Consider the following 440,525-nt stretch of genomic DNA (forward strand, 5'->3'; position numbering starts at 1 on the left):
GGATAATATCCAAAAAGTGGTCAACAAAGGGAATATAGTAGCCCGCAATCTCTGCTGCGCTGGCGATCGCAAATACAAGCAAGGCTTGATTGGTCTCAATCCAGTCAAAATCTGGAGGCAAATCAATATGGCCAATCACAGCCGCGACGCTCATCACTAGAAGCGGGATAAAGACCCGGAAGCCAGAAGCCGCGCTTAAGCTGATTCCGAGCAGCAAATCGAGCAGGATTTCCCAATCGAGGTTAGAGAAGATAGAAGTCACGCTATCCAAGAGCACCTCCTGAAAGTTGAATGTAATATCCAATATGGATTACAGGGAATCCAAGGAAGCTGTAGGAACTACTTAAAGAGTACAGGATTGTGGAAATTAAGCAATATCTCAATATACAGTCGAGATGAAAAATAATGCGGCTGCTTTAATAGTGCTGAAATACTGACATTTAAGACAGTTTTTCAAACCTGGTGGGTCAGTTCTGTCAGGTTCTGCCCTGATGATTAGGCTGATGATTAGGCGGTAGTTACCACGGCAACACCTCACCATTCGCGTGCCAAAACGTGCCTGTATTCTCTAGCGACAATTCATCAATTCGAGCCAATAATCCCTTTACCGATGCTTCTGGTGTAATGCCGCCTGTTGTAAAGTTGGTCATGCGGGTCTGCACTAAACCAGGATGCAGAATCGCCACCGCAATCCCACGCGGTTGCAGGTCGTGCGCCAACGATTTTCCTGCCATCGACAAGGCCACCTTGGACATGCGGTAGCCATAGGAACTGCCAGAGGTGTTGTCTCCAATCGACCCCATGCGACTGGTCATCAACACAAGCTTGGAGCCAGGTTGAAGATTGGGTATCGTGTACTGATGCTCGGTTTCTAGCGCGTGAGCAATGGCTCTGGCATCGTTGACGGCAGTTTGCAGCGGGCTGATGCCATTTTGGTAGCTGCTAATACCAATTACCACCGCGTAACTAGTTTGAAACGAGGGCATGACGTTCTCCAACAGGGGCAAGGGCTGGGGGCTGGGTTAGGAGGAACTACAGCGATAGTTTCAGGAATCCCAAAAACTGCGGTGGAATTAAAATCGAATTTGTCAAATTTAAAGAATTTACAGGGAAGCTTGCGTTGAATTACGGTCAATCTGGTTTGGGAGACGTTGTAACACTCATTCAGTAGTACGTTTCGGGCATATTACGTTTACCCGATTGCCCGCGCCATAATTTCGCATAGATATTTCGCATAGATTCCGTCAAGGGCGATTAGTTCTGAGTGGGTGCCCTGCTCAACAATCTGACCTTGATCCATCACATAAACACAATCAACTGTGGCGAATCGTGGAGAGCCGATGGGCGATTGCAATCGTGGTTCGATTTTGGGTAATCATCTGGAGGGATTCGGTACAAAAATCCCACTGCTGCCTGACAGTGCTTCCTTCATCCCAGCGCAATTCTGATCAGTCCACTGCTGCCAATTTGTGCTACAAACCAAGGAGACCCACTTGCTCCATCGCTACGTCTGCTCCACAGCATGGCAAGATCAACCAAGTCTGAAAAAGTTTCTGAGGCAATATTTGCCGGAGCAAGTAGACGATTGGTATAACTATGGCCACCCAACCCCTCGCAACCGACAGCAACCCCGCACTCTGCCAGCTCATTGCCCAACAGATCGCCGCCAGTCCTGAGCAGCGCATCACCTTTGCCGAATTTATGGAGCTAGCGCTCTACCAGCCGCAGTATGGCTATTACGCCACCAATCGCGGCCAAGCGGGCATTCAGCGCGACTTTTTTACCTCGCCCCACCTCGGCTCCGACTTTGGCGAACTGCTGGCCGAACAATTTGCTGACCTGTGGCACCAGCTTGACTGCCCGAATCCCTTTATCCTGGTTGAAATGGGAGCCGGACAGGGATTGCTGGTTCAGGATATCGTCCGCTATTTGCATCGCCATCAGTTTGAATGCTTTGCGGCTCTGGAATATTGGATGATTGAGAAATCGCCGGCTTTGATTGCAGCCCAGCAGCAGCGGTTGCGGTCTTTGATCGACTCTTGGGGCAATTCAATGAAGCCGCCGAAGCATTTCGTCAGGCACTGCGGCTGGATGAAAACGCTCCGGATACCCAATATTCCTATGGCTTGACACTTAACAAGCTTGGACGGCACGACGAAGAGATCCTCGCATACAAGCGTGCGATCGGCCTCAAACCTGACCACGCAAATGCTCTCGAAAAACTTGGCCAGGCCTATTTCCGTCAGAAGAGATGGGCAGAGGCCGCCAACGCGTTTGAAGGATTGCGAACCTACCGACCTGACGCGAAAACCTACAATGCGCTCGGCGAATGTTACCTTGAACTTGACCGCCCCGAAGATGCGCTCCTTGCCTTCAACAATGCTCTCGGTTACGATCCTAACCTAGATCAGGCAAGATTCAATTTGGGACGTGCTTACCTTCGCTCCGGCAACAAGGAAATGGCGCAGGTGCAGTACGAGATACTGAGAAACTCGCGGTCCGATTGGGCCGATCGGCTCTTGGTGTTGCTAAATCAGTAGATTCATAAACCAATCTTCTTTTATCATATTCTCCTATTCCTGGTTTCATACGATTTCGTATCTTCGGCGCGTATTTAGTCGGGAAAACGCCATCTCGACAGCCGCCATGTCTGTGTAAATCATTGAATACATTATATTTCCCTGCTCTGGCACGAGCATTGCTCCTGAATATAGCGAAGGCGGAACAAGCCTAATTGAAAAGAAAAAGGGGGAATCGAAATGATCAAGAGATATTTTTCAGCATTTTTGATGGTTGCAATGATGGCGGTAATGGTGCCTCTATTTGCCACGACCGCCGAGGCGCAGCGTGATTGTTATCGCGACCGTAACGGACGGCTGATATGCAAGGATGACGGTAACGTTTATGACAGGCATCGCAACCTGATAAACATCGGTATCGGAGCCGGTGCCGGAGCGATCATCGGTGCGATCGCGGGCGGTGGTAAAGGTGCCGCTATCGGCGCGGCAGCCGGCGCGGGGGGCGGAGCACTTTATACTTACGTTTTCAATCCAAAGACGAAAAAGTATGAACGTCGCTACTATCGAAGGTAATTTCTAAAGAATGATCCGGGGAAGGTGAAGGCCGTGGTCAGCTGAGATGCTGGCCGCGGCTTTTTTCGTTAACGAAAGAGACTCTTCATTTTACGAAGTTCGGCTTCGAGGGCGTCTTCGGCCTTGGTTTCCGCCGCATTCTGAGGCAGTTGGTGGTGCAGCTGGCGTTGCTTACGACGGTGTGCTTTGCGGGGTCGTACGTCTCGTGGTTGACGCCCAGGCAGAGCGTGGGAACCTGAGCCGGCTCGCTCTTGGTGGGGGCGGAGATGACGACGCGTCTGGCGCCGCCGCCCGAGATGTGAAGATTGGCCTTCTCGAAGTCGGTAAAGAGTCCTGTGGACTCCAGGACGTACTGGACGCCCAGATCCTTCCATGGCAGCTTGGCGGGGTCCTTCTCGGCCATGGTCCTGGTGACCCGGCCGTCGATCGTGAAGCTGTTCTCGGTGGCTGAGACGGTCTTTGCCTTGATCCGGCCGTGCATCGTGTCGTACTTGAGGAGATAGGCGAGGTTGTCGGCGGGGACCAGGTCATTGACGGCGACGATCTCCAGCGACGGGTGCTCCATGGCGATGCGGCAGAAGAGCCGACCGATGCGCCCGAAGCCGTTGATCCCGACACGAATGGCCATGGTGAGTCCTTTGCATGCCGTCCGGTCTTTGGACGGTCCGTGGTGCTGAGGAAGAAGTCAGCCGCACCATATGGGGACAGGTCGGTCGCTTTCCACCGTGGTGGGCGCGTGGGGCCTGGAGGTCTACGTGGAGGGGTGGGTGGCGGTGGGACATCTGCAATTGACAGGAACATATCTTGAATGCTGACGGGGTGTTGCGAAATGCTGAAAGGGGGAAATGCCCCGTAGCAACAGGTTCTCCACATGGGTTCTTGTGGTGGACCTGGACGCTCAGGACGACGTCCACCGCGTCAGGACGGACGCAGATCGAGAGACCCGGTCGGAGGGCCATGGAGCGGCCGCACGGTGCAGATGGACGCGCCGGCTCCGACGGGCATGTTCCGCGAGTCATGGAGGACGGCGGAGCGCTTCTCGTGGGTCCTGGTACTCCTTGCGGCTGATCGGCTTCTTCCCGGGGCCGATCAGCGCTTGCGGAGGCCGGTTCGTTGTCTGGTCCTCGGTCGCGCACGACCGGACGGGCGCGTCGCCAGGGGCGCGCATCGCCTGGGCCCCAGGCGCGGAGCACGCATGTTCTGGTGTCGACTCGATGAGCGATTCGGTGGCGTGGGCCGGTCGGCCGGTGCGCGCGATCCCGGGCGTGTGCCGGGCCGATCCGCGCAGCGTCAGGCATCGACGGATGAGTCCGCCCACGCACCGGGACGACGACAAGCTATGCACTTTGATTTTGATTTTGTCAAAGACAATAAACCCAAATTTGCGGTCATCGACCCGCGTTACCAACTCGGCTTCCAGCGTTTCCACCCGCGTGCTGTTGATATAAAACTCGACGCTATCTTGATTACGGCGAAGTTCTAGAATGTTGATCGCGTTGGGATACTGAATGGTGTGACTGCGTTTCCAGACCACCAAGTCTTTGAAAATGCCGTTTTCGCACTTAGCAATGCGGTAGTGGCCGTTGTCGGCAATCACGAACTTAAAGAAATTGTGCGTGTCTACCAATCCCCAGACAAAGCCAAAGCCGTGGTTTGCTCCTGTCACCTTCTCTAGCACGACATGAATACGAAAATCGGGTTTGTTGTAAAAAAAATCGGCTGAATTCCAGGCCACCCACCAGCTATTGCCACTGCGCTTGTGTTCAAAGACATAATGATTGGTTTCTACGCCCAGCTTGCATTCGTCAGAGCTGCGCGAACTCCAATTGTGCTGATTGTCCTGAAAATATTCCTCGAAAATCAACATAGTGTTTGCTATGGCGTTTGCGGTGAATTAGGTTAGTGGACTGTCGCTAAGCAATTAAGTAACTCAACCGAATGATTTGTTCAGATCCTTTAGGGACTAGTGCCTGATTGGCAGCAGGCGAAATGCCCGCACTCTATACGATCTGCTAATTCGATTGGTTTACTATCTGATATCTCCCACGAGCTGGGTACCTATGCAGATTGGAGATCTCTTTAGGACTTTCACTAACTGATGAAGACGGTGAAACCGATTACTACCAAACAAACACTCGAGCCATTCCATCAACAGGCTGAATTTGACACTGAGGTCGCAGATTTACAGCCTTTTCCAGGCTAGTGAAGTACAAAAATTGGGGTGCAGGGGCACAGCCCCTGCACCCCCTATACCTTACGTGGGTGAAAAACGCTGTAGACATTGATTTAGACATTATTGGGACATTTTAGATGTCTAATCAACAACGTTGTTGGATTGAAATAGAACGCTTTTACAACATTACTGAAAATTACCATAGCTTAACAAGATGTAACGGCAGCAATAATAAAACCTTAATAAGACATTAAAATCTACGAACTCCTGCCAGCCATAACTTCCAATTAACGATAAGGGTAAAGAATTTAAGCATCATTCCCTGCCATTCCCCGTGCAGAGCGTCTGCATGATCCGCATTGTGGTGGTTTTCCCAGCACCGTTAGGACCGAGAAAGCCAAGAATTTCTCCTTTTTCAACAGAAAAGGTGACATCTTGAATCGCGGGTGTAGAGCCGTAAACTTTGCTCAGATGTTCAACTTCAATCATGGTAGGGGATGGGGGGCAGAGACTATACCGAGTCCGAGAGATTAGCTGCGTGACTCAGCCGGTTGATTGCGTAGTCTGTGTGGGCCTGTTTCGTGAGTTTGTTTCGTTGCCGTTATACTCGAACTTTGACGATTTTGCCATCAAAAGTTCCAAGCAAAAGTTCCAAGGGCAAATTGTAGCTAAAAGTAATCGAATTGTCGCTTAAGTAATCCAAAGCAGCTCGGCAGTATAAACTACGACCTGTTCAAATGATTTAATGTTCTTAAGTGATTTGATTGGTTGTTTTGCAGATGCTGTTAAATCTGTCCGACCTATCGAGTGCAGCTTCCTGCTGCCAAGGTAGCTTAACCGAGTATTTGTATGGCGAAGTAAATGTTAAAGATATTTTGGCGAATTTAGCTAAACAGAGCGAACAAATAATGTCGAATGAATCTAATCAGTTAGGATGTGTTAATTGAAAATGAATGCTATGGCAGACGAATTCAGCTCATAGAATTAAAAAAAATTGGGTCATTGGAGGGCAGACGCCTCGCTTGCCACAGACAGGATACTGTCCTGTGAATCATCAGACTATTTTCAGCTTTGATGAGCTAGATTTAACCAGCATCAAGTTGGTGAATCAAGTTTTATCAAATTGACTTTCAGACTCCCCTCAGTTCCCCCTCGGTACGGGAAGATAGCGCAGCCAAGGGGGTGGAGGTAGAGGCGGAAGGGGAGGTGCTAACCCCCAGCAATTGCTGCCACTTCAGTGGACCGGAGCAGGTTGCGGCTGCATCAGTTGACGGATGCGATCGGCAATTTGGGGTGGTGTCAGACCCAACTCGGCGAAGGATTCTTCCGGTTTAGCGTGATCCACCAACCGATCGGGCACACCCAAGCGCGTTACCGGAACCATGACTTCGTGGTCAAGCAGGGATTCGGCTACGGCAGAACCAAACCCGCCCATGAGGCAGCCTTCTTCCAGCGTGATCACCCGCTTCACCTGACGGGCAATCGGCACAATCAGTTCGGTGTCAATTGGTTTAGCAAACCGGGCATTGATCACCGTGGCTTCTGATAGCAAGGTTTTGAGCCTGAAGGTGGGCTGACGGTGACGCAGTAGGCAGCAGCGTGGCAGCCGCATAACGGCTCAGGGTTGGGGGAGACTGGGCAAGTTGACTGGTGGCGATTTGCACCCCCGAAGGTGCCCAGACTAGATAACCCTGCGAGAACTGTGACTGCACTTCAGCGATCGTTAAGGCTCGACTGTAGATCGCAACCCGATAATATTTCCCCAGCCAGGGGCTATTGCCCAAAATTTCATTGCCTAAACCAAGGCGGAAGGTCTGGTCGGAATTTTGGCCGCGATAAACCGGGAACAGACTATTCAAAAGCGTATTGCTGGCTCGCTCTTGCCCATCAATGTAAACCTTCATCAGCCCATTAGCTTGACGGGTAAACACGATATGGGACAGTCCTGCCTTGGCAGAGCCGGGATGCGTGGCGATCGGGGCTGTGCGGTCGAGGGGTGTGCCAGCGGCAGAACGGGTGCCATCCGAGTGGGTGGTGCTATCGGTGCGGAGTCGAACGCTAAATAAATCACCGCCCGATTGATTGTCCCTTCCGCCCTGGGCCAGGGTGAAATAGCGATTATTGGGGTCATTGGACAGGGTGACAATCGGCGCTAGCCTGATAGCCATGGTTTGATCTGCATCCAGCTCAAGCCACACTTCGATGGTCAGTTCTTGCGTAGACCTACAGGCATTGATCAGTTTGGTTGCCGGTCGGTTGGCGATGAGAATACTCGAACGTAGCAGCCTCAAGCCGTCCCCTTCCCATCGCCAAGGGGGTTCCTGGCCGCCAGAGCGTTCCATGAGGTCGAGGTCGAGTGGTTCACCCACACCAGACCGATCCATGACCCGCCTGCCAGAACCACCCTGAAATAGGTAAAGCACCTGGAGGTCTGCGGGCAACGCGCCCTCCTGAGGCAGATCCAGAATTGGAAGTCCGGTGTGGCGCAGCCGTTCTGTTTTAATCGCTTGGGCTGGTTCTGGTGGCTGGGAGCCAGAGTGGTTTGTTGGACGTGGGGGAACAGCCTGCCGGTAGCTGGCAATATTTTGCTTGAGCGCTGCCAAGCGGCTGAGGCGGGCAGGAGAGTCGGGTTGGGCAGCAATCACGCTTTGGAGGCGTTCGGCAGGAGGTTCAGCTACAGGATGTTGTAGGCGGAACCAGCTTTCTTGCAGGGCTAGGGGATCCAATCTGGCCCAACTGACTTAGGCGGCACAACGGGTTCTGCTACGGGAGTGTAGCCTCCCAACTTGCTGGGGTCATAGCCCATATCAACTACGGCATTGCGCAAAACCGTGATCTGCTGACCGGCATCCAACTCACGAATGGTTTGCAGAACGGCGGAAGCGTTAGCAGAAAGCTTATATCCTTCAGGAATGGGGGCAACAATGCCCTGCTCCATCCACTGCCCCAACTGATACCAGAAGCCCAGCTTGATGTTGGGGCTGAATGTACCGTAGGTACGGCACATTGGCGTATCAGCCCGGTTTGCAAGGTCACACATCACCTGGGTCTGCTCCAGTGCAGACAATTGACGAATTTGGTTCAACAGTCCCTCAGCAAGCACCATGCTGGCGGCTCCGGGAGCGGCAATTGTGATAGTTTTGCCCATTTCGGTGTAGGCAAACCAAATTAAGGCAAGCTGATCCTCAGCACTGAGCTGGTTAAATCTGGCGACTGTAGCAGGAACGGCATCCGCAGCAAGGGTGCCAGGAAAAATACCACGAGCTGATTCAATCGTGAATGGCATAGGACTGATCTACCTCGTCAGATTCAGTAAACAAATTGGCAATCAACAAGAGTCAACCCGGAAGGCCAAGCCAGAAACCTGGAGCCATCGGGCACTTGTCATAACTCTTCGTTACAAACTATAACAAATCTTATCAAAAAGAAACAAATTTTTACAAAAATCAGAAAGCCTTACCCGGTCTATAGTTTCACGTTTCCGATTGGCGTAACTCTATGGTTGGCTTGTCGAAATGCTGATTCACGTGATTGAGATGGTTATGTAGAGCACAGTCATCCCGCATCCAGCAGGCCGAACGTTTACCTGCATCACAGAATTAACCTGCATCACAGAATTAATCAAATACAGGCACATCACCCATTCATTGTTCAGACATTCGGCTGAAGCTCACGGCGAAGTCCATCCACCTTACTGCTACTGCCTACGGCAACGCTGCACGACGTGCAGAAGCCAGCTACTCCCATCCGCTAAATATTCAGCCGCTGATAAACCACATTCAAATTCTTCAGGTGCTGCTGCGAATCAAAGCATTCTTCGATTTCTGCCGGTGATAGCACAGCAGTAACTTTGGGATCTTGGGCAATCAAGCCGTGAAAATCTCCGTCGGGCTGATTCCAGGCTTGGTGAGCACAGGACTGCAAATCGCTGTTGATCTCGCCAGTTTTTAACCTTGTTCGCCTTAGCTTGGTTTTGCAATCGCGATTAGCCGCCAGCAGAACGTCGTCCGTCTATCAAACTGGCTCACTTGCCGCCCAACAACTTCTCTACTGGGCTAGTGTTGATCGAATTAAGAAAGGCATCCAGCTCGTCAAATGAACCCGCATAGGTGACCGTTTGACCGTCAAATCCCTTCAGTTCTACTTCATGCTGCTGAAACAGGGATGGATGCAGTCCAGCCTCCTTGAGATACTGATAAGTGGTTTCGCCAAACGCCACATCAACTCCAATTTGTTTAGTAGCTGATTCAAGCCGAAAGGCTGCATTGACGGTATCACCGAGAGCCGTGTAGTCAGGACGGTCACCCGTACCCGTATTACCCACCATTGCATAGCCGGTATTCAACCCTGCGCCAACCTTGAGGGGAAACGGCAGAGGATAGCGCTCGTGTAGTTGACTTGTCATTTTCTGCAGCGCACTGAGGGCATGGGCAATTCGGATCATTTCCTCTGGCGTCACCCGCTGGGCACCGTGGATCCAGACGGCCATGACCGCGTCACCGATGTACTTATCTACCCAGCTACCATACTCCCGAATGATATCGCCGGCACAGCGAAACCACGTGCCAATCACCTCTGAGAGCGTATTTTCATCAATTTGTCGAGTCATCCCCGTGAAATTGCGGATATCTACGACCAGCACTGAGATCAAGCGACGAACATGCAGGGTTGCCGTTGCCGTAAATTCCTGCGAGTCGATACCACCCATCGAAGCATCTGAAAGGGGATCAATCTCAGGTGCATAGAATTCCAGTTCGGTTTGACCAAAAGTAAGGCGGTCACCATTTTGCAAGGTTACAGGTACGCTAACTCGTCGTCCGTTGACAAACGAACCGTTGCGGCTACCCATATCGATTAAGTAGAATTCACCGGTTTCTACTCGTTGCAGCATCGCATGGTTACGAGAAATCCAGCGATCGGGTAGGACAAAGTTGTTGTCATCTCCGCGGCCAAAGGTCCAACAGTTGCTGCCTATCAGAGACAGATAACGACTACCTGACTCAGTTCGCAAAATTAGGTGGGGAACAGGTTGTGTAGTCACCACAGGCTAAAACCACTTGCGTTGCCCTAATAATGCATCCCGACTCGTGAAGACGCCAGTGAGCATTCGCCCTGATTTGGAGACGCTACAGCGCGAATTTCCGCTAGAAGAACGCCTCTATCGGTTCCGTTGTGTAGAAGCCTGGGCTATGGTGGTTCCCTGGATTGGGTTTCCGATGAATGCGATCTTGAAAGCGGTTGACCCTAAAGCTAACGCTAAGTTTGTGCGCTTCACGTCCTATTACGACCGCAGAATTATGAAAGGCCCAACTTTTCCCCCCAGCCAGTTTCTGCCGTTTCCCTACACCGAAGGGCTACGGATTGAAGAAATGGCAAACGATTTGGCCTTTTTTGCGGTTGGGGTTTACGGTCATACCTTGCCCAAACAGCATGGTGCCCCAGTTCGAGCCGTAATTCCCTGGAAGTATGGCTTTAAGGGAGCCAAGTCCATCGTTAAGATCGAGTTTGTTGAAACTCAACCTGCCACGTTTTGGAATACCATCAGTCCGGGTGAGTACAAGTTTGAATCAAACGTTGATCCAGAGGTTTCCCACCCTCGCTGGTCCCAGGCCAAAGAGCGGCTGATTGGTCCCAATTCCGAGTTTGACTGGGAGGAGGTGCCAACCTTGAAATACAACGGCTATGGTGAGTTTGTTGCATCGCTCTATGCCTAGCCTCGTTTGCACCTTTTGGACCTCACATACCTACTGCAATTTGGGTTGCGTCGGCTCTTTGATTATTCCAAGGGTAAAAAGGAAACCGTTGAGGTGAAACCGTCAGGGTAAAAAGCGATCGAGAGCAGATTTAAGTTCTTCAATTTCGGCTTCGATGTTACCTTGCTTGGCGGCACGGGCAATGCATTCGGTTAAGTGTTCATCCAAAATAATCCGAGAGACGCGATCGAGAGCGCCCCGAACTGCCGCAATTTGCACCAGCACATCCGGACAGGAACGGCTTTCTTGCACCATCATCTTAATGCCGCGAATATGGCCCTCAATCCGCGACAGCCGATTCACAATTCGCCGCAATGATTCCTCGCTGTGAACATGGGGATGGTTGGAATGCTCATCAGCATGAGGCAGCACATCATCCCCATGAAGCTGGCCGGGATGGCTGTGCCCAATCGATTGAGAGCGAGAGAGTTCAGAGGCTGTCATTAGCAGTTCACAGAAACGGTGTTTCTAAATCTTAGCCCAGCCCCAACTCATCCGTTGACCGCGAGTTGATTGCTGCGAGTTGATTGCCGCGAGTTGATTGCTGCGGTAATTAATCAGCGATTATTTACAGAGACCAGCATTGATAGTGGTGCTTTGTCGATGTTGGGAATGGTTGTGCATCGATTCGATCAACCGGGTGAATATCAAGGCACTGTGTTGCGGGACGGCCAAGCCGTGGCCAAGTTGGTACTGACCGTCGATGAATGCTCAACGGCAACGCAGGTGAACATTGATCTGGCAGCCCTGAATGCTCGTGAGGTGAGCGAGTTTAGCGTCAGTGTAGAGGGCTATGCCGTGTTTCATGTCTCGCGGGGTGTGGGCGGCTATTCGGTGGTGCTGCGCCGCAGTGAGGATGGCGATACCCACGAGTTCGACAGTCGCGAACTCAATGCCGAAGATAGCTTTGCCGCCACCTTGCTGCGCCCCGGCATCTACCGCGTCACTGAAACCTACAGTGGATATCGGGGTGAAATTGTCGTAGCCTATCCCGATCCAGCTGCTCTCCGTTGCCCCCTCGATCCAATTTCGATTGGATTCCAATGCAACGGCTTTGTGCCCGATTGGGTCGAGGTGCAGCCCACCCAAGGCATTGTTTACCGAATTGAGGAACGCGCCCGTATTCAAATTGACCTAGTTGAACCGATTGATCGGCAGTAATACTGATCGTAATTCACGTCTAATTTTGACCCCCTCTAGCTCCCCCTTAGTAAGGGGGAGGATTGGTTCGAGCCTAGGTTTGCTTATAGCCTTTTCCAGGCTAATCGAAGTACAAAAATTGGGTCAGGGGCACAGTCCCTGCATGGAGGCGAAGCCCCCACCCCCTACACCTGACATGAGTGAAAAACGCTGTATCAACAAATTACGTCTTCAACTGGGCATAGGTAAACTGCTCGAAGTTGCCTTCGTTGAGTTTATTCCAGGCGTAAACCCGGTTGCGGAACTGTTTCCACTCGTCAAATACGGATTTGAAATCGGCATCTTTGGCCGCAAATTCATCGTAGAGGGCAAACGAAGCTTGTTCAGCAGCAGTCATGATCTCATCGCTGTAGCGGCGCAACTGCACCCCACCTTGGATTAAACGCTGGAGCGCTTCGTTGTTCTGGGACTCATAGCGCGACAGGGTAATCATATTGGCTTCGTGGGCCGCCGTTTCAATTGCGGCCTGATACTCAGGCGGCAGCTTTTTCCATTCGTTTAGGTTGATCTGCACTTCCAGAGTCGTGCCCGGTTCCCATGTTACCTGCTCTTCACCATCGCCGAAATCCATAGTAGTGATTTCTAGCTCCATCCCAGCTAAGCAGCGCAGCAAGGTTGTTTTACCCACGCCGTTATCGCCTAAAATCACAGTCCACTGAGCTGGATTGCCGTTGCCATCCGAGAGATCGAGAACCTGTCGATCTTTGAAGCAAAGCACTCTTTCGACTTCCAATGACAGGAAATAGACAGGTGGAACATTCTTCGTTGACATTGTTGATATTGCTGTTTTGCGCCTGCTTGTGGATTGCTTTGACCTATTTGGCATGGGTTTGGCATGGGTTTAGCATGGCTTTGACTTAGGGATCCTCTGCGCTGATCATACTGGTTAGCAAGAAGCTTTGGATTAAAGCTGAGTTGCCACTTGTCTGATTCCCCAAAAAATAAGATGTGGATCGACCTCGATTTGAGCTGCCAACTTCGGATCTTGCTGCCGCAGCAAATCGATTAATAATGGAGCATCGCCACCCGTAAGCAGAATTGATCCGCTAGAAAACTGCTGTTGCCATGCGCTGACAAAATCGCGGATTCCTGCCAGTAGCGAGTAGAGCACACCGCTCCAAATGGCGTCAGTTGTATTAGTTGACCAGCGCTGAGGTAGGGAAACTTGACGATTCGAGAGGTAGGGCAACGCGGCAGTATGTTCAGCCAGGGAACGCAATTGTAGTCGCAGTCCGGGCAAAATCGCGCCGCCGACTAGCTGTGCTTCTGCATTGGCTCCTGTAAACGTCAGTCCTGTCCCCGCATCGATCACCAAACTGGGCAGACCATGAATCGTTGCCGCTCCCAGTAGCGCTAGAGCACGGTCAATTCCCAATGTGGGATATAGTCCTGTGATTGGAATTGTAGCTAGCGTGATGACTTGAGTCTGAGGATACGTCTGCCAGAGGGGCACTTGAGCTGGAATCACCGAAGCTAGCCAGAGCGGTTGTGAGGCTGGGATGTAGGGCAAGAAGTTCGGTACGGTCGGCAATTCTGCCGTTAGTCCTTCCGCACAGGCGGCAAAATCAAGCTGATGCTGGGTTAAATCAGCGATTAGCTCAGATGAAAAATGAGGCGTATCCCAGGCTTGCTGCAACGTTGTGCCCCTGAACCAAGCCCAGTGCAACCTTGAGTTGCCAATCACCAGCGCCAGCCAATCAGAATCAACCATGACGCTCAGGTATTGGATCGATCGAGGTTGACGGCAGGGCTTCCTGATTGGCAGCAGATGGATTAGCAATAGACTGATCTGCAACAGACATAGCAGCAGGAACAGAAACAATAGGTTCATTTTACTAAAAATTCAGATTGCCCTATCATTGCTCGGTTGCTTTACGGATCTGGCTGAAACCAACATTACCCCTGGCTGCCAGAAGGTTGCTGCGGTTGGTGCAGCTAGTTTTCCAACCAGGGTTCCGGTAAAATGAGCAGTGAGAAATATCAGGCTGTCATTATGGCGCGTCGAACTCGCAGGCTCTCAGAACAAGGCAAAGAGCTGATCAAACAAGCTAAAGACCGAAAAAAGCAGGAGTGGCAGGGAGAGCGAGATAATACTGTGCTGATTAAAGAGTCATTTGATGAAGAATGGCGCAGACGAGCGCAGGAATTCCATCCAAGCAGAATTTATATTACTGAGGCAACATTCAAGCGATTTCGTTGGTATAGAAAAGCGATTGAGGAAGATACCTTTATTGCGCTTTGTCAGGCAATCGATGTGAATCCAGATGAAGTTACAGACTATACCGATCCAGATATTATCTGCATTGGGGATTTGCCTGAGGCTCCCAAACCATTCTGTGGCCGTATCAGTGGGTTGAAAACACTTCAGCAGTGGGTAGCGGGCAAGCGACTAATTATCCTGAACGGTAGAGCGGGTATTGGTAAAACGGCTCTCGCTTATCAGCTGATGAAACAAATCGCCAGTCAGTTTGAGTTTCTGATCTGGATTTCCCTCGACTCAGAACCATTGCTCAACGATGTGCTAAACCAGCTAATTTGCTCTCTATCGAAAGGGAAGGAACGGCAGGGCAGCTTGACCGATTTGATGGGCTATTTCAACCAGTACCGGTGTCTCGTAGTAATTGACAACTGGGAAACCATTGTGGCAGATGCTGCTTCTAGACGCTATCGATCAGCTTATGAAGACTACGGCGACTGGCTGAAGCGAATGTATAGCAAACACAAAAGCTGTTTTATTTTAATCGGACGAGAGCAGCCACCAGATATGGCCTCAATTAAAGTAAAAGCGAAGGATGTGCTTCAGGAGTATCAGCTAGAGGGGCTACGCTACGAGGCAGACAAGGAGATTCTAAAAGCTGAAGGGTTGATAGGAACCGAAGCGGAACTGAAGCAATTTATTGAAATTTACAACAACAGCATTGCTCGAATCGACTCTTGATAAATAGTTTGGTCTTCAGGACAGGTGACAGCTTGAATCGTGCCACAGAGCAGTTCGGTCTCGGTGTAGCCTAGCAACTGGCACAGTCGCTGATTTACCTGCAAAAATTGGCCCGACAGCGTTGCTTGGGCAATGCCTACTGCCGCCTGCTCAAAAATAGCCCGAAATCGAGCTTCACTGGTTTGGAGCGCAATTTCTGTTTGCTTGCGTTCGCTGATATTGATTGACACTCCCACCATGCGGTTGAGCTGGCCTTGCGCGTCCGCAAAAACTTTCCCCTTCGCTAACACCCAAGTCGTGGAGTGATCTGCGAAAATTAAACGATGCACATCTTCAAATTCACCCGTTGTCTTCACAGCCATTTCCATCTTTTGTATCACCCGCTCCTGATCCTCGGGATGAACCATCAGGAGTCCTGCCTGTCCAGTCATCTGCCAGTTTTCGGCCTGCCATTGATTACCGGTTGTATGCCGTCCAATGCAAGTGATGTAATGATTGACAAAATCATGTTCCCAACAGACGATTTTGCTGGCTTCCAACGCTAGTCGCAATTGGGTTTCGCGTTTTTGCAGCGCAATTTCTGCTTGCTTTCGCACGGTGATATCTGCTGCCATCACAATTGCTGTCTCGATTCCTTCCAACTTTTGAATCGGCGCAATACACACTTCGTAGTGAGCCATTGACTGGGTTTTGCCAATCCCCACAGCCCCAAAGTAAGCAGCTTCTCTCTGAGCAAATACACTTGTCAAAACAGTTTCTAGCCGATCAGGCTGGTCTGGGATGAGATAATCAGTAATGTTGCGACCAATCAAGGTGCTGGCATCCCGCCCCGACAGAGAATGGTTAATAAACAGTGTCGTGCCCTGGCGATCCACAAGGCTGATGACGCTGGGAGTATTTTCCAGAATAGAACGCAATTTCGCTTCGGAAGCTTGCAAGGCTTCGGATGCCTGTTTGTAGCCGGTAATGTCTCGTCCCACGGCCTGAAATTCAACCAACTTTCCATCGCTGTCAAAAATGGCTCGATTCGTCCACTGCTGCCAGCCGATCGTGCCATTTGCTTTTAGAACGGCATGCTCCTGGGTGAAGATGCAGTGTTCTGGTGTGGCGCGATTCAGCTCGACGATCTGTTGCTGCACGCGGTCTCGTTCGGCTGGGGGTATGTGGGCAAAGTGGTGCAAAATATGTACGGCTGCCCTGGTCGCATTTTTAGTTCGTTGGGCGAAGCAGAGCAGTGGGCCGTGAATCAGTTGGGAATTTCCCTGCCCGAAGGTTTGGCAAGCGTTCCTCCTCGGAAAACGCCGTCCTTACGATGGCTTGTCATGCATCAGCGCGTCTCCCTACTATTGGCTGGACTGTTCGCGGCGTTGGGTGCAGCACTGGGGTTGGTGCCCTATTATCTGATTTATCTTGTCAGTCTGGAGCTGTTCACCAAACCTGTAGCCGCTGTTGATTCGCAGTATATTTGGACCTTGGCACTGCTGGCAGTCGGAGCTGTCGTTTTTAAAGGCATTTGCATGGGAGCATCGACCCATATCGCTCACATTGCTGCCTATAGCATCCTCTACAACACGCGCATCGAGTTGGCTCGCAAGCTGGGGACACTGCCGTTGGGCTATTTTAGCGATCGCACTACGGGCGAAATTAAAAAAATTATCCATGAAGATGTCGAACAATTAGAAGAAGGACTGGCACATATCATTCCTGATACGGTCGCAGGATTGACAGTGCCGATTGTCGCAGGCATTTTGCTATTCCTAGTAGACTGGCGCATGACGCTGGCAACCCTGGCTAGTGCAGTGGTGGCCTTGGGGATATTTGGTTTCATCATGTCGCGGTTTGACATGAGTGCCTACAATACACTGCTCGCCAAAATGAATGGTGCGGTGATTCAATACATCAACGGTATGAAGGTGATTAAAGCCTTTACGCGCACCGATTTGTCCTTCGCGCAATTGCAGGATGTGGTGGAAGAAATGCGGCAGGTTTACATTCGCCTCACCCGCACGATGGCATTTCCCTATGCCACGATGTTGACCCTGATGCGTTCTGCGGCAATTACAATTATTCCGGCTGGGATTATCTTGTATTTGACTGATTCTCTCAGCATTTCCAGTTTTATTTTATTTGTTGTGTTAGGTATTGGATTTAATCGTCCAATCATGAATGTGCTGTTTCATGGCATGACGGCGTTCTATCAAATCAATGCAGCAGCACAACGTATCACTCAGGTATTTAACCAACCTTCACTAGCAGAACCTCTGCAACCGAAACAGCCGCAGGGATATGCCATCTCCTTCCGCAATGTTTCCTTTGCATATAAAGAGACGCAAGTACTTAATCAAATCCGGAGTCAAATCAAATCTGATTTGAACCTGAGAACTAAGTCATAAACGTCAAGTAAAACGTAACTGGTCGTAATCCGTGAACTAACGAATGGTGATGATACCTTCGCGGGTGACTTTAATGATGAAAAAATTTTCTGCAAAGCTTGAAAAAATTGGGTGAGTGGAAGTAATGGTAAAGGCGAAATTGAGGGAGATGCGGGTAACGATATCTTTTTGGAGACGAGATCAGTCCGTATGTGCGCAATAGTCATTGTCGGATTGGTCCAATCGATACCTTTAGTCTACCAACCCAAACCTAAGTGCTAATCCGACTGCGTCCAAGACTCGTGGATCGTTTTAATGATGGAGCTACCCAGCCCCACCATATACAGACCAGAAATGATGCCACCCAAAATACCAGGAGCAGTCACTTTAGTACTGCTTTTAAAATAAAACAGACCAAAGACGCCGCCCAGCAAATTGAGCAAGCCTAATGCAAAACCAAGTTTTGAGCGTGTTTGCCGACTGGCGACCAGCAGCCCCCAGCTCAAGCAAAAATAGCTCAGGGATGGATCAAAGATATAGAAAGGAGCAATTGGCAACACCGAAAAAGATTGTCCTGCCGAGAACCCTAATCTGATGCCAGAGAATATGGTGAATCCGCCTACGATAATACCGTAGACTTTACACAGTCCAGGTAGTACCAAACATAAAAAGACAACAAGAACTGTTCGTATCGGTGAATTTAATCGCCAAAGCACATACAAAATCAGACATATTGATAAAATAACTAAACCTATTCCAAACGCCAGAGGCCAAACAGACTCGGAGTTTGGAATAGTTGAAACTTTTGCCTGCGCAGGCTTGCTGGTTCGTTTTCGTTCAATCCTGACTGGATTTAGTGTGTCCCAACGGCTTCTTTGAATTAATCGTTCAAACTCTGCTTCGGCCTGTTTGATTTTCTTGTATCTATTTTGATCCCTATTCCGATCTCTATTTTGCTTTTCGTTCATTCTGATCCCATGATGGAGGTGAAGCATCCTAGGCTAAAAAACAGCTTTGGACAAAATTTTGGTGGATTTCACAAGGTTATATAAACATCTAGCCGGTTCAAGCCAAAACATATGCAGCTCTGTTCTACAGTCCTAAGTCAATCAACATCACTAATTTGAAGATCCGTAGTGCAAGCGTCTCGCTGGCGCAGGGTGACCTTGAAGATTCTGTCTAATTTGAGCCAAGCGTTTCAGGTGTTTCATGCTCAGAGTCGAACTTGGGGAGATGGCAGGCTGCGTGCTCCAGAGTTGACACTAGAGCGGGTACAAGTACGGCTTGGCCTGGTGTTGATTACCCAAAAAGTTTTGCATTGTCTGCTAACGCAAAGCTTGGGCTTAAAAGCGCCTAGCGATCTGTAAACCTCTGAACAAATAAACAAAGGTTATATTTCTAATGCAAAATATTTGTCACATCTATGTAACGTTGGCGTCAAACGGATGACAAAGACAATCAAGGTCTGTTATGCTTACTGTCGTGTGAGGAGCGAACCAGCAAGGGTACCGAGACGAAACACGGTCAGTCGTCGGTGCCCTTTCTGATTTTTAAACCTGTTTGTAACCTGATTTGAATTTGAGCCGAATTTAATCTACTCGATGAGCTTGGGGAATGTAGCTGGCTACGACTCGGCCTGCCCCCCGCAACTGACGATAATAAGCTTGGCTGACGGCATCCCCTTGGTCGGACAACACATCAATGCCGATGCCGTTCCGTCCCTGATCTTTGCCAGAACTGTGCATGTAGTACCCCTCACCCAGGTAAAGGCCAACATGGGTGGCGCGGTCGGGCCGACCGAAGAACACCAAATCCCCCGGCTCTAGCTGGTCTAATTGAACGGGCTGGACGAAAGCTTCTTGCTGATAGGCATCTCTGGGCAGCCAAATTCCAGCTACAGCAAAGGCCGTTTGCATCAGACCCGAACAGTCGTAGTTGGGTCCCACCGTGCCGCCCCAGAGGTAGTGATTCGGCTGCATCATCACTTGGTGCGTGTAGGCAATTACCTGCGGTAACCGAGCGCGAATTTCTGCTTCTGTCAATACCAGGGGGTGATAGCTCGCTTCTGCCACCTCGAGTAAATCCAGATCTTCGGTGGCGATCCAACCCGGATAGTCATCTTCGCAAAGCTGTACGGGTATGGCCTGAGCTTTACAGTCGAGTTCTATTCCTGCCATCAGGCAGAGCTGTCGTCCTGCCACCGCTTGAGTTGCCAAACTCTGCAAGGCCGGAGAATCGTAGAAGTTCAAATTGCCTAGACATTGATATTCCAGAATCTCACCCGCCTCCAGTGCGGTTCGAATTTGCACCAAGGAAACCATCAGCAGCAACCATCCATACGCTGAATCTTATACAGCTCGTCTTTCAGCCGTTCGATACCGTAACCCGTTGCGGAACTTACCGGAACGATGGCCGCATCGGCTAGGAATGAGTCATTTACTAATTCCGCAGTTTCAATTGCGGCAAGTTGGAGCATCTCTTCGTCAACCAGATCGCTTTTGGTTAGGGCGATAACGCCGCTCTTATGTCCCAACAGGCGGCATATCTCAAAATGTTCGCGGGTCTGGGGCATAACGCCCTCATCTGCTGCGATCACAAGCAGGACGATGTCGATCCCGCTTGCTCCCGCCAGCATGTTCTTAACGAAACGTTCATGGCCCGGAACATCTACAAATCCGAAATGAACATTTCCGATCCGCATCTGAGCGAAGCCAATATCAATGGTAATACCACGCCGTTTTTCTTCAGGAAGGCGGTCGGCATCAATGCCAGTAAGAGCGCGGACAAGCGAGGTCTTTCCGTGATCGATATGCCCGGCGGTACCTATGGTAAGCTCCATAACGGTTAACGCTGGAATATTAACATCTACAGCTCTGAAACAGGAGAAACAGGCAGGACAAGGACTAACCCGCAGCTGCATTTTTCGCCGCGGGGTCGATAAATTTCTTCATTGTGATCGCGGTTCCGTCATCGGTATGTTCGATCATGACCTCATCCATCAGCTTTTCCATCAGCTTTAGCCCCCAGCCGCGACGGCCTGTTTCGGATGATCTCGTCGGGGCATCGGCGAGCCGAACGCCGCGATTGGATACGCGCACCGCGATCGCTGATGAGGTTACGAAAAACTGCAGGCGTATCCGGGCATCCGGACTATGACTGTGCTCGGCGGCATTGATACACGCTTCGACAAGCGCCGTCTTCATTTGGTTTATGTCGTGTGCCTTGACCCCATAGCGTTTTGCGATCTCTTCCAATGTGTGGGCGGCGATCATCTCGGTCTCTTCGCCCATTGGTATAACGATCTCATATTCAGCTTTCGGAACAACGGCATTCTCTGGTTTATTAGAAAGAAGTTCTTCGAGCAGCTGGACCTGTGCCGCGGAGGAACCGAATGCTGACCGTGCCACAAGCAAGTCGGCCGCCTCATCATCAAAACCATCTGGTGCAACCAGCCAGATCTGACAATTCTCAAACCCTGAATCAGCGGCAATACCTTCAAGACGCTCGCACCATTCGACTGCCAACTGTTTGTTTCAGCTGACTGAGCTTGAGCATCTGACCGTTTGCGAGCCAAACGGCGCTGTAATCCTTTAGGGCGTCTGGGAAAATCCAACACAGTTCAATCCTCAAACCTACTTGGAAAAAACAAAGCGGCACACTACTGGAACCAAATTTCAATTCGATGCTTCCTGCTACAGGCCAAATAGTTTGGGGCGGTCAGCAAGCTGCCTCATTTTAATCATTCTGGCGAAATTGGCAAATTTTTTCGTCTCATCCGAAACTTGCTGACTAAAAATGCCTTTAAGACCTGTTTCTATTCACCTTTCTCATCTAGTTTTTCGCATGTTTTCTCGTGCAGTAAAGACTATCGGATTAATTTGCAGTGGAATGATTTTATTACAAAACTTTAGAGAGTCCCGAGCAGCCCTCAAAACGGCACGTTTTGTAAAGCCCATTCCATTTGACTCAAAATGCCCCGCAGCATTGCTACTTCAGTGGCGGAAAGCTGGGCACGGCTAAACAAGCGGCGAAACTTCTCCATCCGGCTATCCACTGTATGTGGATACAAATAGCCAATCCTTAACAGTAAGGATTCCAACTGCTGATAATAGCCCTCCAGCATATCCAAGCTCGCCAACTCCTCGCTGGCTGAACCATTGGGCTGCTCTGCTACAGTCCCTTTGCTTTCTCCACGTCCACAAGCATTGATTCTCTGCTCCCCCGCTTGCCAAACTGCTAGCTCATAGCAGCAAATGGCAACTGCTTGCGCCAAATTTAAAGAACCATACTCTAGACTCGTAGGAATACGGACAAACCGCTGGGCATGATTGAGTTCGGTTTTGGTTAAGCCATGATCTTCGCGACCAAAAATCAATGCTGAGGCAACAGGCTTGCCCATCGAGTTTGCCTCTAGCAGCCATGGCAAGGCAGATCTAGGGTGTTCGAGCTGAACCGGAAGGCTGGTGTGATCGAGTCCGGTGGTAGCAATCGCCCGCTGGCAGCCAGTCAGTGCCTCCGGCAGTGTCATCACTCGCCGTGCAGCCTCTAGAACATCTACGGCATGAACTGCCATTTGGCGCGCCTCACTTCCCAGCGGGTCGCATTTCGGATTTACCAAAACCAACTGCTGCAGTCCCAGGTTCTTCATGATTCGAGCCACTGATCCCACATTCAGCCCTCCAGCGGGTTCCACCAATACGATGCGCACGGCTGCTAGTGAGATTTCAGTCATATAACTCTTCCTTGCCGTTAGTTGAATTGGCATTACTGCGGTGCGGGTTTTAACCCCTCACGCCGTGGCGGGCTGCCCTGCACCTTCTATCTTAGAGATCCATTCTCAGAACGGGGCTGAACTTTAGATCAACTATAGAAATGACTCTTGAGACAGAGATGAACGTCAGCTTGGCAAGGGCTGAGTATGACAAGTTGGGCAGCATTGTGTCGCTGATGTGTGTTGTCGATTATGGATGTGGCTGTGCGCTACAAAGCCATCTTCTCTTAAAATCTTGAAATCTACGTTTCAGATTCTTCTAAAACATACGCATAGAGTATGGCAGCGTTCTATCTGCAAACAAGACGCTAGTAATAGAGGCTCTTTTTAATAGAAATTGACTCTTATCAGGCTATTGGAGCAATCTGTATGACCAATCCTCAAAACCTAGAACCCCGCGTCGAACGTCTAGAAGTTGACATGATCGAACTCAAGCAACTGGTTTCTGACCTGCGCTCAACTGTTGCAACGCTAGCCGACATCGTGGCAACTCATGAAGCCCAGCATGAAGAATCCAGGCAATTGCACGAAGAATCCAGGCAATTGCACGAAGAATCGAGGCAGCGATTTGAGCGCTTTGTAGAACAAGCTAATCAGGACCGAGCGTTGATGTTGCAACTGATTCAAGCCATTGCTCAAGGCCGTAACGGTGGCGAATAATTGCAATTTACTGAAAATCGCTCCGTTCCTTTAAGATTCCGTACAAAGATGAGAAGGCTCGCAATCAGGAGCAGCATAATTAATTTCGGTGTTGGGTTTAACAAAATAACTTCATTTCTCATCTTTTACGCTGCAGGAGAACGCGATGGGAGCATACAAGCGGATCGGAATTTTGACCAGCGGTGGGGATTGTGCCGGCCTCAATGCTGTGATTCGAGCAGTAGTACATCGCGCTTCTACCTACAACTGGGATGTTTGGGGCATCCAGCAAGCGACAAAAGGATTGATGGCCCGTCCACCCCAGGTTGTTTGCCTAGAGCCGACCGAGGTCGATACGCTACTCACAATGGGCGGCACCATCCTGGGCACCACCAATAAGGGGAATCCCTTTGCCTATCCGATGAGTGATGGCTCCCTGAGCGACCGTTCCAATGAAATTATCGAAGGCTATCACTTGCTGGGATTAGATGCCATGGGAACTGACCACCCTGCTGCATTAGCTGCTGTGCCGCCTGATGCAAATTGCGAGCACGAGCATAGTAGCCCAAGCCCTGCCATGCCTTCAAGACCTGCTGCTGGTTCGCTGCGGCCAGAGCTGCAATCGTGGGGAACTGAGCCAACCAGCGTTCGTAGTAGGGAATCACGGTTTTTACCTGGGTCTGCTGGAGCATAATTTCCGAAACCCAGATGGCGTAGGGGTCTCTAGTTTGACGCCAGGGCAAGCTGCGGCCATGAACGGCATACCAGCATAGCAACAACTGGCGCAATTCCACCACGACTGATGAATTCAGCAGCTCCTGGTAGCGGGCTGCCTGCACTCCAGCTTGGTCAGGATGAAGCAACCAAACGCCAGAACTGTCCTTTGCTTGGGTACTTACTTTTGGACTCTTGGGACTCTTAAGACTTTTGGGACTCAATGCTCTGGAGTTGCTGTGAATTGGATTTGCAGTCATTAAAAAAGGACCTGGCCATTATCGCGAAAATCTGCCAAGTCCTCAAGTTGCTAGCAATACAAATGCTACTCAGAACCTATTATTGTGAATCCATTTTTAAATGCCTGTTCTTCGGAATCCGCCAGCGGCTCTATTCAGCTTCTGGTGCACTTGCCTCAGTGGTTTGGAGGGCATGCTCGAACTGCATGCGTTGCTCTGCGTTGCGGAGGAAATATCCGCTCATCATTGCCGAAGCCAGCAGTCGTCCCATGTGCTCACGGCTCGTAGTAATCGTGATGTCAAAATGCTCAGAAGGTAGTCCACCCAGAAGTCCAATAATATTGCGTTCCATCACTTGCAGCACTTCGCCCGAGCCAGGTTTAGATAGTTGAGCTACGGTTTCTGGACTCATGGACTGAATATACTGCCAGAGTAAGTTGCTTGACTCACCACCAAAGTATTCGGAAATTTTATTCGTTGCGTTGTTCACGGTAGGAACCTCACTCGGACTGTGGCCTTTGGTTTATGAACTTAATGTAACAAAGGGCAAAACCGAGTACAGATGGGCAGAACCGAACCTAGAAAGACGGATCTACGTAATCAGAAGGCTAGGAGCCAGAAGTCAGAAATCAGGAAAGAGGCAAATCAGGAAGCGGCGGCGGGCCAGATGCCCGCACTCTATCGATGATTGGGTTTAGGAAAGAACCGTTGGTAAATTCGGTGCATCCCGATTACTGGAATCTTGGCGACACTCACTGACTTCAATACTTTAGGAAAGCGCAGAGTTTGCTTAAAGAACGCTTCATTTTCTAACGCGCTAAAGGAACTTGGACAGTCGGTGCGATCGCCGATAGCAACTCATATTGACTGGGTTGAGGCTTGTAATGTGACGTTAAAATCAAATCTGGTTTGAGCAGCAAAATTTTTTCTAATGAAGCTTGATCTGGATACCCAACCATCGTAGCTCCTGCAACATCATCAAGCGATACACCGAAAGGAGATTCTTTCTCCCCAAAGTTATAAGAGCCATAACCAATTGGCTTGATACCGAGAGCAATCAGAGGGTCGAGTGTAACATTGGGATCTAGTGCAATAATGCGCTGCAGATTTAGTGGAACACAAGTTTCGCCAAGTTCGTGCTGAACAACTCGGCACTCAGCAGGCGTCAAGGAAAGATCAGGTTTGTAGATGACAGATTGGGAACAAGCTGTGATGAACAGAAAGGATAAGAACAAAGACATCCACGATAACGGTTTAATGAAGCGATAGAATTGCCTCTTGACGCCGCTTGGATTGACCCCCCTCAGTCCCCCCTTGGTAAGGGGGGAGGTTGGAAGACAGAGTTCTCTTTCGGTGAGGAAAAAAGGGCTTAACTTTTGTTTCCTCCCCTTACCAAGAGAGCTAGAGTGGGGGAGACTGCCGCAGTTGACGAACTGTTTGTGCAATTGCCGCCAGCACTTCATCCAACTGTTGCTCGATCTGTTCATTGCTGAACCTCACTATGCATATTCCGTGGGCTTCCAGGAATTGTTGTCGCTCCTGGTCATAGGGAATAGTTTCAGGCTGAGTATGGTAGCCACCGTCAACTTCGATTGCGAGTTTAAGGTCCGGTGCATAGAAATCTACTACAAAAACATCGATGCTGTATTGTCTACGAAATTTGCAGTTTTCGAGCTTTCCCCCTCTTAGCTTTGCCCAAAGGGTAGTTTCAGCTGGGGTTGAGCGTTGGCGGAGCAGGCGGCGTTTTTCGAGTTGGGTTGTTTTGTTGTAAAGACGGGTCATGGGTGGGATCAGGGAGTTCTTTGGGTTTAGGATTCCCTGATATTTACCCCCCTTAATCCCCCCTTGGTAAGGGGGGAGACCGGAGGTGGAAGGGGAAAGACCGGAGGTGGAAGGATAAGTTGAGAGCAGATAACACAAAATAGGGCTGATCAAAGACAACTTTACCAAGTGGCGATCGCCTTGCCAGAATATACTCAGGAAAACCAGATAAATTGGCATCACAGTTGAGAAACTGGTGACTCCACAGAATAAATTTTTTTCGGTAAAGTTTCCAGACTTCTTTCAGCACCGGATAAACTAAATTCTCACAGATAGCAAATTCCGAGTTATCCACAACGGCGTCTTCCATCATGAGCTGTAGATCTTGCCGGAAATAGTCAGAGATGTTGAATTTGACCTCTGTAATAAAATCAGCTTCGGTGTATTTAGTCTGAAATTCTTTAACGGTTTCTCCAAGGCTCCGGTAGGCGCTAAAGGACATGATGACTTCACCTCTAAGTGTTTTGCGTTGCACTACGTCTATTCTCTTCCTGATGCGATGACTCGATCAAGGTTTGGAGGTGATTGATAAATTGCTCTACCCACTGTTTTCTATACTTAGAAGCATCTTCGTAGGCAGAGGAGTCATCATTGACCAGTTTACTTAAGTAAGACATAAGCTTCTCAGGATCAGTCTTTTGGAGAGCAGTCTTTTTAGGATCGGTCGTGGAGCGAGCATCAAACCACTTCATTTCTAAATTTTCAAGTTTCACAACTCCTAAACCCCGTGATCGTCCTCCTCCTAAAGGAATCTGCTCAGTTTCAAACTGGTGTAAGCCAATCATGAGCAAGCCCAGCTCCCAGTTCTCAGCATTTTCAACAATGGCATGAAACTGAAATGGAGTGCCAGCAGGTACAACCTGAAAATCATAGAGCTTGCCATCAGCAGCAGTTTCCGTATCGCGATCGATAGCAACCCCATCCCGTTCTTGGTATTGCCCAAACCAGGCATCGGGTAAAACGGTTAGATCTCGAATCTGAAATTTGCTCGATAGCCAGGGAGAACCAAATAACCGCGATACTAAATCGGTTTCTGCAAGGATTGCTTGCGTCAAAAGCTCATCTTTCTTGCCTACCCGCTGACTGGCTTGCTCATCTTTCGGATATAACCGTTTAAGTTCCTGCTCAACTTCTTCTTTGATCCCATTTCTTCCATTGAGTCGTTCATTCGTAATCGACCACTCTGCTTCAACGGCAGGATTAGCTGCTAACTTGACATCAATCCCTCGCAAAAAACTTTCAAGGCGCGATCGCATGGCTCCTTTGAAGCTAGATTCCGCTCCAACCTTGGAGATGATCCGCCCTTCGGTGGCCTGCATAAGTAATGTATCTAGTCTTTCGCTGCCGCCGACGAGTTCCGGGAAGCTTTTCATAGCGTTCACTATTCGAGCACAAGCCTCGCGGGTTTTTCGGTCAAAATGGTTCGGGGGAAGGATCAGGCTGATAACGGCTGTCGCCATGGCGGTGAGCGGAATCGCAAAATTTGGCGCGGCACAGCCGTCGATGGCTGTCTTGATCTTTGAGAAAGGTATCTGGCTGAAGTCAGAGATAGTTTTGAGAATTAGCTGCTGAACGGGATTCTCTTTCGAATCGTAGGTTGCAAGGTCTGCCCCAATCTGTCTAGCCGTAGCCAGCATTCCGGCGTGTTTTCCTGAGCAATTATTATGAAACTGGGTTGGATATTCGCCCGCACGCTGCATCCGTTCCGCTTCTTTCTCATAAAAGGGCAGGTGAGCCCCGCAGCGGAGATGCGCTTCCGTTAGCCCGATGCGCTCGATCATCAATTGAGCGATGCGTACGTGGCGTGCTTCGCCGGAATGCGATGCGCAGGCAAGAGCTATCTCTTCATCAGAGAATGCAAAGGCATCTGCCGCACCGGACGTTATCAACGGGATCGCCTGAAACGGTTTCGCGGCTGAACGTGTGAAGGTAACTGTCTTCGGGTTCCCTATGGACAGTATTTCGGTACCGTTACCGTCAATTACAAGTGCATGTCCGTGATGGCACGATTCAAGCACATCGCCCCGATAGACTTTTGCGATGATCTTTGCGGGCATAATTATGAAGAACCCCTTGCTTCGGATCGTTCGACGATCTCTTCGGAATAATTGAAAAGAATAAACTTACAACTTAAGCATCGATCAAAAAGCGCCCAATCAAATTTTACGCATCAGTTTCGTGATGCTCCGGCGATCATTTCGCGCGCGTTCTCACGTGCGGCATCGGTGATCTTTTCGCCCGCAAGCATTCGCGCGACCTCTTCGATGCGTTCGGGAGCAGAAAGCTCGCGAATACCAACCTTCGTCTTATTTTTACTGATGGATTTCTCGACAACGAAATGCCGGTCTGCCTTTGACGCGATCTGTGCCTGATGCGTAACGCAAAGCACCTGCTGCGTTTCGGCAAGGCTCTTTAGTTTTATCCCGACCGCTTCGGCCACGCGTCCGCCGATGCCTGCACGCTGATCGAACGTACCCCACATCGCCGCGTTCGACGGGTTTTTGAGCGCATCAAGAAGTTGGGTGGTTGTGCGGGTGTCCATGGGCGTCCAACCCCCGGCCAGCCGAGGCGGATCCCGCCGCCGGAGGCGGGGAATAACGGATTTTAGCCGGTTTTCGATTTCTCTCGTCCGCAACTGCAAGAACGGGCAGGGCTGCCGCCCACAGATCGGGAGCAACCCTCGGGCCAACGTCAAGGTGACGGCGCAGCCTCGAGGCTGACTCACGAGTAGGAGAGAGACATGCCTTTGACACCCACTTTGCTTCTGCGCTCCGGAGTCTTGGCACTCGCAATAGGGGCTTCCGCGGCCCCGGCGAACATCGTCAACGGGAGCTTTGAGACTGGGAACCCGTACGGCGGCGCGCCCGGTGGCACCACGTACCTGACGCCCGGAACGCCCGCTCCGTGGTTTGCGACCGTCTTTACGCCGGATTTGTACGACAACACCGGTGCTCAGGGCTACGGCCTTGGCGGCCACTTCACCTACGACAACATGTTCCAGGGCTTGGTCGCCCATGATGGGAACAGGTTCATCGGCTTCGCCGCATCAACCTCGTTCGGAGGCATCAGCGAGGCCTTCGCCCAAACAACCTCTCCGCTGACCGCTGGCGTGCTTTACACCATGTCCGCCGCGATCGCCGCCGATGACACAGGTCGAGGTCAGGCCAACTTCGGCGGACCGTACACCGGACGCGGCGAGGTCAAGGTGCTCCTGAACGGCAACCTGATCGGTGTCTTCACCCAGAACACACTGTCGTTGACGTGGGAGACTCGATCGTTCAGCTTCATCGCCCCGGCCGCATCGAGCTACACCTTCGAGTTCGTCGCCCAGCTTTCGACGGGCAACCCGGGACGCCCGCCTGAGTCGAGCTACATCGGGCTGGACGGCATCACCCTTATCCCGACCCCATCGGCTCTCGGTGTGCTTGCCTGTGGAGCGATGGCGTTGGCACGTCGTCCGCGACGCTGAGTCTACGCGTGCATAAGCGACGCGACGTTCGAGTCATCACCCAACGCATAGAAATCATCGGAGGACGACACAGTGCGCACTTCACGCCGGTCTCTTTCACGCATCGCAGCCTCAATGCTGGCAAGCGGTGTTCTCGTGGCGGCTACATCGCCCGCGAGTGCGAGCAGCAACTACAAGCCGATTCAAGTTAATTTGACCAAACTAAAAGGCGATTCGGTGAATGCATCCTGGTACGATCCTCGCCAAGGAATAGCAACATCGATCGATACGTTTGGAGTGAAGGAGCCGTCAGCATCGAATAAAACCTTTGCTCCAACTACGGATGGCCGCGGTCAAGATTGGGTATTGGTACTAGACCAATCCGACCACTCTTTTCCAACACCGGGAGCATCGGGAGCATAAAGATCGAGAGTACAACGACAGTGATTTCTAGAGCAGCGATTTTTATTTTCGAGAAAGTAAGTCAGAATACATCTTGCGGCCGAGGGGATGTATTACTTTGGTTCAAAGTCAACTAGGTTTTATATTTCTTAAACTTTAATATAGGGGGTGCCAAAGCAGGGCGCTGGGATGTTGAGAAGACTATGCGAGCTTAAGACTGATTGAAGTTGACTCGTGCCTTGTAGACCAACCATACTTCAATTTTTTCGATTCCAAGGAGCTAAATCTATGAACAGTGGTCCGTCCTTTGAATTGCTTTCGTTTCTGGCTAGCCTGAGAAGCGGCATTTGGCTCCTAGGAATTTCGTCCTGGATTTTTGGCATCATTGACCGCAGTTTTGCCTCATTCGCCGATGGTTACCTGTCTGCGCTGGATATTGTTCAGTTGTTTACTGCCTCATTTTTCTTTGTCAGCTGGTTGTTCCTGAAGCCAACGTCCCTCAGGGTGCTGGCTGCCCGCAGCACAAAGGAGATTTAGAAGAAGATCTAGCCGGTCTACATGCGTTCTAGAACGGCGATACCGAGGAGCGCCAGTCCTTGTTTCAGGGTGCGCGCCGTTAAGTTGGACAGGACTAAGCGAGAGGTGCGCTGTGGCTCTTCGGCCTGTAAGACAGGACAACGATCGTAGAATTGATTGAATTTTTGGCTCAGTTCAAACAGGTATTGGCAGAGCCGATTTGGCATCAAATCCTCCTCGATGAAGCTAAGGACTTCGTCGAAACTGAGCAAATGCTTAGCGAGAGCCAATTCAGTCTCTTCTTGCAGCACGATTGGACAATCGGTTTCCAGCTGGCTAAAATCGATGTCGCCTTTGCGGCTAATGCCCTGGATACGCACATAGGCATAGAGCAGATAGGGCGCTGTATTACCCTGGAGCGACAGCATTTTGTCGTAGCTGAAGATATAGTTGCTGGTGCATTGTTTTGATATGTCGGTGACTTCGTTTGAGATCAGTAAAGTAGGTTTCGGTTCGCCGGACATCTCGTTTATCCTTGGTCCTTGTGTCGTTGAGTCGCGAGACCACGCGATGTTCATGGCTCAGGAGATAGGGGACATTTGCCGTTCGGTGGGCGTTGGTTTTGTTTATAAGTCTTCTTTTGACAAAGCGAATCGAAGTTCCATTGAAAGCTTTCGCGGGCAAGGAATAGAATTCGGGCTCGATGTGCTGCGGCAGGTCAAGGAAGAGATCAACGTTCCAATTATTACGGATGTACACGAACCTTGGCAGGTCGAAAAGACCGCCGAAGTGGCTGATATCCTGCAGATCCCCGCATTTCTTTGTCGGCAGACAGATCTGTTAGTCGAGGCTGCCAGGTCGGGTAGAGCGGTTAACGTAAAGAAGGGCCAATTCCTCGCACCATGGGATGCAAAGAATATTGTTGACAAACTGCGGTCTGCGGGCTGCGATAAGATACTGCTCACCGAACGCGGAGCCAGTTTCGGTTATAACAATTTGGTTGTTGATCTTCGCTCGTTCCCAATAATGAGATCATTCGGGGTGCCGGTAGTTTTTGACGTAACGCACAGCCTTCAGCTTCCTGGCGGTCTTGGTAAAGCAACGGACGGACAAGCAGAATACATCGAACATTTTGCACGTGCGGGTGTGGCTTGCGGGGTTGATGCGGTCTTTATGGAAGTTCATGACGATCCTGCAAAGGCTCCAAGTGACGGCCCTAATCAACTGCCGCTTGCACGACTAGAAAAGCTTCTGATCAAACTAAAACAGATCCACGAACTTATAAATGAAGATCAAAACGCAGAAACGCACAAAGGCGCGGCTTAGTTTCTTTTCGCCTCTAGCGTTGTTTATGTTCCTGTTCGCGTATGCCGTCGGAGCATCAGCTCAGGCCGATGCGCGCCTTGCCGCGACGTGGCAGGTTGTGAAATATGATATCTCTGCCGAACTTCCAACAGCCGAAGCTGGCCGTGAGATGTCGGTCAAGGCAACATTGGAAGTGCAAAACGTATCGGGTCGGCCGGCAAATTCGCTTACCTTGCGGATTTCGCCAAATGCAACAATTTCGACAGTTACGCTGAATGGAAATACAGCGGATTTTGGGCGATCTGAAGAGAAATTCGGTAGTGTTGTTATGCAGCGGAAGGAGAGTTGCAACAGTGGCAGCGGGCACCCGAAACGGTACAGATGCCCGAAGGCGAAAATCTACAGCAGGTGTGGCAGCGAGCCATCGAAGCTTGGCAGCAAATTGTGGCAACCACGCCTGAGCAGACCAGCGATCGTCCGGTAACCACGCTGGTGGTGGCCCACGATGCTGTTAACAAAGCTCTCCTCTGTGCTCTCGTTGGTCAGGGACCGGAGCATTTCTGGACCTTTAAGCAGGGCAATGGGGCAGTCACGGTGATTGACTATCCCCATGGTATCAACGCCAAACCTGCGATTCAGGCGATGAACATTACTAGTCACCTGGGTGGTGGTGTGCTGGATAAAACGGCGGCAGGAGCGCTCTAAGCTAGGTTAGGCGAGGCTGAAGTGGGGGTTGTTATCAACTCTTGTAACAAACTATAAAAGCTGAGCTGGCAAGGATGCCGGACAATGGAGTCTGGATTGAACGCTTGAACAAATCTCGTAGTCCGAATCAGAGTTCATTCGGGGTTTGTACCAGATATTCAATCTCGCATTCAATCTCGATTTCCTTCTATTGGCTGCCTGTATGACTCGTGAATTGCTGCGACAAGTTCGACTGCTCGATCCTCTAACCCATACCGACCGGGTTGCTGATGTCTTGATTGAGGCTAGTGGAATTGTCGCCATTGAGTCCGCGATTCATCAACTCTCAACCGACACCAAAATTCAGGACTGCACAGGCTTGATACTGGGTCATGGCCTTGTCGATCTCTATAGCCATTCCGGTGAGCCGGGGTTTGAAGATCGAGAAACCCTGGATTCGCTGCTGCAAGCAGCCACGGCAGGCGGCTTCACGCGGCTCAATCTACTCCCCGACACCCAACCGGCAATCGACAATCCGGCAGCAGTGGAGTGGGTGGGTGCTCAACTTAGTAATAAGGTGACTCAGGTACGCTGTTGGGGCGCGTTGACCCTTGGGGCAAAGGGCGACCAGATGGTTGAGCTGGGAGAATTGGCTGCGACTGATATTGTGGGCTTTACCGATGGACAACCGCTGCAAAATTGGGCGCTGATTCGGCGGATCCTGGAATATGGGCAGGCATTGGGCAAACCGATTGCCCTGTGGTGCTGCGACCGGGCGCTGGCAGGGAATGGCGTGGTGCGAGAAGGCCGAGAGTCGATGCGACTGGGACTACCAGGCGTCTCCACCTTTTCTGCGCGATCATCAGGTCGATCAACGTATCGTTTTCCCCGCCGCTGCGTTTATTGAAATGGCGTTAGCGGCTGTAGGCACAAATTCAAAGATACAACCAAAATCGTCTTGGATCTGTTTGGAGAACCTGACGATACAACAAGCTTTGATATTAGCTGAAACGAGAACGGAAACACTCCAGTTGATTCTAGAACCTACAACTGACTTTAAGATTTATAGCTTGCAGCCCGATTCAGAGAATTGGCAACTGCACTGTACCGGATGCGGCACTCTCTTAGACAAATCTGAATTCCCGCAGCCAATTGATCTAGAAACATTGCGATGCTCGTTTTCTGAAACCTATTCGGCAAGTGAACATTACCGCTACTGTCAACAGCAGGGATTGAATTATGGTGAAAGTTTTCAAGCGGTGCAGCAGATTTGGCGAAGCGAAGCCGAAGCATTAGGGAGAATCCACCTGCCGGCCTCAATTGCACCGGAACCCTATTATTTGCATCCCGTATTGCTCGATGCTGCCTTCCAGGTGATTGCGGCAGTACAGCCGGTAACGGCTCGTGCTACCTATCTACCCGTTAGCGTGGCTCGTTTGTCCTGGTTTAAGCAGACCGGATCGCTGCTCTGGAGTTATGTCAAGCTTCATCCCTGGCGAAGGGATTCTCAAATAACTTCAGAAAGCCCTGCCACCCTAACGGTCGATATTCAGCTTCTGAATGCATCTGGGGAGCTAGTAGCCCAAGTTGAGTGCCTTACCCTGCAACGAAGTCGTGAAATTCTTCAACCCACTCAGATAATATCTACATCAGCATCCACACTAACGTCTGCAACAAATGCTTGGCAACACTGGCTCTACCAAGTCGAGTGGCGATCCCAGCCCCAATTCGCGCAATCAGAATTTAACGATGTCGGCACATGGCTGATTTTTGCCGATCAGCAAGGCGTCGGGGCACAGCTCGCGGCTCACTTGGCAAATCAAGCTCAATCATGCTGTTTGGTCTATCCGCAGGGTTCCTCATCGACTCTAACTGAAACCACACCCAGCTATTGCATCAACCCCACCGATCCCGCCGCCTTCGAGCAATTGCTAGTCCAGGTCGGACAACCCATGACCCTAAAAGGCGTGATTTACCTCTGGAGTTTGGACGCCCATCCAGACCTCGAAATCACCGCTGCGTGTTTAACCTGAGTGATGGTGCTCATTATGATTTGTAAAGATTTACTTCGGAGACTGTCTTAACTAGACTAACAAAACACTTGCCCAGCGAATAGAAGCAAATCGCAAACAAAACCAGATCTGAAGCGATATTTGAAGAATTTTGAAATTTCAATGAATCAGAAAACCACACTGATGTCAAATCAGGGCATCTAGTTCAGTGCCTACTAACTATCTATCCGAATTTCTCTAACTGCAAGTCAGTAAACTCGTCAGAGTTTTTGAATTTCAAAACCCGAAGGATTTTTTGGATAGGCCCTCAGGGCTGGTAGACTTGGGCCTCAATGCCCTGTTGCTGCAATTGCTGGAGCAGTTCTTGCGCTTTGGTTTCATCGTTAAATGCACCAAGCTGCACCTTGGCTCCCTCATCGGGAAGGTTGCGGACATAGGCATCGGGCACGGCACTGCGAGCTTGCTGCAAGCTGGCATCTCCGCTGTATTCCGTCACAACGTAATAGTAGTTGTTCTGAGCAGGCGGGGTAGTTGCAGCGATCGGATCAGTTGAAGCAGCAGCTACGCTGGGAGCGGGTTCTGCAGCCGGGGCTGGCTCAATCGGTGGTGGCACAGTACTGATGGGTTCTGGTGAAACGGGAGCGGGTTCTGGGACTGGAGCAGGTATAGCAGGCTCTGGCACCGACATCACTGGGGGAGCGGCAGGCACCACAACGGTTGAAAGGCTGGGTTGAGGAGCTGGAGCCACAGGAATTTCTGGGGGAGCAGAAGCGGCAGCTTGGGTCGGGCTACTGACGGCAGGAGTGCTCGGCTTGGCTGTCGAAGCGTTGGATTTGGCTGATTGGGATTGGGTTGATTGAGTTGATTGAGTCGATTTTTCGGTTTGAGCACCAGAACGAGGGGTTTGCTTAGGCAGGGTGCTGAGCGTTCCCAAATCCAGGTCTACAAACTCATCCGAAGTCAGATCGGGAGAAGGAACTGTCCCTCCAGCGGTTGCCGCAGGGCTGGTGGAGGAACTGTTGGCAGATGAGTCTGGATTGGCATCAGGAGTCCAAAGCCCCAAGCTGCCTGGATTCATAATTACATAGCCCAATGTCGCGCTCGCCAACACGAGCAGCAGCATCGACCCGATCCCCATGGGCGTGAGCAGGGTATTTAGCAGCGAATGGGTATTTGGATCACTGGGTGGGTGGGTATCGCACAGGACCTGATAGACCTTGATTTTCTAAAGCCCGGAGTCGATGCTTCGGCTGTGCGGCCGGTGGTCGAAAAGATGTTCGAGTTCCACCTGAACCTAAAACTCAAGGACGTGAATTTCAAAGAGTTGACTTATGACCTTGCGGACGTGATGTACGATTACCCGTTCCGTTTGCCGTCTAACTTCACTTACATAATGCGGGCTTTGATGACGCTCGAAGGCATTGGCATAATAACTGATCCGGAATTCAATTTCTTCGAAACGGCAAAGCCGTATGCCAAGGAATTTATGCTCAAACGCGAAGGCCGAGATTTCCGCAAGATGTTCGTCGATAAGCTTATGGGCCGTGACGACGGCGGCAAGATCGACTGGGACCGCACGTGGAAACTCGCCAAAATGGCAGTGAAGACAGTTTTGAATACAGGAAAATGAAGTCAAAGCTCCGTTCGTCATTACTTTCGTTTTGTACTTTTTACTTACTCGCCCTGGCAGTTTTGTCGTCGCAGGCTCAGACTTCTTCGCCAACCCCTCCCTACCCTGAGATCTTTAATGCCGTTTGGCTGACGGTCAATGAAAGGTTTTACGATCCAAGTTTTACCGGCGTTGATTGGAAGGCGGTCGGCGAGCGTTATCGTCCGCAGGCCGAACTTGCGCGGTCGGATTCAGAGTTTCACGCTGTAATAGAAAAAATGCTTAAGGAACTTCCTGTTTCGCATCTCCAAATTTCGATGCCGCGCGGGACAGGACAGTTCGGCACAGGTGTTCTTACGCAACAGATCGAAGGCCGAACAGTTGTGACTTACGTGCCGGAAGGTTCTGATGCTCAAGCAAAGGGTATCCGGTTCGGCGATATTCTTTTGGAACCTAATAAGGAGCTTGGAGCACTCGGATCGTATTCAGATCTCCGATTGCGCGGTTGTGATGGAAAGACGAGAACTCTGAAAGTACGTCGCGAATCTCATTCGCAGCCCGAGCGCCCGTCGATCCGCTGGCGGACATTTTCGATAGACGATGGCAAACGCATTGGGTATATCAGGGCGGTTCGTTTTGACGATGATGTTGCCCCGCTCGTGGATGCGGCAATGTCAGAATTGAAGAACACGAACGGCATCATTATCGATGTTCGAGATAACACGGGCGGGAATATGTCTTTTGTTCGCTTGAGCAGCTATTTCACGCGCTCTTATCCTATAAAATTCTTTGCTGATTTTCGGTGTTGAATTGAGTATTCAACCAAAAGCTGCAAGCAAAGCTATTTAAGTCACCTTGACCCAGAGTGCTAATCCGCCCCCGCGACCACGAGCGGCAATGAAGTCATCAGTCACTAAGAAGAACGCAAAGAAGGGAAGTTTGGCAATGAGTTGACTATAAAAATCAAAAGCTACCACCCCACTTCAACATCAAATTTGTGGGACATGCTTCAGATGAGGAGTGAGGTGGACCCAATCGATTGGACAATTCTGAGGGATCTCTAAGCTCTGAAATGAGAGATCTCCATGTCCATATTCAAGCTTTTTTAGCGAGCAATCGCGTTTCCCAATACACCACTTCTGGAGTGCGATACTTCAATGCTTGGTGTGGACGCTCCTGATTATACCAATGAAACCATCGTTGCACCTCCTTGTTCAAATGAATCAGCAAAAATTCGTTTGCCACCAGTCACATTCTAAGCGATGAAAACGTTGCAGCGGTTGTCCTGGCAGGCCGTGCCCGTTGGAAGGTGGAAAATGAGAATAACAACACACTCAAGACGAAGGGCTACCACCTGGAACACAATTTCGGGCACGGCAAGCAGCATCTCTCCTCGTTGCTTGCAACCCTGAACATCTTGTCATTGTTATTCCACACGTTGCTGGAGTTATTAGACCAGAAGTACAAGCTGTTGCGAGCGCACTTGCCCACCCGTAAGACCTTCTTTGATGATTTGCGGGCGTTAACTCGCTACATGTATTTCGACAGTTGGAATCACCTGCTCACCTTCATGCTCCAAGGGCTAGAGCTAGACATCCCGCCCAACACCAGTTAATTTTCCATACTGAGAATTGCTGCTGGTTCAATAGAGCCAAGCTTTTTTTGCTTGAGTCTGATACTATATGAAGACTGGTTCTGGATGTGGTGTTCGTCTTCTTTTAATACAGCAGTTTTGCTGCGGTTATAAACTCTGCCACATCATTCTATGTAACGTTCCTATTTGATAGCTTCCTCTCATTCTTCGTATCAAATCAACTTTAAACATAAAATTTTATGAAGGTATGGAAGCACGACCACTGAAACGACACCGTGGGTATATTCTCAGCGAGACAGGTAGACACAAACTTCAGGGTCAACTGTCACGCTTGGAGGCTCAGAAAGGCTACAATTATCTCTACAGCTTGTCGAATTACATCCACTGACATATTATCTAACATGATGATATCGGCTTCTTGCTGTAGAGCTGCTTGCACCTGCTCTAGGGTTTCCGTTTCCACTTCAATCGTGAGCGGATAGGGAATCCGAGCGCGAATTTGGGCAATGGCAGCGGCAATACCGCCTGCAGCAGCAATGTGATTATCCTTGATCATCACTCCATCGTCTAATCCCATGCGGTGATTGGTGGCTCCTCCGACTTGCGTGGCGTATTTCTCTAGAATCCTCAGGCCAGGAGTGGTTTTGCGTGTGTCTACGAGCTGGGCTGGCAGATCAGCAATTTGCATGACGTATTTGTTTGTCAGAGTAGCAATGCCGCTCAAGCGCATGGCGAGGTTTAAAGCCACTCGTTCACCCGTTAATAAGCAATCCAGTGGACCCGTTATTTCAGCAACCACCTGCCCCCGCTCGCACCACTGCCCCTCGGCCACCAATGCTGTAAATTTCGCTTCTGGATTGAGCAACTGAAATACTCGCGCAGCTACCGGCAAACCAGCAATGACGCCTGCTTCTTTAACGATCCATTGGGCCTGACCCAACGGGATCTCGCTAGTAAACAAACTTTGCGTGGTCCGGTCACCTCGCCCGATATCTTCCAGCAACCAGTCTTGCAACAGGCGGTCGAGCAGCAACAGAGGAGGTAAAACAGCGTTCATTGCCAAACATGTTAGTAGGCGGACAGCATCCTGATCCTATCTGATATTGGGAGCAGCCCCGTCTCCTGACATAGGATAGCTATAGTCTTTCTAGCAATTGATTGTGATTAAAACGAAACGCTTTTGGCTGGCTCAGATCTGGCTTTCTCTGGGGTTGGTTTTGTTCCTGGGGCTGGTTTACAGTCCTGCTGCTGCGGCCACGGTTCTCTATACGGCGGATACCTCCGGTGCTGTGATTGTGCAGTCGCGGCGGACATTGCGTGACCAAGACCGCCACAGTTGGCAGGTGATCGGTTTCAAACAAATCCAAGCGGACGGACGCGAAGGGGGGATGGCACTGAGGTTAGTTGGCTTTCCTGGCGCGATTGAAATTGATCATGCGCAGCCAATTACCTTTACTGACCCCAAAGGCCATACCCTGCTGGTCCACGACATCTCGAACCAAATTGGCAAAGATGTGCCGCTCCAGCCCCATGTTGGCTATAGCGAAACAGATCGGCCAGCAACTGCCAAAACGGCTCGCCATCCGGAAACTGACGCTGACGCTCAGCCTGCCATTGCTGCGGATCACGCCAAACCTGAATGGGTGCGGTTTCGTTGGGGAGATACACGGCACAGGCTGGATCGCATGGCGTCGCAGCGGGTGGCTCGATGCTTAGCTCCGAAAAGATGCGGGGATGAATGCCGCCCGGTTCTAGTCCAGCCACCTGAGTCGCGCCCACATCGAAGGTGAATCCCTTGCGCCTAAATGTAGACGCACAACCCCCAGGCACAATCGCCTGATCCAAAACCAGAACCGAGTAACCGCGATGAGCCAGCAGTGCCGCTGCCGTCAGTCCACCAATTCCAGCCCCAATCACTACTACCCGCTGAGCTTTTGCTTGCCGTATTCCACCAGAGCGCATCGTCTACATCTTTACATTTCTTTACTTTCTATCATAAAGCGTCCTGTCCAATCAGGCAGCATTACTTCAACCGGTTGACTCAGTTTTGATTCCAATGGCCTGTCCAGTTGGGCAAAGATCCAGCACTGCGCAGCGCTGACAAGCCGGATGCCGGTAGAAGCAGCACTTTTGACCATGCAGCATAAAGACCTCGTGGTGGTCATAAACCTGTTGAGCTGTCCAAGTTTCGGGCAGTTGTGCTTCCAGAACCGCATGGGCGACTGCCACATCAACTTTGGCCGGGATCAGCCCCAACCGCACCGCGACCCGATGGTGATGGCTATCCACGACAAGCGCCCGACGCCGTAATCGACTGAAGCACAGTACGGCAGCACTGGTTTTGGGACCCACTCCCGGCAAGGATTCCAACCAAGCTCTGGCCTCCAGAACCGGCATCTCACCCAGAAAATCCAGCGACCAATCTGGGCAGCGTTCGCTGACAAGCTGCAGCACCTGCTGAATCCGAGGAGCCTTTTGTTCAGGCCAAGTGCTAGCTGAAATGGCCGCTTCGATCTCGGCAGTAGGGCCGTCACGAACCGCTTCCCAGGTGGGAAATTGCTCGATTAGCTGCTGAAACGCCCGATGCGAATCGGCATTTTTCGTCCGGTGGGACAGCAAAGCTGAGACTAACTCACTCAGCGGATCGTGATTGCTGAAGTAGGGAATCGGACAACCATAGACTGTGCAGAGTCGCTGATGGACTAACAACAACTTCTGGTAATCCGGTCATTACCATCGCCCGTGCTGATGATATCGTCTCCAGCACCGCCGCTTTGGTTCGTGTTATTGCCGCCATTGTCCTCGAACACTAGATTGGGGACAAAATTACCAGCAATATCTGCGCCAGCAAACGTTTTGATCCTAAAATTACCAACTTCGTGGATGTTGGTTAGTGCTCCAGTCGAAGCCCCAAAACCAAAAGTGAGGGTGGAGGGGAGGGGGCCATTGCCCCGCTGCACCGCATCCAGATTGATTAACTCCTCGCCAGCATCGGTAAAGCTGCCGTTTGCGTTTAGGTCCAGTTTGACCGACAAAACTCCAGTGGGGCTAAGATCAACCTTGGCAGTGCGTTTGGCCTGTTCGCGGGTTACTCCGGCTCCCGGTACATCCAAACTGAAGCCGTTGGGTAATGTCTTGCCGTCCAGATAGACATAGTTCGTTGCTGCACTGCCTCTAACTGCAACCGCGTCCGGCACACTGCTAGGACCACCATTTCGTCCTTCTAGATCGTTGGAAAAGCTGCCAAATTCGTCGAAGCCAATTCCCAGGTAGCCGCCGGCAATGCCCGGTTGACTCCTGAAGCCGTCATTGTAGGGTGCGTAACCCAGAGACCCACCAAACCCACCTGCTGCTCTAATCGGCTGACTACCATCAACAATGAAAAAACTGATGCCATCAGCTCCGTCGCCACCGTAGGAGTAGAAATCAAAGGTGATGGAAAGTCCGTTAGCAGAAGGAACAACCGTGTTAAACGGAAGGTATGCCGTCTGGAAAGGCTGAGCATCCGTCAATTTCACAATATCAGTTTGTGCCATAGTCTGTATGTACGAATCTGTGGACAAGCTTGGCAGGTGAAAATAGCGTTGGCGAACCAGCGCTACTCAGCCAGGTTGTAGTATCAAAGTTGATCAATCTAGAGCACTTGGCTCCGGCATGAATGACTGCTAAATGCTTGCTAGGGGTATTGCATTACTCGAATGAGCAACAGAATTGCAGCAACTCAGCGGCTAGACAGCTAAGTTCGGCAATCCATAACAAAACAGCTCATTTAGTATGAAATTGAGCTTTTACTGGGGGTGAACTTCTCCCTAGAGTTTCGGATAGAAGATGGTAGAAATGCTGCGATTTTGGTGTAAGTTCACCGAAGTTTCACTGAGGAACTGCTTCAATAAACCCTGTCGACGAAGTAAAGCTGGCGATTGAGCAGCATGACTGGGTGAAGAACGCAGCCGTTATCGTTAAGAAACATTCCCGTACCGGTCACCCATATTTGGTTGCCTGTATTGAATTAAGTCCTAAGCAAGCAGCTTTGATGGATCAGGGGATCTACGCAGAGCATCATCTGTCGAAGAAAAATAAACTTCAGGTCAAAGCTCAATTGTCGAGTCTCGGATATCGGGAAATCGACGACAACAGCAGCAGGATGGTGGTCAATCTTCCAGGTAAAACACCAACCCTGGAACAGCGACGATTGGTGTTTGCTCGGAAATCTTACCGTTTATTCGAGGGGGGTGCCGTCCGGAAGGCTGATATTGTGCAGTTGCTGGATAGATCGGCCACTAGCGCTGAAACCTCCAGTTTGTCTGGATCTCGACATCTGGATACGTTGAACCTCACAGAATTAGGTCAGATTTTGAGATATTTCGGTCCGTTTCACAGCGATGAGCGTCTATTGCCCAAGTACGGTTACGCATCACCGGGTGCATTATATGCAACGCAAATGTATCTCGAATTAGTCAACATTGCTGACTTAAAGCCCGGTTACTACTATTACCATCCGGGACACCATCAATTAATACTCATCAATGAAGTAGATAGTACAGAACAGGGACGAATTAGAATCCACTTCATTGGAAAGAAAAAAGCGATCGAGCTGGTTTATAAAAACAATATCCAGGAAGTACTTGAAATTGAAACGGGTCACATGCTGGGCCTATTTGACTGGATTCTTCCGGCATATCGGCTGAGTATTGCTGATGCTGATGATAATATGCCTGCTGTTAAGGATAGGCTAGTATGTTCAGACGAAGACTATTACCTGGGCACTTTTGAGATAGTGTCTCAGGTCAGGTCATTGTCACCCGAATTGGTTGATATCTATGTGCAAAGTCATCCTGGAAAGATCGCTGATCTACCTGCGGGTCAATATAAATACAAAGACGATCGCTTGGAGAAAATCTCAGATGACCTGATTCTGAAGTCTCATGTCATTGCTATTAATCAGCGAACTTACGAACAAGCAAGTTTTGGAATCACAATAATTGGTAGAAGCAGCCATAAATGGGCAAATTACGTTGCGCTTGGCAGGAAGCTTCAAGTGTAATAGTCAAGACTTAATCTGACACTTCTTGTAAACTGAGGTGAACTACAGCTAACGCAGCCTAGCAACAGGAGCCAAATGGGGTATTTCATATCAACTTAAGCAACTTATAGGTTAAGCAACTTACAGGCGGAATCATAGTTAGTGAATGAGCATAGCGAGTATCGCTGCAGGTAACTACTGATTCAGAGAGGCTATTTTCTGAGAACTTGTCAAACGAGCTGCTGAAACCGAATTTTTAAACTGCTTGGGCTGGTGATTCGATTGGTGAATCCGGCGCGGTAACTCGATCCGAAACTCCGAGCCTTGACCAGCTTGACTTTTGACAGTAATCGTACCCTCCAGTTGCTGCACCAGCGCGGCTGTCACCGCTAGCCCTAAACCAATACCGCGATAGTGGCGCGTATTTGACTGATCCACCTGCCGAAACGGCTCGAAGATGTGGTCTAGCTCTGCCGATTCGATGCCAATGCCCGTATCGCGAATCACAATTGCGATTCGATCCGCACTTACTTCTGCCGCTTCGATTGTGATCGAGCCGGTCGCGGTAAATTTAAGCGCATTGGCAATCAGATTAAAGATCACCTGCTGCAAACTAGTCGGGTCCGTGACAACAATGGGATCCGCCAAATCGAGCTGTAGGTTGAGGGCCAAATCCTTCTGGGTAGCAGTTTCTGCCAATTCTGCTACCATCGCCCGAATCAAATGCGCTAGATTGAGCGATTCAGGATGCAGTTCAAGCTGACCGGCTTCAATTTTGGAGAAATTGAGGATTTGGTCAATCGCAGCCATCAACTGTTCGGCATTCGCCAGAATTCGCTCCACCATATCGCGCTGACGGGCGTTAAGAGCTGCCTGCGTCCGCCACAATAGTTTAGAAAAACCCAAAATCGCATTCATGGGTGTCCGCAGTTCGTGGGAGACCATTGCTAGAAACTGGCCTTTCACTTTGGTGGCTTCCACAAGCTGCGACTGGAGCTGTCGGATCTGCTGGTCTTGCTTTTCAAGTCTTTGCTGCTGGTACCAGAGAAGCTGGTCATTTCGCCGCAGTCGTTCGCTTGCGAAGTGATACTGCTGCTCCGCCTGCCGCACCCGCATAACGCACCGCAAGGTTTGGCTGAGTGATTCTGATGTTAGCTGAGAGGGCGGCAAAATATCCCATACCCCTGCTTCTCGCCATTGCTCTAGTAGCTGCGAATCGGTGCAGTCGCTAATCAGAAATTCTACAAACGGTTTGTGTTCAGTTCCGGACTCAAAAAGCACAGCTCGTGTTCCGATTCACTGATCCGAATCAGCCAGCTTCCCTTATGCTGAGACAATGGCTGGAACGCTGGGATTTCCGCCTTTATGCTTGACCGATGACTATCACCGTTACCGTTCGTCGCTGGTTGTTAGGGCTGCTGTTAATTTGCTTGGTGGCGGCTGGCCTCGCTGGCTGTGCTGGTCTCAGAACTAGGGCGGCAATGGGAACCCAGCTTGTGCTTAGCACGATCCAAGACCCCAAAACCTTTAACTATGCGCTGAATCAGGAGTTTCCTAGCATCTTTCTGTTTTGCTATCGGGGCTTGACGCGCGAAGAAGGTACTACCGGCAAACTCCAGCCCGACTTGGCCGAATCCTGGGAGATCTCGCCGGACCAGCGGCAGGTGGTGTTTACCCTGCGGGAAGGGCTGCAATGGTCTGATGGAGTGCCCCTCACTGCAGATGATGTAGTGTTTACCTATCGGGATGTGATTTTTAATCCCAAAATTCCGGCTGAGTCGCAAGAAGCGCTGCGGATTGGTCCAGAACGGCAATTACCCGACGTGCAAAAGCTGGACGATCGCCGGATTCAGTTCACCTTAGCAGAACCGTTTGCGCCCTTTCTTGCAGCCACCGCTGGCCCTCCCACCGATATCGTCATCCTGCCCAAGCACAAGCTGGAGCAATCGGTGCAAACCTTGGATGCCAACGGCAATCCCCTGTTTCTCTCCACTTGGGGCACCGGCACCGATCCGAAAGAAATTGTCGTCAATGGTCCTTACCAGATTGCCGAATATCGACCGGGCGAGCGTGTGATTTTTCGTCGCAATCCCTACTTTTGGCAAAAAGATACCCAGGGCCAGCCGTTGCCCTATGTAGATCGCATCGTTTGGCAAATTGCTGAATCTACCGATACTCAGCTTTTAGCCTTTCGCTCCGGTGATTTAGATGCTATGGGGGATGTGCGCCCACTGCGGCCCGAATATTTTGAGCTGCTGAAACATGAGGAAAGGCGGGGCCGATTTACGGTTTATACCGGTGGTGAATGGTCGGGAACAACCTTTATTGCCTTTAACTTGAATCAGGCGAAGAACGCTAGAGGACAACCGTTTGTAAATCCAATTAAATCGCGCTGGTTCAATAATGTAGCCTTTCGACACAGAAAACTGAATGCCCCAAGGTCGGAACTGATCGCGCACCTGAGTAAACGAGCGCAGCTCAGAGAAATCAAGATGGATCCGCCTCGATAGCCGAGGTGGGCTAGGGAACGGACAGTGGAAAAGGTGAGTGAGCGGCATGGCTGCACCTTGAGTTCTAGTAGGCACCATGCTGGAAGCAATTGGTGGTGAGGCATCCAATTGACAAGACGGAAATGAGATCAGGGGCTGAACCAGAAATTCGCGATTGGTTGTTTTGTGATTGGTTGCTTCTGGATCGGTGGGGGGCTGGAGTTGCAGGGAAACCATAATGTTAGAACAGGGGAACAATGCACTGCTCAATCGATACATAGAGGCCATCCTCGCCTCCGTATGCACCACAACTTTGATCCTGATTCTTAACAACCCATAAAGTTTGGATGAATTACGAATCAACTGCCTATCTGGAATCCCCACAGAATTTGAAATTCAGGACCTCTGACGGATTTCGAATAGGTGCTAAACAGCAATAGCCCCGCCAACGAAACTAAAGCCGGTACTAAAATTCGAGAAGCTGTCTCCTTGGACGATCGCCACCAATTCAGGCACAGCTTGCCCAGCAGTCAAGTAGATAGCTTTACCGGTCACACCAGCAATTGGGGAGTTCCCAATCGAGTAAGCTCCGGCTGACCCCGCTAACTGAATTACATCGGTCGTTTTGTGAAAGTCTTTGATTAGAGCGTAATCAGCTTGGCCTGGCGTTGCGACATTGCGATCGTTGTAGAAGACGCGCCCAGGGATACCAAGCACAAACGTATCGCCACCACTCGCCCCAACCATAACATCGATTTCACCTTTACCCGTTGCCACCGTGGAAGTACCCTGAAGCCGATCATTGCCAAGGCCGCCATTGAGGGTGTCGTTGTTTTCTTGACCGTAGAGCTGGTCATTGCCATCATCGCCCTCTAGGTTGTCGTTGCCGCTGCCTCCGTAGAGAAAATCACTGCCATCAGCTCCTAGCAGTTCGTCGTCACCATCTTCTCCATAGAGCGAGTTGGCAGCAAAATCGAATGGACTCGTTGGATCGCCATTAGCATTCATCACATCATTGCCGCTACCGCCAACCATGTAGTCACTGCCCAACCCGCCATTCATGCTGTCATTGCCTGATCCGCCATACATCGAATCGTTGCCATCAAATCCCTGCAATCGATAAAAGTCCTAATACGTTCAGTCATTCAACGGAATCTGTTGTGATTCCATTGCTTGATTCTATTTAAATTTGCCGTAAAGATGTATGGCGCGAACTGGCGTAGGGAATACTAGCTATTAAGGTGTTGTTTGAAGGTCCGAATCGTGAGTTCGGCAGCGCCCAATCAATCCCACTGCAAGGCTAAAACTAGCAGCAATCCAGGAAGATTTGAGCATGTCTCTAGAGAAACTCCAACCTGCAAATCCTCGTGATGTTAGCGTCTATGCTCCGTACTACCAAGGCCGGAAACGGAGTGCTTTACCCCTAGCAATTAGCCTATATCAAACTGGAAATTTAGAAGGATTTCGCAAAATCGAAGGTGGAGAAAGTATTCCCTTTATTGCAACCTGGAATATCTCTTCAATTCCGGCTGACTTGACCCGCTGCCGCATGCAGTTTGACGGCAACGCCGAGTTGAGCTACGAGGTTACAATGGCAAACTTCGAGTTTGTTGATTTCCTAATCGAAGTGCTGTTTATCTTCAAGAGCACACGAGTGGCTGATTTTTCCCAAGCCTTTTATCGGAAACTGCTGCGATTAGATGATTGAGTAGAAGTCAAACTCGATACAACCGAGATCAGCCGGGGGTAGGAAGTTCTGTCCCCGGTTTGTTTTGCGAGCCATACTGGTTATTACTGGTCTGGAGGAGTGATACTATCAAACGAAACGTTTTCTTGAGCTAGTCGTTAAAAAGCAAACGATTCCATCATCCTTTTCAAGTTACGTTAGTAAGTCAGTTTAAGTTAGGAGCAGAGATGTGCCAAAGTCCCCAAAGTTTCTCTTCGTTGGGTCATCTGAAGCATACAGCGGTAAATCAGCCATTGTTCTAGGGATCGCGCAGCAGTTGCAAGCAAAAGGGTTGGACATTGCCTATGGGAAACCGCTGGGCACCTGTTTGACTCGCACCCAAACCGAGGTGATCGAAGAAGATGTGCTGTTTATGGCTAACACGCTCAACCTACCCAAAGAGCGAGTCTTGCCGATGCTGCTTCCCCTCGATGAGATTACCATTGCTGACTATATCAGCAGTGGAGGCCAACTCAGCTATCAACAGCAGTTGCAATCCTATAGCCAATTCTCCGCCAGCGATTTGGTGGTGCTGGAAGGAGCCGGAACTCTACAAGAAGGCAAAAATCCGGCAGCCGAGAAGCTCACTGGCTACAGTTTGACAGAAGTGCGGGGACGACCGCTACATGACGTGATTCACCATACCCGTCCCGATGGCAGGCCCTATCCCTTAGAGGAATGCCCGATTGACCGCGCCTTTCCCCAGAACAACCAAGAGCAAGGCGAAGAGGTTTTTATTCACAGAGACGGGCATTTTTATCCAGTGGCGTACACCGCCAGCCCAATCCGGGGTGGCAATGGCGTGGTGGGAACCATCATTGAGGTACAGGATATCAGCGAACGCAAACGCGCCGAAGCTGAACTGCAACGGGCCAAAGAGCGCTATCGAGCCTTTATTCAGCAAAGTTCCGAGGGTATCTGGTGTTTTGAGCTGGAACAACCCCTGCCAGTCGATTGGCCTGAAGACCGCCTGATTTCAGCCTTTTATCAATACGGCTATTTAGCGGAATGCAATCAGGTAATGGCCCAGATGTATGGGCTGGCGTCTCCGCAGGACTTGATCGGGGCGCGGTTAGGGGAGTTTTTAGTGGAGTCAGACCCCAACAATCTGGAGTATTTGCGGACATTTATTCGGTCGGGCTACCGCTTAACGGATGCCGAATCCTATGAGGTGGATCGGCAGGGCCAGCCTAAGATTTTTTTGAATAATCTGGTCGGGATCATCGAAAACGGCCTGCTGATCCGGGCTTGGGGCACCCAGCGCGATATTACCGAACGCAAGCAAGCCGAACAGCGACTCCAGTTGTTTGCAGATGTGGTGCGCAACACCCAGATGGGCATTGTAGTCTGGCAGCTTGAGAACCTTGAAGACCCCGCCTCATTTCGGTTACTGATTGCCAATCCGGCAGCTTCAAACGTGACGGGAATCGAATTTGAGCGATTGATTGGCACCACAATGGGCGAGAGCTTTCCCAGGCTGCTGCAAACCGAGCTGGTGGAGCGGTATCAGCAGGTCGTCCGTACCGGAGAGGCGCTCGATCTGGGAGAAGTACCCTACGCCCAGGATGGCATCCATGCCGGAGTTTATAACCTCAAGGCGTTTGCCTTACCCAACCGCTGCCTGGGATTGTCGTTTGAGAATATCACGGCTCGCAAGTACACCGAAAGTCAGTTGCAACAGACCCAGTACTTTAACCAGCAAATTGCCGAGACGGTACCCGGCATCCTGTTCGTCTACGATTTGACAGTGGGTTAGAAGGCGATGATCGGTTAATCGGACTAGATGGCAACGATCTGCTGCAGGGTGGCTCCGGCAATGATCGGCTCTCTGGTGGAAACGGCAATGATCGGTTGATTGGTAATGGCGGCAAAGACCAATTGATTGGCGGCGCAGGGCGTGACATATTTGTCCTGAAGCGTAGAGATGGACGCGATGTGATTCAAGGCTTTAGAGATGGTTTAGACAAAATTGATCTCGTAGGCGATCTGCGCTTTAGTAATTTGACTGTGCGGCCTCAGGGACGCAACACGCTGCTGCAAGTTGGCCAAACGGACCTTGTTCTAATTCTCAATACTCGTCCGAATCAGTTCACAACGGCTGATTTTATCTGACTCAAGCGCTGATAGAACTGTTGCCTGGAATTGAGCTAGCTAGTGTTAATCGAACTGTATTGCTCGAACTGTATTGCTCGAACTGTGTTCCCTGAACTCGCTTCACCAGAATTGAACTTTGCCTCAAACCTCAACTCAAATGGCATCGGAGACAAAAATTGTCAGTTAAGGTAGCCCGTAAATTTACTCACGGTTTTAACTGCTTATCCCGCAGATTTACGGAGTCAATCTGATCCCTGTATCCATTTACTTCATTAGAACTTCACATAACAGCCGAGATTAGCTAACTTGCAGCCAATTAATGTAAAGTTATCATGAAGCACGTTCAGGAACCTCTATTGGGTCACAGGAGACATGTTAAAAAAATTACGTGTTACACAACGCTGCACTTTCACTCGGCTGTGAGGCAGGTTGGGGTTTTGCTCTACGTTCCGGCCAAGTTTCCGGCTTTCGGCTCTAGCATTTGCTATTGGACTAAAGCTGGATGGACGAGAACTTGAGGACTGTTGATGCAAACTTGGTGATTGAGTCCCTGCTTTCAGAGCTGAGTCGGTTGAGAGTGTTCCGCTGGAGCTGATGTTTACAACAAATTTTCTGTTTGACTCTGTTACGGTCAGCGTATTCCGTTCTGCGAGCCAAAGCAGATTCGTACAGTTTTTGGATCTATGCCGGTTCATATGGAATCTGGTGTGAAGTTTGTGCAGTCTAATCAAATAGTTTCAGAATTAGATGAGGAATACTTTTGTGCAACCTGAAGTTTCCGTGATCATAACTGCCTACAACACGGCAGCATATATTGAAAAGGCGATTAAGATGGACCATATGCTGACTCGCTTTCAGTCGGCCGCCGATATTCCCTACGCCTTTTCTTACGGACAGATGCCCGCTGCTCAGGCTGTGGCGCTAAGAGCACTATTCGGCAAATCGCAAGCTGAACCAGCAAGCGGACGCGAGTTTACGGATTAGGCTTCTACCAATTAGGCTAAGGTTAAAAGAACTGGAGTTAGGCGATGTCCTCGGTTGTGGTAGATTTTGCCCGCGAAAAGGAAGCCGGGTACCAGAAAATTTTTTCCCAATTGCCTCGCCTCAGCAGTGTGGCCGCCAACGCAGAAGGGGCGATGCGTTTGAGGGTGACATGGCAATGCAATTAATCGCAAATCCGGTTCTCCACGCCCTATCGACAGTCAGCACCTGATGGCTTCACACGCTCTTTCACACGGGGGTCACCTAGCATTGTGTCAACGGTCAGCAGTTTCATGAAGAGGAAACGTATAGTGAACGCTGACTCTACTAGAAGATAGTACCGCTGAAAGATAGTACCGCTGAGTAGTGATCACCATTTTCGAGCAACAACCAGCAATGTACCAGCAGAGTATAACGACAAAACCTTTGACCTAGAAACCACATTACCTATGAAGGAGATTACAAATGAGCAACACAATCGAACTGAAAATTCCTGCCATGCCGGGAATTCGTAACGTGGTTTTACGTGAGGAAACCCTCGTCTCTTTAAATAGTAGTTCGGCTGATGTGCGAATCGAAACAGTATACCCATTGATTTCGCCCATTCCACCGCCACCACCCCAAGTCACATCCCACTGCGATGGGGTGCGCACTTGGTCATTCTCAGGCAGTCACATGACCGGATCTAACGGAATAGTCGATATTCACTTGAATAAATTCTTAGATTGCGTTCCTGCTGTCGTTGATAGTGTTATCTACTCCAACTACATCGGAAGCGTTCCAACTTTCATCGCGACCCCAGAATCCGAAGAGCCAGTCTTTGTAACCTGTACCATTGATACGAGAGTACTTCAGCCTCCGCAAGGGCAGGCATTTCTGCCGCAAGCAATGGATATCACAATCAGGGTTAGGAGTTGGAAGCACGACGGTACACCAGCACCGAATGTGACGTTCAACTGGATCGCAATCGCGAGGACTGCAACCGTCACTAACTTTTAATGCGAAAAATAGAACGACTCATCGCTGGTAAACTCTCAAGACCCTTTGGAAGTGGCGGCAAATAGCGCAGGATCTCGATAAATCTCAACGGTACTTACAACGCATTACAGAGGTGTCCAGAGCAGTAGTTCAAGGTGAATCTTTGTCGAATCAAGCAAGGACCGCCATGCAGCAGGATTTCCAGGAGTTTACTCAGCAGCAGAGACAAGCTAGATTGGCAGCAACTCGAGCGCAGGTTAAAGGAAAAAAGTCTCAAGATGAGCAGAGTATTGAGCTTGGAGAATGAAGTATCTGCTCCTGCGGCTACTCGCTGATTCTAGTTCACACTAGTATCCCCACGCGATGCGCAATGAGTGCAGGAGCAAAGCCTAAAAAGGCTGTAGCAGAGCTTGCAGGAATTTCCTGGACATCCTGGACAATGACATTAAGAAGCGTTTCAGGGGAAACAGGCAATGATATCAGAACAGACCATTTCATTAAGCGCAGCAGGGTTAGAAGTAACGGCAAGTCCACAGCCCAATCCTGTTATCCCCGCCTGGTTTGCAGAGGCACTACTCATCGGGCAATATTGACAGCAGCATGGATTACTAGATCGCTTACAGCAGCAGGTGCAGGTGAATCGAGGACGGATGAGACAGTATGAGGTGTGTGACTTTGTCCTACTCCTGCTTGCCTATGCTGCGAGTGGATTGAACACATTGAGTGCCTTTTTTGCCGCAATCGCTCCGGTGCGTACGACACTGATGGCAGTGTGGGGACGGTAACGCTGTTCTGTCGCATCCACTTTGAGTCGATTTCTGGCAGATGTATGTCGCGTCGATTACTTTGACCGGTGGCAACAATCACAACTTTTGGACTTGAGTAATTGTCGTCTTGGCTGCGTTAATTACAAATGCTTGGTCGAAACCGCATTTAGCAAGGCTTTGATGCTCATGGATGACATCCAAATTTGACTCAGCGATCGGGCGCAAACTGAGAGAAAGTTGTGGTTGTCGCCCGGTCAAGATAACCATCGTCTAACAGGGGTTTGATGGAGCAAAAGGAGTCAGGGGACGGAAACGGTTTTTGAGTGTCGATACCTTAGGGCTAGTGCTACGAGTGTTTATGACTGCTGCGAATGTGGGGGAACGGGTAGGTGGAAAACGGGTCCTCAAACGGGTGAAACAGATGGGCAACAGTGTGTCACGGCTGCATACCATCTGGGTGGAGAAGAGGAGTATCCTGTGACTTGCCCATTTTCAGTTGAACAGATTTTGGATGAGGATTTTTTTGGGGTGTAGGTAACTTTTTCTGTCTGTATCAGGATTTTCAGAATTTTAGGATTTTCAGGATGATGGGATGGGAGGCTAGATATCATTTTCTTCCAGGGTTTCCTCTGGAAAAACAACGTCTTCATTGAGCACTGTAATCGGACAGGAAAAGTCAACGCTAATGAGTTGAACTTCCAATTCTTTTGAGTCTTCTGTTGTTTCTTCTGGTGAATAGGTCGTGAGTTCCCATTTGCCTTTCTCATTTAGGCGATAGCATTCTACATTCATGCGATCGGCATCCATTAAAACGTGTTCTCTTAAACTTTCAATTTGACGGTAATATCTAAATTTTCTGCCGCGATCGAATGCCTCTGTACTGGGTGAAAGGACTTCTACAATCAGGCAGGGATGATACATGACCCGTTGTGCTCTCTGATCACGCGGATCGCAACTACCCATTACATCTGGATAGTAAAAAGGGGCGTTTTGTGAAACGCCAACTTTGGCATCTGCCATGAAGACTTTGCAGCCTTTGCCTCGTAGGTGATTTTTAAGAGCAGTAGTCAGATTGACAGCAATAGAGTTATGGGGAAGGTTCCCTCCAGTCATGGCAAGAACTTCGCCGTTGATGTAGGCTTTTAGCTCAAGGGCCACCACGCGATCAGTGGTTTGAGAAAGATGCACTTATCTATAAAAACGACATTCAATTTGCAAAATCATAAAAGCCGCAAAAGCGACACTGAATTTGCGAATCACGAAAATGTCGCCGTTTCGGCAAATGATTGCCGAAACCTTTAATTGGCAGAAGTTTAATACGTTTAAGAATTGAACAGAACAAACTTTTAAGAGAAACATATAATATTTAAACATACATCAGTCTCAACAGGCTCGATAATGCAACAGGTGACATCACCTGTGCCATGATTGAATCACAACCAACGGGTTCTTGTCCTTTTGGTGTCACCCGTGAAGGCAACGGCAACGAATCTGTCAGAGTAGCAAAACTGGATTGGAAGTACGTGCGTGATCTTCTTTGAGAACGGAGGGATGTAGGAGTGTTGCCTTTGACTATGTTGCACTCCTATCCTTTTCAATCCTCAAGGCAGATTATCCTCCCAACTTCGGAATCAACCTACTTATTGCGATTTTAATGTGCGACCCGGAATGGAAGATTAAAACCGGGGTTGAGATTTTTGTGTTAATTCATCAGCCTCATGAAGATTTTTCGGCGCTGTTGGGCCGCTGGCGACAAACCCAGATTTGGCTGAATCAAGGCTACGAGTGGATCATGCCCAAACGCCATCAGCATCTGCTCAGTGAGGGAGCCGACGATATTCACCCGCTGTTTGTGATTTTTCCAGAGACCCCAGAGCGGATTCGGCGAGGCTTACGCGGTGCCTGCTTACCCTATGTGATGCAGACGGTTTATGCCTTGGATGAAGGGGAGTGGTTCGACGACGTCCTAGAAGCCAATACAGATGATTTACTGCTGGACGACTCGTTTATCAACACCGACGACGCCCTCGATTAGCCAAACTGACCCTCGAACACCGAGAAATTCATAGAATCTGGTCTATCCACTCCCCAAAAGATTGATCGTCAATCCTCCGCTTTTCTACCTAAAGGTATCCTTGACTGCATCGGTGAGTTAAGCGAAACTAACTTAAGAACTGAAGTATAGCCTCATTGTTTTGCTAACTTTTTTAACTTTTTAAGGCAGACTAATTCGTTTGGTCAGAGTTAGTTAACAATAGACTCATTTACACTTGCAGGCTATGTGTAGTTTTCCTACTTGTGCAGTTAGTGTAAATAGCTTGGCAAGTTGCTGCCGATAAGGCTGTTGTAGTTGTGGTTTACGCCTGAGGACTAGTGGAATGGAAACGCTGGAGTTCATCATTTATCCAGACGGTCGAGTTCAGGAGAAGGTAACAGGTATCATCGGGGCCTCTTGTGCCGAAGTTACAGCGGCGATTGAGGCTCAGCTAGGCCAAGTGTTAAGCCAGGAAACAACCTCTGAATATTTCGCTCAGCCTGTGCAGCAGTCCGTGTCGGCTCAAGCTCAAACGACCTATAGCGAGTGGTAACTATCACCGCTTGGTTCTCGTGTCCTGTCCAGTTTCATCCAGTTTGTTTAACGAAATCTCCCATGTCACACTTTAGCCAAATTAAAACCCAAATTCGAGACCTCACCTCGTTACAGGCGGCTTTGACCGATCTGGGCGTTGCCTGGAAGTCTGGACCTCAACCTGTACGAGGCTACCGTGGACAAACTCGGACCGCCGAGATTGTGATCGAGCAAAGCAATGGCTACGATATCAGGCAAATTTATTCAATCTCAATCCCAACTGTTGTCATCAGACCGTTTAGCAACTCAGCGCGGAATTATTGTCGGCAATATTTGGAGTCCAGCTTGGCTAAATCGACTTCGCGGGCTGACACGAACCACAAGCATTCCCTTAGATTGGTATGGCAAGCCCAATCGAAACTGGCTGAAATTTGAAGACCATGAGCTTCAGCAAGACGGAATTACCTTTCGGGGTTATTTGCCCGAAGCCGAACTGGTGACTCCGTTGCGTCAAGCTCCTTACGCGGTAGTGCCTACAGGAGCAGGTGATGATGACGACGACAGGCCCGAAATTGCTAAGCTTAGCTTACCGTCACGAATCAGTTTTATTACTGCCGCCGGAAATACTCCTATCCTTGTGGTAGGTCGGCGCGATAGTGTAGCGGCCAAATTTGTTGAAGAGTTTGAGATCGGAGTCGTCTGCCGCTACGATGCAAATGAGTTTCAGGACGCAGTCGAATACCTTTGCTCTGCTCAAGTACAGCAGATTATGCGCAGTCGGATTACTGAGTTAGCCAGCGCCCTCTCAGCGGATGGCATTGGTGAATGGATTTGGAATTCGCTGGCCCACGGTAGACCGATTAACACTCGTTTTGAAAACCTCAAGCCTCGCAATCAAAATCTGCCGGCTGCGAATCAACGTTTGCCCCAATTCAAGCAAAAATTAACCGATGCTAGTGTCATTATTACCCTCAACGAAGTAACCGAAAAGCATGGTACTGGAGCGTTGGTGAACCGCATTTTTGCCGGAACACCTCGTGTTTTTTCAATTCGCTCCCACAATCACTATGGCGCAGACCACCAGTTTGGCGATGTCAGTATTCAGTTGTCGCAACGTGACTGCACCCGTCATCAAGCGTTTCAAAATATCCTCAATGCGTTGCGCGGTTGCACGGTTGCACGGGCGTTTTGCGTGCCCTATGCTCCGGACGATTTGATCTCGTCTATTGCAGTTAAGGAGCTGTTTGATGTGCCACTGGGCACCTACATCATGGACGATCAGAATATTGTTGTCAAAAGTATTCCCGATCCACTCATGCTGGAGTTTCTCAGTAAGTGCTCAGTTCGATTTGCCACCCACCCTGAACTCAGAGATGCTTACGAAGCTAAATATAACCTCAAATTTTGGCTACTGCCTGCTATCGTGCAACGCAGTTTCCTACTACGTCAAACAACTGGAAACAATTTGTAAATTGCGGGGACTGCATCCCATCCTCGCTCCCTTGATCCAGACTTTTCTGGAAGAAATTCTATTTGAGCAGAAATCCACCCTGTTTGATCCGGCTCTAGTGGCTCGGCTAACCGACTCCGATGTGGGGGAACACTTTCGGGCAGTGTTTGTCCCCCTGATTCGCAGCCGCACCACCACTACCGAAGAACGACTGACGGTTGAACCGCCCAAATCCCTGAATGCCTGGAAGCCCTTTCAAGTCACCCTCAGCGAACGCCGTCCCGCATTGGAAGCGGTAAAGACCTTGTTCAACCTTGTTACCTGTAACCGGGAGTTAGAAGTGGCAGTCGCGAAGTTCTGCGATCGCGCCCCCGATGTGGCTGCCTTTGCCAAAAATGCGGGTTCCCAGTGTTTGCGAGTAGACTATCTGGCCAATGGCGATCGCCTTGCCTTCTACACCCCCGATTTCTTTGTTCGCACGATTGATGGTCACTACTATCTGGTAGAAACCAAAGGGCGAGAAGATCGGGATGTACCCTATGATTCGCTTGATGCTCCGAAGACTGACCAACAACAGACGAACCTGGGATCAGAAAACTGCTTAATTGACTTTTACAAACAGTTTCTCAACAACTGATCCAATTCAACAGTTGCTGTGCTGGTGAGGGCAATTTTCGGCAATTAGCTGTTTTCTTACGAGATGCAGATGAGAATTTAGTCGGTGGGTTGATTGGATCAACATATTGGCAGTGGTTATATGTCGATGTTTTTTGGATACACGAATCATACCGGGGAGGCGGTTACGGTATCTCCCTTCTAGCTGCTGCGGAGCAAGAAGCTGTTAAGCGGGGTTGCCAATATGCCTATTTAGATACGTTTAGCTTTCAAGCACCAGAGTTTTATCAAAAGCATGGATACGTTGTATTTGGAGAGCTATCAGACTTTCCAGCAGGGCACAGCCGATTCTTCTTAAGAAAAGTGTTGCAATAAGCGCGGCACAACAATCCGCTTCACTCGCCGCAAATAGCCTCTCGAACTCAACCAGCCAATTTTATACGGTCGGTGTGCAAGCGGATTGTTCGACTGCTTCGTTCAGTTGGTTAGGGCGTAGTTTAAAGATGATCGTTGAGAAGCGATCACCAGCAATTCGGGGCAAATGATCGAGCCATCCGCCTGTGCCCAAATCCAGATTATTGACACGGGTATCGGCATCAGCGCTGATTTTCTGCCCTATGTGTTCGATCGCTTTCGGCAAGCAGATAGCACCACTACGCGCCCCTACGGTGGCCTTGGTTTGGGCTTAGCTATTGTGCGTCATTTAGTAGAACAGCATGGGGGCACGATTCGGGCAGATAGTGCCGGTGAGGGAAAAGGCGCAACTTTTACAGTGAACTTGCCGCTGCTCGTCACGAATGCGACAACGAGCCAGCCTACATCCAACCCATTGCAAAATGGTTATAGCAAGCTACCATCGCTCGACTGCATTCAAGTGCTTGTGGTTGAAGATCACAACGACACTCGCGACTTTATCACCATGGTGCTGCAAGAATCTGGAGCAGAAGTTACGGCAGTGGCCTCGGTTCAAGAAGCGATTGAATATCTAGAGCAATTCAATCCGCATGTTTTGGTAAGTGATATTGGCATGCCCAGCGAAGACGGATATAACCTGATTCGCAAAGTGCGAGATCGAGAATCGGATCGGGGAAACCAGATACCGGCGATTGCCCTCACCGCCTATGCCCGCGCCGAAGATCAGGCCAGAGCACTGGCCGCTGGGTTTCAAATGCATGTGCCCAAGCCTGTAGAACCGCAAGAGCTAGTAGCGGTTGTAGCGAAGGCCGTAGGCCGCGAGGCACCCTAGCGTATGCTAGAGCAGAGATTGAGGTCAATCAGATCGGCTAATCTGGCTAGGCTAACCCAGACTATCAATAGTGTTTGCTAGAAGAGATAGGATATTGTTGTGGGCGCGCTTCGCGCAATATCTCTGTCCTAACTGTCGTGGCAACAGCTATAGGTGATAACCCAGATTATGGCTTAGATGATACTGACAAGCTCATTGTCCTGCGGAGCCTTGGTCGGCTGCAAAATCTTTTGATCAATTAGATCTAGAATTGCCGAGTCGCGTTTGGCGTCAAATTTCCTGGCAAACAGATGATGTGTGTTGCGTAGCCGCTCGAAATCGGCTGTGAGCAACGTAGCTGGTACGGTTGGGTTAGGATTTTCCCAATCAGCAAACCGCAAATCGTCATTCACAGCTGCATGCTTAAACGGCGAATTTAGCAGGATACATTGGAAAAAGAATTCATCTGAGATGAAAACATGATCGAAAAAATTAAAGCTCGAACGCGAGCGAACATCTAGGCTAGGTCTGGAATGCAGCAGAGTTGACTCAGAAATTCAGGAATCTAGAGGTGCCAGCTTCCAATCCCCCAATTTTTAAAGTTTTGTTACTTGATAGTCCAATTTTGTCGAAAAGTCGCCTGCGTTTACCTCAATCTGGGGTTAGAGGTATGGGCTAAAGTCAGGCTGAATGGTAAATTTAGGTGCTTTTTATACCTAGAGTAGGAGAATGGTTGCTAGACCAGACTGATTCTTACCTCTATTGGTGGAGGCAGTAGCTGACAATATCCTCCATAATTCTGATCAGTCTCTTCTAGAAGAGGTATTCATCGGATAGGAGCAATGGGTTAGGAGCAATGGGTGAAATTTCCGTCGCATTAATTGAAGATCACGATTTAACACGAGTCGGTCTAAAGGCTGCCTTACAGCGGCAAGAAGGAATTCGCGTGGTAGGCGAAGCAGCCAACGCCGGACAAGGGCTACAGTTGCTGGAGGCATCCAAGCCCGATGTGGCCATTGTTGATATCGGTTTGCCTGATATGGATGGCATTGAGCTAACACGCCGCTTTAAACAGGCCCATGCCGAAGCCGGTGATCAGCGAACCAAGATCTTGATCTTGACGATGCATGACAGCGAGGACTCGGTGCTGGCTGCATTTGCGGCGGGTGCTGACTCTTATTGCATGAAAGATATCAGTACGGATCGTCTCGTAGAAGCCCTGAATGCAACTTATGACGGAAACTCATGGATTGATCCGGCCATTGCTACGATTGTGCTGCGTCAAGTGCGGCAAGCTCCATCGGGAGCCGAGGTAGAGGCAGCCAAGAAGGTTTCGATTGGCGCAGTTGAACCTGAATACGAGCAGCTTTTAGAAAACTATCCGCTGACAGAGCGCGAATTAGAAGTATTGGAGCTGATAGTGGCTGGATGCAGTAATGCCGCCATCGCTGAAAAGCTCTATATCACTGTAGGCACAGTTAAAACCCACGTTCGCAACATTCTCAACAAGCTCTGTGCCGATGACCGCACTCAAGCGGCGGTACTGGCCTTGCGTTCTGGTTTAATTGGTTGATTTGCCTAATTAATCAGGTTGCTTTAGCTTGTCAGGTGCATCGTTCACCAAGCCCGTTGCCCGGTGCAGCGGGCTTATTGTTGCTGGATAAAGTGCGACTTCAAAAACACCTGCGGCAGGCGATCGCGATTGACGTGGATGAGTCAGATACCTTTGAGCAACTGCTAGAAAAGGTAACAGCTCTGAGCATTCAGAGCCGAGAAGTGGCGATTCCCAAAATCACGAAGATCTGGGATTTCATTATCTGGTTGATTATCTTCAAAAAACTTCAGGCATACGATGTGCGGATTCGCGCCGCCTGCATTTTTGGCGACCACAACGGGAAAGTGGTGGATTTTCTGCGGCTGACGCTGAAGGGATTGCTGAATCACTTCCTCTCATTGGAAGATAACCTGTTCGACAAGCTAGAGGAATTGCTGGCCGATGAACGAGTCAAAGCCGGTCGTGCCGCTGTTCTAGAATTGGCGCGTTACAAACCAATTATCGTTGCAGTTGACACTTTGGAGAACTATAACATAAACGATGATGTGATGATGCGGGCAACAGCAGCCTTAATTCAGCATGGCTCCGAATTCAACCGCGACTATGCTCGCAAGGGGATTCACCTGAAGATTTTTACAATGGCCGAGGTGTTTCCCTACATTAAAGAAGAAGTGATTCTGAATACGCTAAAGTTTATTCGCAATGAAATTTACCTCAACTGGCGGCCCAAAGATCTGATGCGGCTGATTAGCTGGCGGCTGTATCACTACCTACAGGCAACCAGGCAGTTGGCTCCCGAGTCGCACCAGATCGATTGGGACGACTACAACGACGTGCGCGAAAAAATGTGGACGCCCTATTTTGGCAACAGCCTCCGCAATAATGGAGGTACGCCGGAATTGAGCTTTCCCTATGTGCTGCGCCACACCCAAATGCGGCCTCGCCAGTTGATTGTGCTTTGCAATGCAATTGCCCACCGTGCCCAACAGCAGCGCACCTTTCCGTTTTTCCGGCCAGAGGATATTGTCAAAGCCGTGCTGCATGGCCAAAAGGCCCTAGCTGAAGAAGTGTTCAACTCCTACAGCTCGGTGTATCCCAAGGTGGGCCGCATTGTCGAGGCGCTGTCTGGCTTGCCGATGATCTTCAAAGGCAACGAGTTAGACAAACGCGCTCCCCTCACCGCCTCGGAATGGCCTGCTGGCGAGTACTCACCCCATGCGTTTCGGCAGCTCGTGGCTGAGTTGGGCTTGGTGGGACGGATTCGCAGCTGCAACGAAAAGGCTGGGATCGTGGAGCAGCGGCAGACCGGCAGCAAGAGCAACAGGCCAAAGCCGGAAAAGACTTCAACCCATTTCTGCCCTACGATCCAGATTTATTTGTGGCCGATTTGTCTAGCACTCATGTGTGTCTGCTGAATAAGTACAACGTTGTTGATCATCATTTGCTGTTGATCACCCGCGAGTTTGAAGAGCAAGAATCCCTGCTAACTCAGCCCGATTTTGAAGCCCTGTGGCTTGGGTTGGCCGAGATCGATGGCATGGGATTTTACAACTCTGGCAAAACAGCAGGAGCTAGCCAGCGCCATAAGCATTTGCAGCTCGTGCCCTTACCATTAATTCCAGACGGGGACAGAATTCCGATTGAGCCAGCTTTGATGACGGCTACTTGGCCATCCGAGATTGGCAGCAGTGCCGATCTTCCCTTTCGCCATGCGGTGATCCGGCTAGATGGCGCAGCTTCATCCCCCCAGCAGGCGGCGCAGGCCACGCTAGAGGCTTATTACAAACTGCTCACAGCCCTAAATTTGTATTCTCCGGTTGACCACAGTCTGCAAGGTGCTTACAATTTGCTGATTACGCGACAGTGGATGCTGATGGTGCCTCGCAAGCAAGAGCAATTTGCATCGATTCCGGTCAATTCGCTAGGCTTTGCTGGCACTCTATTTGTCCGCGACCAGGACCAGCTCGAACGCTTAAAGGCGATTGGTCCGTTACGGCTGCTGCAAGAAGTTGCTGATGGGCATCAACCCTAGAGGATTAACCCTGTAAAATTAACTGATGATGCATTGCAGGCCAGGATGAGCCATTCTTCAGTCATCAGGAAAGTTAGGATAGGGAATAACAAACTACAGCCACTATAAACTACAGCCACTATAAGGACTCCAACCGTGAGTGTTGTTGATCGTGCTTCTAAGCCACAGACTCATTCCTTAGACAATCGCAGGCGTTTTGCTGCTTCTCATTGGCTAGCCAGGTTGCTGTCACCGGATGTGATCGCGCCGCTGCTAGTGGGTGGTTTGGTCTTGATTTTATGGGAAGTAGGAGTACGGGTTACCAATACCCCTCCCTATTTGCTGCCCGGTCCCCTCTTAGTTGGGCAAACGCTGATTCAAGAATGGAGCGTTTTGTTTCCGTCATTACTGATTACATTCAAAATTACGTTAGTGGCATTTATTGCGGCTGTCATTTCAGATGCTGGATTGGCACGGCAGCGGCATGAGCGTGATGGAGATGAGCCATCGCTCGCAGCGTTTCGGTGAGATACTTGAAAAGGCAATGGATGGGATCCGATCGCTGATGCATTTGCCCGAAGACCGAAGCATACTTTTCCTTCCCGGAGGAGCGACGTTGCAGTTCACACTGATTCCGATGAATTTGATGAGCGGTACGCGACGCGCCGAATACTTGGTAACGGGTTCATGGGGTGAAAAGGCGGCAAAGGAAGCCTCGTGCTACGGAGATATTGCAATCATCAATGCCGCAAAAGATGGGAAATACACTTCTGTTCCTGATCAGGACGAACTTGAATTCGACCCATTGGCAGATTATGTCCACTACACCTCGAATGAAACCATCGATGGTGTCGAATTCAGTTATGATCTTGATGCTGCCGGAATTCCGGTGGTGTGCGATGCATCCTCAAACATTCTTTCCAGACCTTTCGATGCTGAGAAATACGCATTGATATACGCCGGTGCCCAGAAGAATATCGGCCCCAGCGGCGTAACCGTTGTAGTAATTCGCAACGACCTGCTCGATCGCATCCCAAATGGCCTACCGCCTCTTTTTGACTATCGAAATATCCAAGAGCATGGGTCGATGCCAAATACACCTAATACCTGGGCGATATATATGATCGGTCTGGTTTGCGACTGGCTGAAAGAACAGGGCGGTGTAGAGGCGATAGCGCAGATAAATGAGAGAAAAGCCAAAAAGCTTTATGCTGCAATAGATTCAAGTGACGGTTTCTATCGCGGCTACGCGGCCCCCTCTGCTCGCTCACGCATGAATGTTACTTTCCACCTTAATGATGAAGCGCTCGAGGAGCGTTTCTGCAATGAGGCCGAACAGGCGGGACTTAACGGATTGCGCGGCCATCGTACCTTTGGCGGTATCCGTGCGTCAATATACAATGCCTTCCCTGAAGAAGGAGTGGATGCACTTATCGAATTTATGAAAGAGTTTGCGGCAAGAAATGGCTAGGCCGGAACACGATCCGCTTTGGACAATACTTCAATCAATTCCTCTTCCTCTTCGGGAGATACGGTTCTTAGATCAATAAGACACCTGTCATCACTTACCCTTGCCATCACCGGTGGTGATGACCTCCTAAGCCGTTCAGCGACATCCGCTGCAGCCGACCCGTTTACGGCGGCCATTGGCGAAATCGGGTAGGAGCCAAACAAATCCCGCAGGCTCGCGTGAATGCGGTACAGCCACAGCAGCGACAACCCCACCACCCATAGGTTGATCCAAATCCCCAGCTGATCCAGCGGCGTAAAGATAAAATCAGCGATGCTGACCACCACCGACAGTAGGCTGGCGAAGGGCTGATTGGTATTGCCTAGATCTAGCCCCGTGTAGAGCGAAACTGAGCCAGCTCCCAGCAGCGAATATACTACTCGCAGCGTATCGACAATCAACCGAACCCATAGCAGGCTTAGCAGTAACTGGGTGAGATGACGAGGCAGGTTGACTTGAGTTTGGCCTAGCTCTGGCTGAAAATCTGAGGCAGCGGCGCTGGGAGGGGCAGTTGGCGCTAGAGCGAACGGATCGGCAGTCGGGAGGACGGGAGGCAAATCAGCCGATAGGGTTGATAGGGCAGTCGGTAGATCGGTTGGTAAATCCGTCGGTAGATCGGTCGGTAGATCGGTTGGTAAGTCGGCCGTAGGCTCTACTGGCAGCAGAATCATAGCATCGGGATCGAGGTCGTCTAGCCGCACTGTTGGTTCTACCGGCAGCAGAATCATGGCATGGGGATCGAGGTCATCAAGGCGAAAGATTGGGGTTTCTGACGCATCCTCGTCGTCATATTTGGCAAGTGACAGGTATGGTTCTGGCTCCTGGGGAATTAGCTCAATCACCTGTCGCCAAGCTAGTGCCGTCTGTCCGGTTTGGCGGCCATAGAGTTTGACAGTCTCGATTGTGGCCACATTCAGTTTCTGCATGCCCTGGGTTACGAGCTTTACCATCGTGGATTGATGAGGAACCCGCTCTGCTTCCAGCAGCAGTTTGAGACAGTGGCCTTGGCGACTTGCCCTTGCCGTGATGCCATACTTGCCCAGCGTGCGGGTAATCAGATAGGCAATTGCTCTCGGATCACCCTGCTTCGCCAGTTTCACGATTTCATGTTGTGAGTGTTGAGCCATCTTTTCTAGCGCAAATCAGACCAACCCTACTGAGCCAACTATTCAGGGATTCAAGGACGGAATCAGGTTAGACCAATTCTGAGTTTTGAGTTTTCTGAGTTTTGCTGGTGTAACCTGTATGTAGCATGTAGTTTTGTAGCTTGCTGTTGCGGGATGGCCTGTAGATTGTGATCCCATCAAGGTTTGGTCAGAAGTGTCCAATTTAGTCCCAATGGGCAGCAACTGGTGAGCGCCGGGGATGACGATGCAATACGCCTGTGGAATCTGCAGGGACAACCGTTGGCAGCCTGGAGAGTGAATCAACGGCGAGTCTGGCAAGTCGCCTTCAGTCCCGATGGGCAACGGCTGGCAAGTGCAGGAGAGAATGAAACAGTCCAGGTTCGGGACTTGCAGGGACAGCTCCTAGTATCTTTTGAAGGGCATCTCGGCCCTGTTTACAGCATTGGCTTCAGTCTCGATGGCAGGTCTTTGGTCAGTTCAGGTCAGGATGGCACTATCCGATTATGGGATTTGCAAACTAACCGCCAACAGAAACTCTTCCAGGTCTATGATACGGCGGTTAACTCCGTGACCTTTAGCCCAGATGGCACCTATCTCATCAGCGGTGACAATAATGGCGATGTGCAATTGTGGAATTTGCTGATTCAGCAACAGGTTGCCACCTGGAGCGCCCATCCCAAATCGAGTGTGCGCAGCGTCAGGTTTAGCCCCGATGGTAAGTTGCTGGCAACGACAGCAGATGATGGTACAACGAAGTTATGGCGGCTAGAAGTGTTTGATGAATTACTCACTAGAGGATGTACTCTGATGAACGACTATCTGAATCATCTTAGAGAGAATACTCAAACGTTGGATGATGATGATCGCGATCTCTGTAAACGATAGATAGGGTATCAACTCGGTGTTGCCTATCCTCAAGTATGAACAAACCAAACAGCAATCAGACTCAAAGATGCTCTGGAAGCCTGCGCCAAATCCAATTAATCCTAACAGCGGCTAGAAAAGCGGATCTTCTATTTAGAAGGAAAAGCACTGGAGTTTTAGAAGGAAAAGCACTGGAGTTAATTGCAGTAATTTTACCAGGCTTACGTCTATTTCTGTTCCCTGCCATCACTTTATTTGGCACTTTTTCCGCCAGTATCCCGCAAGTGCCGGTTCTGCCGCTATTTTGGTAAGAGAGACTTTATCAAGCCAGTTGATTGAATACTCATGACCAGCCGTATCATTGACCTCCTCCGAGCCGGACAGCCTGACCAAACCGTCACTATTCAGGGCTGGGTCCGCACCCGACGCGAACAAAAAGAATTTTGCTTTGTTGAAGTCAATGACGGCTCCTCGATGGCCGGATTCCATCCGAACAGGCTATTAACGTTGAGTGTAAGTATCGCGGTCACCCCTGGAAGCCTTCAGCCTGATTCTTCAGACCAGGCAGTCGCACTTCAAATTTATTCGCACTGCAATTCTATTCAGCCTGACCTGGATTAGTCACACCCACAGGTGCAGGAGCCGCAATTGCCTGTAGGGTCTGGCAACGAATTAATTCAGTCACAGTCGGATTGGGTCGTCCTTCTAGGCGAGCCACGGCAGTAATGGCTTCAGCGAGGGCTTGAGCCGCTTCAGTCTTGCTATAGCCACGTCGTTGGGCAATTTGTATGGCCTTCTCATCGGCAGTAATTTCTAAGTCGTCGCTACGGTTTTGTCGCCAAATTTGCGCCACCGCCAGGGCTGTTAAAGTACCAAACGTTACCGCGCCAGCCGCATTGATTTGTAGCAGTTCCAGCAGCGTTAAACCTGCCCCCGCAGCAGCTAAGCCTTGAAAGAGCGTGGGCTTAAACCACTGAATCGAAAGCAGCCAGCTCACCGTGTGAAGCAAAAGCAAATCCTGCTGCGCCTGAGTTAGCTGATTCCACAGGTCAAAATTGATTTGGATCGGGCGAGTCTCCTGACCAGGGCGGGGCAATTTGGCCGCAATCACCTGTGGCTGCTGATTATTCTCCACAATTTTGCAGTACATGCGCCCAGAGGCTGGCATCAAGTCAAGGAGACGGCTAATTTCTGATCTGGCAACCATCGCTTTACCCTAACTGGCAGTTGTTTGAGGGGCACAAAACTTCTCTACGCAGCGTACAAACAGTTCAACCCCAATCCCTAAAGCAGTTTCGTCAAAATCAAACCGGGGATGGTGATGCGGATAGCTCAAGCCTTTGTTTAAATTGGCTGACCCCAAAAAGAAGTAGCATCCCGGCACGGCTTGCAGAAAATAGGACATATCTTCACCCCCCATGGTTTGGCAGTCGGGCACAATTCCTGCTGGGGTTTCAATCACCGTTTCAGCCACCGATTGGACCAAGTTCACGATAGCCCGATTGTTGATCACTGGTGGATAAAACTCCTGGTAGTCGAGTTGGTAGCTAGCGCCATGACTCTGGCAGATGCCTGCTACAATCTGCTCGATCCGCTGCTGGAAGAATCCCTTCAGGGCTGGGTCGAAGTAGCGCACAGTGCCACTGAGGCGAGCCGCATCTTGCCATTATTTCCACTTCTAGCGGCATCATGACCGACCGGGATGCTCGACGGCAGGGGCTAGGAGGCGAAGTCCTCTGCTATGTCTGGTAGCGCCGCAACGTCGTTGGCGTTGAAGTCAGCATTGCATTCATTAACAGAACCTCAAGACTACTACTGCTGATGATTGTGTCTAGGAGAAAGTAATCATGTCTCGTATTGGTAAACGCCCAATTCCAGTTCCTAAGAACGTGACTGTAACCATCGCGAATCAGCATGTAGCAGTCAAGGGGCCAAAAGGTGAACTCGCTCGCACACTGCCGGATGAGGTAGAAGTGGTGCAAGAAGGCGAAACGATTCTAGTCAACCGTCGCAATGACTCTCGGGTTGCCCGTCAACGCCACGGTCTTTCCCGCACTCTAGTTGCCAACATGGTGGAAGGAGTGTCTCAGGGATTTCAAAAGCGTTTAGAGATTCAAGGGGTTGGCTATCGTGCTCAGGTGCAGGGACGCAACCTGGTATTGAGCTTGGGCTACAGCCACCCAGTTCAGATTGAACCGCCGGATGGCATTCAGTTTGCCGTTGAAAACAACACCAATGTAGTTGTGTCCGGCATCAACAAAGAAATTGTCGGTAACGTAGCAGCCCAAATTCGCGCGGCTCGTCCACCCGAACCCTACAAAGGCAAGGGAGTCCGGTACGCGGGCGAAATGGTTAGACGTAAGGCTGGTAAGGCAGGGAAGAAATAATCATGAAACGGACACGCAAAGAATCAACTCGTCGTCGCCACAGCCGAATTCGGCGCACGGTTGTTGGAACTTCAGAGCGGCCTCGTCTGGCAGTATTTCGTTCCAACCAGCATATTTACGCCCAGGTGATCGACGACAGCCAGCATCGTACTTTGGCAGCAGCGTCTACCCTAGAGGCCGATCTGCGCTCCGAGCTGGAATCAGGTTCCACCTGTGAAGCATCGGCCCGGATTGGCAAACTAATAGCTGAACGAGCGATTGCTCAGGGGGTGCAGCAAGTTGTGTTTGACCGAGGTGGCAATCTGTATCACGGTCGGGTAAAAGCTTTGGCTGATGCCGCTAGAGAAGGCGGACTAAATTTCTAATCAAATCCTGTACGGGCGTTTTGCGAAACGCCTCTACGCAAGAATTTCTAACTGCCGCAGATTTGAGGAAAGGCAAGATGGCGGTCGAACCTGTGCGTTTCGACGATGTACGCGCCGACCGGGACTTATTGCCCGCTCAAGCCCAAGCCCGACGCCGAAAGCAATTTCCGGCGTGCTTCGGAAACCCAGAATGCGTAATTATCAGTACGTTAAAATACGCGAATAGCGTAGAATGGGTCATATATGGCGCGAATCACGCTATTATAGTGGACACGGCCCGCGTGGTATCGTATCAGGCGGGCGACATTTTCCGGGAGCAGCATGACGATGGCCACCACCGCCGATTATGGTCTGGGCGAACATACCTTCCCGCGCGGCTGGTTCATGGTCGCGGCATCGGATCAGGTCCAGGACGCGCCGTTCTCGACCCGCTATTTCGGCGAGGACATGGTGATCTACCGCGGCAAGAGCGGCAAGGTCTATGCGGTCTCCGCCTATTGCCCGCACATGGGCACGCACCTGGGCAAGAACTCCACCTCCTACGTAGTTCAGGACCGCGAGCATATCGACGGCGAGGGCATCCGCTGTCCCTATCACGCGTGGCGCTTCCGCGGCGAGGACGGCAAGTGCGACGACATCCCCTATTCCCCCGCGCCGATTCCCAAGGCGGCCTGCGTCAAGAGCTGGCCGGTCAAGGAACGCGCCGGGGTGGTATGGCTGTGGCACGATGCCGAGGGCGGCTCGCCCGATTACGATGTACCAGCGTTCGAGAACTACGATAATCCCGAATGGACGCCCTGGGCGATCGACGATCTCGGTGTGCTCAAATGCCATCCGCAGGAAGTGATCGACAACATGGCGGACAAGGCGCATCTGGTGCCAGTCCACGGCTCGGCCGACATGGAGAGCTTCGTCAACGAATTCGATGGGCATGTGGTGCGCCAGTTGCTGGTCGCCGGGCACAAGACGCTGGTTTCGGGCGAGGGCGCGATGACCAACGATACCTGGTACACCGGGCCGGGCATTCTCCAGTCGACGATGGAGGGCGAATTTCCCTCGCTGATCCTGATCTGCCATACCCCGGTCGACGACGGCACGATCCACGTCTGGCACGCGCTGCTGGTCAGGACCCCCGACGTGCCCACCGCGCGCGCCTACCAGGCGGCCAGCCTCGCCGCGTTCTCGCAGGATTTCGAGATCTGGGCGAACAAGCGCGCGTGCATCAATCCGCTGATGGTGCGCGGCGACGGGCCGTTCCTTGACGGATATGAAACTTGTCGTCGATTGAAACAAAATCCATTAACTTGGAACATTCCAGTAATTTTCATGACTGCCCTGACCGATACCGAAAATAAAGTGAAGGGATTATCGTTTGGAGCCGTTGACTACATTACAAAGCCATTTCACCAAGAAGAAGTGCTGGCGCGGATTAGAGTGCATCTGCAGCTACGTGACTTTGCCAAAAGGCTGGAATCTCAAAACCAATTGTTGAAGCAGGAAATTGAGCGGCGAGAACAGGCAGAATCTGCTCTGTTGAAGCTAAATCAGCAGCTGGAACAGCAAGTAGAAGAACGAACCAAAACGCTCTCATCTACGTTAGAGGAACTGCAGCAAACCCAGCTTCAGTTGATCCACAGTGAACGAATGTCTGCACTGGGGCAACTGGTGGCGGGAGTGGCTCACGAAATCAATAATCCAATCAATTTTATTTACGGTAACCTCACACCAGCAGCCGAATATACCCAAGCTTTATTGCATTTGGTCAACCTTTATCAGCTCTCTTCTCCTCCGACCTCAGAGATTGCAGAACAGATTGAGGTTATCGACCTGGAGTTTTTAAAGCAGGATTTACCTAAACTGCTGAACTCAATGAAGTTAGGAGTTGAACGCATTCGCCAAATCGTAACTTCTCTGCGATGCTTCTCTCGACTCGATGAATCTGAAATGAAAGCCGTTGATATTCACGAAGGGCTGGACAGCACATTGTTGATTTTGCAGAATCGCCTGAACTCGAAGGCCAATCGATCCGCGATTCAGGTAATTAAGGACTACGGTGAATTAACTGAAATCGAATGCTATGCCAGTCAACTTAATCAAGTATTCATGAACTTGATCGCAAACTCAATTGATGCATTAGAGGAATTGAACCGAACACGTTCTCTAGTAGATATTGATAAAAATCCTGGAATGATTCAGATTCGCACGTGGCAGGCAAATGACAATTGGGCAATAATTTCCATCAAAGACAATGGACCTGGAATTCCTGAAGAAATTCGCCACAAGATCTTCTTACCGTTTTTTACGACTAAAGGAATTGGGAGAGGTACGGGTTTGGGACTGTCGATTAGCCATCAAATTGTAGTGGAAAAACATGGCGGTAAGTTGAACTGTGCTTCGACAGCAGGACAGGGAACAGAATTTATCCTGGAAATGTGGGACAGGTTCTCGCTCATCTGCACCAACTTCTCGCTAGTCCAAGTGTCAGCTTCCGGCTCAGGCTGCGATACCTTTAACCCCAAGCCAAAGGCACCAGCCAAGTTACTGCTCAGGTTGACCAATTGATTCGTCTTGCTTGTTTGAGTACGCCCAATTTGAGTACGCCCAAATAGTTGCCGAACAACTCGTTTAATCCAGTTCAACATCTTAGTACCCCTTAATCCTTTCACAAATGGTGGTTGTTCTTTTTATCTTCAGTGTAGGAAACCGCAAACGAACCTACAAAAACAGGCGTGCATAGTTTCCATGAGCAGGTTCTATGCTTGCAAGCTAGGGGTACTATTAGACCATTAATTTTAGATGTAAGCAAATATTTAATGATTACGAGTCGAGGAGTTGGCGATAGGGTTACTAAAACCCCAAATTAAAGACATTATTGGAGGAACTGTTCTATGCTTCCTGATGCTAAATGTCAATATTTATGGGTCGCCTGGGATTCGAACCCAGGACCAATCGGTTAAAAGCCGAGTGCTCTACCGCTGAGCTAGCGACCCGTCCGGTGCGTTTCGCACACCGTACTCCACATTAGCATACGACCATGGCCAAGTGGCAAGAGTAGGGCTATTTTTTCTTGATCCTGGTCCCGTCGTTGACTGCCTAGATGCCCAACTTGCTCTTAGTTGCGGTGATTATTGTTGTAGCGCACCAAGGCACCGGCCCATTGCAGCTTCTCGCGCAGCGTTTGGTAGTAGGAATAGTTTTCGCGCAGCAAAATAAACTCTGCCGGACGCTCAGCCATGCGGATATCAACTCGCTGTCCCGGCCAAATGGCGGTTGCCAATACCCCATCCATCCAGAGTTTAGTATTTAATTCCCGATCGGCCAGCGGCCAGATGCTAACGACAGAACCTGCGGGCAACACAATCGGACGGCTGGACAAACTCAGCGGACAAATCGGCGTCACCACAATTGCATCCATACCGGGGTGAATGATTGGCCCCCCTGCGGCTAAGGTATAGCAGGTGGAGCCAGTCGGTGTTGCCACCAGTAACCCATCGCCCTGATACTGGTCAATCACTTCACCATCAATTTCCATTTCTAGAAATGAGGTCAACATCCGGTCGGCTGAAGCCGGTTTGACGCACATTTCGTTGAGGGCATAGAAACAGTGGGACCCACAGGCTGGGAAAAACACAAGAGGCGGCAAAGTTGGCGAATCAGCTGAATCAGGAAGGCTGGACGGTGGAGAAACCATTGATATTGATATCAACTCGCCAGGCTGCTTTGTACTATTGGGCACTCAGCATTTCAGCGCTGTCTCCGTAAAGTAGCCCGGGTTAAGTGGGAATCCTACCAGTAGAGTCAGCCAATTTATAGGCCGAGAAGCGCAATTCAGGTCTAGCCCTGCTCAGGTTGTAATGGAGGCAGTATGTTTCAGGTTGTTGTGGGCCACAGTGAAGATCCGGATTCCCAGGCAGCAATTGAGGAAGTTTTACTACAATGTCGGCAAAAACTGGCTGGCACCCTGCCCCAAGCTGGAATTTTGTTTGCAGCAATTGACTTTGACCATGCCCTAATTTTGCGCCAGATTCAGGTCAGCTTTCCAGAACTAGAGCTGATTGGCTGCACCACCGATGGGGAAATGTCCTCCACATTAGGCTTTCAACAGGACTCGCTGACGCTGATGCTGTTCTGCTCCGATACGGTCGAGATTCGGGCCGGGGTGGGCTATGGCTTGCAGGAAAATCCGGGCAGAGCGGCGCAACAGGCCGTAGTACAAGCAACGCAGAAAAGTAGCGCAACGGCTCAACTTTGTCTGGCCTTACCGGCTAGCTATTTAATCGACGGCACCACTACCAGCGGCGTGGCCATTTTAGAAGCGCTCAAGCTGGCCTTGGGCAACCAGGTACCAATTGTTGGCGGGGCGGCTGGCGATCAGTTTCGCTTTCAGACCACCTACCAGTTCTTTGGGGCGGAAGTATTGACGAATGCTCTGCCGGTATTGATTTTCTCTGGCTCAATTTTGTTTTCCTACGGAGTCGCCTGCGGCTGGCAGCCAATTGGTCGCAAAAGCCAGATTACACGAGCCGAGAAAACGGTCCTCTACGAAATCGACGGCAAACCAGCGCTGGAGTTCTATCACCGCTATTTAGGCAATCGTCCGCCCACGGCTGAAAACCCACTGGCAGTGTACGAAGATGACAGCGATCGGTATTATATGCGGGTTCCCAACACCTATGATGTTGAGACTGGCCGCATTAACTTTTTGGGAGACATTCCCGACCAGGCCACCGTTTGTGTTACCGAAGCCAGTCGCGATCAGATCGTTGCCGCCGCCGAAAGCTCACCGGAACGGCAGTTGCAAATACATTAGGGGGACAGGATCTGTTCGGTACTCGCATTTTAGGACAGCAAATTGGCAGGATTGATCAATCTCCAGTGATCACCAATGGCTATGGCGTGCAGTTCAACTGGCAACCCAGCGCAAGATTCTCAATTAGCGGTTGGTTTAGCACCTTTTATCCGCGTTTGATTGGTGAAGGAGACGGCAATATCCTTACCTATGCCCTAACATTCGCGCTTCCTGATTTGGGGCAGCGGGGCAATCTGCTGGGCTTGGTAGTGGGAGCAGAACCCTATTTGACCGAGATGGGCGGCGATCCGCAAGACTTTGCTGTAGATGTGCCGCTACATATTGAAGCCTTTTATCGACACCGCTTGAACGACAACATTTTCATTACGCCTGGAGTCATTTGGCTAACGGCTCCGAATCAAAGTAATGATAATCCGGATGCCATTATTGCCACGCTCAGAACAACGTTTCTGTTCTAGAAGGAGCTGAGGAAAATAGAATGCAATCTTGAATTTTGCAAGTCAACTAATCTAGAAATTTGCTTCGGGAGAAGAAAGCGTGAAAGGAATGTTTGTAGTATCTGACGTAATTCCACAAACGAGGAGCTTCATCGATGATGTTGTTGACATTGTGGATGATGTTTCTGATGTAGCTAATGATATTGACAACAGCATCGAAGACATTGAAGATGATATTGAGAGTATTGGCGATGCGTTTGATGACGATGATGACGATGATGACGATGACAACAATAATGATGGCGGCAGCAACAAAAATAAGCTAAAGGGAACCAAAGACGACGATCAGATTGAGGGCAACAATAAGAACAACAATCTTAAGGGACTGCAAGGCGATGATGAGATTGATGGACGGAATGGCAACGACTCGCTGTTTGGCGGCAGTGGCGATGATACGCTAACAGGCAACAATGGCAACGACCGACTAGTGGGCGAAGGCGGAAAAGATACCTTGGCAGGGGATGACGGCAACGACCGACTAGAAGGCAGCGGTGGAGACGATGTGTTGTTTGGTGGCAAGGGTAATGACTCACTCGACGGCGGCGATGGTAAAGACATTCTGTTTGGCGGCAAAAAAGGTAACGATACGCTGTTTGGTGCAGGTGGTAAGGATATCTTTGCGACGAAGCGCCAGTCCGGATTAGACACGGGTTGTTGATCGTCGTTTCCACCCGCAACACGTTCCTGTGGGGGCTTGTACTGAATTTTGTGTCAGGGTGTTTGGGAACGGGGTTTGCAGGTCACTTCAACAGGTTGGCGGGCATGCGGTCCTCGAACAGCACCGCGAAATAATTCAACGCCTCTTTCCACTTCGGCACCGCGTGACGCCAACTCTTCGACGCCTCCCGAATCGCCAACCACACCAACTTCAAGGCACTCTCCGCGTTCGGGTACTGCTTGCGGTTCCGCGTGAACTTCCGAATCACACTATTCACACTCTCAATCGCGTTCGTCGTGTAAATCACCCTCCGGATCGGTTCGGGGAACTCGAACATGGCCACGATGTCCAGCCAGTTCTGTCGCCACTGCTTGACAATGGTGGGATACTTCCCACCCCACTTCGCCTCGAAGGCGTCCAACGCGGCCTCGGCTTCGGCCTGCGTCGCTGACTGATCGATCGTCTTCAGGTCCTGGACAACTTCAGGACTATCTTGCTTATTAGTATACTTCAGTGCATTGCGTACGAGATGGACAATGCATCGCTGAACCTTGGCTTGCGGGAACGCCACGCGGATCGCATCCGCGAAGCCGGACAAGCCATCCACACACACAACAAAGATATCCTGGACATCGCGATTCTTGAGATCGGTCAGGCAGTTGAGCCAAAACTTGGCCCCCTCGGTTTCACCCAGCCAGAGTCCCAGAAGTTCCTTTTTTCCCTGCAGATTCACGCCCAACGCCACATACATGGTGTGGGGTGAAACCTTGCCATTGTCACCCCGAACATGCACGACAATCCCGTCCAGATAGACGATGGGATAGACGGCATCCAGACGTCGAGTTCGCCAAGCCGTTGCCTCGGCATCCAGGTCCGCCGTGATCTCGGAAATCAAGGTGGGCGATACATGGACACCATAAAGGTCCATGACAATGTCTTGGATATCGCGGGTCGTCATGCCTTTGGCATAGAGAGCCAGAATCTTGTCATCAAAGCCTTCGAGTCGGCGTTGATATTTGGGGAGGAGTTGGGGTTCAAAGGTGCCGTCACGATCCCGCGGAATCGCCACGGTGACTTCACCCAGGTCGCCGGTCACGGTCTTGGCGGAATGCCCGTTGCGACGATTCGACTTCGCCTTGATCGTGGCCGCCTCGGCCGATCCAGTGCCAATTTTGGTCATTTTACCGCTAGGATTAGCGATTCTCGTGAATCAGACGTTGCGGGGCATCAGTTGGTTTCGAGCTGCCTACTATGTGCCGGTTGTCATCTCCATGGTAGTAGCTGGAATTGCCTGGCGCTGGCTCTACGCTGAGAACGGCCTGTTCAATCAAATTCTGCGAGCGCTCCACCTGTCCAATGAAGGTATTCCCTGGTTGACCAGTCCCCAGTTCGCTTTGTTCAGCGTCATGCTGGTGACCATTTGGAAAGGCTTGGGCTACTACATGGTGATCTACTTGGCCGGGTTGCAGTCGATTCCTGCCGATCTCTATGAGGCCGCTGCCATCGATGGTTCAGTTGGTTGGCGCAAGCATTGGGATATCACTGTGCCCCTGATGCGTCCGTACCTGTTTCTGGTAGCCGTCATTTCAGCCATTTCAGCTACCAAAGTCTTTGAAGAAGTCTACATCATGACCCAGGGTGGACCGCGCAGCAGTTCTAAAACGCTGGTCTACTACGTGTATGAACGCGCCTTTCAGGATTTGGAAATCAGCTATGCCTGTACCATCGGCCTAGTTACGTTTCTCATCATTCTCACCCTCTCCATCCTGCGCCTGTCCCTAACTCGCCAGCCCACAACCGATTTAAGCTTCTAGGGGCAATAACATAAAGGCGGTTGCTAGCGTTGTCATGGGTCGCCAACAATTCCATAATTTCACGGTTTCTTTTGCGCTTTTAATTCTCATCTGTCATCTCCTGTCTTCTGACTCCTGACTTCTAGCTCCCCTACCACCCCCACCATGACCGACTGGCTCTTCCCTTGTCCCCCTTTGTTTTCCGGCACTCTAATCAAACGCTACAAACGGTTTTTTGCCGATATTTTGCTCGATTCTGGTGAAGCAATCGTGGCCCATTGCCCCAATACGGGACCAATGACCGGTGTTTACCACCCTGGCTGTCCAGTGATGGTCTCTCGCAGCGCTAGCCCAACCCGCAAATTGCCCTACACCTGGGAAATGATTCAGGTGCCACCGCTGCCAACTTGGGTGGGAGCAAATACAGCCATGCCGAACCAGGTCATTAAAGCAGCCCTAGCAGCTCGCCTATTTCCTGAACTGGGTGTCTACACGCAGATTAGAACCGAAGTGCCCTACGGAAAGGACAAAAAGAGCCGAATCACGATCAGCCGACCAGCAAGGCCCAAACTTGACAGCACGGCGGCCACCTGTCGAGCAAACGAGCGATACACGGTTGTAACTAGATGGGGAGGCCGATTGTTGACCGCACCATCGCTATCCATCAGCCCTGCTAGATAGGCCGCTCGAATATCCACCGCACCTTGGAGAATGAAGCGGGGCACCTGCAATGGCTGGTTAGGCTGCTTGATATGTTGGTAGAAGTACTCGGCCAATCGAAGCGAGGAGCACACCGATTTAATTGCGGTTTCTCCTTTAACAAAACCGTGGGAGACCGACAGACCGAACAGCGCTAGCGCCGCATCCAGCTTTTCCCGCACCCCAGCCGATACCTGCATATCCAGGCCATTCATCGCCCATTCAACTCGCCCATAGGGTTTGCCATATTTGTTGCGTCCCAGCGCTACATGGCCATCCCCTTGCGTAAATCCAATCAACCAGGCAACTTCAGGGGTGAGATCGGGAATCACGATCGGCTTCACGCTGCGGCTTTGCGCAGGTCGGGTTGTATCGTCTTGGGGAAGGTGAGTCACGGTCCCGGGCAGAACCTGTGTGCTGTGCATCAGCCGATCGCCTTCAGCCAATTCCGCCAACGGCTTCCAGCGGATCGTACCTTTGGCATCGGCCCAAACGGCCTGTCGGTGATTCAGGGTCGCTCTTGGAGCCGTGGCGTTGGTCTCAATTTCGTAGACATCTTGATAGCCCTGATCGAATTTGTTGACCACTCTGCGGAAACCGAGCGGCGTTTGCACCAAATCTCCAACCTGCACATCCTTGATCGGCACCAGTCCCTTTGAGGTGTGCACCAGCGCATCTTCAGGCAAGCAGCGGCGGATGTTACCAGCCACCACACAAGCAGCCGCCTCATCGATCAGCAAGCAGCATTCCACCGAGGTCAACTGGCGGCCAACTGCTTTGTTCAAAATATGGGCACAGCGCTCATAGAGTCCGGGTAGGCGAATCGGGTTGGCCACACCGCCAAAGCCCTTCAGTTTTTCTCCGGCAGGACGCACATCACTGAGGTCAATCACCACCTGCACCGAATCGGTAAAGCGCTCGTCGGTAGAAAGCTCCAGCAGCGCTTGGTAGGACTTGACCCAACCCTGGCGGCTATCGCCCACCTGAATCGTCACCTGATTGCTGTTGATCGTGACGGCGCGTTGCGTGTCCAGACAGCGGCGAGGTTGGCCGTTCGGTTTGTCGGTTTCCCAAACGATTTCCCCCTCATAGCCCATTAATTCACAGATGAGCGTAATTAAATCCTTGATCGAGATTTCGTAACCCGTCCCCAGGTTGATCGGCTCTGATTCAGAGTACAGGCGGGTGCCCATAACAATGCCTCTGGCTGCATCCGTAGAATAGAGAAACTCGCGGGTAGGGCTGCCATCTCCCCAAACCGGAATCTGTTTGTCGCCACGCTGCTGGGCTTCGTGGACTTTGCGAATCAGGGCGGGAATTACGTGCGAACTGCGTGGATCAAAGTTGTCTTCAGGGCCGTATAGATTCACGGGCAGCAGGTAGATGCCATCAAAGCCATATTGCTGCCGATAGGCTTGAAGCTGGACTAGTAGTGCTTTTTTAGCAATGCCGTAGGGAGCGTTTGTCTCTTCTGGATAGCCATTCCAGAGGTCCTCTTCTTTGAACGGTACGGGTGTGAATTTAGGATAGGCGCAGATCGTGCCTACACAAACAAACTTTTTCACCCCGGCTGTATAGGCAGCGTGAATCAACTGGGTACCCATCATCAGGTTGTCATAGAACAACTCGGCGGGCTTTTCGCGATTCAGACCAATTCCACCCACATGCGCGGCTAGATGGATCACTATATCCTGCTGATCAACCGCCCGCTGACAAGCTGCCATTTGGCGCAAGTCCAACTCACGGGAGCGGGGCGTAGAGATTTTCTGGCGATCGGCTCCAGCTTTACAGAGTTGATCGACCACCTGCCGACCCAAGAATCCGGCTCCACCCGTTACCAGAATGCGCTGATTGGTCAGATCTAAGGGAGTTGAAGTCATGACTGAGAGAGATGAAGGTAATAATAATGCTCGAAACTAGATGCTCGAAACTAGATGCTCGAAACTAGATGCTCGAAACTAGACGCTCAAAACTAGATGCTCAAACTAGCGACACAGGGCTTAAGCAGACCAGAAGGATGGATGAGAAGCAGAAGACTGAGCGTGTTCAAGCACTGTTACATCGAGCTATGGATGTTCACGTCAAGCTGATTGTAAGCCAACTATTGTCCCCTGCTCTCCCCAATCGGAGTTGGTCCAGCCTAACTCATGCTGCTGCCAACCACCTGACGCACAGTCGCCTGATCCGAGTTCGTCCGAAACTCCCCTTTCGGATGGGCACCTTTAACTTCACCGACGATTTTAAAGTCGCCTTCTGGGTCTTCACAAATAATGTAGGTCGGCCAACCCATTTCAGCCTTGTCGGGATATTGGGTCAGCAGGATCTTGCGATATTTCCGATAGGTTGCCGTATCCTGCATTTTCACATCAACAAACTGCAAACCTAACTCTTCAGCCACCTTTTGGTCATAAAACGACATCTTGTGGCACAGCCCACAGTCCTCCGAGGAAAATTTAATCAGCGACAAAGTCATATCCGATTACTCCGACCGAAAATTCGCTATTTCAACATTACTTATTGTGATGGAGCCTGACCACAATTGCCGACTGCAGCAGCCCATTTTAGTAAATCTTTGAGAGATAGGAGTCAGAAGCCAGAATTTAGCATTTCCTTAAACTCACCCCTACTCCTGACTCCTGCCCCCTCAACCCACAAAATAATCCAGCACCACCCACTTCATTGGCATCAACTGCAAAACATAGTCTACTTTCTGGCTGGTGCGGGTTTTGAGTTCTATCAGGTAGCGGCCCGACTTTAGGATCACCGTTTCGCGGTTGCGGTCTCCAGGGGGAATCGAAAAGAGCTGCTGGCTGCCGTCTTCGCTCCAGAGAATCACCTGGATATTGCGAGTGCGAATCAAATCTTCAAACAAACTGGGTCGGCGCTGATTGCTAATGTCAATCGAAACCTGGCGCATCTGGTCGAGCTTGAAGGCGAAACTGTGGGAGCGCTCCTTCGTCAACTTGTCAAAATAGCTGTAGCATTTGCCAGGCACAGTGCTGATAGTCTTGAGCGTGCCAATCAAGCAACTGGAGGAATCGACTGGAGCAGAATTAGGCTGAGGTGAAGCAGGTGCAGGCGAAACACTGGATGAATTCACAGAGGGCGGGGGAGAGAAGGGCTTTCCCAATTTTCTCAACATAGGGGGACAGCTTCAGCCAAACTTGCTTGGCGGTTTCGTGAAGTTCGCCCCCGCATCCTAGCCTCTGTTACGCTCCTTTACAAAGGGTAGTTACACCGAAGCCCACCTTCCGGCGTTTTACCAACGTTTTCTAACAGTTCTACAAGCAGTTCTACAAACAGTCTTATAAATACAGCCTTTTTGAGGCTAGTGAAGTACGAAAAACGGGGTGCAGGGGCACTAAATAGGTTTTGGGGTAGCGTAAAACTGATAGATTAGAACTGACAGATATTGTTCGGCTGTCGGCTGAATGTCGGCAGCTATTTTTCTGGGCAATGGCTAAAGAACTGATCTTGGGGATAGACCTCGGCTCTTCGAGCGTTCGCGGAGCTCTTTTTGATGGGCGAGGGCGGATACTGAAGCGGACGTTCGTCAAAGAGGAGCGGCGGCTTTCGGCGACGCGCGATGGCGGGGCGGAGCTCGATGCGAACACAGCGTTGCGGCAGGTCATTGGCGTTATCGATGGCGTACTTGAGCGGGCTCCCGCGGGCGAAATAACGCACATCGCGGCGTGTACATTCTGGCATAGCCTGATGGGCGTTGACGCTAACGGAAAACCAACGACGCCGGTACTCGGCTGGGCAGATAACCGTAGCCGCGATAGTGTTGCAAAACTCCGAAGATCCCTTGACGAGGCGGCCGTGCAACAGCGGACGGGCGCGCATTTTCATTCGAGCTTTTGGCCTGCAAAATTGCTATGGCTTAGGAAAAATGAACCCGATATCTGGGAGCGAACGGCCAGGTGGGTATCGTTTGGCGATTATGTTGCCCTGAAGTTGTTCGGTCAGATTATGACCAGCGTTTCGATCGCTTCGGGCACCGGGGTCTTCAATATTCGAAGGTGTGTGTGGGACACCGAATTGCTTGAATATCTCAAACTCGATCCAAGACAACTGCCCGAAATCGCACCGACCGACGACTTCGAGACCACACTTGTAGAAAAATGGCGGAAGCGTTGGCCGCGTTTGGCATCTGCGAATTGGGTGCTGCCGATCGCGGACGGTGTCGCAAATAGCGTCGGTTCAGGGTGTATCGACGAAACCCGAGCAGCATTGATGATCGGAACCTCCGGTGCGATGCGGGTGATCTGCAAAGGCGATCCGCCGAGAAAGATTCCGAGCGGGTTGTGGTGTTATCGCGTCGATCGCGAGCGTGTGATCATTGGAGGGGCAATTTCCGATGGCGGCGGACTTTACGATTGGTTGAAGCGGAACCTACGGATCGATGCGCCAGACGCGGCAGTCGGACGAGAAATATCAAAACGCGGGCCGGACGCTCACGGCCTAACGTTTATGCCGTTCCTCGCCGGGGAACGGAGCACGGGTTACGATGAATTTCGCACCGGTGAGATCCATCTGGGCTGAACTGAAAGTTTTGAATGGGGCTGTTTTGCTGAAGTTGGAGCTTTAAAACGCCAGTACTGGCCTGCCAGATGGAAATGCGACGATCGTCCCCTGCCGTAGCGATCCAATCTCCATCAGGACTAAAGCTCACTTGCTTCACAACAGCAGATCCAAATAGTTGATGCATCAACGTTCCTGATGTGACTGACCACACCTTCACTACAGACGCATCTTGCGCAATTGCTGCGATTTGCTCACTATCCGGACTAAATGCAATGTCTCGAATGTTAACCGGCTGCACCTGTCCGTTGGTTTCTGCCCAAGGCAGCACTTTGGCAGCATTCAGGCTAGTACTGTAGATCGTTCTGGCATTAACAGCCCACAGACGAATAGTTCCATCGGCGCTGGCTGTACCTAAATATTGGTGATTGGGACTAAAGGCTGTTTGCTGGACGGCTCCCTGATGCCCTCGCAATTCCAGCTGTAGACGCAGGTTCTGCAAAGCGGCTCTTAAACTGGATTGAGCTTCGTATCCAGTCGCTGTACCTTCCGCTGCTAAACGACCAATCAAGAGCGCCGTCATTGGATCAGCTTTTGAGTCTTGCAGGACGGCTTGAGTAATGGCGGCCCGTTCACGAGCTGTAGCCTGCTTGAGCTGATCCTCTTTCTCGGTTTGAGTGCGCATAACACCATAGTACTGACCAAGCACGACCGTCAATGTGATAACCAATAAGGTTGGAATAGCGATTTGGAGCTGCCGCGACTCCCTTCTAGCCCGACGACATTCCGTACAGCTAACCTGAATGTACTGCTGCGCCAATGCAGACAGCTCTTGGGGATATAGCTTGAGAAAATCTTCTGCATCTCTCAACCGTAAACCATGCAACAGATATTCTCCAATGGCTGGCTGTCCGGCTTGGTCCCACTCTTGAGCTGCTTGTTCAACCCGCCGCTGCCGCCGCAGCATTTCTCGGCTCTCTTCTAGCCAACTTCGCAGCAACGACCAGTTGCGGATCAGGGCTTCATGGGCAACATCAACAATTTCCTGAGACAAACACCGAGTTAGGGCAGTTGCAATAGTCGATGTCGAACCAGACGGTAAATTGGTTGATGTAGAAATCGAGGCAGATTTTTGATCAGCTAGCTCTTGATCTGGCTGCTCATTCGGACTGATGTTCTCTTTAGCGACCACAAGCTAATGCCCGCCAGCAGCGTTGTATCAAGCTTGAATTGAAATGGTAAGACTTCGATCACCATGCAGAGCCGCCCTCTGTAGATTTAATCAACGTAGTTTAGCTGAGTCGTTTAACTAATTGTAACGTTATTTGAAGCAAGGGGTGATGGAGGTGGGAAAGTGGGGGATGTGTGCATTGATAAATAGGGCCAATCCTTAAACCAAATATTTGGCCCAGGTAGATACCACTGTCGCGGAGCCATACCACAGTCTACCTGGACGAGGAGAGTGCCATACGTCTTCTAGGATTAGGTTTTCGGCACCTTCTAGATGAGCTGCAGCAATAGGAGTAACACCGTCTCCCCAACATTCTCCTTGGCCGCAGGTAAGTTCGTAGCTGCTGTAGGTGAACCAGTTGCCGAAGCTACGCTTGCCATAGGCAGACTTTCCGGCGACGCAAACATAGCGGACGGTGGAATGAAATGCTCCCGGATAATGGATTTTGACAAAATCCAGGTTGCGTTTGGTCCAGCGTTCCTGGCTGATGTGGGGCGTTCCTAGCGTCACTAGGGTTTTGACTACAGGATGGGCCTTCCACAGACAAACTCTCGTACTGTCGCTGGGATGAATATTGTAGGGAACTTCGCCTAGATAAATGCGGCAGATCCAACCGCCGGCAGAATGGCCGACCAGGTTAATCGCCTCGCTGCTAGTAGTCTGCATCACCTGTTTCACGGTTTGATCCAACTGTTGCAGGATCGGCAAAACCGATCGTCCTCCTAACGTTGGGAACCAATCACCGCGACGCAGAGGCACCGTTACAGCCGGATAGCCTAAGCCTTGCAGCGCCTTTTCCATCTCTCGATAGGGAGCAGCACCGGCCAGATAACCGGGCAGAATCACAGTTGGCAGGTTCATGAATCTTGCACTTGAGAATTCAACCAGTCGATGATCTGAGTGTTGACCCGCTCCGGGCACTCGTCATGAGGACAGTGGCCCGCATTCGGAATGGGCACAAACTGCACCTGCTCCGATTGGGCTGCCAACTCTCGATACAGGGTTGCCCCCGTGATCGGCGTCCAGGGATCGGCTTCACCCCAGAGGACGAGCAGTGGTTGACTGATGTGGGGCAGCAAATCTTCTGGTTTGGGGCCGGGCGGTGCGGTCAGAATCGCGGCGATAATTCAGCCCCCCACTCCTTCAAGAAAGCTGCTTTTTTCATACTGCGCACCAGGCATCGCACCTTATATCCCTCATCTAGGGCGCGGCGGGTGATTTGCCTTCCCAAAGTCCCAGTGGCACCGACAATTAATAGATTCATGAGGGATTCCGTAACGATTTATTAATTTTCTTAGTTTAAGATATACCAAAACTGATCCTAGAGGAAAGGGATTCAGTGCCCGGCTTTGTCAAAAATTTCAAACCAGAGGCAATCCAAACTTTACCCCTGCTAAAACTGTTACGCTAAGGGTAATCTAGCTGAACCATTGTTCGAGTTTAGCGAATCTCTAGAAGGTTGCGTTTGCTGTTACCCTGAGGTGCTTGCAACTTACGGCTGCGCTTGCAATGCGACAACACTTCTACTGTGATGATACTTGTAATGGGCTTTTCCTATGGACTCTGCTTCGATCCCAACCGCTCCCAACTGCGAAGTGCAACACCCAGTGAATCTGCAACATGTTCGCCAATTGCACCGAGAAATTCTCAGCACCGAGAAAGCTCAACGCATGGCGGAGTTTTTTAGCCTGTTGGGAGATGCCAATCGTCTACGAATTTTGTCGGCGCTGGCAGAGCAGGAGTTGTGTGTTTGCGATTTGGCTGCCGTTGTCAAAATGACGGAATCAGCCGTTTCCCATCAACTCCGAACTCTGCGGGCCATGCGGCTAGTCACTTATCGCAAGCAAGGACGCAATGTCTTCTACTACTTGAAGGACAGCCATGTGTTGACGCTCTACCGCGAGGTCGCTGAGCATCTCGATGAGCCAGAAGATTAGCGCTTACTCTTCTCCACCCTGAATCCGCAACATCAGAAAGCCCAACGCCAACCCGATCAAGATTGGCACAGACGATAGAAGGGCCGTGTTCAAAATCTCGCCACCCATTGCCTTTACTCTCCTCAAAAACTAGATGTAGACAGCAAAATTTACAATCTTTAGAAGATCTTAAAGCAGTTTGGCGGCCAAGCTGAATCAAATTGCGGCCCATCCATTGGATTTCATGGTTATTTCTCCCCACTCCCTTCCTACCTCACAATCCCAGTGCAAACCTCGTCTGGCAGTTGCGCTTGGCGACCCAGCCGGAATTGGCCCTGAAGTGGTTTTGAAGGCCCTTGCTGACCCAACCATTCCAGACCATGCTCTTTCAATAATGGTGCTCAGCGCCAAAAACGAGAGAAACAGCAAAGGCACCATTGCGGGACCACCGCTGGCAAATAGCTCAGAAATACTCACGGTTCTGTTTTACCTCCATGCTGAACGGCAGCTCGACCCAGAAGGACGCTCACTTAACAAATGCTGAATTGCCAGTTTACTGATTCAACCCAATCAAAGGGGAAATGGAGTGTAGACAAGCCGCCCGCCGTAAACGAGACGCTTGTACCATGACTCTGGGCCAGTGATTCGGTTGACTTACTCAGACAAACTTCTCAATTCTAGAGAGTTTCTGCCCTGTTTTAGCATCTGCTTTCTTCAACAGACCAATATATCGAATCGTCTCAAACTCCAACAAAAGGATTTTTAAAATCCAGGCCAAGTCCGCTGCTCCCACTATCGAATCCCATTTTTAAAAGAAATCCCCGCCAATAACTAAAGGCAGGGAGACAACTCAACTAAACAATCGAGCAGATGATGCTTCCGTTGAGCTGCTATCAACCGCTAGTCCGGCGAATGTGATCCATGATCTGCTGTTTGCGTTGGTCCGACATCGTAGAAGTCGGCTTCTTGATGAAATCTCCAGTGCTGCGAGCCAAGTGCTCCATAATCCGCTTTTTCCGATCGTCCATAGTTGCCATAAGTCAATGAGTGCTTCACAGAATGATGTGCCTTAATCAATTGTAAAAAAATGTTTCAGGTAAGGGAGAGAGATTTTAAGTCTTGTCGGCCAGTACCGTATCGGCTCGAGCAAGTCGCGCTAGAGAGAGCTAGCATGATAGCGAGAGCACTGAGTTGCCAAACAGTTGGTTGTTCTTTGCCGTGACTCCGCCATGATCTGGCAAATAATGCTCGATTACCCGGTCGCCCCTTCGCTCCCTACTTCCACCGTCAGCGCCGCAATTGGAATCTCCTCGACTCGCGGCAGTTTTTCCAACACTAGCGTGGATTGGTTGTTGCCACCGGCCAACTGACGCAGCAGCTTGGGACGTGGATCGTGCAGGAGATAAATTAACCGATCGCCGACCTGCCACTCTTCGGTTGCGGGCACCACGGTCAGTTTGTCGTCTCGTTCTAGCAGCAGTGGTACCAGTTCCCCGGCCCGGATTAGCGCTCGTAAATGGGCTTGCTGGAACTGCAGATCTGAGTCGCGGCGAAAATCCATTTGGATCGAGAGCGCGAAGCAATCGGAGAGCCTTGGCGCCGAGAAGCTGTTGCAGAACCTCATCGTCTGCTCGGGTGAGAAAAGCGTCAAACTGCATCGAGTGTTCGGCGAGGCTGCGCGAAGCGAGAGCGCCCTCTCGCTCGAAGAAGTGCGCTGGGCCGCCTGCTCACTGTTCCCCCCTTTTGAACCATTTGATGCAATGTGCTAGAATACGAGGCGCTGTAGCGCCAGACTATTTATGACATGTTATGCAGAGCTTACCTGCACCATAAACTTCATCGTTGTCGATGAGTTCATCGCTCGCGAGGGCGTTCATGAGCCTGCGCGCACGCAGCCGTTCCATCCGTTTCTCGTGGTCGCGCTTGATCCGAGCCAAACGAGCGGGCTGTTCCAACTCGGTAAGTGACTCCCCGTGGCTCCAGGTAAATGGAGAGCCATGCTCAAGTGCGTTCTTCTCGTAGCGCTTCGCTTCTTCAAATGCGTCCGGATGTTCCTCCAAGAGCCGAGCCCATTCGATCTTCTGCTGATAAAAGCAGAACGTACAGCCGCTCCTTGAACGCCAGCGGTAGTAATCCGGGAGGCCCAAGCCAGCCGCCTCAAGGATCTCCATTACCCCCGCTTTGTCGATGCCCGCCTGCCGGAAAGGCAGATGAATTTTCAGGTTATCTTGTCCCGAAACGTACCCCTCACGGTAATCCTCATCTGAGCGGATAGCGACGTAGCTGTTTATCTGTTCGCCTTTGGCCAACGCGGGGCGCAGCCAAGCTTCGAATGGCTTGATTTTCAGCTGCCTTGTGCACCACCGGGTCTGCGGTGAGGGCAAGAAGTTGTTGTACTCCTGAAGCCAAAAATCGAAATCTCTGTCTGGATTCAGCCGCAAGATCGACTTGCCGAGAAAGCCCTCGAGCCGACCTAAAAACTCGTAGACTTCCGGAAGTTCCTTCCCCGTGTCGGTAAAGAAATACTCGATCACAAGCTCCGGCGCTGTTTGGCGCATGTAGACAGCGAGGGCTGCGCTGTCGCGACCGCCTGATATGCCCAAAACGTGGCGCTGGGTCATGCGACTGCCACCTTTGGCTGCACTTCTGTCTCTTCGAGGTCTTCTGCCAATGAGAGCCCGAGCTGGGCGATAGCGCCAATGGCGATTGCCGACGACACTAATCTGCCCATACAGGACGAAGAATCATTCTGACTCCTGGCTCCCTTTCTGATTGATTCACCTTAGTCAGCTTAGTCAGCTTTGGCCCAGCAATCAACCTATTGGTCGATAAGGTTTATCGATAAAAGCGATGGTAGAAATTCGGTTCGGTGCAGCCATTCTCAAACAAGCTATGCTACCCAAAGCCGTTTTGTGTTTCTAATTTGTGTTTCTAATTTGTGTTTCTAATTTGTGTTTCTAGATGTATCGCGATGCATCGCTCAGTAACATCTGTCTTCCGCCTTGGGGTATAGACAATAGCGCAGAAATATAGACGGGTAATTTATTACACAAGCATCGTTCAATCTACACTTAGAATCATGGGTGTTGCCATACATCTACAGTCATTAATGTGCCATTAATATAAGGAAATCGTTACTATAAGAAATAAGCTTATCCAGAGTCAATTTCTGAGCCTGTCTGGGAAAAAGCCGATGCAAATTCTGCTGGTTGAGGATGATCCCTCTACTTGTTCAATTCTGACTCAGAGCCTAACGGCGCATCACTATCAGGTCAACACAGCAGCAGATGGACAAACTGGCCTAGAGATGGCTCAACAGTATGAGTATGACCTAATTTTGCTCGACATTGAGCTGCCCAGGCTAGATGGGATGCGGTTGTGTCAGAAATTGCGCTCGCAGGGTTATGTCAACCCGGTTCTGCTGCTCACCGCCCGCGACAGCACCAGCGATCGGATTCTTGGCCTCGATGCCGGAGCCGATGACTATGTCGTCAAACCCTTTGATTTAGAAGAACTCTTGGCGCGGGTGCGGGCATTGCTGCGACGTGGCAAAGCGATCGATAACTCGGTGATTACCTGGGAAAATCTTCGCTTTGATGCTGCTAACAGTCAAGTTGTGGCAATCCATGCTTCCAGCGAGCAACTCCTTCACCTAACGCCTAAGGAATATGGCCTGTTAGAACTGCTGCTGCTCCACCCCAAACGAGTCTTTAGCCGCAGTGCGATTCTAGATCGGCTGTGGGATTTAGCCGAAGCACCGGGCGAAGAGACGGTCAGCACCCATATCAAATGCTTGCGACAAAAGCTGAAAGCTGCCGGGGTAGCCGATTTAATCGAAACCGTGCATGGCATGGGCTATCGGTTACGACCACCCTCTGCTTCACTGGCATGTATCAAGGTGATACACAATTATATTACAGCTAAATTACAGCACTAGTTTACTATCCTCATTTACTATCAGTGACTCGGCTTCGGTTTGATCAATACACCAAACAATTTCTCGATGAATTCCTCTCTCCCTTCGGTACGGTTGAACGCAGCTACGAAGTACCAGGCGAACCCAAGCAGGTTGATCTCTACTTCATCCCCAATTCCCAATCTGAGTTGACTACCCTCGGACTGCTAGGACGAATTGCGGCTACCCCTTGTCTGCTGGAACCCTATCGCAACCCGCCAACCCTAGCTGAGGTTCGCTCTTGCCTACTCAAGCTGCTGTGGCTGCAAGCAGAGGTTGAACGTCGGGCTGCATCTCGTCCCCTCCCCGAAGCAGCACTGCCCCAACTCTGGATTCTCACCACTTCGGCTTCTGCCAACCTGATCACTGCTTGTGGTGCGGCGGTGCGACCAGACTGGATGGAGGGCATCTACTTTTTCCCCAGCCTCTACAGAAGTGCGGTGATTGCAATCAACCAGCTTCCTGTGACTAAGGAGACGTTGTGGCTGCGCATCTTGGGCAGAGGCAGAACCCAGCAGCAAGCGATTGAGGAAGTGTTAGCATTCTCGCCAGATGACCCGCGACGAGTGGCTGCCTTGCAGATACTATCGAACTGGAAGATTAGCCTAGAATTGAATCAAATGATGGAGCAAGAGGAGAGAGAGCTGATTATGGCATTATCACAAGCTTTCTTGGAGTGGGAGCAACGCACTGAGCAGCGAGGACTGCAACAAGGACTGCAACAAGGACTGCAACAAGGACAACAGCAAGGACAGCGGTTGCTGGTAGAGAATCTGCTGAAAGCACGGTTTGGGGAGTTGGATGAATCGTTGTTGGCTATCATTCCGGCCCTACTGCAACTGCCGGTCGAGGAGTACACTGTGCTACTGCTGCAATTGAGCCAGTTGTCCCGGCAAGAGTGGATCGAACGAGTTCGGAATGCGTCTGCTTAGCAGAGAAATGCGATTTCCCAAACAAGGCGATGGAACTGAATTGGATTTTCAGCCCTACTTTTCAGCCCGGTAATGTTCGTTTCTAAAGATTTCTAGAGAAAGTTCGCTCTTCACCACCTTCCTCCAGATTCTGTGGTAAGAACTTGACAGTGTGCTGGAGTAGGGTGAGAGAGGCTGAGCTGGGATGGCAGTTGGTAAGGATTGCGAGTCGGGCGGCAGGTCATAGAGGACCCAGTGGGTAAAAGTACCGTTTGGCGCATCTGGATCGTCCAAAATCAGCGTAAAGCTCTGGGTTCCTTCGGGTGGAGCGCTCCAGCTTAAAGCAGGTGAATGATCGGCGCCATCGCAGGTGAATTCAACTGGAATGAATGCTTCTGGCTCAAACGCGGGACTGGATAAGTCTAGGGTTTGAGATCTCTTAGTTCTATTATCTGCTGATCGGCTGCCTTGATCGCAAGCGACTAGCCATCCTGCTAGGACCACGCTAGTCCATTCCAACAAGCGTCTTCGAGTCAGCGAGTTTGCCATGCCTAAGCTTATTTTATCGTTGAAGTAAATTGTAGCGAGGATTAGGAGCAGTCTACTCCTCTAAAAGTTTTCTACAGTTCTCTATGGACCTGCACAAATGGGAACCGCCCCAATAAGAACCGCACGAATGCAACCTGATAGATTTTGCAGAATCAGATGCTTGAATCGGAGGGTAATAAGGGAGGGTAATAAGAAAGAAGGCACGCCATTGGTGCCTTCTAAGGAGCTGAGTGATTGAGGAGCATTTCACTCGGAGCAAATCAGGATCAGCGATTAGCCGATTAACTCAAATGCACTATCAACCGTGATTGTGGGTGCACCTTGCAGCTTGGCAAATTGTCCGCCAGTGCCATAGCCAGCCGCCGTGCCGTTGGGGTTGAAGAAGATATTGCCCGTGGCGCGGCTATAGAGCACGAGTTTGCTGCTGGTTGCAGCGGCAGCATCCGTGGCCACAATACCAATCTCGGAGAGATCATTGATGCCAAAGGTCGTTTTATCCAGCGTGACCCGATCGAAATCGTTGACAAAGTCAGTGATGGTGTCGATGCCAAAATTGGCTCGCGTAAAGACCGTATTGGACTCGAACTGAAACTTATCGGCATCAGCACCGCCCGTTAGGGTATCGTTGCCTGCACCACCCACCAGAATGTCGTTACCGTTGCCGCCATTTAGATTGTCGGCAGCCGCTCCACCGTCTAGGAAGTCATTTTCACTGCCACCGCTGAGGATGTCGCCACCCGCTTCACCATAGAGGAAATCGTCGTCCTCAGCGCCGTTGAGTCGGTCTGCACCCAGGCCACCGTAGAGGGTGTCAATGCCGGTGCCATCGGTCAGGGTGGCAGTATTCATCTCGAAACTAGTGACTTATCATTAAACAACCGCTCTACTATTACCTCTAGCACATCTAGTGAAGGCGATACCGGCAGCATTAGTGTTAATGCAAACAGGCAGATTACGTTAGGTGGTAACAGTAGCATCACCAGTACGGTCAACCCAGGTGCAACCGGCAATTCTCGGCAAATTCGCCTTACCACACCCGCACTCTCCCTCAGCAACTCTCGAATCTCAGCATCTACCGCTGGAACAGGCAATGCAGGCAACATTGCTATACAACGTGCCAACACGGTCTCTCTGAACAATAGCGCTATCTCTACTGCCGTTGAAACGCCAGAAGCTAGAGGCAACGGTGGCAATGTAGAAATCCAAACCGGTGAACTGGCGCTCAATCGCTCGCGCATTAGTTCTAGCACTTCTGGGCAGGGTAGTACCGGCACTATTACTATCAACGCCACGGAAGCTACTCGCTTGCAAAACCAAAGCCGCGTTACCAGTACTGTTAATCCAGGTGCAACTGGCGATTCTCAGCAAATCAGCTTCACAACACCCAACTTGTCTCTGCAAGGGCAGTCGATCATCTCAGCTGCTACAAACGGAAATGGCAGTGCAGGCAATATTCAAATTCAAGCGGCTGATTCGGTTGCTCTCTCCAACAGCACCATTTCCACACAAGTCCAGCAAAACGCGATCGTGCCTCGTAACTCCTCCCAAACCTCAACTCGCTCCACTGCTAATCAAAGCAACATCACAATTGATACCAACCTCCTGACGCTAGATAACGGTGCCCGTATTACCGCCAACACCAATGGCCAAGGTGATGCTGGCAATATCCTGGTACGCAATGCCAACACCATCGCTCTCAATCAAAGCACGATCTCCTCGGCGGTAGGCCCTAACTCTACTGGGCAAGGCGGTAACATCAATCTCAATACCAATAGTCTCAACCTCGACAATGCCCGCATCAGTGCCCGCACCCAAGCCCAAGGCCGAGGCGGAGACATTACCATTACTGCTCGTGATCGCATCAATGCTAGCAACAGCGACATTGAAACCCGCTCTGAGTCTTCCTCCAGCGGCAATATTACCGTGACGGCTGGAGATATCCGACTGCGGGGTGATAGCGATATTCGGACTCAGGTCAATCACCGATTCCAGAGTTGTCGCAAACGGATTTTGTTCTGTCGGATCGGGATTTTTTTGATGTCAAGCGTATTGTTGCAAGCGTATTGGCACAAGTATATTGCCGCAGGTGTATTGCCACAGGTGTACCATCAAGCGCCAAACCGGCGGCGATACTCGCTGGGGGAGAGTCCCACCTGCTGCTTAAAGGCATGACAAAACCGACTAGGGCTGGCATAGCCGACGCGCTCTGCTACTTCGGCAACACTCAACTCGCATTCGCTCAATAGTTGTCGGGACTGCTCGATGCGGCAACGCTGCACATAGCCAAAGACTGTAGTGCCAAATAGCTGCCGAAACCCCTGCTTAAGCTTATAGTCATTGAGTCCCACCTGCCTAGCCAGCCCCAGCAGCGAGGGGGGATGGTTGAACTGTTGCTGAAGGATATCGCGGGCCAAGTGCAGCCGCTCGATATCGGCAGGTCGCAGAGCAGGAACTGCCCGATTCCTAGGAGACAGGTCCATCAGGTGATCAAATTGCGGCGCCAGCAGTTCCAATACTTTGCTTTCCAGGTACATTCGCCTGACTGCTCCCTGGTAAGGACAGTGCAAAATCTGCCGCAGAGCTTGCTGCATGACCGGATGAATGCGATCTAAAGACTGGTGGAAGTTTTCGATTGCCTTCCCCTGAATCAGGCGTTGCAGCAGCGGGGAGGCATTGTCCTCAGGCAGACCAAAGCAGCGCAGCCGATCGAAATCAATGGCAATGCCTAGTCGTTTGAGGGGCTGTTCTGCCGGGAAATACTCAATCGAACGCGCTTCCGAGATATAGCAGAGACAGGTTTCGCCTGCGGTTTCCTCACGGTCGTCTTCAATCTGGATGCCGGGGTTGATCATGCGACGATTGCCCGCCAGATAAAAGTTAGACAGCAGCACCCCTTCGTTGGCGCAGTGGTAGTCAAGGCAGAGCGGTCGCCAATACTTGTAGGTTTCGATGTGAATCGTTAGCCCTGGTTGCAACTCGATCACCCACTCTTCGCCTTTTCCCAGACGCTTGGGAATAGGCCGCCGGCGCTCAAACGCGGTCTCTTGCCAGCCGACTTCATTCCGCTCACGGGCTTCTTCCCAGAGCGCGTCATACTCAGCTTGAGTGATAATCGCTGTTGTGTTAAACGCCATATCTTGCTGAAAAAGATCCACGATCACCACTTCGTCATTGCGAACGATGTAGTTCACATCTTTGATGAACAGTTCCTTGGCCTTGATAGCGTTGAACACATAGTGCGCCCAGGGATCTTTGGGGTCAAACAGATCCTGCACTTCCAGCAGCTTCTCTGCCTCAATAAAGCCCTCATCCGACAGCAGCACGTTGCGCTGTTTCTCGTCTACCTCGTAGTGGCCTTCTAGATCGTCCTCATCTTGCTTGCGTCGCAGGGCCGCTGCTACAGCTGCCGCTTTGGTGTACTTCTCGCTGGGACGCTCCACCTGACCGGAGATGATCAGCGGCGTGCGGGCTTCGTCAATGAGCACCGAATCAACTTCGTCAATGATGCAGTAGTTGAAAGGACGCTGCACCACCTCTTCGATTGAAGTGGCCATATTGTCGCGCAGGTAGTCAAAGCCTAGCTCGCTGTTGGTGCCGTAGGTGATGTCGCAGGCGTAGTTTTTGCGGCGCTCTACCGGGTTCATGCCCTGCTGGATCAGCCCCACACTCAAGCCCAAAAAGCGATGAATTTGCCCCATCCATTCAGCGTCGCGGCGCGCCAAATAGTCGTTTACCGTAACGATATGCACACCTTTGCCGGTGAGGGCGTTCAGGTAGGCGGGTAGGGTTGCCACCAGAGTTTTGCCTTCACCCGTCTTCATCTCAGCAATTTGCCCATTGTGCAGCACCATGCCACCAATTAGCTGCACATCAAAATGGCGCATGCCTAGCACCCGCTTGCCCGCTTCTCGCACTACCGCAAAGGCTTCTGGCAGTAGGTCATCGAGCGTTTCACCCTTTTCTAGGCGCTGCTTAAACTCCGCCGTTTTTCGGGTCAAATCTTCATCCGACAATGCCTGGATCTCTTCTTCCAGCAAGTTAATTTCGACAATGTCGTTCTTATACTTCCTTAGCTTCCGTGCGTTGGGGTCACCCAGCAGAGTTTTTAACATGGTAAACGAGAGACAGATATAAATCGGAGACGTTAGATCAGATCGGGCTACAAGCTGATTCCTACAGCTTATTCAGTTTAAGCGGCAACTCCCCAGAATATTCAACTAAAAAATCGAACTACTTATTAGATTAGAGCCGCAAGATTCGGATGAAAAGTGAAACAACTTTTAATCTGAATCATTCAAACTGTTAACTTCTGTACCTAATCATCTGTTCCTCTCTTGTCCGTTTTAATACATCTCAATTCCCTCACCTGCTGAAATGGACAACTGCTGGAACTTGGTAATTCAATGCCTGGTGCAAACGCTGATGATTGTAGAACTCAAAGTATTGACCTAAGCTTTGAATTGCAACTGATACGGTTCGATACTCTTTGAGATACACCTCCTCGTATTTGACACTGCGCCACAATCGCTCTATGAAAATGTTGTCAAACACCCGTCCTCTACCATCTTGAGAAATGGCAATCTCTCTATTTTCCAGGTAGCTTGTAAATGCCTCACTGGTAAATTGAGAGCCTTGATCACTGTTAAAGATTTGTGGCTGTCCTAGTTGCAGAGCTTGTTCCAAGGCAACTAGGCAAAAATGCACATCCATTGTATTGGACAACTGCCAGGACAACACATAGCGACTGAACCAGTCGATGATGGCAACTAGATAGACAAAGCCACCAGGAAGACGAATGTAGGTGATATCGGTACTCCAAACGACGTTCGGCGCATCAATGACTAAACCCTTGAGCAAATAGGGATAACGTCTGGGGTGCTCAGCAGTCTTGCTCGTCTTGGGACGGGGATAGATCGCTTCAATGCCCATTTGCCGCATCAAGCGAGCCACCCGTTTGTGATTGACTACCTCTCCTTGAGTCCGCAACCAGGCAGTCATTCGGCGGATACCATAGAACGGAGTAGCAGTGTACTGTTGGTCAATCAGGTTCATCAGATACAACTCATAAGGGTCTACTTCAATCGGTTTGTAGTACCAACTGGAGCGGGCTAAATCGAGCAACTCGCACTGACGCGACAGGCTGATTTGACGATGATTGGGTTCGACTAGCAGGCGTTTATGAGCGAGAGACAATCCCAGATTTTTTTTTCAACCAGTCCAACTCCACTTTGAGCTGTCCAATCTGCTGATATAAACTAGCGGTCAACTCTTCCTGTTCCTTCTGGTTCTGGGCACGGCGAGACGAGAAAATTCCAGGTAACTCTTCGAGCAGTTGTTTTTTCCACTGATGAATCTGCGTCGGATGTACCCCGTACTCGCTGGCTAATTCGTTCACTGTTTTGAGTCCTTTGATCGCTTCAAGGGCAACTTTGGCTTTGAACTCAGCATTGTGTTGTTTGCGCTGCATAATCCCGGTTATCTCCGTAGTCCTTCCGATAGCAGCTACCTTTGTACCCTGTTGTCACCCTTCCAGGCATAGGTGATTAGCCCAATTCTTGTTCAGTTCCTGGGCTTCGCGTGGGCATACAACACAAACGACCTGCTCGCGGCAGGCAGCGTGTTGCGCTCCCTCTACTATCACTCTCTATTATTGAATTTTGAATGGGGGCGGAGGGACTTGAACCCTCACGACTTATACAGTCAACGGATTTTCATCCTCTCACAGCTTTCGCTGCAACCCTCTGAGGTCTTGAGGATTGGACCCTCCCTTTACCCTCGCCTTTACGTTAGGGTAGCTCCCGTCGGGCCTCTGCACCTTCCGAACAAAAGAGTTTTGAGTTTTAAGTTTTGAATGTTGAGTTAAGCAATAACTTGACATTCGACACTCAAAACTGAGAACTCTTGTAACCGGCTTGGCTCAGGATTGCCATGTCAGATTGCTCTGAGTTAGGTTTCCCTGAATTTGAGAGCATTCACTTGACAGATTTCTCCATCAAGGCTCAGTTTTCTAAGTCCGCAGCGTCTACCATTCCGCCACGCCCCCGCGGCATATCGGCTTACTTGTAGGCAACTTGCAGCCAGACTCCCTATTATAGGACTTCTGTGAACTTCAGCACCAACTTGACGGTTGAGATTGTTGTAAGATTCGCTGTAAGTCTTTATTCTCAAGCATTCGAGAGATCGGATAAACTCGAATCTACATTTCAACTCATAAACTAACTCAATAAAACAGTCATGCCCGCAGACGAAGCTCCTATTTAATTAGCTTGACTGCTATCGCTAGAGTAATGGAGACAGCGGCGTTAGAAGCGTACACCTACACCGCCCTGGATCGAGGCTGCCGTACTGTTGCTGTTTTTGTAAGCATCGAAAGCGATAATCGCGTTACCAAACAGGACGACATTGCTATACGGGAAGGTGTGATCGATGCCGGGCTGAAGCACAAAGCTGGTTTGGTTCCCGACAGGAGATGCGCTTTGGTTGCTATCTTGAAATGCAGCACCCATGCCGATATAGGCATCGGTATGCCAGTTCAGCGGCACATCGTAGGAAACTGTTGGCACGAAGGCCGTGGTTTCTCCAATCAAGGCTTGAGCACGAATTGAGATCGGCACCTCTAAGAACTTATAGCGGACTGCAATCACGCCGCCGCCGCTCTCACGAAATAAATGTGAGATCACATCTTTCACTCCATTGCCGGGAGTGGGTCTCAAAGGCTGCAACAGGTTTTCCGTTGTAATCACCTGATCAAGCGGAATGTCGGAAAACCCATTGCCTAAGCTGAATGCAATTGTTGAAAACTCATCAGTCCACAGAGGCTTGTCTGTCAGATTGACAAAGCGCAAGCTTAAGCCAAGAAGCATCCAGAAGAGCACCAGCAGAATATGCAACCAGGTAGGAGCAGTCTTCACCCCACAGTTCCTCCCCATAGCTGAAGCCAGAATCGGGGGCTGTACCAAAAGCCTTGGCTCAACAATTCTGTTACTGGGATTGGGCAGAGTCGAATCCAGATAGCTAAACCCTGAACATTCGCTTCAATCATCGGAAGTGATACTCGACTTCAGCATTAGCAAGTGTACCTACTCCAATCATCGGCTATGCAGTTTGACTATCAAGCTCAAGTGAGCAAGGTACTAACCTAATCAATTGGCCTATTAATTTGGCCTATTAATTTGGCGCATCTCAATAGTTCTGGTGGGACCATTGCAGCGTTAGCCATAGATCCAGTCCAGTCTGCCAGACAAAGGGGCGAGATGTCACCCCATAGACAGAGAATTTCCAACGACAAGATCTTTATCCTACAAACTACTCACAAACCTGATTACGAACTCTGTTGCTGCTCTTCTGCATGCAGAATTTTGAGAGCCTCAGCCAGAGATTCGTAGTTAGCCAGACTGTTATAGAGCTGAACGGAGATTCGAATTAGCCGCTTGTTCTGCCAGGGAATCACCGGAATCTCAATCCTGAACCGCTCGAATAAAGCGGTCTGCCAGCTTGCTGCGGTGGCCGGACCTGCGGGCAGAGGGATGGTAGCCATTGAACCAATCAGTGCGTCTGGACAAGGAAGCGCCACTTGTAATTGCTGGCAAAGTAATTGTCTCACAGATAGCGTCATGGCTCGATTCCGGCTGATCAAAGCAGGCCAGCCGCCGGGAAGCATTGCACCTAAGCATTGGATCGCGGTTGGTACACAAAGATAGGGAGTCGGGTCAGCAGTTCCTACCCAGTCAAATTCCAGATGAAAGCGACTACGGTCAGTTCGAGGCGAATTGGCACCATGACTGATCACAAGGGGTCGAATCCCGTCCTGTTTATCCTGCCGCACCGCCTGCCCATAAGCTTGCAAACCAAACCCTGACGCAGCCAAAAGCCGATCGAATTTCGAATTAAAAAGCACGATCTTTCCTCGAACGCCGTCTGCACCGAGCCGATTTAATTCTTCGATCGACGAGACCACAACGATCTCCGCTGTTAGCCCGTTTTCCGGCGTCGCAACGCTTCCACCTAATGCCGTCAAAACGATCTTTTGTGTCGTCCCAGTTGCCATTCCCGGAAATTCCGTTAGCTCACCGGTCTCTGTTCCGCGTTCCCAATGTGGAACTTTGACCGGTTGCATCTTTACTTCGAAACCGAGTTTACGCATTTCATCGGCGACGTATCTCTCCGCCTGTAAGATCTGCTTCGAACCGGAAAGCCGGGGCCCGATATTATTGGTCAAGTGTGCCGTCCAACTATAAGCTTGATCCGATTCAAGAGCTGCCGCCTGAATTCGTTTCATATTTTCAAGCGTTTCTGAAGAATAAAGACGCGGCGTTGCGGTTGGCTGCTGTGTAATAACTGTCGAAGTAATGACGAATAGAAAAAAGATCGAAAGAAAGCTTTTCATTCGAACATCTTATCCGAAAAATGCACATGGCCAAACTTTCGTGTAATATTTCGCTTATCACATCTTTCAGAATAGTTAACAAAGGAAAAAGGAATGAAAAGGTTTGCAATTTGGTTTGTTTCTCTCATCGTTATCGCCTCTGCACTCCCTACAGCCGCACAGTTCACATTTGACGATATGCTGTCGCAGAAACGCGTCAGCGACCCTCAGCTTTCGCCAGACGGCCGCTACGTTATCTATAACGTCGGTGTTGTAAACAAAGCGGAAAATCGTGTTCTGACACAGATCTTCCGCTCTGCCGTCGATGGATCGGAAATAAAACAGTTGACCGAGGGCAACACATCTAACAGCAGCGGCCGCTGGTCCATGGATGGCAAATATATCGCCTATAACACGGGAGGTCAGATCTGGGTGATGAATGCGGACGGTTCGGGGAAACGTCAGGTAACGAAGTATCCCACCGGTGCCAGCGGTCCGGTATGGTCGCCTGATGGCAAATGGCTGTTGTTCCGTTCGGACGTCTATCCAGAGTGCACCACCGAAGAATGCAATACTTCTGAAGAAGAAAAGGCAAAGAATTCGAAAGTTCAGGCGAAAATCACCGAACCTGTCTGACGGCACTAGAGGCCATCAAACTGATCACCGGATTGGGTACACCATTGCTGTCCCAACTACTCACCATGAACTTAAGCCAAGCTGAGTTTGCCAAACGGCGGCCTTACCACGATCCGAACTGCCCAGTTTGTGGCCATAAAAACCAATGGTTAACAAACACAACCATCCAGGAGGAACCATGCTGCTCCCACTCTTAGCTCTGGCGATCGGAATCTGTGCGGTTTATGTCAATCAGCCAGCGGATGAAATTACGCGCTTGCTGATCAAGCTAGTGGGGCTAGTCAGCCTGTTTCTCGGTCTGTTGTATGCTCCCTGGTCTATCAAGCTGCTGATTGTAATCGCCATTCTCGCAACTCCGATCTGCGCTCAAAAGCGTTGTCTGCCCCAGATCCATTGTCCAGCATTATGCATTGCCCGTTCCAATTGCCGCAATGTTCCCCTTTAACCCAGTTCATCATTTGCTGATTTATCATTTCTGGAGGAAACCCCATGCCCGTAATTCTGACCGAAAAAGCCGAATTCCGCCTGCGGGCCTTTTTGCAAGGCAACGTGGATCCATCGGCTGAAAAAGGGATCCGAGTCGGTGTCAAAGATGGCGGCTGCAATGGCTATGAATACATCCTTGATATCGTCAATGCACCCCGTCCCGATGATCTAATCGATCAGCAGGGTAAAGTCCGAATTTATATCGATCCCCAAAGTGCTCCTCTCCTGGAAGGTGTGGTAATCGACTTTCTAGAAGGGCTGATGGAAAGCGGTTTCAAATTCACTAACCCCAATGCAACCGACACCTGCGGCTGCGGCAAATCCTTCCAAGCCGGAGACTGTACCCCAGCAGGAGTACCGTGCGGGTAAGAAGTTTTGAGTTCGGTTAATCCTAACCAAAGCTTCCGACAGTAAACATCATCCCCTCACCCATCCACCCATCCACCCCTACGCCCACGCGGAGAACACAATCATGGCAACCTATCAAGTTCATCTCATCAACAAAAAGCGGTCGCTTGACGTTACCTTTCCAGTTGAAGATACCACAACCATTCTAGAAGCAGCTGAAGAACAGGGGCTAGACTTGCCTTTCTCCTGTCAATCCGGGTCTTGCTCGAGTTGCGTCGGTAAAGTGGTTGAAGGCGAACTGGATCAGTCAGAGCAAGTATTTCTGACAATGAAGGTGCTTCGGCTCAAACAATAGCTGAACTCACAGTAGTTTCTGATGACGATTTTATTGAAGAAGTCGCTGCACCAATAGAGCGAGCATCTGAGTCAGAACTGTACGAACCCATTCACAAAATGCTCATGAAACATTGGTCTCGGTCACAACAACTGGATGAATGTCACTGTGAGATTATTGCTCACCAAGGAAAACGCGATACTGGAGGAAGCTGGAGTCGACCAGATTTATGCGTAGTGGGATCGAGGAAATTTGAATACTACCCGGCAAGAGTATTCGAACTCCACACATTTGAAGTGAAGGCATCGACAGATGTCACTATTAAAGGTGTATTAGAGGCGCTTGCTCATCGCGAAGCTGCTACTAGATCATATGTGCTGTATCATACCGGTGAAAAAGACTTCACCAGTTACCCAGAAAGTTCAAGAATCGAAGAGTTAGCTAGCCGCCATGGCGTTGGCGTTATAGTGGCTAACGATGTAACCGATTTTGATAGCTGGGACACTGTTGTTCCTGCTCAAAGGTCACTATCTGACCCTGAAGTAATGAATACATTTATAAGCCGAAGTCTATCAAAAATTGCTCAGAAGAAAATCAGTGGATGGTTTAGCTGGTAGACTCGCTGGGTGCATTCCGGTGACGGCATACTTATTTCGCCCGGATGATGTGCAAGCAATTGCGCCGCATGAATTTCTCACACGAAGACACGAAGGCACGAAGGGGTCGCGCTTTTGGATCTTGAAGCGATTGCCAAGACCGTGGTCGATCGCGGTTATCATCTGCACCGCGATACCGGCCCGGGAATGCTCGAGACGGTGTACGAGGTTCTGCTGACTGAAAGCTTGAGGGATGCGGGGTTTCGATGCCGAAGGCAGGTGCCCGTTCCGATCAGATATAAAGGCGTTGTCGTAGACAACGCATTCAAGATCGATCTGCTGGTCGAAGAAGTGCTCATCATCGAGCTGAAATCGACCGAACGGATATCGCCGGTACACGGCAAACAGGTGTTGACCTATCTCAGGTTGATGAACCTGCCACTGGGGTTCGTGATGAACTTTGGGCAAACCACCTTCAAGGCTGGCCTCCAGCGCGTGGCCAACGATTACTTCGGACGGATCGGCTGAATGCGACATCTTCGTGCCTTCGTGTCTTCGTGTCAACTAGGTCATACTGATGCAAACGAAAACCTTGGTCACTCGGTGAACGTTCGATGTCCAATGTTTGGTACTGAACAAAATCATAGGCTGCAAATTTCTGCTGTGCTGTTTGGACAAATAGAGGTGAAATATCGGTAAATGTGTAGCTAGCGATCTGTGAATCGAGATCAGGCAGCAGATAGCCAGTCGTCCCGCCAGTACCGCCGCCAATTTCCAGAATTCGTACCTTGGCTTGGGGCAATAATAATTGCACGAGTTGTTGCAGCAGCTGATTGGTGAACTGTGCTCCAGGCGAATCTTGATAGATTTGGCTCAGGGTGCTGAAATCCCCATCGGGAAATAAAAGCTGAATCGGGTCACACTTACCCTGCAACACGTCAGCCAGAGCGGAACCACAGCGATGCAATAGAGCCAGTTCAGGTGAGGCAACCGATTGAGTCATTTCAGCAGAATTATCATCCTGAAGTGATCGAAGCACACCATAATGATTATTCTGACAATCGAGGTCATCAGCCTCTACTAAAATATTCAGCAAGCGTCGGATCCATCTAGGATTGGCTGTGATCTGAAGCTGCTGCATCACCTGCTGCACCGTAAAGCGTTCGCCGCTGCTAAACCGCCAGCCCAGTTGCAGAAAAGCTCGCCTGATATAGGTCAGGCTCAACGACTCCAGCTCCGTTAAATGCCGCTGATAGGAATTCAAGTGCTGCGCCTGAACAGCGGACAACCGATCAGACAGGGCCGCGAATTGGTGGCTTACCTGGCTCAACTCTGGTAAATTAACCTGATGCAGCGGCTGAGGACGCCACTCGATTTGATATAGCCACTCCTGCCAGCTTGCCGACTCAATCGGTTCTCGATCCGCCGGATGCAGCCTTAATCCTGCGATTGTCACGATCACCTGCCCCTTGGCATCGAGCAGTCGCAGATCGGCAACTGGGTGAATCGAATTCTGGTTAGATCGCAGCGTCACTTCACTCCAGAGGCTAGAGAGGTGACCTAACGGTCTGCGGTGCAGGATCAAGCGGTCGAAACGAACTGGTAAATAGGTTTGGGACGGCGTGGGTAAGGCTGCTGCAATTGTTTGTAAGGCTGCATCTAGAAGAACTGGATGGATTTGGTAGGGAGCCGCAGATGAGCAACTGAATGGTAACTCAATCCAAGCCAAGACCCAGGTGAGTTCTTCCTAAACCCTGCCTGAGCTTGCTGAACGGTGCACCTAACCTAAGAGTATTTGAGGCGACTAAACCATAGATAAACGCTTCCCTGAATTACGGCTCTATAAATTTGACCGCAACTGGAATCGGGGAAGTAAAAAGTCAGCATTAAGTCAGTTAATTTAAGTCAGTTAATTAAAACGGCAAGTAGCGCCTTTTAAGCTCTATACAAAGCTCTATACAAGAGAATCAACATGCTACTGGTGATTTCCGAAAGTAATCCCAAAATAAGGACGCTGCACGGAAAAGTAATAGTTGATATCTCTAGATCTTATGAAAATCTTTTGATACCGCTCTCCGTACTTTCTCTATAGATCACCTAGGTGAATGACTGTAATCACAGCAATTCTGCTGAGATGCGCTCGAATGCTGCCGCTGGGTCAGCTGCTGTCGTGATAGGGCGACCAATCACCAGGTAATTGGCTCCTGCTTTTAGAGCAGCGGCTGGGGTCATGGCCCGCTGTTGGTCGCCTTTCTCAGCCCAAGTGGGACGCACACCCGGACAGACTAACAAAAACTCCTCGCCACAGATCCTACGAAGCTGTGCCACTTCTTGAGGTGAGCAGACAGCACCTGCTAAACCGCTGGCCTGAGCCAATAGAGCCATTTGTAGGGCATAATCGTTCAGCTCTAGGGGAATCTTCAGCTCCAAGCCTAAAGCGCGGGCCGTTAGGCTGGTCAATACGGTAATTGCAATCAGATTGGGCGGCTCTACGTTACTAGCCCTTGCCCCTGCGACCGCGGCAGCTTGGGCTGCCTGTAGGGCCGTTTGGCCCGCGGCAGCATGCACCGTGAGTAGTTCGACACCATACTGAGCGGCAGAACGGCAGGCTCCGGCCATGGTGTTGGGAATATCGTGAAACTTAAGGTCGAGGAAGATTTTTTTTTGCCGTTCTTTGAGGATCGCTAAAATTCTCGCTCCGCTGCCAACAAATAGCTCTAGGCCCACCTTCCAAAACATCACCTGAGGCAGTTGGTCGAGGAGAGCTAGGGCAGCAGCTTCCGTAGGAACATCTAAAGGCACAATAATCTGATCGGCTGGTGACATATCGGCTGAGGTGCAGGAGAGCTGAGGTTCAGGAAAAATAATGGACACTCGTTAAAAACTACAGCAATCATCGTTTTCGTGGCGGCAGCACCGGCCCAGAGGCATTGGGGAAACGCCGGTTTGAGTAATTTGTGAATCAGTGGATAGAGGGGAGCAAATTGCATGAATCGATTAAAGGCAAAAGCGCCGACAGGGACTATCCTACCCTACTGAAAAATCGGCATGAATGGCTGGTCAATAGCTGGTCAATAGCTGGTCAATGATTGGTCAATGATTGTTGATGAATGGTTAATGGCTGGAGCAATAGGTTTGCCGCACCCAGGCCGACTGGATGAGAGACGAGAGGATATCCCGATTCAACGGCTTCACCAAGAAACCATCTAGGCCAGGATTATCTTCTTGCCGCAGCCAACTCGGTGCATGTACATCGGTCAACGCCACAATCGTAATGCCAGAGGTATCCGCCAGGGTGCGGAACTGGTGCACCAAAGATTTGGACCATTGGTTTTGATTCCCCGTCAGAATCAACAGATAGGGAGGAGCCTGACTGGCTCTCGCCATCGCCTGCTCCGGAGAACTCGCAACGACCAATGGGCAACGCAGATGACCCAGCAAAGATTCAATCAACTGAAGGTCATCAGAGCCTTGATCTAATATCAAAATATAGTTCTGCAACTGTTCCATGAGAGCATTAGCACGCTATGGGCTAATATAGCTCTCTAGATTTATTGCTAATTCGTGATATAAACGGTAAAAGCTTGAGGATTACTAGCTTCTAGCGATCGTTTCTAATTTGAAACTTTTCGTTTTTCTTAGCTTTTCCTGTCAGGTACAAGGCAAGCCTTTTTATTGAATTGCCGGGAAAATTATGTAAATTTTTGAAGTTAAAAGTTTTACTTTTTTGAAAGAAGACAATAACTTAATTTGTCGTTCTATTTGTTAACAATTCTCCAGAGAAGTTCATTGTTTTTCTGATCTTTCAGCGGTATAGATGCCAATTTAAGATCAGGATTATTCTTTAGAAACTGTTTAAACGCCTGCCGCCATTGTTTGCTGCTTCTGGGATGGAAGAAATACATATCGCCGAAGAAATCACTGTCTAAGCCTTGACTAAGCTGGTTTACTTCTGCCAGCAGAGTGCCAGGATCATCGACAGTTTGAGTGGAGCAGGTGGAGCAGGTCGGACGCAGCAGTAGCTGTACCTCTGGTTTGAGTGCATGGCTGAGGGAGAGCAAGCAACACCCGGTTCGATAGGGAAATAGACCTTTTCCGCAGTGGTCGCCCAGTCGCCCGAGCCAAATCTCAATTTTTTGTCTGAGCCGTCAATACTGACTGGCTCTTGCTGTTCTTCCGGTCTCAATTCATGGCCGGCATATCTTGCAGCCGTGGTCAGGAGGGACACGGGATCTCCAAATTCCCTTGAAACAGTTTCAATAGAATAGTTAGTAAAAAGATTGCTGACTATACGGATGATCTCGCCTTTTCCGGTAAATCCGGCGTTCAGCATTCCCTGAAATACCGGGATATGGTTGATCGATTGTTCGAGGGTTACAAAACCAAGTTCATTCTCTGGGTTTCGATAGTCGGCGGTAACCGAAAGCGAATCAACGGTCGAGCCCGAAAGCCCGAAAAGCTGCTCGTTTTCCCTCAAAAACACCTTAAGAGCTTCGGAGCGCGGCATTTTGGAAGGTGATGTCAAAAAGCTCGCGCTCATTCCCACCCTTGATGAAAACACCTCCGGAGACTGCATCGTCTCGCTATATTCGATTGCCAGAGCTGGTATCTTAGTTTTTAACTCATTTTCCCCTTTAACAAAGGCCTCTCGTGTGTCGGCAATATCGCTTGCGGTAAGTCCGGCCTGTTCTCTGAATCTCATCCGTTCTGTCCATTTGCCCTTGTCCGTTCGGATGTCATAATTCGGGAGTACCTTCTCCGATCCGCTCGGATGGCTGGCGTTCGATTTTGAACGTGCCTCAGCGTGGGGCAAGATCGCGGGTAAAATTGTTAAAACTGTTACGATAGAAAAGGTCAAAAATGCTCCCATCAGCGATTTGCGGTCATTTCGATGGGGATTTGTCTTGCTGGTGAATTTCATAAGGACTCCACTAGGATCTAGGAGGACTGATAAAATACTAAATGTGCAGGCTTATGGAGAATTGATCAGTTGCCGATGGCCGCGGTCAAAGAAAGCACGGCCAAATTGAACAAAGAACCTGCTGCTGACTTAGCAGAGTATTCTCTTAGTTCCGGCCAATTTAGTCAATACTTTTATGGTCAGAATGAAAACGGCAAATGAGTCGGATATTTTTGCTGCGGGCGGGCTTATCGCGCGTTTTCATGAAAACTATGAGTTTCGCGAAGGGCAAGTTGAAATGGCGAGGCGCGTGACGGAAGCCTTCGTAAGAACGTTTGCCCCTGCAACTCATCGTTCCAATCAACCGTGATGAACTGCTCTTCATACCAATCCACCGGATAAATTGGGGGGATCCGGATTGCATTAGAGCGCGCCAGCATCAGCCAACGGCCATCTTCCGTCACGTAGCCAATCTCAACGATGTAATCCCGATCGCTAATGGGAACCGGAATATACCAATCCCGCGCCAGCTCGTCACACTCATACTGCTGCAAACTGTGCGGATTTTGATAACTCAAATCCACATCCGTCACATCGTAGAAGCGGAGGGCTAGCCGCTGACCGCCCTGCTGTCGTAAAGTTTGCCGATGGTGATCAGGCACATCCCAATATGCATAAGCCCATTGGGGATCGCGAGGCAGCAACGTAATCCAGCTCTCCCCATAACCATCTGGCAAATCGGGTAAGGACTCATCCACCGATGCCAACACTTCACTTGAGAGATCAGCTTGCCCCACATCAAATTTGGTGGCTTCGACATCAATTTGCGCAGAGCCTTCTGGCTCATAGACTTGACTCGTTTCACCCTCAACATTCTCAACGTTTTGCAGCAGCGAGGCAGTTCCAGCTGCAATTGCTCCAGTTACAGCACCTGTTGCAGTTGTATCAGCATCAATGAATAGGGGCTGACTCGCAGTTAGTTCTTCATCTTCTGCTGGTTCTTCACTCGTTCGTTCCTCAGCAGTCAACGATAGGTCGGGTTCCACATTCCATGCAGCTGGAGGTGCTTCTGGAACTGGTATAGCCGGAGTCGCTTCTGCCAAGGCATTTGAAGGAATTGGTGTAGGCGGAGTCGCTTCCGCGAAAGCAGCCGACAGCCGCACAGGGGCAGAACGGGCCAACATCAGCCAACGTCCATCAGCCGTAACATAGCCAATCTCTGCCAGATAGTCTCGATCGACTTGGGGCAGGGCAACAAACCGATCCTGCTCTGTTTCAGTGCAGGTATATTCTTGAAACTGGGACAATGGCTGCTCCAAATCCAGCCCGGTAACATCAGCAATTCGCAGCTTGAGCTGTTCGCCTCCCTGTTGACGCAGTACCGCTTTCTCTTCCTCTGGTGCCTCCCAATAGGCATAGCCTTGATCAGATGTGCGAGGCGTTAGCACAATTCGGCCGCGGCGATTTCGACCTCCTGCCGCCAATCCAGCCTAAATGTAGTTAAAGATACAGTTTTTCATGTTGAAGTTTAGCTGAAGTTCAGGCAGCCAGGTCCGCAAATACCTCCTTGACAGCCGGATGAACCAACCGGTGATCCTGGACATTTACGCCTTTGGCTAAGGCCAAATCCCGTTCTAATGCCTGAATTCCTTCGTTGGCCAGTTTCAAAACGTAAGGAAAGGTGCTGTTGTTGAGCGCTTGGGTCGCTGTCCAGGGAACAGAACCGGGCATATTAGGCACACCATAATGAACGACGCCCGCTTCTACATACGTGGGATGGGTATGGGATGTCGGATGCAGCGTCTCGATGCAGCCACCCTGATCCACTGCCACATCTACAATCACCGAACCTGGACGCATCTGTTCTACTAGCTGACGCGACACTAAGATCGGCGCTCGCCGTCCCGGAACCAGCACCGCTCCAATCAGCAAATCGGCTTCTGGCACCACGGTTTCTATTTGTGAGGCATTGCTGTAGAGCAACTCTACCCGTGAGCCGAACAGGGTTTCCAAGTAAGCCAATCGCTCCAGATTAATGTCTAAAATCTGCACCTGTGCCCCCAAACCCACAGCCATCTTTGCTGCCTCAGTGCCAACTACGCCGCCGCCCAAAATCACCACCTTTCCTGGCCGCACACCTGGTACACCGCCCAGCAAAACGCCGCGCCCTCCCTGCTGCCGTTCCAAAAACCGTGCCCCAAACTGCACCGAAAGCCGCCCGGCAATAATGCTCATCGGAGTCAAGAGCGGCAAGCTGCGGTTTTCCAGTTCTACCGTTTCGTAGGCAATGGCCGTGATGCCAGAATCAATCAAATGTTCGGTCAAGGGTCGATCTGCCGCCAAGTGCAAATAGGTGAATAAAAGCTTGCCCTTTTGCAGAAACTCGTATTCTGGCGCGAGCGGTTCTTTCACCTTAATCACTATGTCCCGATTCCAGGCCGCTTCAGCCGTTGTGACAATTTTGGCACCCGCTTGAATGTAGTCGGCATCGGTGAACCCTGCCCCCAGCCCTGCTTTTGTTTCAACAAAAACCGTATGGCCGTGATCCGACAAACTCCTGACGCTGCTAGGACTCAACCCAACCCGAAACTCTTGATCTTTAGTTTCTTTGGGCACACCAATTTCCATACCGATACCTCATCACTCTTCTGTTACAAAATACCTTGTTTACCTTGCTCCATGCCAAAGCCGGCGGCGGCGGACAAATTGCCCCGCTCCATAATCCCAGAGGGGATGAACACTTCCGGATGGGCATCATGGATTTTCTTCAGCCCACAGGAGCCTTCCAAATCACTGTCGATCACCATCACTTTGGCTTTGCGCTCCGCCTCGCTCATTCTGCCAAGGATAGCGACAACGGCATCCCCGAATACGTTGCGGTTGGAATCCCACTTATCGCCGGAGCCAATAAAGGTGTAGGTCTGCTTGGGCTTTTCGATCTGGTTGAGATACTCGACGGCTGCCGTGTGGCCGCGTTTCTCCAGGTATTGCAGCGCCAGCTTCACTGAGATTACATCATGACCGTGGTTCGAGCCTTCCAGTCCTTCGATGCCGGGGCACATGGGGCGCTTGTTGATCACCGCAATTGGTCCGGGTGTGGTCACAGCTTCGCAGATGCGGGCATAAAGGCCGTCAATATCTTCCCCATCACCAGTTAGCACCTTGAGGCCGTGACCTTCCAATGTCTTGGCGACGCTAAAACCGGGCAGGTATTTGGAGGGATGACCAGCAATCGTCACATCGTTGTCATCGATGATCAGCTTCACGTTCAGGTGCTGAGCGACGGCGAGGCGAGCGGCTTCGGCATCGTTGCCTTCTTGCTGCGAGCCATCTGAGCCTAAACAAAATACAGTTTTGCCAGGATTCGCCATTGCCACCCCGTTGACATAGGGCCACATATGTCCCAATCGACCGGAGCTAAACTTGACGCCGGGAGTGAGTCCCAATTCCGGATGTCCGGGCAGTTTTGAGCCAGCCATGCGGTAGTGCATTAACTGTTCGGCAGGGAGGTCGCCCGCGAGGGCTGCCATCAGGTACTGCGTTCCGACCCGATGTCCGGCTTCATCAAAAAAGATCGGCACAAACTGATCCGGCGCGTTGCGGAACAAGGCATCCAGGATCACCACTTCGGGAACCGTGTCGTAAGGGCCGCCGGTGTGTCCACCCACGCCTCTGGCTGCCCCGGTCGCGGTAAAGAACACAATGGCATCCCGGCAAAGCTGAATATTGGCTTTTAAGGCTGCCCGCTGCTTGTCGCTGAGGGTGGGATTGGATGGATCGAGCTTGAGCGGCTGATAGGCACCAAGATCGATCGGAAAGGCGGATCGCGATCGCTCGTGCCGTTCTCGTTGACGCACCCGTTTTGATACTGGATGAGGCAACTTCGGCACTGGATACGGAATCCGAACGGCTGGTCCAGCAAGCGTTAGAGAATCTTATGGCTAACCGTACCTCCATTGTTATCGCACATCGACTCTCAACGGTACGAAAGGCCGATACCATCGTCGTGATGGACAAAGGACGCGTGATCGAAACAGGTACACACGAAGAGTTGCTTGAGCATAATGGAAAATACCGGCGGCTCTACGAACTACAATTTCAAGATCACTCCCCCGAAGGAAAAGAAATATGAGATCAATGACGGGTTTTGGACGCGGAGCGGCCTCGGGTGACAATTTTTCGGTAAGCGTAGAACTAAAGGCGGTTAATAATAGATTTCTTGACCTCTCTCTAAAGCTTCCGGGTGAACTTCAGCATATCGAAGCGGTCATAAAGAAAACGGTAAGTGAGCGGCTAGCTCGCGGCCGTGTTGACATCAACATCCAGTTCGAACGGTCTGACGCGATCGAATACGAGCTTAATCGTCCGGTCATATCCGGCTATCTGAACGCATTTCGTGAATTAAAGACCGAATTCGACCTTTCAGGCGAACCGGATCTTAACGTGATAGCTCGGCTTCCGAATATTTTCCAGCCGCGAAGAGCGGAATTTTCAGACGATTTCGTGAAAGGAGTAACCGAAGCGGTTTCATTAGCCCTTGATGACCTTGAAAAAATGCGCGGCAGCGAGGGCGAAGCACTCCGTAATGACTTATCCGGACGGCTTGAAATGATCGAAAGAAAATTGCTCCCGATCGAGGATGAATCAGCCACCATCGCTGATGAATATTTGCAGCGACTGACCCGGCGGATCGCCGAAATGCTTTCACGTACGGAATCACAGGTTGAGATAGACCAGGGACGCCTTGCTCAAGAGGCTGCGTATCTTGCGGATCGGGCCGACATTTCCGAAGAGATAGCTCGGCTTCGAACACACATAGAACATTTCCGCAACATAATGAACGAAGATAAAGAGGTCGGCAAACGTCTCGATTTTCTGACACAGGAGCTCAACCGCGAGGCAAACACCATAACCTCAAAAACCAATAATATGACAGTAAAAGAGAATGCACTTTCGATAAAGAGTGAGATTGAGAAAATCAGGACTGTCCACTGTGGAGGACTGGCAGTTCATCGGTAAGACCGAGCCTACTAGCGAAGTCAAAGAAAAGCTGAAACAGTTCTGCCGTCAGGTGTTTGAGCTATTTAATACAACCGAAGTAGCCTAGCGCCGATTTATAGCAACCATGCACAAGTAGTAGGCTCAATATAGACAGCAGCAGAACTGTCCCCAGAGAGGTGAGATTGGTAAAGATGCCGCTTATCTTTACTTTAAAGACGCTCAGTTTATGGCTGAGATCGCTGCTTTAGTCGTTGCTATGCTTGTGATTCGTTCCTTGACTTCTGCTTTGCTCACACAGACTCAGTCCTCCCCAATTGATTCCCGCCCTTCGCCCTGGATGACGCCGCTGGCCTACGCTTTAGGCTCCTGGGTTGTGCTTCCGTCCTACTTTCGCATTCATGTTACTGGGCAGGAGAATGTGCCCCGCGAAGGAGCAGTGATTTTGGCTCCCACCCATCGGTCCCGCTGGGATGCGCTGGTGGTTCCCTATGCAGCCGGTCGGTTTGCCACAGGCCGCGATATTCGCTTTATGGTGACGGCTGATGAGGTAAAGGGTCTGCAAGGATGGCTGATTCGACACTTGGGTGGGTTTCCGGTCAATCCGCGCCAACCGGCCATTGCTAGCCTGCGCCACGGCTTAGAAATTTTGCAAAATCGGGAGATGCTGGTGATTTTTCCGGAGGGAGGTATCTTCCGCGACAAACAGGTCCATCCGCTCAAGCCCGGTTTAGCCCGCCTAGCGCTGCAAGCCGAGGCTAGCCAGCCCGACCTGACAGTACAGGTTGTCCCGGTTTATCTCGATTACAGTCAAGCGTTTCCGACTTGGGGGTGCAAGGTAAACGTGCGGATTGGCAAACCGTTGCAGGTGGCTGACTATACCCAAGGCAAGCCCAAGTCAGAAGCCCAGCGGTTGACGGCGGACCTGACCACGGCCCTAAAGCGTTTAGCTGGAACTGAAACTGAGGTGATGGAGACGGTCAATGGTGCAGGCGAATCAATGCCCGTCTGCCTCCAACATGGGCAAATGCACAGTTAAGATTGTCCAACCGTCACGGCTCTCGGCTTCAATCGACCCATGCAGGGTTTCTACCAGCTTTTTAATCAGCGCCAAGCCCAACCCAGTGCCGCCCTGCTGCCACGGATCGGTACCAGCAACCGGATTTACTTCTGCACCAGAGCCTGCTGCGATTTCAGCATCCGAATCCCCATCCGAACCATCCTCGGAACCATCCCAACCTGCCGCACCTGCTGCACCTGCCGCTTCCCCTACTCAAGCTGATTCCGTTCCAGAAACTAGTTTAGAAGCAGAGCTTGAGCTTGAGGCACCCTCCAGCGAAGCCACACCAGCCGTACCTGTAAACGGTACACCCGCAACATTGACAGACGCACCATCTGTTACATTCTCTGTAGAAAGTACAGAGAATGTAGTTGAGGAAGGTTTAGAGAATTCACCAGAAATTACGGTCGGTACTGAACCCTTGCTAGAAGCAGAACCTGGTTTAGAAATGCCTATGGAAATTCCAGAATTTGTTGAACTATCGCCACAGCCTGTTCTCACCACGCCTGCTGAAACCCCTGCTGAAACCCCTGCTGAATCCTTAATTGAAAATTCGAGCCTACCGTAAACAAACCGTTGTTCGTTACCAAACATCCAATGCTAGACGCTAGTTTGGGCTTCTTAAAGTATCTACTCACCGCATTTTTGCTCTACGGTATTTTCATCGTGGTTGAACGAATTCGTCCGGCTGAGTCGCATCAACCATTCAGAAAAATCCTGTTTAATTTGCAGTGGTATGTACTGTACAGTGTCGTTAGCTTGGGAATGATTCAGTTGGGATTGAACTTGGTCGTACCCACATTGCAACAATGGTTGGGTGCACCGCTGTGGCATATTCCTGCACCGAAGAACATCTGGGGCTACGGATTGGCGGTACTAGCCTACTTTCTGGCAACCGATTTTTTCTATTACTGGTTTCATCGCGCACAGCATCAAATTCCCTTACTCTGGGAACAGCATAAATTTCATCACAGCGATACGGCTCTGAATGTGACTAGCACTAGACGAGTGCATTGGTTAGAAGATCCGCTAGTAATTCTGTTTGTCGCCCTACCGATTGGATTGCTGCTGCGCTTTGACGGGCTGGAACTGGGAATTTTGGCATTTGTAGAAATCCTGTGGTTGCAGTTCATTCACATGAATTTAAGATTAGAACTGGGCTGGCTAGGGCGGATTATAGTCGGCCCACAACATCATCGGCTACATCACTCGTTCCTTCCCGAACACCTAGATCGCAATTTTGCCGTCTTTGCCTGGTTCAGCTTTACAAAATAGGCCCGCTCCTCCTCCGAGACTACATAGGCTTGATTGACACTGCCGCCCCCTACTGAACGCCGATGCCCAATTTGAAAAGGTTGTCCGGTAGCTTGGCTGATCTGCAGAGCGATCTGGTTCCACATAGCAGAGTGGGACATCATAATAGCGGCAGTAGAAAAGGCGGAGGATTGACTTAGGCTTAGGGTTTGAGGACAACAACGCGGTAGGCGTCGGGAGCAAGGTACTGCTGTACAGCGGCTTGCAGGGCTTGAGCGTTGAGAGTCTGAATTTGGTCAGGATAGCTGAGGGCAGGAGCCAGATCACCAATAATCGACTGGTAATAGCCATACAGACTAGCTCGATCGCTGGGAGTTTCGTTGCCAAAAATATAGCGATTTGCCACCAGAGTCCGGACGCGCTGGATTTCGGCTTCGCTGATCGGTTCAGTGTGAAGCCTACGAATATGGTCGAGAATCAATGCTTCTACCGTGTCCAGGTTCTCGACTGGCAGTTGGGCAGAGATATAAAACAACCCCTGACGAATATAGGTCATATTGCTAACGGAAATCCCGGAACCCAACCCCCGCTCTTCGCGCAGGTCGCGCACTAACCGAGCCGTGCGTCCCTGTCCCAAAATCGAGGCCAGGACATCTAGAGCATAGGTCTGGGGCAGATCAGCCATTCCCGGCACTCGCCACAGGATTCCCAAGCGAGCCTGCTGCAAGCTATTGTCAATGTGTTCATAGCGCTGAATGCCAGTAAACGCAGCTTCTGGGCTGAGTTCCGGTAAATCGGGCGGACAGAAGATGATTGGCTCAGAGCAGTGAGCTTCGGCCTGAGCAAATCCAGCAGCGACAATCTCGATCAACTGCTCGACGGGTAAATTACCAACGACAGAAGCCGTAATCGACTGAGGCCGATACCAAGTGGCATGAAAATCACGCATCTGCTGGGGCTTCAAGTGTTCGATTACTTCAGAAGGTCCCAAAACTGGACGACGGTAGGGCAAGTGCTCAAAGGCCGCTTCCATGAGGCGATAGTAGGTGCGCCGCCGTGGGTTATCTTCTGACCGACGAATTTCTTCCAGCACAACCGACCGTTCCCGCTCAAAGGCCACATCTGGAATCGCCGCGTTCAACACCACTTCAATTTGAAGCGGTTTGGCGGAAAGTATTGCTTCGAAGGTCGTGACCGGAATAAGTAGGTATGGGGAAATGGGCACGTATATTGAGACGTGGGCACGCAAGGTGTAAACACTCGCACAGAATAGCTGTGTGGGTATGCCGTGGCAGGCTATAATGCGATGGAATCGAACATTGACACAAAGGTGGTGGCAGGGTTTGGGGACGAGTGGACGCGGTTTGACCAGTCGGAGCTTGATGAATTGGAGCACCAGCGGCTCTTCGATGTATACTTCGACAAGTTTCCCTGGGGGAAACTGCCTGAAAAAGCTGTCGGATTTGATCTTGGCTGTGGCAGTGGACGATGGGCTAAGCTGGTTGCCCCGCGGGTTGGGAAACTTCATTTGATAGACCCGAGTGATGCGATAGAGGTGGCTCGGAAGAACCTTGTCGGACATTCAAATTGCGAGTTTCATCGGGCCGGAGTTGGTGACATTCCGCTTGCCGATGAGAGCTGCGATTTTGGCTATAGTCTTGGGGTACTGCATCACATCCCGGATACCGAGGCCGGTTTGCGTAAGTGTGTGGAAAAGCTAAAAACGGGAGCTCCTTTTTTGCTTTATCTCTACTACGCCTTCGATAATAGGCCGGCATGGTTCCGCGCTGTTTGGCGCATTAGCGATGTTTTCCGTCGTGCGATCAGTCGCCTGCCGCACGGAGCACGATTTGTCGCCAGCCAAATAATAGCCGCGTCGGTTTACTTTCCTTTGGCCCGCCTGAGTCTTTTGGCCGAAAAGGTTGGGATGAAGGTGTCTAACATTCCATTGTCGCAATATCGCGAGAAGAGTTTTTACACCATGCGTACTGATGCGCTTGATAGATTTGGAACTAGCCTCGAACATCGTTTTACGAAGGCCGAGATCGAGGGGATGATGACTAGTTGTGGATTGAAGGACATCAGATTCGGCGATGAGCCGTATTGGACGGCCCTTGGAATTAAAGAATAAGGTTGGTTTAGCTGATTTGAGAAGCGTTTTATGAAGGTTCTCGCAATTGTCCCCCATGTTTATGATACCTCGCCGGGGCAGAGATTTAGGTTGGAGCAGTGGGAGCCTCTTTTGGCGAAGGCGGGTGTTGAGATCACGTATTCGCCATTTGAGACGCCGGAACTGCGGAGCGTTCTTTATCGAAAAGGGACTGGATGTGCGACTCTATGGCTCGTTTGCGCTGTTGATTTTGTTTCCTGATCTGGACAAGGCAGTGCTGCGTGCCTTTGCCCGTGCTATCCCCACCGAAGACAGCCGCACCCGCACAATTGGCTACTATTACACGATTGGCAAGCCCAGTCCCCAAGCTTTCCGCAAAGCCAAAAACGCGACGCCCCACGATCTGGGTGCACCCAACGAGCATGTTTGGGAGAAGACCAACTATACCAGCTATCAGGATTGCAACCTCTGGAAAGACTTGGGCAGTGATTTTGTGCTTCAGGTCTACCGCGATTTTGTCTTCACGGGCCGTACAGACGTGGCCTTTCTAGCAGAATGCTGGGACGCGATTGTGGCGGCTTTAGCCTATTTAAAGTCCTTTGACTTTGACCAAGACGGTATTCCCGAAAACTCTGGCGCACCGGATCAAACCTTCGACGATTGGCGGCTCCAAGGCGTAAGTGCCTACTGCGGCGGGCTGTGGATTGCCGCACTGGAAGCAGCACTTGCCATCGGAGAGATTCTGGCGGACCGGGTATCCCCTGAAGTGTTGGCGGAGTATCGGCACTGGCTGCAGCAGGCGCGGCTAGTTTATCAAACCAAGCTGTGGAATGGCACCTATTACCGCCTCGATAGTGACAGCGGCTCAGACGTAGTGATGGCCGATCAACTCTGTGGTCAGTTTTATGCGCGGCTGTTGGGTCTGCCGGATGTGGTGCCAACAGAATGCGCCGAGTCGGCCCTGCGGACTATCTATGACGCCTGTTTCCTCAAGTTTCATGATGGTCGGTTTGGTGCTGCGAATGGCCTGCGCCCCGACGGTTCCCCCGTTAACCCCAACGATACCCATCCGCTCGAAGTCTGGACTGGGATCAACTTTGGCTTAGCGGCTTTCTTGCTGCAAATGGGAATGCGCTCCGAAGCGCTCCGCCTCACCCAAGCCGTGGTGCAGCAAATCTACGACAACGGGCTGCAATTTCGCACCCCCGAAGCGATCACAGCCGCCGGCACCTTCCGCGCCTCTCACTACCTGCGGCCTATGGCAATTTGGCTGGTGTATTGGGTAGGAAGCAGTGAGTTTTGAGTTTTGAGTTCATGTCCGATTAATGGGTTTCATGGGTCGTTGTTTGGGTCCAGCGTTATTTCCCGCGATAGCCTGGCCCTGGAAAATTAAATCGAGCAGGATCAGAGTGAACGGAATTGGTCCACAGAGCGCGGCTAAGAAAAGTCTGACTTGATGCGGCAGTTGGGCCATCCGGTAGAGCGCTGTTCCCATGACTGTCAGGACCATCGTGGCGATTGTGGCTTGGAGCAGCGCTATCCAACTCCATTGCGCCACCACCGGCACATCAAAAAACAACACGGCAAAGCTATAGAGCCAAATGGCAATCATGGCGAATGGCTGCATGGGAGTGCGCATCCAGGTAGTGTTGGTAGTGAGGGCATCCGACTGATGCCAGATTACCCATACCCAAGGCAGAAAACCCACTAGAGTAGCGCTTATGGCCCATTGATAACGCCGGAGGATGGAACGGTGCGGCTGGATTGCGAAGACATACATCGCTTGCCCAGCCGCCAGCAAAACCGTCAAAAGCGATGTGTAGAGGCTAACCAGCAGTGTCAGGGCATAGATAGCCCAGCTCAACCGAGAATTTCGCCGCACGGCTCGCAACAGAGCACCACTACAAAGTACGATCGTCAGCAACCAGAAACTGTAGGGACGTGCCTCTTGGGCGTAGGCCACGAAGAACGGAGAAACTGCCATCAAGGCAGCGGCAGTTGAGCCGATTGGGGCAAGGGCTGAGGTTGGGCTGCATGGACGAAATAATTCTCGGCAGAGCCAAACTAGACAGGGCAGAACCAGTAAACTGCACAGCACTGAAAAACTGCGAATCGCGCCAACCGTACTGCCAAATGCCTGCATCCAAAAGCGGGTCAGCAGAAAGTAGAGGGGGGCATGTTCTGGGCTGCGTGTCAGAGCGTTGAGCGTCTGGGAAAGCGATCGGTCGGGGGAGAGGCGCTGATAGGCTAACAGATCTGCCGGACTGTGAAGTGAACCATCGGTGAGTTGGGCCGTCACCTCGGCTTTGGTGTATCCGCTCGCTCGAATGGCCGTAGCAACCTCATCGACCCAAAAGATTTTCTGATCTAAATTGGCGATGCGAATTACGACTCCCAAACTCAGCAGCAGGGCCAGCAGCGTTAGTGACAGAGCGGTCAACGATTGAGTCTGCGACTTACGGGTTTTTGGTGTCTCTGAGTGATTGTCCATTCCCTTACCGTTTGTGGGGGACAGGAGTGCCCTGCGGTTGTTGTACATCGTGCCGTCGATGAAACTGCCGCAACAGCAATTCCGAAAATCCCAAAATTGCATTCATGGGTGTGCGCAATTCGTGGGAAATGGTCGCCATAAATTGGCTTCTCAGCCGGTCAGCTTCCAGGAGCTGGAGGTTCTGGAGCTGTACCTGCCGCAGTTGTTCCTCAGCCTGCTTGCGCAGGGTAATATCTCGCACCAACCAGCGTAAGGCCGTTGCTTCTCCTGCTGGAATCCGCACCGTTTCTACAGTCAAAGCGGCATCAAACGGCTCCCCATCTCGACTGCGCAGGACGAGTTCCCATTCCTGCACCCGATTCACGCTCGGTAGCTCGTTCAGCATTCTGCGAAACGCCCGCCGTTGCCCGTCTGGGACAAAACTAATCAACGGCTTCCCCACCAACCGATTTGAACTGATGTGAAATAGGGACGCAGCAGCTCGATTGGCTTCTCGCACCGTGCCATGCAGATCCGTGACCAGATAGCCATCGGGTGCAAACTCGAACAGTTCCTGATACCGCTGCCGTTCTGCCTCAATCGCGTGCTGAGCTTCTAGTAAGGCATCATGCTGCTGCCGTAATTCTTCTTCTGCCACCTGTAGCTCTTCTAACGCCAGCCAAAGCTCTTGCAGGCAATCGATCACCAATTGAGGCTGTCGCCAGGGCACCTCGCTGGCATTCTGATACAGCGCTTGGGTGCGTTTCTGGACTGCCTGAATGTGTTGGGTAAAAACCGTATGATTTTCATCATCTTCGGTATACATAATCATATCTCCCAAACCTGGGGGATGCTCCTGATAGGTTGTTTACTAAGTTTGGATCAACAAGTTATTTTCAAGTAGCGTAGCTAAACACATCGTGAAGATGCATTTAAAGGCATTTAAATGCATTAAAAACAAGTATGGAGTACCTCTGGGCAAGAAATATCTCTCTTCTGGAAGGGTTACGGATACGCCAAGAGGACAAAGTCTGAAGCTGGACTAATCTTAGCGAATTGCCGATCACGAGTAAAGGTATTTTGTCCAGCGCTATAAATTAAGTACGTATATCGAGTATCAAATTGGTTAAGTAATTGCCTAATTTGAACAACAACTATGAATATTACCGATGTGCAGAGTATAAATAATCTCATTAATTTATCAGGTGTTGAACGTAACCATTAAGTTGAAACAAACCGCGAATTTCAATTTGCCGTTGATTCACTTCGGTAGAAGTCACTTCTCCGGCTTGAAACCAATCGGCAATCGGACCAAATTCGGTTCGGGAACCCCTGTTGAACAAGGCTGTATCGGGTTCGCGTAGCTGTTGGTGGTTCGCCTGCACGCCTGCTAAGTTCATGACCTGATCGTCTGGTTGAATGCCAATCACAAAAATGTCCCAGATTTCTTTGTTATCTGGATTGCGCCACTGCATGAAATTGAGATAGATCGGGCTAACCGACTCTACACCAGCCACTCCAGCAGCCTGGTACAGGCGTCGTTCTGTAAAGCGATCCAGCGAAATCAACGAGCGATAGCGGCTACTCAGCATGACAATTTCACCATTCAAACTGTGGTGAAACTCCACCGCACTACTAAACAAAGCACCGCGAAAGCCCATTTGCAAAAACATCAGCACGTCTGCAAAGCTGATCCCGGCAATCGCCACCAGTAATCTAGCTCGTTCTTTGCGTAACTGAAGCCAGGAGAGAAACAGCGGCGGCTTGCGCTTAGTGCGGTTTGGAGCACCTTTAGATTTTTGAGCATGATTTAACTTAGAATCACGATTGGCTGTTGGATTTGCCATTTTGACCTCAGTGATGAATGAAACGATGATTGAACAGGGGTCATAATGAACGATGTGACAGAACATCAAGTCTTCAGATTTTGAAGATTAGAATGAATATTAAGACTGAACATTAAAGCTGAACATTAGGACTGAACATCAATTTCTACCTGGACACTTAAATTCGTTAATCCAGCAACCCGGCGACTGGAGGACGGATCTAGCTGCACTTTCACTTCTACAACGCGAGCATCAAACTGAGCGGCTGGATCCGTGTCGAGCACATCCTGTTTATTGATCTCCAATCCTACTTCCACAACTCTGCCCCGCAACCGATCGGGAAAGGCATGATTTTTGCTGATTACAATAGCCGACTGCCCCACCCGGACTCGGCTGACATCCACCTCATAGACTTCAGCTACGGCCACCATCTGCTGGGTTTGGCCCAGGCTAATAATTCCTTGTTCACCGACTAACTCACCAGGGCGCGTATGGATTTTGAGCACCTGTCCATCTTGGGGGGAACGCACAACAGCCAGATCCAAGTCGGCTTTGCAGCCGGCAGCTCGCGAGGCGTGACCTCACCGATGAACTGCACGGTCATATGGACCTGCTCGATGGGCGCCAGGCGATGCGGCGGGAGGTCCGGCAGGGCATTGATCTGCTCTCGCAGCCTCCGCGCCATTTCCTCTGGCGGAGCAATCGCGACGAAGAGCCGCATGCGTGAGCCTCACCGCCCTGGTCGGGCGGATCAGTAGTTGGGCGTGGGGGCCCGGAAGCTCTCCATGTCGATGGAGCGGAAGTAATCGATGGTCCGCTTCAGGCCCTCGCGCAGGGGGACCGTCGGCTCCCAGGAGAGGTGCTTCCTGGCAAGATCGATCACCGGCTGACGCTGCATCGGGTCGTCAGCGACGGGCGGGCGATAGACGAGCCTGCTCCTGCTGCCCGAAATCTCGACGACGAGCTCCGCGAGCTGCTTGATGGTGAACTCGCCCGGGTTGCCGAGATTCACCGGCCCGATGAAGGTGTCCGGGCCGTTCATCATGCGGATGATGCCCTCGACCAGGTCATCGACGTAGCAGAACGAGCGCGTCTGGCTGCCACTGCCGTAGATCGTGATGTCCTCGTTGCGCAGCGCCTGGCGGATGAAGTTGCTCACGACCCGGCCGTCGTAGGGGTGCATCCGCGGGCCGTACGTGTTGAAGATGCGAACAATACGGATGTTGACCTTGTTGGAGCGGTGGTAGTCGAAGAAGAGCGTCTCGGCGGCGCGCTTGCCCTCGTCGTAGCACGCCCGCGGGCCGATCGGATTCACCGAGCCCTTGTAGCTCTCGGGCTGCGGATGCACCTCGGGATCGCCGTAGACCTCGGAGGTTGAGAACTGGAGCACCTTCGCACGGCAGCGCTTGGCCATCCCCAGCACGTTGATCGCGCCCATGACCGATGTCTTCATCGTCTTGATGGGGTTGTACTGGTAATGCCCGGGCGCGGCCGGACAGGCGGCATTGTAGATCTCGTCGACCTCGAGCCAGATCGGATGGACCACGTCATGGCGGATGAACTCGAAGTTCTTCTTGCCCAGCAGGTGCTCGATGTTGGACTTCTGGCTCGTGAAGAGGTTGTCCAGACAGATCACGTCGTGGCCCTGCGCGACCAGACGATCGCAGATGTGGCTGCCGACGAAGCCCGCTCCGCCCGTCACCAGGATGCGCTTTCATGTGAATGGATCGGATGCCATCACGGAGGCGGAAGTGGGATTGTTCGATCGATCTGGCACAACCTTGCGAATCGATTTTGCTGAAGCGGTGACAGCCCTGTTGCTGTGTGGTGAACCGATCGATGAACCAATTGTAGGACAGGGGCCGTTTGTCATGAATACGCGCCAGGAAATTGTTCAGGCGATCGTCGATTACCAAAGTGGCAAGATGGGAGCCTTATCACCCGTCTCATCAAACTCCAGTGTTTGAATGTCTATGGAGTATTTTCAGGACAAAGATAGGTTACGTAGAGGAAGCAGGTAAGTGAATAAACAAACCTACATATTGATGATTGCTTTTGTAATTACAGTGACGTTGCTAATTAAAATGATTTCTCCAACCTCTGCTCAGGGCATAGACGACCCGCTGCCATCGTGGAATGACGGCGAAGTGAAACAGTCCATTATCGAGTTTGTTACTCGCGTCACGACTGAAAACAGTCCCGATTTTGTCCCCATTGCCGATCGGATTGCCACCTTCGACAACGACGGTACACTCTGGGCAGAACAGCCCGTTGTGCAAGGGATGTTTGTGCTGGAAAAACTGCAAGCAATGGCAGCGGCAGACCCTTCTCTAACTCAGAGGCAGCCCTTTCAGGCGGCATTAGAGAGAGATGTGGAGTACTTCAAGCAAGCGGGTGAAGCGGCAATTATGGAACTGCTGACCGCCACCCATACCAACATGACCCAGGAGCAATTTCAGCAGGAGGTGCAACAGTTTTTTGCGACAGCCATCCATCCCACGCTGAATCTGCCTTACACGAAAGTCACCTACAGACCCATGGTTGAGTTACTGGAGTATCTGCGAGCCAACCAATTTCAAACCTGGATTTGTTCCGGTGGCGGCATTGATTTTATGCGGGTGGTCTCTGAATCGCTTTACGGCATTCCACCAGAGCAGGTGATTGGCAGTTTTGTTAAGGAAGAATTCATTGAGGTAGACGGTAAGGATGTGATCTGGCGCTTACCCGAAATCGCGCGGATCAACGATCAGGCAGGCAAACCGATCGGCATTGATTTACACATTGGCAAGCGTCCGGTCTTTGCTGCTGGAAATGAGCGAACAGGCGGTGATATTGCCATGCTCACCTATTCCCAACAGCAACAGCCTTCATTCTCATCTACAGCGTTTTTCACCCACGTAAGGTATAGGGGGTGTGGGGGCTGTGCCCCCACACCCCAATTTTTGTACTTCATTAGCCTGGAAAAGGCTGTAAATCACAAATATCTGCTCACAACCCACTTCCCCGGTTCCAACTGCTGACCCAATGATTGTGAATGATAAAGCTTGGCCCTTGATGAACGAATGATGAACAAACACGACGGATCTCGGTATTGTTGACAAACTAAAGTAGCAAAACGATAACCTTAACAATAACCTTCAGGAGCAATACATGGTTTTTAGTTCGCTTTTCTTAGCATTCAAAAGCTTAGGGCTGCTGATTCCGCTAGACCAAAATTTGACTGGAGCGATGGCAGTGAGTTTAGGAGCAATTCCCGGTGCATTGAGTCGCTACTATCTCACGGTTGTGTTTAGCCAATGGCTTGGGGCCAGCTTTCCCTATGGCACCTTTTTCATTAATCTCTCTGGCTCACTCCTCATGGGCTTTTTTGCCATGCTTGCAGTTGAGCAGGTAATCTCCTCACAGGAATGGCAACTCTTAATTACAACAGGTTTTCTCGGCTCCTACACAACCTTTTCCACTTACGCCCTGGATGCATCTATCCTGCTACGAGGACGAGATCGAATCAAAGCGCTCTTTTACTGGTTGGGCAGTTCAATCCTAGGCGGCGTTTGTCTCGAAATCGGGATTTTAATCGCAAAACTATTCCAGCCTGGAGGACAGTGAGATGCGTTGGTTTGAGATGCATTGGTTTGACAGGGCCAGACAGATGTTGCAGTCGATCTTACGTTCTTCCAACCTCCGAGTTCCAATTGCCATCAGCTTAGGTGCGATTGCAGGAGCCTTGAGCCGCTATTTTCTCTCAGCAACCATGAACCAATGGCTGGGCACGGTCTTTCCGTTTGCTACGTTTTTGATAAATCTTTCCGGAGCATTGCTCATGGGATTTTTCACCAGTTTTGCTGTCAACCGCCGTATTATTTCACCCGATGTACGCTTAATTGTAGCAGTTGGTTTTTTAGGATCCTATACAACGTTCTCTACTTATACTCTGGATTTAGAAAAGCTGCTTGCAATCGGCAACTGGCAGCTTACAGCACTATACTGGATCGGCAGCACCTTACTGGGCTTATTATGCTTGGAACTGGGATTACTCAGCAGCAGAAGTTAAGGGCAAATCTCTGCTCGATCTGATCCAGCCCGATAGCAATTTACTTTCTGCAGCGACCCAGCATTCAGGCACTAGGGCGATTGACTGCCGCCAAGTGATTCAGCAGCGCAAAACCGGAGAGTTGATTGAAGTTTTGCTAACAATCTCTCTAATCAGAGAGGCCAACAGCAGAATCGTTGGTTTCGCAGTGGTTGCTAGAGACAACAGCGAACGCCAACTCATTCAACGAATGAAGGACGAATTTGTTTCGATCATCAATCACGAGTTGCGTACCCCCCTCGCGTCTCTGCAAGCCTCAATCGACCTGCTGTTGACTGGGAAACTGGGCGATCTCTCGCACCAGGGAGTTCGCATGCTCAATATCGCAGCTAAAAATATTGATCGACTGGTCCAGCTAACCAGCAACATCCTAGATTTTGAAGGACTCAGCTCAGGCAAAATCACGATTTTGAAGCAGCCCTGTGACATCGGTGAGCTAGTGAATCAAACTGTCGCGACGGTACAGTCAACCGCAGGCCAGCAAGGGATTGAGCTTTTGGTAACCACCCAATCGGTATCGGTATCGCTAGATGCTGAACGCATCAGTCAGGTCTTACATCACCTGCTAGTGAACGCAATTCGGTTCTCTAACCCAGGAGGGCGCGTTTGGCTAGAGGTGGAGCTACGGGACGATGGTAAAGTAGATGCGATAGCGATAGCGCACCGCAAGGCGATCAAAAAGCCCTATGTGCTTGTGAAGGTAAAAGACGAAGGACAGGGAATCCCGGCTGATAAGTTAGAAGCTATCTTTGGGCAATTTCAACAGGTAGATGCATCCGATACTCGACGTCAAGGCGGAGCGGGGTTAGGCTTGGCGATCTGTCGCAGTATTATTCAACAGCATCAAGGAACGCTCTGGGTTGAGAGTACGATAGGACAAGGCAGTATTTTTTATCTAGCATTGCCCGTGCAGCGCGTCGCTGTTCAAGCCTAGCTGGGAACACTAGAGGCAATTCATTGTTGGGAGGTGCTGAGTGACAGGTAAGCGCGTTTTAGTCATCGATGACGAAGATGATATCCGTGAGGTTGCTCAAGCCAGTCTAGAAATCATGGCCGGATTAGATGTAATCGTGGCTTGCTCCAGCCAGGAAGGCTTGCGAATGGAGCGACAATGGCAGTTATTTTCCAACCGTACCGCACTATCCATACCAGATTGTCAGCCGGAAAGATGAGCCAATAAACGAACAATACCACGCCGAAAACGGCAAAATGCATCACCAAAGACAGGATGAACACCATAGGATACTTCCACCAGCCTTCCATCGTGTTCATAAGCCGCGACGAAACGATAGCGAAGATACCAGAACCGGCGAGCGTATTGATCAACTGAAGAAAAAAGAAAAGAGCGAGAATTTCGGCAATAAAGAAAATTATCTCGCCAACGGTCAATACCAGAAAGAAAAGAGCAAAAATAAGGGCGATTATGCCCGGGATCACTATGTGGAGCATAACGCTCGCGATCAAGACCGAAATGGGTATTGCCGCCGTTCCTCGCTTCATGCTTTCGACTAAACTATCCCGCTTTTCAACGCCTTTGCCACAGCCTCTGACTTCGAATGCACTTGGAGCTTTTCGTAAATGTGCCTCATATGAAATGAGACGGTGTTTATGCTAACGCCCAATTCGGCAGCGGCAGTTTTGTAATTGTGGCCATCGACCAACATTTTCAAGATCCTTGTCTCGTGGGGCGTTAGGCCGTGGTCCACCTGTTTCGGCGGCGGATTTATCCGAAATAGATCGATCACCGTGCGTGCGATCTCAGGCGACATCGGGGCTCCGCCCGCCGCAACCTCATCGATCGAAGCAAACAGCTTATCCGGCGGTGTGTTCTTAAGAAGATAGCCGCTCGCTCCTGCGCAGATCGCCTCAACGATACGCTCATTGTCATCATAGACCGTCAGCATTATCACCAAAGTATTTGGAAACCGCTCCCGGATGATCTTTACTCCTTCGATCCCGTTCATTCCCGGCAACCCGATGTCGCAAAGGATCACGTCCGGTGATCGTTCCTCGATCCCGGCCAGCCCTAGTTCCATGGAAGGATACGATCCGACGCAAACATATTTTTCCGATCCCGCGATCAGTTCGCCGAGCGATTCGCGTATGCGTGTCTGGTCCTCTATCACTGCTATCTTAAGTATTTGAGACAATTCGGGCATCTTTGTTCTGATCTCCGGGATAGACATCGTCGGCGGTGCCGGTGGGACTCGGCCGAAGGAAAATGCATCGCGAATGGAAAGCAACATTGCAACATTCGTCGGGTAAGTCACTGAGGCTGACAGGTTCCATTTCGCCGCCGCCAATCCGGTTCTCGGCAATCGAATAGTCCTGAGCGAGTTGCTCGAATGATTCACCGGCTTTGATCTGATCCCGTAATTCTTCTGCTAGTGTTTCTTGATCCACCACAATGCAGGAGAGCAGCACTTTATCCAGCTTTTGCTTATGCTTAATAAAATATTCGTGTAGCCTGGGTCGGCTGATGTGATCAACCAGGTTTTGCCAGGTCTGGCTGCGGATAATTCGCTCTAAAAACTGTTCGTAGGCCAAATGATTGTCCTCTAGCCATTGCTGAAGCTGTTCTACTGTGTGAATCTGATTGTCTTTGAGAAATTGCTCTAGATACTGAAATGGTTGTGATTCATAAATCTGATTATTTTCGAAACACTGTTCTAGATATTGTTCAATTGCTGCAACGGTTGGCTGCAAATCAGGCTCTTGTTTTAGCGTCTGGGCAATCACATGCTGCCGCAAGATAGAGGTGAGAAAATTTTGGAAGGTGCCGTCGCTTTGCAGATAGCTTAACGCCTGCTCGAGGGAGACAGGTTCATCGTTGATCACTAGAAAGTTGGATGACATAGAAGGCTGAATAGAGAAGGCTGAATAGAGAAGGCTGAATAGAGAAGGCTGAATAGAGTGACATTGAAGAAAAACCCAGTTCAGGTCAATTTCGAAATCACAGCTGGAATCTGCATAAATCGAATTTCAGAGGTCTGCTCTGAATTAAAAATGCCACGAATGTACAAAACACCGCGATAGCGAAGAATCACAAAGGTATGAGTTAGCAAATCTGCTTGTATTGGCTGTGATACAAGCTGTAATACAGTAGGCGTTGATTCTGAACCAGTTTCTGGCCTGTAGAAATCACGCTCATACTTGACGCCGCGATATCGAAGAGTTATTCGCATCTTCCTCTCCTCAGAATTGACAGAATAAATTACACAGCATAGAAACTGTAACCAGCGGGTAGGACAACGCTATCTATCGTTGCTCTCAGGTGATGAACTACCTCACAGCCGGCTCTGCATCGCTCTATCCTGAGGTAGTTCTGGATCCAATTGCACTATGCAGTTTGGCGATGATTTTTGATCACGAATTTTGAGCATTAGCGGGAACCACCCCCGCTGCAATTGATGACAGCTGAGTTGCTTAATTTGAGGATTCAGTAATTTCCAGAACTCGTGCTTGAGCCGGATTGGGAAAATTACGAATGACTAATTGAAAGAGTAAATCTATGGTCTGGTGCAATTAGTAATAGCACGGAGATATAGGCCGGAATAGGTAGGATCAGAGGCTGGTCCTACCGCTAATAGAGGCTAGAACTTCAAGCGAGCAAGGGTTATATCAAATCAACATGAACCTTGAGCGAAAACTGAGCATTTAGCGAAAAAGAATTGAACTCTAAAGGTGTTGTATCTGCTGCGTTCGCAATTGGCGAGACCGCACGCAAGATATGGTTGAACCCTTTGGAGGATCAATATCAAAATGAATTTTCGTCGCTCACTCCTTGCACTTTCACTGAGTACTCTGGGTCTGTTCGCAGTTTCCAGTCCAGTTAAAGCCTTTAGTTTTGCATCTCCTGCCGATTTGACTGGAGATGGATTTTTTGATGACACTGATTACAATCAAAAATACGCTAAAGGTGATCAGAAAACATTCACCGCTAAGTACGTGATCGAGAGCCGTGCTGGTAACAACAATCCAGAAGCTGGGGTTTGGGAATCGGGTGCCTTCAGCAGCAATTACAACCTAGCAGGAACTGATTATTCCAATAGCTTTATTGCTGGCAGCGGTAGGGGTCATACCTGGACAAAAAATACCTTCGTAGACTTTTTGCTGCAATACACGGGTACCCAGCTGATCTACCAAATCGGCAGTCAGAAAATTACACTCAATGTGGACGCGGCAAAGGGTCCAGTTACTGACTTGATGATTCGTACAGCCGCTGGACTGCGGACCAATGCCCAGCAGCCGAATAACCCCAACCAAAACACAAGTTTCAGTAAGGTGGTGCTGAGTGATTTGAGTTTGGGTGGGGCAAATACAGCTTCGCTTCAGTCTGCTTTCAGTAGAGGCGAGATGACAGCCCAGAAAAATAGGGATGTGGACTATTTGCGCGTTAAAGGTTTGAACAACCAGGCGTTTACCTTAACCGGTAAGGCGATGCTAGATTGGGGTGATGCTATGCCTCAAAACTCGAATCTAGGATTCCAGATCAAAATCGGCTCAACGCCAACTGCCGTGCCAGAACCCGGAACGATGGCTGCACTGGCCCTAGCGGGAGCAGCACGATAGGCTTTCCATAGATCTTCGACCACCAGCACCGGCTGGCTTAAGGTACCGGGTGGATCGAGACGAGGTGTGGATGGAGAATTTTGAATAGGCATGGAAACTAATCGAAAAGAGAACGAGTAAGTAAATCGCAAGAGTAAAGAAGGACGCCAGTAGCAGTCCATTCACTAGGATGAAAATCGGTGTTTCACCCGCACGTTGACGCCACCCCTGGGGCTAATGTTGACGCCACGCCGCACTGCCCTGATGGGAGGCTTTTCGGCCAAGCTGAGCTGATAGCGACGCAGAATCGTAGCTAACACTAACTTCATTTCAAAATTGGCGAAGGCGGCCCCAACACAGCGCCGCTCACTACCGCCAAAGGGATAGTATTCAGACGGGGAATATTGCCGCTCCAGGAACCGTTCGGGACGGAACTGGCGTGGTTCGGGATAGAGGTCTTCTCGATGATGGGTGAGATAGTTGCACAGCAGCAGCAGTGTATTAGCCGGTAGATGATAATCCATCAGCGTCACTGGCACTTTAGTTACCCGAGGAGCCACCATTGGACCCGCAGACCGCAGCCGCAGCGCTTCGCTACACACTGCATTCAGGTAGGGCAGGCGAACGATAGCCATCGGATCGGGGTAATCGCCCAGTGCATCAATTTCTGCCAGTAGCTTAGTTTTCGCTGCTGGGGTGGCATGAATCATGTAAAGTGCCCAGGCAAGCGTCGCCGCACTCGAATCATGCCCCGCTAGCAGCATGGTCATCAGCTCGTCTCGCAGTTCCGCATCAGTCAGGGCTTCGCCGTTTTCGTCACGAGCCGACATCAGCAGCGTCAAAATATCGGTGCGGTTGGGATCAAAGTTGGCGCGCCGCTCGCGAATTTCGGCATACAGCAGGTCATCTACCCGCTGCCGCATGGCGAGATAAAGCTTGGTGGGCTGCCAGAAGCGGCCCCGGTCCTGCATCAAACCAGGAAAGGCACTGACGAAGTAAGAGATGGGGTCAGCTCCTATGGCTAAAAACTGCCGCACTTCTTCTTTAATGCGCTGATAGCGTTCGCCTTCGTTGATCCCGAATACTACTTTCAAAATCACCTGGAGCGTGATCTCGTTCATGTAGGGCAGCAGGATCATGGGTTTACCCGATGTCCAGGAGTGGGTCACTTGAGATAGCGCCCATCACAGTCCTTCAAGAACACCGGATCGGGAATGCTTTCAAGCACAGATTCCAACAGCCGAAAATTTTCCTGTAAGCGATGATTAACAACCGCCAATTCAGCCGTTCGCTCTACGACTTTAATTTCAAGCTGTTCGTTTAATTGGCGAAGAGCTAGTTCCGATTGCTGAAGTTTTTGATGGGCCGATGTGCTAACTGCTATTTGCGCTTGCAGCTCTCGATTGACAGCTTCTAATTCTTCCGGTGTTCGTAACGCTAAAAACTGAGGTAGCAGATCGACCAATTGCAGAGCAGTGTAGAAGGAAACCAGGCCAGTGATCGCTTTCTCAACGCCAGTAATCCAATAGACTGGATGCCAGAGTGTCCAAATTTCCAGCAAGTGCCCCAAACCACACAAAACAATAAATGTGCCAAACAAAATGAATACATTAGAAAACGGAAGATCATTTCGTTTGTAAACGAAATAAATAAGAATAATAGGAATAGAGAAATAGGCCAGTGCCGTTAATAGATCGCTGAGCAGATGCAGCCATACCAAGGAAGGTTGCCATAAATAACAATGCCCATGCGGAATATACTGAGTGGGTGACAATATCGGCTGCAAAGATTCCCACATACCTTTTTCTCTGAGTAAAACGATCCATCAATACTTCAGTCCATGTGTCTAAAACACGGACTGACATTCCATCTAAACCACTTGCTCAAAGAGTAAATAGAAATTACCCAGAAGGCTAAGTTTTGCTGAGCATTGGTTTGTGGTAGCTGTTGGCTTTAAAGTACAGAAGTCGTTTGCTCTTGATGGTTATCTCTGCTTATTCTAGGTCTAAATGTTTAGAAGCCAACAGATTTAAGTACAAAACTCAACAGATTTAAGTACAAAACTAAAGAATTTGCCTTGTTAAATTGAGGACATAAACGGCAGAACGCAGAAAAGCGAGTCGGCTCAGCTAGAGTGTGTTTGTCTGTTAAGTTGCATGAATATGATTTCTCGCAGAGGTAAAGCTGAACTCCTCGAACGGATTGGGAGAACCGACAGGTCCTATTTTTCTGACTCCGCAGAGACAGTACCGTTCGGACTGCGGCTATAAATTTCAAAGTTGCATTGAAGCGATTTTCTCCAATCAAGCGTCTGCCTCGGTACAAGCAACGGCAGAATTTCAAACAGCTGAGTTAATTAGCTTCAGTCAATCGGGTAGGTTGATCGAACAATGCTCTGCCTCGCTGATGTTGCCGCAAACTCTTTTCCAAAGTGGATGGGATTTTCCTTGCTGACGAATCTTTAAAACCTGTCTTTCTAAACGGCGTAGGTAGTGGGGCGAAATTCCGAATAGGATGTTGTGGCTTTGCCAAGGTAGGGTGGTTAAGGTCAGAGCAACACACAGCGTTAGGCCAATGGTTGCAAGTGGATTGTAGATAAGACTATAGCGAACTGCAGTCCAAGTGAAGTAGTCTAACCAGAGCGAAACTTCGTGTCTTAAGCTCCATAAACTTAGGGGAGCTATGATGAGCCACAGACAGGCAATAAAAACCCAGCGACTGTGGAGTATGTGTCGATAGAGTTGCCATATTTGCTGTTGAAGGATCGGATCGAATGAGTTGTCAGTTGTGCTCGATTCAAAATTGAAGTTTGTCATAGCTTGCCTGCGGAAGCTCTGTAAACCAGTTTACAAAGTCACTCGGCTTATTTATGGCGACTTGATTGATTAAACCAGTTTAACTGAGTAGAACTGAACGATAAGGCATGGAAATTATCTCTTGAGAAGTAGTGGAAAAGTCTATCAAGTGGCAAAGTCTATTTAGGAGAGGGGTATATAATTAGCTCGTCTTTTGCAAAAATTAACCTTACTTGGAGTTGATTTACCCACTCTTTAGATGATGTTGCAAAGAAAAAGCTTTTCTGTACTCTCCCTGGTGTTAACGTTAGCTCTTGCTGCGGCCCCCAAACCTCTAGCAGGCTTCTTGCTGGCTGAATCAGCCCATGCTCAAAACGCAACTCCAAGCTCCTTTCCATTACCATCATCAGTTCCTGATGGAACTACAATCCGGGTTGATGGTTCTGAAAGCATGGCAGCTATCAATCAAGCTCTTAAACAGCGCTTTGAAGCTCAATACGCGGGAACAGCCGTTGATTTAGCTACTCAAGGAACCGATGCGGCGTTGCAGGCAGTTCTGGATAGAACAATTGATTTAGCCGCGATTGGTCGTCCTTTGACTGATGCAGAGCGCAGGCAAGGGCTGGTTGAAGTTCCGATTAGTCGGGAAAAGATTGCAATCATCACTAGTGCCAACAATCCGTTTCAAGCAACGAGCTGAAACTGAGAATCACTGAGGTCGTAATGCTGCCAAAAAGCGTAAACCAGCAGCATAAATTCGATTAGCCCCACACCGAGCGTGTAAGAGCGAACCGTCTTGCCAGTTTTATCAGACAGGAATGGAATCGGAAGGGCCGCTACTAGCGGCAGCAGGGTCAAAACAGTTAGCCAAGGAAATTGCGTACTCATGATGAGAGCCTACCCAAATAAATGTAGAGAGAGAGGGTATTCAGGTTGCTGAGTAAGCGACGTTGGGGCAACCTGTGCTCAGTCTGCAAAGAACAATCAAATCTAAACCGTGGGAGCTAGATGCTGAGTACTCTCGTACTTGAAGACAAGGCGCGAGCAACGCGAATCAAGGCCGTTAACCCTAGGAATAAGAAGCTGTGACCCTGTACCTCTCCCATAACCTTCTCCCAGCAGACCAAGCAATCGCCAAGACGACTAGTCAATCAAACAATCAGGTCAAACAAACCAATCAATGAACCAAGCAGGGAAACAGGCAAATAAGAATTTGTACTTATCAGTCCTGTTTCTAAGATACCCCATTGTTAAGTTAAGTAAACTTATTTGTGGCCAAATTCCTAAAATTCTTTAAGGGATACCACGAAACATGAAGAAGAAGAAAGCCTTAAAAAGGTAGATTGAGCTTTTAGGCTGCAAGCTCATCCAACGCATAAAAGTCATGAATCCGCATTTGTAAATATTCCTTTACAATTCTTGACCCACTTTAGCTCAATCGAGTTTTGAACTGCCACTCTTGAGGTCTATTTGAATTGCGTTCCAGCCAAATTGCTGAGTCGATGGTGCTGAGTCGATGCAGCGATTCAACTTAACTGGTTCTGTTTGTTTATGTGTTTACTTGTACTGTTTGTTTGTGCTGCCTCAACCAATTTTGCTTGAGACATCTATAATTACTACTATCAGAGAATTTTCCTCAAGCAAGCCATGATCAGCCGCATCCACCTCTCTCTAGTGCTGGCCATTTCGGTTGGGTTTTCTACCAGCGCAATTGCTCAAGAAATCCCGCAAGTCACGGTTCCAACCGTTGAAACCGAGCAACTTTTCCCGAGTATTCCCAGCCCGCCAGCCTTGGAGCCACCAGCCTTGCCTGAGGTCACAACTATCATTACCCCAGAAGTTCCCGAGGCGTTGCTCGCTTCCAGCACGTTCCCTTCGATCACCGCGCCACGCCCCAGGACGCGGATCGCGCCGTTTCCATCATTGACGCGGGGCTGCAAGAGCACGTTTCCGGTGATCTGCACATTCTCGCCGGTCGCGATTATGACAGACCCGAAGAAGGCCTCAATTCGATTGTCGCGGACGGCGCACCCGTTTCCGGAAACGCCGATTGCGCCGTCGATCCTGCCCAGTGATGCGCGTATCTTCGCACCTGCCAAGCTGCTGCCGTTTCGGTGCAGGCCTGCGATAGAGCCGCATTCGGGAGCAGATAGTCGGCTGATCGCCACCGGCCCATATGCTTGCGAGTGCACGTAGACGAGCGCGTTCTCCGGGCGGACCGAGCTGACTTCGGTGAACTGAGGTGACTCGATTAGAGTGCCCTCGCCTTCCTGCCAGCCGTCGCCCGCAGGAATGTCGATCGCTCCGCGCTCGGCCAAAGCCGTGAACCCGCGCAGCGATGGGTTGGTGATCTTCCCGCTTGTGGCGCCCCATGATATGGCTCCGCGGCGATTGTGGTCGAAGCGACAATTGCTTGTCACTATGCGCTTGGGACGGGCGACAGTCGAAACCAGAAGGCCGAAACCGAAATTGTTGGCGAAGGTAACGCCTTCAAAGGCAATGTCACTAATGGCGCCGATTGGTGCATCCGTATCGCTTTCGAGGTCGATTCCGGCCGCAGGGGCAGTGCCATTGGTGTTCGTGTAAGATCCACCGCGGAAAATTCCACGGTGACCTTGGATCACCGAGCACCCCTGGCGGAAGCAATTGTCGGCTTTGCAATCCAAGAACTCGAAATCGCTGCAATGTGTCTCGACCACGCTGGGTTGCGCGGAGAACAGATGGAAACCGTCGCAGACCGCATTTACGCTGCGCACACCCGACACCTTGAAGCGATGGCATGACTGGAAGGTCACCGTATGCGCGGGCGCTTCTCGCGGTGTGCGGCCCATGCGATTGGCGTCGAATGTGAGTGTGGTGAGTTCGAAATCCGTGCATTCCGAAAGGTAGAGAATGCCGTAGCCGTATTGGACCGGTGTGCCGGCCGCAGAAGTAATGCGCCCACGCCCCACCACCCGGAAGTTCGCCCTTTGCCCCACGACTATGGCGCGCGTGGTTCGCTTCGGGGAATGAAAATATCTCACAACGCCCGGCGAGCGAAGCGATGCCGGAAAAATGAGCCTTAAAGGCAACTATTTCCGCGCGTGCCCCTTTCGTTCGCCCGCTGTCGCAAAGACGCTCCAATATGCCGGAACGCCCTGCGGCATCTATGAAAATATCGGCAGAGAGGGTTCTGGTTTCTCCGGTCTGGCTTCGTATCATAAGTGAATCGATACGACCGTTCAGTATCTCAGCTCTCGTCGCCGACCAGCCCTCCAGTGTCTCAACTCCCAATTCATAAGCGCGCCTTAACATGACCTCATCCATTGCAGCACGGCTTAGGCTTAATGCATTGTTACTGCCGAACCATTCGCTCGGAACCATCACGGTTCGCCCATTGATCGCGGTGAACCGGGTTTCGCCTATTTCCCGGCCGCCGTATGTTGCAATTCGATCCTCAATCCCAAGCTCAGCAAAATGGGTTCGGCATTCGGGGGAGATGAATTCGCCGCAGAGCTTATCACGCGGAAAACGTTCGCGTTCGATCAGCGTAACCGCAACGCCCATATTGGCGAGCCTTATCGCCAGCGATGAACCCGCCGGACCTGCTCCGATGATAGCCGCCGTTCTGATCTCTTGCGTTTGGTTCATATTCCGACTTGATAACAGTTACGTTATGATAACAGCTTCCCCCGGCGCGGCTGTATTTTATACGTTGAACGTGCTATTCGTTCTCATATCGGCACCTATGATAAAGATCCATTCGCTTTCGATCCCGACGCCATTTTATGTCGGTGACGTAAATGTTTACCTGATCCGTGAAGATCCCGTTACGCTGATCGACGTTGGCCCGAAGACCGCAGAGGCCGCGGAAGCTCTTACCGCCGGGTTGGCACGTCACGGATTAAGGCTTCAGGATATTCGCCGCATTGTGCTTACGCACGCGCATGAGGATCACTGCGGGCTTGCCCGTCAAGTTCGTGATGCGGCAAAAGATGCGGAGATCTTTGTACACGATTGGGAGACCGGCCATCTTTTCGGACGGCTTGCGCGCGATGAACACCGCCGGTTGCTGATGCGCTCCGGCGTGCCCGCTGAGGTGTTTGACGAGATGCAGTCGCTGTATGATGAGATAAGCCTCCTTACCGATACGCTAGACGAAAGCGAGTTCCGCCACATCGTTAAAGAAGCAGGAGTTTGTGGTGGAGTCGCCATTATTGCGGGCACCCGAATGGCGGTCTGGCAGATTGTCGGCTATTACTACAAAGTGGGCATGTCGGTGGAAGAAATCATTGCTGAGTGGGACGAGTTGACCCCAGCACAGGTCTTTAGCGCCTTGGCGTACTATCACGACCATCGCCCAGAAATTGATCAGCTTCGCGCCCAAAACGCTTATCCTACCGATTCCCATGCCGTTGCCTAACCCGCCTTTGCTATATTTAGATGAAAACCTGTCGCCTCGTCTAGCTGAGCAGTTGCGGAAATATGGCTTCGATGCGATTGCAGTAAGAGAATCCAATTTGCTGGCACGTTCTGATGCAGAACAGTTCGCGTTTGCGGTTGCCCAACGGCGAACGTTGGTGACCATTAACTTCAAGGATTTTGTATCCCTGCATGAGGCATATTTGGCTGAAGGGCGACCGCATTTTGGCATTGTTTTTACTACAGAAGAACGGTTTGGCATTTTGTTGAATCGGTTGCTGAATTTACTCAATTCCGTCTCAGCGGATGACTTAAACAATCAGATTCGTTGGTTGAACGAGTTTCGGTAAAGGTAGAGAAGGCGTTGGGGAAGAACCAATGAATCGCTCCAATCTGTCCTTCCCCGCAGCGTTCGCTACTCGCTACGCCGCCACCGTTCTCACTGTGAACACCGCATCGTTGAAGTCGAGGTCGCCGCCGCGCAGGTCTTCAAACCGATATTGGTTCCCCTGCTTCTGGACATGGTCTAGCCCCAGCGGATTGGCGGCTGCAAAATCGAAGAACACATCCTTGCTGCCACTGAGGGCTTCTTCTACCGTGCCGTCTGCGACGATGAACGGCGCGTAGAATGCACCCCCTTGCAGAGTTGCCACCACGGCTTCAGTGTCGCGGATGGTGAGGGTGGTCAGCGTACCTTCGTCTTCGATCAGCGTTGTGGGAGCAGCGGTGATGCCGATGACTGGAGCCATGAGAAGATACCTCGATAATTCGACAATGAAATAGGTAGAGCTGAGTGGAGGACCGGATAGGGCAGAGCTTGGGGTGCAGTAGCACTTAAGCTAGAGGCGCTGTATCTACAGCAGTTTGGGCGGACAGAGGAAGTGGGCATTGAAGATTAAGAAGATGGAACTACTACGACATCACTATCCGTGGTCGTATCCAGGCGCTGTCGGCTCAGTTCTACATCAACCAGTGCAATACCTCGGCCAACCTGACCAGCGATGCTTGCCAGCGCGTGTTCCGTAATCCGGGCACCGGTCAGATCGACCGGGTCAACACTGGGCGTCAGAACAGCCCCGACGTCGGTGGTCCGTTCGAAACGCGGGGTATCGATGCTGGTCTGAACTGGGTGATCCCCGTCTCGGAGATTTTCGGCGGAAACTCGAACGCACGAATTCGCATTGCCGAGCTGTTCAACTACACCATTGCATACAAGCTGGGTGGAACGGACTTCGTCGATACGGGTTCGGGTGGACTTGCTTCGGTCATTCCCGAGTTCAACAACACCCTGACTGTCGGTTACGAACAGGACGCCTTCACTGGCCAAATCCGCTGGGTTTATAAGAGCGGTGGTGAACAGCAGGGCCAAATCTTTGCAGATTCGGTCCCGGTCGATCGCATCCCTGATCTGAGCTACTTCGATCTTTCGCTGCGCTTCGACGTAAACGACAACTTCACGCTTACGGGCATTGTCAGCAATTTGTTTGACAAGTTCCCGACCCAGACCGTCGGTGGCGCGATCTTCGAGCAGGCGAACGCTAACGTTTCGCTCTTCTCGCCGCTGATCCTGGGTCGTAGCTATTCGCTACAAGCGCAGGTTCGTTTCTAAGAACAGTAGTTCACACATCTGAATTGGCGGCGGGGAGAAATCCCCGCCGCTTTTTTTGATCCGCGTTGATTGAGATATCAATGTTCGTGCGGCCGAGGCCGCGCATGCTTAAACTACGGGAACAACGTCAAAGGCAGTTGTCAGTCGCTCTGCGTCAACCTGGACCGGTGTCGTTTCGTGCCAAACCATCGAGGGGAAGAGACAGAGCCACCCTGGTGTTGGCCGAACGATGCGGCGAGGTTTGATATCCAACCCCAACTCCTCGGGCGCCCCTCCCAATGCTAGCAATCCTCCGTCCGCAGCACCCGGATCGCAGTCTGGCACGACAAAATAGAACGCCGAACTGATCCAACCATCGGGGTGAACATGGGCAATGTGGTAGCCAGCCTTCTCGAGGCGCACCGACCAGGAGCCTGAGAAGCGAAATTGCGCTGCCTTTCGCGCGAGATAGGGGTATTGTTCTAGTATTGTTCTAGTATTGTTCTACTGTTTATACAGTCACTGTTTCTCGATTCGCATCAACTAGAGCATCTCGACAATAGTCATTTAGGAAGGGCGTGCGGTATCCGTCTTGGGTCCAGAGAATGGGAAAAAAACTTTCATCCATTGTGGTTTCACCAATGCGCTTGTAGCGTCCGTAGATGTATCCCACATTGGTGGAGCAAAACTGAGCATCGGCAGACAAGGTGTGAATGCCAATACTGCGGCGAACTTTGTCGGAGCAGGTATTTTTGCCGGATCCGTGCCACATCCAGCCGTGATGAAATACGCAGCCGCCTGCTGGAATCTCGACTTGCACAATTTCTGGTGTCTCGATGCCTGCCTGTTGCGCTGCTCGCTGCATGGTAGAGCGGTAGTCTTGGGCAGGTGCATGAAACTCACCGATTTCTGTCACCAATCCCCAGCGATGGGAACCGCGCACATACTCGATTGTGCCTGCATTGGCGCTCGTATCGTCTAAGGCAAGCCAACAGGTAACCATTTCGGGCGGGTCGATGTAGCTGATGTAGGTGGCATCTTGATGCAGCGCTACTTCTTTGCCGCCGGGAGGTTTGAACCAAAGGCTGTCCTGGCCAATTCTGGCTCCCCGCCATCCACCTAACAAGGCGCTAATCCGGCCAATTTCAGCTGAAAGTACCACGCTCGCCATCCGGCGGTCGCATTTCCAGACGTTGCACATTTCTCGCGTCACGTCCAACAAGCTCAAACCCGGTCGCCAATACCATTCATCGGGATAGATGCCCGTCTCGAACTGGCCAGCAAACAGGGGATCAATCCTGTCTACCAACCGAGCCACCAAAGCAGCATCAATCAATTTTTCAAAGACTAAAAATCCGTCCTGTCGAAATTGCTCGATCTGAGCATCTGTGAGTTGAATTGGCGACATCATAGTTCGGCTGAAGCACTATATTTATAACGTTTAACTTCCCTGCCAATCTTCTTGCTTAAAAGAATGCTTAGATCTAGCGGTTTTAGAGGTGTTGAGATAGCCTGCCGTCAGGCATAGCAGCTTCTCGTAGAGCGATCGCAATGCAGGAACAAGATTCACCTACAGCCATCCTTTCTTGAGTTTGAACGGGGTGCAGGGGCAGTGCCCCTGCGTGGGGCCGAGATGCTGGTCGCCTGTTTCCACCGTGCCGGAGTTCCCCCCGCGGTGGTGCAGTTGCTGGTCGGCGGCCCGCAGGAAGGGCAGGACCTGGTCGCGCATCCCGGCGTCGACGGGGTGCTGTTCACCGGCTCGGCCCGGGTCGGGATTGCCATCAACAAGAAGCTCGCGACCAATCCGGGCAAGATCGTCGCGCTCGAAATGGGTGGCAACAATCCCATCGTTGTCGTTGATACCCCGAAAGTTTCCGATGCCGCCGCCATTATCGTCCAGTCCGCCTTCACGAGCGCAGGGCAGCGTTGCACCGCGGCACGGCGGCTGATCGTGAAGGACACGATGTACGATCCCCTGATGGCCGAGGTGAAGGCGCTGGCGGCACGGCTGATCTATGGCGAGCCGTTCGCCGATCCCGCCCCCTTCATGGGCCCGGTGATCGACAACGAGGCGGCGGACCAACTGGTCGAGAGCTTCCTCTACCTGTTGTCGCACGGCGGCAAGGCGATCCGCCACATGACCCGGCGCGACGACACCCTGCCGTTCCTGTCGCCCGCCATCATCGATATCACCGCGATGGCCGAGCGGCCCGACGTCGAGCTGTTCGGGCCGCTGCTCCAGGTGGTGCGCGTGCCGGACCTCGATGCCGGGATCGCCGAGGCGAACCGGACCCGCTTCGGGTTATCGGCTTCGCTGATCGGGGGAAGCCCGCAGGATTACAACCGCTTTTGGGCCAATGTTCGCGCGGGCGTGATCAACTGGAACCGGCCCACTAACGGTGCATCGTCGAAGGCGCCGTTCGGCGGCATCGGCCTGTCGGGCAACCATCGCCCATCGGCCTTCTACGCGGCGGACTATTGCGCCTATCCGGTCGCCAGCACCGAGATGGACCAGCCGCGCGCAAGCATCGGCGTCGGGCTGAGCGACGCCTAGACTCGCTCGATCACCTTCACCCAGTGACCACGACCAGGTCGACTTCGCTCGCGCCGGAAGGATGCGGGCGGAGATGGACCGCGAACCGGATCGCTCCGCGACCGCCCTCGATCCGGTGCTGGTCGCCAGCGGCGCGATGACGCGGCACGAGGCCCGCGCGCGCGGCCTTGGCAAAATAGAACCCGGCGATGTCCCGCACCGGCACGGGGCTGGTGAAGCGCACCGCGCGTTGGGATGGTTGACCACCGCCATGCGCTCTCGCGGGCGCTCAAACGGCACGTCAATGATTTGGCCGATATAGGATTCGGGACCATTGGTGAGCATGACGATCCGATCCGACAGCAGCAGGGCTTCGTCTACATCGTGCGTCACCATAATGCAGGTGAGGTGGTGCTCCTGGGCAATCTGCATCAGCTGATCCTGCAAGCCGCTGCGGGTGAGGGCATCCAGCGCCCCAAACGGTTCATCCAGCAACAGCAGCTTGGGCCGAATCGCCAGCGCCCGGGCAATCGAAACGCGCTGTTTCATCCCGCCCGACAGCTTGCCAGGGGTTTTATCCGCCGCTTGGCGCAGCTTCACCATGTCGATATGCTGTTCCACAATATCGCGCCGTTCCTGAGCGGGCAGGTGTTTCATTACTTCATCGACGGCCAAGGCAATATTTTGGCGCACCGTCAGCCAGGGCAGCAGTGAATAGTTTTGGAACACCACCATGCGATCAGGGCCGGGTTTGGTTACCTGTCGTCCTTCTAGCAGCACACCACCAGTGGCAGGTTGGGCCAGACCCGCAATGATATTGAGCAGGGTTGATTTACCGCAGCCCGAATGACCCAACAGGCTGACGAACTCGCCCTTTTGAATTTCCAGATTGATATTTTTGAGCGCAATATAGGATTGGCCGTTGGGCAGTGGGAAAACCTGATCGACGTGATCAATAACAACAAAGGCAGTCATAGGTTGGGATGAGGTGTGAAGTACGTATAAATTGCAGAGCGATGCAGCAGTGAATCGAAGCTGTTCTAACTTCTAGTCTTCCGGAAGTACGAGTTTGCCGATGAACGTGACCAACTTATCAAGTAAAAGACCAACCAAACCAACGTATAGAATCGCTAGAATCACTTCGCTAATTGCGCCGCTATTGTAGGCATCCCAGATAAAGAATCCAATGCCAACACCGCCCGTTAACATTTCAGCCGCAACAATAGCCAACCAAGACAAACCAATCGCAATCTTCAGACCGGTAAAAATATAGGGCACGGTAGCGGGCAGCAACACCTTAACAAAGTACTTCGGTTTAGAGAGTTGCAGCACCTTAGCCACGTTGTTGTAGTCTTGCGGAATATTCTGCACGCCAACGCCAGTGTTGATGATGATCGGCCAAATGTCACCCATGACCAGGTAGAAGCCATGACGCTGGCGGACCAAATCGTGGTGCTCAATCAGGGCAAGATCCAGCAGATCAGCGATCCGCAAACCCTCTATGCCCAGCCTGTGAATCAAATGGTAGCCACGTTTTTTGGCAGTCCGCCAATGAATATTCTGCCCGCTCGATACGACGGTACGGCCTTTCTGGTGGGATCTAACCACCTACCCTGCCCTGTGGATCTCCAAAAGCAACTGCAATTTAAACTAGATTCGGCAACTGAACCGGAACTGCCATCCAGCGACTGGACCATCAATCTAGGAATTCGGCCTGAGCATATCCACCTCACGGATCCAGCTAGTGCAGATCTGATTGTGACAGCCACACTGATCGAACCTTTGGGACGCGAGAAGTTAGTGCGAGCTAGCCTGCTGACCGATGCATCGACGACGCTTCAGTTTTGGGCTGCCACTGATCAAATCATCCGAGTTGGCGATCAATTGCCGCTCCGGTTAAAGTCCAATCAGCTATTTGTGTTCCATTCCCAGAGCGGCAAAAACTTTTTGATCTAGTTGATCTAGGCTAGTTTTCTGCCACTCTGGTCAATGGATGTATCGGGGGTTTTCGAGAATTCAGCCGCGCCGAATTGGCTGGCTCATTCCGATGGGTCGTATCCACCATTTCTACATTGAAGCGGTAGCCCACATTGCGCACTGTTTGGATCAAGTTGGGCTGACGGGGATCCATTTCGATTTTCTTGCGGAGCGATAATACATGAGTGTCCACAGTTCGATGGTTGTCGATCTCGTCGGGCCATGCCTTGCGCAGCAACTCTGAGCGACTGAGGGGTACTCCGCCCGCTTGAGCTAGAGCCTAGAGCAAACTAAATTCCTGCGGCGTCAGGTCTATCAACTCGTTCTTGAAGCGGACTCGTCGCTGCACTAGGTCAATCTTCAGATCGCCGTAGTCCAACACTGCCGGAACCGCAAAGGTGCGGCTACGCCGCGTCAAAGCTTCGACCCGGGCCAAAAATTCTTGAATCCCAAAAGGTTTGGTGAGATAGTCGTCTGCACCGGCCCGCAACCCGGTAACAATATCAGCTTCAGTGCTGCGAGAGGAGAGCATCAAAATCAGGGCTTGACGCTGTTGCTGCAACCAGCGACAAAACTCTCTGGAAGTAGGCTTGATCGCCGGGACGAACGCCGCCTTCGCCTTGCAGAGCCTCTAGCAGAATTGCACACACCTGCCGCTCACTGCTGTCTAACAGGGCCACCGCTTGCTCAATGGCGGCAATATCGTTGTAGGGCACGTAGTAGAACCCAGGCATCAGCGGATCAAAGTTCTTCTGGTACTTGGGTTGACCCGTGGCAGTGATTGTAGCGAGAGTGCGGCCATGAAAACTGGCGTGGGCCGTAATAATCACCGGATCGCTGATTCCCAACACCGTGTGGGCGTACTTGCGAGCCAGCTTGATCGCTCCTTCGTTGGCTTCGGCACCGGAATTGCAGAAAAACACCCGATCGGCGCAGGAATGCTCGACGAGCCATTGGGCCAGTTCGCCCTGGGGCTGGTTGTAGTACAGATTCGAGACATGGTGCAAGGTTTGAATCTGCTGATGTACTGCCTCCACCATCACCGGATGGGCATGACCGAGCGTGCAGGTAGCAATTCCAGCTACAAAATCGAGGTATTCTCGGCCTTCGCTATCCCATACGCGGCAACCCTCACCGCGCTCTAGGGTAATCGGGAAGCGGGCATAGGTAGACATGACATAGCGATCGAAATCCGCTGTCGTAAATTGGAGAGGTACGGAGACGGGAGTTTGCACAAGGGTTTCTGGACTCACAGGCTATTTCTCCAAGGCAACAGATCTAAAGGACAAACGGGCAGGCCAAACGAGCGTTAACAATTTCTTAGGGTGGAATAGGGTGAAAACTAAGCGGCGGCAACGAAACCAGCAGTCACTCGTAGCAAACCGGGCAACTAGACTGATGAAATCATTCATTAAATCACTCATGAAATCTACAACTCGCTGCCTCAGGATGTTGATCATAAACCAGGTTATATGGGAATGCCAAAAGTCTATTAATCTTTTCTAGTTTGAGCCGATTAGCGTTGCTGAATCAAGGATGATTCGCTCTACATCTCTATGGATCATACCTAGCCCCAAGCTTAGGAATTCGGAATGTCAGGATTCGATGGGATCGTTGCTAGCCAGTACTCTAGTTGCGCAGGCAGGGGAATGCGCTGGCGGGTAGCAGGATCGATGCAGAGGTGAACCGTTGTGGCTTGGCTGACCAAGGATAGTGCCATCGGTTCGCTGGCTGTCAGGTATTCTCGCCACTGCGGGATACGGCCCTCTGGGGGCTGGTGCTGGAACCCGGTCAGCGGGGGGCGATTTGGCGCAGTTCGGCCAAAATCCTGGAAGGCTATGGCGACCACCATGTTTATTTCTGCTATGTCCATATGGGAGCGGAAATTGCCCGCGTTGAATTTCCGGCTTGGGTGGCGGAGGATGCCGAACTGCTCGATACCGCCTTGAGTTTGACCCTCACCCAGGTGCAGAAAGGGTATGGCTATCCGGTGGCGCTGGCCGAGGCGCACAATCAGGCTGTGGTACGGGGAGCTGATCGAGCTAGGTTTTTTGCTTTGCTAGAGCAGCAGATGATTCGGGCTGGCTTAAGAAATATTGGCACATCCTATAAAGAGGCTCGCAAGCGGGGCAGCATTGCTTAGTCAGGAAGATTAATTTTGCCCCCGTTGCGGTAGGCGATCCGTTAGAATCGCTATACTTCATGTAACGGTATCTTTTTTATTTATTCATCTATTGCCTGAGTGTCTATGACCTCCTACGCTACTACTGCCCGCGCCGACTTAAGCGAACTGCGGCGACTGAAAAGTCTCCTTCCGCCTGAATTGAAGAGCTGGGTCACGATTGAAGCATCCACAGCCGTGAACCCACCCCTGATTACCTGCGAAGAAATTGGCCGCGATCAGGTCGAGGTTCAGGTGGATCTAGCTAAATGGGACCAGTTGGCTCTCGACCAGCGGAATCTGCTGTTTTGGCATGAGGTTGGCCGGATTCAGCTCGATACGATTCCCCGCGACGGTTGGGAGATGGCGGCGCTAGCCATTGGTCTGGGTGGCGCTGTGGGCGAGTTGTGGGTGCAGGATGGGCTGCTGCTGATGTTGGCCCTACTGCTCTGCGGTGTGTCAGGCTGGCGGCTGTATCAGCGCAACAACGGTGAGAAAACCCTGCGCGAGGCAATCGAGGCCGATGAAAAGGCGATTGCTCTGGCGACTCGGTTTGGTTATACCTTGCCCAACGCCTACAAGAGTTTGGGCAGTGCCCTGAAGGTGCTGATCGAGCAAACACCGAAGAAAAAGCAGCGGAGAAAGTACGAAGCTCGTCTGGATGCGCTAAAGAAGAGCGCTGCCAAAGCAAAAGAGCAAATGAAGACCAACCGCTCGGAAACGGGATGGCCCCGGGTGACACGCGCCTGACGACGCGGTACCGCGACGAGAAGTTCACCGACGCGCTCTACGGCACGATGCACGAGGCCGGGCACGGCCTGTACGAGCAGGGGCTGCCCAAGATGGGCGAGTTCTACGGCACGCCGCTGGCCGACGACATCTCGCTGGGGATCCACGAGAGCCAGAGCCGGATGTGGGAGAATCTGGTGGGGCGGAGCCTGGCGTTCTGGGAGTGGGCCCTTCCCCACGCCCAGCGGGTGATGGGCTCCGGGCTGGAGCGGTACACGCCGGTGGATCTTTTCCGGGCGGTGAACATCGTGAGCCCGAGCCACATCCGTGTGGAGGCCGACGAGGCCACGTACAACCTGCACGTGATGCTGCGGTTCGAGCTTGAGCGCGCGCTGGTCTCGGGCTCGCTGAAGGTGCGCGACCTTCCCGGGGAGTGGAACCGGCGGTTCAAGGACTACCTGGGGATCGAGGTTCCCGACGACAAGCGCGGGTGCCTGCAGGACGTGCACTGGAGCTTCGGGCTCATCGGGTACTTCCCGACGTACACGCTCGGGAACCTGTACGCGGCGCAGTTCTGGGAGACGATCCGTGGGCAGATCACCGACCTTGAGGCGCAGATCCGGGCCGGGTCGTTCGCGGCGCTCAAGGGGTGGCTCAACACCAACATCCACGCCCACGGGCGGCGGTACCGTGCGGGGGACCTGTGCAAGATGCTCACCGGCCGCCCGCTGGAGGCCGACCCGCTCATGAGGCATCTGGAGGCGCGGGCGAGGGCGGTCTACGGCGTGTGAGGGGGGCGGCGCGGGCTCAGCACTCGTACTTGCCGGTGTCGGCGCCGTCGCTGACGCAGAACGTGTACGTGTGCATCTTCGAGATGGGCGGGCTGTAGATGTGGAGCGTGACCAGGTCCTCGCCCGGGGCCTGCATGTTGGCGACCTGGTGGATGTCGTCGTCCTCCGCGGCGCAGACGTAGCCCGGGGCCATGGCGTTTGTCTGCACGGGGCAGACCATGCCGCTGGGCGTCATCTGGAAGCGGATCTCGGTGCCCGTGCCGTGGATCACCCGGAAGGCGCAGCTCACGCCGCGGTGGTCGTGGATCGGGGTGCAGTGCCCCGATCGCCAGCAGAGCGCCAGCAGCTCGTATAAATCCGCCTCGTCAGTCAATTCAGGAAAGGGATTGTTGGCGGTTGGCTGCTCTGGTTGGTTGGCTGGTTGGTTGGTTGATTGATTGGTTGGTTGATTGGTTGGTTGATTGGCATCAGGGCGTTCGTTTGGTTGTTCGGCCTGTTTAGCATCAAAAGCATCAAATGAGGTCAATTCCAATCCTCCACACTACCGGCTTGCTTCAGCAGCGGTAAACTAAATGCGCTCATAGAACGCTCGCACAAATTCACACAAGCAGGTTATCTCTGCTGACTACAATGCTGCGCTATCTCAATTCTAGGAGATGCAAAATCTTACCGGACAGTATTTGTCAATATCTGGGCATAGGGAGTTTGATGCAAATGCGCTTTATTGCCTGACCCAAATAACTGCATTTTTTCGATCACGACCTGTTGCATGGCAGCAATTGACTGTTCCATGCAAGGCAGTAAATCAGCTTTGCGAGCATTACAGATATCCGATTGCAGGGTGTGCATATAGGCTTGTCGCACTTCGGTATTGACGTTGAACTTGCAGACCCCAAGCTGAATCGAGCGGCTAATCATGGCGGCAGGTAGACCAGACGCACCGTGCAGCACCAGCAGCATATCCTTACCAACGGTTTCACCGATCCGGATTAAGCGATCAAAATCCAATCTGGGTTCGCTACGGTATTCTCCATGCACATTCCCAATTGTGACTGCTAAGGCATCGACTTGAGTTGCGCGGACAAATTCCCCAGCCTGTACCGGATCGGTCATTTTGGCTTCTTTTTCGGCAACTGATAAGCCATCCTCAGTACCGCTAATGCGGCCAATCTCCGCTTCGACTACGGCACCGTAACGATGAGCTAACTGGGTCATTTCACGAGTGAAGCTTAAATTTTCGGCATAGGGCAAATGGGAACCATCGGCCATAATCGAGTTCATACCTGCTTCTAGTGCAAACCGAATTGCTTCAGCAGAGGTACTGTGATCGAGATGAACCGATATCGGCACGGTAGCAGATCGAGCGGCCTCTAAGCAGAGCGACACGAGTGGAGAACCGCCATACTTCAACGAACTAGGATGGATTTGCAGCATCGCCGGACTTTGCACAGCCTCTGCTGCCGATACAACGGCCCGCACGCCCTCCAGATTGTAAATATTGAAGGTGTTGAACGGCGAATTTGACTGACTTGATCAAGATTCCCACTTGCCTCCTTAACGGCCACAATATTTGAAATTTCTGCTAATCGACTTACCGTCTCTGGTAATAAATTCTGACTCGTCCGTCCTGGCACATTGTACAGAATCATCGGCAAGTCTGGGCTAGCTTCAGCAATGGCTCGAAAGTGGCGATACAGCCCTTCTTGCGGTGGCTTGTTGTAGTAAGGAACTACCTGTAGAGTTCCATCTAATCCTAGCTTATCAGCCTTCTGAGTGGCAGAAATTGCCTCAGCTGTTGAGTTAGAACCGGTGCCTGCTACCACTTTGGCTTGACCGGCTACGGCCCGTTGTACAACCTGGAAAAGCTGGTATTCCTCGTCCCAACTTAGGGTGGGAGACTCGCCAGTAGTACCGCAAACGACTAACGTGTCTGTACCGTGCTGGGCAAGATGAACTGCCAACGATTCCGCAACTTCGTAGTTGACACTGCCATCCTCTCGGAATGGTGTAATCATGGCAGTCATAATGCGTCCAAAGGTTGTCACGCTTTACTGGCTCCTGATTTAGGGGGGACTAGAAGCTAACGAAGTTTCGAGTCTGATTCAGCCTTTAGGTTAAGTATAAATGCTTAAGACGAAACTAGAAAGAGTCGCCATCCAATCTGGCTTAATTCGCCTTGGCAATGGATCCATTGATGGATCAGGCTTCATCTCCTTGAAACCGCGATCATGTAGCTGACCAATACATGTAACTAACCACTATAGGCTTGATTGCCAGGTTTACTGATTGTGAGCAACAATCAGCTCACTGGGCCACTGCGGCTGCTATCGCTGGACGAACTAAATCCTTAGTATCCAGCAGCTCAGCGATTTGTACAGCATTTAGGGCCGCACCTTTGCGAATTTGATCGCCACTTAGCCACAGTTCTAGAGCATTAGGATTAGACAAGTCTTGGCGAATTCGACCCACTAGCACTTCGTCTTGACCGCTCGCCTCAATGGGCATTGGGAAATAGTTAGCTTGCCAGTTTTCCACTAGCTTCACACCTGGCGCTCGAGACAGAATTTCCCGCGCTTGGGCCACGCTGAATGGAGTCGCAAACTCCAGGTTAATTGCTTCCGAGTGGGCACGCAGTACGGGAACCCGTACACAGGTGGCTTTTCGATAAGCAGATGGAAAATTCTCAGCCAGAAAGGGTTTTAGGCTAGGACTATCTTGCAGAATCAACTCAATTTCTGACCGAAAGTTATTGATTTCCAGCACCCAGCCTCTAAAACATCGCTCTCGTTCTGATTCCCAATACTTAATCTTGAGAAGATGTTCACACAGGCGTAACAGGTAGCTGGAAATCGCCCGTCTATCACTTTTCCCCAAGCTTTCGATCTCCTCGATTAAGTTGTCTAAATCCAGATTGTTAAAATCCTGCGCTTTTAACTGTGCGACAATCTGCTCCAACCAAAGTTGATAGTCTCTGTCGTATAGTGCTGCCAAATTCATCTTCACCTCAGAATTCACCTTGAGTCCTCCTTAACCGATTCGGGCTGCCACGGCAGCCAGTCTTCATCTAGGGCTTGCTCTAAAGTAAACCAAGGTTCTGCTGGAATTAGCTTGGCATCCAGTTCACTCGCATTCAGGAAAAGCTTTCTACCATTGCGGTATTCGCGTAAAAAGTGATCATGCAGGTAGGTTTTGAGGCTGGGGCTGTCCCGAAGGATGGCCTGAATTTGCAGGCGGAAGTTTGCCACTTCTAATTTCCAACCTCTGAAGCAGGTTTCTCGTTCTGATTCCCAATAACCAAGTTTGAGGAAATGTTCACATAGCCGCATTAGATAGCTGGAAATCGCTCGTTTATCGCTTTTTCCCAAGCTTTCGATCTCCTCGATTAAGTTGTCTAAATCCAGATTGTTAAAATCCTGTGCTTTCAACTGTGCGACAGTCTGCTCCAACCAAAGTTGATAGTCTGTGTCGTATAGCGCTGCCAAATTCATCTTCACCTCAGAATTCATCTTGAGTCCTCCTAGACTAAGTCAGATTTCTAGGGAAGCCAGTCTTCATCTAGGGCTTGCTCTAGCGTAAAATCGGGTGTTTCAGGAATCAGTTTGGCATCCAAATCGCTAGCTGTGAGAAAGAGCTTTCTGCCATTTCTGTATTGTTTGACAAAAATTTCCTGCAAAAATGATCGCAAACTTGGACTAGCTTCCAGTTGTTCTTCAATTTGCAAGCGAAAGTTTCTTACCTCTACTTTCCACGTTCGCAAGCACCTTTCCCGTTCCGATTCCCAATACTTGATTTTGAGCAGATGTTCGGCCTGCCCGCGCCAAGGCTTCCACCAGCCAGAATGTACACATGTTGAAGGTTCCTTCATGACCTTTCAAGCCATCGGGCGATTGTTCGGTGTTGTATCGGTAGACCAAACTGTTGGAGACCAGGCCACCTTTTTGGGGTGAGCGATTAATCGCATCGAGGGTCGCTAACATGCGCGGATCGGTGGGCGACATGAAAAAGACTAATGACATAATCAAGCTGCTGGCGTCTAGGGATTCGGTGTCGTAGTGTTGCACAAAAGCTTGCCGAGTTTCGCTCCAGCCTTTTTCCATAATCTCTTCGTAGATTTGATTGCGCACCGTTAACCAGCGATTGCGATCGGCCGGAAACGAGCGTTTGTCGGCTAACCGAATCCCCCGATCCAGTGCTACCCAACACATTAACTTCGAGTAGACAAAATGCTGTTGCCCACCCCGCACTTCCCAAACCCCTTCGTCTCGCCGCTGCCAGTTATCGCAGACCCAATCAATCAACTTTTGCAGATGCGTCCACAAATCATAGGAAATTGGCTGTCCATACTTGTTGTAGAGATAGACCGAGTCCATTAATTCGCCATAGATATCGAGCTGCAATTGGTTGTAGGCACCATTGCCGATCCGTACCGGTGATGAACCTTGATAGCCCTCCAGGTGATCAAGCATTTCCTCGGTGAGCTGGTGGCGTCCGTCAATGCCGTACATGATTTGCAGAGAACCATCGGGATTTGGCTCGCGACAGCGGCTCTCTAACCAAGTCATGAACTGAGCTGCTTCTTCGGTAAAGCCAATTCGCAAAAGGCCATAAACCGTAAAGGAGGCATCACGAATCCAGGTATAGCGATAGTCCCAGTTGCGTTCGCCGCCGATCAATTCCGGTAAGCTACAGGTGGGAGCCGCCACAATTGCTCCGGTTGGCTCATAGGTCAGCAGTTTGAGTACCAGGGCAGAACGCTCGACAATTTCGCGCCAACGGCCTTTGTAGGTACACTGAGACAGCCAGCGCTGCCAGTAGTCTACGGTCCGCTTGAATAGGGCTTTGGCCTGGGTTGGGGCAATCGGTAAACCACAGCCCGCTCCCGACTCGATACCTTGCAGTACAAACACGGCCATTTCTTCTTCTTGCAGGCTGAACTTGGCGACTACGCCATTCTCCACATTAACGCGGATAAACTGAGCCTGGACGCAGCTGGCAATCGCCATTGCACTATGGGCATCGTTGCGCAAGACATTAATGCCAATTGGCAGGGTGACTAAATGCATTAACCGCTGCACTACTAGACTCATGGCGCTGACCACGGCTGGATCCACCGCATCCTTGGGAAAGGGGGCATCAAAAAAATTCTCGACAATGATGCCATCGACGCCGCCCGATGCCAGAGCCGTTGCTTCTTGCTCAGCTCGATCGATGACAGCTTTGAGATTGCCTCCCCAGCGTGGCGAGGTGGGCAGTGGCAGTAAATGAACAACACCAATAATGGGATTCGCGGTTTTGAAAATCTGTTTTAAGTCCACAGGATTTATTGCAGTTTCGGACTCAGGAATGGCGTGAGCAAAATGGGAAAAAAGCAGCGACTGCCGTTCTCCTCTATAGACTTACTCTAACAGCAATCCACACCCCTTCTACCTCGAATCTCCTGCTCCGCTGGAGCAGATAAATCAAACCTTACCGAAATTATGTAGTTATGTTATCTTCAGGCTGACGGTTGTGTTAAGATTATTGACGATCGTCTCAAGTGATGCGATTGCAGTTAACGGTGTTCATCCAGTTGGGATGAGCGAGGGACAAAGTCTAGTCCGTTGATGGCGCGATCGCTACAGTTTCATTAACTTAGACTTCTCTGTTCCAATCACACGATTAACTGCATGGGCAACAAACCAACGATTGCCATCTCTCATTTAGGCTGCGAAAAGAATCGAATCGATACCGAACATATGCTGGGCCTACTGGTACAGGCGGGCTATCAGGTAGACTCCAATGAAGAGCTGGCTGACTATGTCATTGTCAATACTTGTAGCTTTATCCAGGCGGCGCGGGAAGAGTCGGTTCGTACCTTGGTAGAGCTGGCCGAAGCCAATAAAAAAGTGGTAATTACTGGCTGCATGGCGCAGCACTTTCAGCAGGAGTTGCTGGAAGCGATCCCGGAAGCGGTCGCGGTGGTCGGCACGGGTGACTATCACAAAATTGTGGATGTGATTCAGCGCACGGAAACCGGCGAACGGGTGCAGGAAGTTTCGGCTGAGCCGGTTTATATTGCCGATGAAACCACGCCTCGCTATCGCACAACCACCGAAGGCGTAGCTTGATCGGGAAAGTCGAAGCGGTGGCCGCGCAGGGCCGTACCTGCATAGGGAATCATCGGAAAGCTCGGCCCCATGCCTTTGGCCGCCAGAATGCCAGCGCTATACTCCAACCCCAACCGCAGCAAATCTGCCGTTAAGTCCTCCCCTTTGGGTAATTGAGTAGACTGCTGGAGCCGGTTCAATAGCCGCGACTTCACCGACAGAATGTTTTCAGCTTCAGTGGTGTAAATGCGGTGAATCTCTTGCAGGAGCCGCAAAAAACCGGGCAGGTTGTAGCGTTCTTGCAGTGGAAAATAGGTGCCGCCATAGAAGGGAACCAGATCCTCTGGAGCAAGAAAGACATTCAGAGGCCAGCCGCCTTGTCCGGTCATCAACTGCAACGCCTGCATATAAATACTGTCAAGGTCAGGCCGTTCTTCCCGGTCTACCTTAATCGGCACAAAGTGGGTGTTCATGTACTCGGCAATTTCCGGATCCGAGAAGGCTTCCCCTTCCATTACCGTGCACCAGTGACAGCTCGAATAGCCGATGGATAAGAAAATGGGCTTGTTTTCTTGCTTGGCCTTCTCAAGGGCAGCGTCGCACCAGGGCCACCAGTCGATTGGGTTTTCGGCATGCTTGCGCAGGTAGAGGCTTTGGGCTTGAGCAAGGCGGTTCGGCATGGGGCTGGCTAGAACTCGGCAAGGGTAGATTCCCTCTTTGAGTCTAACCCTATCTCATCCTCCCCACTCATCCTCAATTCAAGACTCGACAGCGGCTCAGCGCTTGATGTAAACTGTCCAGCCGCAGCGGTTTACTGAGGTAATCATCCATCCCGACTCGTAAACATTCCTCCCGATCGCCCTGCATGGCGCTGGCCGTTACCGCAATGATGTGTGGACGCGGTTGAGGCAGCCGATTAATTTGCCGAGTTGCTGCTAACCCATCCATTTCTGGCATTTGCACATCCATCAAAATCACATCATAGACCTGTCGGGCCAAGGCATCCAGCACCTCTAGCCCATTGCGAACCACCTCGGCCTGGTAGCCCAACCGTTGCAACAGCTTGAGAATCACTTTCTGATTCACCACATTGTCTTCCGCCACCAGAATCCGCAGCGGTAACTGCTCAGCTAGCGGTTCTGTTTGCAGCAAAGTGATCATACTAGCGTCGGCCGCACGGATGAGCCGAGCGGCGCCGAGCGTATTGGTGCGGATCACCTCTTCCCACTGGGCGTCGTCGGAGTTCTGGGGGCTTCCGCGCAGTCCACGCCCCGCGTTGACGACGACCAGGTCGGCCTGACGGGTGCCCCGGCCGAAGCGCTCACGGGCGGTGTCGAGCATTCGGGTGATGATCGCCGGTTCGACGCAATCCCCTGCGACCGCGGCGGCGCGCGACGGTCCGAGCTCGGCCACGAGGGCCTCAAGGCGATCGGCTCGACGGGCGTTGAGCACCACCGACGCGCCGGCCGAGACCAGCGTCCGGGCGATCGAGAGCCCGATGCCGGCCGACGCCCCGCTCACCACCGCGATCCGCCCAGTCAGGTCCGTCTGAATCATGCGTCGAGGGTAGTGGGCCCCGGCTGCGTGATCCGGCAACACTACCATCCGCTCGCGTGCTGGGATCCCATCTCTCCATCGCTGGCTCGATGACCAACGCCCTGGCCCAGGGCCGGGCGCTCGCGCTCGACACGGTGCAGGTCTTCACGAAGAACCAGCAGCAATGGTCCGTGCCGCCGGTCGACCCCGGAGCCGCCCGGGAGTGGCTCGCTGAACTCGGGGCCTTGGGCTGGACCTCAGGCATCACGTGGCGAGGCCGGGACTGGGGCCGAGTCGTTGCACACGCGTCGTACCTCATCAATCTCGCCAGCCCCAACTCGGAGCTGTGGGAGAAGTCGGTTCGGCTCATGCGCGTGGAGATCGAACGCTGCGCGGGGCTTGGGATCCCATGGCTCGTGCACCATCCTGGCTCGCCAACGGGCACTGCGGCGGCCGAGGGCATGGACCGAATCGCGCGCGCCTATCGACGGCTGTTCAAGGAAACCCGTGGTGCGCCGGTGGTCTTGTGCCTTGAGAACACGGTGGGTGCGGGATCGACGCTGGGCGGTCGGTTCGAGGAGCTCGCCGAACTGCGGGCCAGGATTGTGGAGGCCACGGGCGAGCCCCACCGCGTCGGCTTCTGTTTCGACACGTGCCACGCGCACGCCGCGGGGTACGACATGGGGCCGCGGGCGGCGGCCAAGGCGGTACTGGAATCCTTCGACACGATCTGCGGACTGGAGCATCTGGCCGTGGTGCATATCAACGATTCGAAGGCGGCCGATGGATTCGCCAACCACTGCTCCATCTTCGCCACTCGGCGCAAAATCGTGCGGGCATCGCCATAGCCGCGAGCCACCATGTTCTTCAGCAGCGCCACATTCGAGCGCAGGTATTCGGCCACCGTATCGGAGCTGAGTTTGATTGTGCATCCGGCGCAGGAGCGTTCTGCCGTGGCGTCGGTTAGCTCAAATGCCTGCTCTAGCTTCAGGTCGGGTAAGCCTTCCATTTCCATAATCCGTCCGGAGAAGACATTCTTTTTGTTTTGCTTCTCGACGGTGAGGAGACCTTGCTGAATCGCCACATAGGGAATGGCATTGACGATATCCCGCAGCGTCACACCGGGCTGCAACTGACCCGTAAACCGCACCAACACCGATTCGGGCATATCCAGAGGCATGACGCCCAGAGCCGCCGCAAACGCCACCAAGCCAGATCCTGCCGGGAAGGAAATGCCCAAGGGAAAGCGGGTATGGGAGTCGCCACCGGTGCCTACCGTGTCGGGCAGCAGCATCCGGTTCAGCCAGGAGTGAATAATGCCATCGCCCGGACGCAGCGACACCCCGCCCCGTGCGGTAATAAAGTCGGGCAGTTCGTGGTGGGTTTTGATATCGACGGGCTTGGGATAGGCGGCGGTGTGGCAGAAGCTCTGCATCACCAGATCGGCACTAAAACCGAGACAGGCCAATTCCTTCAGCTCATCGCGGGTCATGGGTCCGGTCGTGTCCTGGGATCCAACCGTGGTCATGACTGGTTCACAGGAGGTTCCCGGACGCACTCCTGGCAGACCGCAGGCTTTCCCGACCATTTTTTGGGCCAGGGTGTAACCCTTACCGGTGTCGGTCGGCTGACTGGGACGGATAAACAGCGGACTCGGCTCTAGACCCATCGCGCCGCGGGTTTTGTCGGTCAGGGTGCGGCCAATCAGCAGCGGAATCCGCCCGCCAGCTCGCACTTCATCCAAAATTGTGTCGGGCTTGAGGCTGAAGCGAGAAATCACCTCACCAGATGCATTAGTAATTTCGCCTTTGTAGGGATAGATGGTAATTACATCGCCGGTTTCCATCTGGGTGACATCACACTCGATTGGCAGTGCCCCTGAATCTTCTGCCGTGTTAAAGAAAATCGGCGCAATTTTGCCGCCCAGAATATACTAAACCCCAGTGGGGATGCGCCTTCGGCGTAGATGAAGGGGGACTTCAATCCCGGATTGGTAGGGTGCTGCGCCCAGGCTTCGCCTCTTCCCCTTGATTGAAGGGGGGTAGGGGGGATCTTCAATTTGTGTGGACACCGTAGAGAATACGTAGGGGGATGTAGGGGCTGTTCAAACAGCTTCTAACTGCTGATAGGCATCCGTGCTACAGGATCACCAAATCATTGAATTGACCTACCTAATAGCTGATATGCAATAGGCGATGAACCAGAATGCGGCAAAGTGTAGTTGTTTTTTAACTGTGAGTACTGCCAACGAAACCGCTTTACGTCTACAATTGCTGACAAAAAAGGGGAGCATTCCTGCTCCCCCTCACAATGAACAGACTACTGATAGGTAACGAAGCTTACATCAGACCGAGCTGAGACAGAATGCCTTGACCAGTCAAAAGCTCAGTAGCCAAACCAATTACAAAACCCAACATTGCCAAACGACCGTTCCATGTTTCAGCAAACTGGGTAAAACCGAATTTGGGTGCTTGATTTTCCATGACTGCTAGACCTCGTTAATATCAACCTTGTTGCTATTAACTTAACATAAATTTTTGAAGTTTTGCAACGATTTGTAAACTAATCGTAGGCATAGAGTCGAGTCATGCATTAGTTGAAGTATCTGCTGCCACATCCCAGCCTTTAGCTCGATAGCCAAACTGAAACAGGTTAGGATGCAGCAGTTCAGCCAGAATTTCCAAAGAATCGACCAAACGGGGACCAGGACGATTGAAGTAGTGATTGCCATCGGTAATGTAAACGCGCCCGGTTTGAACCGCCTTTAACTTGGTCCAATCGGGGTGCTGCGCCAGTTCAGTGACATCCTGGCGGGTTCGCTCCAACCCAAACCCCAAGGGCATGATCACCAAAATATCTGGATCTGCCTCGATCAAATCGGACCATTGCAGCCAAGCCGAATGCTGTCCTACCTTGCCAAATAGAGGAGTGCCACCCGCCATTGTTACGAGTTCTGGAATCCAGTTTCCGGCTCCCATCAAGGGATTGACCCATTCAATGCAGGCAACCGTCGGTCGCTGGTCGGCAGGTAAGGATTGAGTGGTCTGGCTGCAATGATCGACTCGCTGCTTGAGCGCGGTTAGGATTTTTTCCCAATGCATGCTCTGCCTGAACTTTCTCTCGGTCGCGTCTTACCTGCGCAAATTCTGCGATTGTACGAGCATTGGAAACATCCGGAATGGGCTACTGAGTTTGATTAGGGGAGTCACTTACGAGTTTAGATCCTGAATGTTGGTTTTTCAATTGCAGCAGTTTTTCAGTATGTAGTTTCAAGCAGTCATCTATAGCGCTTTGCCTATCGAAATTAGATACTATGAGAACGAGGTAAGATATGGCCATAGAACCAACTCAGTCAAACGAAGCTAGGACAAAAATAGAAATATCTGGGACAAATACTGGCGTATATACTAGTACGCACAATGATGTGAAAGCTGGAATCAAGATTGCCACCCAGCCTCTTCCTCGCGACTTAACCGTTGAACGACTGCGCCAAGTTCCTATCTTTGCCAAATTACCGGAAGAGCGGCTAAATTGGTTGCTGCAACAGGGCAGCGAAGTCTGGTTAGAGCCAGGACAGTTGCACCGTGCCCAGGGTGATCCAGCCGATCATGTGTTTGTGCTACTAGAAGGCGAGGTTGGTATCACCAAACATGAAGGCAACCAGGATGTGCTGCTAACCACCTACGGTGCCGATACCCTGTTCGGTGAACTGCCGGTGCTGACGGGCGAAACCCATTTTTGGGCCGCTGGACGTGCCATTAGCCACTGTCACATTTTCGAACTGGGCGTAACGGCTTTTTGGGAATTGCTGGCTTCCTGCCCCTGTGTGACTACCACCATTCTCAGCACGATGGCAAAACGCATGCAGGCAGTGCAATCTCTGTCTCAACATCGGCAAAAGATGGTGGCCTTGGGCACTCTAGCTGCTGGTCTCGCCCACGAATTAAACAATCCTGCCTCAGCTGCCCAGCGTTCCACCCAGCAACTGCGTGAAACCTCCCAAACCCTCAAAGCCGCCACCTTAGAACTGCACCACCACCTATCATGTGCTCAGCAAGCTTGGCTGGCTGAACTGCACCAAACCCTGATGCAGCAGGCTACCCATGCGGTGGTTCTCGATCCCCTCACCCAGAGCGACCGCGAAGATGAAATGATGGATTGGTTACACGCTCAAGGTGTTTCCGACTGCTGGCGCTTAGCACCTGCCCTGGTCACTGCCGGACTGGATGTTGACGGTTGGTTCTACTTCATCCATTTACTGATTCTGGCGACGCTGGCAGCCTGGATTGATGTGGTGGTTCCGGGGTTGAGTGGGCTGGCTTGGGCCAGAATTGTGCTGCTGGCTATGGCGATCGAGTGGGGATTGAGTCTGGGCACCGAAACCCGCTGGAAGCAAAGCTGCTGGCATTTCGGTTTGGGGCTGGCCGGTCTCAGCTATGCCCTGTTGTTGAACCAGGTCAATGCATCTGGTGACGATCATCCAAATCTAACAAATCTGATCTGGCTGGTGACGCCTGCTCTTTTGGCGGGGCTAGCTCGTCTGCAACCCCAGCGCTCTGTCTTGGCGGCTTGGCTCAGTTCGGGGGCGCTAGTGGCACAGCTGTTTTTGCTCAATTCGGTCGATAGCTGGCTGTTAGCTTTGGGGGTGGCAACAGCTCTGATGCTGGTCAACACACTGACGTTAAACCAGTTCGCGGCAGCTCTGTTGACCATCGGGTTTGGCCTGGGCTGGGAGGCCGTTGCTCTCTACCGATTTGTCCCAGACTGGCTGCGGTTTGAAACGGTGCTCCTGCTGCTGGCGGCCAACCTCTGGTTACTCTGGATCGGACAGTGGGGGCTGCAACGCTGGGGCCAACTCGGGCTGCGGTATGGAGCAGCGGCCAACTTCTGGGCGGTTGGCGTGGCCTTGTTTAGTTTGATCAGCCTCAGTTTGCACAGTTTGGTGGCCTACTTGCTGATCGAGAGCTGGGACTTTGCACCAGAGTTAGTGATCGCCAGTGGCTTGATTGCCGCAGCCATTGCCAATCAGCTCCGCTGGCAGGGCAGTAGCGAGTTTGGCTTTCTAGGATTGGCTTGGGCTGTAGAACTCTTTGTCATCATCCTGATTGGTTGGCAAGGCGGCTCGTTTGATGCCCTCGCTGTGGCGACGCTGGCCCTGGGATTTGTCAGCCAACTCGCAGGCAATTTCTGGGTCAGCCGCTCCCGACAGACCTACCGCCCAAGCTGGCATTGGATTCCCTTACTTTATGCCGGTTTGGCAATGCTGATTGGCCACCACCGCTTTACAGCGACCACCGGACTCTATACCTTAGCGGCTGCTCTGATCGGGATTGGGGTGGGCCGTCGGAGTCGCACGTTTAAGTTCCTCACCCTCTGGTCACTGGTTTGGCCTCCCAGCACAATCACCTGATCCAAAACGATGGCTACCCCTTGTGCCCGTATCAGGTCCAGTAAGATATCTTGACTGCGTTTGAGCACGGTTTTGATCTGGCTGGGTGAATGTGCTAGCTGCCGTCTAAAGTCCTCTTCGATCTGCCGGATCTGCTCGCGATAGCTCTGCAACTCTCGCTCTTGCCGCAACAGCAGCTCCACCGACATCAACTGTCCCACCAGTTCACAGATCCTTCGGACCTCATACTCGGCTAGTTTAGGCATGTAGTGGTGGCAAGCCATCAAGCCCCACAGTTGGTTTTGATCGATCAGGGGAATCGTCATCGATGCGGCAACACCCATGTTGCGGAGATACTCCAAATGACAGGGAGAAACGCCCCGCAACTCTGATTGGCTCAAATCCAACGGAGCCTCTGTCTGCCCTGCTGTTGATTCGCTAACAGCATCAAGCGATACCAGGCCAACAGGCTGATAGTTCACATCAGGGATCAGGCGCAGCCAACGCTTAGTGAACAGTTCTCTAGCTTTGGGTGGAATATCAACTGCTGGATAATGCAGCCCCAAATAGCTCTCTAGTCCGGGACGTAAACTTTCTGCGACCACTACACCGCTGTAGTCATGGTCAAACCGATAAACCATGACTCGATCGAAGTGGGTGAGATTGCGAACTGCCGTTGCGCCTTGTTGCAACAGATCGGCCAGTGTAGGTGCCCGCCTGATTGCGGCAAGGATATGGTTTAAGTGCCCATAAAACTGAGTAACCTGGAAGTTTTCAGGCGTTGCGATTGGCTCCATTTCGACAATCAGCATCCCGTTGACACGATGGACAGAAGCCATAAACGTTGGGGCCGGACCAGGTTGCTCAGAGCCTTGTCTGCCAGCCAAGCTAACGGGAAAGGGATTGCCAGTCTCTCCGGTCTCTGGGGCTAGGGCGTTGGCCAGATGCTCAATCGTTGAGTCCGTCACAATTGCTGAGAAGGGTTGGCCTAGTAATTGCTCTGAAGCCAGTCCCAAATAGTCCTGCGTATTCTGGCTAACTTGAAGGATTCTCAGCCCTGAACTTTGCAAGACTAAGAGGACTCCGTGGGGCTGAATTTGCCCAATCTGGTGAATCGGTTCGTACTGATCGGCTATTGACGGATTGATGCCAGAGCGATTTGAACAGGCTTGCCGCCAAGCAGGACAAGCGCTGACCTTGCGGATGCAGACTGGTTATGATCACAGCTACTACTTCATTGCTACCTTTATAGAGAATCACATCCGCTACCATGCCGAACGGCTTTGGGGTTGAACCTTAACCTTCAAAAACCTTGGATTGAAATTTGATCACCTAAATTTGATCACCTAAATTTGATCACCTAAATTTGATCACCTAAATTTGATCACCTAAATTTGATCACCTAAATTTGATCCAACTTCATCTGAATTGCTAAGCAGAAAGCCTGAGCACGTTATAGGTATTAATTGCCTCAGCTTGGAGCTGGGTAATCGCCTCGTGCAGGGCTTCTGGAACTGGCAGCCCCACCGTGGTCAGCATGGTTTTGATCCGATAACACCAATCATGCCTCAGCATGCACTCCTGCTGGTTGCGTCTGGCATTGAGAGCCAGGGTGGTTTCATCGGCTAGTAGGGCCTCAAAGAAGGGAATCCAGTCTGTTGGACTATCTGGAATCTCGATGGTGCTGTTTTCCCAATCCATGAGTTCCTGAACGCCCTGCTCAAATGGTCGTTTGCCAACAATGGTGCAGCCTGCAGCCCAAGCTTCAAACCAGCGATATAGCAGCGGCGAGTGACCGTTGAACCGAGATAAACGGCTAGCTTCAAAGCAAAGGCTGATTTTGGAGCGGCTCAACAGCTTCCGCATTAGGGTGATATGCTCTCGTGGGTTCTCGACTTCTCCCGTTGTAAAGGTAGAGTGGAAGTACATCCGTTCGATTGAGCCTTGGTTGAAGTGGGCCTGTAGACAGCGGTGAACTGCTTCGTTGCCGCGACCATAACTGATGATGTCAATCCAGCGGTGAGTGCCCGAAGCGTAGGATTTGGTGGTATTGGCTCCCAGGGGCAAAAATGTCGTGCTGATAGAGTTAATTTTGGAAATCTCAGTTGCTAACTCCTGGCTAATAACAAACAGATGATCTAACCAGGCTGCAATGGTAGGATCGAGCCAGGTTGGCTTAAACCCGTCGAGCAGGTAGGCAATCCGCAAATCAAATTGCTTCAGCAGTGGGGCAATCGTCAGCAGTGCTTGCAGAAAATTAGGCGTGAGGCCAATCACCAACAGTACATTCAAGCAATGGCACAGCACCAATGCCAGCAAGAGCGTCCGGCCATTGCGCTGATTGATTTCTCCTTGCTGCGAACTGCTTCCCCAGACCAGTCGAGGCAAGGTTTATTGGCAGAGCTACAGAAGCCACCTGCGGTTCCCATCGTTTTGCTGTCTACAGAAGATAGCTCAAAGGCCCGCGTTGAAGCTGTACATGTTGGCGGACAGCTATTTCTCAAGAAACCCATTCAGCCGGCGACGATTCTGCAGGCCATTGGTGATCTTGTATCCACTCCTCCGGTGCAACGACCTAAGGTTCTGCTGGTGGACGACGATCCGCTTGTAGCCCAAATCTTGTCAAGCTGTTTGGAGCCGCAGGGTATTCAACTGATGAGCCTACAAGACCCCACTCAGTTTTGGGAAACACTGAAGCAGGTCCATCCCGATCTGCTGATTTTGGACGTGAATATGCCAACTATTAATGGTTTAGAACTTTGCCAAACCGTTCGCTGCGATGGAGAGTGGCATTGGTTGCCGATCATTTTCCTCACGGCCCGAACCGATCGGCAGACCCGGAGGCAGGTATTTTCGGTTGGCGCTGATGATTTGATCTTGAAGCCGATTGAACCAATTGAGCTACCCAACCGTATCCTGAATCGTCTGCAGCGTGTTCAACCTGGCCATAGTCAAACTTACAGCCCAAGTCAAAGTCAAAGTAGCTCAGACGCCACAACCTCCTCTGCTTCGTATCAGGCATAGTCGTGAGTATTGCCTAGTTTGGCTTTATGCCAACCACGGATTGCACTACCATAGGAACCCCACCTGCCTGATGATATCGATCAGCCCAATTCTTAATCAACTCATCTAGCTCCTGGAGAGCTTGGTCAATTCGCTCGGTTGGAATATTTAATTCTTCTAAAATCCGAACTGCATTCGGTTTGCGTTCAGCCCAATCTCTCATCAAGCTGAAGTAACGGGCCGTATTTTCCACAACGGTGTAGGCTCGCTCTTTTTCATCAACCGGCGAATAGGAGGTGCGGATTAATGCGTAAAATGGCACGCCCCAGGGAGAGTCAATCCGGGTAACGGTTCCGGCATGAATCAAGCGGCGCTTGATGTGGTCGGCCATCGCTTCACTCAGAGGCACTTGATGGTCAGACGGCAAATCCTCTTGCTAAACGGGACGTGCCCGCGCTTCCCTCGCGTCCCGTCGCCCCGGCCAACAATGAAGTGCCTGTTGGTCGGGGCATTTTACGTCGAACTATGGAGCGGGCGGGCAAGGCAATGTCGGAACGGGCGAACTACCCAACAGCACGAACCTGTAAACGATAAGGCAAACGCCAATCAGCGCAATCAAATGAAGACCCATCCAAAGGTGCGCCATGATGAACGCTTGAAGCTTCTTAAATTGGATTTGACCAAGCTTTATCCAATGGTTCTTAGCGAAATTGTTCGGAAAGTGGTGCGGCTTGTATGATTGCTCTTTGATGAAATCGACATTCTCATGGTTGATTGGACATTCGTCCAAAGCCTGTCGATATTGTTCCTGAAGTTCTGTCAGGCGCTTTTTTGCGTTGTCGTAATCATTTTCGGGGTCGATGTTCTTCAGTTCATGGTGAACTGTCGCCACCTTCCGCGCGCATTGATGCAGCAGTTCGCCTTGATGGTAGAAGTTCTGCGAACCATCAATCAGGCTAGTGAAGATGATGAACGCCGAAAGGACGACCGAACAGGCCAGCAGGATTTGCGATTGGTAGGATTGCAGGGCGATGATGTTCGGCAGCAAGGAAAGCGCAATCACGAACAGCGACAGCAACGAAATCAAGTAGGACGAATTGCGCTGACGCGCTGCAAGCCGAAGGTTTGCTTGAAATCGAACATCACGCGTAATTTCCACGCTTCGCTTGAAGTCCTTCAAAGCGGTGTGCAGAACGTCGGTTTCGGTGCTCATAGTGTCCCCCCGGCCATCGGCTATATCGCTAATTGGCCAAGGTGTATCGTTCAATCATGGATGAAACCGTTATCGCACAGATTAGCGCGAATCACGTTGAACCGGCGAAATTCATAGCCAGCCGCATGTGGTAATTCATGTGGTAAATTTGCCGCCGAAGCGGCTAAGCTATTGAATTTACTAGAAAATTGGCGGAGACGGAGGGATTCGAACCCTCGGTACCGGATTTACCAGTACGACGGTTTAGCAAACCGTTGGTTTCAGCCACTCACCCACGTCTCCGCACGACGCAAGATAGCTGCGAGGCGCGGCCTATAACGGGGTCCCCGCGCGGCGGCAAGCCATGAACGGGAGCGCCGCGAAAAAGCCCCGGCTGCTGCGCTAAATCCCACCTGCCAATCGAGATCCGGCTCTAGAGCTAAGGGCTGCTTGCTAATGCAGCAACTATGTAGCTGTGGAGTTAAACCAGCGAGGGCCAAGAGATGAAAAGTGGCGTGAATGAGGCTCGCTAGGGCGGTTGAAGCAGGTAGGGTCTCAATTCGGCCTAAATGTTCTCGCAGTAAACAGAGCAGCTCGGTCTGGGGCTGGTCACTCAGGGCTTGGTAGAGGGTTAATTCGGCCAGATATTGAGCTGCCGTTAGTTTACAGAGGTCTTGACTGAGTCCTGGAAAGGATTCAATGCTCTCGGCCTGGATAATTTTGTCGAGGGTGCGGCCTTTTGCTAACAAAAGCTGATTCACCACAAACAGACTGCTGCGCCCTCCTAGACTAGACTTGTGCTTACGTGAGCCAGGGGCAACTACCCGCACCAGTCCCCATTCGTCGGTCAGCACCGTCAATAGGCGATCGGCCTCACCCAAGGGTGTGCTCTTGAGGTTGATACCAATGGCCTTGTAGGTTCCGCTCATAAATGGGCCAACTTAACTGGATGCTGCTAGAGGGTGCTGCTAGAAATTAATCCAGATCAAAAATTTTCCCCTTTTCCAGGGTATCGCGTTGGCGGACTAAATCGGGACCGCGAGACGTACCCAATCGAGTTGCGCCGGCCAGAATTAACTCAATGGCTTGCTCCGCTGTACGAATACCGCCAGCAGCTTTGATGCCAATCCGATCTTTGGTGATCGATTTCAGCAGCCGCACATCGGCAACCGATGCCGCCCCGTACCAACCGGTGTTGGTTTTGAGGAACGCAACTCCTGCATCCATACAGACTTCCGCAGCGAGCTGCTTTTCAGAATCGGTCAAAAGATGGGTCTCTAAGATCGCTTTGACGGTTTTGCCGGTGATTTCGCAAATTTCAGCTAGCTCTCGATGCACTTCATTGGTTTTGCCGGTTTTCAACCAACCTAAGTTGATCACAACATCGAGTTCGGTAGCACCATTCTCAACTGCTTCTTGGGCTTCGTAGAGTTTAACAGCAGAAGTAGTGGCTCCGGTGGGAAAGCCAATTACTGTACAGACTTGAGTCCGCTTGTGGAGGAGTAAATCAACCGCCTGACGCACATGGCAGGGGTAAAGTTTGACGAGTTTGAGTTCAACCAAGAATTTGACAAATTTGATCAAACAAGAGGGCTGCGACAAAACCTCCGCTTTGACAAACTTCTGTGGGGCGCATTTCGTTGTTTTGTATTCTTTATTTGAGTACCGTCGTCCCTACTGTAACTAAGCTGTTCAATAAATTATGCGATATCGCCCCTATACCATTGCCGTATCACGCATCGGTCAGCGATCAATTCTCAATTAGTCGCAAATTCAGTTACCGCAAATTCAGTTATGGAGCTGGTCAAGAATTGGCCAAGAATTAGCCAAAACGTTAGCGATTACAACCTTTTTTAACCCAATATCCGCCCAATATGAGAATTTTACTAGTCGAAGACGATGAAAGCATTGTGGAGCTGGTAACTGCCATCTTGAATGAGCAGAAGTATGTCGTCGATGTAGCAACAGATGGTGAAGCTGGATGGGAACTGATTGAGGCGTTTCCCTACGATCTAGTGCTTTTGGATATTGGTCTGCCTAAACTGGATGGAATTGCGTTATGCCGCCGTTTACGCAGCCAAAAAAAGCAAGTTTTGGTGATGCTGCTGACGGCCCAAGATACTACAACCGACAAACTGCTAGGGCTAGATGCCGGTGCTGACGATTATGTTGTTAAGCCCTTTGATGTGAGAGAATTGGCGGCTCGGATTCGGGCACTGTTACGGCGAGGCAGCACTAGCACAACGTCAGTGTTAACCTGCGGCAATCTCCACTTAGACCCCAGTGCCTGTGAGGTGACGTACAACGGCCAGTTACTCCGCTTCAGCCGCAAAGAGTATTTGCTGCTGGAGTTATTCTTGCGACATCAACATCGGGTGTTTAGTCGCAGTGCTATTGTTGATCAGATCTGGTCCTTCAGCGAAGATCCGCCTAACGAAGATACGGTAAAATCTCACATCAAAAGCATTCGTCGCAAACTGGACGCCGTTGGTGCGGGTGATCTGATTGAAACCCTCTATGGCCAAGGCTATCGGATCAATCCAGCCCATCTCGCTGATTTTTCTGACCATAAGACAGCCGCACAATCTAGCGAGCAAGCGGTACAGGAATCTACACCACAGCTGCAGCAAGCTCTGGACCATTCAGTTACAGCGATTTGGCAACGCACAAAGGGCGTGAACCTTGAAAACGTGATGCACTTGTACTGGTGAAAGATGTCAGTATGCTGACCAAGGAACTGTGGGATGGTCATCCCTGCTGCGCGTTTGCCGCCAGTCAGAGCTGGATTGATGTCAATCCCAACACCTTCCGCGCTGTCAACAAGGCAATTATCGACGCGGCGGGTTATGCCAACGATGCGGTCAACCGCAAGCAGATTGCCGGAGCGCTCATCGAGCGGAAATACCTTAACCAGCCGCTGCCGGTGGTAGAAGCGGTGCTCACGGGCGAATTCGAGGATGGTTTGGGCAATACGCAGAATGTCCCCGACCGGATCGGCTTTGATCCCTACCCCTGGAAGAGTTTTGCCAAGTGGATTTCCTCCCAATTGGTGCGCTGGGACCTGATGCCGGCTGACAAGGCTAAGTATGACCAGATTGCTCAGGATATCTTTCTCACCGACTTGGCAGCAGAACTGCAAAAGGACCTGGGGCAAACCCCACCGGCTCAGCTAGAGCGTAAGGAAACCCTCAAGTTTGATTCGTTCGATCCGAAAGATCCGGCTGCCTATGTCAACGCTCAAGTCAAGCAGTTTGGCAAGTAGGGAGGCGCTATGAACAACTCAGCTATTCCGGTAGCGGCCATGCCCGCCAAGAAGTTTAGCCTCAATACTAACCAAAAAGCATTTTTACTGTTTTTGTTGATTCTGGGTACGGTACTGTTGGTGTGGGAAGTAGGGGCGCGAATGGGTTGGTTTTCCCAACTCATGCCTTCGGCCAGCGCCACGCTAAAGGATTTCTGGTGGTGGATTTCCAATCCGTTTTTTGATTACGGTCCGAATGACCGGGGCATTGGTTGGCTGCTGCTCACCAGTTTGCGACGAGTGTTGTTGGGTTTTGCGATTGGTTCTGCGATTGCGATTCCTTTGGGGATTCTGATTGGCTTATCCGAAGTTGTTTCTCGCGCCGTTGACCCATTTATTCAAATCCTGAAACCCGTGTCGCCTCTGGCCTGGTTGCCGTTAGGATTGGGACTATTGAAAAACTCGGAAAGCACGGCTCTATTTGTGATTGCGATTACCAGTATTTGGCCGACGCTGATCAACACCAAATTTGGTGTCAGCCATGTAGACCAGTCCTATCTGGATGTCACCCGCACGCTGGGCACATCTCGTAAAGGCAATGACAACTTGCCCATCTCGTTCCAGAATTTGCTTTAACGCTTCGGTTGGAATGGTTCCTGCCCCATCTGTAGACAAATAGATCGTCACGCCCTCCACTGCTTGTCGATTCTTACTATCTAGGGTTGCTAAGGAGAGGGTGTCAATTGGGGATTCAATCAGCATTACTCGTTTGACTTCCCCCTTGCCCGTCCCAATCCAAAACCAACCCTGCTCACGCGATGAACCGGGAGCAAGACCGTGAAACGAGTTGTTCTCTCCCCAAGTTCCTCGTAAACTGGCTCCGGTTGGTTCTCCTCGATACCAATGAGTATTTGTATTGTGAGTGGCATAGCGAACAAAGACGACATTCTGCATATCATCGGCGTAAATTAGATCCCGTTGATGAAGACGATCGACCAGAGCCGCAGGCAGCTTCCGCGTTTCAACCAGATATTCACGCGCGGCTAACCAACGTTGTTCATTGGGGACCGGCATCTCCAGTAAACGAGGTTCGTTATCCTCAATCTGGGATTGCTGTCGATGTGTAGCTGAGTGAGGTGTCAAGGTTTGCCCAGATAACCACTGTACTGCTTTTACGAACTCTACGCCGTGAACATGCATTACGAGATCAATTGCCCCTCCACCTCCTTTATCTGCTATCGAGTCCATAAACTTACTACCACTGATACTGATAATGCGTTCAGCATTTTTCCACTTTTGATGATCATGCTGGTCTTGTTCTAATCCCAAACTCATCGCAACTACTTCCAAATCAAACTCTCGGACTTGATCTGCCAGTTCTTTGAGATTGAATTGTTGAACGGATTGAGGAGATTGAGAAACAGTGCCAGTAGCAAAACCAAACGCTTCTGAGGGTGGAATAGATACGGTCGGGGGAGTTGCTTCTAATGACTTCTCTAAAATATCCCAAGAGGGATCATGTCCTCTTGTATCTATCTCATAATCCGACGCAGCAGTAAACGAGTTGAGATCAAACAAACTCAATTCTTCAACTTCGGTAGGCGCAGCTTTAGCCTGTGTTGTTAGAACTTCCTGAGTTGCGGTAGATGCGACGGATAGATTGTGCTCCTGCTGTTCTACTTGTTGAAGTTGAGGTTGTTGTGAATGAACAGTGATCAAGTTTTGTTCTTCTACAGTGCGGTGGGAAACTGCTGCAAAAAGCCGATGATGCTGACGCCGTCAGGGTTCGCTGTTGCCAAAATCGCAGCACTGCGCAAACCTCTCGCACCATTTTGGTATGCCTCGGACTGAATTAACTCTCCCAGTTCCCGAAACAACCGCTCTCCCGATGAAGTATAGGCAAACCGATCCACCATGATCGGATCAACTGGATAGCGAAGCTGTAACACGGATCGAATTTGGGCGCGTCGTTCTGGACTGAACCGCTTCAGCAAAGCCAAACTGCCTTCTAATTCGCCAGTCTCGGCAAAAGTCGCAAGTTGCTCTACCGTCACAGAACGCCCCAGCAATCCATAGTTGAAATAAATCCGCTCTGCCGCCTGTACTGGAAGCACCAACAACAGCACAACAGCAGCACTCAAAACCAGTAATTTATACAACTTGCGACGATGGACCATAGGAAAACAAGCCGAGGCTAAGATCATCCACCAGAACACTCTACAGTAAAAAACTGTGCGTTCGGGATAAGGATAGAACAAATCCGGTTGAAGGTACCCAAAGAAATCACAATGAATATACCTGTTGATCCGATGCGTTAACCTTTTCCTTGATGCATCTGTTGCAGCCAGCGCTGGAGTTTGCCCTTTGTCAGATCAGTGTAGCGCTTGACATGGGTGACGAGGTTGAAATAGCGCTCCATGACTGAAGTGGGGTCACTGGGGCTATCGACTGGTAGAGTCCACTGCTCTAATATTTCTAGTTGATTGTTCAGTAATTGGGTACGACAAAGCGAGCGTTGCACTTTCCCGCTGGAAGTTTTGGGCAGAGATCCGGGTTTCAACAATAGGATGCTGTAAACATCTACGAAATGTTCTTCAAATACGCGCCAGCGAATCAACTCCACCACTTCCGTAATCGTTAACTGATCCCGATAGCTGCGTTCAACTTCTTGAGCAATCACCAATCGCTCTTCGTTGTTTACCTTGATTGAAAACGCTGCATTACTGTCTGGACGAAAGCCGGGATGACAGGCTTCTACGGTTTGTTCAATCAGTTGCGGATAATGGTTGAATCCCCAGAATACCAGCACATCATGCAAGCGTCCGGTAATAAATAGTTCGTTCTGGTAAAGAAAGCCCAAATCTCCTGTGCGCAAATAGGTTCGTTAACCAGCTCCAACTGCCTCTAGTCGTGGTAGGGAATGGAGCCGAGCGCAAGTTTCTCCAGTCGATGGCTGGACCCAACGTGACGATTTTGGGACACCAATCCGAGGCTGTAATCGTCGATTTGATGCAGCGCTGTAAGGCATTTGTCTATGCCGCCGCTGAAGATTTCGGCATTACGCTGGTCGAAGCCCAAGCCGCCGGAGCGCCCGTGATCGCCTACGGCAAGGGTGGAGCCGCCGAGACGGTGATTCCAGGCAAAACCGGCCTGTTATTTCCCGAACAAACGGTGGCCAGCTTGATCGATGCGGTCAAAACCTTTGAAACTGGGCAAATCGCATTTGATCCCGACCAATTGCGCCAAAATGCCGAAAAATTTAGGCCAGAGCGGTTCCGCCAAGAACTTTCTGCCTATATCGATCAAAAATGGACAGAATTTCAGCGGAAGGATGCCCTACAGTATTAGCGTGAGGAGTAATAAATTGCAATGCAACTTAACCGCACGTTACCCCCTGCGCTCGTGGCGTTGACTATCTCGACGCGATCCTGGCCGACCTACGCCGTGATGATCGGGGCCGACCTATTGGCGATCGTGTTGGCGAGCATCATCAGCGTCTATACCAGGCTGGCGTTAGAAGGACAGTTTGCCCCCTCGCTGTACTGGCAGCTTTGGCCTGTCCTGGGTTTGTTTATTGCCGCCTATGCGATTGTGGGCCTCTATCCCGGCGTTGCCATTAGCCCGGTGGATGAGATGCGCTGGCTTTGTCTAGCCACGACTCTGATGTACCTGGCGCTGGCGGCGATGGTATTTATGCAGCGGGAAGGTGAGATCTACTCGCGGGGCGTGTTTGTGATGGCCTGGGCGCTGTCGCTGCTGCTGGTGATTGTCTGTCGAGCGGTGGCGCGACTGCTGTTTGCCCGCAAGCGCTGGTGGGGTTACCCGACGATGGTGTTGGGCGCAGGCAAAACCGGCAGTATGGTGATTCGCACCCTCAAACGCCGTCCCGGAATTGGTCTCAAGCCCGTGCTGGTGCTGGATGACGATCCCAAGAAGCACGGTTCGCTGCATGGAGTGCCGGTGGTGGGCGGTGTGGAGCTAGCGCCTGCCTTGGCCCGGACGCGCAAAATTCCCTACGCGATTGTGGCAATTATCGTTGGGAAGCTGGTCCCGCTTTGGCAGTTCGGCTTCCACTTCCGGCTGACCAAAGCCACTGCTAACGGCCATCACCACCGACTGGCGCTCAAACCGTAGCACTCTCGCCTGCAGAACCGTGCCTTCTAGTTCCTGAAATTCCTCTTGAATCAGCTTGCGCTGCTGGTCACGCAGTTTCTGGGCCAGCACCTGTTTGGTTTGAATGGCAGCCATGCGGCCAAACTCGCCTTGGTCAGGCGTCACATCCAGCACCACGGTGTCACCAAGCTGGGCTTCAGCAGCCACTTCCTGCACTTCGGTCAGCGCAATTTGATGGTCAGGATTGGTAACAGTTTCCACAATTGTTTTGGTCGCCAATACGCGAAAGCCTTCGTCTTCCACATCTAGCTCAACTTCAAAATTGTTGAAATACTCATCATCAAAGCTGGCTGAATCAGGGCGATGGGTGCGACGATAGCGTTCGTAGCCTTTGAGTAGGGCTTCACGCAGCGCAGCCTGAACGGCATGTTTGGGAAGATTGCGTTCGCGGCTGATGTTATCGATCATGTCTTGCAGCCCAGGGAGAGTAACCATTGACATCGGAGGAGCCTCCAAATTTTCAGTTTTCAGTTTTAAGTTGTTAGTTTTGAGTGCTGAGTGAGGCACAGAATTCAGTGGGTTCAATGCTGAAGGTGAGTTGAAGAATCAGTTTTGATCAATGCATTGCTTAGATTTACTTCAAGTTTGAAGGTCTCAAACGAGCAGGATCACCGCCCAATCCAAAACTTAAAACTAAGCACTCAAAACTTTTGATTAAGCCCGCTCTACCAACTGAACCTTAGTGATTAACTGGCGAGGGATGGCAATTGAACGCCCTTTTTGGCTGAGATAAAGCGCCGTTTCGTCTCGCCGTAGGAGTTGACCTGTCCAAGTCGTCTGGCCGTCGTGGGGTGCACTCGTCATCACAACCACAGGAAATCCCTTGAAGGAAATAAACTCGCGATCGGTGGTGAGGGAACGAGAAATTCCAGGGCTGGAAATCTCTAAAACATAGGCGTCTGGAATTACATCAGCTGCATCCAGAGCGGCTTCTAGGGCACGGCTCATCCGTTCGCAGTCATCCAAACTTGTGTCTTGCTCTAAGTTGCGAATGTCAACCCGCACGATTCGGCCCTCACGGCTGGTCAGCCTCGCTGGAACCAGAGCGGCACCCTATTTGAAGGAATCGAAATTTGGCGAGAGCGCAAGCAGGATCTGTCTCTCGATGACGTGAAGCAGCGGGCGATTGAGACCTTGAAACAACAGGCGATGCAGGGAGTGCTCTATGTCCGCAGCCATGCCGATGTGAGTGAAGCCAATCTGGTGGCGCTGCAAGCTTTGCTAGAAGTGCGCGAGGAAGTGAAAGACTGGATGACGCTGCAAGTTGTGGCCTTTCCGCAAGATGGGATTTACGGCGGACCGCAGAACGAAGCGCTGATCGAAGAAGGCTTGAAGCTGGGAGCTGATGTGGTAGGCGGCATTCCCCACTACGAGCTGACGCGGGAAGATGGCGTTAAGTCGGTGGAGCGGATTTTTCAGTTGGCCCAACAGTACGACCGCCTGATCGACATCCACTGTGACGAAATCGATGACGACAACTCTCGCTTTCTGGAAGTCGTGGCCGCCTGTGCAATTCGCTCGGAGATGGGGTCTAGGGTGACGGCTAGCCACACGACCGCCTTTGGTTCCTACAACAACGCCTATGCCTATAAGCTGCTTGGGTTTCTGCGCCGCACGCAAATTAACTTTGTGGTTAATCCTTTGATTAACATTACGCTTCAGGGCCGCACCGATACCTATCCTAAACGGCGAGGATTAACCCGCGTCAAGGAGCTGTGGCAGCAGGGCATGAATGTCAGCCTCGGCCATGACTGTGTGCAGGATTGCTGGTACTCGCTGGGCACGGGCAATATGCTGGATGTGGCGTTTATGCTCGTGCATGTGGCGCAAATGACCGGCATGACCGAAATCGACGCCTGCTATAACATGGCCACTTGGCATGGGGCGACCACCCTGAATCTGCAAAACCAGTACGGAATTGAAGTCGGTAAACCGGCGAATCTAATCGTACTGGATGCCCGCGATCGCTATGATGCGATTCGACGACGGGCGATGGTGCGCTATGTGATCGCGCGAGGGCAACTGCTCGCGTCTACGGAACTGCCGGTGATGGAGTGGAGACGATAATCTTCACTGATTTCAGACTGGCCTCAACCCACTGGCCTCAACCCAATAGTCGCGGCGTTTCGACCGAATCGCGGAAGCGCTGTCCCAATAGCCCATTGAGGTCATGATTTGGGTAATCCATTCTGCCATGAGGTCACTCCTAACTGTTGCTGGATACGGTTGCTGAACGCTCTGGTTACAAAATTGGCTATTAATGCGAGCTATTAATGCAAGCGATGGCTAAAAAACAGAAGCAGGCCAAATGCCTGCTCCGTTAAGGTTATTGCCTTAGATCCATCAGGTTCCCATGGTCCAGGAGTTGATGTACTCAATCTGCTCAGCAGTGAGGCTGTCGATGGCAATACCCATTGCTTGCAGCTTCAAGCGAGCAATTTCCCGGTCGAGTTCTTCCGGAATCGAGTGGATACCCGGCTCCAACTTGCCCTTGTTCTTCACCAAGTATTCGCAAGCTAGGGCTTGGTTCGCAAAGCTCATATCCATCACGGCACTGGGGTGACCTTCTGCTGCCGCTAGGTTGACTAGACGACCTTCGCCCAATACCACAACCGACTTGCCATTGGTGAGCCGATATTCTTCGGTGAAGTTGCGCACTGTCTTAACTTCACTCGCCATTTCCTTCAGGGACTTGAGGTCAATCTCGATATCGAAGTGGCCAGAGTTGCAGACGATTGCGCCATCCTTCATTACTTCAAAGTGCTCCTTGCGGATCACATGCTTGTTGCCCGTCACGGTGATGAACAGGTCGCCCAGCGGAGCTGCCAGCGCCATTGGCAACACGCGGAAGCCGTCCATTGCTGCTTCAATCGCCTTGACCGGATCGATCTCCGTTACGATCACATTGGAACCTAGACCGCGTGCCCGCATTGCTGTACCTTTACCACACCAGCCATAGCCAGCTACAACGACAGTCTTACCGGCTAACAGAATGTTGGTGGCACGAATGACGCCATCCAGGGTAGATTGGCCAGTTCCATAACGATTATCAAAGAAATGCTTGGTTTCTGCATCGTTAACGTTCATCGCCGGGAAGGTGAGCACTCCATCCGCCAGCATCGCTTTGAGGCGCACAATGCCAGTCGTGGTTTCTTCGGTTGAACCAATCAGGTCAGGAAGCTGTTTTTGCCGCTCTTGAATTAGCGTTGCTACCACGTCGCTCCCATCGTCAATGATGACATTAGGCTTGTGATCGAGAGCGGTGCGGACATGGCGGTGATAGGTTTCGTTGTCTGTTGAGATGGTGCGATTGCCTCTGTAGATTGTTCTCCGACATCTACGTTTTCTGATTCTGCCTCTGCATAAACGACTGACGAAAGGAGCAGGAAGATAAACGCGATCGTTCTCAAACGTCCCGTAACGCCTTTCACTCCTAAAAACACGCTGCTCAAAGCCCTATTCTGCCGAATCCTAACCATGCCCCACACCAGAAGAGAATTTTATCAATAAACCTGAGCTATAAGATTACAGGACTCGCCTAGGTCTCGCCATACGGTAGAGCGCCAATTTTTATCCCTAAAGCGTCAGAATCAAAATTAAGCAATCTGAACTAAGATCAGAGACAAGTCACAGACAAACAACGTGAACGATGAGTAGAGCCACCATTCTTGATCCGGCTGAAAGCTACACCTTTAGCAAATACGCAGAACTACCGTTTGACACAGCTGACATTTTGGCAGAATTTGGTATAACTCTGCACAACACCTCGCTGCAACTGCCCCAACAATTGCCGATCGACCCAGAGCCTTTGAGAATTGAGCTACAAGAAAACTTGGTGTTGGTCGATCCCTCCTCAGAAATCGCCCGACGAGAAGCGTTGATCTTTCCCATTCTCAAAACGGTTTGTAAATTTATTCAGGCACCGCTCAAAATTGAGTATCCAGTTCGAGTAAATACCTGGCTCAGAGGCAGTTTTGACTATTTCATCCCTACGCCGCAAAGTCTGCTCGTGATCGAAGCCAAAAATGCAGATTTAGCGAGGGGGTTCACTCAGCTTGCCGTTGAACTGATTGCGCTTGACCAATGGACGGATTCACCTACTCCAGTTCTTTATGGCACCGTCACAACGGGCGATACCTGGAAATTTGGGCTGTTACAACGTCAGGAAAAGCAGATTCAGAAAGATATCAACACCTATGCAATTCCTAGCGATCTCAATCGGGTCCTCTCTACCCTCTTTGGTATCACGATGAATACGTCCGTTACGTTAATGCATTGACTGTTCCGGTCTGGCATTGCTTTGGAGTGATGCCAAACGTGTGCTTAAACGCCTCCGTAAAATGCCCCAAATGGGAATAGCCAACCGCATGAGCCACTTCCGACACTCGCATTTTTCGGCTCCGTAAAAGCTGTTCTGCCTGCTCCATGCGCAGCGTGTGCGCTAGCGTCTTCTACGAGTGGACATTTTAGCCGCTGTACCGCGCCAGAGGATGAGGAGAAAAACGGCGGCCAACGCCAACAGAATCCAAGCTATAAAGGAGGATGTGGTCAGGGCAATGGTGAGCTGTACCAAGGCAAAGCCACCAAACAGGAACCAGCCCGTTAGCAGCACCCACCACGGCACCTGTCCGCCTGCCAAACCGCGATAAGCTCGACCCCGCAAGTGAATTTCACCCATAGGGTCAAACCCTCTGGGTACTGGATCGATAGAGACGGGCATTGGATCAGCCGGAATTTCGATCGAGAGTTCGGGTTTTTCTTCAGGTAGCAGCGGATCGGGGAGGTGATTGGGTTGATTAGGTTGATTGCTTTGATTGTTTTCACTCATTTTCTGATGTTGATTCAAGTCTCTAATCTAGAGTTTTTTAATCGAAAAGGTTCTAATCAAGCCACTGCTGGCCCAAAAATCACATTCATTTCAAAACCGACTGAGGAATTCAAGTTGGATTTATAGTTGATATTCTTCTGATTATGGTATTACATTCAGTTGAACAATCAAGCTGAAGAATTCATAAAACACCGAGTAACTCATCAGTTACTGATTAATTTATCCCGTTTAACTTCCTGTGGTGTCTGGTTGAAATCATTTCTACAGCATTCACAAATTGATTGTGAACAGGGGTTCCACCCCTGCACCCCGTTCAGATCCGATCAAGGATTGCTGCAGTTTGTTTAAACATCGTTCTATCCTGCTGATTGGGTAAACCTAAAATATTTATAAAATATCTAAGCAACGGTTTGAGCTGTGCTGATGGTGACCCGAAGCTAGCACCCATTCATTCACCCATCCACCCATCCACTCATCCACCCACCGACCATGCAAGCCTCAATTGCCCAACTCCAGCAGATTTCGGTTTTGCGGGATCTAGGGAATACCGACTTAGAGCAGTTGCGAGTTGCAACGGCTTTGTCTTTCTATCAGCCTGGAGAAGTGGTGATGCAGGCAGGCGATCCACTGCCACCTCGGCTCTATGTTGTGCTCAGTGGTGTTTTGCAAATCACGCGGGTATCTCAAACTGGTAAGGAAACTGTGTTTCGGGTGCTGCCTGCTGGCGAAATTTTTGCGGCTCCGGCCCTAGTGGGTGGCGCAGGCCGAGCATGGGATGGGGAGGGGCTTCTGAAGCGGTCGCCGAAAACTCATGCGAGCGCAAATCCAGAGAGCGATAAAAGACAGGACGGGGCATAAACGCGGCAGCAAATGGCTGAATCCGTTGGCTGATCTGCTCGATAATTTCGCTGATTGGCTGCTGGCGTAACCAAACTTCTGGATGCCTTTGCTCGAACAGATCGAGCAACATCAGCTCGGAGCGCAACAATCCCACACCGTCAACTGGCAGAGTCGCTACAGTTGCCAAATGCTCTGGCTGGCTGAGGGTGACAAATAGACGAGTTCGAAAGGTGCGCGGCTGAGCCAGTTTTGTTTGCCCAGTCGTTAAAAAATCGGCATTTGCGCGAGGAGTTGCAAAAACAGCCAGTGGTTCACTATGTGAGGGCTTCTGCCAATCAGACGGTAAATTGAAGTCGCCCCAATAGACCTCGCCCTGATCACCATCGATGGCAACTCGTTCCCCCGGATGGATCAGGTGGGTGACCTGCTCGACCCCAACCACTGCCGGGATGCTCAACTCCCGCGCCAAAATTGCCGCATGGCTGGTCATTCCGCCCTGTTCTGTGACAATGCCTGCCACTTGCTGCAGCCGCCTCACTTGCTCTGGTGTAACCATCGCAGTGATCACAATACTTCCTGCGGGTATGGTCTCCAAATCAGTAGGCTGTTCAGTATCTGATTGCATTAACCAGGCCGTTCCAACGGTTTTTCCAGGGGCAGCAGCCAACCCGATCAGGCGATGTTGGGAGGATAAGGCACTACTGGGTCGAAACTGGGTCCCCGACCGGCGGAGAGAGCCAAACTGGGGCATCACCTGAACGAGACGAAACGGAGCTGGGGTAGAATCAGCCTCCAGCATCCACTCCAACGCCAAGGGCATGCCCAACTCGGTTTGCACCTGCTGAGCCAAGTGAGCAAGCTGTTGGAGCTGGCCTGGGAGAAGAACGGGCTGCCTAGACTGGGAAGACGAAAGCAACTCTAACTGGAGGCAGGTCTGCACATCGGGCAACCAAGCTGAGAGGGCTAGAGGAACAGCCGAATTGGCTGCGGCCACTCGATAAGCATAGGTTTGCTGACTCGGATGATGGGTTTGTAAGCCAGATTGCAAATCAAACGAATAGCCAAACATAGACTCAAACTCGCGGGCCAGCAGACGTTCGCCCCGCTCTGACCAAGCCACAGGTATGAGCATGGCAATGGTTCCCGGTTGATTTAAAACCGCATCGGCAACAAAGGGGTTATCTGCGAATGGAGCCGCCGGAGTAATGGTTTGCAGTTCTCCCGTCTGTAAATTTTCAACGAAGAGAATACTGGCAATCCGGTTCTGAGTAAAGCTATTTGAAAGTTGAAGTTGAATGCGGCTGTAGGCGGCATAGTCCCCATTGGGAGAAATCAACGATTGGCTGCGGTAATAGCGAAATACCGGAGTGGAGGAAGCCACCGTTTCAGCCATCATTGCTGTCACCCAATTCCAAGGAACGGGATAGGGGCTATTTAGCGGATCGAAGGGATGGGAATGGGACGATGACGTCATAGGCGGTTGGCGAGAGAGGGCTAGCAAGGCGTAAAAGGTGTAAAAGGTGTAAAAAAGCGTAAACAAAACTGACCGCAAACCAGCAGCCGGACGGACTCAGAACTTTATCAGTTAAAGAATTAAGTTGAAGAAAAAACAATTTTTAGCCTGATCGGGGACTAGCAAACACTTAACGGCTACCGATAGGGCTACACCACTAAGGCCACCGGCATATAGCTAAAACCATTGGCTGTAGCAGGTAGCAATTGCATGACTAGCTGCCACGAGACCTAGCAATCCCGATTTTGCAATTCCAGATTCAGCGATCACCCAACACACCATCCGATCGATTTTTCGCCCAGAATCAAAACTGACAACAGGTAAGGAGTATGCTGTTGCAGACCTACCTGCCTGAGCTACTTCACCTGATCGTTCTTAAAAATTCATGAATTCGCTCTATTTCTTGTATAACAACTTGAACCGGTTTCAGCACACCCCCTCACGAAAGTTTTCATTCAGCCGAATTTTGTAATAAACAGGACTTGACAAATTTGCTTAATTCTTGTCAACTAGTAACCCGACTAGAGTTCACGAATCAGGTTCAGAGTCCAGCTTGATAGACTGATGGTGCGGCGAGTTGAGTAAGCATCCCCAAAACAAAATTGTGCCTAAACAAAATTGTGCCTATTGTGCCTGAGGTAAGCATGACTAATTCCCCGACGACCCAAACTCCCGAACCGACCAAGCGGGTTGCCTCAATCAAACGAGTTTCGCTGGTTTGGATATCACCCTTACCATCGATCGGACGCGCCAAGGCATCTACTACGCGACCGATCAGCGCATCGCCCACCGGAATCGCCGCGATCCGGCCCGTTGCCGTTACCGAGCTGCCTTCCTGAATATTGACGCCATCGCCCATCAATACGGCACCGACGTTATCCTCTTCCAGGTTTTGGGCAATGCCGACTGTGCCATCTTCAAACTCGACTAGTTCACCGGCCATCACTTGCTCTAGGCCATAGATGCGGGCAATCCCGTCACCGACTTGCAGCACGGTACCCACATTGGAAACCTTGACTTCCTGGTCGTACTGCTCGATTTGCTGCCGGATAATACTGCTAACTTCGTCGGGTCTAATACTAATTGCCATAAGTCCTCTCGCTAAATGGGTTAATGAGTGCTGGAACCAACTTAGAACTCAAACATGCTGGCTAGGCTGGTGCTCCTAACCGGATACCGATGCGCCGGAGCTGACCGCGCAGGCTGGCGTCAAACACTTGAGAACCAACCTTGATGATGACGCCGCCCAACAAATCGGGATCGACGCGAGTTGCTAACTCCACCTGACTAGCTTGCACGGTTGACATCACCTTTTGCTTAATCGCCTCTTGCTGCTCAGGTGTCAGCTCAACGGCTGAGGTCACTTCTGCCAATACGGTCTGTTTCAACTGCCGCAGCAGGGACTGGTATTGCTCACACACCTGAGGCAACAACATGATCCGCCCTCGATCTACCAGCAGCAGCAGGAAATTCAGCATGTAGGGATGAATCTGCTCGCCCAGGATCTGACGAATCACCGCCTTTTTCTTCTCGGAATCGATGATCGGACTGGTGACTAGGAACTTGAGATCCTCAGATTCCGCCAACAGGGCTTGCAGAGCCTTGGTGTCGTCGCCAAATGCGTCGGTCAGGTTGTTGGACTGCGCCACCGACATCAGCGCTTGGGCGTAAGGTTCAGCAATTTCGCTAAGGGTCAGAGTAGATTGCATCACGAACCTCCAATCATGGCAATACTGCGGTCGATCAATTGACGTTGCGAGTCTTCACCCATTTGCTCTCTCAGGTGAGCCTCTGCCTTTTGCACTGCCATGGCTGCCACCCGCTGCCGCAGTTCTGCGAACGCTGCAAACTCTTCTTTTCGACCTTTGCGCACGGCTGCTACTAAATCGGGATCGCCGTGGCTGACAAAATATTGAAATGGAGCGGTTTCGCCGTATTCCTCGCCCATAAAAATTAGCGGAATTGACGGAGAGATTAGGTAAACTGCTGCAGCTAGCTTCTGGGCCTCAAAGGAAACCAAGTGACACAGCCGCTCGCCCAACATGCGATTACCAACTTGGTCATGATTCTGGCTAAACACGACAAACTGATTGGGTGAACAGTCGCAGGGATCAGAACCGTGATATTTCTGGCGATTTTTAGAGAAATTCCACGTGTATACAAAGTTGTGCGTGTAGGCTTTGACCATGTGATCTAAATCGCCAAAGTCTAGGTAATATCCGTTACGCTCTCCGGTTAACAAAGCATGCAGGGCATGATGAAATTCATCGTTCCATTGAGCATCGAGGCCAAAGCCGCCCTTTTCTCGTGAACGTACCCAGCGGACATCATTCAGATCGCACTCGGCAGTGAGGTAGAATTTGCGTCCCTGCTGCTGCGAAAACTCCTCGGTCGCTTCCGCCAACTCCTGCAAAAAGTGTTTGGCACCGTGATCCAGAATGTGATCGGTGGCGTCTAGGCGAAGGGCGTCAATGTGATATTCACGGAACCAGTAAAGTGCGTTTTGAATAAAGAAATTCCGCACGGCATGACTGTAGGAATCATCAAAATTGATCGCGCAGCCCCAGGGCGTTTTGTACTTGTTCGTGAAGTAGGGGCCGTAGCAGCCGATGTAGTTGCCTTCTGGGCCAAAATGGTTGTAAACCGCATCGAGAAAAACAGCCATTCCCTGCTGGTGACAGGCATTGACGAGCTGTTTCAAACCATTGACGCCGCCGTAGGAATACTGCACGCCATACAGATAGGTACCGTCGTAGCCCCAGTTGCGCTCGCCCGGAAACTGGGCAATCGGCATTAGCTCAATCGCGTTGACGCCTAATTCTAATAACTCTGGAATTCGGGGAATAATCGCCTCAAACGTTCCTTCCGGCGTGAATGTACCGACATGCAGCTCGTATATCACCATTTTCTCTAATGGAATATTTTTCCATTTCTGGTCCATCCAGGTAAAGCTGCTGTGGTCTACAATCTGCGAAGGGCCAAATCCAGCAGGGGGAAATAGCTGAGCCAACGGGGACGCAGTTTCACCAGCATTTTGCCCACGGTGCGAAATCGCTCAAATTCTTCTTTTAGATAAATGCCGCCACCTGAATTGACGCAGATTACGCCGTCAATGGTTTGGGGAGCTTGATCGGCAGCCCAGAGGGCAATGCTTCCACCCAACGAGTGACCAATCAACCAGACTTTGCGAATATCGAGTTGCTGCAGCAGTAGGTTTAAATCCTGGGCATAGGCCGCAGGCGTATAATGTGCCGTGGTTGGTGCTGAGATTGTGGTTTTAACTTCCCAAGCTAGACTAGGCGGACTTTTAGCTGCTGCTCCTACCGTTACCCGTTCTGCCAAATTAGCGGCCACGCTAGTCTCTAGACTAGTTCCAACGTTGGCCTGCTTGATCGCATCGAGTTGGGACTCGCCAAATCCCCGCAAATCATAAGCCAAGCACTGATAGAGAGGAGATAAGCGTTCGATGACGGGCTGCCAATAGGCACGGCTCAAAAGCCAACCGTGAATAAAGACCAAAACAACAGGGGAGCCAGTGGGTGCAGAAAGCTCGTAGGTGTGGGGAAATCCCTGAATGTCAATCGTTTTGACCATACCGAATCGGATGTCCTCTGTTGTCTCAACAGCAGCAAATTACAAGCCGTGAGCGAGCGGCAGCGGTATATGCCTCTATCTCTATCATAGATTCCGAGGGCCTTTGTTTCCAAGTGTCTGCTCATTGCAAAGTAAATCTGAAGGTTTGCGGCTGCCCAGCTCAGGCTCGTTTCCAAGTGCAGCGATGCGGGAATTCTAATCACGCCCACCTTTTCTAGTGGAAGGATTCAGCTCGCTTAGCTTGGTGCGGAATGGTTCATGCCCAATTTCAAAGCTCAGATCTTCAATGTCCAGACCGGATTGCTAGCTAGCTCATCGAGGCGATGGTTTTTAATCACCATGCTATTGCTTTTAAGCAGTGGGGGGAGCTTGAAATGGTGGTTGTTCCAACACCAAACTAGCTCAACTCGTCATCTGGCGGTTCAGTTTAATCGCCAAACCCTTGCCCTCACAGATCTCTACCTAGACGCCTACTTTGCCATTTGGGTTGGCCGCCAGTCGCGAGCATCTTGGCCAAAGCCATCAAAGCGCATTTGGCTGGAAGGTGAAACGAGAACAGTATCAGTTATAGTGGCTGTCGAAATTAGTGGCCGTCACGATTAGATTGGTAACAACAAACGATAGGACTGATTCTCAACCACAATCGAAAATCCCAACCAGATCAGGATAAACGGAAAGATTTTCCGAGCATAGCGCGCCATTACAAACGCAATTGCGGGTTGGCGAGTCAGGTGATAAGACATAAAACACCAGACTCCAACCGTGAAATAACAAACGAGCAGAATAATGGCTAGGTTTGGGAGAGTACTGCTAGCAAATAAGGGAATATAGATACCTACATTGTTGCCACCATTGGCGATTGTTACAGCAGAAACCCTGTAGGTTTGTGGATCACGGATGGTTTCCCAGAGGGTTTGCTTGGCATGGCTGGGTCTGCCGGAGGTTGGCTTGGTGTTGAGATTGACTGAAACGGTTTGAATTGTCTCTTCTGGTTCGCGGCTCAACAAATGACTAATGCCAATCATCACTGGTAGAAACCCCAGCAGTCCAATCCAAATAGGTGAAATTGCTAAGCCACCTAGAAAGCCCACTAAGCTGATCGCCACGAGTGCTGTGAAGCCGAGAAACTCACCCACAATCACATGCCGGGGGCGAAAGAAACGGTTGACTTTACCGAAGAACAGGGTCAGGTAGATATTGTCATCGAATGTAGTGGCAAAAGCGACGGCAATGCCGGTGACTAATGAGCCAATCAACCAATTCATTGTTATTCCTCATCAATTTTGGGGATCACTGATTTGTTTAATCAGTAGGATTAGGCAAGAACAAGTCGCTGCTGGATAACTTGCCTCTTACACAACTGCATGTGCTACAGTCTCAATTTATAGAGGTTGACTCATACAAGCAAATATTCTTTTTTGTCAGAATCATAAATTAAAGTGATGAATAGCCATGATTGAAGGGCTGAGCCACATTACGTTTATCGTGCGTGATCTCGACCGCATGACCCAATTGCTCACTACTATCTTCGATGCGAAACAGGTTTATGCGAGCGGAGAAGCAACATTCTCGATTGCGAGGGAAAAGTTTTTTCTGGTCAATCAAATCTGGATAGCCGTGATGGAAGGAGCACCGCTATCCGAACGAACCTATAACCATACTAAGTACAGGACAGCGCTGCATCAACTGCTGATCATAATTATCGTAGGGACTGCCTCCCACAATCACCAAACGCAAATCTGATTCGTTCAAGCTATCCAATGCCAGCAAGATATCCTCGACGCCTTTGTAGGGACGAGGGGCACCGGGAAACATCAAGACGCGATAGGTAGCTAATCCGTAGCGCTGCTTTAGAGCTGTTGCATCGTAATTCTCCGGATTGAACAGGGCCGTATCCTTGCCATTGGGAATCGAGATGCCACCAAACCGCTGTTGCAGAAACTGAGTGTGAACTGTGATCACATCGGCGCGAGAGACCAGCTTTTCCATCCAACGTAAATAGAGGGGATGATCGGGCTGGCGTAAGGCCCCATCGGATTTAGCGATATCGCGGACCAGATGCTTCAGGGAGGGTTGATACCGATAGGCATCTCCACCGTGCCAACTCAGTTCCCAGTCATCGATGTCCAGTAGCAGGGGACGCTTGTGTTTGAGGAGATGGTGCCACAGTGCTACGCCAAAGCTAGTGGGTTTGGGTTTGTAGGCGTAGATCAAATCCCCGTCTAAGTGGGGCCAGAGTTGCCGTATCGATTGCCAAAACTGAGGGTAAGGCTTGCCTGGTACTGTAATAACTTCTAGATCAGCCGTTGAGGAAATCGCAGCTTGATCGCCAAAGGTGAACCCGACCAGTTTGACCCGACAGCCCAATTTCTGAAGCGCCTGAGCTAACAAAAATGGACGCACCGCCCCACCCCAGCGGCCAGCTCCGCTTTTAGACAAATCGCCAACAACAAGAGCAACTGACGACGGCATCAAACCGGGTAACGGGTCGGCCTGTAGAGTTTTAGTGGGAATCGACAGCATAGGTTTAGAGATTGCGGTGTTGTTGCTAGAGTGCCCATGGGGGAAGGCGCGACATCTATGGGTGGATGGGTGGTAGCCTGCTGCTGCGGAGCAGTTGGGTAGACAGCTTTGCTTGTCTGATAGGCGGTCGGCTTGACAAGGTAATCATAAATTGCCGGTTGAGCATGGTTGATTTGGTAACGCATCCCGAACCCGTCCAAATGCAATAAACCTTCCAGGCGCGAACCGGGAAGGCGTACTCTACAGGAAAATTGGCAGACAAAGAACGGAGATAATGGATGAGAAATGCGCTCCAAAGGGATTTTTTGCAGATCGGCCTGCGACTGAATTTGCTGAAAGACTTCCCAGCCGCTCATGCGAGGCAGTAGAAAATCTAACATAATCAAATTGGGACGTTCTTGACGAATGCAATTGATGCCTTCAACGCCATCCTTCGCCTCCAGAACCTGGAAATTTCCTTTCGGCAGCATGTCCCTTACCATATTGCGGATGACGCGACTGTCATCGATAACCAGGATTTTTTGACTTGCCACGGTGGACTCCTCGGGTTGGTGTAGGAACGATTGGTGTGGGAACGAAAAGAAGCAGCTTCACTTACACTAGATATTATTAACTTCTGAGAGTAAAAGAAACTGGTTGCAGTAATTGCAAAACTTGAGGCTGGAATTTAGCAAGCTTTGGTTAAGTGCATCCTGTTGGATTGCTGGTATCTCTCAGTTAACCTTAACCTAGTGTAATTTCCATTGAATTATTTTCTTCAGTGGATAGGAAGCAGAACCGGCGTAGCTCGCATCTTAGCCTGAGACATAAAGCTATTGCCAGTATTACTATTCCCCTGAGATTAAGAATCCTATCTCTCAAATTGCAGCCGTATACCAATAGCAACTCTAGATAGTTCAATGCAGTCTTTTGACACCTCGTCTTCTGAATTAACCAATCGCCGAGCGCTGGTAGAATTGCCTGATTGGTTGCGACGTTCGATTGGCAAAGCCAGCGAAATCTCCACGGTGCAACAAATCATCAAGCAGCGCCAGATTCACACGATCTGCGAAGAGGGGCGCTGTCCCAATCGAGGGGAATGTTACGCCCAGGGCACGGCCACCTTTTTGCTGATGGGACCGACCTGCACTCGCGCCTGTGCCTTTTGTCAGGTGGATAAAGGCCATGCTCCCATGCCGCTCGACCCCGATGAACCCCGCAAGGTCGCCGAGGCCGTTGAGTTACTGGGGTTGCGCTATGTAGTGCTCACCTCGGTGGCTCGGGATGATCTGCCCGATCAAGGAGCCGGTTGGTTTGTGCAAACCATGACCGCGATTCGCCAACTTAACCCAGACACGCAGATCGAGGTACTCACTCCTGATTTTTGGGGCGGTCTGGGTGGAGAAGCTAGCCAGTATGAGCGCGTGGCTACGATTGTGCAGGCTCAACCTGCTTATCGGCAAGGCAAAACCGTGATTCCTCCTCGCTACGACTTCGCCTCTGATTTCTCCGAAGGACTGGCTGCTGTCTTAGTGGGCAACAAATGGGGCTACATCGACAAAACTGGCCAGCTAGCTGTGCCACCTCAATTTGACTTCGCCGCTGATTTTTCGGAAGGGCTAGCCGCTGTGACAGTCAACAATCAGGTTGGCTTCATCGACCCGACCGGCAAGCTACAAATTGCGCCTCAATTCGACAAGGTGGGTTCCTTCTCGGAGGGTTGGGCTTGGGTACAGACAGGTGACCAGTGGCGCTATATTAATGCGTCTGGGCAGTTTTTGATGCTGGGAGAAGTTAGATAGGGGAGGAGTCAGGAGAACGCAAGCGTATAGTGCACTTGCTTCATTAGCCAGCGATTCATCTGCGGGTGGGTCAGGCAACGAAGCGTCACAGAACTATTTCCAGATCCCAATGGCAACTCTAGCCAACCGCTACTGCTATTCATCTAAATCTCACTACGGAATTGGTACCGAATGCAGCAGGCGTTCGATCACCAGTTTGCTTTTCTGGTTGCCGGTGGTAATTAGGCGATGGGCCAACACATAAGGCGCTAAGAATTTGACATCGTCGGGAATAGCAAAATCGCGTCCGTCTAGAAAGGCTTGGGCCTGCACCGCTCGCTGTAAGGCAACCGTACCGCGCGGGCTGACGCCTAAAATCACCTCTTCATCCTGACGGGTTGCCCGCACCAGTTCCAGCATGTACTGTTGCAAATGAGTTTCCACCCGTACCTGAGCACAGAGCTGCCGTAGGGTTTGCACATCGGCTAACGAAATACAGGGCGTCAGTTCCTCTACAGTCGTGCCCTGCTGCAATCGCTGCAACATCTGCAATTCCTCTTCGGCACTGGGATAGCCCAAACTAAAGGAAAGGGCAAACCGATCCATTTGGGCTTCGGGGAGGGGGAACGTGCCCTGATATTCCACCGGGTTTTGGGTGGCAATTACAAAAAATGGCCGCGGCACATGGCGCGAAACCCCATCAATCGTCACCTGCTGTTCTTCCATTACTTCCAGCAAGGCAGACTGGGTGCGGGGCGTTGCCCGGTTAATTTCGTCGGTTAGCAGCACATTGGCAAACACCGGACCCGGCAAAAACGTATTTTCCAACGGATCTTCCAGCTCAATTTCTTTGGCAATCGTGATGCCGTCGTTCACGATTTGAGGGGCACCATACTTCGCCTCCAGAACAACGTTGCGGCCTTTAGGTCCCAGAGTAATCCGCACCGCATCGGCTAGGGCATTAACACCACGCTCCAACGCCTGACGCGATTCTTCATCAAATACAACAATTTTGGGCATAGATTTCGGTTCCGATCTCTCCACTGTAGACTTTAGCACTCAAGTCGATCGAGTGCTAAAACTGGACTGGAGGGAATCCCGAACTTCAACCCCCAACAGGATGTCGGTCCAGAAAATTCTGGGTTCGACCGCTTTTAGCTCGAACACTGCCAGGAGCTGAAATGAAACCTAGTTTAGTTGAAGCACACAACTTAAGGTTTTCTGCCCCATACTGCGGCACACATCCAATCGTGCCTGAGCCTGCCCCACCAGAAACACCAGGCTGACTACCACCACCATCAGCAATACCTTTTCTCCATCAATTCTCAGTAGCATTTGGCCATGTCCAAAGGAAGAGCAACAAAGGTATACATAACTTTACCGATCGGTAACATGGCTTTTGTGAAGTCGAAACCCGATTGTTGTGAAGCTCTAGTAAAGAAGCGCCTAAAACGCCCAGAGGTGGACCGCTTAGTTTGAAACCTGATGCTTTTGGAGGGACACTGCACCTTAGCATTATTGAGCCATCGCAATCTTTCGGCTGTTGACGCAGTGCAATGTTATCAACTGTGTCAGCAATATTGAATGTCATGATGTTTTGTCATAATTGTGTTGCCGAAGCGAGTATCTACAGTCATGCGTAGTGAAATCCTACTGACTTCTAACTTCTGGCTCTTGACTTCTGGCTCTTGACTTCTGGCTCCTGACTCCTGACTCCTGTTCTGCTGTACGATCGCTCTGATGATTGGACTAAATCAGGCATGGCAGATTCTCGAATTGGTGTTGCTGTCGTTGGTACCGGCTTTGGGCAGAAAATTCACATTCCCGGCTTGCAAATTCACCATCGTACAGAGGTTGTAGCAGTCTACCACCGAAATTTGGACAAAGCGCAGGCGGTAGCGCAGGCGTTTCAGATTCCCCATGCGGCGCAAACCGTGGAAGAAATTGTCCGCTTGCCACCGCGCTTTTTTTCGTTCACCCGTGTTTCAGCAGTTTTTTGGATGGAACGGGTATGATTCACTATGATGGAGAAGGATACAAAATTCAACAGAAATCTACAATTATCGGCGAGTCACTAAGGTCATGACTGCTCAAGTTCTGGTGGAAAAGAAAAAGTTGGCCAACCCCCCTTTACAACTGCACTATTTAGGGGATCGAGTGCTGCGGCAGCCCGCTAAGCGAGTCACTAAAATTGACGACGAAATCCGACGTTTAGCTCGTCAGATGCTGCAAACCATGTACAGCGAAGATGGCATTGGCCTAGCTGCGCCCCAGGTCGGCGTTAATAAGCAGATCATTGTTGTGGACTGTGAACTGGACAAGCCGGAGGCACCAGCCCTGGTTCTGATCAATCCGGTGATTACAAAGACTAGTCAGAAAACTTGTGTGATCCAGGAAGGCTGCTTGAGTGTGCCGCAGGTGTTCTTGGACGTGACCCGTCCTGAGGAAATCGAAGTTTCCTTCAAAGACGAGCAGGGCAGACCGCAGAAAATTAAAGCGGAGGGCTTACTGGCTCGGGTAATTCAACATGAAATTGACCACTTGAATGGTGTCATGTTTGTGGATCGGGTTGAGAATACCTTATCTCGCAATCAGGAGTTGACGAAGCACGGTTTTGCAGTTTCTGCGGTTAAACCAGTTTAGAAGTCTAGTGCCATAGTCGTAGTAGCTGCTTTTCTGTCATGACCAGTCTGATTGGGTAGGACTGCTCTAGCGGGACTGGAGCTTTTGTGGTTCGATAGCTATAAAGACCTTTAGCTCGTTTCTATAGGGTAGGATCACTGGTGACTCCAAAGAGTGGTGTATTTTTAGCTGGCTCCTGTATTGCCGCAATCGCAGCAGTCGGTTCAATTTTTGAGCTTTCCTCGGGGCAGCCGCAGTTGGGAAGTGTGGTGACAAGTGTGATTTTAGCCCTTGCCATTCCTTTAACCGGAATTCTGTTTTATGCAGCGGTTCAGGACGCCAGGGCTAATCAGTGATTTCCTGTCCTGTTCATTGCGGCCTCCCCGACGATGACCGGCCCTCTGTGCTGCGCGTTTTTAAGACGACTGGCCTCTCAGCATCAAGAGTCGTCTCTAGCTTCCTATCCATTGGTGGCTCCTTCAGCGCTATGCCCATATCAGCACCGGTGATTACAACCCCCGCACGGCTCGCCTGTATACGGATGTGGGTTTACTCACCTGCCGTGAGGATTTGGGCACGGATTTGTCTGAACTGTTTAACTATCTGACCGGTTATTCTCGTCAACGACGCTATCGCAAGCTGCTCGTCGCTCCGGTAAATTTACGCGATCAGTTGATTCAGTTAATTCATCGAGAAAGCGAGCACTGCCAGCAGGGATACCCTGCGCGGATTGTCGCCAAACTTTGCGCCTTGGTAGATCCGCAGATGATTAAAACTCTCTACGAAGCCTCACAAGCGGGCGTGAAAATTGACTTAATTGTCCAGGGAACTTGCTGTTTATCTCCGGGTATCGCGGGTGTGAGTGAAAATATCAACGTAATTAGTATTGTGGGCCGCTATCTGGAACATTCTCGCATCTTCTATTTCCACAACCGAGGCGCAGGCGAAACCTACATTGGTAGCGCCGACTGGATGACGCGCAACTTTGACCGTCGTATTGAGGTGATTGCCCCGGTTGATGACCCTTCGTTGGCCAAGGATTTGCAGGAAATTCTGGGTACATTACTAGCCGATAACCGCTATGCCTGGGAGCTAAAATCTACCGGACGCTATGTGCAACGTCGCCCACGCTCACTTGCTGCGGAGATCAATGCTCAAAAGGTGTTTATGGAGCTGGCAGGGCAGTGACGATTGAATAGGTCAACCGCATGATTGATCCTCCGTTCAATAGCTCAATTTTGCAATCGAGAGATTCTACCGTTTTCACTAAACACTCTTTTCACTAAACACTCAAAGCTAGAGGCTATACGTTGACCATACTCAGCAGAATACCAATGATTTCTTCTAGTTTGTCGATGTAGTAATCCTCTGTGCTGCAATAATGATATTGGCTGCCGGATGATCAACGAGCTTTTCAAGTGCTGTGGTTCCACCTTCTTTTAAGGCATTGATGATTCGAGACTTGAGCGTGGGGTTGCGTTCAACTTCCTCAATTGCTTTAGCTCCAACGAGCGCGGTATTAGGGTACTCTTGCGAAAGCTGATCAAGTAAGGCTTTGATATCTTTGGCAGCTTGCGTGAAGTTTTGAGAAGTACTGATTTCAGACTGGTAGCTCCGTTGCGATGGAGGTGGACGCCGGGGCAGAGTTCGCGGCGCTGCGTGAGACGTACCGCGAGGAGCTCGAGGGCGTGCTCGACTCGATGTTCCGGAGTGTCGATGCGTCGCTGGACCGTGAGGCGATGGAGCGGCTGCTCGACCTGGCGCCGCCCGGTCTGGACGAGTGCATGGCGCTGCTGCGGATCTTGGAGCAGCTCGAGCGTCGTGGGCCGGATGGGTCGCCCTGGTACGACACGATCGTGGTGGACACCGCGCCGACGGGGCACATGCTGCGGCTTCTGGAGCTGCCCGAGGTGATCCAGCCGTGGCTGAGCGGCCTCTTTGCGGTGTTCATCAAGTATGACAGGGTGTTCCGTCTGCCTCGGCTTCAGGCGAGGCTGGTGGAGATCTCCCGAGGTCTGAAGCGGCTGCGTGGGATGCTGACCGATCGCTCGCGGTGCGGGGTGCGTGTGGTGTCGATCCTGACGTCGATGGCGCACGCGGAGTGCGAGGACCTGGTGTCGGCGCTTGGGAGGATGGGCGTCGGGGTGGACACGATCTTTCTGAACCTTGCGACGTCTCCCGAGGATGGGACGATCGCGCCGAGCAGCGGCGGCTCGGAATCTGGGCTGGCCGGGGCGCTGCGTCGGCGCGAGGCCGGGGTGCGGGCGAGGTACGACGCGTCGTTCCCCGGGATTCCGCGGGTGGTGGTGCACCGGGTGGGCGATCCGCGCGGGCTGGAGGGTCTGACGCCGCTGGCTCGCGGGCTGTACGGACCATCGGCGGCGCAGGGACGGGCGGCGTGAGGAGGGGAAGATGGCCGGTGCGCACGGGACGAGTCGCGGGGGACTGGTGTCGGCGGGCGACGGCGCGGCCGGGGAGGGGATCACGCTGTGCGAGGCGCTCGATCGGCTGCTGCACAAGGGCGCGGTGCTCAAGGGCGAGGTGACGATCTCGGTGGCCGGGGTGGAGCTGGTGTACCTGGGGCTGCACGTGCTGCTGGCGTCGGTGGAGACGGTGCGTCGCCAGGGTGAGGCAACGGGGAGCGCGGCATGAGCGAGCGCGGACTGGCGTATGCGGAACTCGAGGCTCCGGGCGAGGCGATGGGGGCGCCGCGCGCGGCGACGCCGCGGCTTGATCTGGAGCCGGACAACATCCGCCAGACCTGTCGGGCTGGGAGCGCATTAGGCAATCCTCCGGTAGAGCTTTTCCTGGGCGTCCAGTTCCTCATAACAATGCTCAAACGGAGTCAGCTTCAGGGTTTCCTGTCGCCCCAAACCCAGCACCCCAAACATGCGCAGGCTTTCATACAGCAGCTTATGCACCTGCTCTTGCAAAACTTGGTTGAAGTAAATTAAGACATTGCGGCAGAGGATGACGTTGAACTCATTAAAGGACGCATCGGTGACCAAATTGTGATGGGAGAAAACAATGTTGGCTTTGAGGGACGAACGGAAAATCGCATTGTTGTAGGCGGCCGTGTAGTAGTTGGAAAAGGCGGACTTCCCCCCAGCCTGGAGGTAGAGTTGGGTGTACTCCTGCATCAAATCAAGCGGAAAAATTCCCGCCTTGGCCTGCCGCACGACAGCTTCGTTCATGTCGGTGGCGTAGATGCGGCAACGATCATACAGCCCTTCTTCTGCTAACAGAATTGCCATCGAGTACACCTCTTCGCCGGTAGAGCAGCCCGCATGCCAGATGCGAATGAATGGGTAGGTGCGCAGCAGAGGCACGGCTTTTTCCCTGAAGGCAACATAAAAGCCAGGGTCGCGGAACATGGCCGTGACATTCACCGAAAGCCCCATCAAAAAGCGCTCCATGCATTCGGGGTCATGCAGCACCTTTTCTTGCAGGGCCGAGATGGTGGCTAGTTTTTCAGCCCGCACCGCGTTCCAGATCCGGCGGCGCAGGGAGGCGATCGCATAGTCGCGGAAATCAAATCCGTAGTAGCGATACACCCCCTCTAGCAAGAGCTGGATTTCAACCTCTTCCAGTTCGTTCGGGTAGGTTTTAGGCGACTTAAGAGACATGGACTCACCGATAAAGCCAGACTCTTAGCAACGATAGCAGTTGCTCGGTGTCTACGGGTTTGGTGATGTAGTCGGAGGCTCCGGCTTCGATGCATTTTTCTCGATCGCCTTTCATCGCTTTGGCGGTGAGGGCAATCATCGGCAGCGAGGCAAACTGCTCCATCTGGCGAATCGCTTGCATGGTCTGGTAGCCGTCCATCTCAGGCATCATCACGTCCATCAGCACGATGTCGATGTCTGGGTGGGTTTGCAGCATGGAGATGCCGTCGTTGCCTTCTGAAACATCCACCGTTTGGTAATCCCAGCCAATTGGGGGCACCAGCGCTGTCGGACTCCACTGTCCTGATTTGAACTGCTCAAAGGCGCGGTAGGCATTCAGATGACCCGTACCCATTTCGGCATCCAGCGGTAGTTTGGGGTCGCGGTAGGCATCCGATTCTAGCCAGGTGCGGTTGGCAATGTTGCGTAAGGTGCGGCTCATCCCTAGCAGTAGCCCATCGCCTGTGTCTTGCAGTTTATCCGCCGAGTTCATCAACACAGCCTTCATGACTTCTTGCTGACGCGCCATCAGGGTCCATTGCGGGGTAGAACGGTTAGAAGCCATGCCTTGGCGAATCATCCGGTCGCCATATTCTTGCAGCAGTGCCACTGTAGCCGTGACATGGGGAGAGGCAAAGCTGGTGCCGCCTGTATCGGGAGGAGCCACGGAACCATCGGGCTTGAAGGTGGCGATGGCCCGCCCCGGAGCGACGAGCGTAACCGAGCGTCTGGGTCCCACATTCCGTTCGGTAGCGGGATCGCGGCCAATCACGAAGGTCGGCTCACTGCCTAGACTGAAAAAATCGACTTTATCGAAAACGCCCGTATTCGGAATCAGTGTCATCGAGTTGGCAATCGTCATGCCGTTGAAGGTGTCGGTGGGAATCGGAAAGCCGCCCCGGCCCTGGTTGCCGGAAATCACGTAAAGGGCATTGTGTACGCGCGAAGACCAGTCTACGCATTGGGTCAGCAGAGCGTTGCCGTCGAGTACAGGCTTGGGACGCGGATCGCGCCTGAGGGATTCACCAAAGCTGAAGTTAATTGCCCGCACATCGCCACCGTTTTGGTTGGCCACGGTTTGCGTCGCCACACATTCCTGCGGCTGCCCGCCATTTGGATCGTTACCAATCGCCGAAGAGTAGAGCATCGCACCCGGCGCAACACCCCGCAGCCGCTTGTCTTGGCTAACCATGATGCTGGCAACTCGGGCCGCGTGACTGTCTACATAGTCATTGGGCTGGGCTGAGTTATTACGGACAAACAAGCGCTGCACCCGCACTACCGAGTTGGTATTGGCCGCCTTGTCCAACCCGAGCTGAGCCGGACGCCCCACTTCCACCTGCCCGATGGCAATTTTTCGCCCCGTCAGATTGTAACGAAAAGCGGCAGCGCAAAACTCTCTGGGATAACCTAGCGGCAGTGCAGGCTACGGCGGTCTACCACAATGCCACCGACACCAACGCTGATGCCCGCGACTTTCCCGATGCCTGCTTGGTGACCACCGTTCACCCTGGTACACCCACGACACTTGACCGCAGCGCCACCTTCGAAAACTTGGCGTTTGGGCTACCGGCTAATGCTATTCCTGGCTACACCGATCAACCTAACCCGCTGATCATTAGCGACTTTTTCCGTGGGCGCGGTACCAACGGCTGGGAATTTGAAACCCCCAAACTGGATGATTTCAGGAATCCGAACAGTGCGTTGATGAAGGCGCTGAGAAACCTGGCTTACTTTGCAGGCGATCCGAACGGTGGTGCTCCTTCGTTTAGGCCCAGGGATCAAGCTAGACAAGTCAACCCCTATCCCAGTTACGCCATGTGGGGTGACTTCTCGATGCTGCGGCAGGTGTTCCGAATTCTTGATGGTGGCACCAGCTACGACCGTCTCAGTCCGGCTGACAAAACTACGCTGCACACAGCAGCCTGTACGCTGGGCATGTTGGCCTACAACCTGGATTACCTAGAGAAACTGAACGTCTACAATGTAAAACCTGCTCTTGATCCAACCCGGGGGACACAAACCAGCCCCGGCCCCTTGCGGGAGTTAGCAGGCTTTACGGACGCCGAAATAATTGACCCAGCAGATCCAACTGCGACCGAACTGACGGTCAACAATGCCCTTCTGGCTGACCCCAGGTATAGCGCAGGACTCAGAGGCCGTATCCGGGTGATTGACCATATCGCTGATGGCCTGATTACGGCTGCTGAGGTCAATCAAATTCCGACAGCGACTCGGCCTCCTGCTGCCTTTGTGAATAGCATGCGGGACTTCAAGGCCAATGCAGTTATGAGTACTGCTGTTTGGGATAAGCGAGGCTCAAACAACCCTGAAACCTATGTACGTCTGCTAGAGCGCTGGCGCGACAATTTGGCTGATCCGGCTCAGAAAGCGGAGATGAATCAGATTATCTCGTTGGCGGAGTTGATTATCACGAAAGAGCAGGTGGCACGCGATCGCATCTGGGGATTTCAAGGAACTTACGGTACTCAATCCGGCCCTGGTATCAATCCGACCAGGAATGCGTGGGCCAGTTTCGGGCTGGCTATGAGCAGTACAGCGATCTGCTGCGGACCGTAGCCGAAAGTGCCCATCAAAGCTGTGTGATTTTGACCAGCCGCGAAAAACCGGTCGATGTAGCAGCCTATGAAGGCAATGCTGTGCGAACGTTGCAGCTCACTGGTTCCCCAGAGGCAGCAAGGGAAATCATGCAGACGAAGCAATTGATTGGTTCTTCTACACAAAAACAACAGCTGAGTGAACGGTATGGCTATAGTCCACTAGCTGTCAAAATTGTCTCTACATCGATCCAAGAATTATTTGATGGCGATATTGACGCATTTCTGCATCAGGATACGCTGGTTTTTAATGGTATTCGGCGCGTGCTTGATCAGCAGTTTGAGCGGCTCTCCGAGCTGGAAACTTTCATTATGTACTGGTTAGCTATTAACCGAGAATGGACAAGTGTAGCCGAATTACACACCGATGTTATTCCTGTGATCTCTAAACCAAGATTACTGGAAGCGCTAGAGCACCTGAATGGGCGTTCATTAATTGAAAAGCAGGCGGGTACTTATACGCAGCAACCAGTCGTGATGGAGTATTTTATTGATCGATTGATTGAAAAGGTAACGGCTGAGTTGTTCAATCAGGAATTTCGGCTGCTCTTGACCCATGCCTGGATGAAAACAACCGTGAAAGACTATATCCGGGAAAGTCAACGGCGGCTAATTGTGAAACCGATTGCTGAACAGCTAACCCATGCCTTTGGCGGCACCGATGCCATACATTGTCATTTAACGAAATCAATAGAAACGCTGCGCCAGCTCAACTTTCACACATCGGGTTATGGAGCGGGTAATCTCCTCAATCTCTGCTGTTGCCTCGATTTGGATTTGACTGGCTATGATTTCTCGAACTTGACAATCTGGCATGCCGATTTGCAAGGGGTAAACCTGCATCAGGTCAACTTTGCTGCTGCTACTTTTGCCAAAACCGTTTTTACCCGTTCCTTTACCGATATCCTCTCAGTTACCTTTAGCTCAGATGGCCGTTTTTTAGCCAGCGCCGACAGCAACGGTGAGGTTTCGATTTGGGACACCACTACGTTTCAACTATTGGCTAAGTTGAGTGGCCATACAAGCTGTGTTGTTTTGGGGTGGTGCTGCTAGGATCCCAACTTTGGGGAACCTCTCCCCACGCCGAAGAAAAAGCCCGTCTGACTATGATTCTCGGCAGTTTAGCCGAAGCGCTTTACCAGGCAGAAGTTGAGCAGCGGCGGCGGCTGACCAAACATCCCGATGAACCGTTATTGAACTTGCTATCCCAGTTGCGCAGCCTACCCACACTGGACAGACGTCTAGAAGCTGTTGTAGAAGCAACCCATCGTTTTATTGCCCCAGACCGCACCCGCATCTATTGGTATAAGCCACAACAGCGTTATTTTTGGCAGCGATCTAGCCATCGCGACAAAGCTACAACCTTAGCCGACAATGGCGAAAATCCGATTTCTGTACAGGATTTGGGAAGTTTCTATCAAGCCTTAACTGCCGATCAGGTGGTGTCGATCGGAGAAGCCCGCAGTTCCCTCAAAGCCGATGCAACCGGACGGCTGATGCAGCAAATCCAGGCCCGTTCTTTGATTGCCGCTCCGATTCTGCTCCAGGGCGAGTTGCTTGGCTTTTTAACTGTTGAAGGCACAGAAGCCCGTATCTGGCACGAGGAGGAAAAGAAATATGTGCGTGGGGTGGCCCAACTGGTGGCCCTAGTTGCCCCACTAGAAGACATTGAAGCAACGATTCAGCAGGTCAAACAAGATCAGAGCTTAACAACTGAGGTGACCCATGCCCTCTACAGCGAAGCTGATTGGCAAAGTACCATGCACCGCTGTGCCGATCAACTGCTGCAACGCCTGAAAGCCGAACGGCTCTTGGTCTTGCTCTACAATCCGGACCGCAAAAAGTTCGAGATTTGCTACCAGCAGCAAGCTCCCAATCGTCGGCCAATTGTCGGTTGCCTTGATACCCTCAATCCGGTCGATTGGCAAATGCTAGAGCGTAGCACCGAGGCAATTGGCATCGAGAATCTGGAATCGGATCTGAAGCTGATGGCGTGGCGGCAGCTTTTTCTGGACCTACAGGTGCGGTCGCTGCTGGTGTGCAGTACATCGGTTGGTAAACCGATTGAGGGACTGCTGGTGATCGGCCATGAGGCGACCCGCAGTTGGAACCGAGCTGAGCGCGAGCTGTTGAAAGTAGTTAGCCAGCAGATTGGCCTATTGTTGCACCCTCGGCGTCAAAGAAGGCCGTAGGATAGCGCGAAACAGACAGGGAAAGCTCAACACAGGGTTGGTGGGCTAACTGGGCTAGTTTTTCCTTTAGCAAGGCTCTATCTTCATTGGCAACCAAACAAAAGAAAGACTTTCCGACCAAAAATGATTGGGGTAGGTTCAGCAGCGTTGCCGTTGCCCGATTGATTTCTTGAATATTACCTTCCTGATCTAGAATTAGGTAAGCATCAGGCGAAAGTTGAAACAGATGCTGATAGCGCCGACGTTCTGCCTGGACCTCAGTCTGAGTATCGGAAATTTTTTGGGTTTGTTGGTTGAGTTCCTTCAGGGCAATCTGTAGCTCTTCACAGACGATGCCAATTTCCTTCATGGCAATTGGCAGCAGATCAGGCAGCAGCGTGGATGAAGTACTAGCGCTCTGATATAGGTCAAATAACCGTTTGCAGGCGGCTTCTACATACTGGTGTAATAACGGGATCCTACTCATATTTCAGTCTTCCTACTGCCTATTGCCTATTTCGTGCCTAAATTGTGAAAAGTGGTGAACTGAATCAGGTGTTTAGGAATTCTGTTAAATGAGTTGTGGGAAGGTGATCAATGACTCATGGTTTGCCTATCATTGCCTATCGTCATTGGCTAGTAGTCAAATTGCTATTGGTCAGTAGGGGGAGATTGCCTACATGAAGAACTCGTGACCAATGACAACCCTAAGCCAATCGATAATCATAACCATCTTACTTGGGACTTATTATCTACAGTGATTTATCTACAGCGACTGATTGCCGCATAGATTGCCGCATAGGCCGTATTCTGTTTACCTGGCGCTGGGTAAATCTGAAGCATTGGGATCGGATGTGCTGGGCACATGCTCTTCTGCGGTACTAGAAGCAGGACCTCCAGCAGCATTGTTGGCTTTACCCTCGGCAGCATTGCGTGCCTCTTCTAGAGAAATCTTAGGGTTCTGATTGATTGCAGCAGCTTTCATCCCAGAATTTTTATCAGAGTTATCAGCGCCTGCTCCAACTGAATTGCTTGATTGTTCTTGATTCATGAGATCGCACCTGAATTTGAGCTGGATTAAATCATTCTCTTTCCTCTGACAGCTAGCTTGCTCAACTCGTTGAATTCAGCAGATTAAGAATATGAGTTGTCCTCGCACGAAAAGTTTTAGGAGGAAAAGCCTCGGTGAATAAGCGGTGGAGAAATGCAGGACTGTATGCCTTGCTGGTGGTAGTGGTCGTTTTCTTAGCAACGGCCCTGCTAGACCGGCAGCCTCAGAGCACAGCCTCTTGGCGCTATAGTCAATTCATTGATCGGGTCGAAACGGGTCAGGTCGAGAAGGTCAATATCAGTGCCGATCGCTCTAGAGCATTGGTGACGACCAGTGACGGTCAGCGCGTGGCGGTCAACCTGCCTGCCGATCCAGAACTACTCAACATTTTGCAGACCAATGGGGTCGATATTTCGGTTTCACCTCAAGCAGAGGATAATGTCTGGGCCAGGGTGCTCAGTACCTTGCTGATTCCATTCCTGCTGCTGGTGGTGCTGTTCTTTGTGCTGCGCCGTGCCCAGAACGGTCCGGGTAGCCAAGCCATGAACTTTGGTAAGTCCCGCGCCCGCGTGCAGATGGAGCCGCAAACCCAGGTTACCTTTGGCGATGTGGCTGGGATTGAGCAGGCAAAGCTGGAGTTGGCTGAGGTGGTGGACTTTTTGAAGAATGCCGATCGCTTCACCGCCGTCGGGGCAAAAATTCCTAAAGGTGTACTGCTAGTCGGACCTCCCGGTACCGGTAAAACCTTGCTGGCGCGGGCGGTTGCTGGCGAGGCGGGTGTGCCATTCTTTAGCATTTCCGGCTCTGAGTTTGTAGAGATGTTTGTGGGCGTCGGTGCTTCGCGGGTGCGCGATTTGTTTGAGCAGGCGAAGGCCAATGCGCCCTGTATTGTCTTCATTGATGAAATTGACGCCGTAGGTCGTCAGCGGGGTGCGGGTCTCGGCGGTGGCAACGATGAGCGCGAACAAACCCTGAACCAGTTGCTGACCGAGATGGACGGCTTCGAGGGCAACACGGGCATCATCATCATCGCGGCTACCAACCGTCCGGATGTACTGGATGCGGCCTTGCTGCGCCCCGGTCGATTTGACCGGCAGGTGGTGGTAGATCGGCCTGACTACACGGGTCGTCTAGAAATTCTGAATGTCCATGCCCGCGGCAAAACCCTGTCCAAGGATGTGGATCTGGAGAAAATTGCTCGCCGGACTCCTGGCTTTACCGCTTGATCACAATCTTTTGATTGAGGAGAATAACTCATGGTTACACAATTAGATGATGCTAAGCGGCTGGCCATTGGTGAGAAACTGGCCGATATGAAAGCAGTTCAAAATTTGATTATTTCTAATGAGCAAAGATTGATGCAAGAGTGTCCGGATCAGGATGTGCGCGAGCGGCTGCAAAACATGCTGGAAGATGACCGGAAAAATATGGGCGTTTTGGAAACCGTGATCGTGCAGTACGGCATTCAGTCTGAGCCAAACCAGACCACCCAGAATATGGTGCAGCAGATCGAGCAGATGATGTCGGGCAAACAGCTGAGTTTCTATCAGAAGCTGGTTCAGCATGAGCTGTTGAAGCATGGTCAGGTGATGAGTGGTCTCTTGGTGCACAAGGCAGCCCAAGTAGTGGGGGCAGACATTGAAGTGGCAATTGGTCCGCTCAACACAATCAACTTCGAGAACCGGGCGCATCAAGAGCAGCTCAAGGGCATGCTGGAATTGGTTGGCGTGCGGGAACTCACCGGCAAAGATGCTGATCAGGGGCTGTGGGCTAGGGTTCAGGATGCAGTGGCGGCGCTTTCGGGCGTGGCGGGCAGCGTCGTGACTCAAAACACCGATAAGCAGGATATGAACATTCAGACCCTGATTCGGTTGGATCACAACAAGGTGAATACCCTGTTCACCCAGGTTGGTGCGACTGACGATCCGCAGAAGCTGCAGGAATACTTTGGTCAGATCTACAAAGACCTGATGGCCCATGCCCAAGCGGAAGAAGAGGTCGTTTATCCTCAGGTGCGCTCCTTCTACGGCAACGAAGATACCCAAGAGCTGTACGATGAGCAAGCAGAAATGAAGCGGATGCTGGATCAAATCAAAGCCGTTGATCCTACCACTTCTAAGGATCAGTTCAAGTCGATGATCAAACAGCTAATGGATGTGGTGGGAGACCATGTTCGCCAAGAAGAAAGCACCATGTTTGCCTCAATTGACCGCAACTGCAGCACTGAACAGAAGGAGCAAATGGCGTCCGAGTTCAAGGCTGCTAAGAGCAGAATTCAACAAGCAATGGCCAGCTCGATGCGCTAAGCAGACGGCAGGGTCAGGAAGGAGCAATCTGACAGTTTCCTGACGCTATTGCAAAGGAACTTGCAGTCTAACGACCAAGTTGAGCCGCCGCAGATAACCTTTGGTTCCCACAGATAACCTCTGGGCGGTCGGCTCCAACGATTTGTTAGCCCTCGCCGGAACTACCCGTTTTACTGAAGGGAACACCACTTTTTCAGGTACTCATTGCAGAACCAGTAATTCGTTCAGCTTCTTCTTTAAATCCGATGACACCAGCAGTGGTTTATAAACTTCCCCCTCGTAAGGTTTCCAAACATATCCTGAACTGAACGGTCGAAATGCTGTGGATGCACCTATTCTTTGCCAAAGCGTTTCAGACAAAACTAATCCTGGAAAAGCTGGAGCAGGAGACTCTTCAAGTAGTTCACGGTAAGTTCTAAATTCATCTACTTCTACACCGACCAAAGCATAACGAAAGGTGGGAGCAGAACGTAGACGTTGATAGAGCAGGATACCCAACTCTGTCATTAAATAGGCTGTCTCCGGTGTGTCAATCCCAACCTCGCTGATGGTACTCGGACAGATTCGACACCACCAGTTCTCCTCAATATCCTGGAAAATATCTGCATGGCATTGGGTCTGGCTACCATTTGAGAGAACCCAGGAAACATTTTCAAAATGATGGGCAAATTGCTCTGCGATCGCTTGTTCTGCTCCACACTCAGCCGATAAGCCAAAGATCCAAGCCATTGTTGTTCTCCTATCTGGTTGGCTCAATTCATTCAACCCTCTTCCAAAGCTCCTGAGTTTTTGCCAATGCGCCTTCGTACCGCTCTAATAACATTGTAGTTCTTGGCATAATGCTGACGTGGGTTGCACTGTCTTGAACCGCTTCAAGATCTCCAGTAATCTGGCTGTCTTCAATTTGCCAGAGCGGATCTCTGCCTGATCCCCCAAACGTCGCAGGTCTACGGAAAGCTGGCAAACTTTCAATCGAAAGCGAAGTGGACATCCCTTTTGTATTTCTAATCACTACAGCGACAAGCTCACCTGTTGGTTTGCGTTCTGGTTCTGAACGTAAATAGCCTTGGTCATCCAGGTAATCTCTAGGCATTTGCTCAACATCAATATCAATGCCAGGTCTGACTCCCAAAAGACGGGCACTACGACCTACTTTAGGTTGACCATTTTCCTCCACCATACTTCGGTCTACGTTCATAGGGCTGATGTCCTTTTCTGTCGTGTGGGGCTATTCTCAATCGAGAGACTGTTCTCAATCGAGAGACTGTTCTCAATTGAGAGGCTGTTCTCAATCGAGAGACTGTTAATCGCACAAGTGATAAGGCCAGCCTAGCGCACTTTATCCTAGGTAAAGATAGACTGAACAATTTCTTGAGAATTCTGCTGCGGATGGATTTGCCGATTGTGTATCACCCGAATTATGTCGTGCCCCTACCGCCGGGTCATCGCTTTCCGATGGCAAAATTCAGCCGTTTATACGAAGTGCTGTTGGCCGATGGGGTAGCCCATCCTGCCCAGTTCCATCAGCCGGTCCTGCCACCACTCAACTGGATTGAGCTAGTGCATACGCCCGAATATGTGCGGGATTACTGTGAAGGCACATTAGATGCCAAAGCCCAGCGCCGGATTGGCCTACCTTGGAGTCCTCAGCTCGTCAATCGTACCTGCATTGCTGTAGGCGGTACGATTTTAACGGCACATCTGGCGTTAGAATACGGACTGGCCTGCAACACGGCAGGAGGCACCCACCACGCCTTTCCCAGCTATGGTTCTGGCTTCTGTATCTTCAACGATCTGGCGATTGCGGCACGGGTGCTGCTAGAGCAAGGACTGGTTGAGAAGATTTTGATCGTGGATCTGGATGTGCACCAGGGAGATGGCACGGCCTTTATCTTTCAAGATGAACCGCGGGTGTTTACCTTTTCAATGCACTGCGAAGTCAACTTTCCCGGCACGAAGCAGCACAGCGATCTCGACGTAGCTCTAACTGAAGGTATGGAGGATGACGACTACCTGCAAGTTTTAGGCAGCTATCTGCCCGATTTGTTAACTGAAGTCAAACCCGACTTGGTTTTCTACGATGCTGGCGTCGATGTGCATTTGGGCGACCGGCTGGGCAAATTAGCCCTCAGCGATCGGGGATTGCTTTGCCGCGAAATGCAGGTATTGAGCACCTGTTTGAAACAGGGCTACCCAACGGCCTGTGTGATTGGCGGCGGCTACGCCGATGACTTTGAAGCGCTGGTGTATCGCCATTCGATTTTGCATCGAGTTGCCAGCGATGTGTATCGTCAATATCGTTAGGCTGGTAGGACAAACAAGTTTAGCCGCTTGGTTGAGAGCGTTCTAGCCGACCTCGAACCAACGCTGACCAAAAACCAGATCATCCTGTACCAGCAGATTAGTCCTGACTTGCCCTCGGTCGATGCCGATGCCACCCAGCTCTGGCGGGTCTACAGTAACCTGATTACCAACGCAATTCGCCACAATCCCCACGGCATTGAGGTAACGCTGACCGCCGAAGTGCTCGATCCAGCCATCGTCAAACGCTTGCAAAACCGAAGGATGAGTCGCCTGTTTAAGCGCAAAGGTTCAGTAACCTCGGAGGGCTTGCCTCAAAGCGACACCAATGGCGATTCTTTGACCTGCTGGATCCGCTGTGCCGTACAAGACAACGGGATTGGCATTCCGCCTGGCCAGCAAGAGCGTTTGTTTGAACTCTATGCTCGCGGTAGCCGCGCCCGCTACATGCCTGGATTGGGACTCGGACTCTATCTCTGTCGGCAAATCATCACAGCCCACAGGGGTGAAATCGGCGTCAGTAGCACTCCCGGAGGAGGAGCCACTTTTTGGTTTACGCTGCCAGTCGCAAAGGTTTAGGGTTGCCTAGCCGCTATCCTGGAAATAACGATTCGCAGATTTTAGCAATATGGCAGCTCAATCGCAGGTGATCCGGCAAAGTGATTTGTTGAACCAGCTTGTGCTCAATCGCGACACAATGGAAGAATTGGGACGAGTGGAGGTGCTGTGGATGTATCCCCAAGTGCATCGCGTGCTGGGATTTATCTGTAAGACAGGCTTTCTGGGAAGGCAAAAATTGGCATTTCAGTTGGCCCAAATTGAGGCGCTCGGTGAGAATGGACTGTTGACCCACTCCCCGCCCCAAAAAACCGATGCGGAGAAGGTGAGCCGGCTCGAATCTTTGCTTGACCATGAGGTCTGGAGCGATGAGGGTAGCCGCGTTGGCAAAATCATCGACTGTTTGTTTGATTTGCGCACCGGCGAGATTACCTACTATCTGTTTGTGTCGGGCGGCTGGCCTGGGATGGTGGGCGGCGTGTATCAGTTGCCTCCGGTGAAAATTCTCAGTTTTGGTAGACAGCGAGTGCTAGTAGCCGAATCATCACTGGCAGGTTTTGAGATCTATCAGCCTGGAATTTCGCAGAAGCTGACCGAGGTGGCTCGTCGAGCCAGGATTTCTCGGGTTTGACCCGGCAGTCGGCTGTCAGCATGTAAGGGTCGTGCGGCAGCAGCAGGTGCGCGAACCGCACCTCACCGTTGCGCAAGTCGGCCAGGTCGGCTGTAAACGCTTCAAACCGGTCGAGGGAGGCGAGCGGCAGAAGCTTGCCCCGGTTATATGGACGACGCCCCTCGACGCCGAATATATCGTTCGCGCCGAGCTGGATCGCCTCCGCCGCCCTGCTCGGAATATTGCCGAGTTGCAGCAGGGTGAACGCGAGCACCGCAGCTCGGTCAATCGCTGAAAGTTCTGTTCCACGCATGGAAGCGAGCGCGGATCGGTCGAAATTGCGGCAACGTACCATCTTCTGTGCCACACACAGGTCGAGATAGTGTGCCAGCACGGCATCGGTGCGATAGCCAAGCGCATCGAGATCGGTGAAGTAACGCAATTCGTCGGGCGCGAAATATTGCAGGTTGCGGGTCGTGGACGCCAGCGGTGCGGTTCCATAGGAGAACATGTGTGGCAGCGAATTCATCGTCTTGACGTGGCGGCTGTAAGCCCGTGGATAGACTTGAAAGCCTCGATCGCCAAAGAATGCCATCTGTTCGGCGCGAAGCGCCCGGTGTTCGTCCGGGCCGACCGCCATTCCGTCAAGCCCGAGATAGGAGTCGAGCACGATGTGGACTATCGGAGGGCGCGTGGTCGAGCGACCGGCTTCAGCCTGGCGGTTCTGCGCCTCGTTGTCGGGCTCTGAAACCGCGCCCAGTCCGGTCGTCAATGCAACGAACTGAAACAGGAGCACCGACCCGAACGCTGCCAGAGTCAGGTTCAACAGCGTTCTTTCGCCGAAGTAAGCCCCTGCGGCGAGGGCTGCCCAGAGCAGGTAGAACTGCTGCATCGAGATCGCCATGTTGAGGTCGATCGCGATGGCGATGAACAGGCTTGAGAAAGCGAAAGAAATTCGTTCACCGGCAACAAGGAGCAGCGTTCCGATCAGGACGGCAATCACGCCAAGCCCGCCCAGCAGCAGGCCAACTTCCACACTGAACAAGGGATAGGAATGGTGGTTGAGCAAATTGAGCGCCGACGCCCAGAGCGCAACCGCCCACACGGCATAGTTGAACAGGCGTACAGCCAGACCTCGCCGATTCACCGTCCTGCGCCTAAGCTGACCGAGCTGGAAACCAAACCTTCGGTGTTTGAGACTGGCATCAAGGTGATTGACCTGCTCACGCCCTATCGTCGTGGCGGCAAGATCGGTTTGTTTGGCGGTGCGGGCGTCGGCAAGACCGTAATTATGATGGAACTGATCAACAACATCGCAACCCAGCACGGCGGTGTGTCGGTGTTCGGCGGTGTGGGCGAACGGACCCGCGAAGGCAATGACCTCTACAATGAAATGATCGAGTCGGGCGTAATCGACAAAGACAACCCGGCCAATTCCAAGATCGCGCTGGTCTACGGTCAGATGAACGAACCGCCCGGAGCCAGAATGCGGGTGGGTCTGTCGGCGCTGACGATGGCTGAATACTTCCGCGATGTCAACAAGCAAGATGTGCTGCTGTTCATCGACAATATCTTCCGGTTTGTACAGGCTGGTTCTGAAGTGTCCGCCCTACTAGGCCGGATGCCGTCTGCGGTCGGATACCAGCCTACCCTCGGTACCGACGTGGGCGATCTGCAAGAGCGGATTACCTCGACTACCGAAGGTTCGATTACCTCGATTCAGGCTGTTTATGTACCGGCTGACGACTTGACCGACCCCGCTCCTGCCACCACCTTTGCCCACCTGGACGGAACCACCGTACTCTCTCGTGGTCTGGCCTCAAAGGGCATTTATCCGGCGGTGGATCCGCTGGACTCGACTTCAACCATGTTGCAGCCTAACGTGGTAGGCGATGAGCACTATGGCACCGCTCGTGCCGTTCAGGCCACTCTACAGCGCTACAAAGAACTGCAAGACATCATTGCTATTCTCGGTCTTGACGAGTTGTCGGAAGATGACCGTCTCACCGTGGCGCGGGCGCGGAAAATTGAGCGCTTCCTGTCTCAACCCTTCTTTGTAGCCGAAGTCTTTACTGGCTCTCCGGGCAAATATGTGCCGCTGGAAAAAACCATCAAAGGCTTCCAGATGATTCTGTCGGGTGACCTCGATGAACTGCCGGAACAAGCCTTCTATATGGTAGGCGACATCGATGAAGCCATTGCCAAGGGTGAAAAACTGAAGGCAGAAGGAAAATAAATAAGTTTTGAATGTTGAGTTTTGAGTCGGGTCGAGTCATGCAAATGAGTGAGGAACCAGCTTTTAATCTACTAGACCTAGGGTAGGTGTTGCAAAGCATTAATCTTGACCTGAGGCTGCTGGATTCGGCTGGGTTGGCCTAATCCAAGAGTTGGGCCAAATTGGGTATATTCCCCATATCAGGTCGGGGGCATTTCCCCTAGTAGAAACTGGGGAATCCCGCGAAGATAAAAGAGTAGCATTTGCCAGGATTGTTTATCCCATGGAGTATTTGTATTACCTCGCGAATGCCAGTCTGACGTTGAGGATTGTTGAGCACTTCCATGCAATGCCCTGGCTTCCGGTCCGCTTCATTACAGTCATCCACCAAATCGATGGTTGGGTTGTGAAGGTGAAATTTAACCGTGCTCTTGATCCGCAAGAAGCTGGGGATTTTCGAGCCTTCCTGAATGAGCTGGGAATTCCTTACGAGCCTGAAGTTCGAGTTCAGATGGCACTGTGGGGCTTGGAAACCGGACAGTCTCCTGTGGAAGTGATGCGTCGATATCAGGTGGCAGTCGTTTCCCACGGAACTCCCGATCGCACCGAAATCGAGGAATTCCGCAAACAGTTTGTCCAAGGCTTGGGCTATTGCCCCGAAACGCTGGCCTAGGATGCTAGAAGATTTTTAAGTTTGGGTGGTGAACGGAGGGCGCAATTATCGCGCCCTTTTCTCATGCTGATTTTTCATTCTGATCGTGATTCGCTTTTCTCCAGTCACTCAGTAGTTACTCAGTCAAAGGCCGCCACAATGTAATCCTGGAGCATCAGGCAGTACTGACCCATTGGCAGAGGTTGCCCTAGCTCAACTGTGGGAGGTGAAGTCATAGGAGAGGATTGCGGTTGGTCATAGACCCGTTGGTAATGCACAAGCGCAACATCAAACCGACAGGGCAGTTCGGCCTGCTCTGGGTAGGTAGACAGAAACAATTGCGCCGCCCGCAGCAGTTTCTCTTGTTTGGCCGGAGTAATGGCTAGGAGGCCATCTGCATCCCAGTTGCCGGAACTGCGCGCCTTGACCTCAACAAAGGCAAGCCAGGGCTGGGGCGTTTCTGTGAACGCTACTAGATCCAATTCACCCCAGCGACAATGCCACCGCTGCGCCAAGATTTGCCAATTAGCGCGGCGAGTTCCTCACCGCCTACACGCCCTACCAGCCCGAAATCGCGCAGGGCACCTTGCAGATGCTGTTCGAGTTCCAGACCCAGGTCGCGCGCCTCTATGGCTGCGCGGTGGCGAACGCCTCGATGTACGACGGTTCGACCGCAATGGCCGAAGCGTATTTGATGGCACAGCGTGTAACGCGGCGAAACAAGATCGTCGTTGCTACGAGCGTTCATCCTGAATATCGCGAAGTTGCAAGGACCTATACACAACACGGCGATGCTGACATCGTCGAAGTTCCCTTTGATGAAGCGACAGGCCGTTTGGCCGACACTTCGGCTCTTGATGACAAAACGGCTGCGTTGGTGGTGCAATCGCCAAACTTCTTTGGCTGTATCGAGGACCTTCGTTCTTTGGCCGATGCTGCTCATGCGGTAGGATCCTTGTTGATTGTTGTGGTGACCGAAGCGATCTCGTTCGGTCTGCTAAAGTCGCCGGGATCGTGCGGGGCAGATATCGTCGTTGGTGAGGGGCAGTCATTCGGAATTCCAATGAGCTTTGGCGGGCCACACGTTGGCCTGTTTGCGACGCAGGAAAAGTTTGTTAGGCAGATGCCGGGAAGGCTTTGTGGTATAGCGTATGACAAGAACGGCAATCGTGGATTTACGCTGACTCTTTCGACCCGCGAACAGCATATTCGACGAGAAAAAGCGACATCGAATATTTGCACAAATCAAGGCCTGATCGCACTTGCCGCGACCATTTATATGGAAGCAATGGGCAAGCAGGGCTTGCGGGAAGTCGCCGAACAGAACGCCCAAAAAGCTGCCTACGCGAAGAATGCTATCGCAGCATTAGACGGATATTCGATCCCCTTCTCCGCTCCGACGTTTAATGAATTTGTTGTTCGCGGACCGAAACCCGCAATCGAACTTCTCGAAACGCTTCGCGCCGAAAACGGCATTATCGGCGGCCTCGCTCTATCGAAATATTACAACGGCCGGGAGAATGATTTCTTGGTTTGTGTAACAGAGACCGCGAAGAAAGCGAATATAGATAACTTGCTGGCTGCTATCAGCAGTTGAGAATTTTGACTGCCATCGGTCACTCAAAGAGTCAATTAGAATGAACAATCTCGATCGCAGACGAAGATCCCCACCCATGCCCCAGACTGGACCGACCGCAATCCCTCCGATCCAGGTATCACGCTGATCGAATTGTTCGCTTATTTAACCGAGATGCTGCTGTATCGGCAAAATCAAATTACCCCAGAACTGATGGGTACATTTCTGAAGCTAATCAACGGACCAGAATGGGCAAAAACACAGGTGTTGCAATATGGTGATGCCTGGATGAAACACCCGGAAATACTTCAGCAAACGGTGCAACAAACGGTACAGCAATTACGTTCACATTATCGAGCCGTGACGCATCAAGACTTTGAAGCCTTAGCGGTTGCTGCTGCGCCAGAAGCAATTGCCCGCGCCCATTGTCTACCCCGCCGCAATCTAGAGCTGACTAATCCGGCCACTCGTGCTGTTGATCAACCCGGCCATGTCAGTGTAGTGGTGGTTCCACATCACAGTCCCTATCAGCCGAATCTCGATCTGAATCAAACGATCTGGCAGGCGCTAGATTCCCGCCGCTTACTGACGACGCAAATCCATGTGGTGAATCCCTACTATCTGGATATCGGAGTCCGGCTGACCCTGGTGTTGCAACGAGATGCCCAGGAAGAGGAGACACGCCAACGGGCCGTTCGGGCATTGCAAGCCTTCTTCGACCCCCTCACCGGCGGCTCCCAGAAAGCCGGCTGGCCGTTTGGGCGTAGTGTCTATGTCTCCGAGATTTATGCGCTGCTCGATCAAGTATCCGGTGTGGATTATGTCACGCCGACGAATCATCAGGATGAGCTAGTTGTCGCAGATGCGGAACGCCTAGTTTATTCTGCTACCACTCCCCACCAGCTCATTGCCGTCACCCTGTTTCCCGAAGAATTGATTAATGCCCCCAACATTGATCTCCACACAATTACTGTGCAATCGCCAATCACACCATTGTTTTCCCAAAGTTAGCCATGCCGTCTGATCTGCCGAATCTGCCAAACCAACTGCTTGACTACTTGCCTACGCTCTACCGCACCGATCCGCTGATGGGTCAGTTTCTGCTGGCGTTTGAAAAGATTTTGCTGGGACGACCGGATGGTATTCCCTTTCCCAACCCCAACCCCGCCAGTCATCTGCTGCCAAAGCGCACCAACCAAGGACTGGAAGAATCGATTGTCTAATTCTTGCCACACCGTCGGAAAGAAAAACTCGGCACTGGCACTGACCCCGCCGCCGATAATGATCGCTTCTGGCGTCAGGACATAGACCAAACTGGCTAAACCGGCACCCAAATCACGCCCATAGGCTTGCCAAAACGCGAGGGCTTCTGGATCACCGGCTCTGGCTCTTGCGCCTAGTTCATCGGGTTCCAGTCCGGTGCGTCGTCGAATCGCTCGAACGGAGGTGTATTGCTCTAGTGAGCCGTTATTGCCGCTGTTGCACTCAGGTCCATCTGGGTTGAGGGTAATCAATCCCAGTTCGCCCGCCGATCCGTCATGTCCGGTAAACAGTTTGCCATCTAGAATCACGGCACCCCCAACGCCCGTGCCCAAGGTCAGCAAAATCAGGTGTCGCAAGTGACGACCTGCCCCCAGCCAATATTCCCCCATGCCGGCACAGTTGGCATCGTTAGCTAACACGGTTGGTTTGCCGGTTTTTGCTTCCAACCAATCGGCCAGTGGGATGTTATGCCAACCCGCTAAATTGATTGCCACTCGCGCAATTCGGCCAGCCGCATCTGCCGGACCTGGAGTGCCAACGCCGATTGCCACGGTTTTACCCGCTGGATCAATCTGCTCGATCGCAGTCACCATTGCCGCCAGTACTGCTTCTGGATAGGCAGGTTGGGGAGTCGGTACGCTGAGCGACTGCAAGCAATTCCCCTCTGCATTGAACCGGCCCAGCTTGATGGCACTACCGCCCAAATCAATCCCAATTACTTCTTCGCGAGAATGGTCCGCTACCGTCATACTGCCTTCTATACCTTCTGTCTATAACCTGATTTATCGGTAATTTAGAATACTTTCAACCATAATCTGAATTCAGCTCCATTGCGCGTTGAGTACAGTGAGGGGCAACAGACCAACAGAAAGGCGTGATATAAAACGATATAATCCTCGCAGGCTTTGCCTTACAAGTTTCGGTACGCGAAGATTAGATAACCTATGGTTTTGAAAGCGGTTCTGTTTGATTTCAATGGCGTGATTATCAATGACGAGCCGCTGCACCAGAGGTTACTAGAGCAGATTTTAATCGAAGAAAACTTGCGTCCCAAATCAGAAGAGTTTCGGGAAGTCTGTCTAGGCCGGTGGGCAGTTTTGGGAAATATCATCTACCCACGATTCGCAGTCGGCTGGAATTGACCCAATTGTGCGGCCAAAATAATGCCGATATAGTGTCTGCGTTAGAGTAAAAGCCTGAAACTGTGCCAGACGTTCTTCCTCGCTGTAGGTGCCAACGTAGGTAGCGTGGTGAATAAATTTGCCAAACAGCAGCTGGCAATCTCCTGCATACTTGCGAGTATCAAGAATGTGATAATGCCAAACTTCATCAACTTCAACCGTAGGAGCTAGCTGGAGGTGAGGATGGCGATCAACAAGGTACAGAAACTCAAGATAATCGGCAATGGCTCGGACAATGCTTTGAGGAGCACGTTGGGGTTGAGCTTGTATGAGCTGAGACGCAATCGGTCTTAGATCAAGCAAACGAACTTTCTGCAAAAACCGTTGAAATCCGAGCGGTACATCCTGGTTTAATTGGGGCGTGGCTGTCATTGGTGTACTTCCTGGGGAAAGGTAGGGCCTGCGCTGCTAGCAGCTTCTCATCCATTCAATCTTCTTCAATCTAATCAGAGTTGCCGGAATCGAAAGTCAGGTCCTGTCACCCGAAAGTCAGGTAGAAAGTCACCATTTGGCTGGATAGTACAATTGAACTAAATAACGCTTTGGACAGACGGCGAAGCTAGGCATAGTTTTTATAACAGTTCTAGGACCGTTGCACTAGGCCGTTGAAGTAAACACCAATTCAGCAATATAGCAATACCGTTATGTCAATCGAAGCGTTACGTAAAAGCAGTATGATGGCCCACCTGCTGGATGCACTAGAGGCAGGTGAGGATATCGGTCACTATGGCCGCCTGACCTTGGCTATGATTGCCCGTCACTTTATCAGCGAAGCGGAACTGATTGAGTATCTGCAAAAAGATTCCGATTTTAGCGAAACTGAAGCGAAAGCGCTCGTGCAGCAGGTGCAGGGAAAGGACTACAACCCACCCAAGCGCGACCGGATTCTAGAATGGCAAAGCCAACAAGAGTTCCCGATCTGCCCCAATCCAGACGATCCAGATGCCTGCAATGTCTACCGGGATCTACAGTTTCCAGATGAGGTGTACGAGCACATTTCCAGCTATCACGAGCAGAAAGCTGGGTAGATAGCTATGCTCTGTCCTGAATAATACGAGTCAGCAAGGCAAAACCAGTTTTGTCAAAATGCTTTGGCAAAATCAGCCAACCGAAGCCCGAACCCAACTGATGCCGTTGCTGAACGCGGAAGCCCGCCAAATTATTGATGCCATTTCCACTGCTCAAACAGAACCTGGCCCCTAATACATTTCACCTTAATACATTTCACAACTCACTTGGAACTGATCTAGCTGAGGCTGAGGGCGAGCCATCAAGGACCATTTTTTCCAAAGCAGTTTGTAAGTCCTGGGTTAGTTCAGCCACCGCTTGCCGTCGGTTAGTTTGATGAGCTGCTCGGCGAGCTGTGACCGAAATCGGCTGAGCGATAGTGATTTCCACGCGCTGGGGACCTAATCGGGGGCGTTTGGTAGGGTCTTTGCCCTTCAAGCGCGTCACTGTGTCCCACACCAAAAGTAGAGTTTCAGCTAGTCGGTCCACCGATGGTTTTTCTAAGATGTAGCGTCCCGTAACGCTAACAAAGGTTTCTACTAAGCGCATGTGCCAGAGCCGCAGAGCCGATTCTTCTGCAATTCGGTCGGCTAATCCGCGGGCCGCTGGAGGAAGCTGAGCTAGATTGTCCAAGTCTTCTCGATAGATCCACTCCCATCCCGCCTGCTCTAACCGCCGACAGCGATCGGTAACGGTTCCCTTGGGTTGGAGGCCGAAGTATTGTTCCGCAACGCTAAGAGCTGCATTCATCAATCGCTGGAGTCGGGCAGCGATAACATCGTTAACGCTTAGGGGCGATTCTGCCTCAGTTACTGGGATTTTGAGATTCTGGTGATAGAACTTGCTGTAAAAGTCCTCCATCACGGTCAGCAAATGTTCGCTCAGGCGCAAAAGTCGTCGATAAAGCAATAGCTGCTGCGGACTCACCGTAGAGGGAACGCCCGTGATTTCCGGTAGATCGGCAGCAGTCGGGACGGTTAACCCACAATCGGCTTCAAGCTGAGTTAGTAGCTGGGCAATTGCGTCCCAGGGCGGAGCTACATAGTAGTAACGAATGCCGATTGGCACAATCAGCACCTCTTGATCACGGTCGGTTTTGTGCAGATCCTCCACACACCAGAAACCAAACTGAGCAATTCCCGGTTCAATTGGGCTGACAATTTCTACTGCCAATCCTGGCTCAATTAGAAAATCTCAAGGCTAGCTGCGCAACCCCAGTTCCTGAACCGGTAGCGCACCAGCAATTGCAAGCTTTTATTCGTAAAATTTGCCAAGCTCAACCTGACGCCTTTCGGCCAATGCACCCATCAAGCTAAGCCCAAGTTTAATCTGTGGGGTAGTGGTTCTTGTTTAGCGGTTAGAGATTTAGAGATTAAGGGCTAGGCACCAGACGAATCCGGCCCGCATCCATTTCTGACATTAACAGTTCCAGGGCTTCATAATCGGCGTCAGAAATATAGCCTAAACGGCTCAGCTCATAGTTGATCTCGTTTTCGATATCGGGTGTCAACTGTTTGATGTACAAAGCTTTGGCAACAAGTTGACGAATCACATGGGTTGTTTTCATGGTCCATCTACTTCAAATAGTGGTGAGGGCGATTTCAGGTTAAATCTTCGGCTAGACCCTGTCTAACTCCCATGATCACTATCATTGGCTAGCGTGATATCTATCACAGGGTGCTATTTCACGAATCTAATCCCTTACTCCAGCTTGAGCGAGCAGAATTCCGGATTTTGCAGAAGATTTGCAGAAGATTTTAATCTGAGGCTTTGGCTTGAAGGGTTAAGGCTATGACCTTCTCAAACGCTAGAGCAACTCCTTTTGAATTAAGGGCGATTCTACCGTTGCTAGTCCTACGAATGGTGGCTTTAAGACTTTTTTAAACTAGAGGTGAAGTATATAGAGCCGTACTGATACCCGACATAGAAACGATCACGGGCATCAGCTGACTTTCGAGCAGCTGAGATAAAGCCCAGATGAAGATTTTGTATTGTCCTATACTTAGGGCTGTATTTTTTTACTCAAAACTTTAAAGAGGGAATTTTGAAAGATGAAGATTCTGCAAATCTGGTTGAATCTAGTACTCTATCTATAGACGTTCCCTAGGCGTCAAAGCTATTGTCTGTACATTCCAGAAAAATGGTTTCCCAGGATTCGCAGTCAGTATTACCGCTCCGAAGACAGGATCAAACGATGCAGGAAAGCTCTTTCGCTCACTCCGGAACAACTGTTATTCAACCCCATGGTCAGATTAATTCAGCGAATGCAGCCACGCTTCAGCAGCAGCTAGCTGAAGTTGTTTCGCCATCGAGTTGAAGGAACTTGCCAGGGTATCAATTTCCGTAATCAGACCGGGTTCCACCTGCTGATTGAGTTCCCCTTGAGCCAGCTTGTCGGAGGCTTGAGAAACTCGCTGGATCGGCTTTGCCACCCAACGAGACGTGAAGATCCCAATTGCGATCGCCGCCGCTAAAGCTCCTAGGCTCAACCACAGAGCATTCCGGCGACCCGCATGGATTTGCCCCATAAAATCTGATTCGGGAATGGTAAGAACTACCAACCAATCTAAATTGCCATCCTGAAACGGAAAGACTTGAACATATTGCCATTCTCGATCCAGGTTGAAATCGAGTTGGTGAACCGACTGAATGTCGTTGAGTTGGTTAAAACGACGATTGAGATGCTCGGCGGTTGCTCGAATCGTGGCATTCGGGCTGGCGGTGGCCAACAGTCGTTCGCTCGCTTCGCCTTCCCCAACCACCATCGCCTCTTCAGACGAAGTTGCCACTAGTCGTCCTGATCGCTCCATAATAAACGCAGTGCCGGTCTGACCAATCTTTAGGTTGCGCAAGAACAGACTCAATTCCTGGGGCAAGAAAAGGTCAGTCCCACAAACTCCTATCAGCGCATTATTGGCTGGATCATAGACCGGAAAGCTGGCCGTAATTGTAGGAAATAAGGTGGAAAAGGCAAGGTAAATGTCACTCCAAGCTTCTCCACCCGCTGTCTTTGCAGCCTGATACCAGGGACGCACCCGTGGATCAAAGGGTTTATCAAAACGGCCCCTAGGCACAGTGCGATTGCCCCGATCATCCAAGACAAAGCCCTGGCGGATAAAGTTTGTATCCGCATTGCTGAATTGCAGCACAATTTCCGTGCGGTCTTGCTCCGACAGCCGCCTGGCTCCCAAAAAACCCCTCTGCTCATCCCCACAATACACAAAACTTAGGGTTTCATAGAGCTGCAACTGTTGCCAAAAGTGATAGTATCCCCCGGGGTTACTGACATCAATATCTCCCTGGGCAAAGGCGGTGGCATTCAGGCGGTTGATGGCCTTGGGAAGGCTAACGTAGGTCTCTAGCCGTTCCGTAATCCGACTGGTCAATTCGGTGCGGAGCTGACTGGCAACCTCGTTAACGGACTGTTGCATATCTATTCCTGAAACAGCAACGCTATTTCCATCAGGACTCCAATCGATACTCACTAGACCATTGGAATTGAGCTGTGTTGTCCACAGAGGGTTTGGCAGAGCTATGTCCCAAACACTGACACGGCCAAAAAAACTCAACACGGCAAGTCGCTGTCCATCTGGTGACCATTCAAGATCGCTCACATCGCCATCATGTTGGAAAGCTCGAAGCAAGTTTCCTGAGGCAGAGTGATATAACATCAGTTCCCCGTTAAGCGTTCCAACTGCGATGCTTTGACCAGCTGGGCTAACTTCAAGCGCCAAGTTCGCGTAGTCGGGTGTCTGGCCTGAAGCTCTCAATGCCAACCCGAAAAAAGTAACAATCAGACTTGAAATGATAAGTATAAGATTTTGGCGCATGCGATTTCTCCGGAATAACGACTCATTCAAGTGATGGTATCAGTCTGATGAGTGTTAACTGCATGAAATCATTCATCCAGTTGAAACGCGCATCACCCGAATTCCTATTCGATGAAGGTGGGTTTAAGGTCTGGTTATCGTCACAACCGTCAGGGCGATTGCAGTAACCTTCCGCATCCCGTTCATTGGGTTTCCACGTTCGATTTCTGAAGCCACCTTGCATCTGGATGCGATACGTCCAATTCAGAAACATATCTGCAGCGGATTCCTGATATGACGCTTCTAGTACCGTTAACCCAGACGCAACCTGATGTGGAGGTGGATTCTGCTGGAAATCTGTGAAATTTGGCAAAGTCGGATTTTGACAACGCTCATCAATTCCCTGAGATGCATAGATTGAACTAGGACCGCTTCCCCACCCGCGTTCACCTCTTGACCAACCGACTGGCGCGGCGTTACGACCAGGGCCACATGGGACAACAGTGTGGTGTCCCATGACCCAGTAGAATTCCTGATCCTGAATTGTAAACATCCCGCCTGCTAATGCATCCGTAATTGACTGATTTCCACCCTGATCAGCCTGGTTGTCAAATATATGGCCTAATTCATGAACGACAAGGTAATTCGAGAAACCACGAGCAATGGTTCCGCAGACGGTCGTACGTGGCACTGCGTTAAGAACGTTGACACAGTAAGGCAGATGGCTGACACGGACATAACGGATGTTCCCTTATTCCACCGCCACTTCAGTCAGTATTTGACCCATCCAATCCTGTCCTTGCTCATCGGACTGGGTGGAATTTCTCTGGCAAACACGGCAAGCGCTCTACCTGTATTAGAACAACCTCCCCTACTGATGGCCCAATCCACTGCCCTCGCCGGAAATTGGCGGCTGGCTAACATGACCGAGGATCCGACTCCCACCCCGATGGTTCCGGCTGGCGAACTCACCGTCGAGTTTGCTGGCGATCGGATTTCCGGATCGGGCGGCTGCAATCGGTTTACAGGCAGCTTCAACACGGAAGGGAACCAGTTGCAGGTTGGCCCGCTGGCTTCCACGTTTAAAGCCTGTGAACAAACAATCATGGACCAGGAAATCCGCTATTTAACCGCCCTGCAAGGCGCTCAGCGCTATGAACTCGATGATCAAGGCCAGTTGACGATTTTCTACCAAACGGAACAGACATCGGGCGTGCTGCGCTTTACGAATCAAACCGTTCGAGGCATGTGGTGAGCTGTTATGTTTGCACAAGTGCCAGAACGCCAAATGCATTGGGTTCGCTGGGTCCTGACGGTCGGTTGGCTGCTGGTTATTGCCTCGTTGTTCTATGACCCCTGGACCGCCGCCCTCACCACACCCGATCATCCCTGGAGTCCGCTGCGGTTGACTGGCGAATGTGTGCCGGTGCAGGGCCAATGTGTCGAGGAGCAGCCCTATCCAATCGGAGCCACCTTATTTTGGGGCGCGATTGTGCCCTCGGGTATCTTGATTTTGCTGGTGTTTGGGCATGAACTGTGGCGACGGATTTGTCCTTTGTCGTTTTTGTCCCAAATTCCCCGTGCGCTGGGCTGGCAGCGTCAATTCAAGCGAGAAAACGCCCAAACTGGTAAGGTGCGCTATGAGTTGGCTAAGGTGAAGCCCGATTCCTGGTTGGGCCGCAATTACGCCTATGTGCAATTTGGCTGGCTGTTTGTCGGACTGTGCGGGCGCATCCTGTTTTTCAATGCCGATCGGCTGGTGCTGGGTCTGTGGCTGCTATTTACGATTGGCATCGCCATTGCAGTCGGTTACTTCTATGGCGGCAAATCCTGGTGTCAATACTTCTGCCCGATGGCTCCAGTGCAAACCATTTTTAGCGAGGGTGATACAGGCATCGAGGGTGGCAATATTGCTGCGTCCGCCAAAGGCCCGCACCAGTTCCCGAGCCATCTCAGTTGCCCCACCAGACAACTGCACTGCACCCCCGTCTTCCACGTCTTCATCTTCTCGGCCAGGTGTTTTAAAGTCGAAGTGTTTGATACCAAAGTAGAAGATCACGAAGTAGAGCGCAAAGAATAAGGGACCGAATGCCAAGATTAACCAGGATCTGGTGCCCAAACTATTAAACAAGATAAAGTCAATTGCTCCTTGTGAGAACGTAAATCCCATTTTGCCGCCCATAGTTTGAAACAACCACTGACAAAAACCAGCGATTAACGCATGAACGCCATAGAGCAGCGGTGCGACAAACATGAACGAAAATTCTAGCGGCTCAGTAATCCCGGTCAGAAATGAGGTGAAGGCTGCCGAAAACATCAAGCCGCTGACTCGGCCCCGATTTTTGGGATAGGCCGCTCGCCACATCGCAATTGCTGCACCTGGTAGCCCAAACATTTTGAACCAGTAGGCTCCACCCAGAATGCCTGCTGTTTTATCTCCGGCAAAGAAGCGGCGGATATCGCCTGTCACTACTTGATTGGTCGCTGGATCCACAAAGCGGCCAATCTCGAAGAAGAAAGGCACGTTCCAAATATGATGCAATCCGAACGGCAGCAGCAAACGTTCTACCACGCCATAGACAGCAGCAGTTATAGCTGTGTTGGCACCACTAGCCGTCACATTCGCCGCTACATTAATAGCGTTGCCAATTGGCGGCCAAACCACGCTCATAATGATGGCTAACAGGATGGCGCTCAGTCCTGTCACAATCGGCACAAAGCGTTTACCGGCAAAGAAACCCAGGTATTGGGGCAACTGAATCCGGAAATACTTGTTAAACAAATAAGCGGCTAGGCAGCCCACCAACAGCCCACCAAATACACCGGTATCCAGGGTATTGATTCCCATTACCGGCTTTAAAACATTGATGGTTTCGGGCAGACCTTTGGCTACTAGCTCTTCTGGACTCAGGCGCGTGACTGTCGTTGGGTCCAGCCCTTTGGCAATAATGTCCTGCGGTGACAAATAGCCAAAAAAGGTTTGGGCTGCCGCACCCAGGGCCGCCAGAAACCAGGTGCTTGGCGATGCCGATGGCTTAATCAAAAAATTGATTTGCATTTGCGCTGCACCGATTTCCAACTACTTCGCCGCCTTTCGCACAGTGATCCCGTCCGATAGCCACTGTGCCTTGCTGATGATCGCCGAATCCTGCCTGGAGCTATTTCAGGAACTCGTGAAAGAATTTAATGGCACGGTGGTTTACCAGAAAACAGCCCAGGAAGCCAGCAAAGGCACCGCCATCTACGAATACACTTGGAACCACACCACACTCCACGCCCGTAGCGTCGATCCAACCCTCACTTATCTGCAGACCCTGTTTCCGCCCGACAAGGAACTCAAACTCGTTGAACACATGTATCATCATTTTGGTGATGAAGTGATGATGCACCTAGAATATTTGCGCGTGAACGGCACTGCAATACCGGCAGCACTACAAATCGTTCGCTATACCACATCAGAGCGATTACAGGAAATCATTAAATACCACGAAGACAACGGTGCATTTATTGCCAATCCCCACACCTACATTCTGGAAGACGGCGGACGCAAAACGATTGATCCAGTGCAGTTAGAGTTTAAGCAAATGGTCGATCCCTATGGCCTGCTCAACCCCGGCAAAATGAAAGCCTGGGACCAGCGCCATAATGAACGAGCTATTTCAGAGTTACAGCCATGATTACAGAACCACTGATTTTACACTTGCAATCCGTTGAGCTGACCGATGAGCAATTCTACCGTCTCTGTCAAGCTAATGACGACCTGCAATTTGAACGAACGGCCAAAGGGGAATTAGTAATTATGCCGCCCGTAGGAGGAGTCAGCGGCAATCGAGAAGCAGGATTGATTAGCCGAGTTTGGTTATGGAATGAGGAGACAAACTTAGGCAAAGTTTTCAGTTCCTCCACGATTTTCAGGCTACCCAGCGGCGGAGACCGCTCTCCGGATGTAGCTTGGGTGCAACTAGACCGCTGGAATGCACTCACTCCAGAAGAACAAGAGAAATTTCCGCCTATCTGTCCGGATTTTGTGATTGAGCTACGCTCACGGACTGACACTCTAAAAGCATTGCGCGAAAAAATGCAGGAATACCTGAATAGCGGTCTGCGGCTCGGCTGGCTGATCAATCTCCAAGACCAGCAGAAATAGCGAAACCCATAGGCCGTAACGGCAAAGCCAGTGGGGACATTCACTCCCTTGGGCGTAAGCTGCTGAATCATTTCTCCCAGCGAAGCATTTTTACCACCCACTAAACCCACGTCTTCGATGCCGACCTGATCAAACCAGAGGATAAACGCCTGATCTTTAGCAGTGACTGGAGAAGACGACTGGGAAGGATGAGCTATGAACATGGATTGGCTCCTAAATTGTGATCAAAAATCGACGCTTAAGGCAAGATCAGAAGTGCAAATCGGCAAACATTGATTGATTGTCGAGTAAGCGATTACAGCAAAGTAGAGGCAATTTTCAACAACGCAACTTCAATAAAATGTGGTGATCTAGTGTCGAAGTAACAGTAGAGAAATGGCCGTATAGGGTTATAACGTTCCACAGCGATTGCAATCAGGTAGCTAGATTAAATATCAATAGGAATGTTAAGAAAACCAACAACAATGCTCGTAAGACTGAATTTTAAGCATAACTAAATCTCTTCGAGGCAAGGTAAGAAGAAATTTGAAGCGGTAAAAATTAGCAGCTGATTTAAGGTTAGCTTAACAAGTGCAACTCAATCCTGGCAATTAAAGAACCGTGGAGAAAAGCGGAGAAAATCTATCGCTAGATGTACGAAATGTAACTGTATTGATTAAGCTAAATTGGTTGAGCGGATTTTTCTTCCCCCACTTGGATGATCTAAATCGCTTCTGGAAAGCCAGTTCATCCATCCACACAGGCAATGACGAAGCCAAATGATTTGGATTGACACAAAATATTGTACAGACTTGGCTTGCACTCGTTTTAGGAAGATCCTTGTGTATCCAGCGCTCCATCATGATGATTCAGCCAGCTTTACCCCCGCTTCTGACTTCTGACTCCTCCAGCTGCAGCTAGAGCAAACGGTATCAATCTGTACTATTCACTTTAAACTTCATGATTAGATGTAAATTGAGTCATTGTCGTTAGGAGTGGAATGGCGTGAATGCAGCAGAACAGGCGATTGGGGTGACTGTGGCTACCAAAATTGCTGCCGTTGTCAACCTGTTTAAGTCGCACTTTCCCGATGCAAAGGCTGATTTGCGGCCCTGGGCCAACGATCCAGATACTCGTCAACTACTATGCCGGAGTCGGTGACGACACGCTGAACGCTGTGCGAGGCAATGCAACTATCTATGCTGGCGACGGTGCAAACACAATCATAACTGGAGCCGGTGATGATTTAATCTATGCCGGTGCAGGAGATGATACGATTCATGCTGGAACTGGAACAAATACAATTTACCTGGGTGAGGGAAATAATTCGATTACCTCAGTTGGAAACGATACAATCTACGCGGGCAGTGGTATCGACACCTGGACGTTTAGCCCTGGTGAAGGAGTCGCCACCATTTTCGGATTTGGCAGCAATGACAAGATCAACCTGAGCGGGTATAAGAGCGATTTCACCGGAGCACTCACTGCTGCCGATCTGAGTCTGGAGCAGGTCGGCACCGATGTGGCAATCAAAATTACAGCCACCGATGATGTCCTGGCAATTCTGAAATGGACGCAGGTGAATGCGATTAGCAGCAGCAATTTTCAGTAGCTTGCAAATAAGCTGATTTTGATTGCGAGGTATGATCTCCCCCTGAATCTCTCTTGACAAGGGGGTAGGGTTGATTATCTACATGATCAACCACTGTTTCACTCTTTTACTAAACGTGGGAGCTATAGGGGATACCGAACGGGATAGCAATTATCTGTTATAAATGATAATAACTTGCAATAGATTTTGATACTGAACTAAGCAGGTAGTTCTATGGTCTCCATCTCGCACCAGGCTTGGCAAGATTCCGGAGGAGAAAGAGGGGAATTTGTGCAGACTGATCCCTTCGATTCCTTGGATCTGACTTGGTTCCATCCTAATGACATCGAGCAAGGAATAATGCGATCAATTCACTTGCGGGAGGGACTCAAACTGGAGATTTTGGATGTGCCATTGGGGTATGAGTCTTCGAGTGTTCAGTCAGAGACCCTGTGTGATCAGATGGAGTTCCACTTTCACCTCCAGGGATATCATGAGGATGGGTTGACACGAGTGGGCAACCGCGAGTTTTGTATTCGGGGAATTGGGGTGGACCCAAAGCACTGTTTGTATTCACCCGAGGGCAAAGCCCTAGAGGTCTGGCTGTGGGTTGAAGTGGAGGTGTTGCGATCATTTCTAGGGGCTGGGTCGAGAGAGTTGCCTCCAGAAATTGCCCATTGGGGCAGGATCCGGCCCGCCTCAGCCGCATGTCGTTAATTGATGAACGGGGAGAGCGCTACATTCGGTTGAATTATCTGGCAACCGTAGGCAGCCACGCGGTGAATGGGGTTTCGCAATTGCATACCGAATTGCTGAAGCAGACGGTTTTCCGAGATTTTTACCAGCTATATCCCGACAAATTCAGCAGCAAAACCAATGGAGTCTCTCCACGCCGCTTCTTACTACAGACGAATCCCGAACTGGCCAATTTGATCACCAGCAAGCTGGGTCAGGGCTGGATTCGCAATCTCGACCAGTTGAGAGAGTTGGAAGCTTACGCCACCAATCCAGGCTTTCGGAGGGAATGGCTGCGGATCAAGCAGGTGGCCAAACACGAACTGGCTACTCGCATCCGCCACCAGACCGGACTTGAGGTGAATCCCAACTCGCTGTTTGATGTGCAGGCGATGGTGATCCACGAATACAAGCGGCAGCATTTGAACCTATTGCATATCCTCACGCTGTACAACCGGATCAAAGCCAATCCCCAGGTTGAAATTACGCCTCGCACCTTTATCTTTGCAGGCAAAGCTGCCCCCGACTACTCCACTGCCAAGCTAATCATCAAGCTGATCCATGCCGTGGCCGATCTGGTGAATCGCGATGCCGCTGTGCGGGACCGCTTAAAGGTGGTGTTCCTGAAAGATTTCAATATCAAAACCGCCCAGCCTATCTATCCGGCCATCGACCTATCCGAGCATATTTCCCTGGTCGGTACCGAAGCGGCTGATACCGGCAATATGATTGCCGCCCTGAATGCGGCCCTGATTATCGGCACACCCGACGGCACCAACCTAGAACTTCGCGAAGCGGTAGGAACTGACAACTTCTTCCAATTCGGATTAACGGCAGCAGAAGTGCAGCAACGGCGCAGCCAATATAATCCCATGACGCTCTATCAGGCAAATGCCGAACTGAGGGAAGCCATCGATTTACTATCCTCTAAGCAACTAACCCAGGGCAACACCGAGCTATTTCAGCCGCTCATCAACCTGCTGCTCTACAGCGATCCCTATCTGCTTTTGGCCGATTACCCCTCCTATGTAGCTTGCCAGGAGCGAGTCAGCCGAACCTATCGCGATCCAGAGGAGTGCAGGGCAAGGTGGTGCTCTGATGATTCATGCACCTCAGTCGATTGAAATCATCTCTACAGCAAATAGCGGTAATGGCACTGGCATTTTTACAGGCCCTGAAGGCAGTGGAGCTAGCGGCAATGGTGGCACCCTTACTATTACAACAGGGCAGTTAACGTTGCAGGGTAATGGAGCACAAATCTCAAATGAAGTTGATGCTGAATCAACTGGCAACTCAGGTAACACATTGATCAATGTCAATCGCCTGATAGCTACAGACGGTGGCCGGATCCGGACTGGAACGCTGAATACGGGGCAAGGTGGTAATTTAGAAATTACTGCTGCTAGCTCGGTTGAGCTATCCGGAGTTTCAAGCATAGGTGAAGATGCAGAACCCAGCGGAATTCTGACGGGTACGTTTGGATTGGCAGATGCTGGGGATTTGATACTTACTACTCCGCAGCTATTGATCCAGGGCGGAGCTGCCATTACGGCCTCTACGGTTGGTCTTGGTCAAGGGACCTCTACTGGAACAGGTCGAGGAGGAACTATTACTATCAATGCTGACACTATTGAGATTGCTGGGGAATCGGCGGGTGGATTGTCTAGCAACATCGTTAGTGAAGCGGGCAGCTTGTTCGGCATTCTCAATCCGAAATCACGAGCACCCGGAGGCACGATTCGCGTGGCAACTAGACAACTGACGGTGCGAGACGGTGCGACAATCTCGACCCAAACCATTGGCGCAGGCGATGCAGGCGATTTGATCATCAATGCCACTGGAACTGTACAACTTTTGGAGGGAGATTTACGGACTCGCACAACCGGAACTGGCAATGCGGGTGATTTGACTATCGCAGCTGGACAGTTAACCATGCAGAACGGAGAAGCAACCGCGGCGACAAACAGTGGGGGAGGCCGTGGCGGGAACATAGTTGTAGCAGTTGGAGGAACAACTGAGTTAATTGGTGGTCAGGGTGGGTTAGCGGCAACGTCATTTAGAAGCGGGGATGCGGGGAATTTGACGCTACAAACGAACCGATTAATTGTGCGAGATGGGGCAGGGGTGATTACAGAATCAATTGGGAGAGGACAAGCTGGTAATTTATCGATTATTGCTCCAAGCGGTGTTGAGGTGAATGGAGGGTGCATCAGGCAAATACCAGCCATGACATCCCAAGGCCGTTGCAGATAGGTAAGCGCTGCGATATGTAATGCTCCAGGAGCCAGTAGATCATCGCTGTTGATCCAGGTCATCAGCTCGCCGCTTCCTCGCTGAAACCCTTTATTCAGTGCATTTGCTTGACCGTGATCGGGTTCAATTACAATCTGGGTTACTTGATCTTTGTAGCGTTCCAGAACACTGACTGTATTATCGGTCGAACCACCATCTACAATAATGTATTCTAAATTACTGTAACTCTGGTTCAGAATCGAAAGAATCGTCTCCTCAATATAGGCACCTTGGTTGAGAGAAGGGGTAACAATCGTGATTTTAGGCCAAGCAACGCCTTGTGGTTTCAGTGCTTCAAAAATTGATTTAAGGTGACTAAACGGGCAAAAAGGCCATAGCTTACCTTGCTGTTGAGGCCAGCGGATTAAATCTCCTTTACTGTCACCAATCTGATCGACTTTACTGAAACAAGCATTTGCCTCTTTGATCTTTCCTTCAACAATTCGCTGTATCCCATCGTTGAAATGCGAAGCACCCACTTTACTCTGAACCCATTCCTCTTGGGGTTGCAACGCCAACACCTGATTATAAGAATCGATCGCCTCATCCCAACGCTCTAACTTCGCCAACACCTCACCCAGGTTGTAGTGCGACCAGAGAAAGTCTGGATTTAGCTTGATCGCCTGTTGATACGCCTGAGCCGCCGCCTCCCACTGTTCCAATTGCTTCAGAGCATCACCCAAGTTGTTATGCGACCAGGAAAAATCCGGCTCCCGCTCGATGGCCTGCCGATACGCCTCAACTGCCGCGTCCCACTGCTGGGATTGCAGCAAAGCATCACCCAACTGATGATAGCCCTGTCCGCTTGGTTGCAACTGCACGGCTTGGCGTTAGTGGGGAATTGCAGCCTCGTGCTGCTCCTGCCGACACAGGGCCTCAGCAATGTGAACGTGGGCATCGGCGCAGGTTGGATCTTGTTGCACCGCCCATTGGTAGCAGGCCAAAGCCGATTCAATGTGATCCTGCTGCCAAAACAGTTGCCCGAACCGACACAACTCCACCGCAGTTGCCAAGGTCGGTTGCAGCGAGAGCGCCTGGAAAGGGTGGCCGGAGGTTCCGCATCATCCTCAATCCAGATAATACTTCCCGATGGTTGGCAAGTTCGTTCAAGCGCGGAACGCCGCGGGAGATCGGAATTTCTGGTAACTGATGTTTCAAGGGCCGTATTTGTCGTAGCCAAAGATCTTCGTTCGACACAGGTAAAGGTTGGTGACTTCGAAGTAGAGATCGCACTCAACAGTTCCTGGCATTTCTCTGACACGGAAGCCTCAAGAATGGTCGAGGAGATACTTGTTGCTTACAAGGGGATCTTTGGAACTATGCCTTCAAGATCGGCTCAACTGGCGATCTTGCGTCCCCCGGTCGAGCGCGCGCCGGATTTTTGGGAAGCAGAAACTCGTGGGAACACTATCATCATCATCTCATCGGACACGGCATTCAGCGACCGTTCCCAGCAACGCCTGCACGAGCAGCTCCGGCACGAGCTTTTTCATTTATGGCTGCCGAATGGCGTCAGGCTGACCGGCGAATATGCCTGGTTTTATGAAGGCTTCGCTCTTTACAGCTCACTGAAACTCGCGGTAAAGGTCAGGCGAATACGCTTTCAGGACCTTTTGGAAACTTTGTCTCGCGCTTACGCGATCGACAGCCGCCAAAATCCGAGAACACCGCTAATCGGACTCTCTCAACAAATTGCGGGTCCCCCGAACACACAGACATATGCCCGCGGACTCCTTATCGCCTTTCTCGTGGATCTTGAGCTAATGCGCTCGTCCAGCGGGAGTTCCGATTCTGCAAGTTTAATGCGGAGCATCTTTCGGGAATTTAAGGATCGTGATAAGCCCGTCGATGCTAATGAAGCTCTCATGTCGATACATATCCTCCGCAATGCCGCCCAAAGATTCGTATTCGGCTCCGAAGCGATCGACCTTGTTAAGGAATTGAACGGAACCGGTGTTGAGGCTGTTCAAGGCTCCGGACACACCAAACTTTCAGTAAAGAGCAAACTGAACGGACGCGAACAAAAGATTTTGGACGGCTTGGGTTATAATAGTTGGCGCGGTTCGCCGCGGGTTCAGAAGCGATGAGAAGTTCGTTTGCATTCATATTTATTTTATTCGGATCCGTCATTCTTTCCGGCTGCAATCTGCTCGATTCATCGGTCAGCACAAAGTAGGAGGTTACGACGATGGCAATTGTAATTGCTCTGTTTGTAGTAGGTTGGGTTGCGGCAGCAGTGATTGGCAGCCAAGCCTATTTCCGAGGTGAACAAACCAAGCCCATTCATGAGCGCAACTGGCGTTCTGAATCATTTGAGAAGCTGGCCGTTTCTGTCACGGGAACTGAGACGGACTTCGAGGAGCGGGTACCTGGTTTCTCAGTCGATGCCTATACGAGCCGCATCCTGCCTAGCGCCTAGGCAAAGCTAAGCCTCAATTCCGGTCTTCCTATCTGTTTCAACGGATTCCTCTAGTATCTAAACCTCCGGGCCATGCTCGGAGGTTTTTTTGAGATTTGAAGCTGACTTGTGTAAAACCAAGCCTTCAACTCAAAACTCAAAATTCAGAACTTTCCTAAACCAGCGGCAACCAAATTTCAAACTCCGTACCGTGGTTGATGGAGCAAGCCGGAGCAACAGATGAGGTCATAATGGTTTCTGGCTGAGAGCGAAGGTAAAATCTGCCGCCATGTTTGGCCGTGATGATTTGATAGCTAACCGCAAGGCTGGTTTCCTTATCAGCGCGGTTTTCCACTGAGAATGAATCGAGAATCTGTTGGTATTTTGCTGCTGGAATTCCGGGTCCGTTATCGGCGATTTGAATTGTTACCCAGCGGGAGGCAATCGGATCGGGGCTGTCGGCTGGAGCAGAACGCACTTGAGTAGTAATCGTGATTTGCGGTTTCAAACGCTCCTCCGGTCCAACGATTGAAGATTGGCGTTTCCGCAATTCGGAGGCCACCTCTTGTTGCACCGCCTGATTCAACAGAGCGTTGATTGCATTCGTCAAAATGTTCATAAACACTTGATTGAGTTGCCCTGCGAAACAGGAAACGGGTGGGAGGTGGCCATACTTCCTGACAATCTGAATGCCCGATAGACGGCTTTTGAGCAGCAGCAAAATACTGTCTAAACAGTCGTGAATATTGGCGGGCTTGGGGTAAACATCGTCGATATGACAAAAGTTTTGTAGGCTAGTGACCAGATTCTTTAAACGGTCCGCCCCTGCCCGGATACTCGCAATCGTTTGCGGTAGGTCATTGCGCAGGTAGTCTAGCTCAATCTCGTCTTGCAGACCGATAGTTGACTGGCCCGATGCGCAGACCGTCTCTGCGTAATTGATCGGCATCGCTGGGTTGGATGCCTTGATCAGGCACGGCGGCAACGGCCCCTCTGGTCAGCCACTCCTGCGTATTTGGAGCTAGCCACACTAGCAGCAGCAATGCTGAAATTTTCAGAATCGGCACGATTGGGTCAATTTCATTCACGTCGTCCAATTGCTCGACCTGCAACTGAACGCTCGGCATCAGATCATTAAACTGCACCCCCCACGCCTGCATGAACTCCAGTGAGTCCTCTAGCGATGCCGGGAGGGAAATGCCATTTAGGCCAACCATACCCCGCAGCATCGAAACAGCAACCTCTAGGCTCTCTGCTCTGAAAAACACCCAGCCCACCACCACAGCGACAAACGTTAGCAGCCAGCTTGCTCTCTCGGCCCAGGAATGCTGCTGTAGATTTTGCCCCCCTAGCCGCTGTCTCAACGATCGCCATTGATGATTGATCAGCAAATACACCCCATGTAGGCCGCCCCAAATCACAAAAGTCCAGGCTGCACCATGCCACAGGCCACCCAACAGCATGGTAATCATTAAGTTGAGGTTGCGACGGAGTTCGCCTTTGCGGTTGCCGCCTAGCGGAATATACAGATAGTCACGCAGAAAATTGGATAGCGTCATGTGCCAGCGTCGCCAAAAATCAATGATGTTCACGGCCTTGTAGGGCGAATTGAAGTTGATCGGCAAGTCAATTCCGATCATTTTGGCTAAACCAATCGCCATATCCGAATAGCCAGAGAAATCAAAATAGAGCTGTAGGGTAAAGGCCAGCGCACCGATCCAGGCTTCCACAACTGTGAGGGCTACCCCGTCTGTGGCAGCAGCAAAAATCTGCGTCGAATAGGGCGCTACCCCATCCGCCAGGATGACTTTTTTGAATAGCCCCATGCCAAATAGGGTGACTCCCATCGCAAACGAGGCAGAATTAAAACGATAAATCGCATGGTTAGCAAACTGATGAATGATCTGCTTATGGTGAATCAGGGGACCGGCGATCAGGTGGGGAAAGAAAGAAACAAACAGCGAATAATCCAGGAAACGATAGGCGAACGGTTGAGCATTGCGATAGGAGTCTACCAAATAGGCAATTTTGTATGGTCTAGCGCTTTGTCAACCTTGTAGCGACGCAGGTAATCGCGCAGGCGAGCAAGACTAGAACTGCTGTCCCCAGCATAAATAATCTGTCCATTCAGGAAAAAGACAAACCAGGACTGCATGGAGCCACGAGAATTCCGGCCCCAGAGCGTAGAATAGCCGATGGCTGGTTCACGATTTGGGCTAAAACTCGCAGAACTATGGGTTTCTACAAACAGCTCCCCCGTTCGCTGCCCTAGCTCAATCAGCTGTAGAATGCTACGAATATCAATTTCGTTGAGTTTTCCCTGCATGTAGCCTGCATTTCTCCTGAACACAGCTCAAGCTTAGGTTAATTCGGCTTGCTGTCGTTGTTCGATAAAATTTGTTGCTAGAGAGTATCTAGAGATAGGGGGCTAGTGATTTGAACCAGCGGCAGGTGTTGGCAGAGTTAAGAAAAAGCATCTGTGGAAATTTGTCCTGACCCGGTCTGGATAGCTGTGTAGGGAGGAATGATCACCTGCTTGCTATCCCACAACTATAACTCTCCTGTTTTCTACGGACAAAACTCTGAATACTGGCAATTGTAGACGCAAGGTGTTTTCCCCGTAGGAGCTGTAGGATCTGCAACAATAATCAGGCTGGCCTACTTAAACCTCTGCCCGTTCTCCACTGGCACGACCAAGCAACTGCCTCTGTCGTTGCTTCTCGCTGTCGTTACCCCTGTTGTTGCCGGAAAAGTCTAGGGAATCTTAGAAATGCACTGCCTAAGAAGACAGAACAGTTGAGCTTGTGACCCAAGTAGCGGTGATAGTCCCCTAGGGTTGCCGATCGGGCCAACAAGTTAGAAATGGCAACTGGTTCTATTCACGCAAGCTGGGTTCGAGGCCAATACCAACACTCAGCTCTAGGAAGGCAGTAAGATTGACAAAAATCTAATTTGGCTAGCTGGGTCGGCTACAGTTGATTAGGCTAAAGATTGTTGAGGACGCACTAGCCAGTGACCTAAGGCAAGTTTTGAAGGCAAATTCTGAAAGGCGCTTCTCTCTGAACTTGCACTTATCGTCCAACTCTGTGAGTAGAAACTACTGTAGTAGAACCTGTAGTAGAACACCAGTCCTGATTTGAGCATAGACACAGAAGGGCCACGGATTGCAAGCCGTAGAAGCTACATTGCGGTCCGAGATGATGGGCCAGTTCCAAATAGGGAAACACAACGCCAAACATAGGGTGTATACAGAAGAAAGAAGACTGACTGCCACCGAGCGTTAAGGCAACTAGGGGAGACGAAGCTGTTGCAGTTTTGGAAGCTGGCTGGTCAGAGATCAGCTGGTCAGAGATCAATAGTTGCTCATCCTGCCCTTCTTCCCCATTCTGGGGAGTTGCAAAGATTGAGGACTTACGACGATAAAGCGAGCGGTCCAACCGTACCAGGGGAGGTATTGGCAAGGGTGAGGTTGCGGCCCGTCGAGATTCCAGCAGAGCAGCGAGTTGGGCGATTGTCGGTGTTTCAAACACGCTCTGCAACGGTAATTCTACATCAAACAGATCCCGGATGCGAGAAGCCATTTGCGTTGCCAACAGGGAATGACCGCCCAACTCAAAAAAGTTATCAGAGGTATTCACTTGCTTGAGCCGCAGCAGTTCTTTCCATATATCTACTAGCATCGCTTCTGCTCGTGACAATACTGGATGGTCTGAAGTAGGTGAAGCGATTGCAGCTGAATTGATTGGCTGGATACCATCAGGTGCTGTCCCCTCAGTTTCATGCAGTGTAATGATTTTGGCACGGTCCACTTTACCATTCGTCGTGCGAGGCAGCGTTGCCAACGGCATCAAAGCAGCAGGTACCATGTAATCCGGCAAGGTTTGTTTCAGGGATTGTCGCAGTTCGGGCACGAGTTGGCGCGCCAATTGTGACTGAAGGGGACAGTTTGTGTAGGCATCACAGAATTGATCAGGTATCTCAGCCAAAGGGAAATCAATCGTTGCCTCAACTCCATGCCGAATGAATAGTACATCATAGTCACCTGTGTTGGTTTGAGCAGACCAGGTAATTTCGATAGTATAGGGCAGGAGTGTTTCCAGGTTCCACCAATCCTCCGGGTCAATTCCCAGTTCAGCATAATTCTCAGAATTATTCTCAGAATTATTCCCGGAATTTGTTTGCAGCCATTCTCGCATCCGCCCAACTGTTTTTAGAACTGTTTTCGGGGCGGTTCTTGATGCTATTAGAGCTGGATTGGACAACCAATTTGCTGTCTGAATAGCATACTGAATTCGCTGAGGTGATTCTCATCCACCCTGAGCAACTTTCGGCTCTGCATCGCAGCCACCTGAATGCCAAGATTAAAACCGTTGGCTTCTGGAAACCTCGCATTCGAGACGGACGCAACCTCTTGGTGCTGCGGCAGATCAGACAGGTGCTGCAAGACCTCCAGCCTGATGTACTGCATGTGCAGGAAACCAACAATTCTTGGTATGACCTGTCGCTGCTGTTTGGTCAACTGCCGCCTCTCGTCACCACCATTCATGATGTGTTTCGGCATCCCGGCGATCAGGATCTGAAATTTGGCTCCGAATACACCCGCCGCATTGCCTACTACCGTTCCCAGCATCTAATTGTGCATGCGCAATCTATCAAAGATGTCCTAATTGATCAGTTTAGAATCCCCCAACACCGCATCAGCGTTTTGCCGCATGGTGAATTGGGCAGTTTGTATACATCCTTTGCAGCCCGTCAGTATGAGTCTAGTTCTGAGAATATAGCCCATACTATTAACCATTACATCCGTGAACCCTATACGTTGCTGTTCTTTGGGCGAATTTGGCCCTACAAAGGGCTGCGGTTTCTCTTGGAGGCCATGCCGCTGGTAGCTCAGCAGTTTCCTCAGGTAAAGCTCGTGATCGCAGGTCGGGGCGACCCGATCGAGCGGTATTTCCCCAATGGTTATGATCCCAAACGCTATGAGCTTTTGAATCATTTTATTCCGTTTGCAGCCGTAGCAGAGTTATTTCAACGCAGTACTGCCGTGGTTCTACCCTATACCGAATCCTCTCAAAGCGGTGTTGCAGCCATTGCCTATGGGACAGGAACCCCAGTGATTGCGTCTCAGGTGGGTGGATTGGCCGAAATGATTCGTCACCAGCAGGACGGTCTACTCGTGCCAGCGGCAGATGGGCCGGCTTTAGCCAATGCCATCAGTGGCCTATTGGGAGATCCTGACCTGCAAAATCAGTTGCGAACCGCCGCCTTAGCCCGTTGCCAAACCGATTTGAACTGGTCCACCATTGCCGCTCAAACGGTTGAAATTTATCAAAAAGTTCATCAAAAAAGCCGTCAGGCGGTTTGAGTTCTCTGAGCCAGGGTTCTATCTACATGAAAAGATTACTGAGTGTTCTGGCCGGTTTTAGCGCCCAGCGTACCGGTGGCCACCAGTTTGCGCAATATCTCAGGCACCCGAAAGGTCTCGCGGCTCTCATCGTCTGGAATGGCAGGATAGAGATTTTCAGCGACATACAGCAGGGTATCGAGTCCGACTAAATCCGCCGTGCGGAAGGTGGCCGATTTTGGGCGTCCGACCAAGCTGCCTGTGAGGGCGTCAATTTCTTCGATCGTATATCCCTGCTCGATCCAGGCTTGTAAACCAAGCATGGTGACATACATGCCGATCCGGTTGCCAATAAAATTCGGCCTGTCTTTGGCGATGACGATGCCCTTACCGAGATGGAGCCGCCCGAACCACTGCATCCGCTGCAAAACTTGCGGATCGGTATCGGGGGTGGGAATCAATTCCAGCAATTTCAGATAGCGAGGCGGATTGAAGAAGTGAGTGCCGAGGAATCGCCGCCGGAAGGAATCAGAGCGGCCTTGGGTAATTGCCTGAATCGGTAAACCGCTGGTGTTGGTGGAAATAATCGTCTGTTCGCTAACGGTGGCTTCCAGCCGCTGCATCAACTGCTGTTTCACGTCCAGGTTTTCCACCACCGCTTCGATCACCCAATCCACATTGGCGATGCGGTCAAAATGCTGCTCGAAATTGCCCAGCCTGACCCGATGCGCGGTTTTCTCGGTAAAGAAAATCGGAGGCGATTGTTTAAGGGCTTTCTTAAACGCTGCTTCGACTAGGTCATTTTTGGAGGCAGAAGCAGCCGGTAGATCGAGGAGTTCGACCATCAGACCGGCGTTGGCAAGGTGGGCCGCGATTTGGGTTCCCATCACGCCTGCCCCCAGCACAGCAGCAGTTCGGAATGGCTTAAACATGATGCTAAAACCTCTTGTTGAAACGTCAAAAGATGGTGGTTAACTTGGCAATTCGGCTCGGCAGATCAGGCAGATTGATTCCCGTCCCTAACAGGAAGGGCACAACCGAGCGGAGGGTCGTCAGGCGGGGGTTCAGCGACTGAGCTACCACCGGACAGGGCGTCACCGGAATTGTGGGACAGAGCGCTTCGATTGGTTCGTTCACTGATTCATTCACTGATTCGTTCACTGGAGATTGCTTTGGTTTGAAAAATCCTCTGTGTTACACGAGGTGCAAAAATCAGGCGGGTTGGGTCGATGCCCTGAGCAGCTGCCTGTGTCCGCAGATTTTGTTCGGTTGCAGGTCGATCGCTGAGCAACCACAGCACGCTCTGGGGTACTTGCTGTAGAATTCGCATCCAGACTGCAAAAATCGTTGGTTCAATTTTTTGGCTTTTGTTGAAGCAGCAGAACACAAATGCATCCGCAGGCAGGCCGTGCTGCTGTTTGGGCAAATTGCTGAGGATAGTGGGGTCGCTATCGGGATAGGGATAGCAGTTGATTTGGTAGGTGTGTGGTAAGTAAAGGCGGGCTTCGGTCAGGGTGGTTGCTAGTTCGGGTGGAGTAATGACAGCATCGGTGATGATGTAGTCCATATACTGAGCGCCCGAGGTGCCTGGGTAACCCAAATAGTTGACCTGGAGTGGAGCGGGGCGTAGGGCGAACAGCTCTGGACAAGCGTAGTTGGTATAACCGGCTAGATCGATCAAGATATCAATTTGGTCCTGCATCACCAAGCGAGCGATTTGAACCGGAGTCTGGCCCTGCACATCTCGAAAGCAGTCGCAGCTCTGCATCAGCGTTTGCCGCTCGCGGCTCTGGTCATCGGGTCCTAGAGAATAGGCAAACACGTCAAACTGCTGCCGGTCATGTAGCTCAAATAAGCGCAGAATGAGTTGCCCAACTGCGTGGTAGCGCAAGTCTCCAGACACATAGCCTAACCGAATGCGCGAGTTTTGCCTGATGCTGCGTTTATCCGGTTGATTCGTATCGTGTTTTGCTTCGGCCAACTGTTGCTGCAATCCGGCCATACGGCGTTCAATTGCTGCGGCATAATCCTGAGCGATGGCCTGTTGCTCGCTGGCTGAGAAGGGTAGAAATAAACTGTTCAGCGGCGAGATGGGAACTGTCAGATCGGGGCGGGATCGAGTTTGAAATCCTTGCTGCAATCGGGCGAACGAATCGGCTAAGTTCGTCCAGTCACCTGTTGCCAGCATCAGCTTGAGCGATTGGTCTAGAACTTGCAGGTGATTAGGCTGCAACTGCAAAATTTGCCGGTAGGTCGCTGCGGCTTCAGGAAACTGCTCTAGGCGAAGCTGAATGTTTCCCAGATTGGTGAGGGCCGGAATGTCAAGGAATTTCATTATTTTTAGGTGCGTTACTCACCTTGGGATCGTCATCTGCTATCGCTAATGTGATTGCAGGTATTATTTTAATCTATACTCGTGCCTTTCGGATTGGAGACGTGATTCGGATTGGAGACATTATAGGAGAAGTAACTGAGAAAACCCTATTTGTCACCCGGATTCTGACGCCTAGAAAAGAAGTGATTACCATTCCCAATTCGGCGGTGCTCAGTAGCAATGTGGTCAATTTCCATGCTGGTGCGCGTGAATTCAAACAATATTTACTTCTACACACAACCGTTACGCTGGGGTACGATCTGCCTTGGCGCAAAGTTCATGATGTGTTGATTCAAGCGGCTCTCTCAACGTCGAATATTGTTCCTGAGCCTTGTCCCTTTGTGTTGCAGACAGCGTTAAATGATTTTAACGTCAGCTATGAACTAAATGCCTATACGAATCACCCTGAGATTATGCCGAGAATTTATTCTGAATTACATCAAAATATTCAAGACTATTGCAATCAAGCTGGGATTGAAATTTTGTCTCCCACCTACTCATCACTGCGAGATGGCAATCATTCCACGATTCCCAGTGACTATCTACCAGATGATTACAGTCCTCCTTCGTTCCAGATTCAGAGCAAAAACGGACAGTAGCTGATCTGAAGGGCCGCTAAAATCAACTTAGACTGATTTAGGCGTCAGAGTTGACATCTGGCTGACTGATGGCCTGCAGTACAGTCGTAGATGAGGTGGCTGGCATCTGCAAATCGCCTGGAAAGAAGGGCTTGCCCTGCTTAGCATATTCATATATAATCCAAAACCGCAGCATTTCACGCGGATCAGCGGTTTCTGGTAGAGCGGTGGTCATGCGCCGGAACACTTCTGTCAGTCCTTCGGCTTCCTGGATCATGGCCTGACGGCGGCCCTCTGCTTCAGCAATCAGGGTTTCTCGTTGAGCTTCAGCTTCGGCAATTTTGATGCGTTTAGCACAAAAAACGGCTTAGCCCCCTGACGCCCCGCTTCTGACTTCCCGCAGTATGATTGGGAATAAACCTGTCCCATTGCTGCTGTATTAATCTGTGAATCTGCCATCCTTAACCACCCCAGACCTAAATCAACTGTTCCCCTTTGCTGACTCATCGCGTCGATCCGGAGAATATTCTGGCGGTGACGTTCACTAATAAGGCAGCGCGGGAAATGAAGGAGCGGATCGAGCGGTTGTTTGCGGAACAGGAGGCGATTGCCCAGTATGGTAAACCGTTGGAAGCGCTGTATCCGGCTGAGCAAACGCGCCTCAAGTCGCAGGTGTATAAGCAGATCACTAAAAACCTCTGGATTGGAACGTTCCATGCCCTCTGTTCGCGGATTCTGCGGTTTGATATCGAGAAGTATCAGGGCATCAACGGGCGACGCTGGAATCGCAACTTTTCGATTTTGGATGAGTCGGATGCCCAGAGTTTGATCAAGGAATTGGTGATCAGCGCTAACTTAGATGACAAGAAATTTGAACCGCGCTCGGTTCGCTATGCGATCAGCAATGCCAAAAACCAGGGGCTATCTCCACAAGCCTTTGAGCAAGAGCAGCCCAACTATCGTGGCCGGGTGATTGGCGATATCTATGCTCGCTACCAGGAGGCACTGGCCAATAATAACGCGCTGGATTTTGATGATTTGATTCTGGTGCCGGTGCAGCTGTTTCGCCAAAATCAACAGGTGTTAGATTATTGGCATCGACGCTTTCGCCATATTCTGGTAGATGAATATCAGGACACGAATCGAACGCAGTATGATTTAATTCGGTTATTAGTGACGAATGGTGTGGATACGCACCAGTTCAATGATTGGAATTACCGCTCAATTTTTGTGGTGGGCGATGCCGATCAGTCAATCTACTCGTTCCGGGCGGCAGATTTTACGATTCTGATGAACTTTCAGCAGGATTTTGGCGACGGTCTGCCGGATGATGACACCCGCACGATGGTGAAGCTAGAAGAGAACTATCGCTCCACTGAGAACATCCTGCAGGCCGCCAACGAGCTGATCGAAAATAACACAGAACGGATTGATAAGATCCTGCGTCCAACGCGCGGATCGGGAGAATCGATCTACTGCTATCGGGCCGAAGACGAAACCGCAGAAGCGAATTTTGTGGTGAATCAACTGCGGCAGATGGAGCTGACTAACCCCGATCTGAGCTGGGGCGATTTTGCCATTCTCTACCGCACTAATGCCCAATCCCGCGCCTTTGAAGAAGTAGCTAGCTCAAGGAAGAGCACCCCAGTTACCCGCAAAGACGACTTCTGTACAGCAATGGGCAGAACGATTGCAGTCCTATGCCAACTCGGATGCGATCCAGCCGCAATTTGCCTACTGGAATGCCTTCTCTGCCAATCCGGTTCATTTACCCGTTGATTTTCCTGCTGGCGAAAATACGGTTGCCACCAGTGAGCAGATCCGTATCATGTTCTCGATTGAACAAACACAAATGCTTTTAACCGCAGTTCCAAAAGCCTATAGTGCCCGAATTCAAGAGGCTTTACTGACGGCATTGGCGCAAACCCTGAGTGAATGGAGCGGGCAATCGTCATTCCTGGTGGACGTGGAAAGCCACGGTCGTGATCATCCTTGGGAAGATATTGACTTATCTCGCACAGTCGGTTGGTTTACGACAATTTCACCGATTTTGTTCACAGTAGCAGGAAACCAAATCGAAACTAATTTACAATCAATTAAAGCCCAATTTCGCACTGCTCTAAATTATTCTTTTGCCTATGGAACTTTACGCTATCTGAGTACAAAGTACGAATTGCCTGATTACCCGCGATCTGAAGTAAGTTTTAATTACTTGGGACAATTTGATATAGCACAATTTGACACAGCCCAATTTGACACAGCCCAACCCGATACAGCACAATTCGATACAGAAAAATTTAACGCCTCTATCCCCGCTGCAACCGCACCCCTGCTAGAGCGCATCCAGCAACCACTCGGCTCGACTCAGAGCTTGCTGCAACCGAAGCACTATCGTTTGGAAATTAATGGTGCCATTGATGCTGGGCAGCTTTATTTGGACTGGAGCTACAGCCGCGACCAGTACCACTGCTCTACTATGCTGCATCTCACGCAACGGTTTCGAGACTACCTGTTGGATTTAATTGAGTCTAGTCAGAGCGAGTCTAATCAAACCTCTCAGACGGGTTACAATCCCTCTGATGTGGCTCTTGTCAAGCTTGATCCATCCCAACTAGAAGCCGTGTTGTCGCAGGTTGCGTTTGAACCCATCAATATTGCAGATGAACCGGGAGGTCATTCATGATGCCGCCAGCCGCCCAGCCCCCAACCCCAATCGCCGATATCTACCCCCTGTCACCAATGCAGCAAGCTGGTTCGTTCTGAGGCGAATATTGGCTCCGCCTGCCGAGGATTGGGTGGTGATGGCGCTGTCATCCAGAACAATGCGACCCGTCTGTAAGGGTGTAGTGAGGGCAATGTTGGCCTGGGTACCAGAACTTTGATCAACCCGAATCTGGCTGGCCTGCATCAGCCGAATTTGCTGAGCGTCAATGAAAATGGCACCATTGCGGTTCGTTTGACCGGAGTGCTGAGCCGTTTCAATTTGACTTTGCTGATTTAGATTCACCGTCCTGGCATTGATCGCAATTGCGCCACCTCGCCTTCCGCCTCGAGTAGACAAACGCGCTTGATCGGAAAGGCTGAATTGATTGACAAAACGTTTGTTGAATCCACTAATTTGCAGATTGCCAGAATCTTGATCATTGTCAGTAACAATGCCAATCTCAGCACCGTCCTCCAAACGCACAGTTCGACCGACGCGAATCAGAATATTTCCCGTATCGCCTGGATTTGTCGAGGTGTTTTCGTTATTATTACCATTCAAACCAATATTATTATCGTCTTGATTCTCTACATTGCCGTCGTTTGAATTTTCATTGTTAGATTCTGGAGACGGTTCGTTGCTGGTATTGCTATTTGTATCCTCTGGAGTAGCTACGGTGCCAGAGAAAATGCCGCTGGTTTGGTCCTGCTCAGAAGCACCACGGATTTCTAATTCTCGCGCCTGCACATCAATATTTCTGACTGGACCTCGGCGGTTAGTCAAGATTTCCACGCGTGAACCGGATTGCAGGCTTAGAGTTTCCGCTGCAAATACACGGATGGCATTGTCTTGGCGATTTGTCTTGGCGGCTTGGGTGTTGGTCACGATTCGCGACGCATCGGTAAGAGTGACATTTCTACCGCGAATTTGAATCACGCCCCCCTCCGCTCCAGCAGCATTCAGCAGTGCCCTATCAGTCAGGTCAATATCTTGATAAAAGTTGGCCTGTTGATTGTTGCGATAGCCGATATCCCAACCGCTGTCAATTGGATTTAGCCGCACTAATCCATTCGCTGCGACACTACCCAACTCGATGCGTCCGCCTGCCGCCGTTAACCTGCCACCCTCGACCGCTACGGTTCCTCCGACCAAGGCCAGCGTCTGACCTCTAAAAATGATGATTAGCATGACCATCTTGATCAATTGCTTGATGTCTACTTACATCTTGCAATAAGCGAGTCGTTTTACAAACCGCAGGCGATGCTGGTGGAACGAGAAAACAAGCAGGTTCAAAGTCCTCCAATTTTGGGGGACTTTGAACCTGCGGGTATTCCAGAAAAGGAGGCTTCAGGGGTTGTGATACCTCAGCTAGGATTTATGTGTATACCGTAGCCTTTGGTAAGGGGGGCTAGGAGGGATCCCAACATGATTTGCGATCTACTGGGACTAGAGCTATCAAAAAAGGTATTAAGCTGTCGGAGGTAGAACAATGCGTTGGGCTAATCCCATTCGCTGTAAGACTAAAATCACCCACCAGGTCATATCAATTTCCCACCACTGCCATCCTGCTTTTGCCACATTGGGATAAGCATGGTGATTGTTGTGCCATCCTTCTCCGTAGGTTAAAATTGCTGCCCACCAGAGGTTACGCGAGTTATCGTCTGAGTCGTGGGTCCGGTAGCCGGTAATATGAGATGCCGAGTTGATCAACCAAGTGCTGTGCCAAAGTAGAACGGTTCTAACAAATACGCCATAAATCACAAATGACCAACCACCCAGCAGGTACAGTCCAATTGCGAGTGGAATTTGCAGCAACAGAAAATAGCGATCGAGCCAGCGGTAAAAACCATCACGTGCCAGATCTGGTGCAAATTGCCGATTCGATTCATAGTCAAAAAACTCCGGGCGTTTGTGGAGCAACCACCCCATGTGACTCCACCAAAAGCCCCGTTTCGCTGAATAGGGATCTTTGTCTAAGTCTTCGGTGTATATATGGTGTCTGCGATGTCCTGCAACCCAAAAGATTGGACCACCTTGCAAGGCTGCGGCTCCAATCAAAGCAATGATATACTCTAAGGCTTTGGGAACCTGAAGGCTGCGGTGCGTCAATAGCCGATGATACCCCAAACAAATGCCAATACTACCCAGCAGCCAGTGAAGAAAAATCGTTACTCCCAGCGCCGACCAGGAGAAAAACCAAGGCGCTAGTAACGCTAAAGCGTGAACTGCTACAAAAATACCGATGCTTGTCCAATTAATTACAAGCGGCTGACTAGACTGGCGGTCAGTCTCAGATCGTTCTCACCCCCGGCGAAGACCCTTCGACCGGAATGGCCGTGGCATGGCGCACCGACATGGCCGCGCAAGATACCATCGCGGAGATCGCGGAACTGGTTCCTGCACCCAATTTTCATCTTCGATCCCGCCAAGTGATTGGCAGCAACCGCGCCTCGGTTAGCGAAAATGGGTCGGCGCGGCACCATTCGGTGCGTTTCGCCGGCTTGCGACCCGATACAGCTTACGCCTACCGAGTGCGCGGTTCCGCAGGCTTTTCGGAGTGGCATCAGTTCAGGACGGCACGTGCTGACGACGCACCGTTCCGCATCCTCTATTTTGGCGATACGCAGAACCAGATCCTCGATATCGGTTCGCTGGGGTGGCGGCGCGCATTGCTGCAAGCCGGAGACCCTCGCCTGATTCTTCATGCCGGTGATCTGGTCGCAAGCCGCGATAACATGGTCCACGATGACGAATGGGGGGAGTGGGCAGCCGCGGGCGGATGGGCGCTGGCTGCCATTCCCCAGGTGCCTGCTGCTGGCAATCACGAGTATGTCGATCATTTCAGGCCTGACGGCCGTGAAAGCCGGGTATTGGGCAATCACTGGCAATTGACCTTCGCGCTCCCCGGCAATGGTGCGCCAGGCGTTGAATCAACGACCTATGCGATCGATTACCAAGGCGTCCGGATCGTGGTTCTGGATGGGACCTCGGCACTCGATCTCGGAACGGCGGAAAGCCAGACCCGCTGGCTGGATGCGCGCTTGCGTGAAGCAGGCGACAGATGGAAGGTTGTTCTGTTCCATCAGCCGATCTTCACCTGCGCCCGGCCCGGAGACACCCCCGCGCTACAGGCAGCATGGAAACCGCTGTTCGACAAGTATGCCGTCGATTTGGTCTTGCAGGGTCACGATCATTGCTATGCCCGCCTGACCTCCGAAGCCGGGCGCGATGCAGGGAAAAGCGCGCGGGACGAAGGGCGTTCACAGGGGCCGGTCTATATGGTGTCGGTGGTGGGGGCGAAGATGTACGGCCTCAACGATCGCGCGGACACCCAGCCTGACATGGCAGCGGAAGATACCAGCCTTTTCCAGGTGATCGACATCGCGCCTGATCGGTTGAGCCTTCGCGCTTACATGATCCCACCAGCCCGAGGGCACTCCTGTCTTCCCCGCCGACGACCCCAACTCCATCCGCGCCCGAACCACCCTCCACGACATCTCGGGCCAGCCAAGCATCATCCTCGAAGTCCGCTCCGATCGCCCCGTCTACCACCAGGGCATCGCCACCATCCGCGTCTTCACCGACGCCGTGCTCATCGCCGGGCTTGCCGTCGCCCTGATGCTCGGGCTCACCCTCCACGTCATCGTCATCAGGCCCGTGCAGCTGATCGACCAGGCCCTCAGAGCATCACACGACACGCGCCGAAGCACCCTCGCCGCCGCCGCCGCAAGCACCGACGAGATCGGCCGGCTCGCCCGCTCCATCATCCGACTCCTCGACGACCTGCACCGAGGCCAGATCGAGCTCCAGCGCTCCGAGCGTGCCTTCCGAGAGATGGCCGATGCCTCGCCCGTCATGGTCTGGGTCACCGACCGGCACGCCGCCGTCACCTACGCCAACCCGCCCATGCGTGAACTCATGGGGCCGCCCGCCGCTGAAGGCTCGAGCCTCCACTGGCTCGACCTGGTCCATCCCGACGACGCCGAGGCCGCCCAAGCCAGCGTCCAGCTCGCCTCGATCGAGCAAAGACCCTTCACCATCGAGTGCAGGTTCGTCCCCAGCGCCTCGGGACCAAGATGGGTCCGCGTCAGCGCCAGGCCGCGATTCGACGCCGCAGGCACCTTCCAGGGCTACATCGGCGTCTGCGACGACATCCACGAGGCGCGTCTCGCCGACCAGATCCTCCGCGAGTCGGAGGAGAAGTTCCGCTCCATGTTCGAGTCGGCTCCCGTCGCCATCGCCCTCTGCGACGTCGCTGGAACCCTCCTCCAGGCCAATCCGCGCTTCGTACAGCTCGTCGCCAGGCCGCGCCACAGCCTCGCCGGCACGCCCCTGTCCGAACTCGTCACCGACGCCACCGCACGCGACTTCATCGAACTCGCCCGCGACAGCCTCCTCCACCGTCGCCTCGAGCCAACGGAGAGTCGGCTCGCCAGGCCGGATCACACCTCAACCCCGGTGCTCATCAGCGGTGCCACGGTCCGCACCGCCGACGGACAGACCCGCCTCTGGGTCTTCGCCGAGGACATCTCCGCCCGCCTCACTACCGCGACCAAGGTCGGGATGGCCAAGAGCATGAAATCTGGCTCGATTCCCATCGCTGGCTGCTTGACAAATTCCTCTATGCCCGCAAGCACTACGCCCACGGCGACCAATATGACTATTTTGATCACTCCAGTGTAGTCGGCTGGACCCGGCTGGGCAATCAGGAGCACCCGCAGGTGATGGCTGTGCTCATGAGCGATGGCTGGGGAGGTAGCAAATGGATGGAAGTCGGTAAACCCAACGCTGAATTTTATGATCTGACCGAACATATCAGGGAGCCGGTCTACACCAACGAATATGGCTGGGGCCAGTTTCATTGCAAAGGCGGGTCAGTATCGGTTTGGCTGGAGGGAAGTGTTGAGGGTTGACAAACAACTTCATACCTCAGCGACTCACTCCGGCTATATCACCGGCTGTAGCCAAACCTCGGCCCAGCAAGCAGCAATGCATGAAAGCAGCCGTGGGTCTAACCGACCGCAGCCGTTGTCGCTAGCTCAATCGCCGTCGCTGGTCCCACAATTGACACATAGGGCTGATTTAAGTAACGCCGTACCGCCTGCTGAATTTCTTCAGCTGTGACCGCTGCCACTGCTTGCTGAAATTTCTGGTCAAACTCAATGCCGAGATTCAGAATCTCGTACCAGCCGAAAATCTGCGCAATCTGGGCGTTTGTCTGTTTGCCGAGCGCATACTGACCCAGCAGTTTATTCTGAGCTGCCTCTAGTTCTTCCGGTGTCAGCAGTGTTTTATGAAGGCGCTCCACCTCGTGGTATAGCCCTTCTAGAGCAATTGCTGCGTTGTCGGGAGCCGTGCCGATGTAGGTGACAAAGTAGGACGTGTCCACCCGAGTGGGGTAGAATGCCGACACATCATAGGCCAGACCCCGCTTTTCGCGCAGTTCCACAAACAGCCGGCTCGATAAGCCATTGCCTAAATAGGTATTGAGCAGCTTTAGGGCAATGTGATCCGCATCCTGCACCGATGCCGCCAGATACCCCAACATCACGATCGCCTGCTGAGTATCTTGCTCGGTCACTAATCGTTGGGGCTGTGCGCTCAAAAGCGGTAAATTCAACGTTGGTAGCGGCACCTGCGGAGCTTGCCAGTCGCCAAAGCAAGGAGGATGTCTCCCACGCCGCCGCGAGCGCGGGCGTTGGTCGGGCGGTAGACGCCCGTGAGCAGGTTGAAGCAGGTGGTCTTCCCCGCGCCGTTGGGCCCGATGAGCCCATGAAGCCGACCCGGCGGGAGCTGGAGCGAGAAGTCGGTGACGGCCTTGAGCCCGCCGAACTGGATCGAGATCGCGCGAACGTCGAGGGCGAGCGCGCTCATGGCTTGCCCTTTCCGCGGCGCCGCCGCGTCCAGAGCGAGCGGTCCCAGATCTCGCCGACGCCCAGCAGACCCATCGGGCGGACGATCATCACGGTGATGAGCATGAGCGCGTAGAGCACCATTCGGTAGTCGGAGAGTTTCACGCCCGCCTCGCGGGCACCCCAGCGCATGAGCTCCCACCCGGCGACGACGCCGGCCAGGACCGCCAGGGCGCGCCAGCGCCGCTGGGTGAAGATGGAGATGAGGATGGCCAGCGGGATGAGGACGTACAGCCCGTCGGGGAAGAGGCTGCGCGGCTCGCGCAGCGCCTCGGGCAGCAGGGTGAGCAGGGTGGCGGCGATCGCGGCGCCGCTGATGGACCCCAGGCCCCCGAGAACGACCATGATGATGATGTCGAAGGACTTCTGGAAGCCCAGCTCGCCGGGGTTGAGCTGCACGCCGGTGGTGTGGGCGAAAAGGCCCCCGGCGATGCCCGCCAGCGCCGCGGCGATCACGAAGGCCCGCACCTTGTACTTGGTGGTGTTCACGCCCATGGCGGCGGCGGCGACCTCGTCCTCGCGGATGGAGAGGAACGCCCGTCCGGTCGAGCTGTACTTGAGCCGGAACGCGACCAGCAGGGTGATGCCCGCGAAGAGCCACGCCCAGAAGAGGCTCGCGTAGGGCGGCAGCCCCGAGAACCCGAGCGACCCACCGGTGTGCAGCGGCCACTTGTAGACAGGCAGTTGCGCGATCTCCTGGGCGTCGTAGAGCACGTCGGTGGTCTGCGACTGGATGAGCACGCGGACGATCTCGCCGAATCCCAGCGTGACGATCGCGAGGTAGTCGCCCCTGAGCCGGAGCGAGGGCAGGCCCACCAGGTAGCCACACGCGGCCGCCACCAGCGCACCGGCCATGAGGGAGCCCACGAAGATGCAGCACCCCCTCACCCTCTTCCTCTTCCCTGCGCTTTCCAAGGTATCTAGCCTCGCTAGCTCTGAAACTAAGCCAAGTTTCAAATTCAACGTTGACTCCGTACTGCGGCAAGTCTGGCAAACTCTACAGGAAGATTTTCGCATTATTTTTGAGCGAGACCCAGCGGCTCGTCACTGGCTAGAGGTGCTTTGCTGCTATCCCGGTTTTCATGCGCTGTTGTGCTATCGTCTGGCTCATTGGCTGCATGGTCGGTATGTGGTGTTTCTGCCTCGGTTAATTTCCCATCTGGGCCGATTTTTCACCGGCATTGAAATCCATCCGGGTGCGGTGATCGGCAAAGGTGTGTTTATCGATCACGGTATGGGAGTTGTGATTGGCGAAACTGCGATTGTCGGTGACTATTGCCTGATCTATCAAGGTGTAACGCTGGGGGGAACAGGAAAAGAAACCGGTAAACGCCATCCCACCCTCGGTCAGCATGTGGTGGTGGGAGCCGGAGCCAAAATTCTAGGCAATATTCACATTGGCGATTTCGCCCGCATTGGAGCCGGATCGATTGTACTACGCCCTGTTCCTGCTCACTGTACAGCCGTTGGCATACCCGGTCGCAATATTTGCCGCGAAACAACCCAAACCTGCCCGCTCGATCATGACCAAATTCCCGATGCCGAAGCAATTGCTATACGGGCTTTGCTAGATCGAATCGAGCAATTAGAACAACAAGTTCAGCAATTATCCCGGTAATTAATTATCTCAACATTTATCTCAAAATCGATTTGCTCAACATTAACTCAGATTCAAAACAATAAAATAATTCACCGTTCACTTCCCATCAACCCTTTTGAGGTAATGCTAATGTTCCTCTCTTCCCCTACTCATTCTGCAACCCAGTCAATTCATATAACGCATGCCAATACCACAATGCATGTTGTATCTGTCCCTCGGATCGATCGCTGGCGAATCTATCATCGCCTCCAAGAACTCACCATTCCCTGTTGCTGCCCGTCCGACGGCTCGCTCTGTGTTGCAGTAGAAAACTGCACTGGTGCTCTGTTAGTACGGAGTGTCGTACAACAGTTCATCGCCTCACGGCAAGAAATGGTGGACTGGCTAGAGCGGAGAGGAGGACTGGGGAGGTGAGAGCAAATATAGTTGCACATGGCGTTGAATAGATAATTTTATGGTTCACCCTTTTGGTAAAAGTTGGAGGATTACGATGAAACATAAATTAAACAAAACTTTTGTAATTACTTTTTCAACTACTTTTGCAAGTGTGGTGGATACTGTAGGAGCAACATTAGCTTTACTAAGCAACTCGCTATTAGCCCAGGAGGCAGTGGCACCAGAAGATCTATATGTTGGCTTATAGCAGGGTGTGGATGAAGTAGATGGCGGTAATTCACTGCGTTCGATCCCGCCCACTGAATCTGGGTTTAAGGTGGTGGGGCGGGACACTTGGCACGGGCCTTGCAAGTACGGCGATCCTGCTACTGTCCTGGCCCAGTTGAGTGTAGAGCAGGAGTCTCTGGTCGGGACCTAGAACCTAGATTGCCAAGTAGGGGAAACGGCTGAAACCGGCGATCGCTGATTCAAGGTTCGCTACAGGTTTGATTGCGCCACAAAGACGTTAACAGAAACATTACGCATAGAGGAGTTCATCCGCTGATCTGCCTTGAGTTGACCGGCAACGTAAACCAAAACAGCGTTCCTTGCTTGAGTTGACTCCTGACACCGATCTGACCACCGTGAGCCTCAATAATTTGCTGGCAGAGGTACAGTCCCAACCCCAACCCCACCGATTTGGGTTTAGACTTGCCGCGAAAATAAGGGTCAAACAGCCGCTCGCACTGTTCTGGCTCAATCCCGACCCCATCGTCTGCGACGGTGCAGCGAATCCAGTCACCCTCTGGTTGGGCATCCAACACAATCTTCAGCCCCGGTGGATTATGTTTGAGGGCATTGGCCAGCAGGTTTTGGTAAACTCGCGCCAGTTGCAAGGGGTCCACCTCAACCAAGGGCAGATCTTCAGGAATTCGGTTTTCGAGCTGGGTGTGCTCGCGTTCCATCATTGGCAGCAGATCGGCAATTGCCGAAGTCACCAGCGGCCTCAGGGTTAGGGGTTTGGGATGCAGCGTAATCCCCCAGATTTCGGCGGCGTGGGTGTCGATTAGCGAATTGATCAGGTCTAACTGGCGCTGATTGCTTTCCTGCATCCGCTCTAGCACTTTGCGCGGCAGCGGACGGGAGTGAATACCGTGCTGGTGCATCAGGCGAGCAACCCGCTTACGGGAGCAACGCACTCCTTGTTGCCGCAGGGCAGCGTGGATGCGCGGACTGCCGTACAACCCACGACTTGCTTGATAAGCAGCCCGAATTTCCGTCAGCAGCACTGCGTCAGTCTGCTGGCGCTGGCGCGGGGGTCGAGTGCGCCAGGCGTAGTACCCGCTCACCGATACCCCTAATGCCCTACACAGTCGCTCGACACGCCCCACCTCGCGGTGGATCTCGATGATCTGGTAGCTCATGGCTGGCTCCGGCTGACAATGCTCATAGCCTTTTTTAAAATGTCACGCTCTTGCCGCAGCACCTCATTCTCCCGCCGCAAGCGTTTCAACTCCGCTTCCATCTCGGCCACGCTCCCATTCGTGTTGGTCTGAGACTGGTTACCATACAATCTGCGCCACCGATACAGGTTGTTGTCATTGATCCCCAGATCACGCGCAATCTCGGCGATGCGTTTGCTGCTGGTCTCCATCAGCCGTACTGCTTCGCGCTTGAACTCTTCTGTGTACTTTTTTCGCTCTACTGCCATTGGCCTCTGCTCCTCGATTCAGTGTACCTGTCTCTTAGGTTTTCCTCCACTGAATCGGGGCAAGCTCATTGATTTCTCGCGCTTTTTAGGCGGAGCGAATTGCTCACCACGAAAACCCCAGAATGGGCATTACCATCGAAGTGGCGACTTGAGGCGATTAAACATCGTCTATCTCTTTGACGAACAGTTTCTTGAGCGTCTTTCTTCTTATGCCACAAGGACACCATCCTTCACCTTGAAACCAGCATAACATACTTTGGCAAGCTATTCCGCCTGCTTCCAAACACCGCAAATTTATGTCATAGTTGGATGTAGTTTTTTCATCACCCCTTCAGAGGTCTCGACTTCCGAAGGGGTTTTGTATTCCTGATACGTTGGCATCATACTTACCAAATAAGAACTGTTGGCGAAGTATCCGCGTATACTCCCTGATACAATCGGAAAAATATTGACATGCTCATCCGAGAATTTCCCACTTCCGTAATCGAGAGAATAGGGTACTACGTGTATGCCTTGATTGACCCTGAAAATGAACAAGTCTTTTATATACTTAGCTGAGCAAAAGAAAACGTTCTGATCAAACCGGATCGCCGTCGCCTCAGATATCCATTTTCCGCATTTAGAACAGTTCACGAGCATTTCATCGTTTCCCTTTCTACGAAAATGCTCATTTGGCATCGCCGGAGATCCATCCGGAGAATGTTTGGATCTTATCTGTTGTTGCATTTGCCTGAGCGTCCTCCAGATCTCGAATCCCGCGATCAATTGACGTCGATAACGGAATGCGGTTAGTGCGATCAGTACGGCGATCACCGCAAAGATAAAAATTGCCTCTTTCATTGTTGTGGCGGGGTGCGAGTAAGAAGCGAATTCAGTTCGGGGATTGCCGGATTTGATGTGTTTACCTGTTTCAACCGCTCGAGAGCTTTACCGGCAGAGCCGATATCACCCTTCAGCCAGTATGATTGAATCAAATACTGAAGCGCCCTTTCGTTTTTCGGATCGATTGAAAGAGCTCTGTCAAATTCGTTGATCGCTTCGGTGATCTTTGGCGGTTGTTCCAGAAAATAAGTAAGTGCGATGTCGGTGCGGACCACAGCGTCGTTCTGCTTTATAGCAATAGCCTTTGAATATATTGAGCGCGCTTTTACAAAGCGCTCGTTTTCCTTTGCGAAATTCGCGATGTCGAATTCCGCGTTCCCAAGCGAGACCAGCACTTCGTAATCCTTAGGGTCCGCGGCATTGACCCTTTCAAGTAGCCGGGCGGACTCTTTGATAAGATCTACGTCCTGCCGCATAGCCCCATATCTATAAAGAGCCATCCCAAGATCCCGATTGAAGGCAAGATCGCCGGGAGAATCATCCGCCCTTTGTATCTTCGCTCTTATCTCCTCGTCGGAAAGTGTGGTTGCGGCTTCACGTTTTGAATTTTCCTCAACTGTTTTCGAGAGCCGCTCATTCTCTTTACGGAGTTTGTCCATTTCGCCTTTATTCAATGCGTTGGCGATAAAAAAGCCGCCGACAAAGCTCAGAATGACGGCGATCAGCGGTAGAAAAAAAGTCTTAGCTATCACTTATAGTAAGTTTATCAAATAGTAAGTGAACGAAAAACGCCGCAGCATCTAGCCGCGGCGCCCTAATAACAATTTTGACGAACACTATTCAATCTTTGCGTTGCCGGAGTACGGTGTTGTACTGCTGCAAAATGTAGGCATATACCGGTTCGAGCTGGGTTAGGAGCGTATCGAGCCAGTTGCGCCGCTCTCCCGGACTGCCTCGCACCAGCTCCAGATCGAGGCTGGAAAACTGCACGGCATTGAGTACACCCAGAAAATCAAGCTGGCGGCGCAGGGTTTCGCTATTGAGGCTGACGGTGCGGCGTCCGTTGCTGCGCAGGGTTAAAGCCAGGTCCACGGGAGACTCATGTCGTTCCAGCGTCGCCTGAATCTGCCCAACCTGTTCCCCATCTAGTACCAAATCACGATCCCGCAACGCTCGATGGGAGCGCAGCGTCGCCAATAGTTCGACGGCCTCTAGCAGATTCGACTTGCCCTGGGCATTATCTCCCACCAGAATTGTTTTGGGCGCAACAAACTCCACCTGCTGGTCGTGATAATTGCGAAACTGCTTCAGATGGAGGGTTTTGAGATACATGCCAATGATTGGATCAGGCGGCGCTAATCGATGGGATTGATGCGGCCAGGTCGCCGTTTAAAATACCAGCGGCAGAACAGTTTTTCTAGCTCCACCCAAACAAACATCAACAGGCTAGTGCCAATGCAAATGCCAAGTTCGGTGGCATTCAGGTAGTGAGTGCCAAAGAAATCGCGCAGGGGTGGTACATAAACTAGCATCAACTGCAAAATCGTGGTTAACCCAACCGCAATCAGCAAAAAAGGATTGGTGAATGGATTCAGTTCTACCGTGAGCTGCGTGTTAGAGCGGATTGCCATCGCGTGTCCCATTTGCGCCAGACATAGGGTGGTAAACACCATCGTCTTCCAGCGTTGCGGATCGCCGGGAGTAGCCTGCGTATAGGGATAGGCCCACGCCATCAGCACAATTGTGATAATCGCCAGAATGATCCCAATCCGCACCATGTACCAGCCCAAACCGCGAGCAAAGATACTTTCGCTGGGATCGTGAGGCGGGCGCTGCATCACGTTGGGTTCAGCCGGTTCTACAGCTAGGGCAAGAGCCGGTAAACCGTCGGTAACTAGGTTCATCCAGAGAATTTGCAGCGGCGACAAGGGTACTCCAGCGGCTCCGACAATTAGAGGTGAGGCAGCTGCAGCTTGCCCGCAGCAATGATACGGCAGGCGCTGGGTAAATGACTGGGGATATTGAGCGAGCGGGCCAAATTGTTAGCCGTTCCCAATGGCAGTACACCCAATGGCAACTGAGTTTCTAGCAATCCTTCAATAGCAGCATTGATAGTGCCGTCACCGCCTCCCACAATCACTAGATCAATCTGTTCCTGATACTGGCAAATGAGTTGGGGTAAGCGTTCAGGTACCTCTGCAGATTCCTCTAGCAGGGTAAAGCCTTGGGCGGTTAGCTCATGCTGGGCTTGCTGGCGGGCAAGATCACCTTGTCGCGCATGGGGGTTAATCAGGAGTAAGGCCCGTTTCACGTGTTTTTGCAGTTTGCTTACGGTTTTGGGGTTCTGATTCCAGTTAAGCGCGAGCGTAACTAAATGTTAAATAGATGAATTGCAATTGACCCAAATGATAAATACAATTGTCAGCCCAATCATCGTGCTGAAACTTGGTTTGGCCAGCATCTTAGCAGCTCTGGGAGCCTTGTGCTTCGTCGCCGATCATACTTTCGCGTAAGAATTTTTAACACAAACGCTCATCAAATCAGTCTACTGTAACAATTTAGGTGTACTTTTTCCGGTGCATCTGCTGTTTGTTAAGACCTATCTAAAAGATTCGTCAGCGGTTTGTAAAGACCAAAGCTGAGGAAATTTTTGGGTGGGATTCAGTGCTGCTTCAAGGACAATAACCAAAGTACCAAATCCTTTGAGTGCTGAGACGCCGAATCGATAAATCATCAATCAACGTTGGGATAGGACCTTTAGCATGACCAGTAATCTAGCGACTAAATTGCGCGAAGGAACCAAAAAAGCTCATACCGCTGCTGAGAACATGGGCTTTATCAAGTGTTTCCTCAAGGGCGTTGTGGAAAAGGCTTCCTATCGGAAGCTGGCGGCCAACTTTTACTATGTCTACTCTGCCATGGAAGAAGAAATGGAACGCCATCGCGAGCATCCGGTGGTTTCCAAAATCTACTTCCCAGAACTGCACCGCAAGGCCACTCTAGAGCAAGATCTGCACTACTACTTTGGCAACAATTGGCGCGATCAGATTGCCCCTTCTGCGGCTACGAAAGAGTATGTAGCTCGGAGTTCGGTCCAGGGATCGGGTTGGATCTCGGCATTGGCATCGAGGGTGAACAGCATCAGATCGGGTTTGGTAGAGTCGTATTGGGGCCAGGGAGGTAGGCCTGCGCCATTGGGGTTGCCGGACTTGGCAAAATTGGCGAAGTAGGTGTGAAACAGCCGCGCCATTTCCCGATCGTTCTCGGTGACGGCCTCACCATAGCGAGCATCCAGTGTACTAAACAAATAGGGCTGTTCGCTGGCATGTTCGGCACCGAGCTGCTCCGGACGCAGGGATTCCGCCACATAGCCAAACCGATAGAGCCAAGCCGAGTTGCCGGCTGCTGTCACCTGTCGGGCCACGAAGCGGGCCGGTTCATGCATGGTGATATCAACGGCAATGGTCGGAATGCTCACCTCTGGCGGCAGGGTACCATCAGGATTGTAGGCAGCGATGGCCTGTGCTGCCTCTGGCCCAAAGTAGGAAAACGGGTTTTCTAGGGGCGGGAAGGTGACGGGCAGATCGGCGCTAGTGGTGCCAATCAGGACGGGGACGTCTGCCACTTCGCCTCGCTGTAAAATTTCTCCAGGGGTTGTTGTGATCAGGTCGCCGTCGAAGATGGGGCCGCCGGCATAGGTCGGTGGTTTCGACAGTAACGCGCCCATATTCATATCACCATTCACCTGTTCGGCGGGTAGGGCACGCAATGCTACCAATGCCTCGGGTCCGGTGCCAGTAACCCCAACACTTCTGGCAAACTCAAGGCCGCTTTCCTCCGCAGACGGTAATTCTGGAGTGCTTTGACTCAGCTTGCGCAAACCTACCAGATAGGTACGCCCGCCGCCCGACAACACAATCGCTCGGTGAAATAGCCCCTGCGACTGTGGCGAAGTTAGGTGGTGCATTACTGAAATCCCGCCTGCCGATTCCCCCATGATCGTGACTTGGCTTGGATCGCCGCCAAAAGCGGCCACATTGCGCTGCACCCATCGCAGAGCCGCCAACTGATCCAGCAAGCCGTAGTTACCGAGAGGCCCTTCGTTTGCTGCGGTGAGGGCCGGATGAGCAAAGAACCCTAAACGCCCCAAGCGATAGTTGAAGCTAATGACCACCAGTCCCTGCTGGGCAAAGGCACTGCCGTCATACCATTGGGGGACTGATGGCGGACGTGATCCGCACCGAGCTGCGAACCCCCGCCTCGGATGTGGTCAGCCCCGAACTGTATAACCAACTGCTCACCCTGCACGGCACGATCATGATCTTTCTCTGGATCATTCCGGCGGGTGCAGGGCTGGCCAATTACCTGATTCCCCTGATGATTGGGGCACGGGACATGGCCTTTCCCAAAATGAATGCCTTGGCCTTCTGGATGCTGCCGCCAGCCGGGGTGTTACTCGCTCTCAGCATTCTGGTAGATGCGCCCCAAGCCGGATGGACTTCCTATCCACCCCTTAGCCTGATGACGGGCAAAGTCGGTGAAGGCATCTGGATTTTTTCGCTGCTGGTGCTCGGAACTTCCTCGATTCTGGGGGCAATCAATTTCTTTACCACCATCATCAAGATGCGCGTCCCCAGCATGGACCTCAACAGCATGCCGTTGTTCTGCTGGTCGATGCTAGCCACCTCGGCTCTGATTTTGATTGGGACGCCGGTGTTGGCCGGTGCTCTAATTCTGCTGGCCTTTGATTTGCTGGTGGGAACGGCCTTTTTCAACCCTACGGGCGGCGGCGATCCGGTAGTGTATCAGCATATGTTCTGGTTTTATTCCCATCCGGCGGTGTACATCATGATTCTGCCGCTGTTTGGGGCGATTTCCGAAATTATTCCGGTGCATGCCCGCAAGCCGATTTTTGGCTACCTAGCGATTGCCTACTCCAGTCTGGCGATTTCGTTTTTGGGGTCTAATCGTCTGGGCACACCACATGTTCACTAGCGGCACCCCAGCTTGGCTGCGGATGTTCTTTATGATTACCACGATGGTGATTGCCGTACCGACGGGCATCAAGGTATTTAGCTGGTTGGCGACTATGTGGGGCGGCAAAATTGCCCTCAACAGCGCCATGTTATTCGCGATGGGCTTTGTCGGTGAATTTGTGATCGGCGGCATTAGCGGCGTCATGGTGGCCTCTGTACCGTTTGATATTCACGTTCACGACACCTATTTCATCGTGGCGCACCTGCACTATGTCTTGTTTGGCGGCAGTGTGTTTGGCATCTACGCCGCCATATACCACTGGTTTCCCAAAATGACCGGACGGATGATGAGATTCAACAGCATACGGCTCTGGCCTATCAGTATTTGGCCGAGGAAGGCACCTCGGCCTATTTGCAAACCTCTGCTGCCGCTAGTCGTGCCCTGAATCGAGCCATTCGTAATGGCTACAATCGCCTTGTCCATCTTGACCAAATTACCTGCCCAGTGCTGATGCTGGCTGGCGCTGAGGATCGGCACATTACGGCAGCGGCGAGCTTGGAGACCGCCAAGGCACTAGCCAACTGTCAAACGCACTGCTACGAAGGAGTGGCACACCTGTTTCCCTGGGAGATTCCGAATCAGGTACTGCAAGATATTGACGCGTGGATAGCTCAGCATCCAGAGGTGATTACATCTGACCGCTAAAGGCGGGTGAAATCCCACGGGCGGCCTGGGCGTCGAGCGTTTCGTCAAAAATGGTGAGCTGGCTGGGTTTGCAGCGCTTGATCGTCACTTGGATGGCTTTTGCGCCTTCCTGCTCTAAATCTTCGACAAAGCCTGATTGGTCAGACTCTGCTTCACTTGCACTGACATAGGGGCCAAAGTAATATGTACAATTCGGCGATTCCGTGGTGATTTCAATCCACCAAGCCAGACCAAGAAATTCCAGCGTGCTCAACCAAAGTTCATTCATATGCTCTCACCAGTTTGCCGGATGCAATGACATAGAGCTACATGCCGAGGACCTGCCGCCACCCTGATAGGGCCGCCCGCACCATCAATCGTTTTTACACTCTGTTTATACTGTGTTACACATGCTTTTGCAAAGCCTCTTTTGATACGGTTTTGAGATTAAATCGCTGGGATCGCCGTTGTCGAAAAACTTCATAGAGCACCATACCAGCGGCAACAGAGGCGTTCAAGCTTGGAACATGACCTTGTAATGGAATTGAAACCAGAGCATCACAAGCTTTTTGTGTGAGTAGACCCAGCCCTTCACCTTCCGAACCAATCACCAGCGCGATCGCTCCGCTGAACGTTACAGCATCCACGGGTTGATCAGCTTCAGCAACGGTGCCGTAGATCCAAAAACCAGCACTTTTTAATTCTTCCAAGGCTCGCCCTAAGTTGACAACCCTTGCGACTGGAAAAGTTTCTAAAGCTCCGGCAGCCACCTTGGCCACAGTAGAATATGAACTGCTTGCCGCAACCGTTTCTTCATACGTATTGGGCGATTCGGTAACGCAGTTTTCGACGATAATCGGCGTTTATCTTTTCGCGATGGGCGTAGGCTCTTGGCTTTCGCGGTTCATTGAAAGGAATGTCGCTGAAAAGTTTATAGATATTGAGCTGGCGGTTGCCATCATCGGCGGAGCTTCGGCCCCTCTGCTTTTTCTCACCTTCGCTTACGTGTCCTATTTCGGCCTGATCCTTTATTCGATGGTTTTCATCATCGGGACACTTGTCGGATTGGAAATACCGCTGCTCATGCGGATATTGAAAGACGAGCTCGATTTCAAAGAGCTTGTTTCAAAGGTGCTTGCTCTTGACTATGTTGGAGCGCTGCTTGCTGCATTGATGTTCCCGATCTTCTTGGTTCCGAAGCTTGGTCTGAACCGCACGTCATTGCTTTTCGGGATGCTGAATGCTGCGGTCGGCCTTTGGGCGACCTGGCTGCTCGCTCCGCTGATCAAAACGAAAAGATTGACCATACTTCGGGTTAAGGGCTTTGCTGTGATCGTTCTGCTCGGCATCGCATTTATAAAGGCCGAAAGCCTGACAACGCTTGCAGAGGACGGACTGTTTCCCGATCAGATCGTGTATGCGAAAAGTTCGCCTTACCAACGCATCGTGGTTACGCGTGGCAAGCTCGGCCATTCGCTTTTCCTTAACGGCAATCTACAATTCAACTCATTTGATGAATACCGTTATCACGAAGCACTCGTTCATCCGGCATTTGCGGCCCACACCGGCGAACCAAGACGTGTGATTGTTCTCGGCGGCGGCGACGGGCTTGCGTTACGGGAGATACTTAAGTATCCAAGCGTCGAAAGCGTTACGCTGGTCGATCTTGATCCGCTGATGACAGGGCTTTCAAACGCACTTCCGGCTCTAGCTGAATTAAACAAGAATGCTTTTTCTGACCCGCGTGTCTCTGTGATCAATGCCGATGCGTTCGTTTGGCTGGACAATACCGCAATTGAATCTTTTGACGTAGCGATAGTTGATTTTCCGGATCCAAACAATTTCGCTCTCGGCAAGCTTTACACGACGCGTTTTTATAACCTTTTGAAAGCAAAACTAAAGCCACAACCTATTTATGAACGCTGTAGTGACTGATAGTTGCTGATAGCTCAAACGGCTCTATCGCTAATTCATTGAATTGATTAAATCAGATTGGAAGCGGTTTCACTGTCAGCTAATTTGTGGTCTTAAACTCAAACCTTTAAAGAAACTCTTAAATTATTTGGGCGCTCAAGCACTGCTAATTTTCTATTAATGTCGTGTAATGTCGTGCGACAAAAACCATGCGCAATTCTTTTTTGGGTCCAGTTAGAAGCTCTCTACAAGCCGCAAATCGCTGGTTGCTTCGCACTCCTGAGCGAGCGCTGAACGAAGCTTATGAAGCTGCCTTGAGAATCAAAGGACTAGAGGATGCTCACTTTAACGGCAATCGAATCTTGCTGAATTCAGGCAACTACAGCAAAAGCGCTCAAGCTTACTTTCAGGGAGAGTTAAAAAAGTACCTCAATATTATTAAAGTTAGATTGATTGAGTTCAAAGCGAGCCGTTCAATTGTACGACAATCGAACCAATCGGTAACTGAAATTCAACTCGATGAAAGTGCGACCGATTTACGCACAATCAGCGTGATCGATCAGCCCAGTTTAATTTTGAAAAAATTGCGGTTTATCGATGATGTTGTTGCTCGCTATGAGCAGCCGGAACCCAGCTCGGTCATCATTGTTTCGGAGCCAAATGTTGCCAAGGCCAATAGCCCATCTCTCAACCAAGCGAATGGTTTGAACCCTTCTGATGACCTACCTAAACGCGATCTTAAGTCAATTACAGATAAAACCGGTGTGTTACCTCGTTCAATTTTAGAAACCGTTGATCGGATTAAGCGCGACCTCGATCCCCAAGCCGAACAGGAGGTTTTGCAGGATTTTCGGGTCTCCCGATCCAAAACCATCATTTCGATTCGGCTGGTCTTGCTGATGATTATCATCCCCCTGTTGACCCAGCAGATTTCAAAAAATTTCCTGGTAGGCCCCATTGTGGATCGGGTCAGAGAGCAGTCAGAGCAGACGTCGCCATTTTTGAATTACGAACTCGAAGAAGAAGCCCTCGACGAACTCCAGCGATTTGAGCAGCGGCTGCGGTTTGAGATTCTGATTGGCAAAGCCCCGCCGATTGGCGATGAAGCAACGCGGTAGATTTCGTCTACGCCGGCTTCCTGGGCCGCAACCAAAACGGCAGGATTGACCGCTTTATTCGGTCCGGGTGGAGTGGCAATCACAATTCGCGGTACCTGAGCCACTTTTGCCGGAATCGCGTTCATGATTACCGTGCTGGCATAGGCGGCGCGTCCGCCCGGAACATATAAGCCCGCCCGGTCAACTGGGGTATAGCGCTTACCCAGCACCACCTCATCCTGGCCAAACTGGACCCAGCTCTTGGGCACCCGCTGTCGGTGAAACGACTCGACCTGACGGCAGGCAAGCTGGATCGCGTTGAGCAGCTCTTGGGAAACCTGCTGGTAAGCGGCGTCTAGTTCCGAGCCGGAGACGCGCAACTCTTCAGGTTTCAGAGAAACTTGGTCGTATTCTTCGGTGTAGTGCAGTACCGCTCGGTCGCCCTGCCGCTTCACGGCTTGCAGCACTTCTCGAACCGTTGCCTCTTTATGCACAACTTGATCGTCATGAGTGCGATCGCAGATTCGTCGCAGTTCGGTGAGTGCCTCAGCCCGCTGAGTGATGATTCGCAGCATTGCCACAGTGACTTAAAAACGCAAGGTCGGGAAGTAACCCATCAGTACAGGTCTGTTTACTTCAGCCATCTTAGCGGCTGGCGTCAAACCTGTGTCTCTTCTAGCTTAACCTGGATTTTCCAAGGATTTATGTAGAAACGATGGCAGATTGTCTGGCATTTTTGTCAAATCATTCGCTAGAATGGTGGATCGCTGAAAGAAACTCTTCTGACCTCTATCTAGATAGTTACCGTGGCAAATATTAAGTCGGCAATCAAGCGTATCCAGATTGCAGAGCGGAACCGCCTGCACAACAAATCCTATAAGTCCGCCGTGAGAACCCTGATGAAGCGCTACTTAACGGCGGTCGATGCCTATGCGGCAAACCCTACTGCCGAAACAATGGCAGAAGTGCAGCGCACTATGTCTGCGGCCTACAGCAAAATTGACAAAGCTGTGAAGCGCGGCGTGCTGCATCCCAACAACGGTGCCCGCAAAAAATCTCGCCTCGCTAAAGTATTGAAATCGAAGGAAGCGGCGGCTTCATAGCAGGCTTGAGGTGGCAGGACAACTGGTCGTTCGGCTGGAGACGAATGAGGAAGTCATTGGCGCGGTCGTGCTGCTGGCGAAGCAGCCGGGCGTCTTCGGTGAACCGCAGATGCGCCTGGTCGCCGCGGCGGGCAACCAGCTAGCCGCCGCCATCAGCAATGCCGATCTCTATGCGCTGATCCGCGATCAGGCGGAACGCATGTCTCACCTGCTGCGCGCTGAACAGGAAGAAGCCGAAAAGAACACCGCCATCCTGGAAGGTATCGCCGACGGTGTGATCCTGACGGATGCAGCCGGCAAGGTGATCCTGTTCAACCAGGCCGCTGAGCGAATCCTCAATCTGCCGCGCGCCAACGTCATGGGCGAATCGCTGGCGCATCTGAACAGCGTGTACGGCATGGCGCAGCCCTGGGTGCGCCCACTTCAGAATTATCTTCAGCAGCCCGATCGCGCTGCCGATGACGAGCTGATCATCGACCGGATCGACTTTGGGCGTCACGTGATCAGCATGCGCGCCTCCCCTGTCGCCATTGCCGACCAGCCGCTCGGCACAGTCGCCGTGATCCGCGATATCACCCGCGATGTCGAAGTGGATCGCATGAAGAGCGAGTTCATTTCGAACGTGAGCCATGAACTGCGCACACCGATGACGAGCATCAAGGGGTATGCCGACCTGCTGCTGATGGGGGGCGGCGGCGAAGTCTCGGACGCACAGCAGCGCTTCCTGCAAACGATCAAGACCAACGCGGATCGCCTGGCAGAACTGGTGAACGATCTGCTGAATATCTCGCGGATCGACTCCGGCGAGCAGCTTTCACTCGAACCGGTCAACCTGCGCGCGGTGATCATGGACGCGCTGCACACCATCAGCGAACAGCCTGATCTGCTCGCCAAGAAGCTCCATGTGACAACCCAGATCGCGCCCGATCTGCCCACCATCCAGGCAGACCGGCTGAAGCTCGATCAGATCATGATCAACATCATCGACAACGCCTTCAACTACACCAATCCGGGCGGCAGCATCCATGTCGAAGCCGCGCTCAAGCCGGATGATGAGGAACAGGTGCTGATCATGGTGCGCGATACCGGTATCGGCATCCCGGATCACTTCAAGGATCGCGTGTTTGACCGCTTCCAGCGCAACTCACGTGATTACTTATAACACAACTTTAACGTTAACGTCAATTTCTAGTTTGAACTGAGAAGTCGCATGGAAAAAGCAACCTTTGGAGCCGGATGTTTTTGGGGTGTAGAAGACAAATTTCGTCGCGTCAAGGGCGTGATTTCTACCTCGGTTGGCTATATGGGTGGGCATTTCGAACACCCCAGTTATCTTGATGTGCTGTCGCGGATTACTGGCCATGCCGAAGTTGCCCAACTCGAATACGACCCAATCCTCGTCGCCTACGATGAACTGCTTCAAGTGTTTTGGAGCATCCATGATCCCACCAGCTTGAACCGACAGGGCGCAGACCGGGGTGAACAATACCGCTCGGTGATTTTTTATCACACCCCGGAGCAGCGGTTAGTCGCCGAGCGCTCCAAACGCCAGTTAGAGGAATCTGGTCATTACGACAAACCCATTGTTACTCAAATCCAAGCCGCTTCTAACTACTGGTTAGCCGAGGACTATCACCAGCAATACCTAGAGAAAAAGCGGCAAGAGACAAAGCAACACAGCCAATCTGTGGACTAGCCGACTACTTAGATATTGGTGCTCGAAACCAACACCTCGCCTTTCAACATGCGCTGCGCCGCATCCAGCAGCATTTCTTCTAGATAGGGCTTGGTGAAGTAACCCTTAGCACCAAGCTGAACGGCCATCTGACGGTGGCGATCTGCCCCTCTAGAGGTGAGCATGGCAATTGGCAGGTGGTTAAGGTTGGCATCTTTCTGAATCCGCGACAGCAGTTCCAAACCGTCCATTCGCGGCATTTCGATATCACAGAACACCAGATCGCAAGGCAGTCCAGAGCGCAGTTTTTCCCAGGCTTCTTGACCATCGCGAGCCTGCTCGACCCGATACCCTACCTTGCTGAAGGTCATGGACAACAGCTCCCGCACCGTAATCGAGTCATCTACAATCAGCACGGTAGGTTCAGTCTTAGTCGCTGATTCTGCTGGCACTTGAGCTTCGCCCTGATCCCAAAGCGAGCTGCCAGCTTCGCGGCGGATGCGGCCCTGCCAGAGGTCAATGAGTTCCAGCACATCAGCAATCGGCATAATCCGGCCATCACCCAGCACCGTTGCGCCCGCCACACCATGCGGGTGAAGTTGCCGGGGGCTGTGGGTTGGCTGATGAGCCAGTTGCCGTTGTTGGTGAAGTCGGTGGCGAGATTGACGAGCGCGGCATCGGTGATCTGGTGCGTGCCGTTGACGGTGAGGTTGCTGAGGGTGTTGCTGCCGAAGTACTGGAAGACACCGGTGCCGCTGGTGGTGAACCCGCCGCCGGTCATGGTGGCGTTGACCATCTGCACGGGGCTTGCGGCGTCGGTGGAGATGATCTGTGCCGATGGGTTGCCGGTGACGGTGATTCCTCGGAACTGGACAAAGCCGCCGTTGGTCGCGGTGATCGTGCCGTTGTTGATCTTGGGTCGGTCGATGAAGAAGAGGCCCTTGCTCGCGGGTCCACTGGCGTTGGGTGTGTTGTCGGCGACGATCGTGCCGTTGTTCACGAGGTTGGCGTAGATCCGGCCGTAACCGCGGATCGAGTGTCCCGCGGCGTTGGTCAGGACGTCGTTGACGGTGCCGTAGGTGAGGTAGGCGGTGTCGTTGTCGCCGTTGCCGCTCTGGACGCCCTGGAGGCGGATGGTGCCCGTGCCGGAGATGGTGGCGCTGGTGGGGTTGCCGGTGCCGCCGGTAGCGATACGGGTGAAGTTGCCCGGTGCGGTGGGGCTGCTGACGGTCCAGAGGCCGTTGTTGACGACGCCGGCGTCGCGGATGTTGACGATGGCGCCGTCCATGACCATGTGGTTGTTGAGGAGCGTGACGCTTTCGAGCTGGTTGCTGCCGAAATACTGGATACCCGAGTTCGCGCCCGCGCCGTTGAGCGTGCCGCCCGAGGTCAGGCCCACGGCGTTATTGAACTGCACGGGGCTGTTGTCGCTGGAGATGATGATGCCGCTGGAGGTCTGGGTGACCGGGGTGCGGAACTGGAGGAGGCCGCCGCTCGAGGCGGTCATGGTGCCGCTGTTGAACTTCGGGCGATCGATCATGAAGATGCCCTTGCCCGCGACGTCGGCGTTGACGAGCCCGTCGTTGACGAGGGGGGTGTAGATCCGCCCGTAGCCGAGGATCGAGTGCGTGGAGGCGTTGGTGAGGGTCGCGGAGATGACGGCGTAGGTGAGGTAAGCGGTGTCGTTGTCACCATTGCCGCTGATTTCTCCTATCAGCGGCAAGCCAAGCTGCTTCATCTTCCAGGGCAGTTTGGCCGCGGTGGTAATCGGCGCATTCAAGATAGCCAACCGCTCAATCGAGTCGGGATAGCGGAGAGCGTACTGTAACCCTACCGACCCTAGGAATCCCTGCACCACCAGAAACAGGCGCGGAATCTCTAAAGCCTGCAGAAAATCGGCCAATGCTTGCACATAGGCATCCGAGGTGTAGGCAAAGCTACGCTTATCTGGCTTTCCCGAAAACCCAAAGCCAATCCAGTCCGGGGCAATCGAGCGAAACCCTTGTTCGGCCAGGGCGGGCATCACGTTGCGCCAGCCATAGCTTTGGGACGGCAGCCCATGCAGCAGCAGCACTGGTGGTTTTACCGAAGGATTCAACGGCTCCGCTTCCCGATAGAACCACTCCAGTTCATTGATTGTGATCGAATTTTCTTTTATTGCCACAGTTTTATCCAACTTATCAATCAGCAGTGTGATGGTTTGTGCATTTGGGATGAGCTTACTGCTGTTGGGGATCGTTGGACAAGAGAGCAGAAGATTAGGATTCCAGCACAGTTCCTTTGAGGCAGGCGGCCGTTAGATTGGTGCCTTGCAGATTCGCACCGGTCAGCTCGGCACAGAGCAGGTTGGCTCCGGTCAGGTTGGCTCCGGCCAGATTGGCGTCGCGCAGGTCCGATTCCTCCAGGTTGGCTTCGGTCAAGATGGCTCCTTGCAGATCGGCCTGAGCCAAGTTCGCCCCCCGCAGGTTGGTGCCATTCAGGTTCGCGCCCCGCAAATCGGCTCCCCGCAAGTCACAGCCTTGTAGACTGACGCCCATCAAATTCGCACCGCTCAGGAACGCACCTGCTAAGGCGGTTTGCACCAGCCGCGCCTGCATCAGATTGGCACCGCGCAGGTTGGCACCCCGCAGATCCGCTTCGGTCAAATCGGCCTGCATCAGGTTCGCGCCCAGAAGGTTGGCCCGCAGGTCGGCTCCCACCAGCTGACAGCCCAAGAGGCTGGCTCCATCCAGGTTGGCTCCGGTCAACTTGGCTCCGGTCAACTTGGCTCCAGTCAGCTTGGCACCGGCCAGATTAGCCCGATTCAGGTCAAGTCCAGCTTTGGTGCGGTTCTGGAGCTGGCAACGTTTCCAGAAACTGCATCACCTGATTGACATGCTCCGACGGGTTCTGGATTGGGAAAATCTGCAAAACGCGCAGTGTTGGGTCTAGTACCAAGGTAATCGGCTGGTAGCTGATCGTTTCACCCTGAAGCTGACACACTCCATACTGCCTGCTGACTTCCGCCTCAAAATCCCACATCAATTTGAAATAACTCGGATGCTCTACAAGTTCTGCTAAAGCGGCATCGTCTGAATCAACACTGATGCCAAAGAAGGGAATTTTGAGAGTTAGAAACTGGGTTTGCCGCTGGCAAAAGTCTCTTAAGGGAACCGCTGCCTTATAATATTTAGAACTGCCGAAGAAAAACAAAACAACATAGTATCCACCAACCGTATCGAAGTGAAAGGTGGGATTGGATGTGGAAGGAAGCATGAACCAGGGAACTGGATCGCCAACCGTTAGAGACATCATAAGGGCTTAGCTTCAGATCATTGCATCGAGCGCTCCTGACCAGGTACTTTTCAGAATGCGGCTCTGAACGTTGCAGGTAGGTAATGTAGCAATAGTGATTCCACAAATTCAGACCAAAGCTCAGGCCAGAATGGGGTAGAGGAGTAAACCGGGAGGTACGGCTCTCCTCTCCCCGATGGGCTAGCGCTACATTTAGTAGAGACGCCACTAGGACGACGTCAATCCTGAATATACAGTGAGTGCATTTCAGGATTGAGAAACACCCTATCCAGCAAAAGTGATCAGAAAGTGACAGGCCCAACGACCGATCGGCTATCCAATCGCAGCCGCATTAGAGCCGGACATTGCTACTGCCCTCAATTCAGAAGCTCTTAGCTTCGCAGACTACAAGCCCAACCGGGGCTAACTGGTCAGCTTGCTTGAACAGAAACAGCTTTAGTCCGAGGAATGCAGCTCTTGCACCTGGGCCTCTGATAAACTCAGCAGCGCCACAACCTGCTCAGCCGGCATTCCCGTTGCTAATAGATTGCGAGCTGCTTGCAGGAGTTGAGCCTGGGCTTGTTCTTCTGCCCGTTGAGCCTGTTCTTTAGCCAGTCGTTCTTGTTCTTTAGCCAGTCGTTCTTGTTCTTTGGCCAGTTCTGTTCTGGATGTGGGGTACAACAACCCAGACGCTTATGCTGATTTAGTTCAGGAAGAGATCGAGCGATCGCAGCAGGAGCATGATCATCACCATAATCATCATCACCATCATGATGATCATACGCATCACTCTCATGAACATCATCATCACCACTCCGATCACCTGGATAGTGACGGGTTTGTATCGATCGCCTTTGAGAGCGATCGCCCCTTCGACGTGAAAAAGTTTGAGACCTTCCTGCAAGAACAGTTGCCCCAGGAGGTGTTTCGAGGCAAAGGAATTTTGTGGTTCAAAGAAAGTGACCTTCGCAATATTTTTCAACTCAGCGGTCCTCGCTTTGACCTGAAAGGGGAAGCGTGGCGGACTTCTCCTAAAAATCAGCTTGTCTTTATCGGGCGCAATCTGAATGCCGATCATCTGCGGCAGCGGTTAACGGATTGCCTTGCCTGATCGCAATTTTTCAGCCGTTCAGTTGTCGGCTGGAAGCGGGGCAATATGCCCCTTTATTTCTACGACTGATGCCCACCTAACCTCAATTCACTCATGACCCTATCTTTTTCACCGGATGATATCCGCAAGCAATCTGTTATCACAGAATCAAAAGCGCCCGTCTCTGAAGCGGAAATGCAGCAAGCCGTTCGCACACTCCTGTTAGGGATGGGTGAAGATCCCGATCGCGAAGGGTTGCGCGATACTCCCAAACGAGTCGTCAAAGCGCTCAAGTTTCTCACCTCTGGTTATCAGCAATCCCTGGATGAATTGCTCAACGGAGCTGTGTTTCACGAAGATGCCAACGAAATGGTGTTGGTGCGCGACATCGATCTGTTTAGCTCCTGCGAACATCACATTCTACCCATTCTGGGCCGTGCCCATGTTGCCTATATTCCCAATGGCAAAGTGATTGGGTTATCCAAAATTGCTCGAATTTGTGAGATGTATGCCCGTCGCTTGCAGGTGCAGGAACGCCTTACCCAACAGATTGCGGATGCCCTACAGGGCTTACTCAAACCTCAAGGCGTAGCAGTGGTGGTGGAAGCCACCCATATGTGTATGGTGATGCGCGGAGTACAAAAGCCTGGTTCCTGGACAGTAACCAGTTCAATGCAGGGCGTGTTTCCTTGGCGAGCAGTTCGCGGGCCAGATCGAGGTCCGGCCCGCGGTAGCTCACGGGCGCCTCGCCGTTCTCGGGGTGCCCGTCGAGGCCCGGCGGGATCGGCCCGTCGTAGACCGTGTTGAGCCCGTTGTAGAACTTGCGGTTCATCTCGTCGAGATCGATCGCCAGGCTCATCGCCTGACGCAGCGCCCTGCGCTCGGGCGTGTACCCGCCCACCACCGGGTCCTCCATGTTGAACCCGCGGAAGATAAAGTCCAGCAGCGGCACCTCGTGCGACACGAACCCACGATCGGCCCACTCCTGCCGGAGCCGACGCGTCCGCAGCACGAACGCCTCTTCGTAAAACTCGGCGGGCACCTGCACGAACCCGAGCTTCCCGGCCTTGAAATCCAGCCACATCGCATTGTCGGGCACGTAGAAACTGATCTCGATCCGATCCAGCAGCGGCAAGCGCTTGCCCGCGTCGCGATCGAAGCCAAGCTGCCGGTCCCGCGCCGCCAGGTCCGGATCAGCCGGGAGCTCCGACGGATAGAGCTCCTCGCGATAGTTCGGATTCCGAGTGAACACCAGCCGCTCGCCCTGACGCCAGTCGCCGGGCCTCACCATGAACGGGCCGGTCCCCACGGGACGCCGCGAGAACTCCGATCCATAACGTTCCACCGCCTCACGCGGCACCACCGCGGTCTGGAACTGCGTCAGCACATAGAGAAACCGATACACCGGCTTGTTGAGCACCACCTCGAACTCATGGGAGTTGATCAGCCGAAGGCCCTCGACGGGGGCCGCGTAATCGAACGCCTTGCCCTGCCGAACCAGTTCCGCCTGCTCATCCTTGTACGCATCGAAGCCCTTGATCGTCCCCGCAAAGAGCCACCAGTTCTCATACTCGTACCGCGGGTCGGCCAGACGCCGCCACGAGTAGAACACGTCCTCCGCCGTCATCTCCCGGCCCTTGCCCTCAGGGAAGCACGCGTCGTCCTGGAAGCGCACCCCGCGCTTCAGCGTGAATCGCCACGTCTGCGTCCCGTCGGGATTGATCGTGTCCGTCGGCATCTGGGCGAGCAGGAGCGGCTCGAGCTCCAGCGGCCTGACCAGATACTTCCACTGCAGCAGCGTCAGGGGGGGGACTTAGGCAAGATGAAGCCAGTAACCCTTACTCCAGAGACGCCCTCGGTGCAAAGCCGGGGGTTTTTTTATATACAGCGCCCCTGTTTGATCAGCTGCCTACATCAAGCCAAGCCCATCACGTCTCGATAGCGGGGTTCTACAGCCTGCATGGTCTGCGAATGGCGCGAAGTTTGCCATTGACTGCGCTCAAACAGTTCCTGCTTCAACTGAACCACATCGATTGTGGTCACCTCCCCATTGGCAACAACCTGCTGCCCATCCACCCAGACGCTATCTACTGCTTGGGCCGGTCGCCCCAAAATCAACAGCCCAATCGGATCGGTGCGGGGCAACAGCGACAGGCTGGTCAAGTCATAAAGCACCAGATCGGCCTTTTTCCCTACCGTTAAGGTTCCTAATTCATCAGCCCGGTTGAGGCCGATGGCTCCGCCCAGCGAGGCCATTTCCACCGCTTGGCGAGGCGTGATCCAGTGGCGGTAGTCAAAATCGGTGATGTTGTGCAGAATTGAGCCAATTTTGATTGCTTCCAGCAGATCCTGTGAGTCGTTACTAGCCGAACCATCACAGCCAAAGGCCACATTCACCCCTGCCTGCCGGTACTTCAGAAGTGGGGCAATCCCGCTGCCCAGCCGCAAGTTGCTGAGGGGATTGTGCACCACCGTCGATTGGGTTTCGGCCAGAATTGCGATATCGGCATCCTCTAGCCAAACGCAATGAGCCAAGGAGGTACGAGGACCGAGGAAGCCAAGCCGCTTTAGATGCTCGACTCCAGAGCAGCCGTATTTTTCCTGGGCCACTAATTGCTGTGCTTTGGTTTCCAGCAGATGGGCGTGGCGGCAGAGGTTATAGCGGTCGCTCAGCTCAATGCAGCCAGTAAACAGGGCATCGGAGCACAACTGAATGCCGGTCGGAGCCACCAGGATGTTGATTCGCTCATCGGGGCGGTGAAACTGCTCGACGCTGGCCTCTACCAGGTCAAGCGTGGCCTGGGTGCTGCGAAAATAGTCCTCGTGGTTCGTCTCGTCTCGGTCTGGCAGTCCGGCAGTAAAGGCTTCATCCTGAATCAGGGGTGCGACAAAGGCTCGAATTCCGACCTCCTGGTACCCATCCTCGACCGGATTGCCGCTGGTTGGACCAATGTAGGCACCAAATGGGGTGTGTTTCCAGCCTCTGTGCTGATTGGAATTGGCTTCCTCTACGCCCGTCGCTGGCGCTTCCTCACCTATTGGTTGATCGCTCTACTAGGCTGTGTTTTGATTAACCGGGTCGCAAAGCTGTGGCTGCATCGAGTTCGCCCTAGTTTGTGGGACTATCCACCAGTGCCAGAATTTTCGTTTCCGAGCGGCCATGCAATGGCGAGTATGGGGTTTGTAGCAGCGCTGATTGTTTTAACCTGGAACACAAGCTGGCGAATCTGGGTTTGGCTGCTGGGCGGTGGCTTTGTGGTCTCGATTGCCTGGACACGGCTGTATTTGGGTGTGCATTATCCCAGTGATATCGTAGCTGGCTGGCTGTTGTCGATTGCGTGGGCCGTTGGTGTGTGTTTGATTGTCAAACCCCTATCGTCAACTGCAATTTCAAGATCAGCTTTAGCACTGAGCGATAGAGGTGGAAGGAATCAGGAGGCAGGAGGCGGAGGTGAGTAAGAGTATGTAGAAGGCTATATCTTAAGGAATGAACAAGTCGCTGGAAGTAGTAGGTGCGTTATTAAAAGTCAAATAGATATATGATTAATTGGATATTTTATATGTAATAGAAAATGAGCATCAAGTGTTGTGATAATACGAAAATTATCTATGCTCTGAGATGAAAGAGCTGGGTTTCAGGCATCTGAATCTAGAGTAGAATAGATTATCTGTAGCCTATCTATAGGCTATCTTATAGATACACTGCATAAGCAGCTACGCCCCATAAGCCAGAAATAAGCCAGAAATAAGCCAGAACCGTTAAGAACACGATGCTTCCTCCTGCGCGCCCCTGGATTCCCCAAACCGATCCACCTCGATCACCGAGGGAAACCTTGCCCAGCATGTACGATTTGCCTAGCGAAGACCCAGAGGAACCCGGCTTGCCAGACGAATTTCATGACCTTCAGCCCCAATTGCTGAGCCGCACCCTCTACCTCAGCCAATACAGTCGCAATCAGTGCTTCACCGCCTCAGACCTCAACCTCTACTACGACCTCAACCATCCCCTCTGGCACAAGCGCCCGGACTATTCGTGGGCCTGGAGATGTGTGACGGATCGCGTAAATTGTTCGACCTTATTGGATTGGTCGGGCGGTGAAGTGGTTCCAGGAAATAGCCTCTCCGTATAGACCGTACCCGAAACCGACACAGGTGGTCAGGTAGAGTATACCAAGGCGCTTGAGAGAAGTATCCTGAAGGAACTCGGCAAATTGCCTCCGTACCTTCGGAAGAAGGAGGCCCCATCTATGCGCAAGCACTGGTGGGGGGCACAGGCCAGGGGGTAGCGACTGTTTAGCAAAAACACAGCACTCTGCTAAGTCGGCTTCAAGACGACGTATAGGGTGTGACGCCTGCCCGGTGCTCGAAGGTTAAGAGGAGGAGTGCAAGCTCCGAATTGAAGCCCGAGTAAACGGCGGCCGTAACTATAACGGTCCTAAGGTAGCGAAATTCCTTGTCGGGTAAGTTCCGACCTGCACGAATGGCGTAACGACTTCCCCACTGTCTCCAGGATATGCTCAGCGAAATTGAATTCTCCGTGAAGATGCGGAGTACCCGCGGTTAGACGGAAAGACCCCGTGCACCTTTACTGCAGCTTCAGAGTGGTATTAGGAAAGAGTTGTGTAGCATAGGTGGGAGGCTTTGAAGCGACGGCGCCAGCTGTCGTGGAGCCATAGGTGAAATACCACCCTGCTGTTTTCTGATATCTAACCTCGCACCGTTAGCCGGTGTAGGGACCCTCTGTGGCGGGTAGTTTGACTGGGGCGGTCGCCTCCTAAAGAGTAACGGAGGCGCGCGATGGTAGGCTCAGGCCGGTTGGAAACCGGCTGTTAGAGTGCAATGGCATAAGCCTGCCTGACTGCGAGACCGACAGGTCGAGCAGAGACGAAAGTCGGTCATAGTGATCCGGTGGTCCCTCGTGGAAGGGCCATCGCTCAACGGATAAAAGGTACGCCGGGGATAACAGGCTGATGATTCCCAAGAGCTCATATCGACGGAATCGTTTGGCACCTCGATGTCGGCTCATCACATCCTGGGGCTGGAGCAGGTCCCAAGGGTTTGGCTGTTCGCCAATTAAAGTGGTACGTGAGCTGGGTTCAGAACGTCGCGAGACAGTTTGGTCCCTATCTGCCGTGGGCGTCCTCGAAGCGCATCCAGTGCTCCTTGCCGTCGCGCCAGATAGTCAGTTCCAGCCACTCGCTGAGCGCATTGACCACCGAGACGCCGACGCCGTGGAGCCCGCCCGAGACCTTGTAGGCGTTGTCGTCGCTGGTGTTCTCGAATTTCCCGCCGGCGTGGAGCTGGGTCATGATGACCTCGGCCGCCGAAACGCCTTCCTCGGCGTGCATATCGACCGGAATACCGCGCCCGTTATCCTCGACCGAAACCGAGCCATCGGGGTTCAGCTCGATCAGGACCAGGTCGCAGTGGCCCGCCAGCGCCTCGTCGATGGCGTTGTCGCTGACCTCGAATACCATGTGGTGGAGGCCCGATCCGTCGTCGGTATCGCCGATGTACATGCCGGGGCGCTTGCGCACCGCGTCGAGGCCCTTGAGGACCTTGATCGAATCGGCGCCATATTCGCCGGAAATGGGGGTTTTCGCGCCCTGTGCACCAAGGTCGTCGGGAGTGTTCTCGTCCATACCGATTATATAGGCGCGCGCGGGGGCAAAGCCAAAGATTTCGGCCCCGTTTTCCCCATTGCCGAACGGCGGGAAAGTTTCACCTGCAACCACTTGACGCAAGGCCGCGTACCGGCGCATCGCATCGCCCATGCTTTCCGTCCTCGACATCTTCCGGATCGGGATCGGCCCGTCGTCCTCGCACACGGTCGGGCCGATGCGGATCGGGGCGATGTTCGTGCGCGCGCTGGCGAAGCGGGGCGTGCTGGAGCGGGTGGCGCGGGTCGCGGTGGAGTTGCAAGGCTCGCTCGCGCTGACTGGCGTCGGGCACGGCACGGTCGATGCGAGCGTGCTGGGCCTGGCGGGTTACGACCCGGAAACGACCGATCCTGACGACGCTGGTAAGGCGCTGTCCGATATAGACGCCGACAAGACGCTTCGGCTCGGCGGGCAGCACGAGATTCCCTTCGACATCGCACGCGACATCGACCTGGCCGGGCATGTCATCCCGGCGCTGCACCCCAACGGCATGAAGCTGACGGCCAGCGATGTCTCCGGCGCGCCGCTGCTGGTCCGCACCTACTACTCCACTGGCGGCGGATTCGTGGCGAGCGAGGCGCAGTTGAAGCGCCAAAATCATGAACATTCGCCAAAATTCATTGATCACGAAAGCAATCGGCTTTATTAGTGCCAGTGCAGTTGCGGCATTGGTTAGTCTGCCTGCTCTAGCTCAATCTACCATTCGCTATGATGTCCGACCCGGTGCTGAGGCTGACTCTCCTTCATCTCCGGCCCCCAGTGCTGGTACTGCCACCACCGATCCGGCCTACGGCAATCCTAGCGTGGATCAAAGCAACAGGCCGATACAGCGCGGTTCTGATATGAATTCCCCTGAATCTTCTGAGAGAGGACCTAGCACCGTTGGTGAGGGTGTTCCCGGTCCGAGTGAAACTCCTTCTGGCAGCCCCAGCGTCCCAGGCACTTCCACCTATGACGACCCCAACGAAGCCACTGAAACCGATGCCTCTGAATCTAGCAATCCGGTCCGTCGCGAAGCCTTGAACGAATCGAATCGGACAGATGGCTCCACCCAAGGACCAAGCGTCGTTCCGGGTGAAACCTACCCTGGCCCCAGCGAAACTCCTTCCGGCAGCCCCAGCGTTCCGGGTAATTCCAATGTTGATGATCCAGGCAATCGGCGTCTTTCCCCTACTCCTGAGCGGGACGCGCTGAATGACACCAGCGATACGAATGAAATGGATCAGAGCGATGACATGAATCAAACCGGACCAAGCGTTGTACCTGGCGAAACCTATCCCGGTCCCAGCGAAACACCCTCTGGTAGCCCTAACGTTCCAGGCAATTCTGAGGTTGACGACCCAGGCAGAAACCGATAGGCTAATGACCGTGAAAAATCTAGTGATCTAGTCTGATGTCTGAGAGGGGGGATGAATGCGATCCTACCCTCTCACATTTTCAGCTTTTAACGTCGTTCGTGTCAGTTGCTCGGTGCTGCTCAATCAGTTGTTTACAGGCTTCAACCGGCACTCGCTGAGTCATTGCTGTAACCAGCGCATCATAGGCAACTCGATTCGATTCCAGTAGGGTTTTGGCTTGTAAGATTGCCCATCGCTCTTTTAAAGCGCCTTCACTATCGGAGCGTTTGAGCTGGGACCATAGCAACCGCAGTTTCAGCCGATCATCCCCCCCGCCTTCGGCATGACCATAGATGAGCTGCTCAGCGAACTAGCGGCTCTGCCCCAAGTCACGCCGGTCATCGATGCCACTGTAGCCGATATTTCCGGCAATACTGTGATCATCAACAAAGGCTCCCAAGATGGCTTCCGCACGGGCATGAGGCTGTCTATCGAGCGGGTAGACCGCGAAGTCACCGATCCAGAAACCGGCGAAGTGCTGCGCCGTGTCACCACGCCGATTGGCCAGATTGAACTGACGGAAGTGGATGCCCGGTCTGGTGTGGGACGAATTATCAGCGGCACTGGATTCCAAGTCGGCGATAAGGCCAGAGCAGTGCAATAAATCTCGCAGCTGCGATTCGGTCACGAAAACAAGCGGAACCTGTATTTGGTATCTCTGCTGGGTCGATCAAACCGAATGTAGACGACTAGATTCTCGGCATAGGGATTCTCGAATCCAACCGTCCGCAGTCTATCGCTGCCTTTAAACACCCGACTGCCAGCAAACTGGGGTTTGATGCCCAGTGCCGGTACCGCACCAAATAACGAGTAGCGGATCGTGCCTCGATCGACTTTGAATGAATAACCACCGCTGGGTAGCGTCACTCCACTCGGTACAGTGAGAGCGTAGATGTCTACCCGGTCTTTTTTGCCCAGCGTATCGTTAATTTTTAGATCCAGTTTGCCACCCCTATAGATGCCTAAACTGCGGGCTGTGGCAAACCGATTATCTGACTGATTTTTATCTGACCGATTGGTGCTGCTGCGCAGCTGTCCTAGTTGCGAAGCGGACCCGCCTTCCGAGCGGTTGTGCGAATTGAAGTGGGAATTTTGCCAAGCTAGACTACGATTGGCCGCTTGCTTGAACGATTGGCTAAAAGAGGTATCGGTTGAATAATTAGAAAACAGCATTTTGAATCTCGCAATCAATAGAAGTGATTATTACAGATTTATTGCAAATTGTCGTTAGCTGACATGCCCAACAAAAAGGCGCAGCATAGATCTGCACCAATTTCTAGCATTTGAGATTGAATTAAATTGAATTAACTGGTTACAAAACTAATCTGATCAAATCTTGGCTAATTGATCGCTCATTTCAGCGGAATATTGGTCTGCTCCTAAACCCACAATCAAATGTAGTTTGCCGCCCGGTATGCGTCATGGAATCTTTGACCATCTATGGACTGGTAATCGCGCTGGTGCTTCTGTTTGCTAACCCCTTCGCCTAAGCAAGTCCAGCTCGCTATCAGCAGTCGGCTCGATGGTTAAATCGGCTCGTTCGTCTAGTCATTTCGTTTAGCCATCTAGAGACTGGCTGATAGCAACTGCTCGGCATGTCTGATTTGTGACGCACAGCGCTTACTGTCCTACGGCCAGGCCGTAACCCTACAGCAACCTGCATAACGTTCCTTCTGCGGAGACCGAACATGTTTGATTTTGACGCCACCTTACCCTTGATGGCGATTCAGTTTCTCATCCTAATGGTGCTGCTGAACCGGCTATTCTTCAAGCCGTTGATGAAAACGTTGGATGAGCGCGATAGCTACATTCGCTCGAATCAAGTCGATGCCCAAGAGCGGCTGGCAAAAGCCCAGCGTTTGATCCAGCAATACGAAGAAGAACTCGCAGCCTCGCGCCGGGAAGCCCAGGCATTGGTTGCTAGCGCCGAGGAAGAAGCGCAGAAAATTGCGGCCCAACGGTTAGCAGAAGCCCAGCAGGAAGCCCAGGCTCGACGGGAGCAAGCCCAGCAAGAGCTAGATCAGCAGAAAGCAGAAGCGATGCAGGCGCTGGAACAGCAGGTGGATGCGCTCAGTCGGCAAATTCTCGACAAGGTTTTGGGAGCATCTGTGGGCTAAGCGGTTCAGGGATTGAGTTCAACGAACTGCATTTAACCAACTGCTTTTGCCCTGCCAGAACCACCATCAACGAGCTGACGGGTTTGCTCAACAACTATCTACAGTAGACGATACCTATGGGGACGCTGATATTACTAACCGCCGAAGCTGCCCATGAAGGGGGTTTTGGATTAAACTTCAATATTTTAGAAACCAACATCATCAACCTAGCGATTGTGATTGGCGTGTTGGTTTACTTTGGACGCAATATTTTAGGCAAAATTCTGGCGGACCGTCGCTCGCAGATCGAGCAGGCGATTCAGGAAGCCGAAGGTCGGGTGAAAGAAGCCGCGGCAGCCTTGGCTGAACAGCAACGGAAGTTGGCCCAGGCTCAAACCGAAGCCCAGCGCATCAAGGCCAATGCGGAAGCGAGCCAGACAGCCATTGGTTCCACTCGTTGAGACGGTCGAGATCGGAATGCAGCGCTGCATCATAGGCTCGCACCAGCACGGCGGCTTCAACCCGAATCGCCCCATAGCGTAATTCCTGTATCAGCCACTGTTCGAGTTGAGCGGCGGTTTGCATCGCTTGGGACTGCACCAGCGTTTCGATGCCTTCTGAGTAGGTATAGGCTCCTACCGGCAAGGCCGGACTGACGAGCTGAAGCAGGGAAAGTAAAGAAGCCGTATTCATTTCATCCCAGTAGGCGGTTAACGGAAATGGTGATATCTGGAAACGCGAGTGGACAAATCTGAGCCGGAGTCCAAACCTGTTGCGAGAGATAGCCTGCCGGAGTTGGAGTACGAAATACGATGAGTTGCATCGCTCGCAAATTGATTACCCAATATTCCAGGATGCCAGCTGCTGCATAAATTTTGGCTTTGGTCTCCAAATCCTTGCTCAAACTAGAGTCGGAGTATTCAATCAGCCAAAAAATATTCTCTGGATAGGGATGATGGTCTAGATAGTCTGCTCCCAAGCGTTGGACGATGGCGATACCGGGCTGTGGTTCCGATTGATTTTGCCAGAGGGTAATGGGTTTACCTTGCCGAACTTTCGCCCGCTCGCCCAGCAGGTAGATCAAGTACTCTGCCGCTTCGTCACTATAGTAGGCATGAGGTTCGCCTTCCGGTGCCATCTCGACAATGTTTCCTGCTAACAATTCGACCCGCCGGTCCTGCAACAGTCCGACAGCGATCATCTGGTGGTAGTCAGCGATCGTCCACTTGGCCATTGTGAATGCCATAGCGCGTCCTCCAATCAAACTCAACTCGGCTAGGAATGGGTATGGTGATGCTGAGAACCTTGCCCATAAGCGCCACTTTCCGGCTCAAAGGGCAGAATTGCGGGCGCGACCTGGAGTCCCATTTGTTCTAGCATCGATTGCAGCACCGGATCGGGTGAGAGCCGCAGATAGGTTTCGGTCACCTCCAGCGGCACATGGCGATTTCCTAAATGATAGGCGGCTCTAAGCAAATCAAGCGGCGTTTTGGCGGTTACCACCAGCACGAGTTCCGGTTTGGCAATTACCCGCACCAAACAGCGCCCCGTTCGCGTAGAACTGCCTGGAGGGCTTGAGCTTGCTCTTCGGTAATCCGACGCAGGGGTGAACCACCGCCAATCAGCTTATAATTCTCCTGCGATTTCTTGGCACGACTGGTAGAAATTAGCCAAGCCAGCGGCTTTTGCAGCCAGGCAAAGGGCAGCCGAATGATCTCTGGGTCAGAAAATAAATTGAAGAGAAAAGGGCGAACATCTTCAAGCTGGTCTGGTCCACCCAGGTTGAGTAATAAGACGCCAACACGACCCATAGTAATTCCAGTTCCTTGCCCTTAATATTTGTTACCGATTTTAACAATAAACTCCGCCTGTTTCAGCGTTTGTCTCAGATTTCACTTTACTGAAATTCACACTAAAATGCATGCCTTCTTCTGAAGCTTTTGCTGCGTGTGCTTCTTCGCTCAAAAATTAGAAAGGCGCAATTCTTTTACTCTGCCTTAATATCAATTCTTGAATCCATTCTTAGGATGAACTGATTGCAAAAGCAATTTTTATGATCGTCTCCTGGGCTACCAGGTTTCTCTTTCCCGCCAACCGGCTTTCGAGCGTCTGAATAAAAAGCGATCCGTCTAAGCGAATCGACATGCCTAAATCCCCTGGCCAACCTACTTCCAGCTCAACTACCGCAACCAGCATTGACGACCAGATTGCCAAGGTGAATCACCGCTTAAAGGTTGCCCAACTTGGCCTCCAGGTCGAACGACGCGGGCAAAAGCTAAATCTGCGGGGTACGCTACCGCCTCGACCGGGGAGTGATCGGCTACGGCCCCATCAGCAGCGCATCAGCCTCAACTTACCAGCCACTGCCGCTGGCCTGAAGCAAGCCGAACAGGAAGCCAAAGTGATTGCGGCCCAGTTGATTCAGAACTGCTTTGACTGGCAGCAGTATTTACCTGTTGCCGGAGGCCGTCTGCATCAGATGGATTTGGCCGAAAAACTCGTGGCCTTTCAGCAAAGTTTCCTGCAAGATGGTTCCGGCTTTGCCCAAGCAGCATCACGCCAAACGACTTGGGATGCGGCCTACGCCCCTTATCTGCGCAAACTAGAAGAGATTGCCCAAGCTCGTCCCCACCTCAGTCTGCCAGAAGCGATCTATTGGCGGTGGGCTTCCTTTGCTCCTTTCGACCTGTCGGCAAACACGATGACATTCATCCGAAGTCGGCAGATCTCTTCGTTGTCCGCTTCTACCTGTTCGAGAAGGTTCTCAAGATCGCCCTTGATGACAACGGCATCTTTCTTGAGGTTCCGAAATCCAAGCCATGTGTTGCGGCTGCCTTCGATCCGGTCAATACGTTTTTGAAGATCCTTTTTGGCGGCATGCTTCTCCGTGGTCATCAGATCGACCACGATCTCATGCGGAAAACAAATATTGCGTGTGGCGGTGAGATACCGCATCACATCTGCGGTTACGAAACCGTTCGGGAGACTCTTGAGGCTCACCAGGCTTGTGGGCGTTCCGTTATGCCGTACAAACAACTCGCTGCCGCTTTCGATACGCGTGCTGGCAATGTATCTCCTTATATCAACTCGTCCTCGATCAGGAAGTATTGGCACTGAAGAAGACTCTCTGCGGTGGCTCGTAAATATGCTCGCAAACAGCTCGTCCGCCTGCATCTCGCGCAGGGTCAGCTGTTTCGGGAAGTTTACTTCGAACGACTGGAACACCCGCGACGCTTTTACCCGGCACTCTTTTTCGGTTTTGAGTTCTCGTGATATCAGACCCTCGTCGCAGGAATTCCTAGCCTTCACTATGGGATCTCGCAAAAACCGGAGAAGGCCGTTTGCGCGAACCGAGCGAATAATTGAAGGAAACGCGCCGCTCAATAAACTGTTGTCTGCCTTGTCTCTTACAGGCACGCGTATCCACACCGTCGCGGTCTGCCGCATTACTTGTCCGGAGCGGATCGCTTCCTCGTAAAGAGATAGATTTGTGGCCTGGAGCACGCAGGCTATGGGGTCGCTTCGTTCACTGTTTCTTGTGCGGAGGTGATCCTTTAGCACCCTGCCGTCATCGACCGCATTTTGAAAACGAAACTGGATGACTGTGTTTGGCGGTTTCTCGAACTTGAGGATCGTTTTCAGATCCTCGATCCGCTGTTCGGTGATACGGCCGTCGTCATACAAAGTATTTGCCGGTTCGAAGCTGTATGCCTTCCCGAAGCTTCCGTCCCGATAACGGATGATGTTGTCTTCGAGTCCCAGGATCTCTCTGCTCCCCCCTCTCCCACTCGCTCCGGATCACGAATCTCAATCGGCTCACTCAAAATATCACTCACCCGCTCTAGGGCCGTTAATCCAGCCTGAATCGCCGTAAAGCGTTCGGCAAACTGACGCAGCGGATCAAACAAACGCTGAGCAAACAGAATAAATGAAGTCAGCAGACCAAATTCCAGCGCTTCGCCCTGCACTAGCAGGCTCCCGAGCCACAGCACTCCGGCAATCGCCGCCAAGGCAATCCACTCCAGTGTGGCTGAAACCGCCGAGTCAAAGAAAATAGTTCGATCGACTTCTTTGATATAGCGCAAGTTGATTTGCCGGAACAGCTCCGAGTTGAACCGCTCCCGCCGAAATAGCTGCACCACATTAATGCCGACAATATTTTCTTGCAAAGTCGAGTTCAGCGTAGACAGTTCTTCACGCGAGCGATAGTTAGCCGCTCGGTACTGTTGCTGAAAATAGATAATCAACCCCGTCACCGGCAGCAGCAGCACCAGCAACAATAGCGCCAACTGCCATTGCAAGCTAAACATCACGACAATAATCACCAGCATCGTCAGCAGATCGCCAATTACCCCAATCGCGCCCGTAGAAAAGACATCGCCCAATGCATCGACATCACTAGTCAGGCGAGTGATCAAGCGACCGACCGGCGTGCGATCAAAGAAGCGCGTTGCCAAAGATGTGACATGGTAAAACAAATCATTGCGAATATCGGCGGTAATTCGCTGACCTACTTTCTGAATTAAATAACCTTGAACACCACTCAACGCCAACTGCACTACTAGCGTTAACACCAGTAACCAAATTAAAAGCTGTGCGCCCTCCACCAGCGAGCGACCCTGCAAGAACCCCATCACTGGCTCTTGTTTCGCCAACGCTACCGCCTGTCCAATAATGATCGGCTGCATTGCTCCGGCTAGCGCTAAAGGGATCAGCAGCAGCAGAGCTATCAACAGCAAGCGAATATGGCGCTTTGCATAGGGCAAAAGAATTCGGAACAGCCGCAAATCGGTTGAGCGGGACGATTGAGACACCGGACGCGGCGGAGATACACTGGTCATACCGATGAAGAACTAAACGAGCAGATGGGCAGAGCCTGATGATCTGCGGATCAACCATGCGAATCTGCTCCAACAGATAGGGACGGCAAGCATCCATCTCATCCTGCGTAGGAGTACGGTTACCAGGAGGGCGACACTTTACAATGTTGCAGATAAAAACGTCCGCCTCGGTCAGCTTTACCGACTCTAAAATCTTGTCGAGCAATTGTCCGGCTTTGCCGACAAAGGGTAATCCAGTTTCATCCTCGTTCTGGCCTGGTCCTTCTCCCACAATCAAAATCGGTGCTTGAGGGTTGCCTCGCCCCACTACGGCATAAGTGCGGGTGGCCCCTAGGTCGCAGCGGTGGCAGCGGTTGCAATGCAGCGACATTTCTTCCATTGATCCATAGGTTCCAGGGAGAACAGGCACTTTGGCGCTGGTGGGAATTAACTCTGGATCGAAATTTGGATCAAGGGCTGCGGCAGGTTTTGGATTGACCGCAATCGCGCTGAACAGCTCCATTTGGTCGTCTTCTGTAGCCATGAGTCGTTCTGGGCAAGCAGTTACAGTGTGCAGTTAATGTACAGTTACAGGTTAAGAGTAAGGCAATAAACAGCTACCACAATCTAGATCTTCGCGATCCAGCGCGGCATCGCCATTAAGGCATGTATATTAGACTATTTCAACAAAATTTGTGCCAACTACTTCAAGACAGAACCAAACAGAACCGAACCTTAAGAATAACCCGAATATCACTCAATCTCTTTATAGCTATAAATAGAAAAGGCGAGGTTCGGTGTTGTCTCGGATGTTCCGCCCATGTGGGTGATTTATGATGCTTGCAACAAAAAACCGACAGTTTCCAAAAAGGACCCTGTCGGCAAGTCGTGTGTTCCCTGTTGATGACTCGGCTAGAGTTGAGTCTTCTTAAGTATGCTAGGTCACTAGGTTGAAGATGGCGATTTAAATCACGGTCTTCTTGTGATCCTGATCACTCTACATAGGGTTTATTCCTGGTACTGGCACTTGAGTTAAGGGTAAGGTAGGAAAGTTTTTACAGAATTTGTGCTCAACTTCAACCCAATGATTAAGATGGAGAGTTAATTCAGTTACTGGTTTTTTCCATCTTTCCCATCGCTTCGGCTCCTACATGACTGACCCTTCTGTCCGCGGGTTACAAGGTCAAACCGTTTCAGACGACGGTTCCGAGCTTTGGCGTTTGGGGATATGCCTTGGCAAAACTCGAACCTTTTGACACGCCGTCAAATTTATCTGACGGCATCGAGTTCCGATATCTCAATAGAAATACGCTCGCGGCGATGTTCGATTTTCCGTCCGATATGACCCCGCCATCCGACGACATCGAGATAAACCGCCTGGACAACCAAGCCCTCGTCCGCTACTACGAAAGCGAATGGCGGAGGTTTGAGTAAGGTTCGGTACAACTCAAAACGAACAACTGAAAGCTGATAATCATGAACAACATTCTCTTAGACAAATCATTCAACTTTGCCTTACGGGTTGTGAAACTCAGCGAATATTCGAATAAAGAAAAACAAAAATATGTACTAGCAAGAAAGATCCTGGATGCCGGGACGAATATTGGTTTGTTTGTAGAGGAATCACAACAAGGCGAGGACCGGAAAGATTTTATACAAAAACTTTCTCTCGCAAACAAAGAAGCTTTCAAGACTCACTTTGTGTTGCGATTGTTAGAAAAATCGGGATATCTCACCGAGTCGCATGCGGCGTCGATGATCGATGATTGCATTGAGCTCAAAAAATTGTTCGTTCATCCCTAAAGACCTTAAGACGAAACGAGTGATTATCATCTATTAGTTGTCTGTTATCAGTTGTTCCCAATGAATCTGACTCGTCGAGAGCTATTAGCAACTTTCCTCGGCACGCCGATCGCGTTGGCGGCGTGTCGGGATCAACGCGCACAGAAGTTTCCTGAGGGAGAGATCGTCGGAGCCAATTGGGAATTGGGGCATATTTTGCGAGAGGGGCGAGGTTTTGAGGTCGCGGCGGATAAATGGCAGAACTTGAATATCGCGATCATTGGCGGCGGCGTTGCGGGTTTGTCAGCGGCGTGGAAACTAAAACGCGGTGGTCAGAATGATCTGGCGATATTCGAGCTTGAAAAAGAAACAGGCGGGACATCACGATCTGGCGAGGCACAACCTGTCGGGCATCCGTGGGGAGCACATTATCTGCCGGTACCGTTTCGCGAGAATTCGGATCTGATCGAATTGATCGATGAGATGTCGCTGGCCGTAGAAGTTGAATGTTTATTAGGGTGGATAGAGACATCAATTCGTAATTGTAAGAGTTGATCTCCGGAATATGCTAGCGATATTCTACGTGAGCTGCCTTTGAAGACTTTATAGATGAAAAATCAGAGTTTGGAATGTAAGGCAAGCTTATGTGGTTTGACGCTAATTTCTGATGCTTCAACCATTTAAAGTGATTTGCTGGATAGTCCCATCAGTGCATCTATTCACGCAGAGAGATCGGACGCTGGATAAAACCAGAGCTAAATAATGAGTGCCAAGTGAAAGTTATGCTGCAACTTATGCGTTGGGGTCGGTTCAGAACCTGGGAAATTGTGACGCTAACGTCAATTAGCGTAGCAACAATGATGCTATTACTGCTATTTGCTCATGGTTTAACGGAAACTGGTGTTTTGCTAACCATTCGAGCCACGGGCCGCGTTTCTTTTCCGCTGTTTCTCATGCTGAGTTTAAGCGGCAGTTTGTATAAGCTGATTCCGTCCCGCAAAGCTTACTGGCTGTTGGCCAATCGAAAATACCTGGGTTTGGCGTTTGCCATTGTTTATCTCTACCATGCTCTTGGCTTTACAACCTTGATCATCATGACGCAAGAGCCACATATTGAGGGGTTGGAGCTAATTCTATCGATTATTTGCTACGGTTTCTTGGTGGCGATGACCGTGACCTCTTTCCGAATTATCCGTCGCCGGATTTCACCTTGGCTTTGGAACAGCCTCCACGGCACTGGCATGCTGTTTTTCTGGTACTTCTTCCTGCAGGAATTTATGCATCGAGCTGAAGAAAACCTGTTGGTTTATTTGCCGTTGGCTTTGATGACAGCTGCGATTTTGCCCATCAAGCTAATTGCCGCGACTAAACCTGAAAAAACAATGGTTCAGGAGGTAAACCCATGAGGCTGAGGCTAGCATTTTTAGGCTCACTGATCTTTTTCGGTCTGTGGGGCTATTGGGGACATGACCTATCGAGTTTAAATTCACCCGCTGAGGCATCGGCTGACGCTCCGGCGGATCTGCCAGACGCCACCTCCGAATCTAACGCTAATCCAAAGGCTGACCTGTCCGACAATGTGATTGAAATGGCGTTTTCCCTAGCTCAGGGTTTTGCCAGCAATCTCGGTGTTAATCGCCTTTTCGGCATCTTCAGCCGACATGGTTGAGGAATACATCAAACTCATGCCCATCGCCTCGAAGGCAGACGACATGGTGTTAGCCGTGTACATGCCGCCGCAGGAACCCGCTCCCGGACAGGCATTACGCTCAACTGCCAGCAGCCGTACTTCGTCGATCCGCCCGGCGCTGTATTGCCCCACGGCCTCAAACGAACTGACGACCGTCAAGTCCTCGCCTTCGAGATGACCGGGTTTGATCGTGCCGCCGTAGACAAAAATTGCCGGAATATTCATGCGCGCCATGGCAATCATGGCTCCGGGCATGTTTTTGTCGCAGCCGCCGATTGCCAGCACTCCATCCATGCTCTGGGCATTACAGGCCGTTTCAATCGAGTCGGCAATCACATCGCGAGACACCAAAGAATACTTCATGCCTTCGGTGCCCATCGAGATGCCGTCACTCACCGTGATTGTGCCAAATACCTGAGGCATTCCGCCTGCGGCCCGAATTCCGGCTTCGGCCTTTGCCGCTAAGGGAGCAATGCCCATGTTGCAAGGAGTAATCGTACTGTGGGCACTGGCAACCCCAACAATTGGCTTAGAAAAGTCCTCATCCTTAAAACCAACCGCTCGCAGCATGGCCCGATTTGGCGATCGCTGCACCCCCTGGGTGATCGTCCGGCTCCTTAGATTCTCTGGCATTGCGCTTCCTCTCTGTGATCTCTAACTAAACTGAACCGATTGCTGTGATGTCTGCCGACCCAAAGTTTAATTAGAGATTTGGGCCAGTTGGCAAAACGCACTCCGCTGCCTCCGAACCGATGGCAATACATCATGAAGCGATTCCAGTCGGCTCCAACTGGCAACAGAGATCGGATGCAGTTAACAAGACTAACTATTTTACAGGAGAGCCGTTGCCGTGGGATATCTAGCGTTGCTGTCGCTCTCGCCACCAATTCTCGCCACCAGGTAACCGGGCTAGATTCTCGTTAATCATGCCCGACAGAGTTTTGGCTGGGTAGTCGTAAGTCAATTTCAGCAGTTGCTCCGCTATTCCCATCACTTGCTCAGGTTCTAACCTTTCCAGCAATTGCTTTTGGTGTAGATCAATCGATTCCTGAAGCAACTCCAGCCTTTGGTTAATCAATGAAACCAGGTGCTGATACTGCTCCGGTTGAATACCAGTATGATGAATTTCTGCTTGAACCACTTGCAATCGCTGCTGGATTTTGGCTACTGCCAGTTGATACCGCTGTAGCTCCTGTTGATTTTTGAGAAAAACATAGCCCCTTCGCCCTGACTCGGCGATCAATAGCTCTGCGTAAAGCGTAGCAAGTTGATTGAGCACCTCATACGTCTGCTGTACATGATTTGTATTTTCAGTGATGGCAATCGTATTGCGATAGGAGGCCAAGCTTACACCCGTCATCAGGAGTAGCGCCAGACTAAATCCCCCAACGATCCATTTTCTTTCCAGCGATCCCTTCATCTAAAGCGAGTCCACCTAGCTACACCTTCACCCTCACCCATCTACCCATCCACTGCGCTAGTAACATGGTAGAGTCAAATGGCATAGCTCTCTTTCTACGACTCAAGCCAAATTCAGGTAATGCGAATTTTAGTGGTTGAAGACGATATCCAGTTAGCAGAGGTGATCAGCGAAGCCTTGAGCCGCCGGCATTATGCAGTAGATGTTGCTAAGGATGGCAATGCAGCCTGGAAATGGGTGGAATTAGTCAAATATAGTCTGATTGTGCTGGATTTGACGCTGCCCAAGCTGGATGGTATTCGCCTTTGCCAACAGCTCCGCCAAGTATCACCCAATCAACCCGCTCATCAAAATAAAACCAGCCCTGTGCTGATGCTGACGGCCCGCGATACTGTCACCGACAAGATTACCGGACTAGATGCGGGAGCCGATGACTATGTGACCAAGCCCTTTGATCTAGAAGAGCTAATGGCTCGGGTGCGAGCAGCGCTGCGACGCGGTAGTTCAACTACAACAGCAGATTTATGCTGGGGCGCGCTTCACCTCAACCCGGAAACCCATGAAGCTCGATATGACAATCAGCCGCTCCTGTTGACTCCGAAGGAATACGCGCTGCTAGAATTGCTGGTTACTAACGGTAGACGAGTCCTGAGTCGATCGGGAATTATCGAGCGAGTCTGGTCCCACGATGATGCTCCGGTAGAGGAAACGGTGATTCATCGACGATCACCGCGACGCCCATGGGGTCGAGCCGATCTGCAAGCAGCTGCCGATCGCCCCGTCGACGTATCACCTGCATGCCGCGCGGCGTGCCGATGCGGCGCTGTTGCCGGCGCGGGCCAGGCGGGACGCGGAGCTGAGCACGGCGATCCGCCGCGTGCATGAGGCGAGCTTCGGGCTCTACGGCGTGCGCAAGGTGTGGCGCCAACTACGACGCGAGGGCATCTCGGCGGCGCGCTGCACGGTCGAGCGGCTGATGCGGGCGATCGGCTTGGCCGGCGTGGTGCGCGGCAAGCCGGCGAAGACCACGGTGCAGGATCGGGCCACGCCGTGCCCGGCCGACCTGGTCAACCGGCAGTTCCAGCCAGCGCGGCCGAATGGGCTGTGGGTGTCGGACTTCACCTACGTCGCCACCTGGCAGGGCTTCGTCTATGTGGCCTTCGTCATCGACGCCTTCGCGCGCAGGATCGTCGGCTGGCGGGTCAGTCGAACGGCACATGCAGGCTTCGTGCTCGATGCTCTTGAGCAAGCCCTACACGCGCGCAGGCCCCTCGAGGGCGGGCTGGTTCATCACAGCGACCGCGGCGTTCAATACGTCTCCATCCGCTACACCGAGCGCCTGGCCGATGCCGGCATCGCGCCTTCCGTGGGCAGCGTCGGCGACAGTTACGACAACGCCCTGGCGGAGACGATCATCGGCCTGTTCAAGGCCGAAGTGATCTGGCGCGGCGGACCTTGGCGCGGCATCGAGCCCGTCGAATTCGCCACGCTCGAATGGGTCGACTGGTTCAACCACCGCCGCCTCCTGGAGCCGATCGGCTATGTGCCGCCGGCCGAAGCCGAGGCACAATACCATGCCGCCAAGGGAACCCTTCCCCTGGCGGCTTGACCCAAACCAAACAGCCTCCGGCAAACCCGGCGCGGTTCACTACGGATCGCCTCCGGGCGTTTCCCGTCCCGCAGAAACGCATCAACCATCTCGGCGACGACGTTGTATGTGCCGGCCGCTTGGGCGTCCCACTCGGGCGCGGAAGGCAGGTCGTAAAGGGGGCGCGTTTCGGCGGTGCCTGCGATGTGCTTGCGCCAGTTCATGATCGCCGTCGCTGAGTGATGCTGGAGCGGCGCAACAACAATTCCCTGCCCCCCAACCGCTTGCTGGAGTGCTCGTAGCCCAGGCGCATCAATTCCATCGTCATTCGTCAAGATGAACGTCATCTAGAGATCGTCCAATTATCAAACAAGCTGAGCATTGCGTTTGCCGCTACGCTGACGGAACTAAATGCCAGCCCATCATCATTATGAATGAAATGGAACTGAAACTACTGGCGGCAGATCACTCGCCGCATTGAGCGCATGTTGGTCGGCAGGTCGAGCCGAATGCCTTCTTGAATAATCTGGGTAGGAATTGGAAGGGAAGGAGTTGCTTGGACAGAGTAAGTCAGAAGTGTCCCGGCTTGATGATCATGCAGTTTGAGGAGCGCCGAAAAATCGTGAAAGCTACCTTTTTCTAACTGGAATTGAATTTGATGCCAGCGGGGCTGGATCGTTTCAAAGGCTTTGAGATAAATTTCTACCTGAGCTGTGAAGCAAAGAAACGTTTTGCCCGCAACCTGGTAAAGCCGCTTGTAGCTACGAGAGCCATCATGGCTGGAGATAATTTGGCTGTGGGTTAAACTGGGAAAATATTGCACCCAGCGTGGATAATTAATCAACTGCTGCCAGACTTGCGACCGCTCTAGTGGCAAATGCATTTGCGCTGTAACAGCTCCGCCCCAAGCTGAGTGAGATCGGGTTTGTAACAGAATTTCTCCTCGCAACAAAGCCGTCTGGTGAGCTGTATCCCATCCAAGATCGATCGCAGGTTCAACAAGCGCTAATGTCATACGTTACTCGCTATATCGTCTAAAAAATTGCGATTCGCGGCTATCAAGCTCTAAATCTTTCTAAATCCGCCTCGCCATTGTCTTCAACTAGGGTGCCTCAACTCACTCAACTGCCTGCCTTCAACTGGGAAATTAAATTTAGCTTACTAGCATCTAGAAATGTAACTTCACTGCCCTTAGTTGTAGTTCCTAATGGCTGAAGATACAAGCTAACTGTTTGGGGTTGATGTGAAGATCTAAAAAATTTCTTTGCTGGCGAACTTTCCATCCCACGAGCTGCAAGTCCATGTAAAAATAGGTCTGCTAAAAGCTAGGTTTGCCGTTTGCTGTCAAGGGCGTGCCCAGCCCGGTGAAGCGCCCGCAGGACTGCGACATGGTGATCTTCCGCGAGAACACGGAGGACATCTACGCCGGCATCGAGTACGCCGCGGGCTCGCCCGAGGCCGCGAAGGTCCTCGACTTCCTCTCTCGCGAGTTCCCCAAGGACTTTGCCAAGATCCGTTTCGGGACGGCAAACCAGGCCGGCCAGTGGCAGGCGATGCTCGAGTCCATCGGCGCGCCCAAGCGCGACACGTCGGTGCAGTGCGCCATCGGCATCAAGCCCGTGTCCTACCTCGGCACCGAGCGGCTGGTGCACTCGGCGATCGCCTACGCGATCAAGGAGAAGCGCCGGTCCGTCACCCTCGTGCACAAGGGTAACATCATGAAGTTCACCGAGGGTGGCTTCAAGGACTGGGGCTACAAGATCGCGACCCAGTTCTTCCGCGCCCAGGTCGTCACCGAGCGCGAGAGCTGGATCCTGGGCAACCTCGAGGCCAACCCCGCCCTCACGCCAGAGGCCAACGCCCGCATGATCGACCCCGGCTTCGACATGATGACGCCGGACCAGAAGGCCAGGATCGTCAAGGAGGTCGATGGCGTCCTGGCGACCATCGGCGGCACGCACGGCTCGGGCCAGTGGAAGCAGAAGCTCCTCATCAAGGACTCCATCGCCGACATCACCCTCCAGCAAGTGCTCACCCGGCCGCGCGACTTCGATGTGATCGCCACCCTCAACCTCAACGGCGACTACCTCTCCGACGCCCTCGCCGCGCAGGTCGGCGGCATCGGCATCGCCCCGGGCGCCAACATCAACTCCGTCACGGGCCACGCCATCTTCGAGGCGACCCACGGCACGGCCCCCAAATACGCCAACCTCGACCGGGTGAACCCCGGCTCGGTCATCCTCTCGGGCGAGATGATGCTCCGCTACATGGGCTGGGCCGAGGCCGCCGACCTCATCATCAAGGGCATGGACGCCGCGATCTCCGCCAAGACCGTGACGTACGACTTCGAGCGCCTCATGAAGGCCGAGGGCGACACGCAGGTCAGGAAGGTCAAGTGCTCGGAGTTCGCGGGCGAGGTCATCCGGCACATGGGCTGATCGCCGCCCGCCGTACGGTTAACGCCGTAGCGCCCGGATTCATTGCTACCGACATGACGGCTGATATCAAAGCTGCCGAGGAGATTTTGAAGCTGATTCCTCTAGGGCGCTATGGCCAACCTGAGGAGGTGGCCGGTTTGATTCGGTTCCTAGCTGCCGACGCCGCAGCTGCCTACATCACAGGGCAAGTGATCAACATTGATGGTGGCATGGTAATGGCTTAGCCATTTGGCTGCAAGGACCAACCATAGAAAACTCCCACGACTGAATCGACCAATCGGACGAGGTTGATTCAGTTTGTTTTGCCTACTCTTGAGATAGAGCTGAGATAGAGCAGCCTCGTGAGCCAAAGAGATTCAAGATTCAAGATTAAAAATGTTGCTGTTTGCCGTCCCTATCTAGAAATCTCTATTTTTTTGTTCGGTTTGTTCAATGTTTACTGAACATTTAGAATATGTTAGTCTTAGAGTTAAGTAATGTTACAGATTCTTCAGAAGCGTTGAGCCAGAAGCAGCCGTTTGAGCAAATGCACTTTGTGGAAGAAGTGGGCCTGATGTTTGAGCTTGTCGGGCTGCCACGGATGTCAGGGCGCATTTTTGGTTGGCTGCTGATTTCTAACCCACCCCAGCAGTCGCATGGGGAATTAGCAGAAGTACTGCAAGCCAGCAAAGGTTCGATTAGCACCATGACCCGCTTGCTGATTCAGATTGGTCTGATTGAGCGGGTCAGTCTACCAGGAGAACGGCGCGATTATTTTCAAATCAAGCCGAATGCCTGGTCGCAGATGACCAAGCAGCGGATGGCTCAAATTATTGCATTTCGCCAGTTGGCTGAAAAAGGCTTAGACCTGATTAAGGACATGCCTTCTCCGTTGCAACAGCGCCTGCAAGAAATGCGCGATATCCACGCCTTTCTGGAGCGAGAACTGCCCCTACTCGATGAGCGTTGGGAGTTAGAACAAAAGCAGTCTATGCTGCACAAATCCCATTAGTTGCTTCTGTTGAAATCTCTGTTTTGAAATCTCCATTCAATCGAATTGCCAGTACTGCCCCCAGTGGTGCGGCTAAGTTTCTGGATGAATTCTTCACCTGTTGCCTGCTTCCTTCTTCGATTTTCTTTGCTTGAATACACAGGACAAGATCATTCAAAACAAACTGGGCGTGCTCAACCTGGCCAAGATGCTAGGAAATGTGTCCCAAGCCTGCAAGGTGATGGGAGTCTCCAGAGACAGTTTCTACCGCTTTAAGCAACTGTATGAGAGCGGCGGAGAAACGGCCCTGCAAGAAATCAGTCGCAAAAAGCCTTGCTTGAAGAATCGGGTGGAAGCGCACATCGAACAAGCCGTGGTGGATTTTGCTATTGAACAACCCGCTTATGGACAGGTGCGAGTCTCAAACGAACTGAAGCAACAGGGCATCTTGGTGTCCCCCGGTGGAGTGCGTTCCATTTGGCTGCGGCACGATTTGGAAACGTTTGCCAAACGCCTTAAAGCCCTGGAGGCAAAGTCAGCCCAGGACAACTTGATTCTGACTGAAGCGCAACTCAAAGCGCTGGAGAAGGCGAAACAAGAAAAAGAAGCTCACGGCGAAATCGAAACAGAACATCCTGGCTATCTGGGTTCACAAGACACCTTCTACGTTGGCACCCTCAAGGGAGTGGGACGCATTTACCAGCAAACCTTCATCGATACCTACTCGCGAGTTGCCGTTGTCAAGCTGTATGAAAGCAAAACTGCACTCACCGCAGCAGACTTGCTCAATGACCGAGTGCTGCCGTTTTTTGAGTCGCAAAACGTTCCTCTGTTAAGGATTTTAACGGATCGAGGTTCGGAGTATTGCGGCAACATTGAGCATCACGAATACCAGTTGTACCTGGCGATTGAGGACATCGACCACACACGGACGAAGACGAAATCACCGCAGACCAATGGGATTTGTGAACGGTTTCATCGCACTATTTTGGAGGAGTTTTACCAGATTGCCTTTCGCAAGAAGGTCTACAGCAGCATTGAGCAGTTGCAGCACGATGTGGATGATTGGCTTGATTCGTATAACTGCACTCGACCCCATTCAGGACGGTATTGCTATGGCAAGACACCGATGCAGACCTTTCTCGACAGTAAGCAAATTGTGCAACAAAAGATGATAGACCGACAGTATGAGGATAAGATGGGAGAGGAGATGAAGAACAAGAGAGAACACGGAGGAAAGGGAGCAGCAAATGAGACACCAACTGGATCATCCGATCATCCTTGAACAACCGCGTGCTGGTGCTGATCGCGGCCCTGCTCGTCTCCGTCTACGGGCTCTACGTCACGCTCCGTACGCCGACGGACGTGCTGCCGGACCTCAACCGCCCCGTTGTGACCATCATGACCGAAGCCCCCGGCCTTGCGCCCGAGGAGGTCGAAGCCCAGGTCACTTACAACATCGAGACCGCCGTCAACGGCTCGCCCGGCGTCGAGCGGGTCCGGAGCGTCTCGTCGCTGGGGCTCTCGATCGTCTTCGTCGAGTTCCAGTGGGGCACGGACCTCAAGTACAACCGCCAGGTCGTCACCGAGCGGATGGCCACCATCACGGAGAAGCTGCCCCCCGGCGTCGTGCCGGTCATGACGCCCGCGACGAGCATCATGGGCGAGATCGCCCTGATCAGCGTGTCGAGCAAGTCTCTGACGCCCATGGACGTGCGCACCGTCGCCGAGTTCACGCTGCGCCCCGCGATCCTGTCGATTCCCGGCATCGCCCAAGTCACGGCGATGGGCGGCGACCTCAAGCAGTTCCGCGTGCAGGTCGATCCCGACAAGCTCCGTCTCTTCGATCTGACCATCGAGGACGTCGAGAAGGCGCTCGCCGCCGCCAACCAGAACACCGGTGGCGGCTTTGTCGTCAGCGGTGCGCAGGAACTGGTCGTTCGGAACATCGGCCGAGTCCAGACCGCGGACGACATCGCGCTCTCCCTCGTGGCGACCAAGCCCGGCGATCACGCCAGCCCCCCGAGGGCCGTCCTGGTCCGAGACGTCGCGGCGGTCATCGAGGCCGGCCCCACGATCAAACGCGGCGACGGTTCGGACAACGGCTCGCCCGCCGTCATCATGGCGATCCAGAAGCAGCCGGGCGCGGACACGATCACGCTCACGCGGGCGCTCGACCAGACGCTGGAGCAGCTCAGGCCCACGCTCCCCAAGGGGATCGAAATCAACGCCGACGTGTTCCGGCAGGAGCACTTCATCAAGTCGGCGATCGGGAACGTGGTTGAGGCGCTCCGCGATGGCGCGATTCTCGTGGTCATCGTGCTCATCCTGTTCCTCATGAACGTGCGGACGACGATCGTCACGCTACTCACTCGTCGGCTGCCCCTTTGCAACGGGTTCAGGAATCTGCAACGACAGATGCGGAGCAAGCTTCGGCAGCCAGTACCACTCTTTCTCGATGTCTTGCGCCCATGACTCTAGAAGCGGGAATCGCGCATAGAGGTAGTCACCGAGTCGGTAAATGGCGTTTACCGTTCCTGTGGACTGGATTGGATCAATCGGCAAATTGGCTAACTGGGGGAACTGTGCCGCTATCAACCGTTCGACAAGGAACTCATCAATATCGACTTCTCCCTCATGCATCTTCATAGGCTGAAGCATCCATTGGAATGCTATTGATATAAATATCTTGTATTATATTTGTAGTATAGTGCGGCAACCCTAAATTTAGGATTGATTGACTCGTTCCAGGTAGCTAATGCGATGTGCTGGATTGTCGGCATTAACTGGAGTGGATATGGAAGTACGAATTGAACTTTACAACGCTCATCACCTCGATGCTTTCATTCGGCTTTCACTTTCCCAAACGCACAGAGCAGTCAAGTTTGGAGCCGTGGTTGCAAAAGTGTATGTGATCGAGCATGGCTGAATCAAACGCATGGACATTCAGTTAATCGACCAATAGATTGAGCGAATGAATGAAAAACTCATTAAACGTATCCTTAGTCAGGCACAGGTTCCTGAACTGTTAGAAGTCCTCGCCCAGCGCCTCAGTCCGTCGGACTTACAATCGCTGTTGCTGGAAGTTTACCGAGCTAGAGCGCAATCCCTCACACCGCAATCTCTACTCCAGCAGTACGAGCAAAATCGCCTGGTTCAGCCTGCGACCACTAGCCCCAGACAACTACTGGAATTTGACCAGTTAGCTTACTCGGTGTTGCCCCCCTCGTTTGAACTCCTGGAGCTATCTCCAGTTTGTCCCTTCAGCACGACCACAAAATTCTGCAATCACTTGAGCTTTCACCGCATCCAGCGGATAGGTTGTGGGATAGGTGGAATACATCAGCATAATGCCCTGCAATACAGAGGAAAAGTAGAGCGATCGCACTCTTGGATTTTCGACGCCCAGCTTTTCAAACATCGTCGTCTGAACTTCAAACTGCCGCGCTTGTTCCTCCATCAACTTCTGACTCGAGTCACTGCCCGCCCCGCCAGCCAGGGTGTCACTTCCCAAATTGCCTGCCAGCGAGTCACTGCCATTGCCCCCCGTCACAATGTCACTGCCTGCGCCTGCCCGAATCGTGTCGTTGCCGCTGCCACCGTTGTAAGTTACGGTCATCGTCGTGCTGATCAGACTGTTTGCATCGATCGTGTCGTCGCCTGCTCCGCTGTTGATTGTGAGCCGATCGGTATCGGCATTGGTGATGGTGATTACTGAGGGCAAGCCTATGATGAAGATGCTGTTAGCCGTGTTTACCAGATTAATCACATCGGTGCCTGAAGTGCCCTGAGCGATCACGGTGTCACTTTGTCTATCGCCTCTTCCGTCTGGGCCTGCCAAGTCGATATTCACCTCAGTTACATCTGCGCCACTCAAATTATTCACAGTGATGATGTCTGTCCCTAGCAATGCCGCAAAGTTGATTTGCTCGACATCGTTCAAGTCTATCGTGACCGCGTCCACATCGCGGCTAAAAATGGCCCGTCCGCCGTTGGCAGCAATATTGATTTGTTCTGAGACGTTAGTGCCGGTGAATTGCAGCGTATCGAAGTTTGCTTGACCCTCTACTACATCGTTACTATCCCCCGTGTCCCACTGGAAGACATCATTGCCCGCCCCCAGCACTGCCACATCGTTACCCCTCTGTCCATCCACGAAATCGTTGCCATCGCCACCCAGCAGCCTATCTACTCCATTACCACCGAGAATTGTGTCATTTCCAGCACCGCCATCGACGTTAAATTGAATCGGTGAAGCCAGGTTGTTCGCTGCGGAGAAGGTATCATTTCCGCCATTCATATTCAGGATCAAATTTTCGGTGGTGCCAATGTCTAAGGTGAACGGAGCGGGATTGACGCGCTCGAAACGTACACGAGATCCATTGGCAGTTACAATAAAGGCTTCGTCACCGCCGCCGCCGTTCACTTCGCTGATATCCGTATTATTGCCGCCTTCATTCAGGTCGGTGTCGTCACCGGGATTCGAGATAATGCGATCGTTGCCATCTGCGCCAAACATCTGATCGTCTGCATCTCCTCCGGTAAGAACATCGTTTTCTGTGCCGCCAAAGAGAAAATTGAGTTGTCCGAGAATTGGGCGGTGCAACAGGCGGTAAAAGCAGCGATCCTAGCGGGTATGCCGACCTATGCCGAGTGTGGTGGGCTGATGTATTTAGCCGAATCCCTCACCGACTTTGAGGGCCGCAACTGGCAGATGGTTGGCGTGTTACCGACAACGGCTGTAATGGGGAAACGACTCACCCTAGGCTACCGTCGCGCTGTGGCTCAACAGAATAGCCCCCTGATACCAATGGGTACAACCGTCTGGGGCCATGAGTTTCACCGCTCTAGTTTGACCCTACTGCCGCAGCAATCGCTGTATCAGATCCAGGGATACGATCCTGCTAGTGCGCTGGGACAGGAAGGATGGTGCCAAAATCAGCTTCATGCCTCCTACGTGCATCTACATTGGGGCGGACGGCCAGAAATTCCAGCTCGTTTTTTAGCTCACTGCGCCCGTTTTGCTCAGACTCAGCCATGATTAAACATGATCAACATGAACCATCGTTTTTCATTCCTGATGCCCCATGCCGATCTGTTCTCTCCTCTCTTGTTTCACCAGCTTGTCTCCTCTGTTGGCAAACCCATTGCTGACCGTAGATGCAGCTGAATTGGGTTTACAGGCTGAGAGCAGCATTGCCGCCTATGTCACTAGCGGAATTGTATTGCTGTTAGTGGCTACGGCAGTAGCGCTGTTGTCGCGACGACTGGGGGTACCATACGTCACCGGGCTAGTGCTGGCCGGATTAGCAATTACCGATTTTCTGCCCCAGAGTATCGGCCTCGATTCGTCCTTGATTTTGAACCTGTTCCTGCCGATCTTGCTATTCGAGGCGGCGATTAACACTGATGTCAGTCGGCTACGCAGTACGGTTAAACCGATTGTGCTGCTGGCAGGTCCCGGCGTGATTGTGGCCTCTGGAGTAACTGCAACTATCCTTAAATACGGCCTGGGGCTGGATTGGACTCCGGCCCTGCTGCTAGGTACGATTTTGGCGATTACGGATACAGTCTCGGTGATCGCGGTATTCAAAGAAATTACTGTGCCGTCGCGGTTAATCACGATTGTAGAAGGAGAGAGCCTATTTAACGACGGCGTAGCGCTGGTGCTATTCAATTTGATTTCGAAGGTCGGAACGCTTACACTGAGTCGCTTGGCTTCTGCGAAGGGGTTTTTGCCCGCCCTTGCGAGCTTTCGTGCTGCTGCTGCCTTCTCGCGAGCCTCCGCGAGTGTAACGTCCTTTAGCGAACCGAGTCCAAAGTCCCTTCGCCGACCGTCAACCTGCACACGGAGCAGCCAGCTCTTCGCACCGGAAGGCTTAACGAGGAGGTAGAGGCCACCTCCATCGCTATGGCGACCGGGCTTCGCGTTTTTAACCTGTAGCGCAGTCAAAGGCATCATGTCGCTCCCTCATCCGTTCCCCCATCATAGCTGAGATTTAGGGATATTGAAGGATACGCCAAGCGACGCTAGGCTAGCTATATATCCCTGTTTTCCCGGGTTTCTGGATCAGGCTGCTACTATCAGGAACAAGTAGGTGGCGGAGAGGGTGGGATTCGAACCCACGGTACGGTTGCCCGTACACCGCATTTCGAGTGCGGCGCATTCGACCACTCTGCCACCTCTCCGCGCGAGGTCGTGCGTCAGGGCCCGAGGGGCCGGTCGAAGCAGGCGCGGCGGTTAGCCGAAGGCCGCACGCTTGCCAAGCCCCCAGTTGCCTGGAGCAAGGCTGAGCTGGGGACGAGCCCGTCGCGGCGCTTGTTCCCCGCTCGCGGCATCCTATATCCTCACCCAAGATGGAACGATCGCAGTTCTTTTCCGCCCAGGCCGGTCGCACGATCGAGGCGCCGCGTCATGCGCTGGCGCGGTTCGGAATCGGCGATGTCGTGCGCCACCGCATGTTCGATTTCCGTGGAGTGGTGTTCGATATCGACCCGGTCTTCGCCAACAGCGACGAATGGTACGAGGCGATCCCGGAACACCTGCGTCCTCCGCGCGAGCAGCCGTTCTACCACTTGTTCGCCGAGAACGGCGAATCGTCCTATGTCGCCTATGTCAGCCAGCAGAACCTGCTGCCCGATGCCGACGCGGGCGAGGTGGAGCACCCTAACGTCACCGAACTGTTCGAACGCTTCGACGGGCATCGCTACCACCTGCGCCGCGCGCTCACGCACTGATTGGTTAGCTCTTCAGCTTCCACCCGGACTTCAGCACCCGGTAGCACAGCCTGTTCAGCCTCCGCTTCAGTTGCGGTGTTGACTTGAATACCCGCACAGTTGACATCGCACAGTTGCCGGGGCGGCGTCTCTAGACAAAGTTGCTCGTAAAGCCAGATTAGGGGCTGAAAATAACCATCCGGGTCTAGTGTTTCCACCAAGTCTTCAAACGCCACTTCCCGTTCCAGTAGATCGGCATCTGGATCATCCTCTTGCTTTTGCAGCCAGATCAGTTCCGATGTGTTGACTTTGATCCGGTGGTTATATTGTTGCAAACAGCGGTCGCAAGTCAGGGTAACGATAGCTTCGGCCTGGCCGGCAACTTCTAGATAATTACCTCGATGGGTAACACGCACCTGCCCTTGAACGGGGGTCAAGGTGTCTAGATCGGGCAAATAGCTGTTGACTTCGATTTGTTCGGTTTGCTCCGGCGCTCTCACTAGCTGTGGAATGTAAATGGCTTCCATGATGAGCGCTCCTCCTATGAAATTTGATACTTGAGCTACGTTATTTCACTTTCTGCTAGCCGTACTACCAAGCGTCGATCGGGTTCTTTGCCACGGCTATAGGTTTCTAAATCACCGTAGGTTGCCTTGAGATAGGTATGCACCTGCCGTCTCTCGGCGGCTGACAGCGCGGCCATTTCGTATTCCTCACCCGTTTCTCGCACATGCTGGACAGCAGCTTCGGCCAATTGCTGCAACTCGATCTGCCGCTGCACCCGATAGCCTGCCAACTCGATGGTATAAGCAGTCTGGAGGTCTTCCCCTCGCCCAATATTGAGAATCGTATTGGCCAGATACTGCACAGCATCGAGCACGTTTCCCTCCTCGCCGATCAGAATTTGGGTTTGCTCGTGGGTCAGGGTGGCATCATCTATGGTCAACCAGCAGCTTCCTTCGGCACCGGTGCGTTCCAGATCGGGCTGAACCGTGGCTGGCAAGCCCGAGAGTTGCAGCATTTCTTCTAACCAATGCTTGCCTCGTTGAATCTGCTGGTCATCCATCCGCGTTAGCCTTTCTTTTTGGTACTGCTGGTATTCTTGGGCGTAGATTGCTTCGGCGTTTGCTTCGCATTTTGCTTTGGTGTTTGCTTAGCCGCTTTAGGCGCTGGCTTACTGCTCGAAGGTGTTGTTGCGGCTGCTCTGGGCGAAGTTGAAGCTGCGCAAGTCGCGCCGGTAAAGATCGACGCCCGCAGATATGTTGCGGTCGAACACATAGGGTTCGGCGAAGCTGAGGTTGAACGAGCGGGAATAGCGCGAGTAGTTCACGCCCGCGCCGACCGTCTGGCCCCGGCCACGGAAATTGCGCTGGCGGATCGACGCGGCGAGGATGAAGCTTTCGAGCGAGGAGAAGCCCGCGGAAAGCTGGAGTTCGCCGGTCGGCTGTTCCTGCACGTTGCCTTCGAGAACGATGCGGTCGGGGGCGCTGCCCTCCTTCTGCTCGATCTCGAAGTTCTCCTGGAAGTACCCCAGCGACTTGATCCGGTTGGTCGAGCGCGAGACCTGGAGCGAGTTGAACGCATCGCCTTCCGCGATGCGGAATTCGCGCCGCACCACCTTGTCCTGGGTCAGCGTGTTGCCGTTGATATCGACCCGCTCGACATAGACGCGCGGAGCCTCGCGGATCTGGTAGGTGACGTCCATCGTCAGTTCTTCGCGATTGCGACGGAACTGCGGCTGGACATCGGCGAAGGCGTAACCGAACGTGCCGGCCAGCTCGTTCAACTGTTCGACGGTGTCCTCGACCGCCTTGGCGTTGTACCAATCGCCCGACTTCATCCGCAGGTTGGAGGTCATCCCCGCGCTGTCGAAATCGCGCAGCTGGCTGTCGACCGCGACATCGCCGAACTTGTAGCGTTCGCCTTCCTCGACGACGTAGGTGATGATGAAATCGCGCTTGTCCGGCGTCAGTTCGGCCACCGCCGACACGACGCGGAAATCGGCATAGCCTTCGGTCAGGTAGAACTGCCGCAGCTTCTGCTGGTCGAACGCCAGCCGGTCGGGATCGTAGCTGGTGTTGGAGCTGAAGAAGCGCGTGAAGCGCGCCTCCTTCGTCACCATCTCGCCCTTGAGCTCGCCATCCTTGAACTGTTCGTTGCCGATGATGTTGATCTGGCGGACCTTGGACTTGGGCCCTTCGCTGATCTCATACACGATATCGACGCGGTTCTGGCTGAGCTGCACCAGCTTGGGTTCGACCGTGGCGGCGAACCGGCCCTCTCATAGAGGGGAACACCGCCCAGATGTTTGCGCACAGCATCGGAACGGATGTGAATCGCGCCCAGCTTATCGGCAACCTGTCGAGCGGTTGTGCTCTTACCAGAACCGGACAAGCCACACATCAGGATCAGGCGACCTTGCCGGGATTGGGAATACTGCCAAGCTAACCGATAGTAGAGGGCTGCGGTGTCATGCGCCACTTGTTTTTCGTGGTCGGGTACACCCGGATCATTGAGCAAAAAGGAGGTGACTTTGGCTCGTACATAGGTTTGGCGGCTGATGTAGATCGGCAATACCTGAAGTCCTTCCCAGTCGCCAGTTTCTTCTGCATAGGTGTTGAGGAACAGCGTGCTGAGATCAGGTCGCTTTCGGGCCTCTAGGTCCATCACAATGTAGGCAATGTCATACATTGTGTCCACAAAGCGAAATGGCTCGTTGAACTCGATGCAGTCAAATAGAAGCAGTTTGCCGTTCCAATAGCAGATGTTACGAAGATGCAAGTCGCCGTGGCACTCGCGAATTCGGTCAGCGGCAATTCGTTGCTTGAATAGGGGTTCCTGCTCGGCAAAAAAGCGATCGCAGTAGGCTTTGGTTTCGTCAAACTGCTGCTGGGTTTGGGGGCCGCCAATGTACTGTGCGGTCTGCTCAAAGTTTTCGTCAAACGCCTGCCGCACTTGGGATACTTCACCAAAGCTGCGGATGTAATCGTTGGTGGTGGTTTTGCGGTGAAACTCGGCAATCACCCGCGCCAGTTGCTGAATTAAATCGGGCGTTAGCTCTCCCCGCTCGAACAAGTTAGTGAGCAGCGTATCTTGGGGAAACTGCCGCATCTTGACGGCATACTCGACTACTTCTCCCGCTCCACCGAGCTGATAGCGGTCTCCGGTCTGGGTAATTGGCACCACTTCCAGGTAAATCTCTGCAGCCCCGCGCTGGTTCAATCGCAACTCCTCTTCAGAAAAATGCTTGCGGGCCTCCAGGGTCGAATAATCTAGAAAGCCGAAGTTCAGGGGTTTCTTCACCTTATAGGCAAATTCCCCGGTCAGCAGCACATAGGAGATGTGGGTTTGAATCAACTGAACGGCGGCAGCGGGTGGTGGATAGAGTTCGGGTCAGGCGATTACCGCCATGGAGCAAACAGCGGCTGAAGTGTTACCCCCCGGTATGGGCTATGAATGGAGTGGCACCGCCTTAGAGGAGATCGAGTCGGGCGGTCAGGCTCCCCTGATCTTCGGCTTGGGCTTGGTGCTGGTATTCTTGGCGCTGGCGGCTCAGTACGAAAGCTTTATTGATCCGACCATCATCATGCTGACAGTACCGCTGGCAATTTTGGGGGCGCTTACTGGTGTGTTTGTGCGCGGCATTCCCAATGATGTCTACTGCCAGATCGCGCTGGTGATGCTGATTGGTTTAGCTAGCAAGAACGCGATTCTGATTGTGGAATATGCTAACCAACTGCGCCAAGACGGTTTGACTATTGTTCAGGCCGCCATTGAAGCTGCCCAGGAACGGTTGCGCCCCATTCTGATGACGGCTATCTCCAGCTTGATCGGGTTCTTTCCGTTGGCGATTGCTAGCGGAGCTGGGGCCGCTAGTCGCCAATCCTTAGGTACAGCGCTGGTGGGTGGTTTCTTGATTGCGACATTCCTGAGCTTGTTTGTGGTGCCGATTTTGTACATTGTGATCAAGCAAGGGACGGAGCGGTTTACGCCAACAGGCAAGAAGAAGTTGCCGAAACCAACTCTGCCTCCAAGCGAAGTGGGGTCGCGCTAGAGCTTGGCCCTGAACCCTACCGGTTCCAGATAGAATGGGGCAAGGTCGCTGTTATTTTGCTGTAAGAACCCATGACCGTTCCTCCCGATCTAGATGATCTAGAAACTGCGAATTCTACCGCTCAGAATGGTCAGTCGATTACCTCCAATGGACCGGTAGATGCCGATCAGGTGCCCCCTGACTCGACTGATTCAGAGGATTACCTCGATGCAGTGCCAGACGATGTGGAAATGTCGCTGTTCGACCACCTCGAAGAACTGCGGCTGCGCATCTTTTATGCCCTGATTGCAGTTGTCTTGGGCATCATTGTCTGCTTTGTGTTTGTGAATCCAATTGTGCGGCTTCTAGAGGTGCCCGCTCAAGGCGCTAAGTTTTTGCAGCTTGCTCCTGGAGAATATTTCTTTGTGTCGCTGAAGGTAGCAGGCTACAGCGGTGTTGGCCAGGGATACCGTTGCATCAGTCTGATCGCCTCGGAGGTTGAAGTTGTAGTAGTTATTGTCGTACCGGCCTGAAACTCGCGGGTAGCGTCGATAGTAGCTGCTGGGATCATACTGCTCAGTTACGGTTTGGAATCCTTGCAGGGTTAGATCGGGAGCAACTGGCGTTTCGTTGGCTGCTGCCACAGACTCCGCCAAAGACTTGTTTGCCGTGGTCACAAAGGTAGGAATTTCCCAATCGGTGGTGCGAGATGGAATCGGATGTTCACCCCGCTGCACTTGCTGGTAGCCAGGAGACGCCACAATTTGGCTGTAGGTCCGGTCTGGCCGACCGCTATTGAAGGCCCGGGAGCCATCGCCCCAGATCACCAGACGCGGCAACTGTTCAGGAGCCAGAATGTCCTGCATCAACAGATTCATTACCTGAGCTGTGGCACCGTTAATGCCAAAGTTATACACCTTTAGTCCTGGATGGCCTTGAGCAGCCAAAGCTTCTTCTAACGCTGCCGGATCAATGCCCTGCAGGGAACGCGAACTGCCAATGATCAGAACATCGGGTTTGCCGTGGGTGCGCAGGTACTGTAAATAAAGCCGCAGCTCTTGGTCGAGTCGCTCGCTGTCGAAGGAGGGAAAACTGTAGGGAGGCAGCAGCAACTCCGGCAATGCCATGGGCGGCAGCGGTAGGATCAGGTCCGACAGGCGAGAGGAGTAGCCGTTAGCCCCATCGCCGTCAACGCCTGATGCCAATTGATTAGCAGAACGCGGCTCAGCGGCAGTAGAAGTCCTGTATGAGGGTGTATTCTGCTTGGCTTCTGGAAGAGCAACTGTTTTTAGCCCATAGGCTAATGCCAACAAAACGCCCGGTAACAGCAATCCTTTGGATACCATGTTTGACTACCTGGTTTGTCTACCTGCATTCGCGGTGCAAACGACTTAATCTGACGTTTTGTTAAGTCAGGTAGTCCTACCCTATCGCTAAAAATGAGGCAAGGTCAACTGTCCTGCCTCAAGCAAAGATTTTGTCAGCTATCAATTGGGTTCAATTTGGCGAACCTGTAGGGAACTGCGCTGCTAGACACACAGCAGCAAACCGATCAGTGCGGGAGATGGTGCCGGAGATGGAGATGGAGATGGAGATGGAGACGGTTCCGGAGATGGTGATGGTGATGGTGATGGTTCTGGAGAGGGAGTACCACCATCATCAATGGTCAATGTGACTTCGCTAGCCTCTGGATTGACGTTGTAATCCTCGCCATCTGGGAGGCTGAAGGTTAGTTCTTCTGCTCCCTCGTTTGGACCATCATCAAAGGTAGACAGGGTGATCGACGCCTGCGGTTCTGTAATCGTAATCACAAAGCTAGCTCGATCGTCGCCAGGAACGGGGAACTCGCCATTCGTGCCTGTGATGTCGGTGGTGGGATCAATTCCGGCAATGTCAAACTCTGTCAGCGAGGCAAACTCTGCACCTTGGACGAGAACGGGCAAACCGCCTTCTGGAATTTCGCCATCTACGGTGAAGCTAACCGTGAATGCCTCGCCTTCCGCTAGCTCAGTCTTATCCACGGCAAGACTGACCGTGGGGCCAATGCCGACTTCGCCTTCATCAGCAACGTTTAACGTCACCGACGATGCCTCTGGATCGACCTCATAGAGTTCACCGTTTGCTAGCGAGAAGGGAAGTTCTAGCGGTTCCTCTGCCTCAATGTCATCCAACACCGATAGAGAAATTGTTGCGGTTGGTTCGGTGATCGTAACAAAGAAGCTGCTGCCAGCACCATCCCCAACAGTCGGCTCTCCTTTAATGCCTGTGGTTTGGATCTTGCTCAGATCGGCCAAGTCAAACTGTCCGAGTGCAGCCATCACGGGACTTTGCACCAGCACCTGCAAACCCTCGGGTGGGATCTCGCCATCAACGGTAAAGGTGACGGTCAATTGATCGCCTTCGACCAAGGTAGTTTTGTCTACCGAGAGTCCGACTTTCGGGCCAACGCCAGGGCCGCCATTGTCATCCGTAATGGTCAGCACGGTCGCGTTTTGATTGGGATCAACGGTATAACCTTCGCCTTCCGCCAGCCGGAAATCAAAGCTTTGTTCGCCTTCCTCGATAATGTCGTTGATGATAGGCAAAACAAAGGAAGCCTCAGGAGCCGAAAGCAGAATTTGCAGCCGCCCAGTTGCCTCATCAAATCCGGCTATTTCAGCATTCGTGAACCAACCGACGGTACGGGAAAGATCGATATTGCTAAACAGATCTTCTCGACCATGCGATTCTAGTTCAATCAACAGCGTTGCACTACCTGTCCAAGTTGAGAATGCCTGAACGAACGCTGTTAGCAATAGATCGTTGATTTGAGTTTGATAGGCGGCTGGGGCTGTTTGCAGTAGGGCTTGGGTGTCAGCAATAGATAGGGCTACGGATACGGTTTCCAGATCGGCAACTCGATTGTGGGCTGATATATCATGGCATGGATTATCGATTGGCAGCGGGGTATCGGGTTGAGTGTGCCAATAGTTGAGTTCGTCGGCACTAGGCTGGTAGGAGTGCAATGCTTCTGCCCACTGTCGAAAGGCGCTGGTTTTGGGCGGCAGCTCGGCTGGTTTGCCCTGGCTGAGCCGCTGACAAAGATGGTGCAAATCGCTGAGCAAAATTCGCCAGGAGATGCCATCGACGACTAAATGATGCAAAATCAACAGCAATCGACCGGACCGCTGCCCGCGATCAAAGAACGCAATTCGTAACGGTAAGGTTGATAGATCTAGGCTGGCTTGTAGAACGGTGGCAGTCATTTCAATTATCTGCGTTTGTTGCGGCTCTGATAATTGTGAAAGATCGATCCAGTGAAGCGGAGCAATACTTGCAGCAGCATACTCCTGATGCCAGCCGGTCTCGGTGCGTTGAAAGCGCAGCCGCAGACTATCGTGATAGTTGAGTAACTGCTGGAGGGCCTGTTCTAGCCACTCCCGACCAACGGGCTGCCGGACTTCCAGCAAAACGGCCTGATTCCAATGGTGCATCTCGGCAAAGTTTTGTTCAAAGAACCAGTGCTGAATGGGGGTGAGGGGCACGGTTCCAGTCAAAATCTGCTGCGGCGCGGTGATGGCCTCTGTCGGGGTGGCAATGGCGGCAAGTGCGGCGATGGTTTGATGCTGAAACACTTGTTTGGGAGAGAAATGCAGTCCGATCTGACTGGCTTTGGCAATCATTTGAATCACCAAAATCGAATCTCCGCCCAGTGCAAAGAAGTTGTCGTGGCGATTGATGGTTTCGCGTCCTAGAAGCTGCTGCCAGATGCGGTGCAGTTCCTGTTCTGCGTTCGGCTTGAGTGGCAATCAACTGGTGAACAGCAGTGAGTTGGTCTGGTTTGAGCAGGTCATACTGCCCATAAGTTTGATTCCACTGCCAAAGCTGCTGCTGTTCCGCTTGCGTCAACATTGGTATCCTCGACAACGGTTGCTCAGGCGAGCAAATAAACGCGGCCAGAAGGGTGTGTAGATGTCCCAGAAGCCGCTGCATAGATTGCTCGGAAACACGCTGACTGTCATAGCTAACTTGTAGTGTTAATGTCGTGCCGGGTAACACTGTTAACGTCAGTGGATAATTAGTTTGGGGAGCTGAACTGACGACTGGTAGGGGTTTAATTTGTAAAAGCGACGTATGCTGCTGTTGATAGGTTTGTAATGCAGCGGTGATAGAAGTAGGATAGTTTTCAAATACAAGCAGGCTATCAAATAGCGGCATGCCCTGGGGCAGATCACTCCAGGCTTGAATATTAACCAGCGGACTGTAGGAATAGGCAATTTGTTCCGCCTGCTGGGATTGGAGCTGCTGTAGCCATTGCATCAGCGGTGTTTCTGGATCAAGCTGAACGCGAACCGGCACCGTGTTGATGAACAGCCCAATCATCCGTTCAATCCCGTCTAGATCGGGTGGACGCCCCGAAACCGTCATGCCAAACAGCACATCCGTAGCCTGACTATAGCGGCTCAACAGAATTGCCCAAGCGCCTTGAATCACCGTGTTGAGCGTCAGGTGATGTTGCTGCACAAAGGTTTGTAAATCAGCGGTTATAGCTGGCGTGAAAATTAGCTGTTGTTCGGTGTATATGGTAGAAGTATGAGCTGAAGTAGATTGACTGATCGCATCTAGAAGGAATGTAGGCGTGGTGAATCCTTGCAGCAAGCCACGCCAAAACTGCTCTACCAGAGCCATATCCTGCTGCTGTAGCCAAAGAATGTAATCCCGATAGGGGCGAGGCTGGGGCAGCACTATCGATCGACCCTGACAGGCAGCTTCGTAGCAAGCGAACACCTCTTGCAGCAGAATCGCGTTACACCAACCGTCGAGCAGCAGATGGTGATGCGTCCAGACAAAGTTGTAGGTATCGTCAGCAATTTGCAGCAAGGCACAGCGCTAGGCGATGGCTGCAACATGGAAGGCATTTCCGGCGAAGCTTGCTCGCTGGCTGGTCACCTGGGATTGGGTAAGCTGATTGCCCTCTACGACGACAACCATATTTCGATCGACGGTTCCACCGATATCGCCTTCACCGAAGATGTGTCGAAGCGATTCGAGGCTTACGGCTGGCATGTGCTGCATGTGGAAAACGGCAACACCGATCTGGCTGCCATTGCCAAGGCAATCGCAGAAGCCAAGTCTGTCACCGACAAGCCGACCATGATTAAGGTGACAACCACGATTGGCTACGGTTCACCCAACAAGCAAAACACGGCAGGTGTCCACGGTGCAGCTCTCGGTGGCGATGAAGTCAAACTCACCCGCGAAAACCTGGGCTGGAATTATGAGCCGTTTGTGGTGCCCGATGATGCCCTTAGCCATATGCGGCAAGCAATCGAGCGGGGTGCCAGCGCCGAAGCCGAATGGAACGAAATCTGGGCGCAGTACAAGACCAAATATGCCGAAGAGGCTGCTCTGTTCGAACGGATGATTAGTGGCAAGCTGCCCGACGGCTGGGATAAGGTGCTGCCTATCTACAAGCCCGAAGACAAAGCGCTGGCAAGCCGTAAGCATTCGGAAATCTGCCTCAACAAGATTGCGGAAGTATTGCCGGAACTGCTTGGCGGTTCGGCTGACCTGACCCACTCCAACCTGACCGAACTGGAATGCTCTGGCAGCTTCCAAAAAGGCGGCTACGAAAATCGCAACCTTCATTTTGGCGTACGCGAACATGGTATGGGAGCCATCTGTAACGGCATTGCCCTACATGCTTCTGGGCTGATTCCCTACGGTGCTACCTTCCTGATCTTCACCGACTACATGCGGAATGCAATTCGCTTGTCGGCCCTATCCCATGCGGGCGTGATCTGGGTGATGACCCATGACTCGGTAGCGCTGGGTGAAGATGGCCCGACCCACCAGCCGGTAGAAACGATTGCCTCGCTGCGGGCTATTCCGCAACTGACGGTGATTCGTCCGGCAGATGGAACCGAAACCTCTGGGGCTTACAAAGTTGCGATCGAAAACGCCAAGCGAAACCGTCCGACCCTGCTGGCCCTCGCCGTGAATCAGCTTTAGTTCGTTGATGTCTTGCGGTGGCAGCAGAAAGGTGGGCAACTGATGCTCGAAATAGCTGATTGGGACCGCAGGTTTATGCTCGGTGTTGAGGGCTTGCTGGAGGGTAAGCGGTTCGCGGTCTGGATCGGTTTGAAAGGTCAGATCGTAGGCGTAAATCTGCCCCGATTGCAAGGCTTGATTCGGGTCTGACTTAGCTGTGACTGCTACGACATGCAGATGCTCGCCCAGCGCGATGGTGAACCGTTCCCCAGTCATTACGGTAGAACTAATCACAAGTCCATTCCCATATTCGGTGGCATAAACCCGCAGCGTTACCTGACTACTCCTTCGCAGAGCCAGCCAAACCGTCACGTTCGTAGATTCCGTTCGACGCAGAATCGGTCCGGCCAAGATTAAAGGTAATTGCTGTAGCCGATGTTGTAACGGAATCCAGGGCATAGGTTCAGTGGGCGAACGTACTTCCTTAGCTTAGAGTAATTTTGTCAGCGGTAATTCTGCCAGAATAAAAGCAAGCGCTTGAGGGGAATGGCCCGTGACCCAAAGTCTAGATCCGCTTGTTATCACTCCCTTTCCCGACCATACGCAACTGCCAGAGTCGGATGGTACGTTTGTGTTCGCGCAGCGTGCCGGAGGCAGTCAAAATTTTCAGGAGCATCCTCAGAGTTTACTGTTAACAGATTCGCTTGACCCGGTTTTAGAGCGGCTGCATCCCAACGGAACCTATGTAATTGGGCAAGACTACGGCATCTATTGGCGGCAGACCGATCCGCCTGAGAGGGGATCTGGCACCGGACTGGTTTTATGTGGCGGATGTACCGGCCACGCTAGACGGACAGTTTCGGCGTTCTTATGTACTGTGGCGAGAATTTATTGCTCCTTTGGTTGCTTTGTAGTTTGCCAGTGGTGATGGTTCAGAAGAACGGGACCGCACGCCGCTGCGGATCGATCAGCCCAGTCGCAAACCTGGGAAGTTCTGGGTTTATGAACGAATTATTCGGATTCCCTTTTACGGCATTTTCGAGGTGAACACCGGCAAACTAGAGGTTTACCATTTGGTTGATGGCGCTTACCAACCGCTGCCGGCTAATCAGCAGTTTGTCAGCCATCCTCGGAGTTTTATTGGGTCAAAACATTTTGCTGGCTGCTCTGGTGCTCTTGTTCTTTGTCGGGATTGTTTCCAGCGTAGTGCCCAATATTCCGCTAGTGGTGGCAATGGTGCCGCTGCTGAAGCAGTACGTTGTCAACGCTGGGTTAGCGGGTTCAGAGATTTTGCAAACTGGTTTTGTAGGTGATTTGCCGCCAACCGTTTTACCCTTGTTCTACGCCATGATGTTTGGAGCAACGCTGGGAGGAAATGGCACTCTAGTAGGTGCTTCGTCTAATATCGTGGCGGCTGGAATTTCAGAAATGCACGGACGCCCCATTCCCTTTAAGCTATTTCTTCGCTATGGGCCGCCGGTGGCTCTGATGCAGCTTCTTGCCGCCGCCTTCTATGTGGTAGCCCGGTTTTTCGTCTGGCAATGACTTCAGCGATGGACGGCCAACGGTGTGTTAGGCGCTTGATTAAGAATCTGGCAGAAGCTGAGATAGGTATCTACCGCCTTATGGAACTCTGCTTCTGCCGCTGTCTCGCTTGTGGCTTCAAAGGTCACTATGTCCTGGATGCTGGAAACCCGGCCATACCAAACCTGGGAATTGGGATCTCGGTTGAGAATGGTTGTGTATCCTTTGTAGCTCAGATTCATTGCACTCACCGGAATTGTTGGAAATTTGATGATTGGGATCTTGAGATCTATTGTTGGAATCTTGACTGGCAGAAGCAGCTAATGGCAGCAATCCTAGGACATCAGAGAAATGAAACCCTGTTTCAACAGACAGACTTTGACCAATGCTGCAAAAATTCAACTGCTAGTTTGCAAGTCCAATTGCTTACTCCAATTGCCTACCCCAATTGACTTAGTAAACTGCGCTGACTACCGTACTAGTTCGGCTGGCGCTTCTTATGAACTCCTCCTCATAGCGTTACAAACTGAATAGAGTGACAAATCTCTTACAAAATGTAGGCTTAATAGTAGTTTTTATACATGACAACCGACCAATTATTTAGTTCTATTTGCCGCACCAAATAAATAAATTTTTCAACTGCAAAGCTGTAAGTTTTGCTTATAGGATTGCCTGCTACTATTCAGCAGCCCTGTCGCCAGCACGCGGCGACGAGTCAGGGCTGCCAGATCCCTGCAACGGTGCGTCGGGCCGTCGGCGCTCAGCGGCGAACCAGCGGAAGTATTCTCGTCCATATCGATAAGCATCGGCAAGGGGCGGCCCAACCGTACACTCGTCGTCCGATCCAGACCGCTGTACGCCCGGGATTATCGCCCTGATCCGGCATGAACTCCTGCCCGGGATCGCGACGCTCATTCGCCCAGGCCGACGCCTGCTTGCCAGCATGAGCCGGGTTCAACCCACCTGCGTGTCCGGTACGCACCCTGACTGGGGAATGATGGGACGCGCGAGAATGGCCGACTCGCCCAAAAATGGCTGCTCCGGCCCCATGCCTCTTGGTCAGCCTGCTGATCGCCGGCCCGGCTGACGTGAATCATCGACGCCTTGCTCACGACGATCGCTCTCGTTCAGACCACACCAGCCGAGCCGACCGGCGCGTCGGCCACGCCGCTCCCTTCACAGCCGGCAGCGGACGTGACCCAAAGGCTCACGGCACTGGTGAGCGACCCGCTCGGCGCCGACGCGACCGACGTGGCTTCGCAACTCGCGACCTTCGCGATTGAGTACGGGCTGCGGATCATCGCCGTGATCGTTGTGCTCGGCGCCGCGTTCTTCGTCGGGGCCTGGGTCAAGCGTCTGATCCGACGCGCCTTCGAGCGAGCGAAGTTCGACGTGACGCTGGGAAAGTTCCTCGGGAACGTTGCCAAGTGGGGCATCCTGGCGCTGGCCCTGGTGTCTTGTCTTGGGATCTTCGGGATCCAGACCACGACGTTCGCCGCAGTGATCGGCGCCGCGGGCCTGGCGATCGGTCTGGGGTTCCAGGGCAGCCTGTCGAATCTCGCTGCCGGCATGATGCTGCTGATCTTCAGGCCTTTCAAGGTCGGGGACCTGGTCAACCTTTCGGGCCATCTTGGGTTCGTCAACGAGATCGATCTCTTCCAGACCTCGCTCGATAGCGTCGACGGCCGCCGGATCATCTTCCCCAACAACCAGATCTTCGGCGGCGTGATCGAGAACATCACCCACCACCCGAGGCGACGGTTCGACTGCCCCGTGGGCGTCTCCGACCGAAAATGACCCTCGCGAACTTGAAAGACGCTTGCTGCTGGATACTTATCGCACATTCGGCTGTGAAACCGGCGAGCCGACCTTTCGATATTCTCTTATTGACGGTGTAAAGGACGGTTATCTGGTCAATCCCGTCGTCGTGGACGCGAGAACCGAGATCACGACGCAGCTTTTGTCTGACGAAGGTTACAGCATCGCGGCTGTCGCGGCACCGGAAGACGAAAAGACGAGCGAAGAAATCATTGAGGAAACGTTCAAAGTCCGCGACTTTGAGCGGAAATTCTTCTCCGAGGAAACGAACCGCATACTCTGCCGGACCTTTCTCGATCACGCATTGAAAGACCCGATCACCGGCGAGATCGGAAAGACCATCGCGTTTTGCGTCAGCCAGCATCACGCGGCAAAGATCACGCAGATACTCAATGAACTAGCACACGAGCTTTTCCCCGGCAAATACAACTCGGATTTTGCGATGCAGGTAACTTCAAACGTCGCGAATTCTCAGCAGGCAACGACGAATTTCACAAACAACAACCTCGGCGGCACAGGCAATTTCGACGAGCGCTATAAGACCGGCAAGACGCGCGTTTGCGTAACTGTCGGCATGATGACGACCGGCTACGATTGCCCCGACATCCTTAACCTCTGCATGATGCGGCCGATCTTTTCGCCAACGGATTTCGTGCAGATAAAAGGACGCGGCACACGCAAGCATAACTTCACGTCAAACGTAATTGACCGCGAACTAAAGGAAGAACTCGGCGAACTGCAAAAGGAACATTTCAAGCTGTTCGATTTCTTTGCCAACTGTGAATATTTCGAAGAAAAGTTCAATTACGACGAGGTCCTAAAGCTGCCAAAGCCGGGCGAGCCGCGACCGGAAGCTCCGCCTCAGCCGCCGGCGGTTCCAATCGCAGACTACGAGAACTTCAACCCCGATCCGCTGAAGACCCTTGAGGAAATGGCGGTTGGACCTGATGGCATGAAGATCGACCGCCGTTTGTTCGAACGCTTTGAGGAACGCGTAAAATCGGACGACGAGATCAAGCGAATGGTCGAGGGCCGCGATTTTGACGCTATCGAAAGCTACATCGTCCTCACCTGGAAGTATCGCCAAATTGAAACCGGCGGGTGGAATCTGTTTCAAGCCCAACCGCTGACAGATGAACACCGATCAGATCGACTGTTTCCTCAAAACCCAGCCCAGCAGCCAGCGACAGATCTCAAATCTGCTCCTAGTTGCGATACGCCTTTACCGTGGGACCATATTGATACCGGCATCGATAAACAATGGCTCAAAGCTGACCTTCAGCGGGCACTAGAGGCGGCTACCGTACCAGACTGTTCGTTTGATGGCTGTTCTCACTGCGGCGTCTGTGGGGCCGATTTCGGCCACAATATTGTGGTGCCACCACAGCCGATTCCGACCTTCACCGGCCATTTTGTCCCAAATCAAAACCGCGCCCAACGATTGCGCCTTTGGTTTGGCAAGCAAGCTGACATGGCCTTGATCAGCCATCTAGACCTGATGCGTCTATTGGACCGTGCCGTTCGACGAGCTGCTATTCCAGTCGCATTTACCGGCGGGTTTCATCCGGGTCCACGTATCGTTCCAGCCAGTGCGCTGCCCTTGGGGACAACCAGCTCTGGTGAAATCGTTGATTTTGACTTGACCGAGCCGATGGAACCAGAAGCATTCAAGCAAAAGTTGGCTGCCCAACTGCCTGAGTCCATTCCCCTCTATCGAGTCGAGTCGATTGCAGTCAATTCTGCCTCAGCAACTCAGTTGTTGGAGCAGGCTGAATATGTGTTGGCAATACAGTGCCTGGGCAGCTCAGAAACCAGGTCAGAGACAGAACCAACTCCGGCCACCTGGCAATTCTGGATCGAGCAAATTTTAGCCAGCTCCCAAATCCTAGTGGAGCACACCACGAAATCGGGCAAGGTGCAGCAAATCAACCTACGAGAGCGATTATCTGAATTAGAGCTTCTCGCGCCGGAGCAGATGCCCCAGGCGATGAAAGATTCAGCCATACTGCCTTGGGTGGGTGTGCGCTATGTGGGTAGCTGTCGCAATGATGGAGCTTTACTACGACCAGAGCATATCATTCAGATGCTGGAGTTTGTAGCGCAGCAGGAGTTTCAGTTGGGGCAGATTCACCGGCAGCACCTGTTTTTAGCTTCATTGCACGAGTGGACCAATGCTCGCGATAAACCATTGGGATTACCCGTTACCTCAGCCGCAAAATGATCGGCGTAATATTCGCGAGTACGCGAGAGATACAGCAGTAAATATTCACCTATGATGTAGAAGACATAGGCCATAATCACTGCCATCTGAAAGCCGCCTTTTACCTTCTTGGCTGAGTCACTGTCGCCCAGCTTGTCCGCAACTGCACGAGCGTAGGTATAGATCAAATAGCAAACCTGCACCAGGGTTGAAGCCAGCGTCATTACGGCAAAATCCCAGTGGACAATATGTCCTAGCTCATGGGCATAAACTGTAGCGGCTTCGTCATCATCGAGATAGGTAAATAGCCCCTGACTCACCACCAAGCGGGCGCTGTTGGGAAAAGACCCATAGGTAAATGCGGTCGGATTTTCATCGTCAATGATGCCGAGGCGCGGCGTTTGAATGTGATGCTGCTGACAAACGCGGCGAATCACTTTTGCTGACTCTGGGCTATGGCGTTCAATTTCTGATAAACTGACCCAGCGCGTATCATAGATCAGCTTTTGCACCAGATCCATGATGATCGGGCCGAGCAAAAACATCGCCAAGTTGAAAATGATCGTGATTAATACTGCGCTGATTAGCCCCGAGGTTGGATCGTCCGCCCCTTGAATCAGCAGCAGATTCAGCGTCGCCGCCAACACCATGCCACACAGCAAAACGAGAGTGACGCCAGAAGCCAAAGTTAAATTGCTGGCAACGCCCTTCATGGCCAGCTTGACGCCTCGCTGCTTAGACCGTCTGGCTTTGGGAATGGTGCTGGGCGCTGCTGTGGCGGACTGAGCCGAGGAAGGTTTACCAGACCCAGGCAAATGATTGGATTGAGATTCTGTTGCCGCTTTTGCCGCGTCTGCTGCTGCGTCTGCTGCCGGTACAGATGGAGCCATCGCCTGCAAATACTGCTCTGCCCAAATTTTGATGAACGGCTTCTCACTGTTGATTAGCGTTCGGCACAGCGCTATCGACTGCTCGATCTGGTGATTGTGGCGGTAGGCTTTGGCTAGCCAGGTTTGAGCTTGCTCGTAATCCTTGAAGCTGGAGTCGGTGCCGTAACAAAAGGCTTAGCTCTCCGGTCTTCCGGTCAAAAAGGCTAAGGTCGACCGCACAGCCTCGGTTATGATTAGAACCAGTAGCCGGATCCGCTACAAATATTCTGTGTTCAGGCTTCACCGATTCCCAAAAAAGCTTTGTTATCGACCACGGCCGGTAACCGTCGAATATCGCTAGCCCAAGCCCTCGCTCTCCGAGCTGCCGATGGACGGCAACAACTGAACCGGCGGGCTCTGGCTGAAGGAAAACACGGGCTGTTGTATAGACCTGTCTGCCGAGAAAATTTTTCTCTGTAGCATAACGGACATCTAGTTTTATCGTCGGATCAAGACGGATGAGTTCGATCAAATGGCCCTCTTATCTCGAGATTCTAAGGTTCTCGATAAATATGTATTGTGACTGGTAGCTGCTAAAGATCGATGCTTCAAAAACCGGCACCCTAGTTCACCGGCTTCTCTTCTTCGATCGGAGCGTCGTCCTCCTCAAGCACGCGGACATCCGTACCATATTTCTGATACTCACGAAAACGGATAAGATTTCGCGATTCAAGCATCCGGCCGCGATCACGAAATGTCAGCCGCACCTCCGAAAGTGACGGGAGGAGATATCTTTCTTCGTTGATAGTCGTCCAGTCGTAATCAATGTTCCTGCGGGCTGATTGGCACGGAAAGCTTGTCGGGATGTCCGTAGCCTCGCTTTCGATCCTCAGGACTCGAAAGTTCTCGCGGTCGATCCATACACGGCCGCGAACACCGGTAGTTATTGATTCCGCCGTGATGCCGGTACAGGTAATTCCCTGCCGGGCACGATCGCGTTCGATGATGAAGTCGTAAGAGATAGTCCGACGTCCGCGAACCATATCAGAATCCACGGCCTCAAAGCGGGCATCACTCTCCGGCTTGAACAAGGTTGCTAGTACGGTTACAAATTCGCCCGTGGAGCTTGTACCACCAACACTTTCGTAACTGCGGCGTGTCTCTGGCTGATTTTGGATAACGCCATTGACGGAAAGAATCTTATATTCCTCGTCACCAGTCGCACGATAGCTGACCGCAACAACGAGTCTGTCAGAATTCTGGAACGTACCCGTTCCCGCATACGCGTAAGCCCGCTTAGCAAAGTCGGATCAGCTCTTGACTCAGGTAGAAACCATTGGTGCCTTCAAGGTTCTAGTGGCAGAAATGCAGGGCGTTGATCCTGACTCGCTTAAGACGGCAGCTGAGCGCTTGCTTCAGAAACTCGGTGAAGGAGCTGTAGTGCTAGGTTCGGTTCCGGAACCGGAGAAGGTAAGTTTGGTAGCCGCCTTCAGTAAATCTGTCAATGATAAAGGACTGCAAGCAGGTAAGTTTATCGGGGCCATTGCCAAACTGTGTGGCGGCGGCGGCGGCGGTCGGCCTAATTTAGCTCAGGCGGGAGGACGCGATGCCAGCAAACTACCCGACGCCCTGAAGGCAGCGCGGCAGCAGATCGAGTCGAGTTTGGGCAGTTGATTCACTCTTAACTGAGCAGCGCTTGATAGTGACAAATGGTTTGTTGCCAGAACTCAGCCGGCTCTTCAGTTGGGAAATAGCGCTTAATAGCCTGATAAGCATTTTGGGTCAGCAAGTCGCGCAGTTCAGGATTTTCAATTTCAAACAAACAACGGGCTGCTGCTTCTGGAGTATTAGCAGTCATTGCTGTTTCCCGATGCTCCATGCAGAAGTTGGCTCCTTTGGCATTCTTGCCTACCACCACCACCCCCGCTGCCATCGATTCTTGCGGCGGCAATGCACATCCTTCCACTTCTGCCGAGGCCAAAAATGCTTGGGGGCGACGAAACGCCATTGCTAGCTCGTGAATCGATAGTCCATGAATTCGCTCAAACTTCCAGTAGCGCCCCCCCATGTCTCGATAGATCTGCTCAGTCTGGTCAATATAGTCTGGCCCTTTTCGAGGAAAGGCAAAGATCAAACCAGGCTCTCGCTCCGACTGTGGGATAAAGGGGAACTTGTTGTTGTCAATAATGTTAGGGACGATGCGAATCTCTTTGCCCGGATAAGTGCGCTGACAGATCTCTAGCATAAACGGAGAATCGGTCCATAGCGACACGCGCTCGTCACGAAAATCAAAGTTGTTTTTGACAAATATAGGTGACTGAAGATAGGCGATGACTGGTCCGTGAACCTCAGAGATCAACCCAGTTGAAAGATCGGGCACAATGCAAACATCATCAGACTTTGCGGGTGCATTCCTCGACGCACCGCCGGAGTTTCCCGCCGAGGTGATGGAGGAGCGGAACGCGCACTGGGCCGATGTCTTCGAGAATCGCTGGCACTCTGTCCAACGCATCATGGCCGAGTTTCGCCGGCACGGCCTCCATCTGCTCGATCCCAGTCCGGGCAACATCGCCTTTGAAGGAGACATTGAGCGTCACAGCCCCGCATCCGTGGCTGACCATGACCAGCCGCGGCTCCATTGAAGCGATATGTGGAGCGTGACTCCGAAGTATCTCCTTTGCACTTCCGCGGCCTCACCGCCGCGGCCCCATTGAACCGCCGTCGCCTGACGGTGCCGGCGGTTCTTCACACCACCACCATCCCGCTCTCGGCCTCGGGCATGCCCGGCCCCATGAACGTCGAGGACTCCCGCGCGGCGTCCTCGTTGGCACCCAGGTCCACAATCAGCACCTGATCTTCCTTCTGGTTCATGATCTCGCGCAGGGCGTTCTCGAGCCGCGCCCGGTCGATGGCCTTGAGCGTGCAGTAGAAGACAGAGTACTGCCATCCCTCTCCGTACGCCTTCATCAGTTTGTGGACGCGGCGCAGGCGTTTATCGTTGCGGATGTCGTAGCACACAAGATAGCACCGACGCATGGATCACCTCGTCGTGAGGAACGCCAGAGTGGGTACCTCGCCCGGCAACCACGCAGAGATCAGTCGCGCGTGAAGCATGAGCATGCGGCGGTAGTTCAAGCGATACTCGAAGACCGGATGCTTGACCTCCGTGTCCATCCGCCGCCCGTACGCGGAGAAGAACCCTTTGCGTCCAGAATCCGTCAGAGCACATCCCGACGCCGTGTTGAGGAAGTGTCCGTCGCAGAGTTCGCCTCGGTTGAACGCCGAGACCGCCACCGAGTCCGCGATCAGCGGTCGGAACGGCTCCATCAGATCCAGCGAGAGGGCGGGGCGTCCGGGCCGCGTCGAGTGCAAGGCGCCGAGCGTGGGCTCAAGACTCGCGAGCCGGCACGCGGCCGTGCACTCATTCGCGAGCATGGAGTACCCGAACGAGAGCACCGCGTTGATCGGATCGGGCGGAGGCCGGCGCTGGCGGCCGACGTCCTGGATGGCGAAAGTCTCGGTCACCGCGTTGAAAACCGGCGCGCTTCCTGAAAACCGGGTTTGCTCCACCCGCAAACCCAGGATTACGTTGGTCTGCGGCAGTTCCATCCGGGTCATGACATAGCCCGAATATACATCCTCCTTCGCGGCAAAGTCCGACACGATCGAATTGGAGATCCGCCGGGTCGCATCGGTTTGCGAGACCGAACGGATGGCTTCGAAATAGTCGCGGACGCTCTGCGGGTCGAACTTGCGTCCGAGCAGGTAGTCGAAGTTCTGGGACGGCTCGTCGCCCAGCAGTTCCGCCATCGGCACACCCGGCGCGCTCGACGCACGGCGATCGCGCCACTGCTCGTTGTCGGAGGTGATTTCACGCAGGCGCGCCCGTCCTCCCAGTTGCAGAGTCGCCGGGCTGCCGAGCAACGACAGCGGCAGCTTGGCATTGGCCTGGAACGACCATTCGTCCTGAACGGTATCCTGCTCGCGGAACGTGTTCTCGCGAAAGGCATAACGGGTTTCGTCGAGGTGCTGGCCAGTCGTGAACAGCGAAATCGCGGGTTGGTCGGGGTTGGCCGCGAAGTCCTGCGAGATGTTGGGCCGCAGGCTCGAGCGGAAGCGCAATTGGGCGCGGATCGGATAATCCTGCTTCGCCCTCGTGTAGGCCGCCGAATAGTCAAGCGTGAGCGCGTTCAGTTCGTGCTCACCGCCGGCCGAGACCGCCAGTGATTGGTCGCGCACGATGCGGTGGCGCCATTCCTTCTCCACCCGGGTGTTGTTCCAGGTCGCGACGCCTTCGCTTGCGCCGGGTTGCAGCGCGCCATCGGAGTATATCACGGCGAGAAGATTGCGATATTCGTCGTCGATCCGGCGCGACCAGGTGCCGCGCACGAAGAAGCGGTTCAGATTGTCAGGCCTCACCTCGATCCCGCCAGTGAATGCGAGGCGCTCGCGCCGGGTGTCGTAGTCCTTGTATTCCTGCTCGGGCACACCGAGAATTTCGTCGCCTTCCGGACGCTCCACCACTTCCCAGATGGATTCGAAATTGTCCACGCGGCGGTCGGTCTGCGCGAGACTGCCCGAAAGCAGGATGCCAGACGCCGATCAGAATCGAGGATAAAAGGGTAAAAAAGATAAGAATAAAACAAAAGAGCCAGAGATAAAAATTGGCTGAACTGTGGCAAACTAGGTTCGATTCTTTAATTAGCTCTGGGTGAGGTTTAACTAGCATGCTGCTTGTTCAGTTGGTGCAGGATCTGGTTCCCGGTTTTGTCGATCTAGGAGCTTGGAGTGAGGCCGGTCGAGTTTGGCTGAATCATTCATCGTTCGATTGGGGGGTGCTAGCGCAACAATTTGATACAGATGTGTTCAAAGGCACTCGCGCCATCATTGGCGATTTCATTCAATCTGGCAAACTCTGGACCTTACTGATCGGGATTGGGATTGGATATATGCTGAGAGCTTTGACCTCCTATGGTTGACCTGAAGCAATGCTCAGTTGGGCTAAGGTTGAGATTCTTTGCTTAAAATTACGGCTCCTTCTCCCTGCCAAGAGGACATTAGAGGGGGTCCGATAGGCTTGAATTTGTCTGATGAATCTGGAACAGTTTTGCTTCCAGGAACTGGTTACAATACTCAGAATTACTCAGAACTTGAATTTGTCTGGAGCATCGTCAGCAACCCTTCAAGTTTTTTGTTGCCGTTCGTTTATCAGGAATCCGAGCCTTGGTGAATTCATCTGCATCCTCTCAAACCTGGAGCCAACGCTTTGAATCGGCTCTGCATCCAGCTATTGCGGCCTTTAATGCTAGCATTGGGTTCGATATTGAACTGATCGAGTTTGACCTGACCGGGTCACAAGCTCACGCCATGATGCTGGCCCATACAGGCATTATTTCGCCAGCAGAAGGAGAGCAGCTTGTTGCCGGTTTGGAGCAAATTCGTCAGGAATATCGAGAAGGCAAATTTCAGCCTGGGATTGAAGCCGAAGATGTCCACTTTGCGGTTGAGCGGCGATTAACCGAACTGGTAGGCGATGTTGGCAAAAAGCTGCACACGGCTCGTTCCCGGAATGATCAGGTTGGTACCGATACTAGGCTGTATCTGCGGGCGCAAATTAGCCAGATCCGGCGACAACTCCTCGACTTTCAGGCAGTGTTGCTGCGGTTAGCCGAACAGCACATTGAAACGCTGAGTTGCACATCGCGTCAGTATGGATTCAAACAAGACTAGATGCAGCTAAATTGTAGCAACAAAATTTCAATCTGATTGATAAAATAGAATGATTTTGGGAATAATTTTGGTGATATTAAAATTATTCTCAGAGGTGCTTGTAGCCAATGAATTGGTGGTAAATTAAGTGAATTAAAAATCTGACCGATTTGCTATTCGGGAGAGCGATTCTAAGGGCAAGATGTATCAATCGAAAATGTGCGTTTCAACCTGAACTCCAATCCCCGGCGACGCTTCCGAGGGTCACGCCATATCACTATGACCTCATGGGCTGCTAGAAGTTCACTAGAATGAAGCAAACTGCAAGTAATTTTCGTTCTATTAAGGTAAGTTTCATGCAGCTAGAGTCTCCACCTCAACCAGTTGGCGAAAAGCGCCTGACCTTTTGGGCGCTAGATTGGCAATCGTTTAAGCAGATTCAGCAATTACTGACGGAGCGTACTCATGCCCGCTTTACCTATGACGATGGAACCTTGGAAATCACGATGCCTCTGGAAGAACACGAGCGTTTCGCACGGTTGATTGAACGATTTATCTTGATTCTCGTGGTGGAACTGGGGATGAAAATCAAAACGATGGGATCGACTACACTCGATCGCAAAGACTTGCTCAAAAGTGCCGAACCCGATAACGGCTATTACATCCAAAATTGTGCCCTGGTTGCCGACCATAAAATCGATTTGGAGGTTGATCCAGCTCCCGACTTAGTGGTGGAAGTAGACATTACCAGCACCGACATCAACAAAAATAGATTGTACGCCAGTATGGGAGTGCCGGAGTTTTGGCGATTTAACGGACGTGAGTGGAAGATCCTGTGCTTAGTAGATGGAGCGTATGTTGAGCGGGATCGCTCTCCTACATTTCCGCTGATTGAGAAAACAGATTTATATCAATTTCTGGAAGCGGCATTGCTCGATGAAGTCGCAGCAGAAATCGCTTTTCGGCAGCAGGTGCGACAACGAATCTAAAGGAAAGCGGTGTTAGGGTGCAAGCAAATTCTGAAGACTCCTCAGCCGCTCAGCAGCGCTTCTACAAATTCGTAGCTAGAGAAGGGCCGCGCCAGTCGAGTCAAACGATTTTTGAGCAGATAATCATGTGCTCCAGCTTGCATCGCAGCCACGGCAATTTCCTCCCCGATCACACCCGATACGATGATGAAGGGTAGATCGAGTCCCTTTTCTTTCATGATCTTGAGGGCAGCGAGGGCATCAAAGCTGGGCATGGAGTAATCGCATAGAATTACGTCCCAGGATTGGCGATCAAGGGCTGCGCTCATGGCGGCTGCCGTTTCTACCCGCTCAGAAATGATAGTGTAGCCTTCACGTTCGAGTTGCGACACCAATAGTTCTGCATCATCCGGGCTGTCTTCCACTAAGAGAACTCTTAAGGTTTTAGACATCGGGCGTTACTGAAGAATAGGTTACTGAAGGATAGGTGAAGTATTTATAACAAGCCAATACAGACCTAACTGCTGAATAACGTTCAGGAACTCGCTGTAGTCTACCGGTTTGCGAATGTAGCTATTGCAGCCTAACTCGTAGCTAGTTAGCAAGTCTTGTTGTTCGTTAGACGTGGTCAGGATAATAACCGGAATAACGCGGGTGCGGGGATGACTGCGGATCTGCTGCAACACCTCTAAGCCATTGATCCGGGGTAGCTGGACATCGAGCAGAATAATGGTAGGCAGTGGGTTACGGGGGCGTTCGGCTGGGCTGTCTTGTTGCATCTCTAGGGAAGAAATACCTGGGGGAGAAATACCTGTAAGAGAACTAGTCGGAGTAGAATCACCTACATCGCCACTAGTTGCGAACAGATACTCCAGGGCTTCCACACCATCCTGGGCCACGTTGGATTGCGGAAACCGCCTCGTTCAAAGGCCAAAAGCGTCAGTTCCTGGTCATCTGGATTATCCTCGACTAACAGGATCAAAGGGGAGGTTGTCATGAACATTCCTGAGTAAGGGGATCGAAACAATAGCTTTGTTTATCACACCCTTATCCTAAAGTAAAATAAAATGTCGCACCTTGATTCAGGGTTCCCTCGGTCCAGACGGAACCACCGTGGCGATGAACGATGCGTTGAACGATCGCAAGACCAATGCCAGTACCAGGGAATTCCTGCTCGGAATGCAGACGTTGAAAGGCTTTGAATAGCTCTACCAGCGTTTTGTCCATCTGGTATACCCAAGCCTTCCCTAGAGAGCGGTGATTCAAGTCAAATACCTCTGCCGCCACGCGAACATATTCATTCTGCTCCGTAGATCGCTTGGGATCATAATCTTCGAGCTGATCGAGGTGAGTCAGTATCGCTGGATCGGCAAACGAAAGCAGGACGCCATATACTGGACTGCTGCCAGCCGTCATAGCTGGGTAGCCAAAGGGTAAATCGTACAGTTGGCCGATCATGATGGCTGCTTGGGCATGCAGAACTCGGCCTTGGCAGTAGCGCTCATAGTTAATCTCACCGGGCTTCAGCGTGCCGTAGACGAATACTTTTAGTGGATTAGATAGTGGATTAGATTCAGCCTTTTCCATCTCGGTGAAGTCATAGGATGCGGTGTGAGGTGACTAAAGTCGCAAATCAAGTTGCCTGAAGAGGAACTAAATCTCTTTGCTATCCGTCGCCTGCATCTTTCACCCTTCCTTTAGAATGGTGTAGAAACAGCTCACTCATCCATAGGAGATCAGTGCGTGGAGTCCCGTTATAATCCGGCAGCAATTGAGGACAAATGGCAGCAGTATTGGGCCGAGCAGAGTGTAGACCAAACTCCGGAAGCGACCGATAAGCCCAAATTTTATGCGCTGTCGATGTTCCCCTATCCCTCCGGCAACCTGCACATGGGGCATGTCCGTAACTATACCATCACCGATGTGATCGCGCGGGTGCGGCGGATGCAGGGCTATCGGGTACTTCACCCCATGGGTTGGGATGCCTTTGGGTTGCCCGCCGAAAATGCTGCGATTGATCGAGGCGTGCATCCAGCCAAATGGACCTACCAAAATATTGCTCAGATGCGTGCCCAGTTGCAGCGCTTAGGTCTGTCCTATGACTGGAATCGGGAAGTCACCACCTGCTCACCTGACTATTATCGCTGGACGCAGTGGATCTTCTTGGAGTTTTTGAAGGCGGGCCTCGCCTATCAGAAAGAGGCGGCTGTGAACTGGGACCCAGTTGACCAAACGGTTTTAGCCAATGAGCAGGTAGACAGTGAAGGGCGTTCTTGGCGATCCGGTGCCATGGTAGAGCGGCGTTCTGAAAACGCCAAGTACGAAATTCAGCGCTTTAAGGGTCTGGGTGAAATGATGCCGCAGCAGTTGTGGGATACGACGATGAATCCAGAAACCCGTTCGCTCAAACGAGTCGAGATCGAAGATGCGGCTGAAGCGGACCGAATCTTTACCGTGCTGATGGGTGACCGAGTTGCGCCGAGGCGTGAATTCATCGAAACCTATGGACCAAGGCTCAACCTAACGGATTTGGATATTTAGGTCTATACCATCACCTACTCCCTAATGCTGGTTGAGCTTTACCTCTGTTGATGATTACTTCCTGTTGTGAAACTTAGAACTGATTCTGAACCTAAATATAGGCAGATAGATCACAGAGAGCATTTAAAGCAAGTACCGCATGGAGCGAAACTAACACCATGACACAGGCACTTGAAAAGCCCAGATCGTCGGAAGACACGGTAGCTGTCTACTACGATCGCACTTGGAAACAGTTCAAATGTATTCAGAAGGGCTTGGAAGGACATCCAGGTGTGCGGCTGAGCTTTTATGAAGGAGTCGTTGAAGTCTTCATGCCAGGGCAACCCCATGAGATTTTCAAAAAAGTGATCGCGGCGCTCCTCGAAGCTTTCGTTTTTGAATGGAACATCAGGATCATTCCGACTGGTTCTGTGACTCAGGAGCGGGAAGGAGTGGCTTCTGCTCAAGCGGGTGAGTCCTATTGCTTTGGAGACGCTAAACCCATTCCAGATCTTTCCATTGAAGTGATTTTTACAAGTGGTTCTGTCACGAAGTTAAAGCGTTATCAGGCGTTAGGAGTCCCTGAAGTTTGGCTTTGGGAGGATGGACTGCTGACTCTGCATCGTTTGGGAGAAAACGGCTACACGCGAATTTATAGAAGCCAAATTTCTGAACTAGTGAATTTAGACATTGAGCTACTTTCCCACTGTGTTTTAATCGGTGAAACAGATTGGCTGGAAGCGATGCGGACGTTTAGGAAGGCAATACGGGCATAGCTCAATAGCTGAGCCTGTAAGTTTATTTGTGTTGGTTAGCATTGCTCATGCCTCGCCAGAGTGTCTTCACGCCTGGCCCCTCCCGATCACTCCCCAGAAAGCCACCGTCGGCGTAGATCCGGGCGATGTGGTTGTTCAGGTACTCGCCGTACTTGTCCATGAAGTGGATGCTGGGCGAGGCGCGGTAGAGCACGCGCTGGTCGTCGGGCGAGCGGATGAAGCTCAGGAAGTCGAAGAACAGGTCGCCCGAGCGCCACAGCTCCTGCAGGGACTGCACGACCATCCGCCCCGCGTTGACGAAGTCGAAGTCCGCGCGGTTGCGGTCGGTCCACCGCGTCATCGCCTCCTCCACGCCGCGCTCCGACCAGTACAGCGCGTGTGAGGCGAAGTGACGCCAGTCCAGCGGCCCGAAGCGCTCGGTATAGCGGATCATCCGCCACGGGTCCATGTTGTACTGCTCGATGAGCAGCCGCTTGCGCAGGTGCGCCACCAGCGCGGGCCAGGCCCGTGCCAGCGCGGGATCCTCCATCAGCCGCACGAACCCCCGCTGGCGATCGTTGAACTCGCGCTCGAAGACCGCCCGCTCGCCCGAGCCCAGCACCGCCGTCAGCGTGGTGTAGTTCTGCACGACGCGGCGATCGGGCAGGAACCCAAGATCGGACCGCAGACGGTCCACCAGGTCGCGCGTGGTCGGCTCGGCCTGGTAGAGCGCCTCGAGCGTGTCGGGGGCCTCGGCCACGGGGCGGAGCCAGTCCTGCCACTTGGCGATCGCCGCCGCGAGATCCCGGTCGCGTGCGTCGGGCTTGGGCGGCTGGCCCAGGACCATGGTCCACTCGGCGGCGAGCTGCCGCTTGTAATACATGTTGGCGTCGTCCATGACGCCGCCGATCTTGTGCAGGAAGATCCACGCCAGCTCGCGGTGGATGAGCAGATCGTTCGGATTCGCGCGGATCGCCTCGCGCCGGAGCAGGTCGATACCGGCCGACACCCAGCGCCACCGCTCCTCGTTCGTGAACGACTGGACCGAGATGTTGTACGCCAGGTTCCACGCGTGGAAGACCCACACGTGCGGGAAACGCGGCTGGAGCTTCGTGATCGTCCGCGCCAGGTCGATCGCCTCGTAGAACCGCCCATCCTCCTTGAGCTGGTTGGCCCTGATCCACAGGTAGTTCACGAACATCCCGCGGAACGCGCCCATCGCGATGATAAATGGACGGGCTGCCCGCAGCATATTCTCTAAACTATCTGGCGTGTGGGCATAATCCACAATCACGCTGATATCCTGATCCGACCGAATCTGCACCTGTTCCATCCGACCCGGTACGCCCGAAAAGCGCGGTAAAGCAGCGGCAATCGTAGCCAGATCCACCCCTAGATGCAGAGCGGCTCCTACAGCAGCCAGCAGATTTGCTAAATTAAACTGTCCCACCAGCGGCGACTGAAACTCGATTGTGCCTTGCGGTGTGTGTAGCCGACCCCGCACGCCTTCTGCCTCATACACCAAATCGCTAGTCCACAGATCTGCAGTTGGATCATCGACGCTATAGGACCAGACCTGGGCTGGGTTCAACTGCTCGATCAGGCGACGCCCGTAAGGATCGTCGCGATTGACAATCGCTCGCCCCTTCAGGTAATCCGGACTAAACAGCAGCGCTTTCGCGGCAAAGTAGTCTTCCAGATCCTTGTGGTAGTCCAGGTGATCCTGCGTCAGGTTGGTAAACACCGCCACCTCAAACGGACAGCCCAACACTCGTCCTTGAGCCAGCGCATGGGAGCTCACCTCCATTACCGCCAATTGGGACCCTGCGGCGACGGCTTCTGCCAACTGCTGCTGAAGTTCGAGCGCAAAGGGAGTAGTGTGGACAGCGGTTTGCTGATAACCAGCCCAGCGGGCATAAAGAGTCCCCAACAGGGCTGTAGGTTGCTGGCTTTGCAGCAGCAGAAACTCGATCAGGTGGGTAGTGGTCGTTTTGCCGTTGGTGCCCGTCACTCCTACCAGCTTCAGCTGTTGGGCTGGATAGTCATAAAACGCGGCAGCGAGTTGAGCACAGGCTTGAGCCATATCCGCAAACGGAATTACACAGGCATTGTGAGTCTGCATCACGCTGGCAGTTTTTTCGGCGGCTGCCGGAGACACCACGGCAGCAATTGCTCCAGCTGTGAACGCACTCGGCCAAAACTCACCACCATCAACGCGGGTGCCCGGCATGCCCATAAACACATCTCCGGGTTGACAGGCATGGGAGTTGGTTGTCAAACCCTTCACTTCCGCCTCTAGAGCTGGATGCTCAGGGCAAGAACCACGAATCCTTGCGGTGTTTGGGCCGCCCAGAGGTTGCTGCGGTCAGGGGTGGCGGTGATCAGTTGAGTAGGGGCATCCACTACTTTGATTGTGTCTTTAACCGGAACGGCGGCAATCAATCCTGTGCAGGTCTGGAGAGCGGCAGCACAGTGATTGAATAGATTGGGTGTAGCCAGACAGCGGGCACCATCGTGAATCAGAACCCGCTCTGCCGTTGCGGGCAACCCCTTGAGGCCGCAATAAACCGATTCTTGCCGAGTGGCACCGCCTTGAATGAACTGCACCGTATCTTCCAGCCCAAGCTGCACCACTATCGCCTTGAAGTCTTGCCAATCACAGGGTTGCCCAATAATGCCAATCCACTCGATTGATTCGGCCTGTTTCGCGGCTTGTAGCGTCCAGGCTAGAACCGGTTGACCCAATAAGGGCAGCAGCAGTTTGTTGCGTTCACTGCCCATACGGCGACCCGATCCGGCGGCTGGAATTAACAAATGCACGATTAGATACCCCTGCAATAATTAGAGTTGGAATGCGGCGTTCCGATTCCTTTACTCCTCAATTTTGACCGAAAAGGGAGTCTCGTAAAGCCGCTTAATTGTAAAGCTGAGCGTAGTTGTGTTGTCTCGCCAGACTAGTTGATGAATTATCACATCGGCATAAGCTAGCCATGCTTCATCTACCAGAGGCAGCGGTACATCCAGCGGAATAATCCGATAACCTGGCTTAATTGCCTGATGGGATGCATTCAGCAACAGCGGTTCCGGAAAATCTTGACCACGAGCCAGCTTCAAAATGCTATTGACTTGACAGGGCATTCCCATCGGTATTGCTCTCACGATGTATTTGTGGTGTGTATTTATGGTGTATTGGCGGTTGTGGGAACCTTCTGCTCTAGGCGATTTTTGAGATCCGCCATCAAATCTTGATTCGAGCGATGCGCTTCCCATTTGCCCGAATACAGCCAGCCAATGCGCCAGTTGCCCGACATCGAGTTGGCATCCTCGGCAATCGTGCCGGAATAATCAATTGGATTGGGTGAGCTGGTGAGATAGCGCTTGGTAAACCGGATGCTGCGCCCAACCACCTCACCGCGCACTTGGCTCCCTATCTCGATCGGGGCCCGTACATCCGCCCGTGGATGCCAAGCCGGCACGCACGCGACATGGCCTGCCGGTTCTACCGGGCGGACAAGGTGGCGAGCGACTTCGTCGACATGGCCGCGTGCATGGCCGCATGCCTGGTCGGCAGGAAGGGCATCGACAAGGGCCTGGGGAAGGTGAAGTTCTTCCGAGAATCGTACAGCATCCCCACCCGAGGCGGCAGGAAGTGGCCGATCGAGATCGAAATCGGGCCCCGCTTCGATCCACTTAAGCCGCTAGAGCCCCCTGTGACATGGAACCAATGTGGGTTGCTTGGGACATACATGAAACATTGCGAGTTGGTATTCATGACTTGGGACTTTCTTCCGTGGAGTGATTTCAGCAAACAATGCCAAGAGTACTGCGACCGTCCATCCCGAGCACGGGTCGATTAATGTCGCTTTGGAGCAAAAACTTTGATTAAGCGAGCAACCCAATGGAGCAAATTGCTCTGTATTTACTTGAATTAGACGCCACCGCGATGTCATCACTCTACTTTCTGGTTGGAATGACGCATGTGGCTCTAGTACTCCTGGCGTATCGCGTGCATCGGATCAGGTTCCGACGTGAGAGAAACGATTGCCCGAGAGCAGCGGTTCGGTTGTCAAATAACAATGAATTTTGGCTCGGAACGGCGACGATTATCGCTTCATTTATATTGTCTGTTTTGATTGTTGTCATTTCAGTGTATATCGAACTATTGGCATTGACGACGCCTGCGTTAGGAGAAGCCTATGATCGAGCACGAAGATCTGGTCGTATCTTTGGGTTTTCCGGCGAGGCGCGCATGCGCATCATAAGCTTATCGCTTGTCGTCGCAGGCATCGGCGCTTCTGCATGTATTGGAATATGTCTCCGTGGCGCAATCGGTAGTATGGCTGCAAATAACAATCGGCCCTGATGCTTGCTGCTTTGGGGCAACTGGCTGCGGCGTCGGCTGGACCTCAACGGGGACGGGGACTTCACCGACGCCGGGGAGCTCGACGACACCGGGTCCTTCAACCGGGCCAACGAGCTGCTCAGCCGCGACACCGACTCCAACGGCACTGTCTTTGCGGATCCGGCCCATCTCACGAAAGCCTTACTCCACGAGAAATGGCGGACGACGCAACAGCGGGGAGCACGGTTTGCCTCAGCCGCGTTTGTAACCGGAGGACTCGACCCAGTGCGCAACCGCAGCCAGTTTTTCGATTATTTTCAGCCGCCCCTACCGGCTCCGGTGATGATGGTGATTGGGGAACAGACGCCGGTAAAGTCTTTGGCAGAGATGGAAATTCTGGCCCATTTCTCTGGGGTTGGCATTCAAATTCTGCGGTTGCCGGGATCGCTGGGTTTACATGAGGAGTATGCTGACCAGCTTGCAGATGGGATTTTACCGTTTTTGAATAAATATTTATCTTGAGTAACGAGTCATTTTAAACGAGTCATTTTAAAAATAAAACAACGCGAAGCTTAGCAGTCTCCGCGCCATTATGTAATAATTGTCACTAAGATATATCAGCGTATTAACAGTTTTAATTCGGGAAGCGTTCTTCGGGACGGTACGTTCTAATCCAGCATCTTTCTAAGTGCTCAAGCTGATAGCGTCGCCAGAACCGTTTCGGATTAAGAATTAACGGATTCTGGGGATTGAAAACAGGCTGGTTGAGGAATTTCCAGAGGGGAAACCGGATTTTCAGGTTGTTGTCGTTATCGGCCATGATCAGTGACAGTTAGAACTATAAGTGCGAGAAGCCAAATTGGAATAAGCTAGAGAGCACCCTAGCCGCTGTAACCTTGACGCTTCTAAGTACCAGTCTTCCCAGATAGTTGGGCAATCTCCGCACTGGCAAGCCGAAGTTTGTCAAGATTTGTTGGTTTTGATAAGTTTCGGTAATGAAGCTAAACTTGCCTGGAACTGCTGAGGCTACACAACAAAAAACGGCGGTGACTGTCGCCAAAACGATTCCGCCGTTGAATTAATCGGTATACTGAGTTTTTAATAATACAGTCTGCTTCCTGTATAAAATTGCTAATTGGATCAGTACGGTTGCAGACAATTAGATTTGAGTGCTTTGGCGAGGGAATACAGCATGTCAGTGGTGGTCGCAAAGTCTACGCAGCCATCGGTGATGCTTTGTCCATGGGTGAGCGGCTGGCTGGCTCGCCCAAGCCGCCGCCCAGCATCCCTTCGACCTATGCCAACCGCTATTACGCTGCCTCTTGCTGCGTCTGCAACCAACCGAGCATGTGCTGCTCCTGACCACACACCATATCATCTCCGATCGCTGGTCTGTTGGGGTATTTTTGCGGGAACTGTCCCAGCTTTACGATTATTTTCATGGCGCTGCTGGTCATGGCGCTGCTGGTCATGGCGCTGCTAGTCATGGCGCTGTTCCCAAGGGCAACTCAGTTGAAACACCCCTCCCGGCTCTGCCTATTCAGTACGCAGATTGGGCGATCTGGCAACGCCAAACCCTACAGGGCGAACACCTAGAGACCCAGATTCGCTATTGGCGACAGCAGCTTCAGGATCTAACCGAGCTGGAACTGCCCACCGATTACCCCCGCCCTGCTCTGCCCTCCTACCGCGGCGCGACCCATCCAGTTCAGTTGAGTGCATCCCTCACTGCTGCCCTCAAACGACTGAGCGCTGAAGCTGGTGTAACGTTATTCATGCTATTACTTGCCGCGTTCCAAACCCTATTACACCGCTATACCCAGCAGCATGATATTACCGTTGGCACCGATGTAGCGAATCGTGAGCGGCCAGAAACCAGGGGCTTGATTGGACTGTTTGTGAATACCCTCGTGCTGCGGGGTGATTTGTCCGGGAATCCCAGCTTCCGCGAACTATTGCAGCGCACTCGTCGAGTGATGGCAGCCGCCCTATCCCATCAAGACTTGCCGTTTGAAAAGCTGGTGGAATTGCTCAATCCTGAACGCCACCTGAGCCAGATGATGCCGCTGTTTCAGGTCAAGCTCGATCTACAGTTAGCCGAGGTGAAACCCCTGAGGTTAACCGGCTTAGAGGTCGAGCGACTGCCGTTTGACAATGGCACGGTGAAATATGATCTGCGCCTGAATTTACAGGATAGTGAACAAGGCATTAATGGACAGGTAGAATACAGCACCGACTTGTTTGATCCGGCTCGGATTGCCCGCTTGGTTGAGCATTTCCGCACGCTTTTAGAAGCAATTGTGACGAACCCGGATCAACGCCTATCAGAGCTGCCGCTGCTCACCCCTGCCGAACAGTCGCATCTTCATCCTGTTCCTCACACCAATATCGCCAGGGCAACAGCACCGTTCCCTTCAACGGCAAACTGTAAACTGTAATGCCTTGAGCGCTCAATGATTTACGAATATTCTCAATAAGAATAGGATGAAAGCCTTGCCAGATAAAGAGATGGTTTTGCCCCAGACTGGCTTTTTTTTGCTCTAGACTGGCTTTTCAGAATGTTCTAGCGCGATCACTACCCTGGAACCTTTACTATTTGTGCGATCGGGGCATCCAATCTTGTGAAGTGATTGGAATTGAGTGTCAAAAGTTGATCTGCGGATACTTTAAAAGCAGCTTGAGCAATCAACGCATCAAAAATTCCACCACCTGGAAAGTTGAGCTTGACCATTTGTGCAATCGCCGCTTGATATTCACTGTTCCATTTGCTCCGAAACACGCTCTTCACGAGCTTGAGCAATAAGTGCGTTGAAGTCAATATGGTCGAGGGGTTCTGTTTCAAACACTAGAATACCCTCCTTATCTCTTAACCCAAGTTTAGTCTCAGGCATTGAAGGAGCTGAAGCAGATGAGTGAAGGCTTTTGATCTTTTCAGTCAGAGTTTGAATAATGAACTCTTCTGGCGAGATGCCTTGTCTCTCAGCAATTTGTACGATCTCCAATTGTAGTTCAGGAGAGATGTTCATCGTAAAGCTGTCCTCACCTGTACGCCTGAGTCAATTTTAGCTCCATATCTTCATCGTACTGTCTACTTCGTGGTGATTGCACCCTTCACTTGCCTCAGCACCCGAAACACCTCTTGCAAGTCTCGGTTGCCCAGTGGGAAGAACAAGGAGTACAGCCTGGAAGATCCATATTCAGGCTTGGGCATGGCGCTCAGCTTGAGGAAAATAAACTCATCTCCATTGCTGACCATGCCATATACCGATCGCATCGGGTTGGGGTTGCACATCATATACGCCAACGCTTGCGGTACTGCCAGAGACACCATAATCGTGCGTTTCGCTTCTACCACCAGCACCCAGAATTGGTCTTGAATAATCAAGGTGTCAATGCGTCCCTGCAAAACTTCCTCATCCCCTTCCAACTCATACCGAACCGACTCCTGTGTTGTTGAGTTCGTTGCCTGTGCCGTTAACCGCCGTGCTTTGAGTAACCACATTGAATAGCGTCAAGTTCTCGACGTTGGCTGCCAGTGTATGATCAACGGTAGATATTACCATATCAACTCCACCGTTTACAGCTTCTTGAATAACGTCACCTGCACTATCAACTGCGTAAGTATCGTTGCCACCACCCCCATTCATTGTATCGTTCCCCGTACCACCATCGAGCGCGTCATTGCCAACACCGCTGATCAGCGTATCGTTGCCGCCTAGACCAGAGAGGCTGACCGAAGGAGCAGAGGTCAATGTGGCCACAGGAAGTTGAATGATATTATTCAGGTCGTTTCCGACGCCAATTCTGGCATTGTCTCGCAGAAACAGGTTCTCTACGTTTGCTCCCAATGTGAAGTTAGCGCTGGATGAAACGGTATCAACTCCATCATTGGCGTTTTCAATCACGACATCGGCAGAATTATCGACCAGATAGAAATCATCACCACTGCCGCCGCGCATCCTATCGACTCCCGATCCGCCGTCCAGAGTATCATTACCCGCATCGCCAAACAGCTCATCGTTGCCGCCTAAGCCGTTGAGCAGATCGCTATCGCCTGTACCGAAGAGCCGATCGTTGTTGTTGGTTCCATCAAATCGTGCCATTGTTGGTTTGTCCTTTGTTAGATAAGTGAGTTGAAGTACATCAAGTGAATAGCTTTGTTTTACGTCTGAGAACATTAAGTCGAGGTGATTTCTACTTCCTGTTCCCGTATCAGGAATAAGCTATTGTTCACTCATGTATTTAATCTAGAAAATTAAGATGAAAATGTCAGTCAGCGAAAGTTAGAAAAAGTCAGAATGTATTTGAAATTAGAAAGATATACCACTTGTGGGTAAGTGAAAAACTCAAAAGGAGAAACTCAAAAGGAAAAACTCTGACCTTGCAGATGGAGTCCTGACAAGATCAGAGTTGAAATTAGTTGATACAAAACAGATTTTTTGAGCGACAGTTTATTTACATTGGTGTAATAAACTAAACATAGATAAATTGACTCCTGTTGTTTAGGTTTAGAGCACCTCCAGCGTCACGAACGATGGCAAAGCCGCGAACAAAGCGAACTGCGGCTATCTGGACTGGTGGTCAAGCAGGCAGGCCAGCTCACCGTTTATAATCCGATCTACCGCGCTGTGTTTAACGAACAGTGGGTGCAAGAGGCACTCGCCGATCTGCGACCCTATGCCGAAGCCATACAGGCTTGGTATGCCTCTGGCTGCAAAGATGAGTCACGGCTGTTGCGGGGTAGGGCACTGCTAGATGCGCTGGCCTGGGCGGAGGATAAGGAATTGGGCGAACACGATCAGCGATTTCTCACCCATAGCCAAATGATGGCCGAACGCATGACGCGTGAAACGGCAGAGTTACTGTCGCAGCAGGCCAAAAGTGAAGTCGCCAAAATCCTCACCCGCTTCGCCCCCGAACTGACCCAAATCGCCCAAAATCCGGCGGGGTTGATGCAGGAAATTCAAGCCTGGGCCGGCTCCCAACCGGCGTTGACCGAACAGCTTTGTCAACTTTTGATCTCAGAGTCAGAAGCGCGGATCCCGGCAGGCAGCGAGGCGGGCTGGGTCGAACATTTGGTGCAAACGCGCCTGATTCAATACTGGGAAACCCAAGTCTCGGCTGAACCGCTGCGGCTGCTGCGAGATACGCTGTTGAGTGATGAAAAATGTCTGGAGCTATTGCGTCTCTACCAAAAGATTTTGCGTCAAGAAGCGGTGATTGCTGACGATAGTGCTGAACTGCGAACGCTGATTAACCTGGGCTTGGTGGAAAATCAGGCGGGCGAGTTAAACGTGGCTAACCGCATCTATGCCAGTGTATTCCATCAGGAATGGGTCGAGCATGAGCTAGCGGCCTTGAAGGAACGTCCGGTGATTCGACAGCGATACGAAGTAATCAAAAAACTGGGAGAATCCGAGTTTATTCAAACCTTTCTGGTGAAGGACAGAGATCTACCCAGCCAGAATCAGTATGTGATTAAGCAGATTGATTTGATCTTACAGTCAGCAGAACGGTCGATAGAACCTCAAACAGAACTGTCTCAAAAACCATCAGCAGAACTCTATGAGATGTTGAGTGTCCGCTTCAAGCAGCTCGAAAAATTGAACGGTCACGGTCAAATTCCTAAAATGACGGGTGACAATCGGCGCACCGCCGAGGCCGTGGCCTCGCAGGTGGGCGTGGACCTCGTCTTCGCCGAGGTGTTGCCCCAGGACAAGGCCGACAAGGTCAAGTCGCTCCAGGCGGAGGGCCACGTGGTCGGCATGGTGGGCGACGGCATCAACGACGCGCCGGCGCTGGCGCAGGCCGACGTCGGCCTCGCCGTCGGCACGGGGACGGACGTCGCGATGGAGGCCGCCGACATCACGCTCATGCGGGGCGACCTGCGCGCCGTGCCGCAAGCGATCGCGCTGTCGCGAGCCACGATGCGAACGATCAAGCAGAACCTCTTCTGGGCCTTCGTCTACAACATCGTGGGCATCCCCGTCGCCGCCGGGGTGCTCTATCCGCTCACCGGCTGGCTGCTCTCACCCATCATCGCCAGCGCCGCGATGGCGTTCAGCAGCGTCAGCGTGGTACTCAACAGTCTGCGTCTGCGCAGATCTGGCTAACCGGCAAGGACTCCGTCCGAGAATGCGGTCGCCGGCCGAATTGCCGTCGCGGCAGTAGTCTTCTGGCGCATCCCACATGGAAAGTGCGATGGCCTGCGCTCCCGCGCTTGAACTCCGCGTGACGAGCTGCGTAACGTGACATGGATTCCTCTCCATCACGCACGGCGTGTCGGAGTCGAATCCAGACGTTGCGGCGAAGGGGCACGATGCTCCGCCAGCCGCCAGCCCGCAGTTCTCGCGGGCGTCCCGACCTCGGAGGCACGGCTTCCGGGCGAACCCCAGGCACGGCTTGGACTGGGATCCACACGAAGCAGCACAACTGAGTCATTCGTGCCGTCGCGACCTGCGTCGCTGGCTCATCGCATGCTCGCGGTGTGTTGGCGCTCCAGCGTCGCGTCGGCGATCCCCGTCCGTACAAGATGCCGCGCGGCCGCTTCGACGTGATCGATCCGGCGCCGGCGAAAGGAAACACCATATGGATCCGAACATCCTTCTCAACAACCCCGACCTGCCCCCGAAGCTGCCGCAAGGAACGGTGGTGCAGCTCATCCCGATCGAGCGCATCAACCCCGCGCCGTACAACCCGCGCGTTGACCTGAAGCCCGGCGCCGTAACTTCACCGAAAGTGTCGGACGACTATGCAAAACTTCGGCCTCTAGCACAGATTCTCGTGCCACTTCTCGTGCCATTTGCTGCTCGAGTTCTTCGATAGTCCGTGGCGGGGTATTCTGAAGCGTTGACCCAGCTGATGGCGCAGGGGAGGTTGAATTTTGTGAATTGATTGGCTGTTTAGCTCTAGCCCAGAACGCAAGCTGATGCAGACGTTTCATATTCCAACAAGTGATTCACTATCGTTTAGTCTACCCAGCCGCTAATTGCTGCTGTGGTTTTCCTTGTTTTCATAACAAAGGCTTTACCCATTTGGGATTCAACGTAAAACTGAATTGAAGACAATTTGGCTTGGTCATCCTGTTGCCTTGGTAATTCTGTTTACGTCCAGGTATCTGGCCAATCCGGACCGCCAGAAACCTCAGCTACTTGTGCAGCTTTAGCCCAAAGGATTGAGTAGTAACAAGTACCACTACTAATGCAGCAGTTCACTGCTGCAAAACTTTTTAATATTCGTCATATTAAATAAGGAATTTTGTCAGTAACTGAATCATTACTCGGTAGAAAAAGTTGGTGCAATTTTGAGCGTTTTTGCAAAGTTAGAGCCTCAGGTGCGGCGTAACTTAACCGTGTTGTTTGCCGCAGGACTATTATTTTGGTCTGGTTTAGCTGCCCATTTACCAACATTGCCGCTGTACATCCAGCAGGCGGGAGCCAATCAACACTGGGTTGGGATCGTAATGGGATCGTTTGCGGTTGGCCTATTGGTGTCGCGACCCTGGTTAGCAAGGCTAGCTGACTCGCGTGGGCGCAAGCTGGTTTTGCTGATTGGCATGACCGCAGTAGCCTTAGCGCCGTTGGGTTACTTGGCAACTACCAGTATTCCGCCACTGATCGGGTTGCGAGCTTTTCACGGCATTAGCATCGCCGCTTTTGCCTTGGCCTATAGTGCCCTTGTCGTCGATCTATCGCCACCGCCCCATCGAGGTGAGCTGATTGGCTATATGAGTCTAGTCAACCCGATTGGGCTAGCGTTGGGTCCAGCGATTGGTGGGTTTACTCACGAGTGGTTTGGTTTCACACCCATGGCTAGAGCACACCTTGCAACAGTTGCGTCGAACCCAGGCTCAGCTAATTCAAAGCGAAAAAATGTCGAGTTTGGGCCAACTGGTAGCGGGCGTAGCCCATGAAATCAACAATCCGGTGAACTTCATTCACGGCAATTTGGTTCCTGCCAGTGAGTATGTGCAGGATTTGATGCAGTTGCTCAAGGATTATCAGCAGCATTACCCCCATCCGGCCCCAGAGCTACAACGCCAAATTGAGACGATCGATCTTGACTTTTTGCTAAGCGATTTACCTAAGCTACTCACCTCTATGCGGATTGGCACGGAACGAATTCGCACTATTGTTCAATCGCTGCGGACCTTCTCACGCCTGGATGAAGCGGAACTCAAGGATGTGGATCTGCATCTCGGCCTGGATAGCACCTTGATGATTCTACAAAATCGCTTCAAAGCTAAACCAAAACGCCCCGCAATCGAAATCGTCAAGCGCTACGGCCAGTTGCCTCCAGTTGAGTGCTACGCCGGACAGCTCAATCAGGTGTTTATGCATATTCTGAATAATGCCATCGATGCACTAGAAGCGGTCTACCATCTGAACGAGATCGATCATCCCACTCAATTAGCACCTGATCAAACCACACCTACCATTACAATCACAACCAATGCCACCGATAACACTGCAACTATCCAAATTAGTGATAACGGCATCGGTATGAGCGAGGAAATTCAGCAGCGGGTGTTTGACCCATTTTTTACGACTAAACCCGTGGGTAAAGGTACTGGTATGGGCTTGGCAATTAGCTATCAAATTGTGGTGGAAAAGCATGGCGGCCAGCTTCAGTGTGTTTCAGCGCCGGGAGAAGGCACAACCTTCATACTGACTATCCCGGTCAACCAGGCTAGTGCTGAATCTCGATTTTGCTAATTTTGCTGACGAGGTTTAGTACGTTCAGTTGCTTTAGTTGACCTGAGTTGGGAGTTGGCTATCCCTCGTCTTGAGCTTTAGCCTCTTCCCGCAGTTTGGCTTGCCGCATTGCCCTGTTTTGTAGCGTCATGCGTTCTAAGCTGATGGCTGTGCCTCCCAGAGTCACCAGCAAAATCCCAACAATCGGTGCCCAGGAATTGGCCGAGGCATTCAAAACTTCAACTTGGCGATAGGAAAGCGATTGAGCTTGAAGCTGTTGCTGAAGCAGAGCAGAAATGGTTTGGGATTGATCGGTCCACCAGCCGCCGTTAACAATCGAGTCGCCTAGCAGCAGTACCCGCAGGGTTTCTTGAGGACGGGTTGCCGTGATGTTAGGACTGCGCATCGAGTACTGGTTGATCGCAATGTGCTTACCGAGGCGGCGCGTTCGCTGATTTGGGGCAAGCAGGTAGCCGATTTGCGGATCGGCAATATAGATTAACGGATTACCAAAGCCAAACAGCCGCAGTCCCAATTCCAGCAAAAGCCCAGATGCCAGCAGTCCAGCCATCCACCAATAATTCATGTTGCCTCCTAATACCCGCTACTCAGTGTGCCCTGATGGGGATGAATACCTGCATCGTAGAAGGAGGGCGACGTTTACTTTAATTCATTTTGAGTCAGCTCTTGATATTAGGGTCTCAGGAGTTGTAACTCGCAAGGTTGCCCCGACAAAATCTTTTGGATTGCGGGTGACAACAGCGTCTAGATGATTGACCGCAGCAGTGCTGTACTGAATTGCATCTTCAAAATCCTTGAAATTTGCAGTCAACGCCATCGAAATGACCGTTTGATCGACAGTAGCAACCTGACAAAAGTCAGCAATGTTCCTCAAAAACTCCAGGCTAGATGCTCGACCTTTATCCTTGCGAAGGATGTAGTACAAATCACCAAATGTAGAGGCTGAAATGTGACCTATAATTCGTCCCTGTTCAGCAAATGCTAGAATCTGCTCACTAGCTTCAAAATAAGGCTGACGCTCCAGGGCAACATCGAGAATGATGTTGGTATCTATCAGAACTTTCACAGGTCGTATTTTTCCTTTAATGCCTCCCATCTCGCTTGGTCGGGATCAAAATCGGGGGGAGCAGGTTCAGTGTTTTCAAACCAATCCTGAAGCGCTGTTATTTTCGTTGGTGCTTCAGTTTCTGAGAGAGGCTCTGCGACCGGAACTGACTGCAAGATAATAACTTCCACCTCGCCAGCAGCTAGGTTAACGGGTTCGGTAATAATGACACCTTCGATCTGCCTGCGGGTGCCACCCATCTAGCGGCTAGTGCACTGTACCATAACCAAGCTTTTTCCTGGAAGCAAGGAGGATTGGCGTTGCAGTTTCATCCAGAAGTCACCGCTCAAGGACTAGAACGGTGGTTCATTGGTCATGCTTGTGAAATTGGAGCAACGCCTGACATCACGGTTGCCAAGCTGCGGGAGGATACCGTTCGTTATGCTGGACAACTATCCATTCAAGCCGCAAAGCTTTGGCAAGATTGGTTAGCAGCTTTACCGGCTTCTGAAACTGAAGTAAACATAGACCGGGAAAAGATTGCTTACTAAAAGATAAGGCAGTTGTCGTAGACATACAAATGGGATTTGGCGTGAATCTCTTTGGTCACAATCCCCCCTTTATTAAAGAAGCTCTGGAAGAGCGGCTAGCACAGGGCATCCATATCGGACCACAATCAGATCTTGCCGGTGAGGTTGCTGAGTTATTCTGTGAGCTAACAGGGATGGAACGAATGACCTTTAGCAATACAAGCACAGAAGCCGTGATGACCGCTATACGCTTGGCACGAGCAGCAACAGGTCGCTATAAGATTGCCCTATTTTCAGATTCTTATCATGGGCATTTTGATGGCACTTTAATTAGATCACAGAAAACAGATGGTAATCTAAGCTCCGTACCAGGTTTTCTAGGAGTGCCATCAAATATCGCTAAAGATGTTTTAGTTTTAGATTATGTGAACCCTCAGTCACTCGAAATTATTAAAGCGCATGAGCAAGAATTAGCAGCTGTTATCGTTGAACCTGTCCAAGGCGACCGACCAGACCTACAGCCTAAAGAGTTTCTACAGCAATTAAGACAGCTAACAAAAGAATGCGGGATAGCCTTAATCTTTGATGAAATGATTACTGGCTTCCGACTCCATCCAGGGGGTGCCCAAGCTTGGTTTGAGGTTGAGGCTGATATAGCTACCTATGGTAAGATTGTTGGTGGCGGTATGCCGATTGGCATCATCGCTGGTAGGGCTGCCTACATGAACAAAATTGACGGCGGTGTGTGGAATTATGGGGATGCCTCTTCCCCTCAGGTGGAAACGCTAACCGCAGAATGGTCTTTGTGCCGCCTGTATCTCCGGCCAGTAGCTGTGTCATGGTATACGTTTGGGTGAACTGGAATAATTTGCTTCTCTATTCAAGCTTAGTTTCTCAGCCATGCTGTGGGATCTGCCTTGAGCAATTTCAAATCTGAGGCAAATTATGATTAACTGGGTTGAAGGTAGGCCAGAGCTTGGCTTGATCAACATCCCGATTCCTCCATCGTTTATGCCAGAGTTTTCTTCGGTAATTCAGCAATTGCACCAGGGTTTAATTGTTTCTTGCCAAGCGCCTATTGAATCACCGCTGCATGACCCGAATGTAATTGCTGCAATGGCGGAGGCTGCCGTGAATCGGGGTGCGGTAGGAATCCGGATTGACACGCCGTCTCATATTCAAGCTGTGCGACAGCGAGTCGATGTGCCGATTATTGGCCTTTGGAAGCAGCAGATCCCAGGCTATCAGGTTTACATTACACCCCAGTTTGATCACGCCAAAATTATTGCTGCTGCCGGTGCCGATATTATTGCTATTGATGCTACCTTGCGCCCCCGTCCAAACGGTGAAACGGTTGCTGGCTTGATTCAGCAAATTCACCAGCAGCTTGGCAAACCTGTGATGGCCGATGTGGATAGCCTGGATGCTGCGCTGCAAGCTGCCGCAGCTGGAGCCGATTTGGTGGGTACCACGCTTTATGGGTATACGTCAGCGACCGAACATCTCACTCCACCGGGCTTTGATCTGCTTGGCCAAATGGTAGAGCAGCTAGAGGTTCCCGTAATTTGCGAAGGTGGCATTGCTTCACCCAAAATGGCCCAACAGGCGCTCGACCTTGGAGCCTATGCAATTGTAGTTGGCACAGCGATTACGGGCATCGACGCCCTTGTCACGGCTTACTGGGCAGCCTTACAAAATTAGTTTGTGTGAACATCAATGTGAGCATCAAGCGGCCCTGCATCCAACCACTTATTCAAATTGAGCATTGAGCTAAATTGTGGGGAATCCTGAAAATACTCTCGGTTGGACCTTATGTTTCACTCGATCGAGGTGGATCCCGTGAGCTATGTACAAACCAGTCCGTATTCTTGCTGGGCGATGCCGTGACGTGGCGCAACCGGGCTCTGGAGCCGCGACGCGCACGTCCTGCGCCTCGTCGCCCGCGAGCAGTGTCTTCAGGGACTTCGTGGCCTTGTACACGTTGGAGCGGTGAGATTTTCCCGGCGGCTTTGCCTCGATCGCGCTGGACTGGCGGGCGGGGTCGATCTCGAGTGCCATGGCCTCCCGCTGGCATCGCGGAAGACGCGGGATCGCATCGTGAAGCCGGCGACGGTTATCCGCGGCTTGCTGCTGGCTCTCGGCGTCGATCATCGCGTCGAGCGGCGATTCGTCCGAGGATCCTGCGTCGTGTTCTGTCGTGAGGGATTGGAACTGCACAGCTTTGCTGGATTCACGCCGCCAGCGGTCGATCCGGCGATTCCGAAGCCATCGCTTCGCCCAGGCGAGCGGGTGCGTGATGCCGTCTCCATGCTCAAGCAGGGCGAGGAAGAGATCCTGAAGGACGTCCGGGCGCGATTGGGCTTGCCAAATCTCTTCCCGAACGAGCTGTCGGAGGGCGGGTTGAAGGTTGCTGAGCACGGTTGCGTCCATTTCCGGGTTCCTCCCGAGTATAGGACGCAGATGCCACCCGTGCGCTACCTCTCACAATCTCCAAATATCGAAGTTCGACTGATCGAACTCGCGGCTACTCTTCTCCCGTGGTCCGTCTATCCCTCCATGTCCCCTCGCGCCGCCAGTTCACCCGCCGGGCCGAATGTCGCCCTAACCTCGCTCGTAGGCCCCGAGATCGGTTTCAGCGCCACCGCCCACCGGCGTTCCTGCCCATCAATAGAGAGCACAACGTCGCCGCGTGCGCCGGGCAGGGTCACTGGGCTCGGGAATGTCAACCGGCCGCCGCCGATTTGGGACACGTCGAAGGAGGCATCACCAATCAGCAGCTTGATCCGCACATCCGCAGAATGCCCGCCACCCCCAGGTCGTTCAAGCCTGGATCGATCTGCCTTGATGTTGCCATTTCTTGAAGACATCGCGCGGCGTGCCTCTCAGTACGCGCAGCGGCGCGGGCTCGAACTCGGGCCGCGCCTTGGTGACGGTAAAGATGGTATCGTCTACTCGAGCAACACTCAGTCCGGATGGTCAAACCCTGGCTTCGGTCAGTGCCGATAAAACCATTAAACTCTGGAATCGCGATGGTCAATTACGCCAAACCCTCAACGGGCACACGGATGTGATTCACGGATTGAGCTTCAGCCCGGATGGACAAACAATTGCCTCTGCAAGTTGGGATAAAACCATCAAGCTCTGGCGGGTTGCTAGTGGTGAACTCCTCAAAACCTTCACTGGGCATACCGGCAAAGTCTATGGGATTAGCTTCAGCCCCAACCCAGGCCAACCGCTGGTTGCCTCTAGCAGCAACGATGGTACGATCAAGCTCTGGGATCTCAACGGAAGTGTGGTCAACACATTGTTCGGCCACAGCGATGTGGTTCATAATCTCAGCTTCAGCCCCGATGGCAAAACGCTGGCTTCATCCAGTCATGACAAAACGATCAAACTCTGGCGAGTCTCGGATGGCACAGTTCTGAGAACCTTGAGAGGTCATACCAACTGGGTGCATCAGGTTCGATTCAGCCCGGATGGTCAACTGATTGTTTCGGTGAGTCACGATAGAACAGCCAAACTCTGGCAGGTTTCGGATGGCAAGCTGCTCAGAACATTTATAGGGCACACCGACAAAGTGTTAGGCGTCAGTATGAGTCCCGATGGTCAGACGATTGCTTCCTCCAGTGAAGACAAAACGATTAAGCTTTGGATGCTAGACGGCACTCTACTGATAACCTTGAGAGGCCATGATGGACGGGTACACAGCGTGGATTTCAGTCCTGATGGTCAAACCCTCGCTTCAGCCAGCTATGACAGTACAGTGATCCTATGGGATTTGAAGAATCGAGATAATCTCAGGGTGCTGCGGACCCAAGGATGCGATTGGGCGCAGGACTATCTGCAAAATAGTCGGACATTCAGCCCCACTCCCAAGGTCGGCTCTGCTCAGGAGTTGCGGCATTTGTGTAAATAAGTCATTTAGCCCAGTTAAACCTTTTTCCTGAAAATCACTGAGATCATTGCCAGAAGCTGATGGGTAGGCTAAGACAGTCTTTTGTCATTGCCATATTCCCCTATGTCTCCGTCGTCTGGAGTTCCACCGCCAGCAGTCCAGAGGCAACTTTGATGCTGCGCTTGATCGATTGCATTACTGTTCTTCCTCCATTGATGGAAATTCATCTAATTCGTTAGCCGGGAGCGTTTCCAGTTGCCTGGTTCCCACCGGAGCTGAAAATACAAATTGCTCCTCAGCAATCTGGGGATTCGTATTCCAGTCTCGCAGCCGAATTTCGTATTGAGGAGCGGCTGTCATCCATTTGGTGGTGATGACATACTTCATCGGTAAGGGCTGATCACCGGTTTGAACCCACAGTTGCCAATCTACATCTGCTTCTCGAAAGGCAAGATGGTGAACTTCAATCCCATTGACATAGGCAGTGCCTAAATAGGTGCTACTTGCCACTCCAGACGAGAGAGTGGCATAGGGATCAGCAAATAGCAGATCAGCTCCTGGTGCGGGAAGTCCAGTTTCTCGCTCAAACGCCAGGATAGCGTCATCAATGGTTCCAGAAATAGCCCTTTGAGCAAAGGCATTGATGCGCCTGCCCAGCAGGGTGAGAGTTTTTCCATCAAAGAAGAGGTCAGCATCGACAACGGAACCCCTTCGCTGAATATGCAGCCGGTCGGGTCGTTGCAGCAGAGTGGCATAGCTGCTAAATTGCAATTTCTGCCCATTGCGGGTCAGAATTTCAAAGTCAACGTCTGCATTGACACTCAACGCTTGCGTCTGCGCCAGATACGAGGACATTGATCGCAGAATTTGATCCGCATCCGGATCAATGCTATCGGCACTGGCAACTGGCTTGGCAGCGAGACCGACACTCAGAGCGATTGCTAAAATCACCCAACGCCAGCCCGTTTGGGAAATCAACTTAATTTTGTTCATGATGGATGCTTGAATAAACTGGAATCAACGAATCTAAAACAATTTAGACATGCGGCGGAGAACACAATTCGACCTACTGCCGCGCCATCGCTACCCTTAATCGCTCATCCGGCGAAATCAAGTGATCGTGGTCATCCTTGCCGACATCAAGCTGCACCCAATAGATTTTGCCAGTGAACTTGCTGCTGTGGGCGGTGTAATCAGGGCTGACAGGGGTGCCAGATTCGTAGCCAATGTCGGGGTTTACAGGAGCGTTTCACAAACCATTCAATTGCGGCGGATGGCGGGTTTGAATTCATCATATCGAATCCCATCCAGCCCAACCGGCCCCACGGCACTTCTCCAAATCGCTCTGGAAGCCAATAGCACCAAACGACTTTTCTCAGCACATGATCGCGGGGCACCACCCCCCAAAAATGGCTATCAAATGCATTATTGCGATTGTCTCCAGAGACGACAAAGCTATCAGGTGGAATGCTTCTAAAATAGAGAACATCCTGAGCGCAAGCCGAGGTGATGCCCATGACAACTTTTTCGCCCCTCGACCTCGATGACGACCGCCTCTTTCCTGATAGCGACGGCAAGCCAATGGCAGATAATACCGAACAGTTTCGCTGGATTGTGTTAATCAAAGAAAACCTGGAGATCCTGTTTGCTGATGATCTGCTAGTTTTTGTGGCCGGCGATCTACTCTGGTACCCGGTGCGTTCCACCCTGATTGATCCTACCGCTCCTGATGTGATGGTGGTGTTTGGCAGACCGAAGGGCAGACGGGGTTCATACCGGCAGTGGCAAGAAGACAATATTCCGCCCCAAGTGGTGTTTGAAATTCGTTCCCCCAGCAATACCGACACGGCTCTGACGCGCAAGCAAGAGTTCTACGAAACCTATGGCGTCGAAGAGTATTACCTGTATGACCCAGAAACAAACCAGTGCAACGGTTGGCTGCGGCAACAAGGCAGGCTGGTTCCGATTCCCGACCTCAATGATTGGATCAGCCCTCGCCTGCAAATTCGTTTTCATCCCGGTTTACCGGAACTGACGCTCTATTACCCAGATGGACGCAAGTTTCTCAGCTCTATCGAATTAGAGCAACGTGCCCGTGAGGCCGAACAACGCGCGGCTAGTGCTGAATCGGCCCTAGAGCAGGAGCGCCAACGAGCAGAACGATTGGCTGCCTACCTGCGCTCTTTGGGGATTTCCGAGGATCAGCTTCCTGAGGTTTAACAAGAGAAATCGTAAGCCTTCAATTATTTCTAATTCTCCTAACTCCGTGAATCTTCCCCGTTCTGGCTATACCCTGCCGGTTTTCGCTTGTGCCTCAGACTTCCGGCAAAATGTCTTCAACTACGCTTCCTTCCCGCATTGCACGTGTATCAAGTTCAAGGATCCGGTCTATCAAAGGGTTACCGCGAATAATCTCAGCCGAGCGCCGTTCGACTGCCCATGTGATATGCACGTCGGGCCTTTGTCGTTTAATGGCGGCAAGCGAGGGCAGCGTATGAACAATGTCACCGATCGCACCGAGCTTTATTAGAAGAACTCGCACCTTTTGAATATTATGTTGCTGGCACCCAGCCCTCAAACTTCATATTGAACAAGATATTGGGCTGTAGTTAAAATTTGATGTGGAAATTATCCCATTCCATACGGTATTCTATACATTGGGCTTCGTAGTACCCACCTTCGTCCCAACTTCCTATGCAGATGGCCGAACGCAGATCTCGAGACCTAAGACCTGCACTTGTGTTCCTTAGCGGCGAACTGATCGCCGTTCCCATACCGCTTGATCGAGAAGAGGTTATTATTGGCCGGGCGCTTGAGGCTGATGTGCGGGTAAACGATTCGAAGGTCTCCCGGCGCCACGCAATGATCAAAACGGTTACGGATCAGCGATCTGGCGCTGCTTCATATGTCCTGACCGATCTCAATTCGCGGAATGGAACTATCCTGAATGGTGCAAAGATCGAAAGTGAATCCCTTCAGAATGGTGACAAGATCACTATTGGTGAGCATATCCTTCGCTTTGACCTGTTGGACGAGATCGATAGAGAGTATCAGCGGCAGATACACCGCCTTATCTCACACGATGACCTTACAGGGCTTTTCTCAAGCCGATCATTCTTTTCTGAATTAAGACGTGAGACCGCTCGTGCGAAATCTGATGGCCGCCATATTTGTGTGATGATGATGGACGTCGATCACTTTAAGAATGTCAACGACACCTATGGCCATCTTACCGGAAGCAAGACGCTAGAAGAGATAGGGCGGGTTATCACTGGCATTATGCGAAGCGGCGACGCCGCGGCCCGTTTTGGAGGTGAGGAATTTGCAGCTTTTCTACTCGATGCAGAGATCGGACAGGCACTTGTCGCGGCCGAACGCATCCGAACTACGATTGAAAACTCAGCATCGCGTCCAGCAGCACGCCCAGGTCGCGCGTGGGCGCCTCGAGCGATCGAGCCGCGCCCACCACGAGCACCGCGGGGCTCTTGATCTGCTGTCCCATGACCCGGCGGTCGTAGAAGTGCTCCGACAGCAGCAGCCGGCGCATCACGGGCCGAAGCTCGTACCCCCCGCTGCGAAGCTCACGGGCCAGGTCCGCAATCGCCGAGCGGGCGGCTGGATCGAGATCCCGATCGCCGTCGGCGGCCTCCAGGGGCGGCAGGTCGGCGACGTAGAACCCGTAGAGCTTGCGGGCGATGAACGCCGCGCACGCCGGCTGGGCCAGGATGATCCGCACGAAGTCGTCGCCGTCCCATCGCCCGGTCTGGCCCAGGATCGTCTTGGGATTCGGGTCGTGCGCCCGGCGATTGAACACGAACTCGTTGTGCTCGAAGGTGTACCCGGTCAGGGCGCGGGCGCCCTCCTTGATGTCGCGCTCGCTGTACCGGCCGATCCCAAGCCCGAAGAGCTCCATGAGCTCGCGGGCGAGATTCTCGTTGGGGCTCTCGCGGCGATTCTGGTTGTTGTTCAGATACGCCAGCATCGCCGGGTCTCGGATGATGCCCCGCAGCAGCTCCCCGAAGTTGCCCAGGGCCAGCCGGCGGAAGAGCTGGTTCTGCATCATCATGTGCCAGCTGTTCTCGATCGCGCGATAGCCCGTGGCGAAGTGACCGTGCCAGAACAGCGTCATCTTCTCGACCAGCGGCCTGGGCGTCTCGATCATCCGCGTCAGCCACCATCGCTGCATGTCGGCGATCTGCCGCCGATCCTCCCGCTCGCGATCCATCCGCGCGAGCCGAAGCCGAGCCAGCACGTCCTCGTCCTGACCCCGCCGCGCACGCTGGATCATCTGCCGCTCCTCCACGGTGGGCGGCTTCATGATGTCCGTCTTGAACCGCCCGGCGTCGAGCGGCGCGTCCGCCCCAGCCCTGGCATCGCCCAGAAGATGGTCCACCGCACGCTCGGGGCCCCAGCCCACCAGCGTCTGGATCTGCGTCGGCGTCCCACCGAACCCAGCCCGCCACAGAAGATGGCGTGCCTGCTCGTACCCAGGGACTGGTTCAACTCGTGAGTACATTCAGCGGTTGGGTCGTGTGTTGCGCAAAGGTAGTGCCGACAAGTTCGCCGTTTTATACGAAGTGGTGGCGGAAGAAACCACTGAAGAGGGCGTCTCGCGGCGGCGTCAACCCCAATCCCGCCAACGTCAGCCTTTAGAGCCGGGACCATCCCCCTATCAGATGGCTCAACGCCCCATGCCTCGGGCAGCAGAAGCTGCAGGCGACTGGGGTGAACCAGAACGCTAAGCAGTTTGGATTAGGCCAGCAGTTCATCAACCGTGATTTGGAAACCAGGCAACAGGTGCTGCGTCTGCACGATTTGCCCAGCCACAAAAATTTGCTGCGTGGCTTGAGTCATCACAATTACCCATTTCACGTCTGGATACACTAGCCACACTTCCTCAGCTCCCGACTGCAAATATTCCTGCGCTTTGGTGATCATCTCTTCGGCTAAATCGGTGGGAGAAATTACCTCGGCAATTAGGGGAAAACTTTGGGGTAAAACTTTGGCATCGCCATATTGGGCTACCAGATCAGGAGTGAGATAGGCCACATCGGGAGAACGCCCCTGTTTGTGCGTGCGGCAGGGCACTTCTGTGTAGACTTCACCACCTAAGCTACTCGCGTCTCTGTGGCGTCTCCACTGAAAATACAAATTACCTTGAACTTTACTGTGTTTTAGCGTCATACCATGCTTTTCGACCAGGGTGCCATCCACCCATTCAGTGCGCTCTGGTGGATTTTGCATCCAGTCGTCTAACGAGAAGACCGGCAAGTTAGTGAGAGACTGAGCAGCAACCATAGGACAACTGATCCTTCGGCATCGACTTAATCTAACCCTATCGCGTTTTTCTAGAACGGTATCGCTTCACACAAACCTTATTCCGCCTTTCCCACTTCCTCAACCGGAATTTTGTAAACTACTAAGCGGAGGAACTGAGTAAGTCAGCAGGAGAACCTGGTGCGTTTATTTAAAACTGTCGCTGGATTGCGCTGCTATTTGAGCCAGTTGCAATCAGGTCAAATCCAAGCTGCGCCACGGGATGACACCAAACCTTCCTGTTACCCGCAGGGCGTAATTCCGTTGAGGATCTCAAACTGCCAGCCAAAGCACACGAAGAATGTTTGCCTCTTGAAGGACTAGCATGGGATGCGTTTGAAGCTTTCTGTCTTGACCTCGTTGCCCGATTGCTCAAGCCTCAAGAAATTTATCACTATGGCACACAAGGAGATAATCAGCACGGTATTGATATCGTTGCTGATTTGAGTGATGGCGAAAAATGGGCGTTTCAATGCAAGCAGTGGCAACGATTTAATCGAAGTGATGCCGCGAAAGTCATTGAACAGGCTATGGAGTTTGAAGCCGATCGCTACATCTTACTTCTGAGTCGTGTAGCAAGTGTCGAAGTTCGGAACGTTATTGCTAGCCATCCAGCATGGGAAGTTTGGGATGTGCGGGATATCTCACAAAAGGTACGCGATCTGGGAAGTAGGTCTTTAGAAGTTGCCCGTCGTCTTGTGAGGGATCACTTCCATCCAGAGTGGCAAAATGCATTTTTAGGAATTTCCAAGTTAAATCCGTTTATCTCTTCCGAGAATTTCTTTGATGGGTGGCTTAATGCCAATAAGGTATTCAACCATACTTGGAAACTGGAAGGGCGTGAGGATGCTCTCAAAAGCTTGCATGAGTTTGTAGCATCAAGTAATGAACAGGTTGCAATTTTGCCTGGACGGGGTGGTATTGGTAAAACTAAGCTACTTTATGAATTTGCAGAGACATTTGAACACGCTGACTTTCTGCTTTGGTTTGTAAAAGATGAACCTGTTACTCCTGAAAATGCAGATAGTTTGCCGCTCTACTCGTGCGTAATTGTGCTAGATGATGCTCACCAACGCGATGAGCAAGATGTAATAACCTTGTGCAATTTAGTTCAAAACCGCACTCGGAGTAACCATCCCAAAGTTAAACTAATTCTTTCCTCTCGTCCTCATGCCGTTCAATCTCTTCAAACGCAGCTAGATCGAAAAGGAGTTGACTACTTAAAATTGGATGAACTCAAAGAGTTGGATCGCTCAGAGATGAAAGCATTGGCAGGTCAGGCGCTTGGACAGGATTATGCTCACTTTGCCAATCAATTAGCAGCCATCTCCCATGATTCTCATTCTGCCGTCGATCGGTACGCCAACCTCGACGGTGCGCCAGAACACCGAATTGGCCTTGATGCCGTCATAATACAGCGTGACCGTCCGCGCCTGGACCCAGCCGCTGTCGGGCAGGCGGATGAAGTCGCCGTAGGTCCGTTCATGCCATCCGCGTGGAGTACGAAAGCCCATGTATCGGATGAACCGGCTATCGCGGTCGATGCCGAACAGAGTTGCCTGCCCGTGCGGATCGATCACGCGGACCAGGTCGATTGTCTGCCCGTCCATTTCGCGCGACGGGGCTGCTTGAAGTTCGAACCCTTCGGCCAGCGCATGGCGGATGATCCCGAAGCCGAAGTTGCTGGCCCAATATGCATCCGCCTCCACCTTTGGCAGGATGCCCTTTTCGGTCCAGGTTGTCTCACCGTCGTAGCCAACTTCGAACAGCAGCCGATCGCCCGCGCGCGCAACGATCCGGACCTTGCCATCGGCCCCGTGCGCCACGGTGCGATCGGGATCCATCCTGCGCCACATCCGATAATCCTCCGCGCGGCTCCTCGGCGCAGCCGTATCGGGTGCGTAGAATATCGCTTCGCCGGTCAGGACCAGCGTTTCGGGTTCGAGCCAGGCCTTCCCCCCATGCGCGGCAACCGCGGATTCGACCAGATCGCGCGGGCTCAAAAGTGTATCGTGTTGCGCCGCGGTCGGCGCGGCGAAAAATGCGAGCAACACAAGAGCTGACGGGATGCGCTTCACAATTGACACCCTCCGTATTTGTCCGGACAACTCTTTCCAACCACGCTTATCCTCGTTAGGCAAGGCTCGATGCGTATCCCGCACCTTCTCCGGATCCCCGCTTTCGCGCTTGCAGTCACCGCGTCTCCACTTGGCGCACAGAACGCACTGCCACCGGGCGTCTGGACCAATACCGAGGATGCCTACTTCGCCGAAGAGGAAGGGCGCCAGACGCCCGAATGGCGAGCCTTCGAGGCAACCGAGGATGGCCGCTGGCGGGCGATCGATGCCTACTGGGAGCCACTCGGCGAATGGCGCACGGACGCGGTGCCTGGGCTCACACGGGCCGCGAATGGCGGCTGGCAGGTTCTTCCCGCTCACCGTTGACTACCGCGAGAAGACCTCCGCCGCGGGCAAGTTTCCGGGCGGGTTCAAGAAGCGTGAGGGCCCTCCCAGCGAGAAGGAGATCCTCACCATGCGGATGATCGATCGCCCGATCAGGCCGCTCTTCCCCGACGGCTTCGTCGATGAGATCCAGATCCAGGTTTTCGTCATGAGCCACGACGGTGAGAACGACACCGACGTGCTCGCCGGCACCGCGGCCTCGGCCGCACTGGCCCTGTCCAACGCCCCGTTCGAGGGGCCCACCGCGACCGTTCGCGTCGCCCGGGTCCTCACCGACGACGGGCCGCGATTCGTCGTCAACCCCACCATCTCCCAGATGGAGTTCTCCGATCTCGACCTCGTGCTCGCCGGTCACAAGGACGGGCTCAACATGATCGAGGTCGGCGCGGCCGAGGTCAGCGAGGCGGACATGCTCGAGGCGATGCGCTTCGGGCAGGAGCAGATCGGGCAGGTGCTCGAGCTCATCGGCGAGCTGGTCGCCAAGGCGGGCAAGCCCAAGGTCCCCGGGGACTCCATCCTTCCGCCCGAGGACGTCACGGCCGCCGTCCGCGCCGCGGCCGAGAAGGAGCTCACCGAGATCCGCAAGATCAAGAGCAAGAAGGAACGCTCAGAGCGCACCGACGAGCTTCGATCGAGAGTCCTTGACGCCCACTTCCCGTTGAAGGAGGGAGGAACGTACGGCGAGTTTGCCACGAGCCTCAAGCGACGAACCCAGGCCAAGGAGGCCTTCCGTCGACTCGAGGAGAAGGTCACCCGCCGACTGATCGTCGAGAGCGGCATCCGCGCCGACGGCCGGGGGCCTCGCGATATCCGTCCGATCTCCGCCTCGGTGGGCGTCTTCGCCCGCACGCACGGCTCGGCCCTGTTCCAGCGCGGCGAGACCCAGAGCCTCATCTCCGTCACGCTCGGCACGGGCAAGGACGAGCAGATCATCGACGGCCTTCTGCCCGAGTACAGCAAGAAGTTCACCCTTCACTACAACTTCCCGCCCTTTGCCACGGGTGAGGCCAAGCGCATCAGCGCCCCGGGCAGGCGAGAGATCGGCCAAATGACACCACGGGATGCAAGTCCTTCATCAAGTCGGTTCGTGATAGTCAAAGTGGTCAAGATTCTGCCCATTTCGTTGTCTGGTGTTCTGCGTCGCATCTTTCTACTCCAACTTGCCCGAATTTCTTGCTAACTTAACTATGCCAAGTTTTTGGCGATATGAAAGCCGTGGGAAAGCCGCTAGCGCACCACCAATTTTTCTTCGCAGAACTGATGATTTTGATCCAGTGACCAACTGCGAGTCTCGGTCACTTTGCCCTGTTGTACCGAACTGATGATGTAAGAGTACTCGGCCCAGGCCAGTGTGCGATCGGTCTCGGACGGGATCGCTGGATGATCTGGATGGGAATGGTAGATGCCAATGATCTGTAAGCCACGATCGCGAGCCTGTTTTTGAGCCTGAAGCAGCATGGCCGGATCAATCCAGTACCGATCTCGACGCGCTGCTGTTGATGCATGACGAGACGATGCAATGCCTACCGACGCAAGATCAGCCGCGACCGCTTCACTCCAGGCATTCTCAGTTTCGATTAGGTCCATTAGCGTTTTTTGAATCTGGTCTGCTTGCTGCTGAATTACACCCAAGAGAATCCCGCAGCACTCTTCTGGGTAGGTACGTTCGGCGTGATGGTGCAGCGTTTGCAGGTGGTCTGGAGTCAGGTGCAGCGATAATTTCATGTATCTGAGTAAGCCGTTAGCTGCTGCTGCAAGAAGGCTAGCGTGCGTTGCCAAGCGTCTGCGGCGGCTTCTGGGTTATAGGCTTCGGGGCGTGAGTCGTTGAAAAAGGCATGGCCCGCATTGCCATACATGCGCACCTCGATGGTGCCCCCAGCTTGCTGAATGTCGGACTCTAGCTGATAGACTGCTTCGGGCGGCACCGACGGGTCCTGCTCGCCAAAAATTCCCAGTACCGGAGCCGAGAGCTTCGAGAAATCGGGCCTCACCTTGGGATGAATACCGTAAAAATCGACGATGGCTCCCACATGGTCACTCACAGTACCTGCCAACAGCGCTAACTGTCCGCCCATGCAGAACCCAACCACGCCCAGCTTTTTCTGCTTCACATCCGGGTGCTTCAACACGCAGCTATGAGCAAAGGCACTTTATTTGACAAAGTCTGGGACTTACATACGGTTGGCACCCTTCCTTCGGGGCAAACGCAGCTCTTTATTGGCCTACATCTGATTCACGAAGTCACCAGCCCTCAAGCCTTTGCCATGCTGCGCGAGCGGGGGCTGAAAGTAATGTTCCCCGAACGCACCGTGGCCACCGTCGATCACATCGTTCCGACCGACAATCAGGCTCGTCCGTTCAAAGACGAAATGGCCGAAGAAATGATGCAGGCAATTGAGCGCAACACGAAAGAAACCGGCATTACTTTCTACGGCATTGGTTCCGGCAATCAGGGCGTTGTGCATGTGATTGCCCCAGAGCAAGGACTGACCCAACCGGGCATGACGATTGCCTGCGGTGACAGCCACACCTCCACCCACGGAGCCTTTGGCGCGATTGCGTTTAGGATTGGTACTAGCCAAGTGCGGGATGTGCTCGCCTCCCAAACCCTGGCTCTCTCGAAGCTGAAAGTCCGCAAAATCGAAGTGAATGGCACGCTACCTCCGGGAGTTTACGCCAAAGACGTGATTCTGCACATTATCCGTAAACTGGGTGTCACCGGCGGGGTGGGCTACGCCTACGAGTATGCCGGCACCACCTTCGAGCAGATGAGCATGGAAGAGCGGATGACCGTCTGCAATATGTCGATCGAGGGCGGTGCTCGCTGCGGCTACATTAATCCCGATCAGGTGACGTTTGATTACCTTAAGGGGCGGGATTTTGCCCCGAAAGGCGCTGAGTGGGACAAAGCCGTGGAGTGGTGGACCAGCATTCGCAGCGATGCCGATGCCGAATATGACGATGTGGTGATATTCGATGCCGCTGAGATCGCGCCAACCGTAACTTGGGGTATCACGCCGGGACAGGGCATTGCAGTCAACGAACCGATTCCGACCCCGGACAGCCTTGCCGAAAGCGATCGGGAAATCGCCGAAGAAGCCTACCGCTATATGGATCTGGCTCCCGGCACCCCGATCCAAGGCACCAAAATCGATGTTTGCTTTATTGGGAGCTGCACCAACGGACGGATCAGCGACCTGCGCGAAGCCGCCCATTTCTACCGGCTCGATTCTGAGGCGCTAATGGCCTTGAACAAAGCGATTTTGCCTCAGGAGCAGGTGGCCTCGCTGGTGGATGGGGTTGAAGCCAAGGCATGGGATGAGAAGGTGCTGAAAAGCTACCTAGAAGCCGGTCAGCTCAAGGAAATTCCTGCCAGTCGCCGCAAACGATTAGTGATCCTAAAGTGGCTGGCGCGCCAGTTTGAGGAGGGCATTACGTATCCAGAAAAAGCTGTGAATCAAGTCATCCAACAATATCATCCCGATAGTGCCACCTTGCGCCGGGAATTGATTGGCTACCGCATGATGCAGCGGGACAAAGGCATCTACTGGCGCTTGCCTGAACATGAATGGCAAGAAACCGCCTAATGAAATCCAAGCCTTCGGCCTCAGCGTCATCTCGCCTGCGAATGACCTGCGAATGAGTTGTACAATGGTCGGTTGTACTTTTGCGCAAGAGCCTTGATAGAACGCTATACCTTGCCCGAAATGGGCGAACTGTGGACCGAACACTATAAGCTCAAAACCTGGCTGCAAGTCGAGATTGCGGTTTGCGAGGCACAGGCAGAACTAGGCTACATTCCCCAAGCAGCGGTGGATACGATCAAGGCTAAGGCAAACTTCGACCCACAGCGGGTGCTAGAGATCGAAAAAGAAGTCAAGCATGATGTGATCGCTTTCCTGACCAATCTGAACGAATATGTTGGGGATGCGGGGCGCTACATTCACCTGGGCATGACCAGTTCCGACATGCTAGACACAGCATTGGCGCTGCAATTGGTTGCCAGTTTAGATGTGATTTTGGGACAGCTCGAGCATCTAGTGCAGGCAATTCGCTATCAGGCTCAGCAGCATCGCGATACGGTGATGATCGGTCGCTCTCACGGGATTCACGCCGAACCAATTACGTTTGGCTTTAAGTTAGCCGGTTGGCTGGCGGAAGTGCTGCGGCATCGGGAGCGGCTCTGTATGCTGCACCAGCGGATCGCTGTGGGTAAAATCTCTGGCGCGGTCGGCACCTATGCTAATATTGACCCGCAAATCGAGGCATTGGCTTGTCAGAAATTGGGCCTAGAGTGCCTCTCTTGCCCGTTAGCCTCTGGGGCACGCAGGCAATCATCCCCAAAGGCAACAAGTTTCCCCAACCCGTACCCGTCACCGTCCGCATCGGTGAACTGATCACACCGCCCACCTCCACCAAACGGGAAGAACTCGAATCCGTGACTCACCAATGTGTCACCGCCATCCACGCTATGCATGAGCTAGGTAGATAATGACTCCTACCGCTTATCTCTTACACCAATGCTCACCGTAGCGAATTACCAATTCGCCGCTGGGAACAACCCTCATACAAGAAGGGATTCGGGTTGCATGGGCCGACGGTAGATTCAGTCCCACTCCCAGGGCAACCACGCTGCATCCTATCAGCAATCGAACATAGAAAAGTCGAGTGAAAGACATGGCACGAACTCTAGCTAGAGGATCTAGCTTGCTCGATGCCACTGCGCTAATAACCTTTTCTTAACTGTTTTTTAACCAGCTAAGTAGGTCGGTGGAATTTTTAATAGGATGCATTTCGACTGCGCTCAATGCTCAATCCCTGGCTACAAGGCGGGTTGAGCGCAGCCGAAACCCGAATCCATCAGCTAGCTTGATTTCATCCCTCCTACTTAGTCACCCAACCTGCGACCATTGACCCTAGGAGCCAGACCAGTCTTCTGCTGGCTGTGCTATTGTGACAAAAATTATTGAAAAAGGCTATCTCATGCAAGATTTAAGAGCTGAACTAGCTGAAATGATTGACGAAGCAGAATGGGACTGGTTGATTCCCCATGTGCAGCGAGATGCGGTAGTGATTGTAGATTCCACTCTAGATCTGGCCGATGTGGGTGTTGCCATTGCTAGCGATAATGTGCTGGCCGTGCAGCACTGGATCAGTGAACAGCAGCTCTCCAAGCCTTCAGCCGAACAGCTTACCGCCTGGGGGAACGACCGCACCCGTCGCTTTAATGCCTTAATTGTGCAGCCCTATGTTCTAGTACAAAACCTTATAGTACAAAACCTTTAAGCCTACCGTTCATCCCACTCGGCGGCAGCGTCTGCAACCGCCTGGTCAACCGTTTTCTCGCCTAGCATGGCGGCTTGCAGGTTGTCGTAAACCTACTGAAACGTATAGCACATCAGCCTCTTCATCGTAGTCCCACGTCACATCAGTCGGATTATGTAGAATTCTTACTGCGTCCATAAAGTAATTCTCCGTGTGGAGGGGCGATTTGTGAAATAGGCAGTCAAGATGAAACCATCATCAGCCGAAACTTCTCGGTAAGCAACCACTATAAATTTGCTGGTTAAAGGGGTTTGTGGATAGAAACGAATTGCCAGAAGTTCCCCAGTGTCTCCTGCTTGGATTTGCTCAGGTTTGGCGATTGTCTCTAGCAGTTTTTCCTGCTGATTAACTAATTCTGGATGACGAGTTGTGATGTGTTGCCAACGTTCATTGGTGAGACGAATTGGTACTCCATTGATAGAGGTAGTTGCTTGCATTAAGTTGGATTAACTGGCGTAGGGCTTGCAGAATCAAGGTTTGAAGTGGAATGTTGGATTGGGCTGCTTGTCGGATCAAGTCCTGCTCAAGATCTGGCGGTAGGTCGATCGTAATTTGCATAGTACATTCCCTTAATGGTTAACTATTTACTCTTTGGTTCAGATTGCTGCTCGTGGGTCATGTCCTGCCTCAGTTTGTGGCATCTCTAGTTTGGCAGAGCATGTTTGAGGATGCCAAAGGTTTGTGGGTGCAGGTAAGGCGTTCAGCTCAATCGATCCAGAAATTCAGCGTCAAAATACTCATGACTTCGCCTGGATTTGGACCGGGCAGCAGCGGACTCCAAGCTCCGGCTTCAGCAAAGTTTAAGCGGTGCAGTCGATGAATCACATGCAGCACGCCTCTACGAGAACCAATTGCCAATAGTCGAACCGTCTCGCGGGTTGGGTCTGAGGTGACTGTAGTGTCAACAGCGAAACGCACCGCAGGAGTATGGGTTGAATCCTCTAAGAAATATTTCTGCATAGAAGTGGACTGGATTTAGATGAAGTGACGTAATCCAACTGGATCACACTTACATCATACAGGATGTGATCCATCTGGTCTACATTTACCCAGTCATCATCCTCTGACACGATGGTTGGCGACACCTTCGCGAACAGAGCATGGGAAAAGCAGGACAAGCCCTCAAGCAAATACTGAGCGGATTGGTCAAATGGTCAAAGCAGTTAAAGACTACTCTTACATGGATCAAGCTCCACTGCAGGACATCGATATTCATGAAGGGCTGGAAAGTACCCTGATCATGTTAAGACATAAACTCAAGCAAGGCATTGAAGTGATCCGGCAATACGATCGACAGTTGCCTCGGATTACAGCCTATGGGAGCGAACTGAATCAGGTATGGACTAATTTAATTGATAATGCCATTGATGCGCTGGCAGCTTCCAATAAACAAGCTACACCAACGATTCAAATCCATACCCGGCGAGAAAACGAGACGATTCTAGTCGAAATTATTGATAACGGTCCGGGGATACCCGCCGAAATACGGTCACAGATTTTTGCGCCTTTCTTCACGACCAAGGGCGTAGGTCGGGGTACAGGATTAGGCTTGCATATTGCCTATCGAGTCATTGTGGAACAGCACCAAGGCGATTTGCGCGTTTCTTCAGAACCTGGCGATACTCGATTTCAAATCCGTTTACCAATTCGTCTTTGAATCTATTTCACGTCTGGCATCAGCATTGAGTTTGGCATAACCGTTGTTGACATAATTTTTAAAGGTTCTCCAGGCTCCCAAACACTAATTCACTGCTGCTGAAGCCATGCGGCGATGCCATCAGCCAGAGCATCAGCAAGGCGTTCTTGCTCTGCGGGATTGATGATCCACTCGAATTCATCGGGGTTGATCATGAAGCCCAGTTCCAGCAGAACCGCCGGGGCTACTGTAGGACGGGTGAGGGCAAGGTTATTCCAAAACACACCATAGGACGGGCGATCGAGGCTGGCTACTAAATAGTTGTGTAGGAAAACAGCCAGACTGTGGGACTGGGCATTGTACCAAAAGGTACCAATACCAGCCGTGTTGACGGCATCGCCATCATCGGGGAGAGCATTGTAGTGGAGGCTAAGAGCCAGCGTCGGTTCGGCTTGATTGATCAGGGCAGCTCGGTCTTGCGGATAGAGGTCAATATCGCCTTCGCGAGTCATGATCACCGTGGCTCCTCTGGCCTCCAGACGGTCGCGCAGCAGTTGGGAGACAATTAGCGCCACTTGTGGTCGGATGTGATCACCGCTGACGCTTTTGGAGCTTTTGTCGAAGGAAAAGGCCCCTATGATAAAGAGGTCGGAAAACGGCTTGTGAACCATATCTTCTCGGTCGGCAACACGATCGATCCCGCAGAGGCATACCGCAAATTCCGCGGCCGCGACCCGAAGGTCGAAGCCCTGATGAAAAAACGCGGCTTTCCGATTCCGTCAAAAGGAAACTAGCAAAATTCTGAAATTAACATGAGACGCAATGGTCAAATCAGGCTCGTTGCGTCTTTTCTTTCGGCGACCACGAGTCAAAAGCATCTGTTTACCTTGAGTCCTCAGATCGTGCATACGGCGATAAATATTGTTGGGATGAGAAAATACAGAACAAAGTTTATTTATTGGATCAGGAGAGAGGTCGAATTATAATCATCCCGAAGAGGAAAGCCTGTTATGGATTTCTATTTTTTGCTGTTCTCGCTCTTTTTCCCAAGGATCGTTTTGGTAATTTATTTGCTGCAAGGTTGGTACCCGGAAAATCTGGTGCCAAATTGGGCGGATATATTGCTTGGCGTTTTCGCCCCTAGAATCCTTATCCTGATCTACATCTATCAGAATATGGGTTACGAGAACATCTGGTTCGCGGCTCACCTTGTAGTAATGATACTTGCGTATTTCGGCGGCGGACGAGAAACGCAGCGGCGGCGGAACAGAAGCTCGAAGGAATAAAAGGAATGAGCGGTGCCGGACCGAATGAAGTTGTGAGCTTTCTCCTTACTCGACGTACGAACTAAGATAGTGCCCGCGCCGGCTCATCTATCCCTAATCTTCTTCCGGGCTCTATAGCTTCGGAAGCAACTCAATAAGTGCCGTCTCGCCGAATCGGTAGGTCTCATTGCAGAATCCGCAATTCATCACGGCTCCTTTGTCGTCTTTCAGCATTGAAGCGATCTCGGCTTTTCCTAACGAGGCGATCATATTCAATGCCTTTTCTTCTGAGCAAGAACATTCAAACCTGACCTGCCGCGATTCAAGAACCTCAAAATCGATCGCTCCGAGCGCCATACGCGCCAGATCTTCCGGAGTTGCTCCCTCCTTGATGGCTGCTCCAATTTATGACAAGTCCTACGGCAAAGCGAAAATTGCTACCCATGAGTTCATGGAGTATGAGAGCGAAAAACTGAATAAGCTGATCAAAAAACTAAAACAAGACGGCAACGATCAGATTGCCATTGATATTGGCTGCGGTACCGGCAGACACAGCTTTGTGATGGCACGGCATTTCAAAACTGTGTTTGCCTACGATTTTTCGCCCAACATGATCGATGAAGCCAATCGAATTCGCCGCGACCGGGAAATTCAAAATATCTGCTTTTTTGTCAATGATTTTGAGTATGAAAAGCTAATCGATGAGCAGCAGTTTTACGGAAAATGCGATCTGGTCGTCGCTAGCTTTGGTATGGGCAGCTTTGTTGAAGATAGCAACTCGATGCTGCGGCGTTTTTATGATTGGCTTAAACCGGGCGGCTATTTGTTTATTTCCTTTTATAATGCCAACTCAATTACGCTAAATGTTACCCCAACCTGGCGCGATTCTGCTTTAGTAGCACAAATTGATAAAGACAATAATTCATTGGAGGTTAACTTAACTCCGAAAACTAGATTTAACATTTTTTGTAAGCTGTTTGATACGGGTATCGAAGGTCCAATTAATCGCATCTTTAATGTGGATTCTATCAGCACCTATCCGATGATCATGGCGCTGTTGCCGAATAATTTGTTAGAAAATGAGTTTGCTCATGCGGCCTTTGTTGTTGCTGACAAAACCTTAGCCGAAAACAAAGCCGGACAAAACGGTTACTATGTGATCGTTACGGCCCATAAGCCCCCTCAAGCCACCAGCGGTTACAGTAATGTAGAACGAATTCTTCAGGACTTGAACGCTGAATATGAAGTGTTAGAGCATCAGCCAGTTTTGTCGATGGAGGATGTGAAGCGAGAGGTCGGTCCGTTAGCCAAATGCATTATCAAAACTCTTTTGATTCGCCATAAAGACACCGAGGAATTTGTTGCTGTTTTACTCCAATCCGAAAAGCGTCTTGATATGAATCGAGTCGCAGATTTATTAGGCGTCAATCGTTACCATATTCACTTTGCTCGCGAGAAGGAAATTCTGCAACTGAATCTTAAGAGAGAGTTCCAAAACGAAACGGGTGAAAGTCTTTAAGATGGACGTACACCATTCTGAATCCAGTCTTGTGAAGTCGGGTCGGTCTGGTGACCTCATGCAATAACCTGAAGAATGACAGGAGCGAATTGAGATATGACACAAGCAAAAGCTGGCGACACCGTTGCTGTACATTACACCGGCAAGCTGGAAGACGGGACGGTGTTTGATTCCTCAGAAGGAGGAATGCCACTAGAGTTTGCAATTGGCTCAGGGAATGTGATTCCGGGGTTTGAAGAAGCGGTGATCGGCATGAGTCCGGGAGATACCAAAACTGCTAAAATTCCGTCCGATGAAGCCTACGGTCCCTATTACGAAGAGCGAGTCCTCGTCGTGGATCGGCAGCAAATTCCGGCAGATTTACCTATTGATATTGGTGCCCAATTGCAAATTCAGCAGCAGGGCGGCATGGTGATCCCAGTCGTGATTACCGACATCACCGACGGGCAAGTTACCCTAGATGCCAACCATCCGCTGGCTGGAGAAGATTTGACGTTTGAGATTCGATTGGTTGCGATTAGCTGAGTGTTGGGAATTAGGAGTCGGGAGTCAGAATGGGGTAAAGGTGGAGTTAGCAGAAGTAGAGAATTAAATTCGGTGATTGAATTGCGAATGACCCATCTGTAGGCCAGATGCGTGCATTACAAAACGACTGGATTAATTTTGTCACTCTCACGCTAACTCTCAAGCAACTGGCCCCTATCAGAATCTGCCCTGATTCTAGTTCTGGCTTCTGGCTCCAAACTCTAGACGAAATCCGGATTCAGCTTCTGGCTTTTGACTTCTGACTTCCTGCTCAATTCTCCGTTGCCCGCCCTTTGTGCTCGATGCAGCCTTTCCCTCAGCCTATTGTTCAAGACCTGGTCCTAGTTGGCGGTGGTCATAGTCATGCGATCGCGCTGAAACAGTGGGGAATGCAACCCCTTGCAGGTGTCCGGGTAACGCTGATTAGCGATGTGTCGCATACTCCCTACTCGGGGATGCTGCCCGCCTATGTGGCAGGACTGTACGACTACGACGATTGCCATATTGATCAACCTTACAAATCCGAGGAGGAGTACAGGTCCTCGACAGCGAGTTGATATTCCGCGATCCGTGGATTGGCAACGATCCTACCGGCATTTCCTTTAACATCTTCAACCAGCGCTCGGTGCAGCGAGTCTTTGCGGGCGGTGCTCGCGATGTGGATTTACCGAACCGCAACACACCTTGGGTGCATCGGTTTGGCGGCGGTGTAGAGGTGTTTCGGCCAGTGGCTACCGACTTAACTCTGGCGCTTGGAGTTAACTATCAGCAGGTGTCGATCCATAATTCCGCCTTTGAACGTGACACCTTTGACCGGGATCAGCTCGGCGAACGGCTGATTGTCGGCTCTGATTTTGACGAGCTACTAACCGTCCAGTTTTCCGGCGAACTGAATCGTTTGGATAACCTCGATAGACCGCTTGATGGCGATCGGCTTCGGTTCGGAATTGACCAAGCCATACCGATTGGGGCTGCCAGTATCACCTACACGCGCCTTAGCGCCAACTACACCCACTTCCTCCCCCTCGATCTATTCGGTTTTACAGAAGGACCACGGACGCTCGTGTTCAATGCCCAAGCAGGGGCTATGTTTGGCGATGTGCCGCCCTACGATGCCTTCAGTATTGAGGCGGGGCCACTGGGTAGCTATGCCGGAGATGGTCTGGCTTCAGGCAGTCGATTTGCCCTCGTGGCAGCCGAATACCGCTTCCCGATTGTCAACTTCGAGCTACTGCGGCGCGATGTGAAATTGGGTGGCGCTATTTTTAGTGGTTTTGCTTCTACGTTGGGGTCTGCCGATGACGTGATTGGCGAGCCTTCCGTGAGTCGGCGCAAACCAGAAGACGGCTTTGTGTTTGGCCTAGGATTACGAGCTGACACTGATTTGGGCTTATTCCGGCTCGAATTCAGCATCAACGATGATGGAGCCAGTCAGGTCGTATTGACCGCCGGCGAAAAATTCTAGATGGCTTTAGGGCCTAATCTGCATCTGCGCTGGCCTGCTGAAGTTGCTCCAACTTGGTGCGCACTGCCTGAATATCCTGCCACATTAACCACTTGGGACTGCCCTTCTCTCGCGAAGGGTTCCGCGGCCGCGAGCACGGCCAGATCAGGGCCTTCTCTTTTAGCCGCGGCGAATACGATCCTTCAAAAACGCTTCCGACCGTAGTGATGCGCAATGAAGATTTTGGCCGTGTCGTGCGTCTGGTCCGCGGCGGGCATTCCGTCGAGCTGGAGTTCGAGATCCGGAACCGCATCCATCCCGAAGGTCGAACCGCATATAACACCGTTGCGGAGATCGTCGGAACTGAGAAGCCGGACGAAGTGATAATGCTAGGCGGCCACCTGGATGCATGGCATTCGGCGACCGGTGCAACTGATAACGCGACCGGATGCTCCATCGCGATGGAAGCCGTGCGGATAATTCAGGCTCTCGGGCTTAAGCCTAAACGAACGATACGGGTCGCACTTTGGAGCGGTGAGGAGCAGGGCCTGCTTGGTTCCCAGGCATATGTTGAAAAGCATTTCGGCACGGCGGAGAATCCGAAGCCTGCCTGGTATAAGTTTGGCGGATATATCAACCACGACAGCGGCACAGGCCGCATTCGCGGAATGTCGGTGTTCGGCCCGCCGGAAGCTGCAAGTATTCTTCGCCAGATAGTCGGGCCGTACGCATTTATGGGCATTGAAGGCGCAATGTCAACGCGCAGCCGAAACCTCGGCGGGTCTGACCATACTTCGTTCAATGCTGCGGGCTTGCCGGGTATAGGAACTATGCTAGATCCGATCGAATATGGAACGCATACCTGGCATACGAACCTTGACACGTTCGAACGCGTTATCGAGGCCGATGTTCAACAAGGTGCGATCGTAATTGCAGCCACTGTCTATCAACTTGCGATGCGAGACGAACTTCTGCCGCGTTTTCCGGCGGGGCAAATGCCAGCCGCACCGAGAAGCAATTAGATCTTGTTAGGTCCGGGCCCGGAAACGGGCCTTTTTCAGTTTTGAGGGAACTGCGCCCGCGACGGACAAATGTCTGCAAGAATACACTGGCTGCAGAGCGGTTTACGTGCATTGCAGACGCGCCGACCGTGATAGATAAGCCAGTGTGAGAACATTACCCAGTCTTTTCGAGGAATTAACTCTTGAAGTTCCTGCTCTATCTTCCTTTCAAAAGCTGCTTGTTCTCTGGGGGAATCGAGCGGGTCAGCTTGACTGTGGCTGGGCGGCTCTCGATAAAATCAGGCGGCATCGGGTAGTCTTGCTGCCAATCTGTTGCTACAGCAGTATTGTCCCAGCCTGTCTCAGGATTGTAACGATAGCCCAAACACTGCCAGACAAGCTGATTGACTGTCGCGTCGTCGATCTCATCCCGCAGGATAGCCCAAAAGGTCTCGTTGGTCAGGGGAGGCAGGTCAGGCATAGGACAATCTCAATTTGGCAATTTAACCCGCGAAGCGAGTTTTGTTTGGGTGGGCGCGGTTACCCTGAGAGAAGCCCCTGAGAGAAGCCATGGAGCCATTAAGAGAAGCCATTTCAGGTAAGAACCGCTAGCGCCTGGAGTGTCTCCACCAATTGGGATTGGAACACCAGATCGCTCCATCACAATCAAATTAACAACCTAAACAGAGCGCTTGTCAAATGCTTACCTGCTTACTTGTGCGACTGAGCCTTGAGCAGACTTTGGTCGCTGCTTTAAGCCATCTGAATGCAGAATATTTCCAGATGTGTCTAAATTCACCTGACCCACCTATGGCGACACTAGAATGGGGGAGCAGGGTAGCCCACACAATCAGGATTATGGGCTTTGGCTGACCCACAGGAGTTTTGCGTCTAAGAGCATCGATCCCTCTGGTTGAAGCTCTGCATGACATAGCGAGATAGCTGCTAACCCATTTGGTAAACGCTGCTGCCCTGCGATTGGAATCAGGCATTGGGTGAATCGTGTCTGATTTCCGTATTGTTTCAGCAGGAGAATTCCGTATGGCTATTGCAACCGTTAACCCGTCAACCGGAGAAACGGTAAAAGTGTTTGAAGCGTTGACGGATGAAGCAATCGATTCTAAGCTGACGCTAGCCCAGCAGGCATTTGAGCAGCATCGTCACACCTCATTTGCCCAACGAGCTGAATGGCTGCACCAGGCTGCTCAACTTTTGGTTGATGAAAAAGAGCACTTTGGCAAAATCATGACCCTGGAAATGGGCAAACCCATCGCCGCTGCGATCGCAGAAGTGGAGAAATCGGCAAGTCTCGTTGCCCCACCTGCACCTCGGCGCTCAGCCGCTGGTTGTTACCGCCCAGGTTTTGCTCCTGCAAGCTAACAGCACCAAACAAACCACTAGTCGAACTCACACCTACGCTGGCGGCCAGTGAACCGGTACGGCGCTCGGTCACATTCACAATCACATCGACTTGACGTGGATCCTGACCCGGATTAAGCGAGATATTCAAATCTTCAAAGATGCCCAACCCAAAGGCGCGCTGCAAATCCTGCTGAATCTGGTTTTGGTTAAACACCTCCCCAGGTTGGGATTCAAACTCGCGGGTGATGATAAACGGACGGGTACGCCCACGAATTGGATTGCCCTCCTCATCTACAGCCGATCCTTCTCGGTCGAGGAACCGGATCTCGATGTCTTCGATTATGCCTTCTGCTACTTCTAGGGTGGCGACCCCATCTGGAGAAATTTCGGGTGCTGAAATGACCTGGGCTAGTACATAGCCATTGTCTTGATAGAGTTGGTTCAGTCGTTCAATACCGATTTGTAAGCCACGCAGATTGGCTGTTTGCCCATATTGCTCCTCGAAGATGCGATCGACAGCCTCCTGCACCGGCACTTCTTCACCCTCGTACTCGATCGTTTCCAGAACGCTACCTTCGAGCTGGACCGAGCGCAGGGGTGGATTAGGCTGCACGGCGAAGGTGACTCTCACTCCCAGGGGCGTGTCTTCCGGAATTGCCTGCACGTTCGAGAAAAAGCCGGTGGCGAAAATGGCGTTGATATCTTCCTGGAGTTGGGAGCGAGTAGTGGTGCGTCCTGGTTGGGTCCGAATCACGCGGTAAACTTCATCCAGCAGCTCGCCTTCAGCACCAGAAACCACCACTTCGGAAACCAGTACTCTTGGTTCTGGCTGGGCCGTTTCTGTCGGAGCCGGCGCTTGGGTCGGACTTGGCTCGGCCGTAGGCGGAATCTCCGGACTGGCCGGTAAGCTATCTGGTGCGGGTTCGCCAATCGACTCAGACGGTTGGGGTGCCTGGTCTACCTCCGTGGTTGGATCCGTGGCTGGAGCTGTTGCCGGATCGGTTACTGGGCTGGTACTTGGCCCGCCCACGGGTTCTGTGTTTTATGTCTGATCCTTTGCCTCATCCCCAAATTGCTGCGATCATTTGCACCCACAATCGAGCCTCCTATCTAGGGGCTGCCATCGACAGTTTACTGGAGCAAGAGTTCGCCGGTGAATTTGAAGTGATTGTAGTAGACAATGCTTCAACCGATGATACCAAGCAGGTGGTTGCAGACCGTTCTGGAGATCCTCGTCTGCGCTATGTTTACGAACCGATCACTGGGTTATCCGTTGCTCGCAATACGGGTGCAAAACACACTCAAGCTCCGATCTTGGCCTATTTAGATGATGATGCGGTAGCAAGTCCCCAGTGGCTATCGGTCCTGTACGCTGCCTATATCGCAAACGAAAAGCTAGCGATTGCTGGTGGCCGAGTCACCCTGCTCTGGCCCGAAGGTTGCCAACCGCCCCGCTGGCTCTCAACCGGATTAGCTAGCAATTTAGGTGCATATGATTTGGGAAGATCGCCAGTTTTGATCGATCGACCTGGCCTGACGCCACGCGGCTTAAACTACTCGATTCGACGCTCATTCCTAGAGCAAGTCGGCGGTTTTGATGTCAACCTGGGTCGGGTTGGTAAAAGCCTGCTCTCGAACGAAGAACTGCACATGACGGAACTGGCTCTGGAACGAGGCTGGCAGGTGACCTACTTACCCGATGCCCATGTGGCGCACCATGTCGCTCCCGAACGGTTGAATCAAGTTTGGTTTCTAAATCGAGGCTGGTGGCAAGGCATCAGTGAATGTTACCGTGAACAGCTTGCAGGACGAGCAGGGTTAGGCCAACTAACAAGAGGCAGTGAACGTTTACTCAGGGGTCTCTACCGTTCGCTCAAGTATTTGAATGATCCTGCTGCCCGGTTCGACAACTTGGCTTATGCCTATGGGCAAATTGGCTATCTCAAAGCGGCTGTTGCAGGAATGCTGAAGGCTAAATAAGTTTCAAGTTTTTATTCCACAAACCTAAACCATGAACAAAATTCCTGTTTCTGTATTGATTCCGGCCAAGAACGAAGAAGCGAATCTGCCGGCTTGTTTGGCAAGCGTTGCCCGTGCGGACTGCTCGGATTCGCGCATTGATCCCAACCTGTTGACCCAGACCGATGTAGGCGAGCTGTTTGTGATTCGTAATGCTGGAAACATCATTCCTCCCTATGGAGCGGCCAACGGCGGCGAAGGCGCTTCGGTCGAGTATGCGATTCATGCTCTTGGGATCGAGCAAATTGTGGTCTGCGGCCATTCCCACTGCGGAGCCATGAAGGGGCTGCTGCAGTTGGGGAAACTCGAAGAGCAGATGCCGCTAGTCTATGACTGGCTCAAGCACGCCGAGGCAACCCGCCGTCTTGTCCTCGATAACTACAGCCACTACGACAGCGAAGAACTGCTAGAAGTGACGATTTCGGAAAATGTTTTGACTCAGATCGAGAACCTCAAAACCTATCCGGTGGTGCATTCGCGGCTGTACCAAAACAAGCTCAAAATCTACGGCTGGATCTATCTGATTGAAACCGGCGAAGTGCTGGCCTACGACCCCGAAAGTCACGCCTACCTGCCGCCTCAGAGTCAGCTCCCGGAGTACGAACTCGAAGAAGGACCACCTCGTGGCCAGTACCGCAAAACTCACGCACCTCCAGTAGCCTGCTCATTGCCGTTTGCCGAGTCAGCCGAGCCGGTGATTTCGGGACCGAATGCTCTACGCGAATCGGAAGCAGCGTCAGAACCGCTGGAAATTCGTTCTAAGGCCGCAGCCCCTAACGGCAGGAATACAAAACCAGCAAACGCGCAAAACCGCGATCAGACCAACCTAACACCGCTGTGGCTCTCACCAGAGCAAGCCGAACGCATCTACCGGGGTAGTATCAGTACCGCTAAGCGTTAGGAGTTCCGGTTCAGCATTGTATTCAATGTATTCAATCAGCCCTTGAGAATTGCCTCTAGCAGCGGTTCGGCTCCAAACCGAATCGGATCGGTGCAGGGTAAGCCAGTTTCTTCAGCCGTTTGCTCGATTGCCTGTTGAGCCTCGGTGGGGCTGAGGTGGAAGGTGTTGAGCGCAATTCCAGCTACTCTGGCCGGGGCAAAGGCACCTCCAGCGGTAGCAACTGTCTCATACAGAGCAATCGCCTTCGGCAGCGGCGGTGCCATACCATTAAGATATCTGCTACCCCATGCACCCAGAGGGATGCACCCGCAACTATAACCCTTTCAGACACCCTTTCAGAACCTTTCTAGCGATGCGACGATGATAAGCAACGTCAACCACAAACTGCGGTTTGCTTAAGGAAAGCTTTACAAAGTCGATATTTAGTCATTGATTGTGGTGACCACTCCTGTCATTTTGACTAATTGAATCAGCTAATTACATTAGCCGATTACATTGGCGATTTATTAAATTGAGAACGATAGATAAAACGCTCAAGTTAATTAAATTTGCATTAAAAAATTATTAAGAACTAATTCAAGCTTCAACAGATCAAGCATCAGAGTCTAAATCTGGGTGATGGATCAATCAATCTAATACCTGTTTGTGCTGTCTATATATCTATAAATTTTGCGTCAGAGTTCAGTGATTTCGGAATCTCCCTCAACATATACCTTTTGATCAAATTAGCGTGACGGGTGATCAAAATTAGATGCTACAAGTAGCGACGCTGCAATCAGGTAATACTAGCGCTTTTTAATCTAAAATTCAAAATCTAAAACTAAAATCGGTATGAGACAATCAAATCATGCTGTCAGAAACCTTTTACCTCATTCGCTCGAAAATCGACGGTCAGTATCTGGTGGCGCGGCCTAGAGCGACCGATCCAGACAAACCGCCCGATCCCGGCTTCCTGCTGATGTTTCGTGAATATGCCGACGCCCTCAGCTACCTCAACACCCACGGCTCTGGCGTCGCTGACCGGTTTGCCGTCGAGACGATTCCCGGAACTCAACTCAACAGTTTGCTCAAGCGTTGGGGATTTACCGGCGTTGGCGTAGTCCAAGACCCGCTGCTGCCACAGATTCAGTTTTTGCAGCAAGAGTAATGCCAGTTTATTCAGTTAAACGGGTTCACAATAGGGGACTGAATTTGAGATAAAATACTCACCGCTACAGCCTTTTTCAGGCTAGTGAAGTACGAAAAACGGGGTGCAGGGGCAGTGCCCCTGCGTGGGGGGCGAAGCCCCCACACCCCCTGTACCTCACATGAGTGAAAAACGCTGTATCTCGATTCGGTGCGGGAGGGGGGACTGTTTGGGATTGGCGTCAGCGAGGCGGAGTTAACAATGCTGAAGAAAATGGAGCAGGCGCTAGCCTTCAAGAGGTAGAGTCAAATGATCAAGAGATTAAGATAGGCATGATACACCTATCGTCAGGCTATCTGAACAGTATTTTGATTTTTGTTCAATAGCATATCAATATCAGATGAGTGTGGTATTAATGTGATATTTGAAGCCTATTTTGAGGAGTGAGGTATGACCGGTTTTTTAATTTCAATTGTTGTCCTGGCAATTAGTCTACTGATCATCTCAAAGCTGCCCCTTGGCGTTGAGGTTGATAATTCGCTGATTGCCTTGATTGCTGGAGCAATTATTGGTGCATTTAGCGGGCTGTGGAGTTTGTTTCCGACCTGGTTTAGAACAGCCAACTGGATCATTAGTTTGGGGTTAATTCCCTTACTGGGCAGCATTATCGTGTTTGGCCTCACGGCTTGGCTGGTGCAGGGATTTCGCCTGCGGTGGGGAATCGTCAGCGCTATTTTAGGGGCGATTGCCCTCAGTTTAGTGAATTCATTGCTCTTCTTTATCCTGCAGCAAATTGGCTTGGTCGCAGCTTAATTGGCCTTTTCCTCTCTAATAAAGTACAGTTCTTGATGATTAGCCATGAGCTATAGTCATTAATTCGGTGTCTACCTCAATGACTAACAGCCAATGACCAACAGCTATTTGGGGTAAATTAGCTCAGGAATGGGGAGCCGCCTTCTTTTGGAGCTTGGCACGACGGAATCGACGCACCGGCAGGTAGCCTCCTCCGCCTATCACCACAACTCCTGCGGCGGCCCCACCTGCTAGCAACCGATTGATTTCTGGCTGATTAGGCATTTTCTTCTGCGCTTCAGAAATTACTGCTGAATAACTGCTGAATATAGGGAAACTGGGGATTCAGATTTTCCACCTCTTGAAATTTTTGCAACGCGGTCCGATAGCACTGTTGAGCCATCAACTGGATTCCTTGCTGGTAAGGCTTGGAAAGCTGACCTTCCTCTGGTGTAACGTTGGCCTGGGCCAAAAAATCCTGCACAATGATTAGTTACAATAATTGGAAAAATTATGAAAAGCCAATGCTAAGATTTCTTAACACTCAAATGAGTGAAAATAGAAAATTTGATTCCGATAGGGCGGCGGAATTCAAGAATAAGTTCCCCGTTGTGGCTCGGATCATCAAAAGTTCTATTCCCAAGCCCTTCCGTCCCAGTGGAGTTATCAATTCCGCTGTGCTCGAAGCGGTCATGGTCACGCTGCTCGAGAACCCACTTATTGAGCCAAGCGATCTTGAAGGGCGATATCGAGCGCTTTTGGCGGACAAAAGATTCCTAGAGCTTATTCGAGGTGCCACCACCGACACGGCGACCCTTCGGGAAAGGCTGCATCGGGCGCGGGAGCTTCTTACGAATGGCACGATCTGATCTTGATACCCATTTTGCCCGCATAGACGCGCTTGTTAAGGAAATAGGTCAATTTGTTCCTAACAATACGGCCAATGCCGTTCAGTTTAGGGCGGACCTCGCGGGCTTGCTCGTTGTCACCATTTCGGCAACTTACGAAAGCTGTGTCAAAGATACCCTTTTTGAATTTGCAAATAGACATCATACGTCATTTGGAGAGTATACGTTAAGAAGATATAAACGCCTTAATAGCCAAATTAAATTGAACGATTTAAATAATTACTGCAGAATATTCGATGATGCTGTTTATAAAAAATACAGAACTCTTCTTACGAAACGATCTAGAAAAATTTCTGAACGAATTGGCAAGGATATACAAAAAAGTTATGAACAAATTTTGAATTGGAGACATGCATTTGCTCATCAAGGGGCTAGAAATACGACCATAGAAGAGGCCGTGTGCACGCACAAACTTGCTAAACGAGTGCTATATACTTTTGATGAAGCATTTAACGGAAAATAACAGCGGCTTTATTGTCTTATTAAGCTGTGGTGTCGTAGTTTATCGACAATCAAAATGCGTTGCCATGATTGAATTGTTCCTTTCTGTCTTCATGAGTCTTTATGAGTCTTTTTGTCGATAAATGGCCATAAAGTGCTAGAACTCGATGCGGGTCTAGAAACGCTCACTCCCGCAACGGACTCACCCGCTCCAACCGCCCTTTGGCCAACGGTTCTACCTATCCCCTCTTGCACTCTTCAAAAAATAACTGTAAAATAACGATTGTTCGATATAAATAAATTCTGTCCCTGCTTGAGAAGTATGAAATGACACGCGCAAGCGTCATCATTGAAGGAGGTGAGAACCCGCCTAGTCACATCGCATCATGCCCAAAATTGTTGACCACGAACAATACCGCAAAGACCTGATTGCCAAATCCTTTGATTTGTTTGCTGAAAAGGGGTACGCCATTACCATGCGGCAGATTGCCCAAGGCTTGGGAGTGTCTACCGGCACGCTGTATCACTATTTCCCTAGTAAGGAAGCGTTGTTTGAGCAGTTGGTGATTCAGCAGGCCAACCAGGACTTGCTGCAAGTAGCCGATGAACTCAAGCAAGCCAACACCTTAACCGAACGGATTGAAGCTGCATTTCTCTACCTGGAGAAGAACCAGGACTACTTCTTTAAGCAAATGATGATCTGGATGGATTTCAGCCAGCACCAAAATCGCGAAGGCAAAGAATGTAGTGAAGTGCTGCGACAGGTGGAGGAAAACATCTATGCCGCCATTGTTGATCTGCTAGGAATTGATGATCCGGATCTGCTTCAGCTAATTTGTGCTTTGGTAGATGGTTTGATGATCGGTCAAATCTACGGCACTCCAACTTCGATTTCTCGCCAGGGAAAGCTTTTAGCCAAGATGGTGACGGCTTATTTGAAGGAAGACAGGAGTCAGGAGTTAGAGGACAGTAACCATTGATTTTCTGACCACGAATGACTAATGACTCAATGATTAATGACCAATAACAGCCACAGCTTTCATTCTTGTTATCTCTGTGGCTTGTCACTCGAAACAACCTGCGTAAGTACGAGTCGAGGAATCACTAATGATGAACAAACTCACCCAAACAGCCCAACCTATCCGGGAGACTTAGCAGTTTTGCCGTAAAACCTGAGGAGAAACTCTGGCTGAGGCTGGGTTCTGATATTACTCTTCTCCTTAAATCGACGGTTATGAAATCACAATGGCAACGCTACCGGGAGCTGGAATTGATCTCCGATCCGCTCCTGCAATTCGATCTTTGATCGATACAACCGGCTCTGCGGTCAGGGGCCATGCAATCGCTAAATCTGGGTCGTTCCAAGCAATACAGCGTTCATGGGCTGGGGCGTAAAAATCGGTAGCTTTGTACAACACTTCCGTGCGGTCTGCTAGGGAAAGAAAGCCGTGGGCGAACCCGGCGGGAATCCAGATCTGCTTTTTATTTTCGGCACTCAGCTCGCAGCCCACCCATTGCCCAAAGGTGGGAGACCCTTTGCGAATATCTACAGCTACATCAAAGATGGCCCCGGAGATGACGCGCACTAACTTACCTTGAGCTTGCTGAATCTGATAGTGTAAGCCGCGCAAGACATGCTGAGCAGAACACGAGTGATTATCTTGCACGAAGCGAATATCCAGACCGGTTTTTTCCTGAAATCCTTTTTCGTTGAAGCTCTCGAAGAAGAACCCCCGTTCGTCGCCAAAAACACGAGGTTCAATGATCAATACGTCAGAAATTTCAGTTGGAATAATCTTCATCAAATCCCTCGCTGATGAGTTAACTATGTGGAACCCTGATCTGAGTAAATTGAAGTACTATTGATGGTTAGTTGATGGTTGGCAATGCGTTAATTAGCGTTTTTAGTCCAGTTGCTGTATTGTGTTCAAACCGGATAAAAAAGAATTGACGAAAGGTATTTGATGGAATTTATCCTATTTCCGTTCATCGGTGTTGTCATCACTCTAGTTGCTGACTCTCGATTGGATCGTTACTGGCTGACTATTGACTGTATGAAATCATTGAGAAGCTAAGACATAAAAGCTAATAATCGAAGTCTCAAACCTTGATTTTCTAACCTCTCTGAATATTCTTCTGGTTTCTCTAGTCCATTTCAGCCCAGAATATCCTAGCGAATGTCTCCGAGATTCTACAGGAATGCTAATCACCGCTTTGCCTAGTCTTCATAATTGATTTGCGGTTGTTGTAGAGACCATAAAGCGAATATTGATAGGAAACAGTTGAATCACAGATGGATAGATCAGCCAAATCAAAGAACAATGGCAAGTGGATTCTAAAATAGAGCTAAAAAATGGCAGCCTCATTTCTAGTTGCGCAGCAGCGTGAGCCAGCGGCCATCGGGCGACAGCTTCATCGCACGCGGGCTCGGCCCATCGAGGCTGGGGCTGGCGAAGACCTGCTCGAAGGTGAGCGTGGGGGGCGAGGTCACCGGCGAACCTTGCGCGGCGAGCGGCGCGGCAAGGCTGAGGGACGTGGCGGCAAGCAGGACGGACAAACGCATGGCAATCTGGGCAACCTCTCGATTTTTCGTGAGGGTGTTCCTCGCAACCCGCCGGGCCGAGCGCAACGAAAAAGGGCGACCCCTTGTGAGGTCGCCCCAACAGAAAAGGGCGACCCCTCGCGAGGCCGCCCTTTCGCTTGTTCGGTATGAGCCGGACTTATGCCTTGGGCGCGTTGTCCCGGCGCTCGGCGATACGGGCCGACTTGCCGGTCCGGCCGCGCAGGTAATAGAGCTTCGCGCGGCGCACGACGCCGCGGCGGACCACGGTGATGCTGTCGACGATCGGCGAATAGAGCGGGAAGACGCGTTCCACGCCCTCGCCGAAGCTCATCTTGCGGACGGTGAAATTGCTGCCCATGCCCCGGTTGGAGCGGGCGATCACGACGCCTTCGTAGTTCTGGACGCGCTCGCGCGTGCCCTCGACCACCTTCACGCCGACGCGCACGGTGTCACCGGCGCGGAATTCGGGAATATCCTTCCCGAGGTTCTCGATGGCTTCCGCCTCGAGTTGCTGGATCAGGTTCATCGACCTATCGTCCCTAGTCTTTTCGCCGCGCGCCAGAGGCAGGTCGGTCCCGAGCGTCATTGTGACGCTCCCAAAGGTCCGGCATGCGTAACCGTGTGTCTTCCTCGGCGCGGTGTTTCCGCCACGCCGCGATTTTCGCATGATCCCCCGATCGCAGCACTTCGGGGATCGTGCGCCCTTCCCATTCCTGAGGTCGGGTATATTGCGGGTATTCGAGCAGCCCCTCTTCGAAGGATTCCTCGGCCCCGCTGGAAGGCGCGCCCATTACGCCGGGAATGAGGCGAATGCAAGCGTCGAGAATCGCCAGCGCGGCAGGCTCTCCGCCCGAGAGAACCACGTCCGCCAGGCTGACCTGCATTTTGTTCACCAATTGTTGTTTAGAGTCGTGTTTTGCTCCTCACTCACTTGGTCCTTCTAGAAAACTGGTATCTCCTATGGCTAAAATTTCTCGTCGGTATGTGATTCGGACTGGGTTGGCGGCTGGTGCTGCGATTGCGGTAACCCGCTGTGCTAGCAATACCCAGCAGGCTTCAGCTCCCAGCGGCACTCCCAACAATCCGGCTTCTGGCCCAGAAGTGAACACGAATCAGGTCAAGGATGTGACGCTGCGGATGATTGGCACGGGGGTATCCCAGATCAACGAAATTCGCAACAAAGCGCAGGAAGACTTGGGCTTCAAGATCGATGTGCGGGCACTCAGTACCGAAGAAAACAACCAGATTGCCATCACCCAGCCCGGTCAGTATGACCTGTTTGACGGAGAATATTTCAGCTTGCCGCTGGTGGTGCCTTCCGGCAACTTGCAGGCCATCGATGTCAGTAAAATCAAAGAGTTTGACAAAATTGTGCCGATCTTCACCCAAAACAAGTTTGACGGCATGAAGGTGGAGCAGGCCCAGGGCACCTATCCCTACAAGGTGATGTACCTTCAAGATCAGGATTCCAAAGAGTTCGCTACCGAGCCAACCAATTGGGCCACGCTGATTCCGTTCCAGTACAATGCCGACACGCTGGGCTATCGTCCCGATTTAGTCGGTTCCACCAAGATTGAAAGCTGGGCACAGTTGTTTGATTCCCAGTTCAAAGGCAAAACCTCGATTCTGGACATTCCTTCGATTGGCATCATGGATGCCGCGATGGTGGTGGAAGCGGCTGGCCTGATGAAGTTTGGCGACAAAGGCAACATGACCAAGGCCGAAATTGACCAAATTACCGACATCCTAAAACAGCAGAAGCGGGACGGCCAGTTCCGGGCCTTCTGGAAGACCTTCGACGAATCGGTGAACCTGATGGCGGCGGGGGAAGTGGTGCTGCAATCGATGTGGTCGCCTGCTGTGACTGCCGTAAAATCGAAGGGCATTCAGTGCGTCTACGCGCCTCTGAAGGAAGGCTATCGAGCCTGGGGCGGTGGTGTCGGATTGTCGAAAAATAGTGAAGTACGAAAAACGGGGTGCAGGGCAGTGCCCCTGCGTGGGGGAGAAGCCCCCACACCTATACCTCACATAAGTGAAACGCCGTATATCAATCAAGAAGAATGCTTGCATTCCCTATTCAATTTTTTCACTGCTTTATTAAAACCTTGTGGGCTTATTTTTTAGTGCTTTTGATTTGGCTCGTTCCCCTCAGCAGCATTGCCGCAGAATTATCAACTTTAACGAATCAAACTAACATTGAAACCGAAACCTCTTGGTTGGGGCAAAACCTAGATACCGATGACATTTCTGCTGAGAAAATTAGTCAATTTGTACAGGCTTATTTGCAAGTGCTGACTTTGATTGAACAGCGAGAGAATGAGTTGCAGGGTGCAGAATTAGAGTCCGAATCACAGCAGATTCAGCAGGAAATTGAAGCTCAGGCTGTAGAGCTAATTCAAGCATCGGGCTTGACACTGCAAGAATACTTGCAAATTTTGAGTTTGACGAATATTGTTCCAGAATTTGGTGAACGAGTCGCCGCTCAGCTGCAAGAAGCCAGCAATTGAACTCAATAAGCGCCCACACATTCACTCAGCAACCGGTCGAGCATAGTCTCTTACTGGCATGTCATGGGCATGGCTTTCTAGTCCTAGCGTGATGGTCACTCCCGACTGGCTTCAACGAAACTTCACCCTAGCTTGATGGAAACCCTACCAACAATTCAATAATTGCGTCAGGAAATAGCGATACAAGTGGTGTAGATGAAGGTACTACCTAGAACCCGATCAGCTCATTAAACCAATTCGTCGGATCGAATTAGCTGATTGCATAGGTGGGTAAAACAATGCTGCTAGGTCAGTTTTGCGGTGAAACTTTCGGTCTCTTTTATGAGTCCTGGTGATCAAACCGCAACAGTGGGAATACTAACAGCAGGCAATGAAACAGCCCCCTTGTTACCTGGAGCAATCGAGATAAGTACTATGCCAGCAAGACCTTTTTTCGCTGATCCAGAATATGACGAGTCCTCTAGCGAGATGCAGTTTCAGCTCAGTGATGGACCACAGCGCGCTGAATTGGAAGCAGAGGGACATAATTAAAAACCAGATTCAAAACCCTGCGCCGCCCGCGCAGCGGGCGGCGCAGGGTTTTGGGTTTTATGTTTAATTATGCTCACCTACTTAGAACCAAAAGATACGAGCAAGATTTTGATAGCTCCGCAAGATCCAAATATCCCGAAACCCGTGATTGTCTTAATTTGTCATTGTAGTCGATTCAGTTACAATTCGTAATAACTAAGCTCATGTATTCACCGATGGAATCCACAGGAGTCAAAAATTCGGCCTCGCCGCTTGCAGAGCCGGGCGGTAATGTCATTCCTTTGCATCCCGAAGTTTCTACTGAAGGACGGGAGCCTCAGCTAACACAGAATCACTCTAGAGGAATGGATCGCGAAGCATTGGTGAGCTGGTTGTTTCTGATTGGTTCGCTGTTGTTTACCTTGGATTCTGTGCTAGAAAACCTCAGAGGCGTTTCGTTCTCGTCGCTGTTGCATATCTCAGCCAGTATTTTGTTCACAATTGGTTCTGTACTGTTTATTCCGAGTCGTTCTCAGGATTAATGTTTCTTCCCGATTACATAATCATTGACTTAATGCCTGCCTCAGTTGGCGAATCGCTGCACTAGTATTCCGCTGATAGGCAATCTGTCGGTATTGCAGAATCAAAGCTTGCAGATCAATTTCAGGAAAATAGCGGCTGTGGGATTGTAGCGAATATTCTGCATCTCGTAGCTGATAAATTGCTAATTGCTTGCGAAACAACCACACCTCTGGAACACGGTAAGGCAAATAGTCGTTCACGTCTGAATAACTAGTAACATCAATTTCTAATACCAAATCAGGCGGTGGATCGACGCGCCAATCGATGCGCTCTTTACCTGAAACAGCCTGCCAATTCTCGATGTAAAAACAATAGTCGGGTTCGATGCCGCTCTCTTCAGGCAGTTCCATCGTTACGGGTGTGAAGGCATCATACTCAAGCTCGATGTGATCGAGCAGCGTTGTGATGATATTGGCAATGATATGGGCATCGCGTCCATGTTTGGGCAACGGCGACATGAGCAACACTTCTCCATCACGATATTTAAGGCGAGGAATCGAACTAAGTTTGTTTGGCACAACTGGTATGGACAAAGTGACAATTCCCATTTTTTGGGAAGTCACCGATTTAGATATTTTGACGCCGCTAGTAGTGGAACAACTGCCCGCCTTCGCGGCCCTGACTACGACTCCCAGGTACCTGAGTGTGACCCAAGGCTTACCCCATGCCCGTGTCACCTATGATATCCTCGGTCGATTCACCGCTGCCAAAACTCCTTGGGAAGACCTCAAAGCGATTGCTCACAACTATCAAAACGCACTCAGTTTAGCATTTTTAAAAGTATACATAGAGCAAGACGAGCAGTATCGTTCTTATTTAACTGCGGCTTATGCTAAAGCATTAACTCAAGCTCCCTATTCATTGAGTTTAGTGCAGTCAATTGGTGAAGAAATAATTCAGCTTACCTCATACTAAAACTGCTGAACGCAAACCGCATCGAGTAAAATCAGCTTCTCAGAAGCAGCTACCTGGCACTTGGGAATAGTCTGCAACAGCACAGGTTGACTGCCCTGCTCTAGTTGTTGGGCAACTTGACGCACCAGATCTTGAAACGAACTGTGAATCAACCAATCTTGATTCAGATAGGCTGGCGTGAACGCAGATCGTCCAATCAGGAAAAAATTAATATCGTATTGTTCAATAAATTGAGATAAAACCGATGAATCTAAACTATATTGAGCACGAATTAAATCAATCAGACGCTGTTGAAATTGATGATAATAAACTGGGTGATGAGGCAGCGCGAATTCTCGACCCACTAACGTGGAACGCTGCGTGAATGCCGGTAGATTACTCGCCTCTAGATCTAGAGAAGCCACCAACGTCGATTGAGGTTGAGCCGCCAAATATTGATACAGCGATGGAGCCTCGCCTATCACCCAACCTTGGAAGCGCAGGAAGAGAAACGGCAGAGCCGGAACCACAATCACCACAGCCGTCAGACAAGTTACGAGAGCCATTAACCCTCGATCTTGATTTGTTAATCGCGACTGAATGCGTTGTTTGTAGCGAAACCAACGCCAGCCCGCATCTAGCAGCACCGTCAGCACAATAGCCGCTGCAATCGCCAGGATATAAAACAAAGCGACCGTGGTTTCAGCCTTGGCCTGAGCCTGACTCCAATCTCGATAGCGGCCAACCAGATCGGGGATGTTGTAGCGCAACAGAGGACCATGTCCAGTGGCAATCATGTCGATTTCCGGCAGATCTTTCATGCGCTTTAAGGCAGCCAGCACCGAGCGGGCATTGGGGCCCATCAGGCAGTCATAGTAGAGTTTGTAATCAGCCTCCAGCAGTTCCAACTCCTCATCGTAGAGGTTGTCATCGCAGTAGTGCATGCCGAACACATCGCAGGTGTAGAGAATCTGCGTCTTGTGATCGTAGGTGAGAATCGTGTCGGGCCAGTGCAGGTTCGGTGCAGAAACAAACTCCAGCTCATGGCCGTTGCCCAGATCTAGCCGGTCGCCATTCTTCACCAGCAAGCGCTTGAAGGGCTGATGTACCAGATCGTCAAGAAACTGAATCGCCACCTTGGACCCGACAACCGTAACCTGGGGAGCGAGTTGCAGCACCTCCCGCACCAGACCACTGTGATCAGGCTCGGTATGGCTGATGACTAGATAGTCCAGCTCCGCTGGGTTAATCAGCCGCAGCAGTCGATCCAGGTACAGGGAGCGGAACTTTTCGTGGGAGGTGTCAACCAAGGCCGTCTTCTCGCCACGAATTAAGAAAGAGTTATAAGTTGTGCCGTTTTGTAGCTCAAATTCAATATCAAACCGGTCCCGATCCCAATCCAAGGAGCGAATTGTCGTCGTATCTTGAGCAATCTCCAGAGTTTGTAGCGTCAACTTGGCCTGAGTGCGTTCTGCAAGTGCCACCATATCCGACTCTCCTGTAGCGCTGTGATCAGAGGTTCAGGCGGTTTGTTTCCCTGCCTGTTCTTCAATTATTGGCTTGAATACCCCTTTTTTGTAAAGTTTCAATAAGAAAAGTCATATATTAACTGCATTTATATAAGCATAGATGGCCTTAGCTTCTGTAACGCGAGCAATCAAGGAGGTGGCTGAATCGAGGTGACTTGAATCATCGGCTTGCTCACCATGTGGTGGCTACTGAGTTTATTGAGCTGAGTTTATTCAGGCCATGCGCGTGCTGGAAAGTATGGGGGAAGGCGTGGTGATGTCGAATGAGATTGGCCGAATTGTCTTCACCAACCCCACCTTTGACCGCATGTTTGGCTACGAACGTGGCGAACTGTTGGGGCAACCGGTGACGGTCCTCAGCGATTTGCCGCCAGACGACGCCAACCAACTGGTGAATGACTGCATTAAAACCCTGCGAACACAAGGCGTTTGGGCTGGAGAGGTACGCAACCGCCGAAAGGACGGAACTAGCTTCATTGCTGGAGTTTACATTTCTGCCCTCTATGTGGATGGTCGCCCCTATTGGGTAGCAGTGCAGCAGGATATCACCGAGCGAAAACAGGCAGAGATAGCGCTGCGCCAAAGTGAGGAACGGTATCGCTTTCTGGCCGAATCGAGTTCAACGCTGGTTGCTTCGTTAGATTACTCCACAACCCTGACCAACTTGGCGCACTTAGCCGTGCCGTTTCTGGCGGATTTTTGCTTTTTCGATCGAGTGGCGACTGAGGGCAACCTACAGCGCGTCGCGTGGCACCATCGCGATCCGGCAAAGCAGGCTTGGTTTGCTCAAATTCAACAGTTTGTTCCCTCACTCGATTGGCAAAACCATCCTGTAGTTCAAGCATTACGCAGCGGCAAGGCTAGCTTTGTACCCCAGGTTACTGAGGCATGGCTAGAGGCCGTTACTACCAGTCGCGAGCATCTGCAATTTATGCAAAGGTGCCGTCCCCAATCCTGGATCACCGTACCGTTATTAGCCCAACAGCGCAAACTAGGAACGCTCACCTTTTGCCGCACCGACTGCCACTACTGCGAGAGCGATCTGCGCTTAGCTGAAGAATTAGCTCGTCGGGCTGCCCTCGCCCTCGACAATGCCCAGCTCTATCACCAAGCTCAGGACGCCAACCGGATCAAAGACGAATTTTTGGCTGTACTATCCCATGAATTGCGTTCTCCGCTTAATCCCATCCTGGGCTGGTCGAAGCTCCTTCAGCTCAAGCATCAGGACACCAACCTATTGATGCGCGGCCTAGAAACCATCGAACGCAACGCCAAACTGCAAACCCAGCTGATCATCTTCGGTTGGCTAGAAGAATAGCCATGTCTGCAAAATTTTTCGCAGGCTTCCTCAGGTTGAAGGGGATGGACTACTAGTTTTGATGGCGTCCCAGGCGGCCTCGTAAAGCCTGCTGCTCTCGCCCACATGCTTCAGATGCTTGAGTTTAGCAAACAGCTCCGCCGGAGGATAAATACCAGGATTGCCTAAATCCGACGGATTGATCAGGCTAGTCTGCCGCGCCGTGCGATTGGGGGAGCCGTATTGGGTGAAGTTAGAAATGCGGGCCGAAACCGTTGGCTCCAGAATAAAATTGATGAATTGCTCTGCTAGCTGCCGATGTCGTGCTTGGGACGGAATTGCCATGTTGTCGGTCCAGATGATGCTGCCTTCTTTGGGAATGGCATAGCGCAGGTCTGGATTCTCCTTCATCACCTGAAAGATATCACCACTCCACTCAAACGCTATGTCCACTTCGCCCTGATTCAGCAACGATTGGCCAATGTCGTCCGCAAAGGCCGCGATCGTCTCTTTTTGTTTGATCAAAAAATCTCTAACTTGATTAATTTCCTCAACTCGTTGAGTATTGGGATCGTAACCCAGGAACATTAATACTGCGCCAATCGTGTAGCGCGTATCGTCCATCCAGGCGATTCGGCCCGCATATTGGGGCATAAACATAGCCGTCCAACTATCGATTTCCTTGCCAGTTGTTTCCAAGTTATAGCCGATGCCAAGCGTTCCCCACTGATACGGCACACTGTAACGATTGCCAGGATCGTAATCCGGATTGAGAAAATTAGGATCGATGTGCTTCAGGTTGGGAAGCTGGCTAGCATTAAGCGGTTGCAGCAGCCCTTCGTTGGCCATCATCTGAATCATGTAATCGGCAGGAAAGATCAGATCATAATGGGTATCACCTGCCTTGATGCGGGCATGCATTTCTTCGTTACTGCCGTAGGTATCGTAATTAATTTTGACGCGATGCCGCTGTTCAAATTCTGCTAATACTTCTGGAGCGATGTAAGTATCCCAGTTGTAGATATTGAGTTCTGTAACCGCAAGCTGCTGCGCCCGGAGATGGGGCACGGCGTGGAGTGCCAGCGTTTCAAAACCCTTGGGACGTGGTGCGCTGCCGTTGGTGCCGCTCATGGATGTGTTCTCCCCTTAGATATGTTTGTGCGATTGATTAAGCAGACGAAGGTGAAGCGTTACAAAAAACTATGGTTGTTCGCCTTTTCGGATCGGAGCGCCGATCAGGTTGCCCCATTCCGTCCATGACCCATCGTAATTACGGACATTCTCGAAACCGAGAATGTATTTGAGCGCGAACCATGTGTGAGACGAGCGCTCTCCGATGCGGCAGTATGCCACGACATCGGGCAGATCCGGTGTCACGCCCTTTGCGCCGTACAGCGCCAGCAGTTCTTCTCTGGATTTGTAAGTGCCGTCCTCGGCGACAGCCTGTGCCCACGGGATGTTGCGCGCGCCGGGGATGTGACCGGGGCGCTGTGCCGTTTCGGTCATGCCGGGCGGCGCGATGATCTCGCCGGTGTATTCTGCTGGCGAGCGCACATCAACCAGGCCGAAATCGGCTTTTTCCAGGCGCGCTTTCACATAGTCACGATCAGCACGCAGATCGGTGTTGATGGACTGCACGGTGTAGTGAGAGGGGGGATAGCTCGTCTCCTCAGTCGTCACTTCCCGGTTTTCCGCCAGCCATTTCTTGCGTCCGCCGTCCAGCAGGCTGACCTTTTCGTGCCCATAGTACTTGAACAGCCAGAAGGCATAGGCTGCAAACCAGTTGTTGTTATCGCCATAGAGCACCACGTGCGTATCGTTGCTCACGCCGACGCTGCTGAGCAGCTTCTCAAAATCCTCTTTCGAAATGATGTCGCGCTGGATGTTATCCTGAAGCTGAGACTGCCAGTTGAAAGCCACAGCGCCGGGAATATGACCGGTGGCAAACTGAGTGGTATCGACATCGACTTCGATCAGGCGTATGTTGTCGCGGTTGGCGGCAACCCAATCGGTGCTGACGAGAACATTGAATTCGGACATGGATGATGTGGCTCCCTGCTACTTTTCTGCTCAGGATCAGTTGATCGTCAGATGACCTTCATCGAACTGGCTGCGGTCTGCGCGCAGTTGCCAGACGCAATCTGGCCGCCTTGCCAACTGCGCCAACTGCCGCCCAGCCGCTCGATCATACCCATGCTAGCGCTGAGGCTACCTTCACCGGTTCGTCCAACCACCAGCACCAACTGGCCCACCCGCAGGGACAAATCACTCAAGCTAGGCGTCGGCAAATCCAGTTCGGTGAGCCGCAATACAGCCAGATCCGTGCTGCTATCCCGTCCTACCAGGGTAGCCGATACACTAGTTCCGTCCGCCAGGACAATCGGGATTTCGTCTTCTTGGCGGATCGCATGATCCACCGTCACAACAATTCCAGGCTGCCAGTAGAGGCCACTCGCGCCACAGCGACGGCTGGCATTCACAGCTACAATGGCTGGCCCAGTCCGTTCAACGGCATCCGCGAGTTGGGTTGAAAGTACAGAAATTAAATTTTCCGGTTGGGGAGAAGCAGAAGTCATGGTAAAAGTTGCTCCAAGGGAACTGCAAGAAAAACTGCAAAGAAAACTGCAAAGAAAACTGTAATCAGAACTGCAACGCTGCATTACCTTTAGGATGCAAAACGGCTGGGGCTTTCCACATCGGAGAAACGGGCAGCAGCTCACCTGGAAAAACGGCTAGGTCGGGTGAATGGAACTATCAGGGAAACCGGAAAATTTTATTTCTCTTCAGAAGTTAGCCTGAGGATGCGCCCCCAAGTTGGGTAGAATGTTCTGGGCTAACAATTTTACCAAAGTGTTCTGGATTAACCGTTTGTCGCATCTTCTCGATTCAGAACCGTTCGTAGCTCCACCGCTTCTATCCTGAACGAACCATGCCGAAAACCTCTGACCTCCACGTCGTTGAAACCCGTCCCCTCAGCAGTCCAGCCACCATCCACGGCGAGCTACCCATCACCGAGACTGCCGCTACGCTGGTCGCCACCACCCGAGACCGGATTCGCAATATCCTGCAAAACGAAGACCGTCGCCTGCTGGTGATTGTCGGCCCGTGCTCGATCCACGATGTCAATGCCGCCTATGAGTATGGCGAAAAGTTGGCTGTGCTTCGGCGCGAGCTGGAGGACGAGTTAGAAGTGGTGATGCGCGTTTAGCGGTCTCTGCAAGCGAATCAAGGATATTGCTTCCTGCGCGCACCGGGTTCGCCCGTTACGATTTTATCGCAGGCGAAGATGCCGCATCTGAATTCATCAGGGCCATCCTGCCAGCATTGACGGCATCAGGCTTTAACAATTATGGTGTTTTCAGAGCACTTTCCGGGGCGATCACCGCGTACAATGAACATCGGCCAAGTTCAGGCCCGCCGATGCTCCTGATGCAGTTATCGAAGTGATAAAAGCTAAAGGAGCATTAAAGCCGGCGATTCGAGCATCTGTTTGAAGGTCTGCAAGAACTTCGCTCCAGTAGCTCCGTCAACAACTCGATGGTCGCAGGACATCGTAACGTGCATGATGTTGCGAATAGTTATCTCCCCATCACGTACGACCGGCGTCGGGGCAGAGGCACCGACGGCAATGATCGCGGCTTCCGGCGGATTGATGATGGCGGTGAATTCCTTGATGCCCATCATTCCCAGATTGCTGATGCTAAACGTCGCTCCGGTGTATTCTTCCGGCTGAAGTTTTCGTTCTTTTGCCTTTGCGGCGAGGTCTTTGATCTCAGTTGAGATCTCAGCAAGCCCCTTGATATTAGCACCTCGAACGACGGGTGTTATCAAACCCTCTTCGATCGCAACGGCAACACCTATATCAGCTTGCTGGTAAAACCGGATGGTCTTTTCCTGATACGAAGCGTTTACGAACGGATGCTTCACCAGAGCCATTGCAGCAGCCTTAACTATTATGTCGTTGACGCTGATCTTTGAATCATCATCTAACGAGGCATTCATTTGCTTCCGGACGGAAAGAACACTGTCCATCTCGATCTCGACCGTCAGGTAGAAGGTCGGGATGGGGCCTATCGATTCGGTGAGCCGCGAAGCGATCACCTGACGCATCTTAGAGGTCGGTTCTTCGCTGAAACTCGCGGCACCTATGATAGTCGAAGGCGTGAAAGTCTTATTTGCCGAAGCGGACTTGGCTCCGGTTCTGGTCAGAGCTTGCTCGATATCACGTTTGATGATGCGGCCATTTGGGCCGGAGCCAGTAACAGTCCGGAGGTCGGCAGGTGCAGGCTCGCTCGACACTGCTCGATCTAGAGGCCGTGAATCAACTGGATTTGTACTATCTCACCTCCTGGTCTATTCAGCAAGATTTGAAATTACTGCTGCTGACCATTCCTAAAGTAATTTCAGGGTTCGGAGCTTATTGATCCATCTGGATGCAATCATTCATGCAAATCTATGCAAAGAAAATTTTCGTCTATGCTACGGAACGGCATCAAAGCATCCCAGTTCTGGCAAGATAACCAGCTTGTCCTGCGAGAAGTCAAATACTTTCCCTGGATCGCAGCCCTATCCATTCTCTTTCCATTGCTGGCTGCCGTTTGTGAAGGAATTGGGATGGGATTTCTGCTGGCGTTCCTTCAAAGCCTAGTGGGTGCTGCTGATCAGCCGTTTCAAACTGGCGTGCAATGGTTTGACATCTGGGTGCTAGGCATCCACAAGTCGGCAACCGAGCGGCTTTATCGCGTTTCTGGACTGATTTTACTCTCAACCTGGGTACGAGCCTGCTTTAACTATCTCAGCTATGTTTTCTTAGAGATGGCTCAGGTTAATCTAGTCGATCGGTTGCGCAAGCGCATCTTTGAACAATTGCAAGCCTTGAGTTTAGGATTCTTCAGTAGATCGAATTCTGGCGAAATCATCAATGTGATCACGACCGAAACAACGCTATTGCAGCAGATTTTGCAAACGGCAGGCTTTGTACTGACCAAGGGACTAGCGTTAATTGCCTACATCGTCGTTGTTTTGCAAATCTCCTGGCAATTGACGCTGATATCCACCCTGCTATTTACCCTAGTGGCTGTCGGATTAACCCGATTGAACCGCATAGCCCGTGAGCGCAGTTTCCCAGTTTCGCAAGCCAATAGTCGGTTTACTGCAATTGCAATGGAATTTATCAACGGAATCCGCACGGTTCAAGCGTTTGCGACGCAAGATTTTGAGCGGCAGCGCTACTATCAAGCGAGTACGGAGGTAGTGCGGGCATCCACTTACTCGGTCATGGGCTGGGGCTTAGTTCGTCCTTTAGCGGAGGGCTTAGCCACTACGGTACTCGTCGGCATGATCATTTGGACTATGTGGGGCTAGGCACCGCGAAGGCCAACGAGTTTGCCAAAAACCTATCCTACGGCGACCAGCGGCGGCTAGAAATTGCCCGTGCCCTCGCCTCGGACCCCAAACTGCTGCTGCTGGACGAACCCACAGCAGGGATGAACCCGAACGAGACTGCCGATCTGACGCGCTTCATCTACCGCATCCGCGACGAACTTAATCTGACCATCTTACTGATTGAGCACGACATGAAAGTGGTGATGGGCATCTCAGACCGGGTTAGCGTCATGGAATATGGCATCAAAATTGCCGAAGGCACTCCAGCAGAAGTGCGGGCCGATCCGCGCGTGATCGAAGCCTATTTGGGCAAAGAAGATAGTCCCTCCACTGAAAGCCCCTCCACTGAAACCAGACTCCCTGAACCCGACCTCAACCACCGCACTGACCCGCAGCCGACGGTGCCTTCTGAGCTAGACGAGAACTAGCAATTGGGTTTCCTCGACCTTATTTGACCTGTATTTGACCTGTCATTCATCGTGATCCTCCATGCTTGAACTGATCGATGTTCATACCTACTACGGCAATATCCAGGCGCTAAAGGGCATCTCTATCCACGTTGAACCCGGTGAAGTGGTGACGCTGATTGGCAGTAACGGTGCCGGCAAAACCACCACGCTGCGAACTATCCAGGGCTTGCTGCGTCCGCGTCAAGGCAAAATTTTGTTTGAAGGGCAGGACCTCAGCCACACCTCTTCCCAGGACATTGTGCGCTTGGGAATTGCCCAAAGTCCAGAAGGACGCATGATCTTTCCCCGCATGACGGTACTGGAAAACCTGGAGATGGGCGCATTCCATCGTCGAGATAAAGCGGGTATTCAAGCCGATATGGAACGGGTGTTTGCCCTATTTCCGCGGTTGCAGGAGCGCATTAAGCAAAAAGGCGGCACCCTCAGCGGCGGTGAGCAGCAGATGTTGGCCATTGCCCGCGCCCTAATGGCCCGTCCGCGGCTGCTGTTACTGGATGAGCCGAGTATGGGACTGGCCCCCATGCTAGTCACCCAGATCTTCTCGATTATCCATGAGATCTGACCAAGCGCCAATTGCTGCCGATTCAGAGCAACTCACAGCCGTTTGGCAAGGGGCAATTGCCCTTTGTCCGGCCCTGGCTGATGCAACAATTCTAAAAACTTGGGCCGGACTGCGTCCCCGTCCCCAAAACCGGGCTGCACCCATCGTGGAACCCTTGACAGGTTATGCCAATGTTTTCCTGGCCACTGGTCATTACCGCAACGGAGTCTTGCTCGCCCCTGCCACAGCTCAGCTGGTGCGTTCAGCTTTGGAGACGCATGACTTTACAAACTCCGGATCTCGCTAACCCGCTCCTAGCAACCCCCTGAGGCACAGTTCAAGATATCTGAATCGGGAGGCTCGGTTGAACCTCGGTAGCGCTCAAAGTAATCTACGCGGGCATCAAAGCCAAATCCTTGCAAGCGTCCGGCCACTTCACGAGCGCTGGCGTAATTTGGATAGCCCCCCGCATTGATGAAGGTGCCTGCCAGAGCACCATCTAAAACTGCATTCGGCACAATTTGCTGCACTGCCGCTAGATTACCAGCTCCGCCTGGCACAATTACCACGTAGGGGCCAATGACCGCAGGTGGCAATACAGGAGATGGCGGCTTGATGCCAGGAACCAGAATATTATTTGGCACTGAGCTGACGGGTATCCCAGAATCAACAACTGGCGTGTAGGAAGGGCCGGATGCAATCGGCACACCTCCAAACAGAGCCGTCCATGTCTCTGGACCTACCACCCCATCTACTAACAGACCATTGCGTCTTTGGAAGTGCATTACTGCATCTCGAGTTTGACAGCCAAAAATGCCATCTGCCGGGATACCTAGCGCCGCTTGCACGTCCGCTACATCAGGTCCTTTAGCACCCAAGCTCAGTGAAGTTGCATAGGCTTCGGCCGTCATACTCAGCACACCTCCAACGACCGCTAAGCTTAACAATCCTTTCCACGCAGAGCTTGACAATTTTTGAGTCAGCACCTTAAATGGCTTCAGCTTAGGAGGTATGCCTGAGCTTTGGTCAGCAAAGGCAAAGTAATTTGATAGCGATTTCATGGTTTCCTCGCTCAACTTTGTGATTGAGCAATGAATGCTGGCAAGATTGACTTTGGCGGAGTGGGTGAATCGCCGCCGATCTTCTCGCAAGCCGCAGGCGGACAGTTCTATTACGCTAGTGTTACGCCTCTGGCACCGGAAACTCAGGATATCGTAGTGCCCCAGAATTCACCGATTCAATCACCGGCTGATTTAAAGGGTAAAAAAGTTGCGCTTCAGAAAGGATCGAGTGCCCATTATTTGCTGCTGAAGGTGCTGGAAGAAAACAATATTGATGTCAAAGAGGTCGAGGTGGTTTCATTATCTCCTGCCGATGCCAGAGCAGCGTTTGAGCAGGGTAATGTCGATGCCTGGTCGATTTGGGATCCGTTTCTGGCGGTTGTTCAGGCCAATGGCAATATCCGTGAACTGAAGGTGGGTCGAGAGCGACGCACATTCTTTCTGTCTGCCCAGCAGTTTGCTGAAACCCAGCCAGAATTACTGAAAGTAGTGCTCGATGAAGCGAAACAAAACGGCGAATGGGTCAAACAAAATATCCGAGAGGTAGCCGAACGCTTCTCTAAGGATATCAAAGTAGATGTGGCCATTCTGGAAGAGGTGTACAAGCGTCGCAGTTGGGACGTATTACCCATCGATGAAACCGTGCAGCAGGCGCAGCAGCAGGTGGCAGATATATTTTACAAAGCCCAAGTCATTCCCAAATCGATTCAGGTCAAAGAAGCGTTTTTAGCAGCAAGTGACTATACCAAGATTTTTCCTAGCTAAACGCTCACTGACTTATTCAGGAGATCAGTCCTATGCAAACCAATAGCCCTCCAGTTGGGAATGCACCTTTGCTTGTGTTAAGTCTGTCCTGCCTGGTTGGATTTTTTCTGATCCTGTTGTCTATTTTCGCTATCTACGCGGTTGAAAAGTTAGGCTGAAGTTGGAGCAGAGGGTTGTTTAAGCCACCTTCTGCTTTTTTCAGCAATTCTCTAAATTACCTAGCGGCTGACTTGCAAATCAGGTCAGGCTTGTGGGATGATAGCTTCAAGAAAATACGGTTCGCTGAGCGACTTACCGTATTTAATAGATTCACTCCAATTCCTGCTATCCCCGAAATGAGTTGTGGCAATCGTCAGAGCGGCATGATCGGCCAGATACTTCAGCAGCGCTGTTGCCAAGGCACTGCCTTCCGAAGGATCGGTTCCGGCTCCCACCTCATCCAGTAACACCAGCACATTCGCTTTGCCCCGATGCGCCGCTAAATCCATCGCCTCCAAAATCCGGCTGATGCGCCGAATATGGCCTGAAAAAGTGGAAAGACTTTGCTGCAACGACTGTTCATCGCCAATATCCGCCAGCACCTGATCAAACCAGCAGAGTTCAACTGGCTCCTTGGCCGGCACAAACAGCCCCACTTTCGCCATCAGCACCGCCAGACCCAGGGTTTTCAGTGTCACCGTCTTACCGCCCGTATTCGGTCCCGTAATTGCCACCACTCGAATCTGCGGCTGAATCACCAAATCAATCGGCACCACCGGCATTCCCTGCTCATGCTGCTGCTGCCAAACCAACAAGGGATGGCGCAACTGGCGCAGAACGATTGACTCAACAGAAGAAGTTTTGAGTTTTAAGTTTTGAGTTCTAAGTTGTGGATTTAAGTTCGCTGCTTTATCTCCCCCATCTCCCCCATCTCCCCCATCGTCATAAAACCGAACAAACCGGGGTGGATTTGCATTTAGCCAAAGAGAATAGCGGGCGCGGGCGGTCGCCAGATCCAGCGTCGTAGCAATCACCAACAAACGTTCCAGGTCAGATTTGACAGCAGCAACCTGTTCGGTGAGTTGGCGTCGCACTTCTTCTTCTTCGCGTTGCTCTTGTCGCAGGAGTTGGCGGAGCTGGTTGCCGGAATTGACAATCGCGTGAGGTTCAATATAGAGAGTGACGCCGCTAGTGGAGGTGTCGTGCACAACTCCGGGAATTGCATCTTTGTGGGAAGCTTTCACCGGAATCACGAAACGGTCGCCGCGCTGGGTGATCAGCGGTTCTTGGACGGCGTTGCTGTGGCGTTGCATTAGCCGCTGAAGCTGCTCGTAAATCCGGTCCCGGACTTGGCGAATCTGCTCGCGGATGCCTTCCAGTTTGGGATTGGCTCGGTCAGTGACGCGGCCCCGGTCATCACGTGGGGCCGAACTCTGCTTGGGCAGTTGCTTGGGCAGTTTGGTTGACAACGACTCCTGGCGCTGGGATCAGCTTTTGTTTGCTGAAGGCGGTGCTCGGATTGTAGTCTCGGTTGCTCCTGACGTCGAACTGGAGTGGGAATTGTATCTAGAGACCCATCTAAAAGACCATTGGCAGCGGCTGGGTCAAGTTGGAGATGCCCATACGCCTTTGCGGTTGACAGTCTCAGCCGGGGCCGCCGAACAGGTCTTAATCGAACTGGATGTGGCAACGATGCAGGATAGCTGGGTCAACGCCATCGAGCGACGGTTAGAGGCTTAATGCTCATTGATGAGATTCAAGCTGCTCGTCCCAAAAGGCTGCTTCTACTTTGTGACCATCTGGATCGCGCACAAAGCAGCCATAGTATGGCTCACCGTAGGCAGGTCTGCCACCGGGGGCACCGTCGTCTTTGCCTCCTGCCGCTAATGCGGCCTCATAGAAGGAATGGACGGCTTCTTTGGTAGGAGCGATAAAGCCAATGTGAGTACCATTACCAACCGTTGCAGGTTGCCCATCGAACGGAGTTCCCACCCAAAATTCCGGATATTGCTTGCCATAGGCAACGACACCCGGGTGTTCCATTAACCGCTTGCAGCCCAAGGCTGGCAATACTTGATCGTAAAATGCAACCGCTCGTTCAAAATTATTTGTACCGATCGAGACATGAGAAAGCATGCTGGGATTATCCATATCTAAGCTCCTATTGGTGGGTTAGATCGGGCATACGAAAGCAGAGATTGCAGGGCGAATCGAAACAGCGTTTGAACTGAAACTTGAACTGAAGCAAACAAAAGGGGCTGCTTTGGCGTGTTTGAGAAGCTCAACCACATCATATCAGTACAAACGAACTAAGTCAATCCTGCCTTATCGCTGCAACACTTTTTTGAGATATTGCCCTGTATGGGAGCGTTGATTTTTGGCGACTTTTTCGGGTGTACCTTCGGCCACAATTTCGCCTCCCCGGTCGCCGCCTTCTGGTCCTAGATCAATAATCCAGTCAGCGCAGCGAATTACATCTAGATTGTGCTGATTCCCGGTCCGCTGAAGCGTAATCTGCTAAAAAATTACCGAGGTCTGAGTTCAGCGTTGGTGAATTCGATGGTGCAGGCGACTGGTCTAGAGCCAGACCAATCCACCGAGAGTGTGAAGGCCGAGGATTGGCAGAGATTGTTTCAACGCTGGCAGGAATGGCTACATGCTCTAGAACGAGAACAATTTCAGCCGGGATGGTTGGGACAGGGCTACACCGTGATGAGCTGGAGCGATTGGCAAACTCAGCGCCCCGATTGGAAGCCCGAAAAAAGCATTCATCCGATTCTCAACCGCTACTACACCGATCAGTTGAACCGACAGGAGTTTGGGCAACTCCGGCACCAAATCACTCAAAAGTTGAGCCATCACCTGAAAAAGCTAACCGCCAAAGCTGCTGATTTCCAAGCCCGACTACAACAGTCGGATCGGGCCGATCAGTACCGGGAACAGGCTGACTTGCTGATGGCCTATTTGCACGAGTGGCAGCCTGGAATGACCCAGATTACGCTGGCAGATTTCGTTACTGGCGATCCAATCCGGATTCCCCTAGAGCCAGAGAAAAACGCGGTTCAGAATGCCCAGGCTCTTTACAAACGCCACCAAAAGCTAAAGCGCTCGCGGGCCGCGATTGAACCGTTGCTGGCGGAGGTCCAAGCCGAAATGGATTACCTGGAACAGGTGGACGTAGCAATTGCCCAACTGGATGAATATCGTACTCCAGCCGACTTGGCCTCCCTGATCGAAATTCGGGACGAGCTGATCCAGCAGGGGTATTTAGACGACCCCGATCAGCGCTATCGCAATCACTCGAACCCAGAAACTCAATATCTGCGCTATCGCAGCCCCAGTGGCTATGAGGTCTTGATTGGCCGCAACAATCGCCAAAATGACTTACTCACCTTTCGCCTAGCCAGTGACTATGACCTCTGGTTTCACACCCAGGAAATTCCCGGCAGTCATGTATTGCTGCGGCTAGAACCAGGTGCGGCGGCAGAAGAAGTCGATCTGCAATTCACAGCGGATTTAGCAGCTTACTACAGTCGGGCGCGGCAGAGCGATCACCCAGAGTGATTCAGCCTGTTCCAGGTTGATCAAGCGCAGCGGAATTTCCCGATCAATGCGTGCTCGGTGGGATTGGTCGATGCGATTTTTATAGTGCTCCCAGGTGTTGGTCAAAATGCTGATAATAATCAAAAAGTTTTTGTCTTCATCGTGAATCTTAGTATTGACGTTAAATAGACTTTGCAGATCCAGCGTACCATCCGGTAATCGAGCAATGCTTTCGAGCTGATCAAAGCACAGCACAATCGGTTGGGTATTGATCGCCACGCGGCCAAAGTTGGCCAACACCTCACGGGCGGCCTGTTCAGTATCAATTGAGCTTTTTAGGCGCAGGGCTTCCAGCGACTCTTCGCTCAGATCGTCAGCACGCAGCCATTCACAGGCGAGGGGATAGAGTTTGGCATCGGTTAGATCATGCAAAATCCCAAAAAACTTATCGGCATTGTAGATACTGTTCGACCCAGCCTGTTTATAGAGATCCTTAAGCCGTTTGATAAATTGCTGTCGATCGGTTTGTAACAGATCCAGGATGTTTTCCTTGATCCGATCTTTTAAACTGCGCTGTTTGAGAGCCAACAATACGCTTTTCAACCACAGCAAAAGCTGCGAATACTTCTGCCCAGATGGAACCTGCACCAAGCTATCGACTGTATAACGCAGGATGTGACGCCAGAGATAATCGCTTTGGGGAAAGGGTGGAATATAGACAAAAAAGGCTCGGTGGTTGAGGGCACGCTTTAAGCGTCCTAACAAATAGGTTTTGCCAGAACCGCTGTCGCCATCTAGGATGATCGTGCGAGTGTAGTGATCGCGAGCCACCTGCTCTAGCGTTGCTTCAATGACTGACATAGCATCTTGATGGATGGATTCCACCATCGGCTCCGGATCTTTCTGACGATGCCAAAAGTTGACCGAGCGCAGATTATCAAACGGATTAGTGCCCCTCAAAATCAGGTCATCGATCGATGCCATGTCCGCCATATCTGTAACCCTTGTATCATTTCGTAGTTCGTAACACCCAATGCCTAATTATGAAGTTTGAAGTTGGGAAGCGTTTTGTAGATTTTCTCCGAATCGATACCCGCCCCTAACTCGTTCCGCACCGCTGCTGCTACGGCTTCTGCCGTCGAAACTGCCTGACGTTTGGCAGCCTGTCCACCTAGCGCTGCGGTAGCCGTACCCAATACTGCCTGAAAGCCAGAGGTGGCCGCTTGCACCACTGAGCCAATCAGCGAGCCAACCGTGGTAGAGCTAACCCAAACCAACAGCGAAAAGTAGGCGGCCCAAATCACCAAACCAACAATTGCACCTAAGTTCGCACTAGATAACAGACTCAGCTGCACCGCCAAATAACAAGCAAAAAACAGAGCGATACTAACGCTAATCAGAGTCCAGATGCCAACGCCAAAGCTGATTTTGCGAATTGTGGCTCCCACACTGCCATCATTGCCATCATCCCGACTGCTATCTGAAGAGGATCGGCCTCCTAGCAAGGAGATACCCGCTGCAACTGAAAGATTGGTCAGTAGCAGTTGGATTGCAAACGCTAGCAAGATTCCCGAAACCAAGGCAATAAAAAATTGCGGTCCCGAGAACAGAACCGATGCTGCCTCAGGCGTTCCGATCACAGGACCAGGTGCTCCTAGACCGGGAGCAGTAACTTGTGCTAGTCGCGCGCTCCATTCCTCTGGGCCTAACGACATTAATATGCTTAAATTCATATCCTCTCCTATGCGCCAACAATTCGCTTCATACCAGAAATCACCATACTCAGTAACGAGCGCACCTCTGTAAAACCTACATATGTATTTAGTCTAAAATTGGCTTGAATCAGCGGCTTTAACATCTTTCTCAAGAGAGAAACCATCTGATTGGCTGATCAAACTTCCCATGCTATGAATCAAGGCTAGCTGTAAAGTCGAGCGCCAAGGGTTCAGTAATTCTGCCATCCGAAAGAGGTTGAGCAGTAGCAGACTGCCTACAGTACAAAAGCAGATTTGCACAACAAGCTGATTGTTTCATTTCAATCAGTTCACTCATGTTTAGATGTAGGAACCAGGAGAACGCGATGCTGACCCTAGAAAATTTGCCGCAAGATGTAAAAGAATCTCTGCCCGAGGAAGCCCAAAGAATCCACTTGCGATTAGCCAGCCTTAACCTGGAAGCTGCCGGAGTGAAGTGGCAACCAGAGGGCATTCGAGTCAACCGCAAGCTCCAAACCACCAACCCCCGCATCTATGCCTGTGGAGAAAGTTTAGGTGGCTATGTGTCCGCAGCCCTGGACCAGCACGAAGTCGATGTAGCCCTGCACAATGCCCTGTTTCTTCCCACCCAATCAGTCGATTACAGCCGCATTCCCTGGACGCTCTTCACTGATCCAGTCCTGGTGCGAATCGGCTTAACCGAACCCCAGGCCAGAAAGCTCTATGGAGAGGGTGTTTTAGTTGCTCAACAATCGGTACGGTCCCTCACAACCGCCCAGCTCAGCAACAACAGCAGCGGCTTCCTGAAGCTGATCGCCAGCCACAGGGGCGAGATTTTGGGCGCGCACGCAATTGCGCCTCAAGCCCAGGAATGGATCGGCACTCTAGCATTAGCGATGCAGCAGCGGCTTCCCCTCAAGGCTCTAGCCCAACTGCCACAGCCTTCCCCAACATTTGCTGAACTGATCCAGCAAACAGCAGCGCAACTCCAGCAGCAACGCCGCCGCGAATGGCAACGGGAATTACTCGAAACCTGGTTCAACTTCCGCCGGTCAAGGTGACATAGCAGCTTGAGGGACCAGCTAACCAAGCCAGCTAACCAAGATTGTCTATTCGTTCCAGCCGTTGCCTCAGACCTTTGCCAACGTGACTCGCTCTTGCTGATCCTGATATTTACCGCGCCGAGTTTCATAACTGACTGCACAAGGCACCCCTTCCAGAAACAAAAGCTGTACGACCCCTTCATTGGCATAGATGCGGCAATCGGCACTGGAAGAGTTGGAAAACTCCAGCGTCAGATGACCGCGCCACCCCGCTTCGGCAGGCGTCAGATTAGCAATCAGGCCAATGCGGGCATAGGTACTCTTGCCAATGCAGATCACTGTTACATTTTCCGGCACTTGTAACCGCTCTAGCGCCACCCCCAATCCATAGGAATGGGCCGGAATCACAAAGTAATCGCCATCCTCATCCGATTGCAGCGGTACCGATTCAAGACAGTTCTTGATCTAGCACAATTAAATTCACCTGGTTTTGCTGAATAAACTGGAGAAAGCCGACGGCCTTACGGGTTGGGTCAACTCGTTCGTAGTAATCGCCTAGATAAATCGGGTATTCAATGTCGAAGGCTAGCAGTTTTATCGGTGGGTCGAGGCTGAGCGATCGAATCAACTGAATTGTTTCTAGGTTGGGTCTATCGGGTAGCGACTGTCTGGCAAATAGGCAGGCATTGCCAACACACCAACCTTTGGCCAGCGATGGAGTCAGCAGCACAATTAATAAACCAATTAGGCCCGCTTGCCACCAGTTCAAGTTCCAGCGTGAATCCCGCATGGCATGGGAGTAGAGATAGGCGAGTAAAATACACAGCAGAACTGCGTGAATAATCAGATAATGATATCTAGGAAAGATAATAAATGTAGCAGGAATTACTGCCAGTTCGACAAAGCAAAGAAGAATCAATAAGCGCCGCAGAGTTCTAAAATCGATTTGGCGGATCCAAACCTGACGGTTACGGATGATTTGTACTATTGCCAGGATTAGCAGCCCCAACTGAAGGAGGCGCAATATGGAATTCGCAGTTGGATTCAGATCTCGCAGAGCCGGGCTGTAATCCTTTAAGGAACCGGCCAGAATCGATGCCGTATTTTCGAAATATCCATTGATGTTCTCAAATGTGTTGTAAAGAAATGCACCTGGATTGGCTTGGAGTGCTGCCGAGATTGTGTTTACGTCTCCGAATACAGAATTGGTAATCTGCTGGTAATCACTCCAGGGATCAAGATTAGTTGGGTGCTGCCAAGACCAGCGCAGGGCATAATGGGAGGCAAAAGCCCACCAACTGCGGTTGCCGGAAGAGGTAGGAATCCCCAGCAACGCCAGCAAAAATAACGCCAATCCGCCATAGAGTAGGAGCCGTAACCCAATCGGTCGCCACTGGCCAGATCGGATCAACTTCCTCAAGGTCAGCAAAATAAACAAACTAGAAAACACCACAAACGCCAGAAAATACTCTGGCCGCACGAACGAGAGCGCCAGCAGCGTCATGCCCAACACCCAGTAGAGCAAGCCGATGCGGCAAGGAACTTCGGGGGGGCCGTGCGGCGGTGCGTTACAGATGGAACAGGGGCTACACCTTGAACTTTCCGACCAGTGCGCTGAGGCGTTCGGCCTGCGTGGAGAGGTCGGCGGCGGCCTGCGCGGACTGGTTGGCGGCCTGGTTGGACTCCTTGGTGACGGCCGAGACGCTCTCGACGGATCGTGCGATCTGCTCGCTGGCGGCGGACTGCTCCTCGGCGGCGGCGGCGATGGCGTGGACCATGGCCTGGACGGTCTGGCTGCCGGCGACGATGCGTTTGAGGGCGTCTCCGGCGCGGGTGGCGAGCTCGACGCCGTTGGTGACACGCTGGGTGCCGGCGTTGATGCGTTCGACGGCGCGGCCGGTCTCTCCCTGGATCTCTCGGATGCTCTTGGCGACCTCGTCGGTGGCCTGTGTGGTCCGCTCGGCGAGCTTCCGGACCTCGTCGGCGACGACGGCGAATCCGCGGCCGTGCTCCCCGGCTCTGGCGGCCTCGATGGCGGCGTTGAGGGCGAGGAGGTTGGTCTGGTCGGCGATGTCGTTGATGACGCCGATGATCTGTCCGATGGCCTCGGACTTCTTGCCCAGGTCGGCGACGGCCTTGGCGGACTCGTTGACCTGCTCGGAGATGGCCTTCATCTCGAGGACGGTGGACTCGACGACCTGTCCGCCGGTGGTGGCGTCTGAACCTGCGTCCTGGGCGGCCTTGGCGGCCTCGGCGCCCTTACGTGCGACCTCGGTGACGGACTGGGCCATCTCCTCGACGGCGGCGGAGACCTGCGTGGTCTGACCCTCCTGGGTCTTGAGTCCGGTGGCCATCTCCTCGGCGGAGGCGGCGATCTGCGTGGCGGCGGCGGCGACCTGTCCGACGGTCTTGGTGACCTCCTCGATCATGCTGCGCATCGAGGCCATGGAGGTGTTGAGCCCGCGAGCCAGGTCGCCCAGCTCGTCGTTCTGCTTGACGCTGGCCTCGTTGGTGAGGTCCCCCTTCGCGAGGGCGTCGACGCAGCGGCCGAGGGCCGTGATGGACCGATTGACACCGCGTGCGATGAGCAAAACCGCCAGAGAGATTATCATTGCCTGCCTTTCCATCAATCAAATCATTATCATTGCCACCAGCTACGATGTCATCTCCGGGACCTCCCATTGGTGGAGCAGGATTACCTGGAAAAACAATTTGAACTCCACCTGCATCTGTGATTGTGCCTACACCTATACCGTCTTCGATGATGATTCCTGACGATAGGGAAGTAACATTGAGGGTGAAGGTCTCGTCATCTTCAATGACAAAATCCCTGACTGTGAATACATCGACAGTTGCTCGGCTTTGCCCCACTTGAAAGGTGATTGTACCGCTAGTACTGAAAAAATCAAAGCTAGAAGCGCTACCGCTTGAGGTTGAGTACTGCACCTGTTTGGCAGCAGTTGCTGGTTTGTCTAGAGTTAACGTAAATTGGGCTACTCCTCCTTCTTGCACACGAATATCTGAAACTGAGAGTCTAGCCGTATCATCATCTTCAATGATGATTTGAATTGGTGTACCGCCGATAGGAACACTTCCTGAAACAAAATTCCAAGAAAAGGTTTCATCTTGTTCTGGAGTAGTATCATCTAAAATTGTTGCGAAGACAGGTTTTGGACCCGTATCACCTGGCGGGAAAACAAAAGTTTGGCGCTCAAAAATGTAATCAGTATTTCGAGTTGCCGTCCCACTTCCGACAATATCAACTATAAGTGTTTCTGTATTTTCGGAGGGAGCTGTTAAAAAAACAGTACCTACCTCGATTCTTCCAGACTTTTCAGAGAATCTAACAGCCATAACTTACTCCTGTAGAACACACATGAATTACAGTAAATTTCAGCAAGCAACTAGAATCTAAGATTGAACCTGAATGTAACTCCCTTGTACTTACCACTCCTAAAACTCGCCATCTCTGAAACTTAAACAGTTATTTTTAGATGTTTAAATTTATCTAAAGTTTGCAATTTAGTTAGATAAATTTGATTTTGAAAATTATGTTATAGAGATTAATGAGTTTATCTAACCCATGTAAAGAATTAGACGACCTCTTGAATATTGTTAGTAGTTGTTTGACATTCTTAGCCTCAAAGATAAGACTCTGCCGGCATGCCGACGTTCGGCATCACAAGCCCGGCGGAGGCGTGCTCTTCCTGGTCGATGCGGCTCAGTCCCTGGGCCATGAGCCCGTCGATGTCGCCGCCATGGACATCGACCTGCTGGCCTTTCCGGGCCACAAGGGCCTCCTGGGTCCGCTCGGCACGGGTGGCCTTGTCATTCGACCCGGCGTCGAGCGGCACCTCCGACCACTCCGCGAGGGCGGCACAGGTTCGCGCAGCGAGCTCGACGTGCAACCCGAGTGCCTGCCCGACCGCTTCGAGCCCGGCTCGCAGAACGCCGTGGGCATTGCCGGGCTCTCCGCCGGCGTGCACCACCTCGCCTCGAACTGGCCGCACATCGTCGAGCACGATCGCACGCTGCGACGAGTCATGCTCGACGAACTGGCGTCACTCGATGCGCTCGGCACAACCCCCGGCAGGCTTGGTCTGCGGCTGCTCGGCCCGACCGACGCCCAGCAGCGCGTCGGCGTCTTCTCCCTCGTGCACGACGCCCTCGAGCCCGCGGAACTCGCGTTGATCCTCGAAAGCCAGCACGGCGTGCTGGCCAGAGCGGGCCTGAGCTGCGCCCCCAGGGCCCATGCGATGCTGGGCACCACCGCCTCGGGCGGGGCCTTGAGGTTCTCGATCGGTCCGTTCCTGACCGCCGACGACATCCGCCGCGCCGCGCGGGCGCTGGGCGCGATCTGCCTGACCGCCCGCGCACCAGCCGCGGCCCAATGAAGCGCGACGCTCACGCCGGCCTGGTCGAGACGCGCGGCTGCTCCACCCACTTGCCCCCCATGTGCCGCACGATCGCTCCGGTCACAAGATAGATCACCTGCTCGGCGATGTTCGTGCAGTGGTCCCCAATCTGCTCGCAGGCGTTGGCCACCTCGTGCAGATTGAACGCAACGTCCACGCTCATCGTTCCCGCCGCGATCCGCTGCTCCGCGTCCCGGCACAGCGCCTGCTTGAACGCCTCCATCGCGTCCTCGCTCTGGAGCACGACCTTCGCCAGCGCCGCGTCGGAGCGCTCGAAGGATGCCCCCGCATCGCGCATCACGCCCTGCCAGATGGGTGGAGTCCGCCACGACGGCTAAATCGGATGGCTGTAGAACAATCGCTTGTCCCGATTGCCGCACTTGCTCCAGCAGGATCGGATCGTGATCAATCACCAGCAACAGCGAGGTTGTTCCCACTTCCGGCAGGGGTGCCCCAGCTTGCAGCACTTGACGCAGCTCAGCGATGATTGCTATCAAAGCCGCGTGATTTTCCCTCAGGGTCAATTGGTCTGATTTAAACGCCTGCTCCAGTTGGGCAGCCAGATGGGAGCCGTGCAAACGTTGGAAAATGCCCATGGCTCCAGCTAACTGATGCGCCGCCACATAGGCTTGATGGTGCAATGCTGCCGATAATTCACCCGTTTGCAGCGCCTCGATCGCCTGCTCGATCAGCCGCAACCGATTAAAGTTATGTTCTGCGTACTTTGACCAGAGCTGCTGCAAGCCAACTTGGATTTGTTGTTTTTGCCTTCCGGTTTCTAAGTCCTGTTGAATCTGAGTTGGGTTAGCAAGGGCTTGATCGGTTGACTGATTCGTATTTCCAGCAGTATCTACTTGATTCAAACTATTTTTATTTAATTCATTTTTACTTGACCCGTTTTTATTTGACTCGTTTTTATTTGACTCGTTTTTACTTGACCCGTTTTTATTTAATCCATTGCCATTCAGAATGATCGGCGCTTGCTTTTGCCCCACAGCCTGTGAATCTTCAGGAACAGATTGGGACGGTTCAGATTTAGATTGCCGCAGCCGATACCCCATACCGTAAACAGTTTCGATAAAATTAAAGGGGGCACCCGCCTGCTTCAACTTCTGCCGCAGTCCTTTAATGTGAGAGGTCACCGTATCCTCACCCGGCATTTCCTCACTACCCCAGAGATGCTCCAGAATACTGCTACGGGCAAAGACACGCTGCGGATGACGCAGAAACAGCTCCAGCATGCGATATTCCTTCGGCGTTAGCTGCAGGAGTTGATCGCCATAGGTGACTTGACAAGCTGCCAGATCCAGCCGCAGATGATCCCACTCCAGCACAGGTAAAACAAACGAACTGCCGCGGCGCAATAACAGTTCGGCTTGTTCAGCCCGCTGCTTTTCTTGCTCGGCGCGTTGTTTTTCCTGCTCGGCGCGTTGTTTTTCCTGCTCGGCCCGCTGGAGTTCTTGCAGAGCGGCTTCCTCTGGATTCAGGATCAGCTCTCCGTCAGGCGTAAAAAAGCGCAGTTTAGACTCATAGACACCAAGATATAGTTCAAGCTGCTGGCTCCACAGCCAACCGCGTGAGTCGGGCTGAAGATCTTGATAAACACCTGCTAGCAGTTGAAATCCTTTGAATTCCTGAGTGCTGGGATCGAACCAAAAGTATTCTGGCGTGCGGAAAATGTTCTGGTAAATTTGCTTTTTTAAGCCCCGGTCCGTATTGGCAGTGGAATCTGACAAAATTTCGATAATCAGGTTGGGATACTGGCCGCCCTCTTCCCACACCACCCAGCTTTTGCGCGGCTTGCGATCGGTGCCCAGTACGACAAAAAAATCAGGACCCCTGAAATGCTCTGACTTAAGCTGACGGGGGCTATAGTAAATCGTCATGTTGCCGCAGGCGTAGAAATCTTGTCGCCCTCGCCACCAAGCCTCTAGGCACTGAAGCAGCAAGATCATTTGCCGCAGATGAAATTCTGTTTCCATCGGAGGTTCATCACTGTACAAATCGCCGGGTGGAAAGACAATCCCATCTTCCAAACTATCTCCCAGCTCCGCTGTTGCTTCTGATGTTTCCTGTGACCGCAGGTCAGTAGTTTGATCCTGCGGTTGATCCTGTACCTTGTCCTGAATTTCAGGATTTGACAAAGAGGACATGATTGATCAACCAGAATGGTTTACCAGAACGTTAGTTCTAGTTTAGTGGAATTGATGCGCGTGTCTATTGGCAATTCTTAGGCGCACCATCACGAATTTCTTGCAGTTTCAACCGTCTAAATGCCTACTCGCCACAGCAACAGACGATAGGATCGATCATTAATAATGATAAAGTTCTAGATCGAGCTGATTCTCCGTCTGCGGTTTACTACGAAGAGGTCTATAGATTCATGGCTGCTGTTACTCAGGTTCCGGCTTTTTGTGAAGGAATTCAATACTTGTTCAATCGCGGCGTACTTGCGCTTGGCTTGATCTACTTTCTGCGCATGTTCTGGGCTTTTGCGGGCCAGTTCGGCTAGCCAACGGTTGCCCCAGCGCACATGGCCTGCTTCTTCCGGCAAAATGCGTTCAATGGTTTCGCGAATTTTGATATTTTCTTCGGTTTGGGGCGCTTGCTTGAGGGCATAAATATGCGCCGAGAAGTATTCACAGCCACGTTTTTCGGTCACATTGATTGCCGCTAACGTCGAAATCAGGAAATCATCCAGGCTTTCGTCCGGATTGGCATATTCTCGATCCAGCAGGCGTTCAAACTCATCGATGTAGGAAGAACCCATCGGCGTTCCCACGTTGGCTCCCAACTCTACTAACAAATCCGTTAACCACATGGCATGGCGAGCCTCGTCGGAAATATGGCGAGACAGGTCTCTGACTAGCTCTGGAGATTTGCCATTCAACTGTTCAATTAGTTCGGTCAGGTCTTTACAGCTCCGCTGCTCACTATAGCGATAGCGGTTGAGCGTCATCAAATGAATCTCACGGTCGCGTACCACTTGCTTTAGCACATCACGAGCGCTTAAGGTGCCAAAGGAGCTTTCTAGTTTACGAGGATATACAACGGTCATAGGTTCTGCTCAATCAAAACGTTTGGGTCAGGGAAAACGAGCTTTCTCTAGCGATAGACAGGATCACTGTAGGAAGAATCAGAATCTGTTAATTAGTGTAACGAAGAACGATAGACTTGTCTGACCGGCGACAGGGAATACTGACAGCGCCGATTTGGATTGATAGACAAGTTGATAAACAAAGTTGATAAACAAAGTTGATAGACAAAACCCTAACCTAACGAGATGCGCTTGACTGAAGGAGGGAGTTGGCAATCGAAATGACCCGCCCAAGAGGCGTTCACCCATCCAGTAAATTAAAAGGAAACATGTCAAGAAACTTACCGATCAAAGACCTGATTTTTGCTGCATTGCTCATCTTTGTGCCGATTTCGCTACTGGCAGAATGGCTGCACTGGGGCGCATTGACCGTCTTCATTACGGCCTGCTTGGCTGTGTTGCCCCCGTACCCCCGAAACCCTCACCTCTGCTGAATTTATAGAAGTCAGCCGTCACTGTTTGGAAATCTTTCGTCAGGAGATGCGGAAATGACTACTAGCGTTCGTTTCTCAAAAAATCAGGTTCAGTTTTCGCTGGCCCGCACAATTGATCGGTTTTTGCCGTTAATTGGTGTATTGGTGCTGTTTGGCGTTTGGTGGTTGATTGCGGTCTCTGGCTTTGTCAATCCGGTGCTATTGCCGACGCCGATCGCCACCCTGGGGACTCTGATCAGCGGTATGGCAACCGGGGCGATGTTGCCCGATTTCTTTGCCACCGTGCTGCGAACCTTTAGTGCATTCCTGATGGCAGCTGCGGTTGGAGTGCCGATCGGAGTAGCGCTGGGCAGTTCCGAAAAGATTTATCGTAGCGTAGAATTTTTGATTGACTTTTTCCGTTCCACTCCTGCGAGTGCCTTGATTCCCCTGTTTATTCTCTTCTTTGGTGTGAGCGATTTCTCCAAAGTCGTCATTGCTGCCTTCAGTGCATTTTTGCTGATTGTATTCAACAGTGCCTACGGAGTCATTAATGCCAAACAATTGCGAATCCTGGCCGCCAAGGTAATGGGAGCCAACCGTTGGCGAGTTTTCAAGGATGTTCTGCTGCTAGAAAGTTTGCCTCAAACTTTTATTGGTTTGCGCAGCGGCATCAGTATTTCCCTCGTGATTGTGATTGTGGCGGAGATGTTCATCGGCACTGAACAGGGCTTAGGCAAACGCATTATTGATGCCCAACAGATTCTCAACGTCAAAGATATGTATGCCTCGATTTTAGTCACTGGAATTTTGGGCTATTTTCTCAACATGTTGTTTCTGGTGATCGAGAAGCGATTCATTCATTGGAGTGGAAAGTAGGGGTAAAGCATTTGTCAGATAGTTTAGAGTGCAAGCATAAAGTCTCATGCGTAAATGCTCTACCCTTGGATTGTGATATCCATCCTAATATTTATTCCAGTGGCAATCGCACCGTCACCGTAGTTCCCTGATTCTCTTGGCTTTCGATGGTCCATTCACCCCGATGTAGCTATCACACGTTCATCCCATCCTGCAGGATAATATGACCCTAAACAGTATTGTTGCCCTTTTCGGTGCCATGATCGTGCTGGCTGCCGTTCCCAGTGTGAGTGTGTTGGCGGTCTCTACTCGGTCGGCAACCGCTGGATTAATTCACGGTGTGTTTACCACGCTCGGCATCGTCATGGGCGACATTATTTTCATTTTGATTGCGATTTGGGGATTGGCGTTTTTAGCTGAGACGATGGGCAGCCTATTTGTGCTGGTTCAATTCCTGGGCGGAGCCTATTTGATCTGGTTAGGCGTCCGGCTATGGCGGTCAACATCAAAACCGATGCAGACAGAAGTGAAAACCACTTCGCTGCTGTCTAGTTTTCTGACCGGATTGCTGATTACCTTAGGCGATCAAAAAGCCACCTTGTTCTATCTCGGCTTTTTCCCAGCCTTTCTGGATATTTCTAACATATCATACTGGGACACTGGCATAATTATGGCAATCACGATTGTGGCTGTAGGTGGTGTGAAGCTAGTCTATGCCTTGCTGGCTGATCGAGCCAGATTGCTAATTCGTTCCAACATGACAAACCGAATGAACACCGTTGCTGGCTGCGTCATGATCGCGGTTGGTGTATTTTTGATCAGCAAAGCGTTTCTATCCTGATTCAAAAAGTTTTTCAGGGGGTTGATCAATCCAGTCAAGGAAATAATTAAAAAACCAATGGAGCTGACGGGAGTCGAACCCGTGTCCGTCCTAGTTATTAGTATCTCGCTCGTTCACAGGTTTAGCTTCTCTAATCCTCGAAGCGGGAACCGTTCCTTATCCCGAACGGTGGGATGCTCTGGTAAAGTCTTAGCCAGTGATTGACCAGAGGCAATCAACTGGAGCATCCGTTGGGGTTAAGTCCGTAGCCCTTAACGGAGTCGAACTACAGACGCTCGAACCTATGAGAGGTTGTTAGGCAACAGCAGCTGCCTTACGAGCAAAAGGTACGATGTTGTTCGCATGTACTCATTTTGAGCCGTTGATTTGCGAGAGGCGACTCACTCTCGACCTGTATCACAAGATAGCGTTCGTGGTTTGTTTTTCTTCGCCGAGCCAGGAAGGAACGGTGGCTTCTGAACGCTGTCGGGCTGCTTTTACTTGCGCATAGCGATGCTGAAGAGCCAAATTGTCTGCGTCAACTGTGAGGGCAAACTGCAGGTTCTTGAAGGTGTATTCGTGGGCGCACCAGACGCGAGTTTGATCTGGTAAAGCGCGTAGTTTACTAAGGGAGCTAACCATCTGGGTAGGAGTGCCTTCGAACAATCTGCCGCAGCCACCGGCGAATAAGGTATCGCCACAGAACAAGTCTCCTACCTGCTCTGCACCCAGAGGCGGGAAATAATAGGCAATATGAGCGCGGGTATGCCCCGGCACAAACAGCACCTCAGCCACTCGCTCCCCAAACCAGACTGAATCGCCTACCTGCAAAAAGACCTGCTGACCAGGAATGCGACCTCGATCCTCTGCTCCTCCGTAGACGACCGCATTGGGAAAATGACGCAATAGTTTTGGGTTCCCACCGACATGATCGGCATGATGATGCGTATTGAAAATTGCCACCAGCTCAGTCTGTAGTTCCTCTAGCTGACGCAGGACCGGCTCAGCGTCTGCCGGATCCACAACGGCAGCATGACCGTCACCATCATCAAGCAGAAAAATATAGTTATCAGCCAAAGCGGGAAGGCGATGAATCCGCATCGAGCAGCCTCCGAATTGAAGCAGTTGATCCAAGATATACCCAAACCTACTGAACCTGATCAAGCTAAGCCGCTGTCAAAAGACGGAATGTACAGAAATAGTCTCCGTAGATTTCCCATAGTCACCTTCTCTAGTATCGAATATGTCCTAGCAGTTTCTTTTCATCATTCCTTCATACAGGTATTAACCGTTCTTTGCCCAAGGCCGTTGTAGCGAATCGGACAATAGAAGCAGCACAAACTGCAATGCAGAGATGCGGTGCAATTGGGAACACTGAATAGGAGGGGGTGTCTTATGGTATGGATTACAGAGAGCCGTCCCAGTGCGGCAATTCGGTCACTGGTTGAGCAAATTATTGCAGCAGGACAGCTCAGCCGACAGGAGCATCTACGCCGTCATCCATTTGGTGGGGCCATCCTCGAACTCGTCTCGGCAACCTCCCATGATCTCGTCCATCCGCTGCTGGAACCAGCGGGCGAGCTCCTGAGGAACCTCACCCCACGGCTCGCCCGCGTCCTCCGCGAAGCTGACGTGGAAGATAGCGTTGTTGTGGAGCGCGAAGACACGAACGCACCAGCCGTGTCTGAGCCATAGCCAGTGCAGTTGCATCGTCACCCTCGGGTCGATGTTCTCCGACGAGGCGAAGACGATCCGAAGATCGCCATCCCCGCCGTCCGCGATCAGCACCGGGTCCGTGTCACCCCACTTGCCGCGCATTGCTCTCGCGATCGATTGCAGCACCTCGCGATTCTCCGGGTTGTCGGGGTGGACAAGCAACGCCACCTGTGGGAAGAACTTGCTCTGGGTGTCATGGTGCTCCAAGACGATGCCGTTTTCATGATCCATGTTGTAATCCGATCCCCCGGCGTAGCCGGGAACTGCGCAGCCACCGCGCACGCGGCGACTCGCCGCGTTTGTTGCGTGTTTGCACGGCCTGCGATGTTCCGCCCCCGCCGCACCGCCCGGTGCAGTCGCGTGGGCGACACAGAGCATGCGTCGAAGCCGTGCGATTTGTTCGCGGTACCGGCGGCGCAGCAACGTCCGCGTTAGGCGAGGAAGACAGTTATCACCTAACAAGATTTCTTCGGGCGGCTCGTCCGGGAACGTGTCGGCCGCGGGCTATCGGGCGACGCTGTCAAACCGGAACTTGCTCGCCTCCAGGTACGTCTGGTCGAGCTCGAACGCGAGCCACCGGCGCTCCAGCGCCTCGGCGACCATGCCGGTCGTATTCGACCCGGCGAACGGATCCACGACCACGTCGTCGTAGTCGGTCAGCAGCTTGATGAAGAACTCGGGCAGGACGGCCGGGAACCGGGCGGGGTGGATCTTGATGCCCGCCTCCTTGCACCGCAGCGTGTATGGGTCGTTCGCGGCGTTGTTGCCGAACTTGAGCAGGTCGCTGGGCGTGTCGTCGTCGATGACGTTCGGCGGGATGCTCCCGCCCTGATCGGCGTCTGGTGCAGTTCTCTGGGCTGACTTTTTGGGCTGACTTTTTGGGCTGACTTTTGGTCGAAAGACTTTTGGTTGAAAGACTTTTAACCGAAAGGATTTTAGCCGAAAGGATTTGCTAAGAAGCAATCTAATATATTTGTACTATTCTACAAAATTGGGTGGGAGAATGGCAAACTAACGCAATCTAGCTTAGTGTATTCCCTTGGTCACAAGTTTGGCTTGATTGCCAGCCCAATCCCTAGCCTTTATCACCAGCCCCGTCAAGGCGCTGCCAACCGCTATGTTAAGGAAAATACTCCGACATTCCGCTGGATTTGAGCTAATTTGCGTTATGGCAAAACTGGGCTTGGGCATGTTATGGCTAGCGACTACCTGAATTACCTTGTCGGAGGCGAACCATGTCCCAGCCAATTCTGTCTGATCCCTCCAATCAAAAACATGATAGAAAGGTTCCTCTCCGCTTGATTTTGGTTCTGCCTTTTGTGTTGCAAATCTTTGCAGCAGTGGGACTGGTCGGATATCTCTCCTTTAGAAATGGCCAAAGGGCTGTGAAGGATCTTGCCGCAGAGTTGCATCGAGAAATTGCCTCCCGCACCCAGCAACACCTGGAAACTTATCTGGCCACCCCCCATCTAGTGAATCAGATCAGTGTCGATGCAGTTCGCGAGGGGCGATTAGATACAGAAAATCCAGCAAGCGAGCGCTATCTCTGGCAACAGAAGCAGTATTTTAATTCAGTCAGCTGGATCATGGTTGGCGATCAGCAGGATGGCTCTTTCCTGGGAATCGGGCTGCGCGGCGAGAATACGGCTCCTCAGTATATTTCTGTTAATCAATCTACAAATTTCTTCAATCACTACTACAACATTGATTCGCAGGGGAATCGCATCGGACCACCCGAAATCGGTAAGAAATATGATGCGCGGCTCCGCCCCTGGTATAAAGCGGCAGTTGCCGCCAAGCAGCCGGTTTGGGGAGAGATTATTCCTGATTTTGGTTCCCCGGTTCTGGTGATTACGGCCAGCCAACCGGTTTATAACCAAGCAAATCAGCTTCTAGGCGTACCCAATAATACAGTCAACCTTAACACTCTCCCCTCAACATTCCTCCATTAGCAGGATGACACCCTGAATTTGCTGCTGCTCACCGATTAGAGGCGTACAGGTAACACGACATTGAATATTACGGCCCCGGCGGTTGATTGCACTCAGCACAACTTCAGATACACTGTCTACAGGACCGGATAAACAGTCGCGGATGGGCTGACGCAGTTGCTCGACGGGTAAGCCAATATCTAAATTGAGGAAGTTTTGCTCCACCGCTTCTTCTGGACGCAGTCCCCACATGTCTTCTGCTTTGTAGTTCCAGATCTGGACATGCAGGTTGCGGTTGACTACAATCACTCCACCCTTGAGGCTAGTCAGAATTGCTTCTAGAAATGCATTGCTGCGGTTTAACTCTTCGCTGCGGCGCTGGAGTTCATCGTTTACGGTTTGCAGTTCCTCGTTGGTAGACTGTAATTCTTCATTCATCGTCTCCAACTCTTCATTGGTAGATTGCAACTCTTCGTTGGTCGTTTCTAACTCTTCATTGCTGGATTGTAGTTCCTCGTTGGTCGTTTCCAGTTCTTCATTCGTAGACTGGAGTTCCTCATAGGCCATCTCTAACTCTTGGTTCGAGTGTTCTAATTCTTCTTGCAGACGTTTGTAGCGCGTTACGTCAATAAAATTAACGCTCACGCCCAAGCTAGTACTGATCGGATCGAACAGCGGCACTACCTGTATGTCAAAATAAATGATTTCCCCCTGGGGCGATTGCCATTCGACATCTCGTAGATTGATTGTGATGCGCTCGTTGTAGGCTCGTTCAATACAAGAGCGTAACTCCACCGGACGGTAAGAAATTTCTAGGTCCTGCAAGGGGCGGCCCAAATCCTGAACGGTTAAACCAAACAGGGAACGCGCTCGATCGTTGAGCAGTGACAGCGATCCATTAGCATCAATCACAACGCGGGCAGACGGACCACTTTCAAAAGCGGCTTCTCGCAAACGCACATGGTTAGACAAAGAATTGATCTCCTCGTCGCTGTTGGTTTGCGCCATCAACAGCAACCGATCGCGGAGGATCGCTACACCACGATTCCTAACCATCCGGGTGATATGCCAGAAGGATCACTCAGGACATTCTCAAACAAGCAGGTGTAGCCCCGGAAGAATTCCTCCAGGCTTAAGCATAAAGATTAACCTCCCTCATCCCAGCGGCGGAAGAGACGCCAAAAGAAGTTGCGGGGACTTTCTGAGGGACGATCGCTAGCTAAATCAGCAGCGTCGGTAGATGAATCAAAAGACCGGAAAGAAGTTAGCTTCAGACCTAGTTCCTTTGTATCTGACTGAGCCTCAGCGACCCCGTATGTCAGACCATACGTGAACAGCGACAGCATAAAAATTAGATTCTACTTAACTCAACGATTGACTACACAAAAGCACAGCGTTGACTAGTCACATTCATTTAACTCAAAGCTTTGGCCAAAATTTTTGAATTAAACACATCCGTGCTACTACTAGTTTACCGAGAATTGGGCAAATCTGTCGATGGTGCGGTTAAAGCAAACTAAATGTGAGCTGCTATGCCCCTTGTACTTGGGCCGCCATCCACTCTAGATAGGGCTGTGAGCTGGCAACAAGAGGAGTAGCAATGATTTCGGGCGTTTCGTAGGAGTGAATGGCGCGAATTTTGGCTTCTAGATCAGCAAAGCGATTCAAATCGGTTTTGATCAGGAGCTGCCATTCTTGCTCACGGCACACTTCTCCTTTCCAGGTGTATACCGAACGAATCGGCATGATGCTGACACAAGCGGCTAGTTTTGCCTCTACTAGGGCATCAGCCAAGGTTTCGGCTTCGGCTTGGGAAGCGGCGGTGACGAAAACAATGCCAAATTGTGCTTTCTGTTCCATCAGACCTAATCTCATCGATGCGGCACTACTTCTACTCTAAGCCAGATAGATCGTTGCCGATCTGAATCGTACAATCCAAAATGAACTGGTCGGAATCGAAGCGGAACCTATGCGAAAACTGTTGTTTGGTGGATTGTGGTTAGGATTGATTGTCTATGCCTCTCTTCTGGCTCCGCCGAATCAGCCCGACACATTTGATTTGATTCAACGACTGGCGACCGGGCAATGGCCTGTTCTTCAAGAACGTAGCTTTGATACTGCGCAAGAGCGCTTTCTGAATGCGGTCTTCCGCTGGATCGGTAGACCTCGATCAGCCGCTTGACATCGAAATGAACACGCCGGAATTCCAGCGAAAGCAGCCCCTGATTGACGCTCAGGAGGGCATATTCTGCCCAGGGATCAGGGCGGAACTGATCTTCGGGGTGATCATGACGATAAGCGAAGCCTATGCTGCCCGGATTGAAATGAAAGGTGCGCCCCAGATGACGCACAAACTGCATGTGAGTGTGCCCGCCTGTATAGATGGTGTGCTGCTCCGGATTGAGATACTGTCTGACCTCATCTTCCGGCGTCTGCGGCAGAATAACATGATCAAAAGACTGCGGTGAGCCGTGATAACACAGCAGGGAAAATTTTTCATCAAGCGCCAGGCGAAAAGTTGGCTGGAAGGAGCCGATGAAAGCGAGATCGTCTGCGGAAAGCCTGGAAAGCTGCCAGTTGCGCACATCTTCCATCTGGGCGCGCCGAGCCTCCGAGACAGGCTCTGCCTCGCTGTCCACCCCCTTCAGCAGCCAGTCGTCAGCATTTCCCATGATCACAGGGCAGCCGAGTTCGCGCAGCTTTGCAGCCACTTCAGCGGGTTGAGGACCTCCCTGGATGGCATCCCCTAAACAGACGATCTGATCGACCTGCTGGTGTTTCAGATCGTCCAATACAGCTTCCAGCGCAACATAGTTGCCATGAATATCAGACAGGACAGCAATCCGCATAAGATTCTCTCTCTCGGTTGAAAGGAAGGACACGCTTAACGGCACAACACATCAGCATTACGCGGGTCACTCTCATTCGGACCCGGCATCGGAGGAACGGTCGATTTCGTCAAAATAAGCCCAGCTCTGAAGATCGGGCGGCTCGATGCCCAGCGCAGTGATCATAGCCTTGATCTGTTCCCGATGTTCACCGGCATGATTGATCACCTGCGTCACGATGACGGTTTTCGCTGCAATGCGCGGCTGTCCTTCCCAATCCAGTATCACCGTGTCTTCGGGCTGCACCTTCGATACCCAATCTGTTTAGCGGCGTGGTCGCTGGAATTGCCCATTACGGCAACTGTGTGGGTGTGCCGACTGTGGGCGGCGAAGTATATTTTGACCCAGCCTATAGTGGGAATCCGTTAGTGAACGCAATGGCGATTGGTTTAATGGAAACCCCAGAGATTGTTAAATCGGGTGCAACCGGAATTGGCAATCCGGTGCTGTACGTGGGTTCTACCACGGGACGAGACGGCATGGGCGGAGCCAGTTTTGCCAGCGCCGAGTTAAGCGACGAATCAATCGATGATCGTCCGGCAGTGCAGGTAGGCGATCCGTTCCTGGAGAAATCGCTGATTGAAGCCTGTTTGGAAGCGTTCAAAACCGGAGCCGTAGTAGCAGCACAAGACATGGGCGCAGCGGGCATTACCTGTTCTACGGCAGAAATGGCGGCCAAGGGTGGCGTGGGCATCGAGCTAGATCTAGACAAAATTCCGGTGCGGGAAATGGGCATGGTGCCCTACGAATACCTGCTGTCGGAATCGCAAGAGCGGATGCTGTTTGTCGCCCACCAAGGCCGTGAACAAGAGCTGATCGAGATTTTTCAACGCTGGGGACTGCATGCGGTAGTAGCTGGAACGGTGATTGCCGAACCGATTGTCCGCATTCTGTTCAAAGGTGAAACAGCGGCAGAAATTCCAGCAACTGCCCTAGCTGACAATACACCAATCTATCACCGCGAACTGCTAGCAGAACCACCGGAATATGCTCAAAAAGCATGGCAATGGCAGGCCACACAACTACCAGAATGTATGACTTCAGGCATCGAAATCAATCATAAATTTTACACCTGGAATGATGTTCTGCTGACATTATTAGATACACCTACAATCGCCTCTAAACGCTGGGTTTATCGCCAATACGACCATCAGGTCCAGAACAACACAGTCCTCGTTCCCGGTGGAGCTGACGCTGCCGTTGTGCGCTTACGTCCCCAAGAAGTTGCTAAAACTCAAAACTTAGAACTTAAACAAAACTCTAAACAAAACTCTAAACAAAACTCTATAGTCACCGGCGTCGCCGCCACCGTAGACTGCATACTTTTAACGGTATTTTCGGCAGCTTTTTCAATAACGTTTGAGCATCGCTTGAGCATCGCAGTTTGCTTTTCCTGTTAACTTGCCATTTCAGCCGTGGGCATACTCAAGAGCAATACGCATTCCTCTAGTCTGCTCCTTTTCAACTAAACTTCCTCGTTGGTTTGTCTAGACTATGTTTGCCTAGACGAGTTGAGTTTTCTTACAATAAGTTCCTACAATGAAATGACAGAGCTTGAAAACCAGGCTGATTGAGCTAGAGTAATCGGGCTTTGTCTGCATTCTATTCGTTGGCCCTATAGTGGCTGATTAAAACTTTGCTTTTCGATTAACGTCTAATTTTTAGATCCTGCATCTGTTTGCTCAAAGTTGTAAGCCAATGCCTTTACCTAATTACCAAACCAGCCAATTGTCTCGATTACCCGACACTATGCCAGATTGGAAGATTAAATTGCTTTACGATGGGCAATGCCCACTTTGCCTACGGGAAGTAAATTTTTTGAGGAAACGAGATGCAGGCCGAGGGTTGGTAGCGTTTGTTGATATTGCAGATGATAATTACGATCCAACCGCTCATGGCGACGTCAGCTTTGAAGCTGCAATGGGACGAATCCATGCAATTTTGCCTGACGGAACAGTTGTCAAAAATGTTGAAGTATTTCGCCAAGTCTACGAGGTGTTGGGCATGGGATGGATCTATGCAGCGACTAAACTACCTCTGATTGGTGGGATTGCTGATGCACTATACGGCATCTGGGCAAAATGGCGCTTGGCCCTCACCGGACGCCCAGACCTGGAAACTCTGGTTGCTCAACGACAGCAGCGTCTACGAACCTGCTCACAAGATCGCTGCCACTTACCTGAAGTAGATGCAAGCAGCAACTAGTAGCATGCAGTTGAGAAGATACATTTTTGAAAAACCCACCGTAAACGGTAAACAAATAGAAAGCTGAGAGAATAACGGCTTTTACACCTCCCTCAGCTCGCCCAATTTTTCGTTGATTTATTTCAAACCCAGCAGTGCTCCTATGGCAGCTCTAGGCTACAGCTTGAGGCTGGGGTTGGTAGGCATTCGCTTGCAGGCTGTAGATGGCAAGCCGGCGATTCTTTTTCAGCAGCCATACTTCGGGTACCCCATAGGCAGCGTAATCGTTGGCATCGCTGTAGGTGGTCACATCGATTTCAATAACTAAATCGGGTGCCGGATCAGTGCCCCACTGCAAACGGTCACGGCCCACGGCAGCTTGCCAGTTGTCGATATAGAAACAGTAATCCGGCTCGATGCCGCCTTCCTCTGGCAGTTCCATTGTGATCGGGGTGAAGGCTTCGTAGTTGCGGTTTTGCTGATCCAGGATTGCTATGACAACCTGAGCTACTAAATGGGCTTCTCGGCCATGTTTGGGCAGTGGGGACATTAGCAGAATTTCTCCATTGCGGTACTTAATGCGCGGAATCGAGCCATCGCCTCGGCTGTCGCATAAGGCACGATAGTCCTGCCAAGTTCCGGGCATGCGGACAACGGTTCCGGGTGGAAGCTGGATGCGTTCGCGGGAGATCAGGGCGTACATAGTGTAATGGAGGGAGAAGAAGAGGAAGAAAGTTTAGGATGCCTAAGATTTGGGTTTGTGGGTCGAGTTGATATGCAGTTCCTTGAGCTGTTTGGTATCTACCGGCGAAGGTGCATTCGTGAGCAGACAGCGGGCCTGCTGGGTTTTTGGGAAGGCAATCGTATCGCGGATTGATTCTTCACCGGCCAACAGCATTACTAGCCGGTCCAAGCCATAGGCAATGCCGCCGTGAGGAGGGGTGCCATACTCAAACGCTTCCAGCAAAAAGCCAAATTTGTCGTAGGCTTCCGCACTCGATAGACCGATGGTTTCAAACACCTGCTGCTGCACATCGGGCTGGTAAATCCGCCGACTGCCGCCACCCACTTCAAACCCGTTGAACACGAGGTCATAGGCTTGGGCACGGGCCGTTTTTAGGTCCTGCTGGTCCTCTGGCATCGGGGCGGTGAAGGGATGGTGCAGCGCTTCCAGCCGCTTTTCATCCGGGTTCCACTCGAACATGGGAAACTCGACGATCCAGAGTAAGTTGATTTTGCTGGGATCGATCAGGTTAATCCAGCCATTTTTCAGAAAGCGATCGCCGGAAACGCGATTTACGACAAATCGATCGAAGCGGGCATCCGCGCCAATCTGTCGGTACAGGAAATCTACGAATCGCTCGTGTTTGACGACATCCGTAACGCCTGCGATATCCTGATGCCGGTGTATCAGCAAACCGACGGTCTGGACGGCTATGTCAGTATCGAAGTGCCGCCTTCGATTGCCCATGACACCGAAAAGACGATCGAGGAAGCCAAACGCTACTACGCTCAGATTGGTCGTCCCAACGTCATGATCAAGATTCCGGGCACCTCGGCAGGACTACCGGCGGTCGAAGCCGTGATCGCGGCGGGGATTAACGTCAATGTAACGCTGCTGTTTTCGGTAGACAGCTACGTCAATTGCGCTGAGTCCTACATTCGCGGTCTCGAAGCACGGGTTGCCAAGGGTGAAGACATCAGCAAAATTGCCTCGGTTGCCAGCTTCTTCCTCAGCCGCATCGACAGCAACATCGACGAGCGCATCGTTCAGAAACTCAAGGGCATGGATCAAATCACCGCTCGCGAAAAGCTGCTAGCCATTAAAGGTAAGATTGCGATTGCCAACGCCAAACTGGCCTATCAGGAATACAAGAAAATCATCGCTACCGATCGCTGGAAAGCTCTAGCTGCAAAAGGGGCAAACGTGCAGCGGCTCCTCTGGGCCAGCACCAGCACCAAGAACCCCGACTACAGCGATGTGATGTATGTGGATGAGCTGATCGGTCCCGATACGGTCAACACCCTGCCGCCGAACACAGTCGATGCCTGTAGCGATCACTGCAATGTGGACAGCCGGATTGAGTCCAACATCGATGAAGCCTATCACCTGATTGAAAGCCTAAAAGATCCCGATGTTGACATTGACCTCGATCAAGTCATGGATGAACTTCTAACCGACGGTATCGAGAAATTTGTCCAACCCTTTGAGGCGCTGATGCAGTCTCTGCAAGAAAAAGTTGATCGACTCTCGCCCGTTGCTTAAGGAAGTTTTAAGTTTTGAGTGTGAGTTTTGAGTTGGTTATGACCGACGACTACCAGGTGGGACGAGTTGTTGCAGCACTAGAAGACCTGGAAATTCTAGAGGATACATTGATCTATGTGATTATTGGCGACAACGGCGCATCTGCCGAGGGCACGATCCACGGCGCTTTCAACGAAATGGCCAACTTCAACGGCATGGCGGCGCTGGAAACTCCAGAATTTATGCAGTCAAAGCTGGAGGAATTTGGTTCTCCCGAATCGTATGGTCACTATGCGGTAGGCTGGGCCTGGGCGATGGACACGCCCTATCAGTGGACGAAACAGGTGGCTTCCCACTGGGGTGGAACTCGCAATGGCACGATCGTCCGTTATCCCAAAGCGATTCAGGAGAAGGGCGGGCTGCGCCATCAGTTTAGCCATGTGATCGATGTCGCTCCAACGGTGTTGGAAGTGGCCGGGATTCCTGAACCCACCATGGTCAACGGCGTGTTGCAAAGCCCCTATGAGGGCATGAGCATGGTGTATAGCTTCAATGATGCCAACGCCCCGGAACAGCATGATGTGCAGTACTTCGAGATGTTCGGCAATCGAGGCATTTACTACAAAGGCTGGAGCGCTATCACCAAGCACCGTACTCCTTGGGTCATGGTGGGACAAAAGATGGTGCCCTTTGATGAAGATGTCTGGGAACTGTACGACGGCAGCAAAGACTGGTCGCAGGCCCATGATCTCGCTGAACAGATGCCGGAAAAACTGCATGAGTTGCAGCGCCAATTTCTGATTGAGGCCGTCAAGTACAACGTGTTGCCCCTGGACGATCGCCAAACCGAACGCATCGATCCGGCAACGGCTGGACGACCTTCCCTGGTGAAAGGAGACTCGCAAATTTTCTTTGCTGGAAGGGGTCGCCTATCGGAAAACAGCGTCATCAATATCAAAAACAAGTCCTTCTCTATCACCGCTGAGATCGAGGTGAAAGACCAGCCTGCTAATGGAGTGATCATCGCTCAGGGGGGTAAGTTCGGCGGCTGGAGCGTCTATGCCAAAGATGGCAAGCTCAAGTTTACCTACAACGTGCTGGGCATCAAGGAGTTTCCGACTGAAGCCGGCTCGAAAACCGGTGCTTCGCTGGAAGCCGGAAACAGAAGCATCGGCAAGCTCGGCTCGATACTACCTGAAATTTATATATTCGGTCAGAGCCCTGATGTTTCCGACCGTTTTTGTTCATTTCAGACAACAAACAGCGTGGAGCTGCCATATCATTTCCGCATTAATGGCTGCTGTAAATGTGTTATACTCGGTGAATAATTTTTTGGAGGATATTATGACACTTCGATTGGGCGATGAAGCGCCGAATTTCACGGCGACAACTACCGAAGGCGAGATCAATTTCCACGAATGGCTCGGCGATAGCTGGGGAGTTCTGTTCTCGCATCCCAAAGATTTTACACCCGTTTGCACGACCGAGTTGGGCTATATGGCGAGTCTCAAAGACGAATTTGAGAAACGGAATGTAAAGGTGATCGGGCTAAGTGTCGATCCAGTTGAGAATCATTCGCGTTGGTCAGTGGATATCGCTGATGCTACAGGACATTCTCCAAATTATCCTATGATCGGTGATACGGACCTGTCGATCTCAAAACTTTACGGCATGCTTCCTGCCGGAGCCGGTGAGAGTTCGGAAGGGCGTACGGCAATGGACAATATGACCGTCCGAAACGTGTTCGTGGTCGGTCCTGACAAAAAGATCAAGTTGATCATCGTCTATCCGATGAGCACGGGACGAAACTTCGATGAAGTGCTTCGCGTGATCGATTCGTTGCAGCTTACTGCAAAATATAGTGTTGCAACACCGGTCAATTGGAAAGACGGAGATGACTGCATAATTATACCTGCTGTAAGCGATGAAGAGGCAAAGGATAAATTCCCGGCCGGTTGGAATGCCGTTAAACCGTATCTTCGGATAACGCCGCAGCCAAATAAAGTAAAAGGCGAAGGCCAGACCGCATAGTGAGACTTCAGGCACAGGTAGGCGAGAACACGAGCACTGTCGATATCAAACGCGATGGTGATCGTGTTTTTGCGCTCGTTGACGATCGCGAATATGAACTTGATGCGTTGGAGCCCGAGCCAAATGTTTATTTGCTAAGGCACGAGGGCTGCGTCTTTCAGCGTTCTATTTTTCCTATGGACCGAGATCCGAAGCCGAAAAGCAACTTGATTTTTTTATGCTCGTGCCGACGTGGGCGGATATTGTAAGGGACAGGGCCTTTCCGATCCGGTATGAGAAATATCACCGCTCCACGTGGCATTATTCCGACACCTTCTGGCGAAAAGTGGACGGAAATGTTGAAATAATTACAGATAAAGAACCAGGCGGACAAGGCGTCGTAAAGCTGAATGATTTTGACAAGATAATGCGCGATCCTTCGGCGGGTGACGCTAATAAAGCGATTGCCATGGCTTGGTTTCTGCACGTTGTAGGTGACCTGCATCAACCGTTGCACACTTCGGGCCGCCATACGGAACTAGAACCAAACGGAGACCAAGGGGGAAATCTTTTCCTGCTAACACCTGAGGGAACGCCACGAAACGAGCAGGTGAATCTGCACTGGTTCTGGGATTCAATTGTAGGAAGAAACGTTCCGTATCGCGAGGGAATGTCAGAATTCCACTACATCAAGGATATAGCCGAATCGATCTTGACCCGTTATCCGTATGACAATCGCACTTCGCTAATGCTGCTCGGTTCCTATGATAAATGGCAGTTCGAATCGTTCACGCTGGCGACAACGGATGTTTTCAATGAGGAGCTTAAACGGTTCGTTATGCCAGGCGACAGATACCTTAGGAATGCCTATCGCGTCTCAGAAGAAAGGCTTGCAATGGCAGGTTACCGAATGGCTGACACGATGAACGAGATATTCGGCAAATAGATAAATGAAGGCAGACCCCAAAACCATTTCCTCAGTTGAGGCCCGCGAACTCCTCACCTATTTCGAGGCACGAAAAGCATCGATGATCGAGTTGATCCGCGAGATCGTGGAAATTGAATCCCCATCTCACAATGCGGAGCGAAGCCGCGAGATTACAGCCTGGATTGAATCCGGGTTCAGATCGACCGGAGTCAAGCTAAGCTTCGAAAAGTACGAGGTGCAGAATGAGGGCGATCATTTAGTAATACGAGGATTTCCCTGTGATGCTAAGCCAACACTTCTTCTGACTTCATCGAGGTCTTTGCGGCTGAGGGAGTATTTGAACGAGCGCTGGATGTCGCGGCCATCCTCTGCAGCACCAATGTAACGGACTGTTAAGGAGTCTACTTCTAGCCACAAGTCAGCTTCCCAGGTAGTCTTTTTCACATGCCAGCGGTGGAGGTCAGCTTCGTCTTGCTGGCAGCCCTGCGTCCTTAACCAGTCTTCGATATCTGGCAGGGGATGGTTATAAAGCGGAGTATCAGAAGGGGGTAACGCCATTTCCGGTCAAACGGTGATTTCCTTTCCTCATTCTAGCCGCTTCATACTTCTTTACAAATAATGATGGGCAAACCGGGATGGCTGATTGCATTAATTAGGGGTTAATCAAAGGTTTTAATCATCTAAGTACCTCGGCATAATTAAAAACCAGATTCAAAGCCCTGCGTCGCCCGCTGCGCGGGCGGTTTAGGTTTTAGGTTTAATTATGCTCACCTACTTAGTAGGGGCATTTGTTGCTATTTGAAGTAGGGTTAGGGACTGCACCAGGGAGATTGGTAAAACTTGATTGCTGATACTTTGGGCGTAGGTGGCCCCTAAATAAAAGCGGTAGTCTGGATTTTGAGCGAGATGAGTCTGAAAAAACGCCACGCTTAGCGCCTTCAGGTAGGCTTGGGCTACTTTAGGATCGGGGCCGATGATTTCGGAGGGCAGCGGAATCACATCGGCGGCAGTGGGGTCAGGCACGTCGATCGTCGAGAAGTGGGTACCACCTTGGAGGAGTACCAAGTATTTATTGGGCGTGGCTAGCCAGGTGAAGGGGCGAATCTGCTCGATCAGGGCTGGGGCAATCGTATCGGCACTGCCGCTCATCAGCATCACCGGGATTTGAATATCAGAAAAATCTGCGGCTCCGATCAGGCTGCTGCCAATCGAGTTGATTGCCACAATTGCTTTGACCCGCTCATCGTATAGATCGGACAGAGGTTGCGGCAACTCTAGAGCACGACACTGGAGCAGCAGGGAGAGGTTGAGAGTATCATTGCGGTCACAGTCGATCTGAAGTTGCTGTAGATCGATGCGTCTCGACGCTCATGCCCTCCATCGCCTGCTCGGGAAGGAACTCGTTGGCCTGGAACCAGAAGTAGCGGATCCAGCCATCGGTGAGGATGATGTCCGCGTCGAGGATCTCGCCGGTCATCGGGTGGGTCCGGCTCGGGCCGATCGCCGTCCCTACGTCATTGGCCAGCCAGCGGATGAAGTTGTACCGGGTGTCCTCCGGGTCCTTCTCCATGTGCGCGCCGCTGGCCTTGTCCTGGAACCGCACCTCGATCGCGTCGACGATCCCCACCTGCTCGAAGGCCTTGTTCCACGCCAGCGCGCCCTCGCGGACCCATCGCCGGTAGCGGATCGGGAGCGTGTGCTCGACGTAGAAGACGATCGGCTCCTTCGGGGGGCTCAGGCGAAGGCTCGTGTCGGCCTTCTCCAGGTGCCAGCGGTTGATGTACCGAACCCACACCTCGTCCTGCTTGAACTTGCCCAGGTCGCGGAACGCCGTGTGGAAGTACCCGACCCGCTCGTCGGCGAGGCGCGGCTTGTAGGCCGGATTGTCCTTCACCAGGCTCACGTTGTAGTGGAACGTGCGGAGCTGGCCCCCCGCGGTGGGCCACTCGAACGAGACCACGAAGTTCTCGGGGAAGCTCTTGATGCTCTTGACCGTCGCCAGCCGAGCGTTGCTGCCACGCACCTGTGCGCCGTAGAAGGTGTCGGCCTGCCCGACGAGCAGCCCGTCCAGGTCGATCACGGGCTGCCCGCCCGGTCCCATCGCCACGATCGGGACGTCGAAGACCACGCGGTCGGTGAAGATCTGCTGGATCGCGTCCTTGCTCTGGGCGTCGCCCGTGGATCGGACCTCGATCTGCGGGGCGATGAACGCCATGCGCTTGTCGAACCGGCGCCAGTACCCGTAGATCTCCCCGGCCATGAGCCCGGCGAAGAGGTTGCCGGTGGGCACGGTCATGCTGAACATGTGCCGCTGGTTCGCCCAGCCTCGGGGCAGTTCGGCGAGCACCTGCCCGTCACGGCGGCGGACCCAGAGGGTGTAGAGGGTCTGCTCCTCGCCGCCGGTCACCACGCGCTACTGTGCGGCTTTCTCACCCCCAAAAACTGTTTGGTCAGGATCGGGAATCGCTGGCCGAAGCCTATCCAGGTGACGTGATTGGCTTGAATAACCCTGGTGCATTTGCCATTGGCGATACGATTTATAACGGCCAAAAGCTGGAGTACGAAGGCATTCCCATGTTCTCGCCAGAGCTGTTTGCCTATTTGCGCAACCCCAACCCCTCCAAGTTCAAGCAATTCCGCAAGGGCGTAAATGAACTGCGCGAAGAGGGAGCCGTACAAATTATGTATTCTGCCGATGAGTCGAAGCGAGATCCGATCTTGGCGGCGGTGGGTCAGCTTCAGTTTGAGGTGGTGCAGTTCCGCTTGCAGAATGAATATGGTGTCGAAACTCTGCTCGATCCGCTGCCCTATAGCGTTGCCCGTTGGGTGGAAGGCGGTTGGGAAGCTTTGCAAAAGGTAGGCCGTTTATTCAACACGGTTGCCGTTAAAGATAGCTGGGGCCGTCCGGTGCTGCTGTTTCGTAATGAGTGGAATTGTCAGCAGGTGGAAGGCGAGCACCCAGAGCTAAAGCTGAAGAAGGTGGCTCCGGTGGTGTCGGGTCAAGAACCGGAAGCGCTTTAGAAGAAGCCAGGAGTCAGGAGTGGGGTTTCTGTAGGGCAAGGGTTAGCGGAGCATCAACGGGCAAACTCGCTGGTGCAGGAGTAGGCAATGTTCTGACCAGTGGACAGGGCAAAACCAAAGGCGCTGATGAAGTTGACTTTGTGCTTGCGTAGTAATTTGAGACAAGTGCGGAATTATTCCGCAACAGTTTGAGCACCATACTTAGAGGGGCAAGAGAGAGTGGGCAAACCGACTGAACTCTTAACGCCCCTTTGTTTTTTCAAATAAGCTTGGGAGATCTAGAACTGTTCTAACCACTTTACAGCGTTTTTCACTCATGTGAGGTACAGGGGGTGTGGGGGCTTCGCCCCCACGCAGGGGCAGTGCCCCCTGCACCCCGTTTTTCGTACTTCACTAGCCTAGAAAAAGGCTGTAACTGCGGCTATACTAACCTCAATCTAAGTGAACTGCCCACGTACTCGTCCGGCATCGCGCCTTTCGCATAGCCGTTTAGGATCTGGTTGGCAGATTGATCGGGGAAAACAATATAACTTCCTAGGTCGCCTCCTGACCGAATCTGCTTATCAGTAATACTGCGATAGTCGGCATCACATTTTGCCTTATTTCGCTGCTCAAACACCCAACGTGTCCAGCCCTCGTCCATAGAATCAGGGGCCGAGCGATAAATGCCTTTCGACGGAGTACCGTGTCGGCCGCCGACTCCGCAACCTCGTCCGAACCCTAGTCCTGCGGACTCATTCTTAATGGTCAAGTTCTTGAAGATGGGAACGACCTCGACACCGAATAGCAGCGGCAACGTGTGAGCGGTTACGTCGTACGGACGCACCGGATTCCCATTATTGTCCAAAAGATCCGGATAGCTTTGGGTTTCCAGAAGTGCTTTCGCAAATCCGCCGTAAGGCTGGTCCAATGGAACGAAGACCGTTTGATCAGGATACTGAATTCCGTCGAGTTTGAAAGACCTCACTGTTTTCGTCTCAACGCCTGCCCGTCCGAGAAGGCTCAAAAGCTCCTGTCGGCGGAAATGAGCATCCGTTACTCCGTTTGATTCGGAAAGTTTGGGATAAGGAATGAGAAATCCTTTCAATTCACCGTCTTTCCTTGGTCGGACTGCCTCTTTCCCGATCTCAAAGAATCGCGACAGCCATTTCTCGCGGTTGTTGGCGGCGTGGTCCAGCAGGCTGAAGGCGGTGGCGGTCATGTAGTCGGTGATGTTGCGGAGTTTCCATGTCCCGCCTCTCCATACGGGTCCGAAGTTTGGCGATCCTACTTTCGCGTCGAGGCCGCCGGGCGAGGTGCCGAGCTGTTCGAATTTGACCTCGACGGGCGTGGCGAGCCGTGCGGAGGCGGTTTCCGATAAGATGCGCACCCCGCCGTGGTAGTGCGAATACGCGCGCGCGGGCGTCCACGCGTCGTAGGTCGTGCCCGTCGTGATGCCCTGAAAACCGTTCTTTCTGAGGTCGCCCGCGATATAGGTGCCGAGCTCGGTAAAGCCATCGACGATTCAGGAGCAGTAATCCAGATTTTCTGTTCATGACGAGCCTCAACTTTTTTAGACAGAATGCCGTTTCATTTATGCCTGCGATCTGATGGAACTTTTCGTCCCCACGCGCGACTCGGAATCGAGCAGATGATCGATGATCGCCTGGTACGCGCCATCCGCGTCCCGGTTCCGGATCGCCTCCGTGAGCTTCACATGTGCTGCCAAACCCCTTTCTACCGCACCAGAGACCAGATAACCTTCCGCAATCACTCCTCTCAGTTGATCGACGAGTGGCTCAAGCAGTACGTCCAAAAACGGGTTATGCGTCGCTTTGGCGATGGCGAGATGAAAATCCAGGTCAGCCTGCGACCACACCGCGATATCGTGCATGCCGCTGCGCATGCGTTCCAGGCAGTTTTCCAGCCGCGCAATATCATCAGCATCGGCGCGCAGGGCGGCGAGGCGCGCGTTCTCGCCTTCGAGGATACGCCGCGCTTCATACAGCGCCGCGATCGACTCGTGTGCGCCGAGCAGGCGGATATAACGCCCCAGCGCGCTGCTGGTCGGGGCTCCACTGGGCGGCGTGACATATGCGCCGCTGCCATTGATGATCTCGATCAGACCGCGCGCCTGAAGATAGCGGAATGCTTCCCGCACCACGTTTCGGCTGACCTCGAACTGATCGGCAAGCTGCTGCTCGGACGGAAGCTGAACGCCCGCCGCGAATTCGCCATGCACGATGGCGCTTTCGATTTCGTCGGCGATGCGTTCCGGCAGGCGTTTATGCGTCAGTTTGCTGAATGTCCTCATATGACCCGTTCCGCTATAGAGCTGTTCTACAGGTACAGTACTCCGAATTGATAATCATGTCAAGATTTCGCGCCTGTTTTCCACCATCCGGAAACTGCGAATGATGGGGCTTGCATTAGAACAATTTTTCGTATATCCTATGTGCAACCGTTTAGTTGCACATAGGAGTGTTGCTGATGGAAACCATCGCTATTGAACGCAGTATCTGGATCAGGGCTTCACGCGAGCGCGTCTGGGAAGCGCTCACCGATCCCGCTCAGGTGGCACACTTATGTCTGAGCCAGTCACCATTACCGTTAAGCTATTTGCCGCCTACCAAGAAGCCTATGGGATGCCCGAACTGGTTTTGGACTTACCCGCTGGCACCACCGTCGCCCAAGTGCTGGATCGGCTCATGGCAGAGCACCCAGAACTAGAGCAATGGCGGGACGTGACTCGGTTCGGCGTCAATTTGCAGTTTGTTGCGGCAGACACCCCAGTGCAGCATCACGATGAAATTGTGCTGATCCCGCCAGTTAGCGGTGGTTGACTCACTGTTTATTAGCAACGGCTCCCACTTCAAAGATCCATTCTTCTGTGCCGATTTTGATTCGATCTCCTGCTGACAGCTGTACTGCCTGATGCGGCGTCAGTCGCTGCTGGTTCAGGTAGGTGCCGTTAGAGCTACCCAGATCGGTCAACCGATAGCGTCGAGTTCCGCTAGTGTTCTCCACCTGCTCGATGCAGGCATGGTTACGGGAGCAGAGTTCATCGCTAGAAACGAGCGTATGATGGGCTTCTCGACCGATGGTGAAGGGATTGGCGGCAATCGCGATGGGAGCGCCAGATTGGCAGTGGATTAGACGAGCGGTGGTGATGGCTGAATCGATAGCAAGCGTAGTTGGCGGCAGCGGCGCTTTGTAACGGGCTGGAGCGCTGGGTTGAGGAGGCCGTTCTCCGGGTCTAAGCACAAAGGTTTCAGCAATTTGTGCCTGTAAGTTTGCCTCATGCTCTAACTCGGCCCGAGCGGTTAACCCCTCGAGCTGACGGATTACACCTCGCTTTTGCGGGAAGCTAATATCACTGACCCGGACATCATCTAGATTGAACCCCAGCGTATAAAAGCTATCGATCTGGGCAAGCAGGTAATCGCGAATCTGGACTCTGCCGATCCGATTCAGTTCTTCTAGCCGCAGTTGATTGACCACTACTCCCAAATTGTCTTTGATTGCACTGGTCAGGGCCGCGATTGGGTCCGAAAGCTCTAGCGCCACTCGTTTAGGGTCTACCACCTGATACATGACGCTGAGCGAAATATTGACCAAGTACTGATCGCGAGAGACATATCGGCAATTAAGGCATTTCCCACCACCGTCGGCGTCACTGGCGCTAGATTGCCCGAAGTTTCGAGAATGATCTCCAATCCGTCATCCGCTGAGTTCAGCTGCACTTCGGTGACTTGAACAATCGACTGTGCCAGCCATTCCTCCACCGTTGTGGCAGGATGTTCCAATTCCTGCAAGCGAGGCGGGGTAGTTTCACGAATTACTTCACCGCTGACTCCACCGCTAGTTTCACTGACGGCTTCCGACGAATTGGTCGATTGAGCTTGTTGAACTTGTTGCAACTGTCGCGTTAGAGCAGATTCAACCGCTTGCACCGGGTGGGCCGTCACCGACCCAAGCAAAGACAAACTCAGCAGCAGTTCTGATTTCCCCATATTGCCTCACACCAAATTCTCTAGCTCACCTGCCATAATGGAGGCGAGCATTTCATAGGAATCTTTCTCAGTTAAATCAGAATAGAGGAGTCGGGCAATCAGAGTTTGCCCAAAACGGATTTTTATTTGCCCGATCCGGATCGGAAGGGCGAGAGTTATCCCCTCAACCGCGTCCGATACTCCCTCGGACTGATGCCAAACTGACGCTTAAAAGCATCACAGAAGCGGCTCTGGCTGGCATAGCCGACGAGTTGGGCCACTCCTGCTACACTCAATTCCCGTTGGGTTAAAAGCTGTTGGGCATACTTCATCCGATGCATCTGCAAGTATCCAAATACAGTGGTGCCAAACACCTGCCGAAAGCCCTGCTTGAGTTTGTAGTCGTTCAACCCCACCTGTCGGGCTAGATCGAGTAACGAGGGCGGATTGTCGAAGTTTTGCAGCAAAATCTCTTTGGCGTGATGCAAGCGTTCAATGTCGCCTGGATGCAGCGAGCGGCAAGAATAGCTCGAATCTTCTGCATTGTGTTCCGTCCACTGATGGATCTGGAGTGCCAGGAGTTCTAGAATTTTGCTTTCCAGATAAATTCGTTTTGTCATTCCTTGATAGGGGCAATTCAATAGCTGCCGCAATGTCAATTCCATCGCGGCAGTAGTGCGCCCAAGAGACTGGTGAAAGCCGGTACGGCTTGAGCCATTGTCAGCTGAGCGTCTCCAGTTCCGGGCGGCATGTCTACTATCAGGTAATCCAGTTCACCCCAGCTGACTTGATAAAGAAACTGGCGGATAATCCCATTCAGCATTGGACCCCGCCAAATTACAGGCTGATCCGGATCAATCAAAAAGCCCATTGAGACGAGTTTGACGCCATAGTTAAAGGCCGGCTCCAGCACTTCTCCGGCTGCTCCTTGCTGCACCATCACCTTGGCATCCGAGAGACCCAGCATTGTAGGGGCGTTTGGTCCGTAGATATCGGCATCGATTAACCCCACCTTGGCTCCGCTCTGGGCTAAGGCAACGGCCACATTCACAGCCACCGTACTTTTGCCGACGCCACCTTTGCCGCTCGAAACGGCCAGAATGTTCTTGACGCCAGCAATACCGGTACGATCAGGTAGGGCTTTTTGCTGAGGGGTTTCTGCAGTGACATCTACCGTGACAGACTCGACTCCCGGTAAGGTTTTCACCGCTCGCTCGCAGTCTTCTACAATAAACTGGCGCAAAGGGCAGGCCGGAGTCGTCAAAACCAGCGTAAAACGCACATCTCCGTCTTTGACCTCAATATTGCGGATCATATTCAATTCCACCAAACTTTTGCGCAGTTCAGGGTCTTGAACCGGGCGTAAAACCTCCAGAATTCTGCTGGTATCAAGCGTTGTCAACATGGTGTTCTCCACCCTAGTCAGCGATGCTAGGGATATGCGTTAAGTATTAATTCCCAATGCCAATTTTAGCTTTAGCTTAGACCCGACCCAAGCACCGTGGCGCTGAGAATTTTTTCGATGCCTACCATTAACAGGACGGTTCCTAACCAATCCAGACTAGAGCGCTGTCTAGCCTTGGTTGTGTCCTGCTGATGAGGCTGGGCTTGAGCCTGTTCTGCTGCATGGGCTAGCTCGCTGGCCACCTTGGCTGCATAGGGACGAATAATCGACCAAACTAGAGGCGACAACCACCCGCGTAGCGTCACGGAATAGGACACATAAGTGCCACAAACGGTGGATTCAATTCGAAAAGCTGCCAAGCTCACCCACGTTGCCCCCCATCATTTGGGGTGTGCCGTTGATCAACGTACAGTTGACGAGCGTATCCTGCCAAGCACTCTGCGTAACATACGCCTTTCGAAGGTCAATGTGAATGTCTTGGGTTTCACCAGACCGCATCTTCCAAATGATAGCGGAGGTGATCGCATTCGCCCCCGTTACGGTCGCGGATGCACAACCGACTTTAATCTGGGTCGGGCGGATGGGGTCCATACCAGCAAATGTAATATTTCCACCCATGTCTTTACGATCCAGTCCGGCTTCTTCTAGCAACCCATCGATCACTTTCAACAGATCGTCATGGTTGTTCACAGGTTCATAGGAAAACATGATGCTGCCCTCGTTAAAGCGTAAAGTTGTTGAGACTCAGAATTATTGATCTAAGTACCTCGGCATAATTAAAAACCAGATTCAAAACCCTGCGCCGCGCTGCGGGCGGCGCAGGGTTTTGGGTTTTATGTTTAATTATGCTCACCTACTTATAGCTGAGTCAATCTTCTTAATATATCGCTGTAGATATATCACTGTAGATATATCATTCAAGGAGCATCATATAGTAACCATCTGGTGCAGGACAAACCTTGCGAAGAGATAGGGGCAGGGTTTTATGGAGAATTACTACATCTAAATCATAAAACCCATGTCCAGGTTACTTTCCAATTAAATTTGCCAAACTTTGTGCAGTCATTGCTCGGTTGGCACGGTGTCAGAGTCGCTTTCTTGGCTCTGTTCTTGGTCGCCCTGTTTCGGAGCAAAACCGTTAACTTGAATGAGTTGGCTCCTGTCTTCTGCCTCCTAATCCAACGGAAATTGCTCAAATTCCGCTAGCATGGACTATTGGCACCGAACGCTGAGCCAACTTGCCCTATTCTCTACCTGCCCTATCCCAACCTGCCCTATGAATTCAACCATCGCCCAACTCAAGGATCGCTTTGAGCAAGCACTGGTGGCTGCCTTTGGCGACGAACTCGCTGGAACTGATCCGATCTTGGTGCCCGCCAGCAATCCTAAATTTGGCGACTATTCGCGTACTTCTTGCAGAGCGGTGCGGAGGACTTCTAGACCCGGTTGCTTCCGATCGTCCTGCTGCAGTAAGCGACAGTTCTTTCCCAACATTTCGCTGGCACTGTAGCCGGTCATGGCTTCAAACGCAGGATTCACATACACAACCGGGTTATCTGGCTGTTGAACATCGGTGAGAATGATGCCATTACTGCTGGCCGCAATCGCCCGTTCCATCAGTCGCAAGCGTGCCTCAAATTTCTTGCGAGCAACCGTTGCTGCTAGAACGTTTGCAACTGCTTGCAGAAAATGAATATCATCCTGAGTAAATGACCAGAATTTTGTGGTGTAGATACCTAAAATGCCAAAGGGCTGATCTTGACCTGGAATCACCAGATTGATCCCGCTTTTGATCCGGTGGCTATACAACAGAGAGGGACAGCCAAAGCGTGTTTCAATTAGCAGATCCCGAATCACAACTGGCTGTCGCTGAGCCAGAGTGTAGCCAAACAGCCAGTTGGGCTGTGTCCCCATCTGTGTCCCTACCAGACCTGGTTGCCAGCCAGTTCCAGCCTGAAGCATCAACGTGCTGCCATTGGGCGAGAGTTCAAAGATGGCGCAATATTGCATTTTGAGAACTTGAGCAACGGTAGTGACCGCTTCGTGCATGAGCTTAGGCAAGTCGATGTTCAGCAGTGCCCGTTGTCCTAGATGGGCTACCGCTGCCTGCTGGCGAGCGTGGCGTCGTAAAACGGCCTCAGTTTGCTGCCAATGGCTGTTGCATAGAGGGCTGCATGCCGGTTGAAATCGATTTAATCTTTCTACTACTGGCTCTAATGATGCATGGATGGGCTGGTAGTTGACAGGCTGATAAGAGGCAGTATCAAATGGCTGCTCGTTTTGAGGATGCTGGTCAGCAGGAAGCATTGTCAGAGTCCTAAAAGATTTTAAAAAAGCGGGCAGAACAGAGCCATAACCCAGGAGACTTGACTCAAGGGTTTTTGACTCAAATAGAAAATAGATATAAAGAAACAAATTTTCGAGTGAAACCGGCTTGATTTTGTTTAGTCAAGGTTTGCGGGCGCGGATTGAAAAGGAAAACTATGACTGGAGAAGAGTTGCACCAGCTATTGCTAAGTAAATGGGGTCGTTCGTTTGATGTGCAATTGCGGCGTACCCAGGGCAAGGTGTTTCTGCAAATCATGTGGAAGTATTTGGAGCAGGCGTCTTTTCCAATGACAGAGGCAGAGTACTTGGCTCATCTAGAGGAAGTAGCAACCTACATCAATGCCTGGGGCTGCACCGCGCAAGTGCAAAATTTTGTAACGCGAACTCGAGAACGTCCCCGCTTAGGGAAGGCTGTCAATATTCCTATTGACCTAGGCGAACGCGCTTCTGAGTGGATTGTAGAACAGTAGACGCAGCGAAATTTCAGGCTTGCTTACACGATAATTTCACAATTGTATGTAGACAATGGCAGCCAAGAGCATTCTATTGCTCATTCTTCTTGATGACAACTATTAGGAGAGATACAGGTGACTACTGCCGTTTACATGACAATTTTTACAATTGCCGCTTTTAGCCTCGCCGTCTTGCTACTTGGCTGGAATGAAGACTAATTCTGCAGCAATAGAGAATAGCATCATGAAGCAATTGGCACTCTTTCCCGCTCCTGATCCGGCAAATCCTCTGGGTCTTCTTCCTCGTCTGCAGGCAGCAGCGGCTCCTGAAGCGGGATTTCGGCAGCGTTGATAATGGCTCCCAAAAAGCGAATTTGGTCAGATTCAACGAATTCCCGCACCGTTTCATTCAACAACCCCTCTTCGGTGTAGCCGGGACGGGTGACTAGGGCAATGCCGTCTGTATAGGGTTCTAGCAATAAGGCATCATTGCAGCGGTTAAGGGCAGGCGTGTCGAGAATCACCAGATCGAAGCGTCCGCGCGCATCCTCTAGCAATCGCCGCATTTCGCTCGACTCTAGAATGGCTGCCGCATGGCGCTGGGGGCCGGCACTGGGCACTACATAGAGGTTCTCAATTTCTGGCACCAACCGAACACAGTCGCTTAGATTGCCGTAATAGCGCAGGGGTTCGACCAAGCTCTCGGGATCGACGGCTAGTTTATGAGGCCAAGACAGGCTCACCAGTCCCAGCAGCAGTGACCCCAGTCCGATACCATACCAGCCTTTGAACTCTTGCATAGCGCCATGCCTCAACCACAACAAGCAACTGATCAACCGTAGCTCTCAGGCTGACGGCACTAGCGAAGCCAACGGATCGGAAATCGTCTCTGAAGGAGCTTGAAACTCACCGGTGATCACATACTCTAGACGAAGTTTTAACCAGGTGATGAACGAGTGATTAGTAGACACAATCGCCACTGCTGGCTGAGGACACTGCGCTTTCACGGCTGCCATTTCAGGCGCTTCTAAAAAAGCGGGTTGGTGAATCAACCAAAAATCCAGCTCTTTTTCCTGCTCTTGATAGTGCCGCACGCGCTCTCGCAGTACTTCCTCGGTGGGTTCTTCTTCTAGAATGTAGCGCTGACTCGCCAAAACATAGTAATAGGTTTGCATGGTAACTCAGATTTGAGGTTTGAGCGTTGGCTTTCGAATTTAAGGTTGAAGTTTTGAGTTTTCGTCAAGTCCGACGGCAGAGTTTCATCACTTGTTTTTCAATGGTTCTTAAGTTGGTTGCCTAGCCTATTTACGGAGGCTGGCCAAACTCAAGTCAGCTTTTACTTGAGCTTTGCAACTTAGAACTCAAAACTTAGAACTCAAAACTTAGAACTCACACCTACCACTTACTATCACAATTCTCCGCGCATTGCTTGTTTCATTTCACGAACCGCTCGCTCTAGACCGACTAAAACTGCACGGCTGATGATGGTGTGCCCGATATTGAGTTCTTCCATCCCTTCCAAACAAGCGACAGGGTAAACATTCCAGTAGGTGAGGCCATGTCCCGCATTCACCCGGAGGCCACTGGCAATCGCTTGGGCACATCCTGCGGCCAAAATTGCCAATTCTTTTGATTGACTTTGCTCGTCGGTGGCTTCGGCATATTGACCGGTGTGTAGTTCAATGAATACGGCCTGAGTGGTAGCGGCAGCCTGAATTTGCTGCTCATCGGCGTCAATAAACAAACTAACAGGAATGCCGGCGGTTTGCAGCGCAATTATTGCAATCTGTCGGCTTGAGTGAGCTAGCAACAGAACCGCTTGTGCCTTGCTGTGGACTTGAATAGGGTAATCTTACGGTTGCTAAGTTTGCAGAATCGCTTCTACCTGCCCCAGCAGCTCATTAAAGCGGAAAGGCTTAGTGATATAAGCTCTGACCCCGAACTCTATACTCTGGGCATAATCTCGGTCATCAGCCCTAGCGGTCAAAATAATCACTTCAGGAATTCGGTCCCGAGTTTGCTGTAACTCCCTCAGCACAGTCCAACCATCCTTGAACGGCAAGCCCAAATCGAGCAACAGTAGGTCAAAAATTCCCTGTTGCACCATCTGAAGTGCCTCCTCTCCGTTTGTGGCAATGGCTGTTTCATAGCCATGTTTTTGCAAACCCTTCTCCAGGAAAGCCGCTATCCGAGGTTCGTCTTCCACAATCAAAATCTGAGGCATTGTTAAAACCATGTACATATGATGGATTTCAGTGGTTGGTTTCCAAATTTGCGAGGAGGTCAGACAAGTATTAGAAAGAGATTACCCTCAATTTATCATCAGAAATATGCCCAGGTGAGTCTATCAATTGCATATCAATTGCATAACAATGAGTAATGAAGCCTTGCTCACTACCCTGACTCCCATCCTGCTTCACACCCTGAAAACATCCTGAGGACTGGTTGCAATCGACTAGCTGTAGAACTGCAAATTGACTGTAAGAACGGATACCTTTACATTAAATTAGAGGCTTAAGAAGTAAATGAACACTCAATGAGGACATTCTCATCCTCTCTGTCAGGATAGCCCATAGCGCGTACCGTCTCAATCGCCTTGTAGAGATTTACAACCCAAGCAGGCTAACAGGCAACCGTCCGAGAGGCAACGAGTCTATTTATTCTTGTACTCGCTATGACTCCAACCCATCCCACTCGCTCTCAATCCTCAGCTACCGTCTCGGATACGAACGACATTGATCACTTTTTAGTTTGCGGCCTAGGTAACCTGGGCCAATACTGCATTCTCAACCTCAGACGATTTGCGCTCGGTGATGCCCAAAATAGCCAAACTTCACCAGCACATAATCGCCTTTGGCGTCTACCACTTCTCCCTTGGTCTCAAACAGGTAGGGAGGAAACCGAGGATCGCTGGCCTGAGCTTCCAAGCTATTTTCCAGCTTTTCCCGCACTGCCCGCACCAGATCGCCTTTTTTGACTGCCATACGCTCTACCAAACCCAATTCTAAAAAACGTAAGTTTCGCCTTATTCCTTGCCGATCTTACCGGATTTGCAGCAGTGATAGGAGTAACGGTTGTGGTCAAACGGATAGGGTTCTCTGATGTTCGGTATTAGCTAATCTTGAGCAGGTCGTTCAATCTCAATCGTGCCGTCCGGATTCTCGATCACCTTACCACCCAAGGCTTCAATCTTCTGAATCGCCATTTTGCGAGTGCGTTCATCGGGTGCATTAGACAAAACCATGACCCAAGCCGCTACCTGAGCCGTTTTGCTATTGGGGTTAGAGGCCAAAAAGTCTGCCGTTTGCTGAGAGGAGCGAGCCACCTCTTGACTGCCTGGAAAAGAAGATTGAGCCGCCCATTGCGCTGCTGTCAAAAACGACTGTCTGGCCGCTTCAGAATCTCCTAGAAACAGCAATTGATCAATGCCGAGTTGCCGCCATGCGATGTAGGAATCGGGCGGTACATTCGGCTTGAGCGACTGGAGGGCCGTTTTCATGATGCTCGTCGAGCGTTCCGGTAAGCCCGCATAGAGTGAAGCACTGGTGGATAGAAACGTGTATGCCTGAAGGAAGTAGGGGTCGCGCTTCAGAATCACATCAAAAAAGTTGGGGCTGAGGCTGTAGTCAGTTTTTTGACGAGCTGGTTCGTCGCCGAAGTATTGCAAAAAGCCGAGAAAGGTCCAGTCGGCGATCAGATTATCAAACCCGAAGGTAGGTGCCTGCTGGAGTAGCGCCAGACGTACTTTTTCTGCCTCTACGTCTCGAAGAATCTGCTCGGCTGAAGCGGTTTGACTACTGGCTTGTAGTTTTCCGAGTTGCAGCCATTGCAGCCAGCCGACTGCGGCAATCCCAGCCAAAACCAGCAAGCTCTAGATCGCCTCCACCGCTTCGGCTTGATAGGGTCGCAGTTGCATTTCAATCCGCCGACGCGGCTTTCGCCACGCCGGCGCTCACGCCAATCCGAACCCTGCCGAGCCTTGCACTGCCGAGCCGCGCCGCACCACGCCGAGCCGGATCATGCCCAACCACGCCTCGCCTCGCCCCGCCCGACCTCGCGTTGCCTAGCCGAGCCTCACCGCGCTCAAGCAGTGCTCGTCGTTTCCTTCAGCGCACAAACCTCCACATGCACTCCGCCACCCCGTGTGCACTGGCCGCGGCGGATGTCGATCCGATCGATCATGCTGTCATCTCGGTAGAGCCCCCCGTGCTGGAGCGAGTCGAGCAGGCATTTGAGAAGGTTGTCGAGGTCGCGACGCCTTCGATCCGGCGGATACACCGTGACCAGCACCGTGAGCGGTCCCGTCACCGACGGGCAACCCATGGCGAGCAATGCCGTCTTCACCGCTGCGCGGTACTCCCGACCGGCTCGGCTGATCAATGTCGCGCGACCGACGCGCCGGTAGTAGTGATTGGCTGAGGGTGGGAGTGGGAGAGAGAGTTCCATCGGTCGTCCATGATTCCGAGCCGAACAGCCATTCCATGCCTGGCCCCGCCGTGCCTATCCGCGCAACTGCACGCCCTTCCATTCCATGTGCGAGCGAGCTCAGTCCGTCAGCATCTCGTACCGCGTCACACGGAATCGCCCGTACGTCGGGCGGAAGTCCGCCAGACCCACCAGACGACCGGCGTCGGTGAGCAGCCCGTGCAGCATGTCGGGCGAGACGTATTCCGGTAGATTGACCATGAAGACAAACGTGGCGGACCAGCCGGTCTTGAGCGCCGGACGCACACGCGTGATGCCGTTACGCTGCACCTGCACACGGCACTTGTGCTCGTAGTCCCAGCGCGTCGTGCCAAGGCCTGCCAACGGGGTCAAGCTCACGACCGCCGCCTTCACTAGGTCCTGCGCGCTCTTGCGCGGCGACCGGGGGTCCTGCCGGAACTTGGCAGCGGCGATGACCGCCTGGCGGACGTACTCGCTAGATCTGGCCTTTTCATAAGTCTAGCAAAACAGCCCGCATAGGCGTTAAATTTGTTTTACGCTATATCATTCTCGGATTGATTTATTTAAGGTTTAGTTGCAAAGTAGTTCAAACACGCTCTTTTATTTTGTAAACCGGATCGAAGCGGGATCTCTATTAAGGTCACGGTTAGGCGTGGTCTGAATTCTGCGAAGGTTCACCATCTTGGAGGAAAATCAAACCTATGTTGTGTAGGACTATTCTTGCGGCTGCGGCCCTAATGGTGCTTTGTGCGGCAACGATAAGCTTTGCTCAGGCACCGATCTTCGTTGAGAATTTTAATATTGCGGAAGGTGCTCTTTTGACCGAAAACGGCTGGACGGCACACAGCGCAGGCGGAACCAATCCGATCATCGGAGTTGTTCCTGGCCTGACCTATTCGGGTTATCCCGGCTCGGGCGTAGGAAATGCCGCGGGTATGACCACGAGCGGTGAGGACGTCCATCGAACCTTTACCGTCCAAAGCAGCGGCTCCGTATATGCCGCATTCATGGTACGTGTTTCGGACGCCTCGACCGACGCCGGCGGCGGATACTTCTTCCACCTCAGTCCAGACCCTATCGGTACCGCCTTTCGTGCCCGTGTCTTTGCAAAGAGAGATGCTTCCAACAATCTTTCTTTCGGTATATCAAAGGCAGTCACCACCGCAGCGGATATTGCGTTCACGCCGTTCACCTATTCGCTCAATACAACATATTTGATCGTCGTGAAATATACGATCGTTGACGGCACGGCAAATGATACGGTAGCGATGTATATCAACCCGACGCTGCCTGGAAATGAGCCGGGTGCTCCAACGGTCTCCGCCACCGATACCTCGCAGAGCGATATCGCGGTAGGCTCCGTAGCACTTCGTCAGGGTACGGCAGCGACGCATCCGACCGTGGTGATCGATGGCATCCGCATCGGCACAAGCTGGGCGAGCATTACTACAGCCACGATAAATCAGGCCAAGTATGTAGATTTCAACGGTGACGGACGGACGGATTATGCGGTGGTACGTAACATTCCGTTTTTGCAGGAGTTATTTCGAGCGGCGCAGGGGTTGGGGGCAACGCGCAACCGCCAGCCGATTCGGGTGTCGCAGACGGCAGCACTGGCTCAAAGCTTACTGGTGACTGGATTTGCCTATGACCGGCGCGAAACACCAGATAATAACTACGCTGAGTTTTGTCATCTAACTCACCTGACTCAGGGAGTGCGGCGAGGCGGGGCAGCATCGGTGGATTTGGCCTATGTCGCCTGTGGGCGGCTGGACGGATATTGGGAGCGGGGACTCTCGGCTTGGGATATGGCCGCCGGAGTTGTTATAGTCGAAGAGGCTGGCGGCAGGGTGACGGCTTACGATCAGGGTGAGTTTGAGATTGGCTCCGGGCGGATTTTAGCCACGAATGGCCTGATTCACTCGGCGCTGAGCCGGGAACTGCTACGGGTTAAACCGTTGCCAGACGATAGTTTACCTGGCCATTTAGGTTAGGTTGGTAAAAATACTTAATTTTTCAGTTAGGCAGAGTAGACTAGAGGGAATCCTCCAGACGTGGAGCGCGTGGGAATAAGAGCAGCATGTCTTTCAAGATTGAGCAAGGGTTGTTTAACTTAGACTTCACCGACTACCACGCCATTTTAGGTGTGCCGGTTGATGCTGAAATCAAGGATATTCGCAAGCGCTATTTGGGAATTGCCCGTCGACTCCATCCCGATAGCGGTTCTGCCGACAATGAAGCCGATCGCCAGCGGGCTGCCGAATATCTGTCGAAGCTGGTGAATCCGGCCTATGAAAAGCTGTCTCAGGAGAAAAACTACAGTGAGTATACCTTGCTATTGCGCCTGAAGGGACAGCAAGCCCTCAAACAGCAAGAAACCGTGGTACTGACTAGTGATTCGGCCCGTCAGGTCGCAGCCGCGAGTGATGTTGAGAATAGCTACAGAATTGCCCTGAAGCAGCTCAGCGAGCAACAGTATCAGCAGCTCGACAAAACCTTAGAAATTATTGGCTTAATTAGCGAGCTGAATTTGGTCTACCTGATGCGGAAGGAAAGCCGGGGTGAGGCTGTGGGGGCTCCATGTGTAGCGGATTGGGTTGCGGGCTAAGCGGGCGGTCGTAGGTGCGAAACTGAGATTGGTTCAGCCGTTGCTGAATGCGCATCTCGGTTTGGAACCGATCCAGCAGTTGGTCCGAGCGGCGCAAAGCGTCCGAATCCTGGAGGCTAACGGCAGGCTCAGAGCTGGATGCCGCGGAATCAGGCTGATGGGTAGGGCTAGGCTGCTCAGACGAGCTAGCTGCATTCGTAGGATCCGGGGCAGGCTCTGAGGGCAAATTTGTCTGTGTTGTCTCTCGTTTTGCTGGAGATTGGCGATGAGAGATTCCTGGCTCTGCCGCCGCAGGGGAAACTCCAATCGCGCTTGCAGCAACTACAGCACTCACACCAAGGGCAATCAAAGAATTAGGGGGTTGCATACTCAATTTGCGTCCAAACTTGCGTCCAAAATAGCTCACAGCCAAGGAAACAACCTTAAGCAGAATACTGGGTGATCAATGTTCTTGGCAAATATTAATGGAGTGATCACCAATTAAACACAGAGAAAGTGGAAATCTTTGCAGATATTCCACAGTCGGGTGACGGCTTTGCAGTAGAATGCCTGTTGGTTATATCAAGAAAGGCCCCATTGAGGTTGTGCATCAGGCTTACCCTCAAGGCCGGCGCGAAATTCACTAAGCTAGTCATTAAGCGAACCACCACGTTACACCCCCTTGCCGATCCATGCCTAAGGTTCTTGTTTCTGATCCAATCGACCAAGTTGGAATTGACATCCTATCTCAGGTTGCTCAAGTTGACGTAAAGACCAATTTATCTCCAGATGCGCTAGTCCAAATTATCCCGGATTATGACGCCCTGATGATTCGGTCAGGAACCCGCGTGACCGAGGCCGTGATTGCAGCTGGCAAACAGCTCAAAATCATTGGACGAGCCGGAGTCGGGGTCGATAATGTGGATGTACCGGCAGCCACTCGTCGGGGTATTTTGGTCGTGAACTCGCCAGAGGGCAATACGGTCGCGGCGGCTGAGCATGCCGTAGCCATGATGTTTGCTTTGTCGCGCTACATTCCGAATTGGGATTGGTAGAGAATACTAAATTCTCAGTTGATTCTCAGTTTGCAGGGCCAAAATTACTGCTTCCGATTGCTTTAAAAGAACCAGCCATAGCTGTGCAGTCCTTTGCCCAACAAATTGACTCCCAGGTAGCAGACCCACACAACCAAAAATCCTGACGCGGCCAAAATTGCCGGACGGCGTCCCTGCCAGCCGCGCGTAATCCGGGCATGGAGATAAGCGGCAAACACCAGCCAGGTAATCAAGGCCCAAGTTTCTTTCGGATCCCAGCTCCAGTAGGATCCCCAGGCTTCATTCGCCCAAACTGCACCGGCTATGATCCCAATTGTCAATAGCGGAAAGCCAAGGCCAATAATCCGGTAGCTGATATTGTCAAGCGCTTCGGCTAAACTCAACCGCTGCGGAGATAAGGGAGTCGTGGTAGTTGTGACGGGCATGAGTACAGCAGTGCCACCAGACCCATTACGGCTGATTTCCTCCTGGGGCAGGGATGCGGCTGGTAACGGCTGCAGGGTAGCCTCATCAGAGCGGTGGACCTGATAGCGAGAATTGCGATAGGCCCCCGTTCCTACCGAGCTGCCTTTGAGTTCTACATTTTGCCCCCGCGTCACAAACAAAAACGCGATTGCCAGCAGGGATCCCACCATCAGAGCTGCATAGCTCAGAAGCATGACGCTGACATGCATCATCAGCCAATTGGATTTAAGCGCCGGCACCAATGGCTCAGCTACCTGCATTTGGGCTGGCAACGAGAGGGCAGCAAAAGCCGTAATGCCCATCGCGACTGGAGCCGTGACAACGCCCACTAAGGGACTACGGCTCATGGACTCAGCCAAAAAATGAACGGCAGTAATGCCCCAGGCAATAAAAAACAGCGATTCATATAAATTGCTGAGCGGGAAATAGCCAGCTTCTAGCCAACGTGCTCCCAGCAAAGCAGCAATACAAAGGTTGGCGATTCCCATACCTGTTGTACCTAGGGTGGGCAGAAAGGGAATCTTGGGGAAGGCCGCGCTACTCCAATAGATCAGCATGGTCAGAAACATTTCTCAATTGAGGCAGAACAAAGTCCGGTTGCTAGTGCTGGCAATGTTTCTGCGGCTCCAGCACGCTTTCGTATCAGTGGTGCTGGTAATGGGCACGGCATTGGCTTGAGTCAGTATGGTGCCTACAAACTGGCCCAGCAAAACTGGAATTATCAGCAAATTTTGTTGCATTACTACACTGGGGTGGCGCTGGCGAAAATCCAGGTACAGTAGGCGAAACTGCCACAATTGAATTTAGTAAAGTGAATTTAGTAGAGGCAAAATCGGCAGAGACAAACCACTCCGTTGAGCCGGTACTAACCTGATACGAACCCGGCACTAACATGTTTAAGGTGATTACTCGCAACTATTCGGCAGAGTTTGAGCGTTGGACGGATGCGCTTGATGCCGCTAATGCACTGAAGCCTGAGTGCAAAAACTGGCTGCAGGACATTCGCATCTTTGATGGCGATGATCTCGTTTGGATTTATAGCCGCTTGCATCGCTATCCCCAATACATCGGTGCAGGCACCTACAACCGCTTGGCAAGGTTGTTCATCTTTGAGGCCATGCTAGAGGAGGAATTAAAACAGGCCGCCAAGCAGGAAACTCAAGAAAATCAGAATCAAGACAATCAAATGTCCTAAGTCCAGACTATGCAGCCTACCGATCAAACGCCCTAGCCTCCTAGCAAGCAATCTTGCATCAGTTGCCAAAGGCTCTGGCTTGTTGGTTATTCATCGTCGTCAACAAATAGTCTTCTGGCTTCTGACTCCTGACTCCTGACTTCTAACTTCTGGCTCCTCAACCAACACCACACCTGATTTAGCACTTCCATGCCCCTCTCCTATTCGTAAACCTCGCCATCGGGCATGACAGCGCCGGTTAAACAGGCTCCCTCTAAGTTGGTTTCCCAGAGATTGGCTTGACGCAGATGAGCGTAGCTGAGGTTAGCCCCCGATAGGTTAGCTCCGGATAGGTTGGCCATACCAAAATTGACTCGTGTCAGATTGGCATTGGTCAAATTGGCTCCGCGTAGAGATGCTTCTCGTAAATCGGCTTCGGTTAAGCTAGCCTGTGCGGCGGCAACAGGGATACTATCACGTTTAGCGAGTTCCTTAACCAAAATGTGTTGAAGATGCGACATTATTAGGATGAAGAGTTTTTGATTCTTTCGTAAAGCGTCGCATTCGTTTTATTCCATCCCGGTTAATGTCTCCTGCTGGCTTTCCAGTTTAAGCTGGCACTTGGATAGAATTTATGAGTCAAGACAAGTAAAACAAAACAAGAAGCAATCTGGTGTGACTGGAGAACCTACAGGAGAGACTTGAAAATGTGGACTGCTGCAATTGTTTGTCTATGCTTTGTAACGGCGTTTGTGCTAGCTAGCTTGGTTGAGTACTGGGTGCACCGCCTGATGCATGCTTCTCCTAAACTCAAAATTAGTGAGCGACACCGGGAGCATCACCGTAAAAATGACGGACAGGGCGTGTTGTGGGAGTTTTTGGATTATGTCAAAGGTACCGCGATCGCCATGGGTCTGATGTTTTTTGTCTCTTGGCAAGCTGGCTTGGCCTGGATGCTGGGGGCATTGGCGTTTGCCGCTTTTTCGTCCTATGCCCATCAACTTCAGCACGAGAATCCCACTAAGTGCTTTTGGATGAAAATGCCAGTTCACTATGTGCACCATAAATATGGCATGTGGCACCACAACTTTGGCTTGGCAGTTGACTGGTGGGATCATGTCTTTGGCACTTACAAAGCTGTAGACTGGTTGACTGAGGAAGAACTCAATCAGCCTGAGCGGGGTCTGTTGGCACTGCGCTGGTGGTAAACCCGCTGGTAGTAAACCTAAGAAAAGTCCCCTTGACAGAGAGTTTAACTGCTCAAGGGGAACAACACACAGGAACTCATTGGTTGAAGCTCTAGCGCATGCAGTGCTGAAGAGACCGCTGCAGAAAGAAATTAAATTACTGAGAAGAAAATTACTGAGAAGCTATTTAATAAGCTCCCTGCTTTTTAAAGACAGCAGCAATAGTTTTGCAAATCAACAGAATGTCATAGAAGCAAGACCACTTTTCTTGATAAGCCAGATCCAGTTTGACAATGTCTTCAAAATGCAGATCATCCATGCCGGTTGTTTGCCGCTGAGATTGAAATTCGCGGGCAACGGCATCAAAAAACTCACGTTCGGTCGAACTCTTAGTATGGGTAATCGAGGCACGGTGCAGACGGTAATAGTAGTGAATTCCTGGCTCATACCAGACGCGACAGGCTTCTCCTAAGCGCAACTGGAGATCAATATCTTCTGCCGTCTTGAAGTAGGAACGAAACCCATCTAGCGAGCGCAGCACATCGGTTCGGATCGCATAGGTACAAAGATGGGTGCGAGCATAGCCAGCACAAAGCTCCAGGGTAATTTCTTCCGCGATCGGACTATCGTCAAACTGGACTAGCGGCGAGCCTTTCGGGGCAATGGCAGCGTACCCACCGCAGATCGCACCAAACTCAGGATTTTGGCTCAACCAATTCACCTGGCGGGCAATTCGGTTCGCGGGGTACAGGTCATCTGCGTCGCATCGCACCATGTATTGACCACGAGCTACAGCCAACCCGGTATTGAGGGCATCGGCAATGCCTTCGCCTCGATTCTCGACAATCCGCAGCCGCGTATCACCCAGTGCCAGTGCCCGCGTTAGCGAAGCATCGGTCGAACCATCATTGACCACAATGACTTCTAGGGGTACGGTGTGTTCCTGCAAAATTGAAGACAGGGCAGCAGCAATGTAGCGTTCGGCGTTGTATACGGGCACGACCACGCTGACAAGCACCGACTGGTTTCTAGATTGCACCACAGACCTATTTCCTCCCTTCCTATTGGGTAGCGGCCACCTGAAAAGCGTCGGAGATGACTAGTAAATCACAAACCCAACCATCTTCGCCGTGATTTGACGCACTTTAGCTCAAAGCTTTTATGCAAGATTGCCCGTATATCTACGTAACTATTTATCTGCAAACTGACATCTACCTTAGGTTATATCTGGCTCACACGGAAAACCTAGACTTAGAATATAAAAAATTATACAAGCAATTTGGTTATATACGGAGATGAATACTGAAGTGGCAGTGGCTCCTGGGAAATTTTTAGACAGGAAATTTTTAGACAATCAAAGCAAACAATCCCAGCTCTTTTTGGGTAATCATCAGCGCTAGTAATGCCCCACCGATTGAAAGTGGAATCGCAGCTAGAATCACAAACGGATAGAAAAAGTGATTATAAAGCAATACTAGAATGGCATAGATACAGAGAATCGAGAGCGTTAATACGGTGGCAAAGCGAGCAAAGATTTCCTGCATAATTTCCGCATCGCCTCCTGATTGCTCTACGACATCTGGCGGTAACGCATTCAATACAGGCAAGGCTCTGACCCGATCTAAGGCATCTCCTAGCGCCAATCCCTCTAAATTAGCCTCTACGCTCACCTGTCGCGACCGATCCACCCGCTCAAGGGTAGCTAACCCCCCACCCAAACGAATATCAGCAACGGCTGAGAGCGGTACTAACGTCCCCTGTTGGCTTTCGATCTGCAGTTGCTTCAGCAGATCGAGATCGGTGCGGGCAGTGGTTGCAAGTTTGACCCGAATGGGAATCTGGCGATCGGGCAGGTTAAACCGGGCCAAATTAGCGGCTGCATCGCCCTGTAGTGCCACGGCGGTAGTCTCGGCAATGCTGGCTACGGAAACGCCTAAATCAGCAGCCCGGTCCGGATCAGGCCGAATCACTAGTTCGGGACGCACCAAAGCATTACTGCTCGTGACCTCGACTAGTCCTGGGATTTGTCGCATTTCCTGCTCTAGCCTTTGGGACACCTGGGTTAATGCTTCACCGTTATTACTCTTCAGCACGATTGACAGATCCTTGTCGCCCCGTACTCCTTGACTGCGAAAGCTGACTCTAGCACCGGGGATTTGGGCAAACTCAGTTCGCATTTCGGCTTCAAACTGTTGGCGAGAAACGCGCTGCGCTCTGGGCACGAGATTGATAAATAAATTGGCGTAATCGACCCGATAGGCCGTAGCTAACACATTCTCGACGGCTGGATGGTTTTGTAACCGCTGCGTCACCTGCTGCATTATTGCCTCGGTTTCACTCAAGGGCGAGCCGGGTGGTAGCTCAATTGCGGCCAGACTGTAGCTGCTGTTGCCATTATTGAGCTCGCAAATTAGCTTGGCTAAAGGTGGCTTCTCGTAGATCGGCCTGACAAAGATTGGCGGCATAGAGTGTAGCCTGACTCAAATTAGCCGTGTAAAAGCGGGCAAACCTCAAATCGGCATGGTTTAGCCAGGCATTTTGAAGATCGGCTAGACAGCCATCCGCATGGCAAAGGGAGGCGTAGCTGAGGTTGGCTTCCTTTAAGATGGTCTCCCTTAAGTGGCTGTGTTTCAGGTTAACCGTGCAGAGTGATGCCTGGGAAAGATTTGCCTTGCGCAGATCTGCTGCTTGCAAATTCGCTTCTCGCAGGTCTGCTTCGACTAGATTGGCTCCGCGCAGGTCCGCTTCTTCCAGGTTTGCCGTATAGAGTAGGGTGGCCTTCAGGGTGGCCTGACGCAGATCGGCTCGGCTCAGGTTAGCCATGCAGCAATCAGTATGACTGAGGATCGCTTCCTTGAGGTTAGCGCCGCTGAGGCAAATTTCCCGTAAACTGATTTGTTCCAACGCGATTTGGCTCAGATTGGGGTGAATGTGAGTATGCTGCTGCCGCCAATCGTTCCAGATGGCTACTCCTTGCTTTAGTAGCGTTACATGTTCCTGCTCGGCCATCGTGGCTTACTCCCAGTCGGATTCCTCGCAAGTTGTGCCCTTCCTGATGTACTGCTGCTATAGTGCGGAAACGCACAAAGCTATAAGGTACCGTTAGAAGACCGTTAGAAGACCTTGCTGCTGCCCATGTGTCAATGGTTCAAGCGAAGACCGGGACCTCCTTTCGCGTTGTTCCTGCAAAGTATGACCATTTCAGGGTGAAGTTGGACAAAGCTAGCATACAAATCCTGCATCAGCGCTCTAACCTTAATATTCCCAACCTGTTTCTGGAGCAAGCACATTTCTTTACTCGATTCGAGAGTTTTTTGGCGGCTAGAGAATATAATGAACTTCATGCAAGGGTTCATAGCAAAAGACACTCCAACCTCGGAGTGTCTTCTATCTTTTTGACCGAGTTTGCTTTAACTACCTATCCGATTTCTCTGACTGCAAGTCAGTAACATGAACATGAAGACTCAGTACTACACCGCCGCGAGCCTCGATGGCTTCATCGCGACCGAGGATGACTCTCTCGAGTGGCTCTTCAGCCTCGGCGAAGTATCCAACTCGAGCTACGCCGACTTCATCGCCAAGGTCGGTTCGATCGCGATGGGCTCAACGACCTATCGCTGGCTCCTGAACAACGCGGAGCAAGTCGCCGCACAGACAGGATCGGCATGGCCGTACACATGCCCCGCGTGGGTCTTTTCCTCTCGTCCACAGCCGATCGTTCCAGGGGCCAAGATCTTCTTTGTGAGCGGTGACGTGCGTGCGGCGTTTCCCGCTATGCGACAGACAGCCGGGGAACGGAACCTTTGGATTGTGGGGGGCGGCGACCTTGCTGGCCAGTTCGCCGACTCAGGCTTGCTCGACGAACTGATCGTCCAGGTCGGTTCGGTCACGCTGGGGCAGGGAAGGCCGCTTCTGCCGCGGAGGCTCCTGAGCCCTGCGCTGCGTTTGACTCAGGTCAGTCGTCTGGGCCCCGAGATGGTCGAGCTGCGGTACGACGTTCGAATCGATGCCCGGTAGCTGACCGCGGTGACGCACGGATGACGCACGCCGGCGCTGGGGATCACAAACGATAGCCCCCGAGTCTTGCGACCCGGGGGCGAATCGAATAGAGGGCAAGGGGTGGTCTGACAGCGTGCGCTTTAGAGACCCAGAGACACATGACCAGGATCTCGCCACCCGGCAGGCGTTTTGAATGAGGTCAACATGACTCGTCGTGGAGAGACAGGCCGAGACACTCTGTAGTGTCGCTTGCTCTCGGGGGTCGACTCCGGCAGAACTGGCTCTGCTGCTCAGTGCTCTTGAAACCCCCAGAGCCGAATCGTCCGGTGGCCATTCGAGTTCGAGTCGCCGCCGCATTATCGGATGGCCCACCGGAATCGGCAGTATCCAGGGCTCTTGACAGGGAACTCGGCGGTCGATATACTCCCCGTGAGTATGCCCCTTCGAAGTGCCCAGCTCCGGAGTTTCATCGCCATCCTCTTGGCGGTGGCGATTCCTGAATGCCATGCAGGCGCGGGGGTGGAGCAGCTTGGGAGGTGACATGGAATAAACGCGGAATTTTCAAGCTGTTGTAAACGCGGAATTCGCTTTCTACGGTAGCTTTGGCTGTGCGCACGGCTTGATTGAGCACCAGCGAGCCATTTGGATCGGACACCGACCGATGAAACGTGCCGGGAGGAATACGTAAGATATCGCCGTTGGCTTCTAAGCGCACGATATGAAACGGGGTTTCCCAGGAAAAATTAACCAGATAGAACGTGCGTCCGCCAGAAAGGGCCAGCAAATTGTCTTCCTGGTTGGGATGCAAATAGAACTGCCAGTAACCTTCTGGACTGTTGTTGGGGCTAATGGCAGGACCATCGTGGAAGACTAGATCGCGGGCGTTAGAATCGGAGATTGTGATGTCGAAGAAGCGGACGTTGGGCGTATCGCGGAATTTTTCGTAGGGTATCAGTTCAAACATGGTGGTTACGGTTGTCTAAAACTAGACAGTTTGGTTCGTAAAATTTTGCAAAACTTAATCACTGTCTCTTTAGGCTAACGGCAGCAACTTGCCAGGATCAAAATCCATACCGACTCACATCTATGCAAAAACCGGATGGATCTATCAAATGAACATTGAGCATCTGCAAATTTTACGGATGGTAGTAGAGTGCGGCAGTTTTTCCACAGCTGCCTTGAAGCTGGATATTTCTCAATCGGCGGTGAGTCGTGCCATTGCCGCTCTGGAAGAGGAGCTGGGTGTCTCGCTGCTGACTAGGGGCCGCTTTGGAGCGCATCCGACCCTAGTAGGAGAACGGGTACTGCATCACGCTCGTATCATGCTAGAAGCCCGAGAAAATATCGACTACGAGATCAATATCGCCAAAGGCTTGCAGGGTGGACGAGTGCGGGTGGCCTCGTTTCGCAGTGCCGCGACTCATCTGCTGCCGCCTCTGATTGCTCGCTTTTGTCAGCGCTTTCCGGCGATTGATGTGGCAATTACGGAAGATGACCCGATTGGGGTGGAGCAGGCGTTGCGCGAAGGCCGGGTTGATCTGGGTGGTATTCCCAGCCTATAGAACCTGACTGTCAAGACGGATCTGCCTAACGATGGAACCAGTATTTGTAGGCCGAATAGGCCATCGTCACCACTCCAGTCACAATCGCAGCTTCGTTGACATGGAATTGGGGATGGTGCAGCGGGTAATTGGGTTGGTCAGGAAAGGCCACACCCAGCCGAAACATGGTGCCAGGTGCATGCTCTAGATAAAGGGAAAAGTCTTCAGCTCCCAACGAAGGTTCTAGCAGAATTTCGACCCGCTCGCTGCCCCA

The 440,525-nt window shown here is 51.9% G+C and carries 521 protein-coding genes, 3 tRNA genes, 1 other RNA gene, 52 pseudogenes and 3 other annotated features (2 of these 580 running past the window's edge); of the genes and pseudogenes, 268 read left to right on the forward strand and 309 right to left on the reverse strand.

Translation table 11 applies throughout. From position 1 onward, the window contains the following. Positions 1 to 262, reverse strand: partial view of a DUF4126 domain-containing protein gene (locus tag JVX88_RS34325; protein ID WP_225931280.1) — the beginning only. Its footprint begins 419 nt before the window's first position; the window shows 262 of its 681 coding nt (coding positions 1-262); its start codon is at positions 260 to 262; its stop codon lies off the left edge, out of view. Between the two features lie 256 nt (positions 263 to 518). Continuing rightward, a complete protein-coding gene (locus JVX88_RS34330) occupies positions 519 to 986 on the reverse strand; it encodes an SDR family oxidoreductase (protein ID WP_211623291.1) in 468 nt (155 codons plus the stop codon). Positions 987 to 1,596: 610 nt separating this feature from the next. Between JVX88_RS34330 and JVX88_RS34335 the strand changes: the two genes are divergently transcribed. The 3 genes from JVX88_RS34335 (at position 1,597) to JVX88_RS34345 (ending at position 3,092) form a co-directional block, all read left to right on the forward strand. Further along, positions 1,597 to 2,130, forward strand: a complete 534-nt coding sequence (locus tag JVX88_RS34335) for an SAM-dependent methyltransferase (protein ID WP_211623293.1) — start codon at positions 1,597 to 1,599, stop codon at positions 2,128 to 2,130. After that, positions 2,040 to 2,540 (forward strand): tetratricopeptide repeat protein, encoded by a 501-nt coding sequence (locus tag JVX88_RS34340; protein WP_225931281.1) that lies wholly within the window; start codon positions 2,040 to 2,042, stop codon positions 2,538 to 2,540. The genes JVX88_RS34335 and JVX88_RS34340 overlap by 91 nt, the downstream gene beginning before the upstream one ends. 219 nt (positions 2,541 to 2,759) lie before the next feature. After that, complete coding sequence (locus JVX88_RS34345; protein ID WP_211623297.1) at positions 2,760 to 3,092, forward strand: YMGG-like glycine zipper-containing protein; 333 nt, start codon at positions 2,760 to 2,762, stop codon at positions 3,090 to 3,092. 85 nt (positions 3,093 to 3,177) lie between these two features. Here the strand turns inward: JVX88_RS34345 and JVX88_RS34350 are convergent, their stop codons facing one another. The 8 genes and pseudogenes from JVX88_RS34350 to JVX88_RS34385 form a co-directional block, all read right to left on the reverse strand. Further along, the gene (locus JVX88_RS34350) at positions 3,178 to 3,720 is read right to left on the reverse strand and encodes a glyceraldehyde 3-phosphate dehydrogenase NAD-binding domain-containing protein (RefSeq protein ID WP_211623299.1); all 543 of its coding nucleotides are present in this window, start codon (positions 3,718 to 3,720) and stop codon (positions 3,178 to 3,180) included. Positions 3,721 to 4,107: 387 nt separating this feature from the next. After that, complete coding sequence (locus tag JVX88_RS34355) at positions 4,108 to 4,959, reverse strand: hypothetical protein (protein ID WP_211623301.1); 852 nt, start codon at positions 4,957 to 4,959, stop codon at positions 4,108 to 4,110. 639 nt (positions 4,960 to 5,598) lie between these two features. Further along, positions 5,599 to 5,754, reverse strand: a pseudogene (locus JVX88_RS34360) (ATP-binding cassette domain-containing protein); the annotation flags it as partial. Between the two features lie 745 nt (positions 5,755 to 6,499). Continuing rightward, positions 6,500 to 6,817: a transketolase C-terminal domain-containing protein gene (locus tag JVX88_RS34365; RefSeq protein WP_317134548.1), complete on the reverse strand. Its 318-nt coding sequence runs from the start codon at positions 6,815 to 6,817 to the stop codon at positions 6,500 to 6,502. Then, a complete protein-coding gene (locus JVX88_RS34370; RefSeq protein ID WP_211623305.1) occupies positions 6,777 to 7,991 on the reverse strand; it encodes a LamG domain-containing protein in 1,215 nt (404 codons plus the stop codon). The genes JVX88_RS34365 and JVX88_RS34370 overlap by 41 nt, the downstream gene beginning before the upstream one ends. Beyond that, a complete protein-coding gene (locus JVX88_RS34375) occupies positions 7,979 to 8,551 on the reverse strand; it encodes an orange carotenoid protein N-terminal domain-containing protein (protein ID WP_211623307.1) in 573 nt (190 codons plus the stop codon). Before JVX88_RS34375 ends, JVX88_RS34370 begins: the two co-directional genes overlap by 13 nt. A 464-nt stretch (positions 8,552 to 9,015) precedes the next feature. Then, positions 9,016 to 9,189 carry a hypothetical protein gene (locus tag JVX88_RS34380; RefSeq protein WP_211623310.1) on the reverse strand — a complete coding sequence of 58 codons (174 nt, stop codon included), beginning with the start codon at positions 9,187 to 9,189 and terminating at the stop codon, positions 9,016 to 9,018. A 100-nt stretch (positions 9,190 to 9,289) separates the two neighbouring features. Continuing rightward, positions 9,290 to 10,306: an adenylate/guanylate cyclase domain-containing protein gene (locus tag JVX88_RS34385; RefSeq protein WP_317134549.1), complete on the reverse strand. Its 1,017-nt coding sequence runs from the start codon at positions 10,304 to 10,306 to the stop codon at positions 9,290 to 9,292. Positions 10,307 to 10,364: 58 nt separating this feature from the next. Between JVX88_RS34385 and msrP the strand changes: the two genes are divergently transcribed. Beyond that, positions 10,365 to 10,979, forward strand: coding sequence for a protein-methionine-sulfoxide reductase catalytic subunit MsrP (gene msrP, locus JVX88_RS34390; protein WP_263975394.1), 615 nt, complete (start codon positions 10,365 to 10,367; stop codon positions 10,977 to 10,979). A gap of 102 nt (positions 10,980 to 11,081) precedes the next feature. Here msrP and JVX88_RS34395 read toward each other — a convergent pair whose 3' ends face one another. Continuing rightward, positions 11,082 to 11,462, reverse strand: a complete 381-nt coding sequence (locus tag JVX88_RS34395) for a metal-sensing transcriptional repressor (RefSeq protein ID WP_035999181.1) — start codon at positions 11,460 to 11,462, stop codon at positions 11,082 to 11,084. Positions 11,463 to 11,531: 69 nt separating this feature from the next. On the opposite strand from JVX88_RS34395, the gene JVX88_RS34400 reads away from it, so the two are divergent. After that, positions 11,532 to 12,179 carry a hypothetical protein gene (locus tag JVX88_RS34400; RefSeq protein ID WP_211623316.1) on the forward strand — a complete coding sequence of 216 codons (648 nt, stop codon included), beginning with the start codon at positions 11,532 to 11,534 and terminating at the stop codon, positions 12,177 to 12,179. 202 nt (positions 12,180 to 12,381) lie between these two features. Here JVX88_RS34400 and JVX88_RS43605 read toward each other — a convergent pair whose 3' ends face one another. Together JVX88_RS43605 and JVX88_RS34410 are read right to left on the reverse strand one after the other, a co-directional pair. Next, positions 12,382 to 12,990, reverse strand: coding sequence for an ATP-binding cassette domain-containing protein (locus JVX88_RS43605; RefSeq protein WP_211623319.1), 609 nt, complete (start codon positions 12,988 to 12,990; stop codon positions 12,382 to 12,384). 132 nt (positions 12,991 to 13,122) lie between these two features. Beyond that, a complete protein-coding gene (locus tag JVX88_RS34410; RefSeq protein WP_263975395.1) occupies positions 13,123 to 14,049 on the reverse strand; it encodes a pantothenate kinase in 927 nt (308 codons plus the stop codon). A 132-nt stretch (positions 14,050 to 14,181) separates the two neighbouring features. Here JVX88_RS34410 and JVX88_RS34415 point away from each other — a divergent pair, with 132 nt between their 5' ends. Beyond that, positions 14,182 to 15,156, forward strand: coding sequence for an NACHT domain-containing protein (locus JVX88_RS34415; protein ID WP_211623320.1), 975 nt, complete (start codon positions 14,182 to 14,184; stop codon positions 15,154 to 15,156). On the opposite strand, the gene JVX88_RS34420 is transcribed toward JVX88_RS34415, so the two are convergent. After that, positions 15,123 to 16,337, reverse strand: a complete 1,215-nt coding sequence (locus tag JVX88_RS34420; protein ID WP_211623322.1) for a PAS domain-containing protein — start codon at positions 16,335 to 16,337, stop codon at positions 15,123 to 15,125. The two genes, JVX88_RS34415 and JVX88_RS34420, sit on opposite strands and share 34 nt — an antisense overlap. Before the next feature lie 36 nt (positions 16,338 to 16,373). Between JVX88_RS34420 and JVX88_RS34425 the strand changes: the two genes are divergently transcribed. After that, positions 16,374 to 17,549, forward strand: coding sequence for an ABC transporter transmembrane domain-containing protein (locus tag JVX88_RS34425; protein ID WP_211623324.1), 1,176 nt, complete (start codon positions 16,374 to 16,376; stop codon positions 17,547 to 17,549). 257 nt (positions 17,550 to 17,806) lie between these two features. On the opposite strand, the gene JVX88_RS34430 is transcribed toward JVX88_RS34425, so the two are convergent. From JVX88_RS34430 to JVX88_RS34450, 5 genes are all read right to left on the reverse strand, one after another. Continuing rightward, a complete protein-coding gene (locus JVX88_RS34430) occupies positions 17,807 to 18,496 on the reverse strand; it encodes a hypothetical protein (RefSeq protein WP_211623326.1) in 690 nt (229 codons plus the stop codon). A gap of 621 nt (positions 18,497 to 19,117) precedes the next feature. Continuing rightward, positions 19,118 to 19,849: an NlpC/P60 family protein gene (locus JVX88_RS34435; protein WP_211623328.1), complete on the reverse strand. Its 732-nt coding sequence runs from the start codon at positions 19,847 to 19,849 to the stop codon at positions 19,118 to 19,120. After that, positions 19,849 to 20,367 (reverse strand): GTP-binding protein, encoded by a 519-nt coding sequence (locus JVX88_RS34440; RefSeq protein WP_211623330.1) that lies wholly within the window; start codon positions 20,365 to 20,367, stop codon positions 19,849 to 19,851. Before JVX88_RS34440 ends, JVX88_RS34435 begins: the two co-directional genes overlap by 1 nt. A gap of 64 nt (positions 20,368 to 20,431) precedes the next feature. Continuing rightward, positions 20,432 to 21,052 (reverse strand): ATP-binding protein, encoded by a 621-nt coding sequence (locus JVX88_RS34445; RefSeq protein ID WP_211623332.1) that lies wholly within the window; start codon positions 21,050 to 21,052, stop codon positions 20,432 to 20,434. A gap of 404 nt (positions 21,053 to 21,456) precedes the next feature. Then, on the reverse strand, positions 21,457 to 22,260 hold the full coding sequence (locus JVX88_RS34450) for an RNA methyltransferase (RefSeq protein WP_211623335.1): 804 nt from the start codon (positions 22,258 to 22,260) through the stop codon (positions 21,457 to 21,459). A 408-nt stretch (positions 22,261 to 22,668) separates the two neighbouring features. Here JVX88_RS34450 and JVX88_RS34455 point away from each other — a divergent pair, with 408 nt between their 5' ends. Both JVX88_RS34455 and JVX88_RS43610 read left to right on the forward strand, forming a co-directional pair. Next, complete coding sequence (locus JVX88_RS34455) at positions 22,669 to 22,959, forward strand: hypothetical protein (protein WP_211623337.1); 291 nt, start codon at positions 22,669 to 22,671, stop codon at positions 22,957 to 22,959. 145 nt (positions 22,960 to 23,104) lie between these two features. Further along, positions 23,105 to 23,632, forward strand: coding sequence for a 6-phosphofructokinase (locus JVX88_RS43610; protein WP_211623345.1), 528 nt, complete (start codon positions 23,105 to 23,107; stop codon positions 23,630 to 23,632). On the opposite strand, the pseudogene JVX88_RS43615 reads toward JVX88_RS43610, so the two are convergent. The 7 genes and pseudogenes from JVX88_RS43615 to JVX88_RS34490 all read right to left on the reverse strand — a co-directional run. Next, positions 23,514 to 23,912, reverse strand: a pseudogene (locus tag JVX88_RS43615) (hypothetical protein); the annotation flags it as partial. The gene JVX88_RS43610 and the pseudogene JVX88_RS43615 sit on opposite strands and share 119 nt — an antisense overlap. A 130-nt stretch (positions 23,913 to 24,042) precedes the next feature. Then, entirely contained in the window at positions 24,043 to 24,381 is a 339-nt protein-coding gene (locus JVX88_RS34465; protein ID WP_211623348.1) for a DUF760 domain-containing protein, read from the reverse strand. Between the two features lie 319 nt (positions 24,382 to 24,700). Continuing rightward, entirely contained in the window at positions 24,701 to 25,060 is a 360-nt protein-coding gene (locus JVX88_RS34470) for an ABC transporter substrate-binding protein (RefSeq protein WP_211623350.1), read from the reverse strand. A 232-nt stretch (positions 25,061 to 25,292) separates the two neighbouring features. Further along, positions 25,293 to 25,673, reverse strand: a complete 381-nt coding sequence (locus JVX88_RS34475; protein ID WP_211623352.1) for an endonuclease domain-containing protein — start codon at positions 25,671 to 25,673, stop codon at positions 25,293 to 25,295. A 52-nt stretch (positions 25,674 to 25,725) separates the two neighbouring features. Then, on the reverse strand, positions 25,726 to 26,187 hold the full coding sequence (locus JVX88_RS34480; protein ID WP_263975396.1) for a hypothetical protein: 462 nt from the start codon (positions 26,185 to 26,187) through the stop codon (positions 25,726 to 25,728). After that, the gene (csx7, locus tag JVX88_RS40000; RefSeq protein ID WP_225931282.1) at positions 26,168 to 27,769 is read right to left on the reverse strand and encodes a CRISPR-associated RAMP protein Csx7; all 1,602 of its coding nucleotides are present in this window, start codon (positions 27,767 to 27,769) and stop codon (positions 26,168 to 26,170) included. Before csx7 ends, JVX88_RS34480 begins: the two co-directional genes overlap by 20 nt. Positions 27,770 to 27,882: 113 nt before the next feature. Next, the gene (locus JVX88_RS34490; RefSeq protein ID WP_211623354.1) at positions 27,883 to 28,254 is read right to left on the reverse strand and encodes a hypothetical protein; all 372 of its coding nucleotides are present in this window, start codon (positions 28,252 to 28,254) and stop codon (positions 27,883 to 27,885) included. A 390-nt stretch (positions 28,255 to 28,644) separates the two neighbouring features. On the opposite strand from JVX88_RS34490, the gene JVX88_RS34495 reads away from it, so the two are divergent. The 3 genes from JVX88_RS34495 (at position 28,645) to JVX88_RS34505 (ending at position 30,099) form a co-directional block, all read left to right on the forward strand. Beyond that, a complete protein-coding gene (locus tag JVX88_RS34495) occupies positions 28,645 to 29,181 on the forward strand; it encodes a hypothetical protein (protein WP_211623356.1) in 537 nt (178 codons plus the stop codon). Positions 29,182 to 29,253: 72 nt separating this feature from the next. Beyond that, the gene (locus JVX88_RS34500) at positions 29,254 to 29,583 is read left to right on the forward strand and encodes a putative collagen-binding domain-containing protein (RefSeq protein WP_211623358.1); all 330 of its coding nucleotides are present in this window, start codon (positions 29,254 to 29,256) and stop codon (positions 29,581 to 29,583) included. A 267-nt stretch (positions 29,584 to 29,850) separates the two neighbouring features. Next, positions 29,851 to 30,099: a hypothetical protein gene (locus JVX88_RS34505; protein WP_211623360.1), complete on the forward strand. Its 249-nt coding sequence runs from the start codon at positions 29,851 to 29,853 to the stop codon at positions 30,097 to 30,099. Positions 30,100 to 30,116: 17 nt separating this feature from the next. Here the strand turns inward: JVX88_RS34505 and JVX88_RS34510 are convergent, their stop codons facing one another. Next, positions 30,117 to 30,602, reverse strand: coding sequence for a DALR anticodon-binding domain-containing protein (locus JVX88_RS34510; RefSeq protein WP_317134551.1), 486 nt, complete (start codon positions 30,600 to 30,602; stop codon positions 30,117 to 30,119). On the opposite strand from JVX88_RS34510, the gene kdsA reads away from it, so the two are divergent. The 4 genes from kdsA (at position 30,550) to JVX88_RS34530 (ending at position 34,100) form a co-directional block, all read left to right on the forward strand. After that, a complete protein-coding gene (gene kdsA / locus JVX88_RS34515) occupies positions 30,550 to 31,404 on the forward strand; it encodes a 3-deoxy-8-phosphooctulonate synthase (RefSeq protein WP_211623365.1) in 855 nt (284 codons plus the stop codon). The two genes, JVX88_RS34510 and kdsA, sit on opposite strands and share 53 nt — an antisense overlap. Positions 31,405 to 31,728: 324 nt before the next feature. Continuing rightward, positions 31,729 to 32,088, forward strand: coding sequence for a histidine phosphatase family protein (locus JVX88_RS34520; RefSeq protein ID WP_317134552.1), 360 nt, complete (start codon positions 31,729 to 31,731; stop codon positions 32,086 to 32,088). A gap of 202 nt (positions 32,089 to 32,290) precedes the next feature. After that, on the forward strand, positions 32,291 to 32,974 hold the full coding sequence (locus tag JVX88_RS34525) for a hypothetical protein (protein ID WP_211623367.1): 684 nt from the start codon (positions 32,291 to 32,293) through the stop codon (positions 32,972 to 32,974). Beyond that, complete coding sequence (locus JVX88_RS34530; protein WP_211623369.1) at positions 32,856 to 34,100, forward strand: polyketide synthase dehydratase domain-containing protein; 1,245 nt, start codon at positions 32,856 to 32,858, stop codon at positions 34,098 to 34,100. Before JVX88_RS34525 ends, JVX88_RS34530 begins: the two co-directional genes overlap by 119 nt. 286 nt (positions 34,101 to 34,386) lie before the next feature. On the opposite strand, the gene JVX88_RS34535 is transcribed toward JVX88_RS34530, so the two are convergent. Beyond that, positions 34,387 to 35,217 carry an SPOR domain-containing protein gene (locus JVX88_RS34535; RefSeq protein WP_211623371.1) on the reverse strand — a complete coding sequence of 277 codons (831 nt, stop codon included), beginning with the start codon at positions 35,215 to 35,217 and terminating at the stop codon, positions 34,387 to 34,389. 27 nt (positions 35,218 to 35,244) lie between these two features. On the opposite strand from JVX88_RS34535, the gene JVX88_RS34540 reads away from it, so the two are divergent. Together JVX88_RS34540 and JVX88_RS34545 are read left to right on the forward strand one after the other, a co-directional pair. Then, a complete protein-coding gene (locus tag JVX88_RS34540; RefSeq protein WP_211623373.1) occupies positions 35,245 to 35,709 on the forward strand; it encodes an AarF/ABC1/UbiB kinase family protein in 465 nt (154 codons plus the stop codon). Then, entirely contained in the window at positions 35,706 to 36,497 is a 792-nt protein-coding gene (locus JVX88_RS34545) for a S41 family peptidase (protein ID WP_211623375.1), read from the forward strand. The genes JVX88_RS34540 and JVX88_RS34545 overlap by 4 nt, the downstream gene beginning before the upstream one ends. Before the next feature lie 286 nt (positions 36,498 to 36,783). On the opposite strand, the gene JVX88_RS44760 is transcribed toward JVX88_RS34545, so the two are convergent. Next, positions 36,784 to 36,933, reverse strand: a complete 150-nt coding sequence (locus tag JVX88_RS44760) for an integrase core domain-containing protein (protein ID WP_211623377.1) — start codon at positions 36,931 to 36,933, stop codon at positions 36,784 to 36,786. Here JVX88_RS44760 and JVX88_RS34555 point away from each other — a divergent pair. Next, positions 36,920 to 37,303 (forward strand): annotated as a pseudogene (locus tag JVX88_RS34555) (ISNCY family transposase); the annotation flags it as partial. The gene JVX88_RS44760 and the pseudogene JVX88_RS34555 overlap by 14 nt on opposite strands. A gap of 304 nt (positions 37,304 to 37,607) precedes the next feature. Here JVX88_RS34555 and nadC read toward each other — a convergent pair. Next, on the reverse strand, positions 37,608 to 38,339 hold the full coding sequence (gene nadC, locus JVX88_RS34560; RefSeq protein WP_211623379.1) for a carboxylating nicotinate-nucleotide diphosphorylase: 732 nt from the start codon (positions 38,337 to 38,339) through the stop codon (positions 37,608 to 37,610). 103 nt (positions 38,340 to 38,442) lie between these two features. Here nadC and JVX88_RS43620 point away from each other — a divergent pair, with 103 nt between their 5' ends. After that, positions 38,443 to 39,072, forward strand: a complete 630-nt coding sequence (locus tag JVX88_RS43620; RefSeq protein WP_317134553.1) for a DUF3122 domain-containing protein — start codon at positions 38,443 to 38,445, stop codon at positions 39,070 to 39,072. Here the strand turns inward: JVX88_RS43620 and JVX88_RS43625 are convergent. From JVX88_RS43625 to JVX88_RS34575, 3 genes and pseudogenes are all read right to left on the reverse strand, one after another. Then, a pseudogene (locus JVX88_RS43625) lies at positions 39,059 to 39,244 on the reverse strand (FAD-dependent oxidoreductase); the annotation flags it as partial. The gene JVX88_RS43620 and the pseudogene JVX88_RS43625 sit on opposite strands and share 14 nt — an antisense overlap. A gap of 66 nt (positions 39,245 to 39,310) precedes the next feature. Continuing rightward, positions 39,311 to 39,994 (reverse strand): endonuclease III domain-containing protein, encoded by a 684-nt coding sequence (locus tag JVX88_RS34570; protein WP_211623381.1) that lies wholly within the window; start codon positions 39,992 to 39,994, stop codon positions 39,311 to 39,313. Beyond that, entirely contained in the window at positions 39,985 to 40,818 is an 834-nt protein-coding gene (locus tag JVX88_RS34575; protein WP_211623383.1) for a hypothetical protein, read from the reverse strand. Before JVX88_RS34575 ends, JVX88_RS34570 begins: the two co-directional genes overlap by 10 nt. A 401-nt stretch (positions 40,819 to 41,219) precedes the next feature. Between JVX88_RS34575 and JVX88_RS34580 the strand changes: the two genes are divergently transcribed. Next, the gene (locus tag JVX88_RS34580) at positions 41,220 to 42,326 is read left to right on the forward strand and encodes a hypothetical protein (protein ID WP_211623386.1); all 1,107 of its coding nucleotides are present in this window, start codon (positions 41,220 to 41,222) and stop codon (positions 42,324 to 42,326) included. Positions 42,327 to 42,500: 174 nt separating this feature from the next. Here the strand turns inward: JVX88_RS34580 and JVX88_RS34585 are convergent, their stop codons facing one another. Next, entirely contained in the window at positions 42,501 to 43,586 is a 1,086-nt protein-coding gene (locus tag JVX88_RS34585) for a sensor histidine kinase (RefSeq protein ID WP_211623388.1), read from the reverse strand. A gap of 95 nt (positions 43,587 to 43,681) precedes the next feature. Between JVX88_RS34585 and JVX88_RS34590 the strand changes: the two genes are divergently transcribed. Beyond that, on the forward strand, positions 43,682 to 44,815 hold the full coding sequence (locus tag JVX88_RS34590; protein ID WP_211623390.1) for an ABC transporter substrate-binding protein: 1,134 nt from the start codon (positions 43,682 to 43,684) through the stop codon (positions 44,813 to 44,815). Positions 44,816 to 45,220: 405 nt separating this feature from the next. Here the strand turns inward: JVX88_RS34590 and JVX88_RS34595 are convergent, their stop codons facing one another. Next, the gene (locus JVX88_RS34595) at positions 45,221 to 45,910 is read right to left on the reverse strand and encodes a calcium-binding protein (protein ID WP_211623392.1); all 690 of its coding nucleotides are present in this window, start codon (positions 45,908 to 45,910) and stop codon (positions 45,221 to 45,223) included. A gap of 217 nt (positions 45,911 to 46,127) precedes the next feature. On the opposite strand from JVX88_RS34595, the gene ebsA reads away from it, so the two are divergent. The 7 genes and pseudogenes from ebsA to JVX88_RS34625 all read left to right on the forward strand — a co-directional run bounded on the left by ebsA (position 46,128) and on the right by JVX88_RS34625 (position 50,594). Continuing rightward, complete coding sequence (gene ebsA, locus JVX88_RS34600; RefSeq protein ID WP_036003591.1) at positions 46,128 to 46,502, forward strand: type IV pilus biogenesis protein EbsA; 375 nt, start codon at positions 46,128 to 46,130, stop codon at positions 46,500 to 46,502. A 208-nt stretch (positions 46,503 to 46,710) separates the two neighbouring features. Then, on the forward strand, positions 46,711 to 48,276 hold the full coding sequence (locus JVX88_RS34605; RefSeq protein ID WP_211623394.1) for a PAS domain-containing protein: 1,566 nt from the start codon (positions 46,711 to 46,713) through the stop codon (positions 48,274 to 48,276). Positions 48,277 to 48,317: 41 nt separating this feature from the next. After that, positions 48,318 to 48,377, forward strand: a pseudogene (locus tag JVX88_RS42695) (hypothetical protein); the annotation flags it as partial. Positions 48,378 to 48,455: 78 nt separating this feature from the next. Further along, positions 48,456 to 48,632 (forward strand): hypothetical protein, encoded by a 177-nt coding sequence (locus JVX88_RS40015; protein WP_225931283.1) that lies wholly within the window; start codon positions 48,456 to 48,458, stop codon positions 48,630 to 48,632. 744 nt (positions 48,633 to 49,376) lie between these two features. Further along, positions 49,377 to 49,598: a glycosyltransferase gene (locus JVX88_RS34615; protein WP_211623396.1), complete on the forward strand. Its 222-nt coding sequence runs from the start codon at positions 49,377 to 49,379 to the stop codon at positions 49,596 to 49,598. 44 nt (positions 49,599 to 49,642) lie between these two features. Next, a complete protein-coding gene (locus JVX88_RS34620; RefSeq protein WP_211623398.1) occupies positions 49,643 to 49,783 on the forward strand; it encodes a hypothetical protein in 141 nt (46 codons plus the stop codon). Between the two features lie 277 nt (positions 49,784 to 50,060). Further along, positions 50,061 to 50,594: a hypothetical protein gene (locus JVX88_RS34625; RefSeq protein ID WP_211623399.1), complete on the forward strand. Its 534-nt coding sequence runs from the start codon at positions 50,061 to 50,063 to the stop codon at positions 50,592 to 50,594. A gap of 1,346 nt (positions 50,595 to 51,940) precedes the next feature. Here JVX88_RS34625 and JVX88_RS34630 read toward each other — a convergent pair. Then, entirely contained in the window at positions 51,941 to 52,528 is a 588-nt protein-coding gene (locus JVX88_RS34630) for a Uma2 family endonuclease (protein ID WP_225931284.1), read from the reverse strand. A gap of 466 nt (positions 52,529 to 52,994) precedes the next feature. On the opposite strand from JVX88_RS34630, the gene JVX88_RS34635 reads away from it, so the two are divergent. From JVX88_RS34635 to JVX88_RS34665, 7 genes and pseudogenes are all read left to right on the forward strand, one after another. Then, positions 52,995 to 53,375, forward strand: coding sequence for a hypothetical protein (locus JVX88_RS34635; RefSeq protein ID WP_263975397.1), 381 nt, complete (start codon positions 52,995 to 52,997; stop codon positions 53,373 to 53,375). Between the two features lie 343 nt (positions 53,376 to 53,718). Beyond that, positions 53,719 to 53,928 carry a DUF2997 domain-containing protein gene (locus tag JVX88_RS34640; RefSeq protein WP_036001563.1) on the forward strand — a complete coding sequence of 70 codons (210 nt, stop codon included), beginning with the start codon at positions 53,719 to 53,721 and terminating at the stop codon, positions 53,926 to 53,928. 62 nt (positions 53,929 to 53,990) lie between these two features. After that, positions 53,991 to 54,107: pseudogene (locus tag JVX88_RS34645) on the forward strand (hypothetical protein); the annotation flags it as partial. A gap of 40 nt (positions 54,108 to 54,147) precedes the next feature. After that, entirely contained in the window at positions 54,148 to 55,380 is a 1,233-nt protein-coding gene (locus JVX88_RS34650) for a hypothetical protein (RefSeq protein WP_211629119.1), read from the forward strand. 1 nt (position 55,381) lies between these two features. Further along, a complete protein-coding gene (locus JVX88_RS34655) occupies positions 55,382 to 55,996 on the forward strand; it encodes a hypothetical protein (protein ID WP_211623402.1) in 615 nt (204 codons plus the stop codon). Further along, positions 55,996 to 56,349, forward strand: coding sequence for a GNAT family N-acetyltransferase (locus JVX88_RS44765; RefSeq protein ID WP_225931821.1), 354 nt, complete (start codon positions 55,996 to 55,998; stop codon positions 56,347 to 56,349). The genes JVX88_RS34655 and JVX88_RS44765 overlap by 1 nt, the downstream gene beginning before the upstream one ends. Before the next feature lie 166 nt (positions 56,350 to 56,515). Next, positions 56,516 to 57,220: a response regulator gene (locus JVX88_RS34665; protein WP_211623404.1), complete on the forward strand. Its 705-nt coding sequence runs from the start codon at positions 56,516 to 56,518 to the stop codon at positions 57,218 to 57,220. 173 nt (positions 57,221 to 57,393) lie between these two features. On the opposite strand, the gene JVX88_RS34670 is transcribed toward JVX88_RS34665, so the two are convergent. Beyond that, a complete protein-coding gene (locus tag JVX88_RS34670; RefSeq protein ID WP_211623406.1) occupies positions 57,394 to 57,612 on the reverse strand; it encodes a hypothetical protein in 219 nt (72 codons plus the stop codon). 443 nt (positions 57,613 to 58,055) lie between these two features. Here JVX88_RS34670 and JVX88_RS34675 point away from each other — a divergent pair, with 443 nt between their 5' ends. The 5 genes from JVX88_RS34675 to serC all read left to right on the forward strand — a co-directional run bounded on the left by JVX88_RS34675 (position 58,056) and on the right by serC (position 62,236). After that, positions 58,056 to 58,772 (forward strand): response regulator, encoded by a 717-nt coding sequence (locus JVX88_RS34675; RefSeq protein WP_035998350.1) that lies wholly within the window; start codon positions 58,056 to 58,058, stop codon positions 58,770 to 58,772. A gap of 92 nt (positions 58,773 to 58,864) precedes the next feature. Continuing rightward, entirely contained in the window at positions 58,865 to 60,169 is a 1,305-nt protein-coding gene (locus JVX88_RS34680; protein WP_211623408.1) for a P-loop ATPase, Sll1717 family, read from the forward strand. After that, on the forward strand, positions 60,109 to 60,786 hold the full coding sequence (locus JVX88_RS34685; RefSeq protein ID WP_263975673.1) for an ATP adenylyltransferase family protein: 678 nt from the start codon (positions 60,109 to 60,111) through the stop codon (positions 60,784 to 60,786). Before JVX88_RS34680 ends, JVX88_RS34685 begins: the two co-directional genes overlap by 61 nt. Positions 60,787 to 60,921: 135 nt before the next feature. Next, positions 60,922 to 61,293, forward strand: coding sequence for a hypothetical protein (locus JVX88_RS41495; protein ID WP_211623413.1), 372 nt, complete (start codon positions 60,922 to 60,924; stop codon positions 61,291 to 61,293). Then, the gene (gene serC, locus JVX88_RS34695) at positions 61,226 to 62,236 is read left to right on the forward strand and encodes a 3-phosphoserine/phosphohydroxythreonine transaminase (protein WP_211623415.1); all 1,011 of its coding nucleotides are present in this window, start codon (positions 61,226 to 61,228) and stop codon (positions 62,234 to 62,236) included. Before JVX88_RS41495 ends, serC begins: the two co-directional genes overlap by 68 nt. On the opposite strand, the gene JVX88_RS34700 is transcribed toward serC, so the two are convergent. Further along, positions 62,233 to 63,402 carry a hypothetical protein gene (locus JVX88_RS34700; RefSeq protein ID WP_211623417.1) on the reverse strand — a complete coding sequence of 390 codons (1,170 nt, stop codon included), beginning with the start codon at positions 63,400 to 63,402 and terminating at the stop codon, positions 62,233 to 62,235. The two genes, serC and JVX88_RS34700, sit on opposite strands and share 4 nt — an antisense overlap. A gap of 183 nt (positions 63,403 to 63,585) precedes the next feature. Between JVX88_RS34700 and JVX88_RS34705 the strand changes: the two genes are divergently transcribed. From JVX88_RS34705 to JVX88_RS34715, 3 genes are read left to right on the forward strand one after another with little or no spacing between them, the layout of a single operon-like run. After that, positions 63,586 to 64,287, forward strand: coding sequence for a WD40 repeat domain-containing protein (locus JVX88_RS34705; protein WP_211629029.1), 702 nt, complete (start codon positions 63,586 to 63,588; stop codon positions 64,285 to 64,287). Positions 64,288 to 64,322: 35 nt separating this feature from the next. Further along, positions 64,323 to 64,577 (forward strand): hypothetical protein, encoded by a 255-nt coding sequence (locus JVX88_RS34710; RefSeq protein ID WP_211623420.1) that lies wholly within the window; start codon positions 64,323 to 64,325, stop codon positions 64,575 to 64,577. A gap of 34 nt (positions 64,578 to 64,611) precedes the next feature. Continuing rightward, positions 64,612 to 64,887, forward strand: coding sequence for a hypothetical protein (locus JVX88_RS34715; protein ID WP_211629120.1), 276 nt, complete (start codon positions 64,612 to 64,614; stop codon positions 64,885 to 64,887). Here the strand turns inward: JVX88_RS34715 and JVX88_RS34720 are convergent. Further along, positions 64,865 to 65,473 carry a DUF3318 domain-containing protein gene (locus tag JVX88_RS34720; RefSeq protein WP_211623422.1) on the reverse strand — a complete coding sequence of 203 codons (609 nt, stop codon included), beginning with the start codon at positions 65,471 to 65,473 and terminating at the stop codon, positions 64,865 to 64,867. The two genes, JVX88_RS34715 and JVX88_RS34720, sit on opposite strands and share 23 nt — an antisense overlap. Before the next feature lie 9 nt (positions 65,474 to 65,482). Then, on the reverse strand, positions 65,483 to 65,902 hold the full coding sequence (locus JVX88_RS34725; protein ID WP_211623424.1) for a M20/M25/M40 family metallo-hydrolase: 420 nt from the start codon (positions 65,900 to 65,902) through the stop codon (positions 65,483 to 65,485). Between the two features lie 23 nt (positions 65,903 to 65,925). On the opposite strand from JVX88_RS34725, the pseudogene rpsH reads away from it, so the two are divergent. From rpsH to JVX88_RS42710, 4 genes and pseudogenes are all read left to right on the forward strand, one after another. Further along, positions 65,926 to 66,018, forward strand: a pseudogene (gene rpsH / locus JVX88_RS34730) (30S ribosomal protein S8); the annotation flags it as partial. A 95-nt stretch (positions 66,019 to 66,113) separates the two neighbouring features. Beyond that, on the forward strand, positions 66,114 to 66,653 hold the full coding sequence (gene rplF, locus JVX88_RS34735; RefSeq protein WP_211623426.1) for a 50S ribosomal protein L6: 540 nt from the start codon (positions 66,114 to 66,116) through the stop codon (positions 66,651 to 66,653). Further along, positions 66,650 to 67,018, forward strand: a complete 369-nt coding sequence (gene rplR, locus JVX88_RS34740; protein ID WP_410503817.1) for a 50S ribosomal protein L18 — start codon at positions 66,650 to 66,652, stop codon at positions 67,016 to 67,018. The genes rplF and rplR overlap by 4 nt, the downstream gene beginning before the upstream one ends. A 327-nt stretch (positions 67,019 to 67,345) precedes the next feature. Next, complete coding sequence (locus JVX88_RS42710; RefSeq protein ID WP_211623428.1) at positions 67,346 to 69,580, forward strand: ATP-binding protein; 2,235 nt, start codon at positions 67,346 to 67,348, stop codon at positions 69,578 to 69,580. 356 nt (positions 69,581 to 69,936) lie between these two features. On the opposite strand, the gene JVX88_RS34750 is transcribed toward JVX88_RS42710, so the two are convergent. Then, positions 69,937 to 70,008: transfer RNA gene (locus JVX88_RS34750), tRNA-Lys, on the reverse strand. Between the two features lie 122 nt (positions 70,009 to 70,130). Next, a complete protein-coding gene (locus tag JVX88_RS34755) occupies positions 70,131 to 70,601 on the reverse strand; it encodes a hypothetical protein (RefSeq protein WP_317134555.1) in 471 nt (156 codons plus the stop codon). A gap of 282 nt (positions 70,602 to 70,883) precedes the next feature. On the opposite strand from JVX88_RS34755, the gene JVX88_RS34760 reads away from it, so the two are divergent. The 3 genes from JVX88_RS34760 to JVX88_RS34770 all read left to right on the forward strand — a co-directional run bounded on the left by JVX88_RS34760 (position 70,884) and on the right by JVX88_RS34770 (position 72,983). Beyond that, entirely contained in the window at positions 70,884 to 71,828 is a 945-nt protein-coding gene (locus JVX88_RS34760; RefSeq protein ID WP_211623430.1) for an FIST signal transduction protein, read from the forward strand. A gap of 65 nt (positions 71,829 to 71,893) precedes the next feature. Further along, positions 71,894 to 72,286 carry a carbohydrate porin gene (locus tag JVX88_RS34765; protein ID WP_211623432.1) on the forward strand — a complete coding sequence of 131 codons (393 nt, stop codon included), beginning with the start codon at positions 71,894 to 71,896 and terminating at the stop codon, positions 72,284 to 72,286. 88 nt (positions 72,287 to 72,374) lie between these two features. Continuing rightward, positions 72,375 to 72,983 carry a calcium-binding protein gene (locus JVX88_RS34770; RefSeq protein ID WP_211623434.1) on the forward strand — a complete coding sequence of 203 codons (609 nt, stop codon included), beginning with the start codon at positions 72,375 to 72,377 and terminating at the stop codon, positions 72,981 to 72,983. Positions 72,984 to 73,065: 82 nt separating this feature from the next. Here the strand turns inward: JVX88_RS34770 and JVX88_RS34775 are convergent, their stop codons facing one another. Then, complete coding sequence (locus tag JVX88_RS34775; protein ID WP_263975398.1) at positions 73,066 to 74,079, reverse strand: IS256 family transposase; 1,014 nt, start codon at positions 74,077 to 74,079, stop codon at positions 73,066 to 73,068. Between JVX88_RS34775 and JVX88_RS34780 the strand changes: the two genes are divergently transcribed. After that, positions 74,054 to 74,797 (forward strand): sugar ABC transporter permease, encoded by a 744-nt coding sequence (locus JVX88_RS34780; protein WP_317134556.1) that lies wholly within the window; start codon positions 74,054 to 74,056, stop codon positions 74,795 to 74,797. The two genes, JVX88_RS34775 and JVX88_RS34780, sit on opposite strands and share 26 nt — an antisense overlap. Before the next feature lie 144 nt (positions 74,798 to 74,941). Continuing rightward, positions 74,942 to 75,181, forward strand: a pseudogene (locus JVX88_RS43630) (DNA/RNA nuclease SfsA); the annotation flags it as partial. Between the two features lie 110 nt (positions 75,182 to 75,291). Here the strand turns inward: JVX88_RS43630 and JVX88_RS43635 are convergent. The 3 genes from JVX88_RS43635 to JVX88_RS34800 form a co-directional block, all read right to left on the reverse strand. Continuing rightward, complete coding sequence (locus JVX88_RS43635) at positions 75,292 to 77,355, reverse strand: NAD-dependent epimerase/dehydratase family protein (RefSeq protein WP_225931286.1); 2,064 nt, start codon at positions 77,353 to 77,355, stop codon at positions 75,292 to 75,294. A 260-nt stretch (positions 77,356 to 77,615) separates the two neighbouring features. Next, the gene (locus JVX88_RS34795) at positions 77,616 to 77,948 is read right to left on the reverse strand and encodes a thioredoxin family protein (RefSeq protein ID WP_211623438.1); all 333 of its coding nucleotides are present in this window, start codon (positions 77,946 to 77,948) and stop codon (positions 77,616 to 77,618) included. Between the two features lie 171 nt (positions 77,949 to 78,119). Next, positions 78,120 to 78,575, reverse strand: a complete 456-nt coding sequence (locus JVX88_RS34800) for a hypothetical protein (RefSeq protein WP_211623440.1) — start codon at positions 78,573 to 78,575, stop codon at positions 78,120 to 78,122. A 356-nt stretch (positions 78,576 to 78,931) separates the two neighbouring features. Between JVX88_RS34800 and JVX88_RS34805 the strand changes: the two genes are divergently transcribed. Next, complete coding sequence (locus JVX88_RS34805; RefSeq protein ID WP_211623442.1) at positions 78,932 to 80,020, forward strand: gluconokinase; 1,089 nt, start codon at positions 78,932 to 78,934, stop codon at positions 80,018 to 80,020. Here JVX88_RS34805 and JVX88_RS34810 read toward each other — a convergent pair. From JVX88_RS34810 to JVX88_RS34825, 4 genes are all read right to left on the reverse strand, one after another. Further along, positions 79,947 to 81,191, reverse strand: a complete 1,245-nt coding sequence (locus JVX88_RS34810) for a WD40 repeat domain-containing protein (RefSeq protein ID WP_211623444.1) — start codon at positions 81,189 to 81,191, stop codon at positions 79,947 to 79,949. The genes JVX88_RS34805 and JVX88_RS34810 overlap by 74 nt on opposite strands. Positions 81,192 to 81,389: 198 nt before the next feature. Continuing rightward, positions 81,390 to 82,091, reverse strand: a complete 702-nt coding sequence (locus JVX88_RS34815; RefSeq protein ID WP_211623446.1) for an esterase/lipase family protein — start codon at positions 82,089 to 82,091, stop codon at positions 81,390 to 81,392. Further along, on the reverse strand, positions 82,088 to 82,357 hold the full coding sequence (locus JVX88_RS34820; protein WP_211629031.1) for an alpha/beta fold hydrolase: 270 nt from the start codon (positions 82,355 to 82,357) through the stop codon (positions 82,088 to 82,090). The genes JVX88_RS34815 and JVX88_RS34820 overlap by 4 nt, the downstream gene beginning before the upstream one ends. Further along, on the reverse strand, positions 82,339 to 82,494 hold the full coding sequence (locus tag JVX88_RS34825; RefSeq protein ID WP_317134557.1) for an NmrA family NAD(P)-binding protein: 156 nt from the start codon (positions 82,492 to 82,494) through the stop codon (positions 82,339 to 82,341). Before JVX88_RS34825 ends, JVX88_RS34820 begins: the two co-directional genes overlap by 19 nt. A 292-nt stretch (positions 82,495 to 82,786) precedes the next feature. Here JVX88_RS34825 and JVX88_RS34830 point away from each other — a divergent pair, with 292 nt between their 5' ends. Continuing rightward, positions 82,787 to 83,167, forward strand: a complete 381-nt coding sequence (locus JVX88_RS34830) for an ArsR/SmtB family transcription factor (protein WP_035999160.1) — start codon at positions 82,787 to 82,789, stop codon at positions 83,165 to 83,167. A gap of 3 nt (positions 83,168 to 83,170) precedes the next feature. On the opposite strand, the gene JVX88_RS34835 is transcribed toward JVX88_RS34830, so the two are convergent. Continuing rightward, complete coding sequence (locus tag JVX88_RS34835; RefSeq protein ID WP_211623448.1) at positions 83,171 to 83,275, reverse strand: PetM family cytochrome b6-f complex subunit 7; 105 nt, start codon at positions 83,273 to 83,275, stop codon at positions 83,171 to 83,173. 70 nt (positions 83,276 to 83,345) lie between these two features. On the opposite strand from JVX88_RS34835, the gene JVX88_RS43640 reads away from it, so the two are divergent. Next, entirely contained in the window at positions 83,346 to 83,690 is a 345-nt protein-coding gene (locus tag JVX88_RS43640) for a hypothetical protein (RefSeq protein ID WP_211629121.1), read from the forward strand. Between the two features lie 349 nt (positions 83,691 to 84,039). Here the strand turns inward: JVX88_RS43640 and JVX88_RS34845 are convergent, their stop codons facing one another. The 3 genes from JVX88_RS34845 to JVX88_RS34855 all read right to left on the reverse strand — a co-directional run bounded on the left by JVX88_RS34845 (position 84,040) and on the right by JVX88_RS34855 (position 85,767). Then, complete coding sequence (locus tag JVX88_RS34845; RefSeq protein WP_211623450.1) at positions 84,040 to 84,183, reverse strand: hypothetical protein; 144 nt, start codon at positions 84,181 to 84,183, stop codon at positions 84,040 to 84,042. Positions 84,184 to 84,398: 215 nt separating this feature from the next. Then, on the reverse strand, positions 84,399 to 84,770 hold the full coding sequence (locus tag JVX88_RS34850; protein WP_211623452.1) for a hypothetical protein: 372 nt from the start codon (positions 84,768 to 84,770) through the stop codon (positions 84,399 to 84,401). 169 nt (positions 84,771 to 84,939) lie between these two features. Then, positions 84,940 to 85,767 carry a phosphoadenosine phosphosulfate reductase family protein gene (locus JVX88_RS34855; RefSeq protein WP_211623454.1) on the reverse strand — a complete coding sequence of 276 codons (828 nt, stop codon included), beginning with the start codon at positions 85,765 to 85,767 and terminating at the stop codon, positions 84,940 to 84,942. 572 nt (positions 85,768 to 86,339) lie between these two features. Between JVX88_RS34855 and JVX88_RS34860 the strand changes: the two genes are divergently transcribed. Beyond that, positions 86,340 to 87,083 carry a response regulator transcription factor gene (locus JVX88_RS34860; protein WP_211623456.1) on the forward strand — a complete coding sequence of 248 codons (744 nt, stop codon included), beginning with the start codon at positions 86,340 to 86,342 and terminating at the stop codon, positions 87,081 to 87,083. Between the two features lie 23 nt (positions 87,084 to 87,106). Continuing rightward, positions 87,107 to 88,033, forward strand: coding sequence for a flagellar assembly protein H (locus JVX88_RS34865; RefSeq protein WP_211623458.1), 927 nt, complete (start codon positions 87,107 to 87,109; stop codon positions 88,031 to 88,033). 54 nt (positions 88,034 to 88,087) lie between these two features. On the opposite strand, the gene JVX88_RS34870 is transcribed toward JVX88_RS34865, so the two are convergent. The 3 genes from JVX88_RS34870 to JVX88_RS34880 all read right to left on the reverse strand — a co-directional run bounded on the left by JVX88_RS34870 (position 88,088) and on the right by JVX88_RS34880 (position 89,835). Beyond that, positions 88,088 to 88,561 (reverse strand): YbhB/YbcL family Raf kinase inhibitor-like protein, encoded by a 474-nt coding sequence (locus JVX88_RS34870; protein ID WP_211623460.1) that lies wholly within the window; start codon positions 88,559 to 88,561, stop codon positions 88,088 to 88,090. 273 nt (positions 88,562 to 88,834) lie between these two features. Next, the gene (locus JVX88_RS34875) at positions 88,835 to 89,410 is read right to left on the reverse strand and encodes a calcium-binding protein (RefSeq protein WP_211623462.1); all 576 of its coding nucleotides are present in this window, start codon (positions 89,408 to 89,410) and stop codon (positions 88,835 to 88,837) included. Further along, the gene (locus JVX88_RS34880; RefSeq protein WP_211623465.1) at positions 89,407 to 89,835 is read right to left on the reverse strand and encodes a hypothetical protein; all 429 of its coding nucleotides are present in this window, start codon (positions 89,833 to 89,835) and stop codon (positions 89,407 to 89,409) included. The genes JVX88_RS34875 and JVX88_RS34880 overlap by 4 nt, the downstream gene beginning before the upstream one ends. A gap of 31 nt (positions 89,836 to 89,866) precedes the next feature. Between JVX88_RS34880 and JVX88_RS34885 the strand changes: the two genes are divergently transcribed. Beyond that, on the forward strand, positions 89,867 to 90,733 hold the full coding sequence (locus JVX88_RS34885) for a hypothetical protein (protein WP_211623467.1): 867 nt from the start codon (positions 89,867 to 89,869) through the stop codon (positions 90,731 to 90,733). On the opposite strand, the gene JVX88_RS44770 is transcribed toward JVX88_RS34885, so the two are convergent. From JVX88_RS44770 to JVX88_RS34905, 5 genes and pseudogenes are all read right to left on the reverse strand, one after another. Continuing rightward, a complete protein-coding gene (locus JVX88_RS44770) occupies positions 90,670 to 91,695 on the reverse strand; it encodes an AraC family transcriptional regulator (RefSeq protein ID WP_315875383.1) in 1,026 nt (341 codons plus the stop codon). The two genes, JVX88_RS34885 and JVX88_RS44770, sit on opposite strands and share 64 nt — an antisense overlap. Before the next feature lie 9 nt (positions 91,696 to 91,704). Further along, positions 91,705 to 92,673, reverse strand: a pseudogene (locus JVX88_RS44775) (DEAD/DEAH box helicase); the annotation flags it as partial. A gap of 250 nt (positions 92,674 to 92,923) precedes the next feature. Further along, a protein-coding gene (locus JVX88_RS34895; RefSeq protein WP_315875313.1) for an IS3 family transposase occupies positions 92,924 to 94,028 on the reverse strand; the annotation gives its coding sequence in 2 pieces (ribosomal slippage) (positions 92,924 to 93,761 and positions 93,760 to 94,028; 1,107 coding nt in all). Between the two features lie 835 nt (positions 94,029 to 94,863). Next, entirely contained in the window at positions 94,864 to 95,472 is a 609-nt protein-coding gene (locus tag JVX88_RS34900) for a hypothetical protein (protein WP_211623472.1), read from the reverse strand. Between the two features lie 410 nt (positions 95,473 to 95,882). After that, on the reverse strand, positions 95,883 to 96,947 hold the full coding sequence (locus tag JVX88_RS34905; protein WP_211623474.1) for a hypothetical protein: 1,065 nt from the start codon (positions 96,945 to 96,947) through the stop codon (positions 95,883 to 95,885). A gap of 93 nt (positions 96,948 to 97,040) precedes the next feature. On the opposite strand from JVX88_RS34905, the gene JVX88_RS34910 reads away from it, so the two are divergent. From JVX88_RS34910 to JVX88_RS34935, 6 genes and pseudogenes are all read left to right on the forward strand, one after another. Continuing rightward, positions 97,041 to 97,562 carry a TolB family protein gene (locus JVX88_RS34910; RefSeq protein WP_211623477.1) on the forward strand — a complete coding sequence of 174 codons (522 nt, stop codon included), beginning with the start codon at positions 97,041 to 97,043 and terminating at the stop codon, positions 97,560 to 97,562. Positions 97,563 to 97,740: 178 nt separating this feature from the next. Next, positions 97,741 to 98,007, forward strand: coding sequence for a hypothetical protein (locus JVX88_RS34915; RefSeq protein WP_211623485.1), 267 nt, complete (start codon positions 97,741 to 97,743; stop codon positions 98,005 to 98,007). 44 nt (positions 98,008 to 98,051) lie between these two features. Further along, a complete protein-coding gene (locus JVX88_RS34920; protein WP_211623487.1) occupies positions 98,052 to 98,417 on the forward strand; it encodes an iron-sulfur cluster assembly accessory protein in 366 nt (121 codons plus the stop codon). Between the two features lie 103 nt (positions 98,418 to 98,520). Next, positions 98,521 to 98,721 (forward strand): annotated as a pseudogene (locus JVX88_RS34925) (2Fe-2S iron-sulfur cluster-binding protein); the annotation flags it as partial. A gap of 305 nt (positions 98,722 to 99,026) precedes the next feature. Further along, on the forward strand, positions 99,027 to 99,347 hold the full coding sequence (locus tag JVX88_RS34930) for a hypothetical protein (protein WP_211623491.1): 321 nt from the start codon (positions 99,027 to 99,029) through the stop codon (positions 99,345 to 99,347). 114 nt (positions 99,348 to 99,461) lie between these two features. After that, positions 99,462 to 99,854, forward strand: coding sequence for a GxxExxY protein (locus tag JVX88_RS34935; RefSeq protein ID WP_211623493.1), 393 nt, complete (start codon positions 99,462 to 99,464; stop codon positions 99,852 to 99,854). Here JVX88_RS34935 and JVX88_RS34940 read toward each other — a convergent pair. The 7 genes from JVX88_RS34940 to JVX88_RS34970 form a co-directional block, all read right to left on the reverse strand. Further along, positions 99,802 to 101,055, reverse strand: coding sequence for a polyketide synthase dehydratase domain-containing protein (locus JVX88_RS34940; protein ID WP_211623496.1), 1,254 nt, complete (start codon positions 101,053 to 101,055; stop codon positions 99,802 to 99,804). The genes JVX88_RS34935 and JVX88_RS34940 overlap by 53 nt on opposite strands. Before the next feature lie 386 nt (positions 101,056 to 101,441). Then, positions 101,442 to 102,200, reverse strand: coding sequence for an orotidine-5'-phosphate decarboxylase (pyrF, locus tag JVX88_RS34945; RefSeq protein ID WP_317134558.1), 759 nt, complete (start codon positions 102,198 to 102,200; stop codon positions 101,442 to 101,444). Positions 102,201 to 102,440: 240 nt separating this feature from the next. After that, a complete protein-coding gene (locus JVX88_RS34950; RefSeq protein WP_211623498.1) occupies positions 102,441 to 102,836 on the reverse strand; it encodes a two-component system response regulator in 396 nt (131 codons plus the stop codon). Between the two features lie 436 nt (positions 102,837 to 103,272). Continuing rightward, positions 103,273 to 104,247 (reverse strand): hypothetical protein, encoded by a 975-nt coding sequence (locus JVX88_RS34955; RefSeq protein WP_211623500.1) that lies wholly within the window; start codon positions 104,245 to 104,247, stop codon positions 103,273 to 103,275. A gap of 227 nt (positions 104,248 to 104,474) precedes the next feature. Beyond that, a complete protein-coding gene (locus JVX88_RS43650; RefSeq protein ID WP_211623502.1) occupies positions 104,475 to 105,674 on the reverse strand; it encodes a DUF4912 domain-containing protein in 1,200 nt (399 codons plus the stop codon). 91 nt (positions 105,675 to 105,765) lie between these two features. Next, positions 105,766 to 106,854 carry an alanine dehydrogenase gene (gene ald / locus JVX88_RS34965; RefSeq protein ID WP_211623504.1) on the reverse strand — a complete coding sequence of 363 codons (1,089 nt, stop codon included), beginning with the start codon at positions 106,852 to 106,854 and terminating at the stop codon, positions 105,766 to 105,768. A gap of 23 nt (positions 106,855 to 106,877) precedes the next feature. Continuing rightward, on the reverse strand, positions 106,878 to 108,116 hold the full coding sequence (locus JVX88_RS34970) for a hypothetical protein (RefSeq protein ID WP_317134559.1): 1,239 nt from the start codon (positions 108,114 to 108,116) through the stop codon (positions 106,878 to 106,880). A 47-nt stretch (positions 108,117 to 108,163) separates the two neighbouring features. On the opposite strand from JVX88_RS34970, the gene JVX88_RS43655 reads away from it, so the two are divergent. The 3 genes from JVX88_RS43655 (at position 108,164) to JVX88_RS34985 (ending at position 110,263) form a co-directional block, all read left to right on the forward strand. Then, positions 108,164 to 108,358, forward strand: coding sequence for a hypothetical protein (locus JVX88_RS43655; protein ID WP_211623506.1), 195 nt, complete (start codon positions 108,164 to 108,166; stop codon positions 108,356 to 108,358). Beyond that, positions 108,355 to 109,245 carry a YicC/YloC family endoribonuclease gene (locus tag JVX88_RS34980; protein WP_211623508.1) on the forward strand — a complete coding sequence of 297 codons (891 nt, stop codon included), beginning with the start codon at positions 108,355 to 108,357 and terminating at the stop codon, positions 109,243 to 109,245. The genes JVX88_RS43655 and JVX88_RS34980 overlap by 4 nt, the downstream gene beginning before the upstream one ends. Positions 109,246 to 109,453: 208 nt before the next feature. Beyond that, positions 109,454 to 110,263 (forward strand): lysophospholipid acyltransferase family protein, encoded by an 810-nt coding sequence (locus JVX88_RS34985; protein ID WP_225931287.1) that lies wholly within the window; start codon positions 109,454 to 109,456, stop codon positions 110,261 to 110,263. Here the strand turns inward: JVX88_RS34985 and JVX88_RS44780 are convergent. Next, positions 110,222 to 110,344: a hypothetical protein gene (locus JVX88_RS44780; protein WP_315875314.1), complete on the reverse strand. Its 123-nt coding sequence runs from the start codon at positions 110,342 to 110,344 to the stop codon at positions 110,222 to 110,224. The two genes, JVX88_RS34985 and JVX88_RS44780, sit on opposite strands and share 42 nt — an antisense overlap. A 4-nt stretch (positions 110,345 to 110,348) precedes the next feature. On the opposite strand from JVX88_RS44780, the gene JVX88_RS41520 reads away from it, so the two are divergent. Both JVX88_RS41520 and JVX88_RS34995 read left to right on the forward strand, forming a co-directional pair. Next, positions 110,349 to 110,852 (forward strand): hypothetical protein, encoded by a 504-nt coding sequence (locus JVX88_RS41520; RefSeq protein ID WP_263975400.1) that lies wholly within the window; start codon positions 110,349 to 110,351, stop codon positions 110,850 to 110,852. 29 nt (positions 110,853 to 110,881) lie between these two features. Then, positions 110,882 to 111,559 carry a sterol desaturase family protein gene (locus JVX88_RS34995; protein WP_211623510.1) on the forward strand — a complete coding sequence of 226 codons (678 nt, stop codon included), beginning with the start codon at positions 110,882 to 110,884 and terminating at the stop codon, positions 111,557 to 111,559. On the opposite strand, the gene JVX88_RS35000 is transcribed toward JVX88_RS34995, so the two are convergent. Next, positions 111,490 to 111,702, reverse strand: a complete 213-nt coding sequence (locus tag JVX88_RS35000) for a fructosamine kinase family protein (protein ID WP_317134561.1) — start codon at positions 111,700 to 111,702, stop codon at positions 111,490 to 111,492. The genes JVX88_RS34995 and JVX88_RS35000 overlap by 70 nt on opposite strands. Positions 111,703 to 111,740: 38 nt before the next feature. Further along, positions 111,741 to 112,763, reverse strand: a complete 1,023-nt coding sequence (locus JVX88_RS35005) for a M16 family metallopeptidase (RefSeq protein WP_263975401.1) — start codon at positions 112,761 to 112,763, stop codon at positions 111,741 to 111,743. A gap of 81 nt (positions 112,764 to 112,844) precedes the next feature. On the opposite strand from JVX88_RS35005, the gene JVX88_RS40090 reads away from it, so the two are divergent. Further along, positions 112,845 to 113,669, forward strand: a complete 825-nt coding sequence (locus tag JVX88_RS40090) for a class I SAM-dependent methyltransferase (RefSeq protein WP_225931288.1) — start codon at positions 112,845 to 112,847, stop codon at positions 113,667 to 113,669. A gap of 127 nt (positions 113,670 to 113,796) precedes the next feature. Further along, positions 113,797 to 114,951, forward strand: a complete 1,155-nt coding sequence (locus tag JVX88_RS35010; protein WP_317134562.1) for a glycoside hydrolase family 116 protein — start codon at positions 113,797 to 113,799, stop codon at positions 114,949 to 114,951. Positions 114,952 to 114,960: 9 nt separating this feature from the next. On the opposite strand, the gene JVX88_RS35015 is transcribed toward JVX88_RS35010, so the two are convergent. The 4 genes from JVX88_RS35015 to JVX88_RS35030 form a co-directional block, all read right to left on the reverse strand. Beyond that, positions 114,961 to 116,139, reverse strand: coding sequence for a glycosyltransferase family 39 protein (locus JVX88_RS35015; RefSeq protein WP_211623517.1), 1,179 nt, complete (start codon positions 116,137 to 116,139; stop codon positions 114,961 to 114,963). A 4-nt stretch (positions 116,140 to 116,143) separates the two neighbouring features. Continuing rightward, positions 116,144 to 116,944: a PAS domain S-box protein gene (locus tag JVX88_RS35020; protein ID WP_211623519.1), complete on the reverse strand. Its 801-nt coding sequence runs from the start codon at positions 116,942 to 116,944 to the stop codon at positions 116,144 to 116,146. A gap of 367 nt (positions 116,945 to 117,311) precedes the next feature. Continuing rightward, complete coding sequence (locus tag JVX88_RS35025) at positions 117,312 to 117,965, reverse strand: hypothetical protein (protein ID WP_211623521.1); 654 nt, start codon at positions 117,963 to 117,965, stop codon at positions 117,312 to 117,314. A gap of 125 nt (positions 117,966 to 118,090) precedes the next feature. Next, the gene (locus JVX88_RS35030; protein ID WP_211623523.1) at positions 118,091 to 118,489 is read right to left on the reverse strand and encodes an HlyD family efflux transporter periplasmic adaptor subunit; all 399 of its coding nucleotides are present in this window, start codon (positions 118,487 to 118,489) and stop codon (positions 118,091 to 118,093) included. A gap of 59 nt (positions 118,490 to 118,548) precedes the next feature. Between JVX88_RS35030 and JVX88_RS41525 the strand changes: the two genes are divergently transcribed. After that, positions 118,549 to 118,671 carry a hypothetical protein gene (locus tag JVX88_RS41525; protein ID WP_263975402.1) on the forward strand — a complete coding sequence of 41 codons (123 nt, stop codon included), beginning with the start codon at positions 118,549 to 118,551 and terminating at the stop codon, positions 118,669 to 118,671. A gap of 24 nt (positions 118,672 to 118,695) precedes the next feature. On the opposite strand, the gene JVX88_RS35035 is transcribed toward JVX88_RS41525, so the two are convergent. After that, on the reverse strand, positions 118,696 to 119,646 hold the full coding sequence (locus JVX88_RS35035; RefSeq protein WP_211623526.1) for a UDP-glucuronic acid decarboxylase family protein: 951 nt from the start codon (positions 119,644 to 119,646) through the stop codon (positions 118,696 to 118,698). A gap of 16 nt (positions 119,647 to 119,662) precedes the next feature. Between JVX88_RS35035 and JVX88_RS35040 the strand changes: the two genes are divergently transcribed. The 6 genes and pseudogenes from JVX88_RS35040 to JVX88_RS35060 all read left to right on the forward strand — a co-directional run bounded on the left by JVX88_RS35040 (position 119,663) and on the right by JVX88_RS35060 (position 122,968). Then, positions 119,663 to 119,911, forward strand: coding sequence for a pirin-like C-terminal cupin domain-containing protein (locus tag JVX88_RS35040; RefSeq protein ID WP_263975403.1), 249 nt, complete (start codon positions 119,663 to 119,665; stop codon positions 119,909 to 119,911). Between the two features lie 117 nt (positions 119,912 to 120,028). Beyond that, positions 120,029 to 120,964, forward strand: coding sequence for a haloacid dehalogenase-like hydrolase (locus tag JVX88_RS35045; protein ID WP_211623530.1), 936 nt, complete (start codon positions 120,029 to 120,031; stop codon positions 120,962 to 120,964). A 130-nt stretch (positions 120,965 to 121,094) separates the two neighbouring features. Continuing rightward, complete coding sequence (gene crcB, locus JVX88_RS35050) at positions 121,095 to 121,550, forward strand: fluoride efflux transporter CrcB (protein ID WP_225931290.1); 456 nt, start codon at positions 121,095 to 121,097, stop codon at positions 121,548 to 121,550. Between the two features lies 1 nt (position 121,551). Further along, a complete protein-coding gene (gene crcB, locus JVX88_RS35055) occupies positions 121,552 to 121,995 on the forward strand; it encodes a fluoride efflux transporter CrcB (protein ID WP_225931291.1) in 444 nt (147 codons plus the stop codon). Further along, positions 121,895 to 122,164, forward strand: a pseudogene (locus JVX88_RS44785) (hypothetical protein); the annotation flags it as partial. The gene crcB (JVX88_RS35055) and the pseudogene JVX88_RS44785, both read left to right, overlap by 101 nt. A gap of 18 nt (positions 122,165 to 122,182) precedes the next feature. Continuing rightward, complete coding sequence (locus JVX88_RS35060; protein ID WP_263975404.1) at positions 122,183 to 122,968, forward strand: sensor histidine kinase; 786 nt, start codon at positions 122,183 to 122,185, stop codon at positions 122,966 to 122,968. 113 nt (positions 122,969 to 123,081) lie between these two features. Here JVX88_RS35060 and JVX88_RS35065 read toward each other — a convergent pair whose 3' ends face one another. From JVX88_RS35065 to JVX88_RS35080, 4 genes are all read right to left on the reverse strand, one after another. Next, a complete protein-coding gene (locus tag JVX88_RS35065; protein WP_211623537.1) occupies positions 123,082 to 123,534 on the reverse strand; it encodes a hypothetical protein in 453 nt (150 codons plus the stop codon). Positions 123,535 to 123,542: 8 nt separating this feature from the next. Further along, entirely contained in the window at positions 123,543 to 124,193 is a 651-nt protein-coding gene (locus JVX88_RS35070) for a response regulator (protein WP_211623539.1), read from the reverse strand. Beyond that, the gene (locus tag JVX88_RS35075) at positions 124,168 to 124,890 is read right to left on the reverse strand and encodes a peptidylprolyl isomerase (protein WP_211623542.1); all 723 of its coding nucleotides are present in this window, start codon (positions 124,888 to 124,890) and stop codon (positions 124,168 to 124,170) included. Before JVX88_RS35075 ends, JVX88_RS35070 begins: the two co-directional genes overlap by 26 nt. Positions 124,891 to 124,970: 80 nt before the next feature. Next, the gene (locus tag JVX88_RS35080; protein WP_211623544.1) at positions 124,971 to 125,219 is read right to left on the reverse strand and encodes a hypothetical protein; all 249 of its coding nucleotides are present in this window, start codon (positions 125,217 to 125,219) and stop codon (positions 124,971 to 124,973) included. A gap of 577 nt (positions 125,220 to 125,796) precedes the next feature. Between JVX88_RS35080 and JVX88_RS35085 the strand changes: the two genes are divergently transcribed. Further along, entirely contained in the window at positions 125,797 to 126,606 is an 810-nt protein-coding gene (locus JVX88_RS35085) for a choice-of-anchor W domain-containing protein (RefSeq protein ID WP_211623545.1), read from the forward strand. 164 nt (positions 126,607 to 126,770) lie between these two features. Here the strand turns inward: JVX88_RS35085 and JVX88_RS35090 are convergent, their stop codons facing one another. From JVX88_RS35090 to JVX88_RS35100, 3 genes are all read right to left on the reverse strand, one after another. Beyond that, positions 126,771 to 127,754 carry a cytochrome P450 gene (locus JVX88_RS35090; RefSeq protein WP_211623547.1) on the reverse strand — a complete coding sequence of 328 codons (984 nt, stop codon included), beginning with the start codon at positions 127,752 to 127,754 and terminating at the stop codon, positions 126,771 to 126,773. Further along, positions 127,751 to 128,383 carry a hypothetical protein gene (locus JVX88_RS35095; RefSeq protein WP_211623549.1) on the reverse strand — a complete coding sequence of 211 codons (633 nt, stop codon included), beginning with the start codon at positions 128,381 to 128,383 and terminating at the stop codon, positions 127,751 to 127,753. Before JVX88_RS35095 ends, JVX88_RS35090 begins: the two co-directional genes overlap by 4 nt. Positions 128,384 to 128,951: 568 nt before the next feature. After that, complete coding sequence (locus tag JVX88_RS35100) at positions 128,952 to 129,401, reverse strand: hypothetical protein (protein WP_211623551.1); 450 nt, start codon at positions 129,399 to 129,401, stop codon at positions 128,952 to 128,954. A 430-nt stretch (positions 129,402 to 129,831) separates the two neighbouring features. Here JVX88_RS35100 and JVX88_RS41530 point away from each other — a divergent pair, with 430 nt between their 5' ends. After that, a complete protein-coding gene (locus JVX88_RS41530; protein WP_211623553.1) occupies positions 129,832 to 130,080 on the forward strand; it encodes a substrate-binding domain-containing protein in 249 nt (82 codons plus the stop codon). Here the strand turns inward: JVX88_RS41530 and JVX88_RS35110 are convergent. The 3 genes and pseudogenes from JVX88_RS35110 to JVX88_RS44795 all read right to left on the reverse strand — a co-directional run. After that, the gene (locus tag JVX88_RS35110) at positions 130,065 to 130,268 is read right to left on the reverse strand and encodes a hypothetical protein (RefSeq protein ID WP_211623555.1); all 204 of its coding nucleotides are present in this window, start codon (positions 130,266 to 130,268) and stop codon (positions 130,065 to 130,067) included. The two genes, JVX88_RS41530 and JVX88_RS35110, sit on opposite strands and share 16 nt — an antisense overlap. Positions 130,269 to 131,095: 827 nt before the next feature. Next, positions 131,096 to 132,211: a right-handed parallel beta-helix repeat-containing protein gene (locus tag JVX88_RS44790; RefSeq protein ID WP_410503818.1), complete on the reverse strand. Its 1,116-nt coding sequence runs from the start codon at positions 132,209 to 132,211 to the stop codon at positions 131,096 to 131,098. Positions 132,212 to 132,506: 295 nt separating this feature from the next. After that, positions 132,507 to 133,010, reverse strand: a pseudogene (locus JVX88_RS44795) (NAD(P)/FAD-dependent oxidoreductase); the annotation flags it as partial. Between the two features lie 25 nt (positions 133,011 to 133,035). On the opposite strand from JVX88_RS44795, the gene JVX88_RS35125 reads away from it, so the two are divergent. Further along, positions 133,036 to 133,782, forward strand: a complete 747-nt coding sequence (locus JVX88_RS35125) for an MBL fold metallo-hydrolase (protein ID WP_211623562.1) — start codon at positions 133,036 to 133,038, stop codon at positions 133,780 to 133,782. After that, positions 133,769 to 134,131, forward strand: coding sequence for a DUF5615 family PIN-like protein (locus JVX88_RS35130; protein WP_211623564.1), 363 nt, complete (start codon positions 133,769 to 133,771; stop codon positions 134,129 to 134,131). The genes JVX88_RS35125 and JVX88_RS35130 overlap by 14 nt, the downstream gene beginning before the upstream one ends. Before the next feature lie 72 nt (positions 134,132 to 134,203). Here JVX88_RS35130 and JVX88_RS35135 read toward each other — a convergent pair whose 3' ends face one another. Next, positions 134,204 to 134,530: a DUF4114 domain-containing protein gene (locus JVX88_RS35135; RefSeq protein WP_211623567.1), complete on the reverse strand. Its 327-nt coding sequence runs from the start codon at positions 134,528 to 134,530 to the stop codon at positions 134,204 to 134,206. Between the two features lie 170 nt (positions 134,531 to 134,700). Between JVX88_RS35135 and JVX88_RS35140 the strand changes: the two genes are divergently transcribed. Beyond that, a complete protein-coding gene (locus JVX88_RS35140) occupies positions 134,701 to 135,390 on the forward strand; it encodes a TonB-dependent receptor domain-containing protein (protein ID WP_211629039.1) in 690 nt (229 codons plus the stop codon). Positions 135,391 to 135,498: 108 nt separating this feature from the next. On the opposite strand, the gene JVX88_RS35145 is transcribed toward JVX88_RS35140, so the two are convergent. Next, positions 135,499 to 135,792 carry a putative 2OG-Fe(II) oxygenase gene (locus JVX88_RS35145; protein ID WP_211623569.1) on the reverse strand — a complete coding sequence of 98 codons (294 nt, stop codon included), beginning with the start codon at positions 135,790 to 135,792 and terminating at the stop codon, positions 135,499 to 135,501. A gap of 88 nt (positions 135,793 to 135,880) precedes the next feature. Further along, a complete protein-coding gene (locus JVX88_RS35150) occupies positions 135,881 to 136,780 on the reverse strand; it encodes a phytanoyl-CoA dioxygenase family protein (protein ID WP_211623571.1) in 900 nt (299 codons plus the stop codon). 222 nt (positions 136,781 to 137,002) lie between these two features. On the opposite strand from JVX88_RS35150, the gene JVX88_RS35155 reads away from it, so the two are divergent. Further along, positions 137,003 to 137,923, forward strand: a complete 921-nt coding sequence (locus JVX88_RS35155) for an aldehyde dehydrogenase family protein (RefSeq protein ID WP_211623573.1) — start codon at positions 137,003 to 137,005, stop codon at positions 137,921 to 137,923. 16 nt (positions 137,924 to 137,939) lie between these two features. On the opposite strand, the gene JVX88_RS35160 is transcribed toward JVX88_RS35155, so the two are convergent. Together JVX88_RS35160 and JVX88_RS35165 are read right to left on the reverse strand one after the other, a co-directional pair. Next, complete coding sequence (locus JVX88_RS35160) at positions 137,940 to 138,146, reverse strand: hypothetical protein (RefSeq protein WP_211629122.1); 207 nt, start codon at positions 138,144 to 138,146, stop codon at positions 137,940 to 137,942. A gap of 65 nt (positions 138,147 to 138,211) precedes the next feature. Beyond that, a pseudogene (locus JVX88_RS35165) lies at positions 138,212 to 138,757 on the reverse strand (nitrate ABC transporter ATP-binding protein); the annotation flags it as partial. Here JVX88_RS35165 and JVX88_RS43660 point away from each other — a divergent pair. Then, on the forward strand, positions 138,749 to 138,889 hold the full coding sequence (locus JVX88_RS43660) for a hypothetical protein (RefSeq protein ID WP_317134695.1): 141 nt from the start codon (positions 138,749 to 138,751) through the stop codon (positions 138,887 to 138,889). The pseudogene JVX88_RS35165 and the gene JVX88_RS43660 sit on opposite strands and share 9 nt — an antisense overlap. Positions 138,890 to 138,949: 60 nt before the next feature. Here the strand turns inward: JVX88_RS43660 and JVX88_RS35170 are convergent, their stop codons facing one another. Then, positions 138,950 to 139,348, reverse strand: a complete 399-nt coding sequence (locus JVX88_RS35170) for an ABC transporter permease subunit (protein WP_317134563.1) — start codon at positions 139,346 to 139,348, stop codon at positions 138,950 to 138,952. On the opposite strand from JVX88_RS35170, the gene JVX88_RS35175 reads away from it, so the two are divergent. Next, positions 139,331 to 139,858 (forward strand): TOBE domain-containing protein, encoded by a 528-nt coding sequence (locus JVX88_RS35175; protein WP_211623576.1) that lies wholly within the window; start codon positions 139,331 to 139,333, stop codon positions 139,856 to 139,858. The genes JVX88_RS35170 and JVX88_RS35175 overlap by 18 nt on opposite strands. Positions 139,859 to 139,868: 10 nt before the next feature. Here the strand turns inward: JVX88_RS35175 and JVX88_RS43665 are convergent, their stop codons facing one another. From JVX88_RS43665 to JVX88_RS35185, 3 genes are read right to left on the reverse strand one after another with little or no spacing between them, the layout of a single operon-like run. Further along, positions 139,869 to 140,117, reverse strand: a complete 249-nt coding sequence (locus tag JVX88_RS43665) for a helix-turn-helix domain-containing protein (protein ID WP_317134564.1) — start codon at positions 140,115 to 140,117, stop codon at positions 139,869 to 139,871. A 42-nt stretch (positions 140,118 to 140,159) separates the two neighbouring features. Continuing rightward, on the reverse strand, positions 140,160 to 140,411 hold the full coding sequence (locus JVX88_RS43670) for a hypothetical protein (RefSeq protein WP_317134565.1): 252 nt from the start codon (positions 140,409 to 140,411) through the stop codon (positions 140,160 to 140,162). Continuing rightward, entirely contained in the window at positions 140,389 to 141,132 is a 744-nt protein-coding gene (locus JVX88_RS35185) for an aminotransferase class III-fold pyridoxal phosphate-dependent enzyme (RefSeq protein WP_317134566.1), read from the reverse strand. Before JVX88_RS35185 ends, JVX88_RS43670 begins: the two co-directional genes overlap by 23 nt. 482 nt (positions 141,133 to 141,614) lie before the next feature. Here JVX88_RS35185 and JVX88_RS35190 point away from each other — a divergent pair. From JVX88_RS35190 to JVX88_RS35200, 3 genes and pseudogenes are all read left to right on the forward strand, one after another. Next, a pseudogene (locus JVX88_RS35190) lies at positions 141,615 to 142,022 on the forward strand (DNA double-strand break repair nuclease NurA); the annotation flags it as partial. A 105-nt stretch (positions 142,023 to 142,127) separates the two neighbouring features. Continuing rightward, positions 142,128 to 142,790: a DUF3318 domain-containing protein gene (locus tag JVX88_RS35195; RefSeq protein WP_211623578.1), complete on the forward strand. Its 663-nt coding sequence runs from the start codon at positions 142,128 to 142,130 to the stop codon at positions 142,788 to 142,790. After that, entirely contained in the window at positions 142,766 to 143,560 is a 795-nt protein-coding gene (locus tag JVX88_RS35200; RefSeq protein ID WP_410503745.1) for a hypothetical protein, read from the forward strand. Before JVX88_RS35195 ends, JVX88_RS35200 begins: the two co-directional genes overlap by 25 nt. 16 nt (positions 143,561 to 143,576) lie before the next feature. Here JVX88_RS35200 and JVX88_RS35205 read toward each other — a convergent pair whose 3' ends face one another. From JVX88_RS35205 to JVX88_RS35240, 7 genes are all read right to left on the reverse strand, one after another. Next, positions 143,577 to 144,086 carry a hypothetical protein gene (locus JVX88_RS35205; protein WP_263975405.1) on the reverse strand — a complete coding sequence of 170 codons (510 nt, stop codon included), beginning with the start codon at positions 144,084 to 144,086 and terminating at the stop codon, positions 143,577 to 143,579. Positions 144,087 to 144,226: 140 nt separating this feature from the next. Beyond that, positions 144,227 to 145,039, reverse strand: a complete 813-nt coding sequence (locus tag JVX88_RS35215; protein ID WP_263975406.1) for a ketose-bisphosphate aldolase — start codon at positions 145,037 to 145,039, stop codon at positions 144,227 to 144,229. After that, entirely contained in the window at positions 144,967 to 145,605 is a 639-nt protein-coding gene (dapA, locus tag JVX88_RS35220; RefSeq protein WP_317134567.1) for a 4-hydroxy-tetrahydrodipicolinate synthase, read from the reverse strand. Before dapA ends, JVX88_RS35215 begins: the two co-directional genes overlap by 73 nt. 259 nt (positions 145,606 to 145,864) lie before the next feature. After that, positions 145,865 to 146,575: a DUF29 family protein gene (locus JVX88_RS43675; RefSeq protein ID WP_317134568.1), complete on the reverse strand. Its 711-nt coding sequence runs from the start codon at positions 146,573 to 146,575 to the stop codon at positions 145,865 to 145,867. Beyond that, positions 146,572 to 147,066, reverse strand: coding sequence for a DUF29 domain-containing protein (locus JVX88_RS35235; RefSeq protein WP_211623590.1), 495 nt, complete (start codon positions 147,064 to 147,066; stop codon positions 146,572 to 146,574). The genes JVX88_RS43675 and JVX88_RS35235 overlap by 4 nt, the downstream gene beginning before the upstream one ends. Before the next feature lie 29 nt (positions 147,067 to 147,095). Continuing rightward, positions 147,096 to 147,317, reverse strand: a complete 222-nt coding sequence (locus tag JVX88_RS40110) for a DUF29 domain-containing protein (RefSeq protein WP_263975407.1) — start codon at positions 147,315 to 147,317, stop codon at positions 147,096 to 147,098. Further along, a complete protein-coding gene (locus JVX88_RS35240; protein ID WP_211623598.1) occupies positions 147,271 to 148,875 on the reverse strand; it encodes a BtpA/SgcQ family protein in 1,605 nt (534 codons plus the stop codon). The genes JVX88_RS40110 and JVX88_RS35240 overlap by 47 nt, the downstream gene beginning before the upstream one ends. Positions 148,876 to 149,226: 351 nt before the next feature. On the opposite strand from JVX88_RS35240, the gene JVX88_RS35245 reads away from it, so the two are divergent. Then, positions 149,227 to 149,667 carry a hypothetical protein gene (locus tag JVX88_RS35245; protein WP_317134569.1) on the forward strand — a complete coding sequence of 147 codons (441 nt, stop codon included), beginning with the start codon at positions 149,227 to 149,229 and terminating at the stop codon, positions 149,665 to 149,667. Here the strand turns inward: JVX88_RS35245 and JVX88_RS35250 are convergent. The 3 genes from JVX88_RS35250 to JVX88_RS40125 all read right to left on the reverse strand — a co-directional run bounded on the left by JVX88_RS35250 (position 149,637) and on the right by JVX88_RS40125 (position 151,336). Further along, on the reverse strand, positions 149,637 to 150,326 hold the full coding sequence (locus tag JVX88_RS35250; protein ID WP_211623600.1) for a thioredoxin domain-containing protein: 690 nt from the start codon (positions 150,324 to 150,326) through the stop codon (positions 149,637 to 149,639). The genes JVX88_RS35245 and JVX88_RS35250 overlap by 31 nt on opposite strands. A gap of 73 nt (positions 150,327 to 150,399) precedes the next feature. Next, the gene (locus JVX88_RS43680) at positions 150,400 to 151,170 is read right to left on the reverse strand and encodes an SDR family NAD(P)-dependent oxidoreductase (RefSeq protein WP_263975677.1); all 771 of its coding nucleotides are present in this window, start codon (positions 151,168 to 151,170) and stop codon (positions 150,400 to 150,402) included. Then, on the reverse strand, positions 151,067 to 151,336 hold the full coding sequence (locus JVX88_RS40125) for a hypothetical protein (protein WP_225931871.1): 270 nt from the start codon (positions 151,334 to 151,336) through the stop codon (positions 151,067 to 151,069). Before JVX88_RS40125 ends, JVX88_RS43680 begins: the two co-directional genes overlap by 104 nt. Here JVX88_RS40125 and JVX88_RS44800 point away from each other — a divergent pair. Then, positions 151,293 to 152,030 (forward strand): deoxyribonuclease IV, encoded by a 738-nt coding sequence (locus tag JVX88_RS44800; protein WP_211623605.1) that lies wholly within the window; start codon positions 151,293 to 151,295, stop codon positions 152,028 to 152,030. The two genes, JVX88_RS40125 and JVX88_RS44800, sit on opposite strands and share 44 nt — an antisense overlap. 47 nt (positions 152,031 to 152,077) lie before the next feature. Here JVX88_RS44800 and JVX88_RS35265 read toward each other — a convergent pair. The 3 genes and pseudogenes from JVX88_RS35265 to JVX88_RS35275 form a co-directional block, all read right to left on the reverse strand. After that, positions 152,078 to 153,112: pseudogene (locus JVX88_RS35265) on the reverse strand (aconitase family protein); the annotation flags it as partial. Between the two features lie 409 nt (positions 153,113 to 153,521). Next, on the reverse strand, positions 153,522 to 153,665 hold the full coding sequence (locus JVX88_RS35270) for a chlorophyll a/b-binding protein (RefSeq protein WP_035996397.1): 144 nt from the start codon (positions 153,663 to 153,665) through the stop codon (positions 153,522 to 153,524). Positions 153,666 to 153,767: 102 nt separating this feature from the next. Beyond that, positions 153,768 to 154,283: an ABC transporter substrate-binding protein gene (locus tag JVX88_RS35275; protein ID WP_211623607.1), complete on the reverse strand. Its 516-nt coding sequence runs from the start codon at positions 154,281 to 154,283 to the stop codon at positions 153,768 to 153,770. Between the two features lie 323 nt (positions 154,284 to 154,606). Between JVX88_RS35275 and JVX88_RS35280 the strand changes: the two genes are divergently transcribed. Beyond that, complete coding sequence (locus tag JVX88_RS35280) at positions 154,607 to 156,592, forward strand: Crp/Fnr family transcriptional regulator (protein WP_211623609.1); 1,986 nt, start codon at positions 154,607 to 154,609, stop codon at positions 156,590 to 156,592. Here the strand turns inward: JVX88_RS35280 and JVX88_RS35285 are convergent. Next, positions 156,484 to 157,776 carry a GAF domain-containing protein gene (locus JVX88_RS35285; protein ID WP_315875384.1) on the reverse strand — a complete coding sequence of 431 codons (1,293 nt, stop codon included), beginning with the start codon at positions 157,774 to 157,776 and terminating at the stop codon, positions 156,484 to 156,486. The genes JVX88_RS35280 and JVX88_RS35285 overlap by 109 nt on opposite strands. Here JVX88_RS35285 and JVX88_RS35290 point away from each other — a divergent pair. Continuing rightward, complete coding sequence (locus JVX88_RS35290) at positions 157,718 to 157,864, forward strand: hypothetical protein (RefSeq protein WP_211623613.1); 147 nt, start codon at positions 157,718 to 157,720, stop codon at positions 157,862 to 157,864. The two genes, JVX88_RS35285 and JVX88_RS35290, sit on opposite strands and share 59 nt — an antisense overlap. A 138-nt stretch (positions 157,865 to 158,002) precedes the next feature. Here the strand turns inward: JVX88_RS35290 and JVX88_RS35295 are convergent, their stop codons facing one another. After that, positions 158,003 to 158,959, reverse strand: a complete 957-nt coding sequence (locus JVX88_RS35295; RefSeq protein ID WP_211623621.1) for a glycosyltransferase — start codon at positions 158,957 to 158,959, stop codon at positions 158,003 to 158,005. A 6-nt stretch (positions 158,960 to 158,965) separates the two neighbouring features. Between JVX88_RS35295 and JVX88_RS35300 the strand changes: the two genes are divergently transcribed. Beyond that, the gene (locus JVX88_RS35300) at positions 158,966 to 159,595 is read left to right on the forward strand and encodes a response regulator (protein WP_211623623.1); all 630 of its coding nucleotides are present in this window, start codon (positions 158,966 to 158,968) and stop codon (positions 159,593 to 159,595) included. A gap of 13 nt (positions 159,596 to 159,608) precedes the next feature. Here JVX88_RS35300 and JVX88_RS35305 read toward each other — a convergent pair whose 3' ends face one another. The 5 genes from JVX88_RS35305 to deoC all read right to left on the reverse strand — a co-directional run bounded on the left by JVX88_RS35305 (position 159,609) and on the right by deoC (position 162,350). After that, positions 159,609 to 160,001, reverse strand: coding sequence for a hypothetical protein (locus JVX88_RS35305; protein ID WP_263975408.1), 393 nt, complete (start codon positions 159,999 to 160,001; stop codon positions 159,609 to 159,611). A 96-nt stretch (positions 160,002 to 160,097) separates the two neighbouring features. Further along, on the reverse strand, positions 160,098 to 160,787 hold the full coding sequence (locus JVX88_RS35310) for an SLATT domain-containing protein (protein WP_211623627.1): 690 nt from the start codon (positions 160,785 to 160,787) through the stop codon (positions 160,098 to 160,100). A 189-nt stretch (positions 160,788 to 160,976) separates the two neighbouring features. Next, positions 160,977 to 161,069 (reverse strand) — tRNA-Ser (locus JVX88_RS35315). Further along, on the reverse strand, positions 161,048 to 161,695 hold the full coding sequence (recO, locus tag JVX88_RS35320) for a DNA repair protein RecO (RefSeq protein WP_211623629.1): 648 nt from the start codon (positions 161,693 to 161,695) through the stop codon (positions 161,048 to 161,050). Before recO ends, JVX88_RS35315 begins: the two co-directional genes overlap by 22 nt. Before the next feature lie 46 nt (positions 161,696 to 161,741). Further along, entirely contained in the window at positions 161,742 to 162,350 is a 609-nt protein-coding gene (gene deoC, locus JVX88_RS35325; protein ID WP_225931293.1) for a deoxyribose-phosphate aldolase, read from the reverse strand. Between the two features lie 290 nt (positions 162,351 to 162,640). Here deoC and JVX88_RS35330 point away from each other — a divergent pair, with 290 nt between their 5' ends. Genes JVX88_RS35330 through JVX88_RS35340 form a run of 3 tightly spaced genes read left to right on the forward strand, consistent with a single transcriptional unit; the run spans position 162,641 to position 164,643 of the window. Continuing rightward, positions 162,641 to 163,477: a response regulator transcription factor gene (locus JVX88_RS35330; RefSeq protein ID WP_211623633.1), complete on the forward strand. Its 837-nt coding sequence runs from the start codon at positions 162,641 to 162,643 to the stop codon at positions 163,475 to 163,477. Beyond that, complete coding sequence (locus JVX88_RS35335) at positions 163,474 to 164,028, forward strand: ABC transporter substrate-binding protein (RefSeq protein WP_317134570.1); 555 nt, start codon at positions 163,474 to 163,476, stop codon at positions 164,026 to 164,028. The genes JVX88_RS35330 and JVX88_RS35335 overlap by 4 nt, the downstream gene beginning before the upstream one ends. Positions 164,029 to 164,037: 9 nt before the next feature. Continuing rightward, the gene (locus JVX88_RS35340) at positions 164,038 to 164,643 is read left to right on the forward strand and encodes an ABC transporter permease (RefSeq protein WP_211623635.1); all 606 of its coding nucleotides are present in this window, start codon (positions 164,038 to 164,040) and stop codon (positions 164,641 to 164,643) included. A gap of 159 nt (positions 164,644 to 164,802) precedes the next feature. On the opposite strand, the pseudogene JVX88_RS43685 reads toward JVX88_RS35340, so the two are convergent. From JVX88_RS43685 to JVX88_RS35350, 3 genes and pseudogenes are all read right to left on the reverse strand, one after another. Then, positions 164,803 to 165,342, reverse strand: a pseudogene (locus JVX88_RS43685) (DUF3991 domain-containing protein); the annotation flags it as partial. A 395-nt stretch (positions 165,343 to 165,737) separates the two neighbouring features. Further along, positions 165,738 to 166,148, reverse strand: a complete 411-nt coding sequence (locus JVX88_RS35345) for an alpha/beta hydrolase (RefSeq protein WP_211623637.1) — start codon at positions 166,146 to 166,148, stop codon at positions 165,738 to 165,740. A 173-nt stretch (positions 166,149 to 166,321) separates the two neighbouring features. Next, positions 166,322 to 166,882: a hypothetical protein gene (locus JVX88_RS35350; RefSeq protein ID WP_211623639.1), complete on the reverse strand. Its 561-nt coding sequence runs from the start codon at positions 166,880 to 166,882 to the stop codon at positions 166,322 to 166,324. A 23-nt stretch (positions 166,883 to 166,905) separates the two neighbouring features. Here JVX88_RS35350 and JVX88_RS35355 point away from each other — a divergent pair, with 23 nt between their 5' ends. Further along, complete coding sequence (locus JVX88_RS35355; RefSeq protein WP_263975679.1) at positions 166,906 to 167,355, forward strand: glycosyltransferase; 450 nt, start codon at positions 166,906 to 166,908, stop codon at positions 167,353 to 167,355. Positions 167,356 to 167,376: 21 nt separating this feature from the next. Then, positions 167,377 to 168,141 (forward strand): nucleoside-diphosphate sugar epimerase/dehydratase, encoded by a 765-nt coding sequence (locus JVX88_RS43690; RefSeq protein ID WP_211623643.1) that lies wholly within the window; start codon positions 167,377 to 167,379, stop codon positions 168,139 to 168,141. A 66-nt stretch (positions 168,142 to 168,207) separates the two neighbouring features. Here JVX88_RS43690 and JVX88_RS35365 read toward each other — a convergent pair. Both JVX88_RS35365 and rimP read right to left on the reverse strand, forming a co-directional pair. Then, positions 168,208 to 168,621: pseudogene (locus JVX88_RS35365) on the reverse strand (NusA N-terminal domain-containing protein); the annotation flags it as partial. A 213-nt stretch (positions 168,622 to 168,834) separates the two neighbouring features. Continuing rightward, complete coding sequence (gene rimP, locus JVX88_RS35370; protein ID WP_263975409.1) at positions 168,835 to 169,185, reverse strand: ribosome maturation factor RimP; 351 nt, start codon at positions 169,183 to 169,185, stop codon at positions 168,835 to 168,837. 12 nt (positions 169,186 to 169,197) lie between these two features. On the opposite strand from rimP, the pseudogene codA reads away from it, so the two are divergent. Continuing rightward, a pseudogene (gene codA / locus JVX88_RS35375) lies at positions 169,198 to 170,247 on the forward strand (cytosine deaminase); the annotation flags it as partial. A 276-nt stretch (positions 170,248 to 170,523) separates the two neighbouring features. Here the strand turns inward: codA and ahcY are convergent. Both ahcY and JVX88_RS35385 read right to left on the reverse strand, forming a co-directional pair. Next, on the reverse strand, positions 170,524 to 171,483 hold the full coding sequence (gene ahcY, locus JVX88_RS35380) for an adenosylhomocysteinase (RefSeq protein ID WP_317134684.1): 960 nt from the start codon (positions 171,481 to 171,483) through the stop codon (positions 170,524 to 170,526). Next, the gene (locus JVX88_RS35385) at positions 171,390 to 171,632 is read right to left on the reverse strand and encodes a hypothetical protein (RefSeq protein ID WP_211623645.1); all 243 of its coding nucleotides are present in this window, start codon (positions 171,630 to 171,632) and stop codon (positions 171,390 to 171,392) included. Before JVX88_RS35385 ends, ahcY begins: the two co-directional genes overlap by 94 nt. Before the next feature lie 197 nt (positions 171,633 to 171,829). Between JVX88_RS35385 and JVX88_RS35390 the strand changes: the two genes are divergently transcribed. Continuing rightward, the gene (locus JVX88_RS35390; RefSeq protein WP_211623648.1) at positions 171,830 to 172,459 is read left to right on the forward strand and encodes a hypothetical protein; all 630 of its coding nucleotides are present in this window, start codon (positions 171,830 to 171,832) and stop codon (positions 172,457 to 172,459) included. Here JVX88_RS35390 and JVX88_RS35395 read toward each other — a convergent pair. Next, positions 172,443 to 172,607, reverse strand: a complete 165-nt coding sequence (locus tag JVX88_RS35395) for a helix-turn-helix domain-containing protein (protein ID WP_211623650.1) — start codon at positions 172,605 to 172,607, stop codon at positions 172,443 to 172,445. The two genes, JVX88_RS35390 and JVX88_RS35395, sit on opposite strands and share 17 nt — an antisense overlap. Positions 172,608 to 172,621: 14 nt before the next feature. Beyond that, positions 172,622 to 173,008 carry a hypothetical protein gene (locus tag JVX88_RS35400; RefSeq protein ID WP_211623652.1) on the reverse strand — a complete coding sequence of 129 codons (387 nt, stop codon included), beginning with the start codon at positions 173,006 to 173,008 and terminating at the stop codon, positions 172,622 to 172,624. A 609-nt stretch (positions 173,009 to 173,617) separates the two neighbouring features. On the opposite strand from JVX88_RS35400, the gene JVX88_RS44805 reads away from it, so the two are divergent. Further along, the gene (locus JVX88_RS44805; RefSeq protein ID WP_410503819.1) at positions 173,618 to 173,866 is read left to right on the forward strand and encodes a cyclic nucleotide-binding domain-containing protein; all 249 of its coding nucleotides are present in this window, start codon (positions 173,618 to 173,620) and stop codon (positions 173,864 to 173,866) included. On the opposite strand, the pseudogene JVX88_RS41555 reads toward JVX88_RS44805, so the two are convergent. The 6 genes and pseudogenes from JVX88_RS41555 to JVX88_RS35430 all read right to left on the reverse strand — a co-directional run. Further along, positions 173,778 to 175,322, reverse strand: a pseudogene (locus JVX88_RS41555) (PEP-utilizing enzyme); the annotation flags it as partial. The gene JVX88_RS44805 and the pseudogene JVX88_RS41555 overlap by 89 nt on opposite strands. A 580-nt stretch (positions 175,323 to 175,902) precedes the next feature. Continuing rightward, complete coding sequence (locus tag JVX88_RS35410; protein WP_317134571.1) at positions 175,903 to 176,451, reverse strand: hypothetical protein; 549 nt, start codon at positions 176,449 to 176,451, stop codon at positions 175,903 to 175,905. Positions 176,452 to 176,512: 61 nt separating this feature from the next. Then, on the reverse strand, positions 176,513 to 177,070 hold the full coding sequence (gene atpH / locus JVX88_RS35415; protein ID WP_211623656.1) for an ATP synthase F1 subunit delta: 558 nt from the start codon (positions 177,068 to 177,070) through the stop codon (positions 176,513 to 176,515). After that, the gene (gene treZ / locus JVX88_RS35420) at positions 177,070 to 178,371 is read right to left on the reverse strand and encodes a malto-oligosyltrehalose trehalohydrolase (protein WP_263975410.1); all 1,302 of its coding nucleotides are present in this window, start codon (positions 178,369 to 178,371) and stop codon (positions 177,070 to 177,072) included. The genes atpH and treZ overlap by 1 nt, the downstream gene beginning before the upstream one ends. Then, on the reverse strand, positions 178,323 to 178,955 hold the full coding sequence (locus JVX88_RS35425; protein WP_211623659.1) for an alpha/beta fold hydrolase: 633 nt from the start codon (positions 178,953 to 178,955) through the stop codon (positions 178,323 to 178,325). The genes treZ and JVX88_RS35425 overlap by 49 nt, the downstream gene beginning before the upstream one ends. Positions 178,956 to 179,554: 599 nt before the next feature. Beyond that, complete coding sequence (locus JVX88_RS35430) at positions 179,555 to 180,220, reverse strand: cadmium resistance transporter (protein WP_211623661.1); 666 nt, start codon at positions 180,218 to 180,220, stop codon at positions 179,555 to 179,557. Positions 180,221 to 180,407: 187 nt separating this feature from the next. Between JVX88_RS35430 and JVX88_RS44810 the strand changes: the two are divergent. Further along, positions 180,408 to 180,623 (forward strand): annotated as a pseudogene (locus JVX88_RS44810) (FosX/FosE/FosI family fosfomycin resistance thiol transferase); the annotation flags it as partial. Here JVX88_RS44810 and JVX88_RS35435 read toward each other — a convergent pair. Both JVX88_RS35435 and JVX88_RS40150 read right to left on the reverse strand, forming a co-directional pair. Next, a complete protein-coding gene (locus tag JVX88_RS35435; RefSeq protein ID WP_263975412.1) occupies positions 180,591 to 181,478 on the reverse strand; it encodes a glycosyltransferase in 888 nt (295 codons plus the stop codon). The pseudogene JVX88_RS44810 and the gene JVX88_RS35435 sit on opposite strands and share 33 nt — an antisense overlap. Then, the gene (locus JVX88_RS40150; RefSeq protein WP_225931295.1) at positions 181,427 to 182,011 is read right to left on the reverse strand and encodes a PleD family two-component system response regulator; all 585 of its coding nucleotides are present in this window, start codon (positions 182,009 to 182,011) and stop codon (positions 181,427 to 181,429) included. Before JVX88_RS40150 ends, JVX88_RS35435 begins: the two co-directional genes overlap by 52 nt. Positions 182,012 to 182,377: 366 nt before the next feature. On the opposite strand from JVX88_RS40150, the gene JVX88_RS35445 reads away from it, so the two are divergent. Continuing rightward, positions 182,378 to 183,259 carry a lipoyl synthase gene (locus JVX88_RS35445; RefSeq protein WP_211623663.1) on the forward strand — a complete coding sequence of 294 codons (882 nt, stop codon included), beginning with the start codon at positions 182,378 to 182,380 and terminating at the stop codon, positions 183,257 to 183,259. Between the two features lie 153 nt (positions 183,260 to 183,412). Here JVX88_RS35445 and JVX88_RS35450 read toward each other — a convergent pair whose 3' ends face one another. From JVX88_RS35450 to JVX88_RS35455, 3 genes and pseudogenes are all read right to left on the reverse strand, one after another. Next, the gene (locus JVX88_RS35450; RefSeq protein ID WP_317134685.1) at positions 183,413 to 184,066 is read right to left on the reverse strand and encodes a MoxR family ATPase; all 654 of its coding nucleotides are present in this window, start codon (positions 184,064 to 184,066) and stop codon (positions 183,413 to 183,415) included. After that, a pseudogene (locus tag JVX88_RS43695) lies at positions 184,055 to 184,258 on the reverse strand (TCP-1/cpn60 chaperonin family protein); the annotation flags it as partial. The pseudogene JVX88_RS43695 and the gene JVX88_RS35450, both read right to left, overlap by 12 nt. A 168-nt stretch (positions 184,259 to 184,426) precedes the next feature. Beyond that, the gene (locus tag JVX88_RS35455; protein WP_158672995.1) at positions 184,427 to 184,573 is read right to left on the reverse strand and encodes a hypothetical protein; all 147 of its coding nucleotides are present in this window, start codon (positions 184,571 to 184,573) and stop codon (positions 184,427 to 184,429) included. Between the two features lie 425 nt (positions 184,574 to 184,998). Here JVX88_RS35455 and JVX88_RS35460 point away from each other — a divergent pair, with 425 nt between their 5' ends. From JVX88_RS35460 to JVX88_RS35485, 6 genes are all read left to right on the forward strand, one after another. Then, positions 184,999 to 185,253, forward strand: a complete 255-nt coding sequence (locus tag JVX88_RS35460) for a Gfo/Idh/MocA family oxidoreductase (protein ID WP_317134572.1) — start codon at positions 184,999 to 185,001, stop codon at positions 185,251 to 185,253. Positions 185,254 to 185,320: 67 nt separating this feature from the next. Then, positions 185,321 to 185,881, forward strand: coding sequence for a peptide deformylase (gene def, locus JVX88_RS35465; RefSeq protein ID WP_211623673.1), 561 nt, complete (start codon positions 185,321 to 185,323; stop codon positions 185,879 to 185,881). Positions 185,882 to 186,021: 140 nt separating this feature from the next. Next, positions 186,022 to 186,216, forward strand: coding sequence for a hypothetical protein (locus JVX88_RS35470; protein WP_036005230.1), 195 nt, complete (start codon positions 186,022 to 186,024; stop codon positions 186,214 to 186,216). Between the two features lie 106 nt (positions 186,217 to 186,322). Continuing rightward, a complete protein-coding gene (locus tag JVX88_RS35475) occupies positions 186,323 to 187,048 on the forward strand; it encodes a phospholipase D-like domain-containing protein (protein WP_211629048.1) in 726 nt (241 codons plus the stop codon). A gap of 434 nt (positions 187,049 to 187,482) precedes the next feature. Further along, positions 187,483 to 188,262 (forward strand): ArsA family ATPase, encoded by a 780-nt coding sequence (locus tag JVX88_RS35480; protein ID WP_211623675.1) that lies wholly within the window; start codon positions 187,483 to 187,485, stop codon positions 188,260 to 188,262. A gap of 10 nt (positions 188,263 to 188,272) precedes the next feature. Continuing rightward, positions 188,273 to 188,512, forward strand: a complete 240-nt coding sequence (locus tag JVX88_RS35485; RefSeq protein WP_211623683.1) for a gas vesicle protein — start codon at positions 188,273 to 188,275, stop codon at positions 188,510 to 188,512. Positions 188,513 to 188,640: 128 nt separating this feature from the next. Here JVX88_RS35485 and JVX88_RS35490 read toward each other — a convergent pair whose 3' ends face one another. Together JVX88_RS35490 and JVX88_RS35495 are read right to left on the reverse strand one after the other, a co-directional pair. Next, positions 188,641 to 189,486 (reverse strand): CheR family methyltransferase, encoded by an 846-nt coding sequence (locus tag JVX88_RS35490; RefSeq protein WP_211623685.1) that lies wholly within the window; start codon positions 189,484 to 189,486, stop codon positions 188,641 to 188,643. Between the two features lie 4 nt (positions 189,487 to 189,490). Further along, entirely contained in the window at positions 189,491 to 190,858 is a 1,368-nt protein-coding gene (locus JVX88_RS35495; protein ID WP_263975413.1) for a response regulator, read from the reverse strand. Positions 190,859 to 190,944: 86 nt separating this feature from the next. Between JVX88_RS35495 and JVX88_RS35500 the strand changes: the two genes are divergently transcribed. Genes JVX88_RS35500 through JVX88_RS35510 form a run of 3 tightly spaced genes read left to right on the forward strand, consistent with a single transcriptional unit; the run spans position 190,945 to position 194,335 of the window. After that, positions 190,945 to 192,105: a hypothetical protein gene (locus tag JVX88_RS35500; RefSeq protein ID WP_211623687.1), complete on the forward strand. Its 1,161-nt coding sequence runs from the start codon at positions 190,945 to 190,947 to the stop codon at positions 192,103 to 192,105. Then, the gene (locus tag JVX88_RS35505) at positions 192,051 to 193,196 is read left to right on the forward strand and encodes a WD40 repeat domain-containing protein (RefSeq protein WP_211623689.1); all 1,146 of its coding nucleotides are present in this window, start codon (positions 192,051 to 192,053) and stop codon (positions 193,194 to 193,196) included. Before JVX88_RS35500 ends, JVX88_RS35505 begins: the two co-directional genes overlap by 55 nt. Continuing rightward, positions 193,187 to 194,335, forward strand: a complete 1,149-nt coding sequence (locus tag JVX88_RS35510; protein ID WP_211623697.1) for a GAF domain-containing protein — start codon at positions 193,187 to 193,189, stop codon at positions 194,333 to 194,335. Before JVX88_RS35505 ends, JVX88_RS35510 begins: the two co-directional genes overlap by 10 nt. Here JVX88_RS35510 and JVX88_RS35515 read toward each other — a convergent pair. Continuing rightward, positions 194,283 to 194,801 carry a PAS domain-containing protein gene (locus JVX88_RS35515; RefSeq protein WP_211623699.1) on the reverse strand — a complete coding sequence of 173 codons (519 nt, stop codon included), beginning with the start codon at positions 194,799 to 194,801 and terminating at the stop codon, positions 194,283 to 194,285. The genes JVX88_RS35510 and JVX88_RS35515 overlap by 53 nt on opposite strands. Positions 194,802 to 195,128: 327 nt before the next feature. Beyond that, entirely contained in the window at positions 195,129 to 195,365 is a 237-nt protein-coding gene (locus JVX88_RS35520; RefSeq protein WP_211623701.1) for a hypothetical protein, read from the reverse strand. A gap of 134 nt (positions 195,366 to 195,499) precedes the next feature. Between JVX88_RS35520 and JVX88_RS35525 the strand changes: the two are divergent. Next, a pseudogene (locus tag JVX88_RS35525) lies at positions 195,500 to 196,585 on the forward strand (ATP-dependent metallopeptidase FtsH/Yme1/Tma family protein); the annotation flags it as partial. 162 nt (positions 196,586 to 196,747) lie between these two features. Beyond that, positions 196,748 to 197,671 (forward strand): hemerythrin domain-containing protein, encoded by a 924-nt coding sequence (locus JVX88_RS35530; RefSeq protein WP_263975414.1) that lies wholly within the window; start codon positions 196,748 to 196,750, stop codon positions 197,669 to 197,671. A gap of 201 nt (positions 197,672 to 197,872) precedes the next feature. Here the strand turns inward: JVX88_RS35530 and JVX88_RS35535 are convergent, their stop codons facing one another. Both JVX88_RS35535 and JVX88_RS35540 read right to left on the reverse strand, forming a co-directional pair. Then, positions 197,873 to 198,400 carry a hypothetical protein gene (locus JVX88_RS35535; RefSeq protein ID WP_211623705.1) on the reverse strand — a complete coding sequence of 176 codons (528 nt, stop codon included), beginning with the start codon at positions 198,398 to 198,400 and terminating at the stop codon, positions 197,873 to 197,875. A gap of 28 nt (positions 198,401 to 198,428) precedes the next feature. Further along, positions 198,429 to 198,851: a hypothetical protein gene (locus JVX88_RS35540; protein WP_211623707.1), complete on the reverse strand. Its 423-nt coding sequence runs from the start codon at positions 198,849 to 198,851 to the stop codon at positions 198,429 to 198,431. A 191-nt stretch (positions 198,852 to 199,042) separates the two neighbouring features. Between JVX88_RS35540 and JVX88_RS35545 the strand changes: the two genes are divergently transcribed. The 5 genes and pseudogenes from JVX88_RS35545 to JVX88_RS35565 all read left to right on the forward strand — a co-directional run bounded on the left by JVX88_RS35545 (position 199,043) and on the right by JVX88_RS35565 (position 204,028). After that, on the forward strand, positions 199,043 to 199,975 hold the full coding sequence (locus JVX88_RS35545; protein WP_317134574.1) for a histone deacetylase: 933 nt from the start codon (positions 199,043 to 199,045) through the stop codon (positions 199,973 to 199,975). A 27-nt stretch (positions 199,976 to 200,002) separates the two neighbouring features. Then, the gene (locus tag JVX88_RS35550; RefSeq protein WP_211623708.1) at positions 200,003 to 200,551 is read left to right on the forward strand and encodes a sensor histidine kinase; all 549 of its coding nucleotides are present in this window, start codon (positions 200,003 to 200,005) and stop codon (positions 200,549 to 200,551) included. 49 nt (positions 200,552 to 200,600) lie between these two features. After that, on the forward strand, positions 200,601 to 201,161 hold the full coding sequence (locus tag JVX88_RS35555; RefSeq protein ID WP_211623710.1) for a PRC-barrel domain-containing protein: 561 nt from the start codon (positions 200,601 to 200,603) through the stop codon (positions 201,159 to 201,161). A 1,042-nt stretch (positions 201,162 to 202,203) separates the two neighbouring features. Beyond that, positions 202,204 to 203,376, forward strand: a pseudogene (gene atpD, locus JVX88_RS35560) (F0F1 ATP synthase subunit beta); the annotation flags it as partial. Positions 203,377 to 203,638: 262 nt separating this feature from the next. Then, positions 203,639 to 204,028, forward strand: coding sequence for a hypothetical protein (locus JVX88_RS35565; protein WP_036008442.1), 390 nt, complete (start codon positions 203,639 to 203,641; stop codon positions 204,026 to 204,028). 119 nt (positions 204,029 to 204,147) lie between these two features. Here the strand turns inward: JVX88_RS35565 and JVX88_RS35570 are convergent. After that, a pseudogene (locus tag JVX88_RS35570) lies at positions 204,148 to 204,528 on the reverse strand (YraN family protein); the annotation flags it as partial. Between the two features lie 20 nt (positions 204,529 to 204,548). Here JVX88_RS35570 and gcvPA point away from each other — a divergent pair. Together gcvPA and JVX88_RS35580 are read left to right on the forward strand one after the other, a co-directional pair. After that, positions 204,549 to 205,604: pseudogene (gene gcvPA, locus JVX88_RS35575) on the forward strand (aminomethyl-transferring glycine dehydrogenase subunit GcvPA); the annotation flags it as partial. 132 nt (positions 205,605 to 205,736) lie between these two features. After that, positions 205,737 to 206,594, forward strand: coding sequence for a baseplate J/gp47 family protein (locus JVX88_RS35580; RefSeq protein WP_211623713.1), 858 nt, complete (start codon positions 205,737 to 205,739; stop codon positions 206,592 to 206,594). Here the strand turns inward: JVX88_RS35580 and JVX88_RS35585 are convergent. Together JVX88_RS35585 and JVX88_RS35590 are read right to left on the reverse strand one after the other, a co-directional pair. Then, a complete protein-coding gene (locus JVX88_RS35585) occupies positions 206,591 to 207,595 on the reverse strand; it encodes an ROK family protein (RefSeq protein WP_211623715.1) in 1,005 nt (334 codons plus the stop codon). The two genes, JVX88_RS35580 and JVX88_RS35585, sit on opposite strands and share 4 nt — an antisense overlap. A gap of 330 nt (positions 207,596 to 207,925) precedes the next feature. Then, the gene (locus JVX88_RS35590) at positions 207,926 to 208,399 is read right to left on the reverse strand and encodes a glycine-rich domain-containing protein (RefSeq protein ID WP_211623717.1); all 474 of its coding nucleotides are present in this window, start codon (positions 208,397 to 208,399) and stop codon (positions 207,926 to 207,928) included. 272 nt (positions 208,400 to 208,671) lie between these two features. Here JVX88_RS35590 and JVX88_RS35595 point away from each other — a divergent pair, with 272 nt between their 5' ends. After that, on the forward strand, positions 208,672 to 209,055 hold the full coding sequence (locus JVX88_RS35595) for a hypothetical protein (RefSeq protein WP_211623719.1): 384 nt from the start codon (positions 208,672 to 208,674) through the stop codon (positions 209,053 to 209,055). Between the two features lie 196 nt (positions 209,056 to 209,251). Here JVX88_RS35595 and JVX88_RS35600 read toward each other — a convergent pair whose 3' ends face one another. The 4 genes from JVX88_RS35600 to JVX88_RS35615 all read right to left on the reverse strand — a co-directional run bounded on the left by JVX88_RS35600 (position 209,252) and on the right by JVX88_RS35615 (position 213,535). Next, positions 209,252 to 210,208, reverse strand: coding sequence for a hypothetical protein (locus JVX88_RS35600; RefSeq protein WP_211623721.1), 957 nt, complete (start codon positions 210,206 to 210,208; stop codon positions 209,252 to 209,254). 199 nt (positions 210,209 to 210,407) lie between these two features. Continuing rightward, complete coding sequence (locus tag JVX88_RS35605; RefSeq protein WP_036002502.1) at positions 210,408 to 210,602, reverse strand: hypothetical protein; 195 nt, start codon at positions 210,600 to 210,602, stop codon at positions 210,408 to 210,410. Positions 210,603 to 211,287: 685 nt separating this feature from the next. Next, positions 211,288 to 212,865, reverse strand: a complete 1,578-nt coding sequence (locus tag JVX88_RS35610; protein ID WP_211623723.1) for a cache domain-containing protein — start codon at positions 212,863 to 212,865, stop codon at positions 211,288 to 211,290. A 22-nt stretch (positions 212,866 to 212,887) separates the two neighbouring features. After that, positions 212,888 to 213,535 (reverse strand): hypothetical protein, encoded by a 648-nt coding sequence (locus JVX88_RS35615; protein ID WP_211623725.1) that lies wholly within the window; start codon positions 213,533 to 213,535, stop codon positions 212,888 to 212,890. 30 nt (positions 213,536 to 213,565) lie between these two features. On the opposite strand from JVX88_RS35615, the gene JVX88_RS35620 reads away from it, so the two are divergent. Further along, entirely contained in the window at positions 213,566 to 214,099 is a 534-nt protein-coding gene (locus tag JVX88_RS35620; protein ID WP_211623727.1) for an META domain-containing protein, read from the forward strand. A gap of 33 nt (positions 214,100 to 214,132) precedes the next feature. Beyond that, complete coding sequence (locus JVX88_RS35625; protein ID WP_317134686.1) at positions 214,133 to 214,924, forward strand: 4Fe-4S binding protein; 792 nt, start codon at positions 214,133 to 214,135, stop codon at positions 214,922 to 214,924. A 138-nt stretch (positions 214,925 to 215,062) separates the two neighbouring features. Here the strand turns inward: JVX88_RS35625 and JVX88_RS35630 are convergent. Further along, positions 215,063 to 215,902, reverse strand: a pseudogene (locus JVX88_RS35630) (PTS transporter subunit EIIC); the annotation flags it as partial. A gap of 43 nt (positions 215,903 to 215,945) precedes the next feature. Here JVX88_RS35630 and JVX88_RS35635 point away from each other — a divergent pair. Together JVX88_RS35635 and JVX88_RS35640 are read left to right on the forward strand one after the other, a co-directional pair. Further along, the gene (locus tag JVX88_RS35635; RefSeq protein ID WP_211623732.1) at positions 215,946 to 216,521 is read left to right on the forward strand and encodes an FAD-binding oxidoreductase; all 576 of its coding nucleotides are present in this window, start codon (positions 215,946 to 215,948) and stop codon (positions 216,519 to 216,521) included. Further along, positions 216,518 to 216,985: pseudogene (locus JVX88_RS35640) on the forward strand (Uma2 family endonuclease); the annotation flags it as partial. The gene JVX88_RS35635 and the pseudogene JVX88_RS35640, both read left to right, overlap by 4 nt. 47 nt (positions 216,986 to 217,032) lie before the next feature. Here JVX88_RS35640 and JVX88_RS44815 read toward each other — a convergent pair. Next, positions 217,033 to 217,194: pseudogene (locus tag JVX88_RS44815) on the reverse strand (hypothetical protein); the annotation flags it as partial. Positions 217,195 to 218,060: 866 nt separating this feature from the next. Between JVX88_RS44815 and JVX88_RS35650 the strand changes: the two are divergent. From JVX88_RS35650 to JVX88_RS40160, 4 genes are all read left to right on the forward strand, one after another. Beyond that, positions 218,061 to 218,582 (forward strand): calcium-binding protein, encoded by a 522-nt coding sequence (locus JVX88_RS35650; RefSeq protein ID WP_211623736.1) that lies wholly within the window; start codon positions 218,061 to 218,063, stop codon positions 218,580 to 218,582. Between the two features lie 213 nt (positions 218,583 to 218,795). Next, positions 218,796 to 219,278 carry a hypothetical protein gene (locus JVX88_RS35655; protein ID WP_211623737.1) on the forward strand — a complete coding sequence of 161 codons (483 nt, stop codon included), beginning with the start codon at positions 218,796 to 218,798 and terminating at the stop codon, positions 219,276 to 219,278. Continuing rightward, positions 219,269 to 220,420, forward strand: coding sequence for a glycogen/starch/alpha-glucan phosphorylase (locus JVX88_RS35660; protein ID WP_211623739.1), 1,152 nt, complete (start codon positions 219,269 to 219,271; stop codon positions 220,418 to 220,420). The genes JVX88_RS35655 and JVX88_RS35660 overlap by 10 nt, the downstream gene beginning before the upstream one ends. Continuing rightward, a complete protein-coding gene (locus JVX88_RS40160; protein WP_225931297.1) occupies positions 220,395 to 221,549 on the forward strand; it encodes a hypothetical protein in 1,155 nt (384 codons plus the stop codon). The genes JVX88_RS35660 and JVX88_RS40160 overlap by 26 nt, the downstream gene beginning before the upstream one ends. Positions 221,550 to 221,569: 20 nt before the next feature. On the opposite strand, the pseudogene JVX88_RS44820 reads toward JVX88_RS40160, so the two are convergent. Together JVX88_RS44820 and JVX88_RS44825 are read right to left on the reverse strand one after the other, a co-directional pair. After that, a pseudogene (locus JVX88_RS44820) lies at positions 221,570 to 222,409 on the reverse strand (tetratricopeptide repeat protein); the annotation flags it as partial. 9 nt (positions 222,410 to 222,418) lie between these two features. Continuing rightward, positions 222,419 to 222,589: a tetratricopeptide repeat protein gene (locus JVX88_RS44825; RefSeq protein WP_410503820.1), complete on the reverse strand. Its 171-nt coding sequence runs from the start codon at positions 222,587 to 222,589 to the stop codon at positions 222,419 to 222,421. Positions 222,590 to 222,607: 18 nt separating this feature from the next. Between JVX88_RS44825 and JVX88_RS35670 the strand changes: the two genes are divergently transcribed. Both JVX88_RS35670 and JVX88_RS35675 read left to right on the forward strand, forming a co-directional pair. Beyond that, positions 222,608 to 223,675, forward strand: a complete 1,068-nt coding sequence (locus JVX88_RS35670; RefSeq protein WP_410503746.1) for a hypothetical protein — start codon at positions 222,608 to 222,610, stop codon at positions 223,673 to 223,675. A gap of 101 nt (positions 223,676 to 223,776) precedes the next feature. Continuing rightward, positions 223,777 to 224,007: a photosystem II protein, Psb35-related gene (locus JVX88_RS35675; protein ID WP_036000570.1), complete on the forward strand. Its 231-nt coding sequence runs from the start codon at positions 223,777 to 223,779 to the stop codon at positions 224,005 to 224,007. 154 nt (positions 224,008 to 224,161) lie between these two features. On the opposite strand, the gene JVX88_RS35680 is transcribed toward JVX88_RS35675, so the two are convergent. From JVX88_RS35680 to JVX88_RS35695, 4 genes are all read right to left on the reverse strand, one after another. Further along, entirely contained in the window at positions 224,162 to 224,935 is a 774-nt protein-coding gene (locus tag JVX88_RS35680; protein WP_211623744.1) for a sensor histidine kinase, read from the reverse strand. Beyond that, on the reverse strand, positions 224,865 to 226,004 hold the full coding sequence (locus JVX88_RS35685; RefSeq protein WP_211623753.1) for an MBOAT family O-acyltransferase: 1,140 nt from the start codon (positions 226,002 to 226,004) through the stop codon (positions 224,865 to 224,867). Before JVX88_RS35685 ends, JVX88_RS35680 begins: the two co-directional genes overlap by 71 nt. Beyond that, positions 225,998 to 226,312: a DUF4388 domain-containing protein gene (locus JVX88_RS35690; RefSeq protein ID WP_211623755.1), complete on the reverse strand. Its 315-nt coding sequence runs from the start codon at positions 226,310 to 226,312 to the stop codon at positions 225,998 to 226,000. The genes JVX88_RS35685 and JVX88_RS35690 overlap by 7 nt, the downstream gene beginning before the upstream one ends. A 745-nt stretch (positions 226,313 to 227,057) precedes the next feature. Further along, positions 227,058 to 228,182 (reverse strand): phosphopantetheine-binding protein, encoded by a 1,125-nt coding sequence (locus JVX88_RS35695; RefSeq protein ID WP_211623757.1) that lies wholly within the window; start codon positions 228,180 to 228,182, stop codon positions 227,058 to 227,060. A gap of 104 nt (positions 228,183 to 228,286) precedes the next feature. Here JVX88_RS35695 and JVX88_RS35700 point away from each other — a divergent pair, with 104 nt between their 5' ends. Continuing rightward, entirely contained in the window at positions 228,287 to 229,351 is a 1,065-nt protein-coding gene (locus JVX88_RS35700; protein WP_211623759.1) for a glycosyltransferase family 4 protein, read from the forward strand. A 35-nt stretch (positions 229,352 to 229,386) separates the two neighbouring features. Here the strand turns inward: JVX88_RS35700 and JVX88_RS35705 are convergent, their stop codons facing one another. From JVX88_RS35705 to JVX88_RS35715, 3 genes are read right to left on the reverse strand one after another with little or no spacing between them, the layout of a single operon-like run. Further along, positions 229,387 to 230,262 carry a 3-hydroxyacyl-CoA dehydrogenase family protein gene (locus tag JVX88_RS35705; protein WP_211623761.1) on the reverse strand — a complete coding sequence of 292 codons (876 nt, stop codon included), beginning with the start codon at positions 230,260 to 230,262 and terminating at the stop codon, positions 229,387 to 229,389. Between the two features lie 25 nt (positions 230,263 to 230,287). After that, positions 230,288 to 230,467 carry a hypothetical protein gene (locus tag JVX88_RS35710; RefSeq protein WP_211623763.1) on the reverse strand — a complete coding sequence of 60 codons (180 nt, stop codon included), beginning with the start codon at positions 230,465 to 230,467 and terminating at the stop codon, positions 230,288 to 230,290. A gap of 4 nt (positions 230,468 to 230,471) precedes the next feature. Beyond that, a complete protein-coding gene (locus JVX88_RS35715) occupies positions 230,472 to 231,665 on the reverse strand; it encodes a hypothetical protein (RefSeq protein ID WP_211623771.1) in 1,194 nt (397 codons plus the stop codon). Between the two features lie 23 nt (positions 231,666 to 231,688). On the opposite strand from JVX88_RS35715, the gene JVX88_RS35720 reads away from it, so the two are divergent. Then, entirely contained in the window at positions 231,689 to 232,303 is a 615-nt protein-coding gene (locus JVX88_RS35720; RefSeq protein WP_410503747.1) for a mechanosensitive ion channel family protein, read from the forward strand. 37 nt (positions 232,304 to 232,340) lie between these two features. Here the strand turns inward: JVX88_RS35720 and JVX88_RS35725 are convergent, their stop codons facing one another. Further along, positions 232,341 to 232,559, reverse strand: coding sequence for a hypothetical protein (locus JVX88_RS35725; RefSeq protein WP_211623774.1), 219 nt, complete (start codon positions 232,557 to 232,559; stop codon positions 232,341 to 232,343). 218 nt (positions 232,560 to 232,777) lie between these two features. On the opposite strand from JVX88_RS35725, the gene JVX88_RS35730 reads away from it, so the two are divergent. Then, positions 232,778 to 234,061: a UvrD-helicase domain-containing protein gene (locus JVX88_RS35730; RefSeq protein ID WP_317134575.1), complete on the forward strand. Its 1,284-nt coding sequence runs from the start codon at positions 232,778 to 232,780 to the stop codon at positions 234,059 to 234,061. Beyond that, positions 233,970 to 234,965: pseudogene (locus tag JVX88_RS35735) on the forward strand (condensation domain-containing protein); the annotation flags it as partial. The gene JVX88_RS35730 and the pseudogene JVX88_RS35735, both read left to right, overlap by 92 nt. On the opposite strand, the gene JVX88_RS35740 reads toward JVX88_RS35735, so the two are convergent. Together JVX88_RS35740 and JVX88_RS35745 are read right to left on the reverse strand one after the other, a co-directional pair. Further along, entirely contained in the window at positions 234,960 to 236,174 is a 1,215-nt protein-coding gene (locus tag JVX88_RS35740; RefSeq protein WP_211623778.1) for a hypothetical protein, read from the reverse strand. The pseudogene JVX88_RS35735 and the gene JVX88_RS35740 overlap by 6 nt on opposite strands. A 279-nt stretch (positions 236,175 to 236,453) precedes the next feature. Further along, positions 236,454 to 237,245, reverse strand: a complete 792-nt coding sequence (locus JVX88_RS35745) for an acyl-CoA desaturase (RefSeq protein ID WP_211629054.1) — start codon at positions 237,243 to 237,245, stop codon at positions 236,454 to 236,456. A 71-nt stretch (positions 237,246 to 237,316) separates the two neighbouring features. On the opposite strand from JVX88_RS35745, the pseudogene JVX88_RS44830 reads away from it, so the two are divergent. Continuing rightward, positions 237,317 to 238,126 (forward strand): annotated as a pseudogene (locus JVX88_RS44830) (metallophosphoesterase); the annotation flags it as partial. A 172-nt stretch (positions 238,127 to 238,298) separates the two neighbouring features. Here JVX88_RS44830 and JVX88_RS35755 read toward each other — a convergent pair. Then, entirely contained in the window at positions 238,299 to 238,625 is a 327-nt protein-coding gene (locus tag JVX88_RS35755; RefSeq protein WP_211629123.1) for a hypothetical protein, read from the reverse strand. Between JVX88_RS35755 and JVX88_RS35760 the strand changes: the two genes are divergently transcribed. Together JVX88_RS35760 and JVX88_RS43705 are read left to right on the forward strand one after the other, a co-directional pair. Beyond that, positions 238,605 to 239,669, forward strand: coding sequence for a PAS domain-containing protein (locus tag JVX88_RS35760; protein WP_317134576.1), 1,065 nt, complete (start codon positions 238,605 to 238,607; stop codon positions 239,667 to 239,669). The genes JVX88_RS35755 and JVX88_RS35760 overlap by 21 nt on opposite strands. Positions 239,670 to 239,707: 38 nt before the next feature. Then, positions 239,708 to 239,899, forward strand: coding sequence for a hypothetical protein (locus JVX88_RS43705; RefSeq protein ID WP_211623782.1), 192 nt, complete (start codon positions 239,708 to 239,710; stop codon positions 239,897 to 239,899). Positions 239,900 to 239,997: 98 nt separating this feature from the next. Here the strand turns inward: JVX88_RS43705 and JVX88_RS35770 are convergent, their stop codons facing one another. From JVX88_RS35770 to JVX88_RS35780, 3 genes are read right to left on the reverse strand one after another with little or no spacing between them, the layout of a single operon-like run. Continuing rightward, positions 239,998 to 240,621, reverse strand: a complete 624-nt coding sequence (locus tag JVX88_RS35770) for a M16 family metallopeptidase (RefSeq protein ID WP_211623784.1) — start codon at positions 240,619 to 240,621, stop codon at positions 239,998 to 240,000. After that, positions 240,603 to 240,860 (reverse strand): ATP-binding cassette domain-containing protein, encoded by a 258-nt coding sequence (locus JVX88_RS35775; protein ID WP_211623786.1) that lies wholly within the window; start codon positions 240,858 to 240,860, stop codon positions 240,603 to 240,605. Before JVX88_RS35775 ends, JVX88_RS35770 begins: the two co-directional genes overlap by 19 nt. Continuing rightward, positions 240,857 to 241,915: a branched-chain amino acid ABC transporter permease gene (locus JVX88_RS35780; RefSeq protein ID WP_317134577.1), complete on the reverse strand. Its 1,059-nt coding sequence runs from the start codon at positions 241,913 to 241,915 to the stop codon at positions 240,857 to 240,859. The genes JVX88_RS35775 and JVX88_RS35780 overlap by 4 nt, the downstream gene beginning before the upstream one ends. Here JVX88_RS35780 and cysE point away from each other — a divergent pair. The 4 genes from cysE to JVX88_RS35800 all read left to right on the forward strand — a co-directional run bounded on the left by cysE (position 241,875) and on the right by JVX88_RS35800 (position 243,312). Then, positions 241,875 to 242,516, forward strand: coding sequence for a serine O-acetyltransferase (gene cysE, locus JVX88_RS35785; protein ID WP_317134687.1), 642 nt, complete (start codon positions 241,875 to 241,877; stop codon positions 242,514 to 242,516). The genes JVX88_RS35780 and cysE overlap by 41 nt on opposite strands. A gap of 177 nt (positions 242,517 to 242,693) precedes the next feature. Beyond that, on the forward strand, positions 242,694 to 242,912 hold the full coding sequence (locus JVX88_RS35790; RefSeq protein ID WP_211623792.1) for an Asr1405/Asl0597 family protein: 219 nt from the start codon (positions 242,694 to 242,696) through the stop codon (positions 242,910 to 242,912). A 76-nt stretch (positions 242,913 to 242,988) separates the two neighbouring features. Then, a complete protein-coding gene (locus JVX88_RS35795; protein ID WP_211623794.1) occupies positions 242,989 to 243,141 on the forward strand; it encodes a hypothetical protein in 153 nt (50 codons plus the stop codon). 6 nt (positions 243,142 to 243,147) lie between these two features. Beyond that, positions 243,148 to 243,312 carry a hypothetical protein gene (locus JVX88_RS35800; protein WP_211623796.1) on the forward strand — a complete coding sequence of 55 codons (165 nt, stop codon included), beginning with the start codon at positions 243,148 to 243,150 and terminating at the stop codon, positions 243,310 to 243,312. A gap of 115 nt (positions 243,313 to 243,427) precedes the next feature. Here the strand turns inward: JVX88_RS35800 and JVX88_RS35805 are convergent, their stop codons facing one another. From JVX88_RS35805 to JVX88_RS35835, 7 genes are all read right to left on the reverse strand, one after another. Further along, positions 243,428 to 244,297, reverse strand: a complete 870-nt coding sequence (locus JVX88_RS35805) for an ATP-binding protein (protein ID WP_211623798.1) — start codon at positions 244,295 to 244,297, stop codon at positions 243,428 to 243,430. Continuing rightward, a complete protein-coding gene (locus JVX88_RS35810) occupies positions 244,294 to 244,584 on the reverse strand; it encodes a transposase (RefSeq protein WP_211623800.1) in 291 nt (96 codons plus the stop codon). The genes JVX88_RS35805 and JVX88_RS35810 overlap by 4 nt, the downstream gene beginning before the upstream one ends. A 294-nt stretch (positions 244,585 to 244,878) precedes the next feature. Continuing rightward, a complete protein-coding gene (locus JVX88_RS35815; RefSeq protein ID WP_211623803.1) occupies positions 244,879 to 245,424 on the reverse strand; it encodes a hypothetical protein in 546 nt (181 codons plus the stop codon). Then, positions 245,421 to 246,158, reverse strand: a complete 738-nt coding sequence (locus JVX88_RS35820; protein ID WP_211623805.1) for a tetratricopeptide repeat protein — start codon at positions 246,156 to 246,158, stop codon at positions 245,421 to 245,423. The genes JVX88_RS35815 and JVX88_RS35820 overlap by 4 nt, the downstream gene beginning before the upstream one ends. A gap of 88 nt (positions 246,159 to 246,246) precedes the next feature. Further along, positions 246,247 to 246,738, reverse strand: a complete 492-nt coding sequence (locus JVX88_RS35825) for an AAA family ATPase (protein ID WP_211623807.1) — start codon at positions 246,736 to 246,738, stop codon at positions 246,247 to 246,249. Positions 246,739 to 246,761: 23 nt separating this feature from the next. After that, positions 246,762 to 247,334: a cation-translocating P-type ATPase C-terminal domain-containing protein gene (locus tag JVX88_RS35830; protein ID WP_317134578.1), complete on the reverse strand. Its 573-nt coding sequence runs from the start codon at positions 247,332 to 247,334 to the stop codon at positions 246,762 to 246,764. 23 nt (positions 247,335 to 247,357) lie between these two features. After that, positions 247,358 to 247,717, reverse strand: a complete 360-nt coding sequence (locus JVX88_RS35835; RefSeq protein ID WP_211623809.1) for a diacylglycerol kinase family protein — start codon at positions 247,715 to 247,717, stop codon at positions 247,358 to 247,360. Positions 247,718 to 248,234: 517 nt separating this feature from the next. Between JVX88_RS35835 and JVX88_RS43710 the strand changes: the two are divergent. Further along, positions 248,235 to 248,438: pseudogene (locus tag JVX88_RS43710) on the forward strand (biliverdin-producing heme oxygenase); the annotation flags it as partial. 11 nt (positions 248,439 to 248,449) lie between these two features. Here the strand turns inward: JVX88_RS43710 and JVX88_RS35845 are convergent. Beyond that, positions 248,450 to 249,580: a carboxylesterase family protein gene (locus JVX88_RS35845; RefSeq protein ID WP_211623811.1), complete on the reverse strand. Its 1,131-nt coding sequence runs from the start codon at positions 249,578 to 249,580 to the stop codon at positions 248,450 to 248,452. A 47-nt stretch (positions 249,581 to 249,627) separates the two neighbouring features. Here JVX88_RS35845 and JVX88_RS35850 point away from each other — a divergent pair, with 47 nt between their 5' ends. From JVX88_RS35850 to JVX88_RS35855, 3 genes are read left to right on the forward strand one after another with little or no spacing between them, the layout of a single operon-like run. Next, positions 249,628 to 250,401, forward strand: coding sequence for a cbb3-type cytochrome c oxidase subunit I (locus tag JVX88_RS35850; RefSeq protein WP_317134579.1), 774 nt, complete (start codon positions 249,628 to 249,630; stop codon positions 250,399 to 250,401). Continuing rightward, positions 250,391 to 250,828 (forward strand): cbb3-type cytochrome c oxidase subunit I, encoded by a 438-nt coding sequence (locus JVX88_RS43715; RefSeq protein ID WP_317134580.1) that lies wholly within the window; start codon positions 250,391 to 250,393, stop codon positions 250,826 to 250,828. The genes JVX88_RS35850 and JVX88_RS43715 overlap by 11 nt, the downstream gene beginning before the upstream one ends. Beyond that, positions 250,795 to 251,088 carry an alpha/beta fold hydrolase gene (locus JVX88_RS35855; RefSeq protein ID WP_263975418.1) on the forward strand — a complete coding sequence of 98 codons (294 nt, stop codon included), beginning with the start codon at positions 250,795 to 250,797 and terminating at the stop codon, positions 251,086 to 251,088. The genes JVX88_RS43715 and JVX88_RS35855 overlap by 34 nt, the downstream gene beginning before the upstream one ends. On the opposite strand, the gene JVX88_RS35860 is transcribed toward JVX88_RS35855, so the two are convergent. Beyond that, positions 251,072 to 251,356: a DUF1816 domain-containing protein gene (locus tag JVX88_RS35860; RefSeq protein WP_211623813.1), complete on the reverse strand. Its 285-nt coding sequence runs from the start codon at positions 251,354 to 251,356 to the stop codon at positions 251,072 to 251,074. The genes JVX88_RS35855 and JVX88_RS35860 overlap by 17 nt on opposite strands. Before the next feature lie 115 nt (positions 251,357 to 251,471). Next, entirely contained in the window at positions 251,472 to 251,846 is a 375-nt protein-coding gene (locus JVX88_RS35865) for a 23S rRNA (guanosine(2251)-2'-O)-methyltransferase RlmB (RefSeq protein WP_211623815.1), read from the reverse strand. Here JVX88_RS35865 and JVX88_RS35870 point away from each other — a divergent pair. Continuing rightward, entirely contained in the window at positions 251,791 to 253,002 is a 1,212-nt protein-coding gene (locus JVX88_RS35870) for a polyamine aminopropyltransferase (RefSeq protein ID WP_263975420.1), read from the forward strand. The genes JVX88_RS35865 and JVX88_RS35870 overlap by 56 nt on opposite strands. Before the next feature lie 188 nt (positions 253,003 to 253,190). Further along, the gene (locus JVX88_RS43720) at positions 253,191 to 254,099 is read left to right on the forward strand and encodes a hypothetical protein (RefSeq protein ID WP_211623819.1); all 909 of its coding nucleotides are present in this window, start codon (positions 253,191 to 253,193) and stop codon (positions 254,097 to 254,099) included. Here the strand turns inward: JVX88_RS43720 and JVX88_RS35880 are convergent. Continuing rightward, positions 253,988 to 254,653: a histidinol dehydrogenase gene (locus tag JVX88_RS35880; RefSeq protein ID WP_317134581.1), complete on the reverse strand. Its 666-nt coding sequence runs from the start codon at positions 254,651 to 254,653 to the stop codon at positions 253,988 to 253,990. The genes JVX88_RS43720 and JVX88_RS35880 overlap by 112 nt on opposite strands. 231 nt (positions 254,654 to 254,884) lie before the next feature. On the opposite strand from JVX88_RS35880, the gene rpsT reads away from it, so the two are divergent. The 3 genes from rpsT to msrA are packed head-to-tail and all read left to right on the forward strand — an operon-like array spanning position 254,885 to position 256,877. Beyond that, on the forward strand, positions 254,885 to 255,181 hold the full coding sequence (gene rpsT / locus JVX88_RS35885; RefSeq protein ID WP_211623821.1) for a 30S ribosomal protein S20: 297 nt from the start codon (positions 254,885 to 254,887) through the stop codon (positions 255,179 to 255,181). A gap of 10 nt (positions 255,182 to 255,191) precedes the next feature. Continuing rightward, positions 255,192 to 256,343, forward strand: a complete 1,152-nt coding sequence (locus tag JVX88_RS35890; protein WP_211623823.1) for a sensor histidine kinase — start codon at positions 255,192 to 255,194, stop codon at positions 256,341 to 256,343. A gap of 48 nt (positions 256,344 to 256,391) precedes the next feature. Beyond that, positions 256,392 to 256,877, forward strand: a complete 486-nt coding sequence (gene msrA, locus JVX88_RS35895) for a peptide-methionine (S)-S-oxide reductase MsrA (protein ID WP_211623825.1) — start codon at positions 256,392 to 256,394, stop codon at positions 256,875 to 256,877. 8 nt (positions 256,878 to 256,885) lie between these two features. Here msrA and JVX88_RS35900 read toward each other — a convergent pair whose 3' ends face one another. The 5 genes from JVX88_RS35900 to JVX88_RS35920 form a co-directional block, all read right to left on the reverse strand. Continuing rightward, positions 256,886 to 257,308 carry a response regulator gene (locus JVX88_RS35900; RefSeq protein WP_263975421.1) on the reverse strand — a complete coding sequence of 141 codons (423 nt, stop codon included), beginning with the start codon at positions 257,306 to 257,308 and terminating at the stop codon, positions 256,886 to 256,888. Further along, complete coding sequence (locus tag JVX88_RS43725; protein WP_263975422.1) at positions 257,266 to 259,032, reverse strand: alpha/beta fold hydrolase; 1,767 nt, start codon at positions 259,030 to 259,032, stop codon at positions 257,266 to 257,268. Before JVX88_RS43725 ends, JVX88_RS35900 begins: the two co-directional genes overlap by 43 nt. Positions 259,033 to 259,114: 82 nt before the next feature. Continuing rightward, positions 259,115 to 259,663, reverse strand: a complete 549-nt coding sequence (locus JVX88_RS35910) for a pentapeptide repeat-containing protein (protein WP_211629057.1) — start codon at positions 259,661 to 259,663, stop codon at positions 259,115 to 259,117. A gap of 1 nt (position 259,664) precedes the next feature. Continuing rightward, entirely contained in the window at positions 259,665 to 260,150 is a 486-nt protein-coding gene (locus tag JVX88_RS35915; RefSeq protein ID WP_211623830.1) for a peroxiredoxin family protein, read from the reverse strand. Between the two features lie 435 nt (positions 260,151 to 260,585). Next, positions 260,586 to 260,813 carry a hypothetical protein gene (locus JVX88_RS35920; RefSeq protein ID WP_211629124.1) on the reverse strand — a complete coding sequence of 76 codons (228 nt, stop codon included), beginning with the start codon at positions 260,811 to 260,813 and terminating at the stop codon, positions 260,586 to 260,588. 193 nt (positions 260,814 to 261,006) lie between these two features. On the opposite strand from JVX88_RS35920, the gene JVX88_RS43730 reads away from it, so the two are divergent. Together JVX88_RS43730 and folE are read left to right on the forward strand one after the other, a co-directional pair. After that, positions 261,007 to 261,240: a GTP-binding protein gene (locus tag JVX88_RS43730; RefSeq protein ID WP_317134688.1), complete on the forward strand. Its 234-nt coding sequence runs from the start codon at positions 261,007 to 261,009 to the stop codon at positions 261,238 to 261,240. A 93-nt stretch (positions 261,241 to 261,333) separates the two neighbouring features. Then, positions 261,334 to 262,026, forward strand: coding sequence for a GTP cyclohydrolase I FolE (gene folE / locus JVX88_RS35930; protein WP_225931298.1), 693 nt, complete (start codon positions 261,334 to 261,336; stop codon positions 262,024 to 262,026). Here the strand turns inward: folE and JVX88_RS35935 are convergent. Further along, a pseudogene (locus tag JVX88_RS35935) lies at positions 261,965 to 262,957 on the reverse strand (ABC transporter substrate-binding protein); the annotation flags it as partial. The gene folE and the pseudogene JVX88_RS35935 overlap by 62 nt on opposite strands. A gap of 176 nt (positions 262,958 to 263,133) precedes the next feature. Further along, the gene (locus tag JVX88_RS35940) at positions 263,134 to 263,949 is read right to left on the reverse strand and encodes an amidohydrolase family protein (RefSeq protein WP_317134582.1); all 816 of its coding nucleotides are present in this window, start codon (positions 263,947 to 263,949) and stop codon (positions 263,134 to 263,136) included. Here JVX88_RS35940 and JVX88_RS43735 point away from each other — a divergent pair. Both JVX88_RS43735 and JVX88_RS35945 read left to right on the forward strand, forming a co-directional pair. After that, positions 263,863 to 264,678, forward strand: a complete 816-nt coding sequence (locus tag JVX88_RS43735) for a phosphatase PAP2 family protein (RefSeq protein WP_317134583.1) — start codon at positions 263,863 to 263,865, stop codon at positions 264,676 to 264,678. The genes JVX88_RS35940 and JVX88_RS43735 overlap by 87 nt on opposite strands. 311 nt (positions 264,679 to 264,989) lie before the next feature. Next, entirely contained in the window at positions 264,990 to 265,349 is a 360-nt protein-coding gene (locus JVX88_RS35945) for a hypothetical protein (protein WP_410503748.1), read from the forward strand. Positions 265,350 to 265,397: 48 nt separating this feature from the next. Next, positions 265,398 to 265,739: a sequence feature (23S ribosomal RNA rRNA prediction is too short), on the forward strand. Between the two features lie 13 nt (positions 265,740 to 265,752). Next, positions 265,753 to 266,356: a sequence feature (23S ribosomal RNA rRNA prediction is too short), on the forward strand. Here JVX88_RS35945 and JVX88_RS35950 read toward each other — a convergent pair. Continuing rightward, entirely contained in the window at positions 266,343 to 266,993 is a 651-nt protein-coding gene (locus tag JVX88_RS35950; protein WP_317134584.1) for an ATP-binding protein, read from the reverse strand. Its footprint overlaps the feature before it by 14 nt. Here JVX88_RS35950 and JVX88_RS35955 point away from each other — a divergent pair. Both JVX88_RS35955 and JVX88_RS35960 read left to right on the forward strand, forming a co-directional pair. Then, entirely contained in the window at positions 266,992 to 267,528 is a 537-nt protein-coding gene (locus JVX88_RS35955; RefSeq protein ID WP_211623836.1) for a serine dehydratase beta chain, read from the forward strand. The genes JVX88_RS35950 and JVX88_RS35955 overlap by 2 nt on opposite strands. Then, positions 267,479 to 268,237, forward strand: coding sequence for a hypothetical protein (locus JVX88_RS35960; RefSeq protein ID WP_211623838.1), 759 nt, complete (start codon positions 267,479 to 267,481; stop codon positions 268,235 to 268,237). The genes JVX88_RS35955 and JVX88_RS35960 overlap by 50 nt, the downstream gene beginning before the upstream one ends. Before the next feature lie 79 nt (positions 268,238 to 268,316). Here the strand turns inward: JVX88_RS35960 and JVX88_RS35965 are convergent, their stop codons facing one another. Continuing rightward, positions 268,317 to 268,523, reverse strand: a complete 207-nt coding sequence (locus tag JVX88_RS35965; RefSeq protein WP_211623840.1) for a hypothetical protein — start codon at positions 268,521 to 268,523, stop codon at positions 268,317 to 268,319. A gap of 36 nt (positions 268,524 to 268,559) precedes the next feature. Here JVX88_RS35965 and JVX88_RS35970 point away from each other — a divergent pair, with 36 nt between their 5' ends. Further along, positions 268,560 to 268,880, forward strand: coding sequence for a hypothetical protein (locus tag JVX88_RS35970; protein WP_211623843.1), 321 nt, complete (start codon positions 268,560 to 268,562; stop codon positions 268,878 to 268,880). 20 nt (positions 268,881 to 268,900) lie between these two features. On the opposite strand, the gene JVX88_RS35975 is transcribed toward JVX88_RS35970, so the two are convergent. Continuing rightward, the gene (locus JVX88_RS35975) at positions 268,901 to 269,449 is read right to left on the reverse strand and encodes a hypothetical protein (RefSeq protein ID WP_211623845.1); all 549 of its coding nucleotides are present in this window, start codon (positions 269,447 to 269,449) and stop codon (positions 268,901 to 268,903) included. 248 nt (positions 269,450 to 269,697) lie between these two features. On the opposite strand from JVX88_RS35975, the pseudogene JVX88_RS35980 reads away from it, so the two are divergent. The 3 genes and pseudogenes from JVX88_RS35980 to JVX88_RS35990 all read left to right on the forward strand — a co-directional run. Beyond that, positions 269,698 to 269,766, forward strand: a pseudogene (locus JVX88_RS35980) (ATP F0F1 synthase subunit C); the annotation flags it as partial. Positions 269,767 to 269,964: 198 nt separating this feature from the next. Then, positions 269,965 to 270,393 carry a F0F1 ATP synthase subunit B' gene (locus JVX88_RS35985; RefSeq protein WP_211623847.1) on the forward strand — a complete coding sequence of 143 codons (429 nt, stop codon included), beginning with the start codon at positions 269,965 to 269,967 and terminating at the stop codon, positions 270,391 to 270,393. 116 nt (positions 270,394 to 270,509) lie between these two features. After that, positions 270,510 to 270,833, forward strand: a complete 324-nt coding sequence (locus tag JVX88_RS35990) for a hypothetical protein (RefSeq protein WP_211623849.1) — start codon at positions 270,510 to 270,512, stop codon at positions 270,831 to 270,833. On the opposite strand, the gene JVX88_RS41575 is transcribed toward JVX88_RS35990, so the two are convergent. From JVX88_RS41575 to JVX88_RS40185, 8 genes and pseudogenes are all read right to left on the reverse strand, one after another. Then, positions 270,784 to 271,065, reverse strand: coding sequence for an urease accessory protein UreF (locus JVX88_RS41575; RefSeq protein WP_211623851.1), 282 nt, complete (start codon positions 271,063 to 271,065; stop codon positions 270,784 to 270,786). The genes JVX88_RS35990 and JVX88_RS41575 overlap by 50 nt on opposite strands. A 1-nt stretch (position 271,066) precedes the next feature. After that, a complete protein-coding gene (locus tag JVX88_RS36000) occupies positions 271,067 to 271,618 on the reverse strand; it encodes a Uma2 family endonuclease (protein WP_211623853.1) in 552 nt (183 codons plus the stop codon). 29 nt (positions 271,619 to 271,647) lie between these two features. Next, positions 271,648 to 271,908 (reverse strand): hypothetical protein, encoded by a 261-nt coding sequence (locus JVX88_RS36005; protein WP_263975423.1) that lies wholly within the window; start codon positions 271,906 to 271,908, stop codon positions 271,648 to 271,650. A gap of 8 nt (positions 271,909 to 271,916) precedes the next feature. Then, a pseudogene (locus tag JVX88_RS36010) lies at positions 271,917 to 272,183 on the reverse strand (ferrochelatase); the annotation flags it as partial. A gap of 211 nt (positions 272,184 to 272,394) precedes the next feature. After that, a complete protein-coding gene (locus tag JVX88_RS36015; protein ID WP_211623857.1) occupies positions 272,395 to 272,568 on the reverse strand; it encodes a hypothetical protein in 174 nt (57 codons plus the stop codon). A gap of 456 nt (positions 272,569 to 273,024) precedes the next feature. Beyond that, positions 273,025 to 274,056 carry a hypothetical protein gene (locus tag JVX88_RS36020; RefSeq protein ID WP_211623859.1) on the reverse strand — a complete coding sequence of 344 codons (1,032 nt, stop codon included), beginning with the start codon at positions 274,054 to 274,056 and terminating at the stop codon, positions 273,025 to 273,027. Then, positions 274,011 to 275,213 (reverse strand): ABC transporter ATP-binding protein, encoded by a 1,203-nt coding sequence (locus JVX88_RS36025; protein ID WP_317134585.1) that lies wholly within the window; start codon positions 275,211 to 275,213, stop codon positions 274,011 to 274,013. Before JVX88_RS36025 ends, JVX88_RS36020 begins: the two co-directional genes overlap by 46 nt. A 43-nt stretch (positions 275,214 to 275,256) precedes the next feature. Next, positions 275,257 to 275,736: pseudogene (locus JVX88_RS40185) on the reverse strand (uracil-DNA glycosylase); the annotation flags it as partial. Positions 275,737 to 276,425: 689 nt separating this feature from the next. Here JVX88_RS40185 and JVX88_RS36035 point away from each other — a divergent pair. The 4 genes from JVX88_RS36035 (at position 276,426) to JVX88_RS36050 (ending at position 278,380) form a co-directional block, all read left to right on the forward strand. Further along, positions 276,426 to 276,626: a hypothetical protein gene (locus JVX88_RS36035; protein WP_211623864.1), complete on the forward strand. Its 201-nt coding sequence runs from the start codon at positions 276,426 to 276,428 to the stop codon at positions 276,624 to 276,626. A 42-nt stretch (positions 276,627 to 276,668) separates the two neighbouring features. After that, positions 276,669 to 276,995: a four helix bundle protein gene (locus JVX88_RS36040; protein ID WP_211623865.1), complete on the forward strand. Its 327-nt coding sequence runs from the start codon at positions 276,669 to 276,671 to the stop codon at positions 276,993 to 276,995. Between the two features lie 60 nt (positions 276,996 to 277,055). After that, complete coding sequence (locus JVX88_RS36045; RefSeq protein ID WP_211623867.1) at positions 277,056 to 277,529, forward strand: NAD(P)-binding protein; 474 nt, start codon at positions 277,056 to 277,058, stop codon at positions 277,527 to 277,529. A gap of 227 nt (positions 277,530 to 277,756) precedes the next feature. After that, a complete protein-coding gene (locus tag JVX88_RS36050; protein WP_211623869.1) occupies positions 277,757 to 278,380 on the forward strand; it encodes a hypothetical protein in 624 nt (207 codons plus the stop codon). A gap of 194 nt (positions 278,381 to 278,574) precedes the next feature. Here the strand turns inward: JVX88_RS36050 and JVX88_RS36055 are convergent, their stop codons facing one another. Both JVX88_RS36055 and JVX88_RS36060 read right to left on the reverse strand, forming a co-directional pair. After that, positions 278,575 to 279,297 (reverse strand): dihydroxy-acid dehydratase, encoded by a 723-nt coding sequence (locus tag JVX88_RS36055; protein ID WP_317134586.1) that lies wholly within the window; start codon positions 279,295 to 279,297, stop codon positions 278,575 to 278,577. A gap of 226 nt (positions 279,298 to 279,523) precedes the next feature. Then, positions 279,524 to 280,084 (reverse strand): CHASE3 domain-containing protein, encoded by a 561-nt coding sequence (locus JVX88_RS36060; RefSeq protein WP_211623871.1) that lies wholly within the window; start codon positions 280,082 to 280,084, stop codon positions 279,524 to 279,526. Between the two features lie 120 nt (positions 280,085 to 280,204). Between JVX88_RS36060 and JVX88_RS36065 the strand changes: the two are divergent. Beyond that, positions 280,205 to 280,786: pseudogene (locus JVX88_RS36065) on the forward strand (response regulator transcription factor); the annotation flags it as partial. 9 nt (positions 280,787 to 280,795) lie between these two features. Next, positions 280,796 to 280,865 (forward strand) — a sequence feature (AL1L pseudoknot). Next, positions 280,800 to 281,693: pseudogene (locus JVX88_RS36070) on the forward strand (IS3 family transposase); the annotation flags it as partial. It overlaps the preceding feature by 66 nt. On the opposite strand, the gene JVX88_RS41580 reads toward JVX88_RS36070, so the two are convergent. Both JVX88_RS41580 and JVX88_RS36080 read right to left on the reverse strand, forming a co-directional pair. Beyond that, positions 281,624 to 282,019, reverse strand: coding sequence for a 5'/3'-nucleotidase SurE (locus JVX88_RS41580; protein ID WP_211623873.1), 396 nt, complete (start codon positions 282,017 to 282,019; stop codon positions 281,624 to 281,626). The pseudogene JVX88_RS36070 and the gene JVX88_RS41580 overlap by 70 nt on opposite strands. A 104-nt stretch (positions 282,020 to 282,123) precedes the next feature. After that, the gene (locus tag JVX88_RS36080) at positions 282,124 to 282,687 is read right to left on the reverse strand and encodes an SRPBCC family protein (RefSeq protein WP_211623880.1); all 564 of its coding nucleotides are present in this window, start codon (positions 282,685 to 282,687) and stop codon (positions 282,124 to 282,126) included. A gap of 394 nt (positions 282,688 to 283,081) precedes the next feature. Between JVX88_RS36080 and JVX88_RS36085 the strand changes: the two are divergent. From JVX88_RS36085 to JVX88_RS41585, 6 genes and pseudogenes are all read left to right on the forward strand, one after another. Continuing rightward, a pseudogene (locus JVX88_RS36085) lies at positions 283,082 to 284,110 on the forward strand (isocitrate/isopropylmalate family dehydrogenase); the annotation flags it as partial. Continuing rightward, the gene (locus JVX88_RS36090; RefSeq protein WP_317134587.1) at positions 284,068 to 284,334 is read left to right on the forward strand and encodes an SDR family oxidoreductase; all 267 of its coding nucleotides are present in this window, start codon (positions 284,068 to 284,070) and stop codon (positions 284,332 to 284,334) included. The pseudogene JVX88_RS36085 and the gene JVX88_RS36090, both read left to right, overlap by 43 nt. Before the next feature lie 230 nt (positions 284,335 to 284,564). Continuing rightward, positions 284,565 to 285,101 (forward strand): GbsR/MarR family transcriptional regulator, encoded by a 537-nt coding sequence (locus tag JVX88_RS36095; RefSeq protein WP_211623882.1) that lies wholly within the window; start codon positions 284,565 to 284,567, stop codon positions 285,099 to 285,101. Between the two features lie 130 nt (positions 285,102 to 285,231). Next, positions 285,232 to 286,365, forward strand: a complete 1,134-nt coding sequence (locus JVX88_RS36100; RefSeq protein WP_225931300.1) for an IS481 family transposase — start codon at positions 285,232 to 285,234, stop codon at positions 286,363 to 286,365. After that, positions 286,362 to 287,555, forward strand: coding sequence for an efflux RND transporter permease subunit (locus JVX88_RS36105; RefSeq protein WP_211623883.1), 1,194 nt, complete (start codon positions 286,362 to 286,364; stop codon positions 287,553 to 287,555). Before JVX88_RS36100 ends, JVX88_RS36105 begins: the two co-directional genes overlap by 4 nt. 322 nt (positions 287,556 to 287,877) lie before the next feature. Continuing rightward, complete coding sequence (locus JVX88_RS41585) at positions 287,878 to 288,009, forward strand: hypothetical protein (RefSeq protein WP_263975424.1); 132 nt, start codon at positions 287,878 to 287,880, stop codon at positions 288,007 to 288,009. A 315-nt stretch (positions 288,010 to 288,324) separates the two neighbouring features. Here the strand turns inward: JVX88_RS41585 and JVX88_RS36110 are convergent, their stop codons facing one another. After that, entirely contained in the window at positions 288,325 to 289,686 is a 1,362-nt protein-coding gene (locus JVX88_RS36110; protein WP_211623885.1) for a calcium-binding protein, read from the reverse strand. On the opposite strand from JVX88_RS36110, the gene JVX88_RS36115 reads away from it, so the two are divergent. Further along, the gene (locus JVX88_RS36115; protein WP_211623887.1) at positions 289,663 to 290,121 is read left to right on the forward strand and encodes a hypothetical protein; all 459 of its coding nucleotides are present in this window, start codon (positions 289,663 to 289,665) and stop codon (positions 290,119 to 290,121) included. The two genes, JVX88_RS36110 and JVX88_RS36115, sit on opposite strands and share 24 nt — an antisense overlap. 46 nt (positions 290,122 to 290,167) lie before the next feature. Next, positions 290,168 to 290,794, forward strand: a pseudogene (locus tag JVX88_RS36120) (cation:proton antiporter); the annotation flags it as partial. A gap of 56 nt (positions 290,795 to 290,850) precedes the next feature. On the opposite strand, the pseudogene JVX88_RS44835 reads toward JVX88_RS36120, so the two are convergent. Further along, positions 290,851 to 291,042: pseudogene (locus JVX88_RS44835) on the reverse strand (Arm DNA-binding domain-containing protein); the annotation flags it as partial. Between the two features lie 137 nt (positions 291,043 to 291,179). After that, positions 291,180 to 291,269: transfer RNA gene (locus JVX88_RS36125), tRNA-Ser, on the reverse strand. A gap of 168 nt (positions 291,270 to 291,437) precedes the next feature. Between JVX88_RS36125 and hspQ the strand changes: the two genes are divergently transcribed. Continuing rightward, complete coding sequence (hspQ, locus tag JVX88_RS36130) at positions 291,438 to 291,818, forward strand: heat shock protein HspQ (protein WP_211623891.1); 381 nt, start codon at positions 291,438 to 291,440, stop codon at positions 291,816 to 291,818. On the opposite strand, the gene JVX88_RS36135 is transcribed toward hspQ, so the two are convergent. From JVX88_RS36135 to JVX88_RS36150, 4 genes and pseudogenes are all read right to left on the reverse strand, one after another. Beyond that, positions 291,788 to 292,324 (reverse strand): YceD family protein, encoded by a 537-nt coding sequence (locus tag JVX88_RS36135; protein ID WP_211623893.1) that lies wholly within the window; start codon positions 292,322 to 292,324, stop codon positions 291,788 to 291,790. The two genes, hspQ and JVX88_RS36135, sit on opposite strands and share 31 nt — an antisense overlap. A gap of 35 nt (positions 292,325 to 292,359) precedes the next feature. After that, entirely contained in the window at positions 292,360 to 292,863 is a 504-nt protein-coding gene (locus tag JVX88_RS36140; RefSeq protein WP_035999168.1) for a protein jag, read from the reverse strand. Positions 292,864 to 292,971: 108 nt separating this feature from the next. Continuing rightward, a pseudogene (gene bamA, locus JVX88_RS36145) lies at positions 292,972 to 294,018 on the reverse strand (outer membrane protein assembly factor BamA); the annotation flags it as partial. After that, positions 293,913 to 295,154: an AAA family ATPase gene (locus JVX88_RS36150; protein WP_263975426.1), complete on the reverse strand. Its 1,242-nt coding sequence runs from the start codon at positions 295,152 to 295,154 to the stop codon at positions 293,913 to 293,915. The gene JVX88_RS36150 and the pseudogene bamA, both read right to left, overlap by 106 nt. Before the next feature lie 52 nt (positions 295,155 to 295,206). Between JVX88_RS36150 and JVX88_RS36155 the strand changes: the two genes are divergently transcribed. Then, positions 295,207 to 295,851: an efflux RND transporter permease subunit gene (locus JVX88_RS36155; protein WP_211623897.1), complete on the forward strand. Its 645-nt coding sequence runs from the start codon at positions 295,207 to 295,209 to the stop codon at positions 295,849 to 295,851. 230 nt (positions 295,852 to 296,081) lie between these two features. Then, a complete protein-coding gene (locus tag JVX88_RS43740; RefSeq protein ID WP_317134689.1) occupies positions 296,082 to 296,363 on the forward strand; it encodes a twin-arginine translocase subunit TatC in 282 nt (93 codons plus the stop codon). Positions 296,364 to 297,359: 996 nt separating this feature from the next. On the opposite strand, the gene JVX88_RS36170 is transcribed toward JVX88_RS43740, so the two are convergent. Both JVX88_RS36170 and JVX88_RS40200 read right to left on the reverse strand, forming a co-directional pair. Further along, positions 297,360 to 299,618 carry a condensation domain-containing protein gene (locus JVX88_RS36170; protein WP_211623901.1) on the reverse strand — a complete coding sequence of 753 codons (2,259 nt, stop codon included), beginning with the start codon at positions 299,616 to 299,618 and terminating at the stop codon, positions 297,360 to 297,362. Between the two features lie 133 nt (positions 299,619 to 299,751). After that, a pseudogene (locus JVX88_RS40200) lies at positions 299,752 to 300,690 on the reverse strand (condensation domain-containing protein); the annotation flags it as partial. Between JVX88_RS40200 and JVX88_RS36175 the strand changes: the two are divergent. The 4 genes from JVX88_RS36175 (at position 300,646) to JVX88_RS40205 (ending at position 303,345) form a co-directional block, all read left to right on the forward strand. Continuing rightward, positions 300,646 to 301,821: a hypothetical protein gene (locus JVX88_RS36175; RefSeq protein ID WP_317134588.1), complete on the forward strand. Its 1,176-nt coding sequence runs from the start codon at positions 300,646 to 300,648 to the stop codon at positions 301,819 to 301,821. The pseudogene JVX88_RS40200 and the gene JVX88_RS36175 sit on opposite strands and share 45 nt — an antisense overlap. Positions 301,822 to 301,863: 42 nt before the next feature. Then, positions 301,864 to 302,010: a hypothetical protein gene (locus JVX88_RS36180; protein WP_211623904.1), complete on the forward strand. Its 147-nt coding sequence runs from the start codon at positions 301,864 to 301,866 to the stop codon at positions 302,008 to 302,010. Positions 302,011 to 302,353: 343 nt separating this feature from the next. Continuing rightward, a complete protein-coding gene (locus JVX88_RS36185; protein ID WP_263975427.1) occupies positions 302,354 to 302,728 on the forward strand; it encodes a hypothetical protein in 375 nt (124 codons plus the stop codon). 212 nt (positions 302,729 to 302,940) lie between these two features. Further along, positions 302,941 to 303,345 carry a hypothetical protein gene (locus JVX88_RS40205; RefSeq protein WP_263975428.1) on the forward strand — a complete coding sequence of 135 codons (405 nt, stop codon included), beginning with the start codon at positions 302,941 to 302,943 and terminating at the stop codon, positions 303,343 to 303,345. A 2-nt stretch (positions 303,346 to 303,347) separates the two neighbouring features. Here the strand turns inward: JVX88_RS40205 and JVX88_RS36195 are convergent, their stop codons facing one another. Further along, positions 303,348 to 303,566, reverse strand: a complete 219-nt coding sequence (locus tag JVX88_RS36195) for a hypothetical protein (RefSeq protein WP_051924753.1) — start codon at positions 303,564 to 303,566, stop codon at positions 303,348 to 303,350. Between the two features lie 436 nt (positions 303,567 to 304,002). Then, positions 304,003 to 304,239 carry a hypothetical protein gene (locus JVX88_RS36200; RefSeq protein WP_211623908.1) on the reverse strand — a complete coding sequence of 79 codons (237 nt, stop codon included), beginning with the start codon at positions 304,237 to 304,239 and terminating at the stop codon, positions 304,003 to 304,005. 116 nt (positions 304,240 to 304,355) lie between these two features. Between JVX88_RS36200 and JVX88_RS36205 the strand changes: the two genes are divergently transcribed. Genes JVX88_RS36205 through JVX88_RS41590 form a run of 3 tightly spaced genes read left to right on the forward strand, consistent with a single transcriptional unit; the run spans position 304,356 to position 307,363 of the window. Beyond that, a complete protein-coding gene (locus JVX88_RS36205) occupies positions 304,356 to 304,607 on the forward strand; it encodes a hypothetical protein (protein ID WP_211623910.1) in 252 nt (83 codons plus the stop codon). After that, on the forward strand, positions 304,543 to 305,121 hold the full coding sequence (locus JVX88_RS36210) for a mechanosensitive ion channel family protein (RefSeq protein ID WP_211623912.1): 579 nt from the start codon (positions 304,543 to 304,545) through the stop codon (positions 305,119 to 305,121). Before JVX88_RS36205 ends, JVX88_RS36210 begins: the two co-directional genes overlap by 65 nt. Before the next feature lie 22 nt (positions 305,122 to 305,143). After that, positions 305,144 to 307,363, forward strand: coding sequence for a TIGR03936 family radical SAM-associated protein (locus JVX88_RS41590; RefSeq protein ID WP_263975429.1), 2,220 nt, complete (start codon positions 305,144 to 305,146; stop codon positions 307,361 to 307,363). On the opposite strand, the gene JVX88_RS36220 is transcribed toward JVX88_RS41590, so the two are convergent. From JVX88_RS36220 to JVX88_RS36230, 3 genes are all read right to left on the reverse strand, one after another. Then, positions 307,270 to 308,232 carry a M48 family metalloprotease gene (locus JVX88_RS36220; protein WP_211623914.1) on the reverse strand — a complete coding sequence of 321 codons (963 nt, stop codon included), beginning with the start codon at positions 308,230 to 308,232 and terminating at the stop codon, positions 307,270 to 307,272. The genes JVX88_RS41590 and JVX88_RS36220 overlap by 94 nt on opposite strands. Positions 308,233 to 308,275: 43 nt before the next feature. Further along, positions 308,276 to 308,743, reverse strand: a complete 468-nt coding sequence (locus tag JVX88_RS36225; RefSeq protein ID WP_211623916.1) for a M15 family metallopeptidase — start codon at positions 308,741 to 308,743, stop codon at positions 308,276 to 308,278. A gap of 91 nt (positions 308,744 to 308,834) precedes the next feature. Beyond that, positions 308,835 to 309,302 (reverse strand): hypothetical protein, encoded by a 468-nt coding sequence (locus JVX88_RS36230; protein WP_211623918.1) that lies wholly within the window; start codon positions 309,300 to 309,302, stop codon positions 308,835 to 308,837. Positions 309,303 to 309,522: 220 nt separating this feature from the next. Between JVX88_RS36230 and JVX88_RS36235 the strand changes: the two are divergent. Then, positions 309,523 to 309,885: pseudogene (locus JVX88_RS36235) on the forward strand (DHHA1 domain-containing protein); the annotation flags it as partial. A gap of 7 nt (positions 309,886 to 309,892) precedes the next feature. Here the strand turns inward: JVX88_RS36235 and JVX88_RS36240 are convergent. The 3 genes from JVX88_RS36240 to cas1 all read right to left on the reverse strand — a co-directional run bounded on the left by JVX88_RS36240 (position 309,893) and on the right by cas1 (position 312,762). Then, positions 309,893 to 310,726, reverse strand: a complete 834-nt coding sequence (locus JVX88_RS36240; RefSeq protein ID WP_211623922.1) for a glycosyltransferase — start codon at positions 310,724 to 310,726, stop codon at positions 309,893 to 309,895. Positions 310,727 to 310,956: 230 nt separating this feature from the next. Continuing rightward, positions 310,957 to 311,229 carry a CRISPR-associated endonuclease Cas2 gene (gene cas2, locus JVX88_RS36245; RefSeq protein WP_211623924.1) on the reverse strand — a complete coding sequence of 91 codons (273 nt, stop codon included), beginning with the start codon at positions 311,227 to 311,229 and terminating at the stop codon, positions 310,957 to 310,959. 21 nt (positions 311,230 to 311,250) lie between these two features. Then, complete coding sequence (cas1, locus tag JVX88_RS36250) at positions 311,251 to 312,762, reverse strand: CRISPR-associated endonuclease Cas1 (protein WP_211623926.1); 1,512 nt, start codon at positions 312,760 to 312,762, stop codon at positions 311,251 to 311,253. Positions 312,763 to 312,938: 176 nt separating this feature from the next. Between cas1 and JVX88_RS36255 the strand changes: the two genes are divergently transcribed. The 3 genes from JVX88_RS36255 to JVX88_RS36265 all read left to right on the forward strand — a co-directional run bounded on the left by JVX88_RS36255 (position 312,939) and on the right by JVX88_RS36265 (position 314,909). Further along, positions 312,939 to 313,190, forward strand: coding sequence for a hypothetical protein (locus JVX88_RS36255; RefSeq protein ID WP_211623928.1), 252 nt, complete (start codon positions 312,939 to 312,941; stop codon positions 313,188 to 313,190). 247 nt (positions 313,191 to 313,437) lie between these two features. Further along, entirely contained in the window at positions 313,438 to 313,941 is a 504-nt protein-coding gene (locus tag JVX88_RS36260; RefSeq protein WP_317134589.1) for a lyase family protein, read from the forward strand. A gap of 335 nt (positions 313,942 to 314,276) precedes the next feature. Then, positions 314,277 to 314,909 (forward strand): Uma2 family endonuclease, encoded by a 633-nt coding sequence (locus JVX88_RS36265; protein WP_211623930.1) that lies wholly within the window; start codon positions 314,277 to 314,279, stop codon positions 314,907 to 314,909. A 41-nt stretch (positions 314,910 to 314,950) separates the two neighbouring features. Here the strand turns inward: JVX88_RS36265 and JVX88_RS36270 are convergent, their stop codons facing one another. The 3 genes from JVX88_RS36270 to JVX88_RS36280 form a co-directional block, all read right to left on the reverse strand. Then, the gene (locus tag JVX88_RS36270) at positions 314,951 to 315,340 is read right to left on the reverse strand and encodes a response regulator (RefSeq protein ID WP_211623932.1); all 390 of its coding nucleotides are present in this window, start codon (positions 315,338 to 315,340) and stop codon (positions 314,951 to 314,953) included. Between the two features lie 21 nt (positions 315,341 to 315,361). After that, positions 315,362 to 315,787, reverse strand: coding sequence for a response regulator (locus tag JVX88_RS36275; protein WP_263975430.1), 426 nt, complete (start codon positions 315,785 to 315,787; stop codon positions 315,362 to 315,364). A gap of 148 nt (positions 315,788 to 315,935) precedes the next feature. Continuing rightward, positions 315,936 to 316,475: a gamma-glutamylcyclotransferase gene (locus tag JVX88_RS36280; protein WP_211623940.1), complete on the reverse strand. Its 540-nt coding sequence runs from the start codon at positions 316,473 to 316,475 to the stop codon at positions 315,936 to 315,938. Positions 316,476 to 316,631: 156 nt separating this feature from the next. On the opposite strand from JVX88_RS36280, the pseudogene JVX88_RS36285 reads away from it, so the two are divergent. From JVX88_RS36285 to JVX88_RS36295, 3 genes and pseudogenes are all read left to right on the forward strand, one after another. Further along, a pseudogene (locus JVX88_RS36285) lies at positions 316,632 to 317,093 on the forward strand (class I tRNA ligase family protein); the annotation flags it as partial. A gap of 105 nt (positions 317,094 to 317,198) precedes the next feature. Next, positions 317,199 to 317,429 (forward strand): annotated as a pseudogene (locus JVX88_RS36290) (DNA topoisomerase IV subunit B); the annotation flags it as partial. A gap of 158 nt (positions 317,430 to 317,587) precedes the next feature. Further along, a complete protein-coding gene (locus JVX88_RS36295; protein ID WP_211623943.1) occupies positions 317,588 to 318,184 on the forward strand; it encodes a Uma2 family endonuclease in 597 nt (198 codons plus the stop codon). Positions 318,185 to 318,206: 22 nt separating this feature from the next. Here the strand turns inward: JVX88_RS36295 and murE are convergent, their stop codons facing one another. From murE to JVX88_RS36315, 4 genes are read right to left on the reverse strand one after another with little or no spacing between them, the layout of a single operon-like run. Next, positions 318,207 to 320,399 (reverse strand): UDP-N-acetylmuramyl-tripeptide synthetase, encoded by a 2,193-nt coding sequence (murE, locus tag JVX88_RS43745; RefSeq protein WP_410503749.1) that lies wholly within the window; start codon positions 320,397 to 320,399, stop codon positions 318,207 to 318,209. 59 nt (positions 320,400 to 320,458) lie between these two features. Then, entirely contained in the window at positions 320,459 to 320,983 is a 525-nt protein-coding gene (locus JVX88_RS36305) for a 2-C-methyl-D-erythritol 4-phosphate cytidylyltransferase (protein WP_211623945.1), read from the reverse strand. 51 nt (positions 320,984 to 321,034) lie between these two features. Further along, positions 321,035 to 321,307, reverse strand: a complete 273-nt coding sequence (locus JVX88_RS36310; RefSeq protein WP_211623948.1) for a DUF2584 family protein — start codon at positions 321,305 to 321,307, stop codon at positions 321,035 to 321,037. 35 nt (positions 321,308 to 321,342) lie between these two features. Beyond that, a complete protein-coding gene (locus JVX88_RS36315; RefSeq protein ID WP_211623950.1) occupies positions 321,343 to 321,639 on the reverse strand; it encodes a hypothetical protein in 297 nt (98 codons plus the stop codon). 422 nt (positions 321,640 to 322,061) lie between these two features. On the opposite strand from JVX88_RS36315, the gene JVX88_RS36320 reads away from it, so the two are divergent. From JVX88_RS36320 to JVX88_RS36330, 3 genes and pseudogenes are all read left to right on the forward strand, one after another. Continuing rightward, entirely contained in the window at positions 322,062 to 322,526 is a 465-nt protein-coding gene (locus JVX88_RS36320) for a hypothetical protein (RefSeq protein ID WP_211623952.1), read from the forward strand. 3 nt (positions 322,527 to 322,529) lie between these two features. Then, complete coding sequence (locus JVX88_RS36325; RefSeq protein ID WP_211623954.1) at positions 322,530 to 323,027, forward strand: hypothetical protein; 498 nt, start codon at positions 322,530 to 322,532, stop codon at positions 323,025 to 323,027. Positions 323,028 to 323,782: 755 nt separating this feature from the next. Then, a pseudogene (locus JVX88_RS36330) lies at positions 323,783 to 324,943 on the forward strand (condensation domain-containing protein); the annotation flags it as partial. Between the two features lie 137 nt (positions 324,944 to 325,080). On the opposite strand, the gene JVX88_RS36335 reads toward JVX88_RS36330, so the two are convergent. From JVX88_RS36335 to JVX88_RS36350, 4 genes are all read right to left on the reverse strand, one after another. Beyond that, a complete protein-coding gene (locus tag JVX88_RS36335; RefSeq protein ID WP_211623958.1) occupies positions 325,081 to 325,236 on the reverse strand; it encodes a hypothetical protein in 156 nt (51 codons plus the stop codon). Positions 325,237 to 325,258: 22 nt separating this feature from the next. Beyond that, positions 325,259 to 325,531 (reverse strand): hypothetical protein, encoded by a 273-nt coding sequence (locus JVX88_RS36340; protein WP_211623960.1) that lies wholly within the window; start codon positions 325,529 to 325,531, stop codon positions 325,259 to 325,261. A gap of 62 nt (positions 325,532 to 325,593) precedes the next feature. Continuing rightward, positions 325,594 to 325,911: a hypothetical protein gene (locus JVX88_RS36345; protein ID WP_211623962.1), complete on the reverse strand. Its 318-nt coding sequence runs from the start codon at positions 325,909 to 325,911 to the stop codon at positions 325,594 to 325,596. 22 nt (positions 325,912 to 325,933) lie between these two features. Further along, positions 325,934 to 326,608, reverse strand: coding sequence for a calcium-binding protein (locus JVX88_RS36350; RefSeq protein ID WP_211623964.1), 675 nt, complete (start codon positions 326,606 to 326,608; stop codon positions 325,934 to 325,936). A gap of 849 nt (positions 326,609 to 327,457) precedes the next feature. On the opposite strand from JVX88_RS36350, the gene JVX88_RS44840 reads away from it, so the two are divergent. Then, entirely contained in the window at positions 327,458 to 328,618 is a 1,161-nt protein-coding gene (locus JVX88_RS44840; RefSeq protein ID WP_410503821.1) for an HAD-IC family P-type ATPase, read from the forward strand. Between the two features lie 155 nt (positions 328,619 to 328,773). Here JVX88_RS44840 and JVX88_RS36360 read toward each other — a convergent pair whose 3' ends face one another. Then, positions 328,774 to 328,935 carry a hypothetical protein gene (locus JVX88_RS36360; RefSeq protein ID WP_211623966.1) on the reverse strand — a complete coding sequence of 54 codons (162 nt, stop codon included), beginning with the start codon at positions 328,933 to 328,935 and terminating at the stop codon, positions 328,774 to 328,776. A 158-nt stretch (positions 328,936 to 329,093) separates the two neighbouring features. Here JVX88_RS36360 and JVX88_RS36365 point away from each other — a divergent pair, with 158 nt between their 5' ends. From JVX88_RS36365 to JVX88_RS36375, 3 genes are all read left to right on the forward strand, one after another. Beyond that, the gene (locus tag JVX88_RS36365) at positions 329,094 to 329,330 is read left to right on the forward strand and encodes a hypothetical protein (RefSeq protein ID WP_211623968.1); all 237 of its coding nucleotides are present in this window, start codon (positions 329,094 to 329,096) and stop codon (positions 329,328 to 329,330) included. Between the two features lie 478 nt (positions 329,331 to 329,808). Further along, on the forward strand, positions 329,809 to 330,417 hold the full coding sequence (locus tag JVX88_RS36370) for an MFS transporter (protein ID WP_211623970.1): 609 nt from the start codon (positions 329,809 to 329,811) through the stop codon (positions 330,415 to 330,417). Then, complete coding sequence (locus JVX88_RS36375) at positions 330,386 to 331,219, forward strand: sensor histidine kinase (RefSeq protein ID WP_263975431.1); 834 nt, start codon at positions 330,386 to 330,388, stop codon at positions 331,217 to 331,219. The genes JVX88_RS36370 and JVX88_RS36375 overlap by 32 nt, the downstream gene beginning before the upstream one ends. 58 nt (positions 331,220 to 331,277) lie before the next feature. Here the strand turns inward: JVX88_RS36375 and JVX88_RS36380 are convergent, their stop codons facing one another. The 3 genes from JVX88_RS36380 to JVX88_RS36390 form a co-directional block, all read right to left on the reverse strand. Continuing rightward, the gene (locus tag JVX88_RS36380) at positions 331,278 to 331,784 is read right to left on the reverse strand and encodes a hypothetical protein (protein ID WP_211623974.1); all 507 of its coding nucleotides are present in this window, start codon (positions 331,782 to 331,784) and stop codon (positions 331,278 to 331,280) included. A gap of 84 nt (positions 331,785 to 331,868) precedes the next feature. Beyond that, positions 331,869 to 332,315: a type II toxin-antitoxin system VapC family toxin gene (locus tag JVX88_RS36385; protein WP_263975432.1), complete on the reverse strand. Its 447-nt coding sequence runs from the start codon at positions 332,313 to 332,315 to the stop codon at positions 331,869 to 331,871. Then, complete coding sequence (locus JVX88_RS36390) at positions 332,282 to 332,524, reverse strand: hypothetical protein (RefSeq protein ID WP_211623976.1); 243 nt, start codon at positions 332,522 to 332,524, stop codon at positions 332,282 to 332,284. Before JVX88_RS36390 ends, JVX88_RS36385 begins: the two co-directional genes overlap by 34 nt. Before the next feature lie 60 nt (positions 332,525 to 332,584). Here JVX88_RS36390 and JVX88_RS36395 point away from each other — a divergent pair, with 60 nt between their 5' ends. From JVX88_RS36395 to JVX88_RS36405, 3 genes and pseudogenes are all read left to right on the forward strand, one after another. Continuing rightward, on the forward strand, positions 332,585 to 332,815 hold the full coding sequence (locus JVX88_RS36395) for a hypothetical protein (RefSeq protein ID WP_211623978.1): 231 nt from the start codon (positions 332,585 to 332,587) through the stop codon (positions 332,813 to 332,815). Between the two features lie 11 nt (positions 332,816 to 332,826). Then, a pseudogene (locus tag JVX88_RS36400) lies at positions 332,827 to 333,651 on the forward strand (aminotransferase class III-fold pyridoxal phosphate-dependent enzyme); the annotation flags it as partial. Between the two features lie 88 nt (positions 333,652 to 333,739). After that, the gene (locus tag JVX88_RS36405) at positions 333,740 to 334,495 is read left to right on the forward strand and encodes an N-acetylmannosamine-6-phosphate 2-epimerase (RefSeq protein WP_317134591.1); all 756 of its coding nucleotides are present in this window, start codon (positions 333,740 to 333,742) and stop codon (positions 334,493 to 334,495) included. Between the two features lie 69 nt (positions 334,496 to 334,564). Here JVX88_RS36405 and JVX88_RS36410 read toward each other — a convergent pair whose 3' ends face one another. Beyond that, complete coding sequence (locus tag JVX88_RS36410) at positions 334,565 to 335,224, reverse strand: sigma factor (RefSeq protein WP_211623983.1); 660 nt, start codon at positions 335,222 to 335,224, stop codon at positions 334,565 to 334,567. A gap of 427 nt (positions 335,225 to 335,651) precedes the next feature. On the opposite strand from JVX88_RS36410, the gene JVX88_RS36415 reads away from it, so the two are divergent. Further along, the gene (locus JVX88_RS36415; RefSeq protein ID WP_211623985.1) at positions 335,652 to 336,710 is read left to right on the forward strand and encodes a WD40 repeat domain-containing protein; all 1,059 of its coding nucleotides are present in this window, start codon (positions 335,652 to 335,654) and stop codon (positions 336,708 to 336,710) included. 174 nt (positions 336,711 to 336,884) lie between these two features. Here the strand turns inward: JVX88_RS36415 and JVX88_RS36420 are convergent, their stop codons facing one another. Continuing rightward, positions 336,885 to 337,682 (reverse strand): DUF2092 domain-containing protein, encoded by a 798-nt coding sequence (locus JVX88_RS36420; protein ID WP_211623987.1) that lies wholly within the window; start codon positions 337,680 to 337,682, stop codon positions 336,885 to 336,887. Positions 337,683 to 337,882: 200 nt separating this feature from the next. Then, a complete protein-coding gene (locus JVX88_RS36425) occupies positions 337,883 to 338,206 on the reverse strand; it encodes a S26 family signal peptidase (RefSeq protein WP_211623989.1) in 324 nt (107 codons plus the stop codon). On the opposite strand from JVX88_RS36425, the gene JVX88_RS36430 reads away from it, so the two are divergent. After that, entirely contained in the window at positions 338,205 to 338,909 is a 705-nt protein-coding gene (locus tag JVX88_RS36430; protein ID WP_211623991.1) for a Uma2 family endonuclease, read from the forward strand. The two genes, JVX88_RS36425 and JVX88_RS36430, sit on opposite strands and share 2 nt — an antisense overlap. Positions 338,910 to 339,003: 94 nt before the next feature. On the opposite strand, the gene JVX88_RS36435 is transcribed toward JVX88_RS36430, so the two are convergent. Then, entirely contained in the window at positions 339,004 to 339,231 is a 228-nt protein-coding gene (locus JVX88_RS36435) for a glycosyltransferase family 9 protein (protein WP_211623993.1), read from the reverse strand. Positions 339,232 to 339,389: 158 nt separating this feature from the next. On the opposite strand from JVX88_RS36435, the gene JVX88_RS36440 reads away from it, so the two are divergent. After that, complete coding sequence (locus JVX88_RS36440) at positions 339,390 to 340,178, forward strand: sensor domain-containing diguanylate cyclase (RefSeq protein ID WP_211623995.1); 789 nt, start codon at positions 339,390 to 339,392, stop codon at positions 340,176 to 340,178. Here JVX88_RS36440 and JVX88_RS36445 read toward each other — a convergent pair. Continuing rightward, positions 340,075 to 341,205, reverse strand: coding sequence for a DUF1800 family protein (locus JVX88_RS36445; RefSeq protein WP_211623997.1), 1,131 nt, complete (start codon positions 341,203 to 341,205; stop codon positions 340,075 to 340,077). The genes JVX88_RS36440 and JVX88_RS36445 overlap by 104 nt on opposite strands. A 7-nt stretch (positions 341,206 to 341,212) precedes the next feature. Here JVX88_RS36445 and JVX88_RS36450 point away from each other — a divergent pair, with 7 nt between their 5' ends. Continuing rightward, positions 341,213 to 341,431 carry a hypothetical protein gene (locus JVX88_RS36450; protein WP_211623999.1) on the forward strand — a complete coding sequence of 73 codons (219 nt, stop codon included), beginning with the start codon at positions 341,213 to 341,215 and terminating at the stop codon, positions 341,429 to 341,431. A 10-nt stretch (positions 341,432 to 341,441) separates the two neighbouring features. On the opposite strand, the gene JVX88_RS36455 is transcribed toward JVX88_RS36450, so the two are convergent. After that, positions 341,442 to 341,987 carry a Uma2 family endonuclease gene (locus JVX88_RS36455; RefSeq protein WP_211624001.1) on the reverse strand — a complete coding sequence of 182 codons (546 nt, stop codon included), beginning with the start codon at positions 341,985 to 341,987 and terminating at the stop codon, positions 341,442 to 341,444. A 323-nt stretch (positions 341,988 to 342,310) separates the two neighbouring features. On the opposite strand from JVX88_RS36455, the gene JVX88_RS36460 reads away from it, so the two are divergent. The 3 genes from JVX88_RS36460 (at position 342,311) to JVX88_RS36470 (ending at position 345,647) form a co-directional block, all read left to right on the forward strand. Then, on the forward strand, positions 342,311 to 344,068 hold the full coding sequence (locus JVX88_RS36460) for a restriction endonuclease (protein ID WP_211624004.1): 1,758 nt from the start codon (positions 342,311 to 342,313) through the stop codon (positions 344,066 to 344,068). A gap of 84 nt (positions 344,069 to 344,152) precedes the next feature. Then, a complete protein-coding gene (locus tag JVX88_RS36465; protein ID WP_211624006.1) occupies positions 344,153 to 344,449 on the forward strand; it encodes a hypothetical protein in 297 nt (98 codons plus the stop codon). Further along, entirely contained in the window at positions 344,415 to 345,647 is a 1,233-nt protein-coding gene (locus JVX88_RS36470) for a hypothetical protein (protein ID WP_211624008.1), read from the forward strand. The genes JVX88_RS36465 and JVX88_RS36470 overlap by 35 nt, the downstream gene beginning before the upstream one ends. A 47-nt stretch (positions 345,648 to 345,694) precedes the next feature. On the opposite strand, the gene JVX88_RS36475 is transcribed toward JVX88_RS36470, so the two are convergent. Next, positions 345,695 to 346,192: a Mov34/MPN/PAD-1 family protein gene (locus tag JVX88_RS36475; RefSeq protein WP_211624010.1), complete on the reverse strand. Its 498-nt coding sequence runs from the start codon at positions 346,190 to 346,192 to the stop codon at positions 345,695 to 345,697. Then, entirely contained in the window at positions 346,189 to 346,596 is a 408-nt protein-coding gene (locus tag JVX88_RS36480; RefSeq protein ID WP_225931302.1) for a dienelactone hydrolase family protein, read from the reverse strand. The genes JVX88_RS36475 and JVX88_RS36480 overlap by 4 nt, the downstream gene beginning before the upstream one ends. Positions 346,597 to 346,602: 6 nt before the next feature. Between JVX88_RS36480 and JVX88_RS36485 the strand changes: the two genes are divergently transcribed. The 3 genes from JVX88_RS36485 (at position 346,603) to JVX88_RS36495 (ending at position 349,753) form a co-directional block, all read left to right on the forward strand. Continuing rightward, entirely contained in the window at positions 346,603 to 348,054 is a 1,452-nt protein-coding gene (locus tag JVX88_RS36485; protein ID WP_211624015.1) for a 3-isopropylmalate dehydratase large subunit, read from the forward strand. Positions 348,055 to 348,147: 93 nt separating this feature from the next. Beyond that, positions 348,148 to 348,864, forward strand: a complete 717-nt coding sequence (locus JVX88_RS36490) for a lyase family protein (RefSeq protein ID WP_317134592.1) — start codon at positions 348,148 to 348,150, stop codon at positions 348,862 to 348,864. A 586-nt stretch (positions 348,865 to 349,450) separates the two neighbouring features. Continuing rightward, positions 349,451 to 349,753, forward strand: coding sequence for a DUF2288 domain-containing protein (locus JVX88_RS36495; protein WP_211624017.1), 303 nt, complete (start codon positions 349,451 to 349,453; stop codon positions 349,751 to 349,753). A 45-nt stretch (positions 349,754 to 349,798) separates the two neighbouring features. On the opposite strand, the gene JVX88_RS41595 is transcribed toward JVX88_RS36495, so the two are convergent. From JVX88_RS41595 to JVX88_RS36505, 3 genes are all read right to left on the reverse strand, one after another. Continuing rightward, positions 349,799 to 349,930, reverse strand: a complete 132-nt coding sequence (locus tag JVX88_RS41595; RefSeq protein ID WP_263975433.1) for a hypothetical protein — start codon at positions 349,928 to 349,930, stop codon at positions 349,799 to 349,801. Further along, entirely contained in the window at positions 349,918 to 350,229 is a 312-nt protein-coding gene (locus tag JVX88_RS36500) for a hypothetical protein (RefSeq protein WP_211624019.1), read from the reverse strand. Before JVX88_RS36500 ends, JVX88_RS41595 begins: the two co-directional genes overlap by 13 nt. 268 nt (positions 350,230 to 350,497) lie before the next feature. Then, positions 350,498 to 350,752, reverse strand: a complete 255-nt coding sequence (locus JVX88_RS36505) for a hypothetical protein (protein ID WP_211624021.1) — start codon at positions 350,750 to 350,752, stop codon at positions 350,498 to 350,500. A 190-nt stretch (positions 350,753 to 350,942) separates the two neighbouring features. On the opposite strand from JVX88_RS36505, the gene JVX88_RS36510 reads away from it, so the two are divergent. Further along, positions 350,943 to 351,449, forward strand: a complete 507-nt coding sequence (locus JVX88_RS36510; protein ID WP_211624023.1) for a sensor histidine kinase — start codon at positions 350,943 to 350,945, stop codon at positions 351,447 to 351,449. Positions 351,450 to 351,538: 89 nt separating this feature from the next. On the opposite strand, the gene JVX88_RS36515 is transcribed toward JVX88_RS36510, so the two are convergent. Continuing rightward, positions 351,539 to 352,003 carry an N-acetylmuramoyl-L-alanine amidase gene (locus JVX88_RS36515; RefSeq protein ID WP_317134593.1) on the reverse strand — a complete coding sequence of 155 codons (465 nt, stop codon included), beginning with the start codon at positions 352,001 to 352,003 and terminating at the stop codon, positions 351,539 to 351,541. Between the two features lie 12 nt (positions 352,004 to 352,015). On the opposite strand from JVX88_RS36515, the gene JVX88_RS40235 reads away from it, so the two are divergent. Together JVX88_RS40235 and JVX88_RS36525 are read left to right on the forward strand one after the other, a co-directional pair. Next, on the forward strand, positions 352,016 to 352,222 hold the full coding sequence (locus JVX88_RS40235; RefSeq protein WP_263975434.1) for a M3 family metallopeptidase: 207 nt from the start codon (positions 352,016 to 352,018) through the stop codon (positions 352,220 to 352,222). A 216-nt stretch (positions 352,223 to 352,438) separates the two neighbouring features. After that, positions 352,439 to 352,714 (forward strand): hypothetical protein, encoded by a 276-nt coding sequence (locus JVX88_RS36525; protein ID WP_211624030.1) that lies wholly within the window; start codon positions 352,439 to 352,441, stop codon positions 352,712 to 352,714. 111 nt (positions 352,715 to 352,825) lie between these two features. On the opposite strand, the gene JVX88_RS36530 is transcribed toward JVX88_RS36525, so the two are convergent. Beyond that, positions 352,826 to 353,098 (reverse strand): Hsp33 family molecular chaperone HslO, encoded by a 273-nt coding sequence (locus JVX88_RS36530; protein WP_315875389.1) that lies wholly within the window; start codon positions 353,096 to 353,098, stop codon positions 352,826 to 352,828. Between JVX88_RS36530 and JVX88_RS36535 the strand changes: the two genes are divergently transcribed. The 5 genes from JVX88_RS36535 to JVX88_RS36555 all read left to right on the forward strand — a co-directional run bounded on the left by JVX88_RS36535 (position 353,085) and on the right by JVX88_RS36555 (position 357,203). Continuing rightward, a complete protein-coding gene (locus tag JVX88_RS36535; protein WP_211624034.1) occupies positions 353,085 to 354,212 on the forward strand; it encodes a methyltransferase domain-containing protein in 1,128 nt (375 codons plus the stop codon). The genes JVX88_RS36530 and JVX88_RS36535 overlap by 14 nt on opposite strands. A gap of 96 nt (positions 354,213 to 354,308) precedes the next feature. Continuing rightward, positions 354,309 to 354,737 (forward strand): peptidylprolyl isomerase, encoded by a 429-nt coding sequence (locus JVX88_RS36540; protein WP_211624036.1) that lies wholly within the window; start codon positions 354,309 to 354,311, stop codon positions 354,735 to 354,737. A gap of 302 nt (positions 354,738 to 355,039) precedes the next feature. Beyond that, positions 355,040 to 355,294: a hypothetical protein gene (locus JVX88_RS36545; RefSeq protein ID WP_211624043.1), complete on the forward strand. Its 255-nt coding sequence runs from the start codon at positions 355,040 to 355,042 to the stop codon at positions 355,292 to 355,294. After that, positions 355,291 to 356,202 carry a BamA/TamA family outer membrane protein gene (locus JVX88_RS36550; protein WP_211624045.1) on the forward strand — a complete coding sequence of 304 codons (912 nt, stop codon included), beginning with the start codon at positions 355,291 to 355,293 and terminating at the stop codon, positions 356,200 to 356,202. The genes JVX88_RS36545 and JVX88_RS36550 overlap by 4 nt, the downstream gene beginning before the upstream one ends. Before the next feature lie 92 nt (positions 356,203 to 356,294). Beyond that, positions 356,295 to 357,203, forward strand: coding sequence for a M20/M25/M40 family metallo-hydrolase (locus JVX88_RS36555; RefSeq protein ID WP_211624053.1), 909 nt, complete (start codon positions 356,295 to 356,297; stop codon positions 357,201 to 357,203). Positions 357,204 to 357,238: 35 nt separating this feature from the next. Here the strand turns inward: JVX88_RS36555 and JVX88_RS36560 are convergent, their stop codons facing one another. Further along, a complete protein-coding gene (locus JVX88_RS36560; RefSeq protein ID WP_225931304.1) occupies positions 357,239 to 357,358 on the reverse strand; it encodes a hypothetical protein in 120 nt (39 codons plus the stop codon). A 41-nt stretch (positions 357,359 to 357,399) separates the two neighbouring features. Then, positions 357,400 to 357,663, reverse strand: coding sequence for a DUF1823 family protein (locus JVX88_RS36565; RefSeq protein WP_211624055.1), 264 nt, complete (start codon positions 357,661 to 357,663; stop codon positions 357,400 to 357,402). A 560-nt stretch (positions 357,664 to 358,223) separates the two neighbouring features. On the opposite strand from JVX88_RS36565, the gene JVX88_RS36570 reads away from it, so the two are divergent. After that, positions 358,224 to 358,562, forward strand: a complete 339-nt coding sequence (locus JVX88_RS36570; RefSeq protein ID WP_263975435.1) for an aldehyde dehydrogenase family protein — start codon at positions 358,224 to 358,226, stop codon at positions 358,560 to 358,562. Between the two features lie 73 nt (positions 358,563 to 358,635). Here the strand turns inward: JVX88_RS36570 and JVX88_RS42820 are convergent. Continuing rightward, positions 358,636 to 359,574, reverse strand: a pseudogene (locus JVX88_RS42820) (POTRA domain-containing protein); the annotation flags it as partial. Positions 359,575 to 359,588: 14 nt separating this feature from the next. Here JVX88_RS42820 and JVX88_RS36580 point away from each other — a divergent pair. Beyond that, entirely contained in the window at positions 359,589 to 360,524 is a 936-nt protein-coding gene (locus JVX88_RS36580; protein ID WP_211624058.1) for a glycosyltransferase, read from the forward strand. Between the two features lie 31 nt (positions 360,525 to 360,555). Continuing rightward, positions 360,556 to 361,464, forward strand: coding sequence for a carbonic anhydrase (locus tag JVX88_RS36585; RefSeq protein ID WP_211629069.1), 909 nt, complete (start codon positions 360,556 to 360,558; stop codon positions 361,462 to 361,464). 35 nt (positions 361,465 to 361,499) lie between these two features. On the opposite strand, the gene JVX88_RS36590 is transcribed toward JVX88_RS36585, so the two are convergent. Next, positions 361,500 to 361,727, reverse strand: coding sequence for a DUF1611 domain-containing protein (locus tag JVX88_RS36590; protein ID WP_211624059.1), 228 nt, complete (start codon positions 361,725 to 361,727; stop codon positions 361,500 to 361,502). 584 nt (positions 361,728 to 362,311) lie between these two features. Between JVX88_RS36590 and JVX88_RS36595 the strand changes: the two genes are divergently transcribed. Next, a complete protein-coding gene (locus JVX88_RS36595) occupies positions 362,312 to 362,611 on the forward strand; it encodes a hypothetical protein (RefSeq protein WP_211624061.1) in 300 nt (99 codons plus the stop codon). A gap of 429 nt (positions 362,612 to 363,040) precedes the next feature. Then, positions 363,041 to 363,403 carry a phage holin family protein gene (locus JVX88_RS36600; protein WP_211624063.1) on the forward strand — a complete coding sequence of 121 codons (363 nt, stop codon included), beginning with the start codon at positions 363,041 to 363,043 and terminating at the stop codon, positions 363,401 to 363,403. A gap of 123 nt (positions 363,404 to 363,526) precedes the next feature. Here JVX88_RS36600 and JVX88_RS36605 read toward each other — a convergent pair whose 3' ends face one another. Then, entirely contained in the window at positions 363,527 to 363,667 is a 141-nt protein-coding gene (locus tag JVX88_RS36605; RefSeq protein WP_211624065.1) for a hypothetical protein, read from the reverse strand. A 13-nt stretch (positions 363,668 to 363,680) separates the two neighbouring features. Beyond that, entirely contained in the window at positions 363,681 to 363,866 is a 186-nt protein-coding gene (locus tag JVX88_RS36610; protein ID WP_211624067.1) for a hypothetical protein, read from the reverse strand. Positions 363,867 to 363,930: 64 nt separating this feature from the next. Between JVX88_RS36610 and JVX88_RS36615 the strand changes: the two genes are divergently transcribed. From JVX88_RS36615 to JVX88_RS36625, 3 genes are all read left to right on the forward strand, one after another. Continuing rightward, on the forward strand, positions 363,931 to 364,251 hold the full coding sequence (locus tag JVX88_RS36615; RefSeq protein ID WP_211624070.1) for a hypothetical protein: 321 nt from the start codon (positions 363,931 to 363,933) through the stop codon (positions 364,249 to 364,251). Then, positions 364,238 to 364,753, forward strand: coding sequence for a HEPN domain-containing protein (locus JVX88_RS36620; RefSeq protein WP_211624072.1), 516 nt, complete (start codon positions 364,238 to 364,240; stop codon positions 364,751 to 364,753). The genes JVX88_RS36615 and JVX88_RS36620 overlap by 14 nt, the downstream gene beginning before the upstream one ends. A gap of 364 nt (positions 364,754 to 365,117) precedes the next feature. Further along, positions 365,118 to 365,711: a TetR/AcrR family transcriptional regulator gene (locus JVX88_RS36625; RefSeq protein ID WP_211624074.1), complete on the forward strand. Its 594-nt coding sequence runs from the start codon at positions 365,118 to 365,120 to the stop codon at positions 365,709 to 365,711. A gap of 252 nt (positions 365,712 to 365,963) precedes the next feature. Here JVX88_RS36625 and rfbC read toward each other — a convergent pair whose 3' ends face one another. Continuing rightward, positions 365,964 to 366,533, reverse strand: a complete 570-nt coding sequence (rfbC, locus tag JVX88_RS36630) for a dTDP-4-dehydrorhamnose 3,5-epimerase (protein ID WP_211624076.1) — start codon at positions 366,531 to 366,533, stop codon at positions 365,964 to 365,966. Between the two features lie 551 nt (positions 366,534 to 367,084). Here rfbC and JVX88_RS41600 point away from each other — a divergent pair. Further along, positions 367,085 to 367,444, forward strand: a complete 360-nt coding sequence (locus JVX88_RS41600; protein ID WP_211624077.1) for a hypothetical protein — start codon at positions 367,085 to 367,087, stop codon at positions 367,442 to 367,444. A gap of 7 nt (positions 367,445 to 367,451) precedes the next feature. Here JVX88_RS41600 and rplS read toward each other — a convergent pair whose 3' ends face one another. Both rplS and JVX88_RS36645 read right to left on the reverse strand, forming a co-directional pair. Beyond that, positions 367,452 to 367,820 carry a 50S ribosomal protein L19 gene (gene rplS / locus JVX88_RS36640; protein ID WP_211624079.1) on the reverse strand — a complete coding sequence of 123 codons (369 nt, stop codon included), beginning with the start codon at positions 367,818 to 367,820 and terminating at the stop codon, positions 367,452 to 367,454. A 13-nt stretch (positions 367,821 to 367,833) separates the two neighbouring features. Beyond that, complete coding sequence (locus JVX88_RS36645) at positions 367,834 to 368,187, reverse strand: hypothetical protein (RefSeq protein ID WP_263975688.1); 354 nt, start codon at positions 368,185 to 368,187, stop codon at positions 367,834 to 367,836. A 67-nt stretch (positions 368,188 to 368,254) separates the two neighbouring features. Here JVX88_RS36645 and JVX88_RS36650 point away from each other — a divergent pair, with 67 nt between their 5' ends. The 3 genes from JVX88_RS36650 (at position 368,255) to JVX88_RS36660 (ending at position 370,853) form a co-directional block, all read left to right on the forward strand. After that, the gene (locus tag JVX88_RS36650) at positions 368,255 to 369,418 is read left to right on the forward strand and encodes a PotD/PotF family extracellular solute-binding protein (protein WP_211624083.1); all 1,164 of its coding nucleotides are present in this window, start codon (positions 368,255 to 368,257) and stop codon (positions 369,416 to 369,418) included. Positions 369,419 to 369,423: 5 nt separating this feature from the next. Continuing rightward, complete coding sequence (locus JVX88_RS36655) at positions 369,424 to 369,801, forward strand: DUF4168 domain-containing protein (RefSeq protein WP_263975436.1); 378 nt, start codon at positions 369,424 to 369,426, stop codon at positions 369,799 to 369,801. 746 nt (positions 369,802 to 370,547) lie between these two features. Beyond that, on the forward strand, positions 370,548 to 370,853 hold the full coding sequence (locus JVX88_RS36660; protein WP_211624087.1) for a hypothetical protein: 306 nt from the start codon (positions 370,548 to 370,550) through the stop codon (positions 370,851 to 370,853). Between the two features lie 21 nt (positions 370,854 to 370,874). Here JVX88_RS36660 and JVX88_RS36665 read toward each other — a convergent pair whose 3' ends face one another. Further along, the gene (locus tag JVX88_RS36665; protein WP_225931305.1) at positions 370,875 to 371,411 is read right to left on the reverse strand and encodes a Uma2 family endonuclease; all 537 of its coding nucleotides are present in this window, start codon (positions 371,409 to 371,411) and stop codon (positions 370,875 to 370,877) included. Between JVX88_RS36665 and JVX88_RS36670 the strand changes: the two genes are divergently transcribed. Next, positions 371,401 to 371,808 (forward strand): hypothetical protein, encoded by a 408-nt coding sequence (locus JVX88_RS36670; protein ID WP_211629125.1) that lies wholly within the window; start codon positions 371,401 to 371,403, stop codon positions 371,806 to 371,808. The two genes, JVX88_RS36665 and JVX88_RS36670, sit on opposite strands and share 11 nt — an antisense overlap. On the opposite strand, the gene JVX88_RS43750 is transcribed toward JVX88_RS36670, so the two are convergent. Continuing rightward, complete coding sequence (locus JVX88_RS43750) at positions 371,805 to 373,274, reverse strand: FprA family A-type flavoprotein (protein WP_211624091.1); 1,470 nt, start codon at positions 373,272 to 373,274, stop codon at positions 371,805 to 371,807. The two genes, JVX88_RS36670 and JVX88_RS43750, sit on opposite strands and share 4 nt — an antisense overlap. Positions 373,275 to 373,536: 262 nt before the next feature. Between JVX88_RS43750 and JVX88_RS36680 the strand changes: the two genes are divergently transcribed. After that, complete coding sequence (locus tag JVX88_RS36680) at positions 373,537 to 374,634, forward strand: PAS domain S-box protein (RefSeq protein WP_211624093.1); 1,098 nt, start codon at positions 373,537 to 373,539, stop codon at positions 374,632 to 374,634. Positions 374,635 to 374,664: 30 nt separating this feature from the next. Here JVX88_RS36680 and JVX88_RS36685 read toward each other — a convergent pair whose 3' ends face one another. From JVX88_RS36685 to JVX88_RS36695, 3 genes are all read right to left on the reverse strand, one after another. Beyond that, positions 374,665 to 375,744 carry a spermidine/putrescine ABC transporter substrate-binding protein gene (locus JVX88_RS36685; protein WP_211624095.1) on the reverse strand — a complete coding sequence of 360 codons (1,080 nt, stop codon included), beginning with the start codon at positions 375,742 to 375,744 and terminating at the stop codon, positions 374,665 to 374,667. A gap of 69 nt (positions 375,745 to 375,813) precedes the next feature. Then, entirely contained in the window at positions 375,814 to 376,653 is an 840-nt protein-coding gene (locus tag JVX88_RS36690) for a sulfurtransferase (protein WP_211624097.1), read from the reverse strand. Positions 376,654 to 376,700: 47 nt separating this feature from the next. Continuing rightward, positions 376,701 to 377,189, reverse strand: coding sequence for a S1C family serine protease (locus tag JVX88_RS36695; protein WP_211624099.1), 489 nt, complete (start codon positions 377,187 to 377,189; stop codon positions 376,701 to 376,703). A 353-nt stretch (positions 377,190 to 377,542) separates the two neighbouring features. Between JVX88_RS36695 and JVX88_RS36700 the strand changes: the two genes are divergently transcribed. Next, complete coding sequence (locus JVX88_RS36700) at positions 377,543 to 377,821, forward strand: hypothetical protein (protein WP_211624101.1); 279 nt, start codon at positions 377,543 to 377,545, stop codon at positions 377,819 to 377,821. Between the two features lie 26 nt (positions 377,822 to 377,847). Continuing rightward, complete coding sequence (locus JVX88_RS36705; protein ID WP_211624103.1) at positions 377,848 to 378,060, forward strand: hypothetical protein; 213 nt, start codon at positions 377,848 to 377,850, stop codon at positions 378,058 to 378,060. Between the two features lie 6 nt (positions 378,061 to 378,066). On the opposite strand, the gene JVX88_RS36710 is transcribed toward JVX88_RS36705, so the two are convergent. Beyond that, on the reverse strand, positions 378,067 to 378,912 hold the full coding sequence (locus JVX88_RS36710) for a dihydrolipoamide acetyltransferase family protein (protein WP_211624105.1): 846 nt from the start codon (positions 378,910 to 378,912) through the stop codon (positions 378,067 to 378,069). A gap of 156 nt (positions 378,913 to 379,068) precedes the next feature. Between JVX88_RS36710 and JVX88_RS36720 the strand changes: the two genes are divergently transcribed. The 4 genes from JVX88_RS36720 (at position 379,069) to JVX88_RS36735 (ending at position 381,316) form a co-directional block, all read left to right on the forward strand. Beyond that, complete coding sequence (locus tag JVX88_RS36720; protein ID WP_211624109.1) at positions 379,069 to 379,977, forward strand: ABC transporter transmembrane domain-containing protein; 909 nt, start codon at positions 379,069 to 379,071, stop codon at positions 379,975 to 379,977. Continuing rightward, complete coding sequence (locus JVX88_RS36725) at positions 379,968 to 380,426, forward strand: ABC transporter ATP-binding protein (protein WP_263975437.1); 459 nt, start codon at positions 379,968 to 379,970, stop codon at positions 380,424 to 380,426. The genes JVX88_RS36720 and JVX88_RS36725 overlap by 10 nt, the downstream gene beginning before the upstream one ends. 61 nt (positions 380,427 to 380,487) lie before the next feature. Beyond that, positions 380,488 to 381,030, forward strand: coding sequence for an ABC transporter ATP-binding protein (locus JVX88_RS36730; RefSeq protein ID WP_211624111.1), 543 nt, complete (start codon positions 380,488 to 380,490; stop codon positions 381,028 to 381,030). Continuing rightward, positions 381,020 to 381,316 carry an FAD-dependent oxidoreductase gene (locus tag JVX88_RS36735; protein WP_211624113.1) on the forward strand — a complete coding sequence of 99 codons (297 nt, stop codon included), beginning with the start codon at positions 381,020 to 381,022 and terminating at the stop codon, positions 381,314 to 381,316. The genes JVX88_RS36730 and JVX88_RS36735 overlap by 11 nt, the downstream gene beginning before the upstream one ends. A 7-nt stretch (positions 381,317 to 381,323) precedes the next feature. Here the strand turns inward: JVX88_RS36735 and JVX88_RS36740 are convergent, their stop codons facing one another. Then, a complete protein-coding gene (locus JVX88_RS36740; protein ID WP_211624115.1) occupies positions 381,324 to 382,070 on the reverse strand; it encodes a peptidoglycan-binding domain-containing protein in 747 nt (248 codons plus the stop codon). Between the two features lie 30 nt (positions 382,071 to 382,100). On the opposite strand from JVX88_RS36740, the gene JVX88_RS36745 reads away from it, so the two are divergent. Next, positions 382,101 to 382,835 (forward strand): aliphatic sulfonate ABC transporter substrate-binding protein, encoded by a 735-nt coding sequence (locus tag JVX88_RS36745; RefSeq protein WP_211624117.1) that lies wholly within the window; start codon positions 382,101 to 382,103, stop codon positions 382,833 to 382,835. A 242-nt stretch (positions 382,836 to 383,077) separates the two neighbouring features. Here JVX88_RS36745 and JVX88_RS40255 read toward each other — a convergent pair. Continuing rightward, positions 383,078 to 384,232, reverse strand: a pseudogene (locus tag JVX88_RS40255) (MutS-related protein); the annotation flags it as partial. 40 nt (positions 384,233 to 384,272) lie between these two features. Here JVX88_RS40255 and JVX88_RS36755 point away from each other — a divergent pair. Then, on the forward strand, positions 384,273 to 384,554 hold the full coding sequence (locus JVX88_RS36755) for a hypothetical protein (RefSeq protein ID WP_211624120.1): 282 nt from the start codon (positions 384,273 to 384,275) through the stop codon (positions 384,552 to 384,554). 3 nt (positions 384,555 to 384,557) lie between these two features. Here JVX88_RS36755 and JVX88_RS36760 read toward each other — a convergent pair whose 3' ends face one another. Then, the gene (locus JVX88_RS36760) at positions 384,558 to 384,965 is read right to left on the reverse strand and encodes a VOC family protein (RefSeq protein ID WP_211624122.1); all 408 of its coding nucleotides are present in this window, start codon (positions 384,963 to 384,965) and stop codon (positions 384,558 to 384,560) included. 339 nt (positions 384,966 to 385,304) lie between these two features. Here JVX88_RS36760 and JVX88_RS36765 point away from each other — a divergent pair, with 339 nt between their 5' ends. Continuing rightward, positions 385,305 to 386,378, forward strand: a complete 1,074-nt coding sequence (locus JVX88_RS36765; RefSeq protein ID WP_225931846.1) for an NFACT family protein — start codon at positions 385,305 to 385,307, stop codon at positions 386,376 to 386,378. On the opposite strand, the gene JVX88_RS36770 is transcribed toward JVX88_RS36765, so the two are convergent. Then, the gene (locus JVX88_RS36770; RefSeq protein ID WP_211624124.1) at positions 386,331 to 387,350 is read right to left on the reverse strand and encodes an AAA family ATPase; all 1,020 of its coding nucleotides are present in this window, start codon (positions 387,348 to 387,350) and stop codon (positions 386,331 to 386,333) included. The two genes, JVX88_RS36765 and JVX88_RS36770, sit on opposite strands and share 48 nt — an antisense overlap. Before the next feature lie 44 nt (positions 387,351 to 387,394). Then, positions 387,395 to 388,090: a hypothetical protein gene (locus JVX88_RS36775; protein WP_211624126.1), complete on the reverse strand. Its 696-nt coding sequence runs from the start codon at positions 388,088 to 388,090 to the stop codon at positions 387,395 to 387,397. Between the two features lie 347 nt (positions 388,091 to 388,437). Here JVX88_RS36775 and JVX88_RS36780 point away from each other — a divergent pair, with 347 nt between their 5' ends. Further along, complete coding sequence (locus JVX88_RS36780) at positions 388,438 to 389,133, forward strand: hypothetical protein (RefSeq protein WP_211624128.1); 696 nt, start codon at positions 388,438 to 388,440, stop codon at positions 389,131 to 389,133. A gap of 69 nt (positions 389,134 to 389,202) precedes the next feature. Here JVX88_RS36780 and dcd read toward each other — a convergent pair whose 3' ends face one another. From dcd to JVX88_RS44845, 4 genes and pseudogenes are all read right to left on the reverse strand, one after another. Continuing rightward, on the reverse strand, positions 389,203 to 389,580 hold the full coding sequence (gene dcd, locus JVX88_RS36785) for a dCTP deaminase (protein ID WP_317134690.1): 378 nt from the start codon (positions 389,578 to 389,580) through the stop codon (positions 389,203 to 389,205). Next, the gene (locus tag JVX88_RS36790) at positions 389,564 to 390,640 is read right to left on the reverse strand and encodes a hypothetical protein (protein WP_211624136.1); all 1,077 of its coding nucleotides are present in this window, start codon (positions 390,638 to 390,640) and stop codon (positions 389,564 to 389,566) included. Before JVX88_RS36790 ends, dcd begins: the two co-directional genes overlap by 17 nt. A gap of 61 nt (positions 390,641 to 390,701) precedes the next feature. Continuing rightward, positions 390,702 to 391,706, reverse strand: a complete 1,005-nt coding sequence (locus tag JVX88_RS36795; protein WP_211624138.1) for a methyl-accepting chemotaxis protein — start codon at positions 391,704 to 391,706, stop codon at positions 390,702 to 390,704. A 13-nt stretch (positions 391,707 to 391,719) separates the two neighbouring features. After that, a pseudogene (locus JVX88_RS44845) lies at positions 391,720 to 392,469 on the reverse strand (Calx-beta domain-containing protein); the annotation flags it as partial. Between the two features lie 212 nt (positions 392,470 to 392,681). Between JVX88_RS44845 and JVX88_RS44850 the strand changes: the two are divergent. After that, a complete protein-coding gene (locus tag JVX88_RS44850) occupies positions 392,682 to 393,509 on the forward strand; it encodes an aminotransferase class V-fold PLP-dependent enzyme (RefSeq protein WP_225931306.1) in 828 nt (275 codons plus the stop codon). Positions 393,510 to 393,519: 10 nt separating this feature from the next. Here JVX88_RS44850 and JVX88_RS44855 read toward each other — a convergent pair whose 3' ends face one another. From JVX88_RS44855 to JVX88_RS36830, 3 genes and pseudogenes are all read right to left on the reverse strand, one after another. Further along, on the reverse strand, positions 393,520 to 393,828 hold the full coding sequence (locus JVX88_RS44855) for a PhoU domain-containing protein (protein ID WP_211624142.1): 309 nt from the start codon (positions 393,826 to 393,828) through the stop codon (positions 393,520 to 393,522). Between the two features lie 760 nt (positions 393,829 to 394,588). Continuing rightward, positions 394,589 to 395,683 (reverse strand): annotated as a pseudogene (locus JVX88_RS44860) (Uma2 family endonuclease); the annotation flags it as partial. Positions 395,684 to 395,859: 176 nt separating this feature from the next. Beyond that, positions 395,860 to 396,588: a ferritin-like domain-containing protein gene (locus tag JVX88_RS36830; RefSeq protein WP_211624145.1), complete on the reverse strand. Its 729-nt coding sequence runs from the start codon at positions 396,586 to 396,588 to the stop codon at positions 395,860 to 395,862. A 527-nt stretch (positions 396,589 to 397,115) separates the two neighbouring features. On the opposite strand from JVX88_RS36830, the gene JVX88_RS36835 reads away from it, so the two are divergent. Then, positions 397,116 to 397,919, forward strand: coding sequence for an ABC transporter permease (locus JVX88_RS36835; RefSeq protein WP_211624147.1), 804 nt, complete (start codon positions 397,116 to 397,118; stop codon positions 397,917 to 397,919). A 202-nt stretch (positions 397,920 to 398,121) separates the two neighbouring features. Next, complete coding sequence (locus tag JVX88_RS36840) at positions 398,122 to 398,739, forward strand: LysE family translocator (RefSeq protein WP_211624150.1); 618 nt, start codon at positions 398,122 to 398,124, stop codon at positions 398,737 to 398,739. Between the two features lie 65 nt (positions 398,740 to 398,804). On the opposite strand, the gene ssrA is transcribed toward JVX88_RS36840, so the two are convergent. The 4 genes from ssrA to JVX88_RS36860 form a co-directional block, all read right to left on the reverse strand. Continuing rightward, positions 398,805 to 399,156: a transfer-messenger RNA gene (gene ssrA, locus JVX88_RS36845) on the reverse strand. Next, positions 399,136 to 399,819, reverse strand: a complete 684-nt coding sequence (gene gloB, locus JVX88_RS36850) for a hydroxyacylglutathione hydrolase (RefSeq protein WP_211624151.1) — start codon at positions 399,817 to 399,819, stop codon at positions 399,136 to 399,138. Before gloB ends, ssrA begins: the two co-directional genes overlap by 21 nt. Positions 399,820 to 400,206: 387 nt before the next feature. Beyond that, positions 400,207 to 400,665: a hypothetical protein gene (locus tag JVX88_RS36855; RefSeq protein WP_211624152.1), complete on the reverse strand. Its 459-nt coding sequence runs from the start codon at positions 400,663 to 400,665 to the stop codon at positions 400,207 to 400,209. A gap of 273 nt (positions 400,666 to 400,938) precedes the next feature. After that, the gene (locus tag JVX88_RS36860; RefSeq protein ID WP_225931307.1) at positions 400,939 to 401,397 is read right to left on the reverse strand and encodes a site-specific DNA-methyltransferase; all 459 of its coding nucleotides are present in this window, start codon (positions 401,395 to 401,397) and stop codon (positions 400,939 to 400,941) included. Positions 401,398 to 401,669: 272 nt separating this feature from the next. Here JVX88_RS36860 and JVX88_RS36865 point away from each other — a divergent pair, with 272 nt between their 5' ends. Continuing rightward, entirely contained in the window at positions 401,670 to 402,386 is a 717-nt protein-coding gene (locus JVX88_RS36865; protein WP_211624153.1) for a cache domain-containing protein, read from the forward strand. On the opposite strand, the gene JVX88_RS36870 is transcribed toward JVX88_RS36865, so the two are convergent. From JVX88_RS36870 to JVX88_RS36885, 4 genes are all read right to left on the reverse strand, one after another. Then, on the reverse strand, positions 402,369 to 403,421 hold the full coding sequence (locus JVX88_RS36870) for a PAS domain S-box protein (protein WP_211624154.1): 1,053 nt from the start codon (positions 403,419 to 403,421) through the stop codon (positions 402,369 to 402,371). The genes JVX88_RS36865 and JVX88_RS36870 overlap by 18 nt on opposite strands. A gap of 474 nt (positions 403,422 to 403,895) precedes the next feature. Beyond that, the gene (gene cutA / locus JVX88_RS36875; RefSeq protein WP_211624155.1) at positions 403,896 to 404,225 is read right to left on the reverse strand and encodes a divalent-cation tolerance protein CutA; all 330 of its coding nucleotides are present in this window, start codon (positions 404,223 to 404,225) and stop codon (positions 403,896 to 403,898) included. Positions 404,226 to 404,332: 107 nt separating this feature from the next. Continuing rightward, positions 404,333 to 405,214, reverse strand: a complete 882-nt coding sequence (locus JVX88_RS43755; protein ID WP_211624156.1) for a metallophosphoesterase family protein — start codon at positions 405,212 to 405,214, stop codon at positions 404,333 to 404,335. A gap of 72 nt (positions 405,215 to 405,286) precedes the next feature. After that, positions 405,287 to 405,499 (reverse strand): hypothetical protein, encoded by a 213-nt coding sequence (locus JVX88_RS36885; RefSeq protein ID WP_211624157.1) that lies wholly within the window; start codon positions 405,497 to 405,499, stop codon positions 405,287 to 405,289. A gap of 14 nt (positions 405,500 to 405,513) precedes the next feature. On the opposite strand from JVX88_RS36885, the gene JVX88_RS36890 reads away from it, so the two are divergent. Both JVX88_RS36890 and JVX88_RS36895 read left to right on the forward strand, forming a co-directional pair. After that, positions 405,514 to 406,653 (forward strand): AIR synthase-related protein, encoded by a 1,140-nt coding sequence (locus JVX88_RS36890; RefSeq protein WP_410503822.1) that lies wholly within the window; start codon positions 405,514 to 405,516, stop codon positions 406,651 to 406,653. Between the two features lie 349 nt (positions 406,654 to 407,002). Further along, entirely contained in the window at positions 407,003 to 407,458 is a 456-nt protein-coding gene (locus tag JVX88_RS36895) for a thiol-disulfide oxidoreductase DCC family protein (RefSeq protein WP_211624158.1), read from the forward strand. Positions 407,459 to 407,609: 151 nt separating this feature from the next. On the opposite strand, the gene JVX88_RS36900 is transcribed toward JVX88_RS36895, so the two are convergent. Then, a complete protein-coding gene (locus JVX88_RS36900) occupies positions 407,610 to 408,140 on the reverse strand; it encodes a Uma2 family endonuclease (protein ID WP_211624159.1) in 531 nt (176 codons plus the stop codon). A 42-nt stretch (positions 408,141 to 408,182) separates the two neighbouring features. After that, positions 408,183 to 408,854: an amino acid--tRNA ligase-related protein gene (locus tag JVX88_RS36905; protein WP_317134596.1), complete on the reverse strand. Its 672-nt coding sequence runs from the start codon at positions 408,852 to 408,854 to the stop codon at positions 408,183 to 408,185. On the opposite strand from JVX88_RS36905, the gene tal reads away from it, so the two are divergent. The 4 genes from tal to JVX88_RS36925 all read left to right on the forward strand — a co-directional run bounded on the left by tal (position 408,747) and on the right by JVX88_RS36925 (position 412,638). Further along, complete coding sequence (gene tal / locus JVX88_RS36910) at positions 408,747 to 409,703, forward strand: transaldolase (protein ID WP_263975690.1); 957 nt, start codon at positions 408,747 to 408,749, stop codon at positions 409,701 to 409,703. The two genes, JVX88_RS36905 and tal, sit on opposite strands and share 108 nt — an antisense overlap. A gap of 38 nt (positions 409,704 to 409,741) precedes the next feature. Then, positions 409,742 to 411,010: a sulfatase-like hydrolase/transferase gene (locus JVX88_RS36915; protein WP_211624160.1), complete on the forward strand. Its 1,269-nt coding sequence runs from the start codon at positions 409,742 to 409,744 to the stop codon at positions 411,008 to 411,010. A gap of 16 nt (positions 411,011 to 411,026) precedes the next feature. Then, complete coding sequence (locus JVX88_RS36920) at positions 411,027 to 411,713, forward strand: peroxiredoxin (protein WP_211624162.1); 687 nt, start codon at positions 411,027 to 411,029, stop codon at positions 411,711 to 411,713. Positions 411,714 to 411,930: 217 nt separating this feature from the next. Then, positions 411,931 to 412,638 carry a S1/P1 nuclease gene (locus JVX88_RS36925; protein WP_211624164.1) on the forward strand — a complete coding sequence of 236 codons (708 nt, stop codon included), beginning with the start codon at positions 411,931 to 411,933 and terminating at the stop codon, positions 412,636 to 412,638. Between the two features lie 234 nt (positions 412,639 to 412,872). Here JVX88_RS36925 and JVX88_RS36930 read toward each other — a convergent pair whose 3' ends face one another. The 3 genes from JVX88_RS36930 to JVX88_RS36940 form a co-directional block, all read right to left on the reverse strand. Continuing rightward, complete coding sequence (locus tag JVX88_RS36930; RefSeq protein ID WP_211624166.1) at positions 412,873 to 413,178, reverse strand: DUF3143 domain-containing protein; 306 nt, start codon at positions 413,176 to 413,178, stop codon at positions 412,873 to 412,875. Between the two features lie 213 nt (positions 413,179 to 413,391). Further along, complete coding sequence (locus JVX88_RS36935) at positions 413,392 to 413,892, reverse strand: alpha/beta hydrolase family protein (RefSeq protein ID WP_211624168.1); 501 nt, start codon at positions 413,890 to 413,892, stop codon at positions 413,392 to 413,394. Between the two features lie 52 nt (positions 413,893 to 413,944). Then, entirely contained in the window at positions 413,945 to 415,027 is a 1,083-nt protein-coding gene (locus JVX88_RS36940) for a DUF5117 domain-containing protein (protein WP_225931309.1), read from the reverse strand. Between the two features lie 11 nt (positions 415,028 to 415,038). On the opposite strand from JVX88_RS36940, the gene JVX88_RS36945 reads away from it, so the two are divergent. After that, the gene (locus tag JVX88_RS36945) at positions 415,039 to 415,641 is read left to right on the forward strand and encodes a hypothetical protein (protein ID WP_317134597.1); all 603 of its coding nucleotides are present in this window, start codon (positions 415,039 to 415,041) and stop codon (positions 415,639 to 415,641) included. A gap of 421 nt (positions 415,642 to 416,062) precedes the next feature. Here JVX88_RS36945 and JVX88_RS36950 read toward each other — a convergent pair whose 3' ends face one another. Continuing rightward, positions 416,063 to 417,010 carry a hypothetical protein gene (locus JVX88_RS36950; RefSeq protein ID WP_211624172.1) on the reverse strand — a complete coding sequence of 316 codons (948 nt, stop codon included), beginning with the start codon at positions 417,008 to 417,010 and terminating at the stop codon, positions 416,063 to 416,065. A 12-nt stretch (positions 417,011 to 417,022) separates the two neighbouring features. Between JVX88_RS36950 and JVX88_RS36955 the strand changes: the two genes are divergently transcribed. Next, entirely contained in the window at positions 417,023 to 417,178 is a 156-nt protein-coding gene (locus tag JVX88_RS36955; RefSeq protein ID WP_211624173.1) for a hypothetical protein, read from the forward strand. A 36-nt stretch (positions 417,179 to 417,214) separates the two neighbouring features. Here the strand turns inward: JVX88_RS36955 and JVX88_RS36960 are convergent, their stop codons facing one another. Next, positions 417,215 to 417,934 (reverse strand): FadR/GntR family transcriptional regulator, encoded by a 720-nt coding sequence (locus JVX88_RS36960; protein ID WP_211624175.1) that lies wholly within the window; start codon positions 417,932 to 417,934, stop codon positions 417,215 to 417,217. Between the two features lie 271 nt (positions 417,935 to 418,205). Between JVX88_RS36960 and JVX88_RS36965 the strand changes: the two genes are divergently transcribed. Continuing rightward, the gene (locus JVX88_RS36965; protein WP_211624178.1) at positions 418,206 to 418,463 is read left to right on the forward strand and encodes a MoaD/ThiS family protein; all 258 of its coding nucleotides are present in this window, start codon (positions 418,206 to 418,208) and stop codon (positions 418,461 to 418,463) included. Between the two features lies 1 nt (position 418,464). Here JVX88_RS36965 and JVX88_RS36970 read toward each other — a convergent pair whose 3' ends face one another. The 7 genes from JVX88_RS36970 to JVX88_RS37000 form a co-directional block, all read right to left on the reverse strand. Next, a complete protein-coding gene (locus JVX88_RS36970; RefSeq protein WP_263975440.1) occupies positions 418,465 to 419,214 on the reverse strand; it encodes an FHA domain-containing protein in 750 nt (249 codons plus the stop codon). After that, positions 419,199 to 419,633 carry a hypothetical protein gene (locus JVX88_RS36975; RefSeq protein WP_211624190.1) on the reverse strand — a complete coding sequence of 145 codons (435 nt, stop codon included), beginning with the start codon at positions 419,631 to 419,633 and terminating at the stop codon, positions 419,199 to 419,201. The genes JVX88_RS36970 and JVX88_RS36975 overlap by 16 nt, the downstream gene beginning before the upstream one ends. 155 nt (positions 419,634 to 419,788) lie before the next feature. After that, positions 419,789 to 420,277, reverse strand: a complete 489-nt coding sequence (locus JVX88_RS36980) for a helix-turn-helix transcriptional regulator (protein ID WP_211624213.1) — start codon at positions 420,275 to 420,277, stop codon at positions 419,789 to 419,791. Then, positions 420,268 to 421,017 carry a P-loop NTPase gene (locus JVX88_RS36985; RefSeq protein ID WP_317134598.1) on the reverse strand — a complete coding sequence of 250 codons (750 nt, stop codon included), beginning with the start codon at positions 421,015 to 421,017 and terminating at the stop codon, positions 420,268 to 420,270. Before JVX88_RS36985 ends, JVX88_RS36980 begins: the two co-directional genes overlap by 10 nt. Positions 421,018 to 421,088: 71 nt before the next feature. After that, positions 421,089 to 421,376, reverse strand: a complete 288-nt coding sequence (locus JVX88_RS43760) for a hypothetical protein (protein WP_263975441.1) — start codon at positions 421,374 to 421,376, stop codon at positions 421,089 to 421,091. Further along, entirely contained in the window at positions 421,357 to 421,725 is a 369-nt protein-coding gene (locus JVX88_RS36995) for a hypothetical protein (protein ID WP_211624215.1), read from the reverse strand. Before JVX88_RS36995 ends, JVX88_RS43760 begins: the two co-directional genes overlap by 20 nt. 690 nt (positions 421,726 to 422,415) lie before the next feature. After that, positions 422,416 to 423,324, reverse strand: a complete 909-nt coding sequence (locus JVX88_RS37000) for a GAF domain-containing protein (protein ID WP_211624218.1) — start codon at positions 423,322 to 423,324, stop codon at positions 422,416 to 422,418. 176 nt (positions 423,325 to 423,500) lie between these two features. Between JVX88_RS37000 and JVX88_RS37005 the strand changes: the two genes are divergently transcribed. Beyond that, complete coding sequence (locus JVX88_RS37005; protein WP_036005727.1) at positions 423,501 to 423,815, forward strand: DUF3067 family protein; 315 nt, start codon at positions 423,501 to 423,503, stop codon at positions 423,813 to 423,815. Positions 423,816 to 424,039: 224 nt separating this feature from the next. Here the strand turns inward: JVX88_RS37005 and JVX88_RS37010 are convergent, their stop codons facing one another. The 8 genes from JVX88_RS37010 to JVX88_RS37045 all read right to left on the reverse strand — a co-directional run bounded on the left by JVX88_RS37010 (position 424,040) and on the right by JVX88_RS37045 (position 428,636). Then, on the reverse strand, positions 424,040 to 424,597 hold the full coding sequence (locus tag JVX88_RS37010) for a tyrosine-protein kinase family protein (RefSeq protein ID WP_211624220.1): 558 nt from the start codon (positions 424,595 to 424,597) through the stop codon (positions 424,040 to 424,042). 45 nt (positions 424,598 to 424,642) lie between these two features. Then, positions 424,643 to 424,972, reverse strand: a complete 330-nt coding sequence (locus JVX88_RS37015) for an MgPME-cyclase complex family protein (protein WP_211624230.1) — start codon at positions 424,970 to 424,972, stop codon at positions 424,643 to 424,645. A 233-nt stretch (positions 424,973 to 425,205) separates the two neighbouring features. After that, positions 425,206 to 425,607, reverse strand: a complete 402-nt coding sequence (locus JVX88_RS37020; protein WP_317134599.1) for a pyridoxine 5'-phosphate synthase — start codon at positions 425,605 to 425,607, stop codon at positions 425,206 to 425,208. A gap of 51 nt (positions 425,608 to 425,658) precedes the next feature. Then, positions 425,659 to 426,021 carry a response regulator transcription factor gene (locus JVX88_RS37025; RefSeq protein WP_211624232.1) on the reverse strand — a complete coding sequence of 121 codons (363 nt, stop codon included), beginning with the start codon at positions 426,019 to 426,021 and terminating at the stop codon, positions 425,659 to 425,661. Positions 426,022 to 426,589: 568 nt separating this feature from the next. Further along, the gene (ndhO, locus tag JVX88_RS37030; protein WP_211624234.1) at positions 426,590 to 426,781 is read right to left on the reverse strand and encodes an NAD(P)H-quinone oxidoreductase subunit O; all 192 of its coding nucleotides are present in this window, start codon (positions 426,779 to 426,781) and stop codon (positions 426,590 to 426,592) included. A gap of 131 nt (positions 426,782 to 426,912) precedes the next feature. After that, positions 426,913 to 427,665, reverse strand: coding sequence for a hypothetical protein (locus tag JVX88_RS37035; RefSeq protein ID WP_211624236.1), 753 nt, complete (start codon positions 427,663 to 427,665; stop codon positions 426,913 to 426,915). Positions 427,666 to 427,880: 215 nt separating this feature from the next. Next, positions 427,881 to 428,243, reverse strand: coding sequence for a RusA family crossover junction endodeoxyribonuclease (locus JVX88_RS44865; RefSeq protein WP_211624238.1), 363 nt, complete (start codon positions 428,241 to 428,243; stop codon positions 427,881 to 427,883). Positions 428,244 to 428,342: 99 nt separating this feature from the next. Continuing rightward, entirely contained in the window at positions 428,343 to 428,636 is a 294-nt protein-coding gene (locus tag JVX88_RS37045; RefSeq protein ID WP_211624240.1) for a hypothetical protein, read from the reverse strand. A gap of 308 nt (positions 428,637 to 428,944) precedes the next feature. On the opposite strand from JVX88_RS37045, the gene JVX88_RS43770 reads away from it, so the two are divergent. The 3 genes from JVX88_RS43770 (at position 428,945) to JVX88_RS37060 (ending at position 431,885) form a co-directional block, all read left to right on the forward strand. Continuing rightward, entirely contained in the window at positions 428,945 to 430,237 is a 1,293-nt protein-coding gene (locus tag JVX88_RS43770; RefSeq protein WP_317134600.1) for an inositol monophosphatase family protein, read from the forward strand. An 86-nt stretch (positions 430,238 to 430,323) separates the two neighbouring features. After that, positions 430,324 to 430,851 carry a J domain-containing protein gene (locus tag JVX88_RS37055; protein WP_211624242.1) on the forward strand — a complete coding sequence of 176 codons (528 nt, stop codon included), beginning with the start codon at positions 430,324 to 430,326 and terminating at the stop codon, positions 430,849 to 430,851. Positions 430,852 to 431,522: 671 nt separating this feature from the next. Beyond that, positions 431,523 to 431,885 carry a hypothetical protein gene (locus JVX88_RS37060; protein WP_317134601.1) on the forward strand — a complete coding sequence of 121 codons (363 nt, stop codon included), beginning with the start codon at positions 431,523 to 431,525 and terminating at the stop codon, positions 431,883 to 431,885. A gap of 62 nt (positions 431,886 to 431,947) precedes the next feature. Here JVX88_RS37060 and ccsB read toward each other — a convergent pair whose 3' ends face one another. After that, the gene (ccsB, locus tag JVX88_RS37065) at positions 431,948 to 432,919 is read right to left on the reverse strand and encodes a c-type cytochrome biogenesis protein CcsB (RefSeq protein WP_211624244.1); all 972 of its coding nucleotides are present in this window, start codon (positions 432,917 to 432,919) and stop codon (positions 431,948 to 431,950) included. Positions 432,920 to 433,242: 323 nt separating this feature from the next. Between ccsB and JVX88_RS37070 the strand changes: the two genes are divergently transcribed. After that, the gene (locus tag JVX88_RS37070; protein ID WP_211624246.1) at positions 433,243 to 433,545 is read left to right on the forward strand and encodes a hypothetical protein; all 303 of its coding nucleotides are present in this window, start codon (positions 433,243 to 433,245) and stop codon (positions 433,543 to 433,545) included. A 200-nt stretch (positions 433,546 to 433,745) separates the two neighbouring features. Here JVX88_RS37070 and JVX88_RS37075 read toward each other — a convergent pair whose 3' ends face one another. Next, positions 433,746 to 434,045, reverse strand: a complete 300-nt coding sequence (locus tag JVX88_RS37075) for a pentapeptide repeat-containing protein (RefSeq protein WP_211624248.1) — start codon at positions 434,043 to 434,045, stop codon at positions 433,746 to 433,748. 186 nt (positions 434,046 to 434,231) lie between these two features. Here JVX88_RS37075 and JVX88_RS37080 point away from each other — a divergent pair, with 186 nt between their 5' ends. Beyond that, positions 434,232 to 434,732 (forward strand): sterol desaturase family protein, encoded by a 501-nt coding sequence (locus tag JVX88_RS37080; RefSeq protein ID WP_211624250.1) that lies wholly within the window; start codon positions 434,232 to 434,234, stop codon positions 434,730 to 434,732. Between the two features lie 166 nt (positions 434,733 to 434,898). Here JVX88_RS37080 and JVX88_RS37085 read toward each other — a convergent pair whose 3' ends face one another. From JVX88_RS37085 to JVX88_RS37095, 3 genes are all read right to left on the reverse strand, one after another. Then, positions 434,899 to 435,753: a glycosyltransferase family 2 protein gene (locus JVX88_RS37085; protein WP_211624252.1), complete on the reverse strand. Its 855-nt coding sequence runs from the start codon at positions 435,751 to 435,753 to the stop codon at positions 434,899 to 434,901. Positions 435,754 to 436,057: 304 nt separating this feature from the next. Continuing rightward, positions 436,058 to 437,176 carry an efflux RND transporter permease subunit gene (locus tag JVX88_RS37090; protein ID WP_211624255.1) on the reverse strand — a complete coding sequence of 373 codons (1,119 nt, stop codon included), beginning with the start codon at positions 437,174 to 437,176 and terminating at the stop codon, positions 436,058 to 436,060. After that, the gene (locus JVX88_RS37095; protein WP_211624257.1) at positions 437,106 to 437,720 is read right to left on the reverse strand and encodes a pentapeptide repeat-containing protein; all 615 of its coding nucleotides are present in this window, start codon (positions 437,718 to 437,720) and stop codon (positions 437,106 to 437,108) included. Before JVX88_RS37095 ends, JVX88_RS37090 begins: the two co-directional genes overlap by 71 nt. A gap of 447 nt (positions 437,721 to 438,167) precedes the next feature. Here JVX88_RS37095 and JVX88_RS37100 point away from each other — a divergent pair, with 447 nt between their 5' ends. Beyond that, positions 438,168 to 438,728 (forward strand): dihydrofolate reductase family protein, encoded by a 561-nt coding sequence (locus JVX88_RS37100; RefSeq protein WP_211629074.1) that lies wholly within the window; start codon positions 438,168 to 438,170, stop codon positions 438,726 to 438,728. 448 nt (positions 438,729 to 439,176) lie between these two features. On the opposite strand, the gene JVX88_RS37105 is transcribed toward JVX88_RS37100, so the two are convergent. Next, on the reverse strand, positions 439,177 to 439,674 hold the full coding sequence (locus tag JVX88_RS37105; RefSeq protein ID WP_211624259.1) for a redox protein: 498 nt from the start codon (positions 439,672 to 439,674) through the stop codon (positions 439,177 to 439,179). 148 nt (positions 439,675 to 439,822) lie between these two features. Between JVX88_RS37105 and JVX88_RS37110 the strand changes: the two genes are divergently transcribed. Then, a complete protein-coding gene (locus JVX88_RS37110) occupies positions 439,823 to 440,272 on the forward strand; it encodes a LysR family transcriptional regulator (RefSeq protein ID WP_211624261.1) in 450 nt (149 codons plus the stop codon). A 25-nt stretch (positions 440,273 to 440,297) separates the two neighbouring features. On the opposite strand, the gene JVX88_RS37115 is transcribed toward JVX88_RS37110, so the two are convergent. Continuing rightward, on the reverse strand, positions 440,298 to 440,525 hold the 3' portion of the coding sequence (locus tag JVX88_RS37115; protein WP_317134691.1) for an amidohydrolase. The gene runs 771 nt beyond the window's last position; only the last 228 of its 999 coding nucleotides appear in the window; its start codon lies off the right edge, out of view; the stop codon is at positions 440,298 to 440,300.

It is taken from the genome of Leptolyngbya sp. 7M (genome assembly GCF_018128485.1).

Coding starts and splice junctions, on each gene's coding strand:
- JVX88_RS34330 (WP_211623291.1), bottom strand. CDS start 986: ATGCCCTCGTTTCAAACTAGTTACGCGGTGGTAATTGGTATTAGCAGC.
- cutA (WP_211624155.1), bottom strand. CDS start 404,225: ATGGAACAGAAAGCACAATTTGGCATTGTTTTCGTCACCGCCGCTTCC.
- JVX88_RS36265 (WP_211623930.1), top strand. CDS start 314,277: ATGCAGCTAGAGTCTCCACCTCAACCAGTTGGCGAAAAGCGCCTGACC.
- JVX88_RS36535 (WP_211624034.1), top strand. CDS start 353,085: ATGGCTGCTCCAATTTATGACAAGTCCTACGGCAAAGCGAAAATTGCT.
- JVX88_RS34855 (WP_211623454.1), bottom strand. CDS start 85,767: ATGACCCAGCGCCACGTTTTGGGCATATCAGGCGGTCGCGACAGCGCA.
- JVX88_RS35080 (WP_211623544.1), bottom strand. CDS start 125,219: ATGCGAATAACTCTTCGATATCGCGGCGTCAAGTATGAGCGTGATTTC.
- JVX88_RS43750 (WP_211624091.1), bottom strand. CDS start 373,274: ATGGTGGCACTTGCAGAACGCACTCAGGCCAAGTTGACGCTACAAACT.
- JVX88_RS34950 (WP_211623498.1), bottom strand. CDS start 102,836: ATGGAACAGTTGCAGAACTATATTTTGATATTAGATCAAGGCTCTGAT.
- JVX88_RS34795 (WP_211623438.1), bottom strand. CDS start 77,948: ATGACTTTGTCGCTGATTAAATTTTCCTCGGAGGACTGTGGGCTGTGC.
- JVX88_RS35690 (WP_211623755.1), bottom strand. CDS start 226,312: ATGCAGGGAAAACTCAACGAAATTGATATTCGTAGCATTCTACAGCTG.
- JVX88_RS34590 (WP_211623390.1), top strand. CDS start 43,682: ATGACTATCACCGTTACCGTTCGTCGCTGGTTGTTAGGGCTGCTGTTA.
- JVX88_RS36740 (WP_211624115.1), bottom strand. CDS start 382,070: ATGAAATCGCTATCAAATTACTTTGCCTTTGCTGACCAAAGCTCAGGC.
- JVX88_RS35390 (WP_211623648.1), top strand. CDS start 171,830: ATGAGTAGAGCCACCATTCTTGATCCGGCTGAAAGCTACACCTTTAGC.
- JVX88_RS35660 (WP_211623739.1), top strand. CDS start 219,269: ATGTCGTTAATTGATGAACGGGGAGAGCGCTACATTCGGTTGAATTAT.
- JVX88_RS43610 (WP_211623345.1), top strand. CDS start 23,105: ATGGGAGCATACAAGCGGATCGGAATTTTGACCAGCGGTGGGGATTGT.
- JVX88_RS35715 (WP_211623771.1), bottom strand. CDS start 231,665: ATGAAATTCCTTGACATTCCGGCCCTCACCAATCTGGGAAACATTCAG.
- JVX88_RS34375 (WP_211623307.1), bottom strand. CDS start 8,551: ATGCCATTCACGATTGAATCAGCTCGTGGTATTTTTCCTGGCACCCTT.
- JVX88_RS34710 (WP_211623420.1), top strand. CDS start 64,323: ATGAACAAACCAAACAGCAATCAGACTCAAAGATGCTCTGGAAGCCTG.
- JVX88_RS35775 (WP_211623786.1), bottom strand. CDS start 240,860: ATGAGCGCGCTCGCCCTCGACGTTCGCGCGATCTCGATCCAGTTCGGC.
- JVX88_RS35025 (WP_211623521.1), bottom strand. CDS start 117,965: ATGGCAAATCCAACAGCCAATCGTGATTCTAAGTTAAATCATGCTCAA.
- JVX88_RS36505 (WP_211624021.1), bottom strand. CDS start 350,752: ATGCAGAAATATTTCTTAGAGGATTCAACCCATACTCCTGCGGTGCGT.
- JVX88_RS34915 (WP_211623485.1), top strand. CDS start 97,741: ATGCTGCTCCCACTCTTAGCTCTGGCGATCGGAATCTGTGCGGTTTAT.
- JVX88_RS35610 (WP_211623723.1), bottom strand. CDS start 212,865: ATGCGCCAAAATCTTATACTTATCATTTCAAGTCTGATTGTTACTTTT.
- JVX88_RS35955 (WP_211623836.1), top strand. CDS start 266,992: ATGCTTTCCGTCCTCGACATCTTCCGGATCGGGATCGGCCCGTCGTCC.
- JVX88_RS36200 (WP_211623908.1), bottom strand. CDS start 304,239: ATGAGCGTCGCGATCCCGGGCAGGAGTTCATGCCGGATCAGGGCGATA.
- JVX88_RS36580 (WP_211624058.1), top strand. CDS start 359,589: ATGTCTGATCCTTTGCCTCATCCCCAAATTGCTGCGATCATTTGCACC.
- JVX88_RS36830 (WP_211624145.1), bottom strand. CDS start 396,588: ATGACCGTTGTATATCCTCGTAAACTAGAAAGCTCCTTTGGCACCTTA.
- JVX88_RS36455 (WP_211624001.1), bottom strand. CDS start 341,987: ATGGTTGCTGCTCAGTCTCTCACTAACTTGCCGGTCTTCTCGTTAGAC.
- JVX88_RS34435 (WP_211623328.1), bottom strand. CDS start 19,849: ATGGTTTCCTTGGTGCAAATTCGAACCGCACTGGAGGCGGGTGAGATT.
- JVX88_RS41600 (WP_211624077.1), top strand. CDS start 367,085: ATGGCAGCCTCATTTCTAGTTGCGCAGCAGCGTGAGCCAGCGGCCATC.
- JVX88_RS35310 (WP_211623627.1), bottom strand. CDS start 160,787: ATGAGCACCGAAACCGACGTTCTGCACACCGCTTTGAAGGACTTCAAG.
- ald (WP_211623504.1), bottom strand. CDS start 106,854: ATGGAAATTGGTGTGCCCAAAGAAACTAAAGATCAAGAGTTTCGGGTT.
- JVX88_RS34490 (WP_211623354.1), bottom strand. CDS start 28,254: ATGGACACCCGCACAACCACCCAACTTCTTGATGCGCTCAAAAACCCG.
- JVX88_RS35290 (WP_211623613.1), top strand. CDS start 157,718: ATGCCAGAGCGATTTGAACAGGCTTGCCGCCAAGCAGGACAAGCGCTG.
- JVX88_RS35330 (WP_211623633.1), top strand. CDS start 162,641: ATGAGAATTTTACTAGTCGAAGACGATGAAAGCATTGTGGAGCTGGTA.
- JVX88_RS34995 (WP_211623510.1), top strand. CDS start 110,882: ATGCTAGACGCTAGTTTGGGCTTCTTAAAGTATCTACTCACCGCATTT.
- JVX88_RS35540 (WP_211623707.1), bottom strand. CDS start 198,851: ATGGTGGAGGAAAATGGTCAACCTAAAGTAGGTCGTAGTGCCCGTCTT.
- JVX88_RS36585 (WP_211629069.1), top strand. CDS start 360,556: ATGAACAAAATTCCTGTTTCTGTATTGATTCCGGCCAAGAACGAAGAA.
- JVX88_RS35990 (WP_211623849.1), top strand. CDS start 270,510: ATGGGGACGCTGATATTACTAACCGCCGAAGCTGCCCATGAAGGGGGT.
- JVX88_RS34350 (WP_211623299.1), bottom strand. CDS start 3,720: ATGGCCATTCGTGTCGGGATCAACGGCTTCGGGCGCATCGGTCGGCTC.
- JVX88_RS36620 (WP_211624072.1), top strand. CDS start 364,238: ATGGCACGATCTGATCTTGATACCCATTTTGCCCGCATAGACGCGCTT.
- JVX88_RS35175 (WP_211623576.1), top strand. CDS start 139,331: ATGACGCTGGCGGACCAAATCGTGGTGCTCAATCAGGGCAAGATCCAG.
- JVX88_RS36410 (WP_211623983.1), bottom strand. CDS start 335,224: ATGGACGCAACCGTGCTCAGCAACCTTCAACCCGCCCTCCGACAGCTC.
- JVX88_RS43690 (WP_211623643.1), top strand. CDS start 167,377: ATGCAACTTAACCGCACGTTACCCCCTGCGCTCGTGGCGTTGACTATC.
- JVX88_RS34805 (WP_211623442.1), top strand. CDS start 78,932: ATGGCTAAAGAACTGATCTTGGGGATAGACCTCGGCTCTTCGAGCGTT.
- JVX88_RS43605 (WP_211623319.1), bottom strand. CDS start 12,990: ATGTCAACGAAGAATGTTCCACCTGTCTATTTCCTGTCATTGGAAGTC.
- JVX88_RS44850 (WP_225931306.1), top strand. CDS start 392,682: ATGAGTTTATCTAACCCATGTAAAGAATTAGACGACCTCTTGAATATT.
- JVX88_RS35065 (WP_211623537.1), bottom strand. CDS start 123,534: ATGAAGCGAGGAACGGCGGCAATACCCATTTCGGTCTTGATCGCGAGC.
- JVX88_RS37080 (WP_211624250.1), top strand. CDS start 434,232: ATGTGGACTGCTGCAATTGTTTGTCTATGCTTTGTAACGGCGTTTGTG.
- JVX88_RS36730 (WP_211624111.1), top strand. CDS start 380,488: ATGCTTGAACTGATCGATGTTCATACCTACTACGGCAATATCCAGGCG.
- JVX88_RS35945 (WP_410503748.1), top strand. CDS start 264,990: ATGCTTCCTCCTGCGCGCCCCTGGATTCCCCAAACCGATCCACCTCGA.
- JVX88_RS36525 (WP_211624030.1), top strand. CDS start 352,439: ATGGATTTCTATTTTTTGCTGTTCTCGCTCTTTTTCCCAAGGATCGTT.
- JVX88_RS36690 (WP_211624097.1), bottom strand. CDS start 376,653: ATGTCCGAATTCAATGTTCTCGTCAGCACCGATTGGGTTGCCGCCAAC.
- JVX88_RS36485 (WP_211624015.1), top strand. CDS start 346,603: ATGAGCAAAGGCACTTTATTTGACAAAGTCTGGGACTTACATACGGTT.
- JVX88_RS35790 (WP_211623792.1), top strand. CDS start 242,694: ATGCATGTTGTATCTGTCCCTCGGATCGATCGCTGGCGAATCTATCAT.
- JVX88_RS40160 (WP_225931297.1), top strand. CDS start 220,395: ATGATTCATGCACCTCAGTCGATTGAAATCATCTCTACAGCAAATAGC.
- JVX88_RS41585 (WP_263975424.1), top strand. CDS start 287,878: ATGGAAGTACGAATTGAACTTTACAACGCTCATCACCTCGATGCTTTC.
- JVX88_RS36775 (WP_211624126.1), bottom strand. CDS start 388,090: ATGAATTTAAGCATATTAATGTCGTTAGGCCCAGAGGAATGGAGCGCG.
- JVX88_RS37105 (WP_211624259.1), bottom strand. CDS start 439,674: ATGTTTGAACTGATACCCTACGAAAAATTCCGCGATACGCCCAACGTC.
- JVX88_RS36915 (WP_211624160.1), top strand. CDS start 409,742: ATGACCGACGACTACCAGGTGGGACGAGTTGTTGCAGCACTAGAAGAC.
- JVX88_RS44790 (WP_410503818.1), bottom strand. CDS start 132,211: ATGGGCCGCACACCGCGAGAAGCGCCCGCGCATACGGTGACCTTCCAG.
- JVX88_RS36320 (WP_211623952.1), top strand. CDS start 322,062: ATGGAGCAAATTGCTCTGTATTTACTTGAATTAGACGCCACCGCGATG.
- JVX88_RS35815 (WP_211623803.1), bottom strand. CDS start 245,424: ATGAAAGAGGCAATTTTTATCTTTGCGGTGATCGCCGTACTGATCGCA.
- csx7 (WP_225931282.1), bottom strand. CDS start 27,769: ATGCCCGCAAAGATCATCGCAAAAGTCTATCGGGGCGATGTGCTTGAA.
- JVX88_RS34455 (WP_211623337.1), top strand. CDS start 22,669: ATGACCAATCCTCAAAACCTAGAACCCCGCGTCGAACGTCTAGAAGTT.
- JVX88_RS35410 (WP_317134571.1), bottom strand. CDS start 176,451: ATGGCAATTAGTATTAGACCCGACGAAGTTAGCAGTATTATCCGGCAG.
- JVX88_RS34625 (WP_211623399.1), top strand. CDS start 50,061: ATGAGCAACACAATCGAACTGAAAATTCCTGCCATGCCGGGAATTCGT.
- JVX88_RS35595 (WP_211623719.1), top strand. CDS start 208,672: ATGTCAATCGAAGCGTTACGTAAAAGCAGTATGATGGCCCACCTGCTG.
- JVX88_RS36050 (WP_211623869.1), top strand. CDS start 277,757: ATGCTGCAACTTATGCGTTGGGGTCGGTTCAGAACCTGGGAAATTGTG.
- ndhO (WP_211624234.1), bottom strand. CDS start 426,781: ATGGCAGTCAAAAAAGGCGATCTGGTGCGGGCAGTGCGGGAAAAGCTG.
- JVX88_RS34920 (WP_211623487.1), top strand. CDS start 98,052: ATGCCCGTAATTCTGACCGAAAAAGCCGAATTCCGCCTGCGGGCCTTT.
- JVX88_RS36475 (WP_211624010.1), bottom strand. CDS start 346,192: ATGAAATTATCGCTGCACCTGACTCCAGACCACCTGCAAACGCTGCAC.
- JVX88_RS35275 (WP_211623607.1), bottom strand. CDS start 154,283: ATGCATTGGGAAAAAATCCTAACCGCGCTCAAGCAGCGAGTCGATCAT.
- JVX88_RS36770 (WP_211624124.1), bottom strand. CDS start 387,350: ATGGCGGACATGGCATCGATCGATGACCTGATTTTGAGGGGCACTAAT.
- JVX88_RS37055 (WP_211624242.1), top strand. CDS start 430,324: ATGTCTTTCAAGATTGAGCAAGGGTTGTTTAACTTAGACTTCACCGAC.
- JVX88_RS35150 (WP_211623571.1), bottom strand. CDS start 136,780: ATGATGTCGCCAATTCAACTCACAGATGCTCAGATCGAGCAATTTCGA.
- JVX88_RS41580 (WP_211623873.1), bottom strand. CDS start 282,019: ATGACGTTCATCTTGACGAATGACGATGGAATTGATGCGCCTGGGCTA.
- JVX88_RS34870 (WP_211623460.1), bottom strand. CDS start 88,561: ATGGCAAACTCGCTGACTCGAAGACGCTTGTTGGAATGGACTAGCGTG.
- JVX88_RS34440 (WP_211623330.1), bottom strand. CDS start 20,367: ATGGAGCTTACCATAGGTACCGCCGGGCATATCGATCACGGAAAGACC.
- JVX88_RS35850 (WP_317134579.1), top strand. CDS start 249,628: ATGGCGGACGTGATCCGCACCGAGCTGCGAACCCCCGCCTCGGATGTG.
- JVX88_RS35445 (WP_211623663.1), top strand. CDS start 182,378: ATGCAGTCTTTTGACACCTCGTCTTCTGAATTAACCAATCGCCGAGCG.
- JVX88_RS36965 (WP_211624178.1), top strand. CDS start 418,206: ATGTCTGAGCCAGTCACCATTACCGTTAAGCTATTTGCCGCCTACCAA.
- atpH (WP_211623656.1), bottom strand. CDS start 177,070: ATGCAATCTACTCTGACCCTTAGCGAAATTGCTGAACCTTACGCCCAA.
- JVX88_RS35435 (WP_263975412.1), bottom strand. CDS start 181,478: ATGCTGTCGATTCCCACTAAAACTCTACAGGCCGACCCGTTACCCGGT.
- JVX88_RS36600 (WP_211624063.1), top strand. CDS start 363,041: ATGACCGGTTTTTTAATTTCAATTGTTGTCCTGGCAATTAGTCTACTG.
- JVX88_RS44855 (WP_211624142.1), bottom strand. CDS start 393,828: ATGCGCGATGCGGGGGCATCCTTCGAGCGCTCCGACGCGGCGCTGGCG.
- JVX88_RS36895 (WP_211624158.1), top strand. CDS start 407,003: ATGCCAGATTGGAAGATTAAATTGCTTTACGATGGGCAATGCCCACTT.
- JVX88_RS37015 (WP_211624230.1), bottom strand. CDS start 424,972: ATGCAAACCTATTACTATGTTTTGGCGAGTCAGCGCTACATTCTAGAA.
- JVX88_RS35130 (WP_211623564.1), top strand. CDS start 133,769: ATGCCGTTGCCTAACCCGCCTTTGCTATATTTAGATGAAAACCTGTCG.
- ccsB (WP_211624244.1), bottom strand. CDS start 432,919: ATGTTTCTGACCATGCTGATCTATTGGAGTAGCGCGGCCTTCCCCAAG.
- JVX88_RS35135 (WP_211623567.1), bottom strand. CDS start 134,530: ATGGCTCCAGTCATCGGCATCACCGCTGCTCCCACAACGCTGATCGAA.
- JVX88_RS35155 (WP_211623573.1), top strand. CDS start 137,003: ATGCTGGTCGCCTGTTTCCACCGTGCCGGAGTTCCCCCCGCGGTGGTG.
- JVX88_RS37010 (WP_211624220.1), bottom strand. CDS start 424,597: ATGCAAGAGTTCAAAGGCTGGTATGGTATCGGACTGGGGTCACTGCTG.
- JVX88_RS36335 (WP_211623958.1), bottom strand. CDS start 325,236: ATGGTCAAGCTCAACTTTCCAGGTGGTGGAATTTTTGATGCGTTGATT.
- JVX88_RS36695 (WP_211624099.1), bottom strand. CDS start 377,189: ATGACTTCTGCTTCTCCCCAACCGGAAAATTTAATTTCTGTACTTTCA.
- def (WP_211623673.1), top strand. CDS start 185,321: ATGACTGCTCAAGTTCTGGTGGAAAAGAAAAAGTTGGCCAACCCCCCT.
- JVX88_RS35655 (WP_211623737.1), top strand. CDS start 218,796: ATGGTCTCCATCTCGCACCAGGCTTGGCAAGATTCCGGAGGAGAAAGA.
- crcB (WP_225931291.1), top strand. CDS start 121,552: ATGCGTTGGTTTGAGATGCATTGGTTTGACAGGGCCAGACAGATGTTG.
- JVX88_RS36385 (WP_263975432.1), bottom strand. CDS start 332,315: ATGGGAGGCATTAAAGGAAAAATACGACCTGTGAAAGTTCTGATAGAT.
- JVX88_RS35795 (WP_211623794.1), top strand. CDS start 242,989: ATGAAACATAAATTAAACAAAACTTTTGTAATTACTTTTTCAACTACT.
- JVX88_RS36445 (WP_211623997.1), bottom strand. CDS start 341,205: ATGTACTCACGAGTTGAACCAGTCCCTGGGTACGAGCAGGCACGCCAT.
- JVX88_RS34875 (WP_211623462.1), bottom strand. CDS start 89,410: ATGAATACTGCCACCCTGACCGATGGCACCGGCATTGACACCCTCTAC.
- JVX88_RS36040 (WP_211623865.1), top strand. CDS start 276,669: ATGAACAACATTCTCTTAGACAAATCATTCAACTTTGCCTTACGGGTT.
- JVX88_RS36390 (WP_211623976.1), bottom strand. CDS start 332,524: ATGGGTGGCACCCGCAGGCAGATCGAAGGTGTCATTATTACCGAACCC.
- JVX88_RS35400 (WP_211623652.1), bottom strand. CDS start 173,008: ATGAGTGAAAACAATCAAAGCAATCAACCTAATCAACCCAATCACCTC.
- JVX88_RS34860 (WP_211623456.1), top strand. CDS start 86,340: ATGCAAATTCTGCTGGTTGAGGATGATCCCTCTACTTGTTCAATTCTG.
- rplS (WP_211624079.1), bottom strand. CDS start 367,820: ATGAACCTGATCCAGCAACTCGAGGCGGAAGCCATCGAGAACCTCGGG.
- JVX88_RS34505 (WP_211623360.1), top strand. CDS start 29,851: ATGAACAGTGGTCCGTCCTTTGAATTGCTTTCGTTTCTGGCTAGCCTG.
- JVX88_RS34450 (WP_211623335.1), bottom strand. CDS start 22,260: ATGACTGAAATCTCACTAGCAGCCGTGCGCATCGTATTGGTGGAACCC.
- JVX88_RS34355 (WP_211623301.1), bottom strand. CDS start 4,959: ATGTTGATTTTCGAGGAATATTTTCAGGACAATCAGCACAATTGGAGT.
- JVX88_RS35880 (WP_317134581.1), bottom strand. CDS start 254,653: ATGCTGCGAATCATCACTCAGCGGGCTGAGGCACTCACCGAACTGCGA.
- JVX88_RS36135 (WP_211623893.1), bottom strand. CDS start 292,324: ATGGAAGCCATTTACATTCCACAGCTAGTGAGAGCGCCGGAGCAAACC.
- JVX88_RS36220 (WP_211623914.1), bottom strand. CDS start 308,232: ATGGCTCCATCTGTACCGGCAGCAGACGCAGCAGCAGACGCGGCAAAA.
- JVX88_RS36720 (WP_211624109.1), top strand. CDS start 379,069: ATGCAAAGAAAATTTTCGTCTATGCTACGGAACGGCATCAAAGCATCC.
- JVX88_RS35075 (WP_211623542.1), bottom strand. CDS start 124,890: ATGTCATCCAACTTTCTAGTGATCAACGATGAACCTGTCTCCCTCGAG.
- JVX88_RS36420 (WP_211623987.1), bottom strand. CDS start 337,682: ATGAACAAAATTAAGTTGATTTCCCAAACGGGCTGGCGTTGGGTGATT.
- JVX88_RS34620 (WP_211623398.1), top strand. CDS start 49,643: ATGTCCTCGGTTGTGGTAGATTTTGCCCGCGAAAAGGAAGCCGGGTAC.
- JVX88_RS36685 (WP_211624095.1), bottom strand. CDS start 375,744: ATGAGCGGCACCAACGGCAGCGCACCACGTCCCAAGGGTTTTGAAACG.
- JVX88_RS36970 (WP_263975440.1), bottom strand. CDS start 419,214: ATGTATCAGGTGGTAGACCCTAAACGAGTGGCGCTAGAGCTTTCGGAC.
- JVX88_RS35555 (WP_211623710.1), top strand. CDS start 200,601: ATGGCAGCTCAATCGCAGGTGATCCGGCAAAGTGATTTGTTGAACCAG.
- JVX88_RS37100 (WP_211629074.1), top strand. CDS start 438,168: ATGAAGACTCAGTACTACACCGCCGCGAGCCTCGATGGCTTCATCGCG.
- JVX88_RS36840 (WP_211624150.1), top strand. CDS start 398,122: ATGACCCTAAACAGTATTGTTGCCCTTTTCGGTGCCATGATCGTGCTG.
- folE (WP_225931298.1), top strand. CDS start 261,334: ATGACCCTATCTTTTTCACCGGATGATATCCGCAAGCAATCTGTTATC.
- JVX88_RS34980 (WP_211623508.1), top strand. CDS start 108,355: ATGAGATCAATGACGGGTTTTGGACGCGGAGCGGCCTCGGGTGACAAT.
- JVX88_RS35340 (WP_211623635.1), top strand. CDS start 164,038: ATGAACAACTCAGCTATTCCGGTAGCGGCCATGCCCGCCAAGAAGTTT.
- JVX88_RS34525 (WP_211623367.1), top strand. CDS start 32,291: ATGACTCGTGAATTGCTGCGACAAGTTCGACTGCTCGATCCTCTAACC.
- JVX88_RS35270 (WP_035996397.1), bottom strand. CDS start 153,665: ATGGAAAATCAAGCACCCAAATTCGGTTTTACCCAGTTTGCTGAAACA.
- JVX88_RS40090 (WP_225931288.1), top strand. CDS start 112,845: ATGGAATCGAACATTGACACAAAGGTGGTGGCAGGGTTTGGGGACGAG.
- JVX88_RS36660 (WP_211624087.1), top strand. CDS start 370,548: ATGGAATCCACAGGAGTCAAAAATTCGGCCTCGCCGCTTGCAGAGCCG.
- JVX88_RS35780 (WP_317134577.1), bottom strand. CDS start 241,915: ATGCGAAAATCTTCCTGTAGAGTTTGCCAGACTTGCCGCAGTACGGAG.
- JVX88_RS36615 (WP_211624070.1), top strand. CDS start 363,931: ATGAGTGAAAATAGAAAATTTGATTCCGATAGGGCGGCGGAATTCAAG.
- JVX88_RS35605 (WP_036002502.1), bottom strand. CDS start 210,602: ATGAAAACAACCCATGTGATTCGTCAACTTGTTGCCAAAGCTTTGTAC.
- JVX88_RS36545 (WP_211624043.1), top strand. CDS start 355,040: ATGCAGCCTTTCCCTCAGCCTATTGTTCAAGACCTGGTCCTAGTTGGC.
- JVX88_RS35760 (WP_317134576.1), top strand. CDS start 238,605: ATGCTCGGGCTCACCCTCCACGTCATCGTCATCAGGCCCGTGCAGCTG.
- JVX88_RS43770 (WP_317134600.1), top strand. CDS start 428,945: ATGTTGTGTAGGACTATTCTTGCGGCTGCGGCCCTAATGGTGCTTTGT.
- JVX88_RS35810 (WP_211623800.1), bottom strand. CDS start 244,584: ATGGCAGTAGAGCGAAAAAAGTACACAGAAGAGTTCAAGCGCGAAGCA.
- JVX88_RS35245 (WP_317134569.1), top strand. CDS start 149,227: ATGGGCAACAAACCAACGATTGCCATCTCTCATTTAGGCTGCGAAAAG.
- recO (WP_211623629.1), bottom strand. CDS start 161,695: ATGAGCGGAACCTACAAGGCCATTGGTATCAACCTCAAGAGCACACCC.
- rfbC (WP_211624076.1), bottom strand. CDS start 366,533: ATGAAGATTATTCCAACTGAAATTTCTGACGTATTGATCATTGAACCT.
- JVX88_RS36700 (WP_211624101.1), top strand. CDS start 377,543: ATGCCGAAAACCTCTGACCTCCACGTCGTTGAAACCCGTCCCCTCAGC.
- JVX88_RS36060 (WP_211623871.1), bottom strand. CDS start 280,084: ATGAAGGGATCGCTGGAAAGAAAATGGATCGTTGGGGGATTTAGTCTG.
- JVX88_RS36365 (WP_211623968.1), top strand. CDS start 329,094: ATGGATCCGAACATCCTTCTCAACAACCCCGACCTGCCCCCGAAGCTG.
- JVX88_RS34540 (WP_211623373.1), top strand. CDS start 35,245: ATGGGTATTTGGATCACTGGGTGGGTGGGTATCGCACAGGACCTGATA.
- JVX88_RS36980 (WP_211624213.1), bottom strand. CDS start 420,277: ATGGAATTGACATTGCGGCAGCTATTGAATTGCCCCTATCAAGGAATG.
- JVX88_RS34545 (WP_211623375.1), top strand. CDS start 35,706: ATGAAGTCAAAGCTCCGTTCGTCATTACTTTCGTTTTGTACTTTTTAC.
- JVX88_RS36015 (WP_211623857.1), bottom strand. CDS start 272,568: ATGCTGGTTGCGGTAGTTGAGCTGGAAGTAGGTTGGCCAGGGGATTTA.
- JVX88_RS36565 (WP_211624055.1), bottom strand. CDS start 357,663: ATGCCTGACCTGCCTCCCCTGACCAACGAGACCTTTTGGGCTATCCTG.
- JVX88_RS34985 (WP_225931287.1), top strand. CDS start 109,454: ATGGCTGAGATCGCTGCTTTAGTCGTTGCTATGCTTGTGATTCGTTCC.
- JVX88_RS35625 (WP_317134686.1), top strand. CDS start 214,133: ATGCATTGGGTTCGCTGGGTCCTGACGGTCGGTTGGCTGCTGGTTATT.
- JVX88_RS35490 (WP_211623685.1), bottom strand. CDS start 189,486: ATGTCTCTTAAGTCGCCTAAAACCTACCCGAACGAACTGGAAGAGGTT.
- gloB (WP_211624151.1), bottom strand. CDS start 399,819: ATGCGGATTCATCGCCTTCCCGCTTTGGCTGATAACTATATTTTTCTG.
- JVX88_RS34720 (WP_211623422.1), bottom strand. CDS start 65,473: ATGGTTGCCAGATCAGAAATTAGCCGTCTCCTTGACTTGATGCCAGCC.
- JVX88_RS34635 (WP_263975397.1), top strand. CDS start 52,995: ATGTGCGACCCGGAATGGAAGATTAAAACCGGGGTTGAGATTTTTGTG.
- JVX88_RS35460 (WP_317134572.1), top strand. CDS start 184,999: ATGGCAGATTCTCGAATTGGTGTTGCTGTCGTTGGTACCGGCTTTGGG.
- JVX88_RS35825 (WP_211623807.1), bottom strand. CDS start 246,738: ATGTATCTCAAAACCCTCCATCTGAAGCAGTTTCGCAATTATCACGAC.
- JVX88_RS37000 (WP_211624218.1), bottom strand. CDS start 423,324: ATGCTTCCTGCTGACCAGCATCCTCAAAACGAGCAGCCATTTGATACT.
- JVX88_RS35200 (WP_410503745.1), top strand. CDS start 142,766: ATGGCCCCGGGTGACACGCGCCTGACGACGCGGTACCGCGACGAGAAG.
- JVX88_RS35520 (WP_211623701.1), bottom strand. CDS start 195,365: ATGAATCAAGAACAATCAAGCAATTCAGTTGGAGCAGGCGCTGATAAC.
- JVX88_RS35395 (WP_211623650.1), bottom strand. CDS start 172,607: ATGGAGCAGGCAGAACAGCTTTTACGGAGCCGAAAAATGCGAGTGTCG.
- JVX88_RS36930 (WP_211624166.1), bottom strand. CDS start 413,178: ATGGCGTTACCCCCTTCTGATACTCCGCTTTATAACCATCCCCTGCCA.
- JVX88_RS37025 (WP_211624232.1), bottom strand. CDS start 426,021: ATGCCTCAGATTTTGATTGTGGAAGACGAACCTCGGATAGCGGCTTTC.
- JVX88_RS34850 (WP_211623452.1), bottom strand. CDS start 84,770: ATGAGGTTCTGCAACAGCTTCTCGGCGCCAAGGCTCTCCGATTGCTTC.
- JVX88_RS36240 (WP_211623922.1), bottom strand. CDS start 310,726: ATGATGCGTTGGACAGAGTGCCAGCGATTCTCGAAGACATCGGCCCAG.
- JVX88_RS34770 (WP_211623434.1), top strand. CDS start 72,375: ATGTTTGTAGTATCTGACGTAATTCCACAAACGAGGAGCTTCATCGAT.
- JVX88_RS36510 (WP_211624023.1), top strand. CDS start 350,943: ATGGTCAAAGCAGTTAAAGACTACTCTTACATGGATCAAGCTCCACTG.
- JVX88_RS36055 (WP_317134586.1), bottom strand. CDS start 279,297: ATGCCAGAGAATCTAAGGAGCCGGACGATCACCCAGGGGGTGCAGCGA.
- JVX88_RS36595 (WP_211624061.1), top strand. CDS start 362,312: ATGCTGTCAGAAACCTTTTACCTCATTCGCTCGAAAATCGACGGTCAG.
- JVX88_RS34760 (WP_211623430.1), top strand. CDS start 70,884: ATGTTTCAGGTTGTTGTGGGCCACAGTGAAGATCCGGATTCCCAGGCA.
- JVX88_RS36280 (WP_211623940.1), bottom strand. CDS start 316,475: ATGGAAAAGGCTGAATCTAATCCACTATCTAATCCACTAAAAGTATTC.
- JVX88_RS35430 (WP_211623661.1), bottom strand. CDS start 180,220: ATGAATTGGTTGATTGGCTCATTAGTCACCGGCATTGCCGTCGCTTTT.
- msrA (WP_211623825.1), top strand. CDS start 256,392: ATGGAAAAAGCAACCTTTGGAGCCGGATGTTTTTGGGGTGTAGAAGAC.
- JVX88_RS36570 (WP_263975435.1), top strand. CDS start 358,224: ATGGCTATTGCAACCGTTAACCCGTCAACCGGAGAAACGGTAAAAGTG.
- JVX88_RS36835 (WP_211624147.1), top strand. CDS start 397,116: ATGACTACTAGCGTTCGTTTCTCAAAAAATCAGGTTCAGTTTTCGCTG.
- JVX88_RS34430 (WP_211623326.1), bottom strand. CDS start 18,496: ATGAACGAAAAGCAAAATAGAGATCGGAATAGGGATCAAAATAGATAC.
- JVX88_RS36140 (WP_035999168.1), bottom strand. CDS start 292,863: ATGGATGACCAGCAGATTCAACGAGGCAAGCATTGGTTAGAAGAAATG.
- JVX88_RS34475 (WP_211623352.1), bottom strand. CDS start 25,673: ATGACCCGTCTTTACAACAAAACAACCCAACTCGAAAAACGCCGCCTG.
- JVX88_RS36025 (WP_317134585.1), bottom strand. CDS start 275,213: ATGACCAGTGTATCTCCGCCGCGTCCGGTGTCTCAATCGTCCCGCTCA.
- JVX88_RS35985 (WP_211623847.1), top strand. CDS start 269,965: ATGTTTGATTTTGACGCCACCTTACCCTTGATGGCGATTCAGTTTCTC.
- JVX88_RS36430 (WP_211623991.1), top strand. CDS start 338,205: ATGACAACTTTTTCGCCCCTCGACCTCGATGACGACCGCCTCTTTCCT.
- murE (WP_410503749.1), bottom strand. CDS start 320,399: ATGGGCATGCCGGGCACCCGCGTTGATGGTGGTGAGTTTTGGCCGAGT.
- JVX88_RS35680 (WP_211623744.1), bottom strand. CDS start 224,935: ATGCCGATCAATTACGCAGAGACGGTCTGCGCATCGGGCCAGTCAACT.
- JVX88_RS35590 (WP_211623717.1), bottom strand. CDS start 208,399: ATGACAGCCACGCCCCAATTAAACCAGGATGTACCGCTCGGATTTCAA.
- JVX88_RS35565 (WP_036008442.1), top strand. CDS start 203,639: ATGGAGTATTTGTATTACCTCGCGAATGCCAGTCTGACGTTGAGGATT.
- JVX88_RS36440 (WP_211623995.1), top strand. CDS start 339,390: ATGGCCGAACGCAGATCTCGAGACCTAAGACCTGCACTTGTGTTCCTT.
- JVX88_RS43720 (WP_211623819.1), top strand. CDS start 253,191: ATGCGCAATTCTTTTTTGGGTCCAGTTAGAAGCTCTCTACAAGCCGCA.
- JVX88_RS44800 (WP_211623605.1), top strand. CDS start 151,293: ATGACCAACGCCCTGGCCCAGGGCCGGGCGCTCGCGCTCGACACGGTG.
- JVX88_RS36900 (WP_211624159.1), bottom strand. CDS start 408,140: ATGTACGCCCTGATCTCCCGCGAACGCATCCAGCTTCCACCCGGAACC.
- kdsA (WP_211623365.1), top strand. CDS start 30,550: ATGTCGGTGACTTCGTTTGAGATCAGTAAAGTAGGTTTCGGTTCGCCG.
- JVX88_RS35195 (WP_211623578.1), top strand. CDS start 142,128: ATGACCTCCTACGCTACTACTGCCCGCGCCGACTTAAGCGAACTGCGG.
- JVX88_RS35705 (WP_211623761.1), bottom strand. CDS start 230,262: ATGTTTAAGCCATTCCGAACTGCTGCTGTGCTGGGGGCAGGCGTGATG.
- JVX88_RS35805 (WP_211623798.1), bottom strand. CDS start 244,297: ATGAGCTACCAGATCATCGAGATCCACCGCGAGGTGGGGCGTGTCGAG.
- JVX88_RS44805 (WP_410503819.1), top strand. CDS start 173,618: ATGCAGGCAGGCGATCCACTGCCACCTCGGCTCTATGTTGTGCTCAGT.
- JVX88_RS36080 (WP_211623880.1), bottom strand. CDS start 282,687: ATGACATTAGCGCTTGTTGAACCTGCGATCGATCTTGGATGGGATACA.
- JVX88_RS35480 (WP_211623675.1), top strand. CDS start 187,483: ATGGAGGTGGACGCCGGGGCAGAGTTCGCGGCGCTGCGTGAGACGTAC.
- JVX88_RS34575 (WP_211623383.1), bottom strand. CDS start 40,818: ATGGCACAAACTGATATTGTGAAATTGACGGATGCTCAGCCTTTCCAG.
- JVX88_RS36925 (WP_211624164.1), top strand. CDS start 411,931: ATGCTCGTGCCGACGTGGGCGGATATTGTAAGGGACAGGGCCTTTCCG.
- JVX88_RS36205 (WP_211623910.1), top strand. CDS start 304,356: ATGGCTGCTCCGGCCCCATGCCTCTTGGTCAGCCTGCTGATCGCCGGC.
- JVX88_RS35675 (WP_036000570.1), top strand. CDS start 223,777: ATGGCAATTGTAATTGCTCTGTTTGTAGTAGGTTGGGTTGCGGCAGCA.
- JVX88_RS36340 (WP_211623960.1), bottom strand. CDS start 325,531: ATGAACATCTCTCCTGAACTACAATTGGAGATCGTACAAATTGCTGAG.
- JVX88_RS34510 (WP_317134551.1), bottom strand. CDS start 30,602: ATGTCCGGCGAACCGAAACCTACTTTACTGATCTCAAACGAAGTCACC.
- JVX88_RS36295 (WP_211623943.1), top strand. CDS start 317,588: ATGACACAGGCACTTGAAAAGCCCAGATCGTCGGAAGACACGGTAGCT.
- JVX88_RS35000 (WP_317134561.1), bottom strand. CDS start 111,702: ATGATGTCCCACTCTGCTATGTGGAACCAGATCGCTCTGCAGATCAGC.
- JVX88_RS34640 (WP_036001563.1), top strand. CDS start 53,719: ATGGAAACGCTGGAGTTCATCATTTATCCAGACGGTCGAGTTCAGGAG.
- JVX88_RS34530 (WP_211623369.1), top strand. CDS start 32,856: ATGGCGTGGTGCGAGAAGGCCGAGAGTCGATGCGACTGGGACTACCAG.
- JVX88_RS34415 (WP_211623320.1), top strand. CDS start 14,182: ATGAGCAGTGAGAAATATCAGGCTGTCATTATGGCGCGTCGAACTCGC.
- JVX88_RS35235 (WP_211623590.1), bottom strand. CDS start 147,066: ATGAATTCTGAGGTGAAGATGAATTTGGCAGCGCTATACGACACAGAC.
- JVX88_RS41595 (WP_263975433.1), bottom strand. CDS start 349,930: ATGGACGCAGTAAGAATTCTACATAATCCGACTGATGTGACGTGGGAC.
- JVX88_RS36000 (WP_211623853.1), bottom strand. CDS start 271,618: ATGGCATTCACAATGGCCAAGTGGACGATCGCTGACTACCACCAGATG.
- JVX88_RS42710 (WP_211623428.1), top strand. CDS start 67,346: ATGGCCACCACCGCCGATTATGGTCTGGGCGAACATACCTTCCCGCGC.
- JVX88_RS34955 (WP_211623500.1), bottom strand. CDS start 104,247: ATGAAATTCACCAGCAAGACAAATCCCCATCGAAATGACCGCAAATCG.
- JVX88_RS43660 (WP_317134695.1), top strand. CDS start 138,749: ATGACCCAACAGGCTGACGAACTCGCCCTTTTGAATTTCCAGATTGAT.
- JVX88_RS35125 (WP_211623562.1), top strand. CDS start 133,036: ATGATAACAGCTTCCCCCGGCGCGGCTGTATTTTATACGTTGAACGTG.
- JVX88_RS41575 (WP_211623851.1), bottom strand. CDS start 271,065: ATGAATACGGCTTCTTTACTTTCCCTGCTTCAGCTCGTCAGTCCGGCC.
- JVX88_RS36560 (WP_225931304.1), bottom strand. CDS start 357,358: ATGTTCTCACACTGGCTTATCTATCACGGTCGGCGCGTCTGCAATGCA.
- JVX88_RS35425 (WP_211623659.1), bottom strand. CDS start 178,955: ATGGTCAAAACGATTGACATTCAGGGATTTCCCCACACCTACGAGCTT.
- JVX88_RS34675 (WP_035998350.1), top strand. CDS start 58,056: ATGGGTGAAATTTCCGTCGCATTAATTGAAGATCACGATTTAACACGA.
- JVX88_RS36960 (WP_211624175.1), bottom strand. CDS start 417,934: ATGAGGACATTCAGCAAACTGACGCATAAACGCCTGCCGGAACGCATC.
- JVX88_RS37095 (WP_211624257.1), bottom strand. CDS start 437,720: ATGGCCGAGCAGGAACATGTAACGCTACTAAAGCAAGGAGTAGCCATC.
- ebsA (WP_036003591.1), top strand. CDS start 46,128: ATGTCTCTAGAGAAACTCCAACCTGCAAATCCTCGTGATGTTAGCGTC.
- JVX88_RS37110 (WP_211624261.1), top strand. CDS start 439,823: ATGAACATTGAGCATCTGCAAATTTTACGGATGGTAGTAGAGTGCGGC.
- JVX88_RS35020 (WP_211623519.1), bottom strand. CDS start 116,944: ATGTATACCGAAGATGATGAAAATCATACGGTTTTTACCCAACACATT.
- JVX88_RS34395 (WP_035999181.1), bottom strand. CDS start 11,462: ATGACAGCCTCTGAACTCTCTCGCTCTCAATCGATTGGGCACAGCCAT.
- JVX88_RS36605 (WP_211624065.1), bottom strand. CDS start 363,667: ATGCCTAATCAGCCAGAAATCAATCGGTTGCTAGCAGGTGGGGCCGCC.
- rplF (WP_211623426.1), top strand. CDS start 66,114: ATGTCTCGTATTGGTAAACGCCCAATTCCAGTTCCTAAGAACGTGACT.
- nadC (WP_211623379.1), bottom strand. CDS start 38,339: ATGAACGCTGTTTTACCTCCTCTGTTGCTGCTCGACCGCCTGTTGCAA.
- JVX88_RS36495 (WP_211624017.1), top strand. CDS start 349,451: ATGCAAGATTTAAGAGCTGAACTAGCTGAAATGATTGACGAAGCAGAA.
- JVX88_RS35975 (WP_211623845.1), bottom strand. CDS start 269,449: ATGCTGTTTTCTAATTATTCAACCGATACCTCTTTTAGCCAATCGTTC.
- JVX88_RS43755 (WP_211624156.1), bottom strand. CDS start 405,214: ATGCGGATTGCTGTCCTGTCTGATATTCATGGCAACTATGTTGCGCTG.
- JVX88_RS41530 (WP_211623553.1), top strand. CDS start 129,832: ATGGCAGCTATCAATCAAGCTCTTAAACAGCGCTTTGAAGCTCAATAC.
- JVX88_RS34815 (WP_211623446.1), bottom strand. CDS start 82,091: ATGAACCTGCCAACTGTGATTCTGCCCGGTTATCTGGCCGGTGCTGCT.
- JVX88_RS37005 (WP_036005727.1), top strand. CDS start 423,501: ATGACTGGAGAAGAGTTGCACCAGCTATTGCTAAGTAAATGGGGTCGT.
- JVX88_RS43635 (WP_225931286.1), bottom strand. CDS start 77,355: ATGACTTCAACTCCCTTAGATCTGACCAATCAGCGCATTCTGGTAACG.
- JVX88_RS35015 (WP_211623517.1), bottom strand. CDS start 116,139: ATGGACAATCACTCAGAGACACCAAAAACCCGTAAGTCGCAGACTCAA.
- JVX88_RS36745 (WP_211624117.1), top strand. CDS start 382,101: ATGAATGCTGGCAAGATTGACTTTGGCGGAGTGGGTGAATCGCCGCCG.
- JVX88_RS35100 (WP_211623551.1), bottom strand. CDS start 129,401: ATGACAAACTTCAATTTTGAATCGAGCACAACTGACAACTCATTCGAT.
- JVX88_RS34535 (WP_211623371.1), bottom strand. CDS start 35,217: ATGGGGATCGGGTCGATGCTGCTGCTCGTGTTGGCGAGCGCGACATTG.
- JVX88_RS36095 (WP_211623882.1), top strand. CDS start 284,565: ATGTTAGTCTTAGAGTTAAGTAATGTTACAGATTCTTCAGAAGCGTTG.
- JVX88_RS36540 (WP_211624036.1), top strand. CDS start 354,309: ATGACACAAGCAAAAGCTGGCGACACCGTTGCTGTACATTACACCGGC.
- JVX88_RS35585 (WP_211623715.1), bottom strand. CDS start 207,595: ATGACGGTAGCGGACCATTCTCGCGAAGAAGTAATTGGGATTGATTTG.
- JVX88_RS36270 (WP_211623932.1), bottom strand. CDS start 315,340: ATGTCTAAAACCTTAAGAGTTCTCTTAGTGGAAGACAGCCCGGATGAT.
- JVX88_RS43715 (WP_317134580.1), top strand. CDS start 250,391: ATGTTCACTAGCGGCACCCCAGCTTGGCTGCGGATGTTCTTTATGATT.
- JVX88_RS34410 (WP_263975395.1), bottom strand. CDS start 14,049: ATGAACCTATTGTTTCTGTTCCTGCTGCTATGTCTGTTGCAGATCAGT.
- JVX88_RS35045 (WP_211623530.1), top strand. CDS start 120,029: ATGATTTCTCCAACCTCTGCTCAGGGCATAGACGACCCGCTGCCATCG.
- JVX88_RS34715 (WP_211629120.1), top strand. CDS start 64,612: ATGACCAGCCGTATCATTGACCTCCTCCGAGCCGGACAGCCTGACCAA.
- JVX88_RS41525 (WP_263975402.1), top strand. CDS start 118,549: ATGGACCTGCTCGATGGGCGCCAGGCGATGCGGCGGGAGGTCCGGCAG.
- JVX88_RS36380 (WP_211623974.1), bottom strand. CDS start 331,784: ATGAATTATTGGTGGATGGCTGGACTGCTGGCATCTGGGCTTTTGCTG.
- JVX88_RS35950 (WP_317134584.1), bottom strand. CDS start 266,993: ATGGGCGATGCGATGCGCCGGTACGCGGCCTTGCGTCAAGTGGTTGCA.
- JVX88_RS36985 (WP_317134598.1), bottom strand. CDS start 421,017: ATGTTGACAACGCTTGATACCAGCAGAATTCTGGAGGTTTTACGCCCG.
- JVX88_RS34845 (WP_211623450.1), bottom strand. CDS start 84,183: ATGGCAACTATGGACGATCGGAAAAAGCGGATTATGGAGCACTTGGCT.
- JVX88_RS35485 (WP_211623683.1), top strand. CDS start 188,273: ATGGCCGGTGCGCACGGGACGAGTCGCGGGGGACTGGTGTCGGCGGGC.
- JVX88_RS36155 (WP_211623897.1), top strand. CDS start 295,207: ATGGAGCAAACAGCGGCTGAAGTGTTACCCCCCGGTATGGGCTATGAA.
- JVX88_RS44770 (WP_315875383.1), bottom strand. CDS start 91,695: ATGGCGTTTAACACAACAGCGATTATCACTCAAGCTGAGTATGACGCG.
- JVX88_RS36425 (WP_211623989.1), bottom strand. CDS start 338,206: ATGGGCATCACCTCGGCTTGCGCTCAGGATGTTCTCTATTTTAGAAGC.
- JVX88_RS37090 (WP_211624255.1), bottom strand. CDS start 437,176: ATGCCGCCAATCTTTGTCAGGCCGATCTACGAGAAGCCACCTTTAGCC.
- JVX88_RS35250 (WP_211623600.1), bottom strand. CDS start 150,326: ATGCCGAACCGCCTTGCTCAAGCCCAAAGCCTCTACCTGCGCAAGCAT.
- JVX88_RS36975 (WP_211624190.1), bottom strand. CDS start 419,633: ATGGGGAAATCAGAACTGCTGCTGAGTTTGTCTTTGCTTGGGTCGGTG.
- JVX88_RS34650 (WP_211629119.1), top strand. CDS start 54,148: ATGGCTACGATATCAGGCAAATTTATTCAATCTCAATCCCAACTGTTG.
- JVX88_RS36045 (WP_211623867.1), top strand. CDS start 277,056: ATGAATCTGACTCGTCGAGAGCTATTAGCAACTTTCCTCGGCACGCCG.
- JVX88_RS35070 (WP_211623539.1), bottom strand. CDS start 124,193: ATGCCCGAATTGTCTCAAATACTTAAGATAGCAGTGATAGAGGACCAG.
- JVX88_RS36465 (WP_211624006.1), top strand. CDS start 344,153: ATGCGTATCCCGCACCTTCTCCGGATCCCCGCTTTCGCGCTTGCAGTC.
- JVX88_RS36470 (WP_211624008.1), top strand. CDS start 344,415: ATGGCGGCTGGCAGGTTCTTCCCGCTCACCGTTGACTACCGCGAGAAG.
- hspQ (WP_211623891.1), top strand. CDS start 291,438: ATGGAACGATCGCAGTTCTTTTCCGCCCAGGCCGGTCGCACGATCGAG.
- JVX88_RS35695 (WP_211623757.1), bottom strand. CDS start 228,182: ATGCGAGAATGGCTGCAAACAAATTCCGGGAATAATTCTGAGAATAAT.
- JVX88_RS34910 (WP_211623477.1), top strand. CDS start 97,041: ATGAAAAGGTTTGCAATTTGGTTTGTTTCTCTCATCGTTATCGCCTCT.
- JVX88_RS36405 (WP_317134591.1), top strand. CDS start 333,740: ATGATTAACTGGGTTGAAGGTAGGCCAGAGCTTGGCTTGATCAACATC.
- JVX88_RS35095 (WP_211623549.1), bottom strand. CDS start 128,383: ATGTGGGAATCTTTGCAGCCGATATTGTCACCCACTCAGTATATTCCG.
- JVX88_RS43670 (WP_317134565.1), bottom strand. CDS start 140,411: ATGCTCTCCTCTCGCAGCACTGAAGCTGATATTGTTACCGGGTTGCGG.
- JVX88_RS35740 (WP_211623778.1), bottom strand. CDS start 236,174: ATGCTAATCATCATTTTTAGAGGTCAGACGCTGGCCTTGGTCGGAGGA.
- JVX88_RS34755 (WP_317134555.1), bottom strand. CDS start 70,601: ATGTGCGTCAAACCGGCTTCAGCCGACCGGATGTTGACCTCATTTCTA.
- JVX88_RS35110 (WP_211623555.1), bottom strand. CDS start 130,268: ATGAGTACGCAATTTCCTTGGCTAACTGTTTTGACCCTGCTGCCGCTA.
- JVX88_RS35970 (WP_211623843.1), top strand. CDS start 268,560: ATGACCATAGATGAGCTGCTCAGCGAACTAGCGGCTCTGCCCCAAGTC.
- JVX88_RS34835 (WP_211623448.1), bottom strand. CDS start 83,275: ATGGGTGGCGAGATTTTGAACACGGCCCTTCTATCGTCTGTGCCAATC.
- JVX88_RS36760 (WP_211624122.1), bottom strand. CDS start 384,965: ATGGATAATCCCAGCATGCTTTCTCATGTCTCGATCGGTACAAATAAT.
- JVX88_RS36195 (WP_051924753.1), bottom strand. CDS start 303,566: ATGAATCTGAGCTACAAAGGATACACAACCATTCTCAACCGAGATCCC.
- JVX88_RS36175 (WP_317134588.1), top strand. CDS start 300,646: ATGCGTCCAGACAAAGTTGTAGGTATCGTCAGCAATTTGCAGCAAGGC.
- JVX88_RS36865 (WP_211624153.1), top strand. CDS start 401,670: ATGTCCCAGCCAATTCTGTCTGATCCCTCCAATCAAAAACATGATAGA.
- JVX88_RS34905 (WP_211623474.1), bottom strand. CDS start 96,947: ATGAAAAGCTTTCTTTCGATCTTTTTTCTATTCGTCATTACTTCGACA.
- JVX88_RS34345 (WP_211623297.1), top strand. CDS start 2,760: ATGATCAAGAGATATTTTTCAGCATTTTTGATGGTTGCAATGATGGCG.
- JVX88_RS36995 (WP_211624215.1), bottom strand. CDS start 421,725: ATGTTTTCCTATGAACCTGTGAACAACCATGACGATCTGTTGAAAGTG.
- JVX88_RS37070 (WP_211624246.1), top strand. CDS start 433,243: ATGTTTAAGGTGATTACTCGCAACTATTCGGCAGAGTTTGAGCGTTGG.
- JVX88_RS36625 (WP_211624074.1), top strand. CDS start 365,118: ATGCCCAAAATTGTTGACCACGAACAATACCGCAAAGACCTGATTGCC.
- JVX88_RS34825 (WP_317134557.1), bottom strand. CDS start 82,494: ATGAATCTATTAATTGTCGGTGCCACTGGGACTTTGGGAAGGCAAATC.
- JVX88_RS35535 (WP_211623705.1), bottom strand. CDS start 198,400: ATGGCTTGGATCTTTGGCTTATCGGCTGAGTGTGGAGCAGAACAAGCG.
- JVX88_RS34830 (WP_035999160.1), top strand. CDS start 82,787: ATGGACTCTGCTTCGATCCCAACCGCTCCCAACTGCGAAGTGCAACAC.
- JVX88_RS36350 (WP_211623964.1), bottom strand. CDS start 326,608: ATGGCACGATTTGATGGAACCAACAACAACGATCGGCTCTTCGGTACA.
- JVX88_RS34335 (WP_211623293.1), top strand. CDS start 1,597: ATGGCCACCCAACCCCTCGCAACCGACAGCAACCCCGCACTCTGCCAG.
- JVX88_RS35915 (WP_211623830.1), bottom strand. CDS start 260,150: ATGATGTCTCTAACGGTTGGCGATCCAGTTCCCTGGTTCATGCTTCCT.
- JVX88_RS36255 (WP_211623928.1), top strand. CDS start 312,939: ATGCTGCTTGTTCAGTTGGTGCAGGATCTGGTTCCCGGTTTTGTCGAT.
- JVX88_RS36590 (WP_211624059.1), bottom strand. CDS start 361,727: ATGGCACCGCCGCTGCCGAAGGCGATTGCTCTGTATGAGACAGTTGCT.
- JVX88_RS43740 (WP_317134689.1), top strand. CDS start 296,082: ATGTCGCTGTTCGACCACCTCGAAGAACTGCGGCTGCGCATCTTTTAT.
- JVX88_RS35650 (WP_211623736.1), top strand. CDS start 218,061: ATGCAAAGGCTGATTTGCGGCCCTGGGCCAACGATCCAGATACTCGTC.
- crcB (WP_225931290.1), top strand. CDS start 121,095: ATGGTTTTTAGTTCGCTTTTCTTAGCATTCAAAAGCTTAGGGCTGCTG.
- JVX88_RS43655 (WP_211623506.1), top strand. CDS start 108,164: ATGGCTAACCGTACCTCCATTGTTATCGCACATCGACTCTCAACGGTA.
- JVX88_RS36855 (WP_211624152.1), bottom strand. CDS start 400,665: ATGGATCATGAAAACGGCATCGTCTTGGAGCACCATGACACCCAGAGC.
- JVX88_RS36735 (WP_211624113.1), top strand. CDS start 381,020: ATGAGATCTGACCAAGCGCCAATTGCTGCCGATTCAGAGCAACTCACA.
- JVX88_RS37060 (WP_317134601.1), top strand. CDS start 431,523: ATGCCTAAGGTTCTTGTTTCTGATCCAATCGACCAAGTTGGAATTGAC.
- JVX88_RS35725 (WP_211623774.1), bottom strand. CDS start 232,559: ATGATCCAGGAAGCCGAAGGACTGACAGAAGTGTTCCGGCGCATGACC.
- JVX88_RS35455 (WP_158672995.1), bottom strand. CDS start 184,573: ATGCTACTGAGAATTGATGGAGAAAAGGTATTGCTGATGGTGGTGGTA.
- JVX88_RS35960 (WP_211623838.1), top strand. CDS start 267,479: ATGAACATTCGCCAAAATTCATTGATCACGAAAGCAATCGGCTTTATT.
- JVX88_RS34700 (WP_211623417.1), bottom strand. CDS start 63,402: ATGGCTCAACACTCACAACATGAAATCGTGAAACTGGCGAAGCAGGGT.
- JVX88_RS35620 (WP_211623727.1), top strand. CDS start 213,566: ATGGCTGACACGGACATAACGGATGTTCCCTTATTCCACCGCCACTTC.
- JVX88_RS36920 (WP_211624162.1), top strand. CDS start 411,027: ATGACACTTCGATTGGGCGATGAAGCGCCGAATTTCACGGCGACAACT.
- JVX88_RS36180 (WP_211623904.1), top strand. CDS start 301,864: ATGCTCGAAATAGCTGATTGGGACCGCAGGTTTATGCTCGGTGTTGAG.
- JVX88_RS35860 (WP_211623813.1), bottom strand. CDS start 251,356: ATGAATGAACTTTGGTTGAGCACGCTGGAATTTCTTGGTCTGGCTTGG.
- JVX88_RS36780 (WP_211624128.1), top strand. CDS start 388,438: ATGCTGACCCTAGAAAATTTGCCGCAAGATGTAAAAGAATCTCTGCCC.
- JVX88_RS36680 (WP_211624093.1), top strand. CDS start 373,537: ATGCGCGTGCTGGAAAGTATGGGGGAAGGCGTGGTGATGTCGAATGAG.
- JVX88_RS36650 (WP_211624083.1), top strand. CDS start 368,255: ATGGCTAAAATTTCTCGTCGGTATGTGATTCGGACTGGGTTGGCGGCT.
- JVX88_RS44840 (WP_410503821.1), top strand. CDS start 327,458: ATGCAGGAAATTCAAGCCTGGGCCGGCTCCCAACCGGCGTTGACCGAA.
- serC (WP_211623415.1), top strand. CDS start 61,226: ATGCTGGATTGGCACGGCAGCGGCATGAGCGTGATGGAGATGAGCCAT.
- JVX88_RS37075 (WP_211624248.1), bottom strand. CDS start 434,045: ATGTCGCATCTTCAACACATTTTGGTTAAGGAACTCGCTAAACGTGAT.
- JVX88_RS36310 (WP_211623948.1), bottom strand. CDS start 321,307: ATGGGAATGCCCTGTCAAGTCAATAGCATTTTGAAGCTGGCTCGTGGT.
- JVX88_RS34665 (WP_211623404.1), top strand. CDS start 56,516: ATGATCGAGCCATCCGCCTGTGCCCAAATCCAGATTATTGACACGGGT.
- JVX88_RS36500 (WP_211624019.1), bottom strand. CDS start 350,229: ATGCAAGCAACTACCTCTATCAATGGAGTACCAATTCGTCTCACCAAT.
- JVX88_RS35085 (WP_211623545.1), top strand. CDS start 125,797: ATGAATTTTCGTCGCTCACTCCTTGCACTTTCACTGAGTACTCTGGGT.
- JVX88_RS35515 (WP_211623699.1), bottom strand. CDS start 194,801: ATGAGTAGGATCCCGTTATTACACCAGTATGTAGAAGCCGCCTGCAAA.
- JVX88_RS36870 (WP_211624154.1), bottom strand. CDS start 403,421: ATGGTTAGGAATCGTGGTGTAGCGATCCTCCGCGATCGGTTGCTGTTG.
- JVX88_RS44865 (WP_211624238.1), bottom strand. CDS start 428,243: ATGGAACTCTCTCTCCCACTCCCACCCTCAGCCAATCACTACTACCGG.